The sequence below is a fragment of the Bradyrhizobium sp. USDA 4541 genome (genome assembly GCF_024171085.1).
Lineage (GTDB): Bacteria > Pseudomonadota > Alphaproteobacteria > Rhizobiales > Xanthobacteraceae > Bradyrhizobium > Bradyrhizobium australafricanum.
This window is the reverse complement of the sequence record NZ_JALJZF010000001.1, coordinates 1-452,857: the sequence shown is the minus strand read 5'-3', so window position 1 is coordinate 452,857 and position 452,857 is coordinate 1. Positions and strand designations below refer to the sequence as shown.

Genomic DNA, 452,857 nt, shown 5'->3' with positions numbered 1-452,857 from the left:
CAGAAGCAGATCGCCGCCAAGGGCGGCAGCATGATCTGGCCGCCGATCCGCTACTCCTACGACAGCCGCAACCTCGACCCGCCGACGGCGGTGCCGTCGAAGCCGACCTGGCTCTTGACCGAAGAGCAGTGCAAGGACGTGGTCAAGCGCAAGGGCCTGACCGGCTGCCGCGACCTCGAATACAACTGGCTCGGCACCGACGATCAGGGCCGCGACGTGGTCGCGCGGCTGATCTACGGCTTCCGCATCTCGGTGCTGTTCGGCCTGACGCTGACCATCCTGTCCTCGATCATCGGCATCGCCGCGGGCGGCGTGCAGGGCTATTTCGGCGGCTGGACCGATCTCATCTTCCAGCGGCTGATCGAGATCTGGACCGCGATCCCCTCGCTCTATCTGCTGCTGATCATCTCGGCGGTGCTGCCGCCGGGCTTCTTCATCCTGCTCGGCATCCTCCTGCTATTCTCCTGGGTCTCGCTGGTCGGGCTGGTGCGCGCCGAGTTCCTGCGCGGCCGCAATTTCGAATACATCCAGGCGGCGCGCGCGCTTGGCGTCTCCAACGGCGTGATCATGTTCCGCCATCTGCTGCCGAACGCGATGGTCGCGACCATGACCTTCCTGCCCTTCATCGTCTCGTCCTCGGTGATGACGCTGACGGCGCTGGATTTCCTCGGCTTCGGCCTGCCGCCCGGCTCGCCCTCGCTCGGCGAGTTGCTGTCGCAGGGCAAGGCCAACGTGCAGGCGCCGTGGCTCGGCCTCACCGGCTTCTTCTCGGTCGCGATCATGCTGTCGCTGCTGATCTTCATCGGCGAAGCCGCGCGCGACGCCTTCGATCCACGCAAGACGTTCTCGAAGGGCTGAGGCATGGACGCGATCAACCAGCCTTTGCTCGATGTCCGCGACCTCTCGGTCGCCTTCGGCCGCTCGCTTGCGGTCGACGGCATCTCGTTCTCGATCAAGCGCGGCGAGTGCGTCGCGCTGGTCGGCGAATCCGGCTCGGGAAAATCCGTCAGCGCGCTGTCGGTGCTGAAGCTGCTGCCCTATCCGACGGCCTCGCATCCCTCAGGCGCGATCCGCTTCCGCGGCCGCGACCTCCTGACCGCGTCCGATCAGCAGATGCGCGAGGTTCGCGGCAACGACATCTCGATCATCTTCCAGGAGCCGATGACCTCGCTCAATCCGCTCCAGACCATCGAGACCCAGATCGGCGAGATCCTGTCCCTGCACAGGGGCGTCAGTGGCGCGGCGGCGCGGGCGCGGACGCTGGAGCTATTGGGCCAGGTCGGCATCCCCGAGCCGGAGACCCGGCTCAAGAGCTATCCGCATCAATTGTCCGGCGGCCAGCGCCAGCGCGTGATGATCGCGATGGCGCTCGCCAACGAGCCCGATCTTTTGATCGCGGACGAGCCGACCACCGCGCTCGACGTCACCGTGCAGGCGCAGATCCTGGCGCTGCTGGCCGAGATCCGCGCGCGGCTCGGCATGAGCCTGTTGTTCATCACCCACGACCTCGGCATCGTCCGCCGCATCGCCGACACGGTCTGCGTGATGAACAACGGCAAGATCGTCGAGCAGGGGCCGGTCGAGCAGGTCTTCACCGCGCCGAAGCACGCCTATACCCAGGCGCTGCTCGCGGCCGAGCCGAAGCCCGATCCGGCGCCGCCGCAGCCGGGCGCAGCGGTCGTGATGTCGGCGGACAATCTCAAGGTCTGGTTTCCGATCAAGCGCGGGCTGTTGCGCTCGACCGTCGGCCACATCAAGGCGGTCGATGGCGTCAGCCTCGCGGTGCGCAAGGGCGAGACGCTCGGCGTGGTCGGCGAATCCGGCTCCGGCAAGACCACACTCGGGCTCGCGCTGCTCCGGCTGATTTCGTCCGATGGTCCGATCGTTTTCCTCGGCAACGACATCCAGGGCCTGCGCTTCAAGCAGATGCGGCCGTTCCGCCGCGACATGCAGATCGTGTTCCAGGACCCGTTCGGCTCGCTCAGCCCGCGCATGTCGGTGGCCGACATCATTGCCGAGGGCCTTGAGGTGCACCAGAAGCAGCTGTCGCGCGAGGAGCGCGAGGCGCGGGTGATCAAGGCATTGAAGGATGTCGGGCTCGATCCGGACTGGCGCTTCCGCTATCCGCACGAATTCTCCGGCGGCCAGCGCCAGCGCATCTCGATCGCGCGCGCGGTCGTGCTGGAGCCGAACTTCGTCGTGCTGGACGAGCCGACCAGCGCGCTCGACATGCTGCTGCAGGCTCAGATGGTCGACCTGTTGCGCGACCTGCAGCGCAAGCGCGATCTCACCTACATGTTCATCTCGCACGATCTGCGCGTGGTCGCCTCGCTGGCGAGCCATCTGATCGTGATGAAATCGGGCAAGGTGGAGGAGGAGGGACCGGCCTCTGAGCTGTTCAAGAATCCGAAGAGCGACTACACCCGCGCGCTGTTCGCCGCCGCGTTCCGCATCGAAGCGGCCGGCGACGGGGCGGTGGCGACGTAACGAGCTTCGTAGGATGGGTAGAGCGCAGCGAAACCCATCATTTTTTTCCGCGCGGTAGCAGCTTGATGGGTTTCGCTTCGCTCTACCCATCCTACAAGATGGGCTAAAGCCGCTTGATCGCCAGGACTTCGCTGCCGGCCGCTCTGATCCTCGCGATCGCGGCCTGCGTGTTCTCCACCACCGTTGCCATGTGATGCGCGTTGGCGTGCACGATCGTGGTCGCGTCGCGCACGATGGCGACATGGCCCTTCCAGAAGATCAGGTCGCCGCGCTGCAGCTGCTTGGATTCCGCCGCCGTCAATTCGCGGCCGAGGCCTTCCTGCTGCATGTCGCTGTCGCGCGGGCAGCCGGTGCCGGCGGCGGTCAGCGCGATCTGCACCAGGCCTGAGCAATCGATCCCGAGACTCGACTTGCCGCCCCATAGATACGGTGTGCCGACGAATTGCTCGGCGATCGCGACGAAATCGCCTGCCATCGTGTCGAGCGGCGCGAGATGCCGGCGTGGCAGGTGCCAGCCCTCGCGAGTCACCGCGAACGCACCGTCCTCGCGGACGATGGCGAGCTTTGTCCCCATCGCCAGTGCCTCGACCGGCGGCAGCTTGATCGACGGGCCCGGATACGCCAGCGTGCGCAGCGCCGTGACCTTGTGCGTCGGGGCGGCGCCGGGCTTGGCCAGCGCGGCCTTGGGAATCCAGCCGACATAGCCGTCATCGGCGAGCTGGCCCCAGGCCCAGCCTTCGCCGTTGCGATCGTACACCGTGACGCGCTCGCCCCGGAGCGCCTGCGTCATCTGTTCGGCATCGCTCGCCGGCGCCTGGCGTAGCGGCGCGATGGCGTCGCCGACCTCGAGCACTTCGCCTTCGACGAAGCGCAACGCCTGGACCTTGCCCTCGAGATATTTCGCCGCGAGGTCGTCGCGGGCCGGTGTCACACGGGGGTCATGCATAGCGCTGGCTCAGCAATTTGTAGATCGCGCGCGCCGCCTGGCACTCGCCGCCTTCGGGACGGCCGGGCTTTGCCGACGGCGTCCAGCCGTAGATGTCGACGTGCAGCCAGCTCCTCGCGTGCTCGACGAAGCGCTGCAGGAACAGCGCGCAGGTGATCGAGCCCGCGAAACCGCCTGACGGTGCGTTGGTGATGTCGGCGGTCTTGGAGTCGAGCCAGGCGTCGTAGGCCGGCCACAGCGGCATCCGCCAGAGCGGGTCGTTCTCGCTCTTCGCACAAGATGCGACGTCGCCGGCGAGCGCCTCGTCATTGGTGTAGAACGGCGGCAGATCCGGGCCCAGCGCCACCCGCGCGGCGCCGGTCAGCGTGCCCAGATCGACCAAAAGATCGGGCGTCTCCTCGTCGGCGAGCGCTAGCGCGTCGGCGAGCACCAGCCGCCCTTCGGCGTCGGTGTTGCCGATCTCGACGGTGATGCCCTTGCGCGACTTGAAGATGTCGAGCGGGCGGAACGAGTTGCCGGCAACTGCGTTCTCGACCGCCGGGATCAGCACGCGCAGCCGCAGCTTGAGCTTCGCGTCCATCACCATCTGGGCCAGCGCCAGCACGTTGGCGGCGCCGCCCATGTCCTTCTTCATGATGAGCATGCCGCTCGAAGGCTTGAGATCGAGCCCGCCGGTGTCGAAGCAGACACCCTTGCCGACCAGCGTCACCTTCGGATGGGCGGGGTCGCCCCAGCTCAGCTCGATCAATCGCGGCGACCGCGTCGACGCCATGCCGACGGCGTGGATCAGCGGGAAGTTCTGGGCGAGCTCGTCGCCGTCGATGCAATTGAAGGCAGCGCCGAACCGCGTCGCGAGGTCGCGCGCCACCTCAGCGAGCTCGGCCGGTCCCATGTCGTTGGACGGCGTGTTGATGAGATCGCGCGCCAGCGCCGCGGCATCCGCCATCCGGGTGATCTCCGCCGTGTCGACGCCGTCGGGCGGCACCAGCCGGACTTCGGGAGCCTTGTTGGTGCGATACCGGCCGAAGCGATAGCAGCCGAGCGCGAAGGCGAGCGCGGCAAGTCTGGTGTCGTGCGGCGCATTGGCGAAGCGGTAGACGCCGGGCGGCAGCAGGCCGGGCAGGGCGCCGGGCCGGAACGGATCGCGCGCCTTGTGGTCGTCGTCCTCGAGACCGAACAGCACCTGCGCGATGCCGCCGTCTGCCGCCGGCAGGACGAGCAATTTTCCCGCCTTGGCCACGAAGCCATTGGCCGCCGCGAACTGGCGCGCCGGCGCCGGCAGCTCGCCCTGAATCGCATCCCATGTCGCCTTGGTGACGAAGGTGATCGGCGTGGCGGCGGTCGTGGCGGTCTCGAACACGGATGGCATGCGGCTCTCGGTTCTGGCGTCGTTGGTGGGCTACTACACGCCTTTCGCCACGGATGGTAGCGCGCCAACGGTTCACGCGCCGTGCAGGCCGGAACCGGAGCGTCGGCTGCCGGCGCCGCCAGTTAACCAGACGTTAGGGTTAACAGTCTATTGCTGGCACGCTCGGCTGGAACCGTTCGCCCGATTTCGTGAGTCACAGTGCCATGTGTCGACAGTCCAATCTGACCCGGCATCTTGCTTTCGCAGCCCTTCTGGCGGTCCTGGCCGCAGGGCTTGGCGGTTGCCAGACCATGTCCGACGTGGCGGGATCGATCACGTCGCGGTCCGATCCCACGCCCGATGATCCGCGCCGGGCCGTCGAGGCCTATGGCGAGCGCTATCGCAAGAATCCCAAGGATGTCGCTGCCGCGGTCGCCTACGGCCAGGCCCTGCGCATGACCGGCCAGCGCTCGCAGGCCTGCGCCGTGCTCGAGCAGGCCACGATCGCCAACCCCGGCAACAAGGCGCTGCTCGCCGCCTATGGCCGCGCGCTGGCCGACAACGGCAATTCGCAGGCTGCATTCGACGTGCTGAGCCGCGCGCACAGCCCGGACAATCCGGACTGGCGGATCCTGTCCGTGCAGGGCACCACGCTCGACAAGATGAACCGGCACGAGGAGGCGCGGCGCTATTACGCCAGTGCGCTCAGGCTGGCTCCGGACGAGCCGTCGGTGCTGTCCAATCTCGGCTTGTCCTACATGCTGACCAAGGATTTGCCGAAAGCGGAAGAGACGCTGCGCCAGGCCTACGCCAGCGCTCGCGCCGACACCCGGATCCGGCAGAACCTTGCGCTGGTCGTCGGCCTGCAGGGCCGCTTCGCGGAGGCGGAAACGATCGTCAAGGCCGACCTGCCGTCGGATGAGGCCGCGGCCAACGTCGCTTATCTCCGCGACATGCTGAACCGCAAGGACGGCCCGCGGACCGCGTCGCGTGCGGCGCCGGTCGTCGCCAAGGACGACTAAACCAAACGCGGCAGCTCCACCGCCCCTTGAAAAGGGGAGGTCGCTTTGCTCGTGAGAGCAAAGCGGGTGGGGATCATCTCTCCACGAGGAGCGGTGTCTGCGGCTGACTCCCATCCCGGCCTTCCCCCTTTCAGAGGGAAGGAGAGAGGCAGCCGGCGCAGGCGAGGCAACTCAATGCATCGTGGCGATCTTGATGTAGGACGGGCCGAGGATCACGATGAACAGGCAGGGCAGGAAGAACAGGATCATCGGTACCGTCAGCTTGGGCGGCAGTGCCGCGGCCTTCTTCTCGGCCTCGTTCATCCGCATGTCGCGGTTTTCCTGCGCCATCACGCGGAGGCTCTGGCCGAGCGGCGTGCCGTAGCGTTCGGACTGCTGCAAGGCCATGCACACCGACTTCACGCCTTCGAGGCCGGTGCGGCGCGCCAGGTTCTCGTAGGCGGTCTTGCGATCCTGCAAATAGGACAGTTCCGCGGTCGTCAGCGCAAACTCCTCCGACAGCGCGACCGATTGCCCGGCGATCTCGTTGGCCACTTTCCGGAACGCGACCTCGACCGACATGCCCGACTCGATGCAGATCAGCAGCAGGTCGAGCGAATCCGGGAACGCGCGCTTGATCTGGAGCTGGCGCTTGGAGATCGCGTTCTTCAGGAACAGCATCGGCGCCTGCAGGCCGGCATAGGCCGCGCCGACGCAAATGCCGATCTTGAGCGTGAGCGACCAGTTCGCGCCGGCAATGAAGAACGTATAGATGATCGCGCCGATCAGCATCAGGATCGGCGTGACCGCCCGCGCTGCCAGGAAATAGACATACGGAGCGTGGCCGCGATAGCCCGCCATCACCAGCTTCTCGATCGCCGCTTCCTGGGCCAGCCATTTGGTGAGGTTCAGGTCATCCACCATCTTGGAGACGGCCTGCTTCGGCGTCTGGCGCAGCGTCACCTTTTCCGACTTGGAGAGACGGTCGCGCTCGCGCTGCCGCAGGCGCTCGCGCTCGCTGGCGACCGCCTTCATGCGCTTGTTGAGATCGCCGCCGGCGAGCAGCGGCATCACCAGCGTGTAGACCGTCGCGCTTGCCGCGAAGAAGGCAAGCAGCATGGTCATGAACCTGACGTCGTGGAGCTTGGCGACCAGAATATCAATCATGCTGCACCGTCAGAAATCGAAGTTGATCATCTTCTTCATCACCAGCACGCCCATCGACATCCAGATCGCGCAGGCCACCAGCATGAGCTGGCCCATCGAATTGGTCCACAGCAGGGCGATGTAGTCCGGCGTCGTCAGGAACACGAGGATCATCACGATCGGCGGCAGCGAGCCGATGATGGCGGCGGAGGCCTTCGCTTCCATCGACATCGCCTGGATCTTCTCGGCCATCTTCTTGCGGTCGCGCAGCACCCGCGACAGGTTGCCGAGCGCTTCCGACAAATTGCCGCCGGACTTCTGCTGGATCGCGATCACGATGCCGAAGAAGTTGGCCTCCGGCAGCGGCATCCGCTCGTAGAGCCGGGCACAGGCTTCGCCGAGCGGCATGCCGATCGCCTGGGTCTCGATGATGGCGAGAAATTCGCTGCGCAGCGGCTCCGGCGCGTCGTTGACGACCGCCTTGAGCGATTCGAACAGCGGCAGGCCGGCCTTGATGCCGCGCACGATGACGTCGACGGCGTCAGGCAGCGACTTCAGGAACGCCTTTTCCCGCCGCTTCTTCAGGAAGCCGAGCACCCAGCGCGGCAGGCCGAGACCCATGGCAAAGCCGATGCCGGCCGCGCCGAGCAGGCCTCCGCCAACCATGAAGGCCACGCCGAACCCGAACAGGCCAAGGGCGCCGGAGATCATCCAGAATTTCTGCTCCGACCACTCCAGTCCGGCCTGCGAGATGCGCACGCCGAGCGGGACTTTCTTGTCCTTCTGCCGACGCGCCTCGAGCTCCTTCAGCGATCCCTCTACCTGCTCGCGGCGGGAGCGTTGCGTGCGGTCGGCGTTTCGTGTCGTCGTGGGTTCGCTGCGCGCCACCGACGCGCGCCGCGACTCGGCCTTCTTCTCCCCCGAAAGGTAGGGGTACAGGAAGACCCAAGCGATGCCGCCGACCGTCGTGGCGGCGAGGAAGGCGAGAGCCAGAGTTTGCGCCTGCATCCTGCGTTCCCCTAGACCGGCGCCGGGGCGTCGGAAGCGTCCAGCGCCGCCGCAAGCCGCTTCTCTTCATTGTAGTAGCGCGCACGCTCCCAGAAGCGCGGCCGGCCGATGCCGGTCGAGCGGTGCTTGCCGATGATCTTGCCGTTGGCGTCTTCCCCGACCACGTCGTAGAGGAAGATATCCTGGGTGATGATGGTGTCGCCTTCCATGCCCATCACCTCGGTGATGTGCGTGATGCGGCGCGAACCGTCGCGCAGGCGCGCCGCTTGCACGATGATGTCGACCGAGGCGCAGATCATCTCGCGAATGGTGCGTGACGGAAGCGAGAAGCCGCCCATGGTGATCATGGATTCGCAGCGCGACAGTGCTTCGCGCGGATTGTTGGCGTGCAGCGTGCCCATCGAGCCGTCGTGGCCGGTGTTCATGGCCTGCAACAGATCGAACGCTTCGGGTCCGCGGACTTCGCCGACGATGATGCGCTCCGGGCGCATACGCAGGCAGTTGCGGACCAGTTCGCGCATCGTCACCTGGCCCTCGCCCTCGATGTTCGGCGGCCGGGTTTCCAGCCGCACCACATGCGGCTGCTGCAGCTGAAGCTCGGCGGCGTCTTCGCAGGTGATGATGCGTTCGTCGTGCTCGATATAGTTGGTCAGGCAGTTCAGCAGCGTGGTCTTGCCCGAGCCGGTGCCGCCGGAAATGATCACGTTGCAGCGGACGCGGCCGATGATCTGCAGGATGGTCGCCCCTTCGGGGGTGATCGCGCCGAACTTGACGAGCTGCTCCAGCGTCAGCTTGTCCTTCTTGAATTTGCGGATGGTGAGCGCGGGCCCGTCGATCGCCAGCGGCGGCACGATGGCGTTGACGCGCGAACCGTCGGCGAGGCGGGCGTCGCAGATCGGCGAGGATTCGTCGACGCGCCGGCCGACCTGGCTGACGATGCGCTGGCAGATGTTGAGCAGCTGCTGGTTGTCGCGAAAGCGGATGCCGGTGCGCTGGATCTTGCCGGCGACTTCGATGAACACGGTGCCTGCGCCGTTGACCATGATGTCGGCGATGTCGTCGCGCGACAGCAGCGGCTCCAGCGGGCCGTAGCCGAGCACGTCGTTGCAGATGTCGTCGAGCAACTCCTCCTGCTCGGCGATCGACATCACGATGTTCTTGATCGCGATGATCTCGTTGACGATGTCGCGGATTTCCTCGCGCGCCGATTCGCTGTCCAGCTTGGCGAGCTGGGCAAGGTCGATCGCCTCGATCAGGGCGCCGAAGATCGTCGCCTTGACCTGGTAGTAGTTGTCGGAGCGGCGGGCTTCGACGGCGGGGGCAGGCGGTGGCTTGCTGGGTGCCAGCGGCGGCGACGAGATCGCCGGTGCGACGGACTCGCGCGACATCGCCGGCGCGCCGGCTGGCTCCGGCGCCTGAAACGCGGGCTTGGGTGCCCGCACGTCCCCATCGTTTCCGCTACGCTTACCAAACACGACGTCTTGACTCCACGCGGACCACTATTTGGACCGCAGCTTTTCGAGCAGGGGCGACAGGAAGGACCCCCTCGGCTTCTTGGTCTCGCCGCGGCCTGTCAGCCGCTGCGCCATCTGCAGAAACATCTCGACCGCGCGGTGGTTGGCGGAAATCTCGGCGATCATCTGGCCGTTGTTGGCCGCCGAACCGAAGATCTGCGGATCGAACGGGATGGCGGCGATCGGCTGGCTTTCGATCGCCTTGGCGAACTCGCCGGCCGCGATCTCGGGACGCTTCGGCACGCCGACCTGGTTCAGGCAGTACAGCGGCGCGCGGTCGTTGGGCCGCGAGGCCTTCAGCAGGTCGAACATGTTCTTGGCATTGCGCAGATTGGCGAGGTCGGGCGCCGCCACGATCAGGATGTCGTCGGCCGCGATCAATGCGCGCTTGGTCCAGCCGGACCATTGATGCGGCACGTCGAGCACGATGCAGGGCATCGTGGTCCGCAGCGTATCGAAGATCGCATCGAATGCCTCGGCGCCGAAATCGTAGACCTTGTCCAGTGTCGCCGGCGCCGCCAGCAGGCTCAGATGGTCGGTGCATTTCGACAGCAGGCGGTCGACGAAGGCGGTATCGACGCGGTCCGGCGAGAACACGGCGTCGGCGATGCCCTGCGCGGGATCCTGGTTGTAGTTGAGGCCGGCGGTGCCGAAAGCGAGGTCGAGGTCGGCGACCACGGAGTCGAGCGCCAGGTCGCGGGCAATCGCCCAGGCGACATTGTGGGCGATGGTCGAGGCGCCGACACCGCCCTTGGCACCGACAACGGCGACGATGCGGCCGACCGCCTTGGCTTCCGGTGCCGAGAACAGGTTACAGACCGCGCGCACCACGTCGATCGCATGGGCCGGCGCGATCACGTAATCGCTGACGCCGCGGCGCACCAGCTCGCGATACAGCGTCACGTCGTTGACGCGGCCGATCACGACCACGCGGGTGCCGGCGTCGCACACCGTTGCGAGCTGATCGAGGCCGGCCAGGATGTCGCCGCGGCCCTCGGTCTCGAGGATGATGACATTGGGCGTCGGCGCCGAGCGATAGGCCTCGATGGCGGCCGCCATGCCGCCCATCTGGATCTTGAGGTGAGCCTTGGCCAGCCGGCGATCCTCGCCCGCCGACTGCACGGCGGCAGCGGTCTCGACCGTTTCGCAGAACGCCTGGACCGAAACCCGTGGCGCCGGAGCAATATGGTCGTCCACGGCCTGCGGCGGGGCGTCCGTCTGCTCTTCGGAGTTTTGCTGCGCGTAGGTGATCATTTTCCTGTGTCGCTTAGCTTGGCCCTGTCGGACTCGGGATAACTCGTGGCGGTGGTGGTGCCCTTGCGATACTTGTCGAAGGCGATGTTGCGACGCGACGTATAGGCAGGGGTCTCCGCGCGCGGCTGCACGAGGTCGGTCGGGTCTTCGACCATGGCTGCGAGGTTGCGCTGATTGGCGCAGCCGAAATTGTAGTACTGCTTGTTCTCGATGTAGGACCCGTTGTGGATCGACGGGCCGAGATCTTCCGGCCAGAGACCGCACGGCCCGGCGACCGCTTTCATCTTTGGATAGTTCACGCGGATCGCGGGCATCTGGCGCGGATCCTCGGGATGGTATTTGCGAACGAGGATCCCGCGCGGCGGCACGCCGGCGGCGGTGAACGTGGCCTGGATCTCGCGCAGCGATTCCTGGGCGGTCCGTGCGTTCGGCGTGTCGGCGGGAACGTCGATGGTGACGGCGCCGGTCCCCTCGCGCATCCAGTCCTGCGCCATCCCCGTCACCTCGGCGCGCTGCTCCGCAGTCAGGCCGCCGCGGCTGCGGCCGACGAAGACCACGATCGAGCGATCAGCCTCGGTGACCGCGATCGGATGGCGCTGGCGATAGTCGGCCGGTGCGTTCACCATCGCGAAACTGTTGTCGGCGGCGTGCTGGCAGGCGCCGAGCGTCATCGCGAGGCTGACGAGCGCTCCGGCGAGAACGATGCCGCGCTGGTAACCGGCGGATGTCCTGGATGTGGTCTGTGTCATCGTCCGCCTCAGTCCGTAATGAAGCCGTAAGTGCCGCGGTAATTCCGCGCCGGCTCGGTGCGGCCGGGCACGCCGTAGACGCGATTGATGCTGCCGAGCAGGTCGGCCTGCGGGTCGGACGCGTTGGCGAAGCCGTCATCCGGACGCGACAGGTCCTTCTGCGCCACCGCGCGAACGACATAGGGCGTCACCAGCACCATCATTTCGGTCTGGTTGTTGACGAAGTCCCGGCTGCGGAACAGCGTTCCGAGCACCGGCAGCGACGCCAGCCCGGGAAGGCCGTTGATCGCCTGCTTGGTCTGGTCCTGGATCAGGCCGGCCATCGCCATCGAGCCGCCCGAAGGAATTTCCAGCGTGGTCTCGGCGCGCCGGGTCTTGATCGAGGGGATCGTCGTTCCGCCGGCGCCGCCGGTCAGCGAATTCTCGGTCGAGACTTCCGACACTTCCGTCATCACGCGCAGGCTGATCCGTCCCTCAGTCAGCACCACGGGCGTGAAGTTGAGCGAAATGCCGAACTTCTTGAAGCTGACGGTCTGAACGCAATTCCCGATCGCGCCTCCCGTCGTCGTCTGACAGGTCACGCCGGTCGGAATTGGAAACTCGCCGCCCGAGATGAAGGTCGCCGATTCGCCGGAGATCGCGGTCAGGTTCGGCTCGGCGAGTGTCCGCACCACGCCTGCGCTTTCCATGGCGCGGAGCGTCGCCGACACCGATGGGGCCGCGCCGAACGAAGTGGTGAGGGCGTTGCCGGGCACCAGCGGTGCGTTGTTCGCCGTGAACGGGTTGTTGTTGGTGAACTTCACCACGGTGGTGCCGTAGTTGAGGTTCGCGGTGAGGTCGATGCCGAGCTGCTTGATCAGGCTGCGCGAGACTTCGGCGACCGTCACCTTCAGCATCACCTGGTCGCGGCCGCGAACCGTGATGGAGTTCACAACCTTGTCGGCGCTGCCGACCAGCCGCGTGGCGATCTCGCCGGCCTGCTGCGCTTCGATCGGGCTCGCCGCGCTTCCGGTCAGCATGACGCCCTCGCCGACACCCTCGATCTGGATATCGGCGTTCGGCAGCGCTGCGCGCAGGGCCGCGCGCACGCCGTTGAGGTCGCGCTTGACCGCGATGTCATAGGCCGCGATCTGCTGGCCGGCGGCGTCGAAGAACACGATGTTGGTCTGGCCGACCGTCGCGCCGATGATGTAGGCGCGTTGCGCCGAGCGGACCACGGCATTGGCGATCTTGGGATCGGCGACCAGCACGTCCTTGATGTCCCTCGGCAGATCGATCACCACCGATTTGCCGACGCCGAGTGAGAGGAAGCGGGCATTCATCTGGCCGTCGGCCGCGGCGGGAGCGGCGCGGTAGTCGCCCGCCACCACCGGCGTCAGTGCCGGGTTGAGCGTGAGCGCCGCGACGGCCGAGAACGACAATGCGCGGACCATGAAGGCCCGCATCGTCCGTTGAGTTGCCCCGCCCTTCATCACCTGTGTCCTCATGGTCACTTCTGCATCGTTGCCTGGTTGGCAACGCCAAAGCGGATGACGTTGATCGTCTCACCGCGTCTCTGGTGGTTGTCCTCGATCCTGACGTCGGTCCCGTTGTTATCGGCGATGCTGCGCAGCGCCAGCGACAGGACGCCGCTCTGGCGCGCCCGCGCCAGCGTCTCGGTCTGGTCAGGCTTCAGCTCCAGCGTCACTGTCTTGCCGATCAGTGCGTTGGTGCCGTCCTTCTCCTTCGGCGCCTGGTCGATCGCAAGGACGCGGATATTGGTCAGGATGACCTCGGAATTGACGATGTCGGCGCCGTTGCGGTCGGGATTCTTGTCCCGCTTCGACAGCAGGACGTCGACCCGGTCATTCGGCAGGATGAAGCCGCCGGCACCGGTCTCGGGAGAGATTTCGGTCGATACCGCCCGCATGCCCGTCGGCAGGATCGCGGCCATGAAGCCGCTTCCGTCGGCCTTGACGAGCTTCTGCTCGCGGATCGGCTCGCCCTGGATGAACGGGGCGCGCGCGATCGAGCCGGTGACGTCCTTGATGGCGTCGGCGTGGCTGTCCTTGCGCATGAAGCTGGCGCTGGCGGTCGCCGCCGGCCAGGTCTGCCACTGCAGGTCTTCGGCCTTCACTGCCTGGCCGAGGCCGATGTCGGAGCGCGCGACCAGGATGTCGACGGTCGGCAGCTGCGCAACTGGCGGAGGAGCCGCCGGCTTGTCGTCGCTTCCGCTCGCCAAATAAAGCGCCGCAAGGCCGGCGCAGCCTGCAATTGCCAGGACCAGAATGCGGGCCTTATCCATTACGCTTCACTTTCCACATGACGCCGCGACGCTGCCGCCGCCGTGATGGGAGTTGACCAGCTATTCGTCAAAGCATGGTTAATGAGGCGTATCTAAATCGCCTTAACGGGCGGTTACCGCTGCTTTCTCAGCGCATGGCGAAGTGCGCGAGATCGATCGTCTTGATCCAGTCCGTCTCGGGATAAATCAGGAGGGCGCCGAGAGCGAGTGCGATGCCGTAGGGAATTCCGGTCTGCTTGTCGTGCAGGCGGCTGAGCCAGGCCTGGGACGCGAGCGGGTAGGGCAATGGCCATTGCCGCAGCTGCAGCAAGAGCACGGTCAGCGCACCGCCGAACAGCGAGGCAAAGACCAGATAGGGCAGCAGGTGCTCGAACCCGAACCACAGGCTGGCCGCGGCCGCGACCTTGGCGTCTCCGCCGCCGACCCAGCCCATCGCGAACATGCCGAACGCCACCACCAGAACCAGCGCGCCTGCGCCGGCATGGGTGAGGATCTCGTGGACGCCCATCCCGGTCAGCGGCGCCAGGACAAAGAAGCCCGCCACCAGCGCCAGCGAAATCCGGTTCGGGATCGTCATGGTCAGGAGATCGCTCGCCGCCGCAAAGGCCATCAGGGCCGGAAACAGCATCAAGCGTGCGATGTCGAGGATCATGAATTCATGCCGTCAAGCTGGAGCTGCGGTCGAGACCCGACGCTAGCGGCCAATGGTGAACAATCGGAAAAGGATTACCGGCACCTTCAACAGAGGCTGCCGATCGGCCCCCGACAAATAGCAAAGGTCCCGGGATTGCCGGGACCTTTGATGCGAATTCGTCGAAGCCGGCTTACTTCAGCGAGCCCGAGATCGAGTTGAAGGTACCCGAGAGCTTCGTGCCGACGCCGTTGACTGCAGCGATGATCGCGATGGCGATACCGGTGGCGATCAGGCCGTACTCGATGGCGGTCGCGCCCGATTCGTCCTTCACGAAGCGCGAAACGAGGTTCTTCATAAAATCACTCCTGTGTACACGTGGCTGGTCGAACTAGATTTGGTCTCGCCGGCGTTCTCAGCACCGTGACCATTGCGGCACCCTAGTGTTGGACGATTTCGGCGCAGTTAATTTGATCGCATAAACTCTGCGGGAACCCGCTGATGTTGCGCACAGTAAATTTGGCATTAAACGGTCCGCTAAAATTGCGGATTGTTGCTGCGACCAGACATCCGGCGCCTATTCACGGCTCCTTAAGCGCACATCTATACCCATGGGGCTTCCGTAGTATGAGGCTGCCATGTCCACCCTTCCGATCGAAGTCATCGAGATGCTCGGCCAGACGATGATGAGGGTGGTGCCGATCACGATCGGCCTCGCGCTGTTCTTCACGGTGCTGACCCACTTCTGGGCCTGCAATCCCGGCAAGCCGTGGTGGCAGAAGCGCGAGCTGGTCACGGACATCTGCTACTGGTTCTTCGTGCCGGTATTCGCCCGCGTGCTGCGGATCGGGCTGCTGGTGGTGGGCGCGGCCGCGGTGTTCGATGTGCACGGTGCCGACGAGCTGATCTCGTTCTACGAAAACGGACACGGCCCGCTGGCGCAGCTGCCGCTCTGGCTGCAATCGATCATCTTCCTGGTCGCTTCCGACTTCATGCTGTACTGGCTGCACCGGATGTTTCACGGCGGCGGATTCTGGAAGTACCACGCCATTCATCATTCCTCCGAGGATCTCGAATGGATCTCGGCGGCGCGCTTCCATCCCGTCAATCTGCTGATCGGCACGATCTCGGTCGACGTGATCCTGCTGATGGCCGGCATCTCGCCGAACATCATGCTGTGGGTCGGTCCCTTCACCACATTCCATTCCGCCTTCGTGCACGCCAACCTGAACTGGACGCTCGGCCCGTTCAAATATGTGATCGCCACGCCGGTGTTCCATCGCTGGCATCACACCGCGCTCGAGGAGGGTGGCGACACCAATTTCGCCGGCACGTTTCCGCTCTGGGACATTCTGTTCGGGACATTCCGCATGCCCGAAGGCAAGCTTCCGGATGATTACGGCGTCGACGCCGAGCAGGGCGTGCCGGCCGAAATCGGCGGACAGCTGGCCTATCCGTTCCGTCATTGACCGGACTGCGCGCGCATGAGTGCTGAGACCGCAACCATCCCACAGGCGCGGGCCTCGGTGTTCGCCGAAGTCCCGGCCTGGTTCTGGATGGCGTGCGGCGTCTATGCGTTGCTGCTGGTCGTCGGCGACAGGCTGCTCGCCGATTCCGACACCTACTGGCAGATTGCCGTCGGCCGGTGGATCCTCGACCACCGCGCATTGCCGTCGGTCGATATCTATTCCTTCACCAAAGCGGGTGAGCCTTGGGTGTCGTCGTCGTGGCTGGCGCAGGTCCTGTTCGCGAAGGCCTACGACCTTGCCGGGTGGACCGGGCCTGCGGTGCTGGCCGCGGCCTGCGGTGCCGCCACCTTCGCGCTGCTCACCGCCATCCTCGGCCGTGCGCTGCCGGCAATCCATGCGAGCCTGATCGCGCTGGCGGCGCTGGTGTTGACCTGCGGGCATCTGCTGGCCCGTCCGCATGTGCTTGCGCTGCCGATCATGATGGTCTGGGCGAACGGCCTGATGGTCGCCAGCGAACGCCGCGAGGCCCCCTCGTTCTGGCTGCTGCCGCTGATCGCGCTCTGGGCCAATCTGCATGGCGGCTTTCTGTTTGGCCTGGTGCTGGCCGGCGCCTTCGCGCTCGATGCGCTGTGGAACGCCGCGCCGGCGCAAAGATTGCCGCTGGCGCTGCGCTGGGCCGCATTCGGCCTCGGCGCGCTGGCCGCGTGCAGCGTGACGCCCTATGGCTGGGGGACGATCCTCGCCTCGCTCAGGATTCTCAGCCTCGGTGAACTGCTGCATCTCATCACGGAGTGGATGCCGGCGAGTTTCAGCCACGTCGATGCGTTCGAGCTGGCCATTCTCGGCCTGATCGGCGGGGCGCTCTATTGCGGGGTGAAGCTGCCGCTGCCGCGGATCGCCCTGGCGCTGGGCCTGCTGCACATGGCGCTATCCCATGTCAGGAATCTCGAGCTCTTCGCCCTGCTGTTGCCGCTGGCTGTGCTGACGCCGGTGGCAACCCAGTTCGGCCTGCGTGCCGCAAGCGTGGTCCGGCTGAAGGCCACGCCGGCCGTGATGCTGATCGCCGTGCTCTGCGCCGCGACCTGGTTCATCGCGGCGCGTCGGGACATGTCGCCGCCGACGATCCATTCGCCCGCTGCCGCCGTCGACGCGCTGAAGGCGCACAACGTGCAGCGCGTGCTCAATGATCTGCAGTTCGGCGGCTATCTGATCTGGCGCCAGGTGCCGGTGTTCGTCGACGGCCGTGCCGAGCTTTACGGCGAGAAATTCGAGATGGCCTATTATCGTGCGCTCCAGCTCAAGGACGTCAACGGCTTCCTCGACCTGCTCAAGACCTACAGGATCGATGCGGTGATGCTCGATCCGGCAACGCCCGCCTCCAAGTTTCTCGATCACATCGATGGATGGCAGCGCCTCTACGCCGACGATCGCGTGGTGGTGCATGTGCGTGGTGCTGGCTAGGCGGCGGTCCCCACGGGGGCATTTTTCCGCGGGATCACCGGGCCGTTGGTCGATCCGTTCCAGAAGTCGTGACATCCGCGCAATTCAGCGGTCGATTTTTGCTCTTCTTAAATGAATTGCCGTCAGATTTGCCTGCGTCGGGCGCCGGTCCGCTGCGTATCGCTTTTGCCGGCTTGTTAACGTCCCGGGGTAAGGTATGTCGTTTCAATTCCAGCGTATTGGCGCCGTCGCGCGCATTGGATTCATCTCGCTGGCCGCAGCCGTTCTGCTGTGGCCCGCATTCGCAACGGCCGCGCCGGATCCGGACCGGATTGCGGTCAATGTCGATCAGGCCAAGCTCGTCAAGCTGCCCGGCGGCATTTCCACCATCGTGGTCGGCAACCCGCTGATCGCCGACGTCACCCTGCAGAATGGCGGCGTTGTCGTCGTGACCGGCAAGGGCTACGGCGCGACCAACTTCATCGCACTCGACCGCACCGGCCAGGTGCTGGTGGATCGCCAGATCCAGGTCGAAGGTCCGACCGACCAGCTTGTCACCGTCTATCGCGGCGTCGATCGCGAGACCTACAGCTGCATGCCGGTCTGCCAGCGTCGCATCACCCTCGGCGACGGCGAGACCTACTTCAAGTCGACCATGGACCAGGCAGGCTCGCTCAACAGCCAGGCCTCCGGCTCGGGCGCGGCCGCGAAGCCGCAGAACTAGCGCGTGTCCGCGCCGGCGCTTCGCACGCCGGGGCAGCCGCCTGCCGCAGGCGGTTCATCCGACATGGTTAAGAAAGGCCTGACGGATCGGGTGGCCCTGTCTCGATCCGGCGAAATACTTCGACAATGAGTCTTGGGTAGTTGTTGCCGCTATGTTGATCCGGGGTCGTTGATGCCGCTACCCGCTCATTCTTTCACGCGCCTCCTCCATCGCTTTCGCAGAAACCGCCGTGGCGCGACCGCGGTCGAATTCGCGATGGTCGCGCCGCTGTTTTTCGGACTGCTGTTTGCGATCATCGAAGTGGCGATGATCTTCTTTGCGAGCCAGGTGCTGGAGACGGTGACGCAGGATTCTGCGCGCATGATCATGACCGGTCAGGCGCAGGGCGCAAGCTATACCCAGCAGCAGTTCAAGGACTACGTCTGCGGCCAGGTCAACCCGCTGTTCGATTGCGCCAACGGCATATCGGTCGACGTGCGCAGCTATCCCGCTGCGACGGGCTTCAGCAGCGTCAACATCGCGCCTCCAATCGATTCCAACAACGCATTCATTCCGGCCATGAAATGGTGTCCCGGCAAGGACGGCGACGTCGTGGTGGTCCGGCTGTTCTATCAGTGGCCGTTGTTCGTCACCAAGCTTGGCTTCAATGTCGCCAACCTCGCCAACGGCAAGCGGCTGCTGACCGCGACCGCGACATTCAAGAACGAGCCATCCGGGACCGCCGGGGCGACATGCTCATGAGCAACGTCATGAAAACCCAGGCAGCGGCCTTGCTGCGCTCCGTCGCGGCCCTCTGCAATGACCGCCGGGGCCTTGCTGCGGTCGAGTTCGCTTTCGTCCTGCCGCTGATGCTGGTGCTGTTCTTCGGCACCGTCGAGTTTTCATCCGGTGTCGCGGTCGACCGCAAGGTCACCTTGATGGCGCGCGCCGCGTCGGACCTGACCTCGCAGTCGACGCAGGTGGTGGATGCCGACCTGCAGAACTTCTTCAGTGCAAGCGTCGGCATCATGACGCCGTACGACCCGACGCCGACCAAGGTCACCTTGTCGGAGATCTACGTCGATGCCTCGAAGGTCGCGCGGATCCAGTGGAGCAAGGCGGGAGTGATGGCCACGGGCGCCACGCAGGCCACATTGACGGCCTCGAGCCGCAGCCAGGGTGATGTCGTGACCAGCGTCGTTCCGGCGGCGCTGCTGGTTGCGGGCACCTATCTGATCTTCAGCGAAGTCAGCTACAAATACGTTCCGACGGTCGGTTATGTGATGGCCAAGAGCGGCATCAATCTCACCGATGTCGCCTTCACAAGGCCGCGGCAGTCGGTTTGCGTGTTCTACGCCCCGACGTCCGCCACCATGCCGACGACCTGCTCGACCTATTAGAGCTTTCGAACGACGCGGACGCCGGTTGGCAATCCAGACAAAAAGGGCCGCACCCGAAGGTGCGGCCCTTGATGCTTTAGCGACAATTTCCTGGAGCTTCGCGCTCCCGGGAGATCGGCTTATCCGGCGGCGCGCAGATTGTCGGCCGAGGATTTGCCGGAACGGCGGTCAGCCACGATCTCGTAGGAGATCTTCTGGCCTTCACGCAGAGTGCCAAGGCCGGCGCGCTCGACTGCACTGATGTGCACGAACACGTCGTTCCCGCCTTCATCCGGCTGGATGAAGCCGTAGCCCTTGGTCGCGTTAAACCACTTCACGGTTCCCATGCTCACGTGGGTAGTCCCTTCTCAGATATACAAGTTCAAGACCCGCTGATCGGCGGGGTGGTGAGATCGAATTTTTGGAAGGGTCGTCAGCGTCTGAACCGGCTGTACCGGTATTGGCTAATGTCGTCCGGCCGAAAATCGATGGGTAGGATATTATTCGATAGAAGGCTTCAAAACAATCCTGAAAACAATCCTGACGTGCGCGATTTTTTGGCCGGCGCAGCCGCCGGCCAATTGTGCGCAGGACATCAGGACGTCATGCCCGCAGCGGTTGCAATACCCCGCTTATCGGCGGCGGAACTGGCCGCCGCGCTGGGCTCCGCCCCGCGGCGGGCCGCCGGGCGCGCCGCTCGGACGTTCGTCCTTGTGCCGGAAGATCAGGCGCCCCTTTTCGAGATCGTAGGGCGACATTTCGATCGTAACGCGGTCGCCGGCCAGCGTCTTGATACGGTTTTTCTTCATCTTGCCGGCGGTGTAGGCGACGATCTCGTGCCCGGCATCGAGTTGCACCCGGTAACGAGCGTCGGGGAGGATTTCGGTCACCAGTCCTTCGAACTGGATCAGCTCTTCCTTAGCCATATGTTTCTCCAGATCGAGCGACGGCTAGTGCTTCGGTCGGTTGTTGCGGTTGGATTGCGGATTCGGCCGGCTCTCGCGATGCAAGAAGGCGACGCCCTGAATGCCTTCGCTGTTGCCGGCCTGCGACGGACGCGGCGACTCGCCCCGGCTCGTCTGCGGCGCGCCATTATTACCACCTCGACGGCGGCGGCGGCGAGGGCCTTTTGCGCCCGGAGCGGCCTCATTCCCACGGACATTATGCGCACGGGGCGCAGAGCGGCCGCCCCGGTGCGGGTGGGTGGCCTGCGCCGGCCCGGCGGCCTCGCGGCCGCCAGAGGAGCTGCCTTGTGTGCGGCGGTCTTCCCGCGGCACGGTAATCCGGATCAGCCGCTCGATATCGCGCAGATAGCCCATCTCCTCGGCACCGGCGATCAGCGAGATCGCGACGCCGTCGGCGCCGGCGCGCGCCGTGCGGCCGATGCGGTGGACGTAGGTCTCCGGGATATTGGGCAGGTCGAAATTCACCACGTGGCTGACGCCGTCGACGTCGATGCCGCGGGCGGCGATATCGGTCGCCACCAGCGTGCGGATCTCGCCGGAACGGAACGCCGCCAGCGTGCGCTCGCGGTGGTTCTGCGACTTGTTGCCGTGGATCGCATTGGCCTCGATGCCGGCCTTGGCAAGGCTTTTCACCACCTTGTCGGCGCCGTGCTTGGTGCGGGTGAAGACCAGGGCGCGGTTGACCGGCTCCTGCTTCAGCAACTGGGCGAGAACCGTCGGCTTGGCCGCGAAATCGACCTGGATCGCGCGCTGGGCGATGCGATCCACCGTCGAGGCCACCGGCGTCACCGCCACGCGGGCCGGGTCGCGCAGCATCGCCTCGGCGAGCTCGGCGATGTCCTTGGGCATGGTGGCCGAGAAGAACAGCGTCTGGCGCCGGATCGGCAGCTTGGCGACGATTTTCCGGATGTCGTTGATGAACCCCATGTCGAGCATGCGGTCGGCTTCATCGAGCACCAGGAACTCGACCTGGTTGAGCTTCAGCCCGTTGCTCTGCACGAGATCGAGCAGGCGGCCGGGGGTGGCGACCAGCACCTCGACGCCCTGCATCAGGGAGCGGACCTGGCGGCCCATCGGCACGCCGCCGATGGCGAGCGTCGAGGACAGCCGGATGTGGCGGCCATAGGTGTTGAAACTGTCGAGGATCTGCCCGGACAGTTCACGGGTCGGCGAGAGCACCAGCACGCGGCAGCTCTTGGGCTGCGGGCGGACGCGGTTCTCCAGCAGCCGGTGCAGGATTGGCAGCGCGAAGGAGGCGGTCTTGCCGGTGCCGGTCTGGGCGATGCCGACGACGTCGCGGCCGGCAAGGGCTAGCGGGATGGTCTGGGCCTGGATGGGGGTCGGCGTGAGATAATTTTCTTCTCGGAGCGCGCGGGCGATGGGATCGGCGAGGCCGAAATCCTGAAAGGAGGTCAAAAGGTGGTTCTTTCCATAAAAGCCGTCGTCGTCCCGGCCCATATCGGCCGGAAGCGTGTGAAGGCATTCGGGGACACCCGCGTGTCTGGGGCGTCAAGCTGGGTTAGCTGAAAGGCGAGCCAGAAGCCGCTTGGGGCAGCTTGAACACGCAGCTCGCGAAGGCACCGCGACTCTCGCGGGCATGGCGAGGATATGGACCAGGAACTGGGCGGTTTCAAGATGAGATTGCCGTCTTTGGTGCCCGGAGTTCGCTGAACCATCGCGCAAACTGTCACAAATCGATGCCGGAAATTTAGCCAAGGCGGCGATTTTGCCTACAGAATAATCTGATTGCTCTTTCGGCAGTCAAGTTGGCGGCTCAATGATTGAGCAGTCGGCTTCCGTATTTGCCCGGAACCGATGAAATTATCTAACCGGTTCATCGGCTTACAGGGGCTGCGCACCGTGGCACAGTTCTTGCGATTCCCTTAACCGCAGGCGGCCAAGCGGCCGTTCGCAGCGTTCCACGCCTGCGTCAGGGAGACGACATTTCATGCTTACTCAGCTTTCTCACAAAATAACGACGATGACCCGCCGCCGCGCGCTCGCGGCGACGGCCGGCCTGGTTTTGGGTCTGGCTGCGTCCTCGTCCCTCGCGCCCGCGCAAGCGGCCGACGACACCATCAAGGTTGGCATCCTTCACTCGCTGTCGGGCACCATGGCCATCAGCGAAACCACGCTGAAGGACACGATCCTTTTCCTGATCGACGAGCAGAACAAGAAGGGCGGCGTGCTCGGCAAGAAGCTCGAGCCCGTCGTGGTCGACCCCGCTTCGAACTGGCCGCTGTTCGCCGAAAAGGCCCGCGAGCTGATCACCAAGGACAAGGTCGCGGTCGTGTTCGGCTGCTGGACCTCGGTGTCGCGCAAATCCGTGCTCCCGGTGTTCAAGGAGCTGAACAACATCCTGTTCTACCCGGTACAGTATGAGGGCGAGGAGTCCGAGCGCAACGTGTTCTACACCGGCGCGGCGCCGAACCAGCAGGCGATCCCGGCGGTCGACTATCTGATGAAGGAAGAGAAGGTGAAGCGCTGGGTGCTGGCCGGCACCGACTACGTCTATCCGCGCACCACCAACAAGATCCTGGAAGCCTATCTGAAGTCGAAGGGCGTCGCCCAGGACGACATCATGATCAACTACACGCCGTTCGGTCACTCCGACTGGCAGACGATCGTGGCCGACATCAAGAAGTTCGGCTCGGCCGGCAAGAAGACCGCGGTGGTCTCCACCATCAACGGCGACGCCAACGTTCCGTTCTACAAGGAACTCGGCAACCAGGGTATCAAGGCGACCGAGATCCCGGTGGTCGCGTTCTCGGTCGGCGAGGAAGAGCTCGCCGGCATCGACACCAAGCCGCTGCTCGGCCATCTCGCCGCCTGGAACTACTTCGAGTCGATCAAGACCCCGGCGAACGAGAAGTTCATCAAGGAGTGGCAGGCCTACACCAAGAACCCGAAGCGCGTGACCAACGATCCGATGGAAGCGCACTACATCGGCTTCAACATGTGGGTGAAGGCGGTCGAGAAGGTGAAGTCGACCGATCCGGACAAGGTGATCGATGCGCTTCCCGGCATCGAGGCGCCGAACCTGACCGGCGGCGTGTCGCAGATGCTGCCGAACCACCACATCACCAAGCCGGTGTTCATCGGCGAGATCAAGGGCAACGGCCAGTTCGACGTGGTCTGGAAGACCCCGGGCCTGGTGGCCGGCGACGCCTGGTCGAAGGAGCTCGAGGGCTCCAAGGACCTGATCGGCGATTGGGTCGGCAAGAAGTGCGGCAACTTCAACACCAAGACCAACAAGTGCGGTGGCCAGGGTTCCTGACAATAGGGCTCCTGACAACAGGGCTCCTGAGCTCCTGACCTGATCGACGACACAACGCAACCATCCAAGAACCTGGAGAAGGCGGCACAGCTCGCCGCCTTCTCCTCACACTCCTGCCGGGGTACTGACGTGTTCGCCAATTGTATTGATCGTTTTCGTGCGCTGTTTCTCTCGATCCTGCTGCTGAGCTGCCTCACAGTGCCGGCGCTGGCTGGTCCGTTCGAGGATTCGGTCGCCAAATTCGCCAATGACGAGTTCTCCGACACCGAGGCGGCGATCGGCGAGGTCGCCGCGTCGGGCAATGTGCTGGCCTCGCCCATCATCAGCGCGCTGCAGGACGGCCGGCTCTCGGCCGATCCCGACAGCAAGAAGGTCTTCATCACGCGGACCGACGGCAAGATTGTCGACGCCACCACCGGTGCTGCGGTCGACAAGCTGCCCGACAACGCCGCCGCCGTCCGCCTCAACAACCGCCTGCGCCGCACCGTGGAGGCTGCGCTCGGCGGCCTGACGCTGCTGTCGCCGGATCCGGCCAAACGCCTCGCCGCCGCGCAGTCGGTGTTCAAGAGCCACGAGGAGAATTTGCTGCCGACGGTGGAGGCTGCGCTCGCCAAGGAGAACGTCAAGTCGGTCAAGCAGGCCTTCGCCGAGGCGCGCGCCGCCATCATCCTGTTCAAGTCGGACGCATCCGACAGCGACAAGCTCGACGCCGTCGCCGTGGTCAAGGCGCGCGGCGATCAGGAGGCGCTGGCGCTGCTCACCGGCCTCGGCGCCGACCAGCCGCCGCTGGTCGCCAACGCGGCCGCAAGCGCGGTGTCCTCGATCCAGAGCAATCTGGCGATGTGGTCGATGGTGCAGAATGCCTGGTACGGCCTGTCGCTCGGCTCCGTGCTGCTGCTCGCCGCGATCGGGCTTGCCATCACCTTCGGCGTGATGGGCGTCATCAACATGGCGCATGGCGAGATGGTGATGCTCGGGGCCTACACCACCTTCGTGGTGCAGGAGGTGATCCGCAGCCGCTATCCTGCGCTGTTCGACTATTCGCTGCTGATCGCGGTGCCGCTCGCCTTCCTGGTCGCCGGCTTGATCGGTGTCGTGATCGAGCGCACCATCATCCGCTTCCTCTACGGCCGTCCGCTGGAGACGCTGCTCGCGACCTGGGGCCTGTCGCTGGTGTTGCAGCAGGCGGTGCGCACCGCGTTCGGCCCGACCAACCGCGAGGTCGGCAACCCCTCCTGGATGAGCGGTGCCTTTGAGCTCGGCCAGATCACCATCACCTATAACCGGCTGTGGATCCTCTGCTTCACGCTCGCGGTGTTTGCCATCCTGCTGGCGATGCTGCGCTACACCGCGCTTGGCCTCGAGATGCGCGCGGTGACCCAGAACCGCCGCATGGCGGCCTCGATGGGGATCGCCACCTCGCGCGTCGACGCGCTGACCTTCGGCCTCGGCTCGGGGATCGCCGGCATTGCCGGCGTGGCGCTGTCGCAGATCGACAATGTCAGCCCGAATCTCGGCCAGAGCTACATCATCGACAGCTTCATGGTCGTGGTGTTCGGTGGCGTCGGCAATCTCTGGGGCACCCTGGTCGGCGCCTTCACGCTCGGCATCGCCAACAAGTTCCTCGAGCCTGTCGCGGGCGCGGTGCTCGGCAAGATCGCGATCCTGGTGCTGATCATCCTGTTCATCCAGAAGCGGCCGCGCGGCCTGTTCGCGCTCAAGGGTCGGGCGGTGGAAGCATGACGCCGCACATCCTCACCCGTTCGCTCGACCGCGCGGCGACCGCGTTCGTCCTGATCGTCGCCGCGATCGGCGTGCTGATCCCGCTGTCGAACCTGCTGCTGCCGCAGGGCTCGATGTTCCAGGTGCCGACCTATCTGGTCGCGCTGTGGGGCAAATATGTCTGCTACGCCATCCTCGCGCTCTCGATCGATCTGATCTGGGGCTATTGCGGCATCCTCTCGCTCGGCCACGGTGCGTTCTTCGCGCTGGGCGGCTACGCGATGGGGATGTACCTGATGCGCCAGATCGGCAGCCGCGGCGTCTACGGCAACCCGATCCTGCCCGACTTCATGGTGTTCCTGAACTGGAGCAAGCTGCCCTGGTATTGGTACGGCTTCGACAAGTTCTGGTTCGCCGCGCTGATGGTGCTGCTGGTGCCGGGTCTGCTCGCCTTCTGCTTCGGCTGGCTCGCCTTCCGCTCGCGCGTCACCGGCGTGTATCTGTCGATCATCACGCAGGCGATGACCTATGCGCTGCTGCTGGCGTTCTTCCGCAACGATTTCGGCTTCGGCGGCAATAACGGGCTGACCGACTTCAAGGACATCATCGGCTTCAACGTGCAGGCCGAAGGCACCCGCGCGGCGCTGTTCCTGCTGAGCTGCCTTGCGCTGATCATCGCGTTCCTGATCTGCCGCGCGATCGTGACCTCGAAGCTCGGCAAGGTCCTGATCGCAGTACGTGACGCCGAAAGCCGGACCCGTTTCCTTGGCTATCGTGTCGAATCCTACAAGCTGTTCGTGTTCACGCTGTCGGCCTGCATGGCCGGCGTCGCCGGTGCGCTGTACGTGCCGCAGGTCGGCATCATCAATCCCAGCGAGTTCGCGCCCGCCAACTCGATCGAGGCGGTGATCTGGGTCGCGGTCGGCGGCCGCGGCACGCTGATCGGCGCGGCGCTCGGCGCCGTCGTCGTCAACTATGCCAAGACGTTCTTCACCTCGGGGCCGCTTGCACCGTACTGGCTGTTCATGCTGGGCGCGCTGTTCATCCTGGTCACGCTGCTGTTGCCCAAGGGCATCGTCGGTACCTTCAACGCCTGGTGGGAGCCGCTGAAAGCGCGGCGCGGCTCACCCGACGCCGAGAGTGCCGCGCGCGAAGACGGCATCGGCGCACCGAACCCGGCGGAGTAGGCAGATGAACGTCATGGATACCCGCGCCACTTCGGCCATGCTCTACCTCGACGGCGTGCACGTCTCGTTCGACGGTTTTCACGCCATCAACAATCTGTCGCTGGCGCTCGAGCCCGGCGAGATGCGCGCCATCATCGGCCCGAACGGCGCCGGCAAGACCACGATGATGGACATCATCACGGGCAAGACCAAACCCGACGAGGGCACGGTGCTGTTCGACGGCACCGTCGACCTGACCCGGCTCGACGAGACCCGTATCGCCGAGCTCGGCATCGGTCGCAAATTCCAGAAGCCGACGGTGTTCGAGAGCCAGACCGTGCAGGACAACCTCCTGCTCGCGCTCAATGTCGATCATTCCGTGCGCGGCACGCTGTTCTGGCGCGGCAGCAAGGCTGAGTCCGAGCGCATCGACAAGGTGCTCGAGACCATCCGCCTGACCGATGCGCGCAACCGCCTCGCCGGCAGCCTGTCGCACGGCCAGAAGCAGTGGCTCGAGATCGGCATGCTGCTGGCGCAGGACCCGAAGGTGCTGCTGGTCGACGAGCCGGTCGCCGGCATGACCGATGTCGAGACCCATCTCACGGCCGAGCTCCTCAAGGAGATCAACAGGAACCACACCATCATGGTGGTCGAGCACGACATGACCTTCGTGCGCGAGCTTGGCGTCAAGGTGACCTGCCTGCATGAGGGCTCGGTGCTCGCCGAAGGTTCGATTGACCAGGTGTCGTCGAACGAGCGGGTGGTCGAAGTGTATCTGGGGCGCTAGGGCGATGCTGAAGATCGACAACATCAATCTCTATTACGGTGCGGCGCAGGCGCTGCGCGGCGTGTCGCTGACCGCCGAACCGGGCAAGGTCACCTGTGTGCTCGGCCGCAACGGCGTCGGCAAGACTTCGCTGCTCCGCGCCATGGTCGGCCAGTATCCGATCGCTTCCGGCACGATCAATTTCGACGGCAAGGACATCACCGCGCTAAAGCCCTATGAGCGGGCGCGGCGCGGCATCGGCTTCGTGCCGCAGGGCCGCGAGATCTTTCCGCTGCTGACGGTGGAAGAGAACCTCAAGACTGGCTTCGGTCCGCTCAAGCGCGAAGACCGCAACATTCCCAACGACGTGTTCTCGCTGTTTCCGGTGTTGGAGACCATGCTGGGCCGCCGTGGCGGCGACCTTTCCGGCGGCCAGCAGCAGCAGCTTGCGATCGGCCGCGCGCTGGTGATGCGGCCAAAGCTCCTGCTGCTCGACGAGCCGACCGAGGGCATCCAGCCCTCGATCATCAAGGATATCGGCCGCGCCATCTCCTATCTGCGCAACCTCGGCAACATCGCGATCGTGCTGGTCGAACAATATCTCGACTTTGCCTGCGAACTCGGCGACAGTTTTGCCGTGATGGACCGGGGTGCGGTGAAATATGCCTGCGACCGCGCAAGCCTCGATCCCGCCGAGATCAGCCGCCAGATGGCGCTGTGAACAGGATGTGACGCCGCCTCTTGTGGCGCGCGAAGGGAGCGTCGGGGGAATGCGGACCGGGATCGCAGGCGCGGCAGCGGCAACGTTTGCGGCAAACCGCGCCCAGGGTGCGGTCAGGTTCGGCGTGCATCTGAAAGACGGCGCCACCCGCCGCGGCGACCTGCATGAGTCGGGCTCGCTGCGCGTCCGCTTCCCATCGCCGGAGGACGACGGTCTCTCGGCCATGTTCGTCAACACCGCCGGCGGCATTGCCGGCGGGGACCGCTTCGAGATCGCGGTCGCGGCCGGCGAGGGAGCGCGTTTGACACTGACCACGGCGGCGGCTGAGAAAGTCTACCGTGCGCCGGCCGCGGCGGCACGGCTCGACATCGCGCTGACCGTTGCCGCAGGCGCGCATCTCGCCTGGTTGCCGCAGGAAACCATCCTGTTCGACCGTGCCCGCATTCACCGCGGCTTCGACATCGACCTTGCCGAGGGTGCCTCGTTCCTGCTTTGCGAGATCGTGGTGTTCGGCCGCGCCGCGATGGGCGAGACCATGCGCCACGGCGAGTTCGTCGACCGTTGGCGGATGCGACGCGGCGGCCGGCTGGTGTTTGCCGAGACCATCCGCCTCCACGGCGAGATCGGCGAGAAGCTTGCGCGACCCGCGATCGCGGGCGGCGGCTGCGCGATCGGCACGACGCTGATCGTGCCGGGTGACGAGGCCCTGGTCGAGCGTATCCGCGAGGCGTCGGACAGCTTCGGCGGCGAGGTGGGCATCTCCGCCTGGAATGGCTTTGCAATGGCCCGCTTCTGTGCCCAAGATGCGGCCCGGCTGCGCGCCGACATGATGATGGTGCTCGGCCGCGCCTCCACTGTCCCGCTGCCGCGGCTGTGGCTCAACTAAACCTTTCAAGAACGATCAGAGTGTTCGCATGAATTTGTCTCCCCGCGAAAAGGACAAGCTCCTGGTATCGATGGCGGCCATGGTGGCGCGCCGCCGGCTCGAGCGCGGCGTCAAGCTGAACCATCCCGAAGCCGTCGCGTTGATCGCCGACTTCATTGTCGAGGGCGCGCGTGATGGCCGCACCGTCGCCGATCTGATGCAGGCCGGCGCCAAGGTCCTGACCCGCGCGCAGGTGATGGATGGCATCCCGGAGATGATCCACGACATCCAGGTCGAGGCGACATTCCCCGACGGCACCAAGCTCGTCACCGTGCACGAGCCGATCCGATAGCCACGAGCGTCATTCCGGGGCGGCCGAAGGCAGAACCCGGAATCCAGAGATTGTTGATCGAGATTCCGGATTCACGCTTCGCGTGCCCCGGAATGACAGGAGAGACGAATGATCCCCGGCGAACTCTTCATCAAGGACGGCGAGATCGAGCTCAATGCCGGCCGCAAGACCGTGACGCTCTCGGTCGCCAACACCGGCGATCGTCCGATCCAGGTCGGCTCGCATTACCACTTCTTCGAGACCAACCCGGCGCTGAAATTCGACCGCAAGAAAGCCCGCGGCATGCGCCTCGACATCGCCGCCGGCACCGCCGTCCGCTTCGAACCCGGCCAGACCCGCGACGTCCAGCTCGTCGCACTCGCCGGCAAGCGCGTGATCTACGGCTTTCGCGCCGAGGTGAAGGGGAAGCTGTAGCGCCATGCTTCCCGCTGTCCGCATGGTCTCCGAAGCTGCCGAGCTTGCCGCGCACCGTCATAACGGGATGGCGCGCAAGGGGCGGGGGAGTGAGCCTTACATCAACCATCTCGCCGAGGTCGCGAATCTGCTCGCGCAGGTCACTAACGGCACCGATGCCGAACTGGTGGCTGCCGGCTGGCTTCACGACACCATCGAGGACTCCGAGACCACGCGCGAGGAGCTCGCGCAGAAGTTCACCGCGCGCGTTGCCGATCTCGTTGTCGAGTGCACCGATGACATGAGCCTGCCAAAGCCTGCCCGCCGGCAAAAGCAGATCGAGGATGCTCCGCACAAATCTCCCGGTGCAAAGCTGATCAAGATCGCCGACAAGATCAGCAATATCGGCGCGCGGATCGTGCCGCATCCGAGCAAGGACGAGCGCGATGATCTCGCCGACTATGCGGCCTGGGCCGACAAGGTCGTTGCCGGTTGCCGGGGCATCAATCCGCGGCTCGACCGCATTTTCGACGACACGATTGCGCGTGCCAAGGCCGCGCTGACTGAAACTGGGGGCTGACATGTCCGTGAAGATCAAGCGTTCCGTCTATGCCGACATGTTCGGTCCAACCACCGGTGACAGGGTTCGGCTTGCCGACACCGATCTGATCATCGAGGTCGAGAAGGATCTCACCACCTATGGCGAGGAGGTGAAGTTCGGCGGCGGCAAGGTGATCCGCGACGGCATGGGGCAGTCGCAGGTGACCAGCGCGCAAGGCGCGGCGGATACCGTCATCACCAACGCGCTGATCGTCGATCACTGGGGCATCGTGAAGGCCGACGTCGCGATCAAGGAGGGCATGATCGCGGCGATCGGCAAGGCCGGCAATCCGGACATCCAGCCCAATGTGACCATCATCATCGGCCCCGGCACCGACGTGATCGCCGGCGAAGGCAAGATCCTCACCGCCGGCGGTTTCGACAGCCACATCCATTTCATCTGCCCGCAGCAGATCGAGCACGCGCTGATGTCTGGCGTCACCTCGATGCTAGGGGGCGGCACCGGTCCGTCGCACGGCACCTTCGCCACCACCTGCACGCCTGGCCCTTGGCACATGGGGCGGATGATCCAGTCGTTCGACGCCTTCCCGGTCAACCTCGGCATCTCCGGCAAGGGCAACGCCTCGCGTCCGGCGGCGCTGGTCGAGATGATCAAGGGCGGCGCCTGCGCGCTGAAGCTGCATGAGGACTGGGGTACCACGCCGTCGGCGATCGACACCTGTCTCTCGGTTGCCGACGACTACGACGTCCAGGTGATGCTGCATTCGGACACGCTGAACGAATCCGGCTTCGTCGAGGATACGGTGAAGGCGTTCAAGGGTCGCACCATCCATGCCTTCCACACCGAAGGCGCCGGCGGCGGCCACGCGCCTGACATCATCAAGATTGCCGGGCTGAAGAACGTGCTGCCGTCCTCGACCAATCCGACCCGGCCGTTCACCCGCAACACCATCGACGAGCATCTCGACATGCTGATGGTGTGCCATCACCTCGATCCGTCGATCGCCGAAGACCTCGCCTTCGCCGAGAGCCGGATCCGCAAGGAGACCATCGCCGCCGAGGACATCCTGCACGATCTCGGCGCGCTCTCGATGATGTCGTCGGACTCGCAGGCGATGGGCCGGCTCGGCGAGGTCATCATCCGCACCTGGCAGACCGCCGACAAGATGAAGAAGCAGCGCGGGTCGCTGCCGCAGGACAAGGGCAACGACAACGACAATTTCCGCGTCAAGCGCTACATCGCCAAATACACCATCAACCCCGCGATTGCGCACGGCGTGTCGAAGCTGATCGGCTCCGTCGAGAAGGGCAAGATGGCCGACCTCGTGCTGTGGTCGCCGGCGTTCTTCGGCGTCAAGCCGGATTGCATCATCAAGGGCGGCTCGATCGTGGCGGCGCCGATGGGCGATCCCAACGCCTCGATCCCGACGCCGCAGCCGGTGCATTACCAGCCGATGTTCGCCGCCTTCGGCAAATCGCTCACCGCATCCTCGGTGGTGTTCACCTCGAAGGCCGCGGCGAGCGGCGGTCTCGCCCGCAAGCTCGGCACAGCCAAGAAGCTCTATGCGGTGCAGAACACCCGCGGCAAGATCTCCAAGAAGAGCATGATCCACAACGACGCGACGCCCGAGATCGAGGTCGATCCCGAGACCTATGAGGTACGCGCAGACGGCGAGCTGCTGACCTGCGCGCCGGCCGAGGTGCTGCCCATGGCACAGCGCTATTTTATGTTCTAAAACCCGTCCCGGTAACCAGAGCGTTTTCGAGCGAAGTGGATTTCCGGTTCGCGGAAAGAAAACGCGTCAAAACAAGACTCAAGCCAAAACAGAAAACCGGGAGGAACTTCCGTGATTTACGTCGTTGCTACGCTGACCATCAAGCCCGAGACCCGCGCCGAATTCATTGCTGCGGCGACGGCCTGCATCAAGGAAACCCGCAAGGAGCCCGGCAACATCGCTTACGATTTGCATGAGAGCGTCACCGACCACAGCAAGATGGTGTTCGTCGAGCAGTGGGAGAACGCGGAGGCGCTGGTGCCGCATCGCACCGCCGAGCACATGAAGACGTTCGGCCGGGTCGCGGTGAAATGCATGGCCGCGCCGCCGAAGATCGAGGTGATCACGCCCGAGAAGGTCGACGTCCGCTAACGAGAAAAAGAAGGGAGATAATCCATGATCTATGTCATCGCCACCACGCCGATGAAGCCGGAGAACAAGGACGACTTCATCAAGGGGCACAAGGCCTGCACGGTCGAGACCCGCAAGGAGAAGGGTTGCATCTCCTATGACGGCAATGTCAGCGTCAACGATCCCAACCTCTATGTGGTGGTCGAGCGCTGGGAGAGCCGCGAGGATCTCAACGGCCATGCCAGGGCGCCGCACATGAAGGTATGGCGCGAATATTCCGCTAACATGAAGACCGGGCCGACGGTGATCGAGATCATCAGCGACGCCAAGGTCGAGAAGCTCTGAGGCATCGATGATCCGCGCCACCAAAGTCCTGGGACAGCACCGCTGGAAGGAAGCGCCAGCCGATACCGTCGTGCTAGATTTCGACGACCGGCACCGGCGGCGGATGGTGATGTCAGGGACGCGCGGGCTCGAATTTCTGCTTGATCTCGAAAACGCCGTCGCGCTGCGCGGCGGCGATGCGCTGGTGCTGGAGGACGGCCGCCTCGTCGAGGTGGTCGCAGCTCCCGAGCCGCTGGCGGAAATCCGGGGCAGCGATCCGCATCATCTGATCCGGGTCGCCTGGCATCTCGGCAACCGTCATCTGCCGACGCAGATCATGCCGAAGGGATTGCGCATCCGCAGGGATCACGTGATCGAGGCGATGGTGAAGGGGTTAGGGGCCCGTGTGATCGAGATTGAGGCGCCGTTCGATCCCGAGGGCGGCGCCTATGCCGAGCATGCGCATGCCGACGAGCACGCGCATGGTCACACCGGGCACGATCATGCCCACAGCCATGCCCATGATCACGGCCACCACCATGGCCATGATCATGGGCCTGACCATGACCACGACCATCATCATGATGAGCATTGCGAGCATGCTCATCATCACCACGATCACTCCCATGCTCATGACCACAAATGAGCCTGATCCCGCCGCGCTGCGCGGCGGGATGGCGGAGGATGAGGCGGCCGCGCTGTACCGGCTGATGACATGGCTGTCGCCGTCCTTTCCGGTGGGGGCGTTCGCCTATTCCAGCGGCATCGAATGGGCGGTCGAGGCCGGCGACATCACGGATGCCGCGTCGCTGCGCGGCTGGCTCGCCGCGATGCTTTCCGACGGCAGCGGATTTTGCGACGCTGTGTTTCTCGCGCAGAGTTTTCGTGCGGCGTTGCAGCCCAATCATGCCGGGCTGGAGCAGGTCGCCGAGCTTGCCGCGGCCTTCGTGCCGTCGCGCGAGCGGCAGCTCGAGACCACGACGCAGGGGCGCGCCTTCATCGAGATCGCCCGTGCCGCGTGGAATTCGCCCGGCCTCGACGCGATGATTGCGGCTTGCAACGGCCCTGTCGTCTACCCCGTCGCGGTCGGCATCGTCAGCGCTGCACACGGCATTCGGCTTGCGCCGGCGCTGCACGCCTTCCTGCATGCAGTGACCTCGAACTGGATTTCCGCGGGCAGCCGGCTGATCCCGCTCGGGCAGACCGACAGTCAGCGCGTGTTGGCCGGTCTCGAGCTGGTCGTTGCTGCGACCGCGGCGCGGGCCAATGCGGCCTCGCTCGAAGATCTCGGCGGCGCGACCTTTCGCGCCGATCTCGCAAGCCTGCGTCACGAGACGCAATACACGAGGCTGTTCCGGTCATGATGCATCTTCCGCTGTCGTCCCTGCGAAAGCACTAGCGTGTCTACACGGTTTTGGGGCGCGACAGATTGACTCGGTGCAGCAAGAAGTGGCGTCTCTGGAGCATGTTGTATGATTCTCTCACTGGCGCTTTGATTCGAAGGAGCGCCAGCGATGCAGCCGGATTTGTCTTTGGGTGAGTTCGGGGACGTTCGTCTCGACAAAAGGGGGCGACGCTTCTCCGGGCTATGCTTTGCACGCGCAGCGTCTGCTTGCGCCAGATGGCCCGGGGCGATTGGGCTGCCAATATGGCGTTCTGGCGGTTTGTGAACAACCCCCAAGTCACGATCGATAAATTGATTGAGGGCTGGAGCGCGCAGACGCGGACTGCGGTCAGCGGGCGTCATGTGCTGGCGATCCAGGATACGAGCGAGGTCAAGTTCCAGACCCAGGCGGGACGGCGGCGCGGGCTGGGCAAAGTCGGCAAGGGCAATGCTCGCGGCGTGCTGTTGCATGCGATGATGGCGGTGGATGCCGACAGCGGGGTCTGTCTTGGCCTTACTGGCGGCAACGTTTGGACGCGCAAAGGCAAGGTAAAAATCCCGCATGAGCGGCGCGCCTTGGCCGACAAGGAGTCGGCGCGCTGGGTGACGGCCGCCGAGCAAGGCCGCGACGTCCTGGCAGATGCCCGCATGATCACCGTCGTCAACGACCGCGAGGGGGATTTCTTTGCTCACTGGGCGCTGACGCCAGCCGAGAATGTCCATCTTCTGTCGCGTGCCATGCACGACCATGCGCTGGTCGATGGCGACACACTTTATCAGGCGGTCGAGCGGAGCCGCTTCTGCGACAACGCGGTGATCGATCTGCCGCAGCGAATGGATCGGCGCGGCCGGCAGGCCCATCTCTCGATGCGCTTCGGAACCGTCGTGCTCAAGCGGCCGCAGAGGCCCGGCGTCACCGACTTGGCGGAGGGCATCAAACTCAGCTTCGTAGAAGTGGTCGAGTTGCATCCGCCGAGAGGTGCGGAGCCCATTCGCTGGCTGCTCCTGACCACTCATCCGGTCGCCACCGTTAAAGACGCCTGGCAGATCGTCTCCTGGTACCGCCAGCGCTGGATCATTGAGCAACTCTTTCGCTCGCTGAAGAGCCAGGGTTTGCGCATCGAGGATAGTCAGATCGAGAGCGCCGAAGGCCTGATCAAGCTCGTGGCGGTCGCCACCAGAGCGGCATGTATCGTCATTCAACTCGTTCAGGCCCGCAACAGTGGCGAAGAATTGCCGGCTGAATTTGTCTTCACCGCAGAAGAGATCGAGACGCTCAGGGCCATCAACAAAACCATGAAAGGTCGCACCGAGCTTCAGAAAAACCACCATCGCCCCAACACTCTTGCTTGGGCGGCATGGATCATCGCAAAACTCGGCGGATGGACCGGCTACGCCTCCCACCGTCCACCTGGACCAATCACCTTCCACACCGGAATGGCCCGCTTCCAAATCCTCGCAAATGGCCCGACAAACGTGTAGATGCACTAGTGCGAAAGCAGGGACCCATAACCACAGGGGGTGGTTGTTGCGGATGGTGTCGGCCACTGGACCCGGTTGAGGGATCACGCGGTATGGGTCCCGGCTTTCGCCGGGACGACAATAGAGGGACTTGTTGATATGCCCACTTCCCACGGCCCACTTCGTGTCGGCGTCGGCGGCCCGGTCGGCTCCGGCAAGACCGCGCTGATGGACCTGCTCTGCAAGTCGATGCGCGAGCGCTACGACATCGCCGCGATCACCAACGACATCTACACCAAATGGGATGCCGAGTTTCTGGTGCGCTCCGGTTCGCTGACGCCGGACCGCATCGCCGGTGTCGAGACCGGCGGCTGTCCGCATACTGCGATCCGCGAGGACGCTTCGATGAATCTCGCCGCGGTTGCCGACATGCGGGCAAAATTCCCCGACCTCGATCTGGTGCTGATCGAATCCGGCGGCGACAATCTGGCGGCGACCTTCTCGCCGGAATTGGCCGATCTGACGATCTACGTCATCGACGTTGCCGCCGGCGACAAGATCCCCTCCAAGGGCGGCCCCGGCATCACGCGATCCGACCTCCTGGTGATCAACAAGATCGATCTCGCACCCCATGTCGGTGCGTCACTCGAGAAGATGGACACCGACGCCAGGCGGATGCGCGGCGAGCGGCCCTTCGTGATGACCAACCTGAAGAAGAGCGACGGCCTCGATCGCATCATCAGCTTCATCGAGACCAAGGGCGGCCTTCGGTCGCAGGGCAAGGTCAAGGCGGGTTAGGCGTTAATCATTGTGGCGGTGCGAACCCTTATCCCGTCATCCCCGCGCAAAGGCTTCGCCTTTATCGCTGGAGGCGCGAGCAGAGCGAGCCTCGAAGGATAAACGGCCACCGGTGGGCCGTTCATCCTTCGAGACGCGCTGCAGGATGACGGTGAGGCACTTGGCTGGATGTCGCTGGCCGCCGCAAAAAAGCTGCGCAATCGCCGGAACAATTTCCAACTTTGCCGATTAGCAACCTTTGGCGCCGCCAAAGACCGCCGGGTGGCGTCGTCGTTAATGCTGCCGACCGGCTCCTGTTGCGGACCGATGATCGCTATTCCATATTCCTTTGCGGCGGGCCTTCATCGCATCCCGATTTGTCGCCGCCCTTGCAGAAGCCAGATGACTTCCGTCCCCTTTCGCCACCCCCTGATTGCCGAGTAAGCGTGTGGTTCGACTGGGCTTCATCGTTGCCTTGATTGCGCTGATCGGAGTTCTGCTCTCCGGTCTTGCCGCCTATCGGGTGCACGATCAGGAGCTCGCGATCGACGGCATCGCGCTGGCGCGGGCGATCGACGTCCATGCCAGCCTGGTGCAGGACCGCCTGACCGAGCGCGAGCTGCTGGCGCGGGTCGCCTCCGGGCTGTTCCGGGCGCCGTCGATGGTGAAGGCCAACATGCTGCAGCCGCTGCGCTCGGCGATCTACGCCTTCAAGACCGATTTCGTCGTCGCCGCCTGGATCGCGCGGCTCAAGCCGGACGAGCTCGCCGCGGCGGAGGCCGAGCTGAAGGCCAACGGCTTCACCAATCCGACCATCCGGGATTTCGACGACCAGGCGCTCGACCTCAAGGCGCTCGACAAGCCGATCAACGTGCTGATGGACGTCGAGCCGCGCAATCCGGAGACCTTGAGCATTCCGGGCCGCGCCTTCGACCGCCACTCGGTGGTGGGCCCGATGCTGGCGCGGGCGATGGCCAACGCCAAGCCGGTAGCCTCCGACCCGGTGCCGCTGTTGCGGCAGAACGGCCCGGTCGGCGTCGTGCTCGCCGCGCCGGTGTTCCAGGAGGGCGCATCCGAGCCGGCCGGCTTCATCACCTTCTCCTATGAGCTGTCGTCGCTGATGCTGACCAACGACGATAGCTCGCTGTTCGCGGTGGCGTTGAAGGATCCGCGCGACTCCAACGACGAGTTCACCGCCAACGAGCAGGGCATCGTCACCTCGCGCGCGGTGCGCCAGGACGGCCCGCTGCCGTCGATGGTGCGCACGGTGACGTTCGGCGGCCGTGACTGGTCGCTCGACTATTACGCCAAGAGCAACGCCACGGTGCGTGCGCAGCAGACCGCGACCATCGTCGCGGCGATCGGCCTCGCGCTGACCGGCATCGTCTGCGGCCTGTTCGGCTATGTCGCCTATAACAATTTGCGCCTCAGCCGCGAGATCGAGGTCCGCATCGGATTCGAGCGCCGGTTGACCGCCGTGATCGACGAGCTCAACCATCGCGTCAAGAACATCCTCGCGGTGATCCAGTCGATCGTGACCCGCACGCTGCGGCACGGCGCCGATATCGATGTCGCGCGCGAGCTCTTGATCGGGCGCATCCACGCGATGTCGAACGTCGTCACGCTGCTCAGCGAGAGCCAGTGGCAGGGCGTCAAGCTGAAGGGCCTGTTCGAATCGCGCGCGATCCCGCATGCCGACCGGATCGCGGTGAACGGTCCCGACATCACGGTCAGCGCCCGCGCCGCCCAATCGCTGTCGCTGCTGTTCTTCGAGCTCGCCTCGCATTCCGACGAAGGGCTGTCGCTGGTCGGCAAGCACCCGCACATCGTCGCCAATTGGGAGGTCGTCGGCGAGGATGCGGACTCGGTCTTTCATTTCCGCTGGGAAGAGTTCAACACCAGCCAGGCGACGCGGCGAGCCGACAGTGATTTCGGCCTGATCCTGCTCGACCGCGTCGCGCCCGAGGCGCTCGGCGGCACCGCGAAGCGCTATTTCACCGACGTCTCCTATGTCTATGAACTGACCGCGCCGATGGACACCGTCGTCGACATGACCGAGCGCGACCGCACCGAGCAGTTCTCCGCGCCGCTGCGCCCGGTGAAGAAGTAGCGACTGCCTCAGGTTGTGTGATCGGATCGACGCGCGGATTGATCGAAATCACGCGCGCAAGCATGCGCCGGCGTCATCGTGACCAATGCCCACTATCAGTAATAGACCGCAACCGATTGTTAAAACTTCGTTGAACATGCTTGGGCATATACCGAGCAGGATACCGTCTGAGGACCCCGATGAGGCTTTGGGTCAGCCTGACCTTGCTCGCGGCAGTTTTGCCGGTAGGGCTGTCGCTTGCCTTGACTCCGGCAGCGCCGCCCGGCGACCCTGCGACAATCCGTGCCAGCTATCGGAGGCCGGACGTCGTTCCGTTCCCGAGCAGCAATCCCTATTCGGAGGCGAAAGCCGCGCTTGGGCAACTGCTGTTCTTCGATCCGCTGCTGTCGAGGTCAAAGACACACTCCTGCGCGAGTTGCCACAGGCCATCCCTTTCATGGGCCGATGGCCTTCCGCGCGCCATCGGTGAGGATCCCAAGGGCCTGCCGATCCGCTCGCCGACATTGATCGATGTGGCCTTCTTCGAGCCGCTGGGATGGGACGGCAAGTTCAGGGATCTGGAATCCGTTGCGTTCGGGCCGATCCTCAGTCCGGCGAACCTGAACATGACCGAGCCGGAATTGATTGCGCGACTTTCGGCGATCCCCGGCTATGTCGATGCCTTCGCCCACGCATTCGGAGACGGCGCGATCACGCGGCCGAGGATCGAGGCGTCATTGGCGACCTTCGAGCGCTCCATCGTCGCAGGCGAGGCTCCGTTCGACCGTTGGATCAAGGGCGACGACACCGCCATCAGCAAATCAGCCCAGCACGGCTTTGAGCTTTTCAACGGCAAAGCACGTTGCTCGGCTTGCCACAGCGGCCCGTCGTTTTCCGACGGATCCTTCCAGGATATCGGCACCGCCAAGGGCCATGACATCGGGCGCGGCCGTTTCTTTCCGACCTCGGCGAAGCTGAAATATGCGTTCAAGACGCCGACATTGCGCGACGTCGCGCGCCGCGCGCCCTATATGCACGACGGATCGGTGGCAACGCTGGAAGATGTCATCGAGCTTTACAACAAGGGTGGGATCGATCGGCCGAGCCGATCGCCCGACATCAAGCCGCTGTCCCTGACGGCAGACGAGAAGAACGACCTTATCGCCTTCCTGCAAACCCTGACCGCGACGGCCCCGCCGGTGGCAGGCGTCCCCAAACTGCCGCGCTGACCTCGGCTCAACGCGGTTCAGAACGAGGTTCGTTTCAGGACAGGTGCGGCAGCGCCGCGCCCAGGAGGCCGAGCCCCACGATCACGAATGCGCCCGCGCAGGTCTCGAGGGTCGCTGTGCGCGCAGCGGACGATCTTGTCACATAGGCGAGGGCCGACCCCACCCCGATACTTACGACGCTCAACGCTCCGAACACTGTACCGGCCTCCCGATCCGATTTGTCCGGATTTCACTACGACAGTTGAATTGAGCTCCCGTGCCGGAATTAGCTAAAATTTGAGGCAACCGGCTGTAAAGACTGCACTAAGGGACAGGCCGGGGGCCCGCCCGCCACGATTAACCACAATGCAACCACGGGATGTCCCGGCAGGCGCAAAGCTTAAAATTTGATATAAGTTAAACAAGTCCTTAAAGTGTGTGGGCGGTTGGTTCAATGTTTAGTGGATGGGCGCGAGATACCGTCTCGGCGGTGCGCTCCTTTTTCGCCACGTGCCTTGCAGCGGTTCTGTTTTGTGTCGTCGCCGCGCGCAGTGCCGAGGCACATGTCAAATGGTTTTGTGCCTACGATGTCGCCGGCCAGCCCCGCGGACTCGAGAATGTCCTTTGCCTGGATTTCGAACTGCTGCTCGGTGTCGCCATCTTCTGGCTGTTTGCGGGTTGCCTGATCGAGCCCACCTCGCTGGGTGACGCCACGATCCGGGTGATGGACCGCGTCACCGAGGGGCTGCGGCTGCGCACCGAATTGATGATGCGCGCCGTGTGCGGGTTCTTCTTCATCTCGATCTGGGCCGTGGGCGGCATCCTGCTGACGCCCGAGTTGAAGACGACGTCGCCGTATGTCGGCGCGCTGCAGCTTGCGATCGCTGCCGGGATGCTGTCACGACGCACGCTGCCGCTGTCGGCGGCGGGGATGGTGGTTCTGTTCGGGATCGGCGTGCGCGACTACGGTCTCTTTCACCTCGCCGATTACCCGATCTTTCTTGGTGTTGCCGCCTATTTTGCACTGGTTGGGCTGAACAAGGATTTGTTCGGAATCCGGCCGATCGACGTGATGCGCTACGCCGCCGCGGTGACGTTGATGTGGGCCTCGGTCGAAAAATGGGCCTATCCGGAATGGAGCTTCCCGCTGCTGATCGAGCATTCCGCGATGACGCTGGGCTTCGACAACGAGTTCTACATGCGCGCCGCCGGCATGGTGGAATTCACGCTTGCCTTTGCCTTGATCTGGACGCCGCTGATCCGGCGCTGCGCCGCAACCGTGCTGACGGGGATGTTCATCAGCGCGTGCTTCGAATTCGGCAAGATCGACACGATCGGACACTCGGCAATCATCGCTGTCCTGCTAGCGATTGTCGCCGACAACAAGGTGTTGTCGCGCGACCGTCGTGCGCCGTGGCTCGCCCCCGTCGCGCTCTGTGCCGCGCTGTCGGTGACCTTGTTTGTCTATTATTTCGGCCACGCTGCGATCTTCAAGACGTCGGTCCTGTAGATCGCCGCCGCCTGGGGCGGCTATTTGGCGACGTGGACGGCAAGCTTCATCTTCGGGTGAATGCCGCACAGCACGGTGTAGTCGCCGGGCACCGAGAAAGTGACGTCGAACTTGCTGCCCGGCTGCTGGTCACCCGAGTCGAAACTGAACGTATCAGTGCTCAAATAAGCGTGATGCAGCAGTTCGCCGTCATCGTTAACGAACCGTAAAACCTCACCCCGCTTGATCGAGATCTGCGCGGGTTTGAATTCACGATCCTTCTGCGAAATGACATAAGGGGCTGCGCCCAAAGCTGCTCCAATAAGCGCTCCAGTGACGATCGCCGCCGCAAACGGCAGGCGGCCGAACTGGCCCAGGCGCAGGGCGCGCAACAAGCCTGACTGCATGAGACCCCCGCTGAACCTCGAACACCAAATATCGGCTATCCCGGGCTGCAAATGTGGCTCCCGGATCACCTGTAAGGGTGATTATCGCCAGCTGATCTTAACGATTTCAGCATGAGTTCCAGTCACTACTAAAGCAATTTTGAGCAGACAGTTATTTTCCGCAGTGCTGCGCGTTTCTGCGTAGCTTGAGTATCGAGCACTACGGCGAAACGCGGGCATGGACAGCCTATTTGGCAACCTCAAGGTAAAGAGCGGTGCGGCCTTTCGGTTCGCAACCGTCCGCCTTTCGCGTCTTGCCCTGACCAAGGGTTCGATCCGCAGCCAGATTCTGATTTTTTGCCTTGCGATGAGCGCCGTTGCGGTCGCCCTCGGCGGGTACTCCATCCTCGGCATCCGCCATGCCGGCGATCTGGTGGCCAAGACGTTCGACGAATCCCTTATGTCGATCAACTATGCACGCGCGGCCGGTGCGGATTTCGCCGCGATGCGGGTCGCCTCGTCGCAACGCCTGCTGACCACGGATCCGGAGATTCGCGCCAATCTCGATGGCCAGATTGAAAAGCTCGCGAAGACGCTCTCGGAAGACCTGGCGATTGCTGCCGATCGGTCGCAATCCTCGCGCGCTGCGCAAGCCGCCGCTAAGGTTCAGGAAGCCGCCGACGCCTGGATGGCGCTGCACCGGCGCGCGATCGGATCGTCCACGGAGGGCAGCGCGGCGGCCGATCCGCGCGCACCGGGTGCGACGGTCGGCGATGTCGATCGCTACTCCAAGATTGTCAGTCAGCAGGTCGAGCTGCTGGTCAATTATACGGCCGGCGATGGCTTCCTGTTCAGGCAAAAGGCGCTCTCGACGATCAAGCGGGACCTGCAGCTCAACGTGGCCGGGCTGACCGTCGCGCTGTTTCTGTCGGCGCTGTTTTCGTGGCTGCTGGCGCGCCGCATTATCGGGCCGGTCGCGATCGCATCGCGGGCCGCGCGAAGCATCGCCGGCGGCGACCTCGACGCGACCATCCCCAAGGGCGGGACCGACGAGCTTGGCACGCTTCTGACCGCAATGGAAACGATGCGCGACAACATCCGGCGGATGGTCAATCAAGAAGTATCGCAACGCCGCTCGGCGCAGGCACGGCTTTCCGATGCGCTCGAAACGTCGCGTGAGGGCGTCGTGCTGCTCGACGCGGATGGCCAGGTCGCGCTGGCCAACTCGCGCGCGAGTGAATTCATCCGTCTCTCGCCGCAGCTCCTGCAGTCGAATCCGCTCGATGCCGCCAGGCTGGCGCCTGCCGACGGTGACATCGATGGCTTTGCGAGCGAGGCGCAGCTTGCGGATGGACGCTGGCTGCGCGTCAGCCGCAGCGAGACGCAGGAGGGCGGCGTCGTCCTCGTCTACAGCGACATCTCCGCGCTGAAGCAGCAGAAGGCCGAGCTGCATGAAACCAATCTGCGGCTCGACGCGGCGCTCACGCACATGTCGCAAGGATTGTGCCTCTATAACAGCGAGGCGCGGCTGCAAGTCGCCAACCGCCGGTTCTGCGAGATCTTCGATATATCGCCGGAGCTTGTCGTTCCCGGAATGACCATGGAGGAGGTGCTCGACCTGAGCATCGCCGCGGGCAATCACGGCGAGCGGACCGTCACCGACCTGCTGGCGGAGCGCGAGCGCTCGATGGCCCTGCACGACGGCAATTATCTGCAGCATCTCAGCGATGGACGGATCATTGCGATCGCGCAACGGCCGACATCCGATGGCGGCTGGCTCGTCACCTGCGAGGACGTCACCGAACAGCAACGGGCGGAATCGCAGATCGCGTTCATGGCCCGGCACGATGCCCTGACCAAGCTGCCGAACCGGACGTTGCTGGCCGAGCGGATCGAGCTGGCGGTTGCGCAGGTCGGCCGCGGACTCGGCTTCGCGGTGTTCTGCCTCGATCTCGATAACTTCAAGCAGGTCAACGACACGCTCGGGCATCCGGTCGGCGACGAACTGCTGTGCGCGGTCGCGGACCGGCTCAACGCCTGCGTCCGTGAGGTCGACACCGTCGCGCGTTTGGGCGGCGACGAGTTCGCGGTCATCCAGTGCGGTGTTCAGGGCGGCGACGAGGCCGAACGCCTCGCGCGCCGCATCGTGGAATGCGTGGGTGCGCCGTACGAGCTGAACGGGCATCGCGTCGTCGTCGGATGCAGCGTCGGCATCTCGATGTCGCCGGGCGACGGCACCACCGGCGAGAAGCTGCTGAAGAACGCCGACGTCGCCTTGTACCGCGCCAAGATGGAAGGCCGCGGCACCTGGCGCTTCTTCGAGCCTGCGATGGACGCCAGCCTGCAGCGGCGTCGGGCGATCGAGCTCGACCTTCGCGAGGCGATGGTCAAGGACGAGTTCTCGTTGTTCTACCAGCCGCTCTACGATCTCCATCTCGACCGCATCTGCGGCTTCGAGGCGCTGCTGCGCTGGCATCACCCCAAGCGCGGGCTGGTGCCGCCGGACCAGTTCATCCCGATCGCGGAAGAGATCGGCCTGATCGGCCCGCTGGGAGAATGGGTGCTCAATCGCGCCTGCGAACAGGCGACGACCTGGCCCAGCGAGATGAAGCTCGCGGTCAACGTATCCGCGGTCCAGTTTCGCGATGCCGACTTCACCGACGTCGTCGTCGGCGCGCTCGCGACGTCAAAATTGTCGCCGCGCCGGCTGGAGCTCGAAATCACCGAGTCCGTGTTCCTAGCGAACAGCAACGAGACGCTCGCAACGCTGCACAAGCTGAAGGCGCAGGGAGTGCGCATCGCGCTGGATGATTTCGGCACCGGCTATTCGTCGCTGAGCTATCTGCGCAGCTTCCCGTTCGACAAGCTCAAGATCGACAAATCCTTCGTGCGCGATGCGACCGCGACGCATGGATCGAAGTCGATCGTCCGCGCCGTCATCAGCCTCGGCAGAAGCCTCGGCATGACCACGATCGCGGAGGGCATCGAGACCGTCGAGCAGCTGGATCATATGCGGGCCGAAGGCTGCAACGAGGCGCAGGGCTTCCTATTCAGTCACCCGGTCCCGGTGACCGAAATCGCAGCCAAGATCCTCGAATTGAGAAACGGCTTCAAGCCGGCGTCCGTCAAGGCGATGGCCAGCTGACGGCGCGCTGAGCGTGGCCTTGCAGGCCAACATGAAAAAAGGCGGCCCGCGGGCCGCCTTTTCTCATTTATCGCCGTGGTCGCGCTTAGCCGCCATTGCCGCCGATCACGGCACGCACGGTGTTGTCGGGGCCGAAATCCTCGGCGCTGTCGACATAGAGCAGCGCGGAGAGCTTCGATCGCGCGCGGTTGACGCGGCTCTTGATGGTGCCGACCGCGCAGCCGCAGATTGCCGCGGCATCCTCGTAGGAGAAGCCGGACGCGCCGACCAAAATCAGCGCCTCGCGCTGGTCCTGCGGCAGCTTTTCAAGCGCGGCGCGGAATTCCTCGAATTCCAGATGCGCCGCCTGCGAAGGCTGGCTCTTCAGCGTCTTGGCATAATTGCCCTCGGCATCCTCGACCTCGCGCCGCCGCTTCCGGTAGTCGGAGCGAAACAGGTTGCGCAGGATGGTGAACAGCCACGCGGGGAGGTTCGAGCCGGGCTGGAACGAGTCGATGTTGGCGATCGCGCGCAGCAGGGTCTCCTGCACCAGATCGTCGGCGCGGTCACCATTACCGGACAGCGAGATCGCGAACGCGCGCAGGCTCGGGACCGACGCAAGGATATCGTCGCGAAGTTCATTCGTGAGAGGCATTAGTCCCCTCCATTGTTCTTGTCGGTATCGCCCCCGGCGACGGCCGCCGCCGCAGCCTCCGGCCCGTCGAGTTTGCGGATCAGCTCCGCAAAGCGGTCGGGTACGCCCTGTCGCACCACGTCATCGTACATGGCGCGAAGCTGGTGGCCGATTCTCGATTGAATCTCGGCGTTGAGACCGCCCTGCTTCTTTACTTCCTTCATGATGTGATCCACGCTTCCCCGGGAGTTAAGTCTCTGATTTCCAAGTCGTTTCCTCGAAAAAAGAGGCTGGCCGCGTTGCCTCGTCGGTCTGGAGCTAATGCAAAGTTGCGCAGAAAGTTCCGGAATGCTGGAACTATTTCGTGGAACTTTTTCGGCTTTCGCGCGTAGTCGGCGATGCAGGGGAACCGGGGTCGTCCCAGAACTGGATTCTGCCGCCCCCAGACAATGGGTTTCAGGCCGCCAGGCCTCACGAACAAGGATGGAGTGGGAATGTCCCGATCGCAGATCGTTGCCGAACACCTTCCGCTGTTGCGCCGTTACGCTCGCGCACTGACCGGAAATCAGGCGTCGGGGGACGCCTATGTCGGGGCCATGCTCGAGGCCCTGTTGCAGGATGGATCGTTGCTGGATCAGACCCACGGGCCGCGCGCCGGCCTGTTTCGGCTGTTCACCCAGATCTGGAATTCGGTGTCGGTGAACAACAACGAAAATGCCGACGTGGCGACGCTGTCGCTGCCGCCGGAGCGTCGGCTGTCCAACATCACGCCGCTGCCTCGCCAGGCCTTCCTGCTGCTGTCGCTCGAGGGCTTCTCGGAGGAGGAGGTCGGCTACATTCTCGGCACCGATATCGCCGAGACGCGCAAGCTCACCGATGCCGCCGGCCGCGAGATGGCCGCCGAGATCGCCACCGACGTCCTGATCATTGAGGACGAGACCTTCATCGCCATGGACCTCGAGAGCCTGGTGAAGAATCTCGGTCACAACGTCATCGGCGTTGCCCGCACGCATTCCGACGCCGTGGCGCTCGCCAAGAACAAGAAGCCCGGCCTGATCCTCGCCGATATCCAGCTCGCCGATGGCTCGTCGGGCCTCGATGCCGTGAACGAGTTGCTGCGGACCTTCGAGGTGCCGGTGGTGTTCATCACCGCCTATCCCGAGCGCTTCCTGACCGGCGAGCGGCCGGAGCCGGCATTCCTGATCTCAAAGCCGTTCCAGCCGGCGATGGTGTCGGCGGTGGCGAGCCAGGCGCTGTTCTTCCAGCGCAACTCGCGCAACCGCACGCCGCGCGCGGCATCGGCATGATCTGAATTTACGCAAGGGAGCAAAATCCAGACCGGCGTGCCGAAAGGTACGCCGGCTTTTTTTGAGCCTTCGATAGCGACGTTACTTCGGCGTCACGCGGACCGGCATTGTGCTGAGCGCCCGCAGGCCCGAGCTGTCGCGGAAGGCTGTGGGGCCTGCGATCTCGAGCCGTTTGACGCGGCTGGCGAGCGCTGTGATCACGGCCTCGGCTTCCAGCCGCGCCACCATCTGCCCGACGCAGCCGTGGATGCCGACGCCGAAGCCCATGTGTCCGGAGAGCCGCCGTCTGACGTCGAATTGGTCGGCATGCTCCCAGCGCGTCTCGTCGCGGTTGGCGGAGGCGAGCAGCAGCAGCACCTTCTCGTGCTTGCCGATCCTGACGCCGGCGATCTCGGTGTCATGCGGCGTGGTGCGGAACACGAATGGCGCCGGTGAATCGAAGCGCAGCGTCTCGTCGAATGCCGCGCGCGACAACGACGGATCGGCTGCAAGCAGCGACCATTGCTCGGGATGGCGCGCAAGCGTGTACAGCGCCATGCCGATCGCGCTGATCGTGGTGTCGAGCCCGGCCGAGAGCAGCGAACGCACCAGCAGCGGAGCTTCCTCCGCGCTGATCTCGCCGGCGTCGGCCGCCTCATAGACCTGCGCGCCAAAGCTGCCCGGGCGCAGCGCCTCGCGCTGGCAGCGCGCCGCGACCCAGGGCAGCACGCGCGGCGCCTCTTTCATCAACGCGCGAAAATAATCGTTCTCGGGCCCGAAGCCGGCGAACACCATCGCGCCATAGGTCAGGAAGTTCTCGCGCCCCTCCTGGTCGATGCCGAGCGCGTCGGGAAACACGCTGACCGGAAACACCTCCGCGATGTCCTTGATGGCGTCAAACGATCCGCGCTCGACCAGCCCGTCGATCAGCCGCGTCGCCGTTGACTTGAAATCATCTGCAAGCCGCCGCATCGCACCGGGCGAGAGGATCCGCGCCAGCACCGCGCGGGTTCGGGTGTGCAGCGGCGGATCGGCTTCCAGCACGATGCTCGGCGGCCGCCACGGCTTCTCCTTGAAGTGGTTCGCAAGTCCCGCGCCGCCGGCGTTGCTGAAATTGACATGGTCCCCAAAGATCGTCTTGACCTCGGCAAAGCGCGGCACCGCCCAGATGTCATAACTGGTCAGGCGGATGACCGGCGCCGCGGCACGCAGCTCCGCATAGGTGCCGTAGGGATCGGCCCGCGTCGCCGCGCTGAACGGATCGAAATCGCTGCGGGCCATTTCGCCTGCAAGGGAGCTCGCTTGGCTGCTCATCGGATCCTCCCGTCTTGTCATGAGTTAATTGACCATAGTCAATTAACTTGCATATTGCAAGGGCGGGGTTGCCATCGGGGCGGGTGCGCGGCATGGAGGCGCGAGGCAGATGGGGATGTCGATCGTGGAGCGAGCCAAAGACGCACGGCGCTTTCAGCGCAGGGCGCGCCAGGAGGCCGACAAGGAGGCGCTGAAGGCGCTGATCCTTAAGACCGCGCGCAGGGAGTTCGCCGCCGGCACGCTCGAGACCGTATCGATCCAGAAGATCGCCGACGCGATCGGCTACTCGAAGGGCACCGTTCTCAAATATTACCCGACCAAGCTGCTGCTGCTGCTCGCGGTGAAGCAGCAGAATCTCGAGGCGGTCGCCGAACGCCTCGAGCGGGTCCGCGCGGAGACGGCCGACAGCGATCTGCGGCTGCGGCGCGTGATGGAAACCTATCTCGATTACTGGGCCGACAATCCCGATCACTTCCGCTCACTGTTCTCGATGTCCGGTACGACCGAGGACCGCCGTTTTCCCGACGGCGTCTATTTCGGCGAGACCGAGATCGCGCGCCGCAGCTACGAATTGTTCGTGATCTCGGTGCGGGAATTTCTGGCGGCACATGGCGCCGAGCCGGCGCCTGGCCTGCCGCAGCGGCTCGCGACCGCGCTGCTGGCGGCGACCCACGGCGTGGTCGCGCTCACGCTCGGCACGCCGACCATGAAACTGCCCGACATGCGCGGCACCGGCCGCCTGCTCATCGCAAGCCTGATCGATGCCTGGACGGCCAGGCTTGCCGCCGCTCGGAAAAACGACGGCTGGCCGCGGATCACGATCGGCACCTTCGCCTGACGGAGCGTGCCGCGCGTCCCCGCATACGCTACACGCCCCTCATACGCGAAGCGATGTGGAATCCCGTGCGTTCGCCTGCTAAGCGCCGCCCATGGATACGACGCAGCGCGATCGAACGGTGGGCTTTCTCTGCCTAGTGGTGTGACGGCGTTCGGCTGAGACGCTGCGCCGCCTGCCGCCGACATCGGCGTCAACGGGCATGCTGCTGGTGCCGGTCATCGGCGTGGTGTCGGCCGCGATCATTCTCGGTGAGCCGCTGGGCCTGCGCGAGATCGGCGCCATGGCGCTGACGCTCGGCGGCGTGACGCTGGCGCTGCAGCGAGCCTGATGCAGGCGAGGGAACGGACATCGGTGCATCGCGTTCTCCCGAAAAGGGAGCTTGGCCATGCGCAAGGCGATCGCGCGGCTTGATGCGGAGCAGAGGGCGCAACTGCTTTATCTCGCAGATCTCGGCACGGCGATGTTCACGTCGGCCCTCGTGGTGTGCATCCTGAAGGCGATTGTCGACCTGTTCGCCGCAGGCTGAACCGCCACGTCTGCGCCAACGCGCCGTCAATCCTCTTCCGCCTCTAGCGGGGCATCGCTCTGGATATGTCCATCCGGCCCCCGGTTGAATACCCCGTAATCGCTCGATTTCACTCCTGCCGCCCCATCGGTGCCACCGCCGGCCAGACCGAGCTTGAGCAACTCGCGGACCGCCGCGGCGCGGGTCGGCATGCGGTGCTTGAAGCGGAAATCGTCGAGGGCTGCCAACTCCTCTGGCGACAGCATGACCTGAAGCCGTTCGGCGCGAAGCTCATTCATCGCAAAACACCCAAACTTAGCTTGTTGAGTGATTTGCTAAACCGCCAAACTCGCGTGGGGTTCCATCGGTTGAGTTAAAAACGTTGATTGAGTAAATTTTTCAAATGAAATCAATAGTTTAGATAAAAATAAAGGAACGGTCCGACCACCCATCTCGTTATGCTGCTGGAGAGATGCCATGACCAACCACGTCAAGCTTCCCCGCAAGCTATCCGAGGAGCCGGAAGCCCCGAAACCGCGGCGTCCGAGCCACGCGAAAGTCATCGAGCAACTGGACCGCTGGGCCAACAGCCCCGGTCTTCAACCGCCAAAGGTCGATAATGCAGAGGACGATTCAAAAGCGGAAGCGATCTGAACCCCACACATTCGAGCAGCGCCTCGAGGAACACCGCGTGCGACTTGAAAGCCGGCTCGCGCAATTGCCGCGCGGTGCCGAACGCGAGCAGATCGTCGCGCGCATCGAGCAACTGCGGACAGCCGTCGAATTGAACGCGATGCTGTCGACGGCCGGCTGAGCCGAGAAGCGAAACGGCGGAACGGCCCACTTGCTCCCGCCGTTCCGCCCGCCTACCATTCCCATGTTGATGGGGATGGAGTTCCCCGATAACCGCCGCAAGGCTGATGACTCCTACCGGGCGCGACAGCGTCGGTAGGAGCATGCGCCACCGCCGACCCGCCGTGTCCCGCGAATGAGAAGGGACAGCGCATGGCGGGTCTTCCTGGTTCACTCTCAATCGCATTGTCGCTGGTCGGGTCGATCTGGCTCGTCGGTGTCGTCGCCCTGCTGGTCGGCGCGCCGGGCGAGCTGGTCGCGGCGACCTTCGTGCTTGGGTTGGTGGCGGGCTTCGTCGAATGGCGAGCCGGAAAGGTGGAGCATTGAACGTTCAGTTGTTGGCGGCGGTCGCGATCGGCGGTTCGCTGGGATCGGTCGCGCGCTATCTGGTGGCGATCGGCGCGGGGCGCCTTGTCGGTACGGACTTTCCCTGGGGCACGCTGGTGATCAACATCGTGGGTTCATTCCTGATCGGCGCCTTCGCGGAGGCGTTCGCGCTGAGCTGGAATGCCAGCCAGGCGATGCGGGTGTTTCTCACCGTCGGCATTTGCGGCGGCTTCACCACCTTCTCGACCTTCTCGCTCGATGCGATCGTGCTGATGCAGCGCGGCGAGCTATGGTCGGCCGGCACCTACATCGCGGCCTCCGTCGCGCTCTCGATTTTCGCGCTGTTCGGCGGCCTGCTGCTGGTGCGGGCGTTCACAGCCTAGTCAGTCGCGCGGCGGCCGGTGCGTGGATTGAGCGGTGCGGTCGGCGGCCGTCGCAGCGCTTCGGGCAGGAACGGTTCGCCCCGCCGAGGCGAGGCGTCGGCACGCACATCGGCGGCCCATTGCGCACGTTCGTGCGGCGTCTGGTTGTCGTTGAAGCTTCGCTTCACATCGACGCCGTCGACGGGATCGTTGACGCCGTTCCGGCTGGCGGGATGGTCGACGCCGCTGTGGATGTCACTGGAGTTGCCCATCGCGGCCTCCGTGCTCGGCTGATCCGGATCAGGATTTGATCCTGGATCCAGGACTTCTGCACCAACGTGGCCGGCGCAAGCGCCGTTCCAAACATGAAAGTGAAGGGCGGGAGGTACCGTCCGCCGCCCGGAATCCTTGGCGCGTCCGGGACCAGCCGGTAGGATGGAACCCGGATGGCAGCCAGGAACCAAGGGAAAGACCGGGGAATGAAGCATATCGACGTCGCGGTGATTGCTGCCACGCTGTGGCTGCTGGCGTCGATGGTGCTCGACATCCTGACGCCGAAGTCGCTCACCGCGCTGATGATCGCCGCCGCGCTTGCGCCGCCGTTCCTGATCGGGATCGGCATCCATTTCGCACGTGAATATTTCAAGGCGAGGCGACGCAGCTACCCGCCGCCGCAGTTGGACGAACACTTCAAGAACTAAAGCATGATCCGGAAAAGTGCGAAGCGGTTTTCCGAGAAGATCATGCTCAAACAAGGAGCTAAAACGCGATGATGATTCAACCTAATCTCATCGCGCTTTAGCGTGTTTTCGAGCGAAGCGGACACCGGTTCGCGTGAAGAAAACGCGTCAAAACTAGAATCCAGAGCCCCGTTTCGATTCAATCGGAGCGGGGCTCCGGCCGGGCAGCGCTGCGGGACGGGCTGCACGTGCTGCATTGAACTGCCCACATGGCTTGCTAAGCTTGCGCCATGACCGAGCATCTCCCGGAAACGATCAGCCGCCTCTACACCGACCCTGGCGAATATGTCGACAGCGACCATCCCGCCGTCGAGGCGTTCGCCCGCGCCGCCGTTCCGTCTGACGCCAGCGCGCGCGACAAGGCGCGCCGGCTCTACACCGCGGTGCGTGACGGCATCCGCTACAACCCCTATGTCAGCATGCGCTCGCCCGAGAGCTACCGGGCCTCCAGCGTGCTCGCCGCCGGCAACGGCTATTGCGTCGGCAAGGCGGCGCTCTATGCCGCGGCCTGCCGGGTCCACGGCATCCCGGCGCGTGTCGGCTTCGCCGATGTGCGCAACCATCTCACCACCGAGAAGCTGCGCCAGAGCATGGGCTCGGACCTGTTCACCTGGCACGGCTTCACCGACGTGTTCGTCGACGGCGCCTGGCGCAAGGCGACGCCGACCTTCAACGACACGCTGTGCGCCAAGCTCGGCGTCAAGCCGCTCGATTTCGACGGCCACGCCGACGCACTGCTGCATCCCTTCGACGGTGAAGGGCGCGCCTACATGCAGTATGTCAACGACCACGGCAGCTATCACGACGTCCCCGCCAAATTCCTGATGCGCGAGATGGCGCGCGAATACGCCAACATGCAGGGCGAGGATCTCGCCGGCCGCGACATGGAGCGCGAGGCGGCCGAGCAGTAGCGGACGTCTGAGCCGATCGCGCGCCGGCTGAGGGGGCGGTGTCATGGATGCGGAGCCGCCGAAGGCGCAGGTCAGCCGCCCCGCCAAGGGCTGGGAGGACGCGGTCGCGCTGACGGGCTTCATCCTGGTCGCGGTCGGGCAGGCCTCCAACCAGGTTCTGGCGCGCGGGCTTGCCGGCTCGGTGCCGCCGTTTTCGCTCGCCTTCTTCCGCTGGAGCATCATCGCCATCGGCCTCGCCCCGTTTGCGATCGCAGCGATCCGCGACGGCAAGATCCCGCTGGCGCAGAACCTCTGGCCGATCTTCGCCGCCGGCTTCCTCGGCATGTTCCTGTGCGGCGGCCCGGTCTACATCGCCGGCATCACGACCACGGCGATCCACATCGCGCTGATCTTCGCGCTGTCGCCGATCATGGTGCTGCTGATCTCGGCGGCGCTCGGCATCGAGCATATTGGTCCGCTGCAATGGCTCGGCACGGCGCTGGCGCTCGGCGGCGCGCTCCTGATCGTCTCGGGCGGTCATCTGGAAACGCTGACGCAATCGAGCGCGGCCTGGGGCGATCTCCTGGTGGTGTGCGCGATGCTCGGCTGGTCCGGCTACACGCTGCTGCAGTCGCGCGTCGCGCCGCGCGCCTCGCTGCTGGCTCGGGTCAGCCTGTTCTCGGCGGCCGGCGCGCTGTGCTCGCTGCCGCAGGCGCTCCGGGAGATGTGGGCCATGCCGGCGGAGGTGTTCAACACCCGGGCGTTCGAGGCCTATGTCTTCGCCGGCCTCGTGCCCGGCCTGATCGCCTATGCCGGCTTCGCCTGGCTCGGCGCGAGATTCGGCTCTGTGCGGAGCTCGCTGGTGCTCTACGTCGCACCGATCGCGAGCGCGTTACTGTCCTGGATCATCCTCGGCGAGCCGCCGAAGCTGATCCATCTGGTTGGCGGCCTTTTGATCCTCGGCGGCGTCTGGGCGAGCCTGCGCAAATAGATCCAGTTGCTTGCCAAGGTGCAACCTTTTCCGGCCTCGTGCGTTGAATCCAGCGTTGATTCAAGAGCTTAGTCGGAGGTCGCATGAATCTTACTCCCCAGCAGCGCAAGGACCGTGATGCGCAGCGTCAGCAAGATGCATCGCAGGCGATGAAGGAGCATCGCGCCAACGAGAAGGCGTTCTACGACAACTTCCAGCGCCTCAAGGCCGAACGGCAGGCGCGCGAAGCTGCGGAGTTACGGAAGACGAAATCCGCTTCGAAATAAGCGCTTGGAGTCACACCCACCAATCCGGATGGCCCGGATCTGATCGACCGAGAAGGAGCGGAAGCGAGGGGGCGAGCACGGCGCAAACAAGCTCGCCCCGAAGACGAGAAATCTCCAGGCTTATGGAGGACGTCAGATGTACTTTGCCGATCAGAAAACGGTCACCTGCAAATGCGGTGAGCCCTTGAGCGAATTGATGCTCGTCGACGACCAGACAACCGGAATCAAGTTTCACGTCGGTCGTTGCCCGTCCTGCCGTGAAGTGACGGTTGTTCGATCCCAGGACATGCCATCGAACGACAATGCCTGACGCGGACGGTCCTCTCGCGAGTGGGAGGACCGGGCCATTGGTTTCAGATTTTTCGATTGCGACCGGTGAGCGACAGGCCGGCTGACGCATCGTTTGCGGCACACCAGAAAAGAGCAGGGCGCGACCGGCATCACCACGGTCGCGCCCTACGTCGCCGGTCAATGGGGCAGGGGGAATAACCGGCTCTTCCAAAGACTCGCAGACCCCCTGAGTCGTTCCGCACAAGCGAAAATATTTTCGTACACGGTTAAGTGATGGCCGGACGCGAGAACCCCGCGGGTTTCGTTCGCGTTGTGTCCGGGATCGCCAAGGGATCGTCGAGCGAATTTCCATGGGGCGAGGGACATCACCATGTCAAAGATTCAGATGGGAATTTTCGCTGCGCTGGCGGCTGGGCTGACGCTTGGCGCCGTCCAGCTGGCATCTGGCCACGATCTCATCGGCCGCCAGCAGGTCACCACCGCACTGGCGCCGGAGAGCGCCGTCAATCGCGCCGCCAAGACCGACCGTTCCACGGTTCCGGTCATCGGCCTGCCGAGCCGGACCGTTGCGCTGAAGGTCGAGCGGCTTCCCGATACGTCGGTGCTGGTCCGCGTCCCCGTGGCCAAGGAAGAGGCGCGCCATCGCCCCGCGGTGCCGGCTCGGGCACGGCCCGGCGACACCCGCAAGGTGGCCTGCGAGCCCGTGGTCAGCGTGCTGACCGAAGTGGCCAAGCTGCTGCAGCCCGGCCGCTGCGTGACCTGAAAAGGGCGCACAGTCGTCTAATGTCGACGGCGTCATCGCCCGGCTTGATGTTCAGTTGCGGTTTGCACCTTACCGGGCAACGCAGGCTATTCCTCCTCGTCCGCCTCGCCGCCGCTGGCAGCGCTGCGGCCTGCCATCAGGCCAAGTGCGAGGCCGCCGATCGCCAGGATCGGGATGAGCCGCTTCGCCCCGATGGCCCGCACGATCTGCAGGCCGGTGGCGACCACCACCGGATCGGCAAACACATTGGCCGCGGCGGCTTTTGCCGCCTTCTCGGCGCGGCGGCGCATCTCGCGCTTGCGCACGATGTAGACGCTGGCGGTGATCAGCGTGACGACAAGGAACAGCGCAGCGCCGGCGAGGCACGCTTCCACCGGCCCGTAGTGCTGCAGCACGTAGACGAAGGCGGCGGCGCACAGAAAGCCGATGGTGATGAACAGCGCGATCGCGGCGGCCGCGGCCAGCGACGTCAGCCGCAGCGCGTTGCCGGTGGTATCCTTGACGTCATTGATCAGCCGCTGAAGCATCGACCAGCCCTGCCCTGAATCTTGTCCTGAATCTTGCCTCGAACCTTGCCCTGAAGAGCGCGTCGACAAACGCGGCGGCGGCGCGCCAGCGCCGCCATCGCATCCAGAGGGGTGGTTTCCGCGTGACCGCCACCATGGGGCTCATCCCCCGGAGACCGCAGATTGCCTAGCGGCGCCAGGTGACGCCGATCAGGAAGCCGAGACCCAGCGCAAGGCCGACCGTCGCCAGCGGCCGCTGCGTGATCATATCTTCCAGCGATTCCTCGATCGAGGATGCGGCATCCTGCGCCGCGCCCATCATCGCGCTGCCGCGCTCCGACATGTCGTCGAGTGTATCTTCCGCACTGGCGCGCGCATCCTTGTAGCGGCGGCGAGCCTGCCTGCCCGCGTTGTTGGCAAACGAGTTCAGCGCGTCGGTGATCTGTTCGGTGAGGGCGGCGATATCGTTCTTCACGGCGGTGACATCCTTTTCAAGGCGTTCGTAGGTCGCTTTGTCCGTCATGTTCTTGATCCCAAATGCGCTGTCCGTGCTCGACATCGAAAAGCTCCCGGAGAACTTGCGTGCTGGAGCAAAAACGCGCCGCGCGGTGCATGGTTCCAGCCGTGAAACCGGGCTTTCAAACGGTGCCGGCTTCGCTCGAGAACGCCTTGCTAGTGTGCTGAATGCGAAGTTCGTGCGATTTCGCGCCAGCCACTTTCACGAACTTCGCATTCATAAAGCACACTAGAATCATAAGTTTGCTAGTGTCCTTATCGAATCCGAAGTTCGCTCCGAAGGTACGGCAAATGATGCGAACTTCGGATTCGGGACACTAGGTGGTGTGGACTCTAAGGATTCCCTTTTGAGAGCAAATCAGATTCAAGGCTTCTTTTTGGGAGGCGGCCTTGGGTGTGATGGAGCGTTTGGTGTTGAGCGACGCGGCCTGGGAGCGCATGGCGCCGCTGATCATAGGCCGGCCCGATCAGAAGGGCTCGACCGGGCGGGACAACCGGATGTTTGTGGAAGGTGTGCTTTGGATCGTGCGTACGGGCTCTCCTTGGCGTGATCTTCCGGAGGCTTTTGGAGATTGGAACAGCGTGTTCCGGCGGTTCAGTCGATGGAGCCGCAAGGGTGTCTGGTGCCGCATCTTCGAGGCGATGTCCGAGGATCCGGACTTCGAATATCTGATCGTCGATTCCACCATTGTCCGGGCGCATCAGCACGCCGCCGGGGCGAAAAAAGGGGGTCTGAAGATCAAGCGATCGGGCGCTCGCGCGGCGGCCTGAGCACGAAGATACATATGGCCGTACGCGGCTTGGGATGCCCCGTGCGGTTCACGCTCACCGCGGGCCAGAAGGGCGATGCACCACAAGCCGCTGCATTAATCGAGGGGCTGCCCGCCGAGGTCGTCATCGCCGATACGGCTTATGACGCCGATCGTTTGCGCCAAGACATCGCCGCCAAAAAGGCGCTCGCCGTCATCCCCAACAACCCCTCGCGAGCCCTCAAATATCCGCTCGACAAACATCTCTATGCCCAGCGCCATCTCGTGGAATGCTGCTTCAGCAAGCTCAAGCAGTTCCGACGCGTCGCAACCCGCTTCGAAAAGACCGCCCGGAATTACCGGGCCGTCGTCACTCTCGCTGCCATCGTCCTATGGCTGCGATAAGTGTCCACACCACCTAGTCCTCCGGCAGCTGCGGCGAATTGACCGGCATCAAATGCTCCTTGACGATCAGTGCCACGATCAGGAGCGGCGACGACAGGAAGGCGCCCATCGGGCCCCATAGCCAGGTCCAGAACGCCAGCGCCAGGAAGACTGCGAGCGCGTTCAGCGACAGTCTGCGGCCGACGATCGTCGGCGTGACGAAATGTCCTTCCATGAAGGTCACGACGGTAAAGCAGGCCGGCGCGATCAGCCCGGCGCCGATGGTCGGCGAGGCGATGATGCCGACCGCGACCAGCACGACAAACATCGCGATCGGCCCGATGATCGGAACGAAGTTCAGCGTGGCGGCGAGCGCACCGAGCCCAGCCGGATTTGGCATGCCCGTTGCTGCGCAGATCGCGCCGGTGACGATGCCGACGCCGACATTGATCATGGTCACCATCAGAAGATAATTGCCGAGATGGGTCTCGACCTCGTTGAGGATGCGCAGCGTACGCAGCCGCGCCGTGCGTTCGCTGAATGCCATCACCAGTGCGCGGCGCAGATCCTTCCAGCTTGCGATGAACAGGATCAGGGTCGCGATGAACAGCAGGAATTCGGCGAAGGTCGGCGACAGGAATTCCAGCGTCGGCTGCACCCATTCGAATTTCGGCAGCTGGAGCGTGGCCAGCGTATCGGAGCCGCCGACCATGGTCTGCAATTCCTGCCACAGCGCGAGCGGCCGGTCGAACACGCGCAGCTTCTCCTTCAGGATCGCGCCGAGCTCGGGCAGCCGCGAGCTCCACTCCATCACCGGCGAGGCAATCAGCCCGACCATGAAGCTGACGGCGGCGCCGACCGCGATCACGATGACGACCGCGCCGAGCGCGCGCGGAATCCGATAGCGCTCGAGCATGCTCGCCGCCGGCGACAGCATGGTGCCGACGATGAAGGCCATGGTGATCGGGAGGAAGAAGGCGCGTGCGAAATAGAGCACCGCGACAATGACAATAACCAGCAGGGCCATCAATGCGAAAGCGACGGCCTCGGCGCGGCTGACAACCGGCGGCAGTTCGATCTTGCTGTCGGGGACTGGCGTGCCTTCGGGCGCTTTGCCAAGCAGGTCTTCACTTGGAAAGGCGCGCACCGAACTCCTCCCGCGTGAGGACGAACAAACCCGCCGCGTGGTCGCCCCGCGCGTCGAATGGCGCGATGACAACGGGCCGCTCCTCGGAAAGTTCCGTCGCGCGTTCGTGAGACGTGACGGGTTGACAATCGCGGCTTCGCGACGACTCGCGGCGGAACCGACTCGCGGCCATGCGCGTTGGCCCGGCATCGCATCACCACGATGCGCATCCCGTCCAGGGGCAGCACATGACACAGCAGTCTGTTTCCAGCCGCCGGCTTGCGTCGCGCGCCGCGCGCACCTTTGCCTTCGCCAGCGTCCTGTTTGCGACGCCGTTTGTTGTCGCCACGTCGGCCAGCGCCCAGGTCCGTTCTTCCGCGCTCGGCTATGCGTCGACGCAGTCGGGCGCATTTCCCGCCGACGAGGTGATGAACGACCCCTCGATTGCCGGCGAGGACGGCGCGCTGCCGGAGCGGCTGCGCCGGACCACCGTCGCGCTCAACACGACTGAGGCGCCCGGCACCATCATCATCGATACCGGCAACACCGCACTCTATTACGTGCTCGGCGGCGGCCGGGCGATCCGCTACGGCGTCGGCGTCGGCCGCGAGGGCTTCACCTGGGCCGGCACACAGACCATCAGCCGCAAGGCCGAATGGCCGGACTGGCATCCGCCCGCCGAGATGATCAGGCGCCAGCCCTATCTGCCGCGCTTCATGGCCGGCGGCCCGGGCAACCCGCTCGGTGCGCGCGCGATGTATCTCGGCTCCAGCGAATACCGCATCCACGGCACCAACGATCCCTCGACGATCGGCAAGTTCGTCTCGTCCGGCTGTATCCGCCTGACCAATGAAGACGTTTCCGACCTGTTCAGCCGGGTCGATGTCGGCACCAGGGTCGTGGTGCTGCCGAAGAACGCGCCGCACCTCGCCGCGCGCGAGATCGGCCCGACCACGACGCAGATCTCGGTCCGGCCGGCCGCGGCGCGGCCGCGCCCCGCGGCGGCGACGCTGCCGTCCGGGCGTCAGGCGATGAACATCCCGACGGCTTCCTCGTTGTACTGACGATCGATGTTGTACTGAGGGCCGGTGATGGTGACGCGATACTCCAGGCGGTGGGCGTTCGGGACCGCGGCAGTGCTTGGCCTGTCCCTTGCGCCTGCGGCGCAAGCCCAGAATTTCTTCTCGCAACTGTTCGGCGGCTTCATGCATGGCCGCCCGCCGATGATTCGGATGCCGTTCGACGATGGGCCGCCTATGATGCCGCGGGTCGAGCGCCGTCCACGCTATGACGTCGGCCAGGCCTATTGCGTGCGGACCTGCGACGGCCGCTATTTCCCGCTTGCGTCGACCGGCAACCAGAGCAAGGCGGAAAGCTGCAACAGCTTCTGTCCGGCGAGCGCGACCGAAGTGGTCTATGGCGGCAATATCGACAACGCCGCGACGGAAGACGGCAAGCCGTATTCCGAGCTGCCGAACGCGTTCCGCTATCGCGACGAGCTGGTCTCGGGCTGCACCTGCAACGGCAAGGACTCTGTCGGCCTCGCCGCGGTGAAAATCGAGGACGATCCGACCTTGCGCAAGGGCGACATCGTCGCCGGCAAGGACGGGCTGATGTCGGTGAGCCGTCCGGACCGGCGCGGCGCGCAGCTCAACTTCACGCCGGCGCCGGATCGCATCCGCGCCAAATATGGCCGGCCGGCGGTGGTGGCGCGCGAGTAGCGTCGATCACATGCGGGCGGCCGCCTTCGGTTCCTGGCGCGGAACCGGCCTGCCTCCTGCACGTTAGCAAAGGGCGAACAGCACATTCACCGATGCCATCAGGGGGCTCCGCATGCTCGTCGGCGTACTCGTCACCTTCCTTGTCGTTATTCTCGTTCTTTATCTCATCAACATGCTGCCGCTCGACGGCCGCGCCAAGCAGATCGCGCGCGCCGTCGTCATCATCATCGGCATCATCTCGCTGCTGAAGTATCTGGCGGTGTTCTAGATCCGTCATTGCGAGGAGCGAAGCGCAACCATCCTCATCGTCGTCCCTGCCTGGTGCGCAATTGCGCACCAGGCAAGGACGACAATGGCGGCGGTCGTGATTCAAGTTGTCAAACAGCTTCTCGGTGTCGTCACCCGCATGCATGAGCGGGGGGTGACACGGCGAGGGCGTCTGCACGATTTCGGGATAATGGAAATGTAGAGCTGATTTGCCCGACGAGTCAAGTCGCCGTATCCGCCGGCACCTTTGCATGGGGTTGTTTTCGATAATTTGGCAGTGCGCCCTTGCGACGGCAGGTGATCGCGTCCGGCTCTTCCCGGCGTCACTTGCGGCGCCAACAAAAAAGCCCCGGCTTATCGCCGGGGCTTTTGCTTGTCGTTGCGATCGCTTGCAGATCAGCCCGCGGCCTTGGCCTCGCGGCGGCGCGCGGTGAGGATGTATTCGGTATAGCCGTTCGGCTGCGTGCGGCCCTCGAAGATCAGGTCGCAGGCGGCCTTGAAGGCGGTGCCATCGAACGCGGGCGCCATCGGCTTGTAGAGCGAATCGCCGGCGTTCTGCTTGTCGACGACGACGGCCATGCGCTTCAGCGACTCCATCACCTGGTCCCTGGTGATGACGCCCTGATGCAGCCAGTTCGCGAGGTGCTGGCTCGAGATGCGCAGCGTGGCGCGGTCTTCCATCAGGCCGACATCGTGGATGTCGGGCACCTTGGAGCAGCCGACGCCCTGGTCGATCCAGCGCACGACGTAGCCCAGGATGCCCTGGCAGTTGTTGTCGATCTCCTGCTTCACATCGTCGGGCGCCCAGTTCGACTGCGACACCGGAATGGTGAGGATGTCGGAGAGCTTGGCACGCGGCCCACCCTTGGCGAGCTCCTGCTGGCGGGCGATCACATTGACCTGGTGATAGTGCAGCGCGTGCAGCGTGGCCGCGGTCGGCGACGGCACCCAGGCGGTGGTGGCACCGGCCTGCGGATGGCCGATCTTCTGCACCAGCATGTCGGCCATCTTGTCGGGGGCGGCCCACATGCCCTTGCCGATCTGGGCATGGCCGGGCAGGCCGTCGATCAGGCCGTTGTCGACGTTCCAGTCCTCATAGGCCTTGATCCACGGCTGCGCCTTCATGTCGTTCTTGCGGATCATCGGACCCGCTTCCATCGAGGTGTGGATCTCGTCGCCGGTACGGTCGAGGAAGCCGGTGTTGATGAACATGATGCGCTTGGAGGCGCGCTGGATGCAGGCCTTGAGGTTGACCGTGGTGCGGCGCTCCTCGTCCATGATGCCGACCTTCAGCGTGTTCTCCGGCAGGCCGAGCATCTTCTCGACCTCGGCGAACAGGTCGCAGGTCAGCGTCACCTCGTCGGGGCCGTGCATCTTCGGCTTGACGATATAGGCCGAGCCGGTGCGGCTGTTCTTGACCTTGGAATTGCCCTTGAGGTCGTGGATCGCGAGCAGGCCGGCGACCGCGGCATCCAGGATGCCTTCCGGGATTTCCTCACCCTTGGCGTCGAGCACGGCGTCGGTGAACATGTGGTGGCCGACATTGCGCATCAACAGCAGGCTGCGGCCGTGCAGCTTCAGCTCGCTGCCGTCGGGCTTCTTGTAGACGCGGTCGGCATTGAGCGAGCGGGTCAGCGTCTTGCCGCCCTTCTCGAAATCGGCCGACAGCGTGCCATTCATCAGGCCGAGCGTGTTGCGATAGACCAGCACCTTGTCCTCGGCGTCGACGGCAGCGACCGAGTCCTCCATGTCGAGAATGGTGGAGACCGCCGATTCCAGGATCATGTCGGCGACGCCGGCCGGGTCATCCTTGCCGATCGCGTTGTTGCGGTCGATCTTGACCTCGACATGCATGCCGTTGTTGACGAGCAGGATCGCGGAAGGCTGGGCGGCGTCGCCCTGATAGCCGGCGAACTGGGCGGCGTTCTTCAGCGCGGTCGAGTTGCCGCTCTTCAGCTTGACCGAGAGCTTGCCCGCGATCACGGCGTAGGAGGTGACGTCGGTGTGGCTTCCGGTCGCAAGCGGCACGGCGGCGTCGAGGAACGCCTTCGCCTTCGCGATCACCTTGTCGCCGCGGGCCTTGTTGTAGCCACGGCCAGCCTCGCTCGGATCGTGCGGGATCGCGTCGGTGCCGTAGAACGCGTCGTACAGCGAACCCCAGCGCGCGTTGGCGGCGTTCAGCGCGTAGCGGGCGTTGGTGAGCGGCACCACCAGCTGCGGGCCGCAGATCTTGCCGATTTCCTCATCGACATTTGATGTCTCGACCTTGTGGGTCGCGGGCTCGGGCAGCAGGTAGCCGATGTCCTTGAGGAACGCGGTGTAGGCGTTGATGTCGAACGCCTTGCCCCTGTTGGCGCGATGCCAGTCGTCGATCTTGGCCTGCAGCGTGTCGCGGACCGCGAGCAACTCGCGGTTCTTCGGTCCGAGCTTCTGGATGATGGCGGCAAGTCCGGCCCAGAACGCATCCGGGGCGATCCCGGTTTTCGGCGTCGCCTCCTTGGCGATGAAATCGAACAGGACAGGGGCAATCTTCAATCCATGGGCATCGACACGAGTCATGATGGGCTTTCTCAAAGAAATGGGGCGTTTAGGAGCTGTTTTCCAGAGAAATCAGCAAAAAACGCGCCAAAGGGCCGCGTTCACGGCCCTTTTAGCCCTAAAGTCCCGGTTCTGAGAAGGCCCCCTTTCCGGCCCCACGCTGCATCGTCACGCGGGCGGCCACCCTGAATCTTCCAAACGCCGGGGTCCGCTCCCGGAAAGACCCGTCAGGGCGCCCCGGTGCGTACCTTGCTGGCGATCAGCAATGCAGCGAGCACCAGGGGAATTGCGCCCGCTACGAACACAGCGGCTGCGCCCATCAGATCAAGCACCAGCCCGCCGCCGGCCGCGCCCATGGTGATGCCGAGGAAGATCGAGGCCACGGTCAGTCCGGTCCCGCTCTCGGTCTCGTCGGGCACCATGCGGGTGATCCAGGTCGTGGTCGCGACCGGTACGCCGCTGAAGGCAAATCCCCAGAGTGCGACCAGCACCAGAGCTGGAATGACGTCCTTGCCAAAGACCGAGAGCAACAGACCGATCACGCTGATCGCCAGCGGCATCGCGATCAGCGTGAGCTTGAGTTTGCGCTCGGCCATCAGCCCGCTCGCGAACGAGCCGAGGTAGTTGGCGACGCCGAAGGCAAGCAAGGTCGCCGCAACTCCGGCGGCGCCCAGCCCCGTCACGCTCTCAAGGAATGGACGGATATAGCCGAAATAGCCGAAGTGTCCGGTGAAGACCAACGTTGCCGCCAAGATGCCGGCGCCGATCCCCGGCCGTGTCAGGATGTCGATCAGGGTGTCGAGCCCGGCTTCTCCCCTTGGGGCCAAACGCGGCAGAGCGAGTGCCTGGATGACGAATACCGCTGCGCCCAATGCAGTCGCGAGCAGGAACACGGAGCGCCAGCTCGCCACCTCGCCGAGATAGCTGCCGAGCGGAACGGCAATGATCATCGCGGCGGGAATGCCGCTCATCACGATCGACAAGGCCCGGGCAACCAGCGATGGCGGCACCAGCCTGATCGTCGTCGCTGCCGCCATCGCCCAAAACCCGCCGATGGCAAGGCCGAGCACGATCCGCGCGGCCAGGAGGAACGTGATGCTCGGCGCCAGCGCCACCAGCAGATTGGAGATCACCAGGAGAATCGAACAGCTGAGCAGCACCGGCTTTCGATTGAACCTGCGCGTCAGTGTCGGCGTGAACAATGCTCCGACCAGCCCGGCCAGCGAGGTCGCGGTCACGGCCTGACCGGCGAGGCCCGGACTCACACCGAGATCGCGCGCCATCGGCGTCAACAGACCGGACGGCAGGAACTCGGCCGTCAGAAGTGCGGTGACGCCCAGCATCATGGCCGCGACGGCGCCCCAGGCGGGCCTTTCCGGTGAGGCCGGCTTGTCACCAACCTTGAGCGCGGCGTCGCCCGGCATCAGCGCAACGGCATCGGCGTGCGCCAGAGCGGGGTCCACTTCTTGATCCATTGGCCGAACCTTCCATCTATGTTGCACCGCCGCAGACATAGGCTGGAGGTTTTGGACGATCTATGCCATAAACGCTCCAATGTTTGATCATTCGTCCAGATCGTCCGCCGCCGATACGACCGACGCCGCCGTCGATCTGGTGAGCGAGTTGCTGCTCGGCATGCGGCTTGAGGGCGTTCACTACCGTCGGATCGAGACGCGGGCGCCCTTCGGGTTTCGGTTCGAAACGCCGTACGGACGCGCGCAATTCCACTTCGTTGCACATGGCACGGCACTTCTGCGCTACGCTGATGCGACGCTGCTTCCCCTTGGATGCGGTGACGCGATTTTCCTGCCGCGCGGCGGCGCGCATGATCTTGTCTCGGCCCCGGATGAGCCGAGTTGCGACGTCGAGCGTTTCGAGACCGAGACGCTGTGCGGCAATGTCGATGTGACATCGGCCTGCCCTGAAGGATGCCCGCAGGACGAGTCGGTCCTGGTCTTCAGCGCCTGCATGAATTTCGATCTTGGCGGCATGCGCCCGCTGATCGCGCTGATGCCGGAGGTGATGCGGGCCGACACGTTGCTTGCGCGCCAGCCGGAAATCGAACCGATGCTGAAGGCCATGGAGCGGGAGACCTGCACGCCGCGGGCGGGCTCCGTCGGCGTGATGGCGCGGCTCGCCGATGTGCTCGCCGCGTCGATCGTGCGTGGCTGGGTCGAATGCGGCGGCGACAACGCCATGGGCTGGTTCGAGGCCTTGCGTGATCCGCGTCTCGGCCGCGCGATCGGCGCGCTGCACCGCAAGCCCGGCCGCAACTGGACTGTTGCTGAATTGGCGGCGGAGGCGGGCTGCTCGCGTTCGCTGTTCGCCGAGCGCTTCCAGGCCATGACCGGGCAATCGCCGCTGCGCTATCTTGCCGAGCTGCGCATGCGTCTCGCGACACAGTGGATCAAGCATGAACGCCAGCCGATCGATGTGATCGCGCAGCGGCTTGGCTATGCGTCACAGGCGGCGTTCAGCCGCGCGTTCAAGCGTGTTACCGGGCAATCGCCTGGGATGGTACGGCACGGGGCCGCAAGCCGCGCGGCCGAATAGGCCTCAACACCGCCGTCTGCCCCGCTGCAAGCGGGGCATCCGGTACGCCGCGGCCTATCGGCTCAATAATTGCTGTCTCTGGAATACTGGATCGCCTGGACAACAAGCCGCGCGATGACAGCAAGAGAAGCTAAATATTCGCCGCGAGGTCGGTCAGTTCGTCGAACAGGATGCCAGTCGTGGCCAGCATCCGCTCGATCTCGTCGGTGGCATCGCTGACCGAGCGGATCGAGGTGTCGATGGTCAGTTCGTTGCCGGTCGGCGGCTGGTAGTCATTGGTGATGCCGGTGAAAGACGGCAATCCGCCGGAGCGCGCCTTGGCGTAATGGCCCTTCGGATCGCGGGTCTCGCAGACCTCGGCAGGCGTTGCGACATAGATCTCGCGGAATGCGCTGTCGGCGATGCGGCGAGCTGCCGCACGGTCGGCGGTCGATGGCGACACCGCGGCGACGATGGCGATATGGCCGTTGCGCGCCAGATGGGTCGCGACTTCGGCGAGGCGGCGGATGTTTTCGGCGCGGTCCTGCGGCGAGAAGCCGAGATCGCCGTTCAGCCCGGCACGCAGCGTGTCGCCATCGAGCAGGATCGGCGAGCCGCCATTGCCGAACAGGCGCCGTTCCAGCGCCCGCGCCAGGGTCGACTTGCCCGAGCCGGGCAGGCCGGTCAGCCAGACCACTGCGCCGTTGTGGTGGTAGCGCGCCGAGCGCTCGTCCGGCCGCAGCGCGGACTCCACCGGCACGATATCGACCGGCACCGCCGGCCGGCCGGCGTCGACCGACAGCACGAGACCGCCGCCGGCGATACGGCCGTTGACCTCGATCACGAGGCGGCCGGTGCGCGGATTGTCGGTGTAGGGATCGGTTGCAACCGGCTGCGCCAGCGAGATGTCGATCTCGCCGACATGGTTGCGCGCGATCGCGGTGTTCTCTTCGTTGGACAGCGCGCCGGGATCGACCGCCTTCTCGATCGCGACCACGGTGGCGCGGCTTTCCTTGGTGCCGAGCCGGATCAGGATCTGCTCGCCCTTGGTCAGCGGCTTGTCATGCAGCCAGAAGATCCGGGCGCGGATGCGGCGGGTGTCGCGCGGGCTCTGCCCGGAATGTCCGATGATGTCGCCGCGCTCGAGGAACAGCTCGCGGTCGAGCGTGATGCCGACCGAGCGTCCGGCGCCCTGTGGGGCGTTCACCGGCGTCACCGGCCAGCTCTCGACGGTCTTGATCCGCGCGATCTTGCCGGTCGGCATGATCACGATCTCGTCGCCGGCCTTCAGGCTGCCGGACTCGATGCGGCCCGCCACGATGCGGCGGTCGTCGAACTTGTAGATCGCCTGCACCGGCAGCCGCAGCGGCAGCTCGGCCAGCGGGCGTGCCGGCTCGAGCGCATCGAGCGCCTCGACCACGGTCGCGCCCTTGTACCAGTCGATCCGCGGCGTGCGTTCGGCAACGCCGTCGCCGTCGCGCGCCGAGATCGGGATCACGGCTGTGGGGGTCACGCCGAGGCCGATCAGATGCGCGGAAATCTCGTCGCTGATCTCCTTGAAGCGGTCGGCGCTGAACTCGACGCGGTCCATCTTGTTGACCACGACCGCGACCTGCTTCACGCCGAGCAGATGCAGGAGATAGCCGTGCCGCCTGGTCTGGTCGCGCACGCCTTCCAGCGCATCGATGATCAGCACCGCGCCGTCGGCCTGCGAGGCGCCGGTGATCATGTTGCGCAAGAACTCTGCGTGGCCGGGCGCGTCGATCAGCACGACGTCGCGCGAGCGGGTGCGGAAGCGGATCTGGGTGGTGTCGATGGTGATGCCCTGGTCGCGCTCGGTCTGCAGCGCATCGAGCAGGAACGACCACTCGAACGGCATGCCGCGCCGCGCGCTCACCGCCTTCAGCATTTCCAGCTTGCCGTCGGGCAGGCTGCCGGTCTCGTGCAGCAGGCGCCCGACCAGCGTCGACTTGCCGTGATCGACGTGGCCGACGATGACGATGCGCACCTGCGGCCGCGTCGTGCCGTTGGGCGTTGCCGAGATCGAGGCAGTGGGAAGGATCATGTTCATCGGAACGCTCGCACGAAGCTTGGTGTTGCTTGAAGTGTTGATCAGAGATAGCCGGCGACGCGCAGCCGCTCGAACGCATCCTCGGTCTCGTGGTCGAGCGCGCGGCCGGCGCGCTCCGGGACCTTGGTGCCGTCGAGCTCGGTGAGGATCTCGTCTATGTTGGAGGCGGTGGAGGCGACCGGGAAGGTGATGTCGGAATCGCCCAGCGAGCGGTAGCGCTTGCCGTCCTTGGCGAGATAGAGCGGGATGATCGGAATGCCTTCGCGCTTGGTGTAGGCCCAGATGTCGGCCTCGGTCCAATGCAGGATCGGATGGATGCGCAAGTGCGCGCCTTGCGGCGGCGAGGCGTTGAACTGGTCCCAGAACTCCGGCGGCTGGTCGCGGACGTCCCATTCGCCCTCGAGGCCGCGCGGCGAGAACACGCGCTCCTTGGCGCGGGTCGCCTCTTCGTCGCGGCGGATGCCGGCAATCAATCCGTCAAAGCCGAACTTGTTGAGCGCGAGCTTCAGGCCCTCGGTCTTGCGCGCGGCGGAACGTGCGGCCGGCGGCAGGGTCGGGTCGACGCTGTCGATCGGCGGGCAGGGCTCGACGCGCAGGTCGAGATCCCACTCCTTTCCGAAGCGGTCGCGGAACGCATACATCTCCGGAAATTTCTTGCCGGTGTCGACGTGCAATGCCGGGAACGGGACGCGGCCGAAGAACGCCTTGCGCGCCAGCCAGATCATCACGTTGGAATCCTTGCCGAGCGACCACAGCAACGCGAGCTTCTTCAGCCGGGCGAACGCTTCGCGCAGAATGTAGATGCTCTGCGCCTCCAGCTCGTCGAGATGATCCATCGACGGAGGCGCCTGATTGGCGGGAATCCCCGGCACGGAAGATGCATTGCTAAGCGCTGCGGACCGCGTCCTGGCGGCGACGGATTCGTTGTCGAGAAGATGCATCTCTTGGCCTTGGCCTGTGGAGTTGAAAATTCTAAAGTTGCGCTGCAATAGAGAAGAAATAATTTTCTCTTTGCTGGCCTTGATCGAGAGATAAATAGAAAATAATTTCAGTCAACCCCCAAGTTGGGGAAGCGAGTGTCTGATGCGATATCTGCCGGTGTTTCTGGATCTGCAAAGCGGCAAGGTGCTGCTCGTTGGAGCGGGCGACCTCGCGCGCGCCAAGTTGCGGCTGCTCGCAGCCGCCGGCGCCGCGGTGCGCTGGTACGCGACCGACAGCGATCATGACATTGCCGGTCTCGCGGCGGAGGACGCCGCGCGGATCGAGTGCGCCGAAGGCGATCCGCTCACCGCCGACCTCTCCGATGTCATCGCCGTCCTCTGTGCCGGCGCAGGCGAGATCGGTGTTGCGATGTCGGTGCGCGCCAAGGCGATCGGCCTGCCGGTCAACGTGATGGACGACCTCGTGCATTCCACCTTCATCATGCCGGCGATCGTCGATCGCGGCGATGTCGTGGTCGCGGTCGGCACCGGCGGCACGTCGCCGGTGGTCGCGCGCCGCATCCGCGAGAAGATCGAGGCGGTGCTGCCGGCGCGGATCGGCGATCTCGCCGGCTTCATCGGCGGCGTCCGCAAATCGATCCACGCCCGCATCGAGGAGTTTCCGCTGCGTCGCCGCTTCTGGGAGCGCATTGTCGACGGCCCGATTGGCGCGCTGGTGCTGGCCGGCCGCAAGGACGAGGCCGAGCAGGCGCTGAACGCGATCGCCGATCCCGCCGCATTCGCCGGCGCGAGCGCGGAAGGCAAGGCCATCGGTCACGTGACGCTGGTCGGCGCCGGTCCCGGCGATCCGGATCTGCTCACGGTGAAGGCGTTGCGCGCGCTGCAGGATGCCGACGTCGTGTTCTATGACGAATTGGTGTCATCCGAAGTTCTCGACCGCATCCGGCGCGATGCCACGCGGATCCCGGTCGGCCGCCGTGTCGGCAAGCCCGGCATCGGCCAGGACGCCATCAATGCGCTGATGATCGAGGCCGCGCAGTCGGGCCAGCGCGCGGTGCGGCTGAAGGGCGGCGATCCCTTTATCTTTGGCCGCGGCGGCGAGGAAATCGAGGCGCTGCGCGACGCCGGCGTCGCTTACTCCATCATTCCGGGCGTCTCCGCCGGTCTGGGCGCGGCCGCGCAATTCGAAGTGCCGCTGACCTTCAGGCACGAGGCGCTGCGCATCACTTTCCTCACTGCGCACAAGGCGCGCGATGCCGAGGTTGTCGACTGGTCGGTGCTGACAGACAAGAAGATGACCGTCGTCGTCTATATGGGCATGACCGCGGCGCCTTCGATCCGCGAAGGCATGCTTGCCGCGGGCCGCTCGCCGGAGACGCCGGTCGGCGTGTTCGCGCGCGTGACGCGGCCGGATGCCAAGGCCGCGGTCGGCACGCTGGCGCGGCTGCCCGAACTGGTCAAACAGGTCGACGGCGGTCCGGCCATTCTCATCATCGGCGACGTGGTCGCGCATTCCGCGCCGTGGAGCCGGTCCAACGTCACCCAACTCTTCTCCAACCAGATGTTCTCCGAACTGCTGAAAGCTGCCGAATGACCTCTCCGCTTGAACAGAAGAAAATCAGGATCACGGGCCCCTCGGTGGTGACCGCCAACCGCACCTGGGATGGTGCCGTGGTGTACCGGACCGCCAAGCAAGGCTGGTCCACCGAACTGTCCGATTCCGCCGTCGTCAGCACCTCCGACGACGCGCGCGCTCTCTTGGCCGAAGCCACCGCTGACGATGTCGGCGCGGTCGGCCCCTACATCGCGCCGGTCGAGCTCAAGGACGGCGGCAAGCTCAAGCCGGGCAATCTTCGCGAACACATCCGCGCCAAGGGCGTCACGATCGATCTTCAGGTGCCGGCGTAAGGCTCATCCATCATGTATGCATATGACGAACTCGACCGCACGCTGATCAACGAGCGTGTTTCGGAATTCCGCGACCAGGTGAAGCGCCGCCTTTCCGGCGAACTCACCGAGGACGAATTCAAGATCCTGCGCTTGCAGAACGGCGTGTACCTGCAGCTGCACGCCTACATGTTCCGCGTCGCGATCCCCTACGGCACGCTGTCGTCGAAGCAGTTGCGCCGGCTCGCCCATGTCGCGCGCCGCTACGATCGCGGCTACGGCCACTTCACCACGCGGCAGAACATCCAGTTCAACTGGATCAAGCTCGCCGAGCTGCCCGATGCGCTCGCCGATCTCGCCGAAGTCGGCATCCACGCGATGCAGACCTCCGGCAACAACATGCGCAACGTCACCTCGGACCAGTGGGCAGGGGTGGCGCCCGGCGAGATCGAGGATCCGCGGATCTGGTCGGAGATCCTGCGCCAGCACACCACGCTGCATCCGGAATTCTCGTTCCTGCCGCGCAAGTTCAAGATCGCGATCACCGCCTCCGAGCACGACCGCGCCGCGATCAAGATCCACGACATCGGCTTGCGGCTGCACAAGAACGCCGACGGCGAGACCGGTTTCGAGGTGCTGGTCGGCGGCGGCCTCGGCCGCACGCCGTTCATCGCCAAGACCATCAAGCCGTTCGTGCACGGCCGCGACATCCTGAGCTATGTCGAGGCGATCCTGCGCGTCTACAACCAGTACGGCCGCCGCGACAACATCTACAAGGCGCGCATCAAGATCCTGGTGCACGAGCTCGGCATCGAGAAGTTCGCCAAGGAAGTCGAGGAGGAGTGGAAGGCGATGGGCGATGTCGGGCTGACGCTCGATCACGCCGCCATCGAGGAGGTCCGCTCGCGCTTCTCCTATCCGCCTTACGAGAAGCTGCCGCACATGCCGGACGAGCTGAAGCAGGCCGCGCATGATCCGCTGTTCGAGCGCTGGCGCAAGAACTCGGTGGCGCCGCACAAGGTGCAGGGCTATTCGATCGTGACGCTGTCGCTGAAGCCGGTCGGTGGCCCTCCGGGCGACGCCACCGCGGAGCAGATGGACGCAGTCGCCGACCTCGCCGACAAATATTCGTTCGGCGAGATCCGTGTCGGCCACGAGCAGAATCTGGCGCTGCCGCACGTCGCCAAGCGCGACCTGCCGCAGCTGTTCAAGGCGCTCGACCGCCTCGGCCTCGCGACGCCGAACGTCAACCTCGTCACCGACATCATCGCTTGCCCCGGGCTGGATTACTGCTCGCTGGCCAACGCGCGCTCGATCCCGATCGCGCAGGAGCTGACGCGCCGTTTCGCCAACCACGACACCGCCGACCTGATCGGCCGGCTGCACATCAACATCTCCGGCTGCATCAATGCCTGCGGCCATCACCATGTCGGCCACATCGGCATTCTCGGCGTCGAGAAGAACGGCGAGGAATTCTACCAGATCACGATCGGCGGCCGCGCGGACGAGAACGCGCAGTTGGGCACGCTGATCGGCCCGGCCGTTCCCTATGCGGAAGTCGCCGACGTGATCGAAGACATTGTCGAAGCCTATCTCGCGCTGCGCGACCGTCCCGAGGAATTGTTCGTCGATACGGTGAAGCGTTTGGGCGTCGAGCCTATCAGGGAGCGGGTCTATGCCACTCGTTAAGCAGGGAAGAATCACCACCGATCTGTTCGTGCATCTCGCCGACGGCGCCGAGCTGCCGGGCGACGGCGCGGTGCTGGTGAGCGCCGAGCGTTTTCTCGCCGATCCGGAGGCGCTGCTGCGCCGTCCCGGCAAGCTAGGGGTGATCTGGCCGAACAACCGTAACCTCGACGATCTCGTGCCGCATCTCGATCGGCTGGCCTCGGTCGCGCTGGTGTTTCCGACCTTCCGCGACGGCCGCGCCTACAGCCAGGCGCGCCTGCTGCGCGAGCGTTACGGCTATGACGGCGAACTGCGCGCCACCGGCCAGATCCTGCGCGACCAGTTCGTGTTCATGACGCGCGCCGGCTTCGACGCCTTCGAGGTGAAGAAGGACGCCGACGCCGACGCGTTCGCCGCGACTATGAAGCGCTATTCGGTGTTCTACCAGCCGACCGGCGACGGCCGCGTCACCGCACTCAACCGCCGCATGCAGCTGCGTCACTCGGAGAGCGCCGGCCAGTGAGCACGCTCGCACCAGAGCTCGCAGTGGCGCCGGCCGCATTGCCAGCGGCCGATGCGCTCGATCGCGCGCTGCGCACGGCATCACCCGCCGAGGTGATCGCAGCCGCGGTCAAGACGCTCGGCCGCGAGAAGGTGGCGCTGGTGTCGTCGTTCGGCACCGAGTCCGCCGCGCTGCTCAAGGTGATGGCGGACGTCGATCCGGCGATCCCGGTGGTGTTTCTCGATACCGGCTGGCTGTTCGAGGAGACGCTGGCTTATCGTGACACGCTGGTCGAAACGCTCGGCCTCACCGACGTGCGTTCGATCAAGCCCGATGAGGAGGCGCTGTCGCGCCAGGATCCGGACCGCGAATTGTGGTTCACCGATCCCGACGCATGCTGCCGCATCCGCAAGGTCGAGCCGCTGGCGCGTGCGCTGAAGCCGTTCGCCGGCTGGATCAACGGCCGCAAGCGTTTCCAGGGCGGTGCCCGCGCCGACATCCCGGTTGTCGAGGATGACGGCGTCAGGCTGAAATTCAATCCGTTCGCCAACGTCTCGCGCGAGGAGATCGAGGCGATCTACACGCTCGGCAAGCTGCCGCCGCATCCACTTGTCGCATCGGGATATCAGTCGGTCGGGTGTATGCCTTGCAGCAGCCGGTCCGCTGCCGGCGAGGATGCGCGCGACGGCCGCTGGCGCGGCCGGGCCAAGACGGAATGCGGCATCCATACGATGAAGATGTCATAGGGTATGGAGCAGGGCGCTCGATCGCGATGAGCCTTCGTCGCGATTTGGCGACGCGACAAAGCCTTCGCAGTGCGGCAACTTCGTAGCACAAGCGCGCTGCGCCGCCGAAAACAAAGAAAACCGGTTTCGTTGACTTAAGACCACTTCGCCGTGAGTTATGTCTTGCGTGTTCCCTGACATTTCTCAGGTTGAATGGAGAGCGAAATGATCCGTCGTATCCTGCCGCTGGTCGCGGGACTGTTGTGGGCGAGCTCGGCCTTTGCGGCCGACTATTCGCTGCTGAACGTGTCGTATGATCCGACCCGCGAGCTCTATGTCGATTTCAACAAGGCGTTCGCCGCGGCCTATCAGAAGGAAACCAGCAAGAGCGTCGAGATCAAGCAGTCGCATGGCGGCTCCGGCTCGCAGGCGCGCTCGGTGATCGACGGATTGCAGGCCGATGTCGTCACGCTGGCGCTCGCCTATGACATCGATGCGATCGCGGGCAAGGGCCTGATCGCGGCCGACTGGCAGAAGCGGCTGCCGCTCAACGCCTCGCCCTACACCTCGACCATCGTGTTCCTGGTGCGCAAGGGCAATCCCAAAGGCATCAAGGATTGGGACGATTTGATTAAACCCGGCGTCAGCGTCATCACGCCGAACCCGAAGACCTCGGGCGGCGCGCGCTGGAACTATCTCGCCGCCTGGGGCTATGCGCAGAAGAAGTTCGGCTCCGCGGACAAGGCGAAGAAGTTCGTCGCCGATCTCTATCAGAACGTGCCGGTGCTCGACACCGGCGCGCGCGGCTCGACCGTGACTTTCGTCGAGCGCGGCGTCGGCGACGTGCTGCTGGCGTGGGAGAACGAAGCCTTTCTGGCGCTTCGCGAATTCGGCGCGGACAAGTTCGAGATCGTGGCCCCGGCGCAGTCGATCCTGGCCGAGCCGCCGGTCGCCGTGGTCGACAAGGTCGCCGACAAGAAGGGCACCCGCGCCGTCGCCGAGGCCTATCTGAAGTACTGGTACACCAAGGAAGGCCAGGAGATCGCCGCGCGCAACTCGTACCGACCGCGCGATCCCGAGATCGCCAAGGAGTACGAAAAATCCTTCGCCAAGGTTGAACTTTTCACCATCGACGACGTTTTTGGTGGTTGGACCAAGGCCCAGAAGGAGCACTTCGCCGAGGGCGGCATCTTCGATCAGATCTACAAGAACTGATCGGATTATCAGGGGGATATGTGAGCACAGCGGTTGCACGGCGCAGTACCCTGCCGGGGTTCGGTCTCACCATGGGACTGACCCTGACATGGCTGTCCGTTATCATCCTGATTCCGCTGGCCGCGCTGTTCCTCAAGACGTTCGAGCTGAGCCTCGACCAGTTCTGGGGCATCCTCACCAGCCGCCGCACCCTGAACGCCCTGAAGATTTCGTTTGGGCTTTCGTTTGCGGCCGCATGCGTCAACCTGGTGATGGGCACCGTCATCGTCTGGGCGCTGGTGCGTTATCGCTTTCCGGGCCGGCGGCTGTTCGACGCCATCGTCGATGTTCCGTTTGCCTTGCCGACGGCGGTCGCCGGCGTCGCGCTGACGCAGCTGTTCGCCCAGAAGGGCTGGCTCGGCGCGCCGCTCGCCGAGCTCGGCATCAAGGTCGCGTTCACGCCGATCGGCATCTTCATCGCGATGATCTTCATCGGCATTCCGTTCGTGGTGCGCACGGTGCAGCCGGTGCTGATCGATCTCGATCCCGAGATCGAGGAGGCGGCGGCGAGCCTGGGCGCCAATCGCTGGCACACGGTGTTTCGCGTCATCCTGCCGAGTTTGATCCCGGCGCTGCTCACCGGCTTTGCGCTGGCCTTTGCCCGCGCCATCGGTGAATACGGCTCGGTGATCTTCATCGCCGGCAATCTGCCCAATGTCTCCGAGATCGCGCCGCTGTTGATCGTGATCCGGCTGTCCGAATTCCGCTACGCCGATGCCACCGCGATCGCGGTCGTGATGCTGGTGGCCTCGTTCCTGATCATCTTCCTGATCAACCGGCTGCAGCGCTGGGCGCAAGCCCGCATCCCCGTGCATTGAGGTCTTGCGATGTCGATGCAGACGGGATTGGTGACCTCGACCACGCAACTGCGGACCTACGCACCCGCGACCGATGTCAGCGTCGCGGCGCCGGCGCCGCGGCTCGAGATCGCGCGCGCGGAGCCGGGGACGGCGCAGCGCAATCTGCGCACCGAGCCCGGGCCGATCCGCTTCATCATCATCGCGCTCGCGATCGCCTTCCTCAGCGTCTTCGTCGTGCTGCCGCTGGTCGTGGTGTTTGCGTCGGCGTTCTCGAAAGGTGTCGGCGCGTATCTCGCGGCGCTGGCGGAGCCTGAGGCACTCGCCGCCATCAAGCTGACGCTCTTGATCGCCGCGATCTCGGTCACGCTCAACCTCGTGTTCGGGGTGATCGCGGCCTGGGCGATCTCGAAGTTCGAGTTCACCGGCAAGACCTTCCTGATCACGCTGATCGACCTGCCGTTCTCGGTCTCGCCAGTGATTTCGGGCCTGGTCTACGTGCTGCTGTTCGGCGCGCAGGGCTATTTCGGGCCGTGGCTGCAGGCGCATAACGTCCACATCCTGTTCGCGGTGCCCGGCATCGCGCTGGCGACGATCTTCGTCACTTTCCCCTTCGTGGCGCGCGCGCTGATCCCGCTGATGCAGGAGCAGGGCACCCAGGAAGAGGAGGCGGCGATCTCGCTCGGCGCCTCCGGCCTGCAGACCTTCTTCCGCGTCACGCTGCCCAACATCAAATGGGGCCTGCTGTACGGCGTCCTGCTCTGCAACGCGCGCGCGATGGGCGAGTTCGGCGCGGTGTCGGTCGTGTCCGGCCACATCCGCGGCGAGACCAACACGATGCCGCTGCTGGTCGAAATTCTTTACAACGAATACCAGTTCGTCGCCTCGTTCGCGATCGCATCGCTGCTCGCGATGCTGGCGCTGATCACCCTGGTGGCGAAAACCGTTCTCGAACGGCGGCTCGACGAGGCAGAGGTGCCCGATGGCGATTGAAGTCAAGAATATCGTAAAGACGTTCGGCAGCTTTGCCGCGCTCGACAATGTCGACCTCAAGGTCGCCGACGGCGAGTTGCTGGCGCTGCTCGGTCCGTCCGGTTCCGGCAAGACGACGCTGCTGCGCATCATCGCAGGCCTGGACTGGCCTGACTCGGGCGAGGTCGCGATCGACGGCGAGAATGCGCTCTCGCGCGGCGCCAGCGAGCGCCAGGTCGGCTTCGTGTTCCAGCACTACGCGCTATTCCGCCACATGACGGTGTTCGAGAACGTCGCCTTCGGCCTGCGCGTGCAGCCGCGCGCGATCCGCAAGGACGAGGCGACGATCCGCGCCCGCGTCAAGGAGTTGCTCGACCTGGTGCAGCTCGATTGGCTGGCCAACCGCTATCCCAGCCAATTGTCCGGCGGCCAGCGCCAGCGCATCGCGCTGGCGCGCGCGCTTGCGATCGAGCCGCGGATCCTGTTGCTCGACGAGCCGTTCGGCGCGCTCGATGCCAAGGTGCGCAAGGAGCTCAGGCAATGGCTGCGCTCGCTGCACAACGAGATCCACGTCACCTCGATCTTCGTCACCCATGACCAGGAAGAAGCGCTCGAAGTCGCCAACCGCGTCGTGGTGATGGACAAGGGCAAGATCGAGCAGATCGGCTCGCCCGGCGAGGTCTATGACAATCCGGCGACCGCCTTCGTGCATGGCTTCATCGGCGAATCCATCGTGCTGCCGGTCGACGTCGCCGGCGATGCGGTGCGGCTGGACGGCCGTCCCCTGAACATTCCGGCTTTGGGCGCGGCGTCGGGCGCGGCAAAACTGTTCGTCCGCCGCCACGACATGGCGGTCGGCCCGGCCGGAACCGGCGCCCTGGAAGGCGCCATCCGGCACGTCCGCTCGTTCGGTCCGATCCAGCGCGCCGAGGTGGCCCTGTCGGGGAGCGAGGGCAAGACCGTGATCGAGATCGACGCCCCCCGCGACCGCGAGCTCCAGGCCGGCGAAATCGTCTCCCTGCAACCCCGCCGCTACCGGATCTTTGCCGCCCAGGAGTAGGCATCCGGGCGACGGTTCCTGACCACATCCACCGTCATTCCGGGGCGGTCCGTAGGACCGAGCCCGGAATCTCGAGATTCCGGGCTCGCTTCGCGCCCCGGAATGACGGCATTTCGCAGCCAAAAGTTAGCCCCTGTTCACCATTCAGCCACGGTTGGTATGCAACAACGGCGGGCCAATCTTTGGGGGTTTTCTTACAGTGAAACGGACGACGGTCGCCCTGTTCGGGCTTCTGCTGCTTGCCGGCTGCGGCACGGACACCAAAATCCCGGAAGAACCGACCATGTATCTCAACATGGCCCAACCCGGCGCTGTCCTGGATAGCCAGGCGGCCGCGATCATGTTTTCGCAGTATCGCCAGAACAATGGTCTTGGCACCGTGGTGGTCGATCCGGACCTGACCAAGCTCGCCGAGCAGCAATCGCAGGCGATGGCCGCCCGCAACAAGATGGACCACGACGTGAAGGCCCCGCTCGGCAAGCGGCTGCAGGCCGGAGGCTATCCCGCCACCGTCGCGGTCGAGAACATCTCGGCCGGCTATCACACGCTGGCAGAAGCCTTTTCGGGCTGGCGTGATTCACCGCCGCACAAGGCCAATATGCTGAAGAGCGGTGTCACAAAAATGGGCATCGCGGCGGTCTATGCTCCCAACACCAAGTACAAAGTGTTCTGGACGCTCATTTTGGCGGCAACCTGATCTCGATAAATTCCGCGTGATCTAACCCCATAATCTCGCTGATTGACGCCGCGGCGAACTGTCGCCACGGTTGCGGCTCAAGTCGTTTTTGAGCGAACGGTTACGAATGGATACTTCCGACACCGCGCCTGCCTCGACGCCGGCGCAAGCGCAGCGCGTGCTGGTTCTTCAGGGCGGCGGCGCGCTCGGCTCCTATCAGGCCGGCGCCTTTCAGGCCCTCTGTCACGCAGGCTTCGAGCCGGAATGGATCGCCGGCATCTCGATCGGCGCCATCAACGCCGCGATCATCGCCGGCAACGAGCCGGCCGAGCGCGTGCCGCGGCTGAAGGAATTCTGGGAGATGGTATCGGCGCCGGTGCCGTGGAATCCGGTCTCGAAGCATGAACGCGCCCGCTCGCTGTTCAACGAGACCAGCGCCGCCATCATCGCGACCTTCGGCGTGCCCGGCTTCTTCACGCCGCGGATTCCGCCGGCGCCGCTGTGGCCGCCCGGCAGCTCGCAATCGCTGAGCTATTACGACACCGCGCCGCTGAAGAAGACGCTGGAGCGCCTCGTTGATTTCGACCGGATCAACGATCTGAAGACGCGCCTGTCGGTTGGCGCGGTGAGCGTCACCTCGGGCAATTTCCGCTATTTCGACAATTACGAGTTCAGGAAGCTCGGCAAGAAGATAGGCCCCGAGCACATCATGGCCTCGGGCGCGCTGCCGCCGGGCTTTCCGTCCGTCGTCATCGAGGGCGAGCATTATTGGGACGGCGGCATCGCTTCCAACACCCCGCTCGACTTCGTGCTCGACGAGGAGACCAGCCGCGATCTCCTGATCTTCCAGGTCGATCTGTTCAGCGCGCGCGGGCCGTTGCCGGAGACGCTGCTGGAGGCCGCCGAGCGCGAGAAGGACATCCGCTATTCCAGCCGGACGCGGATGAACACCGACAAGAACCGGCAGATCCACAACGCCCGCATGGCGGTACGCGACCTGATCGGCAAGCTGCCCGATTACCTGAAGAACGATCCGTCGGTCGAGCTGCTGCGCAAGGCGTCCAAGGAGAACACCGTCACGGTGGTTCACCTGATCTACAAGAGCAAGAACTACGAGAGCTCCTCGAAGGACTACGACTTCTCCCATGTTGCGATGGTCGAGCACTGGGGCGCGGGCGTCCGCGACGTGCATTTGTCGATGCGTCACAAAGAATGGCTAGAACGGCCGCAGTCCGGGGAGACCATGGTGACTTACGACCTCACGGGGGATGAACCCACACCCCCCGCAAGCAAATAGGAGCGACCGACAATGGGTACGTTGACAGGCAAGACCGCCGTTGTGACCGGCTCGACCAGCGGCATCGGATTGGCGATCGCGCGCGCCTTCGCCGGTGCCGGCGCCAATATCGTTCTCAACGGCATGGGCGTTCCGGCCGATATCGAGAAGGAGCGTTCCGGCATCGAGACCGACTTCAAGGTCAAGGCCGTGCATTCGCCGGCCGACATGACCAAGCCGGCCGAGATCGCCGAGATGGTTGCGCTCGGCGAGAAGACCTTCGGTTCGGTCGATATCCTGGTCAACAATGCCGGCATTCAGTTCGTTGCGCCGATCGAGGAATTCCCGCCGGAGAAGTGGGAAGCGATCATCGCGATCAATCTGTCGTCCGCGTTCTACGGCATCCGCGCCGCGGTGCCCGGCATGAAGAAGCGCGGCTGGGGCCGCATCATCAACACCGCCTCGGCGCACTCGCTGGTCGCTTCGCCGTTCAAGTCGGCCTATGTCTCGGCCAAGCACGGCATCGCCGGCCTCACCAAGACGGTGGCGCTGGAGCTCGCGCAGCACAAGATTACCTGCAACTGCATCAGCCCGGGCTATGTCTGGACCCCGCTGGTCGAGCACCAGATCCCGGAGACCATGAAGGCGCGCAACATGACCAAGGAGCAGGTCATCAAGGACGTGCTGCTCGCCGCGCAGCCGACCAAGGAGTTCGTGACCTCCGATCAGGTTGCGGCGCTTGCGCTGTTCCTGTGCAGCGACGATGCCGCGCAGATCACCGGCTCCAACTACTCGATCGACGGCGGCTGGACCGCGGAGTAATTTTTCCGGCGGGATTTGGCGGCCTCAGAACAAGCCGGCCCTGATTGGATCAGGGCCGGCTTTTGTTTTGGGGCTGCAAGCGTCGCCATCGCCTGGAGCCATCGCTTTTGGCGAAATTTTGCAACTTTTTCCGATCGGATTCAGGACGATTTGGCACGCCGTGGGATGATGGCATGGGCATTCCTGACGAGGAGCAAATCGGATGGAGCAGCGGCAGGCAAATAACGAGGTGATGGGCGAGCCGCATTCCGAGCTTCGGCCCAGCTCCCAGCTACGGCTCAAGGGCCAAGTGGTCCTCGACGGGAGCGCCGGTTACGACGAGGCGCGCAAGGTCTGGAACGGCGCCGTCGACAGGCGGCCGGCCATGATCGCCTACTGCGCGGATACCCGGGATGTGGTCGAGGCTGTGACATTCGCGAGGTCCCGCACGTTCCCGGTGGCCGTTCGCAGCGGAGGCCACAATGTCGCTGGCCTCTCGGTCTGTGACGGCGGCATGGTCATCGACCTGTCCCGGATGAAGCGCATCGATGTCGATCCGGTCCGGCGCACCGCGCGCGCGGAAGCCGGCCTCGATCTCGGCGAATTCGATCGTGCCACGCAGGCGCACGGCCTGGCGACCACCATGGGGGTCAATAGCGATACCGGCATCGCCGGGCTCACGCTTGGCGGCGGCTTCGGCAAGCTCGGGCGAAAATACGGGTTGACCTGCGACAACCTGATTGCCGCCGAAGTGGTGACAGCCGAGGGACGGGTTTTAAGGGCCAGCGCGACCGAACACCCCGACCTGCTCTGGGGCTTGAGAGGAGGCGGCGGCAATTTCGGCATCGTGACTGCGTTCGAATACCAGTTGCATGCGATCGGCACGTCGTTGCCCGTCGCGTCAACGCTTTATCCTTACGATCAGGCGCGCGAGGCCATGCAGTTCTACGATGAATTCGCCCGCAACGCTGCCGATGAGGTCAACGTCGATGCGGCCCTTGTGACGCTGCCGTCGGGCGACCGGTTCTTCAACATCTCCGGTTGTTATGTCGGCTCGCATCATGACGGTGAGCGCGCCCTTTCGCCGATCGTCAAGTTCGGCTCGCCCGTCGAGACGCGCCTCGCAACCGTTCCCTATCTCGAGATTCAGTCAGGCGGCGATGCCCTGTTTCCGCGGGGACGTCGCTATTACTGGAAGGCGCAATTCCTGCGCGAGATCGGTGCCGGCGCGATCGACGCGCTGCTCGACGCCTATGCGAGAGCCCCCAACACCTCGTCCTTGCTGGTTCTCCAGCATGTCGGCGGCGCAATTGCACGGGTTCCGGTATCGAGCTCGCCTTACGCAAACCGCGATGCGGCGTTCGACTGCTTTCCGGTCGCGATCTGGGACGATCCGGCCGGTGACGAAGCGAACATGCGTTGGGCGCGCGAGCTGTGGAGTGCCGTCAGGCCCTATTCGACCGGCGGCGTCTATGCCAACAACCTGGGGGATGAGGGCGAAGACCGCGTGCGCGATGCCTATGGTGAAAATTACGCACGTCTTGTCGCGCTCAAGAACAAATACGATCCGACGAATTTCTTCCGCCTGAACCAGAACATCAAGCCGACGACATAGTTCTGGGCATCGGAGAAAATCCAAATGCGAAGCCGCTGGACCATTCTTGCTGCTCTGTTCGTCGCTCGTGCCACCATCGCCTTTCAGTTTCAGAGCGTCGCGGCCATCGCGCCACAGCTCAGCCAGGGTCTGGGCGCGAGCCTGGCCGATATCGGCGTTCTGATCGGGCTCTACTTTGCGCCGGGCGCCTTGCTTGCCTTGCCTGGCGGCGCGATCGGCCGCCGCTATGGCGACAAGGTGGTGGTCCTTGCCGGTCTCCTGATGATGCTGGCAGGCGAACTGCTGATGACCACGTCGACGTCGTGGAGCGTGCAGATCGCAGGCCGGCTGACTGCCGGCATCGGCGGCGTCCTCCTGAACGTCCTGATGACCAAGATGGTCGCGGACTGGTTTGCCGGCCGGGAAATCGCCACCGCGATGGCCATTTTCATCAACTCATGGCCGGCCGGCATCGCAGTCGCTCTCATGCTGTTGCCGGCAATCGGAGCCACGCTCGGACTCCATGCCGTCAATCTTGCCGTCGCCGGGGTGATCCTGATCGGTCTCGGCCTCATAGCTCTGGTTTATCGCGCGCCGGATGCGGCCGTCGCGGTTGAAGGCGAGCCTAGCAGCCTGACCGCCGACACGATCTGCGCCGTGATTGCCGCTGGGCTGATCTGGTGTCTCTACAACATCGGTTTTGCGATGATCTTCAGTTTCGGTCCATCGATGCTGGTCGAGCAAGGCTGGTCCGGCGCCGCCGCCGGATCAACCATCAGTATCGTGCTCTGGCTCGCCGCCCTTTCGGTGCCGTTGGGCGGCTTCCTCGCCGATCGGACCAGGCGCGGCGAGGTCATCCTGATCACGGGCTGCATCGCCTTCGCGCTTCTGACACTGCTCTTGTCGCGCAGCGGCACGGTGCTTCCCGTCGTCATTGCTCTTGGAATCCTCTGCGGCCTGCCTGCCGGTCCGATCATGAGCCTGCCTGCGCGCGTGCTCGAGCAGAGGACGCGGCCGATCGGAATGGGAATATTCTACACCGTCTTTTACGCCGGCATGCTGGCTGGACCTGCGATCGGAGGAAAGCTCTCCACCGCGGTCGGCTCCGCGAGCGCGGCGCTCGACTTCGGCGCCGCCGTGCTGCTGGCTTGCCCGGCCGTTCTGTGGTTCTTCCGACGCATGGTTGCCGGCCACTCTTGGAAGCAGGCGGACATCAGGCGCGCCTGACCGGCGCAAGGCTGAACGCCGTTAGGCGGGTTTTCCAGTCCGGCGGCGCTCATGCATCGCATGATGCCGCGCCGGCCGAATGCTACGGCGCCGTCCGCCGCTTGCCGAACGCCAGCACGTGCAGCCCGAGGCGCGAGCGCACGACATAGAACAAGAGGATCGTCTCGAAGGTCAGCGACAGCGAGGTCGAGGCGGCGGCGCCCATCCCGCCGTAGCGGGGGACGAGGGCGATGCAGAGCCCGACATTCATCAGGAACGACACCGCATAGGCGGTCGCGCAGATGCTCTGGTGGCCGAGCATGTTCAACAGCCGCTCCACCGGCCCGATCGCCGAGCGGACCACGAGGCCGATCGCGGCGACGAACATGATGCTGTAGCCGTCGACGAATTTCGGGCCGAACAGCCACAGCAGCGGCTTGCCGAACACCAGCAGGGCGACGGTCGCGAGCAGCGAGGGCCAGAACGTCCAGCTGATGGCGTGCGCGACATAGGCCGACAGCCGCTCCTTGTCGCCGAGCGCGTTGTATTCGGCGAAGCGGTGCGCCGTGGTCGCCGCCATCGCGTAGTGCACGAACGACACCAGCGCCAGCGTCTTCACCACGGCGAAATAGATGCCGACCTCCTCGGACGAGCGGAACTGCTGCAGCATCAGCACGTCGGTGTAGCCGAGCAGCAGATAGAAGCTCTCGACCAGCATGATCGGCAGCGAGATCGCGAACCAGCCCTTGACGTCGTAGCTCTTCTCGCCCACCCCGAGATGGGCGGTGAGGCGGCGGTTGAGCACGACCATCTGGCCGATCGCCGCGATGTATACCGCGGCGGCGCTCGCGATCATCGCCGCGGTGGCGCCGAGATTGAGGCCGAGCGCCAGCGCGCCGGCGGTCAGCGCGATGATCAGCCCCTGCCGCACGATGAACTGCGGCATCAGGCCGAGCTGCATCCAGTCATGCGCGCGGGAGATGCCGTCCTGGGTGTTGGCGACGACGAAGGGCGGCAAGGTCAGGCAGCCGATATAGAGCGGCAGCACCGCGTTGGGATCGATCCAGGGCGAGGCGAGGTGGATCACGCCGGCGAGCAGTAGCGCGACGATGCTGGACGTCGCAAGCACCACCCAGCGGCCGCCGGAGAGGAAGCCGCGCAGCGCCGCAAGGTCGCCGCGCGCGCGGTATTCCGGAATGATCTTCTGCGCGGAGGGCGCGATGCCGAAATCCATGGTGCTGCCGAGCAGCAGCACCCAGGTCCAGACATAGACGTAGATGCCGTAATCCGAGCCGCTCATCCAGCGCGCCAGCAGGATCTGCGCGAGATAGGCGATGCCGGCGCTGATGACGCGGATGGCGAAGATCATGCCGGCGAGGCGCTTGGTGACTGACGCCTCGTTGGTGCCGCCGAGCGCGCGCGCTGCGAGGCCGCGCAGGCGTGCGGCCCGGCCCAATGGCGCGGAGGTTGCCGATTGTGTCTCCATCACAGCCAAGGCGGAAAATTCCTAAAGCGCCGCGTGGCGGCAATGGCCTCCGATCTATCAACGAAACGTTAAGATTGGGTTCGGTGACGCACCTCTTCGGGGGCGTCCCGGGGCAGTGCGAAGCACTGAAACCGGGAGCTCGAGATTCCGGGTTCGATGCGCTGCTTCACCCCGGAATGACCCTACGGCTCAATTCAAATTGATATTGAATTCGTAGCTTTTGTCGCCGCCGACCAGCGTCAGCTTCAGCGCGGCGCCGTCGGCCTTGGCGCCGGGCGGCAGGCCGTCGAGCTCGAAAGAGAAACGCTTCACGCCCGGCGGCGCCTGCGCAACGAGCTTGGGCACCGGCAGCGCCCAGTCGGGCGTCGGCCCCTCGACGAACAGGCTGAGGTCGCGGCTCTCGGGCGCGGTGACATCGACCAGCACGTTGTTCTTGCCGTCGCGCTTGACGTCGCGGATCGAGAACGGGATGGGGTCGCCGATATTGGCGGGCTTCGGCACCGCGTTGAGCGCTTCCGAAAGCGCGGCGTCCTCGGTCGAGGCGACGCTCGCGAACGCCAGCTCGGCCTTCGCCTCCACCGGTACGCACAGCTTCTCGCACACCGCGTAGTTGATGTCGGCGCGCAGCACCAGCGGCTTGTCGGGATTCTTCGCCACGATGCGCAGCGGCAGCACCACCTGGTGCTTGTAGCCGAGCGAGGTGCCGCCGGCGCCGTCGTCGAATTGCCGCGGCGCCGGCCACATCACGGTGACCGCCTCGACGTTATCCGACCTGGAGAAATCGAACCGCGGCGGCACGCCGGAATCGCCGGGCGTCCGCCAATAGGTCTTCCAGCCGTCCTGCAATTGGAACGCAATGCCGCCAAGCAGCACCGCGCCGCTGCGCGATCCGGCGAGCAGCCGCACCGCCGAATGCGTGTCCTGTTGCCACGGCGAGGCGTCGTCGGCGCGGACCTCCGTTGCCGTACATGCGACGGAAAACAGGGCGGCAACGCCAAATGCGGCACGCAAGGGAACTATGACGATCATGAGACGTCTTTACCCGCAACTTTCGGTGCAAACCATTGAATTGCTTGTGATGCATCGCCGCACGGCGGTCGATGGTTGATTGACAGAACCGCCACCCGATATCAGGATGCCAAATCAGCAGGAAAGGCCTTTGCGGATGCGCCCTGAAGGCAAAACAGGCAAGACTCGCAAAACCGCCGCCGGCAGAAGCCCGGCCGTCGGTGCCCATGCCGCCGAAGGTGGCTATCTCGACGGCCAGATGCTGATCGCGATGCCTGTCATGAACGACCCCCGCTTCGAACGCTCCGTGATCTACATGTGCGCGCATTCCTCCGAGGGCGCGATGGGCATCATCGTCAACCGTCCCGCCGGCAGCATCGATTTCCCCGGGCTACTGGTGCAGCTCGACATCATCGAGAAGTCGGACCAGATCCAGCTGCCCGAGAATGCCGAGATGATGAAGGTGATGAAGGGCGGCCCGGTCGATACCGGCCGCGGCTTCGTGCTGCATTCCAGCGACTTCTACATTCAGGATGCGACGCTGAACATCGACGACGGCATCTCGCTCACCGCGACCGTCGATATCCTGAAGGCGATCGCCAAGGGCGCAGGGCCGAAGCACGCGATCCTCGCGCTCGGCTATGCCGGCTGGGCGCCGGGCCAGCTCGAGAACGAGATCCAGCACAATGGCTGGCTGCATTGCGACGCCGATCCGGAATTGATCTTCGGTACCGACGTCGACGAGAAATACGCGCGCGCCTTGCGCAAGATCGGCATCGAGGCCGGCATGCTGTCGAACGACGCGGGCCACGCGTAGGCCGCGCTGACGTCGTCGACGATCCCAACGCATTCTCAGTGTCGTCCCGGCGAAAGCCCATAGGCGCTAAGATAGTTTGATCATAGTCTGATAGTGGCGCTTATGTCTGGGTGGCTCGCGTAGATGTCGCCAGAGAGCGTGACTGGCTCTGCAGAGTAGAGCGATTGCGGGCTGTGGAATGATCGCTTGCCGTAGCGAAGCGACGAGCTGGCGCAGCAGACGCCACGTCACTGGGTGGGTCAGGCGGCGTCGGCCAAGCGGGGAGAGTCTTCGAGTTCGTCGACGAGCGGCTCGAGCAATAGAATGATCAGCAGATGAGCGAGGATATGGGGTCTGGCGGACCGCTCGTCGGTTCCGGGAGGTCCCTTCAGGCCAATCAGGCTTTTCAGCCGCTTGAAGCCGAGCTCAATGCGCCATCGCAGCCGATAGAGGGCGAGGATATCTGCAGTCGTGAAGTCCTCTGGCCTGAGTGAGGTCACCAGGATCACCCAATCTGCGGCGTCAAGTGTTTGCCTGGAGAGCTGATGACCTCCCTTTTGTGCAGTCCGGCGCGCCTTGCGTCGCGCAGCCGCAGCAGCTTGCGCCGGCTTCTTCGCGGCAACCAGACGCACTGCGAGCGGCGGCGCACCTGACTTGCGCTTTATCCAAATCGGCCGATCGATCAGGCCACGCGCCGAGGCGTTGCGCAGTTCGGCAGTGAGGTCAACAAGATTACCTTCGGCATCGAGCCAGCGCGCGCTCTTCCAGCCGGCCCGGATCACGAAGTCCGCATCGGCATCGACGAGATGCGCCATGCGCTCCGGTTGCAGATAGGCGCGATCGGCAAGACGGATCTCACCGGCAACCGCCGGTATCCGATCCAGCGTCTCGCCCGCTCGCTGATCGGTCAGTTCGAAGTGACCAAAGCGCTCCTGCGGAAGATCGAACGCGCTATGGATACGCCACACTGCGTTCTTGTTCCTGCCGCTCGTCCCAGCCTTTGGGGACCGTCGTGGCGTCAACAATACGGATCAGACGACCGCGGCTCGCCTTCGGCGCCGCGGCGGCAAGCGCCTGCTCGACCAAGATTGCCAGCCAATCTCCGCACTGACGTAAGCGATACAACAGAGCCACGTTGGAGATATCGACAAGCCCAACCGACGTGGCCCATGCCGCCGTCAACCGCAGCCCTTTCTCACCAAGGCAATAAGCCAAGATCAGGCGCAGCAAGTCGACCGCATTGCTGATCTCCCGCGGACGGACAAACGCCTTCGTCTTGCGCGCGCCAATGTTCAGAGCCTCGGCTCCGCCAAGTCGGGCGACAACGCGCGCCCAATCTTTGTTCACAAGCGATTCGTGTGCCATTCCATCTTGGAATCACAAGCGAATCCAAGGCGCAAATCCTATTTTAGCGCCTATGGGCTTTCGCCGGGACGACACCAGTAGTTCCGCCTACTCCGCCGCCTCCTGCGCGACCGTCGGCTGGGTGCCCGCGACCGTGGCGCGGCGCATGTCGCGGGGCTGCGACTGGTCGTAGCGGCGGACGCGGTGCACGGTCTGGCGGTTGTCCCACATCACGAGGTCATGCACCGTCCATTTGTGCACATAGACGAATTCGGGCTGCGTCGCGTGCTCGGTCAGATCGCGCAGCAGCAGCCGCGCCTCCGGCATGCTCATGCCCCTGATGGCGCCGGCGTGAGAGGACAGATACAGCGACTTGCGGCCGTGCACCGGATGCGTGCGCACCAGGCGCTGCAGCACCGGCTTGAACATCTGCTTCTCCTCGTCGGTGTAGTCGAGGAAGCCGAGCGAGCCGCGCGAATACATCAGCGAGTGCTCGCAGATCATGTCCTCGATCTCGGCCTTGGTCTCGGCGTCGAGCGCGTCATAGGCGGCGCGCATGTCGGCGAATTCGGTGTTGCCGCCCTTCGGGTTCACCACGCGCGCCGACAGCAGCGAGAATTTCGCCGGGATCGGCCGGAACGAGCTGTCGGAATGCCACAGGCAGTTGCCGAGGTTGAACAGATGGGTGCGGTGGTCCTTCGGCAGCGGCTTGCCGTCCTTGCCGAGATTGCTGACGTCGTTCAGCCCGGAGGCGAGGCGGTAGTCCTGCTTCTTCGTCACCGTGCCGCCGCGCGCATCTTCGCGCTCGCCGAAATTCAGCGCGAATGCCATCTGCTGATCGTCGGAGATGTCCTGGCCGTGGAACACAAGCACGGCGTATTTGTCCATGCCGGCCTCGATGTCGATCGCTTCCTGCTTCGTCAGCGGCTTGCGCAGATCGACGCCGGAAACCTCGCCGACGAAATGCTTGTGAAGCTGCCGGATCAGGACCGTCATTGGCGTTTCTCCCCGTCTATCGCGGGCGGTTTTCCCGCTTCATTTGACGGGAAGGCTACTCGACGCGCGCGCGCTGTCAACGCTCGCGGGCCGTGCGCGGGTCAGGCATTCCGCGCCATCAACCCGCCGTCGACCGGAATCACGGCGCCGGTCAGGAACGATGCGGCGGGCAGGCACAGGCTCAGCGTCATGTGCGCGACCTCTTCCGGATCGCCGTAACGGGCGAGCGCGGTGCGGCGCTTGGCGTAGAGCGTCTTGTGCTCCTCGGAGATGCGGTCGGTGATGGCGGTGCGGATCGGGCCCGGGCAGATGCAGTTCACGGTGATGCCCTCGCGTCCCAGTTCCACCGCGAGCGAGCGGGTCAGGCTGGTGACGCCGCCCTTGGCCGCGGAGTAGGGGCTGTGCAGCGCGGTCGCGCCGAGCGCCTCGGTCGAGGCGATGTTGACGATGCGCGGCGAGCGCGACTTGCGCAGGTATGGCAGTGCCGCGCGGATGATGCGCGGATGCGCCGTCAGCATCACCGCGATGCCCTTGGCCCAAGCGTCCTCGTACGCGGGATCGTCGATCGGCACCCGCACCGAGATGCCGGCATTGTTGACGATGATGTCGAGCCCGCCGAAATGCGCGGCGACGTCGTTGACGACTTTGGTGATGGCGTCGCGATCGCCGACGTCGAGCGTCCAGGCCTTCGCCGAGCCGCCGCTTGCCGAAATCTCCTTCGTCACCGCCTGCGTGCCTTCTTCGGTCAGGTCGGTGACCGCGACATTGGCGCCTTCATCGGCAAACACCCGCGCGGTGGCGCGGCCCATGCCGCTGGCGGCGCCGGTGACGAGAACGGTGAGGCCCTTCACCGAACGGCTGAGCTGCTTGTATTCGGACATGACGGACCCCCGTTGATTTTCTGCGTTGTGAGAGACGGCAACGCTGGCACCGATCGCAAGATACGTCAAACCACTGATCCCATATCGGCATGCGCGCAGCGCGTTAACGCAAGTTTCCCGGTTGGCTTTCCGAGAAGGATCATGCTCAACAAGACAACAGCACGAGAGAGGAACGCGCGATGAACGAGCTCGATTTCGGCGGCAAGCAAGTATTGGTGGTCGGCGGCTCCAGCGGCATCGGCAACGGCATCGCGCAGGCGTTCCGCGCCAAGGGCGCGCGCGTCGCGATCTGCGGCACCCGCGCGCAGGCGAGCGACTATTCCGCCGAGGAAGGCTCGCATCTCGAGGGCCTCGCCTACGCGCAGCTCGATGTCAGCAACCCGCAGGCGATCGAGGCCTTCAAGCCGTCGTTCGACCGGCTCGACGTGCTGGTGCTGGCGCAGGGCGCGGTGATTTACCGCCGCGGGGAATTCGAGATGGAGGGTTTTCGCAAGGTGCTCGAGGTCAACCTGATGAGCCTGATGGCCTGCGCGACCAAATTCCAGGCGATGCTGAGCGCAGCTAAGGGCTCGCTGATCATCGTGAGCTCGACCGCGGCCTATCATTCGACCATGGGCAATCCGGCCTACAACGCCTCGAAGACCGGTGCCGTCGGGCTGACGCGCACGCTCGGCGAGGCCTGGGCGGAGAACGGCATCCGGGTCAACGGCATCGCGCCCGGCCTCGTCGACACCAAGATGACCAAGGCGACGACGGCCAATCCGAAGCGTCTCGAAGGCGCGCTCGAGCGCATTCCGCTGAAGCGTCTCGGCACGCCCGCCGACATGGCCGGCGCCGCGCTGTTCCTGGCCTCGCCGCTTGCCTCCTACATCGTCGGCCAGACCATCGTCGTCGACGGCGGGTTGATCCTGTAACCGCAGGAACCTGCGCGCCGTTTCCCGGTTAGCTCCCGGACAGATCAGGGAGCGTGACGATGGACAAGGATCGGATTTTCGGAACGGCGAAGGAGTTCGCGGGCAAGGCCGAAGGCGCGGTGGGCGACGCGACCGGCGATGCGCAGACCCAGGCCTCGGGCCGCGCGCGCGAAGCCGCGGGCTCGGTGCAGGATCTCTACGGCCAGGCCAAGGACGCCGCGCGCGACGCCGCCGACACCGCGGTCAACTACGCCAAGGACGCCTATGAGCATCGCGGCGAGACCGTTCGCAGCGGACAAAAGGCGATGGCGCATGCGGTGCAGGAGAACCCGCTGGGATCGCTGCTGATCGCCGGCGGCATCGGCTTTGCGCTCGCGCTCCTGATGACGCGCCAGCCGCGCCGCCCGCCGCCGTCGCGCTGGCGCTACTACGGTTGATACCATCTCGCCCACCGTCATTGCGAGGAGCTCGCGACAAAATTGCAAAGCAATTTTGCGCTGAAGCGACGAAGCAATCCAGCCGTCCGCGCGTGCGGATCGATGGATTGCTTTGCGGAGCCTGTCATCGGGCGCGTGTTCGCGCGACCCGTTGGCTCGCAATGACGTGGATGTAGCGTCAATTCTATCGGAAGACGCGCGGCCTACTGCCACGGACTCCCCGGCACTGCGGCCCGCTGTCCGACACCGCGCGGCGGGCGCGGCGGCGGAGCGACCAACGGGCGCTGCTGCGGCGCGCCGAACCCGAACAGATCGCGCAGCCAAGGCTGTGTCTGCGGCTGCTGTTGCGGCTGGGCCTGGGTCTGGGCCGGACGGAACACGCGCCTTGGCGGCTTCGGTGCGGTGATGATCGAGCCGTCGGGCGCGATCGCCGTGGTCGAGGGCGGCGGATTGGCCGGTCCGCCCGCCGGCGCGGCGGGCGTGGTCGCGGCAACCGGCACATCGCCCTTGGCTTGCTCGCGGCCCATCTCGCGGCGCGGCCAGACGAAATCATCGGCGCGGCCGGCGGGCGGCGCCAGCGCCTCCCCCTTCACCAGCGTGCGCGCGGCGAGCGCATCGACGGCGGCGGGCCGCGAGCCCGGTCCGCCGAGCAATTGATCGGTGCCGACGGTGGAGGCGACCAGCGGCAGCACCGGGCCCGCCAGCGGCCGCGGCGCGGGCTTGCCGGGCTCCGCGCTGGTATCCGGCGTCGCGGGTTCGCTCGGCAGCGCGATCGGCCCGGAGCGCACCGCGAGCAGGCGCGTCACCTCGCGCTCGACATAATGCGCGAGCTTGCGCGCGCCGGCCTTGGTGAAGAACACGCCGTCATCGGTACGCAGCTTGCGGGGCTGGCCTTCGAAGTCCGGGCCCTTCTGCATGAAGCGGCCGGCCTCGTCGACAAAGCCGTCCCAGACGTCGACATAGGTGATGCCGGCCTTGCCGGCGCCGTCGCGATAGAGCGCGTCGAGGAACAGCATGTCCGACGTGCCCTTCTGGCCGCGGATCGCGGGCAGGCCGACCCACAGCACCGGCACGCCCTTGCTCTTCAGCACGTTGATCAGCTCCTCGATCTTCTTGCCGTAGAGCTCGACCCAGCGGTCGTCGCGGAATTCATAGAGGCCGTTGGGCGAGCGCGCTGTCTTTTCCGGCGCGGCCTGCGAGTCATTGTCGGCGTCGTCGGCCGGCGGCTCGGCCTCGACCGGCTTGCCATCAGTTTTGGCGGCGGCATCGGGCTTGTCGCCCGGCTTGGCTTCGGGCTTGCCGCGCGCGTCCTTTTTCTCGTCCTTCTTGTCGACCTTCTTCTCCACGACAGATTCGCGGATCGCGGTGCGGTCGTTGAGGCCGAGCATCACGACGATGGCGTCGGGGTTCTCGGTGGCGAGAATGCCCTTCGCGGCCGCGGCCCAATCCGCCGGATCGCCCTTGGGCTGATAGCGGATCAGGCCGGAGACCGTCTTGTGCTTGCGGATCACGCCCATGTCGGGCTGGTCGGAATAGGCATCTTCCAGGCCATAGCCGAGCCAGTCGGCCATGGCGTCGCCGATGACGAGCACGTTGCGCTCGGCGGCCGCCTCGCGCTTGGCCGGTGCCGGAGCGCGCGAGAAATCCTCGCGCGGCCGCTGCGGCTGCGATGATTGCGGTTGCTGCTGCTGGAACGGCGCGAAGAAATCGCCGCCGAACCAGCCGCCGCCGCCGTGCTGCGGCGGAGCGCGGCGCTGTGGTTGCGGCGGTCCGCCACCAAAGCCGGGGAAGCCGAAGAATTGCGCCGAGGCGGGCTGGGCGATGCCGATCAACAGCGCAAGCGCCACCGTAAGCGCGACCAGCGGACCGGCTTCGGTGAATATGCGCAAAAAGGACTTTGGCTCTCGCATCGCGTTCGGTCGCAAATGATCTGGAAGTACGTGAGCATACTAGCGGAATCGGGCCGCAAGCGGGCAGCTTTTCCACCATAAATCGGGTGCCTCCGGCCGCCGTCAAGGCAGGCGGCAAATATCGGATTTCACGGTTACTTTAGGGGTGGAGGGCCCAGCCGTCGCGGCGACGGAACCGTGCCTCCTCTCCCGCTTGCGGGAGGGGCAAGAGCCGTAGCCCGGATGGAGCGAAGCGCAATCCGGGACCAGACCAGTCGCACGGCGAGAACCCCGGATTTCGCTGCGCTGCATCCGGGCTACGGGGCAGCCTCCGGTTTCAGCCCTACCGCCCCCTGAGCCGCTCCAGCACCTCGGCGGTGGCAAAACCGTCGGCCGGTGCCCCGATCGACACCTGGAAGCCGCGCAGCGCCTCGCGGGTCTGGCCGCCGAACTGGCCGTCGGGCGTACCCTTGTAGAAGCCGCGCTGGGCCAGCAGCTGCTGTAGTTCCAGCCGCTCGGCGCGCGACAGCACCCGCTCCTGGCGCGGCCAGGGCTGCGCGAAGGGCTGGCCGCCGCGCAGGCGGTCGGCGAAATGGCCGATGGCGAGCGCATAGGCCTCGGCCGGGTTGTACTTCATGATCACCCGGAAATTCTGCAGCATCAGGAAGCCCGGCCCCTCGGCGCCGGCCGGCGCCAGCAGATAGGCCTTGTCGGACGGCCGCGGGAACGGCTGGCCGTTCGGCCGCTTGAGGCCGAGATGCTCCCATTGCGACAGCGGCATGGCCTTGGCGCGGTCGGCCAGCATGTAATTGAGGCCTTGCGGCAGCACGACCTCGTAGCCCCAGCTCGCGCCGGTCTGCCAGCCGTCCTTCTTCAGATTGTTGGCGGTCGAGGCGATCAGGTCGCTCGGATTGTCGACGACGTCGCGGCGGCCGTCGCCGTCGCCATCGACGGCATAGCGCTTGAACGCGGTCGGCATGAACTGGGTCGGGCCGAAGGCGCCGGCCCAGGAGCCGCGCATCTGCTCGGGCCTGAGGTCGCCGCGGTTGAGGATTTCCAGCGCCGACAGGAACTCGTCCTTGAAATAGGCCTGACGGCGGCCGATGCAGGCGAGCGTCGCGGTCGACTGCACCACGTTGCGATCGCCCATCTGGGTCGAGTAGTTCGACTCGATGCCCCAGATCGCCGCAATGATGTAGCGGTCGACGCCATAGGCCTTCTCGGTGGCATCGAACTGCGGCTTGTATTTCGCAAGGATCTCGCGGCCCTTGGCTAGCCTGGTGTCGCTGACCAGGATGTCGAGATAATCCCAGATCGCCTTGGTGAACTCCGGCTGCGAATCCATCAGATCCATGATGCGCAGATCGGGCGTCAGGCCGGCGGTGAAGCGCTCGAAATTCTCTTGGGTGATGTTGCGCCGTGCGGCATCTGGCCACATCGCTGCGACGCAGTTCGGGAAGTCCGACGCGGCTTGGCGGATCGCCGCTGCGGTCATCAGCGGATGGCCGGAGGCGCCGTCTTCACCGCTCCACGGCGGTGCCGCGCCGTCCTGTCCGGTTGCGGCCTGTGGCGGCGTCGCGTTCGGTCCGGAAAAGATGCTGTCGATCAGGTTGGTCAGGCCGTTGCCCGCCGACTGGGCTTGCGTGCTGCCGGGCAGCAGCAGGGCCAGCGCGATCAGGCTCGCGCCGAAAAGCTTGGTCCTTGATGTTCCCATCGCGCGCATTTGTCGTGTGCCTATCAAAATCGTGCTGTTCCAGAAGGCCCCGGCACGGTTTCCAATAACTTAACAAGGGCGAGATTTTGTTGCGGCCCGCATTTGGCTGACGGGAACGGCGGAATTAAGCCGCACCACACATCCGCCTTTGTTGGCGGCTGCAAAACGGGGTACCAAAGGCATGATTCATTTCGTGCCGCCGTCCCACCCATTTCAAGGCTTCCGATAATCCCATGAAGATCCGCAAAGCCGTATTCCCCGTCGCCGGTCTCGGTACCCGCGTGCTGCCCGCCACCAAGGCGATGCCGAAGGAGATGCTGACGATCGTCGACAAGCCCCTGATCCAGTACGTGGTCGACGAGGCCCGGGAAGCCGGCATCGAGCATTTCGTGTTCGTCACCGGCCGCAACAAGGGTGTCATCGAGGATCACTTCGACCGCATGTTCGAGCTCGACACCACGCTGGCGCAGCGCGGCAAGAAGACCGAGCAGGATATCCTGGCGCAGAACCAGCCGGAGGCCGGCGCGATGAGCTTCACCCGGCAGCAGGCGCCGCTCGGGCTCGGCCACGCGGTGTGGTGCGCGCGCGATATCATCGGCAACGAGCCGTTCGCGGTGGTGCTGCCGGACGAGCTGGTGCTGAACACGCCGGGCTGCCTCAAGCAGATGATCGATGCCGCGAGCAGGCTTGGTGACAAGTCGAACCTGATCGCGGTCGAGGCGGTGCCCGACGAACTCACCCATCAATACGGCATCTGCAGCGTCGGCAAACGCACCGGCAACATCTTCGAGGTCGACCGCATGGTCGAGAAGCCGCCGCAGGGCACCGCGCCGTCCAACCTGTCGATCACCGGCCGCTACATCCTGCAGCCCGAGATCTTCAACATCCTGGCCACGCAGGAGCGCGGCGCCGGCGGCGAGATCCAGCTCACCGATGCGATGATCGGTCTTGCGAAGACGCAGAAGTTCTACGGCGTGGAGTTCGAGGGTGAGCGCCACGATTGCGGCTCCAAGCCCGGCTTCCTCCGCGCCAACATCGCCTTCGGCCTCAAGCGCCCCGAACTGCGCGACGGCCTGATCGCCGAGATGAAGAAGTATCTGGAGAAGTAGGGGCGCCGCCTCATCTCGTCAGTCGCCGCGAGAATGCGGACGGATGATTCCCGGACCGCGCAACATATTCGATGTCGTCCTGGCGAAAGCCAGGACCCATTACCCCGACCATCAGTTGTTGAGCGAAGCTGGAGCCACGATCCCGTTCACAATCAAACGCGGTGGTTATGGGTCCTGGCTTTCGCCAGGACGACGGTTGTGGGGGTGGCGAGACGTGTGCGTCAAACGAGAACTACATCTTCGCCGCAGCGTCTCGGCAGTCACGCCACCTTCCTTCGCCCCGCGCGCTTCGCCGGCTCCTTGGCGCCGTCCTGTTTCGGCGCACGCAGGGCGCGGGCAGCGAGGCTGACGACCTCGGAGATCTGCTGGAGCTGCGCGGCAAGCGGAGAGGTCTTGCGCCAGACCATGCCGATGGTGCGCGAGGGCTGCGGGTGCTTGAAGCGCGAGACCGTGACCGGCGCCGAGCGCGTCTCCACCGTCACCGCCATCTCGGGGATCAAGGTGACGCCGATGCCGGCGCCGACCATCTGCACCAGCGTCGACAGCGAACTCGCGTCCAGCACCTCGCGCGGCGGCGAGGACTGCATGTTGCAGAACGACAATGCCTGGTCGCGGAAGCAGTGGCCCTCCTCGAGCAGCAACAGCCGCATCTCGCGCAGCATCTCGGCGCTCGGCACCGGCGTCTTGGCGTCCTCGCCCGGCCGCACCAGCAGGAAGTTTTCCGAGAACAGCGCGACCTCGGTCAGCGACGGTTCCGATACCGGCAGCGCCACGATCGCGGTGTCGAGCCGGCCCTCGGCGACTTCCTTGATCAGCTTCGGCGTCAGCGTCTCGCGGACATGGATGTCGAGCTCGGGATGCAGCCGCGCCAGGTTCTCGATCACCTTCGGCAGCAGATACGGCGCGACGGTCGGGATCATGCCGACCCGCAGCCGCCCGGCAAGCTTGTCGCGCGAGGCGCGCGCGAAGTCGCCGAGCTCATCGACCGAGCGCAGGATGTCGCGCACGCGGCGCAGCAGGTCCTCGCCGAAGGTCGTCAGCGTCACCTGCCGCGCATTGCGTTCGATCAGCACGCCGCCGACCGCCTGTTCCATTTCGCGGATCTGCATCGACAGCGCCGGCTGCGACACCGCGCAGGCATCCGCGGCGCGCCCGAAATGGCGGTGGTGGGCCAGAGCATCAAAATACCTGAGTTGCCGGAGTGTGACATTTATCATCAGATAATCTTATCGACGCGATCACTAAAGTCAATTTCCTCTGATGGATTGGGTTGCGTAGAATCGTTCTTGGAAGAGCTCCAGCGCATTCCAGAATCCATCACCTCGGAGAAGAAACATGGACGCAAAAACCGACGAAGGCGCGGGCAAATGCCCATTCACAGGCGGGCCTCGCGGGCACTCGAATCGTGACTGGTGGCCGGAGACGCTCGACGTTCAGGTGCTGCATCGCAACTCCAGCCTGTCCGATCCGATGGGCAAGGGCTTCGACTACGTCAAGGAATTCAAGAGCCTCGATCTCAACGCCGTGATCAAGGACCTCACGGCCCTGATGACGACGTCGCAAGAATGGTGGCCGGCCGACTTCGGCCATTACGGCGGCCTGATGATCCGCATGGCCTGGCACTCGGCGGGCACCTATCGCATCACCGACGGCCGCGGCGGCGCCGGTGCCGGTCAGCAGCGTTTCGCCCCGCTCAACAGCTGGCCTGACAACGCCAACCTCGACAAGGCGCGCCGGCTGCTGTGGCCGATCAAGCAGAAGTACGGCCGCAAGATCTCGTGGGCCGACCTGATGGTCCTCGCCGGCAACGTCGCGCTGGAATCGATGGGCTTCAAGACGTTTGGTTTTGCGGGTGGCCGCGCCGACGTGTGGGAGCCGGAAGAGCTGTACTGGGGTCCGGAAGGCACCTGGCTCGGCGACGAGCGCTACAGCGGCGAGCGCCAGCTCTCCGAGCCGCTCGGCGCGGTGCAGATGGGCCTGATCTACGTCAACCCGGAAGGTCCGAACGGCAATCCGGACCCGGTCGCCGCCGCGAAGGACATCCGCGAGACGTTCTTCCGCATGGCGATGAACGACGAGGAGACCGTCGCGCTGATTGCCGGTGGCCACACCTTCGGCAAGACCCACGGTGCGGGCGATCCATCGTTGATCGGTCCGGAGCCGGAAGGTGGCGCGATCGAGGATCAGGGTCTCGGCTGGAAGAGCAAGTTCGGCACCGGCGTCGGCGCTGACGCGATCACCGGCGGTCCCGAGGTCACCTGGACCCAGACCCCGACCAAGTGGAGCAACCACTTCTTCGAGAACCTGTTCAAGTACGAATGGGAGCTGACGAAGAGCCCGGCGGGTGCGAAGCAGTGGAAGGCAAAGGGCGCGGACGCCGTCATTCCGGACGCGTTCGATCCGTCGAAGAAGCATGTCCCGACGATGCTGACCACCGACCTGTCGCTGCGCTTCGATCCGGCCTATGAGAAGATCTCGCGCCGGTTCTATGAGCATCCGGATCAGTTCGCGGACGCCTTCGCCCGCGCCTGGTTCAAGCTCACGCACCGCGACATGGGTCCGATCCAGCGCTACCTCGGCCCGCTGGTGCCGAAGGAAACGCTGATCTGGCAGGACCCGGTGCCGGCGCTCGATCACGCCGTGATCGACGACAAGGATATCGAGGTGCTCAAGGCGAAGATCCTCGCCTCGGGTCTGTCGGTGTCCGAACTGGTGTCGACCGCCTGGGCCTCGGCCTCGACGTTCCGCGGCTCCGACAAGCGCGGCGGTGCCAATGGTGCACGCATCCGCCTTGCGCCGCAGAAGGACTGGGATGTCAACGAGCCGGCGCAGCTCAAGGGTGTTCTGAGCAAGCTCGAAGCCATCCAGAAGGAGTTCGGCAAGAAGGTCTCGCTGGCCGATTTGATCGTGCTCGGCGGCGCCGCTGCGATCGAGAAGGCGGCCAAGGACGGCGGCACCAATGTGAAGGTGCCCTTCACGCCGGGCCGCACCGATGCGACGCAGGACCAGACCGACGTCGAGTCCTTCGCTCCGCTCGAGCCGCGGGCTGACGGCTTCCGCAACTATATCGGCGGCAAGCATCAGTTCCTGCAGCCCGAGGAGGCGTTGGTCGACCGTGCGCAACTCCTGCGGCTGACCGGACCGGAACTGACGGTCCTCGTCGGCGGCCTGCGCGTGCTCGGCGCCAATGCCAAGAAGTCGAAGCACGGCGTCTTCACCGGCAAGCCGGGGACGCTCACCAACGACTTCTTCCTCAACTTGCTCGACATGGGCACGGTGTGGAGCGATGCCGGCCAGGGCGTCTATGAGGGCCGCGACCGCAAGACCAAGGCGGTGAAGTGGACCGGCACCCGCGTCGATCTGATCTTCGGCTCGCACTCGCAGCTGCGGGCGTTCGCCGAGGTCTACGGCCAGTCCGACTCCAAGGAGCAGTTCGTGAAGGACTTCGTCGCGGCCTGGACCAAGGTGATGAACGCCGACCGCTTCGACCTCGTGAAGTAAGCGGCAAGCAAACGGCAATCAGGGCAGGGCGGCGCTTCGGCGCCGCCCTGTTTCATTTGGGGGACGATGCGGAAGGATTTTCGCGGTTTGCCGATCCCGTTCAATCATGCAGCTTCATGTCGCGGATCATCTCCTCGAACTCCGCCTGCGTCGGGGTCGCCAGCGAGGCCTGCGGCGCGCTGCTCGTCGCGGTGGATACGTCGCACTGCGAGGCACCGCGCGAAGGTTCAAAGATTGCGGTCAGGCTCGCCCAGCAGACGAGGAGGGCCACGATCCAGTCCAGTACATTGGATGCCGTCATTGCAGCACCAGCATCAGCATTTCCATGCCCTGATGCTGCAGCCGACTCGGGCTTCGCGCAATTCGGAAGCTACGAAACGTAACTTCGGCGTTGCCGAGCGGGTTATCCGTACCGAGCGAGTGCAACACACCGTCATTGCGAGGAGCGTCAGCGACGACGCAATCCATTTCTCCGCTTGCGGCACGATGGATTGCTTCGCTCCGCTCGCAATGACGGCGGGCGGAGCGCAAAACTAAAATTGTGACGCTGCCGCTACAGCGACGATCCGCTCCGCGCGCGGCGCCCCTCGATCGGATAGGCGGGGTCGTTGAAGCCCGGCGTCGAGGGATGGCCGGTGACGACGAGGCGGTCGATCAGAGCTTCGTCCTCGGCGGTGAAGCGATAGTCGAGCGCGCGGATGTAGTCGTCCCATTGCGCTTCGGTGCGCGGCCCCGCGATCACGGCGCTGACGAACGACGAGTTCAGTACCCAGGACACCGCGAACTGCCCGGCGGTGATGCCTTTGCTCTCGGCGTGGCGCTTGATTTCCTGCGCGAGCTCGAGCGATTCCGGCCGCCACTCGGTCTGCATCATGCGCTTGTCGTTGCGCCCCGCACGCGTGTCCGCGGGTGGCGCCGCGTCGGGCGCGTATTTGCCGGTAAGCACGCCGCGCGCCAGCGGGCTATAGGGCACGATGCCGAGCCCGTAATAGGCGCAGGCCGGGAAATGCTCGACCTCCGGCATCCGGTTCATCGCATTGTAATAGGGCTGGCTCGCGACCGGACGGTCGATGCCGAGCCGGTCGCAGATGTTGCAGATCTCGGCGACGCGCCAGGCGCGGTAGTTGGAGACGCCGAAATAGCGCACCTTGCCGGCGCGGATCAGGTCGCCCATCGCGCGCACCGTCTCGTCGAGCGGCGTCGCGTGGTCTTCCTTGTGCAGATAGTAGACGTCGATGTAGTCGGTGCCGAGCCGCTTCAGGCTCTCGTCGGCGGCCTGGAACACCCAGCGACGCGACAGCCCGCCGTGGTTAGGATCGTCGCCGATTGGATTGGCGAGTTTTGTCGCGAGCACCCAGTTCGACCGGCTGTTCGAGATCGCGCGTCCGACGACCTCCTCGGACTTGCCGCCATTATAGGCGTCGGCGCTGTCGATGAAGTTGATGCCGGCCTCGCGCGCCTTCGCCACGATCCGCGCCGAGGTCGCCTCGTCGGTCGGTCCGCCGAACATCATGGTGCCGAGGCAAATCGGCGAGACCTTCAGGCCGCTGCGGCCGAGCTGGCGATATTGCATCGGACTTTCCTTTCCTGCGGTCATTCCGGGGCGATGCGCAAGCATCGAGCCCGGAATCTCGAGATTCCGGGTCTGGTCCTTCGGACCATCCCGGAATGACAAAGGATCAACTCTCGTTCTTCAAAATCTTGAACACGCCGTTGGCCATCGCGATACAGCGCTTGTCGACGGTTACCTCGGCCGTGATGAAGATCAGGCTGCGGGTCGAGCGTACCACGCGCGGCCGCGTCGTCAGGATCTCGCCGATCTTGCCGGCCTCGACGAAATGGGTGTCGAGCTGCACGGTTGCAAGCGTCGGCTTGCCCGAGACGTAGCGTGCGGCCATGCCGCAGGCGCGGTCGGCGAAGGTCATGATCACGCCGCCCTGCACGAGGCCGCGGCGATTGTGGTGCTTGTCTTCGGTGATCAGCGCGAGTTCAAGCGCGCCGTCCTTCAACCGTTCCCACAACGGGCCGATCAGGTTCAGGAATCCCGTGGTTTCGGCGATCTTCCAGCCGTCGGATTTGAGTTTGTCCGCGGCCTTGGCCGTCATGAGGTGGGGTCCGTTGCTTGCTGATGATTGATCGCAGGAGGCATGTGGTAGCAGTCATTTCATCAAACGCTGTTGTGTTGTAGTCAAGGTCAATGGCCCGCACATTTGACGATGCCACCCGGCGGAATATCGCAGAGCTCTGTGCCGCATTCGCACGCCTGGCGCCGGCGGACGCCGCGCCGACGTTGAAGCGCGCGGCGGTCGCGATCGCGCTGACCGAAGGCGGCGACGGCAGCGGCACGGCCTTCCTGCTGACCCGCCGCAGCGCGCGCCTGCGCGCCCATAGCGCGCAATGGGCGCTGCCGGGCGGGCGCTGCGATGCCGGCGAGACGCAGGTCGAGGCCGCGCTGCGCGAACTGCATGAGGAGCTCGGGCTCGCACTGTCGGAGCGCGACGTGCTCGGCATGCTCGACGATTATCCGACGCGGTCCGGCTATCTGATCACGCCGGTCGTGGTCTGGGCCGGTGCGCATGCAGCGATCCTCCCGAACCCGGACGAGGTCGCCTCCGTCCATCGCATCGGCCTCGATGCGATCGAGCTGGAGGACGCGTTCAGCTTCGCCACGATCCCTGAAAGCTCGCGCCGCGTGATCCGCTTCCGCCTCGGTGGCCAGCAGATCCATGCGCCGACCGCCGCGCTGATCTATCAATTTCGCGAGGTGCTGGCCGGCCGCAACACCCGCGTCGCCGAACTGGAGCAGCCTGTGTTCGCGTGGAAGTAGCGACGATGATGCTATTTGTGACGCCGCTTGCGGGCGTTCATCTTTATTGATTTCCCCTGCGCACCAGACGAATGCGCCGCGGCCTCGGGTTCCTGAGGCGCCCGCGACACATTCTCGTAACAGGTGAAGCGTGAACGCGTATCCGGAAACGTTCCGCAGTCCGGACGCTCGGCGCGCGCCGATGCGGCGAGCGTCAACGCGCAGGCGGCGACGAGCCAGAGTGCCATTCTCATCGCAATCTCCAGGGCTTTCTCCAAGGCTTTCGTTCGGAGAACACCGCATTGTGGCGAATATTCTGCATCGATCGCGGCATCCGGCCGCTGCGATCCGGACAATTCCGGGCTGACTTCGCGGCCGTGCTTGCTACAACGAGGCCATGCGCCCGCAATTGATTCGCCTGTGCCCTGGATTTGTCGCGCTCGCGCTCGCCGCCGGCGCGCCGTCCGTTTTTGCCGGCGAGGCCGACGCGCTGCCGCCTTCCGTCGCCAATGCGATGGCGCAGGCATCGCCGCAGGCGATCATGGAGTATCGCCGCAAGCTGCAGGAATATCAGGAGGCGCGCGCCGCCTTCGAGCAGGACGCGAGCGCCTATTGGAACGCGATCGCCGAGAAGAGGCGCGGCCGCAATGCCAAGCGGCGCGACCGCGTGCAGATCTCGCTGGACGATTACGTGCTGCAGCAGCCGCCGGTCTATGAGGGTCCGAAGCGGCCGGTCAATCCGGCTCCGGAAGAGGAGGAAGGCAAGCCGCCGCGTCCGCCCAAGACGCTTCCGGTGGCCTCCGATCTGGTCAGGGCGGCGGCCGAGCAATTCCAGTTCACGCCGCAGCGGCCGGCCAGCGAGGTCGAGTTCAAGCGCGCCTATGCGCGCTACGCGCGCGCCGCGGGGCTGACGCCGGAACAGGCGGTGCGGGTCTATTCGTTCGAGACCGGCGGCACCGGCACTTACGACGTACAGGCGGGCATCGAGCACGGCGGCAAGCGCGCCATCTCCACCGCGATGGGCTACAACCAGCTGCTCACCACCAACACCGTCGAGCTATTGGCCGAGCAGGGCCATGAATTCGTGCGGGATCTGACCGAGCGGGTTGCGAGGACGCAGGGGCCCGCGCGCAAGGCGATGGAGCACAAGCTCGCGGTGCTGAAGAAGATGGTCGCGTTCACCCGCACCGTGCCCGACGACTGGTCGGCGCATGCGCGCCTCGCCGATACGCCGCAGGGCTGGGCGTGCCATGCCATGGTGCTCGACATCGATGTCGGCCCGATGCTGCAGACCCACAAGCTGCTGACCTCGGTGATCTTCGCCCGCAACAAGGGCTACAGCCGGCCGCTGACCGCGGCCGAGCTCGAGATGATGAACCTGACCGGCGACGGCACCGGGCTCGACATGGTGACCATGCCGCAGGCGATGCGCGAGCAGGTGCCGACCGCGAACTTCTTCCAGCGCTCCGGCTACGAGCGCAACCCGGTCGCCATCCGCCACAACACGGTGGCCAGGCTGCTTGCCGTCACCAATGAGCGGATGGACTTCAACAGCAACAAGCCGGGCGCGAAGGAATTGGCCGCGGCGTTCTGATACCTGCCGAAAACCGCTAGGGCATTTTCGGTTCTGATTGAATCAGAACCGAAGCCCTAGACTCTTCTTGACGCGTTTTCTTGACGCGAACCGGCGTCCACTTCGCTCGAAAACGCTCTAATTCGAGCCGAACTTGAACTTGCCGTCGCCCTCGAGATAGGGCCCGGAGCGCATGTAGAGCTGGCCGTTCTGGCCGATGAAGAACAGCGTCCCCTTCGGCACCTTCTTGGCGCCCTTCAGCAGCGTGCCGGCGTTGTTGGTGCCCATCTTGTAGGACCAGGTCTTGCCGTCCTTGTCATAGGCGTAGCCCATGTCGGGCTTCAGTTCCCAGGGCGCAGCCTCCTGCGCGAATGCGCAGGTCGTCAGCGCGGCAAACGCCGCAGTCGCAATAAAAGTCTTGGTCAAAAAATGCGTCATGATCCACCTCCGGCCGAGAAAACGGCGTCGTCCCCACGTTTTTGAACAAATCACGAACGATGTTCGCGCGTCAATACGACAATCGGCGCGACCGCTCGCCGGATCGGCGACTTTGTGAATTCCCGCATCAAGCTTGGCGACTATTTTCGCGTTACCGTTTACAAACGCTTTGATTGCCGGAAACACGACCTTGGGATGATCAGGATGAACCACGTCATGAAGATCGGAATCGGTGTCGCTCTGTCGTTCATGACGCTGGCGTCAGTCGCGCAGGCGGACGAGTTCAGGCTCTCCAACAACCAGCGGATCTCCTGCAGCCGCGGCCTGTCCGCCGGCAAGCTCAATACCGCGACCTGCAAGTCCTACGCCTATCTGTTCAATGCCAAGACCTCGGAATATTTCCGCTGCCAGGTCTCGCTGGCGCTGACGCGGGACAACAAGGAGGTCATCAACGTGCAGGCCGACGGCGGCTGCACCAAGAAGCCGCGCATTTTCGAGACCGACGGCAATTACACGTTCGATGCCACCGAGACCGAGCCGCCGAACACCAACTCGTTCTTCGGTCCCGGCGGCTATGCGATCTGGGCGAACGACGTCAACACCCAGAAGATCCGCGGCTGCATCACCATCTCGTCCGGCCTCGGCTCCGACATCTCGAAATGCCTCGACATGACGTTCCAGTGACGTCGGCGCGGGCCGCGTGATGCGCAAGCTGCGCCCGGCCCCGCTGTGCCGCTCCTGGCTGTTTCTCGAAGGCGCCAACGAGGACGTGCTGCAGCACGCGGCCGCCAGCGGCGCCGACGTGCTGATCCACGAGCTCGAGGATTTTACCCCGCCGCCGCTGCGCCCGAAGGCGCGGGCCTTGGCGGCCGAGCTCTACGCCGCCTGGCGCGACCAGGGCGTGATGGTCGCGGTCCGCGTCAATCCGCTGGACCAGGACGGCATGGACGATCTCGCCGCCGTGATGCGCGGACGTCCGGATATCGTCGCGCTGCCGAAGGTCGCCGAGCCGCACCATGTCGTCAGGCTTGACGAGGCGGTGACGCGGTTCGAGCGCGACTGCGGTATCGCCGAGGGATCGACATCGCTGCTGCCGAATATCGAGTTCGCGCGCGGTCTGGTGCAGACCGGTGCGATCGCCATGGCGAGCCGGCGCGTCATCGGTTGCCTGATGGCCTCCGAAGACCTCGCCGCCGATCTTGGTGCCGAGCGCGGCAGCGATGGCCTGGAGCTCGCTTACGCGCGGCAGCGCTTCATCGTCGAATGTCGTGCCGCTGATGTCGTCGCGGTCGATTGTCCCTACACCTGGAGCGACGCTGAAGGCGTCGAACGCGACACGATCTGGGCGCGGCGGCTGGGTTACGCCGCAAAGAGCCTGGTCGATCCCGCGCATGCCTCGATCGTCAACGGGGTCCTGACGCCGGGCGAGGAGGAGATGCGCCGGGCGGGCAGGATCGTCGCGGCGTTCGAAGCGGCGCGGACAAAGGGCTTTGGGCGCGTCGAACTTGACGGCTCGCTGCTCGAGGTGCCGACCTATTCCAATGCAAAACGCCTGATCGCGCGCGGCGAAGCGCTGCGCGCGATCGATCGCGACACATGAGCCTGACCAGAGGCGATGCCTCAGGAGGCTGGCTCTTTCTCAGAGAAATGCATGCGTGAGCGGGCGAACTTCTTGACGCCCATCGGCTTGCCGAACAGGTAGCCCTGGACCTGATCGAAATCCATTTCGTGCGCGGCGAGAAAGTCCGCACGCGTCTCGACTCCCTGGGCCACGACCTGCGCGTCGTTGTCGTGGGCCAGCTCCACGACACGCCGGCACACCGTCTGCTTCAGGCGCTGATCCGCGCAGCCGGTGACGAATTGATGGTCGACCTTGAGCTGGACGAACGGAAAGTTCGGCAGTCCCAGCAAAGACGGCCAGTTCGCGCCGACATTGTCGATCGAGATGCCGATATTGTGCAGTCGAACGCGCCGGGCGACATCGATCGCCAGATCCAGATTGTCGACCACCTCGGTGCTGTCGATCTCGATCAAGAGGCCCGCGAAGGCCGCATGATCCGGCATCCGGTAACAGAGCTCGCGCACGGCATGATCGTCGGCGAGGAAGGAGATCGGCAGATTGATCGAGAGATTGACCGGCCCGATCTGCTCGATGAGATAGCGCCAGTCCTCGATTGCGCGCTCGATCACGAACTCGGACAGCGCATGAAAATGCGGATCGCTTTCGTCCGGGATGAAGTAGGCCGGCGGCACGACGCCCCAGGCAGGGTGGCGCATCCGGATCAGCGCCTCGGCGCCGCTCGGGACCAGCGTCCGGAGATGAATTTTCTGCTGATACCACAGCTCGAGCCAGCCGGCCTTCAGCGCTTCGGGCACGTCCACCGCCGGGCTCGGCGCGGGTTCAAGCGGCATCAACGACGCAAGACTGTCGCGAAGGGTCCCGGCGCTGAACGGCGTCGACAGCGCCGGCAGCATGGCGATGCCGTACTCGTCGCCGATTTGCCGGACCGCCTTGACGATGATCGAGTCCGGCTGCCCGATGACGAGGACCTTGCCGCCATAGTCCTTTCTCACCAAAGTCTCGAGAATTTTACTGACTTCGATGCCGTCCACGGACACGCCGAGCACCAGGAGATCGGGCCGTTCCGCGTCCAGAACGGTGTCGAGTTCCAAAGCCTGGCTGCATTCACTGGTGATGAAGCCGAGGTCTTCCAGCGCCTCGGCGAGGAAGGTCCGAAGGTGTTTTTTGCTGTCCGCAATGCATGCGCGTGGGGTCAGCTTGCGATGTCCGAACCAGCCGGCTCGCGTGCGTTCGATGTGACTGATGTGATTCATGCCCCGCCTTGTCCGTAGTTACCCCGGCTTGACTCGTACATCCTAGAGCGGCGGCAATCATGGAAATTTCTGGATCATACATTGATTGCCCCGCTAACCTTAAAGGATTCAATTCGATTCAAATGGCGCTGGAATCGCGGCGTCTCACCGCTGTTACACCTGCAACAAATGCGTCATCTGACATTCATGAGCGCGATCGCGTCCCGACTTTGCACATCGGCAGAAACACTGTGCGCGTGTGTCATCGAGAGACGGCGTTAATGACTGTGTTGTCGCGTCGACGCCGACGCGGAACTGCGTCATTGTCGGACATCAGATCGCATCATGCAGAGTGCTGCGCGGAGCGCCGACGGCGAATCAGATCACCCGTTTTGTGATGCCAATGCAGATGTGCGTGACGTCGTCGCTGCTGTTCGCAACGTCTCCCGCATCAACGCGCAGTAGCCGATCAGCGCGGCACAAGCGACGGCTGCAAGCAACAGGAATGCAGCGCTGCAACCGGCATGGACGACAATGAATCCGGCGATAGCGGTGCTCAAGCCGACATCCGGGGCCGCAAGCCGATCTTCGCTGCTTCGTTGCGGCCGGTCCGCGCCGCGAACGCCCTGGGTCCGACAATGCCAAGTGTCCCGCGGCGATCGCCGGCGCGAACACCGGGCCGCTAGCGGCCGCCAGCGGCTGGGTCGCGGCGACCAACTCGAAGCGGTCGCCCGGTCGCGCGGAGAGTTCCCGCGCAGGTAAGGTGGTGTTGCTATCGGGGATTTCCGCCGCGCATGCGTCATTTGGATGGGTTGACCCGGCGGGGGTGTCCGGCCAATTTCCGGCCGGCTTAAGGGGAGAATAATACTCATGAATTCCAAGTTGATGGCTGCCGCGATCGTGGCAGCCAGCGTTTTGTCCGCGCCTGTCGCACAGGCCGAGCAGTTCATTAACGTGCTCACCGGCGGCACCTCCGGCGTCTACTATCCGCTCGGTGTCGCGATGGGGAAGATCTACGGCGACAAGATCCCCGGCGTGAAAACCCAGGTGCAGGCGACCAAGGCCTCGGTCGAGAACCTGGTGCTGCTGCAGCAGGGCCGCGGCGAGATCGCCTTCACGCTCGGCGATTCGCTCAAAGCCGCCTGGGAAGGCGACGCCGAAGCCGGCTTCAAGAACAAGCTCGACAAGCTGCGCACCATCGGCGCGATCTATCCGAACTACATCCAGATCGTCGCGACCGCCGAGAGCGGCATCAAGACGCTCGCCGATCTCAAGGGCAAGAGCCTGTCGGTCGGCGCGCCGAAGTCGGGCACCGAGCTCAACTCGCGCGCGATCCTCGCGGCCGCCGGCATGAGCTACAAGGATCTCGGCAAGGTCGAGTACCTGCCGTTCGCCGAATCGGTGGATCTGATGAAGAACCGCCAGCTCAACGCCACGCTGCAGTCCGCCGGCCTCGGCGTCGCCTCGCTGAAGGACCTCTCGACCTCGAGCGAGATCACCGTGGTCGCCGTGCCGAAGGAGACCGTCGACAAGATCGGCCCGCCGTTTGTCTCCGTGATCATCCCGGCTAATACCTATACCGGCCAGGACAAGGACGTGCCGACCGCCGCGGTCGTGAACTACCTCGTGACCTCGAGCGCGGTGTCGGACGATCTCGCCTATCAGATGACCAAGCTGGTCTACGAATCGCTGCCGGAACTCGCCAATGCCCACGCCGCGGGTAAGGAGATCAAGCTCGAGGCCGCCGCGACCGGCAACCCGGTTCCGCTGCATCCCGGCGCGATCCGCTATTACAAGGAGAAGGGCCTGATCAAGTAGGGCCGGAACGTCTGCTCCTTGCCGTCATTGCGAGGAGCGAAGCGACGAAGCAATCCATCTCTCCCCTGTGGCGCGATGGATTGCTTCGCTTCGCTCGCAATGACGTGGCGCGTTTTTCCTGTCCCGGCTTTCGGTGGGCGGACTCAGTGGATATAAGCGCTGTTGGCACGGCGGGGGACTGATCATATGCAGCAGCAGGTTGAGGGCGAGCAGCCCATCAAGGTTGAATTCGACAATTTCGAGCATGGCTTTCCGGAAGGCTTCGGCCCGGGTGCCTGGGGGCATCTGGCCTATGCCATCGGTCTCGCCTTTGCGGTGTTCCAGCTCTATGTCGCGGCTTTCAACTACCTGCCGAGCCAGGTGGTGCGCGGCGTCCATGTCGGCTTCCTGATCCTCCTGACCTTCGGCCTGATCGGCAATTTCACCGCCAAGACCGATTTCGGCCGCGCGGTGAGTTGGATCGTCGGCGTCGCCGGGTTCCTCTGCGGGCTCTACCAGTGGATCTTCTATGCCGACCTGATCGCCCGCGACGGCGATCCGACCAACATGGACCTCGCGGTCGGCACGCTGCTCGCGGTCCTGATCTTCGAGGGCACGCGGCGGCTGATGGGGGCGGCGCTGCCGCTGATGTGCGGCGCCTGTCTGCTCTACTGGTTCTTCGGCCAATATCTGCCGTCGCCGTTCAATCACCGCGGCTATGACTTCGACCAGATCGTCACCCATCTCTCGTTCGGCACTGAAGGCTTCTACGGCGTGCCGATCTACGTCTCGGCAACCTACATCTTCCTGTTCATCCTGTTCGGCTCGTTCCTGGAACGCGCCGGCATGATCCAGCTGTTCACCGACGTCTCGCTCGGCCTGTTCGGCCGCACCCGCGGCGGCCCCGCCAAGGTCGCGGTGTTCGCTTCGGGCATGATGGGTACGATCTCGGGTTCGGGCGTCGCCAATGTCGTTACCGTCGGCCAGTTCACGATCCCCCTGATGATCAAGTTCGGCTATCGCCGCGCCTTCGCCGCCGGCGTCGAGGCCACCGCCTCGATGGGCGGCCAGATCATGCCGCCGGTGATGGGCGCGGTCGCCTTCATCATGGCCGAGACGCTCGGCGTGCCCTATTCGGAGATCGTCAAGGCCGCGGTGATCCCGGCGATCCTCTATTTCGCCTCGGCGTTCTGGATGGTGCATCTGGAGGCCGGCAAGCACGGCCTCGTCGGCATGAAGCGCTCGGAGATCCCGAGCGCCTGGAAGGCGCTGGTGGCGCGCTGGTACCTGGTGTTGCCGCTCGCGGCGCTGGTCTACATGCTGTTCGAGGGCTTCACGCCGCTCTATGCCGGCAGCATGGGCCTTGCGCTCACGGTCGCGCTGATCCTCGGCGCCAGCATCACGCTCGGCTTCTCCAACACCATCGTGCGCTCCATCTTCTGGATCGGCCTCGCGCTGGTGGTTGCCGCGGTGTCGCGCCACGGCATCGAGATCGTTCCGGTCGCGAGCGTCGTCGCCGGTTTGATCGTCATCGCGGCGATCACCCGCGGCGGCCGCGCCACGCTGAAAGCCTGCCGCGACTCGCTCGCCGACAGCGCCAAATCGGCGCTGACGGTCGGCATGGCCTGCGCCATCGTCGGCACCATCATCGGCATGATGACGCAGACCGGCGTCGGCACCATCTTCGGCAGCTGGATCATCGGGCTCGGCGCCAAGAGCCTGTTCCTGGCGCTGATCATGACCATGCTGCTGTCGATCCTGCTCGGCACCGGCATCCCGACGATCCCGACCTACATCATCACCGCGGCGCTGGCTGCACCGGCGCTCGCCAAGCTCGGCGTGCCGCTGATCGCAAGCCACATGTTTGCGTTCTACTACGGCATCATGGCCGACCTCTCGCCGCCGGTTGCGCTCGCGGCCCTGGCGGCGGCGCCGATCGCCAAGGAGAACCCGGACAAGATCGGCTGGGAGGCGATGCGGATCGCGCTGGCCGGCTACGTCATTCCGTTCATCTTCGTCTATTCGCCGGCGCTGATGCTGCAGACCGGGGATCCGATGCAGGCGCAACTCGGCTTCTACGGCGCGGTGGCGCTGGCGACCTTCAAGGCGCTGGTGGCGATCGGATTGTTCGGCATCGTCGCGATCGGCTTCCTGTTCACGCGGCTGACTTTCATCGAGATCCTGGTCGCGTTCGGCGCCGCGCTCTGCCTGCTCGGCGATTTCCCGTTCTCGGATACAGCGGGCTTCACGCTCGCTGCTGCTGTCGTGCTATGGCAATGGCGGCAGCGTCCGCGCAATGCGGTGGCGGCGGCTTGAGCCTCTGCCTCGCTTCCGCGGGAGTCGTGAAGGCGCTGTCGATCGCGGCCTTCACGCTCGCCTGGACGCATTCGATCGAGAAGAGCGCCTGGCAGGAGGACTGGCTGGTCACGCCGGCCGGGCTCACGCTGCAACAGGCGCGCGTCAAGGGCACGGGCGCCGGCATGGAGCCGCGGCCGGAGGCGCGCCTCGTCGATGGCTGGTTTCAATGGTCGCCCCCGCCGGCGCCAAGGGCGGAGGTCGTGCTCGGCAATTCCGGCGCCGCGGGTGAATGGCACCTGTGCCAGGAGGGACACTGCCAGACGCTATCGGAGATTATCGGGCATCCGATCGGTGCTAATGTCACGACGATGAGTGTTTGCGAGAATCCGTAGTAAGTATCCGTAGCCCGCATGAGCGGAGCGATATGCGGGGGATAGCGCTCCCGGATATCGCTTCGCTCATCCGGGCTACAGTCACGACAAGAACAACAAGGGAGAAAGACCGATGGATCGGCTCAAGGGCAAGGTTGCGATGGTGGTCGGCGCGGGTTCGATCGGGCCCGGCTGGGGCAATGGCAAGGCGACCGCCGTCACCTTTGCGCGCGAGGGCGCCAGCGTCTTCTGCGTCGATCGCAACGGCGCCGCGGCGGAGGAGACCGTCGGCATCATCACCGGCGAGGGCGGCAAGGCTGTCGCATTCACCGCCGATGTCTCGCGTGCCGGCGAGGTGGAGGCGATGGTCGCGGCCTGCCTCAAGGCCTATGGCCGCATCGACGTGCTCGACAACAATGTCGGCATCGCCGAGGTCGGCAGCGTGGTGGAAGTTGGGGAAGCCGAGTGGGACCGCGTCTTCGCGGTCAACCTCAAGAGCGCCTATCTGTCGATGAAGCACGTCATTCCCGTCATGATCAAGCAGGGCGGCGGCTCGATCATCAACATCTCCTCGATCGCCTCGATCCGCCATGTCGGCATTTCCTATGTCAGCTACAACGCGAGCAAGGCCGCGATGAACCAGATGACGCGCTCGACCGCGGTCGAGTTCGCCTCGAAGCATGTGCGCGTCAACGCGATCCTGCCCGGACTGATGAAGACACCGATGGTCGCGCATTCGGCCAGGCTGGCGCAGAGCTACGCCAAGGGCGATGTCGAGGCGATGTGGCGCGCCCGCGACGCGCAGGTGCCGATGGGGCATATGGGCGACGCCTGGGACGTCGCCAATGCCGCGCTGTTCCTGGCGTCGGACGAATCGAAGTATGTCACCGGCATCGAGCTCGTGGTCGACGGCGGCATCACCTCCAAGTCGGGTGCTTGAAGTCGGGCGCCTGAGCAGCGAACTTCGCTTTACCTCGCCCCGCGTGCGGGGAGAGGTCGGAATGCATCGCTAGATGCATTCCGGGTGAGGGGGATTCTCCGCAAATGCAGCTATCGCCGGTTACGCGGAGACAGCCCCTCACCCCAACCCTCTCCCCGTAAAGAACGGGGAGAGGGAGCGCAGTGCTGTCGCGGCGGCTATTCATCCGAACCTCATGGCGTTTTAGGCCTCCACGCTGAGCTCGGCGCGGTCGAGCTCTTCCTCGACCAGATGGAATGCGTCGTCGCCGATCGCCTCGATGCGGCGCAGATTGAGCAATGCCTGACGCGCCGCGGCGATGGCGCGGCGGCGCAGCGGATCCGACGGCAGCTCGCGTGAGGTCAGGCCGCCGTCGGGATCATTCTCCGCGCGCAGCAGCACGGCGCGATATTCGAGCCGCAGGATCTCGGCCTCTTCCGACGGGTCGGCGTCGATCTCGTCGAGCGCGGCGCGAAACACCACGCCGCGGGCATGGGCCGCCTCGCGTCCGACCGGATCGTCGTCCGCGAAATTCAACGCCAGGATCAACGGCCGCAGCGTCAGTCCCTGGATCACGAGCGAACCGAGCACTACGGCAAACGCCGTCAGCAGGATCAGATCGCGATACGGAAACCATTCAGGGAGCGCAAACGCCGCCGCCAGCGTGACGATGCCGCGCATTCCGCACCAGGACACGATGAAGCCGCGCTTCAAGGTCGGCACGGCGTCCACCACGTGGGCCGGCAGCAGGTTGCGCGCCTTCAGTGTGCGCAGCAGCGCGCCGTAGGGCATCACCCAGAGGATGCGAGCGAGGATCACGACGGCGAGGATCGCGGCGGCAAAGCTGCAATATTTCCACCGCACCTCGTCGTCGAGTCCGGACCAGATCGGGCGCAACTGCAGGCCGATCAGCATGAAGGCGAGCACGTTGAGCACGAACACGACGGTTTCCCACACCGCGTAGGACGACACGCGCAGCCGCGCCGATGTGCGGGCCGGCGCGGTGCGCGAGATGGTGATCGCATAGGCGATGATGGTGAGGATGCCGGACAGCCCGAGATGCTCGGCAATGATCCACACCATGAAAGTGCCGCCGAACTGCGTGATGATCGCGCTCGGTGCCTCGGTGATGCGACGCGTGATCATCATCCAGACTTGCGCGAACAGGAAGCCGGCGGCGAGGCTGCCGACCAGCGCAATCGTGATGGACGGCACGAACTCGCGGATCTTCATGTGCTCGGCGGCGACGAGGCCGACCGCGACGCGATAGATGAGCAGCGCGCTGGCATCGTTGAGCAGGCTTTCTCCTTCGAGGATCTTCTGGATCCGGTAGGGCAGGTTGACCTGGCGCAGGATCGCGGTGGCTGCGGCCGCGTCCGGCGGTGCCACGATGGCGCCGAGTGCGATCGCAACCGCCCATGGCATGTCCGGGCGCAGCCAATGCGCGACCACCGCGACCGCCGCTGTGGTGACGCCGACCGCGACCACCACCAGCGTCGAGACCGGCAGCCAGTTGTTACGGAGATCGCGCAGCGAAGTGTCGAACGCGGCGTCGAGCAGCACCGGCGCGACGAACAGCGCCAGCGCCAGTTTCGGTTCCAGCGCCCAGGTCGGGGCCCACGGCAGCAGCGTCAGCAGCACGCCGCCGAGCGCCAGGAAGGTCGGGTAGGGCACCTTGATCCGCCGCGCCAGCGCCGATAGCGCCACCGCCGCGAGCAACAGCCCGATGATCCATTCGAATGTGAGCAAGCCGAACCCCCGATGCAGCCGATCGTCGCAATTGACGTATAATCCAGCGTGTGGTTTTGCGGCAAATGGCGCGCCGCCGGGCATCGGAGGCCGGCGGTTCGGGCGCGGAAGAGGGACGATTTGTCGGCGATCAGGATGCGACGCAAACCTGCAAATCTGGCCGCGATGCTGGTCTGTGTCGGCCTGTCGGGCGCGCTGATGACGGGCGTTGCGCGCGCCACCGGCAGCGAACCGGGCGAGGATGTGCAGGCCAACGCCGGCCCCTGCATCGCGGCGGCAGCGGCCGCCGATGACGACAAGATCATCGATGTCTGCGGCGCGCTGATCGACAATGAGAAGGCGACGAGGCCCGATCGCGTTAAGGCGCTGATGGCGCGGGCGGGCGCCTATGACCGCAAGCAGATGATCGATCGTGCGATCGCAGACTATGACACCGCGCTCAAGCTCGATCCATCGCTTGCCGATGCGCATAATGCGCGCGGCGAGCTGTGGCGCCGCAAGGGCGACCGGCCGAAGGCGATCCTGGATTTTGGTGCTGCCGTCAAGCTCGACCCCAATCACGCCGCCGCCAGGGCCAACTACAAATCGCTGTCGCTGGAGCTGGAGCGGATCGGCGCCATGATGGCGGTCGCCGGCAAGCCGAGCTTCGATTGCCGCAAGGCGCGCCGGCCGGTGGAGAAGGCAATCTGCGCCAATCCCACGCTTGCCGATCTCGATCGCGAGATCGTCGCATCCACCTTCCGCACGGTGCGCGAGGCGCAGACCCCGCGCGAGGCGCGCGAGCTGCAGCGCGCGCAGGATCAGTTCATCGCCCGCCGCAATGCCGACTTCGGCAAGCCGGGCTACGATCTGGAAAAGGCGATGCGCGAGCGGCTGCAGCGGATCAACGGCGTCGACGGCTACTAGTGCTCCGTTCCGATCGAAGCGGAATGAGCTCTAGATTCTTGTTTTGACGCGTTTTCTTCACGCGAACCGGGACCCACCTCGCTCGAAAACGCTTTGCTCCGACCCGGCCGAAGGTCGCGGTCATTTCGGCTTGAAACGGCGCCACTTCCCGTGACAATGGTCGGCAAATGACGCGCGACCGCGCGAGGGAGAAACGCGATGAATATCCAGCAGAGCCGGTATCATGAGGTGTATGCACGCTCGCTCCGGGACCCCGAGGGCTTTTGGGCGGAAGCGGCGCGCGAGATCGACTGGATCGAGCCGGCCAAGAAGATCTTCGATCCCTCCATGGGCGCCTATGGGCGCTGGTTCGCGGGCGCCGTGGTCAACACCTGCTACAACGCGCTGGATCGCCATGTCGCCGGCGGCCGCGCCGGCCAGGTCGCGCTGATCCACGATTCGCCGCTCACCAACACGATCACCAAGTTCACCTATTCCGAATTGTTGGAGGAAGTGCAGACGCTGGCTGCGGTGATGCAGGATTTCGGCGTGGCGAAGGGCGATCGCGTCATCCTCTATATGCCGATGGTGCCGGAGGCCGTCGTCGCGATGCTCGCCTGCGCGCGGATCGGCGCGGTGCACAGCGTGGTGTTCGGCGGCTTCGCGGCCAAGGAGCTTGCGACCCGCATCGATGACGCCAAGCCGAAGCTGATCTTCTCGGCGAGCTGCGGCATCGAGCCCGGGCGCATCGTGCAATACAAGCCGCTGCTCGACGAGGCGATCCGCCTCGCCGGCAGCAAGCCCGAGACCTGCATCATCCTGCAGCGGCCGCAGCAGGCTTGCGAGCTCACCGCGGGCCGCGATCATGACTGGGCGACGCTGCGCCGCGCCGCATTCGACGCCGGCAAGGCCGCGCCGTGCGTGCCGGTAGCCGCCACCGATCCGCTCTACATCCTCTACACGTCGGGCACGACCGGAATCCCGAAGGGCGTGGTGCGCGACAATGGTGGTCATCTCGTCGCGCTGAAATGGTCGATGCACAATCTCTACGGCGTGAAGCCCGGCGAGATCTGGTGGTGCGGCTCCGACATCGGCTGGGTGGTCGGCCATTCCTACATCGTCTATGGCCCGCTGATCCACGGCGCGACCACCATCATGTACGAGGGCAAGCCGATCGGCACGCCGGATGCCGGCGCGTTCTGGCGCGTGATCAGCGAGCACAAGGCGGTCGCCTTCTTCACCGCGCCGACCGCGTTCCGCGCGATCAAGAAGGAAGACCCCGAAGGCAAGTTCATCCGGAATTACGATCTCTCGAGCTTCCGCACCCTGTTCCTCGCCGGCGAGCGCGCCGATCCGCCGACCGTGGAGTGGGCCGAGCAGCAGCTGAAGGTGCCGGTCATCGACCACTGGTGGCAGACCGAGACCGGCTGGTGCATCGCCGGCAATCCGGTCGGGCTCGGCCAGCTGCCGGTCAAGCACGGCTCGCCCACGGTGCCGATGCCGGGCTATCAGGTCGACATCGTCGACGAGGCGGCAAAGCCGGTGGCGGCTGGCACGATGGGCTCGATCGTCATCAAGCTGCCGATGCCGCCGGGCTGCCTGCCGACGCTGTGGCAGCAGGACGATCGCTTCAGGGACGCCTATCTCTCGGAATTCCCCGGCTACTACAAGACCTCGGATGCCGGCTACAAGGATGCGGACGGCTATGTCTGGGTGATGGGCCGCACCGACGACATCATCAATGTCGCCGGCCACCGGCTCTCCACCGGCGGCATGGAGGAGATCCTCGCCTCGCATCCCGATGTCGCCGAATGCGCCGTGCTCGGCGTCAAGGACGCGATCAAGGGCGAGGTGCCGTGCGGCTTCCTGGTACTGAAGGCCGGCGTGACCAAGCAGCCCGCCGAGGTCGAGAAGGACGTCGTGGCGCTGGTGCGCGACAAGCTCGGGCCGGTCGCCGCGTTCAAGCTCGCGATCACGGTGGCGCGGCTGCCGAAGACCCGTTCCGGCAAGATCCTGCGCGGTACCATCAAGAAGATCGCCGACGGCGAGCCCTGGACCATGCCGGCGACGATCGAGGACCCGAAGGTGCTCGACGAAATCGGCGAGGCGCTGAAGGGGAAGGCGTAGCTCTTGTTGCCTTGCCCCGCTTGCGGGGAGAGGCCGGGTCGCATGGCAATGCGATCCGGGTGAGGGGGGCTCCGCGCGCTCGCTGCATTCATTCTGCGGAGGCGGCCCCTCACCCCAACCCTCTAAGAGCGAGCAGCGCTCGTCTCGACCCCGCAAGAGCGGGGCGAGGGAGTGCTGGCACCTCCCGCGCCTGAGGTCGGCACCTGTGGAACAAGACTTCCGCATTCGGAAGCAAAACGGCCTTGATTTTGATGGATTGCCGGGTCATCCCGGCCTCCCTGTCATATGCCATGAGATACGGACCCACGGATGCGATCCATTTCCGCTCGCGCGCCTCTCGCCTTGCTGCTCGCGCTGCCGCTGCTTGCAGGCTGCCTCGAACGCGGCCGATCGCCGATCGCGGAGAGCATGGGCGACGACGATCAGTACTGCCAGGCCGGCGGCAAGGTGGCGGTCGGCTCGCCTGATTACGTCGCCTGCCGCAAGAACCGCGACGTGCAGCGCCAGAACGCCGAAGCCCGCACCGATCGGCGGCAGCGCGATCTCGGCGAATACATGATGAACAATCCCGACCGGCATTGAGCCGCGCCGACGGTCGCCGTCACGCCCATCGCATGCGCTTCCAAGCAAAAACGCGGCAGGTTGCCCTGCCGCGTTTCGTATTCTGCGCTTCGAGTTGCGCGATCCGCGCTTACTCTTCCTCGTCGGCGGGCTTCTTGCCGCCGATCGTCTTCAGCTTGGCGAACACGGCATCGACGTTGAGATCGTCGTGGCGCTCGATCGGCTGATCGTCCAGCTCGTCCTTGCGCGTGGTCTCGGAGGCCGGCAGCAGCGTGGCGCCGCCGTAGACCGTGGTGGTCGGCTTCTCCTTGGCGGCGCGCTGCACCTCGAAATCGAGCTCGATCTGCGAGCACAGGCCGAGCGTCACCGGGTCCATCGGGGTCAGGGTCGAGGCGTTCCAGTGGGTGCGGTCGCGCACGCTAGCGATCGTGGTCTTGGTGGTGCCGACCAGACGCATGATCTGGGCGTCCTTCAGCTCGGGATGGTTGCGGACCAGCCAGAGGATCGCGCTCGGACGCTCATGGCGGCGCGACACCGGGGTGTAGCGCGGGCCCTTCTTCTTGGCGGCGGAGGGCAGCACCACCTTGCTCTCCTGGAGCCTGAGGCGGTAGTTCTGGTCGCGCTCGCCGCGCTCGATCTCCTCGCGGGTCAGCTGGCCGTTGGAAATCGGGTCCATGCCCTTGATGCCCTGCGCGGCGTCGCCGTCGGCGATGGCGCGGACCTCGAGGGGGTGCATTTTGGTAAAATCGGCCACCTGATCGAAGGTCAGGGCGGTATTGTCGACCAACCACACGGCAGTCGCCTTCGGCATCAGCGGTGCGTTGCTCATGGCAAATCTCCTTTGTGCTTCGCCCACCTCTGTCGAGGCGAAGCTGGTAGTCATCGGCGATGACGGGAATTATAGGGCCTATATAAGCCCTCCGGGGGGAATGGCGCAATGGGCCAGCAAAATCGCCTTGACAGCGCCCGAAAGCAGTCCCAAGTCCTTACTCAAATTGGCCGTTCCCCGCCCGCCGGCGAGGGGTGATTCGGTCCCGAGATTGCCCCGAGACAGCCCGATGTCAGCCAAAAAACCCGACCTTAGAATCGTGCTTTGTTCCCCCCGCGGCTTTTGTGCCGGGGTGGTCCGTGCCATCGACACGGTCGAACGTGCCCTCACCATTTATGGTGCGCCGGTCTATGTCCGGCACGAAATCGTCCATAACAAGTATGTGGTCGACAGCCTGAAGACCAAAGGCGCCATTTTCGTCGAGGAATTGGCCGAAATTCCCGACGATACCAACGCGCCGGTGGTGTTTTCGGCCCACGGCGTTCCGAAATCGGTTCCCGCCGAGGCCAAATCCCGCAATTTCTTCTCGTTGGACGCGACCTGCCCGCTGGTGACCAAGGTGCACCGCGAGGCGGCGATCCATTTCAAGCGCGGCCGCGAGATCCTGCTGATCGGCCATTCCCACCACCCCGAGGTGGTCGGCACGCTGGGGCAGCTGCCGGCGGGCGCCGTGACCCTGATCGAGACCGCCGAGGACGCCAAGACCTTTGTTCCGAAGGACCCCAACAACCTCGCCTTCGTGACCCAGACCACGCTGTCGATCGACGACACCGCGGAGATCGTGACGCTGCTCAAGCAGCGCTTCCCGAACGTCAATGGTCCGCACAAGGAAGACATCTGCTACGCGACCACCAACCGTCAGCTCGCGGTCAAGAAGGTGGCGCCGGTGGTCGACGCCCTGATCGTGGTCGGCGCGCCGAACTCGTCGAACTCGCAGCGCCTGCGCGAGGTCGCCGAGCGCGAGGGCTGTCCGATCGCCGTGCTCGCCCAGCGCGCCAGCGACATCGACTGGAGCAGGTTCGAAGGCATCACGAGCCTCGGCATCACCGCGGGCGCCTCTGCGCCGGAAGTGATCGTCGAGGAGATCATGGGCGCCTTCGCCGAGCGCTATGAACTGCACGTGGAGACGGTCTCGGCCGCGGAGGAGAACGAGTTCTTCCCGCTGCCGCGTTCGCTGCGGCCTGACGCTGCCGCGGCGGAATAGACCATATGGCGGTCTACACCGACGTTGCCGCCGAAGACCTCGCGGAATTCCTCAAAAGCTACGACATCGGCGAACTGCTCTCCTACAAGGGCATCGCCGAGGGCGTCGAGAATTCGAACTTCCTGCTGCACACCAGCCAGGGCGCCTACATCCTCACGCTCTATGAGAAGCGCGTGGCGGAGGACGACCTGCCGTATTTCCTGTCGCTGATGGCCCATCTCGCCGAGCGCGGCGTGTCGTGCCCGCAGCCGGCGCGCAACCGCAAGGGCGAGGTCACTAGCCGGCTCGCCGGCCGGCCCGCCGCGATCATCAACTTCCTCGAGGGCGTGTGGCCGCGGCGGCCGAACGTGGCGCATTGCTCCGGCGTCGGCGAGGCGCTGGCCAAAATGCACGTTGCCGGCCGGGATTTTCCGCTGGTCCGCAACAATCCGCTGTCGGTCTCCGGCTGGCGGCCGCTGTTCGATCTCGCCGCCGCGCGGGCCGACAGCGTGCAGCCGGGCTTGCACGACTTCATCGCGCGCGAGCTCGATCATCTCGAAGCCGCCTGGCCGACCGATCTGCCGGTCGGCGTGATCCATGCCGACCTGTTTCCCGACAACGTGTTTTTTCTGGGCGACAGGCTCTCGGGCCTGATCGACTTCCCGTTCGCCTGCAACGACATCCTGGCCTACGACGTCGCGATCTGCCTCAACGCCTGGTGCTTCGAGCCGGATCATTCCTTCAACGTCACCAAGGCGCGCGCATTGCTCAACGCCTACGGCCGCGAGCGCCCGCTGTCGGCGGCGGAAGAGGCCGCGCTGCCGCTGCTCGCGCGCGGTGCCGCGATGCGCTTCCTGCTGACGCGCCTGGTCGATTTCCTCAACGTGCCCGAAGGCGCGCTGGTGCAGCCGAAGGACCCGCTGGAATATGTCCGCAAGCTGCGCTTCCAGCAGAGCGTCGCTGCTATCAACGACTATGGCGTCACGCCGGCCGGGTGCGCGGCGTGAGCGAAAAGCCGCATGTGACTGTTTTCACCGATGGTGCCTGCGCCGGAAATCCGGGGCCGGGCGGCTGGGGCGCGATCCTCAGATTCGGCGAGGTCGAGAAGGAATTGAAGGGCGGCGAGGCGCACACGACCAATAATCGCATGGAGCTGATGGCGGCGATCTCGGCGCTCGAAGCCTTGAAGAAGCCCTGTGTGGTCGATCTCACCACCGACAGCCAGTATGTCCGCCAGGGCATCACCGGCTGGATCCATGGCTGGAAGCGCAACGGCTGGCGCACCGCCGACAAGAAGCCGGTCAAGAATGTCGAGCTGTGGCAGCGTCTGGACGCCGCGCTGAAGCCGCATGAGGTGCGCTGGCACTGGATCAAGGGCCACGCCGGCCACGCCGAGAACGAACGCGCCGACGAGCTGGCGCGCGAAGGCGTGGCGATGGCGCGGCTGAAGGGGTAGGGCGCGCCGTCGCGTCCGCGATCGCGGCCACCGCCAGTCCTCAAAACCGTCATCGCCCGCGAAGGCGGTCGATCCAGTATTCCAGAGGTGCTCGATCGTAGGTTGGGCACGCTTGCGCTTTGCCAACCCTACGACGCTACGATCGTCACCTCGTCATTCCGGGGCGATGCGTCAGCATCGAACCCGGAATCTCGAGGTTCCGGGTTCGGCGCTTCGCACCGCCCCGGAACGACAGAAAACTACAACTGACCGAGCAGCGTGTCGCCGCCGGAAACCTCGACCTTGCCCGGGGCGGGCTCGAGGTTGAGCTTCTTCACCACGCCGTCCTCGACCAGCATCGAGTAGCGCTTGGAGCGGATGCCGAGGCCGTTGCCGGAGGCGTCGAGCTCCATGCCGATCGCCTTGGCGAAGTCGGCGTTGCCGTCGGCGAGGAAGACGGCTTCGTCGCGCTGGTCGGTGTCGCGCTTCCAGGCGTTCATCACGAAGGCGTCGTTGACCGAAACGATCGCGATGGTGTCGACGCCCTTGTTCTTCATGGCATAGGCGTTGAGGAAGATGCTCGGCAGATGCATCTTGTGGCAGGTGCCGGTATAGGCGCCGGGCACCGCGAACAGGGCGACCTTCTTGCCCTTGAAAATGTCGTCGGTGGTTTTGACCTGCGGACCCTCGGCGGTCATCACGCGAAACTTGGCTTCCGGCAGCTTGTCGCCAACATTGATCGTCATCGTTGTTCTCCCTCGGTGAAGCGGAACTGTCTTAAACTGGGCTACAGCACGGCACAATACGGGCTCGCCGAAGAACGGCAATGCCGGACGTCAAAGCGTTTTCGAGCGAAGTGGATCCCGGTTCGCGTGAAGAAAACGCGTCAAAACAAGAATCTAGAGCCCCGTTCCGATGCAATCGGAACGGAAAAGGCTCTGGTCACCGTTCCGTCATCAGCCGGAAAACCCGCCGGCGTCGAGAAATGCCTGCTCCTCGGCCGTGGTCTGCCGGCCCAGCACGCGATTGCGGTGCGGGAAGCGGCCGAACCGGCGGATGATGTCGGCGTGGTCCTCGGCGTATTTCAGGTTGTCGGGATGGCAGTCATATTGCCCGAACAGCGTCACGCAGCGCTGCTGGTCGTCGAGGTCCTCCGAATGCTCGAACGGCAGATAGAGGAATTCGCGCAGCACGGGGGCGGTCCGCGCATCGACGCCGCGGTCGATGGCGCGCCTTGCCACTTCACGCGCCAGCGCATCGCTTGAAAAGGTCCTGGCGTCGCCTCGAAACAGGTTTCGCGGAAACTGGTCGAGCACGATGGTCAGCGCCAGCGCGCCCTCATCGCTCGCCTCCCATGACGACAATTCGCCGGCAGCCGCCTTCTGCCAGGTGGCAAGGAAGCGGCTGCGGATCTCGGCATCGAAGGCGTCGTCGTGCTTGTACCAGCGGTCGCGGCCGGCATTCCGCCAGAAGCCAAGCACGTCAGCCGGCGTCGCGAGGCTTGCGTCAGACATCGAACGTCAGTCCACTCACGCCTTAGGCCGCGGCCTTCTTCTCGTCGCGCAGCTCGCGGCGCAGGATCTTGCCGACATTGGTCTTCGGCAGGTCGGTCCTGAACTCGATCTGCTTCGGCACCTTGTAGGCGGTGAGCTGGGTGGCGCTGAACTTGATGATGTCCTCGGCGGTGATGTTCGGGTCCTTCTTGACCACGAAGGCCTTCACCGCTTCGCCGGACTTCGCGTCGGGCACCCCGATCACGGCGCATTCGAGCACGCCAGGATGGCTTGCGATCACTTCCTCGATCTCGTTCGGATAGACGTTGAAGCCGGAGACCAGGATCATGTCCTTCTTGCGATCGACGATCTTGGTGTAGCCCTTCTCGTCCATCACGCCGATGTCGCCGGTGCGGAAATAGCCGTCCGCGGTCATCACGCGCGCGGTCTCGTCGGGCCTGTTCCAGTAGCCCGCCATCACCTGCGGGCCCTTGGCGCAGATTTCGCCGGCCTCGCCGATCGGCAACTCATTACCGTCATCGTCGCGGATCGAGAGCCAGGTCGAGGGGACGGGAAGGCCGATCGTCCCGGAGAACTCCTCGATCGTGGCAGGATTGCATGTCAGGGTCGGCGACGTCTCCGACAGGCCATAGCCTTCCGACAACGAGATGCCAGTAACCTTCAACCATTTCTCGGCGACCGGCCTTTGCGTCGCCATGCCGCCGCCGTTGGCGATCTTCAGCTTGGAGAAGTCGAGCTTGTCGAATCCGGGCGTGTTCAGCAGGCCATTGTAGAGGGTGTTGACCGCCGGGAAGAAGCTGACTTGGTACTTCGACAGCTCCTTGACGAAGCCCGCCATGTCGCGCGGATTCGGAATCAGCAGATTGGTGCCGCCGGCCCGCATGCCCAGCAGATAGCAGGCGGTGAGCGCGAAGACGTGATAGAGCGGCAGCGCGCAGACGATGACCATCTGTTCGACGATCGGCGGCTTCGCCAGCGCCGGCTGCAGCCAGGCGTCGTTCTGCAGCACGTTGGCCAGGATGTTGCGGTGGAGCAGGGTCGCGCCCTTGGAGACGCCGGTGGTGCCGCCGGTATATTGCAGGAAGGCGACGTCATCGAGCGTCAGCGTCGGTTTGTTGAGCTTGGCGGCGCGGCCGGCTGACAGCGCCTCGTTGAAGCCGACGGCGCCGGGAATCGACCAGGCCGGCACCATCTTCTTCACCCGGCGCACCACCAGATTGACGATCACGCCCTTGAGGCCGAGCAGGTCGCCCATGCTGCCGACGATCACGTGCTTGACCGCGGTGTTGGGAAGCACCTTCTGCACGGTGGTGGCAAAGTTCTCCAGAACGATGATCGCCTCGGCGCCGGAATCCTTGAGCTGGTGCTCGAGCTCGCGCGGGGTGTAGAGCGGGTTGACGTTGACCACGGCATAGCCGGCGCGCAGCACGGCGGCGGTCGCGATCGGATATTGCAGCACGTTCGGCATCATCAGCGCGACCCGTGCGCCCTTCTGCAGGCCCTTGCTCTGCAGGTAGGCACCGAGCGCCGTCGACATCCCGTCGAGCTCGCGATAGGTGATCGCCTTGTCCATGCAGATGAACGCCTTGCGATCGGCGAATTTCTTGAAGCTTTCTTCCAGCAATTCGACCAGCGACGAATATTGCGTGACGTCGATATCCGCGGGCACGCCGGCCGGATAGTGCTTGAGCCAGATGCGCTCCATGATGGTCAATCCCCTCTCTCAAACTTGGCTGATGTCCCGGATTGCTTCCGGGTTTTCCGACCTTGGCCGCGTTATTTCAGGCAGTATTGAGCGATGCCGCGGCCAATGGCAAGCCGCTGCGCGTTATCGACGCATTGGAGAAAATGACGGTCGGAAATGACGGGCGGGCGCTGCGCTAGCCGGCCGGCTTGGCGTCGGCTTTCGGCTTGTCGGCAGCCTTGGGTTTGTCGGCCGCAGTCTTGGGCTTGGCAGCCGGCTTTGCCGCCGCCGGCTTGCCGGCAGGCTTTGCGGCGGCGGGCTTGTCGGCCGCGGCCGTCTTCGCAGCTGCGGCATCCGGCTTGGCGTTGGCGTGACGCGCGGGCTTGGCCGCCGGCTTGTTGTCCGACTTGGAGGCACCCTTGGTGTCGGCCTTCGCGTCATCGGCCGCATCGGGCTTCTTGCCCGCGACGCGGCTGTGCTTGCCCTTGGCGCGCTTGACCGGCTGCATCTTCTCGGTGTCGGCCTCGACCGCGGCGATCAACGCAGCACCGGTCTTGGTCGGCCCCGTATAAACCACGACCGGCTCGGAGGCCGCGGCCGGCTGCGCCAGCATGTCGGCTGGCTTGGTCGGCATCGCAGCCTGCAGGCCCGAGGCGAAGAAGCTGACGCCGCCGTCGCCATTGGTGCTGGAGCTTCCGGCGCTGGCGACGGTGTCTTCTGCGTCCTCGTCGCTGGCGGGCCGCTTGTGCTTGGGACCGCACATCTCCTCGCGCAGGTTCGGCGGCGTGGAATCGATCGGCACCAGATTGTCGACGGTGCCGAGCGAGGGCCGCAGCCACGCCATCCCATTGTTGGCAAAGCCGCGGTCCAGGAGCTGCGCGGCGCGGATCGCGCGCATGCGGCCCGAGGAGGCGCCGAGCACCACGGCGATCAGCCGCTTGCCGTCACGCGTCGCCGACGCCACGAGATTATAGCCGGAGGCGCAGATGAAGCCGGTCTTGAAGCCGTCGGCGCCGGGATAGCGGCCGATCAGCTTGTTGAAGTTCTGGGTGATGCGGCGGCCGAAGCGGATCGACGGGATGTGGACGAAATACTCGTATTCCGGCAGGTCGCGGATGATGGCGCGGGCGAGGATCGCCATGTCGCGCGCCGAGGTGATCTGGCCGTCGGCGGGCAGGCCGTTCGGATTGACGTAGCTCGTTTGCGTCATGCCGAGCCTTTGCGCGGTCTGGTTCATCATCCCGGCAAAGCCGTCGATCGAACCGCCGATGCCCTCGGCCAGCACCACGGCCATGTCGTTGGCCGACTTCACCAGCATCATCTTCAGCGCGTTGTCGACGGTGACCTGGGTGCCGGGCCGGAAGCCCATCTTCGAGGGCGACTGCGACGACGCGGTCGGCGACACCGTGAGCAGCGTGTCGAGCGAGACGCGGCCGTCCTTGACCGCCTTCAGCGTCACATAGGCCGTCATCATCTTGCTGAGCGAAGCCGGGTACCACGGCATCGTCGCATTGTCGGCCTGCAGCACCTTGCCGGAATCGGCCTCGACAACCAGCAGTGCCTCGGCTTGCGCCATTTGCGGCGAGGCGATGGCGAGCATCGCGACGGCCAGAATCCATTTCAATGACGGGCGAGGAAGGTGCACGAATCCGGTTCCGGTCCTTTGAGACCCGCCTTGAAAAAAGGAGGTCTTGCGATTGTGACGTACGGGTTTCAAGCGTGTCCGGCGCCGCATTGCGGCGATGCAAACCCTATACCGGCTTGCCAGCAGAGAACAGAGGCTGGGGAATTATATCGTGGACGAAATCGGCTGAATTTCGGCAGCCGCCTCAATTGGAAAGGCGGGAATTATGGTGTCTCGATGCCGGCGCGCGCCTGTTCCTGGACCATGAACTGGGCCCGCGCCAGCTCGGCAAAACGCCCGCCTTTCGCCACCAGTTCATCGAAAGTTCCGCTTTCGATCACCCGCCCCTGGTCGAACAGCAGGATGCGGGTGGCGTGGCGGATGGTGGACAGGCGGTGCGCGATCACGAAGGTGGTACGGCCCTTCATCACTTCGTCGAGAGCGGCATTCACCTTGGCCTCGGTGACGGCGTCGAGGGCGCTGGTGGCCTCGTCGAGGATCAGGACCGGCGGATCCTTCAGCAGCGCACGCGCGATCGACAGCCGCTGGCGTTCGCCGCCGGACAGCATGCGGCCGCGTTCGCCGGCATGGGTATCGAACTTCTTTTCGCTGCGCTCGATGAAATCCAGCGCCTGCGCGCGCGCCGCGGCGGTGCGCAGCTCCTCGTCGGTGGCGTCGGGCTTGCCGACGCGCAGATTGTCGGCGAGCGAGCGGTTGAACAGCAGCGCCTCCTGGAACACCACGCCGATGTTTCGCCGCAGCGCCGTCAGCTTCAGTGCGCGTATGTCCATACCGTCGATCCTGATGATGCCCGATTGCGGATCGAACGCGCGATGCAGCAGCGCGATCGCGGTGGACTTGCCAGCGCCGGTCGAGCCGACCAGCGCGATGGTCTGGCCCGGCAGGGCGGTGAAGCTGAGATCCTCGATCGCCGGCCGCTTGCCGTCATAGGAGAACGAGACGTCATCGAACTCGACGAGGCCGGACAGCCGTCCGGGATCGACCGCGCCGGGCCGGTCGCGCACCGCAGGCACCGCATCGAGCACGTCGAAGAACTCCTGCAGGCGCGGCGCTTCCATGAACACGTTGTTGATGAAGCTGACCACCTGCTCGAGCTTCTGGATCAGCATGGTGGCGAACGAGACGAACATCACGATCTCGCCGACCGTGGTGAGGTCCTGGTTATGCAGCGCGATGCCGACGGTGAAGATCGCGAGCACCGTGATCGTGGTCGAGGCGCGTGTGATCACGGTGACCAGCGCCCACCATGACAGCACCGGCATCTGCACCGCGAGCAGCTTGTCGGCGACGTAGCGCAGGCCCTGCACCTCGGAATCGATCCGCACGAAGCTCTGCACCAGCGCGACATTGCCGAGCGCGTCCGAGGCGCGTGCCGAGAGGTCGCTGTAATAGGCCTCGACCTCGCTCTGCATGCCGTAGGTCTTGCGCACCACCAGCGTGGTCAGCACGGTGAACACGACGCAGAGCCCGAACAGCAGGACCGCCAGCCGCCAGTTGATGTAGAGCGAAAGCGGCAACAGCACGATCAGCGACATGATCGCGGCGAAATGCTCGCGGAAGAAGCCGAGCCAGAGCCGCCACAGCGCGTCGGTGCCGTTCAGCATCACCTTCATCAGCCGCCCGGAATGGGTGCCGGAATGGAAGGTCAGCGGCAGCTGCAGGATGTGCTCGAAATAATCGGTCAGCACCGCCTGGCGCTGGCGGTGCGCCAGCCGGTCGGCCTGCAGCGCCACGATCGCGCTGCAGCCGATCGTGAACAGGCCGAACACCGCCCAGGCGACGAGCAGCGGCCATGCCGAGGAGGTCGCGAACAGCCCGGTGACCGGCCGGCCCGACAGCACGTCGACGATCTTGCCGAACAGCACCGGCTCGGCGAATTGCGCGCCGGCGAGTAGCACGTTGGCGATGGCCAGGATCCAGCCGAGCCGCGCCTCCTTGCCGAGCAGTTCGAGGACGCGGGTATAGAGGCGAAGCATGGACATGCCGGCGGCACTCGTCAGCGGTGGGCGCCCGATCAGGCGAGAATGCAATTTAATCAGTGTTCGCGATGCAGGGCCAGCGGCCGGCGGTGCATCGCACTCCGTCATGGCCGGGCTTGACCCGGCCATCCACGCCTTTCTTGCAGGCGGTCATCGAAGACGTGGATGCCCGGGTCAAGCCCGGGCATGACGAGCAGAGCGGAGCCGTCAATTCACCAGCCGGCCGTCGATCGGCGGCAGGAAAGCCTCGTCGAAGATGTCGGCGGCGTGCGGCCGCTTCTGGAATTTGAAGTCCTCCGCGAGCTGGTCGACCGAGCGCTCGAAGCGCTCCGCTTCGATGCCGCCGATGCCGTCGCGCTTTACCTCGCTGGTCAGGATGTTGTCGCGGATGATGGCGTTCAGCCGCTCCAGCTCCAGATCGCGCGAGCCGCCATCCATGCGGCTCGCGACCTCGCCGGCGGCGCGGGCCGGATCCTTGATCGCGAGGTTGGTGCCGCGGATTGCCGCGCGCACGAATCCTTTCACCGCATCCGGCTTCGCGGCGGCAAGGCGCGGGCTGACGATCACGGCAAAGCCGTAGGCCTCGCAGCCATAGTCGGCGAAGCGCAGCACCGCGAGATCGTCGGCGGGCACGCCGCGATCGCGCAAATTGATCGCCGAGAGATAGGAGAAGCCGGTGACGGCATCGACCTGGCCGGCGGAGAGCATCGGCTCGCGCACCGCGGCGCTGATCGTGCTCTGCTTCACGCTCGACAGCTTGATGCCGTTCTGCTTCGCGACCGCGGGCCATAGCCGGATCGAGAGGTCGCCCTCGGCGACGCCGAGGCTCTTGCCCTGCATGTCGGTCAGCGTCCTGATGCCGCGGCTCTTGCGCGCGATGATCGCATAAGGCGCCTGGTTGAACAGCACGAACACCGCCTTGACGGGCGCAGCACCGGGCTCGTCGCGAAAGCGGATCAGCGAGTTGATGTCGACGAGGGCGAAATCGCTCGAGCCGTCGGCGACGCGCGCGATGGCATCCGCCGAGCTGGTCGCGACGTTGGTGCCGACGCTGAGGCCCTCGGCGCTGAACAGGCCGCCGGATAACGCCATCACGAAGGGCGCGGCCGCGGCATCAAGCGGACGGTCGAGCGTGAACTGGATGGTGAGCGGCGGCGGCGGATCGCTGGCGCGCAGCGGCGTCAACACCGGCCACACGCCCCCCGTGAGGCCGATCATGCCGGCCAGTATCCAGCGGAGAACGGTGGTCCGACTTACCTGCATCATGACATCCGGGAGGCGAGACAAAGTGCCGCGCCGGCGCGCCTGCTTCATGACATCGAATGCGCCAGAGCAAGCGTCAGTTTCAAGCGTTATTTGCAGGCATTTTGCCCCAGGCAAGGTGAACGGTCGATGACTGCCAGGCTTCGGCTTGCCATGTTTTCACCTCAGGTCGTTCAGCTTGCATTCGGTTTGGGGAACCTAATCTGGAGGCAGTGGGTTAGCTAACCAAGGCCCGTCGGGCCAGCTTCCACAAAGGATGACTGCAATGCTTGCGCGAAAAGGTGTTTTTTCGTCCATTGGCCGCGAAGCCACATTGGCAACGGTTGCCGCGGTGGCGTTGACGGCCGTCGAGCCGACGATGGCGTTCGCAGGCTCTGCTCCGGCAGGCACGGCGACTGCTGTGACGACGTCACAAGGCACGAGCGGCGCGACCGACATCAGTGCCCGCCGCCGCTACTATGGCGGTGGCGGCGCAGCGGCAGCGGCTGCGTTCGCCGGTATCGTCGGCACGGGCCTCGCGATCGCCGCAGCCCAGAGCCGCCGCGACTATTACGACTCCTACGGCTACTATGGTGGCCCGGGCTACTACGGTGGTCCCGTCTACTATGGTGGCGGCCCGGTCTATTACGGCGGCGGACCGTACTATGGTTACCGCGGCTATTACGGGCGGCGGTCGCAACTGCCGTATCAGCCGTACTGACGGCCGTCGGCGGTTCTCAGAACTGTCACAAAGCATCCAATCCACCGGCCGCGGCCCGGTGGATTTTTTCGTCGTCGCCGTTAACACGCTGGCGACGCGTTTCGACTAGGCTCGAAGCATGAGTGATTCGATCGAGCGGCTTTACCAGGCGGTGATTGCGGCCAAGGATCTTGATCCGGCTACGTCGCGCACGGCACGGCTGTTCCAGCGCGGCCCGGCCAAGATGGCCAAGAAGCTCGCCGAGGAAGCGATCGAAGTGGTGATCGACGCCGTCAGCGGCAAGTCGGATGCCGTCATTCGCGAAAGCGCCGACCTGTTCTACAACCTCGCCGTTCTCTGGGCGTCGGCCGGCGTGAAGCCGGAGGATGTCTGGCGCGAGATGGAGCGGCGTGAACGGCTGCTCGGGATCGCCGAGAAGCTGCCGAAGTCGCCGGTCAAGCTGCCCAAACCCGCGCCGGTCCCGGTGGTTCGGCGCCGAATTGTCGCGCTGGAGAACCGGCTGCGCAAACGGTAGCCGTAAATCAACCAGATTCAGCTCAATCCCGGCATGGACAAATCCGCTCCATGATGGTTCATCGCGCCCATGTTGAAACGGATTTACGACTGGTGCGTCGACGCGGCCGACAAGCCCTATGCGCTGTGGATTCTCGCGGCCGTCGCCTTCGCCGAGAGCTCCTTCTTCCCAATCCCTCCCGACATCATGCTGCTGCCGATGTCGCTGGCGCGGCCGAAGCGGGCGTGGTGGTTCGCCGCGGTCTGCACGGTGGCGTCGGTTGCCGGCGGCGTGCTCGGTTATGCGATCGGCGCACTGCTCTACGACTCGCTCGGGCAGTGGCTGATCCATCTCTACGGCCTCTCCGACAAGGTCGACGCGTTCCGCGCCTCCTACGCCGAATGGGGGGCCGTGATCATCCTGCTGAAGGGACTGACGCCGATCCCCTACAAGCTCGTGACGATCACCTCGGGTTTTGCCGGCTACAACATCTGGCTGTTCGTCCTGTGCTCGATCGTCGCCCGCGGCGGCCGCTTCTTCTTCGTCGCGGTGCTGCTCAACCGCTATGGCGATTTCATCCGCGCCGAGCTCGAGAAGCGGCTCGGCCTGTGGGTCGCGATCGGCGCCATCGTGCTGGTGCTGGGCTTTGTTGTCGCATTCAAGCTGATCTAGCGACCGACCGCTTGCGGCTTTGCCTGCGCGTGGCTTCGGGTTACGCTCAGCACGATGGCTGATGGAATCGCGGACCTGCTCGATCCTGCCGGGCTCACGCTCGTCAGGCTTACGCGCGCAAAGGCACGCATTGTGCTGAGCGCGGCCCGAACGACTGCAGGACGGAAAATTTCGTGACACGGGCCGTCTGCCAATAGCGGCGGCAGGCTTTGCGTCTGGGATGCCAGGCGCCCGCGAAAACACGGTTTCAGGATGAGGATTTGTCATCTTTTTTGCAGCGCCAAAACGCAATACTTGACACTGGAAAGATTGCCTTGTTGGTAGGACGGTCAGCATTCGAGATCAACCAACGACCAACGCTTGAGGATCCGCTTCAAATGTCCATGCCTGCTCTGTTCAAGGGCCGCCTGTCTCTTCCCGTGATCGGGGCGCCGCTGTTCATCATCTCCGTGCCCGACCTCGTTATCGCCCAGTGCAAGGCCGGTGTGGTCGGCTCGTTTCCGGCGTTGAACGCGCGGCCGCCGGAGTTGCTCGACGAATGGCTGTACCGGATCAAGGAAGAGCTCGCCGCCTATGACAAGGCGCATCCGGAACGGCCGTCGGCGCCGTTCGCGGTGAACCAGATCGTGCACAAGTCGAACAACCGGCTCGATCACGACATGGCGCTTTGCGAGAAGCACAAGGTGCCGATGATCATCTCCTCGCTCGGCGCGCGCGAGGAGCTCAACCAGGCCGTCCACGGCTGGGGCGGCATCGTCTTCCACGACGTGATCAACCAGAAGTTCGCGCACAAGGCGATCGAGAAGGGCGCCGACGGCCTGATCCTGGTTGCGGCCGGCGCCGGCGGTCATGCCGGCACGCTGTCGCCGTTCCCGTTCGTAGCGGAGACGCGGCAATGGTTCGACGGGCCGATCGCGCTGTCGGGCACCATTTCCAACGGCCGCGCCATCCGCGCCGCGCGCATCATCGGCGCCGACTTCGCCTATATCGGCTCCGCCTTCATCGCGACCAAGGAGGCAAACGCGGTCGAGGGCTACAAGGACATGATCACCAATTCGTCCGCCGAGGACATCGTCTACTCCAACCTGTTCACCGGCGTGCACGGCAATTATTTGAAGCCGTCGATCGTCGCGGCCGGCATGGATCCGGAAAACCTGCCGATCTCCGATCCCTCCAAGATGAGCTTCGGCACCGATGCATCCGGCGAGCGCGCCAAGCCGAAGGCGTGGAAAGAGATCTGGGGCTCCGGCCAGGGCGTCGGCAGCATCTCCAAGGTGGTGCCCGCGGCCGAGCTGATTGGCCGGTTCAAGAAGGAGTACGACGAAGCCGTCGATCCGGCGCTTGCCTGAAGCGCGATGAGATCATGATGAATCGTCATCGCGCTTCAGCTCTTCATTTCAGCATGATCCACGCGCAAACGCTTCGCGTTTGTCGCGGGGAAAACTGCGTCCCACTTTTCCGGATCATGCTGTGATGGAACCGATCTTTCGCGTCGACGGCGACCGCGTCGTCACCAGTCCCGACGCCGCGGGTCCGTGGGATCCGCGGATGCAGCATGGCTCCGCACCGGCAGCGCTGGTGGTGTGGGCGGCCGAAGCCCTTCCGACGCCGGTGCCGATGCGGATCGCGCGCGTCACCATCGACCTGATGCGCCCGGTGCCGGTGGCGCCGCTGACCGTTTCGAGCGAGATCCTGCGCGACGGCCGCAAGATCCAGCTCTGTGGCGTCAGGCTGCTTGCCGACGGCGTTCTCGTGGTTTCGGCCACCGTGCTCAAGATCAAGCAACAGACGGCCGAATTGCCGCCTGACATCACAGCGCTTGCCGTCGATCTGCCGGGCCCCGACGAAAGTATGATCGAGCCGGGCAATCTTGCGAACAGTCCGTTCGTGAAATGCATCTCGATGCGGGCCGCGCGCGGCCGCTTCGGCGTGACGGGACCTGGCGCGATATGGTTCCGCGTCGACCGCCCGCTGATTGCGGGCGCCGCCGTCTCGCAGGCGATGCGGGCAGTGGTTGCCTCGGACTTCTCCAACGGCACCTCGCCGGCGCTCGATTTCAGCCAATGGACCTTCATCAACGCTGATCTCTCGGTGAGCCTGGCGCGCGAGCCGGTCGGCGACTGGATCCTGCTCGACGGCCAGTCCTGGATCGGGCCCGACGGCGCCGGGCTTGCAATGTCGCGGCTCGCCGATCAGCGCGGCTATTTCGGCCAGGCGGTCCAGAGCCTGGTCATCGAGCGGCGCTAGGACGCGCTGCGCTTCTTCCATCTCCCCTCGAAAAAGGGGAGGTGGCTTTGCTCGCCAGAGCAAAGCGGGTGGGGATCAGCTGACCCCAATCCCGACCTTCCCCCGTTTCAGGGGCTGGCGAAGACCGATCACGTACTGTGCATGGGGTTGTTTCACCGATTCGCGGTGCGGGAGCCGCGCCAACCGGCTGCCCCTGCGGCAAAAATAACTCGGCTTCCCGGGAACGGTTGGGCGCACGTGCGAGTTTCGCTCCCGTTAGGGGGTCCCATGATGCGTATTGATCCCGCCGCCGGCATCGTGGCCATGGCCGTCCGGCGGTTGTGTGATGTGCCGGACGGTGTCGACGCCCGGCCGCCGCGGGGACAGACGCGATGAAGCCTGGTCCGTCCTCGGAACGCGCGGTCATCCTCGCCGCGAGCGAGCGGGACGCCGTCAAGACTGCTCACCTGATCAAGGAAGCCGGCTATTACGCCAACATCTGCGGTGATCTCGCCGAGCTCGAACGCCAGATCGCAAGCGGGGCGGGCCTTGCCATCATTGCCGACGAGGTGATCAGGGCCGCCGATCTCGCCGGCCTGACGCACTGGCTGAACGAGCAGCCGTCATGGTCGGACTTTCCTATCGTGCTGATCAGCGAGAAGGGGGGACCCGAGCGCAATCCCGAAGCAGCGCGGCTCGGCCGGGCGCTCGGCAATGTCACCTTCATCGAGCGGCCGTTTCATCCGACCACGCTGGTAAGCCTGGTCGCCGCGACGGTGCGCGGCCGCCGCCGCCAATACCAGACCCGTCAGATCCTCGAGGATCTGACCGAGAGCGAAGGTCTGCTGCAGACCGCGCTCAATGCCGGTCATCTCGGCGCGCTCGAGCTTCATCTGCCGGATTTCGAGCTCGAGGCGTCGCCGACCTGCAAGACCTATTTCGGGCGCAGGCCGGGCGATCCCTTCACCTATCAGGATCTCCTGGACGCGGTGCATCCCGACGACCGCGCGCGCCGGAGCGAGATCGTCGAACAAACGTTGCGCACCGGCTCGGATTATCAGATCGAATACCGCAACATCTGGCCCGACGGCACCGAGCACTGGGTTGACGTGCGCGCGCGTGCGGTGCGTCGGCCCGACGGCGGCATCCGCTCGCTGGTCGGCGTTTGCTCCGACATCAGCGCACGCAAGACCGCGGAGATCGAGCGCGAGGCATTGCTGGCGCAGCTTGCCGCCGAGCGCACCGCACTCGCCGAACTCACCGCGACGCTCGAGCAGCGGGTCGAGCAGCGCACCGCCGACCTGATGAAGGAGGTCGCGGCGCGCGAGCGGGCGCAGGAACAGCTCCGCCATGCCCAGAAGATGGAGGCGATCGGCCAGCTCACCGGCGGCGTCGCGCACGACTTCAACAATCTGCTGATGGCGGTGATGGGCAATCTCGATCTGCTGCGCAAGCGCTTGCCGGAGGACCCACGCCTGCGTCGGCTGGTCGACGGCGCATTGCAGGGCGCCGAGCGCGGCGCGTCGTTGACGCAGCGGCTGCTGGCATTCGCGCGGCAGCAGGATCTGCGCGCGGTGCCGGTCGATCTCGGCGCGCTGGTGCGCGATATGAGCAATCTGCTCGAGCGCTCGCTCGGACCGCGCATCATGTTGCGGCTCGACATTCCCGAGGGGCTGCCGCTCGCCTGCGTCGACAGCAACCAGCTTGAGCTTGCGGTCCTCAACCTTGCGATCAATGCGCGCGACGCGATGCCGGATGGCGGCGTGATCGAGATCCGCCTCGCGACCTGGCAGGCGAAGAATGATCCGGCGCTGCAGCCTGGCGACTATTTGAAGCTCTCGGTGATCGACAGCGGCACCGGCATGTCGCCGGACGTGCTGAAGCGCGCGATCGAGCCGTTCTTCTCGTCGAAGCCGGTGGGCAAGGGCACCGGGCTCGGCCTGTCGATGGTGCATGGACTCGCCGTGCAGCTCGGCGGCGAGCTGGAGTTGTCGAGCGCGGTCGGCAAGGGCACCACGGCTGCGCTGGTGCTGCCGGTCGCAACGGCGGTGCCGGAGGTCGACAGCCCCGCGCCTGCGGCGCAGACGGTCAAGCGCTCGGCGGTGATCCTGCTGGTTGACGATGATCCGTTGATCGCGATGTCCACCATGGAAATGCTGGAAGACCTCGGTCACCGCGTGATCGGCGTCAATTCCGGACCGCAGGCGCTCGAAATCCTCAGGAGCGACCAGGAGATCGACCTGATGATGACCGATCACGTGATGCCCGGCATGACCGGCATCGAACTCGCCGCGGTTGCGCGCAAGGTGCGGCCGCAGCTTCTGGTGCTGCTCGCCACCGGCTATGCCGAACTGCCCGACGGCACCCAGGTCGACCTGCCGCGGCTGGCCAAGCCCTACCACCAGGATCAGCTGCGCGACCGACTCGACCAGTTGCTCGGGCAGGGCACCGGTCAGCAAGCTGCTGCCGCCAGCGCCGACAGTCTCGCCACGCCTTCCACTCTGTCCCCGTCACCCTGAGGAGCCGCGAAGCGGCGTCTCGAAGGGCGCCGGCCCGGCTGCTGCCGCAAGCGGAGATAGCGCAAGCTGAAACATCGGGGCCGTGCATCCTTCGAGGCTCGCTCCGCTCGCGCCTCAGGGTGACGGTGCGCACAGCTCCATCCGCGTCATTGCGAGCGAAGCGAAGCAATCCATAGCCCGGCAGGTCGGATAGATGGATTGCTTCGTCGCTTCGCTCCTCGCAATGACGGCGGAGCAAAAGCGTCACAACCTCTCAGGATGACGGGACCAGCAATCGTCGCGCGAGCATCCTACCCCACCATGCGGTCGCGGCCGGTCCAGAAGCGTGCCTTCAGCACCTTCTTGTCGACCTTGCCGACGCCGGTCATCGGCAGTTCCTTGACGAACTGGATCTGCTTCGGCGCGTGCGCCGAGCCCTTCTTCGCCTTCACCAGTCCGATCAGCTCGTCGGCGTCGGGCACAGCGCCCTCGCGCGCGACCACGACGGCGGTGACGGCCTCGCCCCATTTGTCGTCGGGCACGCCGACCACGGCGACCATCGCGACGTCGGCGTGTTGCGACAAGACATCCTCGACTTCGCGCGGGAAGATATTGAAGCCGCCGGAGACGATCATGTCCTTCTTGCGGTCGAGGATGAACATGTAGCCGCGCTCGTCCATGCGCGCGATGTCGCCGGTGTGCAGCCAGCCGCTCTTCAGCGTCTCCGCCGTGATGTCGGGCCGTTTCCAGTATTCGGCCATCACATGCGTGGCGCGCACGCAGATCTCGCCGGCCTCGCCGGTCGCGACCTCCTCGTCGTCCTGATCGAGGATCTTGACCTGGCAGGCGGCGATCGGGAAGCCGCAGGACAGGAACAGGTCCGGCGTTTTCGGGTCATGATCCGCCTTGCGCAGCACCGAGACCGGATAGCATTCGGTCTGGCCGTAAAGCTGGGAGAACACCGGTCCGATCCGCTCGATACCCTCGACCAGCCGGCTCGGCGACATCGCGGACGCGCCGTAGAGCAGGAGCTCGAGCGAGGAGAGATCGGACCTGTCGAGCGCGGGATGATCCAGCATCACATAGATCATGGTCGGCACGAACAGCGTGAAGTTGATCTTCTCGCGCGCGATGGTCGTGAACACGGCCTCCGGATCGAACCCTTTCAGCATGTGCACGGTGCCGCCGCGCATCAGCGTCGGCAGCACTTTGGTGCCCGCGACATGGCTGATGGGGGCCACGGTGAGGTAGCGCGGCGTCTCCGGAATCTCGAAATCGGCGAGGATCGCCGCGGCGAAGCCGCCATATTCGCGGTGATAGCGCAGCGCGCCCTTGGATTTGCCGGTCGTGCCGCCGGTGTAGTTCAAGGTCGAGATGTCGTCGGCGCGGGCGAAATTCTTCGCGCTTGCGCTGCCGGCGTCCCCGGCCACCTGCAACAGGTCGGCGCCGTAATCCGCCGGGCCGAGCGTGAACACGGTCTTCAGGCCCTGCGCCTTCGCCGTGAGCTCGCCGCCGCGATCGCGAAACGTGATGCCGTCGACGATCAGCATCTGCGCTTCGGAATCCTCGATCTGGAACAGCTGGTCGTCGAGCGAGCCCAGCGGATGCAGCCAGGTAATCGCGAGCCGCGACAATTGCGCGGCGACGCCGGCGCACCAGCTGTCGGCGCGGTTGGCGGTAAGCAGCGCGACGCGGGTGCCGGGCGCAAAGCCGAGCCGCATGAACACGCTTTGCATTCGTCCGATCAGATCGGTCGCGCCCTGATAGGTGAGCGAGCCGCCCGGCCATGCGAAGGCGGTGCGCGATGGATAGCGCGCCAGCGCCCGCAGGGTCTGTTCGCACACCGCCGGAAATGCATAGAGCGGATTGCTCATCTGGTTGTCCCTCCCGGCTTTGTCTTTGGCTTTTGTCGTGCCAATGTTGGCGGCAACGCTAACACAATGATGATGGGAAGGAACAACTTGTCCGCCGATCTTCTCGCGCGTTTTCGCGATCGCCTCCGGCTGCCGCTGATTGCAGCACCGATGTTCCTGGTCTCCGGTGTCGAGCTGGTGGTAGCCGCCTGCCGCACCGGCGTGATCGGTTCGTTTCCGACGGTGAATTGCCGTGAGACGGAACAGCTCGATGCCTGGCTCGACGACATCGCGCGCCGCCTGCAGGCACATGCCGATGCAAGCGGCGAAGCAGCCGCGCCGATTTGCCCGAACCTGATCGTGCATCGCTCCAATACGCGGCTGGCCCAGGATCTCGCCGTGCTGCTGCGGCACAAGCCCGAGCTTGTGATCACCTCGGTCGGCTCGCCCGCGCCGGTGCTTGGCCCTCTGCACGATGCGGGCGCGCTGGTGTTCGCCGATGTCGCCTCGATCCGCCATGCCGAGCGCGCGGCAGCAGCCGGCGCCGACGGGCTCGTGCTGCTCACTGCGGGTGCAGGCGGCCAGACCGGCTGGCTCAATCCGTTCGTGTTCGTCCGCGCTGTGCGCGGCTTCTTCGATGGACCGATCGTGCTTGCCGGCGGCATCAGCGACGGCCACGCGCTCCGCGCCGCAGAGGCGCTCGGCTGCGACCTCGCCTATATGGGCACCAAGTTCATCGCGACGCGCGAGAGCATGGCGGACGGCAGGTACAAGCAGATGCTGGTCTCTTCCACCGCCGACGACATCCTGCTCACAACGGCGTTCACCGGCTTGCAGACCAACATGCTGCGGCCCTCGATCGAGGCCGCCGGTCTCGATCCCGACGACCTGCCGGCACGCGGCGCGATCGACATCGGCAAGGACATCGACATCGGCGCCCGCGAAAGCCGCCCCAAACGCTGGCGCGATATCTGGAGCGGCGGTCATTCCACCTCCGGGGTGACCGGGGTGCTCGGCGTCGACGAACTCGTGGCGCAGACGATCGCGGAGTATGAGGCGGCGAGCGCGCGGGTGCGGCTCTAGAGTCGCTGCTTTGACGCGTTCCCTTCGCGCCAACCGGTGCACGAAAGCGCGCTGGTTCGCGAAATAGCAGCACTCAAATCCCGCCCATCCGCTTAACGCGACATTAACCATGCCAGTCCCAACAATAGCGTCACGGGTCGCCACGGCTGGTCGCCCGGCAGTTTGTGGGAATGCGACATGGCCTTTGAGGCGCTCTCCAAGACCCCGGCATCGCTCGACGAGCTCCGGACCCGGGTGTTTTACGCCCTGCAGCGGCATCCGCTGTGCCGTCAGGTCGAATTCGACATTGTCAGCACGCCGCGCACCCGCCGGACCAACTGGACGGTCAGCATGCACACGGTCCAGCCCGGCGCGCTCTGGACGGCGCATGAGATCGTCGCCGACATCCAGGAAGCCTATGAGCTTGACGTCGCGGCCTGATTTTCCGGCCGTTTCGGGACAATTTCACCTATTTGGCGCCGTCACGGCACGCTACCGCCGCATTTCGCGCGCAGTTTGCGGTGACACCGGCCGGCAATGGAGTAGTTTTTGACCAGAGCCATCACCCTCGCCGCGCTGACATGCTTCCTCCTCGCAGGCGCCGCGGTAACAGCCATTTTGGGCCGTGACAGCCTGCCGGCGGCGCAGGCCGACATTGGACCGGTCGCCAATCGTGCCAGCAAGCAGGACAAGCTCGCCGTCTCGACGCTTGCCGCAGCCGCGTTTGAGGCGCCCCAGCCGATTGAGCCTCCCGCCAATCCGTCTCCGCTCCTGTTACGGGCCCAAGCCGCGATTCCGGGCGCGACTGACACGGTGCGCCAGGCCTATGCCTCCGTCGAGCCGACCGATGTCGGCCTGCCGAAGATCACCGACCCCGTCGATGCGGCTCAGCCGAAGATCGCCGAACCCGCGCCGGTCGCCCCGGCGCCGCCGAAGCCCAAGGCTGCGGCCAAGCCGGCGCCGCAGAAGAGCTACGCGCTGCTGAGCGACGCCCAGATCGCCGGCATCAAGGACCGGCTGAAGCTGTCGTCGTCGCAGGAATATTACTGGCCGGCGGTCGAGACCGCATTGCGCGCCGTCGCCCGCAAGATCCACGCCAAGCGCCAGGGCGATCCCGCATCCGGCAGCATGCCGATCGATCCGGACTCCGAGGAGGTCCAGCAGCTGAAGTCGGCGGCGATGCCGCTGCTGTTCCAGCTCCGCGAGGATCAGAAGAACGAGGTCCGTTCGCTGGCGCGCCTGATTGGCCTCGAACGTGTCGCTGCGATGATCTGAGCGGCAGGGTCCGGCCGAAGCGGATCTGCGCTCCTTGTGCTCTAGCGGGCCTCCAGCGGCCGCAGCTTCTCCACCTTACCCTGGGTTTCGACGAGCAGCTGTTTCATGAAGTCCTTGTTGCGCTTCAGCCAGGGCTCGAGCGTCTGCCTGACGTCGCTTGGCGACTTCTTCTCGATGGCTTGCGCCAGCCGGATCTGAAACGTCCCCCAATCCTTGAACATCTCCTTCAGCAGCGCATCGTCGGAAATGTTGATCGCCGACTTGGCCGCCATTGGATCGGCTGCGTTCGCTGGTGCACGCCTTCATCCGCTCCGAATGCGAGGAAGCCGCGGTACGCGTCGCGCTGAGCGATGCCGCGCCGCTCTATCGCGATGCCCCCGAGGCGCGCGAGGCGCGGGCATCCGGCGAGCGCATCGTCGAAGCGTTCATGCGCGAGGCGTTGCCGAAAGCGTCCGGCGCGGTGCGCGACGGCGGGCGATCTGATCACGACGACGCTAAGTACGGTGGGCAAGGATTTTTCCGAGAGCCCGCGAACGCCCGCCGAGATCGCGACCTATGCCGACGCCATGGTCGACATGTTCTGCGCGATCTGAGGAGTCTCGGAAAGCGCTGAAGTTCACAGATAGTGCTTGGCGACCAGCAGAAACCCGAGCACGCCGCCGGTCACAGCGAAAACCGTCACGCCATTGCAGAGACTGACGTAAGCGGCCGACCAGTAAGAAACAGTCTGAGCGGCCGTCGCAACTTTTTTCGACTTCTGGGGCAAGCCAATTGGCTCCTGAAAAAGGCGCCGCCATCTGGTCAACACAGATGACGGCGCCCGTCTGAGGGCTTCAGGGCGAAACCCTGCTGCAGCGTAAGGTGCGATCATGAACGGTTCGTATACCGCCCGGCTGTCGCAAGCTCGCATGTCAGCTGAAGCGTCGAGGTTCCCTAGAGCATCATCCGGAAAAGTGCGCAGCGGTCTTCCGAAAAAGATCATGCTCAAACAAGAGGCCAAAGCGCGATGACGATTCGACCCAATCTCATCGCGCTTTAGAACGAAGCGTAGGCATTTCGAAATGCGATGGCGCCAGCCAGCGAGCGCGGCCGCGTGCGCACGGCATGCCCGTCGTTGCCGCTCTGCACGATCCACTGGCCGTTCTCCTGACCCACGATCTTGCCGACGTGGTGACGCCAAACCACGATGGTGCCGACCGAGGGGCCGCCGGCATTGGTGCCGTAGCTTGCCCAGGATCGGGCCAGATTGAATTGCGGACCGGGATCGCTGCCGACCTGGGTGCGCATGAACCAGCCGCACCACGCAGCTGGGCGACCGGAATGTGCAGAGTGCCGATGGTGATGGTGACGGCCGCGGGCTTCGGCAGTTGAAGCGAACGCCAAAAGAACCGCCACAGCGGCGAGAAGTTTACGCATTACAAAGTCCTTCTTGCTGTTGGCAGACCATCCATGTTGTGGGGGGAAGCGCAGCGATGATCTGCGATTGGCTTGCGAAGCGACCGCATCGGTCAGGCGACGCATAACGAAGGCGGGGCATGGCCCGCGCAGGCGTTTAAGAAACGGGCTATGGCCAAAATATGGCCGGTACGTCCCGTCAGGCGGCCGCGACACTACCGAAGACGTCAGGCTTGGTCCGCGCAATGGCTGCTAATTTGATCACCGCGGTTGTGCTCTCGGACAGCGACGCGTTGTCGAGCCGGCCAGCCTAGGATCGGCTGCCGATCGTGAGTCAGTGCGGTGTGGTGATTGTAAACAGTCCGTCTTCGCTTTCGCGTTGCTCGAGCTTCGCCGGACACGCTTCGCCCTTGCAGGCTTCGCGGCCGCGCCACGCGAAGCCTGCAAAGGCGAAGCGTGGTGCACCATTCAGAATACAATTGCGCACCACTGCCTAATTTAAACACCAATATAATTCTGCTGCGGACGAGGTCGAAACGTTTCCGACCTATCGCTTCGTCTTGTGAAGGACCAATTTGCCCTGCGAAGCGACATCACCCCACCTGGCGGACCAATTGAGTTCCGAGGCGGAGGGTCGCTCAGTGCCTTTCTGATCCCAGGCTCCCTGTAGCGCAAATAGAGCCCCTTGGGGATCGGCACATCGCAAGATCCAGCAACCGTCGGGCAACTCGATTGGACCTTGGAGGACCCGGCCCCCGCCAGCATCAACGCGCTTGGCAGCCGCACCGATGTCGTCGACATTGAAGTAATAGAGCCAGCAGGGTTGCGATACGCTCGGAAGTTTGGTGAGCATTCCGCCGATCGTCTGGCCGGCCGCCGAAAACAATTCGTACAGGTCGGCCGGCCCGGTTTCAGCGTGAGCCTTCTGCCAGCCAAGAAGCTCGCCGTAAAACGGGAAGATCTTGTTCCGGTCTTCAGCCAGCAACTCGTGCCAGCCCACGCGTCCAGGCTCGTCCAATCCGCAGGACTGCCGTTGGCCATATGTCAGCCCGGAAACCAGTGCAAACGTCGCTCCTTGCGGATCGGCGACCACCGAAATTCGGCCAATATTGCTGGCGGTCGGCGTTATCAGAATGGCGCCCCCACGACGGCGGACCTGCACGGCTTTCGCATCCACGTCGTCGACGGCGATGTAGCCGACCCATCTCGGCCTCGCTCCCAATCGCAGCCCTTCTTCCGGGAGATGCATGAGTCCAACTGCCGGGGCGTCGCCTGCAGTAAGCAGCGTGTAGGCGAATTCCGGAGTCGACGCATCCTCCACCGCCCAGCCGATGACCTTGCCATAAAATGCGGCTGCTGCCGACATGTTCGTCGTCAGCAACTCATACCAGGCGAAGCGTCCGAGTTGATCGACCAAGCTAATTTCCCCTTCAAGCGGACCGACGATTGCGCACTGCATCAAATTGCACCCGTTGCAATCCGCTCCACGGGCCCGGATTCTCGATTTAATCGACCAAATTGCGCGATATCGTTCATGAAGATGAATGCAATCAGAACGAGCTCTATTACATTTTGTGTATATCGTAATTCTTGTCTGCCTCGTTCGCTCGGCGTAAGATCGTGCTTCGGAAGTCCTTTCTTCCAAACTGGGAGGATGCGGCCATGCAGCGGGCGAAGCAAGCTTCGAGAAAGAAGCGAACGACCAACGCCGCGGTACCGGCGCTGGGATTAGCCGGTCTGACTTTTTCGCTCGCGGGCAGCGCATATGCCTCCGCCGTGCCCTCCGGCGACGTTCAACGCAAGCCGAACTTCGCGCCGGGCCATATGACGACGCTCAGTGAGGAAGAACTCGCCGACGTCAGTCTCGCCACCTTCCACCTCGATCTCATCGACGATGAAAGCGTCGGAGGCCGCGTGCTGCTCGCGCGGGGATGCGGTGGTTGCCGTGGCTGCGGAGGCGCCAGAGGTTGCGGAGGCTGCAGGGGGTGCGGAGGATGCAGGGCCTGCAGAGGCTGCCGCTGCGGTGTCGGTTGCGGTGGATGTGGCGGCTGCGGCGTTGGTTGGATCGGCGTAGGCGTGCCATTGGTCACATGCGCAGGCTGCTGTGCATCCTGGGGCCGCTGCCGCTGGTGCTAGCGCTGGGCGTCGACACGTCGCGATTTTATTGGCCGGGCGCCCGAACGACCCGGCCAAATTTTTGCTTCGTTATGCATTCGCCGCGCCTGGCTGATCAGCTTGCCGACGGTGGGCGAGTGTGATCCAAATTGCTCGCAGAACGCCGGTGGCCGAACGCGGCGCACAAGTCGCGCAATGCCAATGGTTCGCCGCGCGCCGGCGATCGGAAGTGACAGCAACAGGATCAGCGTGCCGCCCCGATGACAGTCAATGGCAAGAGCCGCACCGCGAGGCAGAGCCGCAAGGGCATTTTGCGATTCGCGCCGAACTTTACCGCTTATGTGATTCCTCCCGATGTGGTCTGCCTCTACTCCGAGAACCGCAAATTCTTCCTGCATGGTGATCTCTATTGTGCGGTGGCCGCGGCGATCGGCAAAAATGGTAAGGCTGCACCAGAGATCGTTCGGCAGCTCTCAAAGAATTTTCCCGCCGACAAGATCGAGGAAGCGATCAGGCGGCTGCTGGAGCGCCGATATGTCGTAAGCGGAGCGCCGCACGCGTTCGCAGGCGCCGTCGATGGATATTGGGCGAGTCTCGGCCTCCCCCCCGAGGTCGCAGAACAGAATCTCCGCGATTGCCCAGTGCGGGTCGAAGCGATCGATGTCAAAGGCGCCAACGAACTTGCCGCGGCCTTGAGCAAGCTCGGTGTTCGGATCACCAAGCGGTCGCCCAAGCTCACGATCACACTGGCGAACGACTATCTTGACCGGCGGCTCGTCGAATTGAACGGAAAGCGCTTTGGCGATGGGACGCCCTGGCTGCTGGCGCAGCCGTCCGGCGTGTTTCCGCTGGTGGGACCCGTGTTCAAGCCGGGCGAGAGCGCCTGCTGGACTTGCCTGTTCGATCGCATGATACGCAATCGGGAGATCAAGGGATTTCTCGATCGCAGAGCGGCGCAGGTGGTCGCCGTATCGCCCCTGGTCGGCGACGCCGTCGGACAAATCGGCATCCACTTCGCTGCTGTTGAAATCGCAAAAGCGATTGCCTCGGGATTTCGTACCGATCTGCGCGATCACATCGCAAGCTTCGACCTGACCGGTGCCGTCATTGCCAAGCATTACGTCGCGCGACGCCCGCAGTGTCCTACCTGCGGCAGCAGGAAGCTGCAGAGTCCGCGCCGGGCGGCAGCGCCGATCGAGATCGCGGAGGGCGGAAAGCTCGTCATGACCAGCGGCGGTTACCGCGCCGTGACGTCGCGAGCCACCGTAGCACGGTTCCGCAAGCACGTCAGTCCGCTGACCGGCGTCGTCTCACGGCTCGAGCGGATCGAGGCCGATCTGCCGATGAACACGAATTTTTTCGCCTACCACAATTTCTCGGCGCCGGCCTGGAACGTCGACCAGCTCAGATCCGGATTGAGCGGCGGCAGCTTCGGCAAGGGCTCCACAGCCGAGCAGGGCGAGGCAAGCGCGTTGATGGAGGCGATCGAGCGCTATTCGGGTATTTTCCAGGGGGACGAGATCAGGACGAAGCGCCGCTTTGTCGATTTCGCTCCCGGCGACGCTCTTCTTCCCAACGAAGTACAGCTTTTCAGCGACGCGCAGTTTCAAAACAGACATACCTCGCAGCCGGACGATTCACATCTGGTGCCTGAGCCGCTCGATCCCTCGACCAAGACGGAGTGGTCGCCGGTCTGGTCGTTACGCGACAAGCGTTTCAAACATCTTCCAACGGGCCTCTTGTACTTCTTCTATGGCGGCTTCCACACGGATTCCAACGGATGCGCGGCCGGCAACACCCGGGAGGAAGCCATCGTTCAAGGCTTCCTCGAACTGGTCGAACGCGACGCCTACGCGATCTGGTGGTACAACCGGCTGCAACGTGCAGAAGTCGACCTCGCGCAATTCGAAGATCCCTATGTGCGGGATCTGCAAGCCCAGCTTGCCGATGCGGGGCGCAGGCTTTGGGTGCTCGACATCACCAGCGATCTCGGCATTCCCTCTTACGTGGCGATCATTCATTGGATGCAGAACGGACACGAAAATATCGAATTCGGTTCCGGCTCGCATTTCGATCGCCGCATAGCCCTGCTGCGTTCCCTCACCGAACTGACCCAGTTCATGTCGATTGGCATGATGGGCGGCGGAAGTGGCGAGAAGCCGACGCTGGACGGTGTCACGCCGCTGCGACTGGACGATTATCCGTTCCTGATCCCCAGCGACAATCCGATCGTGCCGTTGGCGCCGAGCCTCAAGGTTCACGACAACGCGCGCGACCAGGTCAATGCCTGCATCGAGATTGCCACCGGCGCGGGATTTGATTTCCTCGTGCTCGACCAGACGCGGCCCGATGTCCAGGTGCCCGTCGTCAGAGTGCTCGTTCCGGGGTTGCGACATTTCTATCGCCGCTTCGCACCCGGCCGACTTTACGATGTTCCGATGAAGCTCGGATTGCTGAATCGTCCGCGACTGGAAAGCGAGCTCACGCCATTCCTTCCACACACCTGAAGGCTGGCTCGTTGCGCAACTTCCGGAAAACGAAGCTCAGGAAGATCGCACCCGTCATCGTCGCCCGATTGAACGGTCGTTGCTCCCTTCACATGCAGGCGGACGGAAGCATCGCTGCAGGTTTGGGCGGCTACTCGATCAATCTGGGACAATTCAGCGCGGCAGCGGTCGACCGTGCGGGACATCTCACCAGCGGCCTGCCGCTCGCCTCCTTTGCGGGCAAAGGCGTCCTCGCGAGGCAGGTTCATGCCCTCGTGCGGCGACTGGCAGGGCATGGACTTCTCGAATACCGCTTATGCTCTCCGCGTGACGAGCAAGACCTCGTGGTCATCGAGCCGCAGGTCGCCGAATACTGGCCACAACGCGCAAAGCTGGGGAGCGGTGATACCATTGTGTTGTCGCGCTTCGCCTATCTGCGCCGGCGCGACAGCGAGATGGTGCTGGAATCACCGCGCGCCGGCGCGCTGTTTCGGATTTTCGATCCCGCCATCGCTGCCACCCTCGCTGCCCTGTCGCGGCCTCAGAAGATCAGCGAGCTTCGCCGCCATGCGGCCTCCGCGAACCTCGATCTGCTCGGATTGCTGCTCGACAGCAAGATGCTGATTAGGCTCAATGCGAAAGACGGCGACGGCCTTCGGGTGAATGAAGGCGACGGCAATCTCGTTCTCTGGGACTTCCACGATCTCGTGTTTCATACGAGGAGCACGGAGGGCCGGCACACCAATCCAGTTGGCGGCGCGTTCACCCATGCGGGCGTCGTTCCACCGCTACCCGCGGTGCGCCCGCCTTGGCCCGGCAAGAAGATCGACCTCGGCAAATTCTCCACGTCGGGGTCGGTCTCGCACTTCGCGAAGCTGTTGCGCGAACGCCATTCAATACGAGATTTCGACGACCAGCATCCGGTCACGCTCGCCGAGCTCGCGCAGTTTCTCGACACGACAGCCCGCGTGCTGTCGGAATGGAAGATCGGCGCAGATTTTGACGGCGGTCCCGAGGTCACCTACAGCGCAAGACCCTATCCGTCGGCAGGCGGCGCGTATGAGCTGGAACTATACTTGGCGGTCTTGAACTGCGGGGAGCTTGCACGTGGACTTTACCACTATGACGCGGGCAGCCACGCGCTTGTCGCGATCGACACCTCCGCCCAACAACTCCAAGCGCTTTCTACGGCGGCCGAGTTTGCCATGGACGCATCCGGTCCACCGCAGGTCTTGATCACGATCGCCGCGCGCTTTGGGCGGATCTCCTGGAAATACAGCTCAATCGCATATTCGTTGATCCTGAAGGACGTCGGCAACCTGATCCAGACGTTCTATCTGACGGCGACCGACATGGGCCTTGGTGGCTGCGCAATCGGCACCTGCAACATCGATCTGTTTGCAAAAATGACGGGGCTTGAATTCCACGTGGAGGGCCCGGTCGGTCAATTCGCGCTCGGGCGCGGCAGGAAACCGGCCCCCTCTAGCTAAAGGGGAGGTCTTTGTTTACGGCCTGGATCGCACGCGAATAGTGCCCAGGGCGGGATCGAACCATCCGGCTTCGCCCTTCGGGCTACGCCGGGACGAGACTTCGTGCGGATGGCTTGTCGGCTACGGCTGCGCTGAATGGTGCCCTGGCCGGCAATCGCCTAATGGCATAACGAATTGAATTTGCAATAGTTTTAGCTGCCGATTGCTGCGGATACCAACAGCAATACCAACAAGATGATAGCTTTCAGTCTTCGAAGTGCCTATCTGCCGAGGGTCTGTGTGCCGGTTCTTTGGCGGCCGGCAAGGTCGCTCGGCGCACGAAAGTCTTTCATTCTGTCCAGGAGACGCGTCAGTCCGCGACCTTATCGAAGTCACACACCATGAGTGCGGTTTCGGCCAGGCTGATAATGTCCACCCGCAGATCCGTGGTCGTCCCCTGACCGATAATGCCTTGCAGCGTCAGTTCTCTGCTGAGCGCTTCGATCATCCGTTTCATACGTCGCCGGTACTTGATGCTCGAGCTTTCGTCGTCGTGACTGAACATGTCGCAGGCTGCAATTTGGTCTTTGCCGATGAATCGTCGGGTCAAAGAGGCATGCCAAACATGGGTATCGAGCCCCGAAAAGGTGCCGTCGGACCAGGTTGGGAGTGATTTTAGGACATGAGCTGATCGGGATTTCCAGCGCGCGCCATCGGCCGGTCGGGCAGCTTTGCGTCAGTCCTTGAGCAGCCGCCGCAACAGCTTGCCGGCCGGTGAGCGCGGCAACTCGGTCACGAAGCTGACATCGCGCGGCACCTTGTAAGGCGCCATGTTCTGGCGCGCCCATGCCGCGAGCTGGGCGGTGTCCAGCTCGGCGCGCGGCGCCAGGACGATGAAGGCCTTGACCACTTCGCCCTTGGTTGCGTCGGGCACGCCGATCACGGCCGACGCCGCCACGTCGGGGTGCTTGTTCAGGATCGACTCGACCTCTTCCGGGAAGACGCTGTAGCCGGAGACCTTAATCATCTCCTTGAAGCGCCCCATGAAGGTCAGATAGCCGTCGGCATCGAGGCGGCCCATGTCGCCGGTGTGTAGCCAGCCATTGCGCAGCGCTTCCGCGGTCGCGTCGGGACGATTGCGGTAACCCTTGAATACGCCCGGGCCGTGGATCACGATTTCGCCGGGGACGCCGGCCGGCATGTCCGTGCCGGAGTCGGGATCGACGATCCGGATCTCGTTGCCGGGCACCGGCCTGCCATGCGTGCCCCAGCGGATTGCGTTGCGCGGCATGAAAGTGTCGACCGTGTGGGTCTCGGTCAGCCCGTACGCCGCCTCGAAGCTCTCGCAGTTCGACGCGACGGCCTGCCATTGCCCCGCAAGCGCTTCGGTCCAGTCGATGCCGAAACTGGTCACGGGATTGACGCGGAGGCTTTTCAGCCTGAAGTCGGAAATGTTCGGGAGCTGCGTGACCGCGACGTTCATCGGCGCGACGCTGTACCACCAGCTCACCTGATAGCGGTCGATCGCCTGGGCCGTTACGAGCGGATCGAACCGGTACAGCAGCACGGACGTCGCGCCGGCATAGACCGGTGCATTGACGCCCATCACCATGCCGGCGATGTGATAAAGCGGCGCGATCGAGAGCAGCACGTCCTCGGCGCCGATCCCGTTGCACGTCACGGTCGCGGCCGTCTTGAAGATGACGTTGCGATAGGACAGCATCGCCCCCTTGGGCCGACCCGTGCTGCCCGACGTGTAGATCATCAGCGCCGTATCGTTCATGTCGATCGCGACATCGCGGGGCGACGCGCCGCTTGCGGTGACGGCGAGGAAGTCCTCGATCTCGCCGGCCGTACCGGCCGGCCTGGAGCCGGATGCGAACAGCTCGTCGGGAACGCCGATCGGCGGCCGCTCGGGCAGCAGGTCCGGGTAGCGGACCACGAAGACATGCTCGAGCCTGGTCTTGTCACGGACCTGAGCCACGATCGGCAAGAGCGGTTCGGCCGCGACGATCACGCGCGCGCCGAGATCGTCGAGCTGGTAGGCGAGCTCGTGCTCCTTGTTCAGCGCCCCGCAGGGCGAGGCAATGGCGCCGATCTTCTGGATGCCGTATTGCGCCATCAGGTATTGCGGACAGTTGTTCATGAACAGCGCGACCGGCTCGCCCTTGGCGACGCCGAGCTGCTGCAGGCGCGCCGCGAATGCATCACTCGCGCGATCGAGCTCGAGGAACGTGATGGCACGGCCATACCAGATGCAGGCCGGCTCTTCCGGCCGCTCGCGGGCATGGCTGCGGAGCATCTCGTGAAGCGGACGTTCGTCGATGTCCCTGGAAGGGTTTGTATTGGTCATTGGCAACAAGCTCTTGTGCTCATCGTCGTTCGGAAAGGTGCAAACAGGCCGTCTCAGGGGTTATATTCGGACATCGGTGCGCTCGGCTTGCTTGATCTGGCTCTCGCGTGCAGGACTGCAGGAAGAAACGCCGCAGAGCCCGCAAATTGGTTGCGGCGAAGTCTGGATTTCGATTGAGCGAGTGATCTGCATGAGGACCATCAAGATGCGATCCTATCCGCGTCGCGTCAACTTCGAGAGTGGGGACGTCGAGTTTCGGTTGATGGGGCCTGCCGACGAAGCTGCCGTCGGGAAATTTGCCAACGCGCTTGCCGTGCACGACATGCTTTTCCTGCCGCGGAATATCCGTGAGCCGAAGGTGCTATCGGCTTGGATCAAGGAGATCGGGCGCGGCTCGATCGTCAGCCTGCTGGTGGTGAAGGACGACATCGTGGTGGGGTGCGGCACAATCGTGCGGGACCCCGTGTCGTGGTCGGCCCATGTCGGCGAGATCAGGACCGTGATCTCCTCGCATGTACGCGGCACCGGCATCGGACGGGCGCTTTCCAATGAGGCCTTTGACCTCGCGTTGTCGATGGGCCTGGAACGCCTGACCGTGCAGATGACGTCGGACCAGACCCGCGCGATCGCGATCTTCGAGGCACTCGGCTTCCGAGCCGAGGCGCTGTTGCGCGATCAGGTGAAAGACCTTCAGGGCAAGACGCACGACATCGTCGTGCTTGGCGTCAATGTGGCGGACGTGCAGAAGCTCGAACCGGGCGGTGCGCCCGGTGCGATCGAGTAGCACGAGGACTGGCCGAGGAATCGCTTCGCCGTCCTCGTACCGTTTGCATCCATGACGGCAACGGTCGCGGTCATGCCGGCTTTCGCCGGTCGGATCTGCGTTCTGCCAACGTTGCAAAAAATGCAACGGAAATAGGATGACACGATCATTGATGCAAGCTGCTTTCTCCCTGATGCTGCGCGGGCAGGTTGGTTCACCGTTCACCGCATTGCCTCGCAATCATTTTCCGGAGGTGTCCAGCATCATGACGTCGACCTCTTCGCCTTCCGCAGACCTGGCCGCCCCGGCGGTCAATCCCGCAAGCACCGGCAAGCTCACGCTGTTCGTTGCCGTTCTGATCATCGTTGCCGTCGCTGAGACGGTCGGGATCGTCCAGTTCCAGATCGGACCGGGCAAGGTGCTGCTCCAACCGATGGTGTGGGCGCTGCTGATTGCGGCCGCATGGAGCCTCTCAGCGCGTTATCTACCTACCGCCGCGCGGATCGGGCCGAGCCTGCAGACCTATGCGGGACAACTGCTCAACGCGGGCCTGTTGCTGTTCGTGATCAAGATGGCATTCACGGTCGGCGGCGCGCTGCCGGAGGTGCAGAAGGCAGGCTGGGCGTTGATCTTCCAGGAGCTCGGGCACACCTTCGGCACGCTCGTCCTCGGCCTGCCGATTGCGCTCCTGCTCGGCGTCAAGCGCGAAGCGGTCGGCGCGACGTTTTCGATCGGCCGTGAAGGCAACATGGTGATCATCGGCGAGAAATACGGCATGAACTCCGCCGAGGGGCGCGGCGTGCTGGCCGAGTACATCACGGGCACCGTGCTCGGTGCGTTGTTCATCGCGCTGTTGGCCGGCTTTGTCGCCAGCCTGCACATCTTCGATCCGCGGTCGCTCGCGATGGGCGCTGGCGTCGGCTCGGGCAGCATGATGGCGGCCGCGATCGGCACCATCAACGGCCACAATCCTCCCGAGATAGCGAAAGAACTGATCGCGATCGCCTCGGCGGCGAACCTGATGACCGCCGTCCTCGGCTTCTATTTCGCCCTGTTCTTCTCGCTGCCGGTTTGCTCGTGGCTGTATGACAGGCTGGAACCAGTGCTCGGCCGGTTCTCGAACTTCACGTCGGGAGATCTCGGGCCCTCGATCGCCAGCGCCAGCGAGACAAAGCACGGCACGTTCGGCTTCTCCGACTCGCTGCTCGCGTGGATTACTGTTGCGGGCGGCGTCCTGATCGGCAACTCGCTCACCTACAAGGTTCCCCTGCTGGAATCGTGCGCAGGTCTCCTGGTGGTGCTCGCGGTCGTCCTGCTGGTCGACGTCGTTGCCCGTCTGTTGCCGAAAGTGCCGCACATCCTTGTCCTGGTCGTGGTCACGACTGTGCTCGGCATTCCCGGCCTGCTGCCGTTTTCCAACGCGATGATCGGCTCGGTCGACAAGCTGAACTTCCTGGCTTTCACGACCCCTGTGCTGACGCTCGCCGGCTTCTCGGTCGCTAAGGATCTTCCGATCTTCAGGAAGCTGAGCTGGCGTATCGTGGTGGTCTCGCTGACGGCTGCGGCGGGCACGTTTTTCGGTGCGACATTGATCGCCGAATTCTTCCATCGCTAACCCGCGAACAGATGGACCAACGCATGTCAGAGAAGTTTGGAATCGCCGACGATGTCTGTGCCCGCATGCTGGATTGGCGCCATGACATCCATGCCAACCCGGAAACCGCGTTCCAAGAGCACCGCACCGCCCAGCTCGTGGCCGATGCGCTGATGGAGATGCAGATTCCGGTCCATCGCGGCCTCGGCGGCACCGGCGTGGTCGGAACGCTGAAGAATGGCGAAGGCCCGACGATCGCGCTGCGCGCCGACATGGACGCGCTTGATCTACAGGAACTGGGGGACCGCGCCCACAAATCAACCCGGGCCGGCAAAATGCACGGCTGTGGCCACGACGGCCACACCACAATGCTGCTTGGCGCCGCCGTACAGCTCGCCCGCCGCCGGCCGTTCCGCGGCACTGTTCACTTCGTGTTCCAGCCCGCCGAGGAGAATGAAGGCGGCGGCAAGAGGATGGTTGAGGAGGGGTTGTTCAAGATGTTTCCCGCCGACGCGGTCTACGGGATGCACAACATTCCGAATATCCCGCGAGGAAAATTCGCGATCCGGACCGGCATTGCGACAGCCTTCCTCGATACGTTCGAGATCGTCGTGACCGGGAGCGGTTGTCATGCCGCGACGCCGGAGAAGGGCATCGACCCGATCCTGGTGTCGGCCGATCTCGTCTCCGCGCTACAAGGCATCGTGAGCCGCCGCATCGGTGCCATGGACGCCGCCGTCGTGAGCGTCACACAGATCCATGGCGGCGACACCTGGAACGTGGTGCCCGAAACCGTCACATTGCGCGGTACGGTCAGAACGCTGGACGCCGAGATACAGGATCAGGTCGAGGCTGCCATGAAGCAGGTCTGCGCCGGCGTGGCGCAAACCCATGGCGGAAAGATCGATCTGAGCTACATGCGAGGTTATCCGGGAGTGATCAACACGCCCGCCGAAGCGAATGCCGCGGCGTCGGCCGCCGCAAACCTCGTCGGCGTCGAACAGGTGCAAACCGACATCAAGCCGGCGATGGGATCGGAGGACTTTGCGTTCATGCTGCAGGAGTGCCCAGGCGCTTACATCTGTATCGGCGCGGGCGAGACCGCCAATGATCCGCCGTTGCACAACCCGTACTATGATTTCAATGACGCCATCCTGCCGATGGGCGCCGCGTATTGGGTCGAGCTCGTCAAGCAACAACTGCCTGCTGCCTGATGCTTTCGGTCTTCGACATATTCAAGATCGGCATCGGCCCCTCAAGTTCGCACACGGTGGGGCCGATGCGCGCGGCCGGCCAATTCGTCCGCGCGCTCGAGCGCGATGGCCTGCTTTCCAGAACGGTACGGGTCCGCGCCGATTTCTATGGCTCGCTGGGCGCGACCGGGCGAGGGCATGCGACCGATCTCGGCGTGATCCTCGGCCTGCTCGGCGAAAAGCCCGATACGGTTGATCCGGCCGAGGTGGCTCCGCAGCTTGCGGACATTCGGCGCTCCGGCGAGCTGCGGCTGCTCAACGTTCATCCGGTCCCGTTTCGGCGCGGGCACGATATCGTGTTCAAGCCCGACAGCGCACTCCCGGAACATCCCAATGGAATCCGCCTCGTGGCGTTCGCGGCCGACGGCAGTCTGCTGGCGGAACGCCACTACTTCTCGATCGGCGGCGGATTCGTGATCGAGCGTGGCCTTGGCGACGCGGCTGGCGGCGCAGGCGCCGAGCTCCCGGTCTGGCCGTATCCGTTCGGCACTGGCGCCGAGCTGGTTGCACGTGCGCAGTCGAGTGGTCGCTCGATCGCCGACATGGTGCTCGCCAACGAGTGCGTACATCGCACCGACGCGGACGTCCGCGCCGGCCTCCTGAAGATCTGGGAGACGATGAAGCAATGCGTCGACCGCGGCTTCGGAATCGACAATGCCGGCGCGGCCGAACCGTTGCCCGGGCCGCTCGGCATTCGCCGTCGCGCACCGGCGCTCTACCGCGAACTGTCGGCCCGCAATAGCGACACCGAGAGCGTCGATCCGCTGGCGGCGATGGACTGGGTCAACGCCTTCGCGATGGCGGTGAATGAGGAGAATGCAGCACGCGGACGGATCGTGACTGCGCCGACCAACGGCGCCGCCGGCGTGATCCCGGCCGTGCTGCACTACTACGTCAAGTTCTGTCCGGGCGCGACCGACGACGGCGTCGTGACGTTCCTGCTCACCGCGGCCGCGATCGGCATGCTGTACAAGGCGAATGCCTCGATTTCCGGCGCGGAAGTTGGCTGTCAGGGCGAGGTCGGCGTCGCCTGTTCGATGGCCGCAGGCGGCCTGACGGCCGTGCTCGGCGGTGCGCCGGCCCAGGTCGAGAACGCCGCCGAGATCGGGATGGAGCACAATCTCGGACTCACTTGCGATCCCGTCGGGGGCCTGGTGCAGATCCCTTGCATCGAGCGCAACGCGATGGGCGCCGTCAAGGCCATCAACGCCGCCCGAATGGCGCTGCGTGGTGACGGCAAGCACTATGTATCGCTTGATGCCGTCATCAAGACGATGCTGCAGACCGGCGAGGATATGAAGTCCAAATACAAGGAGACATCGCTGGGCGGGCTCGCGGTGAACGTCGTGGAATGCTGAAGCACGGCGGTGCCGGCGAATTACCTCGATAGCGAACTCGGCATGATTGGATACGATCCGCGCGCTGTCCCAAGGTTGGGGATAGGGGAAGCCGGCCAGTTGCTGCCGGCATTGCGAATGATTTCGATTTGAGCAAGACTTTAGGTCCAAGGAGGTAGACGACCATGAGCGCTGGAAGGCGCCTGCGAGACGCTGTGCCGGAATGCCAATTGCCGCCGGATTTCGACCAGCATGTATATTCGGCGCAGTTGATTGCTGCCATCATCGCCGAGCTCGGCAGGCAACAGGTTCGATCGTCCGTGGCGCTGGCGGGCACCGGCTTGACCGAGGATCAGCTCGAAGCTCATACGACGCGTATCTCGTACCGGCAGATCGACATCGTGATTCGCAATGCACTGCGGCTGTCGAACGAACCGACGGTTGCGCTCCGCGCCGGACAGCGCATGCGCGTGACCGCGCACGGAATGTACGGATATGCTTTGCTGAGCAGCGCGACCTATGACGATGCGCGCGCCTTCGCCAATCGATACCTTCGGGTCGTCGGCCCGCTGTGCGATGCGAAATACTCGTATGACGGCGCGGCGGTCGTCTGTGCGTTCGAGCCGTTGCATTGGCCGAATCCGACGCAAGACGTGCATCGCTTCGCGGCCGAGTTCGCCCTGTCGTCGCATTTGACGACGATGAAGGACCTGGCGGGCGAGTCGTTCTGCTTCTCGCGGATTTCCCTTGCCTATGGTGAACCGGCGCATGCCGACGCCTACCAGATGTTCTTCGACTGCCCGGTCCAGTTTCGCCAGCGCGGCAACGAGTACAGATATCAGCTGTCTCAGGCCGACGGTCCGGTGGCGCTGGCGGATTCCCGCACCCACGGAATGGCGCGCGAGATGTGCGAGCAGGTGCTGTCCGAGGTCAATCATGCAGGCGGCATCGCCGCCGATGTCCGGCGGGTCCTGATCGAGCAGCCCGGCAGGTATCCGAACATCGAAGCGATCGCCGAGCGGCTGTCGATGCATCCGCGTGCCCTGCGGCGGAGGCTCGAAGCGGAAGATACATCGTATCGTGAGCTGCTCGCCGAGGTGCGGACGCGGCTAGCGATGGAATATCTGCGCAAGACCGCGATGACCAACGAGGAGATCGCGAGCCGGCTGGGCTATAGCGACGCCGCCAACTTCCGGCATGCCTTCATCCGCTGGACCGGCAAGAGCCCGTCCGATTTCCGGGTCTCTTCGCCGGTGTGAAGGCCGTGCGGGCGGCGCAGCGCTGTATGTGACCGCTCGTTACTCCACGCTGTCCATAAGTCACCTCCGAACCGGCCTCGTCGAACCTCCTCGTGGTCGAACTCGATGCATAGATTGGCCATCGACGGCAAATGCGATGGCTCGTCAGGGAGTTGGAAGCGTGTCGGGCGCTGATCGCTTCTGCTCGGGGGCGTCCTCCGAACCTCAGCTGCGCCACACCGCCGCTGTGGTGCCCCCCGGTTCGGGCGCCTCGAGACTGGCCGCGCCTCTCATTCGAGGGCGCGGCCTTTTCTCGTGCGTGCGGTGAGGGCGGCAGGCGCCGCCTTGCGGTCAGCGCATCACGCCAGGACCTTGCTTTCGCGCATCCCGGCGATGGCCGCGTCATCGTAGCCGGCCTCGCGCAGGATCTGCGTGCTGTGCTCACCGACCGCGGGCGCCTTGCGCGGCTTCACCTTGGTTGCACCGTCGACAAAGAACGGGCTGTCGATGGTCAGCATCTCGTCGTTCTCGAACGGCACCAGCACGCCGGCCGACAGCATTTGCCGGTCGGCGGACAGGTCGCCCATCTCGGCAACGCATTCGAAGACGATGCCTGCTTCATCGAGGCGGGCTCGCCATTCGTCCCGGTCACGCGTCGCGAATGCCGCGTCGAACAGGGCGATCAATTCGGAGGAACGGGCGAAGCGATCGGCCTGCTTGGCAAAGCGCGGATCAGTGAGCAGGTCGTTGAGGCCGAGGCATTTCGCCACGGTCGGAAAGTCGCGCTGCTCGTTGACGATCGCGAGCAGCAGCCAGCGGCCGTCGCGGCAGCGGTAGTAGCAGCCGAGCGCATTGAACAGATTCTCGCGCGGCGGCCGCGGCGTGAACGTCGCCCCGCACAACGCCGCCTGCGCCATGATGCCGTTCGACCAGACGCCGTTGGCGAGCAGCGAGGAGCCGACCTGGGTGCCGCGTCCCGTGCGCTCGCGCTGATACAGCGCCACCGCGACGGCCGCGAACAGCGAAACGCCCGACGGGTGATCGCCCATGCCGGCCAGCGCCCGCGCCGGCGGCGTGCTGGCGTCGCTCCGCACCATGTCCATCAGGCCTGAGCGCGCCCAGTAGGCCGTGACATCGAAGCCGGGCTTGCCCGCCTCGTCGCCGGTCTCGCCATAGCCGGTGAAGGAGGCGTAGATCAGCCGGTCGTTCGCCGCGGCAAGCCGCTCGTAGCTGATCGCGAGCTTCCTGCGGACCGCGAGCGGATAGTTGGTGATGAAGGCGTCGGCGGTGGAGGCGAGGCGATGCAGCACCGCCTGGCCCTCGGGCTTCGACAGGTCGAGCGCAAGGCCGCGCTTGTTGCGATTGTCGAGCAGCCAGCCATAGGGCTGGTCGGATCTCGGCATGCCCGGCAGCTTCGGCACCTGACGGAACGCGTCGCCTGCACCGGGCGGTTCGATCTTGATCACGTCGGCGCCGAAGTCGCCGAGCAGCGTCGCGGCGGTTGGCGCGGCGATGAAGCTGCCGCAGTCGATGACCTTCAAACCTTCGAAGATGCTCATGTGAGTTCGTCTCCGCTTGATGCCCGGGATCAGCTGTTGTCCGTCGGCCAGGTTGGCCTATTCCGAAACGTGGCGGCCGCCTCTGTCTGCGAATGCGCGCAGGCCTGCGGGTGAGCCGGTCATGTCCCGTTCCTGCCGTTGCGTGCCGCCAGCACGTGCAGCAGCGCCACCTGCGTGTCGTCGCGTTCGCGCTCCATCCGCGGGATCGGCGTCTTGCCGAAAGATGCCGCGGCCTGGTCGATGATCTTGCGCTGCAGCGCCTCGTCGAGATCGACCTGCAGAATCACCTTGAACGACGCGGCCATGTTCTTGCCGAGGTGCTGGAAGAACGATTCCAGCCCGTTCGGTCCACCACCCATGTGGAACGAGCTGAACGGCCCGTTCACCGCCCAGCGCAACCCGATCGAGCTGGTGACGACGTCGTCCAGCTCGTCGACCGTGACGACGCCTTCCTGCACGAGATAGCAGGCCTCGCGCATGATCGCGCGCTGCAGCCGGTTGGCGACGAAGCCCTGGATTTCCTTCTTGAGCACGCGCGGCACCTTGCCGAGCGCCTCGTAGAACGCCACGGCGTCGGCGGTGGCCTCTGGATCGGTGCGCTCGCCGGGAACGATTTCGACGAGCGGGATCAGATGCGGCGGGTTGAAAGGATGGCCGACCAGCAGCCGGCTTGCATCCTTCATCTCTTTCGCCTGTTCGGTGGCTGGCCGCGCCGAGCTCGACGACAGCAGCAATGCATGTTTCGGCACCGTTGCCTCGATTCGTGCCCAGAGCTGCTGCTTCCACTCGGGCTTCTCCGGCCCGTTCTCCTGCACCAGGTCGGCGCCGGCGACGGCGCGCGCGAGGTCCGGCTCGAAGCGCAGGTTGCGCTCCAATCCCTCATGCGGCAGGCCGAGCTTCAGCAATGTCGGCCCGATCTTGATCAGGGCGTCCTTGACCGTGGCCTCGATGCCGGGCTGCGGATCGTTGATCACGACATTGAGCCCGTGTGCGAGAAACAGCGCCGCCCAGGAGGAGCCGATGACACCGGCCCCGATGACGCACACATTGCGATAGCGGTTGAGCGCCGCGGCGCGATCTGCGGATGATGGCATGGCTTCCTCCGACGTGCCCGCTTATCGCGGCTGATCGAGATAGTTGTGGCAGCGCTTGGCGCGGGACAGCGTCAAGTCGGTCATGATGTGGCTACACGCGACGATCTCGCGCACCGGAAAATCGGCCATCGGGGCCAATGCGTGGGCGAACAGCTCCAGCCGGGCCGGGCCGGTCCAGGCGCCCTTGACGGTGATGTCGGTGATCTCGGAGCGCAGCAGTTCGCAGATGCGCGGCTCGCCCGCCGGCTTCGGACTGTCATAGGTCCACAGGATCTTCAGCATGAAGGTCGGTACGCAGATCTCGGCCTTTGCCTTTTCGAGGTCCAGCGCGCGGTGCTTGTAACCCATCGTCGCGGTGGCCACGCGCAAGCTGCCGTAGTCCATGGTGCCGACCAGGGTGTCGGAATCGACATAGAGCTTCGGCTTGCCGATCACCTTGGGATAACCGCTGATCTCGCGCCCCGATGCCAGCGCCGGCAGGTTGTCGAGGTACATCGCGTGAAGGTACTCGCCCTTCTCGTCGCCATAGCGCACCTGGACGGCCTGGCCGCATTCGGTGTAGTCGCCGAGACCGGAGGTGTCGGGCATCCGCATGATCTCCCAGCGAACCAGTGGATCGTCAATCTCCAGCGGCTCGGGAACGACTGCGCGCAACGCCTCGATGTCGGTGCGATACAGGATGTTGAGGTATTCGCGGTTGTTGAAGCGGAACGGTCCGCGGGGAAATGCCGGGGCACCGATCGGTGTCGTCAGCTGCTTGAGAACGTCTTCCCGTCGCATCCGCTCCTCCCTTGTTGGCGCTTGCCGTGGTCCGTACCGCCTCCGGGTGCGTGCCGGTTGTCGAGCAAGGCGTCGCGAGCCTAGCGATCTCGGCAAACGGAGAAAGGTGCGATTGGACCGCCGACCGGGTGATTTCCGGACGCGGGTTGCGGCGCGCGCGCGTGGATACGCGATTATTGCGTCGCGTACGGGATCGGGCTTACGTTCGACCGATCGTCAATCGTGGAGCAGGAATGCGCGGAATGCCAGGGACATGCGGTTGCAATGACTAGGCAAGAGTCGCACCTACGCCAATCGCCGGGTCGAATGCTCCCCGGCTTCGCGCAGCGAATATTCCCGCCGCATTCGATCGCAGCCATCGCGGCCGAGCTTCGTGAGCAGGGCATTGATCCATCTGAGGTTCTGGAGGGCACCGGGCTCGCGATCGGCCAGCTCGAATCCCATACGACGCGCATATCGTATCGGCAGCTCGACACGGTGATCCGCAACGCGCTGCGGCTGGCAGGCGACCCGGCTATCGCGCTGCGCTCGGGAGCGCGAATGCATGTCACCGCCTATGGCATGTACGGGTACGCGCTGCTGAGCAGTGCAACGCACGCGGAGGCGCGCGACTTCGCTGCGCGATACATCCGTGTGGTGGGGCCGTTCTGCGATTTCGACCTCTCATACGATCGAGAGACGGTGGTGGCGACGTTCCAGCCCATGCACTGGCCGAATCCGACCGAGAGTGTGCATCGCTTCGCGGTCGAGTTCGCACTGGCCGCGCATCTGACGACGATTCGCGACCGCTCGGGCCAGGGCTTCGGCTTCTCGCGCGTGCTGCTCGACTATACGCCGCCGCCGTCCGCCGCGGCGTATCGTGATCTCTTCGGGTGCCCGGTTTTGTTCAATCAGCATCATTGTGGATACGAATACATACGCAATGACGGCCCACGGGCGCTGGCGAATCCGCGAACCCACGCCATGGCGCGGGAGATGTGCGAGGAGATCCTCGGCGAGGTGAATCGCGCCGGTGGCGTTGCTGCCGATATCCGCCGGATACTGATCGAGCAGCCGGGTCGTTACCCAAGCATCGAGGCGATCGCCGAACAGCTCGATATCTATCCCCGCGCGCTGCGGCGCAGGCTCGAGGCGGAGGGAACCTCATATCGCAGCCTGCTTTCCGAGGTGCGCATGCGGCTCGCGATCGAGTATCTGCGCAAGACGCGCATGACCAATGAGGAGATCGCAAGCCGCCTCGGCTACAGCGACGCGGCTAACTTCCGCCACGCCTTCTCGCGCTGGACCGGCAGGAATCCATCCGAATTCCGCGGCGAGGAGGGTCTTTGACCCCGAGATATCTGGGGGGCTTCGCCAGCTGTGTCCGGAGTTCACCGCCAAATTGGTTCAATCGAACCTTTTGTGCGACCGAAGCGCGCGTAAGCTCGGCACCGTGGTTGCGCTCACGATCGCGTTCTCCCAACCTGGACCGCCCTCCCTCGGCGGTCTTTCTTTTGGCCGGTCTTGTCCGGAACTCACCTGCAAACGCGACCAATCGAACCTTCTGCTGCCCGGTCCGGCTGACTAGCCTCACTTCAGCTTGCGGGCACCGGATTGCGGGACCCGAAGCAGGCGCGGAAGGCGGACGAGGACGCTCGTGTATCACCCGTCACCAAATCTCCTGCAGTGTCTCTATTCGCCGCAACGGATCGCGGCGGTGGTGCACGTCCTGGCCGAGGAGGGGATCTCAGCGTCGCGCGCGCTCGGCGCGACCAATTTGAGGCGTGCTGACCTCAGGGATTCGTCGGTACGTGTCTCCTACCGGCAGGTCGAGACGGTATTTCGCAATGCGATGCGGCTGTCACGGAATCCGGCGATCGCGTTTCGCGCCGGAGAACGAATGCATGTCATGGCTTACGGCATGTACGGCTATGCCATGCTGAGCAGCCCGACGCGGGCCGGAGTCATTGACTTTGCGGCCAAGTATGGTCGGATCCTCGGAACGGTCGCCGACATCGACTTCACCCGCAAGGGCGATACGGTGAGCTGTCTGCTCGAGCCGTTGCTTTCGCGCGATCCGGCCGATGACGTCTATCGGTTCGCGCTTGAGTTCGCCTTTGCGACCTATCAGACGCTGAGCCGCGACGTCTATGGCAACTCGTTCCGCTTCTCGAAGCTGAGCGCCGCCTATGCGTCGCCGCCGCACGCCGGGACCTACGACCGCATCTTCCAGTGTCCGGTCGAGTTCGGCCAGCGCAGGAACGCGCTGGAATTCGACACTGCCTGGATCGACCGTCCGGCGGTCTGCCCCGACGAGATGACCAGGGCGATGGCCGGCCGAATCTATGATCAGCTTCTCGATCCTGTCGCGCGGGACGACGGTCTTGCTGCCGACATCCGGCGACGGCTCGTCGAGCATCCCGGCCGCTTCCCGAGTATCGAGGCGATGGCGGCGGAGCTTGCAATCCATCCACGGACGTTCCGCCGCAGGCTGCAGCTGCAGCGGAAAACCTACCGGCAGATCGTCTCCGAGGTCCGCATGCAGCTCGCGGTCGGTTATCTGCGCAACACGCAAATGACCAATGACGAGATCGCCGCGCGGCTTGACTACAGCGACGCGGCGAACTTTCGCCACGCCTTTGTCCGCTGGACCGGCAAAAGCCCGTCGGACTTCCGCGACGGCCGGGCGCCAGGCATCGCAGCAGGCGCGCAAGATTCATTGGCGGATGTCCCAAACTAACCGGTCAAGCGGGCCAATTGCACCTTTTACGGGTCTGACCTGCTCGATAGCGTTTTGAGACCAAGAAGATGCGCGGTTGCGCGATCGGGGTCTGCATGGCGCCGCTCGCGGCGCCGGGCAGTAATCATAAAATGTCGGGTCGTGCGGGACACACCGCGTGATCCGGGAGGGGACATTCTGACATGAATATGGTCGTCGACCGCTCTGCGCCGCCGTCGCAATTGCTGCTCGCGCTCGAGGTGCGCGGGATCTGGGAGCTGCAGGCGTTCTTCGCAAGCTATCCGCTGCTTCGCCGCGCGCCGCGCGGGGACGGACATCCGGTCCTCGTCTTGCCGGGGCTCTCCGCCAGCGATATCTCGACGCGACCGTTGCGCGCCTACCTGAAGGCGCAAGGCTATGCGGTCCACGGCTGGAAGCTCGGACCCAATCGCGGACCGCGTCCCGGCGTCGAGGCTGCCATGGACGCAAGGCTGGCCGAGCTCGCCGAGCGATACGGTCGCAAGGTCAGCCTGATCGGCTGGAGCCTCGGCGGTGTGTTTGCGCGCGAGATTGCACGGCGCGCGCCCGATCTGGTCCGCCAGGTGATCACGCTCGGCAGCCCGTTCGCCAATGAGCCGAAGGCAAGCAATGCCTGGCGTCTCTACGAGATCCTGAGCGAGCGCCAGGTCGACGACTGGCCCGACAGGGACATCATGAAGTTGCCGCCGCCGGTACCGAGCACGGCGATCTACTCACGCACCGACGGCATCGTCTCGTGGTGGGGGTGCCGCGAGCAGCATGCCGAGCGGACACAGAACATCGAGGTCGAAGGCAGTCATTGCGGGCTCGGGCACAATCCGGCCGTGCTCTATGCGATCGCGGACCGCCTCGCGCTCGGGGAGGATGAATGGTCGCCATTCGACCGCAGCGGTCTTCGCGGCATGGTGTACCCGGATCCGGATCGAGCCGATGACAGCGCCGCCCTGTTCCGGCCGCGCTGGGCGGCCGCCTGACGCGCAGTCCACGGGACGGCGTTTCGCCGCCGCCAGCCAAGTACCGCAAGGAGGACGTCGATGGGGACCGATGACAGGCAATCCGACACAGCCGGCACGGGAGCGATGCCGTGGCTCGGGGACCTGAAGAAAATGGCCGAAAAGTTCACGCTGCCCGGGTTCGATATTGCTGCCCTGGTCGAGTGGCAGCGCAAGGACATGGAGGCGTTGGTTGAGGCCAACAGACAGGCCTACGAAGGCGTCCAGGCGCTGGTCAGCCGGCGCAACGAGATCCTGCAAGAGACGCTCGCGCAGTGGCAGGCGGCGATGCAGGGCTTCGCAAGCGGTGAAGCTATGACGAAGCAGACGGAGACTGCCAAGCAGCAGGTCGAGAAGGCGGTCGCGGATTTCCGCGAGCTGTCGCAGCTGGAAGCGCAGGCGCGCAACAACGCCTGGAAGGTCATGCAGGACCGCATGCAGGAGAACTTCGCGAACCTTCAGACGCTGTTGCAGCCGAAATAGCGCTGCGCGTGTGAGGCGTAAACCATCGGGGGAAAGCCATGAGTCTGGCCAAGTTGCAGGACTTGACGGGGCGCGTTGCGCTCGTTACGGGCGGATCGCGGGGTCTCGGTCTTCAGATCGCCGAGGTGCTGGGCGAACTCGGCGCCAAGGTCGCGATCACCGCGCGAAAGCGGGATGAGCTTGATGCCGCGGCTGCTCACCTCAAGGGGCTTGGCATCGAGGCGCTTCCGGTGGTGTGCGATATGGGCAGGCTGGAGACAATCCCGCCGATGATCGAGCAGGTCGTGGCTGCGCTGGGCCCGATCGACATCCTCGTCAACAATGCCGGTACGTCCTGGGGCGCCGCCACGATCGAGCATACGCTCGACGGCTGGAACAAGGTGATCAACCTGAATGTGACCGCGATCTTCGTCGCCACCCAGGAGGTCGGCCGGCGCTGCATGGTACCGCGGCGGAGCGGAAAAGTGATCAACATCGCCTCGATCCAGGGCCTCACCGGCTGCTATCCGGAAGGCACCCCGACGCTGGCCTACAACGCGAGCAAGGGCGCGGTCGTCAACCTGACCCGCACGCTTGCCAATGAATGGGCGCCGCTCGGCATCAACGTCAACGCGATCGCGCCAGGTTATTTCCCGACCAAGATGACCGCACAGCTCGACCAGAGCGCGACCGCGCATATGGCGCCGATGAATCGCGAGGGTGGCCCGGAGGACCTCAAGGGCGTCGCCGCGCTGCTCGCCTCCGATGCCTGTGCATTCATCACCGGCCAGACCATTGCGGTCGATGGCGGCGTGACCGCCGTCTGATCCGCAAGACCATAGAAGGGAGAGATCTCATGAACGATATGCCCTGGATCCGATCCTATCCCGACGGCGTGCGTTGGGACGTCGAGATAGCTCCCGGACCAGTGCAGAAGATATTGGGCGACGCCGTTGCCAAATGGCCGGATCGTCCCGCGATCGATTTCATGGGCAAGCGGATCACCTATGCCGAGCTCGGGCGGCTCACCGATCGTGTGGCCAAGGGCCTGCAGCTCCTCGGCGTCAAGCCGGGCGTCCATGTCGGCCTCTATCTGCCCAACACGCCGCACTACATCATCTCGTTTTTCGGCATCCTCAAGGCAGGCGGCACGGCGGTGAACTATTCGCCGCTGGACGCTGCCAAGGTGCTCGAACACAAGATCGAGGACAGCAAGACCGATATCCTGATCACGCTCGACATGGTTTCGCTCTATCCGCAGATGGCGGCGATGCTGGGCAAGACAAGATTGAAGAAGCTGGTGGTCGGGTCGCTCGGCGAGATCACGGCTGACCCCGACACCGTCGTCAACCAGATGAAGGCGGCCAAGCAGCTGAGCGACGTCGCCTGGGACGATCATCACATCAGCTTCGGCCAGCTGACGCACAATGATGGTGTCTACCAGGCCTATCCGATCGATAATCCGCGCGAGACCATCGCCGTGCTGCAATACACCGGCGGGACGACGGGGCTGCCGAAGGGGGCGATGCTCACCCACGCCAATCTGACCAGCGCGTGCCAGCAGTACCGGGCGACGACGGCCGGCTCGCCACCGGTGCTGGTCGACGGGCAGGAGCGCTTCCTGGCAGTGTTGCCGCCGTTCCACATCTATGCGCTTTCTGTGAATGTGCTGTTCGGCGTCCTGATGGGCGCGGAAATCATCCAGCATGTCCGCTTCGATCCAAAGGCCGCGCTGGAGGAAATCTCGACCAAGTCGGTCAGTGTCTTCTGCGGGGTGCCAACCATGTTCACCGCGCTGATCAACCATCCGGAGACGCCGAAGCATAGCTTGCGCGCGCTGAAATATTGCGGATCCGGCGGCGCGCCGTTGCCGCTCGAGGTGGCGCAGCAATTCGCCTCGATCACCGGCTGCAATTTGAGCGAAGGCTGGGGCATGACCGAGACCTCGCCGAGCGGCACCTACACGCCGGCGCAGCACGGCGCCATGCGCAAGGCCGGCTCCTGCGGCATGCCGATGCCCGGAATCGTCATCAAGTTCCTCAATGTCGACGACAGCAGCAGCTATGTGCCGCTCGGCGAACGCGGCGAGATCTGCATCAAGGGCCCGAACGTGATGAAGGGCTACTGGAACAAGCCGGACGCGACGGCCGAGGTGACTACTGCAGACGGCTACATGCGCACGGGCGACGTCGGCTACATGGACGAGGACGGCTTCATCTTCATCGTGGACCGCACCAAGGACATGCTGCTGTGCAGCGGCTACAACGTGTATCCGCGCGTGCTCGAAGAGGCGATCTACAAATATCCGGCGGTCGAGGAGGTCGCCGTGATCGGCATCCGCGACGAGTATCGCGGCCAGTCGCCGAAGGCCTTCATCAAGCTGAAGGCGGATGCCAAGCCGTTCAAGCTGGAAGAGCTGCAGGCGTTCCTGAAGGACAAGCTCGGCAAGCACGAGATGGTGCAGGCGCTCGAAATCCGCGCCGAACTGCCGAAGACCGCGGTCGGAAAGCTATCGAAGAAGGAGCTGTACGACGAGGAGGAGCGCGCCGCCCGGGCGCAGGCCTGAGATCGCCTGCGCGAACCGGATCGGCAGCGGCGGACAGGTGTCGCGCCTGGGCAATGACCGCGACGCGCCAGATATCGGCACGCCGTCATCAAGACGGCGATCGCCGTCACAACGTCAAGGGAGGGAAGAATGGATCAACTCAGCAGCATGGATGCATCGTTCCTGCATCTCGAAACGCCGGAGACGCCGATGCATGTCGGCAGCCTGATGATCTTCGATCTCCCCGAGGGTTATCAGGGCGACTACTACGAGGATGTCAAGGAGATGCTCGGCAAGCGTCTCCATCTCTCGGCATTGCTGAACCGCAAACTGGCGCAGATGCCGTTCCAGCTCGCCGAGCCGGTCTGGACCGAGGACGATGATATCGAGCTCGATTACCACGTGCGGACCGTCACCTTGCGGCGTCCAGGCACCATGGCGCAGCTCGAGCAACTGGTCGCGCGGCTGCATGCCTCGCTGCTCGATCGCAGCCGTCCGCTGTGGGAGATGTATGTCATCGATGGCCTCGAGAACGGCCAGGTCGCGTTCTACACCAAGGCGCATCACAGCGGCGTCGACGGCAAGGCCGGTGTGGAGCTCGCCAAGGTGCTCTATGATGTCTCGCCCAAGATGCGCGAGGTGCCGCCGCCACGGCGCAAGCGCGCCTCCGGGCAATACCAGCTCGGCGTGACCGAGCTACTGCAGGCGGCGGCCAACAATGCGGCCCAGCAATACCGCAAGCTCGCGGAGCTGCTGCCGACGGCGGCCAAGGCGCTCGGCACCGCCGCCACCGTGATGGCCAGCCAGCGCTCACAGAAGGGGGAGCGCTCGCTCAGCCTTGGACTGGCTCCGAAGACGGTGTTCAACGATTCCATCACCAACCAGCGCTCCTACAGCACGATGTCGCTGCCACTTGCCGACATCAAGGTCCTGGGCAAACGTGTCGGCGGCACCGTCAACACCATCGTCATGGCGATGTGCAGCATCGCGCTGCAACGCTTTCTCGCCGAGCGCGGCCTGCTGCCCAAGGAAGCCCTGATCGCGATGGTGCCAGTCAGCCTGCGTGCCGAAGGCGACAAGGCGATGAACAACCAGGTCTCGGCGGTACGCGTCGACCTGGCGACCGATATCGATGACCTGCCGACCCGGTTCAAGGCAATCCACGCGTCATCCGAGGCGGCCAAGGCAGTCGTGCGCGAGCTCAAGCCGGTGCTCGGCGTCGATGTGCCGATCACGGGGTCGCCGTGGCTGATGACGGGGCTCGCCTCGCTGCTTGGCCGCTCCAACCTCGCCAGCCGCATGCCGGCAGCGGGCAACGTGCTGATCTCCAACGTGCCGGGACCGGGGCAGCACCTCTACATGGCCGGCGCACGGATGGTGCATTATTTCCCGGTTTCGATCCCCTATCACGGCAGCGCGCTGAACATCACGGTGCACAGCTATGCGGGACTGCTTGAGTTCGGTCTGACCGCATGCCGGCGCGTGCTCTCGCAGGACGAGTCCTACGAGATGATCGAGCACCTGCGCGCCGCCCTGCGCGAGATCGAGGCTCTGCCGTCGGTCGAGGCCGAGATCGTCGAGCTGCAACCTGCGGCTCAAGCGAAGGCGCCATCCGCGACCGCGGCGTCGGTGACGGTCATCCAGACCGACGAGGTGCCACCGGCCGCCGCAAACGACAAGGCGAGCCGGGCCAGCTAGGCGCGGAGGCCTTCAACGCTTCACATCGCCGGAGCCGGGACGCCACCGCGGTCTCCCGCCCGGCGCCGGAATCAAAAGAACATTTGGAGGAAACTAGGATGCACCCACCCGCCGCAAAGGGATCGCTGTCGGTATTGGAAAGTCCGGCGCATAAATCCCTGTTCTCGAAGATCGATTGGCGCCTGATCCCGCTTCTGCTGATCGCCTACATGATCGCCTATCTCGATCGCATCAATATCGGCTACGCGCAGCTGCAGATGAAGCAGACATTACCGTTCGACGATGCGGTCTACGGTCTCGGCGCGGGCATCTTCTTCGTCGGATATTTTCTGTTCGAGGTGCCGAGCAACCTGCTGCTGGAGAGGATCGGCGCGCGCAAGACCCTGCTGCGCATCATGGTGCTGTGGGGACTCGCGGCATCCGCCATGATGTTCGTGTCGACGCCGTTCCAGTTCTATGTCGTCCGGTTCCTGCTCGGCGTGTTCGAGGCCGGCTTCTTTCCCGGCGTAATCCTGTACTTCACCTATTGGTATCCGTCGGCGCGGCGCGGGCAGGTGATCGCCACCTTCATGTCGGCGACAACGATCGTGTCCGTGATCGCCGGTCCCTTGTGCGGCTCGATCCTGAAGTATTTCGACGGTGCCGGCGGCCTTCATGGCTGGCAGTGGCTGTTCCTCGTCCAGGGTCTGCCGGCGCTGATACTCGGCATCCTGGTCTACGTCCTGCTCGAGGACAAGCCCGCGCAGGCCGCGTGGCTCTCGAAGGACGAGAAAGCCCTGCTCGAGGACACCTTCCAGCACGATGAGAAGGACATCGAGAGCGAACCCTCGGGAACGTTCGGGCAGATGCTCAGGGACCCCAAGGTCTATGTGTTGTCGTTCGTCTATCTGCTGCTGCTCGGCGCGACCTACACGATGGTGTTCTGGATGCCGACCCTGATCCAGAGCTGGGGCGTCAAGGATTTGTTCCTTGTCGGTGTTTATGCCGCGATCCCGAATGCCGCCGGCGTCATCGGCATGATCCTGATCGGCCGTCACTCCGACAAGTGGCACGAGCGCCGCTGGCACTATGCCGCCTGCGTCGCGATCGCCGCGTTCGGCCTGTTCGTCACGACGATGCTGCAGGGCAACCTCGTCGGATCGATCCTTGCGCTGTCCTTTGCGGTGATCGGCATTGCGTCGGCGACGCCGCTGTTCTTCGCGCTGACCAGCGAATACCTCTCCACCGGTGCCGCCGCCGGCGGGCTTGCACTGATCAGCAGCCTTGGAAACCTAGGCCCGGCCATCAGCCCCTCGATCAACGGCCTGATCGTGCGGAGTACCGGCGACAACATCTACAGCATGTACTTCGTGATGGCGCTCTACGTGCTGTCGGGATTGCTGTTGCTGCTGTCGATGCGGCCTGCGCCCAGTGCGCGCCTGGCGATGGCGTGAGGACGAAACGAGCGGCCCGGCCCGCACGGAGCCGGGTCGCTCGACGCTCCGCGGGAATGCTGCCGGTGATCGAGCGAATATTGGGACACATGCGATGAGGATCGTTCTGCTGGGGCCGCCTGGCGCGGGCAAGGGAACACAGGCGAAGCACCTGGTCGAGGAGTACGACATACCGCACCTTTCGACCGGCGACATGCTGCGTGCTGCGGTTGACGCGGACACCAGTATCGGACGGAAAGTCAAGGATACCATGGTGAGGGGTGGGCTCGTTCCCGATCAGCTCGTGATCGCCGCGGTGATCGAACGCATCTCGCAAGCCGATGCCAAGCATGGCTTTGTGCTCGACGGCTTCCCGCGAACGATGGCCCAGGCGGTCGGCCTCGACGATCTGCTCGATACCGAGGGTCTTGCGATCGACCATGTCGTCGAGCTCAAGGCCGACGAGACGGTGTTGCTGGACCGGATCGAGACGCGGGCCCGCGAGGCGAGAGCGCAAGGTGGCGCGGTGCGCGCCGACGACAATCACGAGACGCTCAAGCTGCGTATCGATGCCTATAACGAGCAGACCGCGCCGCTGGTCGACTACTACCGATCGCGAAACATCCTTCGAACCGTCGACGGACTGCAGCCGGTCGATGCGGTCGCCTTCGCCGTCGTCAAGGCGATCGGCCAAGATCGGTCGGTGATGTGATGCCGACGACGCAAAGTCGCGACCCTCGGCTGTCCGGCTATCCCGACCGGATCGAGGTGCTGGAGCCATTGCGCAAGTCGCTTGGCGAGGTGAAGGAGACGGCCGACCAGTTCGAGCAGGCCCAGCTGTTGTTGCGGGCGATCGAACGGTTCTCGCGCAGATATGCTGCCGACCGGAACTGCGGCGGTGCACCCGCCGAGCTGGCGCGGCGGCGGCTTGTCGCACGCGCCGTTCGTGGATTGCGCAGAACCGTTCTGGCAACGAAGGGAGGCGCCTCATGTCGGCGAGCGGAAATGAAGGTCAATGCGCGCTGGTGACCGGAGCATCGGGCGGCATTGGGCTCGAGCTCGCGCGCGTGCTCGCGGCCAATGGCCTCAGCCTCGTGCTGCTGGCGCGCAGCCGCGACAAGCTGCAGAAGCTCGCGCGCGAGCTCGAGGCAAGTTATGGCGCCAAGGTGACCATCGTGGCCGCCGATCTGAGCGAGCCGGCGGCGCCGCAGGCGGTGTTCGATTCGCTTGACGACGCCGGCGTGCGGGTCGACCTGCTGGTGAACAATGCCGGTCTCTTGCTCGAAGGACGCGTCGGCACAATCGGCCTCGACGATCAGTTGCGGCTGCTGCAGGTCAATGTCGTGGCCATGACGGCATTGACCCGTCTGTTCCTCGCGCCGATGCTCGAGCGCAACAGTGGACGGATCCTGAACGTTGCGTCGGTCGCGGCCTTCATGCCGGTGCCGAATCTTGCGGTCTATGCCGCGTCAAAGGCCTATGTGCTGTCGTTCGGCGAGGCGTTGTCGCAGGAGTTGAGCGGCAGCAAGATCACGCTGACGACATTGTGTCCCGGCGTGACGGACACCGGAATGGTCCAGGGCACCAATCTCGGCAACATGCCAAGCATGATGATCATGGATGCGAAGACCGTCGCACAGGAGGGCTACCGCGCCTGCATGGCAGGCAAGCCGGTGCATGTCGCAGGGCTTGCCAACGAGCTGGCGGTCCAATGGATCAAGTATCAGCCGAGTTGGCTGCTGCGGGCCATCGGCGGTGTGTTCGGAAAGGCCGCACCGCCGAACTGACGTTTCGTGCTCGCCGGCAATGCACGGCTGCACGGGCCATTCTTGACCATCAACAACGGACGCTACCCATGGGACGTGACGAGCAGACCGTCGAACCACCCTCGCTCGCGCTGCTTGCCGCGGAAGGGCGCGGCTTTCTCGACATCCCGGCGCTGATTGCCGTGGCGGCGCCGCTTCTGGCGACCGCGCCGCGGGGGCAACGCCATCCGGTGATGGTTCTGCCCGGGTTGGGCGCCGATGACCGGTCGACCTTGGCCATCCGCTCGTTCCTCGAGTTCCTCGGCTATCAGGTTCATGGATGGGGCCGCGGCCGCAATGTGCGCGCGCCGGATGCTGACCTCGCCGCCGTGGTGGCGCGAGTCCTCGAACTCGAAAAGCAGGGCGGCTCGAAGGTCAGCCTGGTCGGCTGGAGCCGTGGCGGCATCATTGCGCGCGAGGTTGCCCGGCAAATCCCGGCGGCGGTGCGGATGGTCATCACGCTCGGCAGTCCTTTCGCGGCGCCGGGGGCGAGCAATGTTCGCGCGATCTGGCGGCTTCTGACCGGCCAGAAATACCAGCCGCCGACGGCCGAACGGATCAGCCGCCTCGCGCAACCGATTCCCGTGCCGTCAACATCGATCTATACCCGCACCGATGGCGTGGTGGCGTGGCGCGCCTGCCTGGAGCAGGAGGGCGGAGAGCGCGAGAACGTCGAAGTGAACACGACGCATTTGGGGCTTGGCTTTCACGCGCCGGCGCTGTGGGTGATTGCCGATCGCCTCGCCCAGCCGGCGGGAACCTGGAAGCCGTTTCGTGCGCCTCCGCAGGTCGGAATCTGGTTTCCGACAGCGACGCGCCGCGATTGAGATCGAAAGGGCGCAGCTGCCTGAGGCTACCGCGCAGCGCTTCCCGGTGACCGCATCTCGGCGACCATCATCCGCAGCAGCTGCATTGCGGCGGGCGGCAGCGTGCGTCCCTGACGGGAGACCACGTGGGTGCGGCCACGATGCAGCAGCGCGTTCTTCATCGGGAGCGCCACCACCTTGGCGGCATCAGCCTCCGTCATCGCAAGGCGCGACGCCAGCGCATAACCAAGTCCGGCGGTCACGTAATGGGCGAGCGCATCGAACGAGGCGGTCGTGAACGCGAAATTGAGGCGAACGCCTTCGCTGATCTCGGCGGCCTGGACATGCTGGCGCAGGCCGAAATTCGGATGCATCGCGGCGCCTGGGTAAGGCGCGAGGTCGGCGAGCCTGAGCGGCCGGCCCAGCTGGGTCAGCGGGTGCCCGCGCGGTACGATAGCCTTGATCGGGTGCGGCTGCGAATGATGCGAGCGCAGCCGATCGTCGCGAGGCGGATTGAACAGGACGCCGATATGCGCGCGTTCTCCCACGACTTGCTGGACGATCTCGTCGGTACTGCCGATGTCGAGGCTGATCGTGATCTTCGGGTGGCTTTGCATGAAGCGGCACAGGCTGCTCTTGGCCAGCCAGTCGACATAACCTTCGCCCGTCACGAGATCGATATGACCCGACTCAACTTTGCGAATGCTGTCTATCTGCGCCAGCAGCGCCTGTCGTTCGCCCTGCTGGCGCTGCAGGTAGGCGGCCAGCAGTTGGCCGGCGTCGGTCGGCGCGACGCCGCGGCCCCGTCGTTCGAGCAGGCGCGCGCCACATTCCTTCTCGAGCAGGCCTAGCGCCCGGCTGACCGCAGAGGCGTCCATGCCGAGCGCGCCGGCGGCGCCGCGCACGGAGCCGCTATTGAGCACTTCCATGAAATAGTGCAGTCGGCGCGGCTCCAGCTTCGCATTCATCGGCATGTCCTGATCGTTGCAAGTCGCGCAACGAATATTCAATGGCATGGCCATTTATGCAAGTACGTGAATGTGGGCGCGCGACAACGGATCAGCGTCGGAAATCGTATTCGCGATCCGGGATTGGCCGGCTCGCTCGCGCCCGCAGGTTTCGGCGAACTTCAAGGCGATCCTGCCGTGGCGGACCGTTGAGCCTTGGCGGTTTGGCATGGCGTCGAGACAGGATCGTCTGGATTTTTTCCCAGACGCTTCCAGCCTTCGGAACAGCGAAAACTCGAAGATTCGAACGTGTCGCCTGAAGTCCTGCCAAGCTTTCCGACGTGACCGGCGGCGGCCCCTCCCTCGTCGAACCAGGATCGTCTCTTCAAGTCCGTTGCATAAGCAATGTGTCGCTTGGCGCAGTATCTGTCCGGACTTCGTCCGCAGATCAGCCGCTTGCTCCAATCTGGCGGAACATCTCATGTCGCGCAATCGTGCCTTGACTCACTGAGTGCGGCGAGCAGGGTGCTCCACGCAAAGGTGATAGAAAAGTTGTCCATAACAACACAGACAGATTGTCCGTTGTCGTTCGATGCTCCTTCTGGATCGCCGGCATTGTTGCACACCGGAAATGGTCCATCTATTGCTCGGAACGCTTTCGATCGCTTCACGAAGTTGATTGTTTTGCGATGACAGATATTCGAATACTCACCGCAGAGCCAGGAGCGATCGAAGTGGCTATCTGCGCGCGTTGGCGCGTCAATTCATTTTCAATGCTTCGTACTTCCTTCGAGGAAGAGCTAGGATCATTGCAACAATTTGCTGCCGATCGGAGCCTTGGCGTGCTGCTCGTCGCGAAAGCAGATGGTGCGCCGATAGGCGCCTGCCTTTTGGTTGAGTCCGAGTTCGAGCCGAATCACGATGTCGCACCATGGCTCACAGGTCTGTTCGTTGTCCCCGAACATCGCAATGAAGGAGTGGGCACCATCTTGGTGCGGGCGATTGAGGATCAAGCGCGGCAGCGCGGATTTTCGCGGCTAAACCTCTATACGTCAGAGGCAACCGGCTTCTATGCGCGGCTCGGATGGTCGACCGCCGATCGCACCAATTGGAGGGGCGTCGATGCAACTCTCATGGTTCGAGATCTATGAAGCGACCTCACGGGCTTTGGGTTCGGCAGTCGCGCCACCCTCCTCGAGGCATCGACAATCCGCCGACGGTAGGTGCCTCGGAGAGGCCCCTGGTCCCAACTTGTCCGCCGCAAGGGACAAAATGTCTGCCTTAAAGGCGGCCATCGCGCTCTAATTCATTGAATTTGCGTCGTCTTGGGATTTGGCGTGCTCTTTGCTCTGGGAGTGATCGGGTCAATGATCGTATGGCCGCTCGGTCCGGGTTGATCCGGGCGCGACCATCGTTTGAGGACTGTCAAATGGCGCTCGCGCGAGATCCCGATGGTCAGTATGAGGTTCACCGTCATGGAATCTTTTTCGTGATGTACAAGGATAATTCCGAGGTCACGTGCATGATCGCGCGCAGAGCTCTCAACGTGATGCGCGTTCGGTTTCATCCCATTCCAAGCGCGGAGGAATTCTTCCTTATGCGTCGAGCGCGAATCGAACGCGCCGCCAGCGACAAGTTTGAAAACCGTCAGTCCAGCGCCACCCGCGTGGTTTCGCTCGATCGGTTCGACGTGGATTTCTGAGCCAAACTCAGCTTTATAAATGATGCTACAACTCGACAAAGCGGCCGCGTTCCCTGCTCCGTCACAGGGAAGTCCTCCCGGATACAAAGCATCGATGTCCACAGCGATCAGGTCCGGTTGTTGGACACTCGGCGTGCTCTCGGGCATTTCCCGAGCCAATCCAATTGTTCGATGGTCAAAGTATCTGCTCCGGCCTGCCCGAGGCAGCGAAACTCGGACTAGCGCAGCTTTGCAGTCCGGGCATGAGAAGCAGCCCCGGATGTCGGGGAGGCTGCAATGATCGTGCGCTCCAAGCCCGGCTTCTGGGACGTTGCGTTTGCCGTCAATGGATCGATCTTGCCGCGGATCGCGCCGCATCTGGTCGCGATTGCTCTGATCAGTGTGTTGGCGATTTTTGCTGCCATGGAGCATCCGGGCATCTTCGCGCGCATCAGTGCGGTTCCGTTCACGCTGATCGGCATAGCGCTGTCGGTCTTCATGAGCTTCCGAAACAGCACATGTTACGCCCGCTGGTGGGAGGGACGCGAACTCTGGGGCAAGCTGATCATCGCCAGCCGCTCGTTCGCGCGTCAGATCTCCACCCTCGAAGACGACGACCGGCGCGTCCTGCTCCGCGGCCTGTGCGGCTTTTGCTGCGGGCTAACGGCACGCCTTCGGGGTGAAGACGAAGTGGCGGCAATCAAACCGTGGAGTGAGATCGACGCTGCTTCAGGCGGTCCCAACCCCACCAATGCCGTGCTCAACCAGATCGGGCTGCATTGTTTGATGCTGATGAAGCGGGATCGGATCGAGCCGATCCACTACGCCGTTCTGGAAAGGCAACTCACCGCGCTTTCCGACGTCCAGGGCGGTTGCGAGCGCATCGCGTCCACCCCGGTGCCATTCGCCTATTCGCTGCTGCTGCATCGGACCGCGCTGATCTTCTGCGTGACGTTGCCGTTCGCGCTTGCCGGATCGCTCGATTGGTGGACGCTGCTGCCCGTCCTGCTCGTCGCCTACACCTTCTTCGGTCTCGACGCGCTTGGCCATCAGCTTGAGGCGCCCTTCGGGTTGGAGCCGAATGCGCTCCCGCTTGACGCAATGAGACGAGCCCTCGAGCGCGAGCTGCTCGCTCTGCTCGGTGAGCGCGATCTGCCCGCTCCCATGGAGCCTGTTCAGAATGTGCTGATGTAATGCTAAACAAGTGGCATAGCGCATGCTGACGGCGCGGTGGCGTCAGGGCTAGTCGCGCAGACGGACGCGACATGCCTCGCGTGGAGGGCGCGACCCCGGCCTGGGGTAGTCTAAGGGTGGCCGGGGCCGCGCTTACTCCGCGCTGGCGTACCGAATGTCATTCAATGCTCAACGGCACGGAAGGTGCCGAAAGTAACGCTCCCGCCGGAAAGGGCGAAGTGCGCTCTAATCGCTCCAACGATTCAGTGTGGGGTGGCGGCGGGTCGCCAGGAAAGATCATTGGACCAGACGTAGATGGCTATGGCTGCCAGACATAAGGCGATACCGATCCAGAAAATGGGAGAATGATGGATTGGTCGCCGATCTCTCAAGGCGCGCTTCATCTCGATCCCTCATTGGCGCGAACAATCAACGAGTTTCAACTCACGTGAGGTTAAACGAAAGCGGCGTTGAAGTCATTTGTCATCACGTGGCTCACGTCGTTCATTGCGTCAGGCAAATGTCTGTCGGCGCTGAACCCATCCCACGCCCAATAGTAACGCGTTCAGGCTGGTTGGCATCGGCGCCGCGCCGGCGCGGCAGTTCTCGGTGGACAACTTGGCCAAATCTGTCGTGACAAATTGTCCATTGCCGGTAGCCAAGACCGCCTAACTCATTGATATGACGATGCGCTCAGACTGGCACGCCTGTTGCTAACCTTTCCTCGATGCACGTTTCACGGTTGGGCAAAAGAAGGAGATGAAAATGAACTGGGATCGCATCGAAGGAAACTGGAAGGCTGCAAAGGGTGCGCTCAAGGCAACATGGGGAAGCTGACCGACAACGACATTGATGTCATCAACGGTGACAGAGAGCGGTTGGAGGGCAAGCTGCAAGATCTCTACGGCATTGACAAAAACCAGGTCCGCAAAGAGGTCGACAAGTGGGCCAAGGAAGCAAATTGGGATTGATCCCGATTGATTGACCCCGGCGGATCCACGGCTGCTGCGAAGCAGTATCGATGCCCGATTGTTCGTAGAGCTCGCGCGCAATTGGACGCCGAACGCCATCACAACAGGTCGCTGCGCAGCGCTGATCGGCGGAGTGCGGCTTCAAGACTCTCTTGGACTGCGGAGATCTGCGCCTCGACGAGTGTGCCAAGCTACGACAGGATACATGAGGAGATACAATGTCGAAGGACCACGACAAGGCGTCGCACGGATCGCAGGACGCGCGACGTCACAAGATCGATCATCAAACGCGAAACGAGTGGCTTCACAGAGACGCGGGCCTTCAGGATGCGTGGCGTGCTTCCGGCATGACGCGCGACGACTTCATCCGGCACAACGAAGGTCTGATCGACAAGGTGATCGTCGCCAACCTCGATGAGGATCGATAAAGCGAGCCGGAAACGCGGCCCAGCGTGCTGCGGGTGATCTTATTCAGGTCACTCAGCTGAAGACCCTACTGAAGATCTGGCAATTGCGGAGTTGATTTATGTTGGACGGTAAGCCGCGCTTCAAGACGTATCATCATCCCGCCGGCGGTTGGGGTGCCGCCGCAGCGACTGCAAAGATTCTTCTCGAGCAGAGTGTGGTGACGAAGGGATCGCGCGCGCTTCTGTCGATGAACCAACCCGGCGGATTCAAGTGCTCGAGTTGCGCGTTTCCCGACGCGGAATGCAAGAAAACGCTCGATTTCTGCGAGAACGGCGCCAAGGCGTTGGCGTTTGAGGCAACGAAGTTTCGGGTCACACGAGAGTTCTTTGAACGGCACACCGTGTCCGAACTCATGGAGCGGCCGGACTACTGGCTCGAGATGCAAGGACGTTTGACGGAGCCGATGCGCTATGATTCATCGTCGGATCGCTACGTGCCTTGCAGCTGGGACGACGCGTTCGCCCTGATCGGCAAGCATTTGCGGGCTCTTGAAAGTCCGCACCAGGCCGAATTCTATACATCCGGCCGCACACCCAACGAAGCGGCGTTTCTCTACTCGATATTTGTCCGGGAGTTCGGAACCAACAATTTCCCCGACTGCTCGAACATGTGCCACGAGCCGACCAGCCGGGGCTTGCCGCCCTCGATCGGTGTCGGGAAGGGCACCGTTATCCTCGATGATTTCGAGCACGCCGAAGCGATTTTCGTCATCGGGCAGAACACCGGAACGAATTCGCCGCGGATGATGAGCAATCTGGTCGAAGCGAGCAAGCGCGGGGTTCCGATCGTGGCCGTCAATCCGATGCCCGAACGTGCGTTGGTGCGCTTCGCCGATCCGCAGGATGTCATTCAGATGGCAACGTTCGGTTCGACCAAGATTGCCAGCGAGTTCGTTCATGTCCGCATCGGCGGTGACCTCGCCTTCCTCAAGGGGGTCATGAAGGTCATTTTCGAACGCGAGGAATCCGGCGAGAAGATCGTCGACTGGAAGTTTATCCGCGAGCATACCGTCGGCCTCGATGCGGTCCGGGACGACGCGATGGCGCAGACATGGCCGGAATTGGAGAGGGCCTCCGGGCTTGAGGAATCGCAGATTCGGCGATGCGCCGAAATCTACATTCGCTCGCGCGCGACGATCATCTGCTACGGGATGGGGATCACGCAGCATCAGGAGGGGTCGCGGCTGGTGCAGCAGCTGGTCAATCTGCTCCTGCTCAAGGGCAATTTCGGCAAGCCGGGCGCCGGAATATCGCCCATTCGCGGTCATTCCAATGTGCAGGGAGATCGCACCGTCGGCATCGATGAACAGCCGAGCCCGGACTATCTCGATCGTGTTCGCGATGTCTTTGGGTTCGAGCCGCCCCGCGAACATGGTCATCACACGATCGAGTCCGTCGCGGCGATGCAGGCGGGCACGGCGAAGGTATTCATCGGCCTCGGCGGCAATTTCGTTCGTGCCGTGCCCGATACCGAACGGTCGTACGCGGCGATGCGAAAGCTCGCGCTGACGGTCGCCATTACCACCAAGCTGAATCGCGGACATTTGGTTCATGGTCGTGACGCCTTGATGCTGCCCGTTATCGCGCGCTCGGAGATCATCCGGACGGCAGCCGGTGAGCAGTTCGTGACAATCGAGGACTCGATGTCGAACGTCACCGCGTCTCGCGGCGTGTTGCAACCGGCGAGCCCGCATCTCCTGCCCGAGGTGGAAATCGTCTGCCGGATCGCGCAAGCGACGTTGCCGAACAGCAAGGTCGACTGGAGAAGCTACAGCGAGGATTACTGCTTGATCCGCGACAAGATCGCGGAGGTCTATCCGGCGATCTACAGCGACTTCTCCGAGCGGATCGAAAGCCCGAGAGGCTTTCACCTCGACGTGCCGCCGCGCGAACTGGTCTGGCCGACGCCGAACGGCAAGGCGAACTTTCTGCTTCTGCCGGGTCTGGAAGTGAACGCATCCGTTTCAGATCCCGACATGCTGCGACTGGCAACCATTCGCTCGCACGATCAATTCAACACGACGATCTACAGCAACAACGACCGCTATCGCGGTGTCTACAATGACCGAATGGTTCTGTTCATGAACGCCGAGGACCGCGCGGCGCGAGGGCTCGAGGACGGCTCGGGCATTGCGCTCGAGACGATCAGCGATGATGGCATACAGCGGCGCGTGAGCGGACTGAGGGTGTTGGACTATCCGATGCCGCGCGGATCGGTTGCGGGATATTACCCCGAGCTCAATCCGCTGCTGCCTCTCGACTACTACGACAAGATCAGCGGGACGCCGGCAGCCAAGTCCATTCCGGTGCGAGTTGTTGCCGCTTGTCGGCCGGATGCCGGAGACGAAGTGCCGGGACGCATATCCTGAGGCAAGGAGGGGACATTGCTGGACAATCTCGATGCGGTGATTCTGGCACGTGCCCAGTTTGCGTTCACCGTCTCGTTCCATTTCATATTTCCATCTTTCTCGATCGGGCTTGCGAGTTATCTGATGGTGCTCGAGGCGTTGTGGCTCAAGACGGGGCAAGGCGTTTATGCCAACCTGTTCCGCTACTGGCTGAAGATCTTCGCCGTTGTGTTCGGCATGGGCGTCGTCTCGGGGGTGGTGCTCTCATATCAATTCGGTACGAATTGGTCGGTATTCTCCACGCGAGCCGGGCCGATCATCGGGCCGCTGATGGCGTATGAGGTGATGACGGCCTTCTTTCTGGAGGCCGGCTTCCTCGGCGTCATGCTGTTCGGCATGAGCAAGGTCGGGAAAGGCCTTCATTTCTTCGCAACGTGCATGGTCGCGCTTGGCACACTGATCTCGGCAACCTGGATCATCGCCGTGAACAGCTGGATGCAGACGCCGGCGGGTTTCGCGATCAATGCGAAGGACCAGTTTGTGCCCGCCGGATCGTGGATGCCGATCATCTTCACCGCCAGTTTTCCGTATCGCCTCGTTCACACCGTGATCGCGGCCTATCTGACGACGGCGTTCGTGGTTGGCGGTGTGGGCGCCTGGCATCTGCTGCGAGACCGCAGCAATGCCGGCGCACGCAAGATGTTTTCGATGGCGATGTGGATGGCCGCGATCGTGACTCCGATCCAAATTCTCGCGGGTGATGCCCATGGCCTCAACACGCTGGAACACCAGCCCGCCAAGGTTCTCGCCATGGAAGGGCACTACGAACCCAGCCCCGATGGCGCGTCGCTTATCCTCTTCGGCTTCCCCAGCAACGAGACAGCGCAGGTCCATCATAAGCTCGAAGTGCCTCGCCTGGGGTCACTGATCCTCAAACACGATCCGGATGCACCTTTACCGGGACTCAGCGACTTTCCGCGGGATCAATGGCCGCCGGTACCGATTGTGTTCTGGTCGTTCCGGATCATGGTCGGCCTTGGATTTGCGATGCTCGCTGTCGGTATCTGGAGCCTGCTCGCGCGCTTCCGGGGAATGCTCTACGACTGGGCCTGGTTGCATCGCGCGTGCGTCGTCCTCGGACCGGCCGGCCTTGTCGCTGTGATCGCTGGATGGGTGACGACGGAGGTCGGTCGGCAACCTTTCACGGTCTATGGACTGTTACGAACGGCGGAATCACATTCGCCGCTGGCTGCGCCGGCTGTGGCGGCCTCGCTTGTCGCTTTCGTGCTGGTGTACTTCGCCGCGTTCGGCGCCGGCACCTATTATCTCCTGCGACTGATGGCGAAGCCGCCCGCGCCGGGCGAGAAGGAGCCGCCCAAGGTGCCGCAGCGCGCCGCAGGCATTACGCCGGCGGGCAGTGTCGGCGTGCCTCTGACTGCGGCGGAGTGAGGCCATGTCCAGCATCGACCTTACGACCTTCTGGGCTGCGATCATCGGATTTGCGGTGATGGCCTACGTCGTCATGGACGGGTTCGACCTTGGCATCGGAATTCTGTTCCCGAGCTTTGCGGTCGGCGACGAGCGCGACCAGGCCATGAATTCGATCGCGCCGGTCTGGGATGGCAACGAGACGTGGCTGGTGATGGGCGGCGGCGGTCTGCTGGCGGCGTTTCCGCTCGCCTATGCGATCATCCTTCCAGCCACCTATCCGTTGATGATCGCCATGCTGCTTGGGCTCGTCTTCCGCGGCGTCGCCTTTGAGTTCCGCTGGCGCGATCCAGGGCATCGGCCATTATGGGACATTGCGTTCTGGTTGGGCTCCCTGGTGGCCGCCTTTGCGCAAGGTGTTACTCTCGGGGCAATTCTGCAGGGTATCCACGTTGTCAATGATGCCTATGCCGGCGGCTGGCTCGACTGGCTAAGCCAATTCAGCATCCTGACCGGCGTCGCGGTTGTGATCGGCTATGCGCTGCTCGGCGCAACGTGGCTGATCTGGAAGACGGAGGGGACGAGCCAACGTCACGCGCGCCGTGCCGCCTTCTGGCTCGGCGCCGGCACGCTTTTGGCGCTGGGGGCCGTCAGCGCGGTGACGCCGTTTCTCGATTATGACTACTGGCGGCGGTGGTTCGCAATGCCCGGCGTCTTGTTGACGGCCCAGGTGCCGCTGTTGGTGCTGATCTCCGCGGTAACCTTCTTCTGGAGTCTGAAGCGAGAGTTCGAGCGGTTGCCGTTCCTCATGGCGCTGGCACTTTTCCTGCTGAGCTTCATCGGGCTCGGAATCAGCATCTATCCTTACGCCGTTCCACGCGCGATTACGATCTGGGATGCCGCGGCACCGGTCGAAAGCCAGTTGTTCATGCTGGTGGGCGCCTGCGTGATTATTCCGCTCATCCTCGCATACACAGGCTGGGCGTACTGGGTGTTTCGCGGCAAGGCCGGCACCGCAGGGTATCACTGATGCAGGCCCGGCTTCCGCTATGGCAACGGCTCGCGTGGATGGCCGCGATCTGGATCGCAAGCGTTGTGGCGGTCGGCCTCGTCTCGGGCGTGATCAGACAGTGGTTACGTTAAATCAGTTCCGGTCAGCCGGGTCATTTGACCGCCTCGTTTGTCGCGGAGCCGCAGGTTCCGTCGGAAAGCACCGCAGTCTCTGGCACGTTCCTGCATGACACATGCTCCGAATAGCGAACTGACCGCGCTCTGGACAATCGTGCTTTCGTTCTGGCAGCGAAGCGTCTTGGACCTAACCGTCGGACACTTCATGGTTTCGATCGTCATTCTCGCGATCGCAGTGCTGATCCGGCGGCTTTTCAGCCGCTTTATCGTCTCCCGTATCCACTCCTGGTCGTCGAGCAAGGTCGGCCTCAACCGCACGATCGTCGAGGCACTTGCTCCGCCGATTCAGTTTATTCCGATCGTCCTGGCCGTATTTATTATCGGCGAATGCGTGCTGACCAATCAGAGGCTCAAGGAGGGGCTCCTCCAGATTGATCGTTCGTTGACCGCATTCACAATCTTCTGGGCACTGTTCGAGGTGATCGGGCCCCTATGCGCGGTTCTGGATGGCCGGACGCCGATCTTCAGTCAGGCCATGATCGGCTGGACGGTCAGGGTCGGACGCGCCATCATCGTGGCGCTCGGTGCGACCGCCGTCCTGGAGGTCTGGGGCATTCACGTCGGGCCCGTACTGGCGAGCTTCGGCCTCGTCGGCGTCGCGGTGGCGCTGGGCGCCCAGAATCTGTTCAAGAATCTGATCTCCGGAATCTTCATCATTGGCGAGCAGCGCTTTCGGAACGGCGATTGGATCCTCGCCGAGGGCATCGTCGAGGGAACGGTGGAAACCATTGGTCTGCGGACAACGAAAGTCCGCCGGTTCGATCAAGCACCCGTATTCGTTCCGAATTCGTATTTGGCGGACAATGCCGTCACCAACTTCTCGCAGATGAGGTTTCGCCGCATTTCCTGGATCATCGGCCTCGATTACAGCACGACGATCGGCCAGCTCCGCGATGTCCGTGATGCAATCGAGGAGTACATCCTCGGCAGTCAAGATTTCGTTCATCCTCCTGAAGCCGTCGCGTTCGTACGTGTCGACAAGTTCAATGAATCGTCGATCGATGTCATGGTCTATTGCTTCACCCGCACCACGGTCTGGGGTGACTGGCTGAAGATCAAGGAGGAGCTGGCGTATGCCATCAAGGCGATCGTGAAAAAGGCGGGATCTGATTTCGCCTTTCCAAGTCAGTCGCTCTACGTGGAGGCCGTCCCGACAGGGATCGAGCTTTTTCCTCACAATACGGCGCCGAGCAGTGATCCGACGAACGGGACGGGGGTGGTGGGCAAGGCCGTTCCGAAAGGCGGCGTGGCATGAATCCCAGCAACATTCTTGCTTCGTGGACGCTCGTGCCGGCGAATTAGCCTTTCGGCGCTTCGGTCATTTTGTCCCAACGATTCCGGACAAAATGACCTTTCAGCGACATCGATTGCCATAACTGATTGAAATCACGTCGATTGCGGTCTGGCACGTCGATTGCGTTGTCGTCAGTTGCGAGAATGTCGTCGTCTGCATCGCGGGGCACGGCCCATGTGCAGCGAGTCACCAACAACTCAATCTCTGGGCAATTCATCATGGCGCAAACAATTGGAATGCCGGAACCGAGGCGGGCGTTCACGGGATTGATGACCGAAGCGCGAGGGAAGTGGGGTTGGTTCGTCGCCCTGGGCATTCTCTTTATTGTGCTGGGCTTCGGAGCTCTCAGCAATCTGCTGTTGGCGACCATCGCAACGATCTTCTACATCGGCGTCTTGATGATCATCGCGGGCGCCTTTCAGATCGTCCATGCGTTTAGGGTCAAAAACTGGCGCGGGTTCTTTCTTTGGGGTCTGGGAGGCTTTTTCTATGCTGCGGCCGGTACGACAATCGTTCTGGATCCAGCAATCGCTTCACTTGTTTTGACTCTCATATTGGCCGTTTGCACGATCGCGTCCGGCGTCATGCGCCTGTTGCTCAGCTTTAGAGCAAAGGGAGATCGCGGCTGGGGCTGGCTATTTGCCTCTGGACTGCTCACCGCGATCGCAGGATTGGCGTTTCTGTTAGGTTGGCCACTCAACAGTCTCTGGCTGCTTGGCCTGTTGTTGTCGATCGACCTGGTTTTCCAGGGCTGCACGCTGCTTGGTCTGGGCCTGCAGCTCCGCGGTACGCGGTAGACGGCCGGCTCGGGCGAGCGAAGAACGCCGCTTGTCCGGCCGACCTTCAAACGTCATATCAACGGCGAGATAAGAGAGCTGCCATGACTAATAACGGCCCGCCCAACGATCCTCATCACAGCAGACAGATTCACTCACACCGCCCTCAAGGAGGGACTCATCAGGCGGAGCAAGGTGTAGAGAAGGTGATGCCTGAGGGCTCTGCAAGGGAAACAACCTCCGGATCGCCAGATGCTGCGGACACGCCGCCAAGCGCCGCAGAAGACGTGCATGAGGCCATTGCGCGACTCGTGGCGGAGAATGTCGATCTCAAAGACCGGCTGCTTCGGGCGCTCGCGGATGCCGAAAATGTACGCCGGCGCTCCGAGCGTGAGTTGAACGACATGCGGCAATACGCCGTAACCAAGTTCGCGGGCGATATGGTCAATGTCGCGGACAATCTGGAACGTGCGATGTCCAGTCTTCCTGCGGAGCTGCGCGACAATGCCGGCCCCTTCAAGACGTTTGTCGAGGGGGTGGAGCTTACCGAAAAGGAGCTGTTGCGATCGCTGGAAGCGCACGGCGTCAAGAGGCTCGATCCGGCCGGAAGCCGGTTTGATCCTCACTTTCACGAGGCCATGTTCCAGGTCAAAGATCCGTCAGTGCCAAGCGGCACCGTCACGACGGTCGTGCAGGCCGGTTACGCGATCGGATCGCGTTCGTTGAGGTCCGCGAAAGTCGGCGTCGCGAGCTGAAATGCCCGCTCGCCTCCGGGCGTGCCGCGCGATGGCCTCGATGGCTTTAGCAGTGTCGGCTCGGATCGACTACCTGTGCTTGGGAAACGTCACGGTCATCACGCCGTCGTCGAAATACGCGTTTATCTTATGAGCATCGACCGAACTGGGTAATAGCATCGAGCTCAAGACTCTGATTGTCCGTTCGGCACCACGGCCGTCGTTCACCTGCCGCTCAGCGATGATGGTGAGTACACCACGCTCAACGGACACGTCTATGTCGTTTGCCGTTAGACCATGCAGCTCTGCAACGATTTGGAGTTCGTCATCTGTCTCGTTCACGTCAACATTCAGCATCGTGAACCATCCTGGTCGTACATGCGACGGCATAGCCCATCGACCGGATCAACCGGCAGCAATACGCGTGCCATCCGCGCGGCAAGTCATATCAACGGCTTAAGGTGTTGATCAGTGAGCCCGCAGACACTTTGTCAAAGTCGATCGGACAAGTTGTCTGATGCAAGTCTGGCGCGATCGCCACTTGTACGCTCTGGACGTCTCCAAAAATGGCGCTAGCATTGATCATGCAGGCTGGGGAGGTGTCGAGTGTCGAGCAACATCGAACAGGCCGCGTCCGAGATCGCTGACGTCCGACTTCTTGTGGAGCGATTGCGTCGCGTTGAGGCGTGGCGACGGAAGCGTTTCGAGCGTGCAATTCAGGGATCTAGACCAAGAAATGGTATTTGACCGATCGAACGTGATCAGGATTTCGCAGCTATACACAGCGGTTTCAGTTCGTCGAAGAGCTCTCGAAGCGGGGGGCGTCAAGCCTTGGCGTGGCTTGCAATAGGCGAATGATGGCTTTCGGCTTTCCATGCGTTGAACGGTTGATCGAGCCCGCCATGATCAGATCTTGTCTTGAAGCCAAGGCGCAAATTCTCCCCCGCCAACAACTGTGCGAGGACATGCCATGAATACCGGCCAGTCATCTTCCAATGCTCCTTCTGGCGATCTTTGGCCGGCTCTGTCCTGCCAGGCCTTCGAGCAGACGCGACATCTTCTCCACATGGTGTTGCAGGCGGTTGGCAAGCTCAAGCTGGCCGGACCTTTCCAGGCGCAATGGGCTGGGGTTCCGCTGTGGCTCGGCGCGAGAGGCCCGACCACAGGTCCGATCCCTTGCGCTGGCGGCGTCTACGAGGTCCGCGCCGACTTCGTCTCGCACGAGTTGCAGTGGTTCACGAGTTCGGGCGGATCGGGACAACTGCCGCTGGGCCCGACATCGGTCGCAGTGCTGGTCGACACATTCCTCGACCGGCTACGTCATGCGGGAATAGATGCTGCCATTACGCTCATGCCGCAGGAAGTGTCCAACCCGATCCCGTTCGACGAGGATAGGCAACAACGCCCATACGACCGCGACATGGTCAACGCCTGGTGGCGCATTCTTCTCAGTACGCAACGCGTCATGCAGGTCTTTCAGGGAAGGTTCACGGGCAAGACGCAACCCATCGGTCTGATGTGGGGGACGTTCGACATTCGTTTGCCGCTATAACGGCAAACCTGCATCACCGGCGCCGAACGCCGGTTTTGTCCGGCGCAATACAATGAATGCGGAGTTGATGGAGATGGGGTGGTGGCCGGGTGATCCCTCGTGTCCCAGACCCGCATTCTAGTCCTTCACCTATCCGCAGCCACAAAGTATCGAGAGTGCGAAGATCGGGCCAAGCGCTGCGCGATGGGACGCCGGCCTGGGCGAGTTTCTCCTCGATTACGACGACCTGCGCCAGTCCGGCGATCCTGACGGCGATCTGCTTGCCTTCCTGGAATCGACCTACAACGCCGGTGCGACCGCGGCGGGCTGGGAGTCCGCCCTGCTGGGCAGCGGTCATCCGGAGTAGATCTCCGATGGATGCATGCACGACGGCGGATGCATTGTCCATGGATGTGCACAGGCTTCCTTACGAGATGTTTCGGTGCACGTCGCAAACGATCAGGGCGGAGTCCGGGCGAGCCAGTGCGACGAGCGTGAGTCCCGCTTGCTCTGCGCGTTCGACCGCAAGGCTCGTAGGTGCTGAAATGGTGACGAGCATCGGACAGCCCGCGCGAACGGCCTTCTCAACAAGTTCATAGCTGCATCTGGCAGAGAGCAGCAGAAAACCACCGGACGCCGGGATGTCGGACAGCGCCAGCGCGCCGATCAGTTTGTCGAGCGCATTATGTCGACCGACGTCCTCCCGAACACACAGGATTGATCCGTCGGGGCGGCAGAATGCCGCCGCATGTGTTCCGCCGGTGGATCGGCCGAGCGTCTGATGGTGTTGTAGGGCGTTTAGCGCGTCAGCGATGGCTTCCCGGCTCGTGGTGATGAGCCCACGTATCGGCGGCAACGGGCGCAGCACCTGCTGGATATTTTCCAATCCGCACAGCCCGCAGCTGCTCTCCGAAACGCGCCTGCGAGCGCGCTCCAGTGCGATTGCCGTGCCTTCTGCAGGCAAGGTGAGCCGGATGATCCAGCCGCCTTCCGTCTCGTGGACGATGATGTCGCTGAGGTCCCGGACATGCTTGACAAGGCCCTCGGCCAACGCGAATCCCGCCGCGTAGTCGCGAAGGTCGGACGGCGTTGCCATCATCACGGCATAGCCTATCCCACAGACCTCGATTGCGACGGGCGTTTCAACGGGAACAGCACGAACGAGATCGCCGTCATTGCGATCGTTGAACGCAAGGCGTCGTGCCGAAATACTCAGGGTTTGGTTGGTCATGTCATTGCTCGCGCTAGCCGACGATCTGGACCGTTCGGGTGAACGTTATCGGAAGTCCCGTCGCAACATCCGTGCCACCCGGCTGACTGAACGACGTCAGTAGCTTACGACGCGGCTTCGGTGGATCGACGAACAACCCGTCCAGCGATAATCGACGATCTTTCCATAGCGTCGGTTGCAGCAGGACAGACCGAGGCCCGTCACGCGTGCCTAAGCCAATAGACACTTTGTCCGAGGCGCTCCGGACAAAATGTCCGACGTGTCGTGATCTCGCGGCGTAAGTCGTTGAAATCACGCGAGCTGTGATGTGGCACATCTGTTGCTCAACGGTATTGGCGCAGGGACGCAAACCGCACATTGTCGATCAATTAAAAAGTAGAGGAGCGCGACGTGGCAAAGGTGATCGGAATCGACCTCGGAACGACCAATTCTTGCGTCGCGGTCATGGACGGCAAGAACACGCGCATCATCGAGAACGCGGAGGGGGCGCGCACCACACCTTCCGTCGTGGCGTTCACGTCCGATGGCGAACGTCTGGTCGGGCAGCCGGCCCGGCGGCAGGCGGTGACCAACCCGACCAACACCATTTTTGCCGTGAAGCGCCTGATCGGCCGCCGCTACGATGATCCGACGGTCGAGAAAGACAAGACGCTCGTACCCTACAAGATCATCAAGGCGTCCAATGGCGACGCCTGGGTCGAGGCTGAGGGCAAGCCGTATTCGCCCTCCCAGATATCGGCTTTTATCCTGCAGAAGATGAAGGAAACAGCCGAGGCCAATCTCGGTGAGAAGATCACGCAGGCCGTCATCACTGTTCCCGCCTATTTCAACGATGCGCAGCGCCAGGCTACCAAGGACGCCGGCAAGATCGCTGGTCTCGAGGTCCTGCGCATTATCAACGAACCCACCGCGGCGGCACTTGCCTACGGTCTCGACAAGAAGAAGCAGGCCAAGATCGCCGTCTACGATCTCGGCGGCGGCACCTTCGATATCTCCGTTCTCGATATCGGCGATGGGGTGTTTGAGGTGAAGGCGACCAACGGCGACACTTTCCTGGGTGGCGAAGACTTCGACATGCGGCTGGTCAACTACCTCGCCGACGAGTTCCAGAAGCAACAAGGCATTGATCTGCGCAACGACAAGCTCGCCCTTCAGCGCCTCAAGGAAGCGGCCGAAAAGGCGAAGATCGAGCTTTCCACCGTCACCCAGACGGAGGTCAACCTGCCGTTCATCACGGCGGACGCCTCCGGCCCAAAGCATCTTCAGGTCAAGATCACGCGCGCCAAATTCGAGTCCCTGGTCGAGGACCTCGTTCAGCGGACGATCGAGCCGTGCCTCAACGCCCTGAAGGACGCCGGGCTCACGGCCACGGACATTGACGAAGTCGTGCTCGTCGGCGGCCAGACCCGTATGCCGAAGATCCAGGAGGTCGTGCAGAAGATCTTCGGCAAGGAGCCGCACAAGGGCGTCAATCCCGACGAGGTCGTCGCCGTCGGCGCGGCAATCCAGGCCGGCGTCCTGCAGGGCGACGTCAAGGACGTGCTGCTGCTCGACGTGACGCCGCTTTCACTCGGCCTCGAGACGCTGGGGGGCGTGTTCACCCGGCTGATCGAGCGGAATACGACGGTTCCGGCGAAGAAGAGCCAGGTCTTCTCCACCGCCGAGGACAACCAGAGCGCGGTGACGATCCGCGTCTTCCAGGGCGAGCGCGAGATGGCCTCCGACAACAAGTTTCTCGGCCAGTTCGATCTCGTCGGCATTGCTCCGGCGCCGCGCGGCGTACCGCAGATCGAGGTGACGTTCGACATCGATGCCAACGGCATCGTCAACGTTTCGGCCAAGGACAAGGGCACCGGCAAGGAACAGAACATTCAGATTCAGGCATCCGGCGGCCTGTCCGAGAGCGACATCGAAAAGATGGTCAAGGATGCCGAGGCGCATGCTGCGGAGGACAAGAAGAGAAAGGAAGCAGTCGAGGCGAAGAACGCCGCCGAGGCGCTGCTGCATGCAACGGAGAAAACGGTTGCCGAGCATGGCTCAAAACTCGCGGCATCAGATCGTAGCGCAGTCGAGAGTGCCATGTCCGATTTGCGCGAAGCGTTGAAGGGCGACGATGCCACGACGATCACCACGAAAGTGAATGCCTTGCAGCAGCACTCGATGAAGCTTGCGGAAGCCATGCAGAGTTCCTCGCACGCGGCTCCTGGTTCTGCACCGAGTTCAGGCGGCGACAATGTCGTCGACGCCGAATTCACGGAAATCGGCGACGACAAGAAGAATTCGAAATAGCACGCCCCCTGCAAGTGCGGGCGCGAGCTCGCGGCTACCAGTCGTGCTTTGCGCCGCCGTCGGGACGAAACTCCGGCTCTCAAGTGCTGGGATGCAATCCCGGTAACTTCCTTTTACTCCATCAGCAGAAGTCTTGAAGGCATCCCGCCTTCATTTTGTAGGAGCTTTCTTATGCGACGACGTTCGACGGTCCTCACTGGCTTTGCCGGAGCAATGCTGGCCGCCCTGGTATCAAGCGCGCAAGGCCAGCAGCCGGCCCAAAAGGTGCAAGTCGGCGTACTTGAATGCAAGGGTGGACCGAGCATTGGCTTTATCGTCGGCGCGGTAACCAATCTGGCGTGCGTCTTGCGGATCAACGGACTGCCCGAGGACTACTATATCGCCACGATTCAGAAGGTTGGTCTCGATATCGGCATTACCGAGAGCACCGCGCTTGCCTGGTCGGTGTTCGCGCCCGTTTCCCAGCCTGGCCGCGGCGATATCGCCGGGACTTATGTCGGCGTCGACGCGATGGCTGCGGCAATCGTCGGTGTGGGCGGCAATGTGCTGCTGGGCGGTTCGAACAACAGCATCGCGCTGCAACCCCTGAGCGTGCAGGCGGAAACCGGCCTGATCGTCGCAGCAGGATTGGAGAGCATGACGCTGCAGCCGGGTCGCTAGGGGTACCGAAATTGACACCGTTCGCCGCCGCGAACGGTGTCGTCATCACGCGAATAGCAACGCTTTCTCGCGAAGGTTCTCATATGTTGAAGCGACTGTTGACGACGACATCTCCCGTAGTTCTCGCCGTATTGCTGCTTGGAAGCGCATGCGTAATGCCGGCGGCCGCGTTGTCCCAGGAAGCAGCTTGCTCTCAAGTCACGGCGGTGGAAACGCCGCCGCCGCCGTTGCCTCGATACGAACAGCCCCCTGTGCCTGCGCCGGGCTATCTCTGGTCTCCGGGATATTGGTCGTGGGATGAGGATGCCGGTGACTACTATTGGGTGCCGGGAACCTGGGTGCAACCACCGCGACCGGGCCTGTTATGGACCCCGGGCTACTGGGGGCGGCTTGCGGGAGCCTACATTTTCCACCCGGGCTATTGGGGTGAGCGCGTCGGCTTTTATGGCGGCGTCAACTATGGCTTCGGCTATTCGGGCATTGGCTACGAAGGTGGCCGCTGGGATCGTGGCCAATTCTTCTACAACAGCACGGTCAACAACGTGCGGAGTGTGACGATTAGAAACGTCTATCAGAAAACCGTCGTCGTCAATGAGACGGTGAACAACGTCAGCTACAATGGCGGACGAGGCGGCGTCGAGGCTCGTCCGACCGCTGCGGACAGAGCCGTCGCCAAGGAACAACATTTCGCACCCACGCCGTTGCAACGCAAACACGTCGAGGTCGCGAGCCACGACACCCGTCTGTTTAACAGAGCAAACGCTGGCGCACCGCCCGTGATGGCTACGCCACGCCCATCGATCCTGAACGGGCGGGACATTGTTCGACCACACGCGCCCGCCGAGGTGATGCCGTCGAATACGGAAAAACATCGACCCGAAGAGCTGAAGGGCGCGCGTCCCCAGGACCCCTCGCGGCAGCGGCTCGAAGACGCTCGACGTCCAGCGGAGGGGTCCGCGCCGGCGCGCAAGTCGCCAGCGGATGAAGCCGGAAAAGCCGCACCTCGCGAACTTGAGCGTGAACGAACGCCGCGGCCCGAGGCGGCCCCAGGACCTCTTCCTCCGGAAGAACGAAAGCGTGAGGACATCCGCGTGCCGGAAGCACGGCCAGAGTCCACACCGAGGCCGGAGCCTCGCCCCGAACCCATGGCTCGTCCGGCGGCGCGGCCGGAAATCGAAGCCAGACCTGCCGCACCCGCTGCGAGAACAGAACCGCAGAGGGAGGAAATGGGAGCGCCTCCGCGCCGCGGGCCCCCGGAACAGCAGCGTTCCGGTGAAAGACCCGAGGAGCGGCGGCCCGAGCAACGCTAGGCGTGACGCGGACGATTGGAAGGCGATGACAACGAGTCTCGGAGGCAATGGACAACTCGACGACGGCAAGCCGCGTCTAACGGAAGACGACATCGTGCGGGCGCAGCTAGGTCCGCGCGGTGTTCCTGGAGCACCGGATCCCGCACGAATGACGCCTCAGCAACTGAAGAATTACCCCAAATACGTGGATCCCGGTCATGTTGAATAATCGGGACCCGGCTCGCGGCCGTTCCCCGCTACGGGAAAGGCCGATCTCTGCCATCTTCAAGTCGGGAGCGGCAATTGGCTAAGAACCCGTACGATGTGTTGGGAGTGTCCTCCTCAGCTTCGGCTGCCGAGATACAAAAGGCCTATCGCAAGCTTGCGAAGAAGCTGCATCCTGACCTCAACCCCGGCGACAAGGCTGCGGAGGAAAAGTTCAAAGAGGCGGCCGGCGCCTATGACCTGCTTAGCGATGCCGACAAGCGCAAGCGCTTCGATAATGGTGAGATCGACGCGACGGGAGCTGAGCGGCCGCAGCATCACTTCTATCGCGACTACGCCGATGCTGGAGACCCGCATGCTTACACGAGCGGGGCCGGCTTTGCCGACTTCATGAATTCGGACGATGCGCTTGCCGAGCTGCTAAGGCGCGGGCAGCGCGCACGCGCAAACCGGCGCGGTGAAGATCTCCATTATCGCCTGCCTATCGAGTTCGTCGAATCGATCAGCGGTGCAACCAAGCGAATCACACTGCCGGATGGCGGGACGCTGGAAGTGAAAATTCCCCCGGGCCTGGTAGATGGGCAGGTTTTGCGCTTGAAGGGCAAGGGAGCTCCCGGTGCCGGCAAAGGCGGACCAGGCGATGCCCTCATCGAAGTCGAGGTCATGCCGGATCGGCGCTTCATGCGGGACGGCGACAACATTCTGCTCGAAGTGCCGATCTCGTTGACCGAGGCGGTTCTGGGCGGTCAAATCCGGGTGCCGACACCGACCGGTGATGTTACGATGGCGGTGCCGAAGGGATCGAACACAGGCACGACACTGCGCCTCAGAGGAAAGGGCGCCCCGCGCCGAGGGGGAAGTGCCGGAGACGAATTGGTGAAGCTGACGATCGTCCTGCCGAAATCGCCGGATCCGGAATTGGAAGCGTTCGTCGAGAACTGGGCCAAGGGGAGAGAGTTCGATCCGCGCGAAGGCACCTTGTGATGACCCTCAACAAACAGGAATTTCTGATCTCGTCGGGACTGCGGGTGCAGACACTCGAGTTCTGGCTGGAGCAACGATGGCTGATTCCAACCGAGGCGGCTTCAGGCGCGCAATTCTCTGACGCGGACGTCGCCCGCGCGCACCTGATCCGCGATCTCAAGAGCGATCTAGGTGTCAACGATGAGGGGATCCACGTCATCCTCCATCTCATCGATCAGCTGCATGGTGTTCGACAGGCTTTCGCGCTGATGCGTACCGCACTTGACGACGATTCACGAACGGTTTGACAGAACGGGTGACCACGGTCGATCGGGGGACAGGCATTAGGGAGCAGCTATTCGATGGAACGCACGCTCGGCAACGGACCGATTGTTGGCTTGGTGCTTGAGGCCCTGGTCCGGCACGCTCCTCGTGAAGAACGTCTTGTCGTCCGATGACGTGTGGGCCTTGCTCCTTGAGGCGGCGACGCGCCTTGACGTTGACGGGGACCCGCAAACGCCGCAGGCAGCGAAGATCATGGTCGATGAGGATCTGGCACCCGTCTTCCTTGGTGACGACAAGAAAGCGTCGATCGATCCGCACTTCGGGAAGTCCTCGTTCATCTCGACACCGACCGAAGAAAAGTAACCCGCGCGCGAGCGTTAACGCGAGCGCGCCGTCGCCTTGGAGAACAACCCCAGCGATGGGTGGGGAACACTATGCCAACGTCAGGGCGTTTTCTCTATCGCCGAATTGACGGTCGCCGACAACGGCTTCAAGCGCTGGCTTGGGCATCCTGCGATGTTCGCGATCCAGCCGAGGAGCGGAATGGCTTATGGCCTGGCGTGGCCTGTGGTAGGCATATTGTTTTGCCTTCGCTTTTTTCATGGCGCTGGAGAAGGCCATCGCCCTGCGTTGAGATGGTGGTCGTCAAGAGCGGTGTCGGGAGAGATATGAATGTCTGAGGAAACCCCGCGTGACGTTGCCGAACCGGTGGTCGACCCGGAATTTGGACCTTGGCTTGCGCAAGCCTCGATTCTTGTCGTTGACGACGAACCCGGCATACGCAATTTCCTCGTCAAGCTCCTGCGACCTCGCTGCAGGCTGATCGAGGAGTCCGCGGACGCCAGGGATGCGTCGCGGAAACTCGATGGGCAGCATTTCGACGTCGTCATCCTTGACAATGTCATGCCTGGAAAGAGTGGCCTGGACTGGCTTGCGGAGCAGCGAGCGATCGGGTTCTTCACCGATGTCATCCTTATGACAGCCTATGCTGATCTGGATACAGCAATTGGCGCACTGCGCATCGGCGTCATCGATTTTGTGATCAAGCCATTTCGATCCAATCAATTGCTGAATGCGGTTGCGCGTTGCCTTGACCGGGCGAGACTGCAGCGGGAGAATTTCGTACTGCGCCATGAGCTGAAGTCGTCCTCGCAGCAGCTGTATCTGCGAAACAAGCTCCTCGGAGCATCCGCAGCAATTCAAAAGGCACGGGAGACTATCGCCCGGGTGGCGCCGTTGCCGACGCCGGTTCTGTTTACTGGCGAGTCCGGAACAGGCAAGGAGGTTGCCGCTCGATCGCTCCATTCGCTGTCCAACCGAGCGGACAAGCTGTTCGTGCCGGTCAACTGCGGCGCAATCCCTTCAGAAATGATCGAAAGCGAACTCTTCGGCCATGTGAGGGGGGCATTCACCGGCGCAGGGAAGACCCGAGAGGGTCTTTTTATGTTCGCGCAAGGCGGCACTCTTTTCCTGGACGAGATTGGCGAGCTCCCCTACCATCTGCAAAGCAAGCTGTTGCGTGTGCTTGAGGATCGTCGGGTGCGTCCCGTCGGCTCGGAGCGAGAGGTGCCGATCGACGCCCGGTATGTCTTCGCGACCAACGCCGATCTGCAGAAGCGGGTTGCAGCCGGCACCTTTCGCGCGGATCTCTATTTTCGCATCAACGTCATGCAGATCGATCTTCCGTCCCTTCGGGAGCGCGATCAGGATGTGCTCGAGCTCGCCGATATCTTCATGCGTGAGATTTCCGATCAGCTTGGTATGCCGCGCGTTCCAATCGACGTCGGAATGCGTACCTTCCTTTTGCAGTACGATTGGCCAGGCAACATACGGGAGCTGCGCAATCTGATTGAGCGGACGGTGATCCTCGGTGAATTCCGGGAGGACTATCTCAAGTCACGAGCCGAAAGATCGACCAGTGATGTCACACTCGCCGATGTGGAGCGGCGACACATCCTTTTTGTGCTTCGCGAGTCGAGAGGCGACCGTGAGGAAGCGGCACGCCGTCTCGGCATCTCGCGCAAAACGATCGATCGCAAATGCGCAAGTTGGCAACTCTGATAACGAGTTTTTCTCCAAGGGCCTCCGTGCGGTATCGCCTGCTGGCGATGGCACTCTTGCCGATGCTCGTCATTCTTCCGTTGCTTCTTGCGATCAGCATTTATCGCTGGAACGTGAGGTTCGACGCAGTATTGACGTCCAAGGTCCATGACGACCTGACGATCGCCAGGCAATATCTCGGACGAATTTTCGAGAACACGGAGGACTATCTGGTATCGTCGGTGAATTCCGCGCTCTTTCAGTCGATTGTGCAAACCCCGGGCTATGAGCGTGGAGCCCTGAGCGATTATCTCAAGGACATCGCGCAGGCTCGCGGCTTCGATTTTCTCTACATTATCGCTGACGATGGCGCGGTGATCGCGAGTGAATATCAGATGGCGGCCGCGCCACGATGGAATTGGCCCGTCATCAGCTCGGCGCTTGAGGGACGGGCACGAACCGCGATTGATGTGTTTCAATCCATGGAGCTCGCGGCGATCTCCGCCGATCTTGCGAAGCGCGCTCAGATCGACATCGTCGCGACACCCGGAAGCGCGCCGACCACGCGGACGCAGGAGAGCCGGGGGCTGGTACTGCAATCGGCGACGCCGGTTTCGCTGCCGAACGGACGAAAGGCCGCGTTGGTCGGTGGAATGCTGCTCAATCAGAACCTCGCCTTTGTCGACACGATCAATGATCTGATCTACTTCGGGGCGGGTTTGCCGGAAGGCAGTCGCGGGACCGTGACGCTCTTCCTCGATGATGTGCGTATCAGTACCAATGTGAGGATGTTCGAGGGGCAGCGTGCAATTGGCACGCGCGTCTCTGCGGAAGTTCGAGATGCGGTTCTCGATCGTGGCCAGACCTGGCTCGATGGCGCATTCGTCGTCAACGACTGGTACATCTCTGCCTATGAGCCGATCCGTGACAGCTATGATCGTCGCGTCGGAATGCTCTACGCCGGCTATCTTCGGCAACCGTTCACCGCAGCGAAGCGCGGTACGGTTCTGGAAATCGCGCTGGCATTTGCCGTCGCGGTTGCACTGACTGTTCCACTGTTCTTGACGTGGGCGGCAAGTATCTTCCGGCCTCTTGAGCGGATGACGACGACGATTTCGAAAGTGGAAAGCGGCGAACTAGGCGCACGAACGGGACCCGTCGATGGGCGCGACGAGATCGAGCAGGTTGCGGTTCATCTGGATCGACTGCTCGATCAGATCCACGAGCGCGACGCCCAGCTGCGGCAATGGAACCAGGAGCTCAACCAGCGCGTCGAGGAGCGCACAAACAAGCTCCTGCATGCGAACCAGCAGCTCGAAGCAACAACCAGGCAGTTGATCATGTCCGAAAAGCTCGCTGCAATTGGCGAAATCACCGCTGGTGTAGCCCATGAGATCAACAATCCCATCGCGGTGATGCAGGGCAACCTGGAGATCATCAGGGATATGATGGACGCCAAGGCCGACGAAGCAAAAACGGAGTTTCGGCTCATCGACGAGCAGATGCATCGCGTCAGTGAAATTGTGACGAGGCTTCTGCAATTCGCCAAGCCGCAGGAGTATGCCGGCTTTACCGATCAATATGATCCAGCCGTCGTCGTCACCGACACGTTGCCACTCGTTCAACATCTGCTGAACAAGACAACGATCAGCATCGAAACGGAATATCACGCCTCACGCCTGGTCTCAATGAATCGCACTGAATTGCAGCAGGTGCTGGTCAATCTCCTTGTCAACGCAATTCACGCGACGTCCGGAGGCGGGCGTTTGACGATTCGAACCTTTGATCGGGATGAGGGCAGGCGCCGTGGCGTCATGATCGATGTGACGGACACCGGCGGCGGTATGACGCCGGACGTAATTCAGCGGATCTTCGATCCATTCTTCACCACCAAGAGGCGGGAGGGAACCGGCTTGGGGCTGTCCATCAGCCAGATGCTTGTAACCCGCCAGGGTGGTAAGATTTCCGTTGAGAGCGAACCCGGCAAGGGTACGACATTTACGGTCTGGCTGCCTGCGGAGGACTGATGGCGACCGAAGAGCCGGTGACATTTCGTCCCGCTGCAAAGACAAATTGTCCATCGGCCCCTGGCCGCGGTCATCAAGCGATTGATATCGCGTGAAGCCTCGCTTGGCATGGCTGTTGCTGGAATCGCCAAGGGCGGCAGGAGCTTCAACCGCGTGCAACAATGAGTCTGAGGTCAAGGAGACGCAGCGATGCCACGTCATCATGGGAAGATGCCCCCTGTTCCGCCGGCCAACCGTAGCCCGAAGGGCACCGGCGGTGACCCCGAAGTCAAGAAAGATACGTCGTCGAAGAAGCGCGAAGACAACTACGCGGAACAGGGTGATACAGCAAACATCCGCGAGAACACCACCAACGAGGGCTACTTCCAGGGACGCCGCATCAAATGATGCCAGGCAGGCCGATGTTTTCCGGCCGTTGGTGACACCTCCCAGCCTGGTGTGAAGAGCGAGGAGCTCCAGAAATGACCGTTGTGTCCAACCAGCAGCTATCGAAAGATATGCAGGCCAAGGCGCATCTGCTCATCAATCAGGTCGGTCTCATGCCGCAGGCACAGGATCGGCCGTTGGAAGCGGACGACCTGCTCTTTTATATCAGTGAGACGACGATGCCGATGGCGGCCTTTTTGCAAAACCACGGGCTGTTCATGGACGATCAGGGGCTGCACTTCGACTTTTCGCAATTCGATGCCATCCGCGAGGTCGCCGTCAAAGTCGTTGCTGAGCATGACGCTGGAAAGCTGGACGGCGTGTGGAAGCAATTCGATCTCTCTACCGACGATGACGCCGACTACAATGGCGAGTACATCCTGCTTGCCCTTGCCGCCCTCGCGATCATGTATGGTCAGGGGAACTAGGCGAGCTGGGCGCCCCGCTGTACCAGCGGCAGGGCGAGATCGCGAACGAGGGGATGCGTGATGACGCTGAATGAACTGGCTGATGCGCTGGAAAAGGTTGACGAGGAGGCGTTTGCCTCAATGCTGTTGGAGTACGAGCTCAATCACGATGATGAGCCCAAGGTCGTGAAGACGATGATCGTCGAGGCGCTACGTTTTGCGGACGCGCACGGATTTCGTGCAGCCCGGCCGTCACTCGATGAGGCCGACTAGCCGCGCCGTCGTCTCGATGTGTTGTTCCGAAACGCTTCCAGAGCTCGCTTAAAGAGCTCATACCGGAACTTTGCGTCCCTTAGCCCAATCTAGCGAAATAGCCGGCCATGGCTGACGTAGGTGAATGATCGACGCAGCCTGATCTGGGCGTGCCGGTTCTTGGAAGGCTAGACGTTCTCGAGGGTTATCGCCGATCGCCCTCATCGATTTCGACCATATCGGACGGTAGTTTTGACAGGCAATCTTTCACCCTCAGTTTGGTGAGTAGTGCCCCAAAGCGACACGCAGGACATTTTGTCCGTTTTGCTTTCGACAAGTTGTCCGATAGCGCTTCCCTCCTACGACGCAACTGATTGATATCGTAGAGCTTCCGATGTGGCACATGAGTTGCTCAGGATCAGGATTGGGGGCCGCAGCGGCAACGACTATCCGTCACGTACTGCCGGCCTCCGGCCCGATATCGGCAAGGATCGCATTTTGGCACCGCCGTTCACCCCCGAGAGAGGACCCCATGGCGTTTCATCCGTTGCATGACTGCATTCTGCTCGGAAGAACCGAGGTCGAAGAGAAAACAGCCGGTGACATCTGAACCACGAGATCCACGGCGACGCGCGTTTGTCGCAAGCACCAGGCGGTGCACCGTCGCGAATGTTCTCTCCAGAGGAGATGTCCATGTCCTTCACGCTTCCTGATCTGCCCTACGCGCATGACGCGCTCGCTCCCTACATGTCCGGGGAAACGCTGGAATATCACCACGACAAGCACCACGCCGCGTATGTCAATGCGCTCAATGCCCTTATCAAAGGCACCGAATGGGAGGGAATGAGCCTGGAGGATGTCGTCATCGGCTCCTTTGGAAGCAACGTTCCTGTATTCAACAATGCGAGCCAGGACCTGAACCATACCTACTTCTGGAAATGGATGAAGCCGCATGCCGGAAGCGCGCTGCCGGGAATCCTGGAGCGGCAAATCAAGGCGGACTTCGGTTCGATCGAGAAGATGAAAGAGGAGTTCATCGCCGCCGGCGTCGGGCAGTTTGGCTCTGGCTGGTGTTGGCTTGCAGTGCAGAACGGCAAGATAATTGTTATGAGAACGCCCAACGGCGAGAATCCGCTCGTTTATGGTGCAAAGCCCATACTGGGCTGTGACGTTTGGGAACACTCCTACTATATCGATTACCGCAATCGAAGGGCCGACTACATTCGGGCGTTTCTCGAGCACCTCGTGAACTGGGAGTATGTCGAGGATCTCTTCAAGAGGGCAGCGTGACCGATGAAGCGCATATCGACTGGCACAACCGGACGCTTCACGCTCGTCGTGAAGCCCGAACATCTGGCCAACCGGTTCAAGGACAGCATCCTGCCGCCGGTGTTGGCGACACCGGTCATGATCATGGCGATGGAGAATGCTGCCCTCAATGCCGTTCGTGATTATCTCGAGCCGGGCGAGAGCGTGGTCGGCACCATGGTCAACGTGCAGCATCTTGCTGCGACTGTGGTTGGACAGACGGTTACCGCCATGGCCGAAGTCACAGCGGTCGACGGCCGCCGGATCGCATTTTCCGTCCGCGCCTCCGATGAAATCGAGGAAATTGGCAAGGGGACTCACGAGCGGATGGTCGTTGAGCTCGCCAAACTGCGAAAACGCCTTGACGAAAAGGTCGCGCGATCCGCGGCCACCCGCGCCACGCCGCGCTGAGACCGGGGCGCTTCATACTGCAGTCGTCCAGAGCCGGAATTGATCATCAACCATGGGCAATAGCCATGTTCGACCTCATCGTCCATCCCACCGAGGGCAAAGCCGAAGGGATCAGGCAGAAGCTTCCAGGCGCGCAACACGCTGCGCCGACGCCGGCCGGATCGTAATTCCGTTCCTGACCATTGACGACAGACCGCGCGTTTGAAAGGGGCTCCATGAATTCCGAAAAATATACCGACCGCGCGAGGGGCTTTATCCAGTCGGCGCAGTCTCTGGCAACACGGGAGGGTAACCAACAGTTCACGCCTCTCCATGTGCTCAAGGTGTTGCTCGACGACAACGAAGGCTTGGCCGCCGGTCTGATTGATCGGGCGGGTGGAAACTCGCGGGCGATCCTGCACGCGACGGAAGCGGCTTTGGCAAAACTGCCGAAGGTGTCCGGTTCGGGTGCGGGACAAGTTTATATGGCGCCCGACACCGCGCGCCTGTTCACCGCTGCGGAGGAGCTAGCGGAAAAGGCGGGCGACAGTTTCGTCACCGTCGAACGCCTGCTGCAGGCCTTGTCCACGGACAAGAGCAGCGACGCGGCGAAGATCCTGGCGCAAGGCGGCGTCAATGCCCAGGCTCTTGGCACCGCGATCGATTTGCTCCGGAAGGGCCGCACCGCAGACAGCGCGTCAGCCGAGAATGCATATGACGCACTGAAGAAGTACGCCCGCGATCTGACGCAGGCCGCGCGTGACGGCAAACTCGACCCGGTGATCGGTCGCGACGAGGAGATACGTCGCACAATCCAGGTGCTGTCGCGCCGCACCAAGAACAATCCGGTCCTGATCGGTGAACCGGGTGTCGGAAAGACCGCCATCGTCGAGGGGCTCGCCTTGCGGATCGTGAACGGCGATGTTCCCGAGAGCCTGCAAGACAAAAAGCTGCTCGCGCTCGACATGGGCGCGCTGATTGCCGGTGCCAAGTATCGCGGCGAGTTCGAGGAACGATTGAAGGCCGTGCTCTCCGAGGTGACATCCGCGGATGGTGGTATCATCCTCTTTATCGACGAGATGCACACGCTCATCGGTGCTGGCAAGACAGACGGTGCGATGGATGCTTCCAATCTCCTCAAACCCGCGCTGGCTCGCGGCGAGTTGCACTGTGTGGGTGCGACCACGCTCGACGAGTACCGCAAGCATGTCGAGAAGGACGCCGCGCTTGCCCGCCGTTTCCAGCCGGTCTTCGTGTCGCAGCCCACGGTGGAGGACACGATCTCGATCCTGCGCGGCCTCAAGGACAAGTACGAGCAGCATCATGGCGTACGGATTTCGGACGCCGCGCTGGTCGCCGCCGCAACGTTATCCAACCGCTACATCACCGACCGCTTCCTTCCCGACAAGGCCATCGATCTCGTCGACGAAGCTGCCGCACGGCTCAAGATGCAGGTCGACTCCAAGCCGGAGGAACTGGATTCGCTCGACCGCGAAATCGTGCGTCTCAGGATCGAGCAGGAGGCACTCAAGAAGGAAAGCGATGCCGGGTCGAAGAGCCGTCTGAAGACGCTCGACGGGGATCTGGTCGATCTCGAGAAGCGCTCCGCCGACATGACGACGAAATGGCAGGCCGAAAAGAGCAAGCTCTCGGACGCCCAGAAGATGAAAGCGCAACTCGAGCAGCTTCGTACGGAACTGGCGAACGCGCAGCGAAAAGGTGAATACCAGCGGGCAGGCGAGCTGTCTTACAGCACGATTCCCGAACTGGAGAAAAAACTGGCTGCCGTCGAGGCCAGCGAGAGCAGTTCGATCAGCGAGACGGTCACGGCCGACAATATCGCCCAGGTAGTTTCGCGCTGGACCGGCGTTCCCGTCGACAAGATGCTCGAGGGCGAGCGGGAGAAACTCCTCCAGATGGAGGAGATGATCGCCAAACGCGTTGTCGGACAGACACAAGCGGTTCGTGCCGTGTCAACGGCCGTGCGACGGGCCCGCGCGGGATTGCAGGACCCGAACCGGCCGATGGGCTCATTCATGTTCCTTGGCCCGACCGGCGTCGGCAAGACGGAACTGGCCAAGGCCCTTGCGGAATTCCTGTTCGACGATGAGCACGCCATCCTTCGCATCGACATGTCGGAGTTCATGGAGAAGCACTCGGTCGCACGGCTCATCGGTGCGCCTCCGGGCTATGTCGGTTATGACGAGGGCGGCGTGCTCACGGAAGCCGTGCGGCGACGACCCTATCAGGTCGTCTTGTTCGACGAGATCGAGAAGGCGCATCCGGATGTGTTCAACGTGCTGCTGCAGGTGCTGGACGACGGACGCCTGACCGACGGCCAAGGGCGGACAGTGGATTTCCGCAACACGCTCATCATCATGACCTCAAACCTCGGAGCGGAATACCTCGTCAATCAGGTGGAAGGCGAAAAGACGAGTGCCGTTCGCGACAAGGTGATGGAGATGGTCCGCGCGCATTTCCGGCCGGAATTTCTCAACCGCATCGATGCGATCATCTTGTTTCAGCGGCTGCAGAAGAACGACATGGGCCGAATCGTCGACATTCAGTTCGCGCGTCTCCGCAAGCTCCTCGACGATCGCAAAATTACACTGTCGCTCGACGCCAAGGCCCAAGCCTGGCTCGCCGAGAAGGGCTGGGACCCCGCCTATGGCGCCAGGCCATTAAAGCGGGTCATCCAGCGATATGTACAGGATCCGCTGGCCGAAATGCTGCTCGCGGGCGACGTCCGCGACGGCTCGACCATGCAGATCTCGTCGGGGAAAGACGGTCTGACATTCAACGGGAAGACAGTGAAGCCTCCGGATGAGGACGAAGCGATCTGAGCGTCAGGCTTGAGAAAGACATGGAACGAGCAGGTGCAATTCTTGAAGAAGCATCGGATCAAGGAAGGCATGGAGGTCGTCGGGTTTGACGGTGTGCAGATCGGTGTCGTCGATAGCACCGAGGGCGACCGTATCAGGCTGAAGAAAAGCGAAACTGGCGGCGGCCGGCACAGACGACATCACCACTATATCGGCATGGATTTCGTCGACAGCGTCACGGATCACAAGGTGCGGCTCTGCTCTGACGCCGATATCGTCGAACTCTTTGAGGAAGAAAAGTCGGGCCGCCCGGTCAAGTGATTTGGTTGCGCGTGGTCCGCGGTTACGCAGTCGATATGGATTATGGCTCGCGTGACCGCTGCAATGGATTTCAGGGAGAAAGGTATGGCCATGAACAAGATCAACGGCGGTATGGAAGTAATCGGCGCTGACGGAGTGCATGTCGGCACGGTCGATCAGGTCGAAGGTGATCGTATCAGGCTCAGGAAGAGCGACAGTTTCGGGCACCACAAAGGACATCAGCACTATATCGAGCTGGGATTCGTCGCCGGCGTCGAGGGTAACAAGGTGCGCTTGTCCGCCAACGCAGACATTGCGGTGACACTGGAAGAAGAGCCGTCAGGACGTCCTGTCGATCTTGGATAGCCGGGATAGTGCAGCGGGACCGCTGCGGCCGCTGTTGTCTGGGGCAAGACGTTTCGATTTCACAGAGGCGACAACGGGCTCGACGCTGCGCGAGCCCGTTGCGCCCGCAGCGTGGACAATTTGTCCATGCTCGATCGGACAGTTTGTCAGATCCGGTCGGTCAGGTCGGCGTAAGCTCTTGATATCTCGATGCACCCAAATTGGCATGGCGGTTGCTCCGTAGCCGATGAATGGCTCGATAGAGCAAGAGGGAAAGCATCGACGCGATGGAAGAATACGATCTCTACATCAATGTGAAGAAGCCGGCGATCGGGATCTACGTCCGCAAGGGCGCGCAGCTCCCGGACCTCGCGGACAAGGGCGACTGGGTTTTTGACGGGACCTCCGCTCAGGATCTTTTGCCGCCGAGCGTGATCGAAGGTGTCAAGGCCGATGGCCATGCCTTTCGGGACATGGATTGACCGGCCCTCGGCCTGATTGGTCGGAGTGAACATCTCAAGGGATGCCAGCGGCCTTGTGTGTTCGTTATCCCGATCGCCCTGCCGGTGATTTCCGCACGACGCCTCGTTCGAGAAGCTCGTCGATGCCAACGACCGCTGGCCGCGCCGAACGCGCGGGCCGTGTTCAGCCGGACGGGCCAGCCCGGAGCATCAAGTGCGCCGAGCAGGCCGCCAAGGAGTGATTGTGTCAGCTGTCGTCCCACAACCCGTCGTCGCAAGACTGACGCGTGCCGCGATATTTCTCGTCGTCCGGATCAATCCCGGAAAGGACAGCGAGAATGCGGTGCGCGGTCTATGTGCCCTTCTGTCGGCACTCCTGCGAGCCGTCGGATTTCGCGATCCGGAAGCGCGGCTATCATGTGTGATGGCTCTCGGCTCCGATGCCTGGGACCGACTGTTCGGTGATCCGCGGCCCAAGTATCTTCATCCTTTCAGGGAAATCCATGGGGTGCATCACGCAGTCTCCACGCCGGGCGACATCCTTTTTCATATCCGGTCTGTCCGCATGGATCTATGCTTCGAGCTCGCCTCACAGATCATGTCCCGGCTGGGCAAGGCTGTGACGGCGATCGACGAGGTTCATGGGTTCAAATATTTTGACGATCGCGATTTGCTTGGATTTGTCGATGGAACCGAGAACCCGTCCGATCAGGACGCGGTTGACGCGACGACCATCGGACAGGAGGACCCTGCATTCGCCGGCGGAAGCTACGTCATCACCCAGAAGTATCTGCACGATCTGCAGCGCTGGAATGCGATATCAACCTCGGAGCAGGAAAATATCATCGGTCGTCACAAACTGTCGGACATCGAGCAGGACGATGCGGCCAAGGCGCCCTATGCACATAATGTTCTGACGACGGTCGTCGAAGACGGCGAGCAGCTTGAGATCGTGCGCGACAACATGCCTTTCGGTGAGATCGGCAAGGGTGAATTTGGCACGTACTTCATAGGCTATGCGCGCTCGCCCCACCGGATCGAGCAGATGCTAGAGAACATGTTTGTCGGTCGGCCGCCCGGCAACTACGACCGGCTGCTGGATGTCAGCCGCGCCGTTATGGGGGCGCTGTTCTTCGTACCGTCAGCGACATTTCTTGACGACGTTTCGCCTGAAGACAATGACGCCGCGGCAGCCAGCGGGGAAGCGCCGGTTTGCGCTGAGCAGCGTGGAGCAGGCTCGTCAGATACAGCTCGCACATATCCGCCCGTCAACGACGGGTCGCTTGGAATTGGGTCTTTAAAACAAGAAGGCGAACCATGAATAATCTTCACCGCCAACTCGCTCCCATATCCGACGCGGCCTGGGCTCAAATCGAGGAGGAGGCTTCCCGTACCCTGAAGCGGCACCTTGCCGGGCGGCGCGTGGTCGACGTCCCCGAAGCCAAGGGGAGTGGCTTCTCGGCGGTGGGCACTGGCCATGTCAAACAACTTCCGGCTCCAGGCGAGGGAATGATGGCGCAACAGCGCGAGGCGAGGGCGCTCGTCGAACTGCGCGTTCCATTCCAGCTCTCGCGTCGGCAGATCGATGACGTTGAGCGTGGCGCCCTGGACGCCGACTGGACGCCGGTCAAGGATGCTGCCCGCAGAATCGCATTTGCCGAAGACCGCGCGATTTTCGATGGATATGCGGCTGCAGGGATCGAGGGCATTCGCCAGGCCAGCAGCAATGCAGGATGCATTCTTCCGACAAATGCGAAAGCCTATCCCAGTGCCGTCGCGCAAGCGGTCAGTGAACTCAGACTTGCCGGCTGCAATGGGCCATATGCCCTCGTCCTTGGGGCAGAGGCGTACACGGGCGCCAGCGGCGGAAGTGACGAAGGATACCCCGTTTTTCACCACCTCGAACGGATCGTCGACGGCGGCGTTGTCTGGGCGCCTGCCATCAGCGGCGCCTTTGTCCTGACGACGCGAGGAGGTGATTTCGAACTGGATATCGGCCAGGACCTCTCGATCGGCTACCTCAACCACACCGACACAACGGTCGATCTCTATTTCCAGGAGGCTTTTACCTTCCGGGTGCTGACCACTGAAGCTTCGGTGGTACTCGCCGCAGCCGAGAAGCAAATGTTGAAATAACGAGTCCTGCTGGCCATGTCAGGTAGACAAGGAGTTAGCAATCAATGGACAACCTGGCCCGGCGGCTGCCTTCTTGATCTTTCTCACTGTTGCCTTGTGATTCTTCTCTCTCAAGCTGCCCGCCATCCTCATAGTTGAGATCTCAGGGGCGCTGCCCCTCGCGCGCGCCAGGGCACGCTCTCACACCCCTGTAGGCTGGCCGATCGAAGTGATCGAGTTCAGTGCGAGTGGAAAGGCGCCAAAGAAATTTGGACCGAACGCCTATCGGTTCGGAGCTTCCCTCACGCTAAGCGTGGTTCTTCCCAGGCGGGGATGGACGCTGGTCAAGCAGACAAAGAACTACGCATATCTCATACCACCCGAAGATCAGCCAGGCCCCAACTTCCGTATCTCAATAGCAGTTCCACCCGCTTCAGAATGCTTGGCCATCGCGAGTAGGTGTTACGCTCGTGCCGAATCCTGGGCATACCAACTTGGCGAGTGGCCGGCATGGTATCTCCATGAGCGAAACCGCGACCAGCGCCGCTTATGGCGTGACCCGATGACAACAGAGACAGTATCAGAGTTGCATCCAGCCCTCCGGAATCCAGCCTTTCCATCGGTGAGTGGGGTATCTGGGAGATGCACGTCACCGGGGTGGCTGGGCACTTCGTGATCGGACGCGCCCCTCCTACTAGCACTACTTTGGGTGCGCCGGGAGACCGGCAAGGAGTAGATGGTGAAAGTCCATTGCGATGAAGGTGTAGCGAACCACATCGGCCCCGAGCCGTGCGCAGGCCTCCGCGAGGGGGTCGGCGAAGCGTCGGTAGGGGAGCATGCAGGCCAGCCATTGAGCCGCGAAACAGTGTTATCCCGGGCGTCGACGCTGTCCAAAGAGCGGAAGGCAACATGGGCGAGTGCGCAAACGCGAGCACCCGTCCAGCCCGGCGTGGTCGTAGACCCTGGCATGCATGGAAGCTCCTTGTACGGGAACCGGGATATCTCCGGGTCGGCCACCTTCCTCCTCCGAGGATATGGTCCGCAGCGGGAAGGCGAGGAGCCGTAGCCGCTGATGCACGACACGGAGAAGTCTGACTCTGGCATAGTAGCTGAGAAGCCGACGAACAAAGCCGGATTACCGGCGGAGGAGTGGGTGGAGCCAAGGCTGGGGACCAAGGGAAACGCGGAACAGCGGCGCATACACCGGACACAGGGCCGGGCTCGCATGACCCAGTCGCTGGACCGCGTACGGGCAGCCGCAAGGCTGAGGAAGAAGGACCGGTTCACCGCGCTCCTTCACCACATCAATGTCGATACACTGCGGGCGGCGTTCTTTGCGCTCAGGCGTAGGGCCGCTCCCGGAGTGGATGGCATGACGTGGCAGGACTACGAGGAAGATCTCGAGCCCCAGCTCGCCGATCTGCACAAACGGGTCCAACGAGGAACATACCGCCCGCAACCGTCTCGCCGGACGTACATACCAAAGGCAGACGGCAAGCAGCGGCCGTTAGCGATCGCGGCTCTCGAGGACAAAATCGTCCAGGGCGCCACCGTCATCGTGCTCAACGCCATCTACGAAGGAGACTTCTGTGGCTTTTCCTACGGGTTTCGGCCCGGCAGAGGGCCACATGATGCGTTGGACGCGCTCTGCACAGCGATCGAGACGCGGCAGGTGAACTGGATCGTTGACGCCGACATCCAAAATTTCTTTGGCGCAGTCAGTCAATCTTGGCTGGCGCGCTTCTTGGAACATAGGATCGGCGACAAGCGCATCATCCGCCTCATCCAGAAATGGCTGAAGGCAGGTATTCTCGAAGACGGCGTCGTAACCGTTGATGACAGGGGAACGGGTCAAGGTTCGGTGATTTCACCGCTCCTCGGCAACATCTACCTACACTACGCTCTCGACCTGTGGGCCAAGCGCTGGCGACAACGCGAGGCCTCCGGCGGCATGATCATCGTGCGTTACGCGGACGATGTAGTGGTCGGCTTTGAGCGCGAGGACGACGCACGTCGTTTCCTCGATGCGATGCGCGCGAGACTGGAGGAGTTCGAGCTGACGCTCCATCCGGCCAAGACCCGCCTGATTGAGTTTGGTCGCCATGCGGCGGCTCAACGTAAGCAGCGCGGACTCGGAAAGCCGGAAACCTTTGCGTTCATGGGGTTCACAATCATCTGCGGCAAATCACGCCAAGGGCGCTTCCAGCTTCAACGGAAGACCCGTAGCGACCGCATGCGAACCAAACTCCGCGAGATCAAGGAGGAGCTGAGGCGCCGAATGCACTGGCCGATCCCTGCACAGGGGAGATGGCTCAGGCAGGTCGTGACCGGCCACTTTGCGTACTTTGCTGTCCCGACGAATGGCCGAGCGCTCAATGCGTTTCGGTTCTATCTGACCGACCTCTGGAGGCGTACGCTTCGGCGGCGCAGTCAGCGGAACTGTCTGACCTGGGATCGCATAACGCAGATCACCGACGACTGGCTCCCCAAGGTTCGCATCCTTCATCCATGGCCGAAGCTGCGCTTCGCCGTCAAACACCCGAGGTAGGAGCCCGGTGCCTTAATTGGGCTCGCCGGGATCTGCGCGGGGGGCGCCCAGTGATGGGGGTCCCTACCGCGAACAGATTGTTGATTTTGCCGCGTTTTATAGGATTCCCGAATCAATTTTTCAATGATTCATGGGTGGTCGGCTCTTGGAGGGCTGACCATGCCCGGATGGGAAGACGAACTCGAACGCTGGCTGATGCCGTTCTTGGACCGGCTGGGTCATAAGACCCGGCAGCGGATGTGTCCTCTGTATGTTGCGGGATTGATCGGTCCGGGCGATCGCAAGAGCGTTCAGCCGATGGCGGAACGCCTTGCCGCGAGCAACTACGACCAGTTGCACCATTTCATTGCGGACGGTGTCTGGGACGCGACGCCGCTGGAGACAGAGCTGCTCAACCAGGCGGACCGACTTGTCGGCGGCAGGGATGCGGTGCTGGTTATTGATGACACCTCACTTCCCAAGAAGGGTGAGCGCTCGGTCGGTGTTGCGGCTCAATACGCGTCGGCTCTCGGTAAAACGGCAAATTGCCAAACGCTGGTGTCTTTGACGCTTGCTCGCGGCGAAGTGCCCGTGATGGTCGCGTTACGTCTCTTTCTGCCTGACAGTTGGACAAGCGACATATCTCGTTTGAAGCGCGCTCGCGTGCCAGTCGAACATCGAACGGCACGGTCCAAGCCCGAGATTGCTCTAGCCGAGATTGACCGCGCGATGGCAGCCAACGTGCGCTTTGGATGTGTGCTGGCGGATGCAGGATACGGCCTCAGCGCACCGTTTCGACAAGGGCTAACAGAGCGCGGGCTGACCTGGGCTGTCGGCATCCCTCGGCACCAGAAAGTGTATCCGGTCGATGTGAAGCTCATTTGGCCGATTACCAAGGTCCGCGGAAAACCACGAAAGCACCACGTGCCCGATATCTTATCGATTGCCGCAGAACAAATGCTCGCCAGCGCCAAATGGAAAACCGTGAGTTGGCGTAGCGGGACGAAAGGTCGGCTGAAAGCCCAATTTGCTGCTCTCCGTGTCCGGACCGCCGACGGCCCTCCGCAGCGGATATGGGATAAAGGTCAGCAGCATCTCCCAGGCGACGAAGCCTGGCTCATTGGCGAGCAACGTGCGTCCGGGGAGAAGAAATACTATCTGGCCAATCTTCCGGCGGCGACGGATCTGCGCACGCTGGCCGCCACCATCAAGGCACGGTGGATTTGTGAGCAGGCGCATCAGCAGTTGAAGGAGGAACTTGGACTTGATCACTTCGAAGGGCGATCATGGCAAGGTCTTCATCGCCACGCCTTGATGACAATGATTGCCTACGCCTTCCTGCAACATCGTCGCCTCGCATACGCGGGGCGGAAAAAAAAGAATCAACGGGCCTCCGCCTCAGCCAACCATGCCAGCCGTACGTCACGCCATCGTCGATCTCATCCTTCGGCCGCCGTCTCAGCAGTGCCCATATTGCCGAAAGCAAATCCGTGAAAAACAGCGGCGAAAACACAATCTGTTCGCGGTAGGGACCCCCATCACTGGGCGCCCCCCGCGCAGATCCCGGCGAGCCCAATTAAGGCACCGGGCTCCTACCTCGGGTGTTTGACGGCGAAGCGCAGCTTCGGCCATGGATGAAGGATGCGAACCTTGGGGAGCCAGTCGTCGGTGATCTGCGTTATGCGATCCCAGGTCAGACAGTTCCGCTGACTGCGCCGCCGAAGCGTACGCCTCCAGAGGTCGGTCAGATAGAACCGAAACGCATTGAGCGCTCGGCCATTCGTCGGGACAGCAAAGTACGCAAAGTGGCCGGTCACGACCTGCCTGAGCCATCTCCCCTGTGCAGGGATCGGCCAGTGCATTCGGCGCCTCAGCTCCTCCTTGATCTCGCGGAGTTTGGTTCGCATGCGGTCGCTACGGGTCTTCCGTTGAAGCTGGAAGCGCCCTTGGCGTGATTTGCCGCAGATGAATGTGAACCCCATGAACGCAAAGGTTTCCGGCTTTCCGAGTCCGCGCTGCTTACGTTGAGCCGCCGCATGGCGACCAAACTCAATCAGGCGGGTCTTGGCCGGATGGAGCGTCAGCTCGAACTCCTCCAGTCTCGCGCGCATCGCATCGAGGAAACGACGTGCGTCGTCCTCGCGCTCAAAGCCGACCACTACATCGTCCGCGTAACGCACGATGATCATGCCGCCGGAGGCCTCGCGTTGTCGCCAGCGCTTGGCCCACAGGTCGAGAGCGTAGTGTAGGTAGATGTTGCCGAGGAGCGGTGAAATCACCGAACCTTGACCCGTTCCCCTGTCATCAACGGTTACGACGCCGTCTTCGAGAATACCTGCCTTCAGCCATTTCTGGATGAGGCGGATGATGCGCTTGTCGCCGATCCTATGTTCCAAGAAGCGCGCCAGCCAAGATTGACTGACTGCGCCAAAGAAATTTTGGATGTCGGCGTCAACGATCCAGTTCACCTGCCGCGTCTCGATCGCTGTGCAGAGCGCGTCCAACGCATCATGTGGCCCTCTGCCGGGCCGAAACCCGTAGGAAAAGCCACAGAAGTCTCCTTCGTAGATGGCGTTGAGCACGATGACGGTGGCGCCCTGGACGATTTTGTCCTCGAGAGCCGCGATCGCTAACGGCCGCTGCTTGCCGTCTGCCTTTGGTATGTACGTCCGGCGAGACGGTTGCGGGCGGTATGTTCCTCGTTGGACCCGTTTGTGCAGATCGGCGAGCTGGGGCTCGAGATCTTCCTCGTAGTCCTGCCACGTCATGCCATCCACTCCGGGAGCGGCCCTACGCCTGAGCGCAAAGAACGCCGCCCGCAGTGTATCGACATTGATGTGGTGAAGGAGCGCGGTGAACCGGTCCTTCTTCCTCAGCCTTGCGGCTGCCCGTACGCGGTCCAGCGACTGGGTCATGCGAGCCCGGCCCTGTGTCCGGTGTATGCGCCGCTGTTCCGCGTTTCCCTTGGTCCCCAGCCTTGGCTCCACCCACTCCTCCGCCGGTAATCCGGCTTTGTTCGTCGGCTTCTCAGCTACTATGCCAGAGTCAGACTTCTCCGTGTCGTGCATCAGCGGCTACGGCTCCTCGCCTTCCCGCTGCGGACCATATCCTCGGAGGAGGAAGGTGGCCGACCCGGAGATATCCCGGTTCCCGTACAAGGAGCTTCCATGCATGCCAGGGTCTACGACCACGCCGGGCTGGACGGGTGCTCGCGTTTGCGCACTCGCCCATGTTGCCTTCCGCTCTTTGGACAGCGTCGACGCCCGGGATAACACTGTTTCGCGGCTCAATGGCTGGCCTGCATGCTCCCCTACCGACGCTTCGCCGACCCCCTCGCGGAGGCCTGCGCACGGCTCGGGGCCGATGTGGTTCGCTACACCTTCATCGCAATGGACTTTCACCATCTACTCCTTGCCGGTCTCCCGGCGCACCCAAAGTAGTGCTAGGCCGTGTACTCATAAACCGGCGGCGAAGTCCGCGTGGCTTCAATACGGACCTCCTTTGCGCAACCGCAGAAAATATCGCGATGGGCCAACAGCCAACGATGTTAGCTCAGTTCAAAAAGGCGCACATCGCCGCCCGCGCGGTCGATGATGATTCCAGTGCATTTAGCCGGCTCTGGGACGTCGACGACGCCTTGTTTTGCCGAAAAGCTTCACGTCACCGACCGTCACTGTTGGTCTCTCCATCTCCTTGCCTAGCAATTGCGACAGCACCCGCCGTGCGTTGGCAGCGCAGTCGATGTCGTCAGGCCTCGCTTCGATGTCCTTGATAAGCGCAACCAGTTGCTCCTTGCTCTGCGCGAGCCGCGCCTCCAATCTCCCGATATCCGCCACCTTGCGACGGAGTGTGTCGATTAGCACAGGATGATCCCACTGCTCGAGATCGGACGGCAGCAGCGAACGAATTTCGTCGAGGCTGAATCCAGCGTTCTGCGCAGTTGTGATCAATTCGAGCATCAGCACCGCCTCCGGAGGATAGGTCCGATAGCCGTTCGGCAGCCGTTCGACCGTCTTCAAAAGCCCGGCGCGCTCATAGAAGCGGATCCGCGAGTTGGTCAGCCCGGTTCGCTTCGCCAGTTCCCCGATATTCATCGCGAACAATCCTCGAAAAAGGGTTGACCTTCAACTTAACTCAAAGGTTATGGTCTGTCTAACTTTCTGCTGGAGATCCATAATGTCGCTGTTTTCCCCACTGGCGCTGCCTAGTGGCGCCGTGATCCCGAACCGCGTCGCCAAGGCGGCGATGGAAGAGAACATGGCCGATGCCGATCATGCGCCATCGGCCGAACTGATCCGCCTGTACCAGGCCTGGGCCGCGGGCGGGTCGGGCCTGATCATCACCGGCAATGTGATGGTCGATGCGCGCGCGATGACCGGTCCGGCCGGGGTCGTGCTGGAGGACGATCGCTTCCTCGATCGCTTCAAGACGTGGGCGAACACCGCACGCTCGGGCGGCGGCCAGGTCTGGATGCAGATCAATCATCCCGGCCGCCAGATGCCGGCGGGACTCGGACAGGAGACGTTGGCGCCATCCGCGATTCCGCTCGACCTTGGCGCGCAGTCCAAGGTCTTCCCGATGCCGCGTGCGATGACAGCGGCCGACATTGCCGAGGTGGAACGCCGCTTCGTGGCCACCGCAGCCCTCGCGGAACGCGCGGGCTTCACCGGTGTCGAGATCCACGCGGCGCATGGCTATTTGCTGAGCCAGTTCCTGTCGCCGCTCGCGAACCACCGCACGGATCAATGGGGCGGCAATCTGGAGAATCGCGCACGCTTGCTGCTCGATATCGTGCGCGGCGTGCGGGCGACGGTGTCGTCTGGCTTTGCGGTGTCGGTCAAGTTGAATTCGGCCGACTTCCAACGCGGTGGCTTCTCGCCGGAGGATGCTCAGGCCGTGGTTGCGATGCTTGCGCCGCTCGGCGTCGATCTCGTGGAGCTATCGGGCGGCAGCTACGAGGCGCCTGCCATGATAGGCTCGGCGCGCGACGAACGCACACTGGCGCGCGAAGCCTATTTTCTCGAATTCGCGCGCGAGATCGCCGCGGTCGCAACGATGCCGTTGATGGTCACGGGCGGCATCCGGCGCCGTGAAGTGGCGGAAAACGTGATCAAGAGTGGGGTGGCCATGGCAGGAATCGCGACCGCACTCGCGATCGAGCCGAACCTGCCGCACAACTGGCGGCTCGGCAAATCGGACGCTCCAAAGCTCAAGCCGATCACCTGGAAGAACAAGCCGGTCGCGTCTTCGGCGTATATGGCCGCCGTCCGCTACCAGTTAGTCCGCCTTAGCCGAAACCGGCGCAGCGCGCCTAACGTATCGCCGGTCTGGGCGTTGCTTACCTCGCAGATGCAGGCAAAGCGCAGCGCGCGCCAATATCGCCGCTGGGTGACGGAACGAAAGGCGGCGGCTTGATGGCAGATCGCCGGGATCGCAACCAGCGGAGGGAACCGCAATTAATGCTTGAGCTTAAACTGGACTTCAACGTTACCATCCCGTCCGCTGGCGGGACGAGCGGCATACCATGGGCCGTCCGCCGGCCTCGCTTATCGACGAAAGTCATCGTTCATGGCTAAAGACCTAACGGAAGTCGAGTTCGCCGGTCACAAGGTCATGGTGCCGAAAGGCGGCTACTATGACCGCTTTCGCTCCAATCCCGAGCTCGACGAGGTGGCAAAAGATCCAACCGCCGGCAATATCGATTTCTTCCGGCGCATCCCGAAAGTGATGGTTCCGTCGCGGATCGGCCCGACGTGGGCGCCCAACTTCTACTACCGCACCAGCAACGTGCAGGCTTTGATGCTCGCGCCGCTCAAGAAGCTGCGTTCGATGTTGCCGTCGCCGCTTGAGCCGCTGCATGCGCTGCCCGGATACGGACTCGTAGCGCTCACTTTCTTCTCCTACGCGGTCTGTGACAACGATCCTTATAACGAGGTATCGGTCGCCATCGTCATCCGCCGGCCAGGCGCGCGTGGACCACACGTGCTGGAACTGCTCGACTCGATACGGCGGCAGAGCTTCTTCGCGCATGTGCTGGCGTTGCCGGTAGATACCGAGATCGCCCGCGTGCGCGGAGTCTATGGCTATCAACTACCGAAATGGCTGACCGATATAAGGCTTGATGTCTCGTCGAACGGCATCACGGCCAGCATCGCAGCGACCGACGGAAAATCGGACGTGACGTTGACCGCACCACTGCCGACGCTTCGCCGGATAACATCGCAGTCGCGCCTCTCAACTAACACGTCGATCGGGCTGGTGGATGGCGAGTGGCGGCAGACACAGTTTGTTACCAACCCTATCGAACTCGCACAGACGCTGTTTCCGCGCGATGTTAAACTGTCGCGCGCCGGCGGTCCGATCAGCCAGTTGCTGAACGGGTTAGGCGTGGGCACCATCTTGCGGTTCGATGTCGTCAAAGACGCGCAGATGGTCTTGTACCTGCCGCGTTCATTGAACGCTCTGCCCGCGATTTGAAAGCGACATCACCGGATTGGGCCTGTCAACAAAGGAGAAGTCGTCATGGCATTTGTTAAAACAAAGGACGGGACCGACATCTTTTACAAGGATTGGGGGCCAAAGGACGCGCAGCCTATCCATTTCCACCACGGCTGGCCGCTCAGCGCCGACGACTGGGACAACCAGATGCTGTTCTTTCTCAAGCAGGGTTTTCGCGTCGTCGCGCACGACCGGCGCGGCCATGGACGGTCAAGCCAGGTCAGCGAAGGCCACGACATGGACCACTATGCCGCCGATGCGTCGGCGGTCGCCGAGCATCTTGATCTTCGAAACGCCATCCATATCGGCCACTCGACAGGTGGCGGGCAGGTTGCGCGCTATGTTGCGCAGCATGGCCAACCACAAGGGCGCGTCGCCAAGGCGGTGCTGGTCAGCTCAGTGCCACCCCTGATGGTCAAAACCGACGCGAATCCCGAGGGGACGCCAATCGCCGTGTTCGATGGTTTCCGCGCGGCGCTTGCCGCCAACCGCGCTCAGTTCTTCCTCGATGTGCCCGCCGGTCCCTTCTACGGATATAACCGGCCGGGCGCCAAGCCCTCGCAGGGGGGCATCGAGAACTGGTGGCGGCAAGGCATGATGGGAAGCGCGAAGGCTCACTACGAAGGCATCAAGGCGTTCTCGGAAACCGACCAGACCGCGGATTTGAAGGCGATCACCGTCCCGACTCTCGTGATGCAGGGCGACGACGACCAGGTGGTCCCCTACAAGGCGGCAGCGCTCATGCAGGACAAGCTGCTGCAAAACAGCAAATTGATCATTTATCCCGGTTTCTCGCACGGGATGCTCACGGTCAACGCAGATGTGATCAACGCCGATCTTCTCGCGTTCATCCGTGGATGAATGACGCGCGCCGGACTATCTCCGGCGCGCTCCTTTCTTCGGGCTTTTCGAAGGTATTGCAACAATGAGTAGGCGTGTTCTCCATGTCGTCAGCAACGTCGCCTACTATGACGATCGGTCGCACCCGACCGGGTTGTGGCTGTCCGAACTGACGCACGCCTTCGATGTCTTCGCGGAAAAAGGTTACGAACAGAGGATCGTGAGCCCGAAGGGCGGATCGTCTCCGCTCGAACCTCGCGCGCTCAAATGGCCGCTCCTGGACGCCTCGGCAAAGGCGTGGCTGGCGAACAAGAGCCGCATGGCGCTTCTGTCGGCGACGGCGCGGCCTGATGAGATCGACCCAGCGGATTACGATGTGATCTATTTCACCGGCGGTCACGCAGTCATGTGGGATTTTCCGGACAGCGAAGGGCTGCAAGAGATCACTCGCGTCATCTGGGAGCGTGGCGGCATCGTCTCCGCCGTCTGCCACGGCTATTGCGGCCTGCTCAACACAAAACTCTCGGATGGCAAGCTGCTGGTCGCCGGCAAGCGCATCACCGGTTTTTCGTGGCGCGAAGAAGTGCTGGCCGGAGTTGCGAAATACATGCCCTATAATGCTGAGGCCGAGATGAAGCGGCGCGGAGCGCGCTACCACGCGTCCCCGCCGAATTTCGGGCGGGCAGCTCGGCAGTCAACGTCAGTCCTGATCTGCTTTGGATTTGCGTGCGCGCCGTCGCTCTTGCGGGCCATCTGCTCAATTTCCTAGTTTGGAATAACGGAAGTCGCCGTGAACGTCTGTTCTCCCGATACCAACAGAAATACCAACAAATCGAACGGCTGGGATCGGATGAGAACAAACGGTGACGATCACCGAGTTATGCAGAAGTGCCTATTTTTCAAGGGTTTGAAGCGCCGCGCGGACGGCTGCGAACGCTTGCGAATGGATGCGAACAGCCCAGTTGGTGCCCCTGGCCGGAATCGAACCAGCACTCCTTGCGGAACTCGATTTTGAGTCGAGCGCGTCTACCAGTTCCGCCACAGGGGCATTCGCAACGGTCCCGGCCGGGAAGGCCGGGGTCGCGAAGCGCGGCGGACTATAGCGGGCGGCCCGTCATGGTCAACCCGCACGGGCGGGATGTCCCGCGCCCCGGCAGCGGAATTTCCGGTGGGCGTGACCCCGAGGACGACGCAAGGCCGTTGCCGTCCGTATGGCAGTCACGGAAGAGTTTGCCCGGCGGCGGCAGCCGCTGCCACCGTCCCCAAGCCTGGCCGCGGCTGCGGCAACCTACTTCGAGACGGAGGCGCGAGCGTAACGGTATTGTCCGGTTCGTCGATCTCGATGACGTACATGAACGCAGGCTGCTCAATCCGAGCCTTTTCTTTTCCGATGAGCTGCAGGCGGCGATGACCCAGTGGGGCCTGCGCGTTCCCATGCATCACCGACTGAACGCGATCTGACCGCGGCGGACGGTGGCCGTCACGGTCAACCCGCGCGGATGTGATTGTCCCGCGCCTCGACAGCGGTATTTTCACGCGATACGACCGCAATCGACGACCTTGGAGCAGGGCCCATGACCCTCCCGAACGATGCTCGCAGGAGGACCGACGTGACGATTGCCACCGCCCATCCGTCGCATGCTTCCGCCGCCGGCAATCCGGCGCTGACCTCGGCGCTGGCGATTGCCGTGATCGCGGCGGCGACCCTGGCCGGCGCCTGGTTCTTCCAGCTCGTGCTGGAGATCATGCCCTGTCCGCTCTGCCTCGAGCAGCGCTATGCCTATTACCTCGCGGTGCCGCTCGGCGCCGTGGTGGCGCTCGCGGCCGCCCGCGACGCGCCGCGTCCGGTGCTGCTCGCGGGCCTTGTGATCCTCGGCCTCGCCGCGCTCGCCAATGCCGGGCTCGGCACCTATCACGCCGGTGTCGAATGGGGGTTCTGGCCGGGGCCGACCGATTGCACCGGCCCGATGGTGGATTTCGGCAAGGCCGGCTCGCTGCTGGACCAGCTCGACAAGGTCAAGGTGGTGCGCTGCGACGAGGTGCAGTGGCGCTTCCTCGGCATTTCGCTCGCCGGCTACAACGCGCTGATCTCGCTCGTGATGGCCGCGATCGCCGGTTGGGGCGTGATGAAGGCCGCGAGGGCCTGAGGTCGGGCCGTACGGTTTTCCCGTTATCCGTCATGCCCGCGCAAAGGCTTCGCCTTTGCCGCTGGAGGAGGCCGCGAAGCGGCCCTCTCGAAGCATGGACGGGCACCAGCCGGGCCGTTCATCCTTCGAGACGCGCGGAGCCTGTCATCGGGCCGCGCTTCGCGCGGACCCGGTGGCGCTCCTCAGAGTCTGACTCATAAATCACCCAACCTTAGCTGCAGCCGCGAGTCTGCGGGTCAGGAGCCTGATGTGTGCAATCAGCAGCCAGGCAGCTTCGGTTGCCACCGTCGCCTCGAAGTCCTTGGCGAGGCGGCGGCATCTGCCGAACCAAGCGAATGTGCGTTCAACCACCCACCGCCTCGGCAGAAGCTGGAAGCCTTTGACGCCTTGAGGCCGCTCGACGATCTCGACAGTCCATGGACCGCAGTCTGAGAGCGCGTCGAGGAGTTGATTTCCGCGGTAGATCCGGTCGGCAAAGACGTGGCGCAGCCGGGGGAAGTTCATCCGCACGTTCTTCAGCAGCGGTACGGCGCCATGGCAGTCCTGAACGTTGGCCGGATGAACATGAACCCCAAGGAGGAGGCCATTGGTATCCGTCACGATGTGCCGCTTGCGGCCGTAGATGCGCTTGCCTGCATCGTAGCCGCGCGGTCCGCCAGCTTGCGTGGTTGGCGCACTTTGACTGTCGATCACGGCTGCCGTCGGCTTCGGTGTCCGTCCAAGCTTTTTTCGCGCCCGTCGGACAAGCACGCTGACAATCCTCTGCCACCGGCCTGCATCTATAAAAATAGCCCTGCACCGTCGAATAGGGCGGGAACTCCTGCGGCAACGCCCGCCACTGGCAGCCGGTCGAAACGATATAGAGGATCGCTTCGATCACACGACGCAGCTCCGTCTTACGCGGCCGGCCGCGCCGGTTCGCTCGCGGCAACAGGCGTCTGATCACCGCCCACTCCGCATCGGTCATATCGCTTGCATAACGCAGATCGTCCCGCCGATATTGCTCCCGAGTGATCTTGGTCCAGGGCATCGTGCTCTCCCTCGAATCTTTGCAAATCCGATGGAATCACACCCCACTGAGATCACTCACCCATTTTTCAGTCAGGCTCTCAGGATGACGGGACAAAGGGGGCCTAATCGTCGACGTCGTCCTGCGGCCGGCCGAACAGATGGATGATGCCCGGCGTCGAGATGGTGACGAACAGGAAGCGCGACAGATGATGCGCGCCGACGAAGATCGGGTCGATGTGCAGCGTCAACGCCAGCGCCAGCATCGCGTCCATCGCGCCCGGCGCGAAGGCGACCACGACGTCCGCGAGCCGCACATGGGTGGTGAAGCCGATCACCGCGACGAACACGGCCGAGATCAGGATGGCAATCGCAAACGAGCCGAGCCCGGCATTGACGTGACTGAGCAGCGTCGAGGTCTTCATCCGCGCGAAGCGGGTGCCGATGATGGCGCCGATGCCGACCAGCGCGACGTTGCGGAGCCAGGGCGGCAGGCCGCCATCGACCAGCCCGGAGCCGTGCAGCAGGCTGGAGGCGAGCATCGCGCCGAACATCCAGCTGGCGGGGAATTTGATCCAGCGCAGCAGCAGCGAGACGCCGATCGATAAGGCGACCAGCGCGACGAGGCCGAACGGCGAGGCGACTGAGGTTGGCAATGGCGGCGGCGCTGCATGCGTCACCCCGGTCAGCGCCAGCACCAGCGGCAGCGCCGCGGTCAAGATGATCACGCGCATGGTCTGCACCACCGCGATCGCCGCGACGTCGGCGCCCTTTTCCGCGGCGAGGATCGTGATCTGCGACAGCGCGCCCGGGCTGCCGGCAAGGAAAGCCGAGGTCTGGTCCCAGCCATGGATGCGTTGCAGATAGAGGCTCGAGCCGAAGGTCGAGCAGAACGTCGCCAGGGCCAGCAGGCCGATGGTGAGCGGATAGGAGCTCATGTGCTGCAGCAATTGCTGCGACATCAGCGAGCCGAGGGAGATGCCGAGCAACAGCAGCACCGATTGCGTCAGCACCGCCGGCACCGCGAGCGGCCGTCCGGCCAATGCGGCGATCCCGACCGCGACCATCGCCCCCGAGATCAGGCCGCCCGGCAATTCTGCCCACAGAAACAGCAAGCCGCCGACGGTGCCGATGACGAGGGTCTCGAGCCCGTTCAGGACTTTGCTGCGGTCGGGAATGGCCGTTGCCATCGAAGCGCGGATCAGGGTCACGCCGCCTTATGGCAAATTCGCGTGAACGCGACAAATGCATCTCGCGATTGCAGCATTGCGCCGCGGCTCGCCCGGCGCACGGATTTTTCACCCTTCGAAACGCGCCGGGGATTGCGATCAGTGTCGCCACAAACTCGTCATGACCGGGCAGAAGCGCGAAGCGCGTGTTCGCGCAGGTGTCCCGGCCATCCACGTCTTTTCCACGTGCCAGCCAACACCCATGATGCCCGGCATAAGGCCGGGCATCACGGGTTCGTCGAGCGATCGAGCGCATTTGCGATTGCCCTCCCCGATGGGGAGAGCGAATCGCATCAAGCCTGTCCGGACGTTACTTCGTCGCCGCGGGCGCAGCGGCGGCGCCGTCCGACTTCTCCTTCTTGCACTCGGAGCGGAATTTCTTGCGCTCCTTGCCGTGCAGCCCCTTGGCGTCGGCTTCCTTCGAGCATTCCAGCGACTGGGCGGTGCGCGGCTTCTTCTCGGCCGGCGCCTTGGTCTCGGCCTTCGGAGCGGCGTCCTTGGCGGCGGGCGCGGCCGTTTGCGCGAAAGCTCCGCCCATCAGCAGCAGGGAGGCCAGGGCGGTTGCGGACGCGAGCGTGGAAATCGTCTTCATGGGGCACCTCGTGAGGTAAAGAGGGCCGAAACGTCGCGCGACGATGCTGAACCGTGGATGAACATGCAGCGGTCCCGCCGCCACAATATTTTAACGCACAGGCGCGCTGGCGCGTTGTCGCAAGTCGGGGTTGAGCTAGGATAATGGTCTTACGCCAATGCTCCCCACGGGAAACCAACGGGAAACCAGGGATGACGGGAGACCAGGGATGACCATTCAGACCAGATTGTTGTGCGTGCTTGCGGTGTCGGGCTTTGCAGCCTTTGCGGCGAGCGCGCCGGCGCAGGCCCTGACCGCGCAGGAATGCAGCGCCAAGTACCAGGCGGCCAAGTCGGCCGGCACCCTCGGCGGCCAGAAGTGGAATGATTTCCGCAAGGCGCAGTGCGGAGCCGACGCGACCCCGGCTGCGGCGCCCGCCGCTCCGCCGCCGGCAGCCGCCGCGCCCGCTCCGGCCGCGCCGAAGGAAGCCAAGCAGGCGCCCGCCGCGGCACCGGCGGCGCCGGCAGGACCCGCCGTATTTCCGAACGCCATCGATCCCAAATACGCCAAGGAGTCCGAAGGCAAGGGACGCATGCACACCTGCGTCGACCAGTACAACGCCAACAAGGCCACCGGCGGCAATGGCGGCCTGAAGTGGATCCAGAAGGGCGGCGGCTATTACAGCGAATGCAACAAGCGCCTGAAGGGCGCCTGAGCGAGCCGACCGAGTTTGGCGAGCGGCCGGCGTAAGCCGGCCGCTTTCCGTTTACACCGGCTCTATTGGCTGCAACTCTCTCTACGGGTTTTCCGTCAGCAGCTTGTCCGCCGACTGCGCCAGCAATTGCGCGCGCTTGCGCGGGCCGCGCTCGAGAAACAGCAGGCTCTGGCCGAAGATGAAGCAGTAGAACAGGAAGGCCTGCGCATCGGCCTCTTCAGTCGGCAGCCCGGTGGCGCGATAGAGCTGGGCGACATTCTTCAGCCGCGCGGCATCGACGCTCGCGGCGGCGGCGGCAGCGGCCTCATCGGTGCGCGCCCATTGCCGGATCGCGAGCTCGACCGCCATCGCCTCGGTGTTCATGCGCTCCGAATACAGCGTGATGATCGCCTTCAGCCGCTCGCGCGCGCTGGCGCCGTCGAGCGCGGTGTGCTTCTCGATCGATGCGATGCGGCCGTCGCGCCAGCGCGTCAGCATGGCCTCGAGCAGCGCGGCGCGATCCCTGAAGCGGCGGTAGAAGCCGCCCTTGGTGACGCCGAGATTCTTCGCCAGTACCTCGACCCGCACGCCGTCGACGCCGCTATGCGCGAGTTCGGCGAAGCCGGCCGCGACCCAGACGTCGCCTTTGCTTTCAGTCATGCGATCTCCGCGCATCCATAATGCGCGATGGGATCGTCATCGCGCATTAATCGCTTGTTTGTGCATGATCTCCGCGCAAACGCGTTGCGTTTGTCGCGAGGGAAAACCGCTTCGCACTTTTCCGGATCATGCTTTGATACGGTACCGTATTGCTAGCCTGCTTCGTCCCTGATACGCTACCGTATCAAAAATCGAAGGAGGGATCCGATGGAGGGCGAGGCGACCTATCGCGGCACGGTCTATCCCTGGCACTGCGACCATATCGGCCACATGAACGTCATGTGGTATGTCGGCAAATTCGACGAGGCGAGCTGGAACATGTTCGCGCGGCTCGGCCTGACGCCGAGCTATCTGCGCGAGTCCGGCCGCGGCATGGCCGCCGTGCAGCAGAACATCTCCTACAAGCGCGAGCTGCTCGCCGGCGACCTCGTCGAGGTCAAGAGCCGGCTGGTCGAGTTCCGCGACAAGTCGATCCGTATCCTGCACGAGATGCGCAATGCGGAGACCGGCGAGATCGCAGCGACCTGCGAGATCGCGGCCGTGCATATCGACCGTGCCGCGCGCAGATCGACGCCGTTTGCGCCGGCGATCCGCTACGCGGCGATGCCGCATCTTGTGCCGTCCGAGCCCGCAATCGCGTAACCGCCATGCCCCGCTTCGAGCCGAAGAATCCCGATTACCGTGCGGTCGCGACCGATACATTCGCACGCCAGCGCGCGATGCAGACGCTTGGTATCTCAATCGCGCGGATGGAGCCCGGCGAGGTCGATCTCGCGATGCCCTACGCGCCGGAATTCTGCCAGCAGAACGGCTTCGTGCATGCCGGAATCATCACCGCGGGCCTCGACAATGCCTGCGGCATCGCCGCCTTCACGCTGATGCCCGAAGGCTCCGACATCCTCACCGTGGAGTTCAAGACCAACCTGCTGGCGCCGGCGCGCGGCGAGCGGTTCGTGTTCCGCGGCGTCGTGGTCAAGCCCGGCCGCACGCTGACCGTCTGCGACGGCCGCGCCTATGCGATCCAGGACGGCGCCGAGACGTTGGTCGCGACCATGAGCGGCACGCTGATGGCGCTGGCACGGCGGGAGTCGTAGAAGGCTAACTCTCTCCCCGTCACCCTGAGGTGCGAGCCTTGCGGCGCAAGGCACACACCTCGGGAGGACGGAGCTGGTCGAAGCGCGTGTTGCTTTCGCAGGGACGACGATTGTGGATGCAGGCCGCGCCACACACCCCGTGTCGTCCTGGCGAAAGCCAGGACCCAATACCCCGAATCTCAATTGTTGCGCTGGCTGGGGCCACGATCCCGGTCATCACCGAGCGCGGTGGTTATGGGTCCCTGCTTTCGCAGGGACGACAAGCGGGGATGACGGTCTGAGAAAGTGTGACGGATTTGAAGGCGGCGGCGCCCAAGATCTGCGCATGCATCCAAGACCCACGCATTGACAAGGTCCCGCCACACCGACCTGATAGGCGGATGTCTCGCGTGAGCTTCCTGCCATGATCGCCAGCCTCAGCCTGATCCTGCTCTGCCAGCTGGTCGGCGAGGTCGCCGTGCGCGCGCTGGCGGTACCGGTGCCGGGCCCGGTGGTTGGCCTCGTGCTGCTGCTGTTGCTGCTGTTGGCGCGCGACCGCTTTCCGGCGCTGGCGCGCGGGCCGCTCGGCGATGACGGCGTCGAGAGCGCGAGCCGCGGCATGCTTGCCAATCTCTCGCTGCTGTTCATTCCGGCCGGCGTCGGCGTGGTGCAGAAGCTCGATCTGCTCGCCGAGCACGGTATCGCGGTCCTAGTGATCCTCGCGGTGTCCGTCATCGTCACCCTGCTGGCGACGGTTGCGACCTTCGTTGCGGCGAGCAGCCTGCTTTCGAGCGAGGAGGAGAGGCCGTGAACGACAATTCGTTCTCGCTCTGGGTCTATCTCTCGCAGTCGCCGCTGCTCTGGCTGACGGTGACGCTGTTGACCTATGCGGCGGCCGACGCGGTGTCGCTGAAGACGAGGCGGCACCCGCTCGCCAATCCCGTGCTGCATTCGGTGTGGATCATCGGCGTATTCCTGCTGCTGACCGGGACCTCCTACACCACCTATTTTGCCGGTGCGCAGTTCGTGCACTTCCTGCTCGGGCCGGCGACGGTGGCGCTCGCGGTGCCGCTCTACGAGAATCGCCGGCGGGTCGCGGCGGCGATCCTGCCGATGCTGGTTGCGCTCGCGATCGGCTCGCTGACGGCGATCGTCTCGGTGGTGCTGCTGGCGCAGGCGTTCGGGCTGCCGCGCGACGTCATCCTGTCGCTGGCGCCGAAATCGGTCACCGCCGGCGTCGCGATGGGCATCAGCGAATCCCTGCATGCCGATCCCTCGCTGACCGCGGTGTCGGTGATCCTCACCGGCATCATGGGGGCGATCATCGTCACGCCCCTGATGAACTTCACCGGCATCACGGACTTCCGTGCCCGTGGCTTTGCGGCGGGCATCGCCGCCCATGGCATCGGCACCGCGCGCGCCTTCCAAGTCGACGAGGTCGCCGGCGTCTTCGCCGGGATCGCGATGAGCCTGAATGCGCTGGTCACCTCGCTGCTGGTGCCGCTGGCTGTGACATATCTGCTGCGCTGAGCGTGATCCGGAAAAGTGGGAACCGGTTTTCCCTCGCGACAAACGCAACGCGTTTGCGTGGAGATCATGCTGATATAGAGAGTTCGGCTGCAGGGCAGTTTTGTGCTATTGGTATGGCGTTGAGCAGCAAATCCTTCTAGGGTCGCCGGCTCAAACGCGAGTCTGTTCCCCTTGGTCTTCTCCGCAACTCAAAGCGTGCTTGGGCTGGCATCGGGCATGCTGGTCGGTTTTTCGCTGGGCCTGGTCGGCGGCGGCGGCTCGATCCTTGCCGTGCCGTTGATGGTCTACGTGGTCGGCGTGCCGGAGCCGCATGTCGCGATCGGCACCTCGGCGATCGCGGTCGCCGCCAACGCCGCGGTCAATCTCTCCAACCACGCCCGCGGCGGCACCGTGATCTGGTCCTGCGCGCTGGTGTTCGCGCTGTCGGGCATGCTGGGCGCATTCGGCGGCTCCATCCTCGGCAAGATGCTGGAGGGGCAGAAGCTGCTCGCGCTGTTCTCGCTGGTGATGCTGGTCATCGCGGGCCTGATGCTGAAGAACCGCGCGCGGGTCGGGCTGACCGACGTCAAGATCTCGATGTCCAACATGCCCGCGATCATCGGCCTCGGACTTGCCACCGGAACCATGTCCGGCTTCTTCGGCATCGGCGGCGGCTTCCTGATCGTGCCGGCGCTGATGCTGGCGACCGGGATGCCGATCATGAACGCGGTCAGTTCCTCGCTGGTGGCCGTCACCGCGTTCGGCATGACCACGGCCCTGAGCTATGCGTGGTCCGGGCTGGTGTCGTGGGGCCTGGCGGGGCTATTCGTCGCCGGCGGCATCGCGGGCGGCCTGCTCGGCACAAGCAGCGCCCGCCACCTGTCGGAACGGCGCGGCGCGCTTAATATCGTGTTTGCGACTGTGATTATCGTGGTGGCGATCTATATGCTGCTGCGTAACATCAATGTGTCCTGAACGAAGAAGGGCGCAGAGCTCTTGCGAAAGCCAGCCATGAACCAAATGACGAAATCGCCCCTGATCAACGCCGGTGCCACCCGCCGCGGCGCGCTCGGCCTGTTCGGTGCCGGCATCGCGCTCATGGCCGCGGGCGCCGCACGCGCCGAGGACGACAATGTCCTGACCGAGGAGCAGGTGCTGCGCGATCCGGATATTCCTGACATCGGCAACCCCAAGGGCGACATCACCATCGTCGAATGGTTCGACTACAACTGCCCCTATTGCCGCAAGCTCGCGCCGGAGCTGCGCCAGGTGGTGCAGGACGACGGCAAGGTCCGCCTCGTGCTGAAGGATTGGCCGATCCTCGGACCGGTCTCCAAGGTCGCGGCGCGGATGGCGCTGGCGGCGAAGTACCAGAACAAGTTCGACGTCGCGCATGAGGCGATGATCTCGGTCAATTCGCGCATCACCGAGCCGCGCATCGCCGAATTGCTCTCGGGCGCCGGCCTCGACATGGACCGCCTGAAGAAGGATCACGACGCCAACGCCAAGGCGATCGATGCGATCCTTTCCCGCAACAACGAGCAGGCGCTGGCGTTCGGCTTCAACGGCACGCCGTCATTCATCGTCGGCAAGTACCGCGTACCAGGCGTGCTCAGCATGGATCAGTTCGAGCAGGTGATCGCCGACGCCCGCAAGGCCAATATGGGTCGCAAGACCGAGCAGAATTGATCGCGCTTCCTGCAACGAAAATGGCCTCTCCGGCGAGAGGCCATTTGCTTTTGTGTCGGCTTGAAAACAATCGTTACTTCGCCGCGATCTTGTCCCACTGCTCGCGGGTGCGCGTCTTCAGCAGGTTCCAGTCATGCGCTGCGACGTCCCAATTGACGATGGTGCGCGTGTCCTGCGCCACCTCGCCATTGGCGACGCTCGATGTCCGCATGGAATCGTAGACGTAGACGCCGCATATCAGCAGCAGCGCGCCCAAAATCATGCCGAAAAAGGTCCGCATCGCTCAATCCCTCCGGTGTCGGAAGCATAACGTCGCCGGGCTCGCTGTGGTTCCGGCGATCGATCAACTGCGCGCGAACGCCCGCATCACGTAATCGATGAACACGCGCACGCGCGGCGAGAGCTGGCGGTTGCGCGGATAGAGCAGGTTTACCGGCACCGATGGCGGCGGGCATTGCTGCAGCACCGGGATCAGCGTGCCGTTTGTCAGATCGGCTTCGGCGTGGAAGCGCGGCACCTGCACGAGGCCGAGGCCGAGTTTGGCGCTCGCCAGGTAACTCTCGGGGCCGGTCACCGACATCGGCGCCGGCAGCGGAAACTGCTTCAGCGCGCCGTCGATCACGAACTCGATCGGCCGCAGGCGTCCGGTCGTCAGCGAGCGGATGCCGATCATGCGATGGCCATCGAGTGCGAACGGGTCGACCGGTGTGCCGAAACGCGCAAGGTAATCCGGCGTCGCGCAAGTCAGCCGCTCCAGCATCGTGACCTGCCGCGCGATCATGTCGCTGTCGGGCAGCTTGCCGAAGCGCAGCACGCAGTCGACGCCTTCGCGGATCAGATCGACCCAGCGGTCGCTCTCGCTCATGTTGATCTCGATATCAGGATATTCGGCGAGGAAGCCCGGCAGGTTCGGCAGCAGGAAGTGCCGCGCCAGTGTGCCCTGCACCTCGAGCCGCAGCAGCCCCTTCGGCCGCGCGCCGCCGAACGCGCCCTCGGCGTCTTCGAGGTCCGCGATCAGCGACAGGCAGCGGCGGTAGTGCGCCTCGCCATCGAGCGTCGGGCGGACCGTGCGCGTGGTGCGCTCGAGCAGCCGCACGCCGAGCCGCGCCTCCAGCCCCTTCACCGCGTCCGTCACCGTCGAGCGCGGCAGCCCCAGATCCTCGGCGGCGAGCGAAAAGCTGCGCCGCTCGACCACCCGGGTGAACACGCGCATCGCGTCGAAACGGTCCATCTATTATCCGGTATTAACGAATAGTGATGTCGGATCATGTACGATTATCCGGCAGGTGCCAAGACATAGTGTCCTCCCAACGAACGCGGCGCGGCCGCACAACCTGATGGGAGACTGAAAATGACCAACCAAACCAACAAGGTAGCTCTGGTGACGGGTGCCTCGCGCGGGATCGGCGCGGCGGTGGCCGAACGCCTCGCCAAGGACGGCTTCACCGTCGTCGTCAACTACTCCGGCGACGCCAAGTCCGCCCAGGCGGTGGCCGACAGGATCGAGGCCGCCGGCGGCCGGGCACTGACCGCGAAGGCCGATGTCAGCGATGCCCACGCGGTGCGCGGCATGTTCGACGCGGCGGAAGCCGCCTTCGGCGGCGTCGACGTGCTGGTCAACAATGCCGGCATCATGAAGCTCGGCAAGATCGCCGACAGCGACGATGCCGCGTTCGACCAGCAGGTCGCGGTCAATTTGAAGGGCAGCTTCAACACCATGCGCGAGGCGGCGCGCCGCCTGCGCAACGGCGGACGCATCGTCAACTTCTCAACCAGCGTCGTCGGCACCAAGCTCGAGACCTACGGCATCTATGTCGCGACCAAGGCCGCGATCGAGTCGTTGACGGCGATCCTGTCCAAGGAGTTGCGCGGCCGCGGCATCACGGTGAATGCGGTCGCGCCCGGGCCGACCGCGACCGACCTGTTCCTGCACGGCAAGTCGGACGAATTGATCGACCGCTTCGCCAAGATGGTGCCGCTGGAGCGGCTCGGCACGCCCGATGACATCGCCAATGTCGTGTCGTTCCTCGCCGGCCCCGACGGCTCCTGGATCAACGGCCAGGCGCTCCGCGCCAATGGCGGCCTGGTCTGACGCCCGCACATCTCCAACCCAACTCGCATTCAACCGACTTCACAAGGATACGTGTCATGAAACAGGTCATCGTCATCACCGGCGCTTCGAGCGGCTTCGGCCGCCTCACCGCCAACGCGCTCGCCAGGGCCGGCCACACCGTCTATGCCTCGATGCGCCACACCACCGGCCGCAACGCCTCCGCGGTCGCCGATATCGAGGAGTTCGCGCGCGACAACAAGGTCGACCTGCGCGCGCTCGAGCTCGATGTCGGCTCGCAGGCGTCGGTCGATGCGGCGATTGCGCAGATCGTCGCCGAGGAAGGCCGCCTCGACGTCGTGATGCACAATGCCGGCCACATGGTGTTCGGCCCGGCGGAGGCGTTCACGCCCGAGCAGCTTGCCGAGCTCTACGACGTCAACGTGCTGTCGACACAGCGCGTCAATCGCGCGGCGCTGCCGCAACTGCGCAAACAGGGCAGGGGACTCGTGGTCTGGGTGTCGAGCAGCTCTTCGGCCGGCGGCACACGCCGCCCTATCTCGCGCCGTATTTCGCGGCCAAGGCCGGCATGGATGCGATGGCCGTGATCTATGCCCGGGAGCTTACGCGCTGGGGCATCGAGACCTCGATCATCGTGCCCGGCGCCTTCACCGGCGGCACCAACCACTTTGCGCATTCCGGCCGTCCCGCCGACGAGGCCCGCGTCGCCGAATATGAGGCTGGTCCCTATGCCGGCTTCGGCGAGGAGATCATGAAGGCGTTCGCGGCGATCGTGCCCGAGGATGCCGACGCCTCGTCGGTCGCCGACGCGATCGTCAAGGTCGTCGATACGACGTTCGGCAAGCGGCCGTTCCGCGTCCACATCGATCCGACGCAGGACGGCGCCGAAGTCGCATTCGGCGTGATCGACCGCGTCCGCAACGAGATGCTGCACCGGGTCGGCTTCTCCGACCTGCTCAAGCCGCGAGTGAACGGGTAATCTTCTCCCCGCAACGTCATTGCGAGGAGCGACAGCGACGAAGCAATCCATCTGCCCGCGTGCTCGGTGACAATAGATTGCTTCGCTTGGCTCGCAATGACGGGATACGATCCCTCAGGTGCTGTCGGCTCGCTCACCATTCATCCACTGCATGATCTCCGCATTGATCTCGCGCGGATAGGTGTGGCTGAGATCGTCGATCTCGCGATAGGTCACCCTCGCGCCGGCGGCCGACAGCAGGCCTTGGGTCTGCCGCGCGGTCTGCACCGGGAACATCCAGTCGAGCCGGCCGTGGGTGATGAAGATCGGCAAGCCGCGCAGCCGTTCCGCGTCGGCGATCTCCGCCATCAGCGGATGGAAGGTCGCGGCAACGGGCGCCAGATGCGTGAAGCGCGAGGCGCCGTCGAGCCCGCTCACATAGCTGAAGGTGCCGCCGTCGCTCATGCCGGTGAGCAGCGTGCGCGTCTCGTCGACCGTCCAGTGCGCGCGCACCTGGTCGATGATGCGGTTCAGGTTCGGCGTGTCGGTGTCCTCGCCCATCAGCGCCCAGGTCTGGCCGGTCGCGGTCGGCGCCACCAGGATGGCGCCGCGGCTGCGCGCATCGCGCAGCCAGCTCCACAGGAAGCCGCGGCCATTGCCGCTGCCGCCATGCAGCGCCATCACCAGCGGCCAGGCGCGGTCGGGCGTGTAATACTCCGGCACGTACATCGAGAAGCCGCCGCGGCTGCCCGGCTCGTTGCGCTCGTGGAAGATTCCGGTGTCGGCGTTGGGCTTGGCCGCGAGCTTCGCCTGCAGCTCGGTATCCTCGCGCAGATCGGGCGCGATGAAGAAGCCGCTGACCGGCGGCAACTCGGTCAAGGGATAGAGCGCCTCCTGCGCCCGCGGCAGATAGCGCAGCGCGCGGAATACGTTGACCAGATCGCCTTCGCCGTTCTGCACAGCGCGCAGCCCTGCGTAGCCGGCGAGCGCCGGTTCGATCGCGGCTTCCAGCGCGGTCTTGATGTGCGCGAATCTCTCCGGCCAGTCGGCGAGCCGCGGCCGCACCGCCTGCAAGGCCTCCTCCGGCTCGCCCGCAATCTGCATCACGCGATCGAAGTCCGGCGGATTGAGGTTGCGCGCGACGAAGGACAGCGATTCCAGCGTCTGCAACAGCGGCGGCAGCACGGCCACGATGTCGTCAACCACCGCCTCGCTCATCGCCGCTGCTTCTTCCCTTTGCCTCAATGAAGCCGCGGCGCCTTCAACAGCTTTATGCGGTCGATCGAGGTCAGCGTGACGTCGAAGGTGACGCCCTCGTGATAGATGGTCAGCGGCACGTCGACGCCGGCCGCGCCGAGCGACCAGAGCTTGCGGTAGAAGCCGGCCTGGCTCGTCACCTTGTCGCCGTCGACCGCGAGGATCACGTCGCCGGTCTTCAGTTCGGCGCGCGCCGCCGGTCCCTTGCTGGCGACGCCGACCACCACGAGGCGGTTGTCGATCTCGGTCGTGAACATGCCGAGCCACGGCCGCGCCGGCTTGTCGACCCGGCCGAACTTGCGCAAATCGTCCAGCACCGGATTGAGCAGATCGATCGGCACGATCATGTTGACATGCTCGGCGTGGCCCGAGCGCTCGCGTTCGAGCTGCAGCGAGCCGATGCCGATCAGCTCGCCGGCATTGTTGATCAGCCCGGTGCCGCCCCAGTTCGGATGCGACGGAGAAGTGAAGATCGCCTCGTCCAGCAGATACTCCCAGTAGCCGGCGAATTCCTGCTTCGCCGCGATCTGGCTTGCGACCGAGCGCGTGCGGCCGCCGGCGCCGCCGAGCACCACATTGTCGCCGACCTGCGTCGCCGCGGACGAGCCGATCCGCAGCGGCTCGAGATCGACCCGGCCGAGCGCCTGCACCAGGCCGAAGCCGGATTCGAAATCGAAGCCGAGCGCGTGGCCCTCGACCGCGCGGCCGTCGCCGAGATGCAGCCACACCGTGGCGGCTTCAGTGATCAGATAGCCGATCGTCAGCACCAGCCCGTCGTCGATCAGGACGCCATTGCCGGCGCGCTCGGTGCCGAGCGTCTCGGCGCTGAAAGCATCCGGCGGAATGATCGAGTGCAGCCCGACCACACTCATCAGCGCGCGATCGAGATCGTAGCGGTAATCTTCGGGGCGAGGCTGAAAGGCCGCGGGCACTTTCCATTCGGTCGTGGAGGGCATCAAGGGATCTCCTGGCGTGCAGGGCGCTGGAACCTCAAGGTAGACCGAGGTTCTGCCGGCAGGGAAGATGGAATGATATACCTTGCAGGGCAGCCTGCACAGCTCATGTGGCGTGCAGACCTGCCCCTCGCAAGATAATTGAACCTATTCGGTTTTTGCCGCACGCGCCGGCATGATGCGGAAGGCGCGGTTGTCCTTGATCCACGCGGCGCGCTCGTCGCGCAGCATGGTGCGGCGAACCTTTCCGGAATCGTCGCGCGGCGCGGTGCCGACGCGCTCGAAACTTTCCGGATGCTTGTAGCGGCTGAGCCGGTCCTTCAGGAAATCGCCCATGCCGTCGGCGATCGCTTGCGCATCGGCGCTGTCGGCGAGCTCGAGGATTGCATGCACGCGCTGGCCGAATTCCGGATCGGGCAGTCCGACCACGACGCAGGAGCGCACCTCGGGATGCTCGCTGACCGCGGCCTCGACCTCGGCCGGATAGATGTTGGCGCCGCCGCGCAGAACCATGTCGGCGAGCCGGTCGCCGAGATAGAGATAGCCTTCTTCATCGAGTCGGCCGATGTCGCCGAGCGACTCCCAGCCATCCGGCCGCCGCTTCGGCGTTGCGCCGAGATAGTGATAGGTCGAGCCGGCGCCGTCATTGGGCAGGAAATAGATTTCGCCGGTCTCGCCGGGCGCGACGTCGTTGCCGTCCTCGCCGATGATGCGCAGTTTCGCGGTCTCGCCGATCTTGCCGACCGAGCCCTTGTGCGCCATCCATTCGGTGCCTGAGATCACGCAGGCGCCCTGCCGCTCGGTGCCGCCATAGAGCTCCCAGATCCGCTCGGGGCCGAGCCATTCGATCCATTTCTCCTTCAGCCAGGGCGGCATCGGCGCTGCCATGTGAAACACGATGTTCAGGCTGGAGACGTCGTAGCGGTTGCGCACCTCCTCGGGCAGCGCCCAGATCCGGTGCATCATGGTCGGCACGAAGTTCACCCATTGCACGCGCTCGCGCTCGATCAGCCGCAGCGTCTCCTCGGCGTCGAACTTCACCATGCCGGTGACCCTTCCGCCCCCGAACAGCGCAAAGTGCGAGAGGATGAATGGCGCATTGTGATACAGTGGCCCCGGATTGAGCAGCGAGGTGTCGCGCGCAATGCCGAGCGTCGCCTCGGCCGTGGTCTCGATCACCGCGGGGTTGTGATCGAGGATCACCTTCGGCCGCCCGGTCGAGCCGCCGCTCGTCATCGCCTTCCAGTAGCGCGCGACCGGCGCATCGAGCGGCTCCTCGGAGAATCCGTCCGGCACGAAATTCACCGGCAGCGAATTCGGCGCATTCCAGTCGGCCTCGCCGCCGACCACCAGCGACGGTTTCAGAATCTCGAGCACGGCAGCGGCCTCGCCGCGCGGCAGCCGCCATGACAGCGAGGTCGGCGTCGCGCCGCACTTCCACACCGCGAAGGTCGTCTCGAAGAACGCGTTGCTGTTGGGCAGCCCGATCGCGACGAAGTCGCCGGGCTTGACGCCCTTGGCGGCGAAGGCGCGCGCCCGTGCATTGGCGCGGCGCTCGAGCTCGAGCCAGGTCAGCGCATCCGCGCCATGACTGATGGCGATCGCATCCGTGGGCTTGCGTTCGGCATACCAGCGCGGCACGTCGGCGAGGGGGATCAGCATGGTCGTTTCCGTCGGAAAAGGCGGCTTGAAGCGCTCTTGTTGCAGGGATGTGGCCAAGGCCACGGCCGCCACTTCACCAAGAGTGCAGTCTCCGTGTCAAGCCGATGGCTGCCGACGCGGCCGGTATCCCGCTGATGGAATTGCAGAATCCCTGTTCGCTAAAAGCCCCGTCAAGATTCCGGTAAAGTTCAAGCGATCGCGCTAAGCCAGGCTTTACGGGGGGCCGGCATTGTGGCCGTTGCGGTTCTGTGCCGGGCGCGTCGAGCGACGTGCACGGCGTGCAATGTCTTTCAATGACCAATGGCTTCAAGGACGGCGACGATGGCGAGCAATGGAGCACGGACCAAGGTCAGTCGCGAGCCGCGGCGCCAGCTCAACAATCGTGCGGCCTGGATCACGGTCGACAACGGCGCGACCGAGAGCGAATGCGCCGTGGTCGACATTTCGCCGGGCGGCGCCAAGATCACCACCGAGGTCGAGTTCGAGGTGAATGACCGCCTCGCGCTGACGCTACTCGCTGATCATGCCAAGCGCTATCCGTGCGAGGTGGTCTGGCGTCGCGGCAAGACCTACGGGCTCAAATTCGTGACGGCCGAAGCCGAGCCGGTTGAACCGGCCGCGGAGCCGGCCGGCGCGACCTAGCGCGGCGTTCATCAATCAATGATCGAATGGACGTTCGGCGCAGGCCATCGCCGATCACATCGGCCGCGCGTTCAATTGTTCACGCAGGACTTCCCGCGCAAGCGTCGCTCGCGTCATCGCCGCTGCGGATTGTCGGCATTGCCGGTGGTGGTGCCCGTCGGGCCTCCCGGAAGCGCCGGTGCGGCGCTGCCGCCGCCGGTGCCCGAAGACGGTGCGACGCGCTGGCCGGACTGGGTCGGGAGCGCAGTGCCGCCGACGCCGTTCGACGGTGCGGCGCGGTCGCCAGGCCTCGGCGGCAGCGGGGTGCCGCCGGTGTTCTGCGCGAGAAGCGGGGCCGGTGCGAGGATGAGGCCGGCGGCGACGACGATGGCAAATTTGGTCTTGAACATGTGCTGGTCCGAGATGGCGCGGTGAGGCTTGAGCGACAGGCACAGCCGCGACGGAGACGAGACATCCGCCAAGCCCGCGAGATTGCGATACCAACATAACGTCCGCCGCATTTGATGCGTTCCCGGAAGCCTCGCCAGGACGAAGCAAATATCCGTGTAATGAACGGTCTCCACCGATCGCGGCGACGCCTCGCCGGTGTTGCGGATCTTTCGACATGAAGTTTGGACATTCATGTCGCGAGAATGCGGACGTGTGACTCACTGACCTTGCCACACACTCAATGTCGTCATGGCGAAAGCCAGGACCCATTACCCCAAATCTCAATTGTTGCGCGACGCTGGGGCCACGATCCCGTCCAGGATCAAGTGGGATGGTTATAGGTCCTGGCTTTCGCCAGGACGACGAACGGATAGCGCCGTGTGCCCGTCCTCACGGGTTCACGCAAACACGGCAATGACGACTGGTTGGCCAGGCGCCGTCGTCCTAGCGTTCTGTCAGCTTCAGCTCGATGCGGCGGTTGCGCTTGTAGGCCTCTTCGGTCTGCGCGGTGTCGAGCGGCTGGAATTCGGCAAAGCCGGCGGCGACCAGGCGCTGCGCCGGCACGCCGAGCGAGACCAGGTACTGCACCACCGAGATCGCGCGCGCCGAGGACAGCTCCCAGTTGGACTTGAACAGCGGGCTGTTGATCGGCCGCACGTCGGTGTGGCCGTCGACGCGCAGCACCCAGGCGATCTCGGGCGGAATCTGCTTGTCGAGATCGATCAGCGCGCTCGCGACAGTTTCGAGTTCGGTCTTGCCCTCGGGCAGCAGCGTCGCCTGGCCGGTGTCGAAGAACACTTCCGACTGGAACACGAAGCGGTCGCCGACGACGCGGATATCGGGACGGTTGCCGAGGATCGCACGCAGCCGGCCGAAGAATTCCGAGCGGTATTTCGACAGTTCCTGCACCCGCTGCGCCAGCGCGACATTGAGGCGCTGGCCGAGATCGGCGATGCGGTTCTGCGATTCCTTGTCGCGTTTCTCGGAGGCGTCGAGCGCCTCCTCGAGCGCGGCGAGCTGGCGGCGCAGCGCGCTGATCTGCTGGTTCAGCAACTCGATCTGCGCAAGTGCGCGCGACGATACGGCCTTCTCGGACTCCAGCGCCTTGTTGAGTTCGTTGGCGCGGCCCTGCGCGTCGCTGCCGGAACTCGCGAGCCCCTCATAGAGTCCCTTCATGCGGTCGCGCTCGCCTTCGGCGGAAGCGAGCCCGGCGCGCAGCTGCGCCACCTGGTCGTCGAGCGTCAGCTTGGAGAGCTTCTCCAGCGACAGCAGGTCGTTGAGCTGGGCGATCTTGGCGGTGAGCTGTTCCAGCGCCTTGTCCTTGCCGGTGACCTCCTGCGACAGGAAGAACTGCACGACGAGGAATACCGACAGCAGGAACACGATCGACAGCACCAGCGTCGACAATGCGTCGACAAAGCCGGGCCAGTAGTTGAAGCCGGATTCGCTGCGGCGCGAGCGGGCGAGGGCCATGGGTGTCTCCTTGGGCTTGCTCCCCGGCTAGCTTTTCTCGGGCTGGCGGGCGAGGCGTTCGAGCAGCCGCTTGATCTCGCGGTTCTGCTCGCCCTGGCCGTCGGCCCATTCCCGGATCATCTGCTGCTCGGTGCGCATATGCGCAACCAGTCCCTGGATCGCCTCGGCAAGATTGGCCATCGCGGCCGTGGTGCTGCGGCCGCCGCCGCCTTCCTCGAGCGCGGTGCGGAGCCGATCGATCGCGCCCTGCATGTCGCCGGAGACGCCGGCTTCATCGCCGGAAATGCCGCGCACGGTGCCGGCGAGCCAGTCCTCGAGGTCGGTGTAGAAGCGGTTCTGGGCCTGGCTCGACTGCAGGTCGAGGAAGCCGAGGATCAGCGAGCCGGCGAGGCCGAACAGCGAGGACGAGAACGAGATGCCCATGCCGCCGAGCGGCGCGGCGAGGCCCTCCTTCAGCGTATCGAACAGCGCGCCGGAGTCGCCGCCGACCTTGAGCCCGTCGATCACCTTGCCGACCGAGCCCACCGTCTCGATCAGGCCCCAGAAGGTGCCGAGCAGGCCGAGGAACACCAACAGGCCGGTCATGTAGCGCGAGATGTCGCGGGCTTCATCGAGGCGAGTTGCGATCGAATCGAGCAGATGTCGCATGGTCTGCTGCGAGATCGACATCCGCCCCGAGCGTTCGCCGCCGAGGATCGCGGCCATCGGGGCAAGCAGCGTCGGGCGGCGCTCGATCGCAAGGCCGGGATCGGCGATGCGGAAATTGTTGACCCAGGCGACCTCGGGATAGAGCCGGATCACCTGGCGGAACGCCAGGATGATGCCGATCAGCAGCACCGCCCCGATCAGGGCGTTCAGCCCCGGATTGGCAAAGAAGGCGGTGACGATCTGCTTGTACAGCACGACCCCGACCAGGCCGCAGAGCACCAGGAACACCAGCATCCGCACCAGGAAGATACGAGGCGAGGACAGCTTGCTCAATTCGATCTCCATGTCGGAGCGGGAAGGAGGCATTGCCGGGTCATCCGTTCGCGAAGGCCGCATCTGCGAGCAATATGGCACAGCGGCGGAGTGAGGAAAGCCGATTCCAGGGGCAGCAAACAGGACCTTGAGTTGGAATCTCGTGGGCCGTTGCCGCTTTGCACGGCTTTCCGACCGCTCGGCGCATCACCATCCGCTGAACTGCACACCCCACCCGCAGATCGCGAAATGAGGTCGGCTTGCACGCGTCATTCGGTGAGGCGAACGCGACGATGGTGATTCGGTCCGATTGTCTCGATGTTGCAAGGTGCGGCATTCCGCGCAGGCAAAATGGCGGGGTTCCCGCTCACGCAGACCTTAATGCATTCCCACAGCCTGCGATGGAACCCGCTCACAATGCGGTGACAAGACAAAAGATGCCGCGAAATCAGAGTGATAGCATTCTGTGACATTGAGCCGCCCAAAAACGCATTGCGTCGCAGCAAGCAGATTTTATTTTCATCGCAGCAACGCGAGCGGTGTCGCCGTGACACCGCCGTTCGTTTGTTCAAACCTTTCAGGGGCGATTATCTCAATGTCTGGACTTCGCGCGCAATCGGCATGCATTGCTCTGATGCTGGCCGTGACGGCGCCACTGCTTGCAGGCTGCGACGAGCCGAACACCGCAACCGCCGCCGTGCAAGCACCCGAGCCGGACGTCAGTGTCGTCACCGTGAAGCCGCAGGCGCGCGCGATGCTGCGCGAGCTGCCGGGCCGCATCGCGCCGACCCGTGTTTCCGAGGTACGCCCGCGCGTCTCGGGCATCGTGGTCAACCGCATGTTCCATCAGGGCAGCGAGGTGAAGGTCGGCGATCCCCTGTACCAGATCGATCCGCGCCCGTTCGAAGTCGAATTGCAGTCGACCGAGGCGGCGCTGGCGCGCGCCAAGGCCGTGCTCGAACAGGCCGCGCTGCAGGCCCGCCGTATCGCCACCTTGACCAGCCAGCGCGCGGCGCCGGAAGCCGAGAACGAAAAGGCGATCGCGACGCTGAAGCAGGCCGAAGCCGACGTGCAGGGTCGCGAGGCCGAAGTCGCGCGAGCCAAGCTCAATCTGGATTATGCGACGATCCGCGCGCCGATCGACGGCACCATCGGCGCGGCGCTGGTCAGCGAGGGCGCGCTCGTCGTGCAGAACGACGCCGCGAGCCTTGCGACCATCCAGCAGCTCGATCCGATCTACGCCGACTTCCAGCAGTCCGTGACCGAGATGAACCAGCTCCGCCGCGCCTTCGAGAGCGGCGATCTCGACCGCATCGCGCCCGACGCGATGAAGGTGCGCCTCGTGCTCGACGACGGCTCGATCTACCCGCTGCCGGGCAAGCTGCTGTTCTCCGACGCCAAGGTCGACGCCTATACCGGGCAGGTGACGTTGCGCGGCGAGTTCCCGAACCCGCATCGCATCCTGCTGCCGGGCATGTATGTGCGCGTGCTGATCGAGCAGGGCATCGACAGCGATGCGATTGCCGTGCCGCAGCAGGCGATCCAGCGCAATGGCGGCGGCGGCAGCGAGGTGTTCGTCGTCAAGGCCGACAATCACGTCGCGGTGCAGCCGGTGCGCACCGGCTCGCTGCAGGGTGGTTCCTGGTTCGTGACTGACGGCCTGAAGGCCGGCGACAAGGTCGTCGTCGAGGGGTTCCAGAAATTCGCCGCCGGCGACAAAGTCCGGCCGCAAGCCTGGCGCGAGGTCGACGCAGCTGCAGCACCGACGGATCCGCACCAGACCGCGCACGCAGTGCGGTGATCCGGCATGCCTAGCTTCTTCATCGACAGGCCGATCTTCGCCTGGGTCGTCGCGCTGTTCATCTGTCTGATCGGCGCGATCTCGATTCCGCTGCTCGCGGTCGCGCAATATCCGATCATCGCGCCGCCCTCGATCTCGATCTCGACCAGCTATCCCGGCGCGTCGCCGGAGAACCTCTACAACAGCGTGACGCGGCTGATCGAGGAGGAGCTCAACGGCGCCGCCAACATCCTGAACTTCGAATCGACCTCCGACTCGCTTGGCCAGGTCGAGATCATCGCCAACTTCAAGCCGGGCACCGACACCAGCCAGGCTTCGGTCGAGGTGCAGAACCGCCTCAAGCGCGTCGAGGCGCGGCTGCCGCGCGCCGTGATCCAGCAGGGCATCCTGGTCGAGGAAGCCTCGTCCGCCGTGCTGCAGATCATCACGCTGAACTCGACCGACGGCTCGCTGGATGAAGTGGGCCTCGGCGACTTCATGATCCGCAACGTGCTGGGCGAGGTGCGCCGCATCCCCGGCGTCGGCCGCGCCACGCTGTATTCGACCGAGCGGTCCTTGCGGATCTGGATCGATCCGGCCAAGCTGGTCGGCTACGGCCTGTCCGCCGACGACGTCAACAAGGCGATCACCGCGCAGAACGCCCAAGTCGCCTCCGGCAGCATCGGCGCCGAGCCGAGCACCGATACCCAGAAGATTTCCGCGCAGGTGCTGGTGAAGGGCCAGCTGTCCTCTCCCGACGAGTTCGGCGCCATCATCCTGCGCGCCAACGCCGACGGCTCGACGGTCCGCCTGCGCGACGTCGCGCGGATCGAGATCGGCGGCCTCAGCTACCAGTTCAACACCCGCCTCGACGGCAAGCCGACCGCCGGCCTCTCGGTGTTGCTGTCGCCGAAGGGCAATGCGCTGGCGACCGCGAGCGCGGTCGAAGCCAAGATGAAGGAGCTGTCGCGCTTCTTCCCGGCCAACATCTCCTACGAAATCCCCTACAACATCACGCCGGTGGTCGAGGCTTCGATCAAGAAGGTGTTGACGACGCTGGTCGAGGCCGTGGTGCTGGTGTTCGTCGTGATGTTCCTGTTTCTGCAGAACATCCGCTACACCATCATCCCGACCATCGTGGTTCCGGTGGCGCTGCTCGGCGCCTGCGCTACGCTGATGATCGCGGGCTTTTCGATCAACATGCTGACCATGTTCGGCATGGTGCTGGCGGTCGGCATCCTCGTCGACGACGCCATCGTCGTGGTCGAGAACGTCGAGCGCATCATGGCGGAGGAGGGCCTGCCGCCGAAGGAAGCCACCAAGAAAGCGATGTCGCAGATCACCGGCGCCATCATCGGCATCACGCTGGTGCTGATGGCGGTGTTCGTGCCGATGGCGTTCTTCCCCGGCTCGGTCGGCATCATCTACCGGCAGTTCTCGGTCACCATGGTGGCGGCGATCGCGTTCTCGGCGCTGCTCGCGCTGTCGCTGACGCCGGCGCTGTGCGCGACGCTGCTCAAGCCGGTCAAGAAGGGCCACGGCCATGCCAGCAAGGGCGTGTTCGGCTGGTTCAACCGCGTGCTCGACACCAGCCGCGCGGGCTATACCCGCACCGTGCAGGGCTCGCTGAAGCGCACCGGCCGCCTGATGCTGATCTACCTCGTGCTGTTCCTCGGCGTCGCCTACGGCTTCGTGCGGCTGCCCGGCGGCTTCCTGCCGGTCGACGACCAGGGCTTCATCACGACCGACGTGCAGACGCCGTCGGAATCGTCCTATGCCCGGACCGAAGCCGCGGTCGAGCAGGTCGAGAAGTACCTCAAGGACCGCGCCGGCATCGAGAACGTCACGTTCCTCACCGGCTTCAGCTTCCTCGGCCAGGGCATGAACACCGCGCAGGCCTTCATCACCCTGAAGGACTGGTCGGAGCGCGGCCCGAAGGATTCCGCCGCCGCCATCGTTGCCGACATCAACCGCGATTTGTCGTCGATCCGCGACGCCAGGATCTCGGCGTTGCAGCCGCCGCCGATCGACAACCTCGGCAATTCCTCGGGCTTCTCGTTCCGCCTGCAGGACCGCGGCCAGAAGGGTTATTCGGCGCTGATCGCCGCGTCCGATCGCCTGATCGCGGAGGCCAATGCCAGCCCGATCCTGCAGAAGGTCTATGTCGAAGGCCTGCCGCCCGCGCCGCAGGTCAATCTGATGATCGACCGCGAGAAGGCGGGCGCGTTCGGCCTCACCTTCGAGGATATCAACAACACGATCTCGACCAATCTCGGCTCGAACTACATCAACGACTTCCCGAACCGCGGGCGCATGCAGCGCGTCATCGTGCAGGCCGACAAGACCAGCCGCATGAACGCGGACGACATTCTCAACTACAACGTCAAGAACAGCCGCGGCCAGCTGGTGCCGTTCTCGGCCTTCGCCACCATCGAGTGGACGAAGGGGCCGACGCAGATCGCGGGCTTCAACTACTATCCGGCGGTGCGCATCTCCGGCGAGGCGCGGCCGGGCTTCACCTCGGGCGATGCGATCGCCGAAATGGAGCGGCTCGCCGACAAGCTGCCGCGTGGCTTCGGCTATGAATGGACCGGCCAGTCGCTGCAGGAGAAGCTGTCGGGCTCGCAAGCGCCGTTCCTGCTCGCGCTGTCGGTGCTGGTGGTGTTCCTGCTGCTCGCCGCGCTCTATGAGAGCTGGACCATTCCGCTCGCGGTGCTGCTCACCATTCCGCTCGGCATTCTCGGTGCGGTGGTGGCGGCGACGATGCGCGGGCTCTCCAACGACGTCTATTTCACCGTCGGTTTGATCACCATCATCGGTCTTGCCGCCAAGGACGCGATCCTGATCATCGAGTTTGCCAAGGATCTGCGCGCGCAAGGCAAGCCGCTGGTCGAGGCGACAATCGAGGCGTGCAGCCTCAGATTCCGCCCGATCCTGATGACCGGTCTGGCCTTCGTCTGCGGCGTGCTGCCGATGGCGATCGCGACCGGCGCCGGCGGCGCCAGCCAGCAGGCACTCGGCACGTCAGTGATGGGCGGCATGATCGCGGTGGTGATCCTCGCGCTGCTCCTGGTGCCGGTGTTCTTCGTCAGCGTGCAGCGCGTGCTGGCCGGCGATCGCGAAACGGCGCCGGGGCAGGGTGAGGTATATGGCCCGCCCGCGCCGGCAAGGATCGGTCACTGACATCAGGGACCGGTGCTGCTCAGATCAGCAGCTTGCTTTCGCAAGCTGACCAATCCAGATTGCAGCTCTGGATTGAACGGGAAGCGTTTGGGCAACCCGGGGATTGAGGGCATGCGATGCGGCCGAGCGATATTGCGATCTCGAATTATCGCTCGATCCGGCGGCTCTTCATGCCCATCCAGCCGCTGTCCGTCTTCGTCGGCGAGAACGGCGTCGGCAAATCCAATCTCTACAAGTCGCTGTCGCTGTTGCGGGATGCTGCGACCGGCCGGATCACGCGCACGATCTCCGACGAAGGCGGGTTGAACTCGGTCTACTGGTCGGGCCTGCGCAAGCGCGGCGAGGATGCAAGGCTGCGGTTGGAGGTCAGGTTCGATCACGTCAAATACGCCATCGAGCTCGGGCATCCCGGCCCGCTTGAGGCGGCGTTTCCCGGCGAGCCGATGATCAAATCCGAACGCGTCGAGGCGATCCACGGCAAGCGCAAAGTCCTGATGATGGAGCGGACCAATTCACACGTCAGCGTCCGCGGCGAGAGCGGCGCCTGGAGCGAGCACAAGAATGCGGTGCTGCCATCGGAAACCGTGCTGGCGGATTTCCCCGACGGCAAGGCGTGTCCCGAGATCGATTTGATCCGAAACGCGCTGCAGAGCTGGCGCTTCTATCACGATTTCCGCACCGATCCGGGCTCGCCGATCCGAAAGCCTTGCCTGGCGATCACGACACCGTCGCTGAGCGCCGATGGCAGCGACCTGGCCGCCGCCTTGGCAACGCTCAGCGCGATCAGGCAAGATGCGGTGGACATGCAGGATGCGATCGAGGACGCGTTCCCGGGCGCCGAGCTCCAGGCATGGGCGGAAAACGGACGGTGCGAATTCGAGCTGCAGCAGGCTGACGTGCCGCGCCCGTTCAAGGCGCACGAACTATCCGACGGCACGCTGAAATATATCTGCCTGCTCGCCGTGTTCATGGGCTATCGGCTGCCGCCGTTCATCGCGCTGAACGAGCCCGAGACCAGCCTGCATCCCTCGCTGCTGGCGCCATTGGCGCGGCTGATCGCCAAGGCATCGCGCCGTGCCGACATCTGGATCGTCACCCATTCGGAGCCTCTGATGGAAGCGCTGCGCAGCGAAAGCGCGGTGCCGCTGCGCCGGGTGATCAAGACGAAGGGCGCCACCACCATCGAGGGCCTGACCGCGGGCGGTGAATTTCGTGACCGCGAGGACGACCAGGATGACGATGACGACGACGATTAAATCGCGCCGTCGCGTTACTGCCCGAGCGGCTTCAGGATCTTGATCAGCTCGCCGTGCACGAACTCGTTGCCGCAGACGATGTGGCCGGTCTGCAGCGGGTCGTCATTGCCCTGGATGCCGGAGACGGTGCCGCCGGCTTCGTGGACCATCAGCAGGCCGGCCGCGACGTCCCAGGCCTGCAGATTGCGCTCCCAATAGCCGTCGAGCCGGCCAGCAGCGACAAAGGCGAGGTCGAGCGAGGCGGCGCCGAAGCGGCGGAAGCCCGCGACCTTGTTCTGCAGCGCAGCCATCTCCTGCAGCGCCAGCTGGTGACTACCGCGGCCGATATGCGGCAGGCCGCAGGCGACAACGCATTCGTTGAGCTGGCGGCGGCCGGCGACGCGCAGCCGCTGGTCGTTGAGGAAGGCGCCCTTGCCGCGCTCGGCGATGTAGAGCTCGTCATTGGCGGGATTGTAGATCACGCCGGCGATCACGGTGTCCTCGCGCTTCAGCCCGATCGAGATCGCGAATTGCGGGATGCCGTGCAGGAAGTTGGTGGTGCCGTCCAGGGGATCGACGATCCAGGTGTGGCTCTTGTCAGAGCCTTCGCGCTTGCCGCCTTCCTCGCCGAGGAACCCGTAGCCGGGCCGGGCCTTCTCGAGGTCGGTGTAGAGCATCTCCTCGGCGCGCTTGTCGGCGAGCGAGACGAAGTTTGCCGGCCCCTTCAGCGACACCTGGAGATGTTCGATCTCGCCGAGGTCGCGCTTGAGGCTGCGGCCGGCGCGGCGCGCGGCCTTGACCATGACATTGATGAGAGCGGAATAGAGCATGATGGAAGCTGGTGGCTTTCGAGCGTTGGAAATCGATCGGGCAGCGTAGCAAGACCCTGCCCGTCATCCTGAGGAGCGCGGAACGCGCGTCTCGAAGGATCGACGGCCCGGTCCGGGGCCGTGCATCCTTCGAGGCTCGCTCCGCTCGCACCTCAGGATGACGGGAAACGGCCTGTGGCGCCCTGGGTTTCGGACTGGGTGCCCTCTGGAAGTGGCGCCGTCAAGGCGTCATTTGACGTTGTTTCCGATCCATTTTCGCGCGGCTGCCTCGGCCTTGGCGCGGTCTTCCGGGCTCATATCGGCGAGGATGTCGTCGAGATCGGGGTCGCCCTTGCCGGCGGTCTTGGCGACCGTGTGCCATTTCAGCGCCTCGACCTTGTCCACCGGGGCGCCGGCGCCGGTCGCCAGCACATGGGCGAGGCGGTTTTGCGCGATCGCGCTGTTCTGCCGGGCCGCCTTGCGCAGCAGCGCCACCGCCGCCGGCACGTTCCGCGGCGTGCCCGAGCCGTTGTAGAGGGCGATGGCATATTCGACCTCGGCATCGACATTGTCGGCCAGCGAGGCGGCCTGCAGCAGCCGCGCCGCCTTCTCGAGGTCCTTCGGCACGCCGGTGCCTTCCTTGTAGAAGGTCGCGAGCGCGTATTGCGCCTCGGGGCTGCCGGCGTCGGCGGCCATGCGCAACAGCTCGGCGGAGCGGCGGAGGTCCTGCGGCAGGGTCTGGCCGTCGAGATAGAGCAGCGCGAGATTATAGGCCGCCTTCGGCTCGCCGAGCTTGGCCGACGACGCCAGCAGCTTGACCGCGGCATCCTTGTCCACGGCGCCGCCGCGGCCGGCGATCTTCATCATGGCGAGCGCGAACATCGCCTCGCGGTCGCCGGCATCGGAGGCGCGCTTGTACCACTCGTCGGCCTTGACGTAGTCGCGCTTGACGCCGAGCCCATTGGCATAGAGCTCGCCCAGCATCGTCATGGCCTTGGCATCGTTGTTGTTCTGCGCGCGCGCGGTCGCGAGATCGAACGCGGTCTTGTACATGCCGCGCTGATAGGCGCCGTAGACGAGGTCGACATTGGGATCGTCGACGGCCTGGGTCGGGGTCGGCGAGGGCGTCGGAGATGCGGCAGGCTTCGGCGTCGCTGAGGCGGCGGGCTTGGGCGCCGGCTTCTTCGCGACCGGCGAATGCACCTTCGGCTTCGCAGCGTCCTTCTTCGCGGGCGGCGTCTGTGCCGGCGGCGTGATCGAGAGCTGCGCCATCGCGCCGCTCGCCAGCATCGTGCAGCCGAGCGCAACACCTATCGGACGCAGGCATTTCATTCCGGCGTCATCCCTCGGCCCTTCCGTCGGCCTTGGCCTTGCCGAATGTGCCGGCATGCGCCCGCGCAATCGCGTCGCCGATCTCGGCGAGCGCCGCCTTGGCGCCGCGCGGATCGGACCAGATGAAGTTTCCGACCAGCACGAAATCCGCGCCGGCCGCCGCGAACGTCTCGGCTTCCTCGCGCGAGGTTGCAAAGCCGATGCAGGGCGGCTCGAACAATTCGTCCCACCACTCCAGCCGCTCGGCGATGGCCTCGCGCGAGGGCCGCTGTCCGTTGGCGTCGGGCTCGCCGAACAGCACATAGTCGGCACCAGCTTCGCCCGCGGCCATGGAATCGTGGCGGGTCGCGAGCCCGCCGACGCCGACAATGCGGTCGGGTTTCAGCGACGGCACCGCCTCTTCCATCGCGGCGACGCCGGTCAGATGCGCGCCGTCGGCGCCGGCGCGGGCCACGATATCGGGATGGCCGTCGATCAGCAGCGCCGCGCCGGCGTGCTGGATCGCAGGCGCCAGCGCCTTGATGGTGGAGATCATGCTGCGCGGATCGCTCTCGCGCAGCCGCACCAGCACGGCCGCGACATCGGCCGCGGCAAGCAGCTCGGTGAGCTCGGCCGCAAGCCGCGCAGGCTCATCGACCGCCGGCGTTGCCAGATAGAGGCGCGGCGTCGGCCGCGGCGGAACGGGCTTGGTCGCCAACTATGCCGCCTGTTTCTCGAGGCCGGCTTCCCAATTGCCGGTGCTCGCGAGCCCGTTCATCCGGGCGCGATGCGAGAAGGCGCGCTGGCCTGCGGGGACGTTGTCGGGCTTGCCGGACCACGCCTTCTGCGGCGCCGCCTGCAGCGCGCGGCCGTAGGAGAAGGTCAGCCGCCAGGGCAAATTGCCGATCTTGTTCATGGCGTCGAGATGCGCGGTCGCTTCCTCGTCGCTCTGGCCGCCGGAGAGGAAGGCGATGCCGGGCACCGCGGCCGGCACGCAGCTCTTGAGCAGGCGGATGGTCTTCTCGGCGACTTCCTGCACCGGCGCCTGCTTCGGGCACTTCTTGCCCGAGATCGCCATGTTCGGCTTCAGGATCATGCCTTCGAGCGCGACGCGCTGCACCCGCAATTCCTGGAAGGTGCGGTTCAGCACGCGCTGCGTCACCTCGTAGCAGCGGTCGATGTCATGATCGCCGTCCATCAGCACCTCCGGCTCGACGATCGGGACGATCTGCGCGGCCTGGCACAGCGCGGCGTAGCGCGCCAGCGCATGGGCGTTGGCACGGATCGCGGTCTGGGTCGGGATTCGCGGTCCGATATCGATCACGGCGCGCCACTTCGCAAAGCGCGCACCGCGCTCGTAATATTTCTTCAGCCGCTCGGCGAGCTTGTCGAGGCCGACGGTGACGAGTTCGCCTGGGCAGTTCGGCAGCGCCTGCGTGCCCTCGTCGACCTTGATGCCGGGGATCGCGCCGGCCTGCTCGATCAGCTTGACCAGCGGCGTGCCGTCCTTGGCATTCTGCCAGATCGTCTCGTCGTAAAGGATGACGCCGGAGATGTACTTGCTCATCGCCTCCTGCGAGCGGAACAGCATCTCGCGATAGTCACGGCGATTGTCCTCCGTCGAATCGACCTTGATGGCGTCGAACCGCTTCTTGATGGTGCCGGAGGATTCGTCGGCGGCGAGAATGCCCTTGCCCGGGGTGACCATGGCAAGCGCGATTTTGTTGAGGTCGGAGAGGTTCATCGGGGCGTCCTCCAGAGCCATTGCCTTTGCAAACCAAAATAGGCGGTTCTCGGGCAAATGCCTAGAAAACGTTCGTCGCGGCTGAGATCGCGCGTAGATTTGGCTTGTTCTGTTCACCTCGCCCCGCTTGCGGGGAGAGGCACAGGCCACCTTCGGCGGCCGTCGGCAAAGAACGCCGAAGTCGAGCTTCGGCTATGTTGCATCGCTAGATGCAATTCGGGTGAGGGGGTACAGGTCTAGCCGCATTCGCGGCTCGTGGAAGCAGCCCCTCACCCCAACCCTCTCCCCGCGAAGGGCGGGGAGAGGGAGAGATACGTCAGGCGACCTTGGGGTCGAGCTGGCCCGCGGCGTAGCGCTTGGCCATTTCCGCGGTGGTCAGCACCTTCTTGATCTTGCTGGCCTGGCCCGCGGTGTTGAACTCCTGCAGGCGCTGCTTGCACAGCTTGGTCATCGCCTCCATCGCGGGCTTCAGGTACTTGCGCGGATCGAACTCTTCCGGATTGTCCTTCAGCACCTTGCGGATCTGGCCGGTCATCGCCATCCGGTTGTCGGTGTCGATGTTGATCTTGCGCACACCGTTCTTGATGCCGCGCTGGATCTCGGCGACCGGCACGCCCCAGGTCGGCTTCATCTTGCCGCCATTGGCGTTGATGATCTCCTGCAGCTCCTGCGGCACCGACGAGGAGCCGTGCATCACCAGATGCGTGTTCGGCAGCTTGCGATGGATTTCCTCGATCACGTTCATGGCGAGGATGTTGCCGTCGGGCTTGCGGGTGAACTTGTAGGCGCCGTGCGAGGTGCCCATCGCGATCGCCAACGCGTCGACCTTGGTCTCCTTGACGAACTTCACGGCCTCGTCCGGGTTGGTCAGCAGCTGGTCGTGCGACAGCTTGCCCTCGGCGCCATGGCCGTCTTCCTTGTCGCCCATGCCGGTCTCGAGCGAGCCGAGCACGCCGAGCTCGCCTTCCACCGAGATGCCGCCGAGATGGGCCATGCCGGTCACGGTCTTGGTGACGCCGACATTGTAGTCCCAGTCGCCGGGGGTCTTGCCGTCGGCCTTCAGCGAGCCGTCCATCATGACCGAGGTGAAGCCGGCCTGGATCGCGGTCATGCAGGTGGCGGGCTCGTTGCCGTGGTCGAGATGCACGCAGACCGGGATCTGCGGGTAGATCTCGGTGACGGCGTCCATCATGTGCTTGAGCATGACGTCGTTGGCGTAGGACCGCGCGCCGCGCGAAGCCTGGATGATGACGGGCGCGTCGACCTCGGAGGCTGCCGCCATGATCGACAGCGCCTGTTCCATGTTGTTGATGTTGAAGGCAGGTACGCCGTAATCATGCTCGGCCGCGTGGTCGAGGAGTTGCCGCAACGTTATGCGAGCCATTCCATTTCTCCCTGTAGTGCAAGTTCGTGGATGTGAAGCGCGATGAGCTCATTTTCATCGCGCTTTTGCTCTTTGTTTGAGCATGATCTCTTCGGAAACCCGCTTCACACTTTTCCGGATCATGCTCTGGATCAACGGTTTTTCAGAACTTCGACGCCCGGCAGCGGCTTGCCTTCCATCCATTCAAGAAACGCGCCGCCCGCGGTCGAGACGTAGGAAAAATCGCCGCCCACGCCCGCCTGGTTCAGCGCCGCGACGGTGTCGCCGCCGCCGGCGACCGAGATCAGCTTCCTGGCCTTGGTGCGTTCGGCGGCATGTTTGGCCGATACCACGGTGCCGCGGTCGAACGGCGTCAGCTCGAAGGCGCCGAGCGGGCCGTTCCAGACCAGCGTCGCCGCGTCGTCGATCGCGGCATGGATGCGCGCGATCGATTGCGGACCGACGTCGAGGATCATGCCGTCGGCCGGGATCGCATCGAGGCCATAGGCATGGGACGGCGCGTTGGCGGCAAACTGGTTGGCGACGACAGCGTCGACGGGGAGGATGATGGCGCAGTTGGCCGCGTTGGCCTTCTCCATGATCCGCAGCGCGGTCGGGGCAAGATCCTTTTCGGCGAGCGACTTGCCGACGGCGACGCCCTGCGCGTGCAGGAAGGTGTTGGCCATGCCGCCGCCGATCACCAGCGCGTCGACCTTGCTCACGAGATTTTCCAGGAGGTCGATCTTGGTCGAGACCTTGGCGCCGCCGATGATCGCGATCACCGGCTTGGTCGGCGCTTCCAGCGCCTTGCCGAGCGCATCGAGCTCGGCCTGCATGGTGCGGCCGGCATAGGCCGGCAGCTTGTGGCCGAGGCCTTCGGTCGAGGCGTGGGCGCGATGCGCGGCGGAGAAGGCGTCGTTGACCCAGATGTCGCCGAGCTTGGCGAGCTCTGCAACGAAGCCGGCGTCGTTCTTCTCTTCCTCCTTATGGAAACGCGTGTTTTCCAGGCAGAGGATGTCGCCGTCCTTGAGGGCCCCGACAGCGGCGGCCGCGGGCTCGCCGATGCAGTCCTCGGCGAAGGCCACCGGGCGCTTGATCACTTTCGACAGCGCTTCCGCGACCGGCTTCAGCGATTCCTTGGGATCGCGTCCCTTGGGGCGGCCGAAATGGGCCAGCAGGATCACCTTGCCGCCCTTGTCGGATATTTCGGTGATGGTGGGGGCCACGCGCTCGAGCCGGGTGGCGTCGGTGACGCGGCCATTTTCCATGGGGACGTTGAGGTCGACGCGCAGCAGCACGCGCTTGCCCTTCACGTTGACGTCGTCGAGGGTGCGGAACGATTTTGTCATGGGGGGTGTCGAACTCCTGGGGTCATTCCGGGGCGATGCGGAGCATCGAACCTCAGATGCGCAATTGCGCATCGGGGAATCTCGAGATTCCGGGTCTGGTCCTGCGGACCATCCCGGAATGACGGAGCGGCAAACACGCAGATGCCCGGCGGTGAGCCGGGCATCGCGAACAGTCGAACTTAAACCAGCTTGCCGATCGCGACGGCGGTGTCCGCCATACGGTTCGAGAAGCCCCACTCATTGTCGTACCAGGACATCACGCGCACGAAGTTGCCGTTCTGCACCTTGGTCTGGTCCATGTGGAAGGTCGACGAGTGCGGATCGTGGTTGAAGTCGATCGAGACGTTCGGCGCGTTGGTGTAGCCGAGGATGCCCTTGAGCTGCTGCTCGGACGCACGCTTCATCGCCTCGTTGATCTCCTTGACGTCGGTTGCGCGCTTGGCGACGATCTTGAGGTCGATCACGGAAACGTTCGGGGTCGGAACGCGGACCGAGACGCCGTCGAGCTTGCCCTTCAGCTCGGGCAGCACGAGGCCGATCGCCTTCGCGGCACCGGTCGAGGTCGGGATCATCGACATCGCCGCAGCGCGGCCGCGATAGAGATCCTTGTGCAGGGTGTCGAGCGTCGGCTGGTCGCCGGTATAGGCATGGATCGTGGTCATGAAGCCGGTCTCGATGCCGACGGTGTCGTTCAGGACCTTGGCGACCGGCGCGAGGCAGTTGGTGGTGCAGGAGCCGTTCGAGATCACCAGGTGATCCTTGGTCAGCGTGTCGTGGTTGACGCCGTAGACGATGGTGGCGTCAGCACCGTCGGCGGGCGCCGAGACCAGCACGCGCTTGGCGCCGGCTGTGAGGTGCGCGGAGGCCTTGTCCTTCGCGGTGAAGATGCCGGTGCATTCCAGCGCGACGTCGACGCCGAGCGCCTTCCACGGCAGCTTGGAGGGATCGCGCTCGGCCGAAACCTTGATCTTGTTGTCGCCGAGGCTGATCGTGTCGCCGTCGACCGTGACGGTGCCGGGGAAGCGGCCGTGCACGGAATCGAAGCGCAGCAGGTGTGCGTTGGTCTCGACCGGGCCGAGGTCGTTGATGCCGACCACCTCGATGTCCTTGCGGCCGGACTCGGCGATGGCGCGCAGAATGTTGCGGCCGATACGCCCAAACCCGTTGATCGCGACGCGGATTGCCATGCTCGTCTCCTCTAATGCTGTTGTCAGCCCCGCGGGAGCGCTCCCACGAGGTTTTTACGGCGGAACGCCCGGTTCGGCCGGGCGCGTACGGAAAAGATGGAGCTTAGGTAATCCTTTTTTGCGACAAGCTCAACCTTGGCCGACAGGTGTCAGGCCAGCGTCAGACGCGCTTCGTGGCAGCGTTAACGACGGCTTCAGCAGTAATGCCGAAATGCGGGAAAAGGTCCTTCGCCGGGGCGCTGGCGCCGAATCCGTGCATGCCGATGAATTCGCCGTCATGGCCGATCACGGCATCCCAGCCCCAGCGCACCGCGGCCTCGATCGCGATCTTGACTGGGGCGTTGCCGATAATGGCATTTTGCCGTTCGGCGGGCTGTGCCAGCAGCAATTCCAGCGACGGGACCGAGACCACCCGCGTCGCGATGCCGCGTCCGGCGAGCTGCTTCTGCGCCTCGACCGCGATCTGGACCTCGGAACCCGACGCGAACAATGACACTTTTGCGTCACCCTGCGCCGCGACCAGCTCATAGGCGCCGTGGCTGCACGGGTTGTCGTTCGGCGCCGTGGTGCGGAGCTGCGGCAGGTTCTGGCGAGTCAGCGCCAGCACCGTCGGTCCGTCGACGCGGTTGAGCGCCAGTTCCCAGCACTCGGCGGTCTCGACCGCGTCACAGGGACGGAACACGCGCATGTTGGGCATCGCGCGGAGCGCGGAGAGATGCTCGACCGGCTGGTGCGTCGGGCCGTCCTCGCCGAGGCCGATCGAGTCATGGGTCATGACATAGACGACGCCGGTGCCCATCAGCGCCGACAGCCGCATCGCGCCGCGCGCGTAGTCGGTGAATACCAGGAAGGTGGCGCCGTTCGGCGCGAAGCCGCCATGCAGGAAGATGCCGTTGAGGCACGCCGCCATGCCGTGCTCGCGGACGCCGTAATGGATGAAGCGACCCTTCGGCGTCTTGGCGCCGAACGCCGTCGCCGACTTCGCCTTGTTGTTGTTGGAGCCGGTGAGGTCGGCGGAGCCGGCGACGAATTCCATCGGCATCGCAGCCGCAATCACCTCGATCGCGGCTTCCGACGATTTGCGGGTCGCGACGTTGAGCGGATTTTCCAGGAGTCCCTTCTTGAAGGCGCGCAGCCCCTTGGCGAGCGACTGCGGCCGCTCGTGGCGAATGCGGCGTTCGAACTCGGCGCGCTTGCGGCTGCCGAGCTGCGCGAACTGCTCGTCCCAAGCCTTGTGCTCGGCGGCGCCGCGGGCGCCTGCCTCGCGCCAGGCCTTCAGCACATCGTCGGGCACCGAGAACGGCTCGAGCGAGATGCCGAGCTTCTCCTTGGCCGCCTTGAGCTCGTCGGCGCCGAGCGCTTCGCCATGCGCCTTGGCGGTGCCGGCCTTGTGCGGCGCGCCGTACCCGATCGTGGTCTTGCAGGCGATCATCGAGGGCTTGTTGGATTTCTGCGCGCGGGTGATTGCAGCGGCAATCGCCTGCGGATCGTGGCCGTCGATCAATTCGGCGGCCCAGCCTGCGGACTTGAAGCGCTTCACCTGATCGACGGAATCGGAGATCGAGGTCGGGCCGTCGATCGAGATGCCGTTGTCGTCGTACAGCACGATCATCTTGTTGAGCCGCCAGACACCGGCGAGCGCGATCGCTTCCTGCGAGATGCCCTCCATCAGGTCGCCGTCGGAGGCAAGCACATAGGTGTGGTGGTTGACGATCTTCTTGCCGAACTCGGCGGCCAGCATCTTCTCGGCGAGCGCCATGCCGACCGCGGTCGCGATGCCCTGGCCGAGCGGACCGGTGGTGGTCTCGATGCCCTTGGTGTGGAAGTTCTCGGGGTGTCCCGGTGTCAGCGATCCGAGCTGGCGGAAATGCTTGAGCTGGTCGAGCGTCATGTCCTTGTTGCCGGTGAGGTACAGCAACGAATAGAGCAGCATCGAGCCATGGCCGGCCGAGAGCACGAAGCGGTCGCGATCGGGCCACGCCGTGTCGGCCGCATCGAATTTCAGGAATTTCGTGAACAGGACGGTCGCGATGTCGGCGGCGCCCATCGGCAGGCCGGGATGGCCGGAATTCGCCTTTTCGACGGCGTCCATGGCAAGGCCACGGATCGCATTGGCCATACGAGTGTGATCGACCTGCGTCATGATGAAAAGTCCGCCTAAAATGAGGAGCTGATGCTGGACGCATCGGGCGGGCAGCCGCGATACGCGCGTGGATGGCCTTACGGGTTGGGGGTGGATTAGCACCTCAATTCCGCAAGTCCAAGGCGATGGAACGCCTCAAAACGGGGAAAAGTTGCCCGAAATCGCCCTATTTCATTCAACGGTGCATAGTTCTGCGCCGCCGTTGCGCTGGGCTCGCTTGCCACGTAAATTTCGTCCCGTAAACGCTTGCCGAACCGCCTGTTTTGCCGTGCGGCAGGCCTGTCTTCCGCAGGCTACCAAGGCCAACCGACTTGAAAGGTCCACGCCGCGTGTCATGAGTGATCGTCTCGCCAACGGGTCTGGCAATACCGAGGCACCGCTTGCCGATATCGATGCTGCGACCAAGCGGCTGATGGCAGCGCTTGATGCGCTGGAAAGCTCGGTGGAGCGGCGCCGCGAGGCTGACCGCGACGAGAACGAATTGGCGAGCCGCATCCAGGCGCTCGGCGCCGATCGCTCCAGGCTTGCCGACGAGCTCGACGGATCGCTGGTGAAGACGCGCAAGCTCGAGCGCGCCAATCGCGAGATCGCGGAAAAACTCGACGCGGCAATCGGCAGCATTCGCGCCGTGCTCGACGGCGGAGACAGCAGATGAGCCACATCAACGTCACCATCAATGGCCGGCAATACCGGATGGCCTGCGAGGAGGGCCAGGAGGTGCGGCTCCTAAAGCTCGCGGAAAATCTCCAGCAGCGCGTGGAATCGCTGCGCGGCAAGTTCGGCGAGATCGGCGATGCGCGGCTGACGGTGATGGCGGCGCTCACCGCCTGCGACGAACTGGTCGACGCCAGCGCACGCATCCGCAGCCTCGAGGAAGAGGTCGAGCAGCTGCGCAACGCGCGCGTTGCCGCCATCGACCGCGCCCGCGCGACCCAGACCGCGGTCTCCAACGCGCTCAACGCCGCCGCGGAGCGGATCGAGCGCACCACGCAGGTGCTCAACCGCACCATCGGCGGCGGCATCGCGATCGGGTGATCTATATTTTCCGGCATCGGGTGATCTTATCCTCCCCTGGAGGGGGAGGATCGACGCTCATGAAATGAGCGGCGAGGTGGGGTGACGGTCTTTCCACACGTGTAGCGCCCGCGTTGAGAGATCACCCCACCCCGGTTCGCATTCCGCTACGCTTCATGCGTACCGACCCTCCCCCTCCAGGGGAGGGTGGAGAGAAGTGCATGAGTCTCGGCTGCGTCTTCCTTACCGCTGGCGGATTGGGGCAACGATGGCTAGATTAGCGCCCGCGAAGCTGCGTCGTGCGTCAGGAGCCATATATCCCCGGGGCCTTATCGATCCTTTAGGGAACTGTCCCTGGCCGGGTCCGTGGACCCGGACATATGGTGCCCACCTACTTTCGTAGGGAACTCCGGGATCGAGCGCTCCAACGGCCTCTGCGGCTTCGCACTGATTTTTGCTGTTGCCTTGTCGTCGCGCTGCGGCGGTTGAATTGTCTAGCAGTGTTGTGCCCCGCGATACGGGTCGTCCAGCGCACCGCGGCCTGGCCTTAACGAAAGCTAGCGTCTCTGGGATGATGGATCGTCCGTTGTCGCGGACGACGACAGCGGAAGATGGATCATGCACGCATCTCCATCGAAGGCCGAGCTCCGGGCACTTGCTCTCGCCAAGCGCGATGCGCTGAGCGACGAGCAGCGCGCGACGGCTGCCGAAGCGCTCGCCAAGCGCGGCGCGCCGTTCGAGATCGCGCCGGGCATGATCGTCTCGGGCTATGCGCCGATCCGCAGCGAGCTCGATCCGGCGCCGTTGATGAAGAAGCTTGCCGACAGGGGCGCGCGGCTCGCGCTGCCCTGCATCAATGCGCGCGGCCAGTCGCTGACCTTCCGCAGCTGGTCGCCGCAGGACCGGCTGATGCTCGGGCCGCTCGGCATTCCCGAGCCGTCGCCGGCCGCCGCCGAGGTGCATCCGGACGTGATGCTGGTGCCGCTCGCGGCATTCGACAAGCTCGGTCACCGCATCGGCTACGGCGCCGGTTATTACGACTATACCTTCGCGCATCTGCGCAAGGCCAAGCATGTGATCGGGGTCGGACTTGCCTTTGCTGCACAGGAAACCAAGGCGATTCCGGCGCTGTCGCACGACGTCCCGCTCGATTTTGTGCTAACGGAGCGCAAGACGTTCGATTTCCGGAGTAGCTAGCCTTGCGAATTCTCTTCGTTGGTGACGTCGTCGGCAGGACCGGCCGCACCGCCATCGCCGACCACCTTCCCGGCATGATCAGGGACTGGTCGCTCGATCTCGTGGTCGTCAATGGCGAGAATTCCGCCGGCGGCTTCGGCATCACCGAGGCGATCTATCAGGAGCTGCTCGACGCCGGCGCCGATGCGATCACGCTCGGCAACCACGCCTGGAATCAGAAGGAGGCGCTGGTCTTCATCGAGCGCGCGCCGCGCCTGATCCGCCCGCTGAATTTTCCGCGCCATTCGCCCGGCCGCGGCGCCACGCTGGTCGATACCAAGAGCGGCAAGCGCGCGCTGGTCCTCAACGCGATCGGCCGCGTCTTCATGGAGCCGTCCTCGAACGATCCGTTCAGCGCCATCGAGCGCGAGCTCGAGGCCTGCCCGCTGCGCGAGGGCTGTGATGCCATCGTGCTCGATTTCCATGCCGAGGCGACCAGCGAGAAGCAGGGCGTCGGCTTCTTCTGCGACGGCCGCGTCAGCCTCGTGGTCGGTACCCATACCCACGTGCCGACCGCCGATCATCAGGTGCTGCCGGGCGGCACCGCCTATATGAGCGATGCCGGCATGACCGGCGACTATGACTCGGTGATCGGCATGCAGAAGGAGGAGCCGCTGCAGCGCTTCCTCACCGGCATTCCCTCCGGCCGTTTCGAGCCGGCGGGCGGCGTGGCAACACTGAGCGGCATCGCGGTCGAGACCGACGATGCGACCGGGCTCGCGGTGAAGGTCGCGCCGGTGCGCGCCGGCGGGCGGCTCGAGCCTGCGGTGCCGGGGTTTTGGACCTAGCGAGGAAACGTAGCCCCGGATGCAGCGAAACGAAATCCGGGAATCTCTCCGCGGTCGCATTGATCCGGATTGCGCTTCGCTGCGTCCGGGCTACGAACTACGACTGCCGAAAACCCATCCGGAATGCGCCCCAGTGGCGGCCGTTCACGACGATCGGCGATGACAGGTCCTTCATCAGCACGAAATTGCCGCCGCCCATGTCGCGGCGATAGGTTTGCAACAGGAACGGTTTTGTGTTGGCCGCGACCTTGCTCACCGCGCGATCGTTGAACAGGCGGCGGTTGCGGCAATTGGCGTTGTTCCACACCGGGTCCGGCCCCTGCGGCTGCCGGTAGTTCGGATTGTGGGTCGGCAGATAGCCGCTGCGCGCCCAGGCGACGCAGAACACGATGCGCGGATCGCTCTTCTGGATCGGATCCTGGATCGCGGGCAACACGCGGTCGGTGAAGGCGACGTAGTCGGTGAGATACTGCTTCGGATTGGTGCCGGCGATCTCGCGATAATTCTCGTCCATCAATTGCGCGAGCGTGATCTCGCCGCGCGCCACGGCATTCTCGAGCAGCTCCGAGATCTGCCTTGCGGTGTCGATCACGACGCGGATCAGCGGCGTGTCGCTGGTCTGCACGCCGCTGTCGGCGATGGTCACGATCAGGCTCTCGGAGAGCTCGAGCAGTTTCGCGACGCGGCTGTCGGCGTGCTTGAGGTCGCGCGAGGAGAGATCGACGCCCTTCGCCAGCTCGTTCAGCTCCGCGATCACGCTGTCGCAATGGCCGAGATTGGAGGTCGCGGCGCGCGCCACGCTGCCGATCTCGGCGCCGACGGATGAGAAGCCTTCCTGCACGCGCATGATGATGCCCGAAATCTGCTGGGCGCCTTCGCCGGCGCTCTTGGCGCGCAACGAGGCATCGCTGCTCTCGCCGATCAGGCTGCCGATCTGGCCGTCGAGATCGCGCACGGTGTCGGAAATCTGATGCGTCGCCTGGCGGGTTGCTTCCGCAAGGTTCTTGACCTCGCTCGCGACCACGGCAAAGCCGCGGCCGGCATTGCCGGCGCGCGCCGCCTCGATGGTGGCGTTGAGCGCCAGCAGATTGGTCTGCTTGGCGATTGCCTCGATCGAACCGGAAACCTTGGCGACCTGGCTCAGCGCGGAGCCGACCGCGGCGAGCCGCGCCTCGATCCGTCCGACCGCCGCGACGAGCTCCGCGATATGGCTGACCGCGGTCTCGACCACATGGCGCGACTCCGCGATCTGGCCGACCGCGGCGGATGCGGTCGTTTGCACCGCCTGCGATGCGTTGGCGATGTCGTGATTGGCGGCGACCATCGTCTCGGCCGTCGTCTGCAAATGATGGAAGCGCTCGGACTGGCTGCTGACGCGGTTCGCGACCTCCTGGACGTTGCCGGCGATGTCGGCGAGTTCCACCCCGAGGCCGCCGATGCGGTCGGCGAGCTGGTCCACCAGCCGCTCGGCCAGCGTTCGGTCCGATGACGTATCCAGAACTGCAAGCTGCGCGGCCGACATGTCGACGCTTCCTCCGTTACAGCGGCTCGTCGGCCGCCGCAGCATTCCCCATTCCAACCCTAAAGCGTGATTCGCGCTGCCGGTCTTGCCTGAGCGCGCACTGTGTAGCCCGGATGCAGCGCAGCGAAATCCGGGACTCCTGCCCGTGGAAACATGCATCCCGGATTACGCTTCGCTGCATCCGGGCTACGAAGCGTTCAAAGCTTGTAGGCGGTGCGGAACCCGCCCCAGTGCCGGCCGCGCACGCGGATCGGTACGTCGATCTCGCGCATCATCACCGTGTTGCCGCCTCCCATGTCGCGCGCATAGGTCTGGATCAGATAGGCGCGCTGGTTGCGGCCGGCGGCGAGGCCCGCGGCGTCGTTGAAGATGCGGCGGTTGCGGCTGTTGGCGGTGTTGTATGCCACGTCGCCCGGCCGCTGCGGCTGCGAGTAGAGCTTGTTGTGGACCGGCAGATAGCCGTTCTGGTCGATCATCACGCAGAATGCCATTCGCTTGTCCCTGGCGAGGAATGCGTCCTGGAACGCCGGCAGGGTGCGCTCCGCCCAGTCCAGCATTTTGGTGCGGTACTGCACCGGGTTGGTGCCTGCGATCTCGACATAGTCGGTGTCGAACATGTCGGCGATTGTAATCGCGCCGCTCGCCAGCCCGTTCTCGAACATCTTGCTCAGCGTGCTGCCGGCTTCGATCGCGCGGGTGACGAGCTCGGCGTTCTCCTCGTGGATCGCCCACATCCGGTCTTCGATTTTTTCGCGCAGCTCGGCCGTTGCCGCCTCGAAGCGGGCCTGGCTGCCTGCCTTGGAGCGCTCGCCGACCCGGATCCGGCACGCGCCGATCTCCTGCAATGTCGCGTTCAGGGTCTCCTGCACCGGCAGCTTCCCGGCATCGGGTCCGCCGATCAGAATGCCGTCCATCGCGATCTCGTAGACCGGCGCGGTGACGAGGCCGCGCGCGGTCGTGATCTCGATCTTGAGGCTGCAGGGCAGGCGCTCGTTCTTGCGCGGATCGCCGCGCTCGTCCTGGCGCAGCAGCACCGCGCAGCGCGCTTTCAGCTTCTGGGCGAAGGCGGTCACCGCCTTGCCGGCCCTGGCGACATTGTCGCCATGCGCGGCGGCTTCGCGCGTTGCACTGTCGATCTCGCCGGCGCTGGTGCCGACCGAGACGATGAAGTGCGAGGCGGAGGCGGCGTTCTGGCCCATCTCGCCGGTGATTTCATTCTGCTCGGCAACCGCGCCGTTGACGTTCTCGAACACCGGGCGGATCTTTTCGATCGCCTGGGAGATGCGATGCACCGCGTCCGCCGATCCGGTGGCGTCCTTCTGCAACGCCTCGATCTTGCGGGTGATCTCCCCGGTCGCGCTCTGGGTCTGCACCGCCAGCGCCTTGACCTCGGTTGCGACCACCGCAAAGCCCTTGCCGGCGGCACCGGCGCGCGCCGCCTCGATCGTCGAGTTCAGCGCGAGCAGCGTGGTCTGCCGCGCGATCTGTGCGATCAGATTGACGACGTTGCCGATCGCGGCCGAAGACTCGCGCAGGCGATCGACATTGGCGGTGGCCTCGCGCGCCGCGGCCGCGGCGTCGTCGGCGAGCTGGCTCGCGCTGCGCACCTGCGCCCCGATGCCCTCGGCGGAATGGGTGAAACGGTCGGCGGCTTGCGAGAACGTCGTCGCGGTGCTTTGCGCATCGCTGCTGCGGCCGGTCAGCGCATCGGTGCGGGCGCGGATCGTAGCGAGCTTGGCAGCCGTTGCCTCGGCGCCGTCGGCGACCGAGCTCGCGGCGCGTTCGAGCTGGCGGATCATCGCGCCGAGCTCGAGTTCCAGCAATTCCAGGATCTCCTTGGAGGAATCCTTGGCCGAATCAGTCTCGGTCGAGACCTCAGGGGCTGCGGCCGCGGTTGGAACCTGCGGCGCGACGGCCGGCGCACCCGGCTCCGGCACTTGCTTTCGAAACAAACCGAACGCCATGTGGGCTCTTTGGGGCTGTGGAAAGTTGCGGCGGGACGGGGCGATCCTCGCACCCGGGCATGAAGTCATGGTTAACAAGTGCCTCATATTCCGGCTTGCGGTAGTATTCCTCCGCCGGAGGGCCCCGCCGATCCTTTGATTTTGACCGTGAGGGGCCTATAAGGCCGCGTTTTCCATCCCTGTTCAGACCCTAAGCTCCGAAGAGACGTCGCATGGCCGGCCATTCCCAATTCAAGAACATCATGCACCGCAAGGGCCGGCAGGATGCCCAGAAGTCGAAGCTTTTCGGCAAGCTGGCCCGCGAAATCACCGTGGCGGCCAAGCTCGGCACCCCGGACCCGGCGATGAATCCGCGGCTGCGCGCCGCCGTGGTCGCGGCCCGCGCCGAGAACATGCCCAAGGACAATATCGACCGCGCCATCAAGAAGGCCGCCGGCAATGAAGGCGAGAACTATGACGAGATCCGCTACGAGGGTTATGGCCCCGGCGGCGTCGCCGTCATCGTCGAGGCGCTGACCGACAACCGCAACCGCGCCGCTTCCGATATCCGCTCCTTCTTCACCAAGTCGGGCGGCAATCTCGGCGAAACCGGCTCGGTCGCCTTCATGTTCGACCGCACCGGCATCATCGAATACGACGCCAAGGTCGCCTCCGACGACGCCATGCTGGACGCCGCGATCGAGGCCGGCGCCGACGACGTGGTCTCCAGCGAAGGCGGCCACGAGGTCTACGCCTCGCAGGACACTTTCCGCGAAGTCGCAAAAGCGCTGGAAGCGAAGTTCGGCGAGCCGCGCAAGGCGGCGCTGACCTGGAAGCCGCAGAACACCGTTTCGGTCGACGACGAGACCGGCGAAAAGCTGCTGAAGCTGATGGACCTGCTCAACGAGCATGACGACGTGCAGAACGTGTTCGCCAATTTCGAGGTGTCCGACGCACTGATCGCGAAGATGGGCGGGTAGTTTGCTTTGTCATTGCCGAGCTTGACCCGGCAATCCATCAAAAAGCAAAGGCTTCTATGATCGATGGATGCGCGGGTCAAGCCCGCGCATGACGATTGCGGCTATTGTGCTTTCCCGGGTATGAGGCTCCGTTTGTGTTTCGTTCTCCCGGCGCAGGCGGTATCACTAGCCCATGACATCCCAGCCGATTCGCTCTCCCGTCCGCATCATCGGTATCGATCCGGGTCTCCGCCGCACCGGCTGGGGGGTGATCGAGACCGAAGGCAATCGTCTCGTCTATATCGCCTGCGGTTCGGTCGAGCCGCCGGACGATCTGCCGCTGGCGAGCCGGCTGCTTGCAATCCATGAGGGGCTGGCCGCCGTGCTCGGCGATTACAAGCCTGTGGAGGCGGCGGTCGAGCAGACCTTCGTCAACAAGGACGGCGTTGCCACCCTGAAGCTCGGCCAGGCGCGCGGCGTCGCCATGCTGGCGCCCGCAATGTTCGGTATCTCGGTCGCCGAATACGCGCCGAACCAGGTCAAGAAGACCGTGGTCGGCGCCGGACATGCCGAGAAGAACCAGATCCAGGTGATGCTGAAAATCCTGCTGCCGAAAGCCGAGCCGCCGTCCGCCGACGCCGCGGACGCGCTCGCGGTCGCGATCACCCACGCCCATCACCGCCAGAGCACCGCGCTGCGGCTCAGGGTGGCGAGCCTATGATCGGCAAGCTGAAGGGCCTGATCGATTCCTATGGCGAGGATTACGTGATCCTCGACGTCGGCGGCGTCGGCTACCAGGTGCATTGTGCGAGCCGCACGCTGCAGGCGCTGCCGTCGCCGGGCGGCGCCGCCGTGCTCTCGATCGAGACCTATGTCCGCGAGGACCAGATCAAACTGTTCGGCTTCCGCAGTGATCACGAGCGCGAATGGTTTCGCTTGCTGCAGACCGTGCAGGGGGTCGGCGCCAAGGTCGCGCTCGCGGTGCTCGGCACGCTGCCGCCGACCGATCTCGCCAACGCCATCGCGCTGCGCGACAAGGCGGCGGTGGCGCGGACGCCGGGAGTCGGGCCGAAGGTCGCCGAGCGCATCGTCAGCGAATTGAAGGACAAGGCGCCGGGCTTTGCGGATGTCGATCCCGCGGTGGTGCAACTGTCTGGCGCGATCGACAACAACCGCGCGCCGCGTCCTGTCACCGACGCGATCTCGGCGCTGGTCAATCTCGGCTACGGCCAGCCGCAGGCCGCCGCCGCCATCGCCGCCGCCTCGCGCAGCGCCGGTGAGAAGGCCGAGACCGCGCAGCTGATCCGGCTGGGGTTGAAGGAACTGTCGAAGTGATCAGTGGATTGGAGCGCCTCTGTTCTTCACCTCGCCCCGCTTGCGGGGAGAGGTCGGATCGCATCGCCGATGCGATCCGGGTGAGGGGGTACAGGTCTCGACACACATTGCGCTCGCGGAAGCAGCCCCTCACCCCAACCCTCTCCCCGCAAGAGCGGGGAGAGGGAGAACAATCTCGTGTTAGTCTCGCATCATGAATACGCCCTCGCGCATGGTCTCGCCTGAACGCCGCTCCGACGATGTCGGTGACACCGCGCTGCGGCCGCAGTCGCTGACGGAGTTCGTCGGTCAGGCCCAGGCACGCAAGAATCTCTCGATCTTCATCGAGGCTGCGAAGAAACGCGGCGAGGCGCTCGATCACGTGCTGTTCGTCGGTCCCCCCGGCCTCGGCAAGACCACGCTGGCGCAGATCGTCGCGCGTGAGCTCGGCGTCGGCTTTCGTGCCACCTCCGGCCCTGTCATTGCGAAGGCCGGCGATCTCGCGGCGCTGCTGACCAATCTCGAAGAACGCGACGTGCTGTTCATCGACGAGATCCATCGCCTCAGCCCGGCGGTCGAGGAAGTGCTCTATCCCGCGATGGAGGATTTCCAGCTCGACCTGATCATCGGCGAGGGTCCGGCGGCGCGCTCGGTCAAGATCGAATTGTCGAAGTTCACGCTGGTCGGCGCGACGACGCGCGCAGGCCTGCTCACCAATCCGTTGCGCGACCGCTTCGGCATTCCGATCCGGCTCAATTTCTACACCGAGGAAGAGCTCGAGAAGATCGTCACCCGCGGTGCCCGCGTGCTCAATATCGGCATGAGTCCTGATGGCGCCAACGAGATCGCGCGCCGCGCCCGCGGCACGCCGCGCATCGCCGGCCGCCTGCTGCGCCGGGTGCGCGACTTTGCCTCCGCGGCGGACGCCGATTCCGTCGACCGCGGCATCGCCGACCGGGCGTTGAGCGCGCTCGAGGTGGACAGCGCCGGGTTAGACGCGATGGACCGGCGCTATCTCACCACCATTGCCTTGAACTATGGCGGCGGGCCGGTCGGCGTCGAGACCATGGCGGCGGCGTTGTCGGAGCCGCGCGATGCGATCGAGGACATCATCGAGCCCTATCTGATCCAGTGCGGCTATCTGCAGCGTACTCCGCGTGGCCGGCTTCTGACCTCGCACGCCTTCCGCCATCTCGGCCTCGCCGAGCCGAACCGCGATCCCTCGCAGTTCGGCCTGTTCGGCAGCAATGGCGACGAGGACTGACGCATGATCCGGAAGAGGGCGAAGCGGTTTTCATGCTCGAACAAAAGCCCTCCGCTCTCGAAGACGTGAAGAGACGTGTTGATGCGGCGCGTCGCGCCGCCGGTAACCTTGCCTGCTAACCATTGCGGCATCTCTGCAGGCTGTCTGCACAAGCACGGCCCAATTTCGCTCCAATCAAAGGGCCTATGATAGCCCAGAGTGTTTTCGACAAGCGCCAGGCATCACCGATCACACGTCCATGATTTCACGTCGTCATTTTCTGCGCGGGTTCGGCGGATTGACCGCCGCCACCGCTTCGACCGCGGCCTATGGCTTGAGCGAGCCGGTCGTCCGCCTCGCGCTCACGCGCTACGATCTGTCGCCGCGGCAATGGCCGGCGGATTTTCCGCTCAAGATCGCCGCGCTCGCCGACATCCACGCCTGCGATCCCTGGATGTCGCTCGATCGCATCGCTGAGATCGTCGAGCGGACGAACGGTCTGAACCCCGACATCATCGTGCTGCTCGGCGACTATGTCGCCGGGCTGCGCCACGTCACCCGCTTCATTCCGGCCTCCGACTGGGCCGCGGTGCTGAAGGGCCTGAAGGCGCCGCTCGGCGTACACGCCGTGCTCGGCAACCACGACTACTGGGAAGACAAGGCGGTACAGCGCCTGGGGCGCGGCATCCCGCTCTCGCGCCGCGCGCTGGAAGGGGCGGGGATTCCGGTCTACGAGAACGACGCGGTGCGGCTCGCCAAGGACGGCCGTCCGTTCTGGCTCGCCGGTCTCGGCGACCAGCTCGCCTTCATGGCGGCGCGGCCCTATCGCCAGGTCACGCGCATCGGCGTCGACGATCTCAACGCGACGCTTGCCAAGGTCACAGACGACGCGCCGGTGATCCTGCTCGCGCATGAGCCCGACGTCGCGCTCCGGGTGCCCTCGCGCGTCGCGTTGCAGCTGTCCGGCCACACCCATGGCGGACAGGTCCGGCTGCTCGGCTGGTCGCCGGCTGTACCGGTGAAGCACGGCATGCGGCTCGCGTATGGCCATATCAAGCTGAAATGCGACGTCGTCGTCTCCGGCGGCCTCGGCTGCAGCATCATGCCGTTCCGCCTCGGCGTGCCGCCCGAGATCGTGCAGGTCACGCTCGGCGCAAAGGGGCCAGTGGTGTCCTGAGCGCGCTTGCGTGGGCGAGAGCTGCGCATCGGATGCGGGCCGACGGCGGTTCCGTCGAAAGTAACTGCTGTATCCGTTCCGGTTCCGGAGTGGCGCCTTTCGACATGGCCGCGATGAAGGATGGTAAGTTGCCGCATATTTCTGTGGGCGGTACCCTTCACCCTAAGGTAGCGGGAGGGATTGCGCAAAATGCAGGATTGGTATCCCAAGAAGCTCGTCGTCGGCGTTCAGGGGACGACAGGCACCTACGAGTTCATGAAAACCGTTTTCGGCCGGGAGCAGCCGTTCCGTTACGCCGAATTTGGAATCTACATGGCGGATACCGCAAGAAACGTCTGCCAGCTGTTTCCCGAGTGTGAGCTGCATCTTTTCGATTTCAACGATGCGGTCCAGCGCGCGGAGACAAAGCTCAGCGCCTACCCCAACAAGATCTCATATTTCGGCAACACCCAGAAGTTCAACGATTCCTACAACTGGTCTCTCATGAAGCTGATCAGGCAGTATGAGGGCGCTCCGATCTATGATTATTGCTTTCTCGACGGCGCGCACACGGTCGCAGTCGACGCTTTGAACTACTTCTTGTGCGACAAACTGCTCAAGGTTGGCGGTTACATGGATTTCGACGACTATGAATGGCGTCTGAGGGGATCGTCACTCGATCCGACGAAAATTCCGGCAATCGGCGATCAATATACCGATGAGCAGATCGACGCTTTTCAAGTCAAGATGATCGTTGACGACCTGGTCAGAACAGATCATCGGTACCAAGAGGTCGTCAGAAACAAGGTATTCCAGAAGGTCGCCTGATCCAGATCGCCAGCCGATCCCAAGATTTCCCGACCGTGCTTGCGTCGGCCGGCGATTTTGCGCAATACGAACCAAAGTGTTGCGCAATCGGGGGCTGCAAATGACCTCACCCATTCTCGACGGCCAGATCCGCGAGGGCCGCCACCATATGCAGGTCCGCGTCTATTACGAAGACACCGATTTTTCCGGCATCGTCTATCACGCCAATTACCTGCGCTTCATGGAGCGCGGCCGCACCAATCATCTCCGCCTGATGGGCGCCGAGCAGCAGGCGCTGTTCGATGAAGCGCAGGAGGTGACCGGCGGCTTCACCTTTGTCGTGCGCTCGATGACGCTCGACTTCCTCAAGCCGGCGCGGATGGACGACGTGCTCGACGTCGTGACTTGGCCGATCGCGGTGAAGGGCGCCTCCATCATGCTCGCTCAGGAAGTCCGGCGCGGCGATGACGTGCTTGTGAAGGCCGAGGTCCGCGTCGCCTTCATCAGCGGCGGCCGCGCGCAGCCGATCCCGAAGGCTATTCGCGCGCTGATGAAGGCCGATCTGGCTTAGAGCGTTTTCGAGCGAAGTGGGTACCGGTTCGCGTGAAGAAAACGCGTCAAAACACGAATCCGGAGCCCCGTTCCGATACAATCGGAACGGAATAGGCTCCAACTATCGGGCGATAGGAAACGCCCCATCGACTCTTTGGGACGCAGCGCTAGATTGCGCTGTAAACAACGAGGGATCGCCAATGTCACGCCCGCCGCTGCCACCCTTCACCCGCGAGACCGCCGCGCAGAAAGCGCGCATGGCGGAGGACGCCTGGAATTCGCGCGACCCGGTTCGGGTTGCCGGCGCCTATACCGAGGACAGCCGCTGGCGTAACCGCTCCGAGGTGTTTCAGGGCCGCGAAGCGATCGTGGCCTTCCTGACCCGCAAATGGGAAAAGGAGCAGGAGTATCGCCTGATCAAGGATCTCTGGGCGTTCGACGGCAACCGCATCGCGGTCCGCTTCCAGTACGAATGGCACGATGCCGGCGGCAACTGGTTTCGCTCCTACGGCAACGAGCAGTGGGAGTTCGACGAGCACGGCCTGATGCGCCGCCGCGAGGCCTCGATCAACGACATCGCGATCTCGGAGAAGGACCGCCGCTTCCATTGGCCCGCCCCGGGCCCGCGTCCGGCCGACGTGCCGGGCCTGGGGCACGAGCCGTTCTGATCGGCTCTCCGTAGCCTTGTAGCCGGATGGAGCGAAGCAAAATCCGGGACGATCTCTCCTGTTGTGCGGTCGATCCCGGATCGCGCTGCGCTCCATCCGGGGCTACGGGTCGTTGTGGTGACTCATCGAAAACGTTTGCGCGTCTCGAAGAGGGCTGATTTATGCTGGTCGGCGATTGCAACCTCACCGCGTCCGCCGGATCCATTACATGCCAATTGAACGTTCTACAGCCGTAGTGCTGGCAGGCCTCTTGCTCGCGACTGCTCTCATCCTTGCCCAGCCCGCGGCTGCGCAGAGCAGCGCAGACCATTCCGCAAAATGGGGGCCGCTGTTTCGCTCTCAGGTCACCAAGTGTTGGCGTAAACCTGCCCCCGTTGGGGACGAGGCAGCGAACATAAAGTTGGTTCTCGAGATCAGGCTGACGCGCGAGGGCTCGCTGGCGGAGCAACCGTCGGTGTCGTCGCAGAACAGTCCGGCCGTGTCAGACTACTCCCAAGCCTATCGCAAGAGCGCGCTGCAAGCGATCACGCTATGCCAGCCATATTCCTTGCCGGCCGAATACTACGATGAATGGAAATACTTCATGCCGGTGTTTCTAGAGATGCCGTCCCCTCCCGGCGCAGGGGTGTCCGGGGAATGATTCACTGTGTCGCGGTGCATGCTCGGCAGGACCGAGGCAAATCGGTCTTTTCTGGTTGTCGAGACACAGAGGGCCGAGCATGCGATATCGCGGTAGCATTTTTGGAAGGCTGCTTGAACCGATCAATCGACGGCAGTTTCAGACGGTTGTGGATCGTCTGGACGGGGATGCCTACGACAAGTCGTTCAGGAGCTGGGATCATCTGGTGGCGCTGATCTATGCCCAGCTTAGCGGCAACAGCAGTCTGCGCGGGGTGGTGACTGGCTTCAACGCCAATTCGCAGCATCACTATCACTTGGGAACCGGCAAGCTGTCGCGCTCGACGTTGTCCGATGCCAATGCCCGCCGTCCGATCGGCATTTTCGCGCAAACCTTTGCGGCGCTGTCGGCGATGGCGCGTCGCCAGCTGCGGAGTGAAGGCATGGAGATGGTGCGTCTGATCGACGCCAGTCCGATCCCGCTCGGCAAGGTCTGCAGTTGGGCGACGTGGAACGGCCGCATCCGCGGCATGAAGCTGCATGTCGTCTACGACCCAAGGAGCGATGTCCCGACCTGCGTCGAGATGACGGCCGCGAACGTCAATGACATCGAGATCGGCCGACAGACCCCAATCCAGCCCGCCACCACCTATGTGTTTGACAAGGGCTATTGCCGTTTCGACTGGTGGCAGAAGATCAATGATAGCAAGGCTTTCTTCGTTACCCGGGCGAAGACGAGCATCCGTCTTCGCTCGCTCAGGCATCGCGCCATCCGCAAGCGTAACGGGGATGGCTTCGAAATCCTTGCCGATGACGAGGTGAAGCTCACCAGCAAGGGCGATTCGCGCCTTCCAATCCCGCTCCGCCGCATCAAGATCAGACGCGAGAAAGGCGGCAAGATCACACTCCTGACCAACGACCTTGCCCGTAGCGCCGTCGAGATCGCCGCCCTCTACAAGAGCCGATGGCAAATCGAGCTGCTGTTCCGCTGGATCAAGCAGCATCTCGATATTCGCAAGTTCCTCGGCGCCAACGACAACGCGATCCGCCTTCAGGTGCTCGCTGCGATGATTGCCTACCTGCTGCTGCGCATCGCCGCTCACACCAACTGCATCAAAATGCTCCCGCTCAGGTTCGCCGAACTCGTCGGCCAGCTCCTGCTCACGCGTCGATCCCTCGCTGCCATCGACAAACCTCCGCCCATCAACCCCAGCCGTCGGAAATCAACCATCTCACCTGACCAGATGGAGCTCCGCTATGCCTGAATTTCCCCGGACACCCCTGCTCCCGGCGGGAAGGGGAAGCCTGCAGCCGGGGAGCTCGATAAGCGCAAGCTTTCAATTTGCCGAGGATGCTGACCGCGGCACCCCTTCACCTCGCCCCGCTTGCGGGGAGAGGTCGGATCGCATCGCAAGATGCGATCCGGGTGAGGGGGTACAGGTCTCACCGCATTCGCAACTCGCGGAAGCGGCCCCTCACCCCAACCCTCTCCCCGTAAGAACGGGGAGAGGGAGAGAAGACTGTGCCTCCGTCGTAAGAAGCCTTACGCCGCCGCCTTATGCCGCGCGATCTCGGCCTTGTAGAGTTCGAACTCCTCCGCGATCGCCTTCGCGACCGAGGGACGGGCGCGCAGGCGCTCGTAATAGGCCTTCAGCGCCGGCCATTTCGCGAGCTCGATCGGTGGCGTTGCCATGGTCCAGTTGATCACGGTGACGAGATAGGCGTCGGCGACGCTGAAATGATCGAGCAGATAGTCGCGGCCCTTCAGGTGCTCCTCGAGATAGTCGAGCCGCGAGACGTATTTCTCCACGGCATAGGTCTTGGCCTCCGGCGGCGCCTTCTTGTCGAGCAGCGGCAGGAACAGGCCCTTGTGCAGCTCGGTGCCGATGAAGCACAGCCACTGATGCAGCTTTGAACGCTCGGCATTCGACGCCGTGCCGATGCCGGCGCGCGGAAACTGGTCGGCGACATATTGCAGGATCGCGGCGTTCTCGGTCAGCACGACGCCGTCGTCGGTGCGCAGCGTCGGCACCAGGCCGAGCGGGTTAACCTTGTTGAAGTCGGAGCCGTCGTTGCGCACCGCCTTGGTCTTCTGATCGACCTCGAGATAGTTGGCCGGCTGGCCCGCTTCATAGAGCGCGACGCGGGTCGCCATCGAGCAGGCGAGGGGCGAGAAATAAAGGTCCATGGGTGCCTCCAGGGTCTGGCGCGGGGGTCCGGCCGTTGTTGATTTTTGTACTGTCTTGGATAATATTGGTCGCGTCAAGAAATTAAATGCGAAATGGTACAAAAAAGTAAAAGGCCGCCAACTGCTGCCAAAATCGCGGGGCCGATCGCGCCGAAGCGCCGCGGGCGGCCGCGCGCCTATGAGCCCGATGTCGCACTCGGCAAGGCGCTCGATCTGTTCCGACGCGACGGCTTTGCCGCGACCTCGCTCGATGATCTGAGCGCTGCGACCGGCATGAACCGGCCGAGCCTCTATGGCGCGTTCGGTGACAAGCGCGAGCTCTACATCAAGAGCTACCAGCGCTATCGCGATGATGCGCGCGCCGCGATGGTCGATATCTTCCGCGCCGACGCGCCGCTACGCGAGCGGCTCGAGCGCATCTATCGCATCGCGCTCGACATCTATCTGTCCGGCGAGTCCGGCCCGCGCGGTTGCTTCACGGTGATGACGGCGGCGTCCGAGGCGGTGTCGGATCCGGGCATCCGCACCATGGTGGTCGAGGGCCTGACCGAGCTCGACAAGGCGTTCGGCATCTGCTTCCGCCATGCCAGGGAACGCGGGGAACTGCCTGAGGAGACCGATCCGGCGTCGCTGGCGCATCTGGCGTCCGCCACCATCCACACCATCGCGATCCGCGCCCGCGCCCGGGTGCCGCGCAAGGAGCTCGAGGCGATCGTGAAGGGCGCCATCGACGTGCTGTGCGGCGCGAAATAGCCGTCCAAATTTTCTCGCCAGGCAAATGTCGGGCGCTGGCTTTCCCGCCCGTCTTCCGTAAGGTCCCCCCACTCACGGAAGCGGAACATCATGGGAAAAGTCAGGACTTCAGCATTCTCGGTATCGATCGACGGATTCGGCGCGGCGCCGCGTCAGAGTCTCGAAAATCCATTCGGCGAAGGCGGCATGGTGTTGCCCGGCTGGTTCCTCCAGACACGGACGTTCCGCCAGACATTCGGCCAGGACGGCGGCACCACCGGCCTCGACGACGAGATCGCGCGCAAGTCGATGGAGGGGATCGGCGCCTGGATCCTGGGCCGCAACATGTTCGGCCCGATCCGCGGGCCGTGGCCGGATCATGCCTGGAAAGGCTGGTGGGGCGACAATCCGCCGTACCACACGCCGGTGTTCGTGCTGACCCATCACGCGCGGCCCGACATCGAGATGGAAGGCGGCACGACGTTTCACTTCGTGACCGACGGCATGCTCGCGGCGCTGGAGCGGGCGCGCGCGGTTGCCGGTGACAAGGACATCCGCGTCGGCGGCGGCGTCTCGGTGGTGCGGCAATTCCTGCAGGCGCGTCTGCTCGACGAGCTGCAACTGGTGCTGCCGCCGGTCGTGCTCGGCGCCGGCGAGAGTTTGTTCGCGGGCCTCGATCTGCCTGCCCTCGGCTACGCCGTCGTCGCGCATGTCGCGAGCTCGCACGCGACCCACGTCACCTTCGCGCGCAAATCCTAAACCGCTCACGCCTGCGTCAGCAGCGTCACCTCAATTCCGGCATCGAGAAGAGCGTCGAGCTCGCCTCCGACCGGCTCGCCGAACTCGTTGCCGGGATGGGCGGCGGCGCTAATACCCCCGCTTGCGATCGACGAGGTTTTCCAGCGCGCCGCCGGCCTCGAAGCGCGCGATCTGCTGCGCGACATATTTCGAGATCTCGTCGGCGTCGGTGTCGGCGGCGTTGTGCGGCGTCAGCACCACCTTCGGATGGCTCCAGAACGGGCTCGCCTCGGGCAGCGGCTCGGTCTCGAAGACGTCGAGCGAGGCGGCGCCCAGCGTGCCGTCATCGAGCGCGCGCAGGATGTCGGCCTCGTTCTGCAGGCCGCCGCGGCCGGCATTGATGATGACGGGCGCGCCGAGCGGGCTCTCGCGGTTCAGCTTCGCGAACGCGTCGCGGTTGAGCACGTGCCTTGTGTCCGGCGTCAGCGGCAGCAGGCAGACCAGGATGTTGGTCTCGCGCAGGAATGCGTCGAGCCCGTCCGCGCCGTGATAGCAGGCGATGCCGTCGATCCGCTTCTCGCTGCGGCTCCAGCCGACGACGCGGAAGCCGAGCGCGCGCAGTGCCAGCGCCGCGGCGGCGCCGAGCGTGCCGAGCCCCATGATGCCGACGGTGATCGCGCTCGCCGCCCACTGATAGTCCGGCGCCCAGCGCTTCACCCGCTGCGACTCGCGCAAATAGAGCTCCTGGCGGTGATGCATCAGCACGTGCAGCACGACATATTCGGTCATGCGGTCGGTGAGATCGGAGACCGCGACCCGCACCAGCGGCACGTCGGGCAGCGAGCGATCAGCCATCAGCGCGTCGACCCCGGCGCCGAGATTGAAGATGACGCGCAGGTTCTTGAATGCCGCGAGCTCGCCCGGCTTCGGCTTCCACACCGCGGCGTAATGCACCTCGGCGGGATCGAGCGCGCCGTCCGGCAGCAGCACCACGCGGCGGTCCGGGCAGACCGCGTCGAACCGCGCCTTCCAGCGCCCCGACGACCAGTTTTCCGAGCCGCCATTGATCAGCAGCGCGAGCGCGCCCTTACCCATCCCGATACCTCCAACGTCTATGTGATGCATGTCACAGAGCGGGTCCGGCCCGCTCATATGTCCTGCCATCAACAGGGGAGAACTTCCATGCGCAAACTGATCCGGGCGTCGGCTTTCATCCGCGCCGCCGGCGCCACGGCCCACGCCCGTGCTCGTAAACGCTGACACGCCGGCTGAGGCTCAACCGACCGTTGCTCCAACGCAGGGCGAGGCCCGGTCGGCCCGATCGCAGGCTCAGGCGCAACCCGTGGCGTCTCCGCGGCAGCAGGCGTCCCGTCCGATGACGAGGAGCCACGTCCGCCATCGCGAGAGCGATGAAGCCAAGGCGCGCTGGATCGCCGCCCGCTACGGCGTCTATCGGCAACCGCACGTTCATCGCCGCCGCGACAAACGTCCCGTCCGTCGAAGCGCGCCATGGAGCCGCGATCAAGATCCACCGTTGGCATCCGGAACCTAAATTTCTTTCGCGCCCCCTGTCGGCAGCGGGCATAATCGTTCGTTCTTGCAATGAACGGAGATGCCTTTTCGATGCTGTACGCCATCCTCTGCTATCATGACGAAGACATGGTCGGCTCCTGGAGCAAGGAACACGACGCCTCCGTCATGCAGAAACTGTCCGTCGTGCAGGACAAGCTCGCCAAGCAGGGCAAGCTCGGCCCGGTGGCGCGGCTGTTGCCGACCACCGCGGCCACCACGCTGCGCAAGGAAAACCCGCCGCTGGTGCTGGACGGCCCGTTCGCCGAAACCAAGGAACAGCTGCTCGGCTTCTATCTGGTCGAGGGCAAGAACCTCGACGAGGTGCTCGACATCGCGCGCGACCTCGGCGAGGCCAATCCCGGCGGCACCTATGAGATCCGCCCGGTCGGCTACTTCAATCAGGGAGGTACCAAGGCGTGAGCGTGACCGACACCGCCTGGATCGATGCTGCGTTGACGTCCGCGCGTCCCCAGGCGGTCGGCGCCCTGCTGCGCTACTTCCGCAATCTCGACACCGCCGAGGAGGCGTTCCAGAACGCCTGCCTGCGGGCGCTCAAGAGCTGGCCGCAGAACGGCCCGCCGCGCGATCCCGCGGCGTGGCTGATCATGGTCGGCCGCAACGTCGCGATCGACGAGGTCCGCCGCAACAAGAAGCAGCAGCCGCTGCCCGACGACGACCAGGCGATCTCCGACCTCGACGACGCCGAGGACGAGATCGCCGAGCGGCTCGACGGCTCGCATTACCGCGACGACATCCTGCGGCTGCTGTTCATCTGCTGTCACAAGGATCTGCCGGCGACGCAGCAGATCGCGCTCGCGCTGCGCATCGTCTCAGGTCTCACGGTGAAGCAGATCGCGCGCGCCTTCCTGGTCTCGGAAGCCGCGATGGAGCAGCGCATTACGCGGGCCAAGGCGCGCGTCGCCGATGCCGACGTGCCGTTCGAGACGCCTGGCGCGGTCGAGCGCAGCGAGCGGCTCGCCTCGGTCGCGGCGATGATCTATCTGATCTTCAACGAGGGCTATTCGGCGAGCGGCGACACCGCCGAAATCCGCGCGCCACTGTGCGAGGAGGCGATTCGTCTCGCCCGCCTGCTGCTGCGGCTGTTCCAGAGCGAGCCGGAGATCATGGGGCTGACGGCGTTGTTGTTGCTGCAGCATGCCCGCGCCGAGGCGCGCTTCGATGCCGATGGCCAGGTGATCCTGCTCGACGACCAGGACCGCAGCCTGTGGAATCAGAAGCAGATTGCCGAGGGCCTCGCGCTGATCGACAAGGCGATGCGCCACCGCCGCAGCGGGCCGTATCAGGTGCAGGCGGCGATCGCAGCGCTGCACGCCCGTGCGGAAAAGCCCGAGGATACCGACTGGACCCAGATCGATCTGCTGTACGGCGCGCTCGAGGTCATGCAGCCGTCGCCGGTGATCACGCTCAACCGCGCCGTTGCGGTCTCCAAGGTAAAGGGGCCGGAAGCCGCGCTCGAGATGATCGAGCCCTTGGCGCCGCGGCTTGCCAACTACTTCCACTATTTCGGCGTCCGCGGCGCCTTCCTGATGCAGCTCGGCCGCAACGAGGACGCCCGCATCGCCTTCGACCGCGCCATCGCGCTCGCCAACACCACAGCCGAAGCCGCCCACATCCGCATGCATATCGACCGCCTGATGCGCGACAGCCAGCCGCGCAACGCGAAGGCGAAGTAGCGGTCAGCAACAGCGCACCGGCATACTCGCTGCACCTCCCCCGCGAGCGCAGGGCTATCGCATATGGCTGGCGGTCATGACGACGTGGAAACGTCGCGTACAGAAGCGCGCGAATGCCGTATGCCCCCGGGGGGCGAGCGTGCGTCTGCGCGATTTCGGAATATTGGAAAAATATCCCTGAGTTGCCCGACGTGTCAAGCAGCCCGGTCGGCCGCCGGCTACTTTGCATGGGGTTGTTTTCGATATTTTGGCAACGCGCCTCCCCCGCGAGTGCAGGGCAATCGCATATGGGCTCGATAGCTCCACAAACTCGTCATGCCCGGCCTTGTGCCGGGCATCCACGTCTTGGTTCGGGAGAGGGAGCTTGTCGCAGCTCTCAATCGACTCTGCCTGACTTCCGAAAAAATCTTCGCCCGCCTTGTCGGCCGCGTACTCCGCCGTTCGTCATGAAGGCAGAGAGCATCACCAAGCGTTACGGAGCCTGTCATGCCGACGACCGTCGACACCGAAGTCTCAAAGCCCGCCCGCATCACCGGCCGTGTCATGAGCGGCATGGTCGTCCTGTTCCTGCTGTTCGACGGCGCGATCAAGCTGGTGCCGTTGTCGGTCGTCACCGAGACCATGGACAGGATGGGCTTCGGCGCGAGCGATGCGCTGGCGCGCAGCCTCGGCATCATCACCATCGTCTGCACGCTGCTCTACTCGGTGCCGCCGACCTCGATCCTCGGCGCCATCCTGCTCACCGGCTATCTCGGCGGCGCGATCGCATCGCATGTGCGGATCGGCAGCCCGCTGTTCACCCACACGCTGTTCGGGCTCTATCTCGGCCTGATGCTGTGGGGCGGGCTCTATCTGCGCGACGGCAATCTGCGCGCAATGCTTCCATTTCGCCGGTGAGGTATTGTTCAATCCATCCCTGTGGAGACTGACATGTTCGAGACCATTGCCATCATCGCGATTGTCCTCGGCGTCGCGATCGCCGTCATCCTCATCCTCGCGGTAACCAAGCCGGGCACGCTCCGCGTCACGCGTGCGATCTGCATCGACGCGCCGGCCGAGCGGATATTTCCATTGATCGACGATTTCCATCAGTGGACGCTCTGGTCGCCCTACGAGAACCGGGATCCGGCCATGAAGCGCATCTACAGCGGCGCCGGGCGCGGGCAGGGTGCGGCCTACGCCTGGGACGGCAACAAGAATGTCGGCGCCGGCCGCATGGAGATCCTGCAATCCTCCGCGCCGTCGAAGATCGTCATCAAGCTCGACTTCATCAAGCCGTTCGAAGGCCACAACACCGCCGAGTTCACAATGCTGCCGCAGGGAAATGCGACCAGCGTCACATGGACCATGTATGGTCCGGCCGTCTTCATGTCGAAGGTGATGCAGGTGTTCATGAACCTGGATCGCATGATCGGCAGGGATTTCGAGGTCGGTCTCGCCAATCTGAAGAAGCTGACTGAAAAGTAGCGCGTTTTCGAGCGAGGTGGTTACCGGTTCGTGTCGGGAAAACGCGTCAAGATGACAATCCGGAGCCCTCGTTCCGGTACCACCGGGGCGAGGCTCGAATGACCCAAGGGAGCATGCAATGCAGGTCAACCCCTATCTCTCCTACGACGGCAATTGCGGCGCCGCGCTGAAATTCTACGAGAAGGTTCTCGGCGCCCGGATCGAGGACACCTTCCCCTACGGCGAGGGCAGTGCGGAGATGCAGACGCCGCCCGGCTGGAAAGACAAGATCATGCACGCCCGCCTCACGATCGACGGCGAGATCATCATGGCCTCCGACGCCCCGCCCGGCCACTTCCAGAAGCCGCAGGGCTTCCACGTCGCGTTGCAGGTCGAGGATCCCGCGGAAGCCGAACGCCGCTTCAAGGCGCTGTCCGAGGGCGGCACGGTGACGATGCCGTTCGGCAAGACCTTCTTCTCCAACGGCTTCGGCATGTGCGTCGATCAGTTCGGCATCCCCTGGATGGTGAACTGCCCGCAGGGGATGTAGGCCGCGCAGGTTCTGTTCGCTCGCGCTCACGGAGATTGTGCGTGCCGGCTATCCACGTCATTGCGAGCCCACGGGTCGCGCGTAAGCGCGCCTGATGACAGGCTCCGCGAAGCAATTCATCGCTCCGCAAGCGGGGACATGGATTGCTTCGTCGCTTCGCTCCTCGCAATGACCGTGTAATTTGCCGCTACCTGCACCGCGGATAGATCGCCGCGAGCTCGCGGCCGCGCAGCAATAGCAGGCGCGAGGTCAGGCCGCCGCGGCGGGCGATCCAGCCGCGCACCGGTGCCGGATAGGCTTGCAGCACCGCCACGGACGCTTCCGGCTCTGCATAGGTGCGGCCGCGCTGGTCGATCGAGCGCGCGGCGTGGAAGCCGAGCACGGCGCGCCGCGTCACGCAGATGCGGTCGCCCGGCACCATCGAGAGTACCAGGGTGCAGGCGGACAAGCAGGGCCCGTCGATCACGACGCGCTCGCCCGACTCGCGCACCTTGTCGAACAGCTCGATGAACGGGCCGACCTGCCCGCCGGGGCTGGCGAGGATACGAACATCGGCTTGCGCGCAGCTAACCGTTGCGCAGAGAGCTGCCGCCGCGACAAGTATTTTCATGCGCGCAATCCCTGCCACGATGCGATCGAGGTGCCGCCGCATCTGAAGCCGGAAGGCTCGCGCCGGAATGGGGCATCGTCAAGACCGATGTCCCGGTTGCGACAGCACGTGGCTCAGGCCGCGCGGTTCTTGAGCGACCCCCACGATCGCAGTGAGCACGGCGCCGGCAACGCCGCCGCCGGCGACCTGGCCGATGATGCTGCCGATGTCAGGCGTCGCGCCGGAATTGGCGAGCAGCGGGATCAGCATGCCCAGAAGCTGTCCGCCCGCACCGCCGCCGATGGCGCCTGCGATGGTGTTACCGAGCGTGCCGAGATCGATGTTCTTGGCCGCTCCCGCCGCGACATTGCCGCCGACGGCTCCGCTGATGACCTGAATGATCAGATTGATGAGAACGCCCGACATGAGGTGATTTCTCCCCGGTATCTGGTTCAGCACGGCTGAGACGCCAGCCGGCGTCCCACCGCCGCGAAGGTTAGGCCTCCAACGTGCAGAGGTCATGCTACACACGCGAAGATTGTCAACCCGCGCCGACGCTATGCACCGGCTTTTTTGAGGGAACCCTCCGGCTCTCCCGGGAGCCTCAGTCAGCGTCGGAGACGCCGGCCTCGGCAAAGGTCGCCATGCCGCCATGACAGGCGAGCGCCGCGCGCAACAGCAGGATCGCAACCCCCGCGCCGGAGCCTTCGCCGAGCCGCATGTTAAGGTCGAGCAAGGGGGCGAGCTCGAGCTCGCGCAGCAATTCGCGGTGGCCAAGCTCGGCCGACACATGTCCGGCGCGGCAATGCGCGAGGCTATCGGGCGCAAGCCGCGCCAGCGGCAGCACCGCCGCTGTCGCCACGAAGCCGTCGAGCAGCACCGGAATGCAGCGTGCGCGCGCTGCCAGCACGGCCCCCGCGATCGCCGCGAGCTCGCGTCCGCCGAGCGACATCGCGGTGACGAGCGGATCGTCGATCGCGCCGCGATGCAGCTTGAGCGCCGCATCGATCGTGGTGCGCTTGCGTATCAGCCCGGCATCGTCGACGCCGGTGCCGCGGCCGGCCCAGCGCACTCCGCGCCCGCCCATCAAGGCGGCGCACAGCGTCGCGGCGACCGTGGTGTTGGCGATGCCCATCTCGCCGACCACGAGCAGATCGCATTGCTCGGGCACCGTGCGCCAGCCGGTATCGAGCGCGACGAGGAAATCGGCGGCGTCCATCGCCGGTCCGGTCGTGAAATCGCGGGTCGGGCGCGCCAGCTCGAGCGGCTCGACGCGCAGCTCGGCGCCGGCAAGCCTGGCGATCTGGTTGATCGCAGCGCCGCCGGCGGCGAAGTTCGCCACCATCTGCGCGGTGACCTCGGAGGGATAGGCTGAAACGCCGCGCTCGGCGATGCCGTGATTGCCGGCGAACACGGCGATCGTGACGTGGTCGAGCCGGGGCATCTCACGCCGCTGCCAGCGCGCCAGCCAGATCGTAACCTCCTCCAGGCGGCCGAGGCTTCCCGGCGGCTTGGTCAGGTTCTGCTGGCGCTGCGTGGCGGCCGCGGCACTGGCCTCGTCGCCCTGCGGCAGGTCGCGACAAAAGCCGCGGATGTCGTCTAGAGTACTGAACTGCATGCGATTCCCTCGTCGAGCGGGCCGCAAGCTAATGCATGATCCGGAAACGTGTGAAGCGGTTTTCCCTCGCGACAAATGCGTAGCATTTGCGCGGAGATCATGCCCTAACAAGAAGCTAAAGCGCGATCAGATCGAGCCCGATCTCGTCGCGCTTTAGCCCAATTTCCAGGCCTTCACCATGAATCAATGGCTCGACGATCTCCGGACCGCGACCGCCTTCCTGACCCGCCTGCCGATGCCGCATCCGGACGGCGCGCGGACGGAGAGCTTTGCGCGGGCGCAGCGGCTGTTTCCCCTGGTCGGGGCCGCCATCGGGGCGGCGATCGGCCTGTTTTGCCTGCTGCTGCGGGCGATCGGTGTGCCGGATCTCGCCGCGGCGGCGCTCGCGCTCGGCGGCGGTGCGCTGCTCACCGGCGCGCTGCATGAGGACGGGCTCGCCGATGTCGCCGACGGGTTCGGCGGCGGCCGCGATGTCGCGACCAAGCTCGAGATCATGCGTGACAGCCGGCTTGGCACTTACGGCGCGCTGGCGCTGGTGGTGAGCTTTGCCGCCAAGCTCGCGGCTCTCGCGGCAATTCCGAATGGTCTCGTGGTGCAGAGCCTGATCGCGGCGCACGCGCTGGGCCGCGGCGTGCTGCCATGGATTGCGATCAGCCAGCCTTACGCGCGCAAGGACGGGCTCGCCGCCAATGCCGGAAGGCCTGATGGGACCATTGCCGTGGTCGCGGCCGGCATCGCGCTGCTGATCGCAATCCTCGCCTTGCCGTTCAGCAGCGCGCTGCTGGGGGCGATCGCGGCCGCTGTGAGCGCGCTGGTCATGGCGCTCGTGGCAAAGCGGCAGATCGGCGGCCAGACCGGCGATGTGCTTGGCGGTGCGGAGCAGGTAGCGGAAACCACGATCCTGGTACTGCTCGCGGCGCGGTTAGGTTAGAGCGTTTTCGAGCGAAGTGGAGACCGGTTCGCGTGAAGAAAACGCGTCAAAATGAAAGCGTGAGCGGAACATGGATCGCGAAACGCGTTTCTGGCTGATCCGTCATGCGCCGGTGGACGGTCCGCGCGGCGTGATCCACGCGCCGGATGCGCCCGCCGACCTCGGCGATGCCGCGGCATTCGCGTCGTTGCAGGCGAGACTGCCGGCCCACGCTCGCGCGGTCTGCAGTCCGGCGCGGCGCACCCGTGAGACCGCAGCAAAGCTCGGTCTCACGGCAACGGAGGACGACGCCTTTCGCGAGCAGGATTTTGGCGATTGGACCGGCCGGCGTCACAGCGAGATCGAAGCCGAGCTCGGCGCGGCCTATCGCGCGTTCTGGCAATCGCCGGGCAGCAACCGGCCGCCGCGCGGCGAAAGCTTTGCCGATCAGATCGCGCGGGCGCGGGCAGGGCTCGCGCGTCTGCCGTCCGGCGACGTCGTACTGGTCGTGCATTCCGGCACCATTCGCGCGATCCTTGCGATCGCGCTCGAGCTTGCCCCGGAGCTCGCGCTGCGCTTCGTCATCGATCCGCTGTCATTGACGCGGATCGACCGGCTGCCGGATGCCTGGCGTGTGGTCGCGGTGAACGGGCGCTGATAGCGCAGTGACTCTGCTTTACCTCGCCCCGCGTGCGGGGAGAGGTCGGAACGCATCGACAGATGCGTTCCGGGCGAGGGGGAGTCTCCGCGAGGCTAACTGGTACTGCGCGCGCGGAGAGGGCCCCTCACCCAAACCTTCTCCCCGTAAGAACGGGGCGAGGGAGTGCAGTCCCGTCGCGGTGTGACATTAGTTCGTTCGATCAACCGTTACCCATTCCGTCGCGCGCCGCGCAGGGTCGGCAGGCCGATGCCGGCGGCGTCGAAGCCGCCGTCGACGGCGAGGATCTGTCCGGTGATGTAGCTGGCGCGATCCGAGCACAGGAAGAAGATCGCTTCCGCCAGCTCCTCCTCCAGCCCATAGCGGTTGAGCGGGATGGCGTCATGATAGTCGGCGCGGATCTCCGGCGTGTGGACGGCCTTGGCCATCGCGGTCTCGACCGGCCCGGGCGCGACGCCGTTGACGCGGATGCCGAGCGAGGCGAGTTCGACCGCGAGCTGCTTGGTGAGATGCGCGAGGCCGGCCTTGCTGGTGCCGTAAGCCGAGCGCAGCGTCGAGGCGCGCACCGCCGAGATCGAGGTGATGTTGACGATTGCACCGCCGCCATGTTCCCGCATTAACGGCGCGGCCGCCTTGGTGCACAGGAACGGGCCGGTGAGGTTGACCGCCATGATCCGGCTCCAGTCGGCGTCCGAGGTCTCCAGCACCGGCGTGAACACGGCAATGCCGGCATTGTTGACCAGCGCGTCGAGCCGGCCGAACCGGTCCGTGATCGCAGAGATCGCGGCTGCCACGCCAGCGGCATCTGATACGTCGCAGGTGAGCGCCAGCGTGTCGTCGGGCTGCTTCAGCGCCGCGACCGCCGCGCGCAGCAATTCGCCCTCGATGTCGAGCAGCGCGACGCGCCAGCCGTCGGCGAGAAAGCGTTTCGCCGCGGCAAGCCCGATGCCACGCGCGGCGCCGGTCACGAGTGCGACTTTGGGGGAAGCGGAATTCATCGGATGGTCCATCGGTTCGGGCAGGAAGTCCCGACCGTCTGCGACCTTTACTCCGACGTGTCAACCCGACGGCGACACGCGGCATGCTCTCTCTCCGTCACCCTGAGGCGCGAGCGTAGCGAGCCTCGAAGGGTGCACGGCCACCAGCCGGGGAGTGTGGAGTATCGGCTTCCTACGGCACGCCGACCCTCTCGCCGCAATCCTGAAGAGCCCGCAAAGCGGCGCGTCTCGAAGGATGCACGGCCCCCAGCCCGGGCCGCCCATCCTTCGAGGATCGCACCGTGGCTTACGCTGCGAGTTCGGCAGAGGCGCGCTGCATGTTGGTGGACATGTCCTGCGTCACGATGCTCTGCTCCTCGACCGCGGCGGCGGTGGAGGTGATGTATTCGTTGACGCCGGCGATCGCCGCCTTGATCTCGGACAGCGAGCTCACGACTTCGGCGGCGATCGAGTTCAGCGCGTCGATTTCCGAGGAGATCGTGTCGGTCGCCTGCTTGGCCTGATTGGCGAGGCTCTTCACCTCGGAGGCAACCACCGCGAAGCCGCGGCCGGCTTCGCCGGCGCGCGCCGACTCGATCGTGGCGTTGAGCGCCAACAGGTTGATTTGCCCGGTGATGCTCGAGATCATCTCGACGATGCCGCTCATCGCCTGAGCTGCCGCATTGAGCTTCTGCGCCTGTCCGTCGGCAGCCTCGACCCGGCCGGTGGCGACCGCGGCGTTCTGCTTCGACTTGGTCATGGTTTCCGAGATCTCGCGGATCGAGGCGCTCATCTCCTCGCTGCCGGCGGCGACCGCCTCGATCAGGCCGCGCGCGCTGTCGGCCTTCTTGCGGCCGATCGCCTGCGCGGTGATGTCGGTGGCGTACTTCACCACCTTGTAGGGCTTGCCGTTGAGATCGAGGATCGGGTTGTAGGAGGCCTGGATCCAGATCTCGCGGCCGCCCTTGGCGATACGCTTGTATTCGGCGGCCTGGAATTCGCCGCGGTTCAGCGCGCCCCAGAACTCGCGGTAGCCGGCCGCGCTCGCCTCAGTGGGCTCGACAAACATGCTGTGATGCTTGCCCTGGATCTCGGCAAGCGAATACCCCATCGCGGCGAGGAAGTTCGGGTTCGCGGTGCGGATCGTGCCATCCATGTTGAACTCGATCACCGCCTGCGACTTGCCGATCGCATCGATCTGGCCGTCATTGTCGGCGGTTTTCACCTTCTGCTGGGTGACGTCGGTGGCGAACTTGACGACCTTGAACGGCTTGCCGCGATCGTCGAGGATCGGGTTGTAGGTGGCGAGGATCCAGATTTCCTTGCCGCCCTTGCCGAGCCGCTTGAATTCGCCGGCCTCGAACGTGCCCCGGTTCAGCCGTGCCCAGAAGTCGCGATAGGCCGCGCTGTCGCGGTCGGCCGGCGGCACGAACATGCTGTGGTGCTTGCCCTGGATCTCGGCGAGCGAGTAGCCGAGCGCGCTTAGAAAATTCTCGTTGGCATTGACGATGGTGCCGTCCATGTCGAACTCGATCACCGCCTGCGCCCGGCCGATCGCGGCGATCTTGCCGGCATCCTCCATGCTGTGGATCTTCTGTGCGGTGATGTCGGTGGCGAACTTGATCACGCCGACCGGCTTGCCACCCTTGTCAAGGATCGGGTTGTAGGAGGCCTGGATCCAGATCTCGCGGCCGCCCTTGGCGATGCGCCTGTATTGCGCGGCCTGGAATTCGCCGCGGTTCAGGTCGGCCCAGAACGCGCGATAGTCCTGGCTGTCGCGCGTGGCCGGATCGACGAACATGCTGTGGTGCTTGCCCTTGATCTCATCGAGCGTGTAGTCCATCGCATTCAGGAAGTTCTCGTTGGCGTCGACGATCGTGCCGTCGAGCTTGAACTCGATCACCGCCTGCGACTTGCCGATCGCGGCAGTCTGCGCCAGCGCATTCTCGATCTTGGCCTTGTTGCTGAAACTGAACATCAGGGCTCCGTGAAGGTCCAAATAAAAGGGATGGGGAAAAGCGGATCGCGGCAACTCACGGAAAGGTTGCAGCGAGCCGTTTAGCATCGGTAAAGCCTGTTGCTCGCGCGCGCTTGGCACGAACTGCATAACGCCAAGTTCCGCGCATGCATCCGCCTCAATTCGCAAAGGTTTTTTTCAGAGTGCACGTTATCATCCACGGGCAGCACGCGATGTTCACCGTAATCATACGGACGAAAATCGATGATGACTTTCGTCTGATGCGGGGTGATTGAAACGCGGCTAGTTCAGCGATGCTGATGGACCTATTACGAAGCCTGATATCGCCGGCCGCTTTTCACCGATCGATGCAGCGACGTGATTCGCGTGCTCGATGAATGTGCGTCGCGTTCGATGCTTGGTCCACGCCCGCCGACCGCAATAAGTATCGCCATAAAAATATCACGGCAAGAGATGTCGGAAGGGCGGTCCCGGCCTCGTCCTCCGGTCACTCATTCCATGATGGAGTTCCGATGTCGCTTACCCTGCATTACCATCCGCTGTCCTCGTTCTGCTGGAAGGCGCTGATTGCGCTCTACGAGAACGGCACGCCATTCACGCCGAACGTGGTCAATCTCGGCGATCCTGCCGAGCGCGCGGCGCTGCTCGCGCTGTCGCCGATCGGCCGCTTTCCCGTGCTCCGCGACGAGACGCGGGATGAGACGGTGCCGGAATCGAGCATCGTCATCGAATATCTCGACCGGCATTATCCCGGTGCCGTCAGGCTGATCCCCGAGGACCCGGACCTCGCGCTGCAAATCCGGCTGCGCGATCGCTTCCTCGATCTCTATGTCCACCTGCCGATGCAGAAGGTCGTCGGCGACCGGCTGCGGCCTGCGGACAGCAAGGATCCGCATGGCGTCGCCGAGGCGCGGGCGCAACTCCGCACCTCCTATGCGATCCTGGATCAGCAGCTCGATCCGCAACGCGCGCGTGGCGGCTGGATGATGGGCGAGCATTTCTCGTTGGCCGATTGCGCGGCCGCGCCGACGATGTTCTACGGCAACAAGGTCGAGCCGTTCGGAGATGGCCATCGGCATCTGGCCGCCTATCTCGAGCGGCTGATGGCGCGGCCGTCCTTCGCGCGCGTGCTGAGGGAGGCCGAGCCCTATTTCGGCATGTTCCCGCGGGAAACCTGACGCAAGCCGGCCTCCGACCCGGTTCCAAAAATAAATCGTGGCGGGATGTCGCTTTCGCGCCGCCCCGTTCGTCATCTCGCTGAGGCCCGGGTTTCCGGAGCGCCGGCCGCTCCGGGGCCCCGGGCGATACGTGTGGGAGACGACATGGCTGCAGCTGGCAACAGGGCGGAGATCATCCGCTCCCTCTTCGCCGCCTACCTCGCCAATGACCGCGCGAGCGTGGAGGCGGCGTTCGCCGAGGATTTCCGCTTCTCGACGCCCTATGGCGAGAACATCGACAAGCCGACCTATTTCGCCAAGTGCTGGCGCGACTCCGGCTGGATCGGCCGCCACGAGATCGAGCGCATCATGGTCGACGGCGTCGAGGCCTTCGTCACCTATCGCTGCGTCGCCCGCGACGGCAAGAGCTTTCGCAACACCGAGTTCTTCGTGTTCGACGGCGACAAGGTGTCGCGCATCGACGTCTATTTCGGCCCGTCGCACCAGGACGGCGAACTTGTCAGGCAAGACCGCTGAGGGCTGTGGCGAGCGATGCAATGACCTCCCAAATAATTTCGCTTGGCCTGTCGGCGTGGCAAGCCCCGCGTCGTCCTTGAGACGAGCACCGGAGATACCGGCAAAGCAGCTGAATACAAGACAACGGAGCAGGACGATGAAGTTCATGGTGATCGTGAAGGCGAACAGGGACACCGAGGCCGGCGTGATGCCGAGCACCGAGCTGCTCGCGGCGATGGGCAAGTTCAACGAGGAGATGGTCAAGGCCGGCGTTATGCAGGCCGGCGAGGGGCTGCATCCGACCAGCAAGGGTGCCCGCGTCAAATATGCCGGCGGGCAGAGCACGGTGTCGCGCGGCCCGTTCGGCCTGAGCAGCGATCTGGTCGCCGGCTTCTGGCTGATCGAGACCAAGTCGCTCGATGAAGCGATCGACTGGATGAAGCGCGCGCCGTTCGACGGCGGCTCCGAGATCGAAATCCGCCAGGTGTTTGCCGCGGAGGATTTCGGCGAGGCGCTGACGCCCGAGCTGCGCGAGCGGGGAGAGCGCCTGCGTGCGCAGGTGGGCAAGAAATGACACCCGACGTCATTCCGCGATATCGCACCGGCGATGCGCCCGGAATACATGATCATCGTCGCAAGTCGTGGATTCCGGGCCGGCGCCGCGTGGGGCTTCCCGGCATGACGAGGGTGAAGATTGCGAGTTACTCAACAGGCAAGGAAGTCCGACCAATGCGTTTCATGATGCTGATGATCCCGCTCGGCTACGAGTCCGCGCCGGCCAAGCTCGAGCTCGACCCCGAACGGGTCGCCGCGATGATGCGGTACAATCAGGCGCTGAAGGACGCCGGCGTGCTGATCACGCTGGAAGGCCTGCATCCGCCGGCCGCCGGCGCGCGCGTCAAGTTCGACACCGGCGTGCCGGTCGTGATCGACGGCCCGTTCACCGAGGCCAAGGAAGTGATCGGCGGCTTCTGGATGATCGAGGTCGCCTCGCGCGCCGAGGCAATCGAATGGGCCAGGAAGTGCCCGGCCACCGCGAACGAGATGATCGAGATCCGCCAGGTGCAGGAGATGGCCGATTTCTCCGAAGAGGTGCAGCAGGCGGCCGCCACCTTCGAGCATCCGCAGGGCGGCTGGGGCAAGGCGCTGCGCTGAACATTCAACGAGAAACGATGCCGCTTCAAAGCGTCACCGTATCACCGAACCATCGTCCACCAACAACGACCACAACGGAGACGCAACATGAGCACCAACACCTTCCTCGCCGTCTATCTCGGCGGCGGTAAAACCGGCTCGCGGATGGCAGCCTGGAACGCGCTGCCCGAGGCCGAACGCCGTGCCAAGGAGCAGCAGGGCATGGCGGCCTGGGGCGCCTGGGTCGAGAAGCATCATGACGTGATCGTCGAGATGGGCGGACCGCTCGGCAAGACCAAGCAGGTCGGGCAGGGCGGCGTCACCGACATCGCCAATCTGATGACCGGTTTCACCGTGGTGCGCGCGCCCTCGCATGAAGCGGCGGCAAAGCTGTTCGAGAACCACCCGCATTTCTCGATCTTCCCGGGCGATGCCGTGGAGATCATGCCGGTGCTACCGATCCCGGGCCGCTAAGGCGGGAGAATTCACCTCCCCTTGAAAAGGGGGTCGCTTTGCTCGCCAGAGCAAAGCGGGTGGGATCTGCTCTCCCCGCATACAGCGTCGACTGCGGCTGACCCCCTTTCAGGGGGAAGGAGAAGATCGAGCCATGCTTGAGCCGGGCTACTGCCGTCAAGCGCGTGCAGCGAGGCCGCGTCACACCCGTTAATCTTGATTGACGCGGCGCCGCCCCGCTAGTGACCTTTACCGCGGGCTCATGTAAAAGCCGTTCACATGAGCTGGCGCAAGGACCAAGGCCGCGCCGAGCGCGGCTATCATCACGGCAATCTCAAAGAGGCGTTGCTGCAGGCCGCCCTCGACCTGATCTCGAAGAAGGGGCCGGCCGGCTTCACCTTCGCCGATGCCGCGCGGATGGCCGGCGTCAGCCCGGCCGCGCCGTACCGCCACTTCCGCGACCGCGACGAGTTGATCGCCAGCATCGCGCAGCGCGGCTTCGAGCAGTTCGAATCGCTGCTGACGCAGGCCTGGGACGACGGCCGCCCCGATACCGTCACGGCGTTCGAGCGGGTCGGCAAGGCCTATCTCGCCTTCGCCCGCGAGGAGCCCGCGTTCTATTCCGCGATGTTCGAATCCGGCCTGCCGGTCGATTCCAATCCGACCTTGATGGCCGCAAGCGAGCGCGCCTTCGCGATCATCCGCGCCGCCGCCGAGCGGCTCGCGGCACTGGCGCCGCCCGGCATGCCGCGTCCGCCGGCGATGATGATGGCGCTACACATCTGGGCGATGTCGCACGGCGTCGCTTCGCTGTTCGGCCGCGGCGATGCCGCGCGGCGCAAGCTGCCGATGTCGCCGGAGGATCTGCTCGAGGCCGAAGTGCTGATCTATCTGCGCGGCCTCGGCTTCCCGACCGACCGCCGGCCTGGAACCGCGGCCGCCGACGACAAGCCGGCCGGCGAAAGGTCTGGTCCCTGGGGCAAGCCGAAATAAGGTTCAACGGCCAAGCCAAAAATAATCCGAGGGGTGCGTCACCCGCGCTGCTTGACTTTCCCAAGGGATCGGCTACCTATGTAAATGTTATTTACATTCACAACGGCGTGATGCCGTGATGGAGAAGGAAATGGCCTACACCGCTGATGTCAATCGCTGGCGCGGCCCCGTCGAAGAGCCCTACCGTCCCTACTTCTACGCGACGCCGTGGCATCCCCTGAAGATCGCCGGGATCATCCTCGGCTTCATGATCTGGTGGCCGATCGGCCTCGCCCTTCTCTTTTTCACACTCGGGAGCAGAAAGATGGCCTGTTGGAGTCACAACGACATGGATCGCTGGCAGAACAAGATGGAGCGGATGCAGGACAAGATGGAGCGGATGAAGAGCCGCATGGAGCGCCGCGGCTTCCCGTTCGGCGGCTTCGGTCCGCCCTCCAGCGGCAACCGTGCCTTCGACGAGTACCGCCAGGACACGCTGCGCCGTCTCGAGGAGGAGCAGGTCGAGTTCAAGAACTTCCTCGATCGCCTGCGCCACGCCAAGGACAAGGAAGAGTTCGACGCCTTCATGGCGCAGCACAAGACCCGTCCGACCCCGCCGACCGACCAGCCGCCGCAGAGCTGATCGCGCGAGGCAAGCGCTAGCCTTCAGGCGATGTGCCCCCATAGAACCTGATGGCCCTGAGCCGCCCGTTTGCGATGAGCAAGCGGGCGGTTTGCATTTTGGGATGGTGACGCCCACTCTATCGTTTGGGATCCGGACGATGAGGTGAAGACTATGGCGGGATCAGCGACAGTGACGGCCGGCGAGCTCTGGCTTGCGATCCGGCGCGAGGCGGAGGCGGCGATCGCTGCCGATCCATTCCTCGAGGCGTCGGCCGCCTTCATTCTCGATCAGGGCGACCTCGGCGGGGCGCTCGCTTTTCTGATCGGCCGGCATATCAGCCGCGCGGAAGAGGATCGCGCACAGTTCGCGCGGACCGCCCGCGAAGCCTATGCGGCCGAGCCCGTGCTGGTCGATGCCGCGGCCACCGATCTCACGGCCATCGTGCGCCGTGATCCCGCGATCACGGGCTTCCTGCCGCCGCTGCTCAACTTCAAGGGCTTCGTCGCGCTGCAGGCCTGGCGGGTGTCGAACTGGCTGTGGCGCCAGGACCGCCCCGACCTTGCGCTCATGATGCAAAGCGCGACGGCGGACCAATTGCAGATCAGCATTCACCCGTCGGCCCGGATTGGAACGGCGGTTTTCCTCGATCACGGCACCGGCATCATCATCGGCGCGCTGGCCTCGGTCGGCGACGAGGTCACGATTTTGCAGAACGTCACCATCGCGCGGCATCAGGATGATCCGCGCCGCGCGCCGAAGATCGGCCACGGCGTGCTGCTCAGCGCCGGCGCCACGGTGATCGGACATCTCTCGATCGGCGATTTCGCCAGGATCGGCGCCGGCGCGCTGGTGACGACGGATGTGCCCGCCGGCTGCACCGCCATCGGCGTGCCCGCGCGGCTGACCAATTGCGCGGAGGCGGGCACGCTTTCGTGAGGTGAGCACCCCTCTCAGGCACCCTCTCCCCTTGTGGGAGAGGGTGGGGTGAGGGGTGGCCCCGGGCGAGACGGCGAGAGATAGGGCAATCGTTGATCAGCGTGCGCAGCGGGCGTCGCTAATCCTCATGGAGAGCGGAGCAAGCGGTACCCCTCTCCCCAACCCTCCCCCACAAGGGGGAAGGGAGTCCGACTAGCGCGCTCGCCTCACTGCGTGATGCGACGGGACCGTCGCCGCCTTACATATTCGACCCATGGATCGCGTCAGTCACCGCATCGGTGACTTCCTTCGTCGTCGCCTTGCCGCCGACGTCGGGCGTCAGCACGCCGGCCGCGCACACCTTCTCGACCGCGGCCATCAGGCGCGCCGCGGCGTCCTTCTCGCCGAGATGCTCCAGCATCTGTGCACCGGTCCAGAACGTCGCGACCGGGTTGGCGATGCCCTTGCCGGTGATGTCGAAGGCCGAGCCGTGGATCGGCTCGAACATCGAGGGATAGCGGCGCTGCGGGTCGATGTTGCCGGTCGGCGCCACGCCGAGGCTACCGGCCAGCGCGCCGGCGAGGTCGGAGAGGATATCGGCGTGCAGATTGGTTGCGACGATGGTGTCGAGGCTCTTCGGATTGAGCGTCATCCGCACCGTCATGGCGTCGACCAGCATCTTGTCCCAGGTGACGTCGGGGAAGTCCTTCGCTACCTCGGCCGCGATCTCGTCCCACATCACCATGCCGTGGCGCTGCGCGTTCGACTTGGTCACCACGGTGAGGAATTTGCGCGGCCGCGACTGCGCGAGCTGGAACGCATAGCGCATGATCCGCGTCACGCCGACCCGGGTGAAGACAGCGACTTCGGTGCCGACCTCTTCCGGCAGGCCCTTGTGCGCGCGGCCGCCCATGCCGGCATATTCGCCTTCGGAATTCTCGCGCACGATCACCCAGTCGAGATCGCCGACGCCGACATTGCGCAGCGGCGAGGCGACGCCGGGCAGGATCTTGGTCGGCCGCACATTGGCGTATTGGTCAAAGCCCTGGCAGATCGGCAGCCGCAGGCCCCACAGCGTGATGTGGTCGGGCACATCGGGTGCGCCGACCGCGCCGAAATAGATCGCGTCGAATTTCTTCAGCTCCGCGAGCCCGTCGGCCGGCATCATCACGCCGTGCTTCTTGTAATAGTCCGAGCCCCAGTCGAAGGTCTTGACGTTGAAGCTGATGTCGCCGCTGCGTTTTGCGAGAGCCTCCAGCACGCGGACGCCCGCGGAGATCACTTCGGGGCCGATGCCGTCGGCGGGGATGGCGGCGATGGAATGGGTACGCATGGGTTGTCTCCGGATGAGTGGTTAGCGGGTTCGCATGGGATTTGGTTGCGGTTCGGATTGTGCCGGCGCGCTCTGCGCGCGCGACAGCAGCAGCGTGAGCACGGCCGAGAGCACCAGGAGGCCGGCGACGAAATAAAGACCGCCGTCGAAACTGCCGGTGCGTTCCTTGATCCAGCCGATCATCGCCGGCCCGACGAAGCCGCCGAGATTGCCGATCGAGTTGATGGTGGCGATCCCGGCCGCGGCGGCCGAGCCGGACAAGAACATGGTCGGCATGCTCCATAGCGGCGGCTTCGACGAGGAGATGCCGATATTGACCAGGGTCAGCGCCGCGATCACGGCGGCAAGGCCGGTCCACAGCCCGGCGAGCGCAAGTCCCGCCGCGGCCATCAGGCAGGCCAGCACCACGTGCCAGGTGCGCTCGCCGGTGCGGTCGGAATGTCGCGCCCATAGCACCATTGCGATGACGGCAACCGTCGCCGGTACGGCGTTGAGGAAGCCGACCTGGATCGACGACAGGCCGAACGCCTTGATGATCTGCGGCGCCCACACCCCAAGTGTGTAGAGCCCGGCCGAGGTGCCGAAATAGACCAGAGCCAGCGCCAGCACCCGCGGGTCGGCGAGGCCGCGCCAGATGCTGTGGCTTGCGGTCGTGGCCTTGCCGTCGTTCTCGACCTTCATGGTCTTGACCAGCCAGGCGCGCTCGTCGTCGGCCAGCCATCTGGCCTGCTCCGGCCGGTCGGTCAGGAAGCCCAGCACGACGAAGCCGAGCAGCACGGCGGGCACGGCCTCCAGCACGAACAGCCATTGCCAGCCCTTGAAGCCGAGCAGTCCGTCCATCTCCAGCAGCGCACCGGAGAGCGGCGAGCCGAGCACGGTCGACAGCGGCGCCGCCGCCATGAACAGCGCGGTGACGGCGGCGCGCTGCCGCGCCGGGAACCAGTAGGAGAGATAGAGGATGATGCCGGGGAAGAAGCCTGCTTCGGCGGCGCCGAGCAGGAAGCGCAGCACGTAGAAGCTAGTCGCGCCCTGCACCAGCGCCATCGCCGCCGAGACCAGGCCCCAGGTGATCATCACCCGCGCGATCCAGATCCGCGCGCCGATCTTGTGCAGGATGATGTTGGAGGGCACTTCGAACAGGAAGTAGCCCCAGAAGAAGATACCGGCGCCGAAGCCATAGACGGTCGGCGACAGGCCGATGTCCTTGTTCATGGTCAGCGAGGCGAAGCCGATATTGACGCGGTCGATGAACGCCACGAAGTACAGCAGCATGATGAACGGCACGATGCGCAGTGAGATCTTGCGCAATACGCGCGCGCCAAGCTGGCTTTCCATGGGCTTCTTCCCCCGGGTTCGTCTTGTTTGTTGGGACGGCGCCTGTCGCGCGCCATCGGAAAGCCTAGAAGCTCGCGCCCTTCCGCTTCAACCCACGCCGGTTTATACAAAAAAATGATATAATCGGACCCGGTCTCACTTGGCGTCGTGCCCGGCCATGTGCGGGGCATCCACGTCTTGGCGGCAAAGAAAGACGTGGATGGCCGGGACAAGCCCGGCCATGACGAACGCGGGGCATAAGGAAGCGACATCTTGGAACTGCACCAGCTTCGCTGCTTCGTTGCGGCTGCCGAGGAACTGCATTTCGGCCGCGCGGCGCAGCGCCTGCAGATGATGCCGTCGGCGCTGGGCCGCCACATCAAGCTGCTGGAAGAGGATCTCGGGGTGCGGCTGTTCGCGCGCACCACGCGCGCGGTGTCGCTGACCGAGGACGGCGCTGTGCTGCTGCGCGAGGGCCGCGCGCTGCTCGGCCGCGCTGAGGCGATCGAGAACGGCTTTCGCCGTCGGCTGCGCAAGCCGCAGGCGCGCCGCTTCCGGATCGGCGCGATCGACAGCGCGGCGGCCGGCCTGCTGCCGCCGCTGCTGCGCGACCTCCGCGCCGCCCATCCTGATGTTGCCGTGCAACTGCTCGAGGAGAAGACCATCCGGTTGCTGCCGAAGCTGCTGTCGGGCGCGCTCGACCTTGCGTTCGTGCGCCCGCCGGAGCGGCCCGACCGCCGCATCGAGTTTGTCCCGCTGCTGCAGGAGACCGCCGTGGTGGCGCTGTCGCACAAGCACGCGCTGGCGCGGCGCAAGCAGATCGTGCTGCCCGACATCGCGGATCAGCCCCTGATCGTGCCGGAACGCCGCTCGCGGCCGCACAGCCACGATCTGACGACAAAACTGTTCGCCGAGGCCGGGCTGACGCCGCGTATCCAGGAGATCGCCGACGAGAAGCAGACCATCGTCAACATGGTCGCAGCAAGGCTCGGCGTTGCCATCGTGCCGCGCTGGACCGCACGGATGGCGATATCAGGCGTCCGCTTTGTGCCGCTCCGCCTGAAGCGCGGCAGCAGCGCCGGCCGCCTGCCGCTCGCCGCCGCCTGGCTGAAAGGCTCCCGCGATCCGGTACGCGACCAGGTGATCGCGGTGCTTGAGGCAAGGTTGAAGAGTTACGCGCGCGAGGCGTGAACACGTCTCTCTCTCTCTCTCTTCATTCCGGGGCGTGCGAAGCGCGAGCTCGGAATCCATTCCACCACGCGTTTTGCGGATCGATGGATTCGGGACCTGTGTTGCAAAACGCGGAGCCTCTGTCTTCAACCAATGGAAGGATCATTCGATTTTTCAACCGTGTCGTCGCGAGGCGTGGAGCGCGGTAGTGCCTGTGCCCATTTCGGCGGCAGAAAGTTCCTCGATCAACTGAAACGCATGGTGCGGAAAGTTCCACCACGATCCCGTTCTGTTTCGACCTAATGTGAATCGCGGCGCGATGCTTGCAAGAACCAAAGCAGTTTGATCTCACGCTGTTGCATCGATGTTCCGCTTCAACGGATACGATTGCAGTGCGCCGCCACATAAGCGCCCTTTGTTACTTCTTGAATGCATGTCGAGTAACAACCGAAATCCCGAGCCGCATCATGGCGGCTTTGGACCAAGGGAAAGTGATGATGTGGACAGCCCGACACTGCTCGATCCGTCTGCTTGTTGTGCTTGCGACGGCAGTCTCCTCACTCCCAGCCATGGCTCAGGTGAGCAAGGGCAGTCCTTCCGCCGTGGCACCCGCAGCGCCCGCCGCACCAACTGCGGCACCGGCCTCGTCGAGCAAGGTCTCATTAGGTGCCATTCGGTGGGACAATTGGAGTCTCGACAGTCCCTATGGGCAGGTCCTAGCCGACCCTGGATTGCGCGCGCGCGCTCCGTATTACACAGAGCGTCTGCCGAACGGAAATCTCGGTTTTCCCGGAAACACCGAACGAGCACTGAATGCGGACGTGCATTACGCGAAGTCCGCAGGCTTGGATTATTTCATCTTCGGCTACTACCTGGAGAGTTCGTCCTGGGGACGCGATCCCAGTCGAGCCGTGGCGCTCAATCGGGCGTTGGGAAATTTTCTTCGGCTTCCAGACAAGCTCGGCATCAAATACGCGCTGAATTTCAACCTGTCATTCCCCCCTCGTGATGTGCCGATGGTGAGTGATGCAATCAGCAAAGCGGTAGCCGGGCCGGATTACATGCGGGCGAGCGACGGCTCGGCGCCTGTGTTCTTCCTGCTTGGTACGATGACCCCGTGGATAAAGGGGCTTGGGGGTGAAGAGGGTACAAAGGCGGCCCTGAAGGATATGAGGGATCGGGTCAAGGCCGCGACCGGCCGAGATCTCTACCTGGTTGCCTTGCTCTTCAACCTGTCCGAGACGGAGCCCGTTGCTCACAGGATAGGATTTGATGCGGCGAGTACATATGCGACCGCCCTTGGGTCGAATGGAAAATCCCTGCCGTACGCCAGTTGCGCGGCTCTTGCACAGAAAGCCTGGCAAGCCGAAGCCCAGAATGGTTCTGGAGGCTTCCTGCCAACCGTGACGCTTGGCTGGGATTATCGACCGGCTTTGCGCGATCCTCAGGAACTGAAAACTCGCAAGCCGAATCCGGACTGGTGTCAACCTGCCACCGATGAGGAATGGACACGGCAAATCCGTGCTGCAATCAGTCAGGCGGCCAACAATCCGCGCAACGGTCGCTTCAAGAGCGTTGTGATCTATGCCTGGAACGAGAGCTCCGAAGGCGGCTGGATTCAGCCGACGCTGTCTGAAGGCGTGCGGCGTCTCAAAGTGATCGCCAACGCGGCGGGCCGACGCCCGACACTTCCGCCGTTCAAGCTGGTGTGGCCGACGCGGATCGATCCGAAGGCGTGTGCCGTCGGTTCGTCATCGATCTCAACTACAACGGCTGGCGCCGGATGCAAATCGGCCAGTGATTCGATGACAACTGCGTGGCCATGTCCGCCAGGCATGCAGATTGCAGGCGAGGAATTGCGCCAAGCACCGTCGGAGGATGGAGAAAAAATACCGCTTATCTGGCAGGAGAGGCTCTGCACGCCACAGGGCAAACAGCAGCGATCAGTTAATTGAGTCAATATCGACAGGGGGTTCCCAATGGATGAAGTCTGGAGTGATGAAAATACCTTCGTGATCAACAACATGAAGTTTGGCCTGATCAGGCAGAACTTCAATGATGCCAGGACGACGAAGGATTCCATCGCGATCATCAAGAACCGCGGGATGATTGATCGCTACAAAAGCCTCATTCGCGAGAACGGGGTTACCAATATCCTGGAATTCGGCATCTTCGAAGGTGGTTCGGCTTTGCTTCTTGCCGCGATCGAGGAACGTATCAAGTTCGTCGGGATCGATATCAGACCTGCGAGCCCAGCGGTGCTTGGCCTGATCCGCGACCACGGTCTGACGGACCGCGTCAAATTATACTACAATACGTCGCAAGGCGACACCGCGCGCGTCCAGACCATCATCAGGACGGAATTCCCCGGCCAGCGAATAGATATGATTATCGACGACGCCTCGCATCAATACGAGCTCTCGCGAGCAAGCTTCGAGGCGTCCTTCCATTATCTCAAGAGCGATGGTCTCTATCTGATCGAAGATTGGGCCTGGGCTCATTGGGAGGAGCCCTATCAGACGCAGCAATGGACCGATATGCCCGCCCTCACCAATCTGATCTTCGAGCTCGTCATGCTCTGTGGGAGCCGGCCCGATATCATTTCGGAAATGAGCGTTCAGAAGGCGATAGCCATTTTCCGCAAGGGCGAACAAGAGGTCGGAAACTTCAGCCTGTCAAAGCTCTACCGTCATCGCAACAGGTGGACCCCCGCACTGTGACGATGCGCCCGGCTCTTGCCGGAGAGCACACGAGCTCGATCGCTTCCCCCACAACGCGTTATGCCCGGCCTTGCGCCGGGCATTCACGTCTTGGCTGCATAAAAGGAAGACCTGGACGGCCGGGACGAGCCCGGCCATGACGATGACTGAGCCGAAAGGAATCCCCGCGTCTTGGAACTGCACCAGCTTCGCTGCTTCGTGGCGGCTGCTGAGAACTGCGTTTCGGGCGCGCGGCGCTGCGCCTGCAGACGATGCCGTCGGCGCTCGGCCGCCACATCAAGCTGCTGGCGATCGAGAACGGCTTTCGCCGTCGGCTGCGCAAGCCACAGGCGCGCCGCTTCCGGATCGGCGCGATCGACAGCGCGGCGGCCGGCCTGCTGCCGCCGCTGCTGCGCGACCTCCGCGCCGCCCATCCTGATGTTGCCGTGCAACTGCTCGAGGAGAAGACCATCCGCCTGCTGCCGAAGCTGCTGTCTGGCGCGCTCGACCTCGCCTTCGTGCGCCCGCCGGAGCGGCCCGACCGCCGCATCGAGTTTGTCCCGCTGTTGCAGGAGACCGCCGTGGTGGCGCTGTCGCACCAGCACGCGCTGGCGCGGCGCAAGCAGATCGTGCTGCCCGACATCGCGGATCAGCCCCTGATCGTGCCGGAGCGCCGCTCGCGGCCGCACAGCCACGATCTGACGACAAAGCTGTTCGACGAGGCCGGGCTGACGCCGCGTATCCAGGAGATCGCCGACGAGAAGCAGACCATCGTCAACATGGTCGCAGCAAGGCTCGGCGTCGCCATCGTGCCGCGCTGGACCGCACGGATGGCGATCCCCGGCGTCCGCTTTGTGCCGCTCCGCCTGAAGCGCGGCAGCAGCGCCGGCCGCCTGCCGCTCGCCGCCGCCTGGCTGAAAGGCTCCCGATCGCTGTGCTCCAGGCACGGTTGAAGAGTTACGCGCGCGAGGCGTGAGGGCGCTTCGTTGCGTGATGCCTCGACGGCCGATGAATGATTTTGGCCGGTTGACCTAGGTCAACACGACCTGCGCTGGCCAGGGTGAGCGTGCCCGGCATGGCGAAGCGTCAGGACTGGGTCATGATCGCAGGGTGCGTCGCTACCGCTTTGGCGGTGGTGGCGCTCGTCGCCCTTTTCTCTGCCTGAGCTGTGTCGCCCCCGTAGTGTTACGGGGATGTCCAGCTAGGTCCCGGAGATAACTGGGTAATTCCCAAAGCTCGAACACCGCTGGCACAAACTGCACTGGCTTGCCGAGTTCCTCCCGGCATAGCTTCCCCTTCCAACGTAGGGCGGCGTTATGGGCAACCTACTTTACAGCGTGTTTGTCGTACTGATGGGGCTAAGCCCGGTCATCCTCGTGGCGATTGCCATGTTCATAAATTGAGGGCCAGGGCTGTGTCTTTCGGCGTGCCAACCACTGATCCATTCCGCTGGCGTGCTTAGTTAATAAATCCGCGATGCTTTAACCTGGTGAAAGGTTGGCGTCAGCGCGGGCGTGTACGCTCGCGCCCATGAATTGGGACCTGCTGTATTTCCGCCTCTCGCTCGTCTGGATGGCGATCACCGCTGCCATGCTGGTCTATGTGCTGGTCGCATAGGGCTGCCTCTTCGCATAGGGCAGCCTCTCCGTCGCCGAAGGCGTTCCGCCGGTATTTTCCCCACGCCAATCGGTGATTTGCCGACGGACAACTCAGCAAAACGTGTCAAGTCCCCGCACGGAGCCCATGGGGGCGATCGACACCCGGCTTTCCCGCGCCCTCAGTTCAAGAGAGGGCGGATTGAAAAGTCAAAGCTCGGGCAATTCATATCGCGAGAGCGCAGAAGTTCGTCTTACTCGCGGCTCCACACACTCAGTGTCGTCCCGGCGAAAGCCGGGACCCATAACCACAAATGCCGATTGTTACGCACCGTTGGAATAACGAGTCCCGTCAACAACACCCGCCGCGGCGCATGGGTCCCGGCCTGCGCCGGGACGACACTGAATTTGAGGCGCGCAGGCGGGCCTCGCAATCTGCACCACGGATTCGCCGTTGTCTCGGCCTTCGCCAGGACGACGCGGAGAGAACTGCGCACGGGTCTGCCTTCGCTCCGGCGCAGGTAGCCAACGGTTCCCATCCAGGCAGGTTTCCGGCAAAGCTGTCGACCGGGACGTCACTCTGCCGGCGCGGCTCAAATCTCCCCGGTTTTGCGGGTCCGCCATGAGTTCCTCCTTTGTAGACTCGCGTTATGTTATAATATAACAGTCGTTCCATGGCGCATACGCATACCCACGAGGACCACCATCACGGCCACGCCCCCCACGGGCACAGCCACGCCCCGCACGCGCATCCGGCGCAGGCCGCGCACTGGTCGATCCTGCGCATGCCCGTGCCGGGCCGACTGCTCGCGGCGCTCGCGGTCAGTGCCTGCCTGTGGGCTGTCGTCTGGCTGGCGATGAGGTGAGACCGGTGGCTGCTCTTGTTACCTTCCGTGACGTCACGCTCGGCTATGACCGCCACCCGGCGGTGCATCATCTCAATGGCGCCGTCGAGGCCGGTGCGCTGCTCGCCGTGATCGGCCCGAACGGCGCCGGCAAGTCGACCCTGCTGCGCGGCATCGCCGGCGTGCTCAAGCCGCTGTCCGGCGTGATCGATCTCGACGGGCTGGATCATCGCGACATCGCCTATCTGCCGCAGTCTGCCGACATCGACCGCAGCTTCCCGATCTCGGTGTTCGATTTCGTCGGCACCGGGCTGTGGCGCTCCACCGGGTTCTTCGGCGGCATCGGCAAGGCCGCGCGCGAGAAGATTTTGGCGGCGCTCGCCGCCGTCGGCCTCAACGGATTCGAGAACCGCCCGATCGGCACGCTGTCCGGCGGCCAGACCCAGCGCATGCTGTTCGCGCGCGTGCTGTTGCAGGACGCCCGGCTGATCGTGCTCGACGAGCCGTTCAACGCCATCGACGCCAAGACCACCGCCGACCTGCTGGCGCTGGTGAAGCGGTGGAACGGCGAGGGGCGCACCGTGCTGGCGGCGCTGCATGACCTCGACATGGTGCGCAACAATTTCCCGGAGACGCTGCTGCTGGCGCGCGGCCCGGTCGAATGGGGACCGACCGCCGAGGCGCTGACGGCGGACAATCTGATGGTCGCGATGCGGATGTGCGAGGCGTTCGACGATAGCGCCGCGGCCTGCGCCGCTGATCCACGCTCGCGGGCCGCCTGACGCCGATGCTATCCGACGCGCTGGTCACGCCCTTCACCGAATTCGAATTCATGCGCCGCGCGCTGGCGGCGGTGATCGCGCTGTCGCTCGGCGGTGCGCCGATCGGCGTGTTCCTGATGCTGCGGCGGATGAGCCTGGTCGGCGACGCCATGGCGCATGCGATCCTGCCGGGGGCGGCGATCGGCTTCCTGCTGTCCGGGCTCAACCTGTTCGCGATGACGACCGGCGGCCTGATCGCGGGCTTTGCCGTGGCGCTGCTCGCCGGCCTCGTCGCCCGCACCACCGAATTGAAGGAGGACGCCTCGCTTGCGACCTTCTATCTGGTCTCGCTCGCGCTCGGCGTCACCATCGTGTCCATCAAGGGCACCAATATCGACCTGCTGCACGTGCTGTTCGGCAACATCCTGGCGATGGACGACCAGACGCTGCTGGTGATCGCGTTCAACGCCACCCTCACGCTCCTGGTGCTCGCGGTGATCTATCGCCCGCTGGTGATCGAATGCGTCGATCCGGTGTTTTTGCGCACCGTGAGCCGGGCCGGCGCGCCGGCGCATCTCGCCTTCCTCGCGCTGGTCGTGGTCAACCTCGTCAACGGCTTCCACGCGCTCGGCACGCTGCTCGGCGTCGGACTGATGATCCTGCCCGCGGGCATTGCGCGGTTCTGGTCGCGCGACATCACCACCATGATCTGCATCGCGGTGGCGAGCGCGATGCTGTCGGGCTATGCCGGACTCGTGCTGTCGTACCAGACCCGGATTCCCTCAGGCCCCGCGATCATCCTGGTTGCGGCGGGGCTCTATATTGTGTCGCTGCTGTTCGGCAATGTCAGCGGCCTGGTGCGGCAGCTGTTTCCCGGCCGCCATCTCGAGGCGTGAGTACGATGCGGCGATTGTTCGGTTTGATTGGTCTGGCGCTGCTGCTGGCGAGTGGACCGGCGCGCGCCGCCGAACGCATCAATGTCGTCGCGAGCTTCTCGATCCTCGCCGACATGGTGCGCAATGTCGGCGGCAATAATGTCGACGTGACGGCGCTGGTCGGGCCCGACGGCGACGCGCATGTCTACGCGCCGACGCCGGCGGATGCCAAGAAGGTCGCCGACGCCAAGCTCGTGGTGATTAATGGTCTCGGCTTCGAGGGCTGGATGCCGCGGCTGCTGCAGGCCTCGGGCAGCAAGGCACCGGTCGCGGTGGCGACCAAGGGGATCATGCCACGGAAGATGGGCGGCCATGACGATCCGCATGCCTGGCAATCCGTGGCCAATGCGAAGATCTACGTCGTCAATATTCGCGACGGGCTGATCGCCGCGGCCCCCGACCAGACAGCCATCTTCAAGGCCAATGCCGACGCCTATCTGGCCAAGCTCGAGGCGCTCGACCGCGAGGTGCATGAGGCGGTGGCGAAAGTGCCGGAGGCGCGGCGCAAGGTGATCTCGACCCATGGCGCCTTCGGCTATTTCGCTGACGCCTACGGCGTCACGTTCTTCTCGCCGCTCAGCGTGTCCACGGATTCCGAGCCCAGCGCGCGCGATATCGCCGCCATCATCGCCCAGATCAAGGTTGCGAAAATTCCGGCAGTTTTTCTCGAAAATATCAGCGATCCCCGCCTGATCGAGCGGATCGCGGCCGAGACCGGCGCCCGGGTCGGCGGCACCCTGTATTCGGACGGTTTGACGGCCGAAAAGGGCGATGCACCCACTTACATTGATATGGTCAGGCACAATATAAAGGCCCTGACCAGCGCGCTCGCCGAGTAGGGCAGGGGCCTCCCTGTCTGGGTTGAGCGCGGACCAGCATGATCCGGAAAAGTGGGGTCCGGTTTTCCGATAAGATCATGTTCAAACAAAGAGTTCCTTCGGAGTTGTTATGGCTGAAGCTTCGCAAAAAATTCCTGTGACCGTGCTGACGGGCTATCTCGGCGCCGGCAAGACCACGCTGTTGAACCGCATCCTGTCGGAAAACCACGGCAAGAAATACGCCGTCATCGTCAACGAATTCGGCGAGATCGGCATCGACAACGACCTCATCATCGGCGCCGATGAGGAAGTGTTCGAGATGAACAATGGCTGCGTGTGCTGCACGGTGCGCGGCGACCTCGTCCGCATCATGGACGGCCTGATGAAGCGCAAGGGCAAGTTCGACGCCATCATCGTCGAGACCACCGGCCTTGCCGATCCGGCGCCGGTCGCGCAGACCTTCTTCGTCGACGAGGACGTGCAGAAGAACGCCCGGCTCGACGCGGTCGTGACCGTCGCCGATGCCAAATGGCTGAGCGACCGCCTCAAGGACGCGCCGGAAGCCAAGAACCAGATCGCGTTCGCCGACGTCATCGTGCTGAACAAGACCGACCTGGTCTCAAAGCCCGAACTCGCCGAGGTCGAAGCCCGCATCCGCGGCATCAATCCCTATGCCAAGCTGCACCGCACCGAGCGTTGCCAGGTCGGGCTGACCGACGTGCTGGAGCGCGGCGCGTTCGATCTCGACCGCATCCTGGAGATCGAGCCCGATTTCCTCGAGGCCGGCGACGATCACGACCATGATCACGATCATCATCAGCATGACCATGATCACCACCACCATCATGATCACGACCATGGCCATGGCGGGTTGAAGCATTATCACGACGAGGACATGCAATCGCTGTCGCTGCGTTCCGAGAAGCCGCTCGACCCGACCAAGTTCATGCCCTGGCTGCAGCAGCTCGTCGCCACCGAGGGCCAGAAGATCCTGCGCTCGAAGGGCATCCTCGCCTTCACCGGCGATGACGACCGCTACGTGTTCCAGGGCGTCCACATGATGCTGGAGGGCGACCATCAGCGGAAATGGAAGGACGGCGAGAAGCGCGAGAGCCGCGTCGTGTTCATCGGTCGTGAACTGCCCGAGCAGGTGATCCGCGACGGCTTCGAGCAGTGCATCACCACGTGATGAAAGAGTTCGATCCGGGCGAGGCCCCTTCTTCCATCGTTTCGATCACCGACCGCGTCAAGCCGCTGCCGCTCGGCGCGGCGGTGAGCTCGGTACATTTCCTCGGCGACCGCGCGTTCTTCGTCGGCGCCGAGGAGGGTGTTGCGATCGCGACCGCCGAAGGCGAGATCACACGGACGCAGACGCATTTCGGCGCCATCCTGTGCGCCGCCTCCGACGGCAAGCGGCTCGTCACCGGCGGTGACGACGGCAAGCTGGTCGCGATCGACGCCAAGGGCGAGACCGCTGTCATTGCGACCGACGCCAAGCGGCGCTGGATCGACAACGTCGCCCTGCACAGCGAGGGCACGCTGGCATGGTCGGCGGGCAAGACCGCGTTCGTGCGCAATCCCAAGGGCGAGGAGAAAACCTTCGAGGTACCGTCGACCGTCGGCGGGCTTGCTTTTGCGCCGAAGGGCCTGCGGCTTGCGATCGCGCATTACAACGGCGTGACCTTGTGGTTTCCCAACATGGCGGCCAATCCGGAGTTTCTGGAATGGGCCGGCTCGCATCTCGCCGTCATGTTCAGCCCGGACAACAAATTCCTCGTCACCGCGATGCACGAGCCCGCGATGCATGGCTGGCGGCTCGCCGACAACCGGCATATGCGGATGAGCGGCTATCCTGGCCGGGTGCGCTCGATGTCATGGAGTGTCGGCGGCAAGGGGCTCGCGACCTCGGGCGCCGATACCGTGATCGTCTGGCCGTTCACCAGCAAGGACGGCCCGATGGGCAAGGAGCCGGCGATGCTGGCGCCGATGCCGGCGCGGGTCGCCGTGGTCGCCTGCCATCCGAAGAACGACATCATGGCGGTCGGCTATGCCGACGGCACCGTGCTGATGGTCCGGCTCGAGGACGGCGCCGAGATCCTGGTGCGCCGGAACGCCGGCACGGCGGTGTCGGCGCTCGGATGGAATGCCAAGGGCACGCTGCTCGCCTTCGGCACGGAAGATGGTGACGCGGGCATCGTGGAAATGTAAGAGATCGCGGCAGACGAAGCGTTTTCGAGCGAAGTGAGTACCGGATCGCATGAAGAAAACGCGTCAAAAGACGAAGCTCGCGCCGGGGCCGCAGCGTCATGCGATTTCTCACCACGTTCCAGCTCGCCGACTTCATCGACACGCTGGTCAGCCTGACCACGGCCTTTGTATTCGGCACCCTGATCGGCGCTGAGCGGCAGTACCGGCAGCGCACCGCGGGTCTGCGCACCAATGTGCTGGTCGCGGTCGGCGCTGCCGCCTTCGTCGACCTCGCGATGCATCTGGCCGGCGCCGACGGCGCGGTGCGGGTGATCGCCTATGTGGTGTCGGGAATCGGTTTCCTCGGCGCCGGCGTCATCATGAAGCAGGGCATGGATGTGCGCGGCCTCAACACCGCGGCCACGCTGTGGGCCTCGGCCGCGGTCGGCTCCTGCGCCGGTGCCGACCTCGTGGCGCAGGCGGCGGCGCTGACCGTGTTCGTGATCGCCGGCAACACGCTGCTGCGTCCGCTGGTCAACGCCATCAACCGCATCCCGCTGAACGAGAAGGCCTCGGAGGCGACCTACTACTTCAAGCTCGCGGTTACCCCGGAAGCGCTGCCAGACATGCGCGATCGCCTGGTCGAGAAGCTGGAGGCCGCGAACTACCCTGTTGCCGATGTCGACGTGGTCGAGGCCGGCGACGACTTCCTCGAGATCGTGGCGACGCTGGTCTCGACCGCGGTCGAGCCCAACGAGCTGAATGCCGTGGTGGTCGACCTGCAGCATCAGCCCGGCGTGCGGCACGCGACCTGGGAAGTCAGCACCACGGATTGAGCCGAGGTTCCCGCAGGCACCGCTTCGGAACCATGCCGTGGCGGGATCGTTGACCCCGTGGACAAGGCGCAGGTGAACGAGATGGCTGTGGATCGGACCAGGTTGCGAATCGACATGCTGATCGCCTCGACGCTGGTGGCAGCGGGCGTTGCGATCGCGGTGCTTTCGCTGCACGCGATCTATGCCGCTCCGCCGCAGGAGATCGCGCAGGCGACCCAGCCGCTGCAACCGACGCCGACGCCGGAGCCGCAGCAGACGGCGCCGCCGGCCGAGTCGAAGCCGGGCGGCGAGCGGCCGACCACGCCGGCGCCGCAGCCGGCGCGTCCCGACGATGAGGCACGGAAGGCCGGCGCCAAGCCGGTGCTGCCGCCCGCGCCCGCGGAGAAGACCGCGCCGCCGATCGAGAAAAAGTAAGCGCGCCGCGGCCCGCATTGTGACGCGGATTTGACGGACGCTGCCGATTATACGGTCTCGCCTCCGCCACCGGCACACTCCATAATCTGTCGTCTCGCCAACGACAGATGGGGCCTGCCATGAAGATCGAGGACGTCCGGCGCACCGCCTATTCGATGCCGCTCACCAACCCGTCGTTTCCGCCGGGGCCCTACCGGTTCTTCGACCGCGAATATTTCATCATCACCTACAAGACCGACCCGGAAGCGCTCGCCGCCGTGGTGCCGGAGCCGCTCGAGGTCGCCGAGCCGGTGGTGAAGTACGAGTTCATCCGCATGCCGGACTCGACCGGTTTCGGCGACTACACCGAGACCGGGCAGGTGATCCCGGTTCGCTTCAGGGGCGAGGAGGGCGCCTACACCCACGCGATGTATCTCGACGATGAAGGCCCGATCGCCGGCGGCCGCGAGCTGTGGGGATTTCCGAAGAAGCTGGCAAAGCCCAGGATCGAGGTCGAGAGCGACGTGCTGGTCGGCTCGCTGCATTACGGCTCGGTGCTCTGCGCCTCCGCCACCATGGGCTACAAGCATCGCAAGGTCGACCACGACACCGTCTTGAAGTCGATGACGGCGCCGAACTTCATTCTGAAGATCATCCCGCATGTCGACGGCAGCCCGCGGATCTGCGAGCTGGTGCGGTTTCATCTGGAAGACATCACGCTGAAGGAGGCCTGGACCGGCCCCGCCGCGCTCGGCCTGTTTCCGCACGCGCTATGCGATGTCGCCCGCCTGCCGGTGCGCGAGGTGGTCTCGGCGCTGCATTTCAAGGCAGACCTGACCCTCGGCCTTGGCTCGGTCGCGTTCGACTACATGGCGAGATGACGAAGTCATTCCGGGGCATCGCGTCGGCGATGGACCATGGTGCGCACTCGCGCACCTGCGAATCTCGCGCCACGATTTCGAGATCCCGGGTCTGCGCGCCTAAGCGCGCATCCCGGGATGACCCTGTCAGCGCACCAGAATATTCTTGAACTGCCAGGGATCGCTGGTGTCGATATCTTCCGGAAACAGTCCCGGACGATCCGTCAGCGGGGTCCAGTCGGTGTAGAAACCCTTCACGGGGCCGAGATAGGGTAGCTGGATTTCCAGCAGACGATCGAAGTCCATCTCGTCGGCCTCGACGATGCCTTCGTTCGGGTTTTCCAGCGCCCACACCATGCCGCCGAGCACGGCGGAGGTCACTTGCAGGCCGGTGGCGTTCTGATAGGGCGCGAGCTTGCGGGTCTCCTCGATGGAGAGCTGCGAGCCGTACCAGTAGGCATTGTTGTCATGGCCGAACAGCAGCACGCCGAGCTCGTCGATGCCGTCGACGATCTCGTTCTCGTCGAGGATGTGATGCTTTTCCTGCATCTTCGCTGCGCGGCCGAACATTTCATGCAGCGACAGCACGGCGTCGTCGGCCGGGTGATAGGCATAGTGGCAGGTCGGCCGATAGATCGCCGTGCCCGATGCGTCACGCACCGTGAAGTAATCGGCGATCGAGATCGACTCGTTGTGGGTGACGAGGAAGCCATACTGCGCGCCGCGGGTCGGGCACCAGGTGCGTACGCGCGTGTTGGCGCCGGGCTGCATCAGATAGATGGCGGCGCCGCAGCCGGCTTCGTGGGTATGCGCATTCTCGGGCATCCATTTCTCATGGGTGCCCCAGCCGAGTTCGGACGGCTGCACGCCTTCCGACAGGAAACCTTCCACCGACCAGGTGTTGACGAAGACGTCAGGCTCTTTCGGCGACTTGGAGCGCTGGGTGTCGCGTTCGGCGATGTGGATGCCCTTCACGCCGGCCTGCCGCATCAAGTCCGCCCATTCGGCCTTGGTCTTCGGCTTCGGGGCATTGAGCTTCAGATCGGCGGCGACGTTGAGCAGCGCCTGCTTGACGAAGAACGAGACCATGCCGGGATTGGCGCCACAGCAGGAGACGGCCGTCGTCGAGCCCGCGGGGCGCGCCTTCTTGGCGGCCAGCGTCACTTCGCGAAGGGCGTAGTTGGAGCGCGCTTCCGGGCCCTTCGAGGAATCGAAATAGAAGCCGAGCCAGGGCTCGTTGACGGTGTCGATGTAGAGAGCGCCGAGTTCGTTGCACAGCTCCATGATGTCGGTCGAGCCGGTATCGACCGACAGATTGACGCAAAAGCCCTGGCCGCCGCCTTCAGTGAGCAGCGGGCTCAGCAGGTCGCGATAATTGTCCTTGGTCACGGCCTTCTGGATGAATTTGACGTTGTGCTTCTCGCAATGCGCCTTGCGGCCCTCGTCCTTGGGGTCGATCACGGTGACGCGCGACTTGTCGTAATCGAGATGCCGCTCGATCAAAGGCAGCGTGCCTTTGCCGATCGAGCCGAAGCCGATCATAACAATGGGACCTGTGATCTTCGCGTAGATCTGCGAGGCGGGGCTCATCATTTTCTCCAGGAGAGTGCCTAGCGGCGGATAGGGTGGATCAGGGGTTGCGACGCTTCGCGGTGACTTCGATCTCGACCTTCATCTCGGGCTTGTAGAGCCCCGCGACGATCAGCATCGTTGCGGCCGGGCGGATGTCGCCGAGGACCTCGCCGCAGACCGCGAAATGGGCATCCACGTCACGGGCGTCGGTGAGGTAGTAGGTCGCGCGGACGATGTCGGCCATCGCAAAGCCTCCCTCTTTGAGGGCGGCCTCGATGGTCTTGAAGCAGTTCCGTGACTGGCTCGTGACATCTGCCGGCATGGTCATCGTGGCGTAGTCATAGCCGGTGGTTCCTGCGACGAAGGCGAAGTCGCCATCGATCACGGCACGGCTGTAGCCGGCGGTCTTCTCAAAGGGCGAGCCGGTAGAAATCAGGCGGCGGGACATGTTGGACCTCGACTGAAAATGGCTTTGGCGGGGTTTACGGACATTTTTGGCGCCCGCGCAACCCCTTGGTTCAGGCCTGGTGCGGCCGGCACTAGTGGGACTGCAGCGTGCTGTCCGGCGGCGATGGCGGCGTGCCGGTCCAGCGCCGGCCCAGGATATCCCTGACGATCATCACCGAGATCAGAATCAGCATGACCGTGGTGACGAGGCCGCGCCAACGCGGGCGCGCGCCATCGGTGATGGGAAGGTGCTCCGACATGGCGGCCCGCCTTACGCCGCGTGCGGCACGGCGAGCGGTGCCTTCCGGGTCCGGGATCGCGTCCGCGGTGCCTTGGCCTCGGGCAGCGGCGCGCCGGTCGGCGTGATCATGCCCCAGGCGCCATCCAACGCGCCTGCGACAAGCTCGACGCCGAGCAGCCGCTCGCGCTCGAACGTGCCCGGCAGCGACAGCTCGCCGGTCTTGGCCACCGTGAAGCCGAAGCGGGCGTAGTAGGGCGCATCGCCAAGCAGGATCACGGCGCCGTGGCCGCGCGCCTTGGCCACCGCCAGCGCACGCCGCATCAGCGCGGCGCCGACGCCGAGGCCGCGGCAGTCGTCATCGACTGCCAGCGGCCCCAGCATCAGCGCGCTGCGGCCCCCCGCGCTGACGTGCCACAACCGCACGGTTCCAACCAGCCGGCCGTCCTGGCGCACGGCCGCAAGGCTCAGGCCTTCGGCGGGCGCGCGTCCGTCGCGCAGGCGCTGGCAGGTGCGCGTATGGCGATTACAGCCAAAGCAGGCATCCAGCAGCGCTTCGCGTGCGACGACGTCCGAGCCACGCTCCGCACGGATCGCGAACGGGGCGGCATCTCGGATGAGGGCAACGGGGGTGTTCCGTTTTGCAGTCATGGCACGTCAGTCCCCGCTTGCAACGGCATGTCGTACGCCGCGGCAAGCGTCGTTCAGGAAAATCAAAAATGATCGGGGAGGAGCCGGCGGGGCCGGCTCCCGGTTTATCGGGCCTCGAAAACGAGGCGGGTCAGATGTGGTAGGTCTTCAGCGGCGGAATGCCGTTGAACGCCACCGACGAGTAGGTCGACGTATAGGCGCCGGTGCCTTCGATCAGCAGCTTGTCGCCGATCTCGAGCGTCACCGGGAGCGGATACGGCAGCTTCTCGTACAGCACGTCGGCGCTGTCGCAGGTCGGGCCCGCGAGCACGCACGGCGTCATGTCCGCCCCGTCATGCGGGGTGCGGATGGCGTAGCGGATCGACTCGTCCATCGTCTCGGCGAGACCGCCGAACTTGCCGATGTCGAGATAGACCCAGCGCACCTCGTCCTCGTCGCTCTTCTTCGAGATCAGAACGACTTCGGTCTCGATGATTCCAGCATTGCCGACCATGCCGCGGCCCGGCTCGATGATCGTCTCCGGAATCTGGTTGCCGAAATGCTTGCGCAGCGCGCGGAAGATCGACCGGCCATATTGCAGGACCGGAGGAACGTCCTTGAGGTACTTGGTCGGAAAGCCGCCGCCCATGTTGACCATGGTGAGGTTGATCCCGCGCTCGGCGCAGTCACGGAACACGGTCGACGCCATCGCGAGCGCGCGGTCCCACGCCTTCACCTTGCGCTGCTGCGAGCCGACATGGAACGAGATGCCGCACGGCTCCAGGCCCAGGCGCTTGGCGAGGTCGAGCACGTCGACCGCCATCTCCGGGTCGCAGCCGAACTTGCGCGACAGCGGCCACTCGGCGCCGGCGCAGTCATAGAGGATGCGGCAGAACACCTTGGCGCCGGGGGCGGCGCGGGCGATCTTCTCGACCTCGGCGGCGCAATCGACCGCGAACAGGCGAATGCCGAGCGCGAAGGCACGCGCGATGTCGCGCTCCTTCTTGATCGTGTTGCCATAGGAGATGCGGTCCGGCGTCGCACCGGCGGCCAGCGCCATCTCGATTTCCGCAACCGTCGCGGTGTCGAAGCAGGAGCCGAGCGAGGCCAGCAGCGACAGCACTTCGGGCGCCGGGTTGGCTTTCACCGCGTAGAACACGCGGCTGTCCGGCAGCACCTTCGCGAAGGTCTGGTAGTTGTCGCGCACGACTTCGAGGTCGACGACGAGGCACGGCTCGGTGTCGAGACCATCCTGGCGGCGGTGGCGCAGGAATTCCTGGATACGTTCAGTCATGGCACTCTCCAACGGCCCCAGCGACGGGATCCGCATCAACGTGACGTCGGGTAAGAGCGCTTCGGCCACATCGCGCGATGGAGGCGCGTTGAGGCCAAGAGACTCAAACCAGACTGTGCTGCCGTGGATTGGTTGGGAGAGTTTCCCGCCCGATCACCTGGCAATGAAGGACAAGCCTTTTCAGTAGCCCGGGCCGGCGTTGGACCGCCGGTAGAGACCAAAAAAGCCCGATCCGTCGTTGCTTTAAGTCGCGTCCCCCGTTGAGAGCGGGGTGCGCCGGTTCGCCTCCGGCTGCCAGTCACGGTTGCAAAGAGTGGTGAGACCTTCAACGGCATCCCTGGAGAGAGATGCTGGCCGCCTCGTGTCCTGATGGACGTAAGCGACCCTCGGTTCTTCCACCCCTTGGCGGCTGTCCGGCCTCTTGTCCGGATACCTACCGACTGACACACGACCACAGGCACGTGCGAAATTGGGCAAGGCAGGAAATAAGTCTTTTGACTTCGTGGCGCAAGATTTTTTTTGCGATAGCGGCAAATTTCCCTAACGCGTGCTTGCGATGTCGCGCGCAGCACGCGTCGGACGCGCTGAAGATGAACGGCTGTTAAGAATGACTAACGAAGCGTGTGTGCGTTTTAGCCTTGTGCCGCAGTGCTTTCTTGAATCGCTCAAACTCACGCGCGACGCGTGAACGGCTCGACGCGCTGAGCTGCGCGGATGAAGGCGATCATGATCAGCACGCCGATGCCGAACAGCACCGCCTGCAGGATGTGTGCGGCGACGTCGTCGAGCCCGAGCAGAATCGCGAGCGCCCAGCCGCCGGCGAACGCCGCGCCGAACACTTCCGCGCCGATCAGGATCGCCGCCGAGATCACGGTGATGACGCTTGGCCAGGCGATGGTGCGGTTGCCTGAGGTGGAGGGCTGCATGGTCATGAAATAGGTCCTGTTCAGGGGGCGCAATCTCTCCGAAAAGTGCCCATCTATCAAGCGCAAAAGGCCCAAAAATGCCGTATCGCGTGATATAGATTGGGCAGCATTTTCAAGGCGAAAACGGGACATTCGATGTCAGAAACCAGCGCAGACGCCAAGGCTCAGGCTCTTGCCAACCCCCTCCTGAAGGCATGGCGGACGCCGCTCGAGACGCCGCCGTTCGCCGAGATCAAGCCGGAGCATTTCCTGCCCGCCTTCGAGCAGGCCTTCGCCGATCATTCCGCGGAAGTGACTGCGATCACCCACGATCCGGCGCTGCCCGACTTCGACAACACCATCACCGCGCTGGAGCGCTCCGGCAAACTGCTGTCGAAGGTCTCGGCGGTGTTCTACGACCTGGTCTCGGCGCATTCGAGCCCGGCGATCCTGGAGATCGACAAGGAGGTGTCGCCCCGGATGGCGCGGCACTGGAATCCGATCATGATGAACGCTGTGCTGTTTGGCCGCATCGCCATGCTGCACGAGAAGCGCGCCTCCCTCGGCCTGACTGGCGAGCAGATGCGGCTGCTGGAACGCACCTACACCCGCTTCCGCCGCTCCGGCGCCGGCCTCGACGATGCGGCAAAGGCCCGCATGGCCGAGATTAACGAGCGCCTCGCCCATCTCGGCACCTCGTTCAGCCACCATCTGCTCGGCGACGAGCAGGAGTGGTTCATGGAGCTCGGCGAGGACGACCGCGCCGGCCTCTCCGACACATTTGTGGCGGCCGCCACGGCTGCGGCGGAAGAGCGCGGCATGCCGGGCAAGGCGATCGTGACGCTGTCGCGCTCCTCGGTCGAGCCGTTCCTGCAAAGCTCGTCGCGGCGCGACCTGCGCGAGAAGGTCTACAAGGCCTTCACGGCGCGCGGCGACAATGGCAACGCCAACGACAACAACGCCACCATCGTGGAGATCCTCAGGCTCCGCGAGGAGACCGCCAAGATCCTGGGCTTCCCGACCTACGCCGCCTACCGCCTCGAGGATTCCATGGCCAAGACGCCGGAGGCCGTACGCGGCCTCCTAGAGCGGGTCTGGAAGCCGGCGCGAGCGCGGGCGCTCGCCGACCGCGACGCGCTGCAGGCGCTGATCGCGGAGGAGGGCGGCAATTTCACCCTCGCGTCCTGGGACTGGCGCTACTACGCCGAGAAGCTGCGCCAGCGCCGCGCCAATTTCGACGATTCCGCGATCAAGCCCTATCTGGTGCTCGACCACATGATCGAGGCCGCGTTCGACTGCGCCACCCGCCTGTTCGGCGTCACCTTCGAGGAGCGCAAGGATATCCCGGTGTGGCATCCGGACGTCCGGGTCTGGGAGGTCAAGGGCCGCGATGGCCAGCACAAGGCGCTGTTCTACGGCGACTACTTCGCGCGACCCTCGAAGCGCTCCGGCGCCTGGATGACCTCGCTGCGCGACCAGCAGAAGCTCGACGGTGCCGTCGCGCCGCTGGTCATCAATGTCTGCAACTTCGCCAAGGGCGCCGATGGCGCGCCGTCGCTGCTGTCGCCCGACGACGCGCGGACCCTGTTCCACGAGTTTGGCCATGGCCTGCACGGCATGCTGTCCAACGTGACCTATCCGTCACTGTCCGGAACCAGCGTGTTCACCGACTTCGTCGAGCTGCCCTCGCAGCTCTATGAGCACTGGCAGGAGCGGCCCGAGGTGCTGCAGCGCTTCGCCCGCCACTACCAGACCGGGGAGGCACTGCCGGACGACCTGCTCAAGCGCTTCCTCGCCGCGCGCAAGTTCAACCAGGGCTTTGCCACCGTGGAGTTCGTCTCCTCGGCGCTGGTCGACCTCGAATTCCACACCCAGCCGGCAGCGGCGAGCTGGGATGTCCGCGCCTTCGAACAGAAGGAGCTGGAGAAGATCGGCATGCCCGCCGAGATATCGCTGCGGCACCGGCCGACCCAGTTCGGCCACATCTTCTCCGGCGACCACTATGCCTCCGGCTACTACAGCTACATGTGGTCGGAGGTGATGGATGCTGACGCCTTCGGCGCCTTCGAGGAGGCCGGCGACATCTTCGATCCCGCGACCGCCAAGCGGCTGCATGACGACATCTATTCGTCGGGCGGCTCGCGCGATCCGGAGGAGGCCTATGTCGCCTTCCGCGGCCGCGAGCCCGAGCCGGACGCGCTGCTGCGCCGTCGCGGCCTGCTCGAAACGCCCGAGGCGGCCTGAGGTGCGGCCGTCGTTGAACCGGCTGATCGGCTGGCTCGTGCTTGCGGCGTCCGTCGTGCTCGGCACGGCGGCCGCCGAGGCTCATCCGCATGTCTGGATCGTCGCCAGGAGCGAGCTGATCTACGCGCCCGACGGCACCATCACCGGAGTCCGCCACGCCTGGACGTTTGACGACATGTTCTCGACCTACGCGCTGCAGGGCATCGAGACCAAGGTGAAGGGCGCCTACAGCCGCGAGGAGCTGGCGCCGCTGGCGCAGACCAATGTCGAGTCGCTGAAGGAATACGCCTACTTCACCTTCGCCAAGGGCGACGGCAAGAAGCAGAAGTTCACCGAACCGGTCGACTACTTCCTCGAATACAAGGATTCGGCGCTGACGCTGCACTTCACCTTGCCGGTGAAGACGCCGTTCAAGGCCCGGCAGCTCGCGCTCGAAGTGTTCGACCCGACCTATTTCATCGACTTTCAGTATGCCGAGAAGGAGCCGGTCAAGCTGGTCGGCGCCGCGGCGGGCTGCAAGATGCAGTTCGAGCGGCCGAATAGCGACGGCACCGCCGCCGCGCAGAAGCTCGGCGAGCAGACCTTTCTCGACGGCGGCAACGGCAATTTCGGCATGATGTTCGCCAACAAGGTCTCGGTGGAGTGCCCATGACGCCAATCGTCTCGCGCGTGACGCGCGGCCTCGCCGTGGCCGCGGCCGTGCTGGCGGCGTTTGCGCTGCTCGATGGCGCCGTTCATGCGCTGCTGGCGCAAAATCCGTTCGGTGCGCCGCGCGCGGCGGAGTCGCAGGGCGGGCTGGTCGGCTGGCTGTTGGCGAAACAGTCGGAGTTCTATCGCGAGATTTCGCAGGCGATCCGCGCCGCGAAATCCGACGGTTCGGCGGTCTGGACCCTGCTTGCGATCTCCTTTGCCTACGGAATCTTCCATGCCGCCGGCCCCGGCCACGGCAAGGCGGTGATCTCGTCCTACATGGTCGCCAATCGCGAGACCGCGCGGCGCGGCATCGTGCTGTCGTTCGCCTCGGCGCTGATGCAGTCGGTGGTCGCCGTTCTCATCGTGGGCATCTGTGCCTGGCTGCTCAACGCGACCGCGAAGACGATGTGCGGGGCGGAGAAGGCGATCGAGATCGCAAGCTACGCGCTGATCGCGGCGTTTGGCGCCCGGCTGGTCTGGGTCAAGGGCGGCAGCTTCTTCCGCGCCCTGCAGGCGCCGCGGCCGGCGCTGGCGATGGCCGGCGCGCATCATCACGACCACCATGATCACGATCACCACGACCACCGCCATGATCACCATCACCGTCACGCGCATGACGATCACGGGCATCATCATGATCACGGTCACGATCACGGGCATGACGCGCAGCACGTCCATGACGAGCATTGCGGCCATTCGCACGGGCCGACGCCGGCCGAGCTCGCCGGTCCTGGCGGCTGGCGGCGGGGGCTCGGCGCGATCCTCACGGTCGGGATCCGGCCCTGCTCGGGCGCGATCCTGGTGCTGGTGTTCGCGCTGGCGCAGGGCCTGTTCTGGGCCGGCATTGCCGCGACCTTCGTGATGGGGCTCGGCACCGCCATCACGGTGGCGGCGATCGCGCTGGTCGCGGTGTCGGCGCGCGGCGTGGCGGAGCGGCTGAGCGCGGCGCGCGACGGCGGCGGCATGGTCATCATGCGCGGCCTGGAGTTCGCCGCCGCGGGCCTTGTGCTGCTGTTCGGGCTCGGGCTGCTGTTCGGCTACATCGCGGCCGAGCGCGCGACGTGCCTTTGAAGTCACCTCGCCCCGCTTGCGGGGAGAGGTCGAAATTCGCGTGCGCGAATTTCGGGTGAGGGGGAGTCTCCGCACGCTCGCTTCCATCGAATTTGCGGAGACGGTCCCTCACCCCAGCCCTCTCCCCGTAAGAACGGGGAGAGGGAGAAGAAACAGGCTCAACTCGTCAGATAGCCCCTGATCGCCGGCAGCAGGAAGATCGCGATGTTGATCGCGAAACCGATGCTCCAGAGGATCGAGCGCAGCGTCGGGCGATTGCCGATATAGGTGAAGACGTAGGCGATCCGCACGATCAGGAACAGCACGGCGAGCTCGTCGATCAGCCGCAGCGGGCCGACGCGGAATTCGGCGAGCAGCACGGCGAAGGCGAAGAACGGGAAGGCCTCGATGCCGTTCTGGTGCGCGCCGAGCGCCCGCGAGCGGATCGGGTCGTCGTAGAAGTCGGGATCGCGCGGCCTGGCATTGTCGAAGCTGCGGAAGCCGGTCCACTTCACCGACACGATCGTCAGCAGCGAGAGCATCAGCGTCCCGAAGACGCACCATTCGGCGATCGTCATGGTTCCCCCTTATTCCGCAGGGGAACGTAGCCAACCCGCACTCGGCTTGACAAGGTTGGAGCAACGCGCGAAGCCCAAAGCTCCCAGGCGAAGGATATCAAGCGCAAGGCCATCATGAGCACGGTGATCCCCTTCGAGAGCGCGAAGTCTGCCGCGGCGCCGAAGCCGGAACGCGTCGGCGTGCTGCTGGTCAATCTCGGCACGCCCGATACGGCGGATGCCGCCGGCGTGCGGGTCTATCTCAAGGAATTTCTGTCCGATCCGCGGGTGATCGAGGATCAGGGCCTGCTCTGGAAGCTGATCCTCAACGGCATCATCCTGCGGGTCCGTCCGGCCCGCAAGGCGCGCGACTATCTGAAGATCTGGAACACCGAGAAGAACGAGTCGCCGCTGAAGACCATCACGCGCTCGCAGGCCGACAAGCTGGCGGAGGCGATCGCCGATCACGACCACGTCGTGGTCGACTGGGCGATGCGCTACGGCAACCCCTCGATCAAGCAGCGCATCGAGGCGCTGGCGGCGCAGGGCTGCGGCCGGCTGCTGGTGGTGCCGCTCTATCCGCAATATTCCGCCGCGACGTCGGCGACGGTCTGCGATGAGGCGTTTCGCGTGCTGGCCGGCATGCGCGCGCAGCCGATCCTGCGGGTGACGCCGCCTTACTACGACGATCCCGACTACATCGAGGCGCTTGCGGTCTCGATCAATGCGCACCTCGCGACATTGCCGTTCCACCCCGAGATCATCGTCGCGTCGTTCCACGGCATGCCGAAGGAGTATGTCGACAAGGGCGATCCGTATCAGGCGCAATGCATCGCCACGACCAATGCGCTGCGCAAGCGGCTCGGGCTCGATGCCAACCGGCTGATCCTCACCTTCCAGTCGCGCTTCGGCAAGGCCGAGTGGCTGCAGCCCTATACCGACAAGACGGTCGAGAAACTCGCCAAGGACGGCGTGCGGCGCATTGCCGTGGTCACGCCCGGCTTCTCCGCCGATTGCCTGGAGACGCTGGAGGAGATCGCGCAGGAGAATGCCGAGATCTTCCGGCACAATGGCGGCGAGCAATTCGCGGCGATCCCCTGCCTCAACGACAGCGACGGCGGCATGGACGTGATCCGCCAGCTCGTGCTGCGCGAGCTGCAAGGCTGGATCTAACAAGGCTGGATTTAACAAGGCTGGATTTGATTGTTAACGATCCGTGACACCGGGCACGGGCATTCGTTGGCATCTGGTCATCCGACAGCAGCTTCCTATGTGCTAGGGAGAACAACAGCCGGCTGAACCGGCGGAGCGGTCCTGCCGACCAATGCACGACCGTGACTGGCGACGGTCTCGCCGGCCCTGGAGGACTTTATGACTGGCTTCGACGTTTTCGCGATCGCGTTTGTTCTTCTCGTCATCGTTACGCTGTTCGCCGGGATCAAGACCGTTCCGCAGGGTTTTGACTGGACCATCGAGCGGTTCGGCAAATACACCCGCACGCTGTCGCCCGGCCTCAATTTGATCGTGCCCTATTTCGATCGCATCGGGCGCAAGATCAACATGATGGAGCAGGTGATCGACATCCCCGAGCAGGAGGTGATCACCAAGGACAACGCCACCGTGACCGTGGACGGCGTCGCGTTCTACCAGGTGTTCGATGCCGCCAAGGCGAGCTACGAGGTCGCCAATCTCAACCAGGCGATCACCGTCCTGACGATGACCAATATCCGCTCGGTGATGGGCTCGATGGATCTCGATCAGGTGCTGTCGCATCGCGACGAGATCAACGAGCGGCTGCTGCGCGTGGTCGACGCCGCGGTGTCGCCCTGGGGCGTCAAGGTCAACCGCATCGAGATCAAGGACATCGTGCCGCCGGCCGACCTCGTCGAGGCGATGGGCCGGCAGATGAAGGCCGAGCGCGTCAAGCGCGCCGACATTTTGCAGGCCGAGGGCCAGCGGCAATCCGAAATCCTGCGCGCCGAGGGCGCCAAGCAGGGTCAGATCCTGCAGGCCGAGGGCCGCCGCGAGGCCGCCTTCCGCGACGCCGAGGCGCGCGAACGGCTTGCCGAGGCCGAGGCCAAGGCTACCCAGATGGTGTCGGAATCGATCGCCAAGGGCGACGTCGCCGCGCTGAACTATTTCATCGCCGACAAGTATATCAAGGCGTTCGGCCAACTCGCGGAATCGCCGAACCAGAAGGTCTTGATGCTGCCGATCGAGACCTCGAGTGTGCTGGGCTCGCTGGCCGGCATCGGCGAGATCGCCCGCGCTACCTTCGGCGAGAGTGCGGCGTCCGCTACGGCCGCAGCACGGCGCGGCGGCTCAGTGCCGCCGGCCGGCCCGACGGCGCCGCCTCCGGTGCCGCCGCAGCGGTAAGGGCGTGACGGCGTCGCGCCCGCAATGGTAGAGGTCACGTCATGGCCGAGATGTTTTCGACATTGGGTACCTGGAACTGGCTGATCTTCGGCTTCATCCTGATGGCGCTGGAGCTTGTGGCGCCCGGGGTGTTCCTGTTCTGGCTCGGGCTCGCGGCACTGCTGGTCGGCCTGCTGTCGTTCGCCTTCACGCCGTCCTGGCAGATACAGCTCTTGATGTTCGCAGTGTTCGCCGCCCTGGCGGTGCCGGCGTGGCGGCATTTCGCGAAGGGCGCGACGGCGGCAAGCAAGACCAATCCCTTCCTCAACCGCCGCAACGAAGCCCTGGTCGGCCGCGAATTCACGCTGGAGAAGCCGATCGTTGACGGATCAGGCACGGTGCGGATCGACGATACGGTGTGGCGCGTCGCCGGCCCCGATGCGCCGGCCGGCAGCCGGGTGAAGGTCGTCCGCGCCGACGGCGCCAGCCTGACGGTGGCGATCGCTTAGTCTGGCCTGAGCCATCGACGACGACTCGGCCCCGAGCGTCGGATGCTGCTTCGGGCGAGTAATCCGTAGCCCGGGTGAGCCAACGGGTCGCGCGTATGCGCGCCCGATGACAGGCTCCGCGATACCCGGGGAAACCGATCCCGCATGTCGCTCCGCTCATGCGGGCTACACACTGACGGCCGCCGAGGTCTAGCTGCCGCCCTGCTTGCTCCAGCGCTCGGCGAAGCGGTTGAGCGGCGTGAATGTCGCAAATAGCTCGCGGCCGAGCGCGGTGAGGCCGTAACCATCCTCCGTCAGCTCGACGAAGCCGGCCTCGCGCAGCTCCGTCAATCGCGTCTGCAGGATCGTCGGCGAGGCCTCGTCGCAGGCCGTGCGCAGCGCGCGCGAGGTCAGCGCGCCCTCGCGCAGCTCCCAGATGATGCGCAAGGTCCAGCGCCGTCCCAAGAGATCGAGCAGCGCCATGATGGGGCGGCCGGACCGCGAGCCGCGGACGCCGGGTCTTGTGACTGGGCCCTGCTTCGGCATGCCGCGAAATCCTTTCGAATCCCTCTTGCGAGTCGCTACAGATATTGTAGCGTATCGCTACATTAAATGTAGCAACGGGATCAGGCCATGTCACGCCTCGCGCCGCTCGATCCGCCCTATCCGGCGGACGTTCAACAGCATTTCGACCGCATCATGCGCGGCAAGCCGCCGCTGATGCTGTTCCGCGTGATGGCGGGCCATCCGCGCGCCTGGGAGAAGTTTCGCGGCGGCAGCCTGTTGGACCGCGGGCCGTTGTCGCTCAGGGAGCGGGAGATCGTGATCGACCGCACCTGCGCACTCAATGCCTGCGAATACGAATGGGGCGTCCACGTCACAGCGTTCGGCGCAGCCGCCGAACTGACGGAGCAGCAGGTCCACGCCACCGTGCGCGGTGCGGCCGATGCCGGCTGCTGGTCGCAGGCCGAACAAGCAATGATCGCGGCAGTCGACGCGCTGCATGTCCGCGCGACGCTGGATGACGCGGAATTCGCGGCGCTGTTGGCGCATTACGATGAGGACCAGATCCTGGAGATCATCCTCTTGTGCGGCTTCTACCGCACGGTCTCCTACCTCGCCAACGCGCTGGCCCTGCCGCTGGAAGAAACCGCGGCAAGATTTCCAGCATAGTTGTCATTGCGAGGAGCAAAGCGACGAAGCAATCCACGTCTCCGCGCGGGGAGAGATGGATTGCTTCGCTTCGCTCGCAATGACGGAAGAAAGCGCGGCTCTACGCCACGCCCGCCCGCAGCAGATCGTGCAGATGGATGATGCCGACCGGCTTCTTGGCGTCGGTCACGATCAGCGTCGTGATCTTCGAGGCGTTGAGCAGCTCCAGCACTTCGCCGGCCAGCGTGTCGCGGCTGATCGTCTTCGGCGTCCTGGTCATGACCTCGTCGACCGACAGCGTCAAAAGGTCGGGACGCATCTGCCGGCGCAGATCGCCGTCGGTGACGATGCCGACGAGATGGCCGTGGCGGTCGACGATGCCGACGCAGCCAAAACCCTTTGAGGTCATCTCGACCAGCGCATCCGACATCTTGGTGCCGAGCGGCTTCAGCGGCAGCGCGTCGCCGCCATGCATCAGGTCGCGGGCATATTTCAGGAGCGCGCCGAGCTTGCCGCCCGGATGCAGCACGCTGAAATCGGTCGAGGTGAAGCCGCGGCCCTCGAGCAGCGCGATCGCCAGCGCATCGCCGAGCGCCAGCATCATCAGCGAGGACGTGGTCGGCGCCAGATTGTGCGGGCAGGCCTCCCGGGCCTTCGGCAGTGTCAGCTGCACGTCGGCGGCCTTGCTCAGCGTCGAGTCCTTGTCGGCCGTCATCGCGATCAGCGGAATGCCGAAGCGGGCGGCATAGGCGATCAGGTTGCGCATCTCCGGCTGCTCGCCGGACCATGACAGCGCCAGGATCACGTCATCGATCGTGATCATGCCGAGGTCGCCATGGCTCGCTTCCGCTGCGTGCACGAAGAACGCCGGCGTGCCGGTCGAGGCAAAGGTCGCCGCGATCTTGCGCCCGATATGGCCGGACTTGCCGAGCCCGGTGACGATCAGCCGTCCCTTGGCATTGCCGATCAACTCGGACGCGGCGGCGAACGGCGCGCCGAGGTCGGACTTCAGTGCCGCGGAGAGGGCTGCGACGCCGCTTGCTTCGGCATCGAGGGTGCGGAGCGCCGATTGAACGGCGCCGTCATCGGGGCCGGATGATTTGGTCATCAGCGGTTTCGGTTTGGCCATTTAGGATTCCAAGGGAGGGTTTTGCACCCGGGCGTCTCCCTTAGCACGTTCGATTCCGCGATGCGACGCGCGGCGGCCGATCCTCAACGGCTCATTAACCATAATTGTTTTAACTCCATTAACGACGTTTTCCGCCGCCCGGTGGAGTTCGTCCGACAAGTATGTGAATTCGTTGGAGTTTTTCCATCGTGTTGCGGCGGCCAGCAAGCGGCCAAGACCGGCGTGGACGCCTCGTCCGCGCGGTTTTGCCATGCCCTGCCGTGACCGTCCTGGCGCTGACCGTGACCACCGGGTTCGCCGCGGCCCAGACCGTGACGCCCGATCTGTTCAGCCCCAATCGCCAGAGCCAGGTGATCACGCAGGATTCGCCGCTGCGCCGGACCACGGCCGACGCCATGGATCCGCTCAACGGCCTGAGGCTGCCCGACGCCGATCGCGAACGCCGTTCCTCCCCGTCTTCATCGACATCAACATCGACGACGCGGATCGGGCAGGTCCCGACCTACGGGCTCCCCGCGGCGAACGGCGCCTCGACGTCGGGCTATGACTCGCTCAACCGCAAGCGCCAGAAGCCGAAATACTATCCGGGTCAGGCCAAACCGAAGCCGCCGGCGGGACCCGGCTCGCCGCCGCCGACGTCGGCGCCATTGAACGCCACGGGGCAGCTGCGGCTGTCGATCCCGCCCTCGGAGACCGCCAACAAGACGCCGCTGCCGCCGGCGATGGCCGGCACCATCGTCGGCCAGCCGCCGCGCAAGCGGCTCAAGATCGACGACGATCCGTTCGGCGCGGTCGGCGATTATGCCGGCTCGTTCATGGTCAAGACCGCGGTCGAGGTGATGGCCGGCTACGACACCAACCCCGGTCGGCTCTACTCGCCGCAGGGCAGGGCGTTCTACATGGTCGCGCCGGAATTCCTCGCGGTCTCCGACTGGGAGCGTCACGCCGTCGTCGCCGATTTGCGCGGCTCCTTCAACGGCTATGGCTCCGGGCTGACGCCGAACGCCGACGGCACGCCGCTGTCGGCGCCGCTCGACATCGACCGTCCGAATTTCACCGGCCATATCGACGGCCGTGTCGACGTCACCAAGGACACGCATCTGCTGGGGCAGGCCCGCCTGCTGGTCTCGACCGACAATCCCGGCAGCCCGAACGTGCAGGCCGGCCTCGCCAGATATCCGATCTACACCACGGTCGGCGGCACCTTCGGCATCGACCAGCATTTCAACCGCATGCAGGTTTCGCTCGGCGGCACCATCGACCGCACCGACTACCAATGGTCGAAGCTCACCGACGGCACCTCTTCGTCGAACGACGACCGCAACTTCACCCAATACGGTGGCGTCGGCCGTGTCAGCTATGAGCTCAATCCAGCCGTGAAGCCCTTTGTCGAAGTCGAGGGCGACAGTCGCTTCCACGATCTCTATCTCGACCGCAACGGTTACGCGCGCAATTCGTCGGGCGGTTATGCCAAGGTCGGTACGTCGTTCGAGTTCACCCGGCTGTTGTTCGGTGAGATCTCGATCGGCTATGCGATGCGCGACTATGTCGACCCGCGGCTTAGCCGACTCGAAGGCCTGCTCACCACGGCCTCGCTGACCTGGACCGCGACGCCGCTGACCACCGCAAAGTTCTATTCCGACACCCAGATCGGCGAGACCACGCTGCCCGGCACCTCGGGCATGCTGTCACGCACCTACACCGTCGAGGTCGATCACGACTTCCGTCGCTGGCTGACCGGCATCGGCAAGTTCACCTACGGCACGCTCGATTACCAGGGCGATAACCGCACCGACACGGTCTACTCGGTGTCAGGCGACCTGATCTACAAGATGACCCGCAGCCTCTGGATCAAGGGCACGCTGCGCCGCGACTGGCTGGATTCCAACCAGCCGGGACAGAGCTCGGCGTCGACGGTGGTGATGCTCGGCGTGCGGGTGCAGAATTAGCGGTGAGGATGCGCGAGTCGCATCTCAAATGAGGTGTCGTGCTCCGCGAAGGCGGGGCACCCAGTACGCCGCGGCCTGTCCGTTCAAGCCTTGACGTCTCTGGAATACTGGATCGCCCGCTTTCGCGGGCGATGACAGTTCAGTGTGTGGGTGCAGTGGCGTGGCGGCTGACGCGCTTACCCCGGCAGATCGGTCTTCCCCATCAGGAAGGTGTCGATCGAGCGCGCGCACAGGCGGCCTTCTCGGATCGCCCAGACCACGAGCGACTGGCCGCGGCGCATGTCGCCGGCGGAGAAGATCTTCGCGCGCGAGGTCTGGTAGTCCTGCAGGGAGGCGCGGACGTTGCCGCGCTGGTCGAGCTCGACGCCCAGCGTCTTGAGCAGGCCCTCGTGAACCGGATGGACGAAGCCCATCGCCAGCAGCACGAGCTCGGCGTCGAGCGTGAACTCGGTGCCGGGCAGCGGCTTGAACTTATCGTCGACCTTGACGCAATGCAGCTTCGTCACCTTGCCGTCGACGCCTTCGAACTTGGTCGTCAGCACGGCGAATTCGCGCACCGCGCCTTCGGCCTGGCTCGACGACGTGCGCATCTTCAGCGGCCAGTTCGGCCAGGTCACGCCCTTGTTCTCGTGCTCGGGCGGCGCCGGCATGATCTCGAGCTGGGTCACCGACTTTGCGCCTTGCCGGAAGGAGGTGCCGATGCAGTCCGAGCCGGTATCGCCGCCGCCGATCACGACGACATGCTTGCCGCCGGCGAGGATGTCGGCGGCACCGTTCAGCGGCTCGCCGGAGACGCGGCGGTTCTGCTGCGGCAGGAAGTCCATCGCGAAGTGGATGCCGGAAAGCTCGCGGCCGGGAATCGGCAGGTCGCGCGGGGCTTCCGCGCCGCCGGTCAGCGCCACGGCGTCATACTGCTTGGCGAGCTCTTGCGGATCGATCGCACCGGGCGTCGAGCCGCCCACGGCCTTGCCGTAGTGGAAGGTGACGCCCTCGGCTTCCATCTGCGCCACGCGGCGATCGATGATGCCCTTCTCCATCTTGAAGTCGGGAATGCCGTAGCGCAGCAGGCCGCCGGCCTTGGCGAACTTCTCGTAGACGTGCACCTCGTGGCCGGCGCGCGCGAGCTGCTGCGCGGCGGCCATGCCGGCGGGACCCGAGCCGATCACGGCGACCTTCTTGCCAGTCTTAACGGCAGCGATCTCCGGCTTCAGCCAGCCATTGTCCCACGCGCGGTCGACGATCGCGCATTCGATGGTCTTGATGGTGACCGGGTTGTCGTCGATGTTGAGCGTGCAGGACGCCTCGCACGGCGCCGGGCAGATGCGGCCGGTGAATTCGGGGAAATTGTTGGTCGAGTGCAAATTGCGCGAGGCTTCTTCCCAGTTGCCCTGATAGACGAGATCGTTGAAATCGGGAATCTGGTTGTTGACCGGGCAGCCCGGCGTGCCCGGCGCGGTCGAGCCGGTGCCGTGGCAATAGGGGATGCCGCAATTCATGCAGCGCGCAGCCTGGTCGCGCGTGTCCTTCTCGCTCAGCGGAATGACGAATTCCCTGAAGTTCTTGAGTCGATCGGCGACCGGCTCGTACTTGCGGTCATGCCGCTCGATCTCGAGAAAACCTGTGATCTTACCCATTGAAACCCGATGCCCCTGCATCTCAGTTGTTCCGTCATTCCGGGCTGCGCCGAAGGCGCGGACCCGGAATCTTGAAGTTGCCTTGCGAGATTCCGGGTTCGCGCCTTGCGCGCCCCGGAATGACGCGTGATGAACCCTACGCGCCGATCGCGATCTTCGGCTCGGCGTCGGCGTTGGCCTTCATTTCCTTCAGCGCGCGGCGGTACTCCACCGGCATCACCTTGCGGAATTTCGGCAGCCAGCTCTTCCAGTCGGCGAGGATCTCCGCCGCCTTCTTCGAGCCGGTCAGCTTGGCGTGACGCGTGATCAGGACGTGCAGCCGCTCCACATCGGAGTCGAGCAGGTTCTGGAACACGTCGACCCGGCCATGCGCCTCGAGATCGCCGGAGTGGTGGTAGGTGTCGGCGTTGATCATCTCCTCCGACAGCACCGGCTCGAGCTCGACCATCGAAAGATTGCAGAGCTTGTCGAAGTCGCCGGCCTCGTCCAGCACATAGGCGATGCCGCCGGACATGCCGGCCGCGAAGTTGCGTCCGGTCTTGCCGAGCACCACGACGATGCCGCCGGTCATGTACTCGCAGCAATGATCGCCGGCGCCCTCGACGACGGCGACCGCGCCGGAGTTGCGCACCGCGAAGCGCTCGCCGGCGATGCCGCGGAAGTAGCACTCACCCGCGATCGCGCCGTACATCACGGTGTTGCCGACGATGATCGACTCTTCCGGCACAATGCCGGAGATCTTCGGCGGCTTGACGATGATGCAGCCGCCCGAGAGGCCCTTGCCGACATAGTCGTTGCCTTCACCCTCGAGCTCGAAGGTGACGCCCTTGGCGAGCCAGGCGCCGAACGCCTGTCCCGCCGTGCCCTTCAGGCCGACATGGATGGTGTCGAGCGGCAGGCCGGCATGGCCGTAGATCTTGGCCACCGCGCCCGACAGCATCGCGCCGGCGGAGCGGTCGGTGTTGTTGATCTCTTCCTCGATCTTGACCGGGGCGCCGCGATCGAGCGCGGCCTGCGCCTTCTCGATCAGCCGGCGGTCGAGCACGGCTTCCAGATGGTGGTTCTGGCTCTCCGAGTGATAGATCGTCTGGCCCTTCTCCTCCTTCTGCCGCACGAACAGCTTGGAGAAATCGAGGCCCTTGGCCTTCCAATGCGAGACCAGCGCGGTCTGGTCCAGCATCTGGACCTGGCCGACCATCTCGTCGAACGTCTTGTAGCCGAGCTGCGCCATGATCTCGCGGACTTCCTCGGCGACGAAGAAGAAGTAGTTGATGACGTGCTCGGGCTGGCCGGTGAAGCGCTTGCGCAGCACCGGATCCTGGGTCGCGACGCCGACCGGGCAGGTGTTGAGGTGGCACTTGCGCATCATGATGCAGCCCGCCGCGATCAGGGGGGCGGTGGCGAAGCCGAACTCGTCGGCCCCGAGCAGCGCGCCGATCACGACGTCACGGCCGGTGCGGAAGCCGCCGTCGACCTGAACCGCGATGCGGCTGCGCAGCTGCTGGCGCACCAGCGTCTGATGGGTCTCGGCAAGACCGATCTCCCACGGCGAGCCGGCATGCTTGATCGAGGTCAGCGGCGAGGCACCGGTGCCGCCCTCGAAGCCCGCGATCGTGACATGGTCGGCGCGCGCCTTGGCGACGCCTGCGGCAACCGTGCCGACGCCGACTTCCGACACCAGCTTGACCGAGACCTGGCCGTCCGGATTGACGTTCTTGAGGTCGTAGATCAGCTGGGCGAGGTCTTCGATCGAGTAGATGTCGTGATGCGGCGGCGGCGAGATCAGGCCGACGCCCGGCGTCGAATGCCGGACGCGGGCGATCGTGGCATCGACCTTGTGGCCGGGCAGCTGGCCGCCTTCGCCGGGCTTGGCGCCCTGCGCCATCTTGATCTGCATCATGTCGGAGTTGACGAGGTATTCCGTCGTCACGCCGAACCGGCCCGAGGCGACCTGCTTGATCGCCGAGCGCATGCTGTCGCCGTTGGGCATCGGCTTGAAGCGGTCGGACTCCTCGCCGCCTTCGCCGGTGTTCGACTTGCCGCCGATCCGGTTCATCGCGATCGCGAGCGTGGTGTGCGCCTCGCGCGAGATCGAGCCGAACGACATCGCGCCGGTCGAGAACCGCTTGACGATGTCCTTGGCCGGCTCGACGTCCTCGAGCTTGACCGGCTTGCGCTTGTCGTCCTCGGCGCTCTTGATCCGGAACAGGCCGCGCAGCGTCAAGAGACGCTCGGACTGCTCGTTGAGGATCTTGGCGAACGCCCGGTAGCGCTCCTGCGAATTGCCACGCACGGCATGCTGCAGCGTCGAGACCGATTCCGCGGTCCAGGCATGGTCCTCGCCGCGAGTGCGGTAGGCATATTCGCCGCCGACATCGAGCGCGCTCTTGTAGATCTGGCCGTCGCCGAACGCGTCGGTATGACGCCGCACGGTCTCCTCGGCGATTTCGCCGAGGCCGACGCCCTCGATTCGGGTGTGGGTGCCGGCGAAATACTTGGCGACGAAGTCGGCCTTCAGGCCGACCGCGTCGAAGATCTGCGCGCCGCAATAGGACTGGTAGGTCGAGATGCCCATCTTGGACATCACCTTGAGCAGGCCCTTGCCGATCGACTTGATGTAGCGCTTGACGATCTCGTAGTCGTCGAGCGCGCCGGGCAGCCGGTCCTTCATCGCGAGGATGGTTTCGAACGCGAGATAGGGATTGATCGCTTCGGCGCCGTAGCCGGCGAGGCAGGCGAAGTGATGCACCTCGCGCGGCTCACCGGATTCCACGACGAGGCCGACCGAGGTGCGCAGGCCGGTGCGGATCAGGTGATGATGCACGGCGGCGCAGGCCAGCAGCGACGGGATCGGAATCCGGTCGGTGCCGGTCATGCGGTCCGACAGGATGATGATGTTGATGCCCTCGCGCACCGCGCCCTCGGCGCGTGCGCAGAGCTCGTCGAGCACCTGCTCCATGCCCGCCGCGCCGAACCCGGCGTGGAAGGTGGTGTCGAGCGTGCGCGACTTGAAATGGGTCTCGGCGACGTCGGAGATCGAACGGATCTTTTCCAGATCGGCGTCGGTCAGGATCGGCTGCCGCACCTCGAGGCGCTTTGTCGAGGCGACGCCCTGCAGGTCGAACAGGTTCGGCCGCGGCCCGATGATCGAGACGAGGCTCATGACGATTTCCTCGCGGATCGGGTCGATCGGCGGGTTCGTCACCTGCGCGAAGTTCTGCTTGAAGTAGGTGAACAGCTGCTTCGGTTTGTCCGACAGCGCCGAGATCGGCGTGTCGTTGCCCATCGAGCCCGCGGCTTCCTCGCCGGTGGCCGCCATCGGCGTCATCAGGATCGCGATGTCTTCCTGGCTGTAGCCGAACGCCTGCTGCCGATCGAGCAGCGGCAGGTTGGAGCGCACGCCCTTGGCCGGCGCATCCGGCAGCTCCTCGAGCTGGATCTGGGTGCGATGCAGCCAGTCGCTGTAGGGATGGCTCTTGGCGAGGTCGGCCTTGATCTCGTCGTCGGGAATCAGGCGGCCCTGCTCGAGGTCGACGAGCAGCATCTTGCCGGGTTGCAGCCGCCACTTGGTGACGATCTGGTCCTCCGGAATCTTCAGCACGCCCATTTCGGACGCCATCACGATGCGGTCGTCCTTGGTGACGAGATAGCGCGCCGGGCGCAGGCCGTTGCGATCGAGCGTCGCGCCGATCTTGCGGCCGTCGGTGAAGGCGATCGCGGCCGGGCCGTCCCACGGCTCCATCAGCGCGGCATGATATTCGTAGAACGCGCGGCGCTGCTCATCCATCAGGGGATTGCCGGCCCACGCTTCCGGAATCATCATCATCACGGCGTGCGGCAGCGAGTAGCCGCCCTGCACTAGGAATTCGAGCGCGTTGTCGAAGCAGGCGGTGTCGCTCTGGCCCTCATAGGAGATCGGCCACAGGCGGCTGATGTCCTTGCCGTAGAGCTCCGAATGCACGGAAGCCTGTCGCGCCGCCATCCAGTTGACGTTGCCGCGCAGCGTGTTGATCTCGCCGTTATGGGCGATCATCCGGTAGGGATGCGCCAGCGACCAGGTCGGGAAGGTGTTGGTCGAGAAGCGTTGATGCACCAGCGCCAGCGCGCTGTCGAAGTCGGCCTCATGCAGGTCGGGATAGTACTTGCCGAGCTGGTCGGCGAGGAACATGCCCTTGTAGATCACGGTGCGGCACGACAGCGAGCACGGATAGTAGCCCGCCATGCCGCGGTCGCGGCGCTGATAGATCGCCTGCGAGATCGACTTGCGCAGGATGTAGAGGTGGCGCTCGAAATCGTCCTCGGTCTTGGCCGCACCATTGCGGCCGATGAAGACCTGCATGTGGTAGGGCTCGGTCGGCTTCACGGTGACGCCGAGCGATGAATTGTCGCTGGGCACGTCGCGCCAGCCGAGCAGCTTGAAGCCCTCGTTCTTGATCTCGTCGGCGATGATGCTCTTGATCACGTTCCGCCACGCGGCATCGCGCGGCATGAACAGCGCGCCGATGGCGTATTCGCCGGGCTGCGGCAGCTTGAAGCCGAGCTCCGCGGTCTTGCGCGCGAAGAAGGCGTGCGGGATCTGCACCAGGATGCCGGCGCCGTCACCGGCGCGCGGGTCGGCGCCGACGGCGCCGCGATGCTCGAGGTTGCACAGGATGTTTAGCGCGTCGGAGACGATCTGGTGCGACTTCTGGCCCTTGATGTTGGCGATGAAGCCGACGCCGCAGGAGTCCTTTTCCAGGCTGGGATCGTACAGGCCCTCGGCTTCGGGGCGCCAAGTATGCAACTCACGCGCGGGCTCGGCGGCTTTCGAGTCCGCGGTCGCCGACAGCGTTCCTGCCACGATGTTTTCGCGCTCGAATTCCGACCCGCTCATGTGTCCTCTCCCTTTCGTAAGGGCCCCACCGTATTTGGCGCACCTTGGACGTTGCGGCACCCACCGGGCCACCGCTCGTCCGCCGCGAGCCGCATTTTCCTAAATTCAGACGACGGGCGTTTCAACGTCCCCTGAGGGACGGCCCTGCCTGCAGCATTCTCGGAGCTCGGGGCGCCGAGGTCTCGTTGCAATCCCTATGCCGGGATGGCCTCGAAATTGAGACAGCTTTACTGTCCTAACTTAGACCTTGCCAAATTTTTGTCTATCACACAAGCGCGAGGAAGTCCTCGCCCGCATGCTCGGATCGAACGGCTCGGCGGGCATGAGGCGCCCCCGATTCGAAGCAAACACGCCGTGATCTGGCCCAAGGAGGGACCAAGGACCGCCGAATTTGAAACTGAAGTTTTGCCCCGGGCAAGCCGGCAAGAGAGCGGAAACGCTCCAAGGCGGGGCAGACAGGAGTTACGGCGATGAAGTTGTTCACAGGTTCGGTTGCTGCCGCCGCCCTCGCGCTCAGCGCAGCCTCGGCCGAGGCCCAGCTGGCGACGTCCGCCCGGATCGGCAGCCCGCTTCTGGTCAGGGTATCCGACATGGACGGGCCCTATGCCGCCATGCCCGAGGTTCCGCCGCCGCCGCGCTTTGGCCGGGTCCCGAGCCTGTTGCCGCCGGTCGAGGTCTATACCGTGCTCCGCGAGAACGGCTATCTGCCACTTGGCGCGCCCCGGCAGCGCGGGTTCGTCTACACGATCTCGGTGATCGACCAGGGCGGCGACGACGGCCGGCTGGTGATCGATGCCCGTGACGGCCACATCATCCGCTTCACGCCGGCCTCCCGGCTCGGCGACAATTACGAAGAGGAAATGAGCGCGACCGATGGTCCCGTCGGGCCGATGCCGCGGCCGATCCAGGCCCGGGTGCCGCGCCCGCCACTCCCGATCCCGCATGTCGCCAGCCGCGTGCCGGTGCCGAAGCGGAACCCGCTGGGGGCCAAAGCCCAGGTTCCGGCGGCTCAGGTTCCGGCGACCCAGGCTCCGGCGGCAGCCCAAGCGCCGGCGGCAGCCCAGGCTCCCGCCCCGGCGGCCCAGGCCGCCGTCCCGCAGGCGGCCACGCCGCAGCCTGCCCAGGCAGCTGCACCCGCGACGGCCGAGCAGGCCGCAGCCCCGAAGCCGGCCGAGGCCCAGGCTGCGCAGCAAGCCGTCCAGCAAGCCGAGGCTCCGACCATCGGTCAGGGTGCGCCGCCGCCGGCGCCCGCTCCCGCGATCCTGCCGACCCAGGCAATGCCCAAGGTGCAGGGATTGGAGTAGCGGTTACCGGCAACAAAAAACGCCCCGGTTTCCCGGGGCGTTTTCGCGATCAGCCAATATCTGCTGACGCGGGGTTTGTTGCTTAGGCGGCGACCTTGCCGGCCGAGCCGTCAACGACCTGCGGAGCCTTCTCGCCGCCGCCGATCGGAATGCTGCGGGGCTTCTTGGCCTCGGGAATCTCGCGGACGAGATCGACGTGGAGCAGACCGTTCTCGAGCGAAGCGTTTTTCACCTGCACGAAGTCGGCAAGCTGGAAGACGCGCTCGAAGGCGCGGGAGGCGATGCCGCGATAGAGCACTTCGGCGCCGTTGCCGGAGTTCTCGTTGGCGGTTTTCTCGCCCTTGATCGTCAGCGTGTTCTCCTTCGCGACGATCGAAAGCTCGGCCTGCGAGAAGCCGGAGACCGCAACGCTGATCCGGTAAGCATTCTCGCCGGTGCGCTCGATGTTGTAGGGGGGATAGCCGGGGCTGCCGTCCGAGGTCACCTGATCGAGCAGGTTGAAGAGGCGGTCGAAGCCGACGGTGGAACGATAGAACGGAGTGAGGTCGTAGCTACGCATAGGAATAGTCCTCCATTGAGCGACTGTTTCAGTTACCCGCCCGCCATCGGGCCGGGCTTAGATGTGTGCAGCCTGATGTTTCGGTTCCGAAGCACTGGTAGCGGCCTGCACGGAAATGATATGGGAGGGGTCACGTCGCGTTCAAGAGGCGCAAACCGCGTCGCATTTTTCGGCGCCGGCGTCCTTGATCTCCACCCTGTCTCACCACTCCGGTCCCCTTCATGACGCTCGTCTCGATTCCCGCCAACCCGGTTCCGGACGACGTTGTCAGTGGTACCATCAAGACACCAGACGGGGCCGAGCTGCGCTTTGCGCGCTGGGCGCCGCCGCCCGGCCGCAAGGGCACGGTCTGCGTGTTCGGCGGGCGCGGCGAGATGATCGAAAAATATTTCGAGACCGTGCGCGATCTGCGCGACCGTGGCTTTGCGGTGGCGATGATCGACTGGCGCGGGCAGGGCCACTCGTCGCGCCGGCTGCGCGATCCCCGCAAGGGCTATGTGCGCGACTTCGCCGACTACGAGGTCGACGTCGAGACCTTCGTGCAGCAGGTGGTGCTGCCGGATTGCCCGCCGCCCTATTTCGCGCTGGCGCATTCGATGGGCGGTGCGGTGATGCTGCGCCTCGCGCATGCCGGCAAGCGCTGGTTCGACCGCATGGTGCTGTCGGCGCCGATGATCGACCTGCCGCGCCGCCGCGTGTCGTTCTTCCCGAGCGCGCTGCTTCGGATCATGCGGCTGGCCGGGCAGGGCGGCCGCTATGTTCCCGGCGGTAGCGACGAACTGGTCGGCCTCGCGCCCTTCATCGGCAATCCCGTCACCAGCGATCCGGTGCGCCATGCCCGCAACGCGGCGATCCTGGAAGAAGATCCGACGCTCGGCATCGCGGCGCCGACGATCGCATGGGCCGACACCGCGTTCACCGCGATGCGCACCTTCCGCGGCACGTCGTATCCGTCCGAAATCCGCCAGCCGATCCTGATGCTGGCGGCGAGCAATGACGAGGTGGTGTCGACGGCCGCGATCGAGGAGTTCGCCTATCACTTGCGCGCCGGTTCGCATCTGGTGATCGCCGGCTCCAAGCACGAAATCCTGCAGGAGCAGGACCGCTACCGCGGCCAATTCTGGGCGGCGTTCGATGCGTTCGTGCCGGGCACGCCGCTGTTCAAGTGAAACATGGCGTTTTCGAGCGAAGGGGAAACCGGTTCGCGTGAAGAAAACGCGTCCAACAAAAATCTAGCGCTGTAGCAGCGCGACGATCCGGTCAGGAAAGCGCTTGTCCACGAACAGCGTCCTGACCTCGGCGACGCTGAGATAGCGGTCCTTGCCTTCGCCCTTGCCCATGATGTCGAGCAGCACCGGCCACTCGCCTAGCATCAGGAGCGGATAGTAGCAGTGCAGGATGCCGTAGGACGGCGGATGCTCGTCCTTGGCGCGCTGGAAGTTCGCCGCCATGAAGGTCTTGATCTCGGCGGCCGACAGCCCGCGTTCGACGCTGCCGTCGGGTGCCTTGTGGTCGCTGCCGAAGGTCGCGAGCCGCGCGATCTCGTCCTCATGGACCACCGCGTGCTGGTCGAGGATGCGCGAGCCGGCGCCGTGCTTGTCGAGCGGGCCGTTGCGTAACGCGTCGAGAATGGCGCCCTGGAACAGGCTGCGCAGCTGGCTGAAAGGACCGAGGCCGTTGGCGATCTGCGCCACCATGAAGATCTTCGCCCGCGCGGTGAATCCCTCGAACCCGGTCTTGCCGGTTGCGCGCCCGATGGTCCCGGTCAGTTCAGGCAGCGGCACGATATGGCCGCCGACATAGTTGCCGGCGGCGAGCGCCCGCAGGAACGGGCACGGATTGTCAGGAGAAATCCGCGGGGCGGGCGCCGCGCTTGCAGCCGTATCGGACATCAAACCACATCCTGAAAAGCTTCAGCTTAAAAAGCATCCATTACCGGTGGATGAATTCGCTCAGGAGTCGACGGCGAATTTCGAGGTGGATGCAACCAGAGCGAGTTTGCCGAACGGCAGCCCGGCTTTCAAGAGGCCGTCGCGATAATGCGCGATGTCGGCCGGGTTCTTCCAGTGGAAATTGCGCAAGTGACGCTCGACCGTCAGCTCGGGATGGTTGGCGAGCAGGGCCTCGGCTGCCTGCGCGGCCTCGTCGGCGCGGCCGAGCTGGGCGAGCGCTGCGGTGCGCACCGCAAGGCACTGCAGATGGTTCGGGTTCAGATACAGCCCCTCGCGCGACCACGACAGCGACGCGTCATATTGCCCGAGCAGATAATGGCTGAATGCGTTCAGCGCGGCCCATTGGTAGCGCGGGTCGCTGTTGCCGCGCTGGACCGCCGTCGAGAACAGATCGACCGCCTTGCGATGATCGCCGATCACCATGTGGCAGATTCCCAGCACGCCGCGCGCGCCCATGTCGTAGGGGTTGAGCTCGATCGCCCGCTTGATGGCGTCCATCGCGGCTTCGTAATGGCCCTGCATCGCGTGCAGATAGGCCAGCAGCGAAAACGCGAACGAGGAGCGCGGGTCGAGCCGCACGCTGCTCTCGGCCAGGCTGACCGACGAGGCCCACAATTCGCGCGTGCTCGGAATCCAGCCGAACTGGATGCTCTGGATCTGAATCAGCGCCAGATAGGCGCGCGCGATCGACAGCGCGGGGTCGAGCTCGATCGCTTCCTTGAACAGCGCGATCGCGGTTTCGCAATCGTCCTTGGTCTGCTGGTAGTAGTGCGACAGCCCCTTCAGGAAGCGATCCCACGCCGTCAGTTCGGCGTTCGGCGAGCGCGCCGGTGCCGATGCTTCGGCGCGATAGATCTCCTGCGCGACGGCGGCGGAGAGATTCGCGGTGATCTCGTCCTGCATCGCGAACAGGTCGCCCATGTCGCGGTCGTAGCGGCCGGTCCACAGCTGCTCGCCCTTCTCGGGCGCGATCAGCTCGGCGGAGACGCGGATCTTGTTGCCGGCGCGCCGTACCGAACCCTGGATCAGATAGGTCGCGTCGATCTCGCGCGCGATCAGCCGCGTCGAGACGCTCTTGCCCTTGTAGGCGAAGGTCGAGTTGCGGCTCAGCACGCGGTAGAAGGATTGCAGCGACAGCGCGTGGATCAGGTCCTCGGTCAGGCCGTCCGAGAAATATTCGTCGGCGCCGCCGCTCAGATTGTCGAACGGCAGCACGCCGACGATTGCGGTCCGGTATTGCCCCGGCAGATGCGGGCCGTCGTCCGGAACCTGCTCCTGGGCATCGGATCCGGCCGGCGCCCAGGTCCAGACATTGACCGGCTCGGCGATGTTCTTGAAGCGGTGCGGGCCGGCGTCGACGAGGGTGACGGCAAGCCGCCGTCCCGCTTCGGTGCGGGCCTTGTCCGACACCGCGATGCCGCCGGGCGTTGCGACCGTCTCGAGACGGACTGCGATGTTGACGTCGTCGCCGAACACCTCGTCCTCGTCGGCCATCACGTCGCCCATGTGGACGCCCATCCGGAAGTGCATGGCGCGGTCGGCCGGCAAATGTTCGTTGCGCTCGGCCATCAGGGTCTGCATCGCGACGGCGGCCTCGATCGCGCCGATGATGCTCGGAAATTCCAAGAGGAAGCCATCGCCGGTGTTTTTGACGATTCGGCCGCCATGATTGAGGATGATCGGGTAAATCGCGCTGCGGTGCGCCTTGAACGAGGCATGCGTCCCCGCCTCGTCGGCACCCATCATGCGGGAATAGCCGGCGATGTCAGCGCAAAGAATGGCAGCGAGCCGTCTTTCCATGTCTCCTGTGCCCTGGAATGGCCACTTAGCCGAGGTGACCGAATCCGATACTTACAAGACAGGCCGGGTCCGGCGGAAGCCCGGTTTGCAGGCACCTATAATGCATAGTAGCAGGAATTGGCATGCGACCAACGGATCGTACAGTGGTTTCTCTACTGAATTCGTGTGTCGCTGGGATGGCGCCGGCTGGCTGATCATCCTTTCCGGGCGGTTACTTGCATAGGTTAATCTCACTGCCATGCTGGGAATTCACGAACTTTGGCTGTTTGTCCTGTCCGGCCTGCTGCTCAACGTCACACCGGGGCCGGATACCGCCTATATCATCGGGCGCACGATTCAGCTCGGATGGCGCGGCGGAGCCGCTGCGGCGATCGGAATCAGCTGCGGCTGCCTGGTTCATGTGCTGGGTGCGGCGATCGGACTGTCGGCGCTGCTGATGGCCTCGTCGACCGCGTTCCTGGCCGTCAAGCTGGTCGGCGCGGCCTATCTGGTGCTGACCGGTCTGCAGATGCTGCTGGCGCGCGCCAGGCCAGTCGCTGACATCACGGGGCAGGGCGGCGAGACCTCGATCTCGCGTGTGTTCTGGCAGGGGGCGCTGACCAATATCCTCAACCCCAAGGTGGCGCTGTTCTTCCTGGCTTTCCTGCCGCAATTCGTGGCGGCCGATTCGCCGCACAAGACGCTCGCCTTCCTGGTGCTCGGGCTGATCTTCATCACCGGCGGCACGCTGTGGTGCCTTGGTCTTGCGGCCTTCGCGGCGCGGGCTGCCGGCCGCATCAGGCAATCGGCCGGCGTAATCGCCTGGATCAACCGCTCGCTCGGCGCGCTCTTCATCTATCTCGGCGTCCGCGTCGCGACGCTGGAGGCGCGCTAGCTCGCGCCTTGAGGCTCTCGCTTTGCCGCTCTAGCCGTGGATCTTGAGCAGTGCGCTGCCGGCGAGATAGATGCCGAGCAGGATCATCGAGATCAGGAACCAGCGGCGGAACACCTCGGGGTGCATCCGTGTGCGAACCGCCTGGCCGATGAACATGCCGGTGAACGACGCCGCCATCGCGACCGCGCCGGGCAGTGCGGTGGCTGCCGTCAGCAGGCCCGAGGCCGTGAGGTTGAAGGCGAGCGCCACGGTCGCGGTGGTGAAGAACACGCCGAGCGCCTGCACCAGTTCGTCCTTCTCCATGCCGATCGCCTGCATGAACGGCATCGAGGGGATGACCTGAACGCCGGTCGCCGCCGAGATCAGCCCGGTGATGACGCCGACGATGCCGCCGATCCATTTCTCGTCGCGCTGCGCGACCTTGAAGTTGAACCTGCTCAGCCCGACGATCGCGTAGATCACCAGCAGCACGCCCAGCACGACGGTGCCGTAGGCCGCGTATGGCCCGGTCAGCAGCCCGGCATTGATCCAGATGCCCGCCACGGTGCCGAGCATCAACGGCCACAGCCGCTTGATGATGTCGCGCAGATAGGGGCCGACGAAGGTCTGCCAGATATTGGTGACGATCGCCGGCACGATCACGATAGCAATCGCCTGGCCCGGCGCCATCGTGGTCGCGAGCAGCCCCATCGCGACCGTCGGCAGGCCGAGGCCGAGCGTCCCCTTGACGAAGCCGGCGAGCAGGAACGCGAAAGCGATGAAGATCAGGAGATGGTCGACCATGGCGGCACATTGACCGATCGATGCGAACGGCACAATCTGGAGGTTACGGAGTTAGCCTTCGGACGACCCGAAGGTATGGGGTGGGAAACGTCATGCGGTTCGACCTGACCGATTTGCAATTGTTCATCGCGGTTTCCGATGCGCGCAGCATCACCCAGGGCGCGGCGCGCGCGAACCTTGCGCTGGCTTCGGCCAGCGAGCGGATCAAGGGCCTCGAGGAAGCGCTCGGCGTCGCGCTGCTCAAGCGCGGCCGCCGCGGCGTCGAACTTACTGCGGCGGGCGAGAGCTTGCTCGGCCACGCCCGCATCGTGATCCACAATGTCGAGGCGCTGCAAAGCGATCTCGCCGCCTATGCCAGCGGCGTGCGCGCCAACGTGCTGCTGCTCGCCAACACCTCGGGCCTGTCGGAGCATCTGCCGCGCGCGCTCGCGGCCTTCCTGCACGAGCATCCCGATATCAGCGTCGATGTCGAGGAGCGCGAGAGCACCGATATCGCGACCGCGATCGCCAGCGGCGCCGCCGATCTCGGCTTCGCCGCGGAGCACGCGCTGCCCGACAGCGTCGAGCGCTTCCTGTTCAGCGAGGACCGCTTGATGCTGGTGGCGTCGCGGCGCGGCGATCTCGGCGGCCGCCGCCAGATCGACTTCCAGGAAGTGGTCGGCCGCGATTTCGTCGGCCTCACGGCAACATCCGCGCTGCAGGTTCATATCTCGCGGCATGCCGCAAAGCTCGGGGCGCGGCTGCGCTTCCGCGCCCGCCTGCGCGGCTTCGACGCGATCTGCCAGATGGTCGCCGCCGATGTCGGCATCGCCGTGATCCCGGAGACCGCGGCGCGGCGCTGCGCGGCGTCGATGCCGATCACGACGATAAGGATCCGCGACGCCTGGGCCAACCGCCGGCTGACGATCTGCGCGCGCAGCTTCAAGGCGCTGCCGCGGGCGGCCAAGCAACTTGTGGACTATCTGCGCGCCGAAGCGCAGCGCTGACGGCTGGCTCATTTCGTCGTCACCACGCCGGCGTCCTGGATCACCTTCGCCCATTTCCTGATGTCGGCGGCGATGAAGTCGCGGAAATGCTCCGGCGTGTCGCCGGCCAGCGTCAGGCCTTGCTCGGCGAGCTTCTGCTTGACCATCGGATCGGCCATCGCCGCGGTGGCGAGCTGGTTCAGCCTTGCGACGATCGCGGGCGGCGTGCGTGCGGGCGCGACCACGCCGTACCAGTTCTCGATGACCAGTTCGGGCATGCCGGCCTCGGCGGTGGTCGGCACGTCGGGTGCGGTCGGCGCGCGTTCGCGCCCACCGAGCGCGATTGGCCGCAGCGCGCCCGCCTTGATCTGCGGCAGGATCACCGGCAGGTCGAGGAAGGTCATCTGCACCTGCTGACCCAACATGTCGTTCACCGCCGGCGCGGCGCCGCGATAGGGCACGTGCACGATGTCGATCTTGGCCGTCAGCTTGAACAATTCGCAGGCGAGATGCGGCAGGCTGCCGGGGCCGGAGGAGGCGAAGTTGAGCTTACCCGGCTGCGCCCTGGCGAGCGCGACCAGTTCGTTCATGTTCCTCGCCGGCACGTTGGCGGCGACCACCAGCATCTCCGGCACGGTCGCGACCAGCGTCACCGGCGCGAGATCCTTCAGCGTGTCGTAGGCAACCCTCTCCATGTTGGGGCTGATCGCCAGCGCGCCGGCGCTCGCGATCGCCACCGTGTAGCCGTCGGGCGCCGCCTTCGCGACCGCGTCGGTGCCGAGCACGCCGCCCTGGCCGGCGCGGTTGTCGACGATCACGGGCTGCCTTGCGAGCTCCGAGATCTTCTGCCCGATCACCCGCGCGATGATGTCGTTCGGCCCGCCGGGCGGGAACGGCACGATCAGCCGGAGCGGCTTGGTCGGGAAATCCTGGGCGAAAGCCGTGACGGGCGCGAGAAGCAGGAGAAGGGCTGCCAGCAGCCTGCCGCGCATCGTCATGTCGCCCATCCCTGGCTTTTCTGGTTGCGGTCAGGATGGGCGCAGATCAGACGCCCGGCAACTCAAGAATCAGGCAGGGAACTCAGGCGTTCAAAAGCTTCATCGCCGCTTCGTGCACGCGCGGGTCGCCGGCCGCGATGATTCGGCCGCCGCTTTGCGCCGGCTTGCCGTCCCAGGTGGTGACGACGCCGCCGGCGCCGGTGATGATCGGGATCAGGCCGGCAATGTCGTAAGGCTTCAGCTCGGTCTCGACCACGAGGTCGAGATGACCGGCGGCGAGCATGCAATAGGAGTAGCAGTCGCCGCCATAGCGCGACAGGCGCGCTGCATTCTCGATGCGGCCGAAGCGGGCGCGGTCATCCGGATTCATCAGCAGCGGGCTCGTGGTGAAGACGGTCGCCTCCTTCAGCGAGGCGCAGCGCCGTACCGAGAGCCGCCGTTCGCCCGACGGGCCGGAGTAATGCGCCGAGCCGTTGTCGCCGGAGAAGCGCTCGCCGATATAGGGCTGGTGCATCATGCCGAATACCGGCGTACCTTTGTGCAGCAGCGCGATCAGCGTGCCCCAGATCGGAAAGCCGGCGATGAAGGATTTCGTGCCGTCGATCGGATCGAGCACCCAGACATAGTCGGCGTCCTCGCGCTCATTGCCGAACTCCTCGCCGACGATGCCGTGTTGGGGGAAGTTCGACTTGATCAGCCGCCGCATCACGGCTTCCGCCGCCCGGTCGGCCTCGGTGACCGGATCGAAATCGTTCGAGCTCTTGTTGTCGACCGAGAGCGAGGTGCGGAAGAAGGGCAGGATGGTTTCGCCGGATGCGGTCGCAAGGCGGCCGATGAAGGCGGTAAAGTCGATGACCGTCACGGCATGTCCCTGAACTGCGCAAACGACGCGGTAGAAATCGGATGCGGTCTTGCCTAGCTCAATCCGGCGCGGCGCGCACGATTAACGGAGTGTTATCCAGCCCGATGACGCGGTTCCGGACTTTCGATTTGGCTTCGGATTCGAAAGCGCCCCGGGTCCCGGTCTCGATCACGAAGTTGCGAATTCTGGTATACAAGCTATGCGCGGAGCGCTGCCCGCCCGGGGGCTTTCCTTGTAAGATATTGATCCTACATACGGAAAGCCGCTCCTGCCGGCCTGTTGCAGTTTCGCCAGACTTTCCAACATTACCCAAGAAATGTTTCGAAAGTTCTTGCGTTTTGTGCAGCGCGGTCGCATATTGTTGCGGTGCGGTAGCGCCTCGCGCTATCGCTGCCCTCCTTGGGCGTTTCCTCCCTAGACTTGGGCCGCTTGTTCATTCAAGCGGCCCTTTTTTCTTGGGCCGTCGTTTCCGCAAGTGAACTGAGAATCCAGTTCGGCGCTTATCGCGCCGCCAACTTGAATTCCTGGTTCATGACTTCGTCGGGATCGCAGTGCCCGACGAAGGATTGATTACTCCGCTGCCGCCTGGAACGGGCCGAGATCGCTGAACGGGATTTTCGCGAGCGCATCCGCCAGGGTCGCAAAGTCGGCGGCCACCTGCGCGAAGCGAGGGCCGCGCTCGCGGCGGCGCTCATCCATATAGACCGCGCGGTTGAGCTCGATCTGCACGGTGTGCAGGCCGCTCGCCGGATTGCCGTAATGCTCGGTGATGAAGCCGCCGGCATAGGGCTTGTTGCGGCCGATCGAATAGCCGAGCGAGCTCATGATCTCCTCGACGTGGTCGGGCAATAGCGCCGCACAGCTCGTGCCGTAGCGGTCGCCGATCACGACGTCGGGCCGGCGCGGCTCGTCGCGCGACACGCCGACCGACGGCATCGAATGGCAGTCGACCACGATCACGGCGCCGAACGCCTGGTGTGCCTTGTTGATCAGCCGGCGCAGCGCGCGGTGATAGGGCTTGTAGAGCACCTCGATCCGGCGCAGCGCATCGTCGACATCGAGCCGCTCGCGATAGATCTCCTGGCCGTCGCCGACCACGCGCGGGATGGTGCCGAGCCCGCCGGCCACCCGCATCGAACGCGTATTGGCAAAGCTCGGCAGCCGCCCGGTGAACATGCGCGGGTCGAGCTCGTAGGGCTCGCGGTTCACGTCGACATAGGAGCGCGGGAAGTTGACCCGCACGATCGGAAAGCCGCGATCGCTGAGGCCCGCGATCAGCTCGTCCATGAAAGAGTCTTCGGAGCGCCGCAGCGACACCACATCGATTCGCGATGCCTCGAGGAATTCGGCCGGGTAGACCGAGCCCGAATGCGGGGAATTGAAGATGATCGGCGCGCGCCAGGCCTGCGGCTCAACGATCTCGAACGGGGGCGACAACTCGCCAGCAAATTCGGTCATTCCCTTGGCGCCGTCCCTTGCGTCCGCCTTGCCCCGCAGCAACTGAGTCTGCCGGAAAAGCGGAGATTTATGGGCACGCATTGTCGGTAATCGCGATCATTCTGCCAAGTGAAAAGAGTGTGGTTTCAGCTGGAACGCGTCTTAAAAGCAGCAAATGCGGCACCCGGTTGATTCGATGTCCGGTTCGGTCCACAAATGGATGGCGCGCATTTGCCGCTGGCTTGACGCAAATTTCACCCGAAATTTACCGTCTGTCGGGCTTACTGTTCGGACTGCTCCTCAAGCCGGATTCGACGATTCCTGCCATGCCGAAAATACTTCTCGCCGAAGACGACACCGATATGCGCCGCTTCCTGGTCAAGGCGCTCGAAAACGCGGGTTTCAAGGTCTCGCCGCACGACAACGGCATGTCGGCCTACCAGCGGCTGCGCGAGGAGCCGTTCGAAATGCTGCTCACCGACATCGTGATGCCCGAGATGGACGGCATCGAGCTGGCGCGCCGTGCCTCGGAACTCGATCCCGATATCAAGATCATGTTCATCACCGGCTTTGCCGCGGTGGCCCTCAATTCCGATTCGGAGGCGCCGAAAAACGCCAAAGTGCTGGCCAAGCCCGTGCACCTCAGGGAATTGGTCAGCGAAGTGAACAAGTTGCTGGCGGCCTGATTCGCCAAAAAACCTTCACTTTGTATCCTTGCCTGCCCCGCCGCCGTCCGTTATAGGGACCCGATCCAAATACGCTTTGGGTGCGTAGCTCAGCGGGAGAGCACTACCTTGACATGGTAGGGGTCACAGGTTCGATCCCTGTCGCACCCACCATCCTTCGCTCGCGCAGCGAGAGAAGGATGCCGCGCCGAAGCCCAATGGGCGGAGGCGGGCCCTTGGCCGCGAGCTGCGGCTCGGCAAGCCGTTTCTTGATACCTCCATAAATCTCTCGACCCGTCATTGCGAAAAGCGAAGCGACGAGCAATCCATCGCTCGGCATATGCGGGTGGGAGGATAGCTTCGCTTCGCTCGCAATGACGTGGTTGGTTTCCTGTCTTGTTGGTGTCATCACCCGTCGCATGCGGGTGACCCAGTATTCCAGAGACAGCAGTGTTTGAACCGAGGGACTGCGGCTCCCTCCACACGTCGTCCCTGCGAAACAGGGACCCATACTCCGCGGCGGATGCTGTTGAAGGGATTCGTCGTTCAGCCATCGGGCAACAATGACCATTCGTGGTCATGGGTCCCTGCTTTCGCGGGGACGACACTGAGTGGGTGGCTCGACCGTTGAGTCATACGCCCGCATTCTCGTGACATCGTTTTGTCCGAGCTTGGCCGCCGCTACGGAGGGCGGTCGGATGGAAGCCGGTAGCGCCACGTTTCGCCGGCGAGAACCCCGCGCTGCCGACGCACAACGGAGGGCCATTCAGAGCGAACCACGCTGAGGACCGCAGCATCGGCGGACGGCTCTTCATCGGCAGCGAAATATGCGCGAAGCCTGCCTTCGCGGCGGAAACCGAGGTCGGCGTAGAGATCAAGCATGTGCCTCAGGCGCCAGTCCAGATGCACCTCGGCCCGCTCGACCATGAGCACTTCGAACGCATACCGCGTCATCAGATGCGCAACGTGACTGACGAGCACGGCCTCGTCCAGTCGTCCGATGCTCCAGATTGGAGCGAACGTAGCCCGCTTCTCGTGCCGGTCGATCGTGCCGAACCCGGACACGCCGAGCAGGTCTCCCGATCCCGCGGCCTCGATTGCGAACGCGGCCGCGGTGTCGACCTGGTCCCGTGCCGCCGCCGGGCGTGCGGCATTCGGCCGATCCGATGTGCCGCGATCGAGCCGCCGCAGCATCGCTGCCTCGCGAAGCTGCTGTGCGCGCGAAGACTCCGGGCCGGTGATCCTGGTCAACAGGATGCGGTCGGTGGCGAAGCTTGCATGGTTGCTCGACGGGTACATGCCGTATTGACGCACCCGATGCGCATGCCGTCAAATGACCGGAAAGCCAGTTCATATGCAAATTAGTCATGCCCTTGAATCCAAGACATGTTGACCTGTTTCGAGAGGTCGTGCGCCACAACGGAATCACCAAGGCCGCCTTGAGCCTTCGGGTGGGACAGCCTTTCATCAGCCGCGCGATCGCACGTCTCGAGCGCGAGATCGGCTTTGCGTTGTTCGAACGCGGGCGAGGCGGCGTCACGCTGACTCCGGAAGGCGAGATATTCCTGCGCGAGGTCGAGAGAAACCAGGCCGGCCTCGAGTATCTGGCGCGCGCCGCGCGCGGCATTCGCGAGCGCGGCAGCGGGACGCTCAGGATCGCATGTCTTCCGGCGTTCACCTATTCCTTGATGCCGCAGATCGTCAGCAGCTTCCTGAGGAAGAATCCCGACATCGTCGTATCGGTGGCCGTCCACAGCCCCGAGCGCGTCTGGAGCCTGGTGGCCTCGGGACAATGCGACGTCGGGCTGGCGCGGCCGCAGGCGGGGTTTGCCGCGGTCGACGACGAGCTCCTCATGACAACGGAGGCGGTCTGCGTCCTGCCCCGCCAGCACCGGTTACGCTCGAAGCGATCGATCGCAGCGCAAGATCTGCGGGGAGAGCCCATGATCGCAGCTTCCCCGAGCGCACCGCATCGATCCCGCTTTGAGCGCGTCCTCGATGAGGCCAAGGTCGAGATCAAGACGGTCGCGGAGATCCAGTACAGCATGCAGCGTTGTGCCCTGGTTGCGCAGGGACTGGGTTTCTCAATCGTCGACCCGATCGTGGCCCGGGATTTTGCAAGCTCCAAAATTGTACTCAAGCCGTTCGTGCCACGGCTGGAGATCGCCACCATGTTGCTGCTTCCTTCGCAGCGGCCGCGAAGCCGTCTCGCACTTCAATTCTGCGATCTGCTGCGCGCCGAAACCGCGCAGTACAGGAAGTCCGCGCGCGTGCAGGCTTGAGCACCGGCCGCCGAACTCGCCAAGCTCAACGGACAGACCGGCACGCTCGGTGATCGCGCCGATGGCGCTGTCGCACGGCGCGCAGGTGGTGCTGATTCCGTTAGGCAACGCCTGCGTCGCCGTGACCGCGCTGCGGGTCGCCGGGTAACGCTGCCGCTCAACCCGGTCGACCCTTGTCGGCCTCTTGCCGGCGCCAGTCAGCTCGGCTGGCCGCGCCGGGTTGCTCTGGCCGATCTCACCAATGACGCCAGCGCGGATAGCCGCCGCGATAATAGGCGTATGCCGGCCGCACCACGTGACGATAGCGGTAGCCGTAATAGGCCGGCCGGTATCCGCTATAATATGTCGTCGTGTAGCCGCCGCCCCAACGATACGGCGCAGCGTAATAGCCGTCGTCATAGGCATAGCTGCCGTAATAGGCGGGCGAATAGCCATAACCGTAGCCGTAGCCGGGGTAGCCGTAACCATAGGAATAGCCGGGATAGCCGTAGGCCGACGAGGCGAGGCCGCCGACGACTGCGCCGGCAATCAATCCGCCCGCGACCGCCGGACCCCACCCCCACCCTCCGTGTCCCCACCGTGCTTCGGCGGGCGCCGGGGCCGCGATGGCGCTCACCCCAAGCGTACCGACGGTTGCAAGAACAAGCCCTGTTTTCCGCATGTGATCCTCCTCGATGATGATGCCCAGCCGGTCAACGGAGGAGAGTGGCATTGGTTGCGTATGGCCGCGCGCCTGCAAGGGATCCGGGCCCGGCGGCGAGGTGGGCGCAGTGGTGCTGCCGTTGACGGCGAATCCAATGTTCAAAGCCGAACGGAGCCTGTTTCGATCCACCGCCAGTCGCAGCGGACGATGATCCGCGTGAGCTCGCTGAGCATCGTCATGACGACGAACGCACACTTCGATTGAAAACGGGAAAGCGTGGCCATCGGTTCCGGAAGCGTGACCAGACATCAGGCCGCTGGCTCAAGATGAACTCAAGATGAACGTGTGGTGTTCCCTTGGCGCGAAATGTCGCGTCGCGGCGGTGTCTAGGAACGGTGCGGGCGGCGCCGCTGTTTTCTCAGAGTTCACCGGCGAGACGCGCGTGCCGTTGCGTCGCGTCGCTCGCCGGCTTTGTTGGAACGCGGCCCCGGCGCGGAGCGTGCCAGCCATCGGCGCCAGCTTCGCGATCCGGATAGCCGCCAAACTGCAGGAGGAATCGGTAATGCAGAGCAAGATGATGAAGAGCAAATTTCTGCTGACGACGGCCGTGCTGTTGGCAGGCGTCAGCCTCGCATCGGCGCAGGGCATGCGCGAGGGTGGCGGGGGCGGCATGGGTGGTGGCGGCCCGGGCGGCGGCGGAAGCGTCGGTGCGGGCGGTGGCGGCGGTGGTGAACACGGCCGCTCCGCAGGCTCGTCGGCCGGCAGTTCCGGCGGCGCAATGCATGGCAGTCCCGGGGCATCGCGAAGCGAAGGCATGACGGTCGGTCGCGGCCAGGGCGGCGCACGAGAAACCGGCAGGGCTGAAGGACAGATGGGCCGCGGTGCCGCCGAGCGCAGCCAGACCACCGGCCAGGCCCGCGAGAGCGGCCGCGCCGAGCAGGGTCAGCGCAGCCAGAGCAAGCAAGAGCAGACCGTCGGCCAGGGCCGAGACCAGCGCGAGCAGATGGGGCGATCTGAATCCCGCGAACGCGGCAGCGCCACGACGCGGCAAAGCCAGCAGCAGGAGAATCGCGCCAACACCGCGAACCGCGGCCAGGGCACCACGACCGGCCAGGGGACGGCTCAGGACAAGGCTCAAGGCAAGACTCAAGGCAAGCCGGGCATGACGACCGGCCAGAGCACGACCACGGGCCAGGCAAAGGGCGCGAACACGACCACCGGCCAGGGCACAACGGCAGCCCCGAATACGCGAGCCGGCCAGACCACGGGCGCGGCCGCTCCGCAGTCCGGTACGACGCAAAACCGGATGAACTCCGGACAGACCACCGGTCAGGCTCAGGGACAAGCCGGGACAACCGCTCAGACCCAGGCGCAGTCGAACGCCACGGTCCAGACCGAGGCCGGGCGCACCGTGACCGCGCAGCAGCAGAGCACGATCCAGCGCTCGGTGCTGTCGGCGCGTAACGCACCGCGTGTCAATGTCAGTACGATCAACTTCGCGGTCAATCCGGGCGTGGTGGTGCCGCGGAGGTTCAACGCGGTGTCGGTTGCCGCCTTCCCGGCGCTGATCGATGCGTTCCCGTATTATCGCGACGACAGCTTCTTCGTCGTCGAGGATGAAGTCGTGTTTCTCGATCGCGAGCGCCGTGTCGTCGACGTCGTCCCGGTCGGACCGCGGACGCGCTTCAGCCATCGCGGCGGTGGCGGTGGCGGTGGTGGCGGTAGCGTTGCGATGATGGACCTGAACCCGCAGCAGATCCGCGAGGTGCAGCAGGTGCTGATCGACCGCGGCCTGCTGGTCGGCGAGGCTGACGGTGTATTGGGATCGCGGACCCGCGAGGCGCTGATCACCTTCCAGCGTCAGGAGGGCATCACGACCAGCGGCAGCGTCGACACGCGCACGGTGACCGCACTCGGCCTGTCCGATCGGATCGGTCAGGGCGCGGGCGCATCGTCGACGGTCGGCCAGAGCCGCACCCAGCAGAACACGACTGGACAGACGACCGGTCAGACCAACGCGCCGCAGAACCAGTCGACCGGCCAGACCGGCACTCAGCAGCCTGCCCAGCAGAACACGACCGGGCAGACCACGGGTCAGGCGAACTCGCCGCAGAGCCAGTCGACAACCGGCCAGAGCGGAAATCAGCCGTCCGCTCAGCAGCAGGCCCCGCAGCAGAATACGACGGGCCAGGCTGCACCGCAGAACCAGTCGACCGTCGGTCAGGGTAGCGGCAATCAGTCAAATGCCGGCCGGGACACGCAGTCCAGCCAGCCCAACCAGAATAACAACCCGCCGTCGTCAGGCTCAGGCCAGAGCCCGCAGACGCCGGCGCAAAACTCCGATCGGAAATAGGATCTCTGTGCAGGAGCCCCGCTGCAGAGCGGGGCTCTTTTTTTGCGATCTTGCGATCAGTCTTTTAGTTCGGAATTCGGCACCAGGCCGAACCGGCCGTGCAATCCGCGCCAGAGGCCGGCGCACAGAACGCTCAGAAGCTTGCGCATCGAACTCCCTCGACATCAGCCATCGTGCGATCCTGCTGATGCCGGTGGCGAAAGGACAGAGCCAATTCTGAGCAGATCTGCGCAATCTTTAAGCAAGACACTGTCGTGGCCGCGCCGCGCGCGCGGAAAAATCTCATGAGATTCAATTGCCGGCCCGCTGGCACGCCTCGTGCATCAATGGCGTCGAGTTGGCCGCTAGGGTTCCGATCTTGCGAAGCAAGGTGCTGGTCCGAGAGCAGCCGCTTGCGGGGGAGACATCCCCGCAGGTGCACGGCGGGATAAAAGCCCGGGAGACCTCGTCAGCCAAGGGATTGGCGGAGCGATGGTCTTTTCGCCAGTCCCTTTTTGTGAAATTTCGCAAGAGGGATCGGCAATGAACAAATTCGTTTTCTTCCTTCGCTCTGTTGTCATCGGCTGCGCGGTCGTGCTGGCGGCTGCGCCTGCGGCCGACGCCGCGCCGAAGAAAAGCTTCAAGGTCGCCTGGTCGATCTATGTCGGATGGATGCCGTGGGGCTATGCGGCCGACACCGGCATCGTCAAGAAATGGGCCGACAAATACGGCATCGCGATCGAGGTCAAGCAGTTCAACGACTACGTCGAATCGATCAACCAGTACACCGCCGGCGGCTATGACGCCGTCACCATCACCAACATGGACGCACTGTCGATTCCGGCAGCCGGCGGCGTCGACACCACCGCGGTCGTGATGGGCGATTTCTCCAACGGCAACGACGCGGTGATCCTGAAGAACAAGTCTGATCTCGCCGCGATCAAGGGCCAGACCGTCAACCTGGTCGAGTTCTCGGTGTCGCATTATCTGCTGGCGCGCGCGCTCGAGACCAGCAAGCTGAGCGAGAAGGACGTCAAGGTCATCAACACCTCCGACGCCGATATCGCCGCCGCCTACAAGACGCCTGACGTCAGTGCGGTGGTGACCTGGAATCCGATCGTAACCGAAATCCTCGGCTCGCCCGATGCGAAGAAGGTGTTCGATTCCTCGCAAATCCCCGGCGAGATCATGGACCTGATGGTGGTGAACACCGCAGTCGCCAAGGACAATCCGGACTTCGCCAAGGCGCTGGTCGGCATTTGGTACGAGACGCTGTCGAAAATGACGGCGAACGATGCCGCGGCGAAGGCCGCCAAGGAGGCGATGGCCAAGGCCTCCGGCACCGACCTCGCCGGCTTCGACAGCCAGCTCTCGACCACAAAACTGTTCGACAAGGCAACCGACGCCGAAGCCTTCACGCGCAGCCAGACCGTCGGCGCGACCATGGATCGCGTGCGCAAGTTCCTGTTCGAGAAGGACCTGCTCGGCAAGGGCGCGAAGTCGGCCGACGCCGTCGGCATCGAGCTCGCCGACAAATCGGTGCTGGGCGACAAGTCGAACGTCAAGCTGCGCTTCGACCCGACCTACATGGACGAGGCCGCCAAGGGCAAGCTCTGACGCCAAGCTCTGACGCGCAGCGCGTCGCCCCAAGCAGGAGCTGCCCATGCGACTTGTGAACATACGGCCGGGACGGCAGACGCGATTCTATCTGCTCGCGCTGCCGTTCGTATTGGTCGCAATCGCCTACTTCGCCGGCTCCAGCGCGCGGCTCGCGCAGAACCCGAACGACAAGCTGCTGCCGGCGCTGCCGAGCATGGTGCAGGCCGTCAAGCAGATGGCGTTCGAGGTCGACCCGCGCACCGGCGGCTATCTGATGGCCTCCGACACCGTCGCCAGCCTGGGGCGACTGGGCTCGGCGCTGGCGATCTCGACGGCGGCTGCGCTGGTGCTCGGGATCGTGATCGGGCTGTTGCCGGGCGCCAACGCCCTGCTCGGGCCGTTCGTATCGGTGACCTCGATGGTGCCGCCGCTGGCGCTGTTGCCGATCCTGTTCATCGTGATGGGGCTCGGGGAGAATTCCAAGATTGCGCTGATCGTGATCGGGACGCTGCCTTGCATGATCCGCGATCTCGCCATGAAGGTGCAGGAGCTGCCGCGCGAGCAGATCGTCAAGGCACAGACGCTCGGCGCCTCGACTTGGCAGATCGCGCTGCGCGTCGCGATGCCGCAAACCCTGCCGCGGCTGATCGACGTGCTGCGCCTGCAGCTCGGGCCGGCGTGGCTGTTCCTGATCGCGGCGGAGGCGATCGCCTCCGATTCCGGGCTCGGCTACCGGATCTTCCTGGTGCGCCGCTATCTCGCGATGGACGTCATCATTCCCTACGTCGCCTGGATCACGCTGCTGGCGTTCCTGATCGATGTCGGCCTGCGCGTCACGCAGCGAAAACTGTTTCCCTGGTTTGCCTCGGTGAGGGCGGAATGAGCGCGATCCGCTTCGACGACGTCTGGAAGGAATATGGCGACCACATCGTGCTCGAGCGCATCACGATGGAGGTCGAGCCGCGCGCCTTCATTGCGCTGGTCGGCCCGTCCGGCTGCGGCAAGACCACGCTGCTGCGTATGCTGCTCGGCGAGGAGCAGCCGACCCGCGGCCAGATCCTGGTCGACGGCAAGCCGTTGCCTGGCGAGCCGGACGCTGACCGCGGCGTGGTGTTCCAGCGCTACTCGGTGTTTCCGCATCTGACGGTTTTGCAGAACGTCATGCTCGGGCGCGAACTGCGCGACGCCAAATTCACCGGCCGGCTGTTCGGCGCCGCGCGCCGCGCCGCCGCCGACGAAGCGATGAAGCTGCTCGCCGAGGTCGGGCTCGCCGGCCAGGAGAGCAAATATCCGTCGGCGCTGTCGGGCGGCATGCAGCAGCGGCTCGCGCTGGCACAGGCGATCATGCGCGGCCCGAAGATCCTGCTGCTCGACGAGCCGTTCGGTGCGCTCGATCCGGGTATTCGTGCCGACATTCACCTCCTGATGAAGCGGCTCTGGAACGAGACCCATCTCACCGTCGTGATGGTGACGCATGACCTCAGCGAGGCCTTCGGACTTGCGACGCGGGTGATCGCGCTGGAGCGGCAGCGCAACCGCCCCGAGGAGCGCGAGCGCTACGGCGCCACGGTGTCGCGCGACCTCGAGATCTTCCCGCGCCGCAGTGCGGAGTTGCGGACGTCAGTTCAACCAGCTCCGACCGGGACGACCCGGTCAGGCAAGGAGCATCAGCCGGGACGGCCCGGCGCTCTCGTCTTGAAGGAGCAACCATGATCCTGTCAGAGGAACAAAAGGCCGAGATCGCGGCGCATACCCGGCGGTATAACGAGCTGAAGGCGGCGGGGCAGGAGCACGCGCCGCGGGCACTGCCGGCGCCGACCGCGCGCGACGCCGCGTCGATCGATGCCGACACTGTCATTCACCGCGAGACGATCCCATCCGGCTGGTACTGGACTACGCGGCTGAATCGCGGTGACACGCTGCGCATCGTCAACACGTCGGGGACGTCGACCGTCAGCCTGCTCGCCTGGAACAGTGCCGACACCACCGAACGGCTCAACCACGCCGACACCATCAAGGTGCAGTGGGCGGCGCGGTTGCAGAAGGGGCGGGTGCTGCTGTCCGACATGGGGCGCGCGCTGCTCGGGATCACCGAGGACAGCAGCGCCGCACATGATGCCGTGGTCGGCGGCTCGACCGCGGCGACCAACGTGGCCAAATACGGCGACGGGAATTTCCGCAACACGCGCGACAATTTCATTCTCGCCGCAGCCAAGCTTGGCCTTGATCGCCGCGACGTGCATCCCTGCGTCAGCTTCTTCGCACCGGTCGCGATCGACGCCGACGGCAAGTTTGTCTGGTCGGAGCAGCGGCGGCAGCAGGGCGATTTCGTCGATCTGCGCGCGGAGATGGAGCTTCTGGTCGCGCTGTCGAACTGCCCGCATCCGCTCGATCCCGCCAAAACCTATCCGCAGGCGAGCGTGGAGATCGTGCGCTACCGCGCGGCCGCGCCGGCGGCCGACGATCTGTGCCGGACTGCGACCGCGGAAGCGGCCCGCGCCTATCAGAACAATGCGCTGTATCTCGGCGAAGCCCTGGAAGGAGCCGTGCGATGACCATGCAACCTGTTCGCACCGCCGGCCGCATCGTTCTCGATGTCGAAATTCCCGCGCGCAAGCCGTGGTCGGCGATCATCCGCAAGGGGCAGACGCTGCGGATCACCGATAGCCATGGCCAGCAGGCGGTCGACACGCTGTTCTATTGCGCCAGTGATTTCGGCGAGCGCTACAGCGGCCAGGATACGCTGCGCGCGCAGGGCTCGGCCTATGTCGGGCTGGGCACCACGATCATGTCCAACGAAGGCCGCGTGATGCTGCGTGTGACGGCCGACAGCTGCGGCCTGCACGACACCTCGGCGGGCGCCTGCTCGTGCGAAAGCAACACCGTGCGGTTCGGGCACCAGACCCGCTATCAGCACGCCTGCCGCGAGAATTTCGTGATCGAGGCCGCGAAATACGGCATGTCGAAGCGCGACATCGTGCCGAATCTCAACTTCTTCATGAACGTGCCGATCGATCCCGCCGGCAATTTCACCGTGGTCGATGGCGTCTCCAAGCCGGGCGACGCCATCGAGCTGGTCGCCGAGATGGACGTGCTGTGCCTGATCTCGAACTGTCCGCAGATCAACAACCCCTGCAACGGATTCTTTCCGACGCCGGTTCAGGTGACGATCTTCGAGCCGGAGGCGTGAGGCATGTTCAGCAAGGTCCTGATTGCCAACCGCGGCGAGATCGCCGGGCGGATCGGCAGAACATTGCGCCGCATGGGCATCTCTTCGGTCGCGGTCTATTCCGACGCCGACCGTTTCACCCGGCCGGTGCTCGACGCCGACGAGGCGGTGCGGATCGGTCCTGCGCCCGCCGCGGAGAGCTACCTCAATGTCGATGCGATCATGGCGGCGTGCCTTGCCACCGGCGCGCAGGCGGTGCATCCCGGCTACGGCTTCCTGTCGGAGAACCGCCGCTTTGCCGAGCGGCTCGCCGGGCACGGCATCAAATTCATCGGGCCGCGGCCTGAGCATCTCGACGCCTTCGGTCTCAAGCACAAGGCGCGGGAGATCGCCGAGCGCAGCGGCGTGCCGCTGCTGCCGGGCTCGGGCCTGCTGGAGACCATCGACGAGGCGGTGCAGCAGGCCGAAACGATCGGCTTCCCGGTGATGCTGAAGAGCACGGCGGGCGGCGGCGGCATCGGGATGCAGCTGTGCCACGACATGGCGACGCTGCGCGAACGCTTCGAATCGGTGCAGCGGACGGCGCGGGCAAGCTTCGGCGACGCCCGGGTCTATCTCGAGCGGTTCGTTGCGCGCGCGCGGCATATCGAGGTGCAGATCTTCGGCAATGGCAAGGGCGGCGTGGTCGCGCTCGGCGAGCGCGATTGCTCGCTGCAGCGGCGCAACCAGAAGGTCTTTGAGGAGACGCCCGCACCGGGGCTGTCCGCCGACATCCGCCGGCGGCTGCACGCGGCCGCGGTGTCGCTCGGCAAGACCGTGTCGTACGAGTCCGCCGGCACGGTGGAGTTCATCTACGACGTTGAGCGCGACGATTTCTATTTCCTCGAGGTGAACACCCGCCTGCAGGTCGAGCATCCCGTCACCGAGCAGGTCGCCGGTGTCGACATCGTCGAATGGATGATCCGGCAGGCGGCCGGCGAGGACGTGCTCGGCCAGGCGGGCGCGCTCACGCCAAAGGGCGCTGCGATCGAGGTGCGGCTCTATGCCGAGAATCCGGGCGCGGGCTTTCGCCCGAGCGCGGGCCGCCTGACGCAGGTCAGCTTTTCGCCGGATGCGCGGATCGACGGCTGGATCGAGACCGGCACCGAGGTGTCGCCGTTCTACGATCCGATGCTGGCCAAGATCATCGTTTCAGCCGAGACGCGCGAGGCCGCGATCGCGCGGCTTTCGAAAGCGCTGGACGATACGGTCGTCGCCGGCATCGAGACCAATCTCGACTATTTGCGCGCGATTGCGGCGTCCGACGTGTTCCGCAGCGGGCAGGTGGCGACGAGTGTGCTTGGCGAATTCGGCTATCGCCCCGGCACCATCGACGTTGTCGCGCCGGGCGCGCAGAGCGGGGTGCAGGAATTGCCCGGCCGGCTGCATCTCTGGCATGTCGGCGTGCCGCCGAGCGGCCCGATGGACGAACGGTCGTTTCGCCTCGCCAATCGTCTGGTCGGCAATCCGGAGACGACGACCGCACTGGAGCTGACGGTCAACGGGCCGACCTTGCGCTTCAACACCGACGCGATCGTCGCGCTCTCGGGCGCGCTGATGAAGGCATCGCTCGACGGCGCCGATGTCGCGTATGACGAGCCTCTCGCGGTACGCGCCGGCCAGACGCTCGCGATCGGCAGCATCAAGGGCCCTGGGCAGCGCACCTACCTCGCCGTGCGCGGCGGCATCGACGTGCCCGAAATTCTCGGATCGCGTGCTGTGTTTGCGCTCGGCGCCTTCGGCGGCCATGCGACGGGATCGCTGAAGGCCGGCGACGTCTTGCATATCGGTGCCGAGCCATCGGGCCTTGCGGCGCCGCGGCGCGCCACGGAACACGAGCGGCCGCAACTCACATCGGCGTGGCAGATCGGCGTCGTCTACGGCCCGCACGGCGCGCCGGATTTCTTCCTCGACGAGGATATCGAGACGCTGTTCGCGGCGAGCTACGAGGTGCATTTCAACAGCGCCCGCACCGGCGTGCGGCTGATCGGGCCGAAGCCGCGCTGGGCGCGCGCCGACGGCGGCGAGGCCGGGCTGCATCCGTCGAACATCCATGACAACGCCTATGCGGTCGGCTCGATCGACTTCACCGGCGACATGCCGATCATTCTCGGGCCCGACGGACCGAGCCTCGGCGGCTTCGTCTGTCCGGCCGTGGTCGCCCGCGACGAGCTATGGAAGGTCGGCCAGCTCCGGCCGGGCGACACCGTCCGCTTCGTGCCGGTCAAACGCGACGATCCGGTGGCCGGCCCCACGGTGCTGCGCGCGCCTGAGCTCGGATCGGCGATCGTCGGTCGGAATGACGCCGGCCCGATTCCGGTGGTCTATCGCCGCGCCGGCGACGACAATTTGCTGGTCGAGTATGGCCCGATGGAGCTCGACATCGCGCTGCGGCTGCGCGTGCATGTGCTGGCGCAGGCGCTGGAAGAGGCGAAGCTCAGTGGCCTGATCGATCTGACGCCCGGCATCCGCTCGCTGCAGATCCATTATGACGGCACCGCGTTGTCGCGAACGAAGCTGCTCGACGTGCTCAGGCGGATCGAGCGCGAATTGCCGCCGGTCGACGCGATGCGGGTGCCGAGCCGCACCGTGCATCTGCCGCTGTCGTGGCGCGATCCGGAGGCCGAGCTTGCGATGCGCAAATATCAGGAGTTGGTGCGCGCCGATGCGCCATGGTGTCCGTCGAATGTCGAGTTCATCCGGCGCATCAACGGACTTGCGAGCGAGGACGATGTCCGCCGCATCGTGTTCGACGCGGATTATTTCGTGCTCGGCCTCGGCGACGTCTATCTCGGCGCGCCGGTGGCGACGCCGCTCGACCCGCGGCATCGGCTGGTGACCACGAAGTACAACCCGGCGCGGACCTGGACGCCGGAGAACGCGGTCGGCATCGGCGGCGCCTATATGTGCATCTACGGCATGGAAGGGCCGGGCGGCTACCAGCTGTTCGGCCGTACCATCCAGGTCTGGAACACCTGGCGCACCACGCGGGTGTTCGAGCCGGGCCATCCCTGGCTGCTGCGGTTCTTCGACAAGATCCGCTTCTTCCCGGTCGACGCCGATGAACTCCTCGACGCCCGCGCCGCGTTCCCGCACGGGCAGTATGACATCAGGATCGAAGAGGGCGAGTTCTCCTACGCCGACTATGCCAGGACACTGGCCGACGCCAAGCCGTCAATCGCCGCGTTCAAGGCAACGCAGCAGGCCGCGTTCGACGCCGAGCGCCAGCGCTGGCGCGAGATGAAGCTCGACGAGGCGCCGGCTGAAACGATCGATGCGGCAGCCGCCGCGACGGGGATTCCCGACGGTCAGATCGGCGCGTTCTCCGAAGTGCCCGGCAACATCTGGAAGGTGCTGGTCGAGGAAGGCGCCAAGGTCGCGGCCGGCGACGTGCTGGCCGTCATCGAGTCCATGAAGATGGAGATCTCCGTGCACGCACCCGCGGCGGGCCGCATCGCCTCGGTGCCGGTGAAGCCCGGCCAGACGCTGCGCGCGGGCGATGTGGTGGCGTTGCTCCGGCCGGGCTAGCGCGGCTACAGCCGCGCTTAGTCCTTGGGATCGGCCGGTGGGACGAGCGGAGTGGGCGTCTCGACTTCTTTCTCCACCCGCTGCCGGCCTTGATGATCAATTGACGCGTTTTGCCTTAACATCCGATCGATCTTCATCCTCACGCGGCGTGCCGCCAGCAATCCCAGGACCGCCTGAACCGTTCCCGAGAAGTTGCGATCGCCGATGGAGAACGAGTAACGCCAGGTGCCGGCGGTCTCGCCTTCAATGATCGTGTAATGAATTGAACGATGAATGCCGCTATGCTGGGCAGGTGTTTGTCCAACCACGACCTAGCTCATATGGCTGTTCGCTTGGGCACCAATCGCCTGTCCCAGCGAATTTGCATGCTTGACCAAGCCCATGACGCGTTCGCCCCTGCGCGGGCCCATTGGAAGCTGACTGCCGTCGTTTCAAGGCAGAAATGGAGTGGCCGCGGAGCAATCGGCTAGACGATTTGCTCCCGTTGCGTCTTGTGATCCTGGGTCGTTAAATTGCGAGATGGTGTCAGACCGGATGCCTCGTACCCATGAGCTCGTTTGACATAGGTCAAAATACGATCCCGGAAGCTCCCGACGTTGAGCCACGAACACAGTTCGGTGCCGAATGAAAGCCGCCACACGCGTTGCTAGCGCCTTGCCGTCGATACCGAGCTCTGCCGGGGGAATCGCGCGTCTCGCATGTGCCCGGCTGCGCGATGCGCAGGTTGATCCGGTCCCGATCGTGTCAGCTGCAGGCCTGGAAATCGACGACGTCGAGGACCACAAGCGCCGCATCGATGCACGAGCGCAGGTCAGGCTGCTCGAACTCGCCGCAAGGGAATTGCAGGACGACTGCTTCGGACTCCATCTGGCTCAAGGCTTCGAGCTGGGCGAGATCGGGCTTCTGTACTACGTCATGGCTTCATCGGAGCATCTCGTTGACGCCTTGCAAATCGGCGGACGCTACTGCGCGATCAACAACGAGGGTGTGCGGTTGCGAAGCTCTCTGGATCGCGGCTTCGCCATCGGGTTCGAATATGTCAACATCGATCGGTCGTCGGATCGTCACCATGCGGAATTCTGGCTGGTTGCGCTGATCCGTATTTGCCGCGCACTGACTGACGGCAGGCTGGTCCCAAAGCAAATCAAGTTGAAGCACTCCAGACGAGAAACGCCGTCGGATGTGCGATCTCTTCTTGGATGCGAGATCGAATTTGCAGCGGACAGCGACGAGCTTTTGTTTCCGTCCCGGATCGGCGCATTGCCTGTCGTGGGGGCCGATTTGCATCTCAACAGGATGTTGCTTCAATATGCCGACGAAGCGCTTCTTAACCGGGCACCGAGACGAAGCAGCGTGCAGTCACGCGTCGAAGGACACATCGCCCAGTTGCTTCCGCACGGCAAAGCCAATGCCGAGGCGGTCGCGCGTCGTCTTGGCATGAGCCGGAGAACTCTCGCTCGCGCATTGTCGTCGGAGGGGGTGGACTTCTCAGACGTTCTCAAGGCGTTTCGAATTGCCCTTGCCCGCCATTACCTCGAAGATGAGGAGCTGCCGATTTCCAAGATCGCATGGCTATTGGGCTACAGCGAGGTCTCTTCCTTCACGCATGCGTTCGTCCGCTGGACCGGCCTCACGCCGAGGGCCTATCGCAGCTCGAATGGCGATCGGTGATGGGCTGACACCAGCTCTCAACTAGCTGGCACAGACGAGCAAGACCTGGCGGAGCGTACTCCGCTAGGGCAGTCCCATGCAGTCGAACCTCTTTTCCCAGCTCGCGTGTCGCTGTCGCCGCGCTTCGACCGTGGTTTTCGGCCCCATGACCGGGGACGACTGGCTATTCCTGGCTTCGATAATTTGTTTCCACAGTCTCTTGGTCGCGCTGGTCTGGGTCGTGTTCGCGAACTGACTGATGGCGCTGCTACGTCGACGTTCGATTGCTTCGTCGATCGCCGTCACCCGCCTCACACCTCGAGCCATTCCTCGCGAACGGCGGCATTGCTCTTGAGCTGGTCGGGGGTGCCTTCGAACACCACGCGGCCGTGGCCCATGATGTAGACCCGGTTCGAGATCTTCATCGCGATCGACAGCTTCTGCTCGACGAGGAGAATCGCAACGCCGGCTTTCGCGATCCGCGCGATCAGCTCGCCGACCTGCTGCACGATCAGCGGCGCCAGGCCTTCGGTCGGCTCGTCGATCATCATCAATTCGGGGTCGCCGAGCAGCGTGCGGCAGGTGGTCAGCATCTGCTTCTCGCCGCCTGACAGCACGCCCGCCGGCGTGTCGGCGCGCGCGGCGAGGTTCGGGAACATGTCGAGCATCTCCTGCAGCCGCCACTTGCCGGGGCGGCGCGGGTCCTTGATGCCGAGGATCAGGTTCTGGCGAACCGTCAGGCTCGGGAAGATGTCGCGATGCTCCGGCACATAGCCGAGCCCGAGGCGTGCGATCTTGTGGCTCGGCAGGCCCGCGATATCCTGGCCCTTGAAGCGGATGGTGCCCTGCGGCGGCACCTCGCCCATGATCGCCTTGACGGTGGTGGAGCGGCCGACGCCGTTGCGCCCCAATAGGCTGACGACCTCGCCGGCCGCGATGTCGAGATCGACGCCCTGCAGGATGTGGCTCTTGCCGTAATAGGCGTGAAGATTCCTGACCTCGAGCATCAGTCGACCTCCTCGCCGAGATAGGCTTCCTTGACCTTCGGGTTGCCGCGGATCTCCTCCGGCGTGCCGGAGGCGATGATGTGGCCGTAGACCAAGACCGAGATGCGGTCGGCGAGGCCGAACACCACGCTCATGTCGTGCTCGACGATCACGAGCGTGCGCCCCTCGGTGAGGCGGCGGATCAGCGCGACGGCGCGCTCGGTCTCGGCGTGGCTCATGCCCGCGGTCGGTTCGTCCAGCATGATGACGCTGGCGCCGCCCGCGATCGTGATGCCGATCTCGAGCTCGCGCTGCTCGGCATAGGTCAAGAGGCCCGCCGGCACGTCGCGGCGGTGGCTGAGATGGATGTCGTCGAGGATCTGCGCGGTGCGCTGCTTCACCTCGGGCAGATTGTCGACGTTCTTCCAGAACGCGTAGCGGTGGCCAGTCGCCCACAGCACGGCGCAGCGGACGTTCTCCCACACCGTCATGCGGGCGAACACGTTGGTGACCTGGAACGAGCGCGACAGCCCGCGCCGGTTGATCTCGAAGGGCCGCAAGCCCGAGGTCACCTCGCCGTTGAGGCGGATCTCGCCGGAGGTCGGCTTGATGTGGCCGCTGATCAGGCTGAACGTCGTCGACTTGCCGGCGCCGTTGGGGCCGATGATGGCGTGACGTTCGCCCTTGGCGACGCTCAGGTTGAGATCGCGGATGATGGCGACATTGCCGAAGCTCTTCTCGACGGCGTTGACTTGGATGGCAGCGGTCATGCGAGATACCCCCGGTCACGGGCCACCGTCGCGGCGCGGTCCCAGGCTTCCGCAACGCGCCGCCAGGTGATGCGCGCGACCAGGAAGCCGCCGACGAGCAGGACCGCCGCGGCCGCCCAGGTCGTCGGCGCCGTGGCGACGAAGGGAACGCCGAGCAGGTTGATCACATCGCCGCCCGAGAAGCGCGCAACGGTTTCGATGGTCAGGATGATGCCGAGCGCCAGCGCCAGCGTCGGGATCGTCGCGACCAGATAGGACGGGATCACGGTGCCGAGGGTTCCGGCGCGGATCAGCGGGCGGTGCTTCATCAGGATGCCGGCGATGCCGCCGGGTGCGAACATCACGATGCCGATGAAGATGATGCCGAAATAGAGCTGCCAGACCGAGGTGACGCTGGTCAGCCCGAGCTGCAGATAGGTCACCAGGATGGCGCCGAGGATCGGACCGAAGAAATAGGCGGTGCCGCCGATGAACGCGGAGAACAGCACGAGGCCCGACTGCGTCGCGCCGAGATAGGCCGAGTTGGCGATCTCGAAATTGATCGCGGCGAGTCCGCCGGCGATGCCGGCGAAGAAGCCGGCGAACATGTAGGCGAGATAGCGCACCACATGCGGATCGTAGCCGATGAACTCGACGCGCTCCGGATTGTCGCGCACCGCGTTGCAGATCCGCCCGAGCGGCGTGCGGGTCAGCGCATACATCGCGATCGCCGACACCATCACCCAGAACGCGATCAGGTAATAGACCTGGATCTGCGGCCCGAAGGTCCAGCCGAACATCGGCATCAGCGAGGTGCGGTCGGTGGTGATGCCGGATTCGCCGCCGAACACGCTACGCAGGATCAGCGACGACGAGGCGACCAGCTCGCCGATGCCAAGCGAGATCATCGCGAACACGGTGCCGGCGCGCTTGGTCATCACCCAGCCGACGAGGAGGGCGAACGCCATGCCGCCGATGCCGCCGACTAGCGGGATCACCGGCAGCGGGATCGGCCAGTTGTGGCTCGCGACCGCGTTCATGACATGCACGGCGAGGAAACCGCCGAGGCCGTACTGCACCGCGTGTCCGAACGACAGCAGCCCGGTCTGGCCGAGCAGGATGTTGTAGGACAGCGCAAAGATGATCGCGATGCCGATCAGGCTGAAGGAGGTCAGCGAGCCGCCGGTGCCGAACACCAGCGGCAGCACGACCAGCGCGACCGCGGCGAGCAGCCAGACACCATAGAAGCTCAAGGCGCTGCCGGGCTCCTGCTTGGCCGCAGCGATGGAGGGCGTGGAAGCGTTGCTCATGACTCGCGCGTTCCCAATAGGCCCATGGGGCGGAAGATCAGGACCAGCACCAGCAGCACATAAGGCAGGATCGGCGCGATCTGCGCGATCGTGACGTTCCAGATGTCCGTGAGCGGCGAGGGGCCGAGGCTCGGATCGAGCGGGCCGAACACGCTGGCGAGCGAGCCGTTCAAAGCAACTGCAAAGGTCTGGATCAAGCCGATCAGGAGCGAAGCGATGAAGGCGCCGGGCAGCGAGCCGAGGCCGCCGAACACGATGACGACGAACAGGATCGGGCCGAGCAGCGCGGCCATGTCGGACTGCGTCACCAGCGAGGGACCGGCGATGACGCCGGCGAGACCCGCAAGGGCACTGCCGACGCCGAACACCAGCATGAACACGCGTCCGACATTGTGGCCGAGATGGCCGACCATGCTCGGATGGGTCAGCGCGGCCTGCACGATCAGGCCGACGCGCGTCTTCTTCAAGGTGACCAGCAGCGCGATGAAGATCACGACCGAGATCACCAGCATGAAGATCTTGTAGGCGGGGTAATTGGTGGAGAACACGGTGAAGGCCGGGAAGTCGAGCGCCGCCGGGACGCGGTAGTCGACCGGGCTCTTGCCCCAGATCATCGAGACGATCTCTTCGATCGCGAAGGCTAAACCAAAGGTCAGCAGCAGTTCGGCGACATGGCCGTGCTTGTGGGTGTTGCGCAGACCGTAGCGCTCGACCGCCATGCCGACCGCGCCGACTAGCAGCGGCGCCAGCACCAGGGCTGGCCAGAATCCGATCCAGCGGGTGAGCTGAAAGCCGAAGAACGCGCCGAGCATGTAGAAGCTGGCATGCGCGAAGTTCAGCACGCCCATCATGCTGAAGATGACGGTGAGCCCGCTGGACAACAGGAACAGCAGCATGCCGAACAGGACGCCGTTGAGCGTCGAGATGACGATCAGCTCAGCCACGGCGCACTCGCTTGAGACTGGAACGGTTCACGTGATCAAAGACCTGTCGAAGGAAAGGAGCTTACCCGTCATTCCGGGGCGCGCGCGTCAGCGGGCGAACCCGGAATCTCGAGATTCCGGGTCTGGTGCTTGCGCACCATCCCGGAATGACTGATGCGGCCGATCAGGGCCGCTTCATGTTGCAGGTGGTCGGAAGCATCGTCTGCGCGGTGTCGATCTTGGACACGATGCGCCAGCCCCAGCCGGTGTTTTCCTCGTCGAACGGCTCCTTGGTCTTGTCGGCCAGCGCGCCGAACGAGGAGATGTAGATCGGCTGGAAGAACTGGTGGTCGTCCTTGCGGATGAAGCCCTCGCCGCCGTCGAACACTTCGAACTTCATGCCTTCGAGTGCGGCCGCGACCTTCACCGGATCGATCGAATTGGCCTTCTCGGCGGCCGCCTTGAACATCCGCATCTCGTTGACCGCGCGCGGATACCAGACGGAAATGCCGGTCTTGGCGCGGAAGTCCTTCTCGAAATCCATCGCCGCCTTGTTGCCGGAGTTCGGGACGCCTTCGCTGATCTGGAACACCTGGCCCTCGAGGCCGGCCTGCTTGACTGCGGTCGGTCCGCCGGCGCCGCCGGCATAATAGGTGTACCAGTTGACCTTGAGGCCGGCGTCAGCCGCCGCCTTCAGCAGCAGCGCGAAGTCCTGGCCCCAGTTGCCGGTCACGACGGTGTCGGCGCCGGACGCCTTGATCTTGGCGATGTAGGGCGAGAAGTCGGTGACTTTGAGCATCGGGTGCAGTTCGTCGCCGACGACCTGGATATCCGGCCGCTTTTCGCCCAGCATCTTGCGCGCCGTGGTGCGCACCGACTGGCCGAACGAATAGTCCATGTTGATCAGGTAGACCTTCTTGATGGACGGCTGGCCCTTCATGTAGTTGGTCAGCGCTTCCATCTTGATGTCCGAGTTCGCATCCCAGCGGAAGTGCCAGTAGCTGCACTTCTCGTTGGTCATCGCCGGATCGACCGCGGCGTAGTTGAAGTAGAGCACTTCCTTGCCGGGGTTGCGCGAATTGTGCTTGGTGACGAAGTCTTCCAGCGCCGCGCCGACCGACGAGCCGTTGCCCTGGGTGATGTAGTGGACGCCGGCGTCGACCGCCTTCTGCGCCTGCACCAGGCTTTCCTGCGGATTGGTCTTGTTGTCGAGTGGGACGATCTCGACCTTGTGGCCGAGGATGCCGCCCTTGGCGTTCAACTCGTCGGCGAGATACTGAAACGTCTTCAGGCCGCCTTCGCCAACGCTGGCGCCGCCGCCGGAGAGCGGATCGATATAGCCGATCTTGATGGATTCCTGCGCGGACGCCGCGCCTCCCAACACCGTCAGCGCTGCCGCGGCGGCAACGATCAGCCTATGCATTCTGCGTTCTCCCTTGCTCGTGTTTCTTGATCTTTAGCGATCGAGGCCGTCTCATAACCCCAATCGCCGAGCCTTCGCAACTTTCGCTTTGAATACTGCGTCAAGTTTTAGCAGAAGGTATCATGATGTTATAGGCCATATGTCGCCGGAATCGGGCGCAGTTTTGAATTACAGGTAAACTTTTGGATGGGGCTCACGCTTATTCTCGGTTCCGAACCGGCGTCGTCCGTCTCCAAAACCTCCCCTTGAAAAGGGGAGGTCGCTTCGCTCGTTAGAGCGAAGCGGGTGGGGATCGGCTGTCTCCACTTGGAGCGTCGCCTGCGGCTGACCCCCATCCCGACCTTCCCCCTTTCAGGGGGAAGGGGAAACCGGGATCGCTACCGTGGCGGATCTAGCCTGGATGTCGGCGCGGCTTGAGGCCCGCGAGGAACAGCCGCGCGAAATGATCGGCGATCTCGGCTGGAGACCAGTCACGCCTGGTCTTGAACCAGATCGGATACCAGTGGCCCATTCCGGTGAGAATGCGCTCCGCGAAATAGGTATCGATGCGGCGGAAACGGCCCTCGTCGACCCAGCGCTGATAGCTGTTCTGGTCTTGTCGGATCGTCGCCAGCACGTCTCCGACATAGGCTTTTCGGTCTGCGTCGTTGAGATAGTTGATGTTGTGGTAGGTCGCCTTTGGGCCGCAGGGCGTGTCGTGCAGCATCAACAGCAGGCGAATTCGCTGAACGATGTGATCGAATGCTCCAAGGCTGTGCTCTTGCAGATGCTCGCGAATGCTGACCTCGCCGGCGAGCCCGCGTCGCAGGCAGGCCAGCAGCAGGCTCTCTTTTTCACTGAAGTGATAGTAGATGCCGGCGCGCGTCATGCCCGCATCCACGGCGATGCTCTCGAGCGACGTGCCCGAGGCGCCCCTTCGGTTGAAACTGTCGGAAGCAATCGACAGCATCCTGTCGAACTTGGCGGCCCGCTTGTTCAACGCTGCGCGAGCCTCGAGAAAAGGGGCGAGGCTGAGCGGCTCGGGCATTTTGGGGAGCGCGATCTCGCGCCGGTAGACGCCATGCGTGATGATGTCGTCGATGGCATCGATCGCCTGTTGCCGCGTGTAGTAGTCGCGTTCGGACAGCCAGAACGGAACCCAGTCGAGGATGGAGATCAGCGCCACCGCCGTGAGCAGCGGCTCGTCGCAGGCGATCGAGCCGTCCGCCACGCCCCGATCGAGGATGTCCGCCAGCAGCGCGGCGTTCTGCCAGCGCTTGGCATGGACCTCGCTGCTGTAGGGCGCGGCCAGCGCATCGATATCGCTGAACAGGATCATGCGCTGGCCTTCGGGCCTCAGCCTGCCGCGCACGAAGCGCCTGATGATCTCGAGCCCGTCGATGCCGGGCTCGGCGGCCGCCTCGATCTCGTGGCGATAGATCGCAAGGCCGCGCAGATAGCAGTGGAAGATCAGATCTTCCTTGTCGCGGAAATAGTGATACAGCGCGCCCGGCACGGCCTGCACCGATGCTGCGACCTGCTCCATCGTCACGTTGGCATAGGAGTGGCGGGCAAACAGCCGGGAAGCTGAGACGAGGATTTCTTCAGCCCGATCCGTCGGGTCGGCGGCGACTTGCAAGCTCGAATGCCCTTCTTAACCGCGGAACGAAAGTCCGCACGCGAGATAATCCCCTTGGCAGCCGCTTGTCGATCTGCGATAGACGGTGGCATACCATACACCAGCGGTCTTGATTGTCTGGTGATTTGGCGACCGTCGGCCCGTGGATGCGGGACGGCCAATATCGACCGGGCATCGGTTCGGCAGCAGCTTCGGACAGGATTTTGGAGAGCAAGCCTTTCGCGAGAAGGGCTATTGGAGAGAGCATGGCGCGCAACATTCTGATTTTGGGAGCTTCCTACGGCTCCCTGCTGGGAACCAAGCTGTTGATGGCGGGTCACAACGTGTCCCTGGTGTGCCGGAAGAACACCGCCGACCTGATCAACCGCGAAGGCACCGAGGTGCGGATCAAGCTGCGCGACGAGAAGGAGCACCGCTCGATCTTCTCGCGCGATCTGCCGGGCAAGCTCGACGCCGTCACGCCTGCCGATGTCGACGTCTCGCGCTACGACATGGTCGGCCTTGCGATGCAGGAGCCGCAATACACCAATCACACGGTTCGCGTGCTGATGATCAAGATCGCGGCGGCGAAGCTGCCCTGCCTGTCGATCATGAACATGCCGCCGTTGCCGTATCTGAAGCGGATCCCCGCACTCGCCGGCATGGACCTCGAGGAGGCCTACACCAACGCGCAGGTGTGGGAGCGCTTCGAGCCGGGCCTCGTCACGCTGTGTTCGCCCGATCCGCAGGCCTTCCGTCCGCCGGAGGAGAAGGCCAATGTGCTGCATGTCGGCCTGCCGACCAACTTCAAGGCCTCCGCCTTCGCCGACGACAAGCACAACAAGGTGCTGCGCGAGCTCGAAGCCGACATCGACGCGGTGACGCTCGACGGCCAGGACGTTCCGGTGAAGCTGAAGGTGTTCGATTCGCTGTTCGTGCCGCTGGCGAAGTGGTCGATGCTGCTGACCGGCAACTATCGCTGCATCACGCCGACTGAGCCGCAATCGATCCGCGATGCTGTGCATGGCGACCTGACGCGCTCGCAGGCGATCTATGACCACGTCGACGGCATCGCGCGCAAGCTCGGCGCCGACCCCGCGGACCAGGTGCCGTTCGCGAAATACGCCAAGGCCGCGGAAAGCCTGCTCAAGCCGTCATCGGCGGCCCGCGCGGTCGCCGCCGGCGCGCCCTTCATCGAGCGCGTCGACCTGCTGGTGAAGCTGATCTCGCATCAGCTCGGCACGCCGAGCGCCGAGATCGACCGCACGGTCGAGACCGTCGATCAGAAGCTGAACGAGAAGATCGTGCAGGGCGGCTCCGGCGCGGAGTAACCGAATGCGTTGATGGCGGGGGCAGGAACGCCCTCGCCATGCATCGGCGATCTGCAATGCACGCAATCGCGGTTGCCGGACGCATGGCTCGACCTGTCCAGATGAGGTAGACTCGCTCAGCTGCGGTTGGGAGCAACGGACATGCCGAGCAAATCGCTTCCTCTCCTTGCAATCTACGGCGACCTCGATCGCGCACGCGACATCATGCGTGCCTGGCAGCCGCTCGATCACCTCTCCCCCGAAGACGCCGAGATCGTCGTGAAGGCGATCGCCGAGGGCATCGCGCGCGGGCGCCGGCACGGGATCGAGATGGGACAGTGTCATCAGGCGGCGTAAAGCCGCTAGCCCTCATGTGTCACGGCAAGGATCGTCACCGAACGCGTCTGCTGGCTCGGCGTCTGAAAATCGATCGTCTGGCCGACCGACAATCCGATCAGCGCGGCACCGACCGGCGTCAGCACCGAGATGCGCCGCAGCGCGATGTCGGCTTCGTGCGGATAGACGAGCACGACCTCCCTGACGTCGCCGGTCTCGTCGTCGCGGTAGCGCACAAGCGAGCCCATGCGGACCACGTCATGCAAGCGATCGGCATCGTCGGCGACCAGCTGGGCGCGGTCCGTCTCGCGTGCGAGGAACTGGGCGACGCGGGGAAACACCGCCATGCTGGAATCGGCCAGCGCGCTGAGGCGATGCGCCTCGCTCGCGGTGATCACGATCGGCGGCAATGCCGGGGCGGTAAAGCTGTTCTGAATGGTTCGGGTCATGTGGGTTGATCTTTGCGGTTGATCGGAGGCGCACGAGCGCCGGCGCGCGGACATCTCGCGACGCGACGGACTGAAATGATTTGGTGACGTAGAGGAATCCGGACGGCGCGCGATCGCCGGCCGGCTAATTGCCTGCGTGCAGACGTCCGGCGCGCAATTCGCGGCGCGCAATACGGGTGTCGATGCGGAGCGTGTCGATCATGGCATTATCAACATAGCCGCTGGCGACGTCGCATCCATTGCGGCGAAAGCGCGCACATCGCCGCGTGGAACGAGACGCCATCGCCGCAAGCAGAGCGTCAGGGCTGTCCGATGCCGGACAGGCCGAGCACCGCGCCGGCGGCGAGCGCGACAAGCGGATGGATGCGCGTCGTGGTGGTGGCGATCGCGACGCCAGTCGCGATCAGGATGGTGCCCCAGCTCGAGGCCGATGCGTGGGTGATGACGATGGCGCTGGCCGTGACGAGCCCGGCGGTGACCGGAACCAGCCCCGCCTGCACGGTGCGGCGCCAGGGCCGGTCCTTGAAGCGTTCCCAGAGCCGCAGCGCGAAGCCTGTCACCAGCGACGACGGCCCGAACTTGGCGAGCGATGTCACCAGCACGCCGGAGAAGCCCGCGACATGCCAGCCGACCAGCGGCACCACCATCATGTTCGGCCCGGGTGCTGCCTGCGCCAGCGCGAACAGCGCGCCGAATTCCTGCGCCGTCATCCAGTGATGGACGTCGACCACCTGACGCTGCATCTCCGGCAGGATGGTGTTGCCGCCGCCGAAGGCGAGCAACGACAGCTCGGCGAAGATCAGCGCGAGCGTGACGAGGGTTGCGCTCATGACGCCTGCCTCGACCGGAGAACAATGCTGAGCGGCGCGAGCGTCAGCAGGGTCGGCAGCAGCGGCAAGCGGAACACGGCGATCGCCAGCACGCACAGCGCGCCGATGAAGAGGCCGAGCACATCGCGCCGCAGCGGCCAGGCGATCTTGATCGCGGTGGAAATCAGCAACCCGGCTGCTGCGGCGGCGAGGCCACCGAATAGATGACGGACGACCGGGTCGTCGGCGAAGCGGCCATAGATCACACCAAGGCCGATCACGACCGCGGTCGGCACCGCGATCAGGCCGAGGATCGCTGCGAATGCGCCGGGAATGCCGCGAAACTTCAGCCCGACCGCGACCGACATGTTGATGATGTTGCCGCCGGGCAGGAACTGGCACAGCCCGAGCAGGTCGGTGAACTCCGCGCCGGTGAGCCAGCCGCGCTTCTCCACCATCATGTGGCGCGCCAGCGGCAGCACGCCGCCGAAGCCGGTCAGTCCGAGGATGAAGAAGCCCGTGAACAACTCGCCGACGTCAGGTGCGTGATGCTTAGTGGTTTGCGCGGCGGGGATGGCGTCCATCGGCGGGGCGGCTCCGGTTCGATTTGTTGTTGAGCCGACTCTAGTTGGCCGCGTGCCAAATATCCAATATATGGATATGCGAATTTGCATATCTATTGCATATGGATTGCCCTGATGATCGAACTGCGCCATCTCCGCTATGCCGTCGCGGTCGCCGAGGAAGGCCATATCACTCGCGCCGCCGCGCGGCTCGGCATTCAGCAGCCGCCGCTGAGCCAGCAGATCCGCGCCCTGGAAGTCGCGATCGGCGCCCCGCTGTTTCGCCGGCAGCCGCGCGGGGTCGAGCTGACCGCGGCCGGCCGTGCCTTCGTCGGCAAGGCGCGCGCGATCCTGCGCGACGCCGACCTCGCGGTTGAAGCCGCGCGCCGCGCGAGCCGCGGCCAGGAGGGCCAGCTTGCGATCGGCTTCACCTCTTCGGCCGCCTTCCATCCTTTCGTCACCGGCGTGATGCGCGAAATGCGCGAGCGCGCGCCGGCGATCACGCTGTCGCTCGAGGAGGCCTCGACCGGCGAGCTGATCGCGGCCGTCGAGGCCGATCGGCTCGATGCCGCATTCGTGCGTGCGCCAGGCGAGCGGCTGGAGAACCTCACGATCACGCATCTGCTCGACGAGGAGATGGTGGTCGCATTGCCGGACCATCATCCGCGCGCCCGCAAGGACACCAGCCGGCGGACTTCGCTGGCCTCGCTCGCCGACGAGCCGCTGATCCTCTACCGCCGTCCGACCGGGCCCGGCCTCTATGACAGCATCATTGCGGCCTGTCGCGCCGCGGGCTTCAGCCCGAAGGTGGCGCAGGAGGCGACGCGGATGGTGTCGACGCTCAGCCTGGTCGCGGCGGGGCTCGGCATTTCGATCGTGCCGGAATCGATGGCGCGGCTCGAGACCGCCGGCGTGTCCTATCTCCGCCTCGACCGCGCCACCGGCCTCGTCGCGCCGCTCGCGCTGGCGCGCAAGAAGGGCCCCGCCGCCGGCACGCTTGGCCGTCTGCTCGGGATCGTGACGCGACGGGTGAAGGACCGTGCCGGCGGCTAGTGGAGTCTGCGCGACGAGGCTGAACGTCGCCGCTGCCGCTGGTGGCGCGGAATGTGGGGAGTTTGGCGAACGCGCATATCCGGGCGCGGTTAGACAGCTCCATCAAACTCGATTGCCGGCGCACGGATCGCAACAGCCTGGTTGCGACCGGAGGCTTCGGGTTCAATCAACACCGCGAAAGGCATTTCCAATGGCGCGTTTTCCTGTCCATACGCTCGAGTCTGCCCCCGAAGCCTCGAGGTCTACTTTGCGCGAGGTCGAGGCGCGGTTTGGCATGATCCCGAACCTTGCGGCGGCGATGGCGACCTCGCCCGTGCTGATCCAGAGCTTCATCGGCATCTTCGACAAGGTTCACGGCGGCAGCTTCACCGAGCAGCAGATCCAGACCGTGCTGCTCACCGACGCGGTGACCAATGGCTGCGCCTGGGCGGTCGCGCTGCATTCCGCGCTCGGCTTGCAGGCTGGGCTCGATCCGGCCGATGTCGACGCGATGCGTGCCGGCCGCTCGCCTGCCGACAAGACGCTCGGCGCGCTCTCGACGCTGGCGCGGTCGCTGATCGAAAAGCGTGGGCGGCTCGACGACGAGGAGATCGAACGATTCCTGGCAGCCGGGTTCTACAAGGATCTCGTGCTTGAGGTGATCACCATCGTGGCGGCGTCGACCATCACCAACTACACCGGCAGCGTCACCAATCCGCCGCTGGAGGCGGCGTTGCAGGAATATGCCTGGAACGGCTGAGACGGTCTCGCCTAGCGTCAATCATTGCACGTCGACCGCGCGGCCGGCCGTGCACGTCAGAGCGCAAACCTGGCGCGATAGTCCTGCGGCGTGGTCGACAGCAGGCGCAGGAAGCTGCGCCGCATCGTTTCCTCCGACCCGAAGCCGCAGCGCTGTGAGATGCGCTTGATCGGCAGGCGCGTTTCCGAGAGCAGATGCCGCGCGCCCTCGACCCGGAGCCGCTCGATTGCGCGTGCCGGCGTCAAGCCGGTCGCTTCGGCGTAATGGCGGCTGAAGCTGCGCTCGCTCATGCCGGCCTGTTTCGCCAGCGTCGACAGCGAGAGGTCGCCGGCCAGATGGTTGCTGATCCAGTCGTGCAGCGCGCTGAACCTGTCGTCGGTGGCTTGCAGCGACAGGATTTCGCTGAATTGCGCCTGTCCGCCCGGCCGCTTGAAGAACACCACGAGATAGCGGGCGACGGCAAGCGCCGCCGTGCGGCCGAGATCCTCCTCCAGCAGCGCCAGCGCCAGATCGATGCCGGAGGTGACGCCGGCCGACGTCCAGAACGAACCGTCGCGCACGAAGATCGGATCGGGCTCGACGCGGACATCGGGAAAACGCTCGGCGAGCTCTGCGCAAAATCCCCAATGGGTCGCGGCACGCCGGCCATCGAGCACGCCCGATGCGGCGAGCAGGAACGCGCCGGTGCAGACCGATGCGGTGCGGCGCGCCTGCCCGGCGCGCTCGCGTACCCAGTCCACCAGGACGGGATCGGCCGTCGCGGCGTTGACGCCGTCGCCGCCCGGAATCACCAGCGTGTCGACCGCGGTGTCGATGGCGGGCAGCGGATGCACCGCGAGCCCGACGCCGGCGGATGACTCAACGTTCGGGCCATCCTTTGCAACGACGCGGACTTCATATGGCTCGGCGTTGCCAGCCTTGGCCGCCAGCGCATTGGCGGACGCGAACACCTGCAATGGCCCGGTGACGTCGAGCAATTGCACAGCCGGATATGCCAGCACTTCGATCGAGCGGCGGCGGTTTGGCGAAAAACGTGGGCTGGTTGGCGTCATCGCCGAAACCTGCCGCGCTAGATTCGCTTTGTCCATAGCGCAAGGAAAGTTCGAGGGAAGTTCGATGATTGCTCACGATGTTCATCTCCGGATCGGTTCGCTGCTGTTCGAAGGCGTCGATCAAATCGATTTGACCGGGCCGTTCGAGGTGCTGTCGCGGATTCCGAATTCGACCTACCGCATCTACGGCAAGACCGCCGATCCCGTCCGCGACATCAAGGGATTGCGGCTGACACCGGATGCGACGCTGGCCGATGCGCCGCCGCTCGACGTGCTGCATGTGCCGGGCGGCTTTGGTCAGCAAGCCCTGATGGAGGACACGGAGGTGCTCGGCTGGATCAACCGGCAGGCGGCGGGGGCATGCCGTATCTTCTCGGTTTGCACGGGCGCGCTGATCTGCGGAGCGGCCGGCCTGCTGAAGGGACGCAGGGCGACGACGCATTGGGCGTCGTTTCATCTGCTGCCGTTGTTCGGCGCTACGCCCGTGAACCAGCGCGTGGTGGTGGACGGAAGCTTCGTCTTTGCCGCCGGAGTCACGGCAGGCATCGATGGCGCATTGCGGCTCGCGGCTGAACTGCGCGGCGACGATGCCGCGCGCGCGATCCAGCTCTATATGGTGTATGCGCCGGAGCCGCCGTTCGACAGCGGCACGCCGGAGACCGCGCCACCCGAAATCCTGCAGCAGTCGCGCCAGGCCGTGCGCGCGATCACGGAGCAGCGGGAAGAGACTGCGCGCCGTGTCGCGGCGAGGCTGGGCGTCGCCGTGCAGGGAGATTGAGTGGGGCTAATTTCCCGGCTCGAAGCTGCAGTCGGCGCCGCCGCCGGCCTTGTCGTTGATCACTTTCGGATCGAGCGTGCAGGACAGTTTCGACAGCGTCTCGTAGATCGTGCCGGCGGCGCCGTCGGGCGGCACGCCGGCGAGCGCTTCGGTGGCGAAGATCGCGTTGGCTTCGCTGCCCTTCACGGTGTGGGTGTTGCCGCCGAAGGTCAGCGCGCAGGAACGCGAGGTGATGTCGACATTGCTGGCGCGGCAGACCACCTTGTCGGCGGTGACGATGATCTTGCTGGCATAGGAGACATTGCTGTCGCCGTTGAAGAATGCGGCGACCGCCTTCTTCTCCTTGGCCGGCAGCGGCAAGTAGGGCGCCACCACGCCGGCGAGCGCCAGCGCGACCGAGCCGGAGGTGGTCGCAGGCGCGGCCCAGGCGGCCGACGAGGCCAGCGACATTGAACATGCGAGGATCGTCAGTCGGCCCAGTCTCATTCCCGTCTCCCGGTGCCCGCGCTTTCCGCGGCGCGGAATCGCTAGCATGTCGCGTGACTTCAAGGGGTGACGCCATTCACACGCGATCCCGCAACTTCGCGTGAGGCGCGGATGCGCACAGGGCAGGGCGGCCCCGCGTGGACCCGCTTGCACGATCGCGCCATCGGCGTCACAGTCCGATCCGTGGCAGCGATGCCGCCAACAACGACGACAAGAAGATCAATCCGGGGAACGCCATGGCGGCCACGCGCATCGACTGCGACATCCATCCCGCGGTGGGGGGAACGCGCACCACGCTGCTGCCCTATCTGAGTGATCACTGGAAGGAACAGGTCGTCAGCCGTGCCATCGACGGGCTCGACCTCAATTCCTATCCGCCGTCGATGCCGCTATCCGGCCGCGCCGACTGGCGGCCGGCGGACGGCAGCAAGCCCGGCAGCGATCTTGCCATGGTGCAGCGCGGCGCATTCGACCAGCTCGGCGCCAGCCACGCGATCTGCAATGTCGTCTATGGCGCGCAGGCGGTGTTCGATTCCTACATGGCCGCGGACTTCTGCAGGGCGATCAACGACTGGATCGCGGCCGAATGGCTTGCCAAGGACACGCGGCTGCGCGCCTCGATCGTGGTGCCGATCCAGGCGCCGGACCTTGCGGTCGAGGAGATCGAGCGCAGGGCCGGCGACAATCGCTTCGTTTCGGTGCTGGTGCCCTCGCAGGGCGAGACGCTGCTCGGGCGGCGGCATTACTGGCCGATCTATCAGGCCGCGGAGAAATACAAGCTGCCGATCGCGATCCACGCCGGCAGTGCCTACCGGGGCGCGCCGAGCTCGATCGGCTGGCCGTCCTACCGCTACGAATATTATCTCGCCGAGGCGCAGGCGTTCCAGGCGCAGGCGTTGAGCCTGATCTATGAGGGCGTGTTCGGGAAGTATCCCGGATTGACCGTCGTGCTGATGGAGTCGGGCGTCAGCTGGCTGCCGGCGTTCATGTGGCGCGCCAACAAGACCTGGCGCGGCGTGCGCGTCGAGGTGCCGTGGGTGGAGCGCGAGCCCGCCGCGATCATCCGCGACCATTTCCGCGTCACCATGCAGCCGTTCGACGCGCCGCTGGATGCTACAAGCGTTGCCGACATCATCGATCAGATCGGCTCCGACAAGATGTTCCTGTTCGCATCAGACTATCCGCACTGGCAGTTCGACGGTGACGATCCGATCCCGCCGCATCTGCCGAAAAGCCTCGTCCAGCGGATGTGCGAAGACAACCCGATTGAAACGTTCCCGCGTTTGAAGCTGAATTCGTAATTCGCGCGCATGATCCGGAAAAGTGGGAACCGGTTTTCCGACAAGAACATGCGCAAACAAGAAGGAGGATCGCATGAGTGACGTCATCGACCGCCCGATGCTCGACCAGGAGAAGACCGCGGCGACGCGGCTGAAGATCATCGACTGCGACATCCATCCGAGCCTTCACGCGCACAGCGACCTCAACGAGTTCCTGCCGAAACGCTGGCAGCAGCATCTGAAGGAATATGGCAGTCATCTGCGCACGCCCTATATCGGCACCACGCCGTATCCGCGCTCCTCGCCGCTGATCGCGCGGCGCGATGCCTGGCCGCCGACCGGCGGCGTGCCCGGCTCCGACCTCGATTTCATGCGCAAGCAGCATCTCGATCCCTTCGACGTCGAGTTCGGGATCCTGCAGGTGCTCGATCTCTTCATCTTCTCGCAGCAGAATCTGGAATTCGGCGCCGCGATCCAGCGCGCCATCAACGACTGGCAACTGGCGTTCTGGGCGCATCGCGATCCGCGCCTGAAGGCCTCGATCCTGGTCGGGCAGGATGGCTCCGACCTCGGCCTCGCCGAGATCGAGCGCTGCGCCAAATCAGGCGAATACATCCAGATCAACGTCTCGCCGCGTGCCAACGAGCCGCTCGGCCGCCGCCGCTACTGGCCGATCTATGAACGCGCGCAAGAGCTCGATCTGCCGCTCGGCATCCATGTCGGCGGCTATGGCGGGCATGCTCCGACCGGCGGCGGCTGGCCGTCCTATTATTGCGAGGAGCATCAGTCGAACGCGCACACGGTGGCCTCGAACCTCACCAGCCTGGTGCTGGAAGGTGTTCCCGAGCGCTTCCCGAAACTGAAGATCGTGTTCATCGAAGGTGGCTTCGGCTGGATTCCCGCGACGATGTGGCGGATGGATCAGCACTTCGAACGCTTCCGCAGCGAGGTGCCGCATCTGAAGCGCCGGCCGAGCGAATATGTGAAGGAGCATTTCTGGTTCACGACCCAGCCGATCGACGAACCGGATGAAGCCAGGCACCTGCGGCAGCTGATCGAATGGGTCGGCATCGACCGGCTGTTGTTCTCGTCGGACTATCCGCATTGGGACTATGACGACGCGCGCTACGCCTTCAAGACGCCGCTGACGGACGCCGAGCGTCGCAAGATCTTCAATGCCAACGCCCGCGCGGTTTACAAATTCTAGGACACAGATGACCCGTCACATCGTCGCGCGCACCAGTGAGATTCCGGCCGGCGGCAACAAGGTGTTCGGCATCGAGGGCCGCGACATCGTCGTGTTCCATGTCAATGGCGAGTTCTTCGCGCTGCTCAATCGCTGCCCGCATGAAGGCGCGCCGCTGGAGAAGGCGGCCTGCGTCGCGCGCCTGACCTCGCCGGAGCCCGGCATCTATCAGCGCGACCGGGTCGGCGAGATGCTGCGCTGTCCGTGGCACGGCTGGGAATTCGACATGCGCAACGGGCAGTCCTGGTTCGATCCGAAGCGGTTCAGGATCCGCTCCTATCCGGTCGCGGTCGAAAGCGGCGCCGAGTTGCAGAAGGGGCCGTATGTCGCCGAGACTTTCCCGGTGCACATCGAAGACAGTTACGTGATCGTTGAGGTCTAGCCGGCGCGTTGGCGCAGGTCACGCGACCGTGCGCGTCGCCGCGGACCTCGTCATGCCCCGGATAAGCCCGGCCATGAAGGATATTGCAGTTTTTGCAATAATGAAGTGCCGTCGACGGCAATTATAATGACCGCTGCAATGGGCCACCTTGAGGTCGCGGTCGGGAATGAACCCGTCCACCACATCAGGAACGGCATATGAAGCTCTATCACTTCGCTCTCTCCGGCCACGCGCATCGCGCGCGCCTGTTTTTGTCCCTGCTGGAAATTCCGCACGAACTGGTCGACGTCGACCTCAAGTCCGCCGCGCAGAAGCGGCCGGAATATCTCGCGCTCAACCCGTTCGGCCAGGTGCCGGTGCTCGACGATGACGGCGTAATCATCCCGGACTCCAACGCGATCCTGGTCTATCTCGCGACCAAGCTCGGCCGCACCGATTGGCTGCCGCAGGATGCAAGGGGCGCTGCCGCGGTCCAGCGCTGGCTGTCGGTTGCTGCCGGCGATCTTGCGTTTGGGCCCGCTGCGGCGCGGCTCATCACCGTGTTCGGCGCGAAGCACAATCCGGACGACGTGATCGCGCGGGCGCATGCTCTGCTGAAGCGGCTCGAAGCCCATCTCGCCGGGCGCGACTGGCTGGTCGGCGCGGCGCCGACGATCGCAGACGTTGCGCTCTACAGCTATCTGTCCAGCGCGCCCGAAGGCAATGTCGATCTCTCCGCCTATGCGCGCGTCAACGCGTGGCTGCGCCGGATCGAGGCGCTGCCGGGCTTCGTCGCCTTCGCCAAGACCCCAGTCGGTCTGGCGGCCGCGTGACCTGCTGACCGGGCGTGCCGTCGGGCGCGCCCGTCCAACCCCCGAAGGGGAGGGCGATACGATGAGCGACAGACGAACCAAGAGCAAGCTCGCGACCTGGCATGCCGGCGAAAAGGCGATCCAGCAGCAGGTTGGTGTCGCCGAGAAGATGGAGGCCGTCGGCCAGCGTGCGGTGCGCGACTTCATGCCCGACCAGCATCGCGATTTCTTCGCGCAGATTCCCTTCATCGTCGTCGGCAGCGTGGACCGAAGCGGCGACGCCTGGGCTTCGTTGCTGGCCGGTAGGCCCGGCTTCATTTCCTCGCCGACACCGCGCAGCCTCGAGATCGATGCGCGGACTGACGCCAGCGATCCCGTCAGCGAAGGCATGCGCGCGGGCGATGCGATCGGACTGCTCGGAATCGAATTGCAAACGCGGCGCCGCAACCGTGCCAACGGGCTGCTGCGTGCATCGTCAGGTAAGGCACTCAGCTTCGAGCTCGATCAGAGCTTTGGCAATTGCGCGCAGTATATCCAGCTTCGCGATTTCACCTTCGTGCGCGCGCCGGACGAACCGTTCACGGGAGAGATCGAGGCAAGCACGGCGCTCGATCAGGCCGCGCGCGACATGATCAGGGCAGCCGACACGTTCTTCGTGGCGTCCTATGCCGAGCGTGAGGACCGTCGTCAGGTCGACGTCTCGCATCGCGGCGGCCGGGCGGGCTTCGTCCGCGTCGCCGACGACGGCACGCTGACGATTCCCGATTTCGCCGGCAATCTGTTCTTCAACACGCTCGGCAACATCCTCGTCAACGGCAAGGCCGGGCTGGTGTTTGTCGATTTCGAAACCGGCGACCTGCTGCAGCTGAGCGGTGACGCTGAGGTGATGCTGGACTCGCCGGAGATCGCGGCGTTTCAGGGTGCCGAGCGGCTGTGGAGCTTCCGTGCCCGCCGCGTGGTGCGCCGGCGCGGCGCGCTGCCGCTGCGCTGGGCGTTCCGGGCCGAAGGCTGGTCGCCGAATTCGCTGATGACTGGCGACTGGGTGCAGACCGCCGACCGAATCCGCGCCGCCGAGCGCGCGACGCAGTGGCGGCCGTTCAAGGTCACTGGGATCGTCGACGAGAGCCGATCGATCCGCTCGTTTCATTTGCAGCCGGACGACGGCGCGGGGTTGCTTCCGCACCGGGCGGGACAGCATTTGCCGATTCGTCTCTCGTTGCCCGGTATCGACAAGCCGGTCATCCGCACCTACACGCTGTCGGTCGCGCCGTCGGACGGCATGTACCGGATCAGCGTGAAGCGCGACGGTGTCGTATCGCAGCATCTCCACGATACCATCCATGTCGGCGACATCATCGAAGCGCGCGCTCCGGCTGGCGGCTTCACGATCGATGCGCGCGAGAAGCGGCCCGCGGTGCTGCTCGCCGGCGGTGTCGGCATCACGCCGCTGCTCGCGATGCTGCGCCACGTGGTCTATGAGGGGCTGCGCACCCGCGGCATCCGGCCGACGACCCTGATCCAGGCCGCGCATGCGAAACAGGACCGCGCGTTCGGCAATGAATTGCAGCAGCTGGTGGATGCCGCCGGCGGCGCGGTGCGGATCGTCCGCGTCCTCGGCGATGTCGACGGCGCCGAGCAGGGCACAGACTACGACGCGGCGGGACGGATCGACATGGCGCTGTTGTCGCGCGTCCTGCCGTTCAACGACTATGACTTCTATCTGTGCGGACCGCCGCGGTTCACCCAATCGCTCTATGACGCCCTGCGCGGCTACAACATTGCCGACGGCAGGATTCACGCCGAAGCATTCGGTCCTTCATCGCTGGTTCGGAAGCCCGACCTCGTCACCGCAGCGCCGCCGCGGCGACCGCCCGCGACAACGCCGGTCCCGGTCGCCTTTACCACTTCGTTGAAGGAGGCGCGCTGGACGCCGGAGGCGGGGACGCTGCTCGAACTGGCGGAAGCGCGCAGCCTTAGCCCCGCCTTCAGCTGCCGGGAGGGCAATTGCGGAACCTGCCGAACGCGATTGCTGGCAGGCGCCGTGACCTATGTGAAGCAGCCCGCCGCCGAGGTAGCCGATGACGAGGTGCTGATCTGCTGCGCCGTGCCGGCGAAGCCGGAGGCCAACGGCGAGGACCGGATCCAGCTGGATCTCTGATCAGCTGTGCCGCAGGACGCCGGCCTGCGCAGCTTGGTCGCCGAAGGCATGATGAGATTAGATTGAATGGCAATCGCAAGGTGGTGCGCCCCTCTCCCGCTTGCGGGGGAGGGCTGGGGTGGGGGCTCTCTCCGCGAGTCACGCTGCCGAGAGAGCCCCCACCCGCATCGCATATTCGATGCGATGCGACCTAAGAGCGAGCTTCGCTCGTCTCGACCCCGCAAGCGGGAGAGGTGTAGTCAGCGCGTTGCGAGATCGATTGAACCTAACTCATGGTGTTTAGCCCATGCTGCCCGGCATGAAGCAGCGTGGCCTCGGGTGCCCGTCCAGATAATACGGCCAGACCATGGTGCGGCCGGCACGGTTCGGTCCGGCGACGACGGCCTCATCGGGAACGTCGACCCACTCGCCTTCGAGCCGGACGCGATAGTGGCCGTCCTTGGTGTCCCAATCGGCGTCATCGACACGCTTCGCGTCGCTGCCGTCGCAGCAGGGGCCCTTGACGGTGCGCAGGCTCTCATACCAGGCGTTCAATTCGGGATGCCCGTGATCATGGGCCTGCACCGGCCCGATCGCCGGCTTCGCCAGCAGGGCGGTGACTAGAACGATTGCCGCACGCCAAAACCGTTTGTTCATCTGATCCCCAAAATCCGGAAAGCCCATGACAGCCAGCCCGGAGATGGTCATCGAGATCGGGACATCAATTAGATGATAATCGTCATATAATCACAATCGTGAGAGCGCGCGGGGGCTGCCGGAAGGCCGGGTGCCGACAAACTCAGGCGAGCAGGCTCATCACTTGGTCGATCACGGACTTCACCTGCTTCGAATCCGGCCTCTGGTGCGCGAGCGCCAGCAGTCCGGCATGCACCACCATGATGGTGTGGGCGGTGACGTCAGGGTCAAAGCCCTTCCTGAACTGGGCGCGATCGGTGCGCAGCCGCGCGCGCAGCAGCTCTTCAAGCCGCCGGTTGTAGCGCTCGATGCTCTTGCGGAGCTCGACCTGGTCGAGCGAGCCGTCGGTCGCGGAATTGATCGACAGGCAGCCGCGCTGTCCCTTCTCGCCCGAGCAATAGGGAATGAAGCCGGTAAGCCACTGCCTGATGACGTCCCGCGTGGGCCCCGGCTGCGCCAGCACGCGCTCGGCCCAGCCGAGGATGCCGTCGTGATAGCGGTCCAGCACCTTCAGGAACAACGCGTTCTTGTCGCCGAACGCCGCATAGAGGCTGGGTTTCGCGACGCCGCTCGCCGCCGTGATGTCGTCGAGCGAAGTCGCCTGAAAGCCCTTCTGCCAGAACATCTGGCGGGCGATTTCCAGGACATCGTCCGGATCGAAGCTGCGCGGCCTTGCCATATCCATCTTTTATGTACTCCCGCGTCGGATGTGAAGCCTTCACCTTGCTGTGAAGGCAGATCCGGCTATTGACGCAATCCATATTCTGTACTTAGAAGTACACAACGAAATCGGGAGATCACGCCATGAAAGCGGTTCAGGTCGTTGCGTTCGGACGTGCAGCGGACGTGGTCAAGCTCAACGAGGTGCCGGACGTCGGCAGCCCCGGCCCCGACGAGATCGTGGTCGCGGTTGAGGCTGCGCCGATCAACAATTCGGATTTCATGATCATCGCCGGGCGCTACGGCTATCTGCCGTCACCGCCGGCCACGCTCGGGATCGAGGGCGTCGGGCGGGTTGTTGCCGCCGGATCGCAGGTGAGGAATCTGAAGGAGGGCGACCGCACGCTGATTCCCTTCACGGTCCCGACCTGGACCGAGCGGGTCAAATTCACCGCATCATGGCAGCGTGCGCTGCCTGACAATGCCGATGTCCAGCAACTGTCCATGATCGGGGTCAATCCGGCCACCGCCTATCTCTTGCTGACCGATTTCGTGAAAGTGCCGCCCGGCGGCTGGGTGATCCAGAACGGCGCCAATTCGGCGACGGCGCGCGCGGTGATCGCCATCGCCAAGTCGCTCGGGCTCAAGACCGTCAACATCGTCCGCCGCGAGGACGTCGTGGACGAGGTCAAGTCGGTCGGCGGCGATATCGTGCTGCTCGACGGGCCGGATCTCGCCAAGCGCGTCGCCAGGGAAACGGGTGGGGCGCCGATCCAGCTGGCGCTCGACATGGTCGGCGGCTCATCCGCCTTGAACCTGATGAACTGCCTCGCGCCAAAAGGAGTGCTCGTCATCTACAGCGCGATGAGCGGACAGCCGTTCTCCGGCTCGGCCTTGAGCGTGATCTTCAACGAGGTGTCGGTGCGCGGCTTCTGGCTCGGTCATTGGGGCAAGGCTGCGACGGACGAAGCGTTGGCCGGAATGTACGACCATCTGGTGCCGATGGTCGCATCGGGTGCGATCAGCGCGCCGGTGGTCGGCACCTATCGCCTGGAGGATTTTTCACAGGCGATCGCGCAGGCGGCGGCATTCAAGGGCAAGGTGATCTTCACGCCAAGTTAGGTCGTACCCCCCGATATTCGCCGGCGCGACACGCCGGCGCATGTCCTCACGACGTCACGCCGGGGCAGCTAGACGATGGTCGAGAGCGTGAACGCGTGCCACGCACTCCAGTCAATACCATCATAGGCGCGCACATACATCGTCTCACTGCCGGTGGTGGCGCCGCCACGCATCCAGATATCATCGAGGTCGGCGGCATTGACGTCGATCACGGTGCTGGCTGCCCAATGGGAATTCGCAGAGGTCCAGAAATAGCCGCTGTTGGCGTTGCCGCCGCCATCCCAAAACTGATAGGCGGCCGCGGGATTCGCGTCAGCGTCAGCATAGGACACCAGGTTGCCGACCTGGCTCCACTCGTTGACATGCAAGGTCTGATTGCTGATCGAGGCATCGGGTGCGTGGTTTGCCAGGCTGGTCACGGTGAAGCTGTCCCAGGCACTCCAGCTCGTTCCGTCGAAAGCGCGCACAAACATGGAATCGGTACCGGCCGCGGTGCCACCTCGCACCCATACATTGGCGAGGTCGGACGCCGAGACGTCGATGACCGTGCTGGACGCCCAGTGTGAATTGTCGGGCGTCCAGAAATAGGCGCTGGTCGCAGCCCCGCCACCGTCCCAGAACTGGTATTGGGTGATTGCATCGCCGTCAGTGTCGGATGCCGTCGTCCAGTTGACGAGCTGCGCCCACTGCGCGGCGTTCAGCGTTTGATCGTTGATCGTCGCGGTCGGAGCCGTATTGGTCGACGTCAGATTAAAGCTGTCCCAATTGCTCCAGGCGATACCGTCGAATGCCCTTACCCACATCGTCTCGGAACCGGTCGTCGAGCCGCCCTTGATCCACACATTGGCCAGATCGGATGCTGAAACGTCGATCGTCGTGTTGGCAGCCCAGTGGGAATTGTCGGGTGTCCAGAAATAGGCGCTGGTCGCGCCCGCGCCGGCGTCCCAGAACTGGTATTTGGTGATCGTGTCACCTTCGGCATCGCTGGCAGTGAGCCAGCCTTGCGGTTTGACCCATTGATTGACGTGCAGCGACTGGTCGTTGATGGTCGCGACCGGAGCCGTGTTCGGCGTCGACGTCACGGTGAATGTGTCCCAGGAGCTCCACTCCGTTCCGTCGAATCCCCTTACCCACATCGTCTCGGAACCGGTTGTCGAGCCGCCATGGATCCAGACATTGGCGAGGTCCGCAGCCGAAACGTCTATCGTCGTGTTGGCAGCCCAGTGGGAATTGTCGGGTGTCCAGAAATAGGCGCTGGTGGCGGCGGTGCCGCTATCCCAGAACTGGTACTTCGTGATCGCATCGCCATTGGCATCGGTCTTGGTCAACCAGTTGTCGACGGTGACCCATTGATCGATATGTATGGAATGATCACCGGCTGTCACGACGGGCGGAGTATTGGCCGACGTCAGCGTGAAGCTGTCCCAGTTGCTCCAGTCTGTTCCGTCGAACGCTCTGACCCAGAACGTCTCGGCACCGGTTGTCGAGCCACCCTTGATCCAGACATCGGCCAGGTCGGCGGCCGCCACTTCGATCGTCGTGTTGGCAGCCCAATGATCATTGGTGGAAGTCCAGAAATAGGCGCTTGTTGCGGAGGTGCCGCTGTCCCAGAATTGATATTTGGTGGCTGCATCCCCGTTGGCATCTGAGTAGGTCAGCCAATTCTTGGCTTGCGTCCAAGTATTGGTGTGCAGCTGCACGTCGGGGACCGTGACGACCGGCGCAGTGTTTGGAATCGTCGTGAGCGTGAAAGACGTCCAGTTACCCCAATCGGTCCCGTCGAAAGCGCGTACCCACAGTGTCTCGGTGCCGCCGACCGCACCAGCACGCACCCACACGTCGGAGAGGTCAGAGGCCGAAACTTCGATCGTCGTGTTGGCGGCCCAATGGTCGTTGGTGGAAGTCCAGAAATAGGCGCTGTTCGCAGCTGTGCCGCCGTCCCAGAACTGAAATTTCTGCGCGGGATTGCCGTCGGAGTCGGCATAGGTGAGCCATGGCTGTATTTTTTGCCACTGATTGTACAACAGGCTGTGGTTACCAATCGTGACGACCGGTGCGGAATTGGCCATGGTTTGCTTCCTCGTGGGGTGCGCCGGTCGAGACCGGCTAATTTCCAAGGTGCAAGGCAATCAATTTTGGCCCGTGAGGCGGGCCAGGCTGAGATTAGTATCGTGCGGCTGAGATCAGCGCATTCCGAAGAAATCGTTAATATCAAATTCAGGATCGCAGAATTTCAATGCAGCATCTATGATGGGTGTCACACCCATCAGTCAGGTCGCGTGCGGCAAAACGTCATAGGTATCCGGTTCCGAGCGGCCTCGCACCGGGTGTCGCGACACGCACTCGCCGGTGCCATTCGCGATGGTCTATCCCGGCCGTTGCGGCTTGAGACGCGCCAGGCTTGCCGTTAGCAGTGCAATTCGAACACCGGTCTTTGCGAGACACCGGTGGAGACATCGAACATCGCGGGCCGACGGAAGCAATGCCAGGCGCATTGGAGAAAGGACGTTTCTCATGGTGAACACGACGGCGGAGCTTGAAGCGCTCCTGATGCAGCGATCGTTGACCGATCCAGCTTCTGGCGACGGCAGAGGCGGCATCGGACTTCCGGATCCTGCCGGATGCCACCGTGATCAAGATCGGCGGGCAAAGCGTCATCGACCGCGGCCGCGCCGCCGTCTACCCGCTGGTCGATGAGATCGTCGCGGCCCGCAAGGCGCACAAGATCCTGATCGGGACCGGCGCGGGCACCCGTGCCCGGCACCTCTATTCGATCGCGGCCGGGCTTCGGCTGCCGGCCGGCGTGCTGTCGCAGCTCGGCGCCTCGGTTGCCGACCAGAACGCGGTGATGCTGGGCCAGCTGCTCGCCAGGCACGGCATCTCGGCGGTCAGCGGCGCCGGGCTGTCGGCCGTGCCGCTTTATCTTGCCGAGGTGAACGCCGTGATCTTCAGCGGCATGCCGCCTTACGGCCTCTGGATGCGGCCGGCACCCGAGGGCATGATCCCGCCCTATCGCACCGACGCCGGATGCTTCCTGGTCGCCGAACAGTTCGGCTGCAAGGCGATGATCTATGTGAAGGACGAAAACGGTCTCTACACCGCGAACCCCAAGACCTCGAAGGGCGCGACCTTCATCCCGAAGATCTCGGTCGCCGAGATGAAGGCCAAGGGGTTGCAGGATTCGATCCTCGAATTCCCGGTGCTCGATCTGCTCGCCACCGCGCGCCATGTCCGGCAGGTGCAGGTCGTCAATGGCCTCGTCCCCGGCAACCTCACCCGCGCGCTTGCGGGCGAGCATGTCGGCACCATCATCACCGCGAACTGAGCAGGGACACGACCATGGATGACACCATCAAGCACGTCGCCTCGCCGCTCGCGCGCCAGACCCTGCTCGACAGCGATCTCACCCGTCCCGTTGCCGGCGGCCGCCCGATCCCGCTGCTGCCCTGGGTGCAGGTGGTGAAGATCGGCGGCCGCTCCATCATGGATCGCGGCCACGAGGCGATCCTGCCGATCGTCGCCGAGTTGCGTTCGCTGCTGCCCGAGCACCGCCTGCTGATCCTGACCGGCGCAGGCATCCGCGCCCGTCATCTCTACAGCGTCGGCCTCGATCTCGGCCTGCCGGTCGGCTCGCTCGCGCCACTCGCCGCGAGCGAAGCCGGCCAGAACGGCCATATCCTGGCCTGCCTGCTCGCGCCGGAGGGCGTGTCCTATATCGAGCATCCGACCATCGCGAGCCAGCTTGCGATCCATCTCTCCGCGGCCCGCGCCGTGGTGGGCAGCGCGTTTCCGCCCTATCACCATCATGAATTCCCGGTCTCGCGCATCCCGTTGCATCGCGCCGACACCGGTGCGTTCCTGATCGCCGATGCGCTCGGTGCCGCCGGCCTGACGATCGTCGAGGATGTCGACGGCGTCTACACCGACGATCCGAATGGTCCCGAGGGGAAGAAGGCGCAGCTGCTGCGCGAGGCCAGCCTCGCCGACCTTGCGAAGCTGAAGGGCACGCTGCCGTTCGATCCCGCGCTGCTCGAGGTGATGGCCAATGCGCGGCATATCGAGCCGGTGCAGGTCGTGAACGGCCTCGTTCCCGGCCGGCTCGCGGCGGCGCTGCGTGGCCAGCATGTCGGGATCGATCATCCGCACCGGCGCGCGGCCGGCCTGATACCGATGTAATGCTCGCGCGTCGCGTTTAGGCGGCGCGCGACCGAGGGACTACTTGATCGTCGCGTGCACGGTGATGACCGAGGTGCCGGATGCCTTCGGCCCCTGGCCCGTTGCCTTGATGGCAAAGGTGTCGCTGCCCTTGTACTTGGCCTTCGCCCTGTATTCGAAGGTCGATGCGTTGATCTTCTTCAGCTTGCCGTAGGCCGGCTTCTGCGAGATCGCGGAGTCCGTCACCGTGCCGCGGATCCCGATCGGGATCTGGCAGCTTTGGCCCGAGGCGACGTCGATATCGCCGCTCGAATTCTCGCCCCAATCCGCCAATGTCATCGACATCGAACATTCCGGCACGGGCTGCGCCGAAGATGCCGGCGTGACATTTAATGCAAAGATGAGCGCCAGGGCGGCGATCCCCGACGCCCGCGTCGTGACGATACTCGTTTTCATGCAAGGCCCACTGCTGAAGGTTCTCGCAGGAATCCTGCAACGTGGGAGCAGGGGTGGCAAGGGCTTCGCCTCGCCCGCGCGACATGTGTTGAAATGCTTGGGCGCTTGTTGCGTCGTTGAAGCGCCCCCATAGTCACCGCAGCCTTGATCTGAATGGGGCAAAGGCGCGCGTGACAGGGAAGGGTTCCAATGGCTGAAGGCAGCGACGGTCAGGCAAAAGCTCAACAAGCCGGATTCGCCGGCGTCACCCGCAAGACCCTTGAGCGTCTCGCTTTGCCCGGCGATGATCGCGAGCTTGTCGTTGCCGAGGTGACCTATCCGCCCGGCGGGGTCGCCCCGCTGCATCGGCATCCCGTTGGCGGCGTGGTCTTCATCGTCGAAGGCGTTGCCGAGTCCGCGTATGACGATGAGGCGCCGCGCCAGTATCGGGCGGGCGAGACCTTGCAGGATCGCCCTGACGTTCCGCACACGCTGTTTCGCAATTGCGATCCGGAACGGCCGCTGCGCTTCCTGACGATCTACGCGCTCGAGCCCGGGCGCGCCTACGCGATGGAGCCGTGAGGTCGGGAAAAGGCCAAGGCAAAATGTTACGGTTGGCTCACCTGAGGTTTCGGGCTTGCGCCGGCCATCCGAGGTGGAACGGCGAGCAGGAGGCAAACCGACTCCACCAGGAGTTCATGCGCACGGTCGACAATGTCGTCCAACGAACTTGTCTTTGCGAACATGGCCTGGGCTTCAGCCAACAACCGGTCGCGCGTTGGTATGCTGGGCAGATGCAAGTCGGCGCGATGCTGTAACAGAACAAGCGCTTCCCGCACCGACAATCCGGTTTCGTGGACCGACGATTTGATGGCCTGCGCGATGTACTCGGGATTGAAGCGACCAGCGAGTTGTTCAGCCGTTCGCTTTATCACACGCGATCCCAAGCGCTGCTCGTTGCGGAGAACCAGCGTGGGCGGCGCCTTCAGATCCCAGACAATACCGAGCAAGGACAAAGTCACCAAAACATAATAGGTCACATCAATCTCCCACCACCGGAAGCCTTGCCGCGCACTGCTTTGGTAGGCGTGATGATTGTTGTGCCAACCCTCACCCATCGTAAACAGAGCCAGCAGCCAATTGTTGCGGGAGTCATCGCCCGTAACGTACCGCTTGCGCCCGTGAACATGCGCGAGGGAGTTGATGCAAAACGTGGCGTGATACAGCAGCACGGTGCTCCAGAAGAAACCGACCACGAGCCCGGGCCATCCGGCGATGAGGAAGCACAGACCTGCGACCACGATCGCCGGCAAGACCTCCAATCTGTGAAGCCACATCAATTCCGGATACGAGGCAAAATCCGCAACTTTCGTCAGATCAGTTGCATCGTGCTGTCGATAAAAAATCCACCCGAGATGACTGTGCACGAAGCCTTTATGCCCCGGCGAATGCACATCTTGCTCGGTATCCGAATGAAGATGGTGATGTCGATGTTTCGCGGCCCACCAAAGGACGCTTTTCTGAGCGCTGCTTTGGGCGAGGAATGCGAGGATGAATTGAAAGGCCCGGCTTGTTGAATAAGCCCGATGCGAGAAGTACCGATGATAGCCGGCGGTGATCGCAAACATGCGCAGCCAATACAGAGCGACGCAAATTGCGGTCGCTTGCCATGAGACGCCCGTCCAGATCGCCGCCAGACACCCTGCGTGGACCAGCAGAAACGGGAGGACCTGCGGGTACATGATGTCGTCGTGCTGCCGAGCTGGATCAATATTGGTGGACACGCTCGCGACCTCAGCTGCTTCGATGCGCGGGCCGTTTCGCCGGCAGACGGTTCAAGTCCTGGTCCTGGCGGGCATTGCGCGCGGTGTTGACAAAGAGAACCCCGCGGCCGGGTGACCGGTCGCGGGGTCGCGTAACCAGAGGCTTTGCCAGTTCATCCGTGGTCAAAGCAGCATGGCCAATTGTCGCAGCTTACACCGCGCGCAGATTGTCCGCAGCAGATTTGCCGGTCCGGCGGTCTGCAACGATCTCAAAAGAGACCTTCTGTCCCTCGTTGAGGGTGCTCATGCCGGCGCGTTCGACTGCGCTGATATGAACGAAAACGTCCTGGCCGCCCTGGTCCGGCTGAATGAAGCCGAAACCCTTCTGGCTGTTGAACCACTTCACAGTTCCCATGCTCATGGAAAATCGTCCTATAGATACGTGTTTGGAGCCGCACTCACGAGTGCAGCGGGCGAATTCGAAGTTCAGGGGGTGAGGGTCGTCAGTCAGGCACGCTATCAGCGGCGAGGCCAAGTCGTTCGGCCGAAATTCGATCAGCGGTAGATAGCTACGGTTCGGTCATTCCGCAAGTGGCTTTCTCCCCTTTCTGACCTCGACCGCTGCGTCCCCTGGGGCAACGGCTGCAATTCACGGTGCTCTGCGGCAACTTTGCTTGACCGGATGGCGGGGACATCGTGCGGTTTGGGGCCACGCGGCTTAATCCTTCTTCGCCGTCAGTCCGTCGACCATCGCGCGCGTCAACGTTGCGATCTCGCTCCGCAGCGCGCCGATCGGCACCGCGATCAGCTTGTGCTCCAGCCCGAGCGCGACCATGCCGTGCACGGCGGAGAACAGGCTGCGCGCGGTGACGCCGAGCTGCGCCGGCGAACGCTGCGGAAACAGCGCGGCGAGCGGCTTGTAGATGTGGCGGAACAATTCCATCTGCTCGGTGATCGCCCATTCCGGCACCGGCTTGCCGGGCTGCATGCGGTGCTCGAACAGCGCGCGCCACAGTTCGAGATTGTCGGCGGCGAAATCGCAATAGGCGACCGCGATCCGCACCAGCATCTCGCGCGGCGCCGCCGCCCCGCCGATCTCGGCCAGCGACAGCGACGCATCGAGCCGCGCCAGCGTGCGCGAGCCGACGCGCAGGATCAGCTCGTCGACATCCTCGACCAGATTGTAGACGCCGCCATTGGCGACGCCGATTTCCTGGGCCAGTTCTCGGGTTTTCAGGCCGCCGAGACCCTTTGCCGCAATCGCCCGTTCCGCCGCCTCGATCAGCGCTTCTCGCAATTTTGCACGTCGTTCCAATGCCTTGGACATCTTTGATCCTTCGTTAACCCTCATCTTGAGCGTCGCTCAAATAATTCTTGAGCAATGCTCAGTATGTGGTACAAGAGATTCATGAGCGATGCTCATAACAGGGAGCGATGAAATGTTCAAAACTGTTTTCACTCTTTTCCGCGGCACCGTTGCGGTGGCCGAAGAGGAACTTCAAGACCGCGCCGCGCTGGTCATCCTCGACCAGCAGATGCGCGATGCCGCCGCCGCCGTCGACCGCTCGAAGCGGACCCTGGCGCTGGCGATCGCCGGCGACCAGCAGGAGGGCCGGCGGCTCGACGCCACCAACGCCCGGATCGCCGATCTCGAGGTGCGCGCGTCGGCGGCACTCGAGGGCGGCCGGGAAGACCTCGCCCGCGAAGCCGCGCAGGCGATCGCCAATCTCGAAGCCGAGCGCGATGCCGCGATGACCGCACGCGCGTTGTTCGCCTCCGAGATCACACGGCTGAAGCGCCATGTCGGCAACGCCGAGGCGCGCATCGCCGAGCTCGACCGCGGCCGGCGCCTCGCCCGCGCATCGGAAGCGGTGCGTTCGCTGCGCCGGAGCGGCATCGAGGCGGCGCGCCCCTACGAGTCGACGCTGCCGGAAGCGGAGGCGACGCTGAAGCGGCTGCGCGAGCGACAGATGGAGATCCAGGCCGCCGACGAGGCGTTGGTCGAGATCGACGCCGCCTCGGGACCATCAGCCACCGCCGAGAAGCTCGCCGAGCAGGGCTTTGGCCCGCGCATGAAATCGACCGCCGACGACGTGCTGGCGCGGCTGAAAGCCAAGCGCCCGCCAGCAGCCTGAAATCCCAAGCCTGAAACCTCAAGCCTGAACTTCAAGTCTGAAACCAAGCCAATTTCAAACCATCTATCATCAAGGAGACCACCATGAACCAGACCATCCAACCCCACAGCGGCAGCTGGGTTACCTTCACTTACGCGTCCTTCGCGGCTTCCGCCTTCCTCGTCGCCGTCGGCGTGTTCTTCCTGCCGATCGACCTCTGGATGAAGGGCTATCTCACGATGGGCATCGTGATGCTGATCCAGACCTGCGTCACGCTGACCAAGACGGTGCGCGACAATTACGAGAGCAGCAAGTTCGTGAACCGCATCGAGGACGCCAAGGCGGAGCGCCTGCTGATGGAGGTCTCCAAGGCCGGGTGAGCCGAAGTCAAGTCGAAGCGGCGGGTGGTTTCTCACCCGCCGCTTTTGTCGTTCCGGGGACTTGGCCGACCCCGCCGTCATTGCGAGCGCAGCGAAGCAATCCATTCTTCCGCGTATGCCGAGCGATGGATTGCTTCGTCGCTATCGCTCCTCGCAATGACGGTGTGGATAGGCCGCCGACCGCTTACGGCCAACTTGTTCCGTTTCCGGAAGGCCTTGTTTACCGTGCGGCAAACAGCGTCAGGTTGCGCTCATGGCTCCTTAACAGGGGCGAGTGCAGAGATCGCGCCCGAGGGACAGAGAAATGGCGTCCACGGACAATCCCACGCCGGCTTCGCGCGGCAGCAAGAGCCTTGCCAAGAGTCTCGGCAAGGCGCGCGCCGCCTTTGACGGTCTGCGCAGCCATGGCGGCTTCTGGCTGAAGGCGCTGTCGCAGCCGACCATCGATCTCAGCTTGCGTACCCAGGCCGGCCAGCGCACCCGCATCGTCGAATCGCCCGGTCTGTCGCTGCCGAGGGACGAGCTCGACGCGCTGGTCGAGCAGCTGCGCATCGTCGCCGCCAAGACGCTGCCCGAGGAGAGCCTGACCTACGGCATCTTCTCCGGTGAACCCGAGCGGCTGTCGCGCGCCGTCGTCACGCTGATCTCGGAGGAAGACACCGGGCGGCCGATCGCCTTCAACGCGCTGTCGGTGATGGACGTGCCGCTCGACGGCGAGCCGGCCGAGGTCACCCATCTCGGCCTCGTCATGGTCGATCCCGATGTGCGCGGGCAGGGGCTGTCCTGGGTGCTCTACGGCCTGACCGCGCTGGTGCTGTTCGCCCGCGACGGGCTGCGGCCGAAATGGATCTCCAGCGTCACCCAGGTGCCGGCGGTGGTCGGCATGGTCAGTGATACATTCTCGGACGTCTACCCGTCGCCGCTGCCGGGCGCGCGACAGAGCTTTGCGCATCTCCAATTGGCGCGCGGCATCATGGCAAGGCATCGCGCGGTGTTCGGCGTCGGCGACGAGGCCGGCTTCGACGAGGCGCGCTCGGTCATCACCAACGCCTATACCGGCGGCTCGGACGCGCTGAAGAAGACCTTCGAGATCGCCCCGAAACATCGCAACACAATCTACAACGAGTTCTGCGCACGCGAGCTGGATTACGGCCGCGGCGACGACGTGCTGCAGCTCGGCCGTGTCGATCTTGCCGGCGCACGCCGCTATCTCATGAGCGAGGTGCCCTCGGGCTCGCTGCCGTCGCTGCTCGCGGCGTCCGCGATGCTGGCGCTGCAGCGGCTGGTGCTGCCGGTGGTCTACTGGATGGACGACAGCCGCGCCTTCGGCACGCTGCGTCCGCGCAAGCAGGATAACGGGGCCGCGCGATGAATTTCGACTACTATTCCTTCACCGGCCGCAATATCGGCTTCATCGACGAGCACGAGCAGCAGCTGCTGCGTCAGGCGCGGGTGTTCGTCTGCGGCGTCGGCGGCATGGGCGGCGCGGCCTTCATGGCGCTGGCGCGCGCCGGCGTCGGCAAATTCGTGATCGCCGACATCGACCGCTTCGAGGTCTCCAACCTCAACCGCCAGGTGTTCGCCTTCGCCGACGAGGTCGGGCGCGAGAAGGCGGCGGTTGCCGCCGAAGCCGCAAAACGGATCAATCCGACCATCGAGATCGAGGTGCTTGGCGAGAACTGGACCAGCGAGCTGGCCGGGATCGCCGCGCAGTGCCCGGTCATCGTCAACGGCATGGACGATATCGCCGCCGGCGTGCATCTGTACCGGACCGCGAAGCGCGCCGATGCAACGGTGATCGACGCCTATATGTCGCCGCTGCCGTCGGTGATCGTGGTGCGCCCGCACGATCCGCGGCCCGAGCAGCGCCTCGGCTTTCCGACGCTTGGCAAGGACTGGACCGAAATCACCGAGGACGACCGCCGCGCCGCGATGCGCGCCGAGATCGAGCACGTGATGCTGCACTCCTCGTCGCGCAACTATGTCGACCTCGCCATCGCCGGCGAAGTCGCCGCCGGCCGCCGCAGCCGGATGTCGTTTGCGCCGATGGTGATCTCGACCGGCATGCTGATGGCCTATGAGGCGGTCGCGCTGATCCTCGGCCGCACCTCCGGCACCGATTGTCGCGGCTGGTTTCTCAACCCGCACCGGCCCGCGATCGAGAAGCCGCGCAATGCGCTGGTCGCCGCCTTGATGCGTCCGCTGGTGCGGCGGGCCATCGATGAACTGACGGGCGGCAAATGACCTCCGGGGTGATCGCCGATTCCATCGTAAATCTGTGCGGCGCCATCGGGCTCGCCGTGGCGATGATGACGTTCTACCGGCGCGATCCGAGGAGCCCGTTGACGCGCCGCCTGCTGCTCGCGCTCGGCGTGATCGCGATTCTGTTCCTCGACCGCGGTCTTGCCTGGTGGACCGGAAGCCGCCTGCTCGACCGCCTCTCGGTGATCCCGGCCTCGCTGGTCCCGCTCGGCGCCCTGATCGTCACCGAAGGCATCCTGCGGCGCCACGCGCCGCGCGCGGTCAAGATCGCGGCGCTCGCGGGCGCCATCCTGCTCGGTCTCGGCGGCCTGTTCGGACTGCAACGGCTGGCGATGCCTTACGCGATCGCGCTGGCGCTGTTCCAGCTGCTGGGTTTCGCCACCTGCGCGCTGCTGTTGGCAACGCGCGATCGCGCCTCGCTGATGGCTGCGGAGAACCGCAGCATCGGCCGCATGGCGGTTGGCGCGCTGGTCGTGATCCCGTTCATCCTGACCGATTTCCGCACGCTGTTTCCCGATATCCCCGTGCGGCTCGGCGCGCTGGGCGCGCTGCTCACCGTGACCGTGATGCTGATCGCCGGCGGCGGCGCCGAGACGCGCCGGCACGGCCTTGCGATGATGGCGCTGCGGCTGATCTCGTCGGGCCTGCTAGGCCTCGCCGCTGCCTTCATGGCGCCCGACGTCGACGCCGCGCAGATGATCCGTTTCGTCGCGGTTGCGATCGCCGGCGTCCTGACCATCGGGTTGATGACGGACGCGCTGCGGGCGCTGTTCGAATCGCAGGAGCCGGGCGTGCTCAACTCAGTCGCGGCATCGCCGGCGCAGACAAGGGAGCAGTTGATCGCCGAGCTGGCGCGGCACCCGATCTTCGAAAGCGCGCGGCGCTTCCGCGAGAACGAGCTTGCGCTCTACGATCCGCCGCTGCTGCACGACTTCCTGTCGACACGGCGTGTGCTGCGGCGGTCCGACGCGCCGTGGGGACTGGCGCCGACCGATCCCGCGGCCGAGCGCATCGTGTCGCTGATCGCAGCCAACAACGCCTCCCATGTCATCGTGCTCGGACACGATCCGCTCGACCTGATCGTGCTCGCGGTGCCCGTCACCGCGGCCGACCCCGCCACTGAGACCGCGCTGGCGCTGGTGCGCCGGCTGCTGGCGTTGACCCCGGAGGCCAAATGACATCAGAGATCCGCGAGGGCGACCGCAGGGCGGCATTCGACGCCGCGCTCAACGCCTATGGGCCCGACAGCCTTTACGTGCCGCCGCTGTGGAGCGATTTCGACCGGATGTTCGATCCGGCGAAGAACCCGTTCGTCACCGAAGGCCACGGCCGCTATGCGCTGTTCTCCGCGCATCGCGATGGGCGGCCGGTCGGCCGCATCGCCGCCTCGATCCACGACGCGTCCAACCGCAAGCACGGCACCCGCCACGGTGCATTCGGCTTCTTCGATTGCATCGACGATGACGAAGTGGCCGATGCGCTGCTGCGCGCCGCCGAGCAATGGCTGTCGGCGCGCGGCATGAGCCGCGTCACCGGCAACTTCAACCTCACGGCGATGCAGCAGATCGGCGTGATGACCGACGGGTTCGACCATGCGCCTTTCACCGACATGATGTGGTCGCCGCCGCACATTGCACAGCATCTCGAACGCGCCGGCTACGCCGCGACCTTCCCGATGACGACGTTCGAGATCGCGCTCGACGGCGGCAAGCCGGAGCAACTGCTCGGCGACAAGCAGCGCGCCGTGCTCGCTGACCCGGATTTCGTCTGGCAGCCGATCAAGCGTTCCGCCTTCAAGGTGCGGCTGGAGGATGCGCGGCTGATCCTCAATGACGGCTTTGCCGACAATCCGATGTTCGTGCCGCCGACCGCCGCCGAATATCTGTTCCAGGCCGGCGACATGATGTGGATCATCGACAACCGGATTTCGACCGTGGTTTATCACCGCGGCAGGCCCGCCGGCGCGATCATCGCGATCCCTGACCTCAATCCGCTGATCAAGGCGATCGATGGCCGGGTCGGGCTGTCAGCGCCGTTCAAATTCGTGCAGCACCGCGTGATGAACAGGCGCGCGGTGCTGATCTATCAGTCGGTCTGCCGCGACCTGCACAATCGCGGCCTCAACGGCGCGATGCTCTACCGCACCGCGCTGGCGTTGCAGGAGGCGGGCTACCGCACGCTGGGCGGCACCTGGATCGCCGATATCAACGGTCCGTCGCTGCGCCAGGTCGAGAAGGTCGGCGCAAGGCCGCTGCACCGGCTGCATCTGTTCACCAAGCGGCTGGCCGCAGCATGAGCGCGCTGACGCCGGATCTGCTGCGCGAGCTGGTCGCGGAGGCGCGGCTGGCGCCGAGCGTCCACAACATCCAGCCGACCCGCTGGCGCCTGCTCGGCGACGGGCGGCTGGCGCTGGTCGATGCGACCCGCGTCCGCGCCCCGGTCGCCGATCCCGCGGGGCATGATGTTCTGGTGTCGCACGGCGCGGCGCTGGAGGGTATGAGTCTCGCGCTTAACCGCCGTGGCTTCGCAATCACGGGCATCACCACGCTCGAGCAGCCGCTGTCGCCGCAACTTACCGTGCTCTGCTCCTTTGCGATCAAGCAAGGAGCCGAGCCCGATCTGCTGGCGGACCTCGTGGCGCGCCGCATGTCGTGGCGCGGCAAGTTCGCGGCGTCGCTTGATGATGCGGCGGCGCTGGCGCAGCTGGTTGCCGCGCGCGACGATGTGATCTGCATTGGCGATCGCCGGGCGATTGCCGATATCGCCGGCTGGGCCGATCGGGCCGAATTCTCCTTTGTCCGCGGTGACGACTACCGGGCCGAGCTGCTCGCATGGATGCGGCTGTCGCCCGGCCATCCGCACTATCTGCTCGATGGCCTCAACCGTGATGCGCTGGCCATGAATGTGGTCGAGGCCACCGCCGCGCGTTACGTGCTCGGCAGCCTGTTCAAGCCGCTCGATCGTCTCGGCCTCGCCGCGTCGTTGCTTGCCGACGGCGCCAAGACCGCGTCGGCATCGGCGATCGTGCTGTTTTGCCGTCCCGATCGGTGAGGATCCACTCACGACCGGACGCCATTTCTACCGCGCCTGGCTGGAGATCGATCGCGCCGGTTTCGCGGCGTGCCCGATTTCGGCGCTATCAGATCATCCTGACTTCAACGACCGGCTGCGAAAGCTCGGCAAAATTGGCGCCGATCTGCGCCTCGTCAATGTGTTCCGCATCGGCCGGCCGTCAAAACCGATCAAACCGCGGCATTTCCGGTTGCCGGTTGACCGGCTCATTGTCTGAAAATTAAGCTGCAATCCCCGCTGTCAAAACTTCACGCGGTCGTGCTATGACGCCGCCCGCTAACCAACGACCGGTGGAGATGATGTCGAAGCAATCGCTGCGCGAGGAGGCCGAACGCCTCATCCGCGAGACCATGGAAAAGCGGAACTTGGTCATCAAGCAGGGCACGACCCGGATCGAGGCCGTTTGCGGCAAATGCGGTGCGCCGAACCGGGTGCAGGCGGAAAAGGGCCAGTCCCGCGTCAAGTTCACCTGCAAGAACTGCGACCACAAGCAGGAAACGCTGTGAGCGGGGCCGCGCTCCCGTCATCCTGACAGAATGTGAATGTATTCAGCGTCGTCCTGGCTTTCGCCAGGACGACGGCGTGCGGAGGCCGCTCGCTACAATTCTCGACGATGCTTCCACGTCATTGCGAGCCACCCGGTCGGCGCGAAGCGCCGCCGGATGACGGGCTTCCGCGAAGCAATCCATCCTTCCGCGTATGCGGTGCCATGGATTGCTTCGTCGCTTCAGCGCAAAATTGCTTTGCAATTTTGTCGCGAACTCCTCGCAATGACGGGTGGCCCTACCTCCCCTTCACGAACGCGGCGAAAGCATCGCCGTAATCCGGATGCCAGCGCGACAGCGGCGGGCGGTTCTCGACGATGTCGCCGGCGGCCCACAGGATGCGGCGTTCGTCGAGTGCGCGCGGCACGTCGTTGTCGGGGCAGAGGATATAGAAATCGCCGGCATCGAGGCGTTCGATCATGAAGTCTATGGTCTGCTCCGCTGTCCAGGCGCCGGCCGGCTTCTCGGTGCGGCCGCGCGCGGTCAGCCCGGTAAAGACGAAGCCGGGGATCAAGAGATGCGCCGATATCTTGCAGCCGACGGTGTTGCGCAGCTCGTGCTGCAGCGCTTCGGTGAATGCCTTCACGCCGGCCTTGGAAACGTTGTAGGCGGGATCGCCCGGCGGCGTGGTGATGCCCTGCTTGGATCCGGTGTTGATGATCAATCCCGGCCGGCCGCGCTTGATCATGTTGGGCGCGAACGCCTGGGTGCCGTTGATCACGCCCCACAGATTGACGCCAAGGATGCGCTGCCAATTGTCCGCGGGCCCGAACATCGCACTGCCGGGCTGGATGCCGGCATTGTTCATCAGGATGTCGGTGCCGCCGAACTTTTTCGCGACCGCGGCCTCCAGGCTTGCGACCGCGTCGGCGCGGCTGACGTCGACAGCCGCCGTCATAATGTCATCAGCGCCGCCCGGCGCCGCAGATGACAGCTTTGTCGCAGCATCCTTTAGCCGGTCGTCGTCGAGGTCGGCGATGCAGACCTTCATGCCGGCCTGCGCGAACCGCAATGCGGCGGCAAGTCCGATGCCGGAGGCGCCGCCGGTGATCACGGCAACATGATTGGCTGATATCACGGGGTGGGGCATCTGCGGTCTCCGGACACATGTGTGGCTGAGGTGCGGTCGCTATCGTACCATGCACGCACGCGCATGGGAGGTTTTCGTGCGTGCCGCCCTGATCAACGCCGGCTCGGCTTTACGGTTTCGCGTTCGCGCTGTAGAATTCGGGATATAACGCTTCCAAAAGACCTCAGCCGACATTTTACAGGGAGTGCAAACATCGCTGTTTCGCAGGCTGTTCCGATCACGCGCCATCCTTATGCCGATGGCTCCTACAAGAAGATGCTGATCGACGGCAAATGGGTCGACGCCGCCTCCGGCAAGAAGTTCGAGACGCACAATCCCGCGACCGGTGAATTGCTCGCGTCGGTCGCCGAGGGCGATGCCGAGGACATCAACCGTGCGGTCGCGGCGGCGCGCCGCGCGTTCGAAGGGCCCTGGAGCAAGGTGAAGCCGTTCGAGCGGCAGAACATGCTGCTCAAGCTGGCCGAACTGGTCGAAGCCAATTTCGAGGAACTGTCTCAGCTCGACACGCTCGACATGGGCGCACCGATCAGCCGGACCCGCGGCAACCGCCTGCGCGCGCTCGGCATGCTGCGCTACTATGCCGGCCAGGCGACCGCGATCCACGGCGAGACCATCGAGAACTCGCTGCCCGGTGAGATCTTCTCCTACACGCTGAAGGAGCCGATCGGCGTGGTCGGCGCGATCATCCCCTGGAACGGGCCGCTGACCGCCTCGATCTGGAAGATCGGCCCGGCGATCGCGACCGGCTGCACCGTGGTGCTGAAGCCGGCCGAGGAATCGCCGCTGACCTCGCTGCGCATCGGCGAACTCTGCATGGAGGCCGGCATTCCGCCCGGCGTCGTCAACGTCGTGCCGGGCTATGGCGAGACCGCGGGCGCCGCGCTTGCCTCGCATCCGGATGTCGACAAGGTCGCCTTCACCGGATCGCACGTCACGGGCCAGTCGATCATCCGCGCCTCGGCCGGCAACCTCAAGCGCGTCTCGCTCGAACTCGGCGGCAAGTCGCCGGACATCGTGTTCGCCGACGCCGATCTCGACGCCGCGGTGCCCGGTGCGGCGATGGCGGTGTTCGCCAATTCCGGCCAGATCTGCAGCGCCGGCACGCGGCTGTTCGTCGAGCAGAAGGTCTATGACGAATTCGTCGGCCGCGTCGCCGAGTTCGGCAGGAAGCTGCAGGTCGGCAACGGCCTCGATCCCAACACCCAGATCGGCCCTTTGGTGTCGCAGCAGCAGATGGACCGCGTGTCGGGCTATCTCGACATCGGCCAGAAGGAGGGCGCCAAGGCGCTTGCCGGCGGCGGCCGCCTCACCGAGGGCGCGCTGTCGAAGGGCTATTTCGTGCAGCCGACCGTGTTCGCCAACGTGCAGGACAACATGCGTATCGCGCAGGAGGAGATCTTCGGCCCGGTGATCTCGGCGATCTCGTTTAGGGATCCGGACGAACTGATCAAGCGCGCCAACGCCACCACCTTCGGCCTCGGCTCGGGCGTCTGGACCACCAATGTCAGCAAGGCGCACCAGGTCGCCAAGGCGCTGCGCGCCGGCTCGGTCTGGGTCAATTGCTACCAGGCGATGGATCCGGCGGTGCCGTTCGGCGGCTACAAGATGAGCGGCTATGGCCGCGAGTCCGGCAAGCAACACGTCGAGGAATATCTCAACGTCAAGGCGGTCTGGATCAAGACGGGCTAGGGCCGCTTCTTACCTCGCCCCGCGTGCGGCAGGGGTGTCCGGGGAAATTCAGGCATAGCGGAGCTCCATCTGGTCAGGTGAGATGGTTGATTTCCGACGGCTGGGGTTGATGGGCGGAGGTTTGTCGATGGCAGCGAGGGATCGACGCGTGAGCAGGAGCTGGCCGACGAGTTCGGCGAACCTGAGCGGGAGCATTTTGATGCAGTTGGTGTGAGCGGCGATGCGCAGCAGCAGGTAGGCAATCATCGCAGCGAGCACCTGAAGGCGGATCGCGTTGTCGTTGGCGCCGAGGAACTTGCGAATATCGAGATGCTGCTTGATCCAGCGGAACAGCAGCTCGATTTGCCATCGGCTCTTGTAGAGGGCGGCGATCTCGACGGCGCTACGGGCAAGGTCGTTGGTCAGGAGTGTGATCTTGCCGCCTTTCTCGCGTCTGATCTTGATGCGGCGGAGCGGGATTGGAAGGCGCGAATCGCCCTTGCTGGTGAGCTTCACCTCGTCATCGGCAAGGATTTCGAAGCCATCCCCGTTACGCTTGCGGATGGCGCGATGCCTGAGCGAGCGAAGACGGATGCTCGTCTTCGCCCGGGTAACGAACAAAGCCTTGCTATCATTGATCTTCTGCCACCAGTCGAAACGGCAATAGCCCTTGTCAAACACATAGGTGGTGGCGGGCTGGATTGGGGTCTGTCGGCCGATCTCGATGTCATTGACGTTCGCGGCCGTCATCTCGACGCAGGTCGGGACATCGCTCCTTGGGTCGTAGACGACATGCAGCTTCATGCCGCGGATGCGGCCGTTCCACGTCGCCCAACTGCAGACCTTGCCGAGCGGGATCGGACTGGCGTCGATCAGACGCACCATCTCCATGCCTTCACTCCGCAGCTGGCGACGCGCCATCGCCGACAGCGCCGCAAAGGTTTGCGCGAAAATGCCGATCGGACGGCGGGCATTGGCATCGGACAACGTCGAGCGCGACAGCTTGCCGGTTCCCAAGTGATAGTGATGCTGCGAGTTGGCGTTGAAGCCAGTCACCACCCCGCGCAGACTGCTGTTGCCGCTAAGCTGGGCATAGATCAGCGCCACCAGATGATCCCAGCTCCTGAACGACTTGTCGTAGGCATCCCCGTCCAGACGATCCACAACCGTCTGAAACTGCCGTCGATTGATCGGTTCAAGCAGCCTTCCAAAAATGCTACCGCGATATCGCATGCTCGGCCCTCTGTGTCTCGACAACCAGAAAAGACCGATTTGCCTCGGTCCTGCCGAGCATGCACCGCGACACAGTGAATCATTCCCCGGACACCCCTGCGCTTGTGTTTGGTCCCTGCTGATTGGTTGGATGGAATCGGTGTAGAACGAGGCGTGGCTTTTATCATGGAGCGCTTCGCGTCATGGAACTGAGCCTGCATGCGAACGCCACGACGACACCGAAGACGCGTGCCTACATCCAGCGCAGCAGGAAGTCGGTCGCCCAATTGGCGGCCGAGCTGGGGGTCAGCGAGACCACAATCTATCGCTGGCGCGGTCGCAGCACGGTCGAGGATCGCTCGCATCGGCCGAAGCACCTCACGACCAGCCTGTCCGCCCTTGAGGAACGGGCAGTGTGTGAGCTGCGGACATCGCTGCAGCTGCCGCTGGACGATATCGTCGAGGTGATGCAGCGGTGCATCAATGCCAAGCTGTCCCGCAGCGCGATCCACCGCTGCCTGCAGCGCAACGGCATCAGCCGGCTTGCCAAGCCTGACAAGCCCAGGGCCGGCGTCTTCGAAAGCGCCAGCATCGGCTTCATTCATATCGACGTGAAGTATCTGCCCGCGCTGCAACGCCGCACCAGTTATGCCTTTGTCGCGATCGATCGCGCCACCCGATACGTCTTCGTCGAGATCCATTCCAGGCGAGACGGAACGACCGCGACCGGCTTCCTCGAACGCTTCCTGGCCGACTTTCCGCACGGTGTTCACACCATCCTGACCGACAACGGAGCCGAGTTCACCGACCGCTTCGCCGTCGACAAGAAGAACAAACCGGTCGGGAAGCCTTCCGGCGACCATCCCTTTGATCGGCTCTGCAAGCAGCGCGCAATCCAGCATCGCCTGACCAAGCCCTACCACCCGCAAACCAACGGCCTCGTCGAACGCTTCAACCGGCGCATCGCCGAAGCCATTGGCCGCGAACACAAACGGGGCAGCGCGCGCCGTACCTTTGTCAACCACGCCGACCGCGACACCTTCATCGCCAAGTTCGTCCACGACTACAATCGGACCCGCCTCAAATGCCTCGGCTACCTGGCGCCAATCCAGGCCCTCGCCAATCACACGGGACCGAACACGCTTGCGGGGAGAGGTCGGATTGCATCGCCAGATGCAATCCGGGTGAGGGGTACAGGTCTCAACGCTCGGCGTGTTCGCCGAGGGGAGCTCTCCGCTCCAACGCCCCGCATGATTTCGGAATATTAGAATAATACCCCTGATTTGCCCGACGCGTCAAGTTGGGTTGTCGAACGCCGGCCGTCGCCGGCTCCTTTGCATGGGGTTGTTTTCGATATTTTCGTAAGCGCCCCAGCGACAGCCGCCGGTTCCTGCGTTCACCGCCCCGCGGCCTTCTTCGGCTTGCCAATGTCGCTGCGCAGCGCCTCGAGATCCTTGCGTACGGCGCTTGCCGCGTCGCGCTCGATCTTGCGGTAGCGCGCCACCAAGGAGAGGCCGAACGGGGTCAGCACCGCGCCGCCGCCATTCTTGCCGCCGGTCTGCCGTTCCACCGCCGCCTGCCGGCAGATGCGGTTGATCTCGTCGACCAGGTCCCAGGCGCGCTTGTAGCTCATGTCCATGGCGCGGCCGGCGGCGGAGATCGAGCCGCATTCCTTGATCCGCTCAAGCAGCAGGATCTTGCCCGGCCCGATCCGGTCCTCGGCATCGAGGTCGATGCGGACGCTGAGGGAGGGGAGCGATGAGGCGCTCGATTTCGACATGGGAGACCCGTTCTCGTGGCAACAGATTGCCACTACCCGCTTTCATGAACAAGATGAACCCGTTAGATAACGGGCATGATCCGGAAAAGTGGGTACCGGTTTTCCGGGCGGATCATGCCCGGACTACAACGGGAAATGACACAAGATTAATTGGGGCAGGCATGAATCCTCCGTCGCTGTTCTCTCCGCTCAAGATCGGTCCCTACCAGCTCGAACATCGCGTCGTGATGGCGCCGCTGACGCGGATGCGGGCGGCGCGGCCGAGCCTCGCGCCGCGGCCGATCAACGCGGAATACTACGCGCAGCGCGCCACCCCGGGCGGCTTGCTGATCGCGGAGGCCTCGCCGGTGGTCGCGACCGGCTTCGGCAATCCCGGTGTTCCCGGCATCTACAGCGAGGCCCAGATCGCGGGCTGGCGCGAGGTGGTGGATGCCGTGCACGCCAAGGGCGGCTTGATCTTCCTGCAGCTCTGGCACGTCGGCCGCGTCTCGCATTCCTCGTTCCAGCCGGGCGGCGCGCTGCCGGTGGCGCCGTCGGCGGTCGCGATCCCCTCCGAGTTCAAGTGCATGACGGCGGACGGCAAGGTGGTCGATTACGAGACGCCGCGCGCGCTCGAGACCGACGAGGTCGCCCTGATGGTCGAGGCCTACCGGCAGGGCGCGAAGAACGCGCTCGCCGCCGGCTTCGACGGCGTCGAGGTTCACGGTGCCAATGGCTATCTGATCGAGCAGTTCCTGCAGTCGCGCAGCAACCTGCGCACCGACCGGTATGGCGGCTCGATCGAGAACCGCGTCCGCTTCCTGATCGAGGTGACGCAGGCGGTGACCGAGGTGTGGGGCGCGAGCCGCGTCGGCGTCCGGCTCTCGCCCTACGGCATCGCCAATGGCAGCGGCGAGGCCGACCCGATGCCGCTCTACAGCCACGCCATCAAGGCGCTGGACAAGCTCGGGCTCGCCTATCTGCATTTCATCGAGCCGCGCGCCTCGGGCACCGGGCGTGCCGAGGTCGACTGGCAGAACGTGCCGTCGGCGATGGTGCTGTACCGCCCGATGTGGAGCGGCGTGCTGATCACCGCCGGCAATTTCGTCGGCGAAACCGCGCAGAGCGCGGTCGCCGAAGGTCATGCCGATGCGATCGCGTTCGGCCGCTACTTCATCTCCAACCCGGATCTGCCGCGCCGTCTGCAGCGCGGCTATCCCTTGACCAAGTACAACCGCGCCACCTTCTATGCCGGCGAGGAGAAGGGCTACACGGATTATCCCGTGCACGACGAACTGGCGCAGGCGTAACTCTTCGTAGCCCGGATATCGCTTCGCTCGTCCGGGCAACAACGCCTTGATGGGAGACCGCGATGTTTCCGGACGACGAGTTCGAGCCGACCAAGAAGCCAAAGCCGGTGGCGCTGGCGAAGCCCGCGGCCGGCCAATGCCTGTGCGGCAAGGTGCGGTTCGAGATCGACGTGCCGGCGCGCTGGGCCTGGCATGATCACAGCGCCGCCAGCCGCCGCGCCCATGGTGCGGTTTATGCGACCTATGTCGGCAGCTGGAAGAAACGCTTCCGCATTACGCAAGGCGAAAGCGAGCTGTCGCGCTACGAGGACGCGAAAAGCAAGACCGCGCGCAGCTTCTGCGCCAATTGCGGCACGCCCATCATCTACGAACGCGCGCGGTCGCCGCACATGGTCAACATCCCGCGCGCGCTGTTCTCGGGGCGCACCGGCCGGCAGCCGCTCTATCACATCGCGATCGAGGAACTGCAGGAATGGGCCTACACCGGCGAGCCGCTGGTGCCGCTGAAGGGCTATCCCGGCGTGGTCTGGCAGCGCTCGAAAAAGAGGAAGCGCAGCGCGCGCGAGGGGATGTTCTAGCGAGCGCTTCACCTCAGGCGCGCGCCTGCGGAATGCGGCCATGACCGCTCGCTCGATTGCCCCTCGCGCGCAAGTTTGGTCATCTCCCTTGATCCCCGTCGGCCAACGCGCCGACAGGCCTGGAGGGAACATGAAAAATCGCATTACCGGCCGCTCGGCATTTCTGGCGCTGCTGAAGGATGAGGGCGTCACCCATCTGTTCGGCAATCCCGGCACCACCGAACTGCCGATCATGCACGCGCTGAAGGACCATCCCGATCTCACCTATGTGATGGCGATGCAGGAGAGCCTGGTGGTCGCGATGGCCGACGGCTTCAGCCGCGCCTCCGGCAAGCTGGTCGCCTGCAATGTTCATGTTGCGCCGGGCCTCGGCAACGCGATGGGCTCGCTCTACAATGCCAGCTTCACCGGCACGCCGCTGATCCTGACCGCCGGGCAGCAGGAACAGGGCCACGGCCTGACCGAACCGGTGCTCTACGGTCCGCTGGTGCAGATGGCGACGCCGCTGGTGAAATGGGCGGTCGAGGTGACGCGGCTCGAAGACCTGCCGCGCATCGTGCGCCGCGCCGCCAAGATCGCGACCACGCCGCCGACCGGGCCGGTGTTCATCTCGCTGCCCGGCGACATTCTCAATTCCGAAGCCGGCATCGAGCTCGGCCGCTCCACCCGGATCGACACGCGGGTCCGGCCGTCGGAAGAATCGCTCAAAGCGCTGGCCGCGCGCATCCTGAAGGCGGAGCGACCGGTGATCGTCGTCGGCGACGAGATCGTGAAAAGCGATGCGCTGCGCGAGGCGGCCGATCTCGCCGAGACGCTGGGCTGCCCGGCCTGGCAATCGCCGACTCCTTATGGTTCGCACTTCCTCTCCGAAAGCCCGAGCTTCATGGGCGCGATCGCGCGGCTGCAGAAGGTCGCGCGCGACGTGCTGGCACCGCATGATCTGTTGATCGCGCTCGGCGGCGATCCGCTGCGGATGTCCGTTTACAGCGAGGTCGATCCGTTGCCGGACGGGCTCTCGATCGTGCAGGTCGGCCTGGTCGACAGCGACCTCGCCAGGAACTATGGCGCCGAGATCGCGGTGAAGGCGGACGTCAAGGAAACGCTGCGCGCGCTGGTGCCGGCGTTGAAGGAGGCCGGCGGCGGCGCGCTGGAGACGCGCGCCAAGCGGGGACTCGCGGCCTTGTCGACGAAGAACTGGGCGGCGAAGCGCAAGGCGCTGGTCGAGCAGATCTCGAAGGCGAGCCAGACCTCGCCGATCGATCCGGACTGGCTGGCGTTGCAGGTCGTGGAGGCGATGCCCGACAACGCGATCCTGGTTGACGAGGGCCTGACCTCGTCGCGCCAGATCATTGGCTTGAGGCCGCATCGCGACCGCTACGGCTATCACGCGCTGGCATCCGGCGGCATCGGCTGGGGCCTGCCGGCCGCGGTCGGCGTCAGCCTCGCCAATCCAGAGCGGCCGGTGGTGTGCTATTCCGGCGACGGCTCGTCGATGTATTCGATCCAGTCGCTGTGGACCGCCGCCAATCACAAGCTGCCGCTGACCTTCGTCATCGTCAACAATGGCGGCTACCGCATCATCAAGCAGCGCCTGCTCGCCTTCCACGGCGACGACAACTATGTCGGCATGGATTTCATCGACCCGCCGGTCGATTTCACCGGCGTCGCGCGCTCGCTTGGGCTCGAGGCGATCAAGGTCACCGATCCGCAGGAGCTGAAGGGTGTGATGAAGTCGGCGTTCAGCTGCCCGGGCGCGAAGCTGATCGAGGTGGTGGTGAGCAATTCGGTGAATTGAGCAAGCCGCGCGCTTGCTGCCTCCCCGTCATCCTGAGGTGCGAGCGAAGCGAGCCTCGAAGGATGTACGGCCCGCCTGGTGGCCGTCGATCCTTCGAGACGCGCGCAAGAGCGCGCTCCTCGATGACGGGATGGGCAGACGTGTGTGCCGCGTCATTGCGAGGCGCGAAGCGACAAAGCAATCCATGATCCCGCATATGCGGAGCTATGGATTGCTTCGCTGAGCCTGTCATCCGGCGGCGCTTCGCGCCGACCGGGTGGCTCGCAATGACGGGGCTGGCTACGTCGTCGTCTTCTTCACCCGATACCGACTCGCCGGATGCGTCGCGTCGAGCCTCGCACGCCCTGCGCCGAACAGCTTCTCCCGCAAGGTGCCCTTCGCATACTCGCGCTTGTAGCGGCCGCGCTTGACGAGCTCCGGCACCAGCATGTCGGCGATGTCCTCGAAATCGCCGGGCGAGATCGCGAACGCGACGTTGAGGCCGTCGACGTCGGTGTCCTCGAACCATTGCTCGATCTTGTCGGCGACCTGCTCCGGCGAGCCGACCACCACGGGGCCGGCGCCGCCGATGCCGACATGCTCGGCGACCTCGCGCACGGTCCAGACCCGGTCGGGATCGGCGCGGGTGACGTTGTCCATCGCGGAGCGGCCGGCGTCGTTCTGCACGTGGCGGACCTCCTGGTCGAGCGAATAGGTCGAGAAGTCGACTCCGGTCCAGCCCGACATCAGCGCCAGTGCGCCTTCATGGCTGATATGGCTGCGATACTCGGCGTACTTCGCTTTCGCCTCCGCCTCGGTCGGCGCCACCACGACGCACATCATCGAGAACATCAGGATCTCGGCCGGGTTGCGGCCCTTCGCGGCGGCGAGCTCGCGGATCGCCGACACCCGCGGACCGATCACCTTCGCCGACGGTCCCGACATGAACACGCATTCGGCGTGCTCGGCGGCGAACTGCCGGCCGCGCGGCGAAGTGCCGGCCTGGTAGAGCACCGGCGTGCGCTGCGGCGACGGCTCCGACAGGTGGATCGCGTTGAGCCGGTAGTTGTTGCCGTCATGGCGTACCGGATGCACCTTGCTCGGATCGGTGAAGATGCCGCGCGCGACGTCGCGGATCGCGGCGTCGTCCTCCCAGCTGCCTTCCCAGAGCTTGTAGACCAGCTCCATATATTCGTCGGCGAGTTCGTAGCGGTCGTCATGCGCGGTCTGCTTGTCCTTGCCGGCGCCGCGCGCGGCGGAATCGAGATAGCCGGTCACCACGTTCCAACCGACCCGGCCGCCGGTCAGATGGTCGAGCGTCGACATCCGCCGCGCGAACGGGTAGGGCGGCTCGAAGGACAGATTGCTGGTGACGCCGAAGCCGAGATTTTCGGTCACCGCGGCCATCGCCGGGATCAGCATCAACGGTTCATTGGCCGGGGTCTGCGCCGCGTTGCGCAGCGCCGCATCCGGATTGCCGGCATAGACGTCGTAGACGCCGAGCACGTCGGCGAGGAACAGCCCGTCGAACCGGCCGCGCTCCAGCGTCTTCGCCAGATCGATCCAGTAGGACAGCTTGTTGTAGTCCTTGGTGCGGTCGCGCGGATGGGTCCACAGCCCCGGCGACTGATGCGCCACGCAGTTCATGGCAAAGGCGTTGAGCCGGATTTGTTTTGTCATTGTCGAAAACCTTGGTCGAAATCTTGCGCGCCGCTTCGAATGCTGCCCGGTCGATGCCGGGCATCCCACTTCAACTTGTTGCGACTTCCCACGTTTTGGCAAGGCCCATTCGCATTTCGCGCCCTTCCGGTCGCGAGCCGATCCCGATAGGTTGCGCCCCTCCAGAAGCATGATCGGGACGCAAAGCATGGCGTTCCGGTGCGATCATGCCAAGACGCGACCGGACGAAGGAACAATCATGGCGACACGGGCCGACGCAATCGCAAAGGTGCGAGAGCATTTTCAATCGGGAGAGTTCTTGAAGGAACTGGACCGCAGGGTCGGCTACCAGACCGAGAGCCTGAATGCCGACAAGGCCGATGCGCTGCGCGCCTATCTGGTGGAGAATCTGCAACCGGCCTTCGCCGAGCTCGATTTCAAGACCCACCTGATCGAGTCGCCGACCGGCCGTGGGCCCTATCTGATTGCCGACTACCAGGAAGACGCTTCGCGGCCGACCGTGCTGACCTACGGCCATGGCGACGTCGTCGACGGCATGGTCGGCGAATGGCGCGACGGGCTCAATCCCTGGCAGACCACGGTCAAGGGCGAGCGCGTCTATGGCCGCGGCACCGCCGACAACAAGGGCCAGCATTCGATCAACATGGCGGCGCTGCGCGCGGTGAAGCAGGCGCGCGGCGGCAAGCTCGGCTTCAATGCCAAATTCATCATCGAGACCGGCGAGGAGATCGGCTCGCCCGATCTGCGCGAGGTCTGCGAGGCGCATCGCGAGGAGCTGAAGGCCGACCTGTTCATTGCCTCCGACGGGCCGCGGCTGTCGGCGGAGCGGCCGACCATCTTCCTCGGCTGCCGCGGCGGCAACCGCATCCATCTCGACGTCAATCTGCGCGAGGGCGGCAACCATTCCGGCAATTGGGGCGGCGTGCTCGCCAACCCCGCCACGATCCTGGCGAGCGCGATCGCGAGCCTGGTCGACGGCAAGGGCCGCATGAAGCTCGAGATCCTGAAACCGCCGCCGATCTCGAACCGCGTCCGCGCCGCGCTCGCCGACGTCGAGATCAAGCCGACGGCGGACGAACCGGCGCTGGCGGAAGATTGGGGCGAGGAGGGCCTGACCGCGGCGGAGCGGCTCTACGCCTGGAACACGCTGGAGGTGCTGGCGATGTCGTCGGGCAATATCGAAAAGCCCGCCAACGCGATTCCCGGCAAGGCCAACGCCGTGCTGCAGCTCCGCTTCGTCGTCGGCACCCGGCATCTCGAGGTGATCGACGCGGTGCGGGACTATCTGCACAACAACGGTTTCCCGATGGTCGAGGTCTCGGGCACGCAGCGCTTTGCCGCCTCGCGCACCGACATGGATAGCCCGTGGATCGACTGGGCGGCGAACTCGATCCGCGCCACCACCGGCAAGGCGCCGGCGGTGCTGCCGAATTTCGGCGGCTCGCTGCCGAACGACGTGTTCTCCGAAGGCCTCGGCCTGCCGACGATCTGGGTGCCGCATTCCTATCCGGGCTGCTCGCAGCACGCCCCCGACGAGCACATCCTGCTGCCGGTGACCGAGGAGGCGCTGACCATCATGGCCGGCCTGTTCTGGGACCTCGGCGAGGCAAAGCACAAGGGATAAGGAGCTGGGCTCGCTTGTTCCCCGTCATTCTGAGGTGGCCGCTTCTTCAGCGGCCCTCGAAGGATCGACGGCCACCAGTGGGGCCGTGCATCCTTCGAGGCTCGCAAGAGCTCGCACCTCCAGCGACAAAGGCGAAGCCTTTGCGCGCGGATGACGGGGAAGACGTGGATGGCCGGGTCAAGCCGGCCATTTCGAGTTGAAAAGCTGGTGCCTTCACCGGCAAGGAAAATGTAATGACACTATCAACTTCGGCGGACGCTCAGCGCGCAACAGCGGTCGACAAGAAAAACATCACCCGCCTGATCGTCGCGACTTCGGTCGGCAATGCGCTCGAATGGTACGACATCTCGGTCTATGCCTATTTCGCGGTGTATCTCTCCAAGGCGTTCTTCCCGGCCAATGATCCGACCACCTCGCTGCTCCTGACCTTCGGCAGCTTCGGCCTGTCGTTTCTGATCCGCCCGATCGGCGGCGTCGTGCTCGGCGCCTATGCCGACCGGCACGGCCGCAAGGCCTCGCTGATGCTGTCGATCGTGCTGATGACGCTGGGCACGCTGGTGCTGGCGCTGATGCCGACCTATCAGACCATCGGCATCCTGGCGCCGATCGCGGTGCTGCTGGCACGGCTGGTGCAGGGCTTTTCCGCCGGCGGCGAGTTCGGCTCCTCGACTGCGTTCCTGGTCGAGCACATGCCGGAGCGGCGCGGCTTCGTGGCGAGCTGGCAGTTCGCGAGCCAGGGCGTCAGCGGGCTGCTGGGCGCGGGCTTCGGTGCACTGCTGACCTCGCTGATGAGCCCGGAGGATTTGCAGTACTGGGGCTGGCGGCTGCCGTTCCTGTTCGGCGTCCTGATCGGCCCGGTCGGCATCTACATCCGCAACCACGTCGACGATGCGACCCCGCCGCCGGCGGCGAAGAAGGAATCGCCGGTCAGGGAAGTGTTCGCGCGGCAGAAGCTCGCCACGATGCTCGCGATCGGCGCGCTCGCGGTGTCGACCGCGGTCAACTATTTGATCGTCTACATGCCGACCTATGTGGTGAAGACGCTCAACCTCGCGCCATCGGTCGGCTTCATCGCCTCGTTCGCCGCGCAGACCGCGGTTGCGCTGCTGGCGCCGATCGCAGGCATGGTCTCCGACAAGATCGGACGCACCACCCACATGATCCTGTTCGCGCTGCTGTTGCTGGTGTCGATCTTCCCGGCCTTCCTCCTGCTCACCGGCAAGCCGACGCCGATGATCATCCTGATCGGCGTGCTCTGGCTCGGCGTCCTCAAGTCGCTGTATTACGGGCCGCTCGCCGCGCTGATGTCGGAACTGTTTCCGGCGGCGACGCGTGCGACCGGGCTCGGTCTCAGCTACAATATCGGCGTCACCTTGTTCGGCGGCATGGGGCCGGCGATCATGACCTGGATGGGCGGCTTCGCGACGATCGGCGAGCTAGCGCCGGGTTACTATCTCACCGCCGTCTGCATCCTCAGCCTCTGCGCGCTGTTCACGATCCGCAGGCTGCGGCTGGCGTAGCGCATGATCCGAAAAAGTGCGAAGCGGTTTTTCGAAAGGATCATGCTAACCGCATCAGATTTCGTGATGCGAAATTCAAATATCCTCATTGTTGCACAGCAGCGTAGATAGTCGAAATCAAAGTTTCATCTGACGAAAGTATACGGTGTCCGGCGCACGTCATCCGTCCTAGGATGATGTCGGCCGGGCGCGCATCTTCGTCCTGCCCGGTTCAGGATTTGGAATTGACGGCAAGGAAGGCCAGGGCATGAACGCCTCCACGACTGCGACCGCACGGACCAGCCGCAAGAGGCCACTGCCGGAACCGGGCCAACCCGACAAGTTCAACGCGATCCAGAAGGTCTGCGCGATCCTGCGCGTGCTGGCGCAGCGCTCGCCGTTGCGGCTCACCGACATCGCCGACTCCACCTCGCTGAACAAGGCGACGGCGCTGCGCATTCTCAACTCGCTGATTGAGGAAGGCTTCGTCAGCCGCGTCGCCGGCGCCAAGACCTATGAGCTCGGCCAGGAGGCGCGGGTGATGGCGGTCGGCGCGCGCCGTTCGGTCGACATCGCCGAGCTGGCGCAGCCGAGCCTGCTCCGGCTGTCGGAGCGCTCGGCCGATACCGCGCTGCTGTCGGTGCGATCCGGCGTCGAGGCGCTTTATCTGGCGCGCTCGGTCGGCAACCATCCGCTGCAACCGAACTATTTGCAGATCGGCAGCCGCCGTCCGCTCGGCGTCGGCGCCGGCGCGCTGGCGCTGCTGGTCTGGCTGCCGGATGCCGAGATCGAGGCTGTGATCGAGGTGATCGTGCCGCGGCTGGCGAAATCGCCGCGCATCACGCCAAAGTTCCTGCGCGAGCGGATCGCCATGGCGCGCAAGGCCGGCCACACCGTGTTGATCGACGCCGCGTTCCCCGGCATGGGCGGCGTCGGCGTGCCGGTGCGCGACGATGCCGGCGAGGTGGTCGCCGCGCTCTCGATCGGCGCCGCGTCCGACCGCATCCGTCGCCGCGAAGGCGAGCTCGCCGACATGCTGAAGAAGGAAGCCCAGGTGCTGGCCCGCGCGCTGGCCCAGGCGCCGAAGAACGGGCGTGCGGCGAAGGTCGGTTGAGCTGCCGCTTCGCCTCTCCCCGCGTGCGGGTGAGGGGGGCCTCCGCGGATACTGCTATCACCGTGCTTGCGGAGGCAGCCCCTCACCCCAACCCTCTCCCCGTAAGAACGGGGCGAGGGGGCGCGCTGCCGGCGCGGCTGAAGTCGGGCTCGCTCTCCTACGCCCCCTCATCCAGCGCCACCAGCTCGCGCTTCTTGCGCAGCGAGGGCAGCAGCGGGCCGACCAGCAGCACCAGCGCGAAGGCGAGGCAGATCGCCGAGATCGGCCGCTCCACGAAGGTCATGAGGTCGCCCTGCGAGAGGATCAGCGACTTGCGCAGATTGTTCTCCAGCATCGGCCCGAGCACGAAGGCGAGCACCAGCGGCGCCGGCTCGTAGCCGAGCTTGCGCATGAAATAGCCGATCACGCCGAACGCGATCATGACGTGGACGTCGAACACGTTGTTGCTGGAGCAGTAGACGCCGATGATCGTGAACAGGATGATCAGCGGGAACAGCACGTTGTAGGGCAGCCGCAGCAGCTGCACCCACATGCCGATCATCGGCAGGTTGAGCACCAAGAGCATCAAATTGCCGATATACATGCTGGCGACGATGCCCCAGAACAGCGTCGGGTTTTGCGAGATCATCAGCGGCCCCGGCTGCAGGCCGTGGATCACGAAGGCGCCGAGCAGCAGCGCCATCACCACGTTCGGCGGGATGCCGAGCGTCATCAGCGGAATGAAGGCGCCGCCGGCCGCGGAATTGTTGGCCGATTCCGGCCCCGCGACGCCCTCGATCGCGCCGTGGCCGAAGCGCTCCGGATGCTTCGAGAGCCGCTTCTCCAGCGCGTAGGAGGCGAACGACGCCACCACGGCGCCGCCGCCGGGCAGGATGCCGAGGAAGAAGCCGAGCACCGTGCCGCGCGCCACCGGTCCGGCGCTGGCCTTCCAGTCCTCCTTGCTCGGCAGCAACTGGTTGATCCTGGTCTTGATGATGTCGCGCTTGATCGCCTGCTCGGTGTTGAGCAGCACCTCGGCGACGCCGAACAGGCCCATCACGACCGGCACAAGGCCGATGCCGTCGATCAGCTCGAGGCGGCCGAAGGTCAGCCGCGGCTGCGCCGTGATGCTGTCGAGCCCGACCAGGCCGAGCACGACGCCGATGCAGGCCATCAACAGCGCCTTGGCCATCGAGCCCTGGGTGAGGAAGGTCAGCACCACGAGGCCGAGCACCATCAGGCTGAAATATTCGGCCGGCCCGAACGCGATCGCGACGCTGGCGAGCGACGGCGCCACCAGCATCAGGGCGATCAGCGCGAAGGTGCCGGCGATGAACGAGCCGAAGGCGGAGATGCCGAGCGCGGGGCCGGCGCGGCCCTGCTTGGCCATCTGGTGGCCGTCGATGCAGGTGACGACGGAAGCCGCTTCGCCGGGGATATTGACCAGGATCGAGGTGGTCGATCCGCCATACATCGAGCCGTAATAGATGCCGGCCATCATGATGATGCCGGATTCCGGCGTGCCGGACAGCGTCACCGGCAGCAGCAGCGACATCGCCGAGATCGGGCCGATGCCGGGCAGCACGCCGACCAGCGTGCCGATGAACACGCCGATGAAGCAGTAGAGCAGGTTGATCGGCAGCAGCGCGACGCCGAGGCCGTGGGCGACGTTGACGAGAGTATCCATGGGCGCTCAACCGATCTCGAACATGCCGCTCGGCAGCTGGATCGCGAGCAGGTGCTTCAGCACCCACCACATCCCGAGCGGGGCAAGGATGGACAGCGGGATCGCCAGCGACCAGCGCACCGGATCGATCACGCGGAGCAGCAACAGCATCAGCGGAATCGCCGACAGCAGGAAGCCGAGCGGCTCCAGCGCAAAGGCGAACGCCGTGAGGCAGACGATGACCAGCACCGGCTTGCCCCAGCGCGCATTCTCCCAGCGCGAGGCGAAGGTCGGGCCGCCCTCGGTGACCGCCGCGATCATGATCGAGGCCGCGAACACGCACATCAGGATGCCGGTGTAGAACAGCACGTAGCCGGAGCCGGGATCGTTGATGGTGCCGAGCTTCAGCTTGAGGCCCGACCAGATCACGAAGGCGCCGAGCCCGAGCCCGATCAGCCCGCCCCAGAGCTCGGAGTTGTTGAGGCGGAATTTGACGTTGGTTTGGTCTGTCATGGGATGTGCTCTCGTCAAGTCGCAAGGTGGGGCATCGACCTATCCCCGTCATTGCGAGAGAAGCGAAGCAATCCATTTCACCGCATGTGCGGAGGGATGGATTGCTTCGTCGCTTCGCTCCTCGCAATGACGGACGGAGACTTCGCGGCCAGTCCTTACTTCTTCGCCAGCCCCAGCGTGTCGATCACCTTGCGCTCGGACTCGGTGACCTCCCCCACGAACTTCTTGTAGTCCTCGGTGTTCTTGTAGTTCGGCACCATGTCGTATTTGGCCAGCGTTGCGATCACCGCCGGGTCCTCGATCGCCTTCTTGAAGGCATCGTGCAGCTTGGCGACGATCTTGGGGTCCATGCCCTTGGGGCCGGCGATGCCGAACGGCGAGTCATAGACCATGGGGTAGCCGAGCTCCTTCAGCGTCGGTACGTCCGGATAGTTCGGCGAGCGCGCGCCGGTCCACACCATCAACAGGCGGAGCTTGCCGGCATCGACCAGCGGCCGCCAGCCGGTGGAATCCGCCTGCAGCATGGTGTGCTGGCCGAGCACGGCCGCATTGGTCTCGGCGCCGCCCTTGAACGGCACCTGGGTCAGCTTGATCCCGGCCATCAGGGCGATCTGCTCCATGCCGACATGCAGCGAGGTGCCGGTGCCGGGCGTCGCATAGGTCACCTTGCCCGGGTTCTTCTTGGCGAAATCGACTACGTCCTGCCAAGTCTTGAACTGCGACTCCGCGTTGGTGGTGACGCCGAAGGTGTAGCCGGTGAGGTGAATGATGTAGGAGAAATCCTTCGCCGGATCCCAGGACACCTCCTGCATCAAGGGCAGGCGGAACACTGTGATCGGGATCTGGGCGATGGTGTAGCCGTCGGGCTTGGCGCCGGCGGCCATCGTCGCGGGGCCCACGGTGCCGCCGCCGCCCGCCTTGTTGTCGACCGCGATCGGTTGGCCCAGCACCTTCGAGGCGCTCTCGGCGATCGCGCGCATCGAGATATCGGTCGAGCCGCCCGCCGGCCATGGCACGATCAGCGTGATCGGCTTGGTCGGATAGTCCTGCGCGAGCGCCGCTGTTGACACCAGCATGCCGGCGGCGAGCAGGACCATCAAGCGATTGCGGTGCGACATCTCGATCTCTCCCTTATGACCGCGTTCGATCGCGGCCGCGTCTTGTTCGGTGTTGGCAATGATCGTCCCTGTCATGCTGGGACCGAGCGCATTGGACAGAACGGGGCGGGCAACGGAAGCGCGAATTGCGCTCGAAGCGCCGGCTGCGACAATTGGTCTGCCGCGATTTGGCGCGACCTGCCGAGCCGCGGAATTCAATCGGCCTTTGGTCGGACGGATTGGCCGTTCCTGGCACTGTGCCGGGAGGGCGCGGGGTGTGCGCGCCTGACCGGCAAGCCGGGTTTGGTCAAGCGAATAATCAAGGGAACCCAAAGGCATCGGCGCCTTGCGGGATTGCGCGCTTGCCGTCATCATGGCGCCGCCCGCTGCAGGAACGCCGCCCGACAGATGACGCCATCGCCTGACGCCACCGACGACGCTGTGACGAGGGCGTTTGCCGGCCTTCCCGCGTTGCTCGACGAGGCCCCTCGGCTGCTTGCGCGCGGGCGGCTGCTTGATTGCGACTGCCTGATCGGCCCGATGACGCGGCCGTTTCATGCCGCGATCCGCAGCGGGCGCATCGTCGAGTTTGCGCCTTCACCGGTCCTGATGCGCTCCTGGCGCTTTTCCTATCGCGCGACGCCGCAGGCCTGGGCCGCCTATTGGCAGGCCGAGCCGAAGCCCGGCTGGCACGATCTGCTGGCGTTGACCAAGCGCGGCGAGGCCGTGCTGGAAGGCGACCTGCATCCCTTCATGGCGCATCTGCAATACTTCAAGGACCTGCTGGCGCTGCCGCGGCAGCATTTCGCGGCGGCCGTATCATGAGCGGCAAGATCATGGACGGCCACATCGAGCCGATGGTCGGCCGCTACGTTCACGTCGAGATCGGCGGCGAGCTGCACCGGATCTATTTCGAGGAGAACGGCACGGGCATTCCGCTGGTCTGCCTGCACACCGCGGGATCGGATGCACGGCAGTGGCGCCATCTGCTCGCGGATACGCAATTTGCCGAAAATTTCCGCATCATTGCCTTCGATATGCCCTGGCATGGCAAGTCGAATCCGCCGATGAGCTGGACCGGCGATGAATACCAGCTCACCACTGCGCGCTACACCGAGACCATCCGCGCTTTCTGTCGGGCGCTGGGGCTGGAGAAGCCTGTCGTGATGGGCTGCTCGATCGGCGGCCGCATCGTGCTTAACCTTGCGATCGAATATGCCGCCGAGTTCCGCGCGCTGATCGGGCTCGAGGCTGCCGATTTCCAGGCGCCGTGGTATGACACGAACTGGCTGAACCGGCCGGATGTTCACGGCGGCGAAGTCTGCGCCGCGCTGGTGTCCGGGCTGATCGCCCCGCAAAGCCCGGAGCCTGCGCGGATGGAAACGCTGTGGGCCTACAAGCAGGGCGGCCCCGGCGTGTTCAAGGGCGACCTGTATTTCTACCGTGTCGACGGCGACCTGCGCGGCCGGGTCGCGTCAATCGAGACTAAAGTATGCAACCTCTATCTGCTTACGGGCGAGTATGATTTCTCCTGCACGCCCGAGGATACGAGGCGGACCGCAGCGGCAATAGGGGGCGCCAGCGTCACGATCATGGAGCAGCTCGGTCATTTTCCGATGAGCGAGAATCCGGAACTGTTTCGCCGCTATATCGCACCCGTCCTCGCTGATATTCTCACGCACTAGAACGACCGTTTCCACGCAAGGAGTAGACGTATGACACGCAACTATCTGATCGGCTTCGCGCTCGCCGCCGCGCTGGGCGCGAGCCAGGCGCAAGCCCAGGAGCCGACCGGCACGCTGAAGAACATCAAGGACACCGGCGCGATCACGCTCGGCTACCGCGACTCCTCGATCCCGTTCTCCTATCTCGACGACAACCAGAAGCCGGTCGGCTACGCCATGGACATCTGCTACAAGATCGTCGATGCCGTGAAGAAGGAGCTGAAGCTCGACAAGCTCGAGGTCAAGCTCAACCCGGTGACCTCGGCGACGCGTATTCCGCTGATGGCCAACGGCACCGTCGACCTCGAATGCGGCTCGACCACCAACAATGCCGAGCGCCAGAAGCAGGTCTCCTTCACCAACAGCCACTTCCTGACCGCCAGCCGCTACGTCACCAAGAAGGCGAGCAAGATCAATTCGATCGACGATCTGAAGGGCAAGACGGTGGTCTCGACCGCCGGCACCACCAACATCAAGCAGCTGACCGAGGCCAACCTCGCGCGCGGGCTGAGCGTCAATATCATCCCGGCCAAGGACCATGCCGAGGCCTTCCTGATGGTCGAGACCGATCGCGCGGTCGCCTTCGTAATGGACGACATCCTGCTCGCGAGCCTCGTCGCCGGCTCGAAGTCGCCGGATGACTACGTGATCTCCAAGGACGCGTTCTCCAAGCCCGAGCCCTACGGCATCATGCTGCGCAAGGACGACGCGCCGTTCAAGAAGGTCGTCGACGCCGCAACCGCCGCGCTCTACACCAGCGGCGAGGGCCAGAAGATCTATGACAAGTGGTTCACCCAAAAGATCCCGCCGAAGGGCCTTAATCTCAACTCGCCGGCTGGACCGGAGATGAAGAAGCAGTTTGCGAAGCCGTCGGACTCTCCGGATCCGGATGCCTATCTAGTCAACTGACCGCTGTGTATGACCCGTCGTCCCTTTTGGGAGCGGGTCCTGAAAGTTAGCATGTCCGGCCATTTTTGGAGGAGAATGGCCGGACATTTGCATAGACGCCGCGCGCGATGCCGGCGTAATGCCGTGACCGGCACGGCCGCGTGGGGGACCTGTGAACTACAATTGGAACTGGCACATCTTCCTTGAGCCGAACCCGATGGGGACCGGCACCTATCTCGACCTGTTGCTGTCGGGGCTGGTGGTCACCGTCAAGGTGTCGGTGCTGGCCTGGATCATCGCGCTGGTGTCCGGCTCGGTGATCGGCGTGCTGCGCACGCTGCCGTCGCGGACCGCGTCGTGGATCGGCTTCTGCTGGGTCGAGTTCTTCCGCAACATGCCGCTCTTGGTGCAGCTGTTCCTGTGGTTCTTCGTGCTGCCCGAATTGTTGCCGCGGTCGGCCGGGCTGTGGCTGAAGCAACTGCCGAATGCGCCGTTCTGGACCGCCGCGATCGGCGTCGGCTTCTTCATGTCGGCGCGCGTCGCCGTGCAATTGCAGGCCGGCATCACCTCGCTGCCGCGCGGGCAGAAGCAGGCCTCGACCGCGCTCGGCCTCACCACGGTGCAGACCTATCGCTACGTGCTGCTGCCGATGGCATTCCGCATCATCCTGCCGCCGCTGACCTCCGAATTCCTCAACACCATCAAGAACAGCGCGGTCGCCATCACCATCGGCCTGATCGAACTGACCGGCCAGGCCCGCTCGATGCAGGAGTTCTCGTTCCAGGTGTTCGAGGCGTTCACGGCGGCAACCGTGCTCTACCTGCTCCTCAATTTCGTCGTGGTGACCGCGATGCGCTTCCTCGAGCGCTATGTCGCGATCCCCGGCTACATCACGGGCAAATGACGATGATCGGCAGTTTCGATTTCGACGTCATCCGCCGCTCGCTGCCCTACCTGTTCCTGGAGGGCATGCGCTTCACGCTGACCTTGACCGCGCTCGCAGCGTTCGGCGGCCTGGTGTTCGGCACCCTGATCGCCCTGATGCGGCTGTCGAGCTACAAGGTGCTCGGGCGCATCGCGGGCTTCTATGTCGACTTCATCCGCTCGCTGCCGCTGGTGCTGGTGATCTTCTGGTTCTACTTCCTGGTGCCGTATATCGGGCAGTGGCTGACCGGCGCGTCGCGGCCGATCACGGTCGGCGCCTTCGCCTCCTCGCTGATCACCTTCATCGCGTTCGAGGCGGCGTATTTCTCCGAGATCATGCGCGCCGGCATCCAGTCGATCTCGAAGGGCCAGCCGGCCGCGGCCAGCGCGCTCGGCCTGACCTACGCGCAGTCGATGCGCTACGTCGTGCTGCCGCAGGCGTTTCGCAACATGCTGCCGGTGCTGCTGACGCAGACCATCGTGCTGTTCCAGGACACCTCGCTGGTCTACGTGCTGTCGATCCCGGATTTCCTCGGCGCCGCCAGCAAGGTCGCGCAGCGCGACGGCCGCCTGGTCGAAATGTACCTGTTCGCCGCGCTGGTCTACTTCGTCATTTCCTGTGTCGCGTCCTATGGCGTTCGCCGCCTGCAGTCGCGCATCGCGATTGTCCGGTAGCCAGTCATGCTTTCGAACATTCAAGACACGGCCCCCTTCACCTCTCCCATCGGGAGAGGTCGGATCGCGTCAGCGATCCGGGTGAGGGGTTTTGCTCCATCGATAGACCGCAATCCCTCACCCGGCGCTGCGCGCCGACCTCTCCCGATGGGAGAGGTGGAAGCGCGCTCGCTGCAACGCCTGAGTCACGCATGATCGAGATCAACCACGTCAACAAATGGTACGGGCCGAGCTTCCAGGTGCTGAAGGACTGCACCACCAGCGTCGCCAAGGGCGAGGTGGTGGTGGTCTGCGGCCCGTCCGGCTCGGGCAAGTCGACCCTGATCAAATGCGTCAATGCGCTGGAGCCGATCCAGGGCGGCGACATCACGCTCGACGGCGTCAAGGTCAACGATCCCAAGACCGACCTGCCGAAGCTGCGTTCGCGCGTCGGCATGGTGTTCCAGCATTTCGAGCTGTTTCCGCATCTGCGCATCATCGACAATCTCCGCCTCGCGCAGGAGAAGGTGCTCGGCCGCAAGTCTGAGGACGCCACCGCCAAGGGCATGAAGCTTCTGGAGCGCGTCGGGCTGAAGGATCATGCCAAAAAGTTTCCGGCGGAGTTGTCCGGTGGCCAGCAGCAGCGCGTCGCGATCGCCCGCGCGCTGGCGATGGACCCGATCGCCATGCTGTTCGACGAGCCGACCTCGGCGCTCGACCCGGAGATGATCAGCGAAGTGCTCGACGTGATGGTCGACCTCGCCCGCGAGGGCATGACCATGATGGTCGTGACCCACGAAATGGGCTTTGCCAACAAGGTCGCCGACCGCGTCATCTTCATGGACCGCGGCGAGATCGTCGAGGACGCCAAGAAGGCCGACTTCTTCGGCACGCCGCGCAGCGACCGCGCGCAGAAGTTCCTGTCGAAGATCCTGCAGCACTGAGCTTAGGGAGCCTCTCCCCCTGTCATTCCGGGGCGCCTCGAAAGAGGCGCACCTGAGGGTTCGATGCTGCGCATCGCCCCGGAATGACGGCTGCTACAGGGTTTTCCCCCGTTAACAATTTGCGTATACGAAGGCCTGAACCCCCCTTCGTCCGCAGGAGAACTCGCGTGGAAAAGATCGCTTACGTCAACGGCTCGTTCGTGCCGCATTCGGAGGCCAAGGTCTCGGTGTTCGACCGCGGATTCCTGTTCGCCGACGGCATCTACGAGGTGGCGGCGGTGCTCGAGGGCAAGCTGATCGACAACGCCTCACACCTGGCGCGGCTCAAGCGTTCGGTCGGCGAGATCCAGCTCGCGCTGCCGGAGACGCTGGAGCGGATCGAGGAGATCCAGAAGGAGCTGGTTGCGCGCAACGACCTCGTCAACGGCATGGTCTATCTCGAGGTCACCCGCGGCGCCGACAAGGGTCGCGACTTCGCCTTCCCGAAGGCCGACGTCAAGCCGACGCTCGTGATGTTCACCTCGGAAAAGGACATCATCAACGCGCCCTCGGCCAAGACCGGCATCAACGTCATCACGGTGCCCGACATCCGCTGGGAACGGCGCGACATCAAGAGCGTGGCGCTGCTGGCGCAGGTGCTGGCCAAGCAGGCGGCGGCCGCGGCCGGCGCCGGCGAAGCCTGGATGATCGAGGACGGCAAGGTCACCGAGGGCGGCTCGTCCTCGTCCTTCATCGTCACCCAGGACGATGTCATCGTGACCCGGCAGAACGGCAACGAGATCCTGCCCGGCTGCACCCGCAAGGCGGTGGTCAAGCTCGCCGAGGAACGCCAGCTGCGCATCGAGGAGCGCGCCTTCACGATCGAGGAAGCGCTCGCCGCCAAGGAAGCCTTCATCACCAGCGCTTCCGTGTTCGTGCAGGGGGTGGTCGCGATCGACGGCAAGAAGGTCGGAGGCGGCAAGGTCGGTCCGATCACCGACCGCCTGCGCGAGATCTATGTCGAGTTCGCCAAGGCGACGGCGGTCTGACTACCCGGAGCGACTTTTTTTATCGTCACCCTGAGGTGGCCGCTCCTTTAGCGGCTCTCGAAGGGTCGACGGCCCGACCGTGGCCGTACATCCTTCGAGGCTCGCCGAAGAGGCTCGCACCTCAGGATGACTGGGACAGATCATCGTTTGTCTGCCCTCACGCCGCCGCCTTCGCCTTCACCGGATGCACCGCGCGGAAGCCGATGGCGATCCGGTTCCAGGCGTTGATCGCGCCGATCAGCGTGGTCAGGTTGACCAGCTCGCTGTCCGAGAACTGGGCGCGCACGGCTTCATAGTCGGCGTCGGGCGCATGCGTCTCGGACACCAGCGTCAGCGCTTCGGTCCAGGCTAGCGCCGCGCGCTCGCGCTCGCTGTAGAGCGGGGACTCGCGCCAGGCGTTGAGCAGATAGAGCCGCTGCTCGGTCTCGCCATGCTTGCGGGCGTCCTCGGTGTGCATGTTGATGCAGTAGGCACAGCCGTTGATCTGCGAGGCGCGGGTCTTGACCAGCTCGATCAGCGATTGCTCGAGGCCGCTCGCAGCAATCTGGTTTTCGACCGCGACCAGCGCTCTGATGGTCTCGGGTGCGGCCTGGTAGAAGTTCATGCGGGGCTTCATGGTCGTTCTCCGTGGTTGTGGCTTGGGTTAGTGCGCACCGCCGCCAGCGAGCTGGCCCGGCTTCTTCAGGAAGAGTGTCGCCGCGAGTGCGATGATCAGCGCGACGCCGAGCAGGTAGAAGGTATCACTGAAGGCGAGGATGTAGGCCTGCTTCTGCACGACCTTGCCGATCGCCGCGATTGCGCGGTGGGCGGCCGCGGCCTGGTCGGCGACGCCGTGGTTCATGAAATACTGCGTCAGCTGCTCAATCCGGCTCCGCGTGGCCTGTTCCAGCAGCGAGACCGACTGCATCAGCACGTTGGAGTGATATTGCTCGCGCTTGGTCAGCAGCGTCTGCAGCACGGCGATGCCGACCGCACCGCCGAGGTTGCGCATCATGTTGAACAGCGCGGAGGCCGAGCCCGCATTCTCCAGCTCGATGCCCGCGGTCGCAACCGCCGACAGCGGCGCCATCACCAGCGCCTGGCCGATGGCGCGGACGATGTTGGGCCAGAACAGCTGGTCGGTGGCGTAGTCGTTGGTCATGAAGATGTTCATGAAGTTGGAGCCGGCGAACAGCGCGAAGCCGACGCCGATGATGAGGCGCGGGTCGAAGCGCTGCATCAGCCGCGGTACCAGCGGGATCAGCGCGAGCTGCGGCAGCCCGGTCCAGGCCAGCACCATGCCGATCTGCTCGGCATTGTAGCCCTGGATGCGCGCGAGGTACTGCGGCAGGATGAACACCGAGCCGTACAGCGCGATGCCAAGCAGGAAGTTGGCCAGCATGCCGAAGCCGAAATTGCGGCGGGCGAGCAGGCGCAGATTGAGCAGCGGCTTCTCGACGGTGAATTCGACGATCAGGAAGGCGACCAGCGCGACCGCCGCGATGACAGACAGGCGGACGATGAAGGGCGAGCCGAACCAGTCGTCCTTGTTGCCTTCCTCCAGCACGGTCTGCAGCGCGGCGAGGCCGATCGCCATGGTGATGATGCCGAGCCAGTCGCCCTGGCGGATCAGCGATAGCTTCATCGGGCTCGGATCGAGCGAGACGTACAGCATCGCGATCATCACGGCGCCGGGCACCAGGTTGACATAGAAAATGTACTGCCAGCCACAGTTCTCGGTCAGATAGCCGCCGATGGTCGGGCCGATCGCCGGCGCGAACGTCGCCGACAGCGCGAACAGCGCGAGCCCGATCGGCTGCTTGGCCTTCGGCAGCAACGTGATGATCAGCGTGAACGCCATCGGGATCAGCACGCCGCCGGTGAAGCCTTGCACGGCGCGCAGCGCGATCATCTGCGGCAGGTCCTGCGCCAGCGCGCATGCCGCCGAGAACACCAGGAACAGCGCGGCGTTGGTGAGCAGATAGATGCGCACCGAGAACACCTGCGCGAGCCAGCCGGAGAGCGGGATCACCACGATCTCGGCGATCAGATAGGAGGTCGAGATCCAGCCGCCGTCGTCGATCCCGGCGCCGATCGCGCCCTGCACATCGGCGAGCGAGGCGTTGACGATCTGGATGTTCAGCACCGCCATGAACGCGCCGAGCGTCGCCCCGATCACCGCGATCCAGGTTTTCGTGGGGATCGCCGGCGCCGCCGGCGCTGCGGGGGCGGGGAGCGCGGCGGCGTTCGCTGCGTCGGCTGTGGGCTGAAGTGCGGTCATCGAGGTCGTCCTTGCTACCCACACAAGATGTATTAGGCGGCCGGTTTCGATAATCCGAGAAAGACTGGAAGGATTGTCCGGTAGAGGTTGATAATCAACGGCTGCGGCTGAGAGAGCGACTGCGGTTATGGCCACGGCACGACGGCTGCGTTTGGCCTGCGTGCCGTCGACTAGTGAGGTGAGCACGCCTCTCAAGCTCCCTCTCCCGCTTGCGGGGGAGGGTGGGGTGGGGGCTCTCTCCACAAGATGACTCGCGGAGAGAGCCCCCACCCGCAAGCGGGAGAGGCGAAGAGGGCGTAGACAGCAAAACGCGATCGACCACCGATGGGTGATCGATCGCGCGGAGCCAGCCGAAGAAGCGTTTGGTCCTATCCGCCGTGCTGCCGCGTCGCCGATGCCAGCCGTCGCTTCTCCTCGCGCTCGGCCAGCACCGTTGCCTTGGTGTTGACGGTCGGGATCGCCGACATGCCGGGGCGCAAGAGGCCGGTTAGGCTGTGATCGTCGAGCACGATCTTCACCGGCACGCGCTGTACGATCTTGGTGAAATTGCCGGTGGCGTTGTCGGGCGGCAGCAGCGCGAATTCGAGGCCGCTGGCCGGCGACAGGCTGTCGACATGACCCTTCAGCGTGGTGCCGCGAAAACTGTCGACCGTGAGCTCGACCGGCTGGCCGTTGCGCACATGGGTCAGCTGCGTCTCCTTGAAATTGGCGATCACATAGACCGCGTCCAGCGGCACCACCGCCATCAGCTGGGTGCCGGCCTGCACATATTGCCCGACGCGCAGCGTGCGGGCGCCGACCGTGCCGTCGACCGGCGCGGTGATCCGGGCGTAGGACAGGTTGAGCTCGGCCTGCTGCTCGACCGCGCGAGCGCGGTCCACCTGCGCTGCGGCCTGGGCGCGCTGCGTGGTCAGCACGTCGACCTTGCGCTGGGCCGCCGACAGCGCCGACTTCGCGTGCTGCAATTGCGCGGTGTTGGCGCGCAGCGCCGCGTCGGTCTGTTGCGCACGCTGAATGGTGCCGGAGCCGGACTTCATCAGCCCGTCGTAGCGGGTCTGCTCTTCCTGCGCGAATTTCAGGTTTGCCTCGGCGGCGGTGACGTCGGCCGTGCTCTGGTCGATGATCGGCTGCTGCAGCTCGAGCTGGGCATCGAGGTTGCGTACCGAGGCGCTGGCGGCGTCGACATCGGCCTTGGCCTGGCCGAGCGCGGTGCGGTAATCGCGGTCGTCGATCTCGGCCAGCAACTGGCCGGCCTTCACCGGCTGGTTGTCGGTGACCAGCACTTTGGCGATGTAGCCCGAGACCTTCGGGGCGATGATCGTGGAGTCCGCCTTCACGTAGGCGTCGTCAGTGGTTTCGAGGTAGCGGCCGGTGGTGACGTAGTCGTAGCCAAAGTCGGCTGCCACGGCGACGCCGATGATCGCGGCGAGCCCGAGCGCCACCCGCTTGACAGCTTTCCGCGACGGGCGGAGGCCGATTTTTGTTGCTTGTTCAGGGACATAAGTGGTGGTCGACATGGCATCCTCCGGGTCGAACATTCGCGTCCTTCCAGAAAGGGCGCCCAGTACGCCCTTAGATGCAATGTCCTCCCCGCTGTGATAATCCCGATAAAACTGGAAGCATTATCAACCCAGCGCTGATAATCCGGACCTTGCCGCATGGATCGCCTGACCAGCCTGACCGCCTTCGTCCGGGTCGTGGACACCGGCGGCTTTTCCGCGGCCGGCCGCAAGCTCAACATGTCCACCACCATGGTGAGCAACCACGTGCAGTCGCTGGAGGACCGGCTCGGCGCCCGGCTGCTCAACCGCACCACGCGCAAGGTCAGCCTCACCGAGGTCGGCCAGGCCTATTACGACCGCTGCGTCCAGATCCTCGCCGACATCGAGCAGGCCGACGACATCGCGGGCGCCCAGCAATCGGTGCCGCGCGGCACCCTGCGCATCTTCACCAACACCCATCTCGTCCAGTTCCTGTCGCCCGCGGTGGCCGAGTTCCTCGCCACCTATCCCGAGGTCAAGGTCGATCTCACGATCGGCGAGCGCAATGCCGATCTGATCGACGAGAACTACGATCTCGCCGTGCGCATGGTGCCGCCGCCGGACTCCAGCCTGATCGTGCGCACCATCGCGACCTGGCGCCACGTGCTGTGCTGCTCGCACCGCTATATCGAACAGCACGGCAAGCCAACGCTGCTGGCCGACCTCTCCGCGCGCAACTGCATGCGCCACGCCAACTATCCCTATGGCGACGAGTGGCGCTTCGCCGACCGCAAGGGCACGCCGGCCGCAGTGCGCGTCTCCGGAAATCTGATCTCCAACAGCGGCGAAACCCTGAAGCTCGCGGCGCTGGCCGGCGTCGGCGTCTTCCTCGCGGCCGGCTTCCTGGTTCGCGACGAGCTGGAGTCGGGACAACTGGTCCGCCTGCTGCCCGAATACCGGCCGGTCGAGCTCACCATGAATGCTGTCTATCCGCATCGCCATCATCTCTCGGCGAAGGTCCGCACCTTCATCGACCTGCTGGTCCATCACGCCACCGAGCAGCAGAAGCTGATCAATCCGTATTCGTGAGCGAAGGAGCTCGCACTTAGATTCACCCCGTCATCCTGAGGAGCCGCGCAGCGGCGTCCCGAAGGATGCACGGCCCGGCTGCTGGCCGTTCATCCTTCGAGGCTCGCTCCGCTCGCACCTCCAGCGACAAAGGCGAAGCCTTTGCGCGGGGATGACGGGACTAATAGTGCGACGTTCCTTCCGCGTCATGACCACCCGGCAGCCGTTGCGTGTATGAAGATCGCCTCACCTGCCGGGGTCCGTCATGCCGTTTCGTCTCCTCGCATCACTCCTGTTCGCGCTCGCAGCAAACCTGCTGCTGCAACTGCCGGCGCGCGCCGCCTATCCCGACCACATCGTCAAGATCGTGGTGCCGTTCGCACCGGGCGGCGGCACCGATGTCGTGGCGCGGACGCTGGCGCAGGAGATGCAGAAGGATCTCGGCGTCACCGTCATCATCGAGAACAAGCCGGGCGCCGGCACCATCATCGGCACGCAGAGCGTCGCGGCGAGCCCATCCGACGGCTACACGCTGCTGATGGCGACCTTCGCCAACGCGGTCAATCCGAGCCTTTACAGCAAGCTGCCTTATGATGCGCACAAGGATTTTGCGCCCGTGGCGCTGGTGGCGCGCTCCTTCAACGTCGTTGTGGTCAATCCCGCTTCGCCGATCAAGTCGATTGCCGATCTGATCGCGGCCGCGAAGGCCGATCCGGAAAAGCTGTCCTACGGCACCTATGGCACCGGCACCTCGGCGCATCTCGCCGGCGAACTGTTCAAGCACATGACCGGGGTCAATCTCACCACCGTTCCCTACAAGGGCGCGGCGCCTGCCATCACCGACCTCTTGGGTGGCCAGATCCAGGTAATGTTCACCACGGTGGCAAGCTGCGCCTCGCTGGTCGAGGCCGGGCAGCTGCGCGCGATCGGAGTGACGTCGGCCGAACGCTCGCCTGCGTTCCCGCAATTGCCGACGGTCTCGGAAGCCGGCGCCTCCGGCTATGTCGCCGAATCCTGGTACGGCCTCTACTGTGCCGGCGAATACGCCGACCGACATCATCGACCGCCTCAACAGATCGGCGGCCAAGGCCGTGCAGGCGGAGGCCTTCAAGAAGCTCAGCGTGTGAGGGCCTCGTGATGGTGGCCTCTCCTCCGGCCGAGCTCGACCGCTACTTTGCCGGCGAGGAGGCGCGCTGGCGCAAGGTGATAAAGGACGCCGGCATCAAGGCCGAATAGGCGGCATGCGCCAGGTGACGATCACATCTTTTTGCGTCGCATTGCCGTAACCGTGATTCTAGACGCAACGGACCGGTTCCTGGATCGTTGCCATGATCAGCGGAACCTCCCGCCTTGAGCTGTGTCTTGCGTCAAAGAGTAGGCCATGTGGATTTTGTTGCTGCTGCCGTTCATCGGCTTGCTGTGGGTGCCGTTCTATAATTTCGTCGAGCCGTCGCTGTTCGGCTTTCCCTTCTTCTACTGGTACCAGCTCGCCTGGGTGCCGATCTCCTCGCTCTTGATCTGGCTGGTCTATCGCAGCCGCCGGCCCGATACCGACGAGCCGCGGTGAGGGGACAGCCATGACCGATCACATCGCCTGGGTGGCGCTCTCCGTCTTCATCTTCTTTTTCGCGCTCGTCACCGTGATGGGCTTCTTCGCGGCGCGCTGGAAATCCGGCCCGGTCAGCGAGCATCTCGACGAATGGGGCCTCGGCGGTCGCCAGTTCGGCACCTGGATCACCTGGTTCCTGGTCGGCGGCGATTTCTACACCGCCTACACCGTGATCGCGGTGCCGGCGCTGGTCTACGCGGTCGGTGCCTACGGCTTCTTCGCGCTGCCCTACACCATCATCGTCTATCCCTTCGTGTTCGCTGTCATGCCGGTGCTGTGGAAGAAGGCGCATGCGAACGGCTACGTCACCGCCGCCGATGTCGTCCACGGCGCCTATGGCTCGCGCGCGCTCGAGCTCGCGGTGGCGCTGACCGGCCTGGTCGCGACCATGCCCTACATCGCGTTGCAGCTGATCGGCATGGAGGTCGTGATCAAGGCGATGGGGCTATCCGGCGAACTGCCGATCATCGCCGCCTTCGTGATCCTCGCGCTCTATACCTATAGCTCCGGCCTGCGCGCGCCGGCGCTGATCGCCTTCGTCAAGGACATCATGATCTACATCGTGGTGCTGGCCGCCGTGGTCGTGGTGCCCGCGAAGCTCGGCGGCTACGGCGCGGTGTTCTCGGCCGCCAACGACGCCTTCACGGCGAAGGGCGGCGCCACCGGCCTGACGTTGAAGCCCGGACAGTACCTGCCCTATGCGACGCTGGCGCTGGGCTCGGCGCTCGCCGCCTTCATGTACCCGCACACGCTGACCGGCATCTTCGCCTCGAAGTCGGCGGATACCATCCGCAAGAATGCGATCCTGCTGCCGGCCTATACGCTCTTGCTCGGCCTGATCGCGCTGCTCGGCTACATGGCCTATGCCGCCGGCATCAAGGTGACTTCGCCGAACGACGTGGTGCCGATGCTGTTCAAGACGCTGTTCCCGGAATGGTTCGCGGGCTTTGCGTTCTCGGCGATCGCGATCGGCGCGCTGGTGCCGGCGGCGGTGATGAGCATCGGCGCCGCCAACCTGTTCACGCGCAATGTCTGGAAGTCCTACGTCAACCCGGACATCTCGCACGCCGGTGAGGCGTCGGTGGCGAAGATCACATCGCTGGTGGTCAAGGTCGGTGCGCTCGCCTTCATCTTGTTCCTGCCGACGCAATATGCGCTCGACCTGCAACTGCTTGGCGGCCTCTGGATCGTGCAGACGCTGCCGGCGCTGGTGTTCGGGCTGTTCACCGTCTGGTTCCGCGCCGAAGGGCTGCTGCTCGGCTGGGCGGTCGGCATCGGCTGGGGCACGTATACGGCGTGGAGCAACGGGCTGAAGCCGCTCGCCAGCATCTCGCTCGGCGATGCCAGCTACAGCTTCTATGTCGGCCTCGGCGCGTTGCTGCTCAACATCGTCGTAGCGGTGCTCGCGACTGTCGTGGTCGGCCTGATATCACCCGCCAAGCGCCGCGCGGCGGCCTGAGCCGTCGCCTTGGTCTGACGGGGCGGAGGCAAGTCGCGCGGTGAGCCGCGCAACCTCCGCCCTGGTCTTTTCGATCGCGGCGTCTTTCACCGACCCATAGCCGCGGATCTCCATCGGCGCCTTTGCCAGCGCGACGAGATCGGGCAGCCGTGCCTTGTCGAGCTTGCCGAGCATGGTCTCGATCAGCGCCTCATACCAGGTAATCAGCTCGCGCTCGGTGCGGCGCTCCGCGGAGTAGCCGAACAGGTCGAAGGGTGTGCCGCGCAGCCCTTTCAGGCTCGCGAGCAACCGCAGCGGCGTCTGGATCCACTGTCCGAACGCGCGCTTCCTCGGCCGTCCCCGTGCATCGCGCCGCGCTGGCAGGAACGGCGGCGCAAGGTGATATTGCACCGTGAAGTCGCCGTCGAATTCCTGGCTGAGCTCGTCGAGGAAGCCGCTCTGCATATGCAGCCGCGCCACTTCGTATTCGTCCTTATACGCCATCAGCTTGAACAGCGACCGCGCCACGGCGTCGGTCAAGGTCTCGCTGCCCAGCGCGGCCTCGGCGCGACGCACGCGGTCGATTGTCGCCCGATAGCGCGCGGCATAGGCCTCGTCCTGATAGTCACGAAGGAAATCCGCGCGGCGCGCGATCACCTGCTCCAGCGTCTCCGGTACATCGGCCGCAGCACCGTCGGCCTTCGGCAAGAACTCCGGATCGGCGAAAGCGATCCGGCCCCAGGCCAGCGCCTGCCTGTTGCGCTCGATGGCGACGCCGTTCAATTCGATCGCGCGCGTCAGCGCCTCCAGCGAGACCGGCACCAGGCCCTGCTGCCAGGCGAAGCCGAGCATCATGATGTTGGCAAAGACGCTGTCGCCGAGCAGCCGCTCGGCCAGCGCGTTGGCGTCGATCATGGTGAGGTTGCCCGACCCGATCACCCGCTCGATCGCGCGCAAGCGAACCGGCGAGGCGAGGTCGGCATCGCGGAAGCGCACCACGTCGCCGGTCGGCATCTCGGCGATATTGACCGCGGCGCGCATTCCCTTGCGATAGGTGCCGGATGCTTTTGCCGACGAGCTCACCACGAGGTCGCAACCGATCAGCGCGTCAGCCGCGCCCTGGTCGATCCGCACCTGATGCAGCGCGTCGGGCGTAACCGCCAGCCGCAGGTAGCTCAGCACGGGGCCGAACTTCTGCGCAAAACCGGTGAAGTCGAGCACCGAGACGCCGCGGCCCTCGAGATGCGCGGCCATCGCGATCAATGCGCCGACTGTAATGACGCCGGTGCCGCCGACGCCGGTGACAAGGAGATCATAGGGCCGCTCCAGTCCCGCAAGCTCCGGTACCGGCAGCGCGGCTGCGCGCGCCAGCGGATCGATCGCGCTCGCGCTCTTCGCCCGCCGCTTGCCGCCCTCGATGGTGACGAAGCTCGGGCAGAAGCCGTTGAGACAGGAAAAGTCCTTGTTGCAGGTTGAGAGGTTGATCCGGCGCCTGCGGCCGAACGGCGTTTCCTTCGGCTCGACGCTGAGGCAGTTGGATTCCACCGAGCAGTCGCCGCAGCCCTCGCAGACGAGGTCGTTGATGTAGGCGAAGCGCGCGGGATCCTCGATCGTGCCGCGCTTGCGCCGCCGCCGCTTCTCGGTGGCGCAGGTCTGCTGATAGATCAGCACGGTGACGCCGGGAATTGCGCGCAGCTCGCGCTGCACGGCATCCATCGCCTCGCGCGGATGGATGGTGACGCCGGCGGGCAGATCCGCCGGCGAGAAATGCGCGGGATCGTCCGACACCAGCGCGATCCGCGCGACGCCCTCGGCGCGGACAGAGTGCGCGATCGCCTGCACGCTGACCGGGCCGTCGACCGGCTGGCCGCCGGTCATCGCCACCGCGTCATTGAACAGGATCTTGTAGGTGATGTTGGCTTTCGCGGCGATCGCCTGCCGGATCGCCATCGAGCCGGAGTGATAGTAGGTGCCTTCGCCGAGATTCTGGAACACGTGGCTGTTGCCGGTGAATTTCGATGACGCCGCCCAGTTGACGCCTTCGCCGCCCATCTGGATCAGCGACGAGGTCTCGCGGTCCATCCAGCTTGCCATGAAATGGCAGCCGATGCCGGCCAGCGCCTTGGAGCCCTCGGGCACTTTCGTCGAGGTGTTATGCGGGCAGCCCGAGCAGAAATACGGCGTACGGGTCGCGCCCGGCACCGCGATCACGCGGTCCTGTTCGGGCACCAGCGCGGCAACGCGGCGAGCGAGTTGCAATTCCGGAAACATCGGGTCGAGCCGGCGCGCCAGCACGTCGGCGAGCATCCGCGGCGACAATTCGCCGGTCCAGGAGATCAGCCGCGCGCCGCTCTCGTCATGCTTGCCGACCATCCGGTCCGGCTTGGCGCCGGGATAGTCGTAGAAATACTCCTTGAACTGGCTCTCGATGATGCCGCGCTTCTCCTCGACCACGAGGATCTCGCGCTTGCCCTTCACGAACTCCATCGCATCATGCAGCGCCAGCGGCCACACCATGCCGACCTTGTAGATGTCGATGCCGAAGCGGCGGCACGCGGCTTCATCCAGCCCGACCAGCCGCAGCGCCTCCATCAGATCGAGATGCGCCTTGCCCGTGGTGACGATGCCGTAGCTCGCATCCTTGACGTCGTAGATGCGGCGATCGATCGGATTGGCTTTCGCGAAGGCGTAGACCGCGTGCTTCTTCGCCTCCAGCCGTTCCTCGATCTGCGGGCCCGGCAGATCCGGCCAGCGATAATGCAGGCCGCCGGGCGGCGGCACGAAATCCGGTTGCACGAAACGGCGCGGCGGCCGCAGCTCGACCGAGGCGCCGGACTCCACGATCTCCGAGATCGCCTTGAAGCCGACCCACATGCCGGAGAACCGGCTCAGCGCGTACCCATACTCGCCGAATGCGAGATATTCGCCGATATCGGCCGGATGCAGCGTCGGCATGAACCAGCTCATGAAGGCGACGTCGGACTGATGAGGCATCGAGGACGACACGCAGCCATGGTCGTCGCCCGCGACGACGAGCACGCCGCCACGCGGCGAGGAGCCATAGGCATTGCCGTGCTTCAGCGCATCGCCGGAGCGATCGACGCCGGGGCCCTTGCCGTACCACAGGGCGAACACGCCATCGACCTCGCGATCTCTTTGCGTCTCGACCTGCTGCGAGCCGAGTACGGCGGTCGCCGCGAGGTCCTCATTCACCGCGGGCAGGAATTCGATGCGGCTGTCCTTGAGCTGCTCGCCGATCTTCCACAGTTCGAGATCGACGCCGCCGAGCGGCGAGCCGCGATAGCCGGAGATGAAGCCCGCGGTGTTGAGGCCGGCAGCGCGGTCGCGCCGCGCCTGGTCGAGCACGATGCGGACGATCGCTTGCGTGCCGGTGAGGAAGACGCGGCCGCGCTCGCGGCTGTAGCGCTCGGACAGCTGATAGGCGTCGAGCAACGGCATCTGGCCCATGACTTACCTCTCCGGGATTCGCGATGTCTGATCCGACAAGGCTATGCCTGTGGGCGTGGTAGGTCTTACCTATCCATTCATTTGTCGCGGAAAAATCGGCAGGATATTGCTGAGAACGATGTAGTTCGGTAGGATCTACCAAATCGAGGGCCTCGCAATGGTCGAAGAGCAGGACGAGAAAATCCTCGCCGAACTGCAGAAGGACGGCCGCGCCACCAACCAGCAGCTTGCGGAAACCGTCGGGATGTCGACCTCGGCGTGCTGGCGCCGGGTCCGTGCGCTGGAAGAGTCCGGTGTCATCTCGGGCTATTCGGCGCTGGTCGCGCGCGAGCGCGCAGGCTTTGCGACCTCGGCGATCCTGCACGTTTCGCTCGAGCGCCACGACGTCAAATTCGTCGACGAGTTCGTCGCGCGGGTGATGAAGCGCCGCGAAGTGCTGGAATGCTTCGCGACCACCGGCGACGCCGATTATCACCTGCGCGTCGTGGTGCGCGACATGGACGCCTACAACAAATTCCTCGACGAGTTCATGTTCCGCATCCCAGGCATCCGCCACGTCCGTACCAACGTGATCCTGAAGGAGATCAAGACCGGCGTGGCGTTGCCGTTTTGAAGTGATGTGTCTGACGACGATGATGGGGCCGCGCGCTCAATTTTCTGTCCCGTCACCCTGAGGAGGCCGCGTAGCGGCCGTCTCGAAGGGCGAACGGCCTCCAGCCCGGCCGTGCATCCTTCGAGGCTCGCCCAGCGGCGCAAGTGCGCCGCAAGGCTCGCGCCTCCAGCGACAAAGGCGAAGCCTTTGCGCGGGGATGACGGTCGAAGTAGTCGGTAGGATGGGTAGAGCGCAGCGAAACCCATCATGGTACCGCGGGTTGGACTTGATGGGTTTCGCTGCGCTCTACTACCCATCCTACGAGGATACGGGTCATGCTGCCTGTTCTGTCGACTTGGTTTTCAACAGAATCATGAACACCATGACATGGCTGACCAGCAGCAGCGGCACATAGAGCGCCGGAATGTAGATGCCGGCGCCGAACAGGCCGGGATCGCCGATCTTCACGCCGTTGTAATAGGCATTGAGCAGATCCAGCGTGCCCCAGATGTTGAAGACCCAGACGATCGGAATCGCGATCGCCCACCGCCAGGACAGCGCCGCCATCGCAAGCAGCGCGAGAACGGCGGCGACGAGATCGCCCCATCCGACCTCGCTGGCGAAATCCGCGCTCAATTGCGGCGACACGAACCCGGCCACCATGAAGTTCATGCCCAGGAACCTGAACGCATGGAAGGCTGCGAGCAGTCGGAGCGCGTTGTCACGTGGCATCGCGCGGAGCGCCGGCCAGACGTAGGTGACGGCCACGACGGCACTTGTCAGAAACCCGCCGGCGACGCTGAGGACGAATGGAAGATTGAAGCCCGGGGGCATCGGCGGATTCCCTTGTTGTCGATCGGTTCGGTTGGCTTGCGTTCAGGACCTTGACGCTCAGGGCTTGGCGACGAGCAGGCGGAGCGGCAGCAGCGGGCCGACCCCGATGTACTCGTGATCCATCAGATCGAGCTTGGACAACGGCAGCCCTTCCATGATCGCGTGCGCCTCGGATGCATCCTTGGCGTCGAGCAGAAAGACCACGCCGCGCCCGTCGGAGCGCGAATACCATTCGCGAATCTTGCCGTTGAGATAGAGCTGCACGGTCTGCCGGATTTCGTCCGGCATCACGACCGTCACCTGATCGCGGGTGACGCCGGCTTTCGCAGTGAGGATGACCATCACGCCTGTGGTGATGGTGGAGGCGGCTTGTGCCTGTACTTGGGCTTGAGCAGGGGAGGGAGCGGTCATGATGGTGGCGCCTGTCAGAGTGAGGGTGAGAGCCAGGATTGTGTGACGGATTGCTTGCATCGGTCGCATGTCTCCGTTCACGACGGATGTCGTGATGTCGCGTGAGCAGCGCGCGTCGCTTTGCTGCTGCTTGTGGCTCCGATGTAAGGCAGCTTTCCGTGAGCGACTATTCGCGATAATGTTCACGGGCCATGAAGCAGAACTTCACAGTCCGGCAGGGCGCGCTCGACGGTGTCGAGGCATTCCTGGCCGTCGCCCAGCACCGCAGTTTTCGCCGCGCGGCGGCCGAGCTCGGCGTCACGCCATCGGCGATCAGCCAGGCGGTGCGCGCCCTCGAGGCGCGCCTCGGCGCGGTGCTGTTCATCCGCACCACCCGCAGCGTCGGACTGACCGACGCCGGCGAACGGTTTCTGGCGCGCGCAAGACCGGCATTCGAGGAGTTGGTCGCGGCGAGCGGGGCGGCGCGGGAGCTCGGGCAGAAGCCCGCCGGGCTGTTGCGTCTCACCGTGCCGCGCTCGGTGGTGCCGATCCTGCTGGAGCCGCTGATCGCGTCGTTCTGCAAGGCCTATCCCGAGATCGAGGTCGAGCTCGCCGCCAGCGAGGAATTGGTCGACCTCGCCGCCGGCGGCTTCGATGCGGGCATCCGGATGGGCCAGTTCATCAATCCGGACATGGTCGCGGTGCGCCTGACCAAGCCGTTCCCGTTCGCCATCGTCGGCAGCCCGGACTATCTCGCGCGCCGCGGCCGCCCCAAGCGTCCGGACGATCTGCGCGCGCACGCGTGCCTGCGGCTCCGGCGGTCGAACGGAGGGCTCGCGCCGTGGTCGCTGAACGACAATGGCCGTTCGATCGAGCTTGCCGTGTCGGGATCCTTCATCGGCCATGATTTTCCGACGCTGGTCGGCGCCGCCATCGAAGGCGTGGGCCTCGCGCAAGTCCCCGCACCGCTGATATCAGGCGCCGTCAAGGAGAAGAAGCTCGTCCGCGTGCTGGAGCCATTCGCGCCGACGACGCCGGGCGTGTTCCTCTACTATCCCGGCCATCGCCAGATCATGCCGAAGCTGCGCGCCTTCATCGATCACGTGAAGAGCAGGCCGCGGGCCGCGCGGTGAGGAGAGCCCGGATTTGCATTGCTCGTTCACGTCATCTCGGAATGACGGGAGGGTCTAGGCGCGCTTCTGAGGATGCCAGTCAGGCACCGTCTTGACCATGTGCCAGACCAGCAGGTCGAGGGCGCGGGTCATGCCTTCCCGCGACCTGGTATTGGTGAACGCCGACCAGCAGAAATCGCCGCTGGTTCGCACCGAGATCGTCGTCGTTCCGTCCAGGAGGCCGCTGTGCCACCAATTATTGTTCGCGGTGACGAACAGGCCCTTGGCGTAGCGGGGGTTGATGGCGCTGGGGGTGCTCATGACGCGGAGGCTGTCGTCGGTCAGCAGCTGCTCAGTGTCCTTGAAGCCGTCGATATGGACGAACAGCGTCGTCAAATCGCCCGGCGTCGCAATCCAGCCGCCGTGCGAATCCATCCGGGCGACGTTCATCCGGTACGGATCGCCGGTCTGGCTGTAGTATTTCACTTCGTTGCTTGCGCGCTCGCCCAGCGTATTGCCGGCAATCTGCATGTCGGTGATGCCGCATCGCTTCAGGACGGCGTCCTTGATGTATTGCTCGTAGCTCTGGCCGCTCAGCTTTTCGATCACGCGGCCGATGATGCAATAGCCGAAGTTCGAATAGGCATAGGCTTCGCCTGGCGGACTGGTGAGCGGCATATGCTCCAGCGTCCAGCCGATCAGTTCGCGATGCTTCAGGTTCTGGTTCATGAACATCGGATCGCGAGACTGGTTTCCCCAGGTCCCGGTGGTGTGGGTCAAGAGATGCTCGACCGTGATCTGCTCGACATGGGAGCGAGACGAGCCGGGTGGCATCAAGCTTGGCAGCGTGGGTGTCGTCGGATAGTCCTTGCCGAGAATGGAGCTTGCGCCGAACACATAGTCGCCGAGCCGCAATTTGCCGGCCTCGATCAGGGTGAAGATCCCGGTCGAGGTCACAGGCTTCGATATGCTCGCGATCCGGAAGCGGTGTTGCGGGGTCAATGCTTCGCCGGTCTCCCGATCCGCAACCCCGAACGCCTCGACATAAGCCGGCTTTCCCTTGATTGCGATCGCGATCGAAAGACCCGGTACATCGTAGTCCTTCATGAAGTCGGCGGCCAGGTCAGCCATCTGCTTGCGTTGCTCCGACGTCGGAAGCTCCGCGGGCTGCTCGGCAAGGGCGGTCGACGGCCCGCAAACGATCCCTGCGGCCGATAGCAGGGAGCCCTGAAGCAACGTTCGGCGTGAAAGTGGCATGGCTGACTTGTCTGATGAGTGCGCGCGGACCTTATTGCGCTTCGCCCTGTGTTGTCACGATGCGAACGGCTATGTGATCACGTCACGATGGCCCGTCGGGCAAATGATGTCGCGAGAATGCGAGTGTGTGATCCACCAGCGGCGCCACAAACTCGCCGTCGTGCCGGCGAAAGCCGGGACGACAAATGGAGAGAGAAGCGACCCGGTCCATCACCGTCATGCTGAGGTGCGAGCGCAGCGAGCCTCGAAGCACGACGGCCCGGCTCTCGACGCAAGGATGGAGCGGCGGCCGTGCATCCTTCGAGGCTCGCTTCGCGAGCACCTCAGGATGACGGCTCTAAAGTGGTGCAAGCCGCCTCACACCTTCTCCCTCACGAACCTGTTCCGCAGCGTGCCGATGCCGGTGATGTCGATCTCGACCACGTCGCCGTCCTTCAGGTCCGGCGAGGCGCCGTCGGTGCCCATCCAGATCACGTCGCCGGGCGACAGCGTGAAATATTTGGTCAGTTCGACGAGGAACGGGACGATGCCGAAGATCATCTCGTTGGTGTGGAAGCGGCCGGTTTCCTTGCCGTTGACGCGGATCGCGGTCTCCATGCGGTCGAGGTCGACATCGGTCTCGATCCACGGACCCATCGGCTTGAAGGTATCGGCGTTCTTGGCACGCCACAGTCCGCGATCGGCCTTCTGCCAGCTGCGTTCGGAGACGTCGTTGCCGATGGTGTAGCCGAACACGCAGTCCATCGCGTTGGCCTCGGTCAGGTGCTTGGCGGTCTTGCCGATCACGACGACGAGCTCGCCCTCGTAATGGATCTTCTCGGTCGCGCTCGCGGGGATCACGACGTTCTCGTCATGGGCGATCAGCGCGTTCTGCGCGCGGTAGCCGATCTCGGGACGATCGGGAACGTTCGGCACCGTGCCGGCCTTGTCGGCGGCTTCTTTGAGGTGTTTCAAATAATTCAGCCCGACGCAGTAGAAGGTGCGCGGGATCAGCGGCAGCTCGATCTTGACGTCCTTCAACGCATGCGTCTTCGACGTCTTGCTCCATTCACCGAAGGGATCGCCATTGACGGTGGTGACGGCGTCGCCCTCGACGAGGCCCCAAGACGTAGTGCCTGCGGCAGTAAATTTCAGCCAGCGCATGATGATGTCCCTCTATTCCGCGGCCTGCGCGCGGGTCTTCCAGGCGCCCGCGGCCGGGCGCTTCAGTCCGAGATTCTCGCGCAGCGTCGTGCCGGCGTAATCCTTGTGGAACAGCCCGCGCTTCTGCAGTTCGGGCACCACGTGGTTGACGAAGTCGGCATAGGAGCCCGGCACGTAGCTCGCCGCGACGACGAAGCCATCGCAGCCGCGATTGACAAACATCTCCTCCAGCCGGTCGGCGATCTCCTTCGGGCCGCCGACCATCGCGTCCTGCACCTGGCCGCGGCCGGAGAAGGTGATGAAGTCGCGGGTCGAGGGATTGGTCTTGCCGGAGGTGCGCAGCACGCCGTCGCGGATGCCGAGCATGCCTTGCATGCCCTGCAACTCCTCGGTGGTTAGCGGCTCGTCGATCGGTTTGGCGCCGAAATCGAAGTTGAGGCCTTCGGCGAGCAGCGACAACGCGTCGATCTCGAGCGGCAGCTTCTGGATCACCGCCATCCGGTCCTCGGCCTCGGCCTTGGTCGCGCCGGTGACCGGCGTGATCAGATTGCAGAGGAACATCTGGTCGGGATCGCGCCCGGCCTTGGCGGCTTCGCCCCGGATCGCGTCATAGCCCTGCCTGGCATTGGCGAGGTTGCGCGCCGCGGTGAAGATCACCTCACCCCAACGCCCGGCAAAGCGCTGGCCGCGGCCGGAGGCGCCGGCCTGGATCACGACGGGATGGCCCTGCGGCGAGCGCGGCACCGTGAACGGGCCGCGCGAGGTGAAGAATGTGCCCTTGTGGTCGAGCCGCTTCACCTTGGTCGGATCGGCGAAGCGGCCGCTCTTCTTGTCGATCAGCAGCGAACCGTCTTCCCAGGCGTCCCAGTGGCCGAGCACCACCTCCATGAACTCGTCGGCGCGGTCATAGCGATGGTCGTGCTCGAGATGCTGCTCGCGGCCCATGTTGAGCGCTTCGCCGTCATTGACCGACGTCACCACGTTCCAGGCGGCGCGGCCACCCGTCATCAGGTCGAGCGTGGCGAAACGGCGGGCGACGTCGAACGGCTCGAAATAGGTGGTGGAGGCGGTCGAGGCGAGGCCGAGCTTGGTGGTGACCATGCCCATCGTGGTCAGCACCACGATCGGGTCCATCTTCACGCAGCGGATGCCGTATTCGACGGTGTGGGCGTGATCGTTGCCGTAACGATCGGGCATTGCGAGGCGATCGTCGAAGAACGCCATGTGGAACTTGCCGCGCTCCAGGATGCGCGCGATCTCCTGATAGTAGTCCGCCGACATCGAATCGTCGCGCGATTCCGGGTGACGCCAGGAGCTCGGCAGGTTGGTGCAGTTCTGCGCCTGCAAAAAGCCAACCAGCGCCATTTGCCGTGTCATGTCGTTCTCCTGTGTCCGCAACTATCAGCGAAGGTCGAGCTCATCGGTGAGCTTGTAATCGGCGGCGAGCGCCTTGAGCTTGTCCCAGGTCGCATCCTCGATCTCGATGCCGTCCTTGCGCCGCTGCTGCTCGCGCAGATATTCGATCTCGCCGGGATAGAACACGCCGCGGCTCCCTTCCGAGGGCGGCGTCGATTTCAAATAGCGGGCGAAGTCGGCGACTTCCTTCCTGAAGTCCTTGAGCGGACGGAATGCGGCGACGTTGAACACCGCCATGAAGCAGCCGTCGTTGTGTCGGCCGATCGGCTCGACGCCGAAGCCGAGCCCGGTCAGGAGGCCGCACAGCACCTCGACCATCGCGGCAAGGCCCGAGCCCTTGTAGCCCTCGCTGCCGCCGAGCGGCAGCAGCGCGCCGCCCTTGCGGTAGTCCTTTGGGTCAGTGGTGTCGCGCCCCTCGGCATCGATGATCCAGCCCTTCGGGATGCTCTCGCCGCGCGCCACCGCGAGCTGGATCTTGCCGGCGGCGACTGCCGAGGTCGCCATATCGAGATAGAATGGCGCCTCGAGGTCGGAGGGCACCGCGATCGAGAGCGGGTTGGTGCCGAGCCGGGCCTCGCGGCCGCCGAACGGCGCCACGTGTTTCGGCGAGCGGCCGGAATCGGCGGCCGCAATCCCGATCATGCCTTCGCGCATCGCCATCATCGGGTAATGCGCGAGGCGTCCGACATGGCTCTGCCGGAACACGGTGCAGGCCGCGACATTGGCGGTCTTCGCCTTGTTGATGGTCATCTCCATCGCCTTGGCGTTGACGTGGAAGCCGAAGCCCCAATGACCGTCGATCACGGTCGTGGTCGGTGTCTCCTGCACGATGGTCCATTTCGCGCCGGGCACGATGTGGCCGGCCTTGATGCGGTCGATATAGGTCGGGATTGCGATCACGCCGTGGGAGTCGTGGCCGGCGAGGTTGGCGTTGACGCAGCCGGAGGCGACTGCGCTGGCTTCCTCCTCCGATGCGCCGGCACCCTTGAGGAGTGCCGCGCCGATGCGCGTGAGACGGTCGGCCTGGACGATCGGCATGGGATTTTCCTCACGGTCTGCCCGCGTGATGCGCGGGTCGTGCTTGCTGTTGTCGACGTCATGCTCTCAAAGCGCCGAGGGGCGAGCAAGGGCAGAAAAATCCGGGCGGCCATACCGCCAGCAGGGTGCTCCCGGCGATGTTTTCACCGAGTGGAACAGGCGCGGTCGCGATGCGGAATTTGGCTGCTCGGGCGGCGCGAGCAGGACGTCCATCCGCGCCTCGCCACCCTCCGCCTCAGGCTGGCACACCGGTGTCCGTAATATCCCGGAAAACCGCCGCCGGCGTTCGTCAGCCGTTTACTTTGTCGTGCAACTTGCCGGATACGCTAACCACCACTTAGGCCTCTCGCGGGCAATGTTCCCTGCCAGATTGGAGGGGTTGGCCCCCGGGCCTTCAGGAATCGTGCAGTCGAGCATCGGGCGTACCTTCGCGGCGTTGAGTGCCACCAACGAAGCGATCCTGTACGCGAAATCACCAGAAGAATTGTACGGCAAGGTCTGCGAAGCCGCGTTCTCGAGCGGGAGCTTCCTGGCCGCGACCGTGTTTTTGCTGGAGCCGGATACCGGTCTCTTGAGGTTCGCGGCTGGCTACGGCGACGATGTCGCGCGACTATGCAGCATCACCATTTCCGCGATCGCCAACACCCCGGAGGGCGAAGGCGTGGCCGGCCGCGCGTTCCGCGACCAGAAGGCCTGCGTCCGCAACGACTATGTCAACGACGCTGTTTCGGCGGCTTGGCGCAGCGGCGCGGCAGCGGCAGGCGTCGGGGCGGCCGCCGCGGTGCCGCTGGTTTGCAACCGGCGCAGCGTCGGCGTCTTCATGGTGACGCGGCGCGAGATCAATTCGCTCAACGACGAGGCCGTTTCGCTGCTGGAGCGCATGGCCGCGAACGTGTCCTTCGCGCTCGATAATTTCGACCACGAGGCCTCGCGCAAGAGCGGCGAGCGGGCGATGCGTCGGCTCAACCGCATGTTCGGTGCGATCAGCGCAACCAACGAGGCGATCCTTCGCGCCAAGACCGAGCACGATCTCTATCAGCGGGTCTGCGATGCCGCGGTGTTCAGCGGAAAGTCCTTCGCGACGGTGGTGCTGCTGGCCGAACCCGACACGCACTGGTTCGAGCCTGTCGCCGGCACCGGCGAGGCGCTCGACCTGATCACCCAGACGCGCTTCTCGACCGATCCGGACAACGTCTACGGCAAGGGGATTTGCGGCGAGGCGTTCCGGACCCAGCGGCCCTGCGTCGAGCACGACATCCCGATATCGATGGGCCCGTCGCATATGCCGATCGGCGGCAGCGGCCTGATGGCCTGCGTGGCGCTGCCGCTCACCCGGTTCGGCAAGAGCGTCGGCGTCCTGATTTTCTTCACCGGCAATTCCTGGGCGCGTGACGAGGAGATCATCGCGCTGCTCGCGGGGATCGCCGAGAATGTCTCGGTCGCGCTCGACAATTTCGGCCGTGCCACCGAAAAGGCCAAGGCCGACGCCGAGCGCGAGCGGCTGTCGCGGATGTTCGCGGCGCTGAGCGCGACCAACGAGGCGATCATGCGCGCGAGGTCGCGGCTCGAGATGTTCGAGCTGGTCTGCGCGGCGGCGGCGCATGGCGGCGGATTCAACTCCACCAGCATCCTGATCGCGAAGCCCGGCGACGATTTCCTGGAGATGATGGCGGTCGCGGGGCCTACCGCGGCAAATGCGCGCCGCCTCAACGTCTCGCGCAGCGAGGCTCGCCCCGAAGGGCGCGGCGTCTGCGGCCGGGCGTTCCGCTCGCGGCGCGCCTGCATCAACAACGATTTTCTGGGCGACGTCGCCAGCAATCCGTTCCGCGACGTCATCGACCGCGAGGATGCGCGATCGGGCGCGGCGTTCCCGTTGATCGTCGACGACGAGCCGGTCGGCGTGATGCTGTTCATCTCCGCCAAGCGCAACACCTTCTCGGCTGAATTCGCCGAGCTGCTGCAGCGGCTCGCCGACAACGTCTCCTATGCGCTCGGCAGCTTCGACCGTGCCGACGAGAAGGCGCGGACCGAGGAGCAGAAGGAGCGGCTGCGGCGGATGTTCGCGGCGCTGAGCGCGACCAACGAGGCGATCATGCGGGCGAAATCCCGCAGCGAACTGTTCGATCTGGTCTGCGATGCCGCGGCGGTCGGCGGCCAGTTCGTCTCGGCCACGATCAGGCTGGTGCGGCCGGGCGAGGTCTTCCTGGACAATGTGGCCGCCTCGGGCCCGGACCGGGTGCGGGCCCGAGAGGTTCAGCTGTCGGCCGACGCGACGCGTCCGGAGGGACAGACGCTGACCGGCGTTGCGATCCGCACGCGCAGGCCCTGCATCAGCAACGACTATCTCAGCGATTTCGGCCCCGAATCGCACGTCTATCCGGCCGTGCGCGACAGCGGCAGCAAATCGGGCGCAGCCCTGCCGCTGCTCAAGAACGGCGAGGCGATCGGCGCGCTGGTGTTTCTCTCCAGCGAGTTCGGCACCTTCAGCCCGGAGATGATGGCGCTGTTGCAGCGGCTTGCCGAGAACGTGTCGTTCGCGCTTGCCAATTTCGATCGCGCCGACGAGAAGGCGCGGGACGACGAGCTGAAGGAGCGGCTGTCGCGGATGTTCGCGGCGCTGAGCGCGACCAATGAGGCGATCATGCGGGCGAAGTCCCGCGCAGAATTGTATCGACTGGTCTGCGCGGCGGCGGCGACCGGCGGCAAGTTCACCTCGACTACGATCGCGCTGGCGCAGACCGGAAGCGACTATCTGCGGATCGTCGCGATTGCGGGGCCGGCGGCGGAGGGCGCGCTCCAGGTGACGCTCTCGACCAGCGAGGCGCACCCCGAGGGGCGCGGCGCCTGCGGTCGGGCGTTCCGCTCCGGCAAGGCGTGCATCATCAACGACTATTTTGCCGATCCCGAGACCGCCGCTTTCCATGAGCGCGCGCGGCTCGATGGAACGCAGTCCAGCGCCTCGTTTCCGCTTGTTGTCAGCGGGCAGGTGGTCGGGGTCATGATCTTCGTCGCGATCGACAAGGACACGTTCACGCCGGAGTTCGCCGAATTGCTGCAGCGCCTTGCCGACAATCTGGCGTTCGCGCTCGAGAGCTTCGATCGCGCCGATGAGAAACACAAGGCCGACGAGCGCATCGAATATCTTGCCTCGCACGACAGCCTGACCAATCTGCCGAACCGCGAGACGTTCAACGAGATGCTGCATCACGCGATCTCGGCGGCGGATCGCCATCGCCGGCAGCTCGCGGTGCTGTTCATCGATCTCGACCGCTTCAAGGTGATCAACGACTCGCTCGGCCACGACGCCGGCGATATGCTGCTGGTGGCGATCGCCGAGCGGCTGCGTGGATCGTTGCGCGCGAGCGACGTGGTGGCGCGGCTCGGCGGCGACGAGTTCGTGGTCATCCTCGAGGAAACCGCCGAACGCGACGACGTCGAGCGCATCGCCGGCGATCTTCTGGTTTCGCTCAGCCAGCCGCTGCAGCTCAGCGGGCATGAGTGCCACACCACGGCCTCGATCGGCATCGCGATGTATCCGGCCGATGGCTCGGACGTACAGACGCTGACCAAGAATGCCGACATGGCGATGTATCTCGCCAAGGAAGACGGCAAGAATGGCTTCCGCTTCTTCTCCAACGAGATCAGGGCGCAGTCGATCGAGCGCTTGACGATGGAGAGCGCATTGCGCCGCGCACTCGAGCGCAAGCAATTCTCGCTCGACTATCAGCCCAAGGTGGACATGGCGAGCGGGCAGATCAGCGGCGTCGAGGCGCTGCTGCGCTGGACCCATCCCGAGCTTGGCAAGGTATCGCCGGGGCAGTTCATCCCGCTTGCCGAGGAAACCGGCCTGATCGTGCCGATCGGCCGCTGGGTGTTGAAGGAAGCCTGCGGGCAGAACATGGCGTGGCAGCGCTGCGGCCTCAGGGCCGTGACGATGGCGGTCAACCTTTCACCGCGGCAGTTCGGCGATCCGAACTTGCTCGACGACATCGACGCGGCGCTGGAGGAGAGCGGCATGTCGCCGGCGTTGCTCCAGCTCGAGGTCACCGAGAGCATGGTGATGCGCAACGTGACGCGTGCGGTGCGCGTGCTCGACGCGATCCAGAATCGCGGCATTAGGCTGGCGATCGACGATTTCGGCACCGGCTATTCATCGATGTCGCTGATGAAGCAGTTCCCGATCGACACCATCAAGATCGACCGCTCTTTCGTGCGCGACCTGCCCAATGATTCCGAGGACGTCGCGATCGCGCAGGCGATCATCTCGATGGGCAAGGCGCTTGGCATGACCATCGTCGCCGAGGGCGTCGAGACCTCCGAGCAGCAGGAGTTCCTGCGCGCCCATGCCTGCGACGAGATGCAGGGCTTCCTGTTCAGCCGGCCGCTGCCGCCGCGCGATCTCGCCGAATTGTTGAAGCCGTCGCAGGCAGAGGCGTCGCCGCCGTTGCAGCCGTCGCTGGATGGCGAGGCGACCAGCGTGGCCGGGCCGGATCTAGGGCGGAAACGCGCTGTCGTCTGACGGCTGCACGGGCAGGTCGCGAACGTCGGAATCGGTTGATTCGACCTTGCGCGAAAAATCATAGGGCCACGGCAGGATGTCCTGGCCGGCCAACGTCTGGCGCAACACAACGGCAGCCTCCGCAAAGCTCGCGCCGTCGGCAAGGCGGAGCTGGCGGCTCCAGGCGGATGGCAGCGGTTCGGCGGCATCGCGCATCTCGAATGCCGGCCCCCACCACCAGGCCGGCGCGGGCGGCCGTTCCGGTTCCGCAATGGCGCGCCAGCGCGCGAACTCGTCGACGATGCGGGCAAATTGCAGCTTGGCGGCGGGATGCATCGAAGGCCCTTCCTTGGGCCGGGATGATAGCATCGCTCCCACCTCGCGCAACGCGGCTATTGGCGGCCGTGCTGCCAATGCGCCGTCACGTCGGAGCCCGATTTGTTGAGGTGGACGTGCTGGTCGACATGGTCGACCCAGGACAGCGGAATGAAGTGATGGTGCTGACCGTCAGGTGAGCTTTGCTTGGTCAGCTTGATCTGGTCGGTGCCTTCCATGTGGTCGACCTTGCCGACCGTTTTCTTGTCCGACGAGATCACATCCATATGTTCCCGAATGTCGGCAGCGTTTGCCATGCGTCATCTCCTCGTCATGATGATGAGGGGATGAAACGCCGCCTGGATGCAAAGGTTGCTAGCCGGTTCCGGCTACTTCTGCTCGACCTCGGTCGCGGTGGCCGGGCCTTCGCCCATGATCAGCAGCACGGCGTCCTCGTCCTTGGCGCCGTCCCAGTGCACCTGCTTGCCGAAATGGGTGACGAAGCTGCCGGCCGGCATCGCGACGGTGCCGTGATCGGGATCGAATTTCGGACCCGAGCCCACCCACCAGGTGCCCTTGAGCACCACGATGTAGCGGTCGTTGGGATGGAAATGCGGACGGCTGAAGTGATTGCCCTTGGTCCATTTGGTGTAGACCATGTAGAAGCCGGGCTTCGAGGGATCGCCGACCACGACCGCATTCTGCGCGCCGCGCGCGTCAGCCGGGCTCCAGGGAATCTGATCAGGCAGCTTGTAGGTCACGGCGGCCGGATTGAGCTCGGCCGCGGAGCTGACGCTCAGCGTCGCGGCGAGGGCCAACGGCATCGTCAGATATCGCCAGGACCGGTTCGATGCCGTCATCGGTATGCTCCCAGATCGGATTTCTCGAGCGACTGCCGCGCTCGTATACCGCGCGATGTTAGTCGTCCTCGCTTCCGCCCGGCAAGACGCGGCCGTGCATGTCTGACCTCAGGATTGCGACAACGATCCGTGACACAACGCAGTTGCAATATGAAAAAGCATTTACGCCGCCGCAGACGATGATAGGTTGCGCGCCAACCAAAAGACGGGAGGATAACCTTGAAGAAGCATCTGTCGATACTGGCGGCGGGACTTGTGATCGGTGCGGCCGCGCTGCAATTTTCCACCGCCGCCTCGGGGGACGACGGCTGGGTCACGCTGCTCGACAGCTCCAAGAAGGGTGACTGGGACGAGGTCGGCAAGGCCAATTGGGCGATGAAGGACGGCGCGCTGGTCGCCGACAAGCTCGACGGCAAGGATCTCTCCTATCTCGTCAGCAAGACCCAATACAAGGATTTCCAGATCAGGGCAGAGTTCTGGACCGACGAGGATGCCAACAGCGGCATCTTCATCCGCTGCGAAGGCAACAAGGTGATCGACTCCAAGGTCTGCTACGAGGTCAACATCTTCGACAAGCGGCCGGACCCGACCTACGGCACCGGCGCGATTGTCGACGTCGGCAAGGTCGATCCGATGCCGAAGGCGGCCGGCAAATGGAACGTCTACGAGATCACGGCGCAGGGGCCGCATTTCGTCGTGACGCTGAACGGCCAGAAGACCGTCGACGCCCAGGATTCCAAGCACGCCAACGGCTATATCGCGCTCCAGTATGGTTCGGGCGTGGTCAAGTTCCGCAAGGTGCAGATCAAGCCGCTCTGACGGCGCAGGTTGAGCGGGGCCTCGGTCGCACTGCGACGAGGCCCCTCCTCATTGAGGAGCACTGTCGGTCGCAGAGACCTTCCGATCGTCACTCTGCGTGCGCAGATGATGGCCGATCACGAGCCCGGTCAGGCACAGCAACAGCCCAAGTGCCGGCGGCGCAAACAGCGCCTCTTCCTGGAAGATGCCGTTCACCAGCACGACCATCGTGCCGAAAGCGGCGAGCCCCTGGATGAGAATTCCCGACGAGGCGTAGAGCCGCCAGGCCTTCAGCGCCATCGCCAGGAAGTAGCCAAGCGGCACCAGTGAGCCGATCCCCATCTGGTAGAGCAGCACGCCGACGGCGCTTTCCACCGCGCCGTCCATCGTGCCGGCCGCCTGCGCGGCGTTCCAGTCGATCGAGAAATAACCTTCGGAAAGGTTGCCGCCGACGCCAAGTCCGCGGCCGATCGGATTCTGCCGAAAGCCGTCCCACCCGCCCATGAAGCCGATCACGTGGAAGTCGCCGATCTGGAGTCCGATATAGATCGCGGCGATAGCGTACAGCACGAGCCCGACCAGCGCGACGGCAAGGGTGACGGTTGCGCCAAGCAGCCAGGTTGCCGTCCAGCCCAAGGCGACGAAGATGACCAGGATGAGCGCGCCTTTTACGCTACAGCAAATCAGCAGCGGGATCGCAGCCAGCGCCAGCCAGCGATATCCGACCGCGAACAGGAACAGGATGGAGAAGGCGATTCCGTAACCGAAGCTGATCGGGCTCATATTCGGTCCGAAGATACGCAGCAACGACGAGAGGCCGAGGTCTTCGAACAACGGGCTGTTGAGAAAGCTGAAACGGAAGCGATCGATCAGATCCACCGGCACCCTGCCGGTTGCGCGCATCTCGGCTTCCCAGGATCCGGAACGGGTCGCCTTCAGCTCGTCGAAATGCCAGAACGTGTAGCCGTTGGTGATGGAGAGCCAGAAATCGCGGAACAGCAGTTCGACATATCCGCAGACGATCAGCAGCGCCGCAACCGTCACCAGGAACGGCGTGATGCGGATCTCGAAGGTTGCGGCCGTCAGCAGCGATAGCTGAAACAGAAACAGCGGCAGCGCAATGTTGCGCAGATAGACGAGGGCCGCGTGCGAATCCTGCGTGGCGCCGAGCAGGAAATACGCCGTCACGGTTGCGAGGGTGAACGACCCCCATTTCATGATCTGGTCGATCTCGGCGGAATGTTTCCGCTCGTGCAGCGCGTAGAGCGCCAGCGTGACCAGCCACATCACCGCGATGACCAGGAAATTGTAGCCCTTGACGAAATCCATCTCCTGCTCGGTCGTCATGTAGGACGACAGGATCGAGACGAAGAGGTTCTGGAAGAAGATGATGAAGATGGCGATCGACGGCGCGTAGGCCGGCACCGCGAGCACGATGGCGCAGCCGATCAGGCTTTCGACGACGATCGCGAGCCCGGCGTTGGCCGTCTGCATGATCGGCGCGAATGCGATCGATGCCACGGCGATGCCGAGTGCAGGAATCAGATCGCCGGCCAACAGCGGCCGCGGGGCTATCTCTGCTCGCACAGGCTCTGACCTAGCGTGACCGGACGTGTGGGCGTGCCACACCGCATCGTCGATCTAGCCGCGCATTGTGTAAGAACTGGTTAACCAGATGGGTCAGCGGGTCCCGAGCAAGGCCCTCAGCGCCTCGCGGTCGACCTTGCCAGTGACCGGGTCGGCGAGGCCGAAGCCTTGCGACAGCTCCCAATGAGTCCAGCCCCAGCATTGTTGCCGGGCGTAGGCGGTCACGCCGGCGAGCCAGCGCAGCCGGCTGTCGCGCGGCGCTCCGGCCTTGAGCACACCGAATTCATTGATGATGATCGGCCGCGAATATTGCCGTTGCCAGGCGGCGGCAGGCTCGAGCCATTTGTCGATGCCGCGGTCGGGAATGGCGCGGTCCACCATCGCGAGCGCCTTGCGCTTGTCCAGCGCGGTGAGCTGCTCCCGCAGCTGTTTAACCCCGGGATCGTCGGCGCGGACCGGATAGGGCAATCCGGTGACATCATGCAGCGGCTCACCCGGATCCCAATGGGCCTGATGGGTGAACACCATCGGATCATAGAAGTGGATGGCATAGACGACATTCGGATCGTCGAGCGGAGTGAAATCCGGCAGCGAATCCGCGCGCTGCCAGTTGACCGGACCGGTGACCAGCGTGGTCTGCGGCAGCAGGCCGCGAATGAAACCGGCCAGCTCCCGGACTTCGCCCTGCCATTGCGCGGCCTCGACATCCGGCTCATTCAACAGTTCCGCAAACACACGGTCGGACGGATAGCGCTGCATGAGCCGTGCGAGCTCGGTCCAGGCGCGCTTCATTTCGATCATCGCACTGGTGGGATCGTCCTTGTGCAGCGCGTTGAAGCGCTCGCCGGAATGCAGGTCGATCGACACCGCATAGCCGAGCGCGAGCAGGGTCTTGAGCGCCGCATCGACGGTGCGCAGGCGGCTGTCGATCTCCGCTTTCGCGGCGAAGCGCGGCATGACGAAGTCGGCGGGCACCGGCAGCCGGATGTGGGTCATGCCGGCCTTGCGCAGCTCGCGCAGCAGGGCGCGGGATGGCGCCGACCGCGGATCGGCCACCCAGCCGTCGGCATTGACGCCGCGTGACAGCGCCTTGAGCCGGTCGGCCGGGACGCCTTCGATCAAGGCGGGGCAAGCCCGCGCGGCGACCGACAGCAGAATCGACGCGCTGACCGCGAGGGCAAGGATCGATGGCCGCGTCATGACCGATCAGCGTGCGGTGGTTGTCGCGGGATCGTGACGGGTTGCGGGGCGCTCACGAATATACTGCCTGTTGTGTTCGAGCCGGCCGGGGTCGCGGGGCGTCGTCCGAAAGATAGCTCGGCCAAGCAACGATGCGGTAAAGACGTAACACGAAATTTAACCCATGCGCCTTCGTCGACTGTCCAAGGCGACCCGTCGCGAAGAGGATTGAGCCGCCGGTGCGGCGCGCCGCTAGACCCCTCGGACCACGCCCGGCTGGCCCGGTGCGCATTCCAGCGCAGCACGGTCCCAGTTCGCGTTGATGGCCGCGGCCTCATAGCTCGATTGCAGGAATTCGAGCAGCGCCTTGTCCGGGTCGGCAGCCGTCCGCACGGCGTCGTAGGGCAGGATGAATTCGCCAAGCGCTTCGCTGAAGAACGCAGCATCGGGTCGCACCGGCGTGCTGCGATAGCCCGCGGGTTCCGGATAGGCGTAGGAATAGAACGCAGGATAATCGATCGCGCCGCCGCCCGGCCAGAAGCCGGCGCTGCTGACCTCGTGCGAATAGGCCTCGTGTGCCACCTCGTCGGGCAAATGGGGCACGCCGCCGGGATGCCGCGGCGCGGTTCTGCCGGAAAACCGCGTCACCGCGAGATCGAAGCTGCCCCAGAAGAAATGCACCGGGCTCGCCTTGCTGAGGAAGCCGGTCCGGAATTGCTTGAACACGCGATCGCAGTTCACGAGGATCTGGTGAAACCGGCGCACGGCATCCGCGTCGTACGACGCATGCTGCGTATCCTGCGAAAAGCGGATCGGATCGGCGACTTCGTTCGGTATCTCGTCAATGGCGACGTCGATGCCGAGGTCCTTCAGATTGCTCATGACCGCCAAGTAGAAGCTTGCGACCGATTGACCGGCCAGCGCGAATTGCCGTTCGGTGCCGTCGCTGGTCGAGATGCGGAGCACGTGATCGATGAAATCGAAGTCGATCTGGAACGTGCAATCGCCGTCGGGGATCGGCGAGGTCGTCAGCCCGCGCGCCGTGACATAGAGCGTGACGTGCCAGGAGTGATTGAGCCAGGGCGACTTCGCCAGCCGGATCTTGCCGGCGATCTGGGTGAAGAGCTGGAGCGTGGCACAGCTGTCGCGCCACGCCGCGGTCGGCAGTTCCGGCCAGCGGGTCTTCTGTGTGTTGGTCATGACAAACCTCTGGGCTGCGCGAACGTACAGTGTTTCGGCTATTACGAATTGGTCGCGATGACCTCGGGGGAACCGATCCTCTCGTTCCGCGCGACGTGCTCTGGTCGGCGAAGCGCACGAACGCGCTTTGCCGTCAAACCGCACGTAGGTTAGTTCGCGGCCCAAGCTCCGTGGCCCTCACCGGCGGCATATCGTCGAGGGCGGCAATCCGGCGGTCAATCTCACGGATCACGTGTTTCGAGAATGGCCCGAAATGCAAATACAGCGCCATCAACATCACGATGTAGCGAAGCGCGCCCGGATTGGACTTGGCGACCTCGACGAAGGTCTTCCAGAACGGTTCGCGGACCTCCGGCAGGGCACGCATGATCGTGTGCACGCCCTCGATGCCGCCAAGCCTCTTGCGTATGTCGCCATCCGGCAGGTCGCGACGCCGGTCGGACCGGTCGAGCATGGCGGCGAGCCGCGACAGCCGTCCTGCATAAGCCGTCGGGTCGAACACGTGCCCGATCACGGCCTTGTAGTCCTCAAGGATGTCACGCAGCGGACGTATGGTGTCGAAATTGCAGCCGAGCGTGCATTGGTCGCCCGCCTGCTCGACTTTCATGAGATCGTGGCCTTCGTGCAGGCGGCCTTCCTTCGCCAGCCGCCGCGTCAGCTGTGTGCCCGGCAGTGCATAGAGCAGTCCAACCATGCAGACTGGAATGCTCGCCTCCTCGATGAAGTCGATCATCGCGTGCCCCATCGAGGCTTTCTCGGTATCGAACCCGACGATGAAACCCGCGGTGACGAACATGCCGTAGCCATAGATCTTGTGAATGCATTCGGCGATGTCGCGCCGGGTGTTCTGCTTCTTCTTCATCTGCACGAGGGTCTCCGGATCCGGGCTCTCAATGCCGACGAAAATCCCGAAGAAGTTCGCGTCCTTCATCGCCTGCAACAGCTCGCTGTCGTCAGCGATATTGATCGAGGCTTCCGTCGAAAACTCGAACGGATAATCTCGCTCCTCCAGCCAGGCTTTGAGCTGCGGCAGCAGGATGCGGAGGTTTTTCTTGTTCCCGATGAAGTTATCGTCGACGAAATCGACATGTCCGCGATAACCGTGATCGTAGAGCGCTTGCAACTCAGCGAGAATTTGATCGGGGGTCTTGGTGCGCGGCACACGACCATACAGCTCGATAATATCGCAGAACTCGCAGGTGAACGGGCAGCCACGCGAATATTGCACGCCAATGAAGAGATAGTGCTCGAACTTGATCAGGTCATAGCGGGGCATCGGGCTTAGCGTGACGTCGATCTTGAATTTCTCGGCGATGAACACGCCCTTGCGCTCTCCACTTTCCCAGGCGGCGACAAATTGCTGAATGATTTGCTCTGCCTCACCGATCACCTGGAAGTCCGCGTCGGCGTAAAGATGCGGGCTGGAGGAGACGTCAGGTCCGCCGACACATACCGGCTTGCCGTGCCGGTGTGCGAGATCGATCAGGTGGAGAAAATCAGGCTGCTGGTTGAGCATGCCGCCGATCATGACAAGATCGGCCGAGTCGAGATCGGCGTCCGTCAAGGGCTCGGTGTTACGGTTGATGAGGCGAATATCCCAATGCTTCGGCAGCATGGCGGCGACGGTGATCAGTCCGAGCGGCGCCGCCGGATACTTCGCATCGACGAGTTCACAAGCTTCCGTATAGTTCCAGAAGGAGTCCTGAACGAACTTCGGATAGATCATTAGGACGCGACAGGGAACCGTCATGTTGCTCCGGCCTGGATATTGACGGGCACGATGACACGCGGCTTGTCGCCGCTCAAGGGCTCAATTCGCGGCCAATTGTCAGGCAATCTTGGGCATGGACGCCTATTACGTCGATTATCGGCCTTTCTTGGCGTCTGTTGGCGTTCCAGCAGCGATCGCTCTTGCGCCGTTGTCCGGGAACGACGTCGCGACTTAGGCAGGGGCGGCAATCGTGAACGAGAATGCCGCCCCCATCGCATCAGCCGTGAAGTTTTCTCGCGGTTTCCGCGATCGCGCGGCCCTGATAGCGGGCGCCGGCGAGTTCGTTCTCGCTCGGCTGGCGGCTGCCGTCGCCGCCGGTGATCGTGGTTGCGCCGTAGGGCGCGCCGCCGGTGACCTCGTCGAGCTTCATCTGTCCGGCAAAGCCATAGTTCAGGCCGACCACCGTCATGCCGAAATGCAGGAGGTTGGTGATGATCGAGAACAGCGTGGTCTCCTGGCCGCCATGCTGGGTCGCGCTCGAGGTGAAGGCGCCGCCGACCTTGCCGTGCAGCGCGCCCTTGGCCCAGAGGCCGCCGGCCTGGTCGAGGAAGTTGGCCATCTGCGAGGCCATGCGGCCGAACCGGGTGCCGGTGCCGACGATGATCGCATCGTAGTTGGCGAGATCGTCGATCTTGGCGATCGGCGCGGCCTGGTCGAGCTTGTAGTACGAGGCCTTGGCGACTTCGGCCGGCACCAGCTCGGGGACGCGCTTGACGTCGACGATGGCGCCGGCTTCGCGCGCGCCTTCCGCGACGGCATTCGCCATCGCTTCGATGTGACCGTAGGCGGAGTAATAGAGAACGAGAACCTTGGCCATGATGGCCTCCTTGTGGTTTGGCAGTAGGGTGAGGTTAAGGAACCCCGTCATTGCCGGGCTTGACCCGGCAATCCATCAAACGGAGAACTCTTGCGAAGCCCGATGGATGCCCGGGTCAAGCCCGGGCATGACGAGTGTGGATGTGGTGATCAGGCCGCGTCGACGAGCACGAGCTCAGCATCCTCGAGCGCGGTGATCTTCAGCTTGGCCTCGTCGCGGATCGCGGCGCCGTCGCGGGCATTGACGCGCACGCCGTTGACCTCGATGCTGCCGGCCGCCGGCACCAGATAGAGGTGACGGGCCTTGTCGGCGGCGTATTCCGCACTCTCGCCGGCCTTCAGCGTGGTGGCGAGCACCCGCGCATCGGCGCGGATCGGCAGCGCGTCATTGTCGCCGTCGATACCCGAGGCGATGGTGACGAGCTTGCCCGAACGGTCCGCCTTCGGGAACGGCTTCGAGCCCCAGGTCGGGTGGCCGCCCTTCGTCGTCGGCTCGATCCAGATCTGGAAGATCTTGGTCTTCGCCGGCTCCAGATTGTACTCGGAGTGACGGATGCCGCTGCCGGCGCTCATCACCTGCACGTCGCCGGCTTCGGTGCGTCCCTTATTGCCGAGCGAGTCCTGGTGCGTGATTGCGCCCTCGCGAACATAGGTGATGATCTCCATGTTGGCGTGCGGATGTGCCGGGAAGCCGGAGTTGGGCGCGATCTCATCGTCGTTCCAGACGCGCAGCGCGCCGTGGCTGACATTATCGGGATCGTAGTAGCTCGCGAACGAGAAGTGGTGCTTGGCCTTCAACCAGCCGTGGTCGGCGCCGCCAAGCTTTGCGAATGGTCTGAGTTCGATCATGGTCATTCCCCTTGATGTCGATGTTGAGGAGCAGGCCGGGCGCACCGCGCCCGGCGTCTCCAGAAAATTTTGCGATCAGGCGCCGAAGCCGCCGTCGACGTTGAGCACGGTGCCGGTCACGAACGAGGCTTCCGGGCTTGCCAGGAACACGACGCCCGCTGCGACTTCCTCCGGGCGGCCGAAGCGTTGCAGCGCGTGCTGCAAGCGTTGCGTCTCGGCAAACTCGCCACCGTCCTTCGGGTTCATGTCGGTGTCGATCGAGCCGGGCTGCACCACGTTCACCGTGATGCCGCGCGGTCCGAGGTCGCGCGCCGCGCCCTTGGTGTAGCCGACGACGGCCGCCTTGGTAGCGACGTAGTCGGCAAGGCCCGGGAACGAGGCGCGGTCCGCCAGCATGGAGCCGACGGTGACGATGCGGCCGCCTTCGCCCATCAGCTTGGAGGCGGCGCGGATCGCGGTGATCACGCCGTTGATGTTGATCGCCTCCTGGCGGGCGAGCGTCGCGGTGTCGGCCTTGGGGTCGTCGACCGCGCCGCCCGATGCGACACCGGCATTGTTGACCAGGATGTCGAGCCGGCCAAAATCCTTGGCGACGGTCTTCACCAGCTGATCGACATCGGATGACGAGGCCTGGTCAGCCTTGTAGGCGCGGGCGTTGACGCCCTTGCCCTTCAATTCGGCGACCACGGCCTCGGCCTTCTCGGGAGAGGCGACGTAGCTGATCGCGACGCTCGCACCTTCTGCGGCGAGTGCACGGGCGCTGGCCGCGCCGATGCCGCGCGAGCCGCCGGTGACGAGGGCAACCTTGCCTGAGAGCTTCTTTGTCATTGGATTTCTCCATCGGTTGAATTTGATGGCACTTGGATATGCCTCCGGCTGTGGTATAGAAATAGAAACTATTGAAACTCATTGTTTCCAGTATTGAGCAATCAGGACAGCGGCCCATGTCGAAACTGCCGGACTTCGAGGCGCTCGCGATCTTCGCAAAAGTCGTGGAATTACGGTCGTTTGCGGCGGCCGCGACCGAGCTCTCGCTGTCCAAGGCGACGGTGTCCAAGGCGGTCAGCCGGCTGGAGGAGCGGCTCGGCGCCCGGCTGTTCAACCGCACCTCGCGGCGGCTGGCGCTGACTGATGCCGGCCAGAAATTGTCGGAGCGCGCCGCGCGGCTGCTCGCCGACGGCGAGGCGGCTGAGAATGAGGCGCTGGCGCAATCGACCACGCCGCGCGGCCTGGTGCGGCTCGCGGTGCCGATGAGCTTCGGCATCAAGACGGTGGCGCCGCTGCTGCCGGAATTCATGGAGGCCTATCCGGAGGTTTCGATCGACCTGCACTTGAGCGATGCCACGGTCGACCTGATCGGCGAGGGCTTTGATGCTGGCCTGCGCATCGCGCGGTTGCCGGATTCCTCGCTGATCGCGCGGCGGCTGTGCGGCATGCCGCGCTACACGGTGGCCGCGCCGTCCTATCTAAAGCGCCACGGCCGGCCGACCCATCCGATGCATCTCGCCGAGCACAAATGCTTCGGCTACGCCTATCTCTCGACTCAGGGCGTCTGGCACTACACCAACGCGTCGGGCGAGCAGGCGAGCGTGCGTCCCGCCGGCCAGCTCCGGGTCAACAATGGCGAGGCTGTGATGCCCGCGCTGCTCGCCGGTCTCGGCATCGCCGATCTGCCCGACTTCATCGTCGGCGACGCGATCGCGCGGGGCGAGGTCGAGGTGATCCTGAAAGGCTGGAAGCAGCCCGAGGGCGCCGTGCATCTCGTCACCCCGCCCGGCGGCCCGCGGCCCGCGCGCGTCGAGGTGCTGGCGGATTTCCTGGCGAAGCATTTCGCCAAAGGGCGTGCGCAGCGGAAATAGAAATCCGCACGCGGAGCGGTGGAGGGACATCCGGCCCGCCCCGTCACATTCGTGTCATCCCTTTTAAATTGTATTGCTTATGTGAACTAACCCACGATCGAGGGCTGCCGCGATCGTCTATTTCTGCGTCCTGCACCGGTGTTGCCGCAAAGCGCATTTTCGGAGGAACCAGATGATTGATCTGACCAAGCATGACTTCACGTCATTGTCGGTGAAGGATCTGCTCGATGCCCGCGAGGCCTATCACGTGCATCTGGCCCATCTGCAATCGGTCTACGCCACGGCGATCGGCCGCTATCTGATCCGGGACAACGACCGCAACGCGACGGAAAGAAAGGCGCACTCCAAGCCGCAGGCGCTCGGACCGCGCACGCTGTTCAACTCGTCGGTCAAGGACTGGTCGTGGCCCTGCATCCTCGTCTTCGTCCGCGACTGGATGAAGCGCTCCGAGCTGAAGAACCATCCCGAGAAGCAGGACCAGCTGGTGCCTCCATTCCTCTATCTGCCGGATGGTCGCGTCGTGCCCACCTGCGTCGTCAAGGTCGATCCGAACGAGGGCAGCCCCGGCACCGTCGATCCGCCGGTGTTCAAGAGCGATCTGGTCGGCGGCGGCTTTCCGGTGCAGACCATGATCCAGGGCAAGATCCACCGCGGCTCGATCGGCTGTCTCGTCACCAATGGCGAGACGGTGTTTGCGCTGTCCAACCGTCACGTGGTCGGCGCCGCCGGCCGCGAGATCTTCGCCGGCTTCAAGAACACCGACCGCCGCCTCGGCGTCAGCGATGCGCTGCAACTCGGCAAGCGCGCCTTCAGCGAGGTCTATCCCGGCTGGCCCGGCTCGCGCGTGGTGGCCAATCTCGATGCCGGCCTGATCCGCGTCGATGACGTCAAGGGCTGGACCGCACAGGTCTACGGCGTCGGCCAGGTCGGCGACGTCGTCGACCTCAATGTCGGCACCTTCCGTCTCGACATCATCAACCAGCCGCTGATCGCCTTCGGTGCGACCAGCGGATTGATGAAGGGCAAGATCCTCGGCCTGTTCTATCGCTACAAGACCGTCGGCGGCGTGGAATATGTCAGCGATTTCGTGATCGGCCCGCGCGACGGCGACACGCCGCTCAACAATTATCCGGGCGACTCCGGCACGGTCTGGTTTGTCGACGATCCGGACGCCAAGAAGAACGCCAGCGGCGCGCGGATCCTCAGTCCCCTGGCGCTCGAATGGGGCGGCCAGGAATTGTTCGGATCGAGCGGCAAGGTCCCGATGCAGGTCGCGCTCGGGATCTGCATGTCGACGCTGTGCCGTGAGCTCGATGTCGAACTGATCGGCGACTGGAACGCGGGCCATACCGAGTATTGGGGCGAATGGGGCCACGTCAAGATCGGCGCCTACGCGACCGGTCTGATCGATGCGAAGTTACCCAAGCTCGCCACCATGATGGACGCCAATTCCGACAATATCGGCCTCGACGACAAGCTGCTCGTCGACCTCAAGCCGCATCAGCGAGGCACATTCTCGCCGCTGGCCGATGTCGCCGACCTGGTCTGGCGCTTCACCCGGCACACCGACGAAAGCAACCACTTCGCCGACATGGACAAGCCGGGCAGGGACGGCAAGACGCTGCTCGATCTTTGCGCGGAGTCGACGCGCAACGTCGATCCGAAGGTCTGGAACGACTATTACGAAGGGATCGGCGAGGACCGGCGCGGCGCGCTGCCGTTCCGG

Annotated in this window: 432 protein-coding genes, 2 tRNA genes, 1 other RNA gene, 10 pseudogenes and 2 riboswitches (1 of these 447 cut by a window edge); of the genes and pseudogenes, 279 read left to right on the top strand and 166 right to left on the bottom strand. The window is 64.5% G+C overall.

Going from position 1 to position 452,857, the window contains the following annotated elements:
- Both J2R80_RS02220 and J2R80_RS02215 read left to right on the top strand, forming a co-directional pair.
- Positions 1-858, top strand: the 3' portion of a protein-coding gene (locus tag J2R80_RS02220; RefSeq protein WP_057016108.1) for an ABC transporter permease. 327 nt of this gene lie to the left of the window's left edge; 858 of the gene's 1,185 nt are visible here — the last part of the coding sequence; its start codon lies off the left edge, out of view; the stop codon is at positions 856-858.
- Positions 859-861: 3 nt separating this feature from the next.
- Positions 862-2,487 carry an ABC transporter ATP-binding protein gene (locus J2R80_RS02215; RefSeq protein WP_076824873.1) on the top strand — a complete coding sequence of 542 codons (1,626 nt, stop codon included), beginning with the start codon at positions 862-864 and terminating at the stop codon, positions 2,485-2,487.
- Positions 2,488-2,590: 103 nt separating this feature from the next.
- On the opposite strand, the gene J2R80_RS02210 is transcribed toward J2R80_RS02215, so the two are convergent.
- A complete protein-coding gene (locus J2R80_RS02210; protein WP_076824875.1) occupies positions 2,591-3,433 on the bottom strand; it encodes a C40 family peptidase in 843 nt (280 codons plus the stop codon).
- On the bottom strand, positions 3,426-4,802 hold the full coding sequence (locus J2R80_RS02205; RefSeq protein WP_076824877.1) for a M17 family metallopeptidase: 1,377 nt from the start codon (positions 4,800-4,802) through the stop codon (positions 3,426-3,428). The genes J2R80_RS02210 and J2R80_RS02205 overlap by 8 nt, the downstream gene beginning before the upstream one ends.
- Positions 4,803-5,005: 203 nt before the next feature.
- Between J2R80_RS02205 and J2R80_RS02200 the strand changes: the two genes are divergently transcribed.
- Positions 5,006-5,803, top strand: a complete 798-nt coding sequence (locus J2R80_RS02200) for a tetratricopeptide repeat protein (RefSeq protein WP_076824879.1) — start codon at positions 5,006-5,008, stop codon at positions 5,801-5,803.
- A 171-nt stretch (positions 5,804-5,974) separates the two neighbouring features.
- On the opposite strand, the gene J2R80_RS02195 is transcribed toward J2R80_RS02200, so the two are convergent.
- The 9 genes from J2R80_RS02195 to J2R80_RS02155 all read right to left on the bottom strand — a co-directional run bounded on the left by J2R80_RS02195 (position 5,975) and on the right by J2R80_RS02155 (position 14,726).
- Entirely contained in the window at positions 5,975-6,949 is a 975-nt protein-coding gene (locus tag J2R80_RS02195; RefSeq protein WP_038387579.1) for a type II secretion system F family protein, read from the bottom strand.
- A gap of 9 nt (positions 6,950-6,958) precedes the next feature.
- The gene (locus tag J2R80_RS02190; protein ID WP_057016113.1) at positions 6,959-7,936 is read right to left on the bottom strand and encodes a type II secretion system F family protein; all 978 of its coding nucleotides are present in this window, start codon (positions 7,934-7,936) and stop codon (positions 6,959-6,961) included.
- A gap of 11 nt (positions 7,937-7,947) precedes the next feature.
- Positions 7,948-9,411: a CpaF family protein gene (locus J2R80_RS02185; protein ID WP_057016114.1), complete on the bottom strand. Its 1,464-nt coding sequence runs from the start codon at positions 9,409-9,411 to the stop codon at positions 7,948-7,950.
- Between the two features lie 24 nt (positions 9,412-9,435).
- Positions 9,436-10,704: an AAA family ATPase gene (locus tag J2R80_RS02180; protein ID WP_018269598.1), complete on the bottom strand. Its 1,269-nt coding sequence runs from the start codon at positions 10,702-10,704 to the stop codon at positions 9,436-9,438.
- Positions 10,701-11,453 carry a CpaD family pilus assembly protein gene (locus J2R80_RS02175; protein WP_076824881.1) on the bottom strand — a complete coding sequence of 251 codons (753 nt, stop codon included), beginning with the start codon at positions 11,451-11,453 and terminating at the stop codon, positions 10,701-10,703. Before J2R80_RS02175 ends, J2R80_RS02180 begins: the two co-directional genes overlap by 4 nt.
- 8 nt (positions 11,454-11,461) lie before the next feature.
- Positions 11,462-12,940 (bottom strand): type II and III secretion system protein family protein, encoded by a 1,479-nt coding sequence (locus tag J2R80_RS02170; protein WP_141341582.1) that lies wholly within the window; start codon positions 12,938-12,940, stop codon positions 11,462-11,464.
- A 2-nt stretch (positions 12,941-12,942) separates the two neighbouring features.
- Positions 12,943-13,737 (bottom strand): Flp pilus assembly protein CpaB, encoded by a 795-nt coding sequence (gene cpaB, locus J2R80_RS02165; RefSeq protein WP_076824885.1) that lies wholly within the window; start codon positions 13,735-13,737, stop codon positions 12,943-12,945.
- A 127-nt stretch (positions 13,738-13,864) separates the two neighbouring features.
- Positions 13,865-14,389, bottom strand: a complete 525-nt coding sequence (locus tag J2R80_RS02160) for a prepilin peptidase (RefSeq protein WP_028334676.1) — start codon at positions 14,387-14,389, stop codon at positions 13,865-13,867.
- A gap of 172 nt (positions 14,390-14,561) precedes the next feature.
- A complete protein-coding gene (locus J2R80_RS02155; RefSeq protein WP_016842642.1) occupies positions 14,562-14,726 on the bottom strand; it encodes a Flp family type IVb pilin in 165 nt (54 codons plus the stop codon).
- 280 nt (positions 14,727-15,006) lie between these two features.
- Here J2R80_RS02155 and J2R80_RS02150 point away from each other — a divergent pair, with 280 nt between their 5' ends.
- The 5 genes from J2R80_RS02150 (at position 15,007) to J2R80_RS02130 (ending at position 19,380) form a co-directional block, all read left to right on the top strand.
- Positions 15,007-15,837 carry a sterol desaturase family protein gene (locus J2R80_RS02150; protein WP_026192176.1) on the top strand — a complete coding sequence of 277 codons (831 nt, stop codon included), beginning with the start codon at positions 15,007-15,009 and terminating at the stop codon, positions 15,835-15,837.
- A 15-nt stretch (positions 15,838-15,852) separates the two neighbouring features.
- Complete coding sequence (locus J2R80_RS02145) at positions 15,853-17,298, top strand: hypothetical protein (RefSeq protein ID WP_076824887.1); 1,446 nt, start codon at positions 15,853-15,855, stop codon at positions 17,296-17,298.
- 196 nt (positions 17,299-17,494) lie between these two features.
- Entirely contained in the window at positions 17,495-18,001 is a 507-nt protein-coding gene (locus J2R80_RS02140) for a pilus assembly protein N-terminal domain-containing protein (protein ID WP_057016118.1), read from the top strand.
- A 171-nt stretch (positions 18,002-18,172) separates the two neighbouring features.
- Positions 18,173-18,742 (top strand): TadE/TadG family type IV pilus assembly protein, encoded by a 570-nt coding sequence (locus J2R80_RS02135; protein WP_076824889.1) that lies wholly within the window; start codon positions 18,173-18,175, stop codon positions 18,740-18,742.
- 8 nt (positions 18,743-18,750) lie between these two features.
- Complete coding sequence (locus tag J2R80_RS02130; protein WP_168858009.1) at positions 18,751-19,380, top strand: TadE/TadG family type IV pilus assembly protein; 630 nt, start codon at positions 18,751-18,753, stop codon at positions 19,378-19,380.
- Positions 19,381-19,499: 119 nt separating this feature from the next.
- Here the strand turns inward: J2R80_RS02130 and J2R80_RS02125 are convergent, their stop codons facing one another.
- The 3 genes from J2R80_RS02125 to J2R80_RS02115 all read right to left on the bottom strand — a co-directional run bounded on the left by J2R80_RS02125 (position 19,500) and on the right by J2R80_RS02115 (position 21,740).
- The gene (locus J2R80_RS02125) at positions 19,500-19,712 is read right to left on the bottom strand and encodes a cold-shock protein (protein WP_016842648.1); all 213 of its coding nucleotides are present in this window, start codon (positions 19,710-19,712) and stop codon (positions 19,500-19,502) included.
- 279 nt (positions 19,713-19,991) lie between these two features.
- The gene (gene infA, locus J2R80_RS02120) at positions 19,992-20,285 is read right to left on the bottom strand and encodes a translation initiation factor IF-1 (RefSeq protein WP_016842649.1); all 294 of its coding nucleotides are present in this window, start codon (positions 20,283-20,285) and stop codon (positions 19,992-19,994) included.
- A 24-nt stretch (positions 20,286-20,309) separates the two neighbouring features.
- Complete coding sequence (locus J2R80_RS02115; protein ID WP_076824947.1) at positions 20,310-21,740, bottom strand: DEAD/DEAH box helicase; 1,431 nt, start codon at positions 21,738-21,740, stop codon at positions 20,310-20,312.
- A gap of 565 nt (positions 21,741-22,305) precedes the next feature.
- Between J2R80_RS02115 and urtA the strand changes: the two genes are divergently transcribed.
- The 19 genes from urtA (at position 22,306) to J2R80_RS02020 (ending at position 41,026) form a co-directional block, all read left to right on the top strand.
- Entirely contained in the window at positions 22,306-23,601 is a 1,296-nt protein-coding gene (gene urtA / locus J2R80_RS02110) for an urea ABC transporter substrate-binding protein (RefSeq protein WP_371852088.1), read from the top strand.
- Between the two features lie 144 nt (positions 23,602-23,745).
- The gene (gene urtB / locus J2R80_RS02105; protein ID WP_371852090.1) at positions 23,746-25,344 is read left to right on the top strand and encodes an urea ABC transporter permease subunit UrtB; all 1,599 of its coding nucleotides are present in this window, start codon (positions 23,746-23,748) and stop codon (positions 25,342-25,344) included.
- Positions 25,341-26,510 (top strand): urea ABC transporter permease subunit UrtC, encoded by a 1,170-nt coding sequence (urtC, locus tag J2R80_RS02100; RefSeq protein WP_076824891.1) that lies wholly within the window; start codon positions 25,341-25,343, stop codon positions 26,508-26,510. The genes urtB and urtC overlap by 4 nt, the downstream gene beginning before the upstream one ends.
- A 4-nt stretch (positions 26,511-26,514) precedes the next feature.
- Positions 26,515-27,276: an urea ABC transporter ATP-binding protein UrtD gene (gene urtD, locus J2R80_RS02095; RefSeq protein ID WP_016842654.1), complete on the top strand. Its 762-nt coding sequence runs from the start codon at positions 26,515-26,517 to the stop codon at positions 27,274-27,276.
- Positions 27,277-27,280: 4 nt separating this feature from the next.
- A complete protein-coding gene (gene urtE, locus J2R80_RS02090; protein WP_057016124.1) occupies positions 27,281-27,976 on the top strand; it encodes an urea ABC transporter ATP-binding subunit UrtE in 696 nt (231 codons plus the stop codon).
- A 49-nt stretch (positions 27,977-28,025) separates the two neighbouring features.
- Positions 28,026-28,862 carry an urease accessory protein UreD gene (locus tag J2R80_RS02085; RefSeq protein ID WP_076824893.1) on the top strand — a complete coding sequence of 279 codons (837 nt, stop codon included), beginning with the start codon at positions 28,026-28,028 and terminating at the stop codon, positions 28,860-28,862.
- Positions 28,863-28,890: 28 nt separating this feature from the next.
- Positions 28,891-29,193: an urease subunit gamma gene (locus J2R80_RS02080; protein WP_076824895.1), complete on the top strand. Its 303-nt coding sequence runs from the start codon at positions 28,891-28,893 to the stop codon at positions 29,191-29,193.
- Between the two features lie 108 nt (positions 29,194-29,301).
- Positions 29,302-29,607 (top strand): urease subunit beta, encoded by a 306-nt coding sequence (locus J2R80_RS02075; RefSeq protein WP_028334688.1) that lies wholly within the window; start codon positions 29,302-29,304, stop codon positions 29,605-29,607.
- 4 nt (positions 29,608-29,611) lie between these two features.
- Positions 29,612-30,166, top strand: a complete 555-nt coding sequence (locus tag J2R80_RS02070) for an HD domain-containing protein (RefSeq protein ID WP_076824896.1) — start codon at positions 29,612-29,614, stop codon at positions 30,164-30,166.
- Between the two features lies 1 nt (position 30,167).
- Positions 30,168-31,883 (top strand): urease subunit alpha, encoded by a 1,716-nt coding sequence (gene ureC / locus J2R80_RS02065; protein ID WP_076824898.1) that lies wholly within the window; start codon positions 30,168-30,170, stop codon positions 31,881-31,883.
- A 111-nt stretch (positions 31,884-31,994) separates the two neighbouring features.
- Complete coding sequence (locus tag J2R80_RS02060; protein ID WP_024581875.1) at positions 31,995-32,294, top strand: putative quinol monooxygenase; 300 nt, start codon at positions 31,995-31,997, stop codon at positions 32,292-32,294.
- Positions 32,295-32,318: 24 nt separating this feature from the next.
- Positions 32,319-32,618, top strand: coding sequence for a putative quinol monooxygenase (locus J2R80_RS02055; protein ID WP_028342270.1), 300 nt, complete (start codon positions 32,319-32,321; stop codon positions 32,616-32,618).
- Between the two features lie 7 nt (positions 32,619-32,625).
- Entirely contained in the window at positions 32,626-33,243 is a 618-nt protein-coding gene (ureE, locus tag J2R80_RS02050; protein WP_076824900.1) for an urease accessory protein UreE, read from the top strand.
- Entirely contained in the window at positions 33,224-33,961 is a 738-nt protein-coding gene (locus tag J2R80_RS02045; protein WP_076824902.1) for an urease accessory protein UreF, read from the top strand. Before ureE ends, J2R80_RS02045 begins: the two co-directional genes overlap by 20 nt.
- 257 nt (positions 33,962-34,218) lie before the next feature.
- A complete protein-coding gene (locus J2R80_RS02040) occupies positions 34,219-35,463 on the top strand; it encodes an IS4 family transposase (RefSeq protein WP_229193590.1) in 1,245 nt (414 codons plus the stop codon).
- 138 nt (positions 35,464-35,601) lie between these two features.
- The gene (ureG, locus tag J2R80_RS02035) at positions 35,602-36,240 is read left to right on the top strand and encodes an urease accessory protein UreG (protein ID WP_028334695.1); all 639 of its coding nucleotides are present in this window, start codon (positions 35,602-35,604) and stop codon (positions 36,238-36,240) included.
- Positions 36,241-36,667: 427 nt separating this feature from the next.
- Complete coding sequence (locus tag J2R80_RS02030) at positions 36,668-38,329, top strand: HWE histidine kinase domain-containing protein (RefSeq protein WP_050387210.1); 1,662 nt, start codon at positions 36,668-36,670, stop codon at positions 38,327-38,329.
- Between the two features lie 179 nt (positions 38,330-38,508).
- Positions 38,509-39,537, top strand: coding sequence for a cytochrome-c peroxidase (locus tag J2R80_RS02025; RefSeq protein WP_076824906.1), 1,029 nt, complete (start codon positions 38,509-38,511; stop codon positions 39,535-39,537).
- Between the two features lie 505 nt (positions 39,538-40,042).
- Complete coding sequence (locus tag J2R80_RS02020; RefSeq protein ID WP_076824949.1) at positions 40,043-41,026, top strand: hypothetical protein; 984 nt, start codon at positions 40,043-40,045, stop codon at positions 41,024-41,026.
- Between the two features lie 20 nt (positions 41,027-41,046).
- On the opposite strand, the gene J2R80_RS02015 is transcribed toward J2R80_RS02020, so the two are convergent.
- Entirely contained in the window at positions 41,047-41,412 is a 366-nt protein-coding gene (locus J2R80_RS02015; RefSeq protein WP_076824951.1) for a methylamine utilization protein, read from the bottom strand.
- A 217-nt stretch (positions 41,413-41,629) separates the two neighbouring features.
- Between J2R80_RS02015 and J2R80_RS02010 the strand changes: the two genes are divergently transcribed.
- Entirely contained in the window at positions 41,630-44,536 is a 2,907-nt protein-coding gene (locus tag J2R80_RS02010; RefSeq protein ID WP_141342493.1) for an EAL domain-containing protein, read from the top strand.
- A gap of 85 nt (positions 44,537-44,621) precedes the next feature.
- Here the strand turns inward: J2R80_RS02010 and J2R80_RS02005 are convergent, their stop codons facing one another.
- Positions 44,622-45,170: a sigma-70 family RNA polymerase sigma factor gene (locus J2R80_RS02005; RefSeq protein WP_016847265.1), complete on the bottom strand. Its 549-nt coding sequence runs from the start codon at positions 45,168-45,170 to the stop codon at positions 44,622-44,624.
- Positions 45,170-45,373, bottom strand: coding sequence for a NepR family anti-sigma factor (locus J2R80_RS02000; protein ID WP_018269610.1), 204 nt, complete (start codon positions 45,371-45,373; stop codon positions 45,170-45,172). Before J2R80_RS02000 ends, J2R80_RS02005 begins: the two co-directional genes overlap by 1 nt.
- Before the next feature lie 270 nt (positions 45,374-45,643).
- Here J2R80_RS02000 and J2R80_RS01995 point away from each other — a divergent pair, with 270 nt between their 5' ends.
- Positions 45,644-46,456 carry a response regulator gene (locus J2R80_RS01995; RefSeq protein WP_057016134.1) on the top strand — a complete coding sequence of 271 codons (813 nt, stop codon included), beginning with the start codon at positions 45,644-45,646 and terminating at the stop codon, positions 46,454-46,456.
- Positions 46,457-46,537: 81 nt separating this feature from the next.
- On the opposite strand, the gene J2R80_RS01990 is transcribed toward J2R80_RS01995, so the two are convergent.
- Positions 46,538-47,749 (bottom strand): cytochrome P450, encoded by a 1,212-nt coding sequence (locus tag J2R80_RS01990; RefSeq protein ID WP_141342494.1) that lies wholly within the window; start codon positions 47,747-47,749, stop codon positions 46,538-46,540.
- A 115-nt stretch (positions 47,750-47,864) separates the two neighbouring features.
- Here J2R80_RS01990 and J2R80_RS01985 point away from each other — a divergent pair, with 115 nt between their 5' ends.
- The 3 genes and pseudogenes from J2R80_RS01985 to J2R80_RS01975 all read left to right on the top strand — a co-directional run bounded on the left by J2R80_RS01985 (position 47,865) and on the right by J2R80_RS01975 (position 49,113).
- Complete coding sequence (locus J2R80_RS01985; RefSeq protein ID WP_244558665.1) at positions 47,865-48,587, top strand: TetR/AcrR family transcriptional regulator; 723 nt, start codon at positions 47,865-47,867, stop codon at positions 48,585-48,587.
- Positions 48,588-48,744: 157 nt separating this feature from the next.
- Positions 48,745-48,915 (top strand): annotated as a pseudogene (locus J2R80_RS01980) (EamA family transporter); the annotation flags it as partial.
- A 57-nt stretch (positions 48,916-48,972) separates the two neighbouring features.
- Positions 48,973-49,113: a hypothetical protein gene (locus tag J2R80_RS01975; protein ID WP_155258615.1), complete on the top strand. Its 141-nt coding sequence runs from the start codon at positions 48,973-48,975 to the stop codon at positions 49,111-49,113.
- Positions 49,114-49,139: 26 nt separating this feature from the next.
- Here the strand turns inward: J2R80_RS01975 and J2R80_RS01970 are convergent, their stop codons facing one another.
- A complete protein-coding gene (locus J2R80_RS01970) occupies positions 49,140-49,391 on the bottom strand; it encodes a hypothetical protein (protein ID WP_057016136.1) in 252 nt (83 codons plus the stop codon).
- 178 nt (positions 49,392-49,569) lie between these two features.
- Here J2R80_RS01970 and J2R80_RS01965 point away from each other — a divergent pair, with 178 nt between their 5' ends.
- From J2R80_RS01965 to crcB, 4 genes are all read left to right on the top strand, one after another.
- Positions 49,570-49,746 (top strand): hypothetical protein, encoded by a 177-nt coding sequence (locus tag J2R80_RS01965; RefSeq protein WP_194295308.1) that lies wholly within the window; start codon positions 49,570-49,572, stop codon positions 49,744-49,746.
- A gap of 37 nt (positions 49,747-49,783) precedes the next feature.
- The gene (locus tag J2R80_RS43215) at positions 49,784-49,906 is read left to right on the top strand and encodes a hypothetical protein (protein WP_256521238.1); all 123 of its coding nucleotides are present in this window, start codon (positions 49,784-49,786) and stop codon (positions 49,904-49,906) included.
- A 62-nt stretch (positions 49,907-49,968) separates the two neighbouring features.
- Positions 49,969-50,029: riboswitch (Fluoride riboswitch) on the top strand.
- A 68-nt stretch (positions 50,030-50,097) separates the two neighbouring features.
- Entirely contained in the window at positions 50,098-50,271 is a 174-nt protein-coding gene (locus tag J2R80_RS01960) for a hypothetical protein (RefSeq protein ID WP_156436118.1), read from the top strand.
- On the top strand, positions 50,268-50,654 hold the full coding sequence (gene crcB / locus J2R80_RS01955; RefSeq protein ID WP_076824913.1) for a fluoride efflux transporter CrcB: 387 nt from the start codon (positions 50,268-50,270) through the stop codon (positions 50,652-50,654). Before J2R80_RS01960 ends, crcB begins: the two co-directional genes overlap by 4 nt.
- Here the strand turns inward: crcB and J2R80_RS01950 are convergent.
- Positions 50,651-50,905 carry a hypothetical protein gene (locus J2R80_RS01950; protein WP_076824915.1) on the bottom strand — a complete coding sequence of 85 codons (255 nt, stop codon included), beginning with the start codon at positions 50,903-50,905 and terminating at the stop codon, positions 50,651-50,653. The two genes, crcB and J2R80_RS01950, sit on opposite strands and share 4 nt — an antisense overlap.
- A gap of 207 nt (positions 50,906-51,112) precedes the next feature.
- Between J2R80_RS01950 and J2R80_RS01945 the strand changes: the two genes are divergently transcribed.
- The 6 genes from J2R80_RS01945 (at position 51,113) to J2R80_RS01920 (ending at position 54,574) form a co-directional block, all read left to right on the top strand.
- Positions 51,113-51,334 carry a hypothetical protein gene (locus tag J2R80_RS01945; protein WP_057016139.1) on the top strand — a complete coding sequence of 74 codons (222 nt, stop codon included), beginning with the start codon at positions 51,113-51,115 and terminating at the stop codon, positions 51,332-51,334.
- A gap of 269 nt (positions 51,335-51,603) precedes the next feature.
- Entirely contained in the window at positions 51,604-52,284 is a 681-nt protein-coding gene (locus J2R80_RS01940; protein WP_076824917.1) for a transglutaminase family protein, read from the top strand.
- 43 nt (positions 52,285-52,327) lie between these two features.
- Positions 52,328-53,254, top strand: a complete 927-nt coding sequence (locus J2R80_RS01935; protein WP_076824919.1) for a DMT family transporter — start codon at positions 52,328-52,330, stop codon at positions 53,252-53,254.
- An 83-nt stretch (positions 53,255-53,337) separates the two neighbouring features.
- Positions 53,338-53,520 (top strand): hypothetical protein, encoded by a 183-nt coding sequence (locus J2R80_RS01930; RefSeq protein ID WP_057016142.1) that lies wholly within the window; start codon positions 53,338-53,340, stop codon positions 53,518-53,520.
- Between the two features lie 136 nt (positions 53,521-53,656).
- The gene (locus J2R80_RS01925; RefSeq protein ID WP_168857994.1) at positions 53,657-53,830 is read left to right on the top strand and encodes a hypothetical protein; all 174 of its coding nucleotides are present in this window, start codon (positions 53,657-53,659) and stop codon (positions 53,828-53,830) included.
- A 351-nt stretch (positions 53,831-54,181) separates the two neighbouring features.
- Positions 54,182-54,574, top strand: a complete 393-nt coding sequence (locus J2R80_RS01920; RefSeq protein WP_076824921.1) for a hypothetical protein — start codon at positions 54,182-54,184, stop codon at positions 54,572-54,574.
- 86 nt (positions 54,575-54,660) lie between these two features.
- On the opposite strand, the gene J2R80_RS01915 is transcribed toward J2R80_RS01920, so the two are convergent.
- Together J2R80_RS01915 and J2R80_RS01910 are read right to left on the bottom strand one after the other, a co-directional pair.
- Positions 54,661-55,101, bottom strand: coding sequence for a hypothetical protein (locus J2R80_RS01915; protein WP_076824923.1), 441 nt, complete (start codon positions 55,099-55,101; stop codon positions 54,661-54,663).
- Between the two features lie 166 nt (positions 55,102-55,267).
- Positions 55,268-55,639 carry a YqjD family protein gene (locus J2R80_RS01910; RefSeq protein ID WP_076824925.1) on the bottom strand — a complete coding sequence of 124 codons (372 nt, stop codon included), beginning with the start codon at positions 55,637-55,639 and terminating at the stop codon, positions 55,268-55,270.
- Between J2R80_RS01910 and J2R80_RS01905 the strand changes: the two genes are divergently transcribed.
- Together J2R80_RS01905 and J2R80_RS01900 are read left to right on the top strand one after the other, a co-directional pair.
- On the top strand, positions 55,629-55,829 hold the full coding sequence (locus J2R80_RS01905) for a hypothetical protein (RefSeq protein WP_141342503.1): 201 nt from the start codon (positions 55,629-55,631) through the stop codon (positions 55,827-55,829). The genes J2R80_RS01910 and J2R80_RS01905 overlap by 11 nt on opposite strands.
- 157 nt (positions 55,830-55,986) lie before the next feature.
- A protein-coding gene (locus J2R80_RS01900) for an IS5 family transposase (RefSeq protein WP_141343516.1) occupies positions 55,987-56,750 on the top strand; the annotation gives its coding sequence in 2 pieces (ribosomal slippage) (positions 55,987-56,322 and positions 56,325-56,750; 762 coding nt in all).
- A 13-nt stretch (positions 56,751-56,763) separates the two neighbouring features.
- On the opposite strand, the gene J2R80_RS01895 is transcribed toward J2R80_RS01900, so the two are convergent.
- Positions 56,764-57,876 carry an AI-2E family transporter gene (locus J2R80_RS01895; RefSeq protein WP_076824927.1) on the bottom strand — a complete coding sequence of 371 codons (1,113 nt, stop codon included), beginning with the start codon at positions 57,874-57,876 and terminating at the stop codon, positions 56,764-56,766.
- Between the two features lie 227 nt (positions 57,877-58,103).
- Here J2R80_RS01895 and J2R80_RS01890 point away from each other — a divergent pair, with 227 nt between their 5' ends.
- The 3 genes from J2R80_RS01890 (at position 58,104) to J2R80_RS01880 (ending at position 59,844) form a co-directional block, all read left to right on the top strand.
- Positions 58,104-58,919, top strand: a complete 816-nt coding sequence (locus J2R80_RS01890; RefSeq protein ID WP_076824961.1) for a L,D-transpeptidase — start codon at positions 58,104-58,106, stop codon at positions 58,917-58,919.
- Positions 58,920-58,946: 27 nt separating this feature from the next.
- On the top strand, positions 58,947-59,576 hold the full coding sequence (locus J2R80_RS01885; RefSeq protein ID WP_253637913.1) for a DUF2865 domain-containing protein: 630 nt from the start codon (positions 58,947-58,949) through the stop codon (positions 59,574-59,576).
- A gap of 112 nt (positions 59,577-59,688) precedes the next feature.
- Entirely contained in the window at positions 59,689-59,844 is a 156-nt protein-coding gene (locus J2R80_RS01880) for a Thivi_2564 family membrane protein (RefSeq protein ID WP_085970696.1), read from the top strand.
- A 395-nt stretch (positions 59,845-60,239) separates the two neighbouring features.
- Here the strand turns inward: J2R80_RS01880 and J2R80_RS01875 are convergent, their stop codons facing one another.
- Positions 60,240-62,402, bottom strand: a complete 2,163-nt coding sequence (locus J2R80_RS01875) for a malate synthase G (protein WP_076824930.1) — start codon at positions 62,400-62,402, stop codon at positions 60,240-60,242.
- 206 nt (positions 62,403-62,608) lie between these two features.
- Positions 62,609-63,856 carry an MFS transporter gene (locus J2R80_RS01870; protein ID WP_253637912.1) on the bottom strand — a complete coding sequence of 416 codons (1,248 nt, stop codon included), beginning with the start codon at positions 63,854-63,856 and terminating at the stop codon, positions 62,609-62,611.
- A 79-nt stretch (positions 63,857-63,935) separates the two neighbouring features.
- Between J2R80_RS01870 and J2R80_RS01865 the strand changes: the two genes are divergently transcribed.
- A complete protein-coding gene (locus tag J2R80_RS01865) occupies positions 63,936-64,934 on the top strand; it encodes an AraC family transcriptional regulator (protein ID WP_141342751.1) in 999 nt (332 codons plus the stop codon).
- Between the two features lie 130 nt (positions 64,935-65,064).
- Here J2R80_RS01865 and cysC read toward each other — a convergent pair whose 3' ends face one another.
- Together cysC and cysD are read right to left on the bottom strand one after the other, a co-directional pair.
- The gene (gene cysC / locus J2R80_RS01860; protein WP_076824933.1) at positions 65,065-66,984 is read right to left on the bottom strand and encodes an adenylyl-sulfate kinase; all 1,920 of its coding nucleotides are present in this window, start codon (positions 66,982-66,984) and stop codon (positions 65,065-65,067) included.
- Positions 66,985-67,025: 41 nt separating this feature from the next.
- Positions 67,026-67,820, bottom strand: coding sequence for a sulfate adenylyltransferase subunit CysD (cysD, locus tag J2R80_RS01855; RefSeq protein ID WP_076824965.1), 795 nt, complete (start codon positions 67,818-67,820; stop codon positions 67,026-67,028).
- Positions 67,821-68,067: 247 nt separating this feature from the next.
- Between cysD and cysG the strand changes: the two genes are divergently transcribed.
- The 14 genes from cysG to J2R80_RS01785 all read left to right on the top strand — a co-directional run bounded on the left by cysG (position 68,068) and on the right by J2R80_RS01785 (position 82,364).
- Positions 68,068-69,519, top strand: a complete 1,452-nt coding sequence (cysG, locus tag J2R80_RS01850) for a siroheme synthase CysG (protein WP_076824936.1) — start codon at positions 68,068-68,070, stop codon at positions 69,517-69,519.
- Complete coding sequence (locus J2R80_RS01845; protein ID WP_028334721.1) at positions 69,516-69,833, top strand: DUF2849 domain-containing protein; 318 nt, start codon at positions 69,516-69,518, stop codon at positions 69,831-69,833. The genes cysG and J2R80_RS01845 overlap by 4 nt, the downstream gene beginning before the upstream one ends.
- A gap of 12 nt (positions 69,834-69,845) precedes the next feature.
- Entirely contained in the window at positions 69,846-71,501 is a 1,656-nt protein-coding gene (locus tag J2R80_RS01840) for a nitrite/sulfite reductase (RefSeq protein WP_057016151.1), read from the top strand.
- Complete coding sequence (locus tag J2R80_RS01835; protein WP_076824938.1) at positions 71,488-72,003, top strand: DUF934 domain-containing protein; 516 nt, start codon at positions 71,488-71,490, stop codon at positions 72,001-72,003. The genes J2R80_RS01840 and J2R80_RS01835 overlap by 14 nt, the downstream gene beginning before the upstream one ends.
- Positions 72,000-72,728, top strand: a complete 729-nt coding sequence (locus J2R80_RS01830; protein ID WP_057016152.1) for a phosphoadenylyl-sulfate reductase — start codon at positions 72,000-72,002, stop codon at positions 72,726-72,728. The genes J2R80_RS01835 and J2R80_RS01830 overlap by 4 nt, the downstream gene beginning before the upstream one ends.
- Positions 72,729-72,932: 204 nt before the next feature.
- Positions 72,933-73,922, top strand: coding sequence for a sulfate ABC transporter substrate-binding protein (locus J2R80_RS01825; RefSeq protein ID WP_057016182.1), 990 nt, complete (start codon positions 72,933-72,935; stop codon positions 73,920-73,922).
- Positions 73,923-73,972: 50 nt separating this feature from the next.
- Positions 73,973-74,779 carry a sulfate ABC transporter permease subunit CysT gene (cysT, locus tag J2R80_RS01820; protein ID WP_076824967.1) on the top strand — a complete coding sequence of 269 codons (807 nt, stop codon included), beginning with the start codon at positions 73,973-73,975 and terminating at the stop codon, positions 74,777-74,779.
- Positions 74,780-74,788: 9 nt separating this feature from the next.
- Positions 74,789-75,751, top strand: a complete 963-nt coding sequence (gene cysW, locus J2R80_RS01815) for a sulfate ABC transporter permease subunit CysW (protein ID WP_371852089.1) — start codon at positions 74,789-74,791, stop codon at positions 75,749-75,751.
- Positions 75,741-76,790 carry a sulfate/molybdate ABC transporter ATP-binding protein gene (locus tag J2R80_RS01810; protein WP_028342240.1) on the top strand — a complete coding sequence of 350 codons (1,050 nt, stop codon included), beginning with the start codon at positions 75,741-75,743 and terminating at the stop codon, positions 76,788-76,790. Before cysW ends, J2R80_RS01810 begins: the two co-directional genes overlap by 11 nt.
- Positions 76,791-76,989: 199 nt before the next feature.
- A complete protein-coding gene (locus J2R80_RS01805; RefSeq protein ID WP_028334729.1) occupies positions 76,990-77,487 on the top strand; it encodes a CAP domain-containing protein in 498 nt (165 codons plus the stop codon).
- Positions 77,488-77,593: 106 nt separating this feature from the next.
- Positions 77,594-78,763: a DUF3734 domain-containing protein gene (locus tag J2R80_RS01800; RefSeq protein ID WP_057016154.1), complete on the top strand. Its 1,170-nt coding sequence runs from the start codon at positions 77,594-77,596 to the stop codon at positions 78,761-78,763.
- 12 nt (positions 78,764-78,775) lie between these two features.
- A complete protein-coding gene (locus tag J2R80_RS01795) occupies positions 78,776-79,564 on the top strand; it encodes a 3-hydroxybutyrate dehydrogenase (RefSeq protein ID WP_057016155.1) in 789 nt (262 codons plus the stop codon).
- A gap of 202 nt (positions 79,565-79,766) precedes the next feature.
- The gene (locus J2R80_RS01790; protein ID WP_083714879.1) at positions 79,767-81,158 is read left to right on the top strand and encodes an FAD-binding oxidoreductase; all 1,392 of its coding nucleotides are present in this window, start codon (positions 79,767-79,769) and stop codon (positions 81,156-81,158) included.
- Between the two features lie 24 nt (positions 81,159-81,182).
- A complete protein-coding gene (locus tag J2R80_RS01785; protein WP_076824940.1) occupies positions 81,183-82,364 on the top strand; it encodes a CynX/NimT family MFS transporter in 1,182 nt (393 codons plus the stop codon).
- 82 nt (positions 82,365-82,446) lie between these two features.
- On the opposite strand, the gene J2R80_RS01780 is transcribed toward J2R80_RS01785, so the two are convergent.
- Together J2R80_RS01780 and J2R80_RS01775 are read right to left on the bottom strand one after the other, a co-directional pair.
- Entirely contained in the window at positions 82,447-83,838 is a 1,392-nt protein-coding gene (locus J2R80_RS01780) for an oligosaccharide flippase family protein (protein ID WP_253588176.1), read from the bottom strand.
- Positions 83,839-84,018: 180 nt separating this feature from the next.
- A complete protein-coding gene (locus tag J2R80_RS01775) occupies positions 84,019-84,858 on the bottom strand; it encodes a protein-disulfide reductase DsbD domain-containing protein (RefSeq protein ID WP_076824943.1) in 840 nt (279 codons plus the stop codon).
- Positions 84,859-84,994: 136 nt separating this feature from the next.
- Between J2R80_RS01775 and J2R80_RS01770 the strand changes: the two genes are divergently transcribed.
- Positions 84,995-85,654, top strand: a complete 660-nt coding sequence (locus tag J2R80_RS01770) for a YqgE/AlgH family protein (protein WP_076824945.1) — start codon at positions 84,995-84,997, stop codon at positions 85,652-85,654.
- A gap of 239 nt (positions 85,655-85,893) precedes the next feature.
- Here J2R80_RS01770 and J2R80_RS01765 read toward each other — a convergent pair whose 3' ends face one another.
- From J2R80_RS01765 to J2R80_RS01750, 4 genes are all read right to left on the bottom strand, one after another.
- Positions 85,894-86,601, bottom strand: coding sequence for a transposase (locus tag J2R80_RS01765; RefSeq protein WP_253588175.1), 708 nt, complete (start codon positions 86,599-86,601; stop codon positions 85,894-85,896).
- Positions 86,585-86,998, bottom strand: coding sequence for a hypothetical protein (locus tag J2R80_RS01760; RefSeq protein WP_253637911.1), 414 nt, complete (start codon positions 86,996-86,998; stop codon positions 86,585-86,587). Before J2R80_RS01760 ends, J2R80_RS01765 begins: the two co-directional genes overlap by 17 nt.
- Positions 86,999-87,085: 87 nt before the next feature.
- Positions 87,086-87,973: a TauD/TfdA family dioxygenase gene (locus tag J2R80_RS01755; protein ID WP_253637910.1), complete on the bottom strand. Its 888-nt coding sequence runs from the start codon at positions 87,971-87,973 to the stop codon at positions 87,086-87,088.
- Between the two features lie 101 nt (positions 87,974-88,074).
- Positions 88,075-88,854 carry an SDR family NAD(P)-dependent oxidoreductase gene (locus J2R80_RS01750; RefSeq protein ID WP_076825229.1) on the bottom strand — a complete coding sequence of 260 codons (780 nt, stop codon included), beginning with the start codon at positions 88,852-88,854 and terminating at the stop codon, positions 88,075-88,077.
- 179 nt (positions 88,855-89,033) lie between these two features.
- Here J2R80_RS01750 and J2R80_RS01745 point away from each other — a divergent pair, with 179 nt between their 5' ends.
- Positions 89,034-89,768: an SDR family NAD(P)-dependent oxidoreductase gene (locus J2R80_RS01745; protein ID WP_076825228.1), complete on the top strand. Its 735-nt coding sequence runs from the start codon at positions 89,034-89,036 to the stop codon at positions 89,766-89,768.
- Between the two features lie 59 nt (positions 89,769-89,827).
- The gene (locus J2R80_RS01740) at positions 89,828-90,205 is read left to right on the top strand and encodes a CsbD family protein (protein ID WP_050387227.1); all 378 of its coding nucleotides are present in this window, start codon (positions 89,828-89,830) and stop codon (positions 90,203-90,205) included.
- A 203-nt stretch (positions 90,206-90,408) separates the two neighbouring features.
- Here the strand turns inward: J2R80_RS01740 and J2R80_RS01735 are convergent, their stop codons facing one another.
- Both J2R80_RS01735 and J2R80_RS01730 read right to left on the bottom strand, forming a co-directional pair.
- On the bottom strand, positions 90,409-92,115 hold the full coding sequence (locus J2R80_RS01735; RefSeq protein ID WP_076825226.1) for an SGNH family hydrolase: 1,707 nt from the start codon (positions 92,113-92,115) through the stop codon (positions 90,409-90,411).
- A gap of 322 nt (positions 92,116-92,437) precedes the next feature.
- Positions 92,438-93,817 carry a lytic murein transglycosylase gene (locus J2R80_RS01730; RefSeq protein WP_057016421.1) on the bottom strand — a complete coding sequence of 460 codons (1,380 nt, stop codon included), beginning with the start codon at positions 93,815-93,817 and terminating at the stop codon, positions 92,438-92,440.
- 224 nt (positions 93,818-94,041) lie between these two features.
- Here J2R80_RS01730 and galU point away from each other — a divergent pair, with 224 nt between their 5' ends.
- Positions 94,042-94,917 carry a UTP--glucose-1-phosphate uridylyltransferase GalU gene (gene galU, locus J2R80_RS01725; RefSeq protein WP_028334743.1) on the top strand — a complete coding sequence of 292 codons (876 nt, stop codon included), beginning with the start codon at positions 94,042-94,044 and terminating at the stop codon, positions 94,915-94,917.
- A gap of 260 nt (positions 94,918-95,177) precedes the next feature.
- On the opposite strand, the gene J2R80_RS01720 is transcribed toward galU, so the two are convergent.
- Positions 95,178-96,134, bottom strand: a complete 957-nt coding sequence (locus J2R80_RS01720) for a hydrogen peroxide-inducible genes activator (protein ID WP_076825224.1) — start codon at positions 96,132-96,134, stop codon at positions 95,178-95,180.
- Positions 96,135-96,252: 118 nt separating this feature from the next.
- Here J2R80_RS01720 and katG point away from each other — a divergent pair, with 118 nt between their 5' ends.
- A complete protein-coding gene (gene katG, locus J2R80_RS01715; protein ID WP_253637909.1) occupies positions 96,253-98,418 on the top strand; it encodes a catalase/peroxidase HPI in 2,166 nt (721 codons plus the stop codon).
- Positions 98,419-98,518: 100 nt separating this feature from the next.
- Here the strand turns inward: katG and J2R80_RS01710 are convergent, their stop codons facing one another.
- From J2R80_RS01710 to J2R80_RS01700, 3 genes are all read right to left on the bottom strand, one after another.
- On the bottom strand, positions 98,519-98,719 hold the full coding sequence (locus tag J2R80_RS01710) for a hypothetical protein (protein ID WP_057016417.1): 201 nt from the start codon (positions 98,717-98,719) through the stop codon (positions 98,519-98,521).
- Positions 98,720-98,971: 252 nt separating this feature from the next.
- Positions 98,972-99,991 carry an aldo/keto reductase gene (locus J2R80_RS01705; RefSeq protein ID WP_076825265.1) on the bottom strand — a complete coding sequence of 340 codons (1,020 nt, stop codon included), beginning with the start codon at positions 99,989-99,991 and terminating at the stop codon, positions 98,972-98,974.
- Between the two features lie 106 nt (positions 99,992-100,097).
- Positions 100,098-100,523, bottom strand: coding sequence for a PaaI family thioesterase (locus J2R80_RS01700; RefSeq protein WP_076825222.1), 426 nt, complete (start codon positions 100,521-100,523; stop codon positions 100,098-100,100).
- A 92-nt stretch (positions 100,524-100,615) separates the two neighbouring features.
- Here J2R80_RS01700 and J2R80_RS01695 point away from each other — a divergent pair, with 92 nt between their 5' ends.
- Positions 100,616-101,245: a CoA pyrophosphatase gene (locus J2R80_RS01695; RefSeq protein ID WP_076825220.1), complete on the top strand. Its 630-nt coding sequence runs from the start codon at positions 100,616-100,618 to the stop codon at positions 101,243-101,245.
- Between the two features lie 11 nt (positions 101,246-101,256).
- On the opposite strand, the gene J2R80_RS01690 is transcribed toward J2R80_RS01695, so the two are convergent.
- The gene (locus J2R80_RS01690) at positions 101,257-101,502 is read right to left on the bottom strand and encodes a hypothetical protein (RefSeq protein WP_229190255.1); all 246 of its coding nucleotides are present in this window, start codon (positions 101,500-101,502) and stop codon (positions 101,257-101,259) included.
- A 119-nt stretch (positions 101,503-101,621) separates the two neighbouring features.
- Between J2R80_RS01690 and J2R80_RS01685 the strand changes: the two genes are divergently transcribed.
- On the top strand, positions 101,622-102,818 hold the full coding sequence (locus tag J2R80_RS01685; RefSeq protein ID WP_076825219.1) for a hypothetical protein: 1,197 nt from the start codon (positions 101,622-101,624) through the stop codon (positions 102,816-102,818).
- 117 nt (positions 102,819-102,935) lie between these two features.
- On the opposite strand, the gene J2R80_RS01680 is transcribed toward J2R80_RS01685, so the two are convergent.
- Entirely contained in the window at positions 102,936-103,235 is a 300-nt protein-coding gene (locus J2R80_RS01680) for a hypothetical protein (RefSeq protein WP_016845604.1), read from the bottom strand.
- 204 nt (positions 103,236-103,439) lie between these two features.
- On the opposite strand from J2R80_RS01680, the gene J2R80_RS01675 reads away from it, so the two are divergent.
- Complete coding sequence (locus J2R80_RS01675) at positions 103,440-103,919, top strand: hypothetical protein (protein WP_028334752.1); 480 nt, start codon at positions 103,440-103,442, stop codon at positions 103,917-103,919.
- Between the two features lie 19 nt (positions 103,920-103,938).
- On the top strand, positions 103,939-104,835 hold the full coding sequence (locus J2R80_RS01670) for a CoA ester lyase (RefSeq protein WP_076825217.1): 897 nt from the start codon (positions 103,939-103,941) through the stop codon (positions 104,833-104,835).
- Positions 104,836-104,855: 20 nt separating this feature from the next.
- Here the strand turns inward: J2R80_RS01670 and J2R80_RS01665 are convergent, their stop codons facing one another.
- Both J2R80_RS01665 and J2R80_RS01660 read right to left on the bottom strand, forming a co-directional pair.
- Positions 104,856-106,070 carry an EAL domain-containing protein gene (locus J2R80_RS01665; protein WP_057016410.1) on the bottom strand — a complete coding sequence of 405 codons (1,215 nt, stop codon included), beginning with the start codon at positions 106,068-106,070 and terminating at the stop codon, positions 104,856-104,858.
- A 362-nt stretch (positions 106,071-106,432) separates the two neighbouring features.
- Positions 106,433-106,609, bottom strand: a complete 177-nt coding sequence (locus J2R80_RS01660; protein WP_156436140.1) for a hypothetical protein — start codon at positions 106,607-106,609, stop codon at positions 106,433-106,435.
- Between the two features lie 310 nt (positions 106,610-106,919).
- Between J2R80_RS01660 and J2R80_RS01650 the strand changes: the two genes are divergently transcribed.
- From J2R80_RS01650 to J2R80_RS01635, 4 genes are all read left to right on the top strand, one after another.
- Positions 106,920-107,867, top strand: coding sequence for a TAXI family TRAP transporter solute-binding subunit (locus J2R80_RS01650; RefSeq protein WP_076825215.1), 948 nt, complete (start codon positions 106,920-106,922; stop codon positions 107,865-107,867).
- A gap of 186 nt (positions 107,868-108,053) precedes the next feature.
- Positions 108,054-110,162 carry a TRAP transporter permease gene (locus tag J2R80_RS01645; protein ID WP_076825213.1) on the top strand — a complete coding sequence of 703 codons (2,109 nt, stop codon included), beginning with the start codon at positions 108,054-108,056 and terminating at the stop codon, positions 110,160-110,162.
- Positions 110,123-110,536 carry a DUF1850 domain-containing protein gene (locus J2R80_RS01640; RefSeq protein WP_076825211.1) on the top strand — a complete coding sequence of 138 codons (414 nt, stop codon included), beginning with the start codon at positions 110,123-110,125 and terminating at the stop codon, positions 110,534-110,536. The genes J2R80_RS01645 and J2R80_RS01640 overlap by 40 nt, the downstream gene beginning before the upstream one ends.
- 112 nt (positions 110,537-110,648) lie before the next feature.
- On the top strand, positions 110,649-111,455 hold the full coding sequence (locus J2R80_RS01635) for an SDR family NAD(P)-dependent oxidoreductase (protein WP_076825209.1): 807 nt from the start codon (positions 110,649-110,651) through the stop codon (positions 111,453-111,455).
- Positions 111,456-111,677: 222 nt separating this feature from the next.
- On the opposite strand, the gene J2R80_RS01630 is transcribed toward J2R80_RS01635, so the two are convergent.
- On the bottom strand, positions 111,678-113,222 hold the full coding sequence (locus J2R80_RS01630) for a sodium:proton antiporter (RefSeq protein WP_076825207.1): 1,545 nt from the start codon (positions 113,220-113,222) through the stop codon (positions 111,678-111,680).
- A 135-nt stretch (positions 113,223-113,357) separates the two neighbouring features.
- Here J2R80_RS01630 and J2R80_RS01625 point away from each other — a divergent pair, with 135 nt between their 5' ends.
- The 3 genes from J2R80_RS01625 to J2R80_RS01615 all read left to right on the top strand — a co-directional run bounded on the left by J2R80_RS01625 (position 113,358) and on the right by J2R80_RS01615 (position 116,816).
- Complete coding sequence (locus J2R80_RS01625) at positions 113,358-114,128, top strand: tetratricopeptide repeat protein (protein ID WP_083714897.1); 771 nt, start codon at positions 113,358-113,360, stop codon at positions 114,126-114,128.
- 198 nt (positions 114,129-114,326) lie between these two features.
- The gene (locus J2R80_RS01620; RefSeq protein ID WP_076825205.1) at positions 114,327-116,234 is read left to right on the top strand and encodes a propionyl-CoA synthetase; all 1,908 of its coding nucleotides are present in this window, start codon (positions 114,327-114,329) and stop codon (positions 116,232-116,234) included.
- Between the two features lie 309 nt (positions 116,235-116,543).
- The gene (locus J2R80_RS01615; protein WP_075969207.1) at positions 116,544-116,816 is read left to right on the top strand and encodes a hypothetical protein; all 273 of its coding nucleotides are present in this window, start codon (positions 116,544-116,546) and stop codon (positions 116,814-116,816) included.
- 109 nt (positions 116,817-116,925) lie between these two features.
- Here the strand turns inward: J2R80_RS01615 and J2R80_RS01610 are convergent, their stop codons facing one another.
- Entirely contained in the window at positions 116,926-117,624 is a 699-nt protein-coding gene (locus tag J2R80_RS01610) for a DUF1013 domain-containing protein (protein ID WP_076825203.1), read from the bottom strand.
- 229 nt (positions 117,625-117,853) lie between these two features.
- Between J2R80_RS01610 and ispH the strand changes: the two genes are divergently transcribed.
- From ispH to rnhA, 3 genes are read left to right on the top strand one after another with little or no spacing between them, the layout of a single operon-like run.
- Positions 117,854-118,828, top strand: a complete 975-nt coding sequence (gene ispH / locus J2R80_RS01605; RefSeq protein WP_057016404.1) for a 4-hydroxy-3-methylbut-2-enyl diphosphate reductase — start codon at positions 117,854-117,856, stop codon at positions 118,826-118,828.
- Positions 118,829-118,833: 5 nt separating this feature from the next.
- Complete coding sequence (locus J2R80_RS01600) at positions 118,834-119,814, top strand: homoserine kinase (RefSeq protein WP_057016403.1); 981 nt, start codon at positions 118,834-118,836, stop codon at positions 119,812-119,814.
- On the top strand, positions 119,811-120,263 hold the full coding sequence (rnhA, locus tag J2R80_RS01595) for a ribonuclease HI (RefSeq protein WP_253637908.1): 453 nt from the start codon (positions 119,811-119,813) through the stop codon (positions 120,261-120,263). Before J2R80_RS01600 ends, rnhA begins: the two co-directional genes overlap by 4 nt.
- Positions 120,264-120,502: 239 nt before the next feature.
- On the opposite strand, the gene J2R80_RS01590 is transcribed toward rnhA, so the two are convergent.
- From J2R80_RS01590 to J2R80_RS01565, 6 genes are all read right to left on the bottom strand, one after another.
- On the bottom strand, positions 120,503-120,988 hold the full coding sequence (locus tag J2R80_RS01590; protein ID WP_018269652.1) for a peroxiredoxin: 486 nt from the start codon (positions 120,986-120,988) through the stop codon (positions 120,503-120,505).
- Positions 120,989-121,198: 210 nt separating this feature from the next.
- Positions 121,199-121,756: a DUF924 family protein gene (locus J2R80_RS01585; protein ID WP_057016402.1), complete on the bottom strand. Its 558-nt coding sequence runs from the start codon at positions 121,754-121,756 to the stop codon at positions 121,199-121,201.
- A 22-nt stretch (positions 121,757-121,778) separates the two neighbouring features.
- Complete coding sequence (locus J2R80_RS01580; RefSeq protein WP_076825259.1) at positions 121,779-123,461, bottom strand: long-chain fatty acid--CoA ligase; 1,683 nt, start codon at positions 123,459-123,461, stop codon at positions 121,779-121,781.
- A gap of 175 nt (positions 123,462-123,636) precedes the next feature.
- A complete protein-coding gene (locus J2R80_RS01575) occupies positions 123,637-125,085 on the bottom strand; it encodes a D-alanyl-D-alanine carboxypeptidase family protein (protein ID WP_371852097.1) in 1,449 nt (482 codons plus the stop codon).
- A 203-nt stretch (positions 125,086-125,288) separates the two neighbouring features.
- Positions 125,289-127,067 (bottom strand): glucan ABC transporter ATP-binding protein/ permease, encoded by a 1,779-nt coding sequence (locus J2R80_RS01570; protein WP_057016399.1) that lies wholly within the window; start codon positions 127,065-127,067, stop codon positions 125,289-125,291.
- 204 nt (positions 127,068-127,271) lie between these two features.
- A complete protein-coding gene (locus J2R80_RS01565) occupies positions 127,272-128,327 on the bottom strand; it encodes an ABC transporter substrate-binding protein (protein WP_076825257.1) in 1,056 nt (351 codons plus the stop codon).
- Positions 128,328-128,592: 265 nt separating this feature from the next.
- Here J2R80_RS01565 and J2R80_RS01560 point away from each other — a divergent pair, with 265 nt between their 5' ends.
- The 6 genes from J2R80_RS01560 to J2R80_RS01535 all read left to right on the top strand — a co-directional run bounded on the left by J2R80_RS01560 (position 128,593) and on the right by J2R80_RS01535 (position 134,937).
- Positions 128,593-129,027 carry a hypothetical protein gene (locus tag J2R80_RS01560; RefSeq protein WP_253637907.1) on the top strand — a complete coding sequence of 145 codons (435 nt, stop codon included), beginning with the start codon at positions 128,593-128,595 and terminating at the stop codon, positions 129,025-129,027.
- 118 nt (positions 129,028-129,145) lie between these two features.
- On the top strand, positions 129,146-129,541 hold the full coding sequence (gene hisE / locus J2R80_RS01555; protein ID WP_028342591.1) for a phosphoribosyl-ATP diphosphatase: 396 nt from the start codon (positions 129,146-129,148) through the stop codon (positions 129,539-129,541).
- Between the two features lie 69 nt (positions 129,542-129,610).
- Positions 129,611-130,192, top strand: a complete 582-nt coding sequence (locus J2R80_RS01550) for a YqaA family protein (protein WP_057016397.1) — start codon at positions 129,611-129,613, stop codon at positions 130,190-130,192.
- A 377-nt stretch (positions 130,193-130,569) separates the two neighbouring features.
- Positions 130,570-131,541 (top strand): nitronate monooxygenase family protein, encoded by a 972-nt coding sequence (locus tag J2R80_RS01545; RefSeq protein WP_057016396.1) that lies wholly within the window; start codon positions 130,570-130,572, stop codon positions 131,539-131,541.
- Between the two features lie 124 nt (positions 131,542-131,665).
- Positions 131,666-132,439 (top strand): thioesterase family protein, encoded by a 774-nt coding sequence (locus tag J2R80_RS01540; protein ID WP_076825194.1) that lies wholly within the window; start codon positions 131,666-131,668, stop codon positions 132,437-132,439.
- Positions 132,440-132,810: 371 nt separating this feature from the next.
- A complete protein-coding gene (locus J2R80_RS01535; RefSeq protein WP_076825192.1) occupies positions 132,811-134,937 on the top strand; it encodes an ATP-binding protein in 2,127 nt (708 codons plus the stop codon).
- A gap of 290 nt (positions 134,938-135,227) precedes the next feature.
- Here the strand turns inward: J2R80_RS01535 and J2R80_RS01530 are convergent, their stop codons facing one another.
- Entirely contained in the window at positions 135,228-136,790 is a 1,563-nt protein-coding gene (locus J2R80_RS01530; protein WP_057016394.1) for an AMP-binding protein, read from the bottom strand.
- A gap of 66 nt (positions 136,791-136,856) precedes the next feature.
- Between J2R80_RS01530 and J2R80_RS01525 the strand changes: the two genes are divergently transcribed.
- The 3 genes from J2R80_RS01525 (at position 136,857) to J2R80_RS01515 (ending at position 139,106) form a co-directional block, all read left to right on the top strand.
- A complete protein-coding gene (locus J2R80_RS01525; protein ID WP_371852096.1) occupies positions 136,857-137,852 on the top strand; it encodes an NAD(P)H-dependent flavin oxidoreductase in 996 nt (331 codons plus the stop codon).
- A 177-nt stretch (positions 137,853-138,029) separates the two neighbouring features.
- Entirely contained in the window at positions 138,030-138,272 is a 243-nt protein-coding gene (locus J2R80_RS01520; protein WP_076825188.1) for a hypothetical protein, read from the top strand.
- A 108-nt stretch (positions 138,273-138,380) separates the two neighbouring features.
- Positions 138,381-139,106 (top strand): hypothetical protein, encoded by a 726-nt coding sequence (locus J2R80_RS01515; protein WP_057016392.1) that lies wholly within the window; start codon positions 138,381-138,383, stop codon positions 139,104-139,106.
- A gap of 41 nt (positions 139,107-139,147) precedes the next feature.
- Here J2R80_RS01515 and J2R80_RS01510 read toward each other — a convergent pair whose 3' ends face one another.
- Positions 139,148-139,378, bottom strand: coding sequence for a hypothetical protein (locus J2R80_RS01510; protein ID WP_244558679.1), 231 nt, complete (start codon positions 139,376-139,378; stop codon positions 139,148-139,150).
- Between J2R80_RS01510 and J2R80_RS01505 the strand changes: the two are divergent.
- Positions 139,372-139,699, top strand: a pseudogene (locus J2R80_RS01505) (TetR/AcrR family transcriptional regulator); the annotation flags it as partial. The gene J2R80_RS01510 and the pseudogene J2R80_RS01505 overlap by 7 nt on opposite strands.
- A gap of 23 nt (positions 139,700-139,722) precedes the next feature.
- Here the strand turns inward: J2R80_RS01505 and J2R80_RS01500 are convergent.
- The 4 genes from J2R80_RS01500 to J2R80_RS01485 all read right to left on the bottom strand — a co-directional run bounded on the left by J2R80_RS01500 (position 139,723) and on the right by J2R80_RS01485 (position 143,014).
- Entirely contained in the window at positions 139,723-139,977 is a 255-nt protein-coding gene (locus J2R80_RS01500) for a hypothetical protein (RefSeq protein WP_141340215.1), read from the bottom strand.
- Between the two features lie 164 nt (positions 139,978-140,141).
- Positions 140,142-140,393 carry a hypothetical protein gene (locus J2R80_RS01495; RefSeq protein WP_057016389.1) on the bottom strand — a complete coding sequence of 84 codons (252 nt, stop codon included), beginning with the start codon at positions 140,391-140,393 and terminating at the stop codon, positions 140,142-140,144.
- A gap of 655 nt (positions 140,394-141,048) precedes the next feature.
- Positions 141,049-141,918 carry a VOC family protein gene (locus tag J2R80_RS01490; protein WP_244558678.1) on the bottom strand — a complete coding sequence of 290 codons (870 nt, stop codon included), beginning with the start codon at positions 141,916-141,918 and terminating at the stop codon, positions 141,049-141,051.
- Positions 141,919-142,633: 715 nt separating this feature from the next.
- Entirely contained in the window at positions 142,634-143,014 is a 381-nt protein-coding gene (locus J2R80_RS01485; protein WP_244558677.1) for a hypothetical protein, read from the bottom strand.
- Between J2R80_RS01485 and J2R80_RS01480 the strand changes: the two genes are divergently transcribed.
- Positions 142,928-145,123 (top strand): TOMM precursor leader peptide-binding protein, encoded by a 2,196-nt coding sequence (locus J2R80_RS01480; RefSeq protein ID WP_253590515.1) that lies wholly within the window; start codon positions 142,928-142,930, stop codon positions 145,121-145,123. The genes J2R80_RS01485 and J2R80_RS01480 overlap by 87 nt on opposite strands.
- Before the next feature lie 92 nt (positions 145,124-145,215).
- Entirely contained in the window at positions 145,216-146,592 is a 1,377-nt protein-coding gene (locus J2R80_RS01475; RefSeq protein WP_076825178.1) for a SagB family peptide dehydrogenase, read from the top strand.
- Between the two features lie 349 nt (positions 146,593-146,941).
- On the opposite strand, the gene J2R80_RS01470 is transcribed toward J2R80_RS01475, so the two are convergent.
- Together J2R80_RS01470 and J2R80_RS01465 are read right to left on the bottom strand one after the other, a co-directional pair.
- Complete coding sequence (locus J2R80_RS01470) at positions 146,942-147,181, bottom strand: hypothetical protein (protein ID WP_141340218.1); 240 nt, start codon at positions 147,179-147,181, stop codon at positions 146,942-146,944.
- Between the two features lie 126 nt (positions 147,182-147,307).
- Positions 147,308-148,924: an AMP-binding protein gene (locus tag J2R80_RS01465; protein WP_141340219.1), complete on the bottom strand. Its 1,617-nt coding sequence runs from the start codon at positions 148,922-148,924 to the stop codon at positions 147,308-147,310.
- Between the two features lie 190 nt (positions 148,925-149,114).
- Between J2R80_RS01465 and J2R80_RS01460 the strand changes: the two genes are divergently transcribed.
- The 5 genes from J2R80_RS01460 (at position 149,115) to J2R80_RS01440 (ending at position 155,130) form a co-directional block, all read left to right on the top strand.
- Positions 149,115-149,708, top strand: coding sequence for a GNAT family N-acetyltransferase (locus tag J2R80_RS01460; RefSeq protein ID WP_076825252.1), 594 nt, complete (start codon positions 149,115-149,117; stop codon positions 149,706-149,708).
- A 244-nt stretch (positions 149,709-149,952) separates the two neighbouring features.
- Positions 149,953-151,302: a DUF3100 domain-containing protein gene (locus tag J2R80_RS01455; RefSeq protein ID WP_057016432.1), complete on the top strand. Its 1,350-nt coding sequence runs from the start codon at positions 149,953-149,955 to the stop codon at positions 151,300-151,302.
- Positions 151,303-151,325: 23 nt separating this feature from the next.
- Positions 151,326-152,495, top strand: a complete 1,170-nt coding sequence (locus J2R80_RS01450; RefSeq protein ID WP_076825248.1) for a M20 aminoacylase family protein — start codon at positions 151,326-151,328, stop codon at positions 152,493-152,495.
- Complete coding sequence (locus tag J2R80_RS01445; RefSeq protein WP_076825250.1) at positions 152,492-153,892, top strand: L-serine ammonia-lyase; 1,401 nt, start codon at positions 152,492-152,494, stop codon at positions 153,890-153,892. The genes J2R80_RS01450 and J2R80_RS01445 overlap by 4 nt, the downstream gene beginning before the upstream one ends.
- Before the next feature lie 164 nt (positions 153,893-154,056).
- Positions 154,057-155,130, top strand: a complete 1,074-nt coding sequence (locus J2R80_RS01440; RefSeq protein WP_083714893.1) for an AraC family transcriptional regulator — start codon at positions 154,057-154,059, stop codon at positions 155,128-155,130.
- Positions 155,131-155,468: 338 nt separating this feature from the next.
- Here the strand turns inward: J2R80_RS01440 and J2R80_RS01435 are convergent, their stop codons facing one another.
- The 3 genes from J2R80_RS01435 to J2R80_RS01425 form a co-directional block, all read right to left on the bottom strand.
- Positions 155,469-156,668: a CaiB/BaiF CoA-transferase family protein gene (locus tag J2R80_RS01435; RefSeq protein ID WP_076825172.1), complete on the bottom strand. Its 1,200-nt coding sequence runs from the start codon at positions 156,666-156,668 to the stop codon at positions 155,469-155,471.
- A gap of 119 nt (positions 156,669-156,787) precedes the next feature.
- Positions 156,788-157,762: a 3-hydroxyacyl-CoA dehydrogenase NAD-binding domain-containing protein gene (locus J2R80_RS01430; protein ID WP_076825170.1), complete on the bottom strand. Its 975-nt coding sequence runs from the start codon at positions 157,760-157,762 to the stop codon at positions 156,788-156,790.
- 21 nt (positions 157,763-157,783) lie between these two features.
- The gene (locus J2R80_RS01425) at positions 157,784-158,542 is read right to left on the bottom strand and encodes an acetoacetate decarboxylase (protein ID WP_050400709.1); all 759 of its coding nucleotides are present in this window, start codon (positions 158,540-158,542) and stop codon (positions 157,784-157,786) included.
- Positions 158,543-158,848: 306 nt separating this feature from the next.
- Between J2R80_RS01425 and J2R80_RS01420 the strand changes: the two genes are divergently transcribed.
- The 12 genes from J2R80_RS01420 (at position 158,849) to J2R80_RS01365 (ending at position 171,020) form a co-directional block, all read left to right on the top strand.
- The gene (locus J2R80_RS01420) at positions 158,849-159,871 is read left to right on the top strand and encodes an AraC family transcriptional regulator (RefSeq protein ID WP_083714892.1); all 1,023 of its coding nucleotides are present in this window, start codon (positions 158,849-158,851) and stop codon (positions 159,869-159,871) included.
- A 307-nt stretch (positions 159,872-160,178) separates the two neighbouring features.
- The gene (locus tag J2R80_RS01415) at positions 160,179-161,261 is read left to right on the top strand and encodes an AraC family transcriptional regulator (protein WP_229189855.1); all 1,083 of its coding nucleotides are present in this window, start codon (positions 160,179-160,181) and stop codon (positions 161,259-161,261) included.
- A gap of 182 nt (positions 161,262-161,443) precedes the next feature.
- Complete coding sequence (locus J2R80_RS01410; RefSeq protein ID WP_057016379.1) at positions 161,444-162,253, top strand: triacylglycerol lipase; 810 nt, start codon at positions 161,444-161,446, stop codon at positions 162,251-162,253.
- Between the two features lie 60 nt (positions 162,254-162,313).
- Positions 162,314-162,754 carry a phasin family protein gene (phaP, locus tag J2R80_RS01405; RefSeq protein ID WP_244558674.1) on the top strand — a complete coding sequence of 147 codons (441 nt, stop codon included), beginning with the start codon at positions 162,314-162,316 and terminating at the stop codon, positions 162,752-162,754.
- Between the two features lie 38 nt (positions 162,755-162,792).
- On the top strand, positions 162,793-163,560 hold the full coding sequence (locus tag J2R80_RS01400; RefSeq protein WP_057016377.1) for an SDR family oxidoreductase: 768 nt from the start codon (positions 162,793-162,795) through the stop codon (positions 163,558-163,560).
- 29 nt (positions 163,561-163,589) lie between these two features.
- A complete protein-coding gene (locus J2R80_RS01395; protein WP_076825167.1) occupies positions 163,590-165,299 on the top strand; it encodes a long-chain fatty acid--CoA ligase in 1,710 nt (569 codons plus the stop codon).
- A gap of 129 nt (positions 165,300-165,428) precedes the next feature.
- Positions 165,429-166,976, top strand: coding sequence for a wax ester/triacylglycerol synthase family O-acyltransferase (locus J2R80_RS01390; RefSeq protein WP_083714891.1), 1,548 nt, complete (start codon positions 165,429-165,431; stop codon positions 166,974-166,976).
- A gap of 98 nt (positions 166,977-167,074) precedes the next feature.
- Positions 167,075-168,409 (top strand): MFS transporter, encoded by a 1,335-nt coding sequence (locus J2R80_RS01385; RefSeq protein ID WP_076825165.1) that lies wholly within the window; start codon positions 167,075-167,077, stop codon positions 168,407-168,409.
- 94 nt (positions 168,410-168,503) lie between these two features.
- Positions 168,504-169,100 (top strand): adenylate kinase, encoded by a 597-nt coding sequence (locus J2R80_RS01380; RefSeq protein WP_076825163.1) that lies wholly within the window; start codon positions 168,504-168,506, stop codon positions 169,098-169,100.
- On the top strand, positions 169,100-169,417 hold the full coding sequence (locus J2R80_RS01375) for a hypothetical protein (protein WP_076825161.1): 318 nt from the start codon (positions 169,100-169,102) through the stop codon (positions 169,415-169,417). Before J2R80_RS01380 ends, J2R80_RS01375 begins: the two co-directional genes overlap by 1 nt.
- Positions 169,378-170,175 carry an SDR family oxidoreductase gene (locus J2R80_RS01370; protein ID WP_076825159.1) on the top strand — a complete coding sequence of 266 codons (798 nt, stop codon included), beginning with the start codon at positions 169,378-169,380 and terminating at the stop codon, positions 170,173-170,175. The genes J2R80_RS01375 and J2R80_RS01370 overlap by 40 nt, the downstream gene beginning before the upstream one ends.
- Positions 170,121-171,020 (top strand): triacylglycerol lipase, encoded by a 900-nt coding sequence (locus tag J2R80_RS01365; protein WP_229189848.1) that lies wholly within the window; start codon positions 170,121-170,123, stop codon positions 171,018-171,020. The genes J2R80_RS01370 and J2R80_RS01365 overlap by 55 nt, the downstream gene beginning before the upstream one ends.
- Positions 171,021-171,046: 26 nt before the next feature.
- On the opposite strand, the gene J2R80_RS01360 is transcribed toward J2R80_RS01365, so the two are convergent.
- Positions 171,047-171,967, bottom strand: coding sequence for a LysR family transcriptional regulator (locus tag J2R80_RS01360; protein ID WP_076825241.1), 921 nt, complete (start codon positions 171,965-171,967; stop codon positions 171,047-171,049).
- A gap of 554 nt (positions 171,968-172,521) precedes the next feature.
- Here J2R80_RS01360 and J2R80_RS01355 point away from each other — a divergent pair.
- The 10 genes and pseudogenes from J2R80_RS01355 to J2R80_RS01315 all read left to right on the top strand — a co-directional run bounded on the left by J2R80_RS01355 (position 172,522) and on the right by J2R80_RS01315 (position 182,457).
- Positions 172,522-173,097 (top strand): GNAT family N-acetyltransferase, encoded by a 576-nt coding sequence (locus J2R80_RS01355; RefSeq protein ID WP_141340222.1) that lies wholly within the window; start codon positions 172,522-172,524, stop codon positions 173,095-173,097.
- A 224-nt stretch (positions 173,098-173,321) separates the two neighbouring features.
- Positions 173,322-173,648, top strand: a complete 327-nt coding sequence (locus tag J2R80_RS43620) for a DUF1488 family protein (RefSeq protein WP_057016370.1) — start codon at positions 173,322-173,324, stop codon at positions 173,646-173,648.
- Between the two features lie 276 nt (positions 173,649-173,924).
- On the top strand, positions 173,925-174,821 hold the full coding sequence (locus J2R80_RS01345; RefSeq protein WP_076825152.1) for a bestrophin family protein: 897 nt from the start codon (positions 173,925-173,927) through the stop codon (positions 174,819-174,821).
- A 744-nt stretch (positions 174,822-175,565) separates the two neighbouring features.
- Positions 175,566-175,771, top strand: a pseudogene (locus J2R80_RS01340) (CsbD family protein).
- A gap of 218 nt (positions 175,772-175,989) precedes the next feature.
- A complete protein-coding gene (locus tag J2R80_RS01335) occupies positions 175,990-176,199 on the top strand; it encodes a hypothetical protein (RefSeq protein WP_076825150.1) in 210 nt (69 codons plus the stop codon).
- 98 nt (positions 176,200-176,297) lie between these two features.
- Positions 176,298-178,607, top strand: a complete 2,310-nt coding sequence (locus J2R80_RS01330) for an FdhF/YdeP family oxidoreductase (protein WP_253637906.1) — start codon at positions 176,298-176,300, stop codon at positions 178,605-178,607.
- A 15-nt stretch (positions 178,608-178,622) separates the two neighbouring features.
- Positions 178,623-180,035 (top strand): cytochrome ubiquinol oxidase subunit I, encoded by a 1,413-nt coding sequence (locus J2R80_RS01325; RefSeq protein WP_076825146.1) that lies wholly within the window; start codon positions 178,623-178,625, stop codon positions 180,033-180,035.
- Positions 180,036-180,039: 4 nt separating this feature from the next.
- The gene (gene cydB / locus J2R80_RS01320; protein ID WP_076825144.1) at positions 180,040-181,044 is read left to right on the top strand and encodes a cytochrome d ubiquinol oxidase subunit II; all 1,005 of its coding nucleotides are present in this window, start codon (positions 180,040-180,042) and stop codon (positions 181,042-181,044) included.
- Entirely contained in the window at positions 181,044-181,157 is a 114-nt protein-coding gene (locus tag J2R80_RS43210) for a DUF2474 family protein (RefSeq protein ID WP_076825142.1), read from the top strand. Before cydB ends, J2R80_RS43210 begins: the two co-directional genes overlap by 1 nt.
- A gap of 190 nt (positions 181,158-181,347) precedes the next feature.
- Positions 181,348-182,457: a mechanosensitive ion channel family protein gene (locus tag J2R80_RS01315; protein ID WP_200844596.1), complete on the top strand. Its 1,110-nt coding sequence runs from the start codon at positions 181,348-181,350 to the stop codon at positions 182,455-182,457.
- A gap of 43 nt (positions 182,458-182,500) precedes the next feature.
- Here the strand turns inward: J2R80_RS01315 and J2R80_RS01310 are convergent, their stop codons facing one another.
- Entirely contained in the window at positions 182,501-182,758 is a 258-nt protein-coding gene (locus J2R80_RS01310) for a hypothetical protein (RefSeq protein ID WP_194295313.1), read from the bottom strand.
- A 7-nt stretch (positions 182,759-182,765) separates the two neighbouring features.
- Between J2R80_RS01310 and J2R80_RS01305 the strand changes: the two genes are divergently transcribed.
- Entirely contained in the window at positions 182,766-183,293 is a 528-nt protein-coding gene (locus J2R80_RS01305) for an HdeD family acid-resistance protein (protein WP_083714899.1), read from the top strand.
- Positions 183,294-183,376: 83 nt separating this feature from the next.
- Positions 183,377-184,027, top strand: coding sequence for a nucleotide exchange factor GrpE (gene grpE / locus J2R80_RS01300; protein ID WP_246786852.1), 651 nt, complete (start codon positions 183,377-183,379; stop codon positions 184,025-184,027).
- 69 nt (positions 184,028-184,096) lie between these two features.
- On the opposite strand, the gene J2R80_RS01295 is transcribed toward grpE, so the two are convergent.
- Complete coding sequence (locus J2R80_RS01295; protein ID WP_057016361.1) at positions 184,097-184,363, bottom strand: Hsp20/alpha crystallin family protein; 267 nt, start codon at positions 184,361-184,363, stop codon at positions 184,097-184,099.
- Positions 184,364-184,976: 613 nt separating this feature from the next.
- Here J2R80_RS01295 and J2R80_RS43615 point away from each other — a divergent pair.
- Positions 184,977-185,904: pseudogene (locus tag J2R80_RS43615) on the top strand (DUF5996 family protein).
- Positions 185,905-185,964: 60 nt separating this feature from the next.
- Here the strand turns inward: J2R80_RS43615 and fdhD are convergent.
- A complete protein-coding gene (fdhD, locus tag J2R80_RS01285) occupies positions 185,965-186,768 on the bottom strand; it encodes a formate dehydrogenase accessory sulfurtransferase FdhD (protein WP_076825133.1) in 804 nt (267 codons plus the stop codon).
- A gap of 390 nt (positions 186,769-187,158) precedes the next feature.
- Here fdhD and dnaK point away from each other — a divergent pair, with 390 nt between their 5' ends.
- From dnaK to J2R80_RS01175, 22 genes are all read left to right on the top strand, one after another.
- Complete coding sequence (gene dnaK, locus J2R80_RS01280; RefSeq protein ID WP_076825131.1) at positions 187,159-189,057, top strand: molecular chaperone DnaK; 1,899 nt, start codon at positions 187,159-187,161, stop codon at positions 189,055-189,057.
- A 171-nt stretch (positions 189,058-189,228) separates the two neighbouring features.
- Complete coding sequence (locus J2R80_RS01275; RefSeq protein WP_057016357.1) at positions 189,229-189,717, top strand: DUF992 domain-containing protein; 489 nt, start codon at positions 189,229-189,231, stop codon at positions 189,715-189,717.
- A gap of 11 nt (positions 189,718-189,728) precedes the next feature.
- A complete protein-coding gene (locus J2R80_RS01270) occupies positions 189,729-191,027 on the top strand; it encodes a YXWGXW repeat-containing protein (RefSeq protein ID WP_200844597.1) in 1,299 nt (432 codons plus the stop codon).
- Positions 191,028-191,052: 25 nt separating this feature from the next.
- Positions 191,053-191,235: a hypothetical protein gene (locus J2R80_RS01265; protein WP_076825127.1), complete on the top strand. Its 183-nt coding sequence runs from the start codon at positions 191,053-191,055 to the stop codon at positions 191,233-191,235.
- 74 nt (positions 191,236-191,309) lie between these two features.
- Positions 191,310-192,215 carry a DnaJ C-terminal domain-containing protein gene (locus J2R80_RS01260; protein WP_076825125.1) on the top strand — a complete coding sequence of 302 codons (906 nt, stop codon included), beginning with the start codon at positions 191,310-191,312 and terminating at the stop codon, positions 192,213-192,215.
- Positions 192,215-192,502 carry a chaperone modulator CbpM gene (locus J2R80_RS01255; RefSeq protein WP_076825123.1) on the top strand — a complete coding sequence of 96 codons (288 nt, stop codon included), beginning with the start codon at positions 192,215-192,217 and terminating at the stop codon, positions 192,500-192,502. The genes J2R80_RS01260 and J2R80_RS01255 overlap by 1 nt, the downstream gene beginning before the upstream one ends.
- 136 nt (positions 192,503-192,638) lie before the next feature.
- Positions 192,639-192,842: a hypothetical protein gene (locus J2R80_RS01250; protein ID WP_194295312.1), complete on the top strand. Its 204-nt coding sequence runs from the start codon at positions 192,639-192,641 to the stop codon at positions 192,840-192,842.
- A gap of 309 nt (positions 192,843-193,151) precedes the next feature.
- Complete coding sequence (locus tag J2R80_RS01245; RefSeq protein WP_076825120.1) at positions 193,152-194,540, top strand: sigma-54 dependent transcriptional regulator; 1,389 nt, start codon at positions 193,152-193,154, stop codon at positions 194,538-194,540.
- On the top strand, positions 194,519-196,546 hold the full coding sequence (locus J2R80_RS01240; protein WP_253637905.1) for a cache domain-containing protein: 2,028 nt from the start codon (positions 194,519-194,521) through the stop codon (positions 196,544-196,546). The genes J2R80_RS01245 and J2R80_RS01240 overlap by 22 nt, the downstream gene beginning before the upstream one ends.
- A 189-nt stretch (positions 196,547-196,735) precedes the next feature.
- Complete coding sequence (locus J2R80_RS01235) at positions 196,736-196,933, top strand: hypothetical protein (protein ID WP_057016351.1); 198 nt, start codon at positions 196,736-196,738, stop codon at positions 196,931-196,933.
- Between the two features lie 74 nt (positions 196,934-197,007).
- Positions 197,008-197,400, top strand: a complete 393-nt coding sequence (locus J2R80_RS01230; RefSeq protein ID WP_141340224.1) for a hypothetical protein — start codon at positions 197,008-197,010, stop codon at positions 197,398-197,400.
- 60 nt (positions 197,401-197,460) lie between these two features.
- Positions 197,461-197,652, top strand: a complete 192-nt coding sequence (locus J2R80_RS01225; RefSeq protein WP_057016349.1) for a hypothetical protein — start codon at positions 197,461-197,463, stop codon at positions 197,650-197,652.
- 672 nt (positions 197,653-198,324) lie between these two features.
- Positions 198,325-198,921 carry a superoxide dismutase gene (locus J2R80_RS01220; RefSeq protein WP_076825237.1) on the top strand — a complete coding sequence of 199 codons (597 nt, stop codon included), beginning with the start codon at positions 198,325-198,327 and terminating at the stop codon, positions 198,919-198,921.
- Between the two features lie 3 nt (positions 198,922-198,924).
- Positions 198,925-199,350, top strand: coding sequence for a thioesterase family protein (locus tag J2R80_RS01215; protein ID WP_057016348.1), 426 nt, complete (start codon positions 198,925-198,927; stop codon positions 199,348-199,350).
- Between the two features lie 215 nt (positions 199,351-199,565).
- Positions 199,566-202,172 (top strand): ATP-dependent chaperone ClpB, encoded by a 2,607-nt coding sequence (clpB, locus tag J2R80_RS01210; RefSeq protein WP_076825114.1) that lies wholly within the window; start codon positions 199,566-199,568, stop codon positions 202,170-202,172.
- Between the two features lie 42 nt (positions 202,173-202,214).
- The gene (locus J2R80_RS01205) at positions 202,215-202,472 is read left to right on the top strand and encodes a DUF2171 domain-containing protein (protein WP_244558670.1); all 258 of its coding nucleotides are present in this window, start codon (positions 202,215-202,217) and stop codon (positions 202,470-202,472) included.
- Positions 202,473-202,556: 84 nt separating this feature from the next.
- On the top strand, positions 202,557-202,817 hold the full coding sequence (locus tag J2R80_RS01200) for a DUF2171 domain-containing protein (protein WP_233475597.1): 261 nt from the start codon (positions 202,557-202,559) through the stop codon (positions 202,815-202,817).
- A 266-nt stretch (positions 202,818-203,083) separates the two neighbouring features.
- Positions 203,084-203,278 (top strand): hypothetical protein, encoded by a 195-nt coding sequence (locus tag J2R80_RS01195; protein WP_038387850.1) that lies wholly within the window; start codon positions 203,084-203,086, stop codon positions 203,276-203,278.
- Positions 203,279-203,501: 223 nt separating this feature from the next.
- A complete protein-coding gene (locus tag J2R80_RS01190) occupies positions 203,502-204,578 on the top strand; it encodes a Dyp-type peroxidase (protein ID WP_253637904.1) in 1,077 nt (358 codons plus the stop codon).
- The gene (locus tag J2R80_RS01185; protein WP_076825110.1) at positions 204,575-205,393 is read left to right on the top strand and encodes a family 1 encapsulin nanocompartment shell protein; all 819 of its coding nucleotides are present in this window, start codon (positions 204,575-204,577) and stop codon (positions 205,391-205,393) included. The genes J2R80_RS01190 and J2R80_RS01185 overlap by 4 nt, the downstream gene beginning before the upstream one ends.
- A gap of 1,051 nt (positions 205,394-206,444) precedes the next feature.
- Positions 206,445-207,920, top strand: a complete 1,476-nt coding sequence (ltrA, locus tag J2R80_RS01180; RefSeq protein ID WP_253637903.1) for a group II intron reverse transcriptase/maturase — start codon at positions 206,445-206,447, stop codon at positions 207,918-207,920.
- 123 nt (positions 207,921-208,043) lie between these two features.
- The gene (locus J2R80_RS01175) at positions 208,044-209,393 is read left to right on the top strand and encodes an IS701 family transposase (protein WP_076828966.1); all 1,350 of its coding nucleotides are present in this window, start codon (positions 208,044-208,046) and stop codon (positions 209,391-209,393) included.
- A 98-nt stretch (positions 209,394-209,491) separates the two neighbouring features.
- Here the strand turns inward: J2R80_RS01175 and ltrA (J2R80_RS01170) are convergent, their stop codons facing one another.
- Positions 209,492-210,967, bottom strand: coding sequence for a group II intron reverse transcriptase/maturase (gene ltrA / locus J2R80_RS01170; protein WP_253637902.1), 1,476 nt, complete (start codon positions 210,965-210,967; stop codon positions 209,492-209,494).
- Positions 210,968-211,507: 540 nt separating this feature from the next.
- Positions 211,508-211,993 (bottom strand): MerR family transcriptional regulator, encoded by a 486-nt coding sequence (locus J2R80_RS01165; RefSeq protein ID WP_076824976.1) that lies wholly within the window; start codon positions 211,991-211,993, stop codon positions 211,508-211,510.
- An 82-nt stretch (positions 211,994-212,075) separates the two neighbouring features.
- Here J2R80_RS01165 and J2R80_RS01160 point away from each other — a divergent pair, with 82 nt between their 5' ends.
- The 4 genes and pseudogenes from J2R80_RS01160 to J2R80_RS01145 all read left to right on the top strand — a co-directional run.
- Entirely contained in the window at positions 212,076-213,314 is a 1,239-nt protein-coding gene (locus J2R80_RS01160) for an NADH:flavin oxidoreductase/NADH oxidase family protein (protein ID WP_253588163.1), read from the top strand.
- A gap of 153 nt (positions 213,315-213,467) precedes the next feature.
- Positions 213,468-214,376 carry an acetoacetate decarboxylase family protein gene (locus J2R80_RS01155; protein ID WP_076824978.1) on the top strand — a complete coding sequence of 303 codons (909 nt, stop codon included), beginning with the start codon at positions 213,468-213,470 and terminating at the stop codon, positions 214,374-214,376.
- A gap of 45 nt (positions 214,377-214,421) precedes the next feature.
- Positions 214,422-215,258: an alpha/beta fold hydrolase gene (locus tag J2R80_RS01150; RefSeq protein WP_076824979.1), complete on the top strand. Its 837-nt coding sequence runs from the start codon at positions 214,422-214,424 to the stop codon at positions 215,256-215,258.
- A gap of 64 nt (positions 215,259-215,322) precedes the next feature.
- Positions 215,323-215,892, top strand: a pseudogene (locus J2R80_RS01145) (type 1 glutamine amidotransferase domain-containing protein); the annotation flags it as partial.
- A gap of 308 nt (positions 215,893-216,200) precedes the next feature.
- On the opposite strand, the gene J2R80_RS01140 reads toward J2R80_RS01145, so the two are convergent.
- Positions 216,201-216,285: transfer RNA gene (locus tag J2R80_RS01140), tRNA-Leu, on the bottom strand.
- 68 nt (positions 216,286-216,353) lie between these two features.
- On the opposite strand from J2R80_RS01140, the gene J2R80_RS01135 reads away from it, so the two are divergent.
- Positions 216,354-216,698: a hypothetical protein gene (locus J2R80_RS01135; protein WP_158074160.1), complete on the top strand. Its 345-nt coding sequence runs from the start codon at positions 216,354-216,356 to the stop codon at positions 216,696-216,698.
- Between the two features lie 113 nt (positions 216,699-216,811).
- A complete protein-coding gene (locus tag J2R80_RS01130) occupies positions 216,812-217,384 on the top strand; it encodes a disulfide bond formation protein B (protein ID WP_076824981.1) in 573 nt (190 codons plus the stop codon).
- A 201-nt stretch (positions 217,385-217,585) separates the two neighbouring features.
- Here J2R80_RS01130 and J2R80_RS01125 read toward each other — a convergent pair.
- The 3 genes and pseudogenes from J2R80_RS01125 to J2R80_RS01115 form a co-directional block, all read right to left on the bottom strand.
- A pseudogene (locus J2R80_RS01125) lies at positions 217,586-218,414 on the bottom strand (IS5 family transposase).
- 103 nt (positions 218,415-218,517) lie between these two features.
- Positions 218,518-219,603, bottom strand: coding sequence for an AbrB family transcriptional regulator (locus tag J2R80_RS01120; protein WP_141343460.1), 1,086 nt, complete (start codon positions 219,601-219,603; stop codon positions 218,518-218,520).
- Positions 219,604-219,931: 328 nt separating this feature from the next.
- On the bottom strand, positions 219,932-220,213 hold the full coding sequence (locus J2R80_RS01115; RefSeq protein ID WP_076824983.1) for a PsiF family protein: 282 nt from the start codon (positions 220,211-220,213) through the stop codon (positions 219,932-219,934).
- A 208-nt stretch (positions 220,214-220,421) separates the two neighbouring features.
- On the opposite strand from J2R80_RS01115, the gene J2R80_RS01110 reads away from it, so the two are divergent.
- Entirely contained in the window at positions 220,422-220,907 is a 486-nt protein-coding gene (locus J2R80_RS01110; RefSeq protein ID WP_076824984.1) for a hypothetical protein, read from the top strand.
- A gap of 81 nt (positions 220,908-220,988) precedes the next feature.
- Here the strand turns inward: J2R80_RS01110 and J2R80_RS01105 are convergent, their stop codons facing one another.
- A complete protein-coding gene (locus J2R80_RS01105) occupies positions 220,989-221,546 on the bottom strand; it encodes a TetR/AcrR family transcriptional regulator (RefSeq protein WP_028342569.1) in 558 nt (185 codons plus the stop codon).
- A gap of 207 nt (positions 221,547-221,753) precedes the next feature.
- On the opposite strand from J2R80_RS01105, the gene J2R80_RS01100 reads away from it, so the two are divergent.
- The 6 genes from J2R80_RS01100 to J2R80_RS01075 all read left to right on the top strand — a co-directional run bounded on the left by J2R80_RS01100 (position 221,754) and on the right by J2R80_RS01075 (position 225,817).
- The gene (locus J2R80_RS01100; protein WP_057016296.1) at positions 221,754-222,188 is read left to right on the top strand and encodes a thioesterase family protein; all 435 of its coding nucleotides are present in this window, start codon (positions 221,754-221,756) and stop codon (positions 222,186-222,188) included.
- A gap of 5 nt (positions 222,189-222,193) precedes the next feature.
- A complete protein-coding gene (locus J2R80_RS01095; protein ID WP_076824994.1) occupies positions 222,194-222,640 on the top strand; it encodes a PaaI family thioesterase in 447 nt (148 codons plus the stop codon).
- Positions 222,641-223,043: 403 nt separating this feature from the next.
- A complete protein-coding gene (locus J2R80_RS01090) occupies positions 223,044-223,430 on the top strand; it encodes a CidA/LrgA family protein (protein ID WP_057016185.1) in 387 nt (128 codons plus the stop codon).
- A complete protein-coding gene (locus tag J2R80_RS01085; protein ID WP_057016186.1) occupies positions 223,427-224,149 on the top strand; it encodes an LrgB family protein in 723 nt (240 codons plus the stop codon). The genes J2R80_RS01090 and J2R80_RS01085 overlap by 4 nt, the downstream gene beginning before the upstream one ends.
- Positions 224,150-224,365: 216 nt before the next feature.
- A complete protein-coding gene (locus J2R80_RS01080) occupies positions 224,366-225,103 on the top strand; it encodes a sulfite exporter TauE/SafE family protein (RefSeq protein ID WP_051003131.1) in 738 nt (245 codons plus the stop codon).
- Between the two features lie 36 nt (positions 225,104-225,139).
- Complete coding sequence (locus tag J2R80_RS01075) at positions 225,140-225,817, top strand: DsbA family protein (RefSeq protein ID WP_194295311.1); 678 nt, start codon at positions 225,140-225,142, stop codon at positions 225,815-225,817.
- Positions 225,818-225,890: 73 nt separating this feature from the next.
- Here the strand turns inward: J2R80_RS01075 and J2R80_RS01070 are convergent, their stop codons facing one another.
- Complete coding sequence (locus J2R80_RS01070; protein WP_016841536.1) at positions 225,891-226,097, bottom strand: hypothetical protein; 207 nt, start codon at positions 226,095-226,097, stop codon at positions 225,891-225,893.
- Between the two features lie 63 nt (positions 226,098-226,160).
- The gene (locus tag J2R80_RS01065) at positions 226,161-227,048 is read right to left on the bottom strand and encodes a LysR family transcriptional regulator (RefSeq protein ID WP_076824997.1); all 888 of its coding nucleotides are present in this window, start codon (positions 227,046-227,048) and stop codon (positions 226,161-226,163) included.
- A gap of 120 nt (positions 227,049-227,168) precedes the next feature.
- Between J2R80_RS01065 and J2R80_RS01060 the strand changes: the two genes are divergently transcribed.
- Together J2R80_RS01060 and J2R80_RS01055 are read left to right on the top strand one after the other, a co-directional pair.
- Positions 227,169-227,909, top strand: a complete 741-nt coding sequence (locus J2R80_RS01060) for an SDR family oxidoreductase (RefSeq protein WP_076824999.1) — start codon at positions 227,169-227,171, stop codon at positions 227,907-227,909.
- A 56-nt stretch (positions 227,910-227,965) separates the two neighbouring features.
- Positions 227,966-228,867, top strand: a pseudogene (locus J2R80_RS01055) (SDR family oxidoreductase).
- A gap of 114 nt (positions 228,868-228,981) precedes the next feature.
- Here J2R80_RS01055 and J2R80_RS01050 read toward each other — a convergent pair.
- The 3 genes from J2R80_RS01050 to J2R80_RS01040 form a co-directional block, all read right to left on the bottom strand.
- Complete coding sequence (locus J2R80_RS01050; RefSeq protein ID WP_076825001.1) at positions 228,982-230,064, bottom strand: phospholipase; 1,083 nt, start codon at positions 230,062-230,064, stop codon at positions 228,982-228,984.
- A 23-nt stretch (positions 230,065-230,087) separates the two neighbouring features.
- Positions 230,088-231,059: a S1C family serine protease gene (locus J2R80_RS01045; RefSeq protein WP_057016190.1), complete on the bottom strand. Its 972-nt coding sequence runs from the start codon at positions 231,057-231,059 to the stop codon at positions 230,088-230,090.
- 144 nt (positions 231,060-231,203) lie between these two features.
- The gene (locus J2R80_RS01040) at positions 231,204-232,718 is read right to left on the bottom strand and encodes an AMP-binding protein (RefSeq protein WP_076825041.1); all 1,515 of its coding nucleotides are present in this window, start codon (positions 232,716-232,718) and stop codon (positions 231,204-231,206) included.
- 321 nt (positions 232,719-233,039) lie between these two features.
- Between J2R80_RS01040 and J2R80_RS01035 the strand changes: the two genes are divergently transcribed.
- The gene (locus J2R80_RS01035; protein WP_076825009.1) at positions 233,040-233,360 is read left to right on the top strand and encodes a PilZ domain-containing protein; all 321 of its coding nucleotides are present in this window, start codon (positions 233,040-233,042) and stop codon (positions 233,358-233,360) included.
- 113 nt (positions 233,361-233,473) lie between these two features.
- Here J2R80_RS01035 and J2R80_RS01030 read toward each other — a convergent pair whose 3' ends face one another.
- From J2R80_RS01030 to J2R80_RS01020, 3 genes are all read right to left on the bottom strand, one after another.
- A complete protein-coding gene (locus tag J2R80_RS01030) occupies positions 233,474-233,749 on the bottom strand; it encodes a hypothetical protein (protein WP_141341976.1) in 276 nt (91 codons plus the stop codon).
- Positions 233,750-234,233: 484 nt separating this feature from the next.
- Positions 234,234-235,262 (bottom strand): peptidoglycan -binding protein, encoded by a 1,029-nt coding sequence (locus tag J2R80_RS01025; RefSeq protein ID WP_057016193.1) that lies wholly within the window; start codon positions 235,260-235,262, stop codon positions 234,234-234,236.
- Between the two features lie 27 nt (positions 235,263-235,289).
- Positions 235,290-236,276, bottom strand: a complete 987-nt coding sequence (locus J2R80_RS01020) for a hypothetical protein (RefSeq protein WP_057016194.1) — start codon at positions 236,274-236,276, stop codon at positions 235,290-235,292.
- A 541-nt stretch (positions 236,277-236,817) separates the two neighbouring features.
- Here J2R80_RS01020 and J2R80_RS01015 point away from each other — a divergent pair.
- From J2R80_RS01015 to J2R80_RS01005, 3 genes are all read left to right on the top strand, one after another.
- Positions 236,818-238,023 carry an efflux RND transporter periplasmic adaptor subunit gene (locus J2R80_RS01015; RefSeq protein WP_141341973.1) on the top strand — a complete coding sequence of 402 codons (1,206 nt, stop codon included), beginning with the start codon at positions 236,818-236,820 and terminating at the stop codon, positions 238,021-238,023.
- Positions 238,024-238,029: 6 nt separating this feature from the next.
- Positions 238,030-241,185 carry a multidrug efflux RND transporter permease subunit gene (locus tag J2R80_RS01010; protein WP_057016195.1) on the top strand — a complete coding sequence of 1,052 codons (3,156 nt, stop codon included), beginning with the start codon at positions 238,030-238,032 and terminating at the stop codon, positions 241,183-241,185.
- Positions 241,186-241,301: 116 nt separating this feature from the next.
- Entirely contained in the window at positions 241,302-242,441 is a 1,140-nt protein-coding gene (locus J2R80_RS01005) for an AAA family ATPase (RefSeq protein WP_141341970.1), read from the top strand.
- Between the two features lie 14 nt (positions 242,442-242,455).
- Here the strand turns inward: J2R80_RS01005 and J2R80_RS01000 are convergent, their stop codons facing one another.
- The 8 genes from J2R80_RS01000 to tkt form a co-directional block, all read right to left on the bottom strand.
- On the bottom strand, positions 242,456-243,250 hold the full coding sequence (locus tag J2R80_RS01000) for an inositol monophosphatase family protein (protein ID WP_253637901.1): 795 nt from the start codon (positions 243,248-243,250) through the stop codon (positions 242,456-242,458).
- Positions 243,251-243,478: 228 nt separating this feature from the next.
- On the bottom strand, positions 243,479-244,561 hold the full coding sequence (locus tag J2R80_RS00995; protein WP_076825015.1) for a tetratricopeptide repeat protein: 1,083 nt from the start codon (positions 244,559-244,561) through the stop codon (positions 243,479-243,481).
- A 7-nt stretch (positions 244,562-244,568) separates the two neighbouring features.
- The gene (locus J2R80_RS00990; RefSeq protein ID WP_076825016.1) at positions 244,569-245,258 is read right to left on the bottom strand and encodes a thiamine phosphate synthase; all 690 of its coding nucleotides are present in this window, start codon (positions 245,256-245,258) and stop codon (positions 244,569-244,571) included.
- Positions 245,259-246,284 (bottom strand): class I fructose-bisphosphate aldolase, encoded by a 1,026-nt coding sequence (locus J2R80_RS00985; protein WP_076825042.1) that lies wholly within the window; start codon positions 246,282-246,284, stop codon positions 245,259-245,261. It abuts the gene before it with no gap.
- 316 nt (positions 246,285-246,600) lie between these two features.
- Complete coding sequence (fba, locus tag J2R80_RS00980; RefSeq protein ID WP_057016199.1) at positions 246,601-247,668, bottom strand: class II fructose-bisphosphate aldolase; 1,068 nt, start codon at positions 247,666-247,668, stop codon at positions 246,601-246,603.
- Positions 247,669-247,799: 131 nt separating this feature from the next.
- Entirely contained in the window at positions 247,800-248,996 is a 1,197-nt protein-coding gene (locus tag J2R80_RS00975) for a phosphoglycerate kinase (protein WP_141341967.1), read from the bottom strand.
- 179 nt (positions 248,997-249,175) lie between these two features.
- The gene (gap, locus tag J2R80_RS00970) at positions 249,176-250,183 is read right to left on the bottom strand and encodes a type I glyceraldehyde-3-phosphate dehydrogenase (protein WP_016842563.1); all 1,008 of its coding nucleotides are present in this window, start codon (positions 250,181-250,183) and stop codon (positions 249,176-249,178) included.
- A gap of 160 nt (positions 250,184-250,343) precedes the next feature.
- Positions 250,344-252,326 carry a transketolase gene (gene tkt / locus J2R80_RS00965; protein WP_076825019.1) on the bottom strand — a complete coding sequence of 661 codons (1,983 nt, stop codon included), beginning with the start codon at positions 252,324-252,326 and terminating at the stop codon, positions 250,344-250,346.
- A 334-nt stretch (positions 252,327-252,660) separates the two neighbouring features.
- On the opposite strand from tkt, the gene J2R80_RS00960 reads away from it, so the two are divergent.
- The 5 genes from J2R80_RS00960 (at position 252,661) to J2R80_RS00940 (ending at position 255,364) form a co-directional block, all read left to right on the top strand.
- Positions 252,661-252,981, top strand: a complete 321-nt coding sequence (locus J2R80_RS00960) for a DUF4164 domain-containing protein (RefSeq protein ID WP_018269681.1) — start codon at positions 252,661-252,663, stop codon at positions 252,979-252,981.
- Positions 252,978-253,361 (top strand): cell division protein ZapA, encoded by a 384-nt coding sequence (locus J2R80_RS00955; protein WP_028332812.1) that lies wholly within the window; start codon positions 252,978-252,980, stop codon positions 253,359-253,361. Before J2R80_RS00960 ends, J2R80_RS00955 begins: the two co-directional genes overlap by 4 nt.
- A 265-nt stretch (positions 253,362-253,626) precedes the next feature.
- Positions 253,627-253,787, top strand: a non-coding RNA gene (ssrS, locus tag J2R80_RS00950) — 6S RNA.
- 171 nt (positions 253,788-253,958) lie between these two features.
- Entirely contained in the window at positions 253,959-254,537 is a 579-nt protein-coding gene (locus J2R80_RS00945) for a 5-formyltetrahydrofolate cyclo-ligase (RefSeq protein WP_057016202.1), read from the top strand.
- 2 nt (positions 254,538-254,539) lie between these two features.
- Entirely contained in the window at positions 254,540-255,364 is an 825-nt protein-coding gene (locus tag J2R80_RS00940) for a TIGR00282 family metallophosphoesterase (RefSeq protein ID WP_076825021.1), read from the top strand.
- Positions 255,365-255,461: 97 nt separating this feature from the next.
- On the opposite strand, the gene J2R80_RS00935 is transcribed toward J2R80_RS00940, so the two are convergent.
- Complete coding sequence (locus J2R80_RS00935) at positions 255,462-256,886, bottom strand: methyl-accepting chemotaxis protein (RefSeq protein WP_076825022.1); 1,425 nt, start codon at positions 256,884-256,886, stop codon at positions 255,462-255,464.
- Between the two features lie 197 nt (positions 256,887-257,083).
- Positions 257,084-258,850 (bottom strand): methyl-accepting chemotaxis protein, encoded by a 1,767-nt coding sequence (locus tag J2R80_RS00930; RefSeq protein ID WP_253588158.1) that lies wholly within the window; start codon positions 258,848-258,850, stop codon positions 257,084-257,086.
- Between the two features lie 212 nt (positions 258,851-259,062).
- Here J2R80_RS00930 and J2R80_RS00925 point away from each other — a divergent pair, with 212 nt between their 5' ends.
- The 10 genes from J2R80_RS00925 (at position 259,063) to J2R80_RS00880 (ending at position 267,411) form a co-directional block, all read left to right on the top strand.
- A complete protein-coding gene (locus tag J2R80_RS00925) occupies positions 259,063-259,809 on the top strand; it encodes a YebC/PmpR family DNA-binding transcriptional regulator (protein WP_028332817.1) in 747 nt (248 codons plus the stop codon).
- 172 nt (positions 259,810-259,981) lie between these two features.
- Positions 259,982-260,509 (top strand): crossover junction endodeoxyribonuclease RuvC, encoded by a 528-nt coding sequence (gene ruvC, locus J2R80_RS00920; RefSeq protein WP_076825026.1) that lies wholly within the window; start codon positions 259,982-259,984, stop codon positions 260,507-260,509.
- Positions 260,506-261,123 (top strand): Holliday junction branch migration protein RuvA, encoded by a 618-nt coding sequence (gene ruvA, locus J2R80_RS00915; protein ID WP_038386561.1) that lies wholly within the window; start codon positions 260,506-260,508, stop codon positions 261,121-261,123. The genes ruvC and ruvA overlap by 4 nt, the downstream gene beginning before the upstream one ends.
- Positions 261,124-261,316: 193 nt before the next feature.
- Positions 261,317-262,366 (top strand): Holliday junction branch migration DNA helicase RuvB, encoded by a 1,050-nt coding sequence (ruvB, locus tag J2R80_RS00910; RefSeq protein WP_057016206.1) that lies wholly within the window; start codon positions 261,317-261,319, stop codon positions 262,364-262,366.
- Between the two features lie 238 nt (positions 262,367-262,604).
- Complete coding sequence (locus tag J2R80_RS00905; RefSeq protein WP_141341961.1) at positions 262,605-263,522, top strand: metallophosphoesterase; 918 nt, start codon at positions 262,605-262,607, stop codon at positions 263,520-263,522.
- A 189-nt stretch (positions 263,523-263,711) separates the two neighbouring features.
- Positions 263,712-264,329: a hypothetical protein gene (locus tag J2R80_RS00900; protein WP_076825032.1), complete on the top strand. Its 618-nt coding sequence runs from the start codon at positions 263,712-263,714 to the stop codon at positions 264,327-264,329.
- Between the two features lie 100 nt (positions 264,330-264,429).
- Positions 264,430-264,879: a tol-pal system-associated acyl-CoA thioesterase gene (gene ybgC / locus J2R80_RS00895; RefSeq protein ID WP_076825034.1), complete on the top strand. Its 450-nt coding sequence runs from the start codon at positions 264,430-264,432 to the stop codon at positions 264,877-264,879.
- Between the two features lie 181 nt (positions 264,880-265,060).
- Entirely contained in the window at positions 265,061-265,528 is a 468-nt protein-coding gene (locus J2R80_RS00890) for a nuclear transport factor 2 family protein (RefSeq protein ID WP_076825036.1), read from the top strand.
- A 208-nt stretch (positions 265,529-265,736) separates the two neighbouring features.
- A complete protein-coding gene (locus J2R80_RS00885; RefSeq protein WP_143270701.1) occupies positions 265,737-266,168 on the top strand; it encodes a hypothetical protein in 432 nt (143 codons plus the stop codon).
- 79 nt (positions 266,169-266,247) lie between these two features.
- On the top strand, positions 266,248-267,411 hold the full coding sequence (locus tag J2R80_RS00880; protein ID WP_057015126.1) for an IS4 family transposase: 1,164 nt from the start codon (positions 266,248-266,250) through the stop codon (positions 267,409-267,411).
- A gap of 278 nt (positions 267,412-267,689) precedes the next feature.
- On the opposite strand, the gene J2R80_RS00875 is transcribed toward J2R80_RS00880, so the two are convergent.
- Entirely contained in the window at positions 267,690-268,334 is a 645-nt protein-coding gene (locus J2R80_RS00875; protein ID WP_253637900.1) for a glutathione binding-like protein, read from the bottom strand.
- 93 nt (positions 268,335-268,427) lie between these two features.
- On the opposite strand from J2R80_RS00875, the gene J2R80_RS00870 reads away from it, so the two are divergent.
- Together J2R80_RS00870 and J2R80_RS00865 are read left to right on the top strand one after the other, a co-directional pair.
- A complete protein-coding gene (locus J2R80_RS00870; RefSeq protein ID WP_141342872.1) occupies positions 268,428-269,087 on the top strand; it encodes a TetR/AcrR family transcriptional regulator in 660 nt (219 codons plus the stop codon).
- 90 nt (positions 269,088-269,177) lie between these two features.
- A complete protein-coding gene (locus tag J2R80_RS00865; RefSeq protein ID WP_076827738.1) occupies positions 269,178-269,825 on the top strand; it encodes a dihydrofolate reductase family protein in 648 nt (215 codons plus the stop codon).
- A gap of 108 nt (positions 269,826-269,933) precedes the next feature.
- Here J2R80_RS00865 and J2R80_RS00860 read toward each other — a convergent pair whose 3' ends face one another.
- Positions 269,934-270,899, bottom strand: coding sequence for a glyoxylate/hydroxypyruvate reductase A (locus tag J2R80_RS00860; RefSeq protein ID WP_076827737.1), 966 nt, complete (start codon positions 270,897-270,899; stop codon positions 269,934-269,936).
- Positions 270,900-271,427: 528 nt separating this feature from the next.
- Between J2R80_RS00860 and J2R80_RS00855 the strand changes: the two genes are divergently transcribed.
- The 5 genes from J2R80_RS00855 to J2R80_RS00835 all read left to right on the top strand — a co-directional run bounded on the left by J2R80_RS00855 (position 271,428) and on the right by J2R80_RS00835 (position 275,066).
- Complete coding sequence (locus J2R80_RS00855) at positions 271,428-271,796, top strand: YciI family protein (RefSeq protein WP_028332829.1); 369 nt, start codon at positions 271,428-271,430, stop codon at positions 271,794-271,796.
- Positions 271,793-273,070 (top strand): RNA polymerase sigma factor, encoded by a 1,278-nt coding sequence (locus tag J2R80_RS00850; protein WP_076827735.1) that lies wholly within the window; start codon positions 271,793-271,795, stop codon positions 273,068-273,070. Before J2R80_RS00855 ends, J2R80_RS00850 begins: the two co-directional genes overlap by 4 nt.
- A gap of 486 nt (positions 273,071-273,556) precedes the next feature.
- Positions 273,557-273,967 carry a DoxX family protein gene (locus tag J2R80_RS00845; RefSeq protein WP_076827733.1) on the top strand — a complete coding sequence of 137 codons (411 nt, stop codon included), beginning with the start codon at positions 273,557-273,559 and terminating at the stop codon, positions 273,965-273,967.
- A gap of 33 nt (positions 273,968-274,000) precedes the next feature.
- Complete coding sequence (locus J2R80_RS00840; protein WP_076827731.1) at positions 274,001-274,537, top strand: SRPBCC family protein; 537 nt, start codon at positions 274,001-274,003, stop codon at positions 274,535-274,537.
- A gap of 118 nt (positions 274,538-274,655) precedes the next feature.
- Positions 274,656-275,066, top strand: a complete 411-nt coding sequence (locus J2R80_RS00835; protein ID WP_028343957.1) for a VOC family protein — start codon at positions 274,656-274,658, stop codon at positions 275,064-275,066.
- Positions 275,067-275,253: 187 nt separating this feature from the next.
- Here the strand turns inward: J2R80_RS00835 and J2R80_RS00830 are convergent, their stop codons facing one another.
- From J2R80_RS00830 to cobT, 3 genes are all read right to left on the bottom strand, one after another.
- A complete protein-coding gene (locus J2R80_RS00830; protein ID WP_057016263.1) occupies positions 275,254-275,676 on the bottom strand; it encodes a hypothetical protein in 423 nt (140 codons plus the stop codon).
- A gap of 78 nt (positions 275,677-275,754) precedes the next feature.
- Positions 275,755-276,081 (bottom strand): hypothetical protein, encoded by a 327-nt coding sequence (locus J2R80_RS00825; RefSeq protein ID WP_076827729.1) that lies wholly within the window; start codon positions 276,079-276,081, stop codon positions 275,755-275,757.
- Between the two features lie 178 nt (positions 276,082-276,259).
- Complete coding sequence (cobT, locus tag J2R80_RS00820) at positions 276,260-277,273, bottom strand: nicotinate-nucleotide--dimethylbenzimidazole phosphoribosyltransferase (RefSeq protein ID WP_076827727.1); 1,014 nt, start codon at positions 277,271-277,273, stop codon at positions 276,260-276,262.
- Between the two features lie 178 nt (positions 277,274-277,451).
- Between cobT and cobS the strand changes: the two genes are divergently transcribed.
- Both cobS and J2R80_RS00810 read left to right on the top strand, forming a co-directional pair.
- On the top strand, positions 277,452-278,204 hold the full coding sequence (gene cobS / locus J2R80_RS00815; RefSeq protein WP_076827725.1) for an adenosylcobinamide-GDP ribazoletransferase: 753 nt from the start codon (positions 277,452-277,454) through the stop codon (positions 278,202-278,204).
- A gap of 70 nt (positions 278,205-278,274) precedes the next feature.
- Positions 278,275-278,841 (top strand): histidine phosphatase family protein, encoded by a 567-nt coding sequence (locus J2R80_RS00810; RefSeq protein WP_057016219.1) that lies wholly within the window; start codon positions 278,275-278,277, stop codon positions 278,839-278,841.
- A 209-nt stretch (positions 278,842-279,050) separates the two neighbouring features.
- Here the strand turns inward: J2R80_RS00810 and J2R80_RS00805 are convergent, their stop codons facing one another.
- Both J2R80_RS00805 and J2R80_RS00800 read right to left on the bottom strand, forming a co-directional pair.
- Entirely contained in the window at positions 279,051-279,839 is a 789-nt protein-coding gene (locus J2R80_RS00805; protein WP_028341382.1) for an SDR family NAD(P)-dependent oxidoreductase, read from the bottom strand.
- Between the two features lie 286 nt (positions 279,840-280,125).
- Positions 280,126-281,796, bottom strand: coding sequence for a PAS domain-containing methyl-accepting chemotaxis protein (locus tag J2R80_RS00800; RefSeq protein ID WP_253588155.1), 1,671 nt, complete (start codon positions 281,794-281,796; stop codon positions 280,126-280,128).
- Positions 281,797-282,308: 512 nt separating this feature from the next.
- Between J2R80_RS00800 and J2R80_RS00795 the strand changes: the two genes are divergently transcribed.
- The 8 genes from J2R80_RS00795 to J2R80_RS00760 all read left to right on the top strand — a co-directional run bounded on the left by J2R80_RS00795 (position 282,309) and on the right by J2R80_RS00760 (position 287,589).
- Positions 282,309-282,974: a glutathione S-transferase family protein gene (locus J2R80_RS00795; RefSeq protein WP_076827721.1), complete on the top strand. Its 666-nt coding sequence runs from the start codon at positions 282,309-282,311 to the stop codon at positions 282,972-282,974.
- Between the two features lie 144 nt (positions 282,975-283,118).
- Complete coding sequence (locus J2R80_RS00790; RefSeq protein ID WP_076827720.1) at positions 283,119-283,490, top strand: nuclear transport factor 2 family protein; 372 nt, start codon at positions 283,119-283,121, stop codon at positions 283,488-283,490.
- A 136-nt stretch (positions 283,491-283,626) separates the two neighbouring features.
- Positions 283,627-284,043 (top strand): YciI family protein, encoded by a 417-nt coding sequence (locus J2R80_RS00785; protein ID WP_057016223.1) that lies wholly within the window; start codon positions 283,627-283,629, stop codon positions 284,041-284,043.
- A 155-nt stretch (positions 284,044-284,198) separates the two neighbouring features.
- Entirely contained in the window at positions 284,199-284,624 is a 426-nt protein-coding gene (locus tag J2R80_RS00780; protein ID WP_028332843.1) for a YciI family protein, read from the top strand.
- An 87-nt stretch (positions 284,625-284,711) separates the two neighbouring features.
- Positions 284,712-285,077 (top strand): hypothetical protein, encoded by a 366-nt coding sequence (locus tag J2R80_RS00775; RefSeq protein ID WP_253637899.1) that lies wholly within the window; start codon positions 284,712-284,714, stop codon positions 285,075-285,077.
- A gap of 258 nt (positions 285,078-285,335) precedes the next feature.
- Positions 285,336-286,049, top strand: coding sequence for a TetR/AcrR family transcriptional regulator (locus J2R80_RS00770; protein ID WP_050385230.1), 714 nt, complete (start codon positions 285,336-285,338; stop codon positions 286,047-286,049).
- Positions 286,050-286,179: 130 nt separating this feature from the next.
- Positions 286,180-286,671 (top strand): DUF2852 domain-containing protein, encoded by a 492-nt coding sequence (locus J2R80_RS00765; RefSeq protein WP_076827785.1) that lies wholly within the window; start codon positions 286,180-286,182, stop codon positions 286,669-286,671.
- A gap of 153 nt (positions 286,672-286,824) precedes the next feature.
- Positions 286,825-287,589: a serine acetyltransferase gene (locus J2R80_RS00760; protein ID WP_057016225.1), complete on the top strand. Its 765-nt coding sequence runs from the start codon at positions 286,825-286,827 to the stop codon at positions 287,587-287,589.
- Positions 287,590-287,827: 238 nt separating this feature from the next.
- Here the strand turns inward: J2R80_RS00760 and J2R80_RS00755 are convergent, their stop codons facing one another.
- The gene (locus J2R80_RS00755; RefSeq protein WP_076827718.1) at positions 287,828-288,901 is read right to left on the bottom strand and encodes a tartrate dehydrogenase; all 1,074 of its coding nucleotides are present in this window, start codon (positions 288,899-288,901) and stop codon (positions 287,828-287,830) included.
- A gap of 21 nt (positions 288,902-288,922) precedes the next feature.
- Positions 288,923-290,236 carry an MFS transporter gene (locus J2R80_RS00750; RefSeq protein WP_076827716.1) on the bottom strand — a complete coding sequence of 438 codons (1,314 nt, stop codon included), beginning with the start codon at positions 290,234-290,236 and terminating at the stop codon, positions 288,923-288,925.
- 252 nt (positions 290,237-290,488) lie between these two features.
- Here J2R80_RS00750 and J2R80_RS00745 point away from each other — a divergent pair, with 252 nt between their 5' ends.
- From J2R80_RS00745 to J2R80_RS00685, 13 genes and pseudogenes are all read left to right on the top strand, one after another.
- On the top strand, positions 290,489-291,406 hold the full coding sequence (locus J2R80_RS00745) for a LysR family transcriptional regulator (RefSeq protein WP_076827714.1): 918 nt from the start codon (positions 290,489-290,491) through the stop codon (positions 291,404-291,406).
- Between the two features lie 446 nt (positions 291,407-291,852).
- A complete protein-coding gene (locus J2R80_RS00740; protein WP_141343173.1) occupies positions 291,853-293,340 on the top strand; it encodes a hypothetical protein in 1,488 nt (495 codons plus the stop codon).
- Positions 293,341-293,364: 24 nt separating this feature from the next.
- Positions 293,365-294,105 (top strand): class I SAM-dependent methyltransferase, encoded by a 741-nt coding sequence (locus J2R80_RS00735; RefSeq protein ID WP_057016230.1) that lies wholly within the window; start codon positions 293,365-293,367, stop codon positions 294,103-294,105.
- A 171-nt stretch (positions 294,106-294,276) separates the two neighbouring features.
- Positions 294,277-295,060, top strand: a pseudogene (locus J2R80_RS00730) (LysR family transcriptional regulator).
- 1,293 nt (positions 295,061-296,353) lie between these two features.
- Positions 296,354-296,545, top strand: a complete 192-nt coding sequence (locus tag J2R80_RS00725; protein WP_057016232.1) for a hypothetical protein — start codon at positions 296,354-296,356, stop codon at positions 296,543-296,545.
- Positions 296,546-296,550: 5 nt separating this feature from the next.
- Positions 296,551-297,306 (top strand): metal ABC transporter ATP-binding protein, encoded by a 756-nt coding sequence (locus tag J2R80_RS00720; protein WP_028332852.1) that lies wholly within the window; start codon positions 296,551-296,553, stop codon positions 297,304-297,306.
- 5 nt (positions 297,307-297,311) lie between these two features.
- Positions 297,312-298,181: a metal ABC transporter permease gene (locus J2R80_RS00715; RefSeq protein WP_016842589.1), complete on the top strand. Its 870-nt coding sequence runs from the start codon at positions 297,312-297,314 to the stop codon at positions 298,179-298,181.
- Between the two features lie 5 nt (positions 298,182-298,186).
- Positions 298,187-299,059: a metal ABC transporter substrate-binding protein gene (locus J2R80_RS00710; protein ID WP_076827710.1), complete on the top strand. Its 873-nt coding sequence runs from the start codon at positions 298,187-298,189 to the stop codon at positions 299,057-299,059.
- A 109-nt stretch (positions 299,060-299,168) separates the two neighbouring features.
- Positions 299,169-300,227 (top strand): GTP-binding protein, encoded by a 1,059-nt coding sequence (locus J2R80_RS00705; protein WP_076827709.1) that lies wholly within the window; start codon positions 299,169-299,171, stop codon positions 300,225-300,227.
- Positions 300,227-301,246, top strand: a complete 1,020-nt coding sequence (locus J2R80_RS00700) for a WD40 repeat domain-containing protein (RefSeq protein ID WP_076827707.1) — start codon at positions 300,227-300,229, stop codon at positions 301,244-301,246. The genes J2R80_RS00705 and J2R80_RS00700 overlap by 1 nt, the downstream gene beginning before the upstream one ends.
- A gap of 98 nt (positions 301,247-301,344) precedes the next feature.
- Positions 301,345-302,061, top strand: a complete 717-nt coding sequence (locus J2R80_RS00695) for an MgtC/SapB family protein (RefSeq protein ID WP_038384367.1) — start codon at positions 301,345-301,347, stop codon at positions 302,059-302,061.
- 81 nt (positions 302,062-302,142) lie between these two features.
- Positions 302,143-302,475: a hypothetical protein gene (locus J2R80_RS00690; RefSeq protein ID WP_168857865.1), complete on the top strand. Its 333-nt coding sequence runs from the start codon at positions 302,143-302,145 to the stop codon at positions 302,473-302,475.
- 119 nt (positions 302,476-302,594) lie between these two features.
- Positions 302,595-303,335, top strand: coding sequence for an acetoacetate decarboxylase (locus J2R80_RS00685; RefSeq protein ID WP_076827705.1), 741 nt, complete (start codon positions 302,595-302,597; stop codon positions 303,333-303,335).
- A 126-nt stretch (positions 303,336-303,461) separates the two neighbouring features.
- Here the strand turns inward: J2R80_RS00685 and J2R80_RS00680 are convergent, their stop codons facing one another.
- The 6 genes from J2R80_RS00680 to J2R80_RS00655 form a co-directional block, all read right to left on the bottom strand.
- Positions 303,462-304,904: a homospermidine synthase gene (locus tag J2R80_RS00680; protein ID WP_028341360.1), complete on the bottom strand. Its 1,443-nt coding sequence runs from the start codon at positions 304,902-304,904 to the stop codon at positions 303,462-303,464.
- A gap of 40 nt (positions 304,905-304,944) precedes the next feature.
- On the bottom strand, positions 304,945-305,334 hold the full coding sequence (locus tag J2R80_RS00675) for a RidA family protein (protein WP_076827703.1): 390 nt from the start codon (positions 305,332-305,334) through the stop codon (positions 304,945-304,947).
- A 91-nt stretch (positions 305,335-305,425) separates the two neighbouring features.
- A complete protein-coding gene (locus J2R80_RS00670) occupies positions 305,426-305,593 on the bottom strand; it encodes a hypothetical protein (RefSeq protein ID WP_194295351.1) in 168 nt (55 codons plus the stop codon).
- A gap of 11 nt (positions 305,594-305,604) precedes the next feature.
- Positions 305,605-306,222, bottom strand: coding sequence for a GNAT family N-acetyltransferase (locus J2R80_RS00665; RefSeq protein WP_076827701.1), 618 nt, complete (start codon positions 306,220-306,222; stop codon positions 305,605-305,607).
- 130 nt (positions 306,223-306,352) lie between these two features.
- Positions 306,353-307,495 (bottom strand): type III PLP-dependent enzyme, encoded by a 1,143-nt coding sequence (locus J2R80_RS00660; protein ID WP_057016239.1) that lies wholly within the window; start codon positions 307,493-307,495, stop codon positions 306,353-306,355.
- Between the two features lie 671 nt (positions 307,496-308,166).
- Positions 308,167-308,427 carry a hypothetical protein gene (locus tag J2R80_RS00655; RefSeq protein ID WP_028332864.1) on the bottom strand — a complete coding sequence of 87 codons (261 nt, stop codon included), beginning with the start codon at positions 308,425-308,427 and terminating at the stop codon, positions 308,167-308,169.
- A 129-nt stretch (positions 308,428-308,556) separates the two neighbouring features.
- On the opposite strand from J2R80_RS00655, the gene J2R80_RS00650 reads away from it, so the two are divergent.
- Genes J2R80_RS00650 through J2R80_RS00640 form a run of 3 tightly spaced genes read left to right on the top strand, consistent with a single transcriptional unit; the run spans position 308,557 to position 312,408 of the window.
- Positions 308,557-310,644, top strand: a complete 2,088-nt coding sequence (locus J2R80_RS00650) for a M3 family metallopeptidase (RefSeq protein ID WP_076827699.1) — start codon at positions 308,557-308,559, stop codon at positions 310,642-310,644.
- Positions 310,645-310,657: 13 nt separating this feature from the next.
- Entirely contained in the window at positions 310,658-311,296 is a 639-nt protein-coding gene (locus J2R80_RS00645) for a DUF1007 family protein (RefSeq protein WP_076827781.1), read from the top strand.
- The gene (locus tag J2R80_RS00640; RefSeq protein ID WP_194295350.1) at positions 311,293-312,408 is read left to right on the top strand and encodes a nickel/cobalt transporter; all 1,116 of its coding nucleotides are present in this window, start codon (positions 311,293-311,295) and stop codon (positions 312,406-312,408) included. Before J2R80_RS00645 ends, J2R80_RS00640 begins: the two co-directional genes overlap by 4 nt.
- Positions 312,409-312,566: 158 nt before the next feature.
- Here the strand turns inward: J2R80_RS00640 and J2R80_RS00635 are convergent, their stop codons facing one another.
- Positions 312,567-312,965 (bottom strand): MAPEG family protein, encoded by a 399-nt coding sequence (locus tag J2R80_RS00635; protein WP_016842609.1) that lies wholly within the window; start codon positions 312,963-312,965, stop codon positions 312,567-312,569.
- A gap of 114 nt (positions 312,966-313,079) precedes the next feature.
- On the opposite strand from J2R80_RS00635, the gene hemH reads away from it, so the two are divergent.
- The 3 genes from hemH to J2R80_RS00620 all read left to right on the top strand — a co-directional run bounded on the left by hemH (position 313,080) and on the right by J2R80_RS00620 (position 315,808).
- Positions 313,080-314,117, top strand: a complete 1,038-nt coding sequence (gene hemH / locus J2R80_RS00630; protein ID WP_057016241.1) for a ferrochelatase — start codon at positions 313,080-313,082, stop codon at positions 314,115-314,117.
- Between the two features lie 198 nt (positions 314,118-314,315).
- On the top strand, positions 314,316-315,320 hold the full coding sequence (locus J2R80_RS00625; protein WP_076827695.1) for an SPFH domain-containing protein: 1,005 nt from the start codon (positions 314,316-314,318) through the stop codon (positions 315,318-315,320).
- 41 nt (positions 315,321-315,361) lie between these two features.
- Complete coding sequence (locus J2R80_RS00620) at positions 315,362-315,808, top strand: NfeD family protein (RefSeq protein ID WP_057016243.1); 447 nt, start codon at positions 315,362-315,364, stop codon at positions 315,806-315,808.
- Positions 315,809-315,997: 189 nt separating this feature from the next.
- Here J2R80_RS00620 and J2R80_RS00615 read toward each other — a convergent pair whose 3' ends face one another.
- Positions 315,998-316,333: a helix-turn-helix domain-containing protein gene (locus tag J2R80_RS00615; RefSeq protein WP_076827694.1), complete on the bottom strand. Its 336-nt coding sequence runs from the start codon at positions 316,331-316,333 to the stop codon at positions 315,998-316,000.
- An 87-nt stretch (positions 316,334-316,420) separates the two neighbouring features.
- Between J2R80_RS00615 and J2R80_RS00610 the strand changes: the two genes are divergently transcribed.
- Positions 316,421-316,960, top strand: a complete 540-nt coding sequence (locus J2R80_RS00610; RefSeq protein WP_076827692.1) for a carboxymuconolactone decarboxylase family protein — start codon at positions 316,421-316,423, stop codon at positions 316,958-316,960.
- A 100-nt stretch (positions 316,961-317,060) separates the two neighbouring features.
- Here J2R80_RS00610 and J2R80_RS00605 read toward each other — a convergent pair whose 3' ends face one another.
- Positions 317,061-318,068, bottom strand: a complete 1,008-nt coding sequence (locus J2R80_RS00605) for an SIS domain-containing protein (protein ID WP_057016246.1) — start codon at positions 318,066-318,068, stop codon at positions 317,061-317,063.
- Between the two features lie 260 nt (positions 318,069-318,328).
- Here J2R80_RS00605 and J2R80_RS00600 point away from each other — a divergent pair, with 260 nt between their 5' ends.
- Positions 318,329-320,017, top strand: a complete 1,689-nt coding sequence (locus tag J2R80_RS00600) for an outer membrane beta-barrel protein (protein ID WP_253588152.1) — start codon at positions 318,329-318,331, stop codon at positions 320,015-320,017.
- Between the two features lie 176 nt (positions 320,018-320,193).
- Here the strand turns inward: J2R80_RS00600 and J2R80_RS00595 are convergent, their stop codons facing one another.
- Together J2R80_RS00595 and gltB are read right to left on the bottom strand one after the other, a co-directional pair.
- Positions 320,194-321,651: a glutamate synthase subunit beta gene (locus J2R80_RS00595; RefSeq protein ID WP_076827688.1), complete on the bottom strand. Its 1,458-nt coding sequence runs from the start codon at positions 321,649-321,651 to the stop codon at positions 320,194-320,196.
- A gap of 136 nt (positions 321,652-321,787) precedes the next feature.
- Positions 321,788-326,524, bottom strand: coding sequence for a glutamate synthase large subunit (gene gltB, locus J2R80_RS00590; protein WP_076827686.1), 4,737 nt, complete (start codon positions 326,522-326,524; stop codon positions 321,788-321,790).
- Positions 326,525-326,994: 470 nt separating this feature from the next.
- On the opposite strand from gltB, the gene J2R80_RS00585 reads away from it, so the two are divergent.
- Complete coding sequence (locus J2R80_RS00585; protein ID WP_076827684.1) at positions 326,995-327,828, top strand: hypothetical protein; 834 nt, start codon at positions 326,995-326,997, stop codon at positions 327,826-327,828.
- An 82-nt stretch (positions 327,829-327,910) separates the two neighbouring features.
- On the opposite strand, the gene J2R80_RS00580 is transcribed toward J2R80_RS00585, so the two are convergent.
- Positions 327,911-328,387, bottom strand: a complete 477-nt coding sequence (locus J2R80_RS00580; protein WP_076827682.1) for an Hsp20 family protein — start codon at positions 328,385-328,387, stop codon at positions 327,911-327,913.
- A gap of 221 nt (positions 328,388-328,608) precedes the next feature.
- On the opposite strand from J2R80_RS00580, the gene J2R80_RS00575 reads away from it, so the two are divergent.
- Positions 328,609-329,556, top strand: coding sequence for an alpha/beta fold hydrolase (locus tag J2R80_RS00575; protein ID WP_057016251.1), 948 nt, complete (start codon positions 328,609-328,611; stop codon positions 329,554-329,556).
- Positions 329,557-329,619: 63 nt separating this feature from the next.
- On the opposite strand, the gene J2R80_RS00570 is transcribed toward J2R80_RS00575, so the two are convergent.
- Positions 329,620-330,279: a hypothetical protein gene (locus J2R80_RS00570; protein WP_076827680.1), complete on the bottom strand. Its 660-nt coding sequence runs from the start codon at positions 330,277-330,279 to the stop codon at positions 329,620-329,622.
- A gap of 60 nt (positions 330,280-330,339) precedes the next feature.
- On the bottom strand, positions 330,340-332,139 hold the full coding sequence (locus J2R80_RS00565) for an adenylate/guanylate cyclase domain-containing protein (RefSeq protein WP_076827678.1): 1,800 nt from the start codon (positions 332,137-332,139) through the stop codon (positions 330,340-330,342).
- 238 nt (positions 332,140-332,377) lie between these two features.
- Between J2R80_RS00565 and J2R80_RS00560 the strand changes: the two genes are divergently transcribed.
- Positions 332,378-333,013, top strand: a complete 636-nt coding sequence (locus J2R80_RS00560) for a LysE family translocator (protein ID WP_076827676.1) — start codon at positions 332,378-332,380, stop codon at positions 333,011-333,013.
- 30 nt (positions 333,014-333,043) lie between these two features.
- Here J2R80_RS00560 and J2R80_RS00555 read toward each other — a convergent pair whose 3' ends face one another.
- Positions 333,044-333,796: a sulfite exporter TauE/SafE family protein gene (locus J2R80_RS00555; protein WP_141339587.1), complete on the bottom strand. Its 753-nt coding sequence runs from the start codon at positions 333,794-333,796 to the stop codon at positions 333,044-333,046.
- A 92-nt stretch (positions 333,797-333,888) separates the two neighbouring features.
- On the opposite strand from J2R80_RS00555, the gene J2R80_RS00550 reads away from it, so the two are divergent.
- Complete coding sequence (locus J2R80_RS00550; protein ID WP_076827672.1) at positions 333,889-334,782, top strand: LysR family transcriptional regulator; 894 nt, start codon at positions 333,889-333,891, stop codon at positions 334,780-334,782.
- A gap of 8 nt (positions 334,783-334,790) precedes the next feature.
- Here J2R80_RS00550 and J2R80_RS00545 read toward each other — a convergent pair whose 3' ends face one another.
- From J2R80_RS00545 to J2R80_RS00535, 3 genes are all read right to left on the bottom strand, one after another.
- On the bottom strand, positions 334,791-335,759 hold the full coding sequence (locus tag J2R80_RS00545) for a tripartite tricarboxylate transporter substrate binding protein (protein ID WP_076827779.1): 969 nt from the start codon (positions 335,757-335,759) through the stop codon (positions 334,791-334,793).
- 82 nt (positions 335,760-335,841) lie between these two features.
- Positions 335,842-336,621, bottom strand: a complete 780-nt coding sequence (gene hisN / locus J2R80_RS00540) for a histidinol-phosphatase (RefSeq protein ID WP_076827670.1) — start codon at positions 336,619-336,621, stop codon at positions 335,842-335,844.
- Positions 336,622-337,191: 570 nt separating this feature from the next.
- The gene (locus J2R80_RS00535; RefSeq protein WP_076827777.1) at positions 337,192-338,079 is read right to left on the bottom strand and encodes an N-formylglutamate amidohydrolase; all 888 of its coding nucleotides are present in this window, start codon (positions 338,077-338,079) and stop codon (positions 337,192-337,194) included.
- Between the two features lie 305 nt (positions 338,080-338,384).
- On the opposite strand from J2R80_RS00535, the gene cpdR reads away from it, so the two are divergent.
- Entirely contained in the window at positions 338,385-338,744 is a 360-nt protein-coding gene (cpdR, locus tag J2R80_RS00530; RefSeq protein ID WP_016843340.1) for a cell cycle two-component system response regulator CpdR, read from the top strand.
- Between the two features lie 78 nt (positions 338,745-338,822).
- Positions 338,823-338,897, top strand: a tRNA-Val gene (locus J2R80_RS00525).
- Positions 338,898-339,404: 507 nt separating this feature from the next.
- On the opposite strand, the gene J2R80_RS00520 is transcribed toward J2R80_RS00525, so the two are convergent.
- Positions 339,405-339,974: an N-acetyltransferase gene (locus J2R80_RS00520; protein ID WP_229193408.1), complete on the bottom strand. Its 570-nt coding sequence runs from the start codon at positions 339,972-339,974 to the stop codon at positions 339,405-339,407.
- Between the two features lie 116 nt (positions 339,975-340,090).
- Between J2R80_RS00520 and J2R80_RS00515 the strand changes: the two genes are divergently transcribed.
- Positions 340,091-341,005, top strand: coding sequence for a LysR substrate-binding domain-containing protein (locus J2R80_RS00515; protein ID WP_076827668.1), 915 nt, complete (start codon positions 340,091-340,093; stop codon positions 341,003-341,005).
- Between the two features lie 235 nt (positions 341,006-341,240).
- Here J2R80_RS00515 and J2R80_RS00510 read toward each other — a convergent pair whose 3' ends face one another.
- Positions 341,241-341,666, bottom strand: a complete 426-nt coding sequence (locus J2R80_RS00510) for a hypothetical protein (protein WP_229193406.1) — start codon at positions 341,664-341,666, stop codon at positions 341,241-341,243.
- A gap of 544 nt (positions 341,667-342,210) precedes the next feature.
- On the opposite strand from J2R80_RS00510, the gene J2R80_RS00505 reads away from it, so the two are divergent.
- The 7 genes from J2R80_RS00505 to uca all read left to right on the top strand — a co-directional run bounded on the left by J2R80_RS00505 (position 342,211) and on the right by uca (position 352,315).
- The gene (locus J2R80_RS00505) at positions 342,211-344,001 is read left to right on the top strand and encodes a peptidoglycan-binding protein (protein ID WP_253637898.1); all 1,791 of its coding nucleotides are present in this window, start codon (positions 342,211-342,213) and stop codon (positions 343,999-344,001) included.
- Positions 344,002-344,334: 333 nt separating this feature from the next.
- Positions 344,335-344,445, top strand: a riboswitch (guanidine-I (ykkC/yxkD leader).
- 78 nt (positions 344,446-344,523) lie between these two features.
- Positions 344,524-345,597 (top strand): putative urea ABC transporter substrate-binding protein, encoded by a 1,074-nt coding sequence (locus J2R80_RS00500; RefSeq protein WP_057017922.1) that lies wholly within the window; start codon positions 344,524-344,526, stop codon positions 345,595-345,597.
- Positions 345,598-345,643: 46 nt separating this feature from the next.
- Positions 345,644-346,462, top strand: a complete 819-nt coding sequence (locus tag J2R80_RS00495) for an ABC transporter permease (protein ID WP_076827666.1) — start codon at positions 345,644-345,646, stop codon at positions 346,460-346,462.
- Positions 346,459-347,292: an ABC transporter ATP-binding protein gene (locus tag J2R80_RS00490; protein ID WP_057017920.1), complete on the top strand. Its 834-nt coding sequence runs from the start codon at positions 346,459-346,461 to the stop codon at positions 347,290-347,292. The genes J2R80_RS00495 and J2R80_RS00490 overlap by 4 nt, the downstream gene beginning before the upstream one ends.
- Positions 347,289-348,134, top strand: coding sequence for an urea amidolyase associated protein UAAP1 (locus tag J2R80_RS00485; RefSeq protein WP_076827665.1), 846 nt, complete (start codon positions 347,289-347,291; stop codon positions 348,132-348,134). Before J2R80_RS00490 ends, J2R80_RS00485 begins: the two co-directional genes overlap by 4 nt.
- Positions 348,131-348,769 carry an urea amidolyase associated protein UAAP2 gene (locus J2R80_RS00480; RefSeq protein ID WP_141339589.1) on the top strand — a complete coding sequence of 213 codons (639 nt, stop codon included), beginning with the start codon at positions 348,131-348,133 and terminating at the stop codon, positions 348,767-348,769. The genes J2R80_RS00485 and J2R80_RS00480 overlap by 4 nt, the downstream gene beginning before the upstream one ends.
- Positions 348,770-348,772: 3 nt before the next feature.
- Positions 348,773-352,315, top strand: a complete 3,543-nt coding sequence (gene uca, locus J2R80_RS00475) for an urea carboxylase (protein ID WP_253588150.1) — start codon at positions 348,773-348,775, stop codon at positions 352,313-352,315.
- Positions 352,316-352,332: 17 nt separating this feature from the next.
- Here the strand turns inward: uca and J2R80_RS00470 are convergent, their stop codons facing one another.
- The gene (locus J2R80_RS00470) at positions 352,333-352,623 is read right to left on the bottom strand and encodes a hypothetical protein (RefSeq protein WP_057017917.1); all 291 of its coding nucleotides are present in this window, start codon (positions 352,621-352,623) and stop codon (positions 352,333-352,335) included.
- 316 nt (positions 352,624-352,939) lie between these two features.
- Here J2R80_RS00470 and J2R80_RS00465 point away from each other — a divergent pair, with 316 nt between their 5' ends.
- A complete protein-coding gene (locus tag J2R80_RS00465; protein WP_229191778.1) occupies positions 352,940-353,986 on the top strand; it encodes an AraC family transcriptional regulator in 1,047 nt (348 codons plus the stop codon).
- A gap of 290 nt (positions 353,987-354,276) precedes the next feature.
- Here the strand turns inward: J2R80_RS00465 and J2R80_RS00460 are convergent, their stop codons facing one another.
- From J2R80_RS00460 to J2R80_RS00435, 6 genes are all read right to left on the bottom strand, one after another.
- Positions 354,277-354,972: an ABC transporter ATP-binding protein gene (locus J2R80_RS00460; protein ID WP_050385202.1), complete on the bottom strand. Its 696-nt coding sequence runs from the start codon at positions 354,970-354,972 to the stop codon at positions 354,277-354,279.
- A complete protein-coding gene (locus J2R80_RS00455) occupies positions 354,972-355,721 on the bottom strand; it encodes an ABC transporter ATP-binding protein (protein ID WP_253588149.1) in 750 nt (249 codons plus the stop codon). The genes J2R80_RS00460 and J2R80_RS00455 overlap by 1 nt, the downstream gene beginning before the upstream one ends.
- Positions 355,718-357,010 carry a branched-chain amino acid ABC transporter permease gene (locus J2R80_RS00450; protein WP_225162903.1) on the bottom strand — a complete coding sequence of 431 codons (1,293 nt, stop codon included), beginning with the start codon at positions 357,008-357,010 and terminating at the stop codon, positions 355,718-355,720. Before J2R80_RS00450 ends, J2R80_RS00455 begins: the two co-directional genes overlap by 4 nt.
- Positions 357,007-357,954, bottom strand: coding sequence for a branched-chain amino acid ABC transporter permease (locus J2R80_RS00445; RefSeq protein WP_016847025.1), 948 nt, complete (start codon positions 357,952-357,954; stop codon positions 357,007-357,009). The genes J2R80_RS00450 and J2R80_RS00445 overlap by 4 nt, the downstream gene beginning before the upstream one ends.
- Positions 357,955-358,117: 163 nt before the next feature.
- Positions 358,118-359,356, bottom strand: a complete 1,239-nt coding sequence (locus tag J2R80_RS00440; protein WP_057017914.1) for a branched-chain amino acid ABC transporter substrate-binding protein — start codon at positions 359,354-359,356, stop codon at positions 358,118-358,120.
- 391 nt (positions 359,357-359,747) lie between these two features.
- A complete protein-coding gene (locus tag J2R80_RS00435; RefSeq protein ID WP_076827656.1) occupies positions 359,748-360,974 on the bottom strand; it encodes a TetR/AcrR family transcriptional regulator in 1,227 nt (408 codons plus the stop codon).
- Positions 360,975-361,219: 245 nt separating this feature from the next.
- Between J2R80_RS00435 and J2R80_RS00430 the strand changes: the two genes are divergently transcribed.
- The gene (locus tag J2R80_RS00430) at positions 361,220-362,284 is read left to right on the top strand and encodes a ketopantoate reductase family protein (RefSeq protein WP_028332920.1); all 1,065 of its coding nucleotides are present in this window, start codon (positions 361,220-361,222) and stop codon (positions 362,282-362,284) included.
- A 141-nt stretch (positions 362,285-362,425) separates the two neighbouring features.
- Positions 362,426-362,620, top strand: a complete 195-nt coding sequence (locus J2R80_RS00425; RefSeq protein WP_076827654.1) for a hypothetical protein — start codon at positions 362,426-362,428, stop codon at positions 362,618-362,620.
- Positions 362,621-362,625: 5 nt separating this feature from the next.
- Here the strand turns inward: J2R80_RS00425 and rnk are convergent, their stop codons facing one another.
- From rnk to J2R80_RS00410, 3 genes are all read right to left on the bottom strand, one after another.
- Complete coding sequence (gene rnk / locus J2R80_RS00420; protein ID WP_076827652.1) at positions 362,626-363,048, bottom strand: nucleoside diphosphate kinase regulator; 423 nt, start codon at positions 363,046-363,048, stop codon at positions 362,626-362,628.
- 299 nt (positions 363,049-363,347) lie between these two features.
- Positions 363,348-363,878 carry a chromate transporter gene (locus J2R80_RS00415; RefSeq protein WP_076827650.1) on the bottom strand — a complete coding sequence of 177 codons (531 nt, stop codon included), beginning with the start codon at positions 363,876-363,878 and terminating at the stop codon, positions 363,348-363,350.
- Positions 363,875-364,573, bottom strand: coding sequence for a chromate transporter (locus J2R80_RS00410; protein ID WP_253637897.1), 699 nt, complete (start codon positions 364,571-364,573; stop codon positions 363,875-363,877). The genes J2R80_RS00415 and J2R80_RS00410 overlap by 4 nt, the downstream gene beginning before the upstream one ends.
- Here J2R80_RS00410 and J2R80_RS00405 point away from each other — a divergent pair.
- Both J2R80_RS00405 and J2R80_RS00400 read left to right on the top strand, forming a co-directional pair.
- Positions 364,556-365,473 (top strand): LysR family transcriptional regulator, encoded by a 918-nt coding sequence (locus tag J2R80_RS00405; protein ID WP_253588147.1) that lies wholly within the window; start codon positions 364,556-364,558, stop codon positions 365,471-365,473. The two genes, J2R80_RS00410 and J2R80_RS00405, sit on opposite strands and share 18 nt — an antisense overlap.
- 190 nt (positions 365,474-365,663) lie before the next feature.
- Positions 365,664-366,212: a carboxymuconolactone decarboxylase family protein gene (locus J2R80_RS00400; RefSeq protein ID WP_253588146.1), complete on the top strand. Its 549-nt coding sequence runs from the start codon at positions 365,664-365,666 to the stop codon at positions 366,210-366,212.
- A gap of 56 nt (positions 366,213-366,268) precedes the next feature.
- On the opposite strand, the gene J2R80_RS00395 is transcribed toward J2R80_RS00400, so the two are convergent.
- Positions 366,269-367,264: a GlxA family transcriptional regulator gene (locus tag J2R80_RS00395; RefSeq protein ID WP_076827769.1), complete on the bottom strand. Its 996-nt coding sequence runs from the start codon at positions 367,262-367,264 to the stop codon at positions 366,269-366,271.
- Between the two features lie 64 nt (positions 367,265-367,328).
- On the opposite strand from J2R80_RS00395, the gene J2R80_RS00390 reads away from it, so the two are divergent.
- Positions 367,329-368,042, top strand: coding sequence for a DJ-1/PfpI family protein (locus tag J2R80_RS00390; protein WP_057017904.1), 714 nt, complete (start codon positions 367,329-367,331; stop codon positions 368,040-368,042).
- Positions 368,043-368,048: 6 nt separating this feature from the next.
- Here J2R80_RS00390 and J2R80_RS00385 read toward each other — a convergent pair whose 3' ends face one another.
- Complete coding sequence (locus tag J2R80_RS00385) at positions 368,049-368,528, bottom strand: hypothetical protein (protein ID WP_076827643.1); 480 nt, start codon at positions 368,526-368,528, stop codon at positions 368,049-368,051.
- 236 nt (positions 368,529-368,764) lie between these two features.
- Here J2R80_RS00385 and J2R80_RS00380 point away from each other — a divergent pair, with 236 nt between their 5' ends.
- The 5 genes from J2R80_RS00380 to J2R80_RS00360 all read left to right on the top strand — a co-directional run bounded on the left by J2R80_RS00380 (position 368,765) and on the right by J2R80_RS00360 (position 374,385).
- Entirely contained in the window at positions 368,765-369,829 is a 1,065-nt protein-coding gene (locus J2R80_RS00380; protein ID WP_076827767.1) for an amidohydrolase family protein, read from the top strand.
- Positions 369,830-369,902: 73 nt separating this feature from the next.
- A complete protein-coding gene (locus tag J2R80_RS00375; RefSeq protein WP_092089441.1) occupies positions 369,903-371,015 on the top strand; it encodes an amidohydrolase family protein in 1,113 nt (370 codons plus the stop codon).
- A 7-nt stretch (positions 371,016-371,022) separates the two neighbouring features.
- The gene (locus J2R80_RS00370) at positions 371,023-371,436 is read left to right on the top strand and encodes a Rieske (2Fe-2S) protein (RefSeq protein WP_057017901.1); all 414 of its coding nucleotides are present in this window, start codon (positions 371,023-371,025) and stop codon (positions 371,434-371,436) included.
- A 197-nt stretch (positions 371,437-371,633) separates the two neighbouring features.
- Entirely contained in the window at positions 371,634-372,248 is a 615-nt protein-coding gene (locus J2R80_RS00365; protein WP_057017900.1) for a glutathione S-transferase family protein, read from the top strand.
- Between the two features lie 61 nt (positions 372,249-372,309).
- On the top strand, positions 372,310-374,385 hold the full coding sequence (locus J2R80_RS00360) for a pyridoxamine 5'-phosphate oxidase family protein (RefSeq protein WP_253588145.1): 2,076 nt from the start codon (positions 372,310-372,312) through the stop codon (positions 374,383-374,385).
- A gap of 279 nt (positions 374,386-374,664) precedes the next feature.
- On the opposite strand, the gene J2R80_RS00355 is transcribed toward J2R80_RS00360, so the two are convergent.
- Together J2R80_RS00355 and J2R80_RS00350 are read right to left on the bottom strand one after the other, a co-directional pair.
- Entirely contained in the window at positions 374,665-375,021 is a 357-nt protein-coding gene (locus J2R80_RS00355; RefSeq protein ID WP_057017927.1) for a hypothetical protein, read from the bottom strand.
- Between the two features lie 142 nt (positions 375,022-375,163).
- The gene (locus tag J2R80_RS00350; RefSeq protein ID WP_245311535.1) at positions 375,164-375,745 is read right to left on the bottom strand and encodes a TetR/AcrR family transcriptional regulator; all 582 of its coding nucleotides are present in this window, start codon (positions 375,743-375,745) and stop codon (positions 375,164-375,166) included.
- A 119-nt stretch (positions 375,746-375,864) separates the two neighbouring features.
- Here J2R80_RS00350 and J2R80_RS00345 point away from each other — a divergent pair, with 119 nt between their 5' ends.
- A complete protein-coding gene (locus tag J2R80_RS00345; RefSeq protein WP_253588144.1) occupies positions 375,865-376,842 on the top strand; it encodes a zinc-dependent alcohol dehydrogenase family protein in 978 nt (325 codons plus the stop codon).
- Between the two features lie 68 nt (positions 376,843-376,910).
- Here J2R80_RS00345 and J2R80_RS00340 read toward each other — a convergent pair whose 3' ends face one another.
- Positions 376,911-378,959, bottom strand: coding sequence for a hypothetical protein (locus J2R80_RS00340; protein ID WP_253588142.1), 2,049 nt, complete (start codon positions 378,957-378,959; stop codon positions 376,911-376,913).
- Positions 378,960-379,356: 397 nt separating this feature from the next.
- On the opposite strand from J2R80_RS00340, the pseudogene J2R80_RS00335 reads away from it, so the two are divergent.
- Together J2R80_RS00335 and J2R80_RS00330 are read left to right on the top strand one after the other, a co-directional pair.
- Positions 379,357-380,167 (top strand): annotated as a pseudogene (locus J2R80_RS00335) (uridine kinase).
- A gap of 14 nt (positions 380,168-380,181) precedes the next feature.
- A pseudogene (locus tag J2R80_RS00330) lies at positions 380,182-381,007 on the top strand (molybdenum storage protein subunit alpha).
- A 50-nt stretch (positions 381,008-381,057) separates the two neighbouring features.
- Here J2R80_RS00330 and J2R80_RS00325 read toward each other — a convergent pair.
- Entirely contained in the window at positions 381,058-381,453 is a 396-nt protein-coding gene (locus J2R80_RS00325; RefSeq protein WP_244558806.1) for a hypothetical protein, read from the bottom strand.
- Between the two features lie 189 nt (positions 381,454-381,642).
- Between J2R80_RS00325 and J2R80_RS00320 the strand changes: the two genes are divergently transcribed.
- Positions 381,643-382,014 (top strand): cupin domain-containing protein, encoded by a 372-nt coding sequence (locus J2R80_RS00320; protein WP_057017895.1) that lies wholly within the window; start codon positions 381,643-381,645, stop codon positions 382,012-382,014.
- Positions 382,015-382,040: 26 nt separating this feature from the next.
- Here J2R80_RS00320 and J2R80_RS00315 read toward each other — a convergent pair whose 3' ends face one another.
- From J2R80_RS00315 to J2R80_RS00305, 3 genes are all read right to left on the bottom strand, one after another.
- Positions 382,041-383,174 (bottom strand): acyl-CoA desaturase, encoded by a 1,134-nt coding sequence (locus J2R80_RS00315; RefSeq protein WP_253590514.1) that lies wholly within the window; start codon positions 383,172-383,174, stop codon positions 382,041-382,043.
- Between the two features lie 232 nt (positions 383,175-383,406).
- Positions 383,407-383,616, bottom strand: coding sequence for a cold-shock protein (locus J2R80_RS00310; RefSeq protein WP_028341292.1), 210 nt, complete (start codon positions 383,614-383,616; stop codon positions 383,407-383,409).
- Between the two features lie 297 nt (positions 383,617-383,913).
- On the bottom strand, positions 383,914-384,522 hold the full coding sequence (locus J2R80_RS00305) for a TetR/AcrR family transcriptional regulator (RefSeq protein ID WP_028341291.1): 609 nt from the start codon (positions 384,520-384,522) through the stop codon (positions 383,914-383,916).
- Positions 384,523-384,634: 112 nt separating this feature from the next.
- Here J2R80_RS00305 and J2R80_RS00300 point away from each other — a divergent pair, with 112 nt between their 5' ends.
- The 8 genes from J2R80_RS00300 to J2R80_RS00265 all read left to right on the top strand — a co-directional run bounded on the left by J2R80_RS00300 (position 384,635) and on the right by J2R80_RS00265 (position 391,529).
- Positions 384,635-385,330, top strand: a complete 696-nt coding sequence (locus tag J2R80_RS00300) for a PspA/IM30 family protein (RefSeq protein WP_253637896.1) — start codon at positions 384,635-384,637, stop codon at positions 385,328-385,330.
- 83 nt (positions 385,331-385,413) lie between these two features.
- Positions 385,414-385,689 carry a YiaA/YiaB family inner membrane protein gene (locus tag J2R80_RS00295; protein WP_038384293.1) on the top strand — a complete coding sequence of 92 codons (276 nt, stop codon included), beginning with the start codon at positions 385,414-385,416 and terminating at the stop codon, positions 385,687-385,689.
- Between the two features lie 304 nt (positions 385,690-385,993).
- Positions 385,994-387,061, top strand: coding sequence for a hypothetical protein (locus J2R80_RS00290; RefSeq protein WP_253588139.1), 1,068 nt, complete (start codon positions 385,994-385,996; stop codon positions 387,059-387,061).
- Positions 387,058-387,933 (top strand): ThiF family adenylyltransferase, encoded by an 876-nt coding sequence (locus tag J2R80_RS00285; RefSeq protein WP_076827627.1) that lies wholly within the window; start codon positions 387,058-387,060, stop codon positions 387,931-387,933. The genes J2R80_RS00290 and J2R80_RS00285 overlap by 4 nt, the downstream gene beginning before the upstream one ends.
- On the top strand, positions 387,930-389,129 hold the full coding sequence (locus tag J2R80_RS00280) for a hypothetical protein (protein ID WP_076827625.1): 1,200 nt from the start codon (positions 387,930-387,932) through the stop codon (positions 389,127-389,129). The genes J2R80_RS00285 and J2R80_RS00280 overlap by 4 nt, the downstream gene beginning before the upstream one ends.
- Entirely contained in the window at positions 389,126-390,247 is a 1,122-nt protein-coding gene (locus tag J2R80_RS00275) for a GNAT family N-acetyltransferase (RefSeq protein WP_076827623.1), read from the top strand. Before J2R80_RS00280 ends, J2R80_RS00275 begins: the two co-directional genes overlap by 4 nt.
- Positions 390,244-391,002, top strand: a complete 759-nt coding sequence (locus J2R80_RS00270; protein ID WP_253637895.1) for a hypothetical protein — start codon at positions 390,244-390,246, stop codon at positions 391,000-391,002. Before J2R80_RS00275 ends, J2R80_RS00270 begins: the two co-directional genes overlap by 4 nt.
- 320 nt (positions 391,003-391,322) lie before the next feature.
- Positions 391,323-391,529, top strand: coding sequence for a hypothetical protein (locus J2R80_RS00265; RefSeq protein ID WP_024581255.1), 207 nt, complete (start codon positions 391,323-391,325; stop codon positions 391,527-391,529).
- 277 nt (positions 391,530-391,806) lie between these two features.
- Here J2R80_RS00265 and J2R80_RS00260 read toward each other — a convergent pair whose 3' ends face one another.
- Entirely contained in the window at positions 391,807-392,658 is an 852-nt protein-coding gene (locus tag J2R80_RS00260) for an SDR family oxidoreductase (protein ID WP_253588137.1), read from the bottom strand.
- 192 nt (positions 392,659-392,850) lie between these two features.
- Here J2R80_RS00260 and J2R80_RS00255 point away from each other — a divergent pair, with 192 nt between their 5' ends.
- On the top strand, positions 392,851-394,347 hold the full coding sequence (locus tag J2R80_RS00255) for an aldehyde dehydrogenase family protein (RefSeq protein ID WP_253590513.1): 1,497 nt from the start codon (positions 392,851-392,853) through the stop codon (positions 394,345-394,347).
- 48 nt (positions 394,348-394,395) lie between these two features.
- Here J2R80_RS00255 and J2R80_RS00250 read toward each other — a convergent pair whose 3' ends face one another.
- The gene (locus J2R80_RS00250) at positions 394,396-395,559 is read right to left on the bottom strand and encodes an IS4 family transposase (RefSeq protein WP_229193596.1); all 1,164 of its coding nucleotides are present in this window, start codon (positions 395,557-395,559) and stop codon (positions 394,396-394,398) included.
- Between the two features lie 122 nt (positions 395,560-395,681).
- Here J2R80_RS00250 and J2R80_RS00245 point away from each other — a divergent pair, with 122 nt between their 5' ends.
- Positions 395,682-396,806 (top strand): IS481 family transposase, encoded by a 1,125-nt coding sequence (locus tag J2R80_RS00245; protein ID WP_253588135.1) that lies wholly within the window; start codon positions 395,682-395,684, stop codon positions 396,804-396,806.
- 128 nt (positions 396,807-396,934) lie between these two features.
- Here the strand turns inward: J2R80_RS00245 and J2R80_RS00240 are convergent, their stop codons facing one another.
- Positions 396,935-397,318 (bottom strand): winged helix-turn-helix domain-containing protein, encoded by a 384-nt coding sequence (locus J2R80_RS00240; RefSeq protein WP_016846469.1) that lies wholly within the window; start codon positions 397,316-397,318, stop codon positions 396,935-396,937.
- Between the two features lie 161 nt (positions 397,319-397,479).
- On the opposite strand from J2R80_RS00240, the gene J2R80_RS00235 reads away from it, so the two are divergent.
- The 3 genes from J2R80_RS00235 to J2R80_RS00225 all read left to right on the top strand — a co-directional run bounded on the left by J2R80_RS00235 (position 397,480) and on the right by J2R80_RS00225 (position 400,980).
- Positions 397,480-398,607, top strand: coding sequence for an alkene reductase (locus J2R80_RS00235; RefSeq protein WP_253588134.1), 1,128 nt, complete (start codon positions 397,480-397,482; stop codon positions 398,605-398,607).
- Positions 398,608-398,669: 62 nt separating this feature from the next.
- Positions 398,670-399,185, top strand: a complete 516-nt coding sequence (locus tag J2R80_RS00230; protein WP_076827615.1) for a GFA family protein — start codon at positions 398,670-398,672, stop codon at positions 399,183-399,185.
- A gap of 130 nt (positions 399,186-399,315) precedes the next feature.
- Positions 399,316-400,980, top strand: a complete 1,665-nt coding sequence (locus tag J2R80_RS00225; protein ID WP_253588132.1) for a thiamine pyrophosphate-binding protein — start codon at positions 399,316-399,318, stop codon at positions 400,978-400,980.
- A gap of 279 nt (positions 400,981-401,259) precedes the next feature.
- Here J2R80_RS00225 and J2R80_RS00220 read toward each other — a convergent pair whose 3' ends face one another.
- Complete coding sequence (locus tag J2R80_RS00220; protein ID WP_253588131.1) at positions 401,260-402,639, bottom strand: LLM class flavin-dependent oxidoreductase; 1,380 nt, start codon at positions 402,637-402,639, stop codon at positions 401,260-401,262.
- Positions 402,640-402,877: 238 nt separating this feature from the next.
- Between J2R80_RS00220 and J2R80_RS00215 the strand changes: the two genes are divergently transcribed.
- The 3 genes from J2R80_RS00215 to J2R80_RS00205 all read left to right on the top strand — a co-directional run bounded on the left by J2R80_RS00215 (position 402,878) and on the right by J2R80_RS00205 (position 406,876).
- Positions 402,878-404,263, top strand: a complete 1,386-nt coding sequence (locus tag J2R80_RS00215) for a M20 family metallopeptidase (protein ID WP_076827757.1) — start codon at positions 402,878-402,880, stop codon at positions 404,261-404,263.
- Between the two features lie 233 nt (positions 404,264-404,496).
- The gene (locus tag J2R80_RS00210) at positions 404,497-405,783 is read left to right on the top strand and encodes an MFS transporter (protein ID WP_057015480.1); all 1,287 of its coding nucleotides are present in this window, start codon (positions 404,497-404,499) and stop codon (positions 405,781-405,783) included.
- Positions 405,784-406,030: 247 nt separating this feature from the next.
- Positions 406,031-406,876 (top strand): IclR family transcriptional regulator, encoded by an 846-nt coding sequence (locus tag J2R80_RS00205; protein WP_057015479.1) that lies wholly within the window; start codon positions 406,031-406,033, stop codon positions 406,874-406,876.
- Between the two features lie 157 nt (positions 406,877-407,033).
- On the opposite strand, the gene J2R80_RS00200 is transcribed toward J2R80_RS00205, so the two are convergent.
- The 3 genes from J2R80_RS00200 to J2R80_RS00190 form a co-directional block, all read right to left on the bottom strand.
- Positions 407,034-408,542 carry a tripartite tricarboxylate transporter permease gene (locus J2R80_RS00200; protein ID WP_028341157.1) on the bottom strand — a complete coding sequence of 503 codons (1,509 nt, stop codon included), beginning with the start codon at positions 408,540-408,542 and terminating at the stop codon, positions 407,034-407,036.
- Between the two features lie 6 nt (positions 408,543-408,548).
- Positions 408,549-409,034: a tripartite tricarboxylate transporter TctB family protein gene (locus tag J2R80_RS00195; protein WP_028332964.1), complete on the bottom strand. Its 486-nt coding sequence runs from the start codon at positions 409,032-409,034 to the stop codon at positions 408,549-408,551.
- Positions 409,035-409,189: 155 nt separating this feature from the next.
- Entirely contained in the window at positions 409,190-410,152 is a 963-nt protein-coding gene (locus tag J2R80_RS00190) for a tripartite tricarboxylate transporter substrate binding protein (protein WP_076827755.1), read from the bottom strand.
- Positions 410,153-410,539: 387 nt separating this feature from the next.
- Between J2R80_RS00190 and J2R80_RS00185 the strand changes: the two genes are divergently transcribed.
- The 7 genes from J2R80_RS00185 to J2R80_RS00155 all read left to right on the top strand — a co-directional run bounded on the left by J2R80_RS00185 (position 410,540) and on the right by J2R80_RS00155 (position 416,293).
- Positions 410,540-410,956 (top strand): hypothetical protein, encoded by a 417-nt coding sequence (locus J2R80_RS00185; RefSeq protein WP_253588130.1) that lies wholly within the window; start codon positions 410,540-410,542, stop codon positions 410,954-410,956.
- Positions 410,953-411,816: an alpha/beta fold hydrolase gene (locus tag J2R80_RS00180; RefSeq protein WP_253637894.1), complete on the top strand. Its 864-nt coding sequence runs from the start codon at positions 410,953-410,955 to the stop codon at positions 411,814-411,816. The genes J2R80_RS00185 and J2R80_RS00180 overlap by 4 nt, the downstream gene beginning before the upstream one ends.
- Before the next feature lie 30 nt (positions 411,817-411,846).
- A complete protein-coding gene (locus J2R80_RS00175) occupies positions 411,847-412,764 on the top strand; it encodes an amino acid ABC transporter substrate-binding protein (protein ID WP_057015477.1) in 918 nt (305 codons plus the stop codon).
- Between the two features lie 151 nt (positions 412,765-412,915).
- A complete protein-coding gene (locus J2R80_RS00170) occupies positions 412,916-413,647 on the top strand; it encodes an amino acid ABC transporter permease (protein WP_050385176.1) in 732 nt (243 codons plus the stop codon).
- Positions 413,648-413,649: 2 nt separating this feature from the next.
- Positions 413,650-414,342, top strand: a complete 693-nt coding sequence (locus J2R80_RS00165; RefSeq protein ID WP_057015486.1) for an amino acid ABC transporter permease — start codon at positions 413,650-413,652, stop codon at positions 414,340-414,342.
- Positions 414,343-414,533: 191 nt separating this feature from the next.
- Positions 414,534-415,265 (top strand): amino acid ABC transporter ATP-binding protein, encoded by a 732-nt coding sequence (locus J2R80_RS00160; RefSeq protein WP_057015476.1) that lies wholly within the window; start codon positions 414,534-414,536, stop codon positions 415,263-415,265.
- Between the two features lie 167 nt (positions 415,266-415,432).
- Positions 415,433-416,293 carry a D-amino-acid transaminase gene (locus tag J2R80_RS00155; protein WP_057015475.1) on the top strand — a complete coding sequence of 287 codons (861 nt, stop codon included), beginning with the start codon at positions 415,433-415,435 and terminating at the stop codon, positions 416,291-416,293.
- Between the two features lie 157 nt (positions 416,294-416,450).
- On the opposite strand, the gene J2R80_RS00150 is transcribed toward J2R80_RS00155, so the two are convergent.
- The 3 genes from J2R80_RS00150 to J2R80_RS00140 all read right to left on the bottom strand — a co-directional run bounded on the left by J2R80_RS00150 (position 416,451) and on the right by J2R80_RS00140 (position 420,070).
- On the bottom strand, positions 416,451-416,909 hold the full coding sequence (locus J2R80_RS00150; RefSeq protein ID WP_253588128.1) for a carboxymuconolactone decarboxylase family protein: 459 nt from the start codon (positions 416,907-416,909) through the stop codon (positions 416,451-416,453).
- Positions 416,910-416,936: 27 nt separating this feature from the next.
- The gene (locus J2R80_RS00145) at positions 416,937-418,553 is read right to left on the bottom strand and encodes an MDR family MFS transporter (RefSeq protein WP_253588127.1); all 1,617 of its coding nucleotides are present in this window, start codon (positions 418,551-418,553) and stop codon (positions 416,937-416,939) included.
- Positions 418,554-418,921: 368 nt separating this feature from the next.
- Positions 418,922-420,070, bottom strand: coding sequence for an HlyD family secretion protein (locus J2R80_RS00140; protein ID WP_253588126.1), 1,149 nt, complete (start codon positions 420,068-420,070; stop codon positions 418,922-418,924).
- A 141-nt stretch (positions 420,071-420,211) separates the two neighbouring features.
- Between J2R80_RS00140 and J2R80_RS00135 the strand changes: the two genes are divergently transcribed.
- The 4 genes from J2R80_RS00135 to mctP all read left to right on the top strand — a co-directional run bounded on the left by J2R80_RS00135 (position 420,212) and on the right by mctP (position 424,170).
- Entirely contained in the window at positions 420,212-421,123 is a 912-nt protein-coding gene (locus J2R80_RS00135) for a LysR family transcriptional regulator (RefSeq protein ID WP_253588124.1), read from the top strand.
- A gap of 244 nt (positions 421,124-421,367) precedes the next feature.
- On the top strand, positions 421,368-422,240 hold the full coding sequence (locus tag J2R80_RS00130) for a tripartite tricarboxylate transporter substrate binding protein (RefSeq protein WP_253588123.1): 873 nt from the start codon (positions 421,368-421,370) through the stop codon (positions 422,238-422,240).
- Positions 422,241-422,483: 243 nt separating this feature from the next.
- Positions 422,484-422,669 carry a DUF3311 domain-containing protein gene (locus J2R80_RS00125; RefSeq protein ID WP_057015470.1) on the top strand — a complete coding sequence of 62 codons (186 nt, stop codon included), beginning with the start codon at positions 422,484-422,486 and terminating at the stop codon, positions 422,667-422,669.
- Positions 422,670-422,679: 10 nt separating this feature from the next.
- On the top strand, positions 422,680-424,170 hold the full coding sequence (gene mctP / locus J2R80_RS00120; protein WP_076827599.1) for a monocarboxylate uptake permease MctP: 1,491 nt from the start codon (positions 422,680-422,682) through the stop codon (positions 424,168-424,170).
- Here the strand turns inward: mctP and J2R80_RS00115 are convergent.
- Positions 424,141-427,617, bottom strand: a complete 3,477-nt coding sequence (locus J2R80_RS00115) for an indolepyruvate ferredoxin oxidoreductase family protein (protein WP_253637893.1) — start codon at positions 427,615-427,617, stop codon at positions 424,141-424,143. The two genes, mctP and J2R80_RS00115, sit on opposite strands and share 30 nt — an antisense overlap.
- A gap of 157 nt (positions 427,618-427,774) precedes the next feature.
- Between J2R80_RS00115 and J2R80_RS00110 the strand changes: the two genes are divergently transcribed.
- Positions 427,775-428,230 (top strand): Lrp/AsnC family transcriptional regulator, encoded by a 456-nt coding sequence (locus tag J2R80_RS00110; RefSeq protein ID WP_057015467.1) that lies wholly within the window; start codon positions 427,775-427,777, stop codon positions 428,228-428,230.
- A 312-nt stretch (positions 428,231-428,542) separates the two neighbouring features.
- Here the strand turns inward: J2R80_RS00110 and J2R80_RS00105 are convergent, their stop codons facing one another.
- The gene (locus tag J2R80_RS00105) at positions 428,543-429,043 is read right to left on the bottom strand and encodes a hypothetical protein (protein ID WP_253604350.1); all 501 of its coding nucleotides are present in this window, start codon (positions 429,041-429,043) and stop codon (positions 428,543-428,545) included.
- Between the two features lie 57 nt (positions 429,044-429,100).
- Positions 429,101-429,454, bottom strand: coding sequence for a hypothetical protein (locus J2R80_RS00100; protein ID WP_253637892.1), 354 nt, complete (start codon positions 429,452-429,454; stop codon positions 429,101-429,103).
- Between the two features lie 191 nt (positions 429,455-429,645).
- On the opposite strand from J2R80_RS00100, the gene J2R80_RS00095 reads away from it, so the two are divergent.
- A complete protein-coding gene (locus J2R80_RS00095) occupies positions 429,646-430,566 on the top strand; it encodes a LysR family transcriptional regulator (RefSeq protein ID WP_076827592.1) in 921 nt (306 codons plus the stop codon).
- Positions 430,567-430,620: 54 nt separating this feature from the next.
- Here J2R80_RS00095 and J2R80_RS00090 read toward each other — a convergent pair whose 3' ends face one another.
- The 4 genes from J2R80_RS00090 to J2R80_RS00075 form a co-directional block, all read right to left on the bottom strand.
- Positions 430,621-431,676: a serine hydrolase gene (locus tag J2R80_RS00090; RefSeq protein WP_253637891.1), complete on the bottom strand. Its 1,056-nt coding sequence runs from the start codon at positions 431,674-431,676 to the stop codon at positions 430,621-430,623.
- A gap of 483 nt (positions 431,677-432,159) precedes the next feature.
- Positions 432,160-432,945: a fumarylacetoacetate hydrolase family protein gene (locus J2R80_RS00085; protein WP_057015462.1), complete on the bottom strand. Its 786-nt coding sequence runs from the start codon at positions 432,943-432,945 to the stop codon at positions 432,160-432,162.
- Positions 432,946-432,957: 12 nt separating this feature from the next.
- Positions 432,958-434,322 (bottom strand): LLM class flavin-dependent oxidoreductase, encoded by a 1,365-nt coding sequence (locus tag J2R80_RS00080; RefSeq protein ID WP_253588116.1) that lies wholly within the window; start codon positions 434,320-434,322, stop codon positions 432,958-432,960.
- Positions 434,323-434,346: 24 nt separating this feature from the next.
- Complete coding sequence (locus J2R80_RS00075; protein WP_253588114.1) at positions 434,347-435,399, bottom strand: Ldh family oxidoreductase; 1,053 nt, start codon at positions 435,397-435,399, stop codon at positions 434,347-434,349.
- A gap of 403 nt (positions 435,400-435,802) precedes the next feature.
- Here J2R80_RS00075 and J2R80_RS00070 point away from each other — a divergent pair, with 403 nt between their 5' ends.
- Positions 435,803-439,918: a GAF domain-containing protein gene (locus J2R80_RS00070; RefSeq protein ID WP_253637890.1), complete on the top strand. Its 4,116-nt coding sequence runs from the start codon at positions 435,803-435,805 to the stop codon at positions 439,916-439,918.
- Here J2R80_RS00070 and J2R80_RS00065 read toward each other — a convergent pair.
- The 3 genes from J2R80_RS00065 to J2R80_RS00055 form a co-directional block, all read right to left on the bottom strand.
- Positions 439,892-440,233, bottom strand: coding sequence for a hypothetical protein (locus tag J2R80_RS00065; protein ID WP_057015459.1), 342 nt, complete (start codon positions 440,231-440,233; stop codon positions 439,892-439,894). The genes J2R80_RS00070 and J2R80_RS00065 overlap by 27 nt on opposite strands.
- 56 nt (positions 440,234-440,289) lie before the next feature.
- Positions 440,290-440,529, bottom strand: coding sequence for a DUF2171 domain-containing protein (locus J2R80_RS00060; RefSeq protein ID WP_057015458.1), 240 nt, complete (start codon positions 440,527-440,529; stop codon positions 440,290-440,292).
- Positions 440,530-440,601: 72 nt separating this feature from the next.
- Complete coding sequence (locus J2R80_RS00055; protein WP_253588112.1) at positions 440,602-441,072, bottom strand: cupin domain-containing protein; 471 nt, start codon at positions 441,070-441,072, stop codon at positions 440,602-440,604.
- Positions 441,073-441,291: 219 nt separating this feature from the next.
- On the opposite strand from J2R80_RS00055, the gene J2R80_RS00050 reads away from it, so the two are divergent.
- Positions 441,292-441,891, top strand: a complete 600-nt coding sequence (locus J2R80_RS00050; RefSeq protein ID WP_057015457.1) for a DUF1080 domain-containing protein — start codon at positions 441,292-441,294, stop codon at positions 441,889-441,891.
- 48 nt (positions 441,892-441,939) lie between these two features.
- Here the strand turns inward: J2R80_RS00050 and J2R80_RS00045 are convergent, their stop codons facing one another.
- From J2R80_RS00045 to J2R80_RS00015, 7 genes are all read right to left on the bottom strand, one after another.
- Positions 441,940-443,427 (bottom strand): hypothetical protein, encoded by a 1,488-nt coding sequence (locus tag J2R80_RS00045; protein ID WP_253588110.1) that lies wholly within the window; start codon positions 443,425-443,427, stop codon positions 441,940-441,942.
- Positions 443,428-443,550: 123 nt separating this feature from the next.
- Positions 443,551-444,657 carry a glycoside hydrolase family 5 protein gene (locus tag J2R80_RS00040; protein WP_253588109.1) on the bottom strand — a complete coding sequence of 369 codons (1,107 nt, stop codon included), beginning with the start codon at positions 444,655-444,657 and terminating at the stop codon, positions 443,551-443,553.
- 231 nt (positions 444,658-444,888) lie between these two features.
- Entirely contained in the window at positions 444,889-445,836 is a 948-nt protein-coding gene (locus J2R80_RS00035) for a DUF5996 family protein (RefSeq protein WP_253588108.1), read from the bottom strand.
- A 133-nt stretch (positions 445,837-445,969) separates the two neighbouring features.
- Complete coding sequence (locus J2R80_RS00030; RefSeq protein ID WP_168856517.1) at positions 445,970-447,586, bottom strand: B12-binding domain-containing radical SAM protein; 1,617 nt, start codon at positions 447,584-447,586, stop codon at positions 445,970-445,972.
- 238 nt (positions 447,587-447,824) lie between these two features.
- Entirely contained in the window at positions 447,825-448,424 is a 600-nt protein-coding gene (gene wrbA / locus J2R80_RS00025) for an NAD(P)H:quinone oxidoreductase (protein ID WP_057015483.1), read from the bottom strand.
- Positions 448,425-448,573: 149 nt separating this feature from the next.
- Positions 448,574-449,272 carry a pirin family protein gene (locus J2R80_RS00020; protein WP_057015482.1) on the bottom strand — a complete coding sequence of 233 codons (699 nt, stop codon included), beginning with the start codon at positions 449,270-449,272 and terminating at the stop codon, positions 448,574-448,576.
- Positions 449,273-449,347: 75 nt separating this feature from the next.
- On the bottom strand, positions 449,348-450,100 hold the full coding sequence (locus tag J2R80_RS00015) for an SDR family NAD(P)-dependent oxidoreductase (RefSeq protein WP_253588107.1): 753 nt from the start codon (positions 450,098-450,100) through the stop codon (positions 449,348-449,350).
- Positions 450,101-450,216: 116 nt separating this feature from the next.
- On the opposite strand from J2R80_RS00015, the gene J2R80_RS00010 reads away from it, so the two are divergent.
- The gene (locus J2R80_RS00010) at positions 450,217-451,131 is read left to right on the top strand and encodes a LysR family transcriptional regulator (protein WP_016846155.1); all 915 of its coding nucleotides are present in this window, start codon (positions 450,217-450,219) and stop codon (positions 451,129-451,131) included.
- Positions 451,132-451,303: 172 nt separating this feature from the next.
- A partial coding sequence (locus J2R80_RS00005) for a hypothetical protein (RefSeq protein ID WP_253637889.1) occupies positions 451,304-452,857 on the top strand: 1,554 nt, incomplete at its 3' end.

Bases quoted from the DNA above. Each gene is read 5' to 3' on its own strand.
- J2R80_RS01730 (WP_057016421.1), bottom strand. From the start codon at position 93,817: ATGCGCGCGATGGGAACATCAAGGACCAAGCTTTTCGGCGCGAGCCTG.
- cysW (WP_371852089.1), top strand. From the start codon at position 74,789: ATGTCGATGCAGACGGGATTGGTGACCTCGACCACGCAACTGCGGACC.
- J2R80_RS00790 (WP_076827720.1), top strand. From the start codon at position 283,119: ATGGCTGCAGCTGGCAACAGGGCGGAGATCATCCGCTCCCTCTTCGCC.
- ureG (WP_028334695.1), top strand. From the start codon at position 35,602: ATGCCCACTTCCCACGGCCCACTTCGTGTCGGCGTCGGCGGCCCGGTC.
- J2R80_RS00290 (WP_253588139.1), top strand. From the start codon at position 385,994: ATGGCGTCCACGGACAATCCCACGCCGGCTTCGCGCGGCAGCAAGAGC.
- J2R80_RS00625 (WP_076827695.1), top strand. From the start codon at position 314,316: ATGACTGGCTTCGACGTTTTCGCGATCGCGTTTGTTCTTCTCGTCATC.
- J2R80_RS01680 (WP_016845604.1), bottom strand. From the start codon at position 103,235: ATGACGCATTTTTTGACCAAGACTTTTATTGCGACTGCGGCGTTTGCC.
- J2R80_RS01130 (WP_076824981.1), top strand. From the start codon at position 216,812: ATGACCCTCCCGAACGATGCTCGCAGGAGGACCGACGTGACGATTGCC.
- J2R80_RS00040 (WP_253588109.1), bottom strand. From the start codon at position 444,657: ATGACGCGGCCATCGATCCTTGCCCTCGCGGTCAGCGCGTCGATTCTG.
- J2R80_RS00795 (WP_076827721.1), top strand. From the start codon at position 282,309: ATGTCGCTTACCCTGCATTACCATCCGCTGTCCTCGTTCTGCTGGAAG.
- J2R80_RS00265 (WP_024581255.1), top strand. From the start codon at position 391,323: ATGTCGAAGCAATCGCTGCGCGAGGAGGCCGAACGCCTCATCCGCGAG.
- J2R80_RS00145 (WP_253588127.1), bottom strand. From the start codon at position 418,553: ATGACCGCACTTCAGCCCACAGCCGACGCAGCGAACGCCGCCGCGCTC.
- J2R80_RS01495 (WP_057016389.1), bottom strand. From the start codon at position 140,393: ATGCGCACCCAGGTCGGCAGCGATCCCGGTCCGCAATTCAATCTGGCC.
- J2R80_RS01640 (WP_076825211.1), top strand. From the start codon at position 110,123: ATGGCGGCAGCGTCCGCGCAATGCGGTGGCGGCGGCTTGAGCCTCTGC.
- J2R80_RS00460 (WP_050385202.1), bottom strand. From the start codon at position 354,972: ATGCTCGAGGTCAGGAATCTTCACGCCTATTACGGCAAGAGCCACATC.
- J2R80_RS01275 (WP_057016357.1), top strand. From the start codon at position 189,229: ATGCGACGACGTTCGACGGTCCTCACTGGCTTTGCCGGAGCAATGCTG.
- J2R80_RS00770 (WP_050385230.1), top strand. From the start codon at position 285,336: ATGAGCTGGCGCAAGGACCAAGGCCGCGCCGAGCGCGGCTATCATCAC.
- rnk (WP_076827652.1), bottom strand. From the start codon at position 363,048: ATGACCCGAACCATTCAGAACAGCTTTACCGCCCCGGCATTGCCGCCG.
- J2R80_RS02195 (WP_038387579.1), bottom strand. From the start codon at position 6,949: ATGATTGATATTCTGGTCGCCAAGCTCCACGACGTCAGGTTCATGACC.
- J2R80_RS00930 (WP_253588158.1), bottom strand. From the start codon at position 258,850: ATGGCGTTCGGTTTGTTTCGAAAGCAAGTGCCGGAGCCGGGTGCGCCG.
- J2R80_RS01985 (WP_244558665.1), top strand. From the start codon at position 47,865: ATGTCGATCGTGGAGCGAGCCAAAGACGCACGGCGCTTTCAGCGCAGG.
- J2R80_RS00295 (WP_038384293.1), top strand. From the start codon at position 385,414: ATGAACCAGACCATCCAACCCCACAGCGGCAGCTGGGTTACCTTCACT.
- J2R80_RS00565 (WP_076827678.1), bottom strand. From the start codon at position 332,139: ATGGAAAGACGGCTCGCTGCCATTCTTTGCGCTGACATCGCCGGCTAT.
- J2R80_RS00760 (WP_057016225.1), top strand. From the start codon at position 286,825: ATGGCGGGATCAGCGACAGTGACGGCCGGCGAGCTCTGGCTTGCGATC.
- J2R80_RS01000 (WP_253637901.1), bottom strand. From the start codon at position 243,250: ATGCTCTATTCCGCTCTCATCAATGTCATGGTCAAGGCCGCGCGCCGC.
- J2R80_RS00345 (WP_253588144.1), top strand. From the start codon at position 375,865: ATGAAAGCGGTTCAGGTCGTTGCGTTCGGACGTGCAGCGGACGTGGTC.
- J2R80_RS00355 (WP_057017927.1), bottom strand. From the start codon at position 375,021: ATGAACAAACGGTTTTGGCGTGCGGCAATCGTTCTAGTCACCGCCCTG.
- J2R80_RS01230 (WP_141340224.1), top strand. From the start codon at position 197,008: ATGACCGTTGTGTCCAACCAGCAGCTATCGAAAGATATGCAGGCCAAG.
- J2R80_RS00695 (WP_038384367.1), top strand. From the start codon at position 301,345: ATGCGATTTCTCACCACGTTCCAGCTCGCCGACTTCATCGACACGCTG.
- J2R80_RS01810 (WP_028342240.1), top strand. From the start codon at position 75,741: ATGGCGATTGAAGTCAAGAATATCGTAAAGACGTTCGGCAGCTTTGCC.
- J2R80_RS01740 (WP_050387227.1), top strand. From the start codon at position 89,828: ATGGACAAGGATCGGATTTTCGGAACGGCGAAGGAGTTCGCGGGCAAG.
- J2R80_RS02130 (WP_168858009.1), top strand. From the start codon at position 18,751: ATGAAAACCCAGGCAGCGGCCTTGCTGCGCTCCGTCGCGGCCCTCTGC.
- J2R80_RS01115 (WP_076824983.1), bottom strand. From the start codon at position 220,213: ATGAAGACGATTTCCACGCTCGCGTCCGCAACCGCCCTGGCCTCCCTG.
- J2R80_RS01890 (WP_076824961.1), top strand. From the start codon at position 58,104: ATGACACAGCAGTCTGTTTCCAGCCGCCGGCTTGCGTCGCGCGCCGCG.
- J2R80_RS00360 (WP_253588145.1), top strand. From the start codon at position 372,310: ATGAGCGACAGACGAACCAAGAGCAAGCTCGCGACCTGGCATGCCGGC.
- J2R80_RS01735 (WP_076825226.1), bottom strand. From the start codon at position 92,115: ATGCGAGAGCCAAAGTCCTTTTTGCGCATATTCACCGAAGCCGGTCCG.
- ruvB (WP_057016206.1), top strand. From the start codon at position 261,317: ATGAATACGCCCTCGCGCATGGTCTCGCCTGAACGCCGCTCCGACGAT.
- J2R80_RS01875 (WP_076824930.1), bottom strand. From the start codon at position 62,402: ATGACTCGTGTCGATGCCCATGGATTGAAGATTGCCCCTGTCCTGTTC.
- J2R80_RS02010 (WP_141342493.1), top strand. From the start codon at position 41,630: ATGGACAGCCTATTTGGCAACCTCAAGGTAAAGAGCGGTGCGGCCTTT.
- J2R80_RS00135 (WP_253588124.1), top strand. From the start codon at position 420,212: ATGGATCGCCTGACCAGCCTGACCGCCTTCGTCCGGGTCGTGGACACC.
- infA (WP_016842649.1), bottom strand. From the start codon at position 20,285: ATGGCTAAGGAAGAGCTGATCCAGTTCGAAGGACTGGTGACCGAAATC.
- J2R80_RS01960 (WP_156436118.1), top strand. From the start codon at position 50,098: ATGGCGGGTCTTCCTGGTTCACTCTCAATCGCATTGTCGCTGGTCGGG.
- J2R80_RS01105 (WP_028342569.1), bottom strand. From the start codon at position 221,546: ATGACTGAAAGCAAAGGCGACGTCTGGGTCGCGGCCGGCTTCGCCGAA.
- J2R80_RS00500 (WP_057017922.1), top strand. From the start codon at position 344,524: ATGAACAAATTCGTTTTCTTCCTTCGCTCTGTTGTCATCGGCTGCGCG.
- J2R80_RS01015 (WP_141341973.1), top strand. From the start codon at position 236,818: ATGTCTGGACTTCGCGCGCAATCGGCATGCATTGCTCTGATGCTGGCC.
- fdhD (WP_076825133.1), bottom strand. From the start codon at position 186,768: ATGACCAACCAAACCCTGAGTATTTCGGCACGACGCCTTGCGTTCAAC.
- J2R80_RS01790 (WP_083714879.1), top strand. From the start codon at position 79,767: ATGGAGCAGCGGCAGGCAAATAACGAGGTGATGGGCGAGCCGCATTCC.
- J2R80_RS01685 (WP_076825219.1), top strand. From the start codon at position 101,622: ATGCGCCCGCAATTGATTCGCCTGTGCCCTGGATTTGTCGCGCTCGCG.
- J2R80_RS00660 (WP_057016239.1), bottom strand. From the start codon at position 307,495: ATGACTGAACGTATCCAGGAATTCCTGCGCCACCGCCGCCAGGATGGT.
- urtC (WP_076824891.1), top strand. From the start codon at position 25,341: ATGACGCCGCACATCCTCACCCGTTCGCTCGACCGCGCGGCGACCGCG.
- J2R80_RS01385 (WP_076825165.1), top strand. From the start codon at position 167,075: ATGCACCCACCCGCCGCAAAGGGATCGCTGTCGGTATTGGAAAGTCCG.
- J2R80_RS02005 (WP_016847265.1), bottom strand. From the start codon at position 45,170: ATGCCTCTCACGAATGAACTTCGCGACGATATCCTTGCGTCGGTCCCG.
- J2R80_RS01240 (WP_253637905.1), top strand. From the start codon at position 194,519: ATGCGCAAGTTGGCAACTCTGATAACGAGTTTTTCTCCAAGGGCCTCC.
- J2R80_RS00230 (WP_076827615.1), top strand. From the start codon at position 398,670: ATGTTTCCGGACGACGAGTTCGAGCCGACCAAGAAGCCAAAGCCGGTG.
- J2R80_RS01535 (WP_076825192.1), top strand. From the start codon at position 132,811: ATGAAGCCTGGTCCGTCCTCGGAACGCGCGGTCATCCTCGCCGCGAGC.
- J2R80_RS02055 (WP_028342270.1), top strand. From the start codon at position 32,319: ATGATCTATGTCATCGCCACCACGCCGATGAAGCCGGAGAACAAGGAC.
- uca (WP_253588150.1), top strand. From the start codon at position 348,773: ATGTTCAGCAAGGTCCTGATTGCCAACCGCGGCGAGATCGCCGGGCGG.
- ureC (WP_076824898.1), top strand. From the start codon at position 30,168: ATGTCCGTGAAGATCAAGCGTTCCGTCTATGCCGACATGTTCGGTCCA.
- J2R80_RS01330 (WP_253637906.1), top strand. From the start codon at position 176,298: ATGTTGGACGGTAAGCCGCGCTTCAAGACGTATCATCATCCCGCCGGC.
- J2R80_RS01615 (WP_075969207.1), top strand. From the start codon at position 116,544: ATGCGATCCATTTCCGCTCGCGCGCCTCTCGCCTTGCTGCTCGCGCTG.
- J2R80_RS00455 (WP_253588149.1), bottom strand. From the start codon at position 355,721: ATGACCGCTGCCATCCAAGTCAACGCCGTCGAGAAGAGCTTCGGCAAT.
- J2R80_RS02015 (WP_076824951.1), bottom strand. From the start codon at position 41,412: ATGCAGTCAGGCTTGTTGCGCGCCCTGCGCCTGGGCCAGTTCGGCCGC.
- J2R80_RS00705 (WP_076827709.1), top strand. From the start codon at position 299,169: ATGGCTGAAGCTTCGCAAAAAATTCCTGTGACCGTGCTGACGGGCTAT.
- J2R80_RS00065 (WP_057015459.1), bottom strand. From the start codon at position 440,233: ATGCATCCCGCCGCCAAGCTGCAATTTGCCCGCATCGTCGACGAGTTC.
- J2R80_RS01880 (WP_085970696.1), top strand. From the start codon at position 59,689: ATGCTCGTCGGCGTACTCGTCACCTTCCTTGTCGTTATTCTCGTTCTT.
- urtD (WP_016842654.1), top strand. From the start codon at position 26,515: ATGAACGTCATGGATACCCGCGCCACTTCGGCCATGCTCTACCTCGAC.
- J2R80_RS01825 (WP_057016182.1), top strand. From the start codon at position 72,933: ATGATCCGTCGTATCCTGCCGCTGGTCGCGGGACTGTTGTGGGCGAGC.
- J2R80_RS01305 (WP_083714899.1), top strand. From the start codon at position 182,766: ATGACCGAAGCGCGAGGGAAGTGGGGTTGGTTCGTCGCCCTGGGCATT.
- J2R80_RS00655 (WP_028332864.1), bottom strand. From the start codon at position 308,427: ATGACCATGCAGCCCTCCACCTCAGGCAACCGCACCATCGCCTGGCCA.
- J2R80_RS00750 (WP_076827716.1), bottom strand. From the start codon at position 290,236: ATGGAAAGCCAGCTTGGCGCGCGCGTATTGCGCAAGATCTCACTGCGC.
- J2R80_RS00615 (WP_076827694.1), bottom strand. From the start codon at position 316,333: ATGCCGAAGCAGGGCCCAGTCACAAGACCCGGCGTCCGCGGCTCGCGG.
- J2R80_RS00240 (WP_016846469.1), bottom strand. From the start codon at position 397,318: ATGTCGAAATCGAGCGCCTCATCGCTCCCCTCCCTCAGCGTCCGCATC.
- J2R80_RS00755 (WP_076827718.1), bottom strand. From the start codon at position 288,901: ATGCGTACCCATTCCATCGCCGCCATCCCCGCCGACGGCATCGGCCCC.
- ruvC (WP_076825026.1), top strand. From the start codon at position 259,982: ATGACATCCCAGCCGATTCGCTCTCCCGTCCGCATCATCGGTATCGAT.
- J2R80_RS00725 (WP_057016232.1), top strand. From the start codon at position 296,354: ATGGCGCATACGCATACCCACGAGGACCACCATCACGGCCACGCCCCC.
- J2R80_RS01700 (WP_076825222.1), bottom strand. From the start codon at position 100,523: ATGACGGCCAAGGCCGCGGACAAACTCAAATCCGACGGCTGGAAGATC.
- J2R80_RS00715 (WP_016842589.1), top strand. From the start codon at position 297,312: ATGCTATCCGACGCGCTGGTCACGCCCTTCACCGAATTCGAATTCATG.
- J2R80_RS01935 (WP_076824919.1), top strand. From the start codon at position 52,328: ATGGATGCGGAGCCGCCGAAGGCGCAGGTCAGCCGCCCCGCCAAGGGC.
- J2R80_RS00570 (WP_076827680.1), bottom strand. From the start codon at position 330,279: ATGTCCGATACGGCTGCAAGCGCGGCGCCCGCCCCGCGGATTTCTCCT.
- J2R80_RS00010 (WP_016846155.1), top strand. From the start codon at position 450,217: ATGTCGAAACTGCCGGACTTCGAGGCGCTCGCGATCTTCGCAAAAGTC.
- J2R80_RS00860 (WP_076827737.1), bottom strand. From the start codon at position 270,899: ATGGGTAAGGGCGCGCTCGCGCTGCTGATCAATGGCGGCTCGGAAAAC.
- J2R80_RS00995 (WP_076825015.1), bottom strand. From the start codon at position 244,561: ATGAAATGCCTGCGTCCGATAGGTGTTGCGCTCGGCTGCACGATGCTG.
- urtA (WP_371852088.1), top strand. From the start codon at position 22,306: ATGACCCGCCGCCGCGCGCTCGCGGCGACGGCCGGCCTGGTTTTGGGT.
- J2R80_RS00300 (WP_253637896.1), top strand. From the start codon at position 384,635: ATGTTCAAAACTGTTTTCACTCTTTTCCGCGGCACCGTTGCGGTGGCC.
- J2R80_RS01045 (WP_057016190.1), bottom strand. From the start codon at position 231,059: ATGCCCTCCACGACCGAATGGAAAGTGCCCGCGGCCTTTCAGCCTCGC.
- J2R80_RS01710 (WP_057016417.1), bottom strand. From the start codon at position 98,719: ATGACGGCATCCAATGTACTGGACTGGATCGTGGCCCTCCTCGTCTGC.
- J2R80_RS01030 (WP_141341976.1), bottom strand. From the start codon at position 233,749: ATGTTCAAGACCAAATTTGCCATCGTCGTCGCCGCCGGCCTCATCCTC.
- ltrA (WP_253637903.1), top strand. From the start codon at position 206,445: ATGCACGACACGGAGAAGTCTGACTCTGGCATAGTAGCTGAGAAGCCG.
- J2R80_RS01775 (WP_076824943.1), bottom strand. From the start codon at position 84,858: ATGATCGTCATAGTTCCCTTGCGTGCCGCATTTGGCGTTGCCGCCCTG.
- J2R80_RS00925 (WP_028332817.1), top strand. From the start codon at position 259,063: ATGGCCGGCCATTCCCAATTCAAGAACATCATGCACCGCAAGGGCCGG.
- J2R80_RS02025 (WP_076824906.1), top strand. From the start codon at position 38,509: ATGAGGCTTTGGGTCAGCCTGACCTTGCTCGCGGCAGTTTTGCCGGTA.
- J2R80_RS00375 (WP_092089441.1), top strand. From the start codon at position 369,903: ATGAGTGACGTCATCGACCGCCCGATGCTCGACCAGGAGAAGACCGCG.
- ureE (WP_076824900.1), top strand. From the start codon at position 32,626: ATGATCCGCGCCACCAAAGTCCTGGGACAGCACCGCTGGAAGGAAGCG.
- J2R80_RS00580 (WP_076827682.1), bottom strand. From the start codon at position 328,387: ATGCGTAGCTACGACCTCACTCCGTTCTATCGTTCCACCGTCGGCTTC.
- cpdR (WP_016843340.1), top strand. From the start codon at position 338,385: ATGCCGAAAATACTTCTCGCCGAAGACGACACCGATATGCGCCGCTTC.
- J2R80_RS00485 (WP_076827665.1), top strand. From the start codon at position 347,289: ATGATCCTGTCAGAGGAACAAAAGGCCGAGATCGCGGCGCATACCCGG.
- J2R80_RS00310 (WP_028341292.1), bottom strand. From the start codon at position 383,616: ATGAGCATGGGAACTGTGAAGTGGTTCAACAGCCAGAAGGGTTTCGGC.
- J2R80_RS01160 (WP_253588163.1), top strand. From the start codon at position 212,076: ATGTCGCTGTTTTCCCCACTGGCGCTGCCTAGTGGCGCCGTGATCCCG.
- J2R80_RS01910 (WP_076824925.1), bottom strand. From the start codon at position 55,639: ATGTCGAGCACGGACAGCGCATTTGGGATCAAGAACATGACGGACAAA.
- J2R80_RS01620 (WP_076825205.1), top strand. From the start codon at position 114,327: ATGAATATCCAGCAGAGCCGGTATCATGAGGTGTATGCACGCTCGCTC.
- J2R80_RS00385 (WP_076827643.1), bottom strand. From the start codon at position 368,528: ATGAGACTGGGCCGACTGACGATCCTCGCATGTTCAATGTCGCTGGCC.
- J2R80_RS00905 (WP_141341961.1), top strand. From the start codon at position 262,605: ATGATTTCACGTCGTCATTTTCTGCGCGGGTTCGGCGGATTGACCGCC.
- J2R80_RS01795 (WP_057016155.1), top strand. From the start codon at position 78,776: ATGGGTACGTTGACAGGCAAGACCGCCGTTGTGACCGGCTCGACCAGC.
- J2R80_RS01760 (WP_253637911.1), bottom strand. From the start codon at position 86,998: ATGGCACACGAATCGCTTGTGAACAAAGATTGGGCGCGCGTTGTCGCC.
- J2R80_RS02075 (WP_028334688.1), top strand. From the start codon at position 29,302: ATGATCCCCGGCGAACTCTTCATCAAGGACGGCGAGATCGAGCTCAAT.
- J2R80_RS00840 (WP_076827731.1), top strand. From the start codon at position 274,001: ATGTTCGAGACCATTGCCATCATCGCGATTGTCCTCGGCGTCGCGATC.
- J2R80_RS00535 (WP_076827777.1), bottom strand. From the start codon at position 338,079: ATGACCGAATTTGCTGGCGAGTTGTCGCCCCCGTTCGAGATCGTTGAG.
- J2R80_RS01500 (WP_141340215.1), bottom strand. From the start codon at position 139,977: ATGATCGCACCTTACGCTGCAGCAGGGTTTCGCCCTGAAGCCCTCAGA.
- cysD (WP_076824965.1), bottom strand. From the start codon at position 67,820: ATGGATCATCTCGACGAGCTGGAGGCGCAGAGCATCTACATTCTGCGC.
- J2R80_RS01315 (WP_200844596.1), top strand. From the start codon at position 181,348: ATGGTTTCGATCGTCATTCTCGCGATCGCAGTGCTGATCCGGCGGCTT.
- J2R80_RS00405 (WP_253588147.1), top strand. From the start codon at position 364,556: ATGATCGAACTGCGCCATCTCCGCTATGCCGTCGCGGTCGCCGAGGAA.
- J2R80_RS01950 (WP_076824915.1), bottom strand. From the start codon at position 50,905: ATGGGCAACTCCAGTGACATCCACAGCGGCGTCGACCATCCCGCCAGC.
- J2R80_RS01835 (WP_076824938.1), top strand. From the start codon at position 71,488: ATGCCACTCGTTAAGCAGGGAAGAATCACCACCGATCTGTTCGTGCAT.
- J2R80_RS01540 (WP_076825194.1), top strand. From the start codon at position 131,666: ATGGAACCGATCTTTCGCGTCGACGGCGACCGCGTCGTCACCAGTCCC.
- cydB (WP_076825144.1), top strand. From the start codon at position 180,040: ATGTCCAGCATCGACCTTACGACCTTCTGGGCTGCGATCATCGGATTT.
- J2R80_RS01050 (WP_076825001.1), bottom strand. From the start codon at position 230,064: ATGAGCGAGGCGGTGGTTGACGACATCGTGGCCGTGCTGCCGCCGCTG.
- J2R80_RS00235 (WP_253588134.1), top strand. From the start codon at position 397,480: ATGAATCCTCCGTCGCTGTTCTCTCCGCTCAAGATCGGTCCCTACCAG.
- J2R80_RS00975 (WP_141341967.1), bottom strand. From the start codon at position 248,996: ATGACAAAATCGTTCCGCACCCTCGACGACGTCAACGTGAAGGGCAAG.
- J2R80_RS01265 (WP_076825127.1), top strand. From the start codon at position 191,053: ATGACAACGAGTCTCGGAGGCAATGGACAACTCGACGACGGCAAGCCG.
- J2R80_RS01200 (WP_233475597.1), top strand. From the start codon at position 202,557: ATGGCCATGAACAAGATCAACGGCGGTATGGAAGTAATCGGCGCTGAC.
- J2R80_RS00620 (WP_057016243.1), top strand. From the start codon at position 315,362: ATGGCCGAGATGTTTTCGACATTGGGTACCTGGAACTGGCTGATCTTC.
- J2R80_RS00400 (WP_253588146.1), top strand. From the start codon at position 365,664: ATGGCGCGTTTTCCTGTCCATACGCTCGAGTCTGCCCCCGAAGCCTCG.
- J2R80_RS00595 (WP_076827688.1), bottom strand. From the start codon at position 321,651: ATGGGTAAGATCACAGGTTTTCTCGAGATCGAGCGGCATGACCGCAAG.
- J2R80_RS01670 (WP_076825217.1), top strand. From the start codon at position 103,939: ATGCGCAAGCTGCGCCCGGCCCCGCTGTGCCGCTCCTGGCTGTTTCTC.
- J2R80_RS01920 (WP_076824921.1), top strand. From the start codon at position 54,182: ATGTCAAAGATTCAGATGGGAATTTTCGCTGCGCTGGCGGCTGGGCTG.
- J2R80_RS02210 (WP_076824875.1), bottom strand. From the start codon at position 3,433: ATGCATGACCCCCGTGTGACACCGGCCCGCGACGACCTCGCGGCGAAA.
- J2R80_RS00830 (WP_057016263.1), bottom strand. From the start codon at position 275,676: ATGAAAATACTTGTCGCGGCGGCAGCTCTCTGCGCAACGGTTAGCTGC.
- J2R80_RS01185 (WP_076825110.1), top strand. From the start codon at position 204,575: ATGAATAATCTTCACCGCCAACTCGCTCCCATATCCGACGCGGCCTGG.
- J2R80_RS00280 (WP_076827625.1), top strand. From the start codon at position 387,930: ATGACCTCCGGGGTGATCGCCGATTCCATCGTAAATCTGTGCGGCGCC.
- J2R80_RS01295 (WP_057016361.1), bottom strand. From the start codon at position 184,363: ATGCTGAATGTTGACGTGAACGAGACAGATGACGAACTCCAAATCGTT.
- J2R80_RS01530 (WP_057016394.1), bottom strand. From the start codon at position 136,790: ATGAGCAATCCGCTCTATGCATTTCCGGCGGTGTGCGAACAGACCCTG.
- J2R80_RS01255 (WP_076825123.1), top strand. From the start codon at position 192,215: ATGACCCTCAACAAACAGGAATTTCTGATCTCGTCGGGACTGCGGGTG.
- J2R80_RS00185 (WP_253588130.1), top strand. From the start codon at position 410,540: ATGACGCCATCGCCTGACGCCACCGACGACGCTGTGACGAGGGCGTTT.
- J2R80_RS02180 (WP_018269598.1), bottom strand. From the start codon at position 10,704: ATGATCACCTACGCGCAGCAAAACTCCGAAGAGCAGACGGACGCCCCG.
- J2R80_RS01665 (WP_057016410.1), bottom strand. From the start codon at position 106,070: ATGAATCACATCAGTCACATCGAACGCACGCGAGCCGGCTGGTTCGGA.
- J2R80_RS00935 (WP_076825022.1), bottom strand. From the start codon at position 256,886: ATGTCGGCCGCGCAGCTTGCAGTTCTGGATACGTCATCGGACCGAACG.
- J2R80_RS00115 (WP_253637893.1), bottom strand. From the start codon at position 427,617: ATGGGCCAGATGCCGTTGCTCGACGCCTATCAGCTGTCCGAGCGCTAC.
- J2R80_RS00425 (WP_076827654.1), top strand. From the start codon at position 362,426: ATGCCGAGCAAATCGCTTCCTCTCCTTGCAATCTACGGCGACCTCGAT.
- J2R80_RS00480 (WP_141339589.1), top strand. From the start codon at position 348,131: ATGACCATGCAACCTGTTCGCACCGCCGGCCGCATCGTTCTCGATGTC.
- J2R80_RS00125 (WP_057015470.1), top strand. From the start codon at position 422,484: ATGTGGATTTTGTTGCTGCTGCCGTTCATCGGCTTGCTGTGGGTGCCG.
- urtE (WP_057016124.1), top strand. From the start codon at position 27,281: ATGCTGAAGATCGACAACATCAATCTCTATTACGGTGCGGCGCAGGCG.
- J2R80_RS01455 (WP_057016432.1), top strand. From the start codon at position 149,953: ATGACGTCGACCTCTTCGCCTTCCGCAGACCTGGCCGCCCCGGCGGTC.
- J2R80_RS00275 (WP_076827623.1), top strand. From the start codon at position 389,126: ATGACATCAGAGATCCGCGAGGGCGACCGCAGGGCGGCATTCGACGCC.
- J2R80_RS02070 (WP_076824896.1), top strand. From the start codon at position 29,612: ATGCTTCCCGCTGTCCGCATGGTCTCCGAAGCTGCCGAGCTTGCCGCG.
- J2R80_RS00560 (WP_076827676.1), top strand. From the start codon at position 332,378: ATGCTGGGAATTCACGAACTTTGGCTGTTTGTCCTGTCCGGCCTGCTG.
- J2R80_RS01400 (WP_057016377.1), top strand. From the start codon at position 162,793: ATGAGTCTGGCCAAGTTGCAGGACTTGACGGGGCGCGTTGCGCTCGTT.
- J2R80_RS01235 (WP_057016351.1), top strand. From the start codon at position 196,736: ATGCCACGTCATCATGGGAAGATGCCCCCTGTTCCGCCGGCCAACCGT.
- cpaB (WP_076824885.1), bottom strand. From the start codon at position 13,737: ATGGATAAGGCCCGCATTCTGGTCCTGGCAATTGCAGGCTGCGCCGGC.
- ybgC (WP_076825034.1), top strand. From the start codon at position 264,430: ATGACCTCACCCATTCTCGACGGCCAGATCCGCGAGGGCCGCCACCAT.
- J2R80_RS01755 (WP_253637910.1), bottom strand. From the start codon at position 87,973: ATGACGGTCCTGATCCGGCAGCTTCACAAGCATTTCGTCGGCGAGGTT.
- J2R80_RS01040 (WP_076825041.1), bottom strand. From the start codon at position 232,718: ATGCTGATCCCCCTCGCCGACGTGCCGCGCTGGTATGCCGAACGCAAG.
- ispH (WP_057016404.1), top strand. From the start codon at position 117,854: ATGTCAGCCAAAAAACCCGACCTTAGAATCGTGCTTTGTTCCCCCCGC.
- J2R80_RS00805 (WP_028341382.1), bottom strand. From the start codon at position 279,839: ATGAATTCCGCTTCCCCCAAAGTCGCACTCGTGACCGGCGCCGCGCGT.
- J2R80_RS01510 (WP_244558679.1), bottom strand. From the start codon at position 139,378: ATGGCGGCCAAGTCGGCGATCAACATTTCCGACGATGCGCTGCTGAAG.
- J2R80_RS00575 (WP_057016251.1), top strand. From the start codon at position 328,609: ATGACGCTCGTCTCGATTCCCGCCAACCCGGTTCCGGACGACGTTGTC.
- J2R80_RS00640 (WP_194295350.1), top strand. From the start codon at position 311,293: ATGACGCCAATCGTCTCGCGCGTGACGCGCGGCCTCGCCGTGGCCGCG.
- J2R80_RS00650 (WP_076827699.1), top strand. From the start codon at position 308,557: ATGTCAGAAACCAGCGCAGACGCCAAGGCTCAGGCTCTTGCCAACCCC.
- J2R80_RS01220 (WP_076825237.1), top strand. From the start codon at position 198,325: ATGTCCTTCACGCTTCCTGATCTGCCCTACGCGCATGACGCGCTCGCT.
- J2R80_RS02135 (WP_076824889.1), top strand. From the start codon at position 18,173: ATGCCGCTACCCGCTCATTCTTTCACGCGCCTCCTCCATCGCTTTCGC.
- J2R80_RS01025 (WP_057016193.1), bottom strand. From the start codon at position 235,262: ATGGCCCTCGCCCGCTCGCGCCGCAGCGAATCCGGCTTCAACTACTGG.
- J2R80_RS01915 (WP_076824923.1), bottom strand. From the start codon at position 55,101: ATGCTTCAGCGGCTGATCAATGACGTCAAGGATACCACCGGCAACGCG.
- J2R80_RS00955 (WP_028332812.1), top strand. From the start codon at position 252,978: ATGAGCCACATCAACGTCACCATCAATGGCCGGCAATACCGGATGGCC.
- J2R80_RS01075 (WP_194295311.1), top strand. From the start codon at position 225,140: ATGAACCAAATGACGAAATCGCCCCTGATCAACGCCGGTGCCACCCGC.
- J2R80_RS01095 (WP_076824994.1), top strand. From the start codon at position 222,194: ATGCCCCGCTTCGAGCCGAAGAATCCCGATTACCGTGCGGTCGCGACC.
- J2R80_RS01650 (WP_076825215.1), top strand. From the start codon at position 106,920: ATGAATTCCAAGTTGATGGCTGCCGCGATCGTGGCAGCCAGCGTTTTG.
- J2R80_RS00215 (WP_076827757.1), top strand. From the start codon at position 402,878: ATGGCGACACGGGCCGACGCAATCGCAAAGGTGCGAGAGCATTTTCAA.
- J2R80_RS00740 (WP_141343173.1), top strand. From the start codon at position 291,853: ATGGCGGCTTTGGACCAAGGGAAAGTGATGATGTGGACAGCCCGACAC.
- J2R80_RS00785 (WP_057016223.1), top strand. From the start codon at position 283,627: ATGAAGTTCATGGTGATCGTGAAGGCGAACAGGGACACCGAGGCCGGC.
- J2R80_RS01865 (WP_141342751.1), top strand. From the start codon at position 63,936: ATGTTTGATCATTCGTCCAGATCGTCCGCCGCCGATACGACCGACGCC.
- J2R80_RS01020 (WP_057016194.1), bottom strand. From the start codon at position 236,276: ATGCCTCCTTCCCGCTCCGACATGGAGATCGAATTGAGCAAGCTGTCC.
- J2R80_RS02175 (WP_076824881.1), bottom strand. From the start codon at position 11,453: ATGACACAGACCACATCCAGGACATCCGCCGGTTACCAGCGCGGCATC.
- J2R80_RS00800 (WP_253588155.1), bottom strand. From the start codon at position 281,796: ATGTTCAGTTTCAGCAACAAGGCCAAGATCGAGAATGCGCTGGCGCAG.
- J2R80_RS00075 (WP_253588114.1), bottom strand. From the start codon at position 435,399: ATGCCGATCGTCCAGGCCGACCGTCTCACGCGCATCGGCGCGGCACTC.
- J2R80_RS01770 (WP_076824945.1), top strand. From the start codon at position 84,995: ATGCGCCCTGAAGGCAAAACAGGCAAGACTCGCAAAACCGCCGCCGGC.
- J2R80_RS01560 (WP_253637907.1), top strand. From the start codon at position 128,593: ATGCTTGCGCGAAAAGGTGTTTTTTCGTCCATTGGCCGCGAAGCCACA.
- J2R80_RS00085 (WP_057015462.1), bottom strand. From the start codon at position 432,945: ATGCGCTGGCTGAAATTTACTGCCGCAGGCACTACGTCTTGGGGCCTC.
- J2R80_RS01090 (WP_057016185.1), top strand. From the start codon at position 223,044: ATGATCGCCAGCCTCAGCCTGATCCTGCTCTGCCAGCTGGTCGGCGAG.
- J2R80_RS00035 (WP_253588108.1), bottom strand. From the start codon at position 445,836: ATGACCAACACACAGAAGACCCGCTGGCCGGAACTGCCGACCGCGGCG.
- J2R80_RS00205 (WP_057015479.1), top strand. From the start codon at position 406,031: ATGAACGCCTCCACGACTGCGACCGCACGGACCAGCCGCAAGAGGCCA.
- J2R80_RS00875 (WP_253637900.1), bottom strand. From the start codon at position 268,334: ATGGACCTTTATTTCTCGCCCCTCGCCTGCTCGATGGCGACCCGCGTC.
- J2R80_RS00080 (WP_253588116.1), bottom strand. From the start codon at position 434,322: ATGACACGGCAAATGGCGCTGGTTGGCTTTTTGCAGGCGCAGAACTGC.
- phaP (WP_244558674.1), top strand. From the start codon at position 162,314: ATGGGGACCGATGACAGGCAATCCGACACAGCCGGCACGGGAGCGATG.
- J2R80_RS01570 (WP_057016399.1), bottom strand. From the start codon at position 127,067: ATGTCCATGCTTCGCCTCTATACCCGCGTCCTCGAACTGCTCGGCAAG.
- grpE (WP_246786852.1), top strand. From the start codon at position 183,377: ATGACTAATAACGGCCCGCCCAACGATCCTCATCACAGCAGACAGATT.
- J2R80_RS02085 (WP_076824893.1), top strand. From the start codon at position 28,026: ATGCGGACCGGGATCGCAGGCGCGGCAGCGGCAACGTTTGCGGCAAAC.
- J2R80_RS01705 (WP_076825265.1), bottom strand. From the start codon at position 99,991: ATGCAATATCGCCAGCTCGGCCGCAGCGGCCTGAAGGTCTCGCCGATT.
- J2R80_RS00285 (WP_076827627.1), top strand. From the start codon at position 387,058: ATGAATTTCGACTACTATTCCTTCACCGGCCGCAATATCGGCTTCATC.
- J2R80_RS00960 (WP_018269681.1), top strand. From the start codon at position 252,661: ATGAGTGATCGTCTCGCCAACGGGTCTGGCAATACCGAGGCACCGCTT.
- J2R80_RS00775 (WP_253637899.1), top strand. From the start codon at position 284,712: ATGAGCACCAACACCTTCCTCGCCGTCTATCTCGGCGGCGGTAAAACC.
- J2R80_RS00370 (WP_057017901.1), top strand. From the start codon at position 371,023: ATGACCCGTCACATCGTCGCGCGCACCAGTGAGATTCCGGCCGGCGGC.
- J2R80_RS01610 (WP_076825203.1), bottom strand. From the start codon at position 117,624: ATGAGCAACGCACCGCTGATGCCGAAGGCGACTGCCGTGTGGTTGGTC.
- J2R80_RS01585 (WP_057016402.1), bottom strand. From the start codon at position 121,756: ATGTCTGACGCAAGCCTCGCGACGCCGGCTGACGTGCTTGGCTTCTGG.
- J2R80_RS00670 (WP_194295351.1), bottom strand. From the start codon at position 305,593: ATGTCGGAGCACCTTCCCATCACCGATGGCGCGCGCCCGCGTTGGCGC.
- J2R80_RS00550 (WP_076827672.1), top strand. From the start codon at position 333,889: ATGCGGTTCGACCTGACCGATTTGCAATTGTTCATCGCGGTTTCCGAT.
- J2R80_RS02000 (WP_018269610.1), bottom strand. From the start codon at position 45,373: ATGAAGGAAGTAAAGAAGCAGGGCGGTCTCAACGCCGAGATTCAATCG.
- J2R80_RS00165 (WP_057015486.1), top strand. From the start codon at position 413,650: ATGATCGGCAGTTTCGATTTCGACGTCATCCGCCGCTCGCTGCCCTAC.
- J2R80_RS01060 (WP_076824999.1), top strand. From the start codon at position 227,169: ATGACCAACCAAACCAACAAGGTAGCTCTGGTGACGGGTGCCTCGCGC.
- J2R80_RS01245 (WP_076825120.1), top strand. From the start codon at position 193,152: ATGTCTGAGGAAACCCCGCGTGACGTTGCCGAACCGGTGGTCGACCCG.
- J2R80_RS01745 (WP_076825228.1), top strand. From the start codon at position 89,034: ATGAACGAGCTCGATTTCGGCGGCAAGCAAGTATTGGTGGTCGGCGGC.
- J2R80_RS00390 (WP_057017904.1), top strand. From the start codon at position 367,329: ATGATTGCTCACGATGTTCATCTCCGGATCGGTTCGCTGCTGTTCGAA.
- J2R80_RS00110 (WP_057015467.1), top strand. From the start codon at position 427,775: ATGGTCGAAGAGCAGGACGAGAAAATCCTCGCCGAACTGCAGAAGGAC.
- J2R80_RS01475 (WP_076825178.1), top strand. From the start codon at position 145,216: ATGCAGGCGGACGGAAGCATCGCTGCAGGTTTGGGCGGCTACTCGATC.
- J2R80_RS00175 (WP_057015477.1), top strand. From the start codon at position 411,847: ATGACACGCAACTATCTGATCGGCTTCGCGCTCGCCGCCGCGCTGGGC.
- J2R80_RS01175 (WP_076828966.1), top strand. From the start codon at position 208,044: ATGATTCATGGGTGGTCGGCTCTTGGAGGGCTGACCATGCCCGGATGG.
- J2R80_RS00305 (WP_028341291.1), bottom strand. From the start codon at position 384,522: ATGTCCAAGGCATTGGAACGACGTGCAAAATTGCGAGAAGCGCTGATC.
- J2R80_RS01195 (WP_038387850.1), top strand. From the start codon at position 203,084: ATGGAAGAATACGATCTCTACATCAATGTGAAGAAGCCGGCGATCGGG.
- J2R80_RS00900 (WP_076825032.1), top strand. From the start codon at position 263,712: ATGCAGGATTGGTATCCCAAGAAGCTCGTCGTCGGCGTTCAGGGGACG.
- J2R80_RS00780 (WP_028332843.1), top strand. From the start codon at position 284,199: ATGCGTTTCATGATGCTGATGATCCCGCTCGGCTACGAGTCCGCGCCG.
- J2R80_RS00495 (WP_076827666.1), top strand. From the start codon at position 345,644: ATGCGACTTGTGAACATACGGCCGGGACGGCAGACGCGATTCTATCTG.
- J2R80_RS00890 (WP_076825036.1), top strand. From the start codon at position 265,061: ATGTCACGCCCGCCGCTGCCACCCTTCACCCGCGAGACCGCCGCGCAG.
- J2R80_RS01975 (WP_155258615.1), top strand. From the start codon at position 48,973: ATGCGCAAGGCGATCGCGCGGCTTGATGCGGAGCAGAGGGCGCAACTG.
- J2R80_RS00195 (WP_028332964.1), bottom strand. From the start codon at position 409,034: ATGACAGACCAAACCAACGTCAAATTCCGCCTCAACAACTCCGAGCTC.
- tkt (WP_076825019.1), bottom strand. From the start codon at position 252,326: ATGACGCAGGTCGATCACACTCGTATGGCCAATGCGATCCGTGGCCTT.
- J2R80_RS01135 (WP_158074160.1), top strand. From the start codon at position 216,354: ATGGTCAACCCGCACGGGCGGGATGTCCCGCGCCCCGGCAGCGGAATT.
- J2R80_RS00865 (WP_076827738.1), top strand. From the start codon at position 269,178: ATGGGAAAAGTCAGGACTTCAGCATTCTCGGTATCGATCGACGGATTC.
- J2R80_RS01965 (WP_194295308.1), top strand. From the start codon at position 49,570: ATGACCAACCACGTCAAGCTTCCCCGCAAGCTATCCGAGGAGCCGGAA.
- gltB (WP_076827686.1), bottom strand. From the start codon at position 326,524: ATGAGCGGGTCGGAATTCGAGCGCGAAAACATCGTGGCAGGAACGCTG.
- J2R80_RS01995 (WP_057016134.1), top strand. From the start codon at position 45,644: ATGTCCCGATCGCAGATCGTTGCCGAACACCTTCCGCTGTTGCGCCGT.
- J2R80_RS01625 (WP_083714897.1), top strand. From the start codon at position 113,358: ATGCGACGCAAACCTGCAAATCTGGCCGCGATGCTGGTCTGTGTCGGC.
- J2R80_RS02190 (WP_057016113.1), bottom strand. From the start codon at position 7,936: ATGCAGGCGCAAACTCTGGCTCTCGCCTTCCTCGCCGCCACGACGGTC.
- J2R80_RS02045 (WP_076824902.1), top strand. From the start codon at position 33,224: ATGCTCATGACCACAAATGAGCCTGATCCCGCCGCGCTGCGCGGCGGG.
- J2R80_RS01440 (WP_083714893.1), top strand. From the start codon at position 154,057: ATGAGCGCTGGAAGGCGCCTGCGAGACGCTGTGCCGGAATGCCAATTG.
- J2R80_RS01870 (WP_253637912.1), bottom strand. From the start codon at position 63,856: ATGGATCAAGAAGTGGACCCCGCTCTGGCGCACGCCGATGCCGTTGCG.
- J2R80_RS00225 (WP_253588132.1), top strand. From the start codon at position 399,316: ATGAAAAATCGCATTACCGGCCGCTCGGCATTTCTGGCGCTGCTGAAG.
- J2R80_RS01155 (WP_076824978.1), top strand. From the start codon at position 213,468: ATGGCTAAAGACCTAACGGAAGTCGAGTTCGCCGGTCACAAGGTCATG.
- J2R80_RS00015 (WP_253588107.1), bottom strand. From the start codon at position 450,100: ATGACAAAGAAGCTCTCAGGCAAGGTTGCCCTCGTCACCGGCGGCTCG.
- J2R80_RS01070 (WP_016841536.1), bottom strand. From the start codon at position 226,097: ATGCGGACCTTTTTCGGCATGATTTTGGGCGCGCTGCTGCTGATATGC.
- cysC (WP_076824933.1), bottom strand. From the start codon at position 66,984: ATGAACATGATCCTTCCCACTGCCTCGATCTCGGCAACGCCCAACGGC.
- J2R80_RS01215 (WP_057016348.1), top strand. From the start codon at position 198,925: ATGAAGCGCATATCGACTGGCACAACCGGACGCTTCACGCTCGTCGTG.
- J2R80_RS01435 (WP_076825172.1), bottom strand. From the start codon at position 156,668: ATGAGCATCTTCGAAGGTTTGAAGGTCATCGACTGCGGCAGCTTCATC.
- J2R80_RS01395 (WP_076825167.1), top strand. From the start codon at position 163,590: ATGAACGATATGCCCTGGATCCGATCCTATCCCGACGGCGTGCGTTGG.
- J2R80_RS00845 (WP_076827733.1), top strand. From the start codon at position 273,557: ATGCCGACGACCGTCGACACCGAAGTCTCAAAGCCCGCCCGCATCACC.
- J2R80_RS00180 (WP_253637894.1), top strand. From the start codon at position 410,953: ATGAGCGGCAAGATCATGGACGGCCACATCGAGCCGATGGTCGGCCGC.
- J2R80_RS02200 (WP_076824879.1), top strand. From the start codon at position 5,006: ATGTGTCGACAGTCCAATCTGACCCGGCATCTTGCTTTCGCAGCCCTT.
- J2R80_RS00395 (WP_076827769.1), bottom strand. From the start codon at position 367,264: ATGACGCCAACCAGCCCACGTTTTTCGCCAAACCGCCGCCGCTCGATC.
- J2R80_RS00095 (WP_076827592.1), top strand. From the start codon at position 429,646: ATGAAGCAGAACTTCACAGTCCGGCAGGGCGCGCTCGACGGTGTCGAG.
- J2R80_RS02205 (WP_076824877.1), bottom strand. From the start codon at position 4,802: ATGCCATCCGTGTTCGAGACCGCCACGACCGCCGCCACGCCGATCACC.
- J2R80_RS01035 (WP_076825009.1), top strand. From the start codon at position 233,040: ATGGCGAGCAATGGAGCACGGACCAAGGTCAGTCGCGAGCCGCGGCGC.
- J2R80_RS00505 (WP_253637898.1), top strand. From the start codon at position 342,211: ATGCAGAGCAAGATGATGAAGAGCAAATTTCTGCTGACGACGGCCGTG.
- J2R80_RS00055 (WP_253588112.1), bottom strand. From the start codon at position 441,072: ATGACGGCATCGAACCGGTCCTGGCGATATCTGACGATGCCGTTGGCC.
- katG (WP_253637909.1), top strand. From the start codon at position 96,253: ATGGACGCAAAAACCGACGAAGGCGCGGGCAAATGCCCATTCACAGGC.
- cobS (WP_076827725.1), top strand. From the start codon at position 277,452: ATGAATCAATGGCTCGACGATCTCCGGACCGCGACCGCCTTCCTGACC.
- J2R80_RS01840 (WP_057016151.1), top strand. From the start codon at position 69,846: ATGTATGCATATGACGAACTCGACCGCACGCTGATCAACGAGCGTGTT.
- J2R80_RS01065 (WP_076824997.1), bottom strand. From the start codon at position 227,048: ATGGACCGTTTCGACGCGATGCGCGTGTTCACCCGGGTGGTCGAGCGG.
- J2R80_RS01100 (WP_057016296.1), top strand. From the start codon at position 221,754: ATGGAGGGCGAGGCGACCTATCGCGGCACGGTCTATCCCTGGCACTGC.
- J2R80_RS01360 (WP_076825241.1), bottom strand. From the start codon at position 171,967: ATGAATGCGAAGCTGGAGCCGCGCCGACTGCACTATTTCATGGAAGTG.
- J2R80_RS01485 (WP_244558677.1), bottom strand. From the start codon at position 143,014: ATGCAGGAAGAATTTGCGGTTCTCGGAGTAGAGGCAGACCACATCGGG.
- J2R80_RS01550 (WP_057016397.1), top strand. From the start codon at position 129,611: ATGTTGAAACGGATTTACGACTGGTGCGTCGACGCGGCCGACAAGCCC.
- J2R80_RS01080 (WP_051003131.1), top strand. From the start codon at position 224,366: ATGCTGGTCGGTTTTTCGCTGGGCCTGGTCGGCGGCGGCGGCTCGATC.
- J2R80_RS01720 (WP_076825224.1), bottom strand. From the start codon at position 96,134: ATGATAAATGTCACACTCCGGCAACTCAGGTATTTTGATGCTCTGGCC.
- J2R80_RS01925 (WP_168857994.1), top strand. From the start codon at position 53,657: ATGTACTTTGCCGATCAGAAAACGGTCACCTGCAAATGCGGTGAGCCC.
- J2R80_RS00380 (WP_076827767.1), top strand. From the start codon at position 368,765: ATGGCGGCCACGCGCATCGACTGCGACATCCATCCCGCGGTGGGGGGA.
- J2R80_RS01390 (WP_083714891.1), top strand. From the start codon at position 165,429: ATGGATCAACTCAGCAGCATGGATGCATCGTTCCTGCATCTCGAAACG.
- J2R80_RS00490 (WP_057017920.1), top strand. From the start codon at position 346,459: ATGAGCGCGATCCGCTTCGACGACGTCTGGAAGGAATATGGCGACCAC.
- J2R80_RS01165 (WP_076824976.1), bottom strand. From the start codon at position 211,993: ATGAATATCGGGGAACTGGCGAAGCGAACCGGGCTGACCAACTCGCGG.
- J2R80_RS01695 (WP_076825220.1), top strand. From the start codon at position 100,616: ATGGCCCGCACATTTGACGATGCCACCCGGCGGAATATCGCAGAGCTC.
- J2R80_RS02150 (WP_026192176.1), top strand. From the start codon at position 15,007: ATGTCCACCCTTCCGATCGAAGTCATCGAGATGCTCGGCCAGACGATG.
- J2R80_RS01785 (WP_076824940.1), top strand. From the start codon at position 81,183: ATGCGAAGCCGCTGGACCATTCTTGCTGCTCTGTTCGTCGCTCGTGCC.
- J2R80_RS01970 (WP_057016136.1), bottom strand. From the start codon at position 49,391: ATGAATGAGCTTCGCGCCGAACGGCTTCAGGTCATGCTGTCGCCAGAG.
- J2R80_RS01750 (WP_076825229.1), bottom strand. From the start codon at position 88,854: ATGTCCGAATACAAGCAGCTCAGCCGTTCGGTGAAGGGCCTCACCGTT.
- J2R80_RS01010 (WP_057016195.1), top strand. From the start codon at position 238,030: ATGCCTAGCTTCTTCATCGACAGGCCGATCTTCGCCTGGGTCGTCGCG.
- J2R80_RS00605 (WP_057016246.1), bottom strand. From the start codon at position 318,068: ATGGCCAAACCGAAACCGCTGATGACCAAATCATCCGGCCCCGATGAC.
- J2R80_RS00410 (WP_253637897.1), bottom strand. From the start codon at position 364,573: ATGGCGCAGTTCGATCATCAGGGCAATCCATATGCAATAGATATGCAA.
- galU (WP_028334743.1), top strand. From the start codon at position 94,042: ATGAAGATCCGCAAAGCCGTATTCCCCGTCGCCGGTCTCGGTACCCGC.
- J2R80_RS00635 (WP_016842609.1), bottom strand. From the start codon at position 312,965: ATGACGATCGCCGAATGGTGCGTCTTCGGGACGCTGATGCTCTCGCTG.
- gap (WP_016842563.1), bottom strand. From the start codon at position 250,183: ATGGCAATCCGCGTCGCGATCAACGGGTTTGGGCGTATCGGCCGCAAC.
- J2R80_RS00680 (WP_028341360.1), bottom strand. From the start codon at position 304,904: ATGAGCCCCGCCTCGCAGATCTACGCGAAGATCACAGGTCCCATTGTT.
- J2R80_RS00430 (WP_028332920.1), top strand. From the start codon at position 361,220: ATGGCGCGCAACATTCTGATTTTGGGAGCTTCCTACGGCTCCCTGCTG.
- J2R80_RS00250 (WP_229193596.1), bottom strand. From the start codon at position 395,559: ATGCGATATCGCGGTAGCATTTTTGGAAGGCTGCTTGAACCGATCAAT.
- J2R80_RS01425 (WP_050400709.1), bottom strand. From the start codon at position 158,542: ATGCGACGGGAAGACGTTCTCAAGCAGCTGACGACACCGATCGGTGCC.
- hemH (WP_057016241.1), top strand. From the start codon at position 313,080: ATGAGCACGGTGATCCCCTTCGAGAGCGCGAAGTCTGCCGCGGCGCCG.
- J2R80_RS02145 (WP_076824887.1), top strand. From the start codon at position 15,853: ATGAGTGCTGAGACCGCAACCATCCCACAGGCGCGGGCCTCGGTGTTC.
- J2R80_RS00320 (WP_057017895.1), top strand. From the start codon at position 381,643: ATGGCTGAAGGCAGCGACGGTCAGGCAAAAGCTCAACAAGCCGGATTC.
- J2R80_RS00440 (WP_057017914.1), bottom strand. From the start codon at position 359,356: ATGCATAGGCTGATCGTTGCCGCCGCGGCAGCGCTGACGGTGTTGGGA.
- J2R80_RS00130 (WP_253588123.1), top strand. From the start codon at position 421,368: ATGCCGTTTCGTCTCCTCGCATCACTCCTGTTCGCGCTCGCAGCAAAC.
- J2R80_RS00105 (WP_253604350.1), bottom strand. From the start codon at position 429,043: ATGCCCCCGGGCTTCAATCTTCCATTCGTCCTCAGCGTCGCCGGCGGG.
- J2R80_RS00945 (WP_057016202.1), top strand. From the start codon at position 253,959: ATGCACGCATCTCCATCGAAGGCCGAGCTCCGGGCACTTGCTCTCGCC.
- J2R80_RS02170 (WP_141341582.1), bottom strand. From the start codon at position 12,940: ATGAGGACACAGGTGATGAAGGGCGGGGCAACTCAACGGACGATGCGG.
- J2R80_RS00260 (WP_253588137.1), bottom strand. From the start codon at position 392,658: ATGCCCCACCCCGTGATATCAGCCAATCATGTTGCCGTGATCACCGGC.
- J2R80_RS00735 (WP_057016230.1), top strand. From the start codon at position 293,365: ATGGATGAAGTCTGGAGTGATGAAAATACCTTCGTGATCAACAACATG.
- J2R80_RS00835 (WP_028343957.1), top strand. From the start codon at position 274,656: ATGCAGGTCAACCCCTATCTCTCCTACGACGGCAATTGCGGCGCCGCG.
- J2R80_RS00545 (WP_076827779.1), bottom strand. From the start codon at position 335,759: ATGACGATGCGCGGCAGGCTGCTGGCAGCCCTTCTCCTGCTTCTCGCG.
- J2R80_RS00100 (WP_253637892.1), bottom strand. From the start codon at position 429,454: ATGACCGCTCCCTCCCCTGCTCAAGCCCAAGTACAGGCACAAGCCGCC.
- ruvA (WP_038386561.1), top strand. From the start codon at position 260,506: ATGATCGGCAAGCTGAAGGGCCTGATCGATTCCTATGGCGAGGATTAC.
- J2R80_RS00210 (WP_057015480.1), top strand. From the start codon at position 404,497: ATGACACTATCAACTTCGGCGGACGCTCAGCGCGCAACAGCGGTCGAC.
- clpB (WP_076825114.1), top strand. From the start codon at position 199,566: ATGAATTCCGAAAAATATACCGACCGCGCGAGGGGCTTTATCCAGTCG.
- J2R80_RS00365 (WP_057017900.1), top strand. From the start codon at position 371,634: ATGAAGCTCTATCACTTCGCTCTCTCCGGCCACGCGCATCGCGCGCGC.
- J2R80_RS01525 (WP_371852096.1), top strand. From the start codon at position 136,857: ATGATGATGGGAAGGAACAACTTGTCCGCCGATCTTCTCGCGCGTTTT.
- cobT (WP_076827727.1), bottom strand. From the start codon at position 277,273: ATGCAGTTCAGTACTCTAGACGACATCCGCGGCTTTTGTCGCGACCTG.
- J2R80_RS00885 (WP_143270701.1), top strand. From the start codon at position 265,737: ATGCCAATTGAACGTTCTACAGCCGTAGTGCTGGCAGGCCTCTTGCTC.
- J2R80_RS00610 (WP_076827692.1), top strand. From the start codon at position 316,421: ATGTCACGCCTCGCGCCGCTCGATCCGCCCTATCCGGCGGACGTTCAA.
- J2R80_RS00150 (WP_253588128.1), bottom strand. From the start codon at position 416,909: ATGAAGCCCCGCATGAACTTCTACCAGGCCGCACCCGAGACCATCAGA.
- J2R80_RS00200 (WP_028341157.1), bottom strand. From the start codon at position 408,542: ATGGATACTCTCGTCAACGTCGCCCACGGCCTCGGCGTCGCGCTGCTG.
- ltrA (WP_253637902.1), bottom strand. From the start codon at position 210,967: ATGCACGACACGGAGAAGTCTGACTCTGGCATAGTAGCTGAGAAGCCG.
- J2R80_RS00985 (WP_076825042.1), bottom strand. From the start codon at position 246,284: ATGAACCTCTCCGACCTCAACAAAATCGCGCTTGCCATGGTCACCCCG.
- J2R80_RS00665 (WP_076827701.1), bottom strand. From the start codon at position 306,222: ATGACTGCAAAACGGAACACCCCCGTTGCCCTCATCCGAGATGCCGCC.
- J2R80_RS01430 (WP_076825170.1), bottom strand. From the start codon at position 157,762: ATGCCATCATCCGCAGATCGCGCCGCGGCGCTCAACCGCTATCGCAAT.
- J2R80_RS00510 (WP_229193406.1), bottom strand. From the start codon at position 341,666: ATGCGGAAAACAGGGCTTGTTCTTGCAACCGTCGGTACGCTTGGGGTG.
- J2R80_RS00765 (WP_076827785.1), top strand. From the start codon at position 286,180: ATGGCCTACACCGCTGATGTCAATCGCTGGCGCGGCCCCGTCGAAGAG.
- J2R80_RS01225 (WP_057016349.1), top strand. From the start codon at position 197,461: ATGACGCTGAATGAACTGGCTGATGCGCTGGAAAAGGTTGACGAGGAG.
- J2R80_RS00415 (WP_076827650.1), bottom strand. From the start codon at position 363,878: ATGAGCGCAACCCTCGTCACGCTCGCGCTGATCTTCGCCGAGCTGTCG.
- J2R80_RS00555 (WP_141339587.1), bottom strand. From the start codon at position 333,796: ATGGTCGACCATCTCCTGATCTTCATCGCTTTCGCGTTCCTGCTCGCC.
- J2R80_RS00160 (WP_057015476.1), top strand. From the start codon at position 414,534: ATGATCGAGATCAACCACGTCAACAAATGGTACGGGCCGAGCTTCCAG.
- hisE (WP_028342591.1), top strand. From the start codon at position 129,146: ATGAGTGATTCGATCGAGCGGCTTTACCAGGCGGTGATTGCGGCCAAG.
- J2R80_RS00350 (WP_245311535.1), bottom strand. From the start codon at position 375,745: ATGGATATGGCAAGGCCGCGCAGCTTCGATCCGGACGATGTCCTGGAA.
- J2R80_RS01005 (WP_141341970.1), top strand. From the start codon at position 241,302: ATGCGGCCGAGCGATATTGCGATCTCGAATTATCGCTCGATCCGGCGG.
- J2R80_RS00090 (WP_253637891.1), bottom strand. From the start codon at position 431,676: ATGGCTGACCTGGCCGCCGACTTCATGAAGGACTACGATGTACCGGGT.
- J2R80_RS00465 (WP_229191778.1), top strand. From the start codon at position 352,940: ATGAAAGCCGCCACACGCGTTGCTAGCGCCTTGCCGTCGATACCGAGC.
- J2R80_RS00710 (WP_076827710.1), top strand. From the start codon at position 298,187: ATGCGGCGATTGTTCGGTTTGATTGGTCTGGCGCTGCTGCTGGCGAGT.
- J2R80_RS01940 (WP_076824917.1), top strand. From the start codon at position 51,604: ATGACCGAGCATCTCCCGGAAACGATCAGCCGCCTCTACACCGACCCT.
- J2R80_RS43620 (WP_057016370.1), top strand. From the start codon at position 173,322: ATGGCCGCTCGGTCCGGGTTGATCCGGGCGCGACCATCGTTTGAGGAC.
- J2R80_RS00685 (WP_076827705.1), top strand. From the start codon at position 302,595: ATGAAGATCGAGGACGTCCGGCGCACCGCCTATTCGATGCCGCTCACC.
- J2R80_RS43210 (WP_076825142.1), top strand. From the start codon at position 181,044: ATGCAGGCCCGGCTTCCGCTATGGCAACGGCTCGCGTGGATGGCCGCG.
- J2R80_RS01150 (WP_076824979.1), top strand. From the start codon at position 214,422: ATGGCATTTGTTAAAACAAAGGACGGGACCGACATCTTTTACAAGGAT.
- J2R80_RS01410 (WP_057016379.1), top strand. From the start codon at position 161,444: ATGAATATGGTCGTCGACCGCTCTGCGCCGCCGTCGCAATTGCTGCTC.
- J2R80_RS00855 (WP_028332829.1), top strand. From the start codon at position 271,428: ATGCTGTACGCCATCCTCTGCTATCATGACGAAGACATGGTCGGCTCC.
- J2R80_RS01450 (WP_076825248.1), top strand. From the start codon at position 151,326: ATGTCAGAGAAGTTTGGAATCGCCGACGATGTCTGTGCCCGCATGCTG.
- J2R80_RS02080 (WP_076824895.1), top strand. From the start codon at position 28,891: ATGAATTTGTCTCCCCGCGAAAAGGACAAGCTCCTGGTATCGATGGCG.
- J2R80_RS00450 (WP_225162903.1), bottom strand. From the start codon at position 357,010: ATGAGCAACGCTTCCACGCCCTCCATCGCTGCGGCCAAGCAGGAGCCC.
- J2R80_RS01635 (WP_076825209.1), top strand. From the start codon at position 110,649: ATGGATCGGCTCAAGGGCAAGGTTGCGATGGTGGTCGGCGCGGGTTCG.
- J2R80_RS01885 (WP_253637913.1), top strand. From the start codon at position 58,947: ATGGTGACGCGATACTCCAGGCGGTGGGCGTTCGGGACCGCGGCAGTG.
- J2R80_RS02040 (WP_229193590.1), top strand. From the start codon at position 34,219: ATGGCCCGGGGCGATTGGGCTGCCAATATGGCGTTCTGGCGGTTTGTG.
- J2R80_RS01945 (WP_057016139.1), top strand. From the start codon at position 51,113: ATGAAGCATATCGACGTCGCGGTGATTGCTGCCACGCTGTGGCTGCTG.
- J2R80_RS01420 (WP_083714892.1), top strand. From the start codon at position 158,849: ATGCTCCCCGGCTTCGCGCAGCGAATATTCCCGCCGCATTCGATCGCA.
- J2R80_RS00140 (WP_253588126.1), bottom strand. From the start codon at position 420,070: ATGTCGACCACCACTTATGTCCCTGAACAAGCAACAAAAATCGGCCTC.
- J2R80_RS00030 (WP_168856517.1), bottom strand. From the start codon at position 447,586: ATGACGGTTCCCTGTCGCGTCCTAATGATCTATCCGAAGTTCGTTCAG.
- J2R80_RS00870 (WP_141342872.1), top strand. From the start codon at position 268,428: ATGGTACAAAAAAGTAAAAGGCCGCCAACTGCTGCCAAAATCGCGGGG.
- J2R80_RS00675 (WP_076827703.1), bottom strand. From the start codon at position 305,334: ATGTCCCGCCGCCTGATTTCTACCGGCTCGCCCTTTGAGAAGACCGCC.
- J2R80_RS01335 (WP_076825150.1), top strand. From the start codon at position 175,990: ATGTCGAAGGACCACGACAAGGCGTCGCACGGATCGCAGGACGCGCGA.
- J2R80_RS01375 (WP_076825161.1), top strand. From the start codon at position 169,100: ATGCCGACGACGCAAAGTCGCGACCCTCGGCTGTCCGGCTATCCCGAC.
- J2R80_RS01380 (WP_076825163.1), top strand. From the start codon at position 168,504: ATGAGGATCGTTCTGCTGGGGCCGCCTGGCGCGGGCAAGGGAACACAG.
- J2R80_RS00880 (WP_057015126.1), top strand. From the start codon at position 266,248: ATGCGATATCGCGGTAGCATTTTTGGAAGGCTGCTTGAACCGATCAAT.
- J2R80_RS01800 (WP_057016154.1), top strand. From the start codon at position 77,594: ATGGATACTTCCGACACCGCGCCTGCCTCGACGCCGGCGCAAGCGCAG.
- J2R80_RS01545 (WP_057016396.1), top strand. From the start codon at position 130,570: ATGTCCATGCCTGCTCTGTTCAAGGGCCGCCTGTCTCTTCCCGTGATC.
- J2R80_RS01520 (WP_076825188.1), top strand. From the start codon at position 138,030: ATGGCCTTTGAGGCGCTCTCCAAGACCCCGGCATCGCTCGACGAGCTC.
- J2R80_RS00270 (WP_253637895.1), top strand. From the start codon at position 390,244: ATGAGCGCGCTGACGCCGGATCTGCTGCGCGAGCTGGTCGCGGAGGCG.
- J2R80_RS01580 (WP_076825259.1), bottom strand. From the start codon at position 123,461: ATGGAGCGCATCTGGCTCAAGCACTATCCGGCCGGCGTGCCCGCGGAT.
- J2R80_RS01990 (WP_141342494.1), bottom strand. From the start codon at position 47,749: ATGAGCAGCCAAGCGAGCTCCCTTGCAGGCGAAATGGCCCGCAGCGAT.
- J2R80_RS01930 (WP_057016142.1), top strand. From the start codon at position 53,338: ATGAATCTTACTCCCCAGCAGCGCAAGGACCGTGATGCGCAGCGTCAG.
- J2R80_RS00190 (WP_076827755.1), bottom strand. From the start codon at position 410,152: ATGTCGCACCGCAATCGCTTGATGGTCCTGCTCGCCGCCGGCATGCTG.
- J2R80_RS00825 (WP_076827729.1), bottom strand. From the start codon at position 276,081: ATGTCGGGCGTTCTCATCAATCTGATCATTCAGGTCATCAGCGGAGCC.
- J2R80_RS00585 (WP_076827684.1), top strand. From the start codon at position 326,995: ATGAAGTTGTTCACAGGTTCGGTTGCTGCCGCCGCCCTCGCGCTCAGC.
- J2R80_RS00690 (WP_168857865.1), top strand. From the start codon at position 302,143: ATGGCTGTGGATCGGACCAGGTTGCGAATCGACATGCTGATCGCCTCG.
- J2R80_RS00060 (WP_057015458.1), bottom strand. From the start codon at position 440,529: ATGGCAAACGCTGCCGACATTCGGGAACATATGGATGTGATCTCGTCG.
- J2R80_RS00315 (WP_253590514.1), bottom strand. From the start codon at position 383,174: ATGTACCCGCAGGTCCTCCCGTTTCTGCTGGTCCACGCAGGGTGTCTG.
- J2R80_RS02160 (WP_028334676.1), bottom strand. From the start codon at position 14,389: ATGATCCTCGACATCGCACGCTTGATGCTGTTTCCGGCCCTGATGGCC.
- J2R80_RS00020 (WP_057015482.1), bottom strand. From the start codon at position 449,272: ATGATCGAACTCAGACCATTCGCAAAGCTTGGCGGCGCCGACCACGGC.
- J2R80_RS01110 (WP_076824984.1), top strand. From the start codon at position 220,422: ATGACCATTCAGACCAGATTGTTGTGCGTGCTTGCGGTGTCGGGCTTT.
- J2R80_RS01565 (WP_076825257.1), bottom strand. From the start codon at position 128,327: ATGCAGGTAAGTCGGACCACCGTTCTCCGCTGGATACTGGCCGGCATG.
- J2R80_RS02155 (WP_016842642.1), bottom strand. From the start codon at position 14,726: ATGAAGAACCTCGTTTCGCGCTTCGTGAAGGACGAATCGGGCGCGACC.
- J2R80_RS01460 (WP_076825252.1), top strand. From the start codon at position 149,115: ATGAGGACCATCAAGATGCGATCCTATCCGCGTCGCGTCAACTTCGAG.
- fba (WP_057016199.1), bottom strand. From the start codon at position 247,668: ATGGCTCGCATAACGTTGCGGCAACTCCTCGACCACGCGGCCGAGCAT.
- J2R80_RS00810 (WP_057016219.1), top strand. From the start codon at position 278,275: ATGGATCGCGAAACGCGTTTCTGGCTGATCCGTCATGCGCCGGTGGAC.
- J2R80_RS02140 (WP_057016118.1), top strand. From the start codon at position 17,495: ATGTCGTTTCAATTCCAGCGTATTGGCGCCGTCGCGCGCATTGGATTC.
- wrbA (WP_057015483.1), bottom strand. From the start codon at position 448,424: ATGGCCAAGGTTCTCGTTCTCTATTACTCCGCCTACGGTCACATCGAA.
- J2R80_RS01465 (WP_141340219.1), bottom strand. From the start codon at position 148,924: ATGACCAATACAAACCCTTCCAGGGACATCGACGAACGTCCGCTTCAC.
- J2R80_RS01590 (WP_018269652.1), bottom strand. From the start codon at position 120,988: ATGACGATCAATGTTGGCGACAAGCTGCCGGAAGCCAAGTTTCGCGTG.
- J2R80_RS01345 (WP_076825152.1), top strand. From the start codon at position 173,925: ATGATCGTGCGCTCCAAGCCCGGCTTCTGGGACGTTGCGTTTGCCGTC.
- J2R80_RS00220 (WP_253588131.1), bottom strand. From the start codon at position 402,639: ATGACAAAACAAATCCGGCTCAACGCCTTTGCCATGAACTGCGTGGCG.
- mctP (WP_076827599.1), top strand. From the start codon at position 422,680: ATGACCGATCACATCGCCTGGGTGGCGCTCTCCGTCTTCATCTTCTTT.
- J2R80_RS02215 (WP_076824873.1), top strand. From the start codon at position 862: ATGGACGCGATCAACCAGCCTTTGCTCGATGTCCGCGACCTCTCGGTC.
- J2R80_RS01370 (WP_076825159.1), top strand. From the start codon at position 169,378: ATGTCGGCGAGCGGAAATGAAGGTCAATGCGCGCTGGTGACCGGAGCA.
- J2R80_RS01645 (WP_076825213.1), top strand. From the start codon at position 108,054: ATGCAGCAGCAGGTTGAGGGCGAGCAGCCCATCAAGGTTGAATTCGAC.
- J2R80_RS00325 (WP_244558806.1), bottom strand. From the start codon at position 381,453: ATGAAAACGAGTATCGTCACGACGCGGGCGTCGGGGATCGCCGCCCTG.
- J2R80_RS01600 (WP_057016403.1), top strand. From the start codon at position 118,834: ATGGCGGTCTACACCGACGTTGCCGCCGAAGACCTCGCGGAATTCCTC.
- J2R80_RS00700 (WP_076827707.1), top strand. From the start codon at position 300,227: ATGAAAGAGTTCGATCCGGGCGAGGCCCCTTCTTCCATCGTTTCGATC.
- J2R80_RS00515 (WP_076827668.1), top strand. From the start codon at position 340,091: ATGCCCTTGAATCCAAGACATGTTGACCTGTTTCGAGAGGTCGTGCGC.
- cysG (WP_076824936.1), top strand. From the start codon at position 68,068: ATGCGATATCTGCCGGTGTTTCTGGATCTGCAAAGCGGCAAGGTGCTG.
- J2R80_RS01675 (WP_028334752.1), top strand. From the start codon at position 103,440: ATGAACCACGTCATGAAGATCGGAATCGGTGTCGCTCTGTCGTTCATG.
- J2R80_RS01845 (WP_028334721.1), top strand. From the start codon at position 69,516: ATGACCTCTCCGCTTGAACAGAAGAAAATCAGGATCACGGGCCCCTCG.